Source organism: Exiguobacterium sp. RIT452 (assembly GCF_003598705.1).
In the GTDB taxonomy this organism is placed as follows: domain Bacteria; phylum Bacillota; class Bacilli; order Exiguobacteriales; family Exiguobacteriaceae; genus Exiguobacterium_A; species Exiguobacterium_A undae.
This window is the reverse complement of the sequence record NZ_QXJB01000001.1, coordinates 1-461,373: the sequence shown is the minus strand read 5'-3', so window position 1 is coordinate 461,373 and position 461,373 is coordinate 1. Positions and strand designations below refer to the sequence as shown.

At 48.0% G+C, this 461,373-nt stretch carries 449 protein-coding genes, 17 tRNA genes, 1 riboswitch and 3 other annotated features (1 of these 470 only partly in view); of the genes, 114 read left to right on the top strand and 352 right to left on the bottom strand.

The genetic code is table 11. From position 1 onward, the window contains the following. A protein-coding gene (locus D3D03_RS02325; RefSeq protein ID WP_119922596.1) for a LysR family transcriptional regulator crosses the window boundary here: on the bottom strand, window positions 1-544 show its 5' portion. Its footprint begins 269 nt before the window's first position; the window shows 544 of its 813 coding nt (coding positions 1-544); its start codon is at window positions 542-544; its stop codon lies off the left edge, out of view. Between the two features lie 106 nt (window positions 545-650). Between D3D03_RS02325 and D3D03_RS02320 the strand changes: the two genes are divergently transcribed. Then, window positions 651-1,889, top strand: coding sequence for a purine/pyrimidine permease (locus tag D3D03_RS02320; RefSeq protein ID WP_119922595.1), 1,239 nt, complete (start codon window positions 651-653; stop codon window positions 1,887-1,889). A gap of 266 nt (window positions 1,890-2,155) precedes the next feature. Here the strand turns inward: D3D03_RS02320 and D3D03_RS02315 are convergent, their stop codons facing one another. The 3 genes from D3D03_RS02315 to D3D03_RS02305 all read right to left on the bottom strand — a co-directional run bounded on the left by D3D03_RS02315 (window position 2,156) and on the right by D3D03_RS02305 (window position 5,544). Beyond that, complete coding sequence (locus D3D03_RS02315; protein WP_119922594.1) at window positions 2,156-3,241, bottom strand: MBL fold metallo-hydrolase; 1,086 nt, start codon at window positions 3,239-3,241, stop codon at window positions 2,156-2,158. Window positions 3,242-3,361: 120 nt separating this feature from the next. Then, the gene (locus tag D3D03_RS02310; protein WP_233550616.1) at window positions 3,362-3,832 is read right to left on the bottom strand and encodes a general stress protein; all 471 of its coding nucleotides are present in this window, start codon (window positions 3,830-3,832) and stop codon (window positions 3,362-3,364) included. A 125-nt stretch (window positions 3,833-3,957) separates the two neighbouring features. Beyond that, window positions 3,958-5,544, bottom strand: a complete 1,587-nt coding sequence (locus tag D3D03_RS02305; protein ID WP_026833367.1) for a peptide chain release factor 3 — start codon at window positions 5,542-5,544, stop codon at window positions 3,958-3,960. Window positions 5,545-5,956: 412 nt separating this feature from the next. Here D3D03_RS02305 and D3D03_RS02300 point away from each other — a divergent pair, with 412 nt between their 5' ends. Then, window positions 5,957-7,204: an MDR family MFS transporter gene (locus D3D03_RS02300; RefSeq protein ID WP_026833368.1), complete on the top strand. Its 1,248-nt coding sequence runs from the start codon at window positions 5,957-5,959 to the stop codon at window positions 7,202-7,204. 88 nt (window positions 7,205-7,292) lie between these two features. Here D3D03_RS02300 and D3D03_RS02295 read toward each other — a convergent pair whose 3' ends face one another. After that, window positions 7,293-7,910 carry a histidine phosphatase family protein gene (locus tag D3D03_RS02295; protein ID WP_119922592.1) on the bottom strand — a complete coding sequence of 206 codons (618 nt, stop codon included), beginning with the start codon at window positions 7,908-7,910 and terminating at the stop codon, window positions 7,293-7,295. Window positions 7,911-8,025: 115 nt separating this feature from the next. Then, window positions 8,026-8,826 (bottom strand): globin family protein, encoded by an 801-nt coding sequence (locus D3D03_RS02290; protein ID WP_119922591.1) that lies wholly within the window; start codon window positions 8,824-8,826, stop codon window positions 8,026-8,028. A 140-nt stretch (window positions 8,827-8,966) separates the two neighbouring features. Here D3D03_RS02290 and D3D03_RS02285 point away from each other — a divergent pair, with 140 nt between their 5' ends. From D3D03_RS02285 to D3D03_RS02275, 3 genes are all read left to right on the top strand, one after another. Next, window positions 8,967-9,407 (top strand): RrF2 family transcriptional regulator, encoded by a 441-nt coding sequence (locus D3D03_RS02285; protein WP_026833371.1) that lies wholly within the window; start codon window positions 8,967-8,969, stop codon window positions 9,405-9,407. A gap of 91 nt (window positions 9,408-9,498) precedes the next feature. Further along, window positions 9,499-10,512, top strand: a complete 1,014-nt coding sequence (locus D3D03_RS02280; protein WP_026833372.1) for a hypothetical protein — start codon at window positions 9,499-9,501, stop codon at window positions 10,510-10,512. A gap of 21 nt (window positions 10,513-10,533) precedes the next feature. Further along, window positions 10,534-11,835, top strand: coding sequence for a VOC family protein (locus tag D3D03_RS02275; protein ID WP_119922590.1), 1,302 nt, complete (start codon window positions 10,534-10,536; stop codon window positions 11,833-11,835). A gap of 38 nt (window positions 11,836-11,873) precedes the next feature. Here the strand turns inward: D3D03_RS02275 and D3D03_RS02270 are convergent, their stop codons facing one another. After that, window positions 11,874-12,197, bottom strand: coding sequence for a hypothetical protein (locus tag D3D03_RS02270; protein WP_026833374.1), 324 nt, complete (start codon window positions 12,195-12,197; stop codon window positions 11,874-11,876). A gap of 92 nt (window positions 12,198-12,289) precedes the next feature. Between D3D03_RS02270 and D3D03_RS02265 the strand changes: the two genes are divergently transcribed. Then, window positions 12,290-12,715, top strand: coding sequence for a DUF2621 family protein (locus D3D03_RS02265; protein ID WP_026833375.1), 426 nt, complete (start codon window positions 12,290-12,292; stop codon window positions 12,713-12,715). 32 nt (window positions 12,716-12,747) lie between these two features. Here D3D03_RS02265 and D3D03_RS02260 read toward each other — a convergent pair whose 3' ends face one another. Both D3D03_RS02260 and D3D03_RS02255 read right to left on the bottom strand, forming a co-directional pair. Next, window positions 12,748-13,230 carry a CcdC family protein gene (locus D3D03_RS02260; RefSeq protein WP_026833376.1) on the bottom strand — a complete coding sequence of 161 codons (483 nt, stop codon included), beginning with the start codon at window positions 13,228-13,230 and terminating at the stop codon, window positions 12,748-12,750. 15 nt (window positions 13,231-13,245) lie between these two features. After that, window positions 13,246-13,944 carry a cytochrome c biogenesis CcdA family protein gene (locus D3D03_RS02255; RefSeq protein ID WP_026833377.1) on the bottom strand — a complete coding sequence of 233 codons (699 nt, stop codon included), beginning with the start codon at window positions 13,942-13,944 and terminating at the stop codon, window positions 13,246-13,248. A 105-nt stretch (window positions 13,945-14,049) separates the two neighbouring features. Between D3D03_RS02255 and D3D03_RS16990 the strand changes: the two genes are divergently transcribed. Both D3D03_RS16990 and D3D03_RS02245 read left to right on the top strand, forming a co-directional pair. Then, on the top strand, window positions 14,050-14,352 hold the full coding sequence (locus D3D03_RS16990) for a Spo0E family sporulation regulatory protein-aspartic acid phosphatase (RefSeq protein WP_369877368.1): 303 nt from the start codon (window positions 14,050-14,052) through the stop codon (window positions 14,350-14,352). Window positions 14,353-14,776: 424 nt separating this feature from the next. Beyond that, the gene (locus D3D03_RS02245) at window positions 14,777-15,667 is read left to right on the top strand and encodes an SH3 domain-containing protein (RefSeq protein ID WP_026833379.1); all 891 of its coding nucleotides are present in this window, start codon (window positions 14,777-14,779) and stop codon (window positions 15,665-15,667) included. Window positions 15,668-15,725: 58 nt separating this feature from the next. Here the strand turns inward: D3D03_RS02245 and D3D03_RS02240 are convergent, their stop codons facing one another. The 7 genes from D3D03_RS02240 to yneA form a co-directional block, all read right to left on the bottom strand. Next, a complete protein-coding gene (locus D3D03_RS02240) occupies window positions 15,726-17,492 on the bottom strand; it encodes an ABC transporter ATP-binding protein (protein ID WP_119922589.1) in 1,767 nt (588 codons plus the stop codon). Continuing rightward, window positions 17,482-19,239 (bottom strand): ABC transporter transmembrane domain-containing protein, encoded by a 1,758-nt coding sequence (locus D3D03_RS02235; RefSeq protein WP_119922588.1) that lies wholly within the window; start codon window positions 19,237-19,239, stop codon window positions 17,482-17,484. Before D3D03_RS02235 ends, D3D03_RS02240 begins: the two co-directional genes overlap by 11 nt. Before the next feature lie 119 nt (window positions 19,240-19,358). Then, on the bottom strand, window positions 19,359-19,589 hold the full coding sequence (locus D3D03_RS02230; RefSeq protein ID WP_012370001.1) for a YneF family protein: 231 nt from the start codon (window positions 19,587-19,589) through the stop codon (window positions 19,359-19,361). A gap of 108 nt (window positions 19,590-19,697) precedes the next feature. Continuing rightward, entirely contained in the window at window positions 19,698-21,686 is a 1,989-nt protein-coding gene (gene tkt, locus D3D03_RS02225) for a transketolase (RefSeq protein ID WP_119922587.1), read from the bottom strand. 194 nt (window positions 21,687-21,880) lie between these two features. Beyond that, window positions 21,881-22,117 carry a DUF896 domain-containing protein gene (locus D3D03_RS02220; protein WP_012369999.1) on the bottom strand — a complete coding sequence of 79 codons (237 nt, stop codon included), beginning with the start codon at window positions 22,115-22,117 and terminating at the stop codon, window positions 21,881-21,883. 109 nt (window positions 22,118-22,226) lie between these two features. Next, the gene (locus D3D03_RS02215; protein ID WP_026833383.1) at window positions 22,227-22,883 is read right to left on the bottom strand and encodes a YneB family resolvase-like protein; all 657 of its coding nucleotides are present in this window, start codon (window positions 22,881-22,883) and stop codon (window positions 22,227-22,229) included. A 45-nt stretch (window positions 22,884-22,928) separates the two neighbouring features. After that, window positions 22,929-23,216 carry a cell division suppressor protein YneA gene (gene yneA / locus D3D03_RS02210; RefSeq protein ID WP_026833384.1) on the bottom strand — a complete coding sequence of 96 codons (288 nt, stop codon included), beginning with the start codon at window positions 23,214-23,216 and terminating at the stop codon, window positions 22,929-22,931. A 210-nt stretch (window positions 23,217-23,426) separates the two neighbouring features. Between yneA and lexA the strand changes: the two genes are divergently transcribed. The 4 genes from lexA (at window position 23,427) to glpK (D3D03_RS02190) (ending at window position 26,987) form a co-directional block, all read left to right on the top strand. Next, window positions 23,427-24,041, top strand: coding sequence for a transcriptional repressor LexA (lexA, locus tag D3D03_RS02205; protein WP_026833385.1), 615 nt, complete (start codon window positions 23,427-23,429; stop codon window positions 24,039-24,041). A gap of 30 nt (window positions 24,042-24,071) precedes the next feature. Further along, complete coding sequence (locus D3D03_RS02200; RefSeq protein WP_119922586.1) at window positions 24,072-24,542, top strand: metal-binding protein; 471 nt, start codon at window positions 24,072-24,074, stop codon at window positions 24,540-24,542. Window positions 24,543-24,725: 183 nt separating this feature from the next. Next, a complete protein-coding gene (locus tag D3D03_RS02195) occupies window positions 24,726-25,430 on the top strand; it encodes an MIP/aquaporin family protein (RefSeq protein WP_026833387.1) in 705 nt (234 codons plus the stop codon). A 39-nt stretch (window positions 25,431-25,469) separates the two neighbouring features. After that, the gene (gene glpK / locus D3D03_RS02190; protein WP_119922585.1) at window positions 25,470-26,987 is read left to right on the top strand and encodes a glycerol kinase GlpK; all 1,518 of its coding nucleotides are present in this window, start codon (window positions 25,470-25,472) and stop codon (window positions 26,985-26,987) included. Window positions 26,988-27,097: 110 nt separating this feature from the next. Here the strand turns inward: glpK (D3D03_RS02190) and dhaM are convergent, their stop codons facing one another. From dhaM to dhaK, 3 genes are read right to left on the bottom strand one after another with little or no spacing between them, the layout of a single operon-like run. Beyond that, entirely contained in the window at window positions 27,098-27,463 is a 366-nt protein-coding gene (gene dhaM, locus D3D03_RS02185) for a dihydroxyacetone kinase phosphoryl donor subunit DhaM (protein WP_026833389.1), read from the bottom strand. Next, the gene (gene dhaL, locus D3D03_RS02180; RefSeq protein WP_119922584.1) at window positions 27,460-28,059 is read right to left on the bottom strand and encodes a dihydroxyacetone kinase subunit DhaL; all 600 of its coding nucleotides are present in this window, start codon (window positions 28,057-28,059) and stop codon (window positions 27,460-27,462) included. The genes dhaM and dhaL overlap by 4 nt, the downstream gene beginning before the upstream one ends. A 19-nt stretch (window positions 28,060-28,078) precedes the next feature. Next, window positions 28,079-29,047 carry a dihydroxyacetone kinase subunit DhaK gene (gene dhaK, locus D3D03_RS02175; protein ID WP_119922583.1) on the bottom strand — a complete coding sequence of 323 codons (969 nt, stop codon included), beginning with the start codon at window positions 29,045-29,047 and terminating at the stop codon, window positions 28,079-28,081. A gap of 167 nt (window positions 29,048-29,214) precedes the next feature. On the opposite strand from dhaK, the gene D3D03_RS02170 reads away from it, so the two are divergent. Next, the gene (locus D3D03_RS02170) at window positions 29,215-29,910 is read left to right on the top strand and encodes an AzlC family ABC transporter permease (protein WP_026833392.1); all 696 of its coding nucleotides are present in this window, start codon (window positions 29,215-29,217) and stop codon (window positions 29,908-29,910) included. After that, window positions 29,895-30,221 (top strand): AzlD domain-containing protein, encoded by a 327-nt coding sequence (locus D3D03_RS02165; RefSeq protein WP_119922582.1) that lies wholly within the window; start codon window positions 29,895-29,897, stop codon window positions 30,219-30,221. Before D3D03_RS02170 ends, D3D03_RS02165 begins: the two co-directional genes overlap by 16 nt. Window positions 30,222-30,321: 100 nt before the next feature. On the opposite strand, the gene D3D03_RS02160 is transcribed toward D3D03_RS02165, so the two are convergent. From D3D03_RS02160 to hflX, 6 genes are all read right to left on the bottom strand, one after another. Next, a complete protein-coding gene (locus tag D3D03_RS02160) occupies window positions 30,322-30,591 on the bottom strand; it encodes a GNAT family N-acetyltransferase (protein ID WP_119922581.1) in 270 nt (89 codons plus the stop codon). Continuing rightward, window positions 30,591-30,803 (bottom strand): (4Fe-4S)-binding protein, encoded by a 213-nt coding sequence (locus D3D03_RS02155; protein WP_026831153.1) that lies wholly within the window; start codon window positions 30,801-30,803, stop codon window positions 30,591-30,593. The genes D3D03_RS02160 and D3D03_RS02155 overlap by 1 nt, the downstream gene beginning before the upstream one ends. 91 nt (window positions 30,804-30,894) lie before the next feature. After that, window positions 30,895-32,241, bottom strand: coding sequence for a type I glutamate--ammonia ligase (gene glnA / locus D3D03_RS02150; protein ID WP_026833396.1), 1,347 nt, complete (start codon window positions 32,239-32,241; stop codon window positions 30,895-30,897). Window positions 32,242-32,286: 45 nt separating this feature from the next. Next, on the bottom strand, window positions 32,287-32,685 hold the full coding sequence (locus D3D03_RS02145) for a MerR family transcriptional regulator (RefSeq protein WP_026833397.1): 399 nt from the start codon (window positions 32,683-32,685) through the stop codon (window positions 32,287-32,289). A gap of 141 nt (window positions 32,686-32,826) precedes the next feature. Then, the gene (locus D3D03_RS02140; RefSeq protein WP_119922580.1) at window positions 32,827-34,104 is read right to left on the bottom strand and encodes a methionine gamma-lyase family protein; all 1,278 of its coding nucleotides are present in this window, start codon (window positions 34,102-34,104) and stop codon (window positions 32,827-32,829) included. Between the two features lie 2 nt (window positions 34,105-34,106). After that, entirely contained in the window at window positions 34,107-35,348 is a 1,242-nt protein-coding gene (gene hflX / locus D3D03_RS02135) for a GTPase HflX (RefSeq protein ID WP_026828750.1), read from the bottom strand. A 137-nt stretch (window positions 35,349-35,485) separates the two neighbouring features. On the opposite strand from hflX, the gene D3D03_RS02130 reads away from it, so the two are divergent. After that, the gene (locus D3D03_RS02130; protein ID WP_119922579.1) at window positions 35,486-36,460 is read left to right on the top strand and encodes a tyrosine-type recombinase/integrase; all 975 of its coding nucleotides are present in this window, start codon (window positions 35,486-35,488) and stop codon (window positions 36,458-36,460) included. 62 nt (window positions 36,461-36,522) lie between these two features. Here D3D03_RS02130 and hfq read toward each other — a convergent pair whose 3' ends face one another. The 4 genes from hfq to D3D03_RS02110 all read right to left on the bottom strand — a co-directional run bounded on the left by hfq (window position 36,523) and on the right by D3D03_RS02110 (window position 40,113). Then, a complete protein-coding gene (gene hfq / locus D3D03_RS02125; RefSeq protein WP_026833400.1) occupies window positions 36,523-36,774 on the bottom strand; it encodes an RNA chaperone Hfq in 252 nt (83 codons plus the stop codon). Between the two features lie 42 nt (window positions 36,775-36,816). Further along, entirely contained in the window at window positions 36,817-37,749 is a 933-nt protein-coding gene (miaA, locus tag D3D03_RS02120) for a tRNA (adenosine(37)-N6)-dimethylallyltransferase MiaA (RefSeq protein ID WP_026833401.1), read from the bottom strand. 452 nt (window positions 37,750-38,201) lie between these two features. Next, a complete protein-coding gene (locus tag D3D03_RS02115; RefSeq protein WP_026833402.1) occupies window positions 38,202-39,200 on the bottom strand; it encodes an ABC transporter permease in 999 nt (332 codons plus the stop codon). Further along, window positions 39,193-40,113, bottom strand: a complete 921-nt coding sequence (locus D3D03_RS02110) for an ABC transporter ATP-binding protein (protein ID WP_026828755.1) — start codon at window positions 40,111-40,113, stop codon at window positions 39,193-39,195. Before D3D03_RS02110 ends, D3D03_RS02115 begins: the two co-directional genes overlap by 8 nt. A 126-nt stretch (window positions 40,114-40,239) precedes the next feature. Between D3D03_RS02110 and D3D03_RS02105 the strand changes: the two genes are divergently transcribed. Next, window positions 40,240-41,004 (top strand): SGNH/GDSL hydrolase family protein, encoded by a 765-nt coding sequence (locus D3D03_RS02105; protein WP_026833403.1) that lies wholly within the window; start codon window positions 40,240-40,242, stop codon window positions 41,002-41,004. Between the two features lie 140 nt (window positions 41,005-41,144). Here D3D03_RS02105 and D3D03_RS02100 read toward each other — a convergent pair whose 3' ends face one another. Continuing rightward, window positions 41,145-41,528, bottom strand: coding sequence for a hypothetical protein (locus D3D03_RS02100; RefSeq protein WP_119922578.1), 384 nt, complete (start codon window positions 41,526-41,528; stop codon window positions 41,145-41,147). A 25-nt stretch (window positions 41,529-41,553) separates the two neighbouring features. Then, complete coding sequence (locus D3D03_RS02095; protein WP_119922577.1) at window positions 41,554-41,910, bottom strand: DoxX family protein; 357 nt, start codon at window positions 41,908-41,910, stop codon at window positions 41,554-41,556. Between the two features lie 209 nt (window positions 41,911-42,119). Between D3D03_RS02095 and D3D03_RS02090 the strand changes: the two genes are divergently transcribed. Next, complete coding sequence (locus D3D03_RS02090; RefSeq protein ID WP_119922576.1) at window positions 42,120-43,250, top strand: S1C family serine protease; 1,131 nt, start codon at window positions 42,120-42,122, stop codon at window positions 43,248-43,250. A 78-nt stretch (window positions 43,251-43,328) separates the two neighbouring features. Continuing rightward, complete coding sequence (locus D3D03_RS02085; protein ID WP_119922575.1) at window positions 43,329-44,576, top strand: lysine N(6)-hydroxylase/L-ornithine N(5)-oxygenase family protein; 1,248 nt, start codon at window positions 43,329-43,331, stop codon at window positions 44,574-44,576. Window positions 44,577-44,636: 60 nt separating this feature from the next. On the opposite strand, the gene D3D03_RS02080 is transcribed toward D3D03_RS02085, so the two are convergent. Beyond that, entirely contained in the window at window positions 44,637-45,497 is an 861-nt protein-coding gene (locus tag D3D03_RS02080) for a DUF4003 family protein (RefSeq protein WP_026833407.1), read from the bottom strand. A 138-nt stretch (window positions 45,498-45,635) separates the two neighbouring features. Beyond that, window positions 45,636-47,348: an ABC transporter ATP-binding protein gene (locus D3D03_RS02075; protein ID WP_119922574.1), complete on the bottom strand. Its 1,713-nt coding sequence runs from the start codon at window positions 47,346-47,348 to the stop codon at window positions 45,636-45,638. A gap of 216 nt (window positions 47,349-47,564) precedes the next feature. Here D3D03_RS02075 and D3D03_RS02070 point away from each other — a divergent pair, with 216 nt between their 5' ends. Continuing rightward, window positions 47,565-48,995, top strand: coding sequence for a C40 family peptidase (locus D3D03_RS02070; RefSeq protein WP_119922573.1), 1,431 nt, complete (start codon window positions 47,565-47,567; stop codon window positions 48,993-48,995). 43 nt (window positions 48,996-49,038) lie between these two features. On the opposite strand, the gene D3D03_RS02065 is transcribed toward D3D03_RS02070, so the two are convergent. Further along, window positions 49,039-50,226: a helix-turn-helix domain-containing protein gene (locus tag D3D03_RS02065; RefSeq protein WP_119922572.1), complete on the bottom strand. Its 1,188-nt coding sequence runs from the start codon at window positions 50,224-50,226 to the stop codon at window positions 49,039-49,041. 120 nt (window positions 50,227-50,346) lie between these two features. Between D3D03_RS02065 and D3D03_RS02060 the strand changes: the two genes are divergently transcribed. Continuing rightward, window positions 50,347-51,615, top strand: coding sequence for an MFS transporter (locus D3D03_RS02060; protein ID WP_119922571.1), 1,269 nt, complete (start codon window positions 50,347-50,349; stop codon window positions 51,613-51,615). Window positions 51,616-51,633: 18 nt separating this feature from the next. Here D3D03_RS02060 and D3D03_RS02055 read toward each other — a convergent pair whose 3' ends face one another. Beyond that, a complete protein-coding gene (locus tag D3D03_RS02055; protein ID WP_119922570.1) occupies window positions 51,634-52,647 on the bottom strand; it encodes an LLM class flavin-dependent oxidoreductase in 1,014 nt (337 codons plus the stop codon). A 162-nt stretch (window positions 52,648-52,809) separates the two neighbouring features. Here D3D03_RS02055 and D3D03_RS02050 point away from each other — a divergent pair, with 162 nt between their 5' ends. From D3D03_RS02050 to D3D03_RS02040, 3 genes are all read left to right on the top strand, one after another. Beyond that, window positions 52,810-53,298, top strand: coding sequence for a pyridoxamine 5'-phosphate oxidase family protein (locus D3D03_RS02050; RefSeq protein WP_028106649.1), 489 nt, complete (start codon window positions 52,810-52,812; stop codon window positions 53,296-53,298). A gap of 130 nt (window positions 53,299-53,428) precedes the next feature. Next, window positions 53,429-54,400 carry a cation diffusion facilitator family transporter gene (locus D3D03_RS02045; RefSeq protein ID WP_119922569.1) on the top strand — a complete coding sequence of 324 codons (972 nt, stop codon included), beginning with the start codon at window positions 53,429-53,431 and terminating at the stop codon, window positions 54,398-54,400. Beyond that, window positions 54,397-54,684: an MGMT family protein gene (locus D3D03_RS02040; protein ID WP_119922568.1), complete on the top strand. Its 288-nt coding sequence runs from the start codon at window positions 54,397-54,399 to the stop codon at window positions 54,682-54,684. The genes D3D03_RS02045 and D3D03_RS02040 overlap by 4 nt, the downstream gene beginning before the upstream one ends. Window positions 54,685-54,732: 48 nt before the next feature. On the opposite strand, the gene D3D03_RS02035 is transcribed toward D3D03_RS02040, so the two are convergent. The 9 genes from D3D03_RS02035 to D3D03_RS01995 form a co-directional block, all read right to left on the bottom strand. Beyond that, window positions 54,733-55,254, bottom strand: coding sequence for a pyrophosphohydrolase domain-containing protein (locus D3D03_RS02035; RefSeq protein WP_369877364.1), 522 nt, complete (start codon window positions 55,252-55,254; stop codon window positions 54,733-54,735). A gap of 74 nt (window positions 55,255-55,328) precedes the next feature. Next, on the bottom strand, window positions 55,329-56,975 hold the full coding sequence (locus D3D03_RS02030) for an aromatic amino acid hydroxylase (RefSeq protein ID WP_119922566.1): 1,647 nt from the start codon (window positions 56,973-56,975) through the stop codon (window positions 55,329-55,331). 60 nt (window positions 56,976-57,035) lie between these two features. Then, window positions 57,036-57,239: a binding site (T-box leader), on the bottom strand. A gap of 64 nt (window positions 57,240-57,303) precedes the next feature. Further along, the gene (locus D3D03_RS02025; protein ID WP_026833418.1) at window positions 57,304-58,449 is read right to left on the bottom strand and encodes an FUSC family protein; all 1,146 of its coding nucleotides are present in this window, start codon (window positions 58,447-58,449) and stop codon (window positions 57,304-57,306) included. Between the two features lie 117 nt (window positions 58,450-58,566). After that, entirely contained in the window at window positions 58,567-60,501 is a 1,935-nt protein-coding gene (locus D3D03_RS02020; protein WP_026833419.1) for a PTS fructose transporter subunit IIABC, read from the bottom strand. Window positions 60,502-60,518: 17 nt separating this feature from the next. Next, entirely contained in the window at window positions 60,519-61,439 is a 921-nt protein-coding gene (gene pfkB, locus D3D03_RS02015; RefSeq protein ID WP_119922565.1) for a 1-phosphofructokinase, read from the bottom strand. Next, on the bottom strand, window positions 61,436-62,182 hold the full coding sequence (locus tag D3D03_RS02010) for a DeoR/GlpR family DNA-binding transcription regulator (protein ID WP_014970033.1): 747 nt from the start codon (window positions 62,180-62,182) through the stop codon (window positions 61,436-61,438). The genes pfkB and D3D03_RS02010 overlap by 4 nt, the downstream gene beginning before the upstream one ends. A gap of 231 nt (window positions 62,183-62,413) precedes the next feature. Further along, window positions 62,414-63,241 carry a fumarylacetoacetate hydrolase family protein gene (locus D3D03_RS02005; RefSeq protein WP_119922564.1) on the bottom strand — a complete coding sequence of 276 codons (828 nt, stop codon included), beginning with the start codon at window positions 63,239-63,241 and terminating at the stop codon, window positions 62,414-62,416. Window positions 63,242-63,379: 138 nt separating this feature from the next. Beyond that, a complete protein-coding gene (locus D3D03_RS02000; protein ID WP_026833422.1) occupies window positions 63,380-64,825 on the bottom strand; it encodes a SulP family inorganic anion transporter in 1,446 nt (481 codons plus the stop codon). A gap of 71 nt (window positions 64,826-64,896) precedes the next feature. Then, complete coding sequence (locus D3D03_RS01995; protein ID WP_119922563.1) at window positions 64,897-65,805, bottom strand: TetR/AcrR family transcriptional regulator; 909 nt, start codon at window positions 65,803-65,805, stop codon at window positions 64,897-64,899. A 166-nt stretch (window positions 65,806-65,971) separates the two neighbouring features. Here D3D03_RS01995 and D3D03_RS01990 point away from each other — a divergent pair, with 166 nt between their 5' ends. Continuing rightward, window positions 65,972-67,447, top strand: a complete 1,476-nt coding sequence (locus D3D03_RS01990) for a DHA2 family efflux MFS transporter permease subunit (RefSeq protein ID WP_026833424.1) — start codon at window positions 65,972-65,974, stop codon at window positions 67,445-67,447. Between the two features lie 53 nt (window positions 67,448-67,500). Here D3D03_RS01990 and nrdG read toward each other — a convergent pair whose 3' ends face one another. From nrdG to D3D03_RS01920, 14 genes are all read right to left on the bottom strand, one after another. Further along, window positions 67,501-67,959, bottom strand: a complete 459-nt coding sequence (gene nrdG / locus D3D03_RS01985; RefSeq protein ID WP_119922562.1) for an anaerobic ribonucleoside-triphosphate reductase activating protein — start codon at window positions 67,957-67,959, stop codon at window positions 67,501-67,503. Then, window positions 67,934-69,775, bottom strand: coding sequence for an anaerobic ribonucleoside triphosphate reductase (locus D3D03_RS01980; protein WP_119922561.1), 1,842 nt, complete (start codon window positions 69,773-69,775; stop codon window positions 67,934-67,936). The genes nrdG and D3D03_RS01980 overlap by 26 nt, the downstream gene beginning before the upstream one ends. Before the next feature lie 275 nt (window positions 69,776-70,050). Next, window positions 70,051-72,090, bottom strand: coding sequence for an ATP-binding protein (locus D3D03_RS01975; protein ID WP_026833427.1), 2,040 nt, complete (start codon window positions 72,088-72,090; stop codon window positions 70,051-70,053). 118 nt (window positions 72,091-72,208) lie between these two features. Next, window positions 72,209-72,736 carry an AAA family ATPase gene (locus D3D03_RS01970; protein WP_026833428.1) on the bottom strand — a complete coding sequence of 176 codons (528 nt, stop codon included), beginning with the start codon at window positions 72,734-72,736 and terminating at the stop codon, window positions 72,209-72,211. Window positions 72,737-72,773: 37 nt separating this feature from the next. Beyond that, window positions 72,774-73,454, bottom strand: a complete 681-nt coding sequence (locus tag D3D03_RS01965; protein WP_026833429.1) for an LrgB family protein — start codon at window positions 73,452-73,454, stop codon at window positions 72,774-72,776. Beyond that, on the bottom strand, window positions 73,447-73,836 hold the full coding sequence (locus D3D03_RS01960) for a CidA/LrgA family protein (RefSeq protein ID WP_035387643.1): 390 nt from the start codon (window positions 73,834-73,836) through the stop codon (window positions 73,447-73,449). The genes D3D03_RS01965 and D3D03_RS01960 overlap by 8 nt, the downstream gene beginning before the upstream one ends. Window positions 73,837-74,010: 174 nt before the next feature. Beyond that, entirely contained in the window at window positions 74,011-75,834 is a 1,824-nt protein-coding gene (mutL, locus tag D3D03_RS01955) for a DNA mismatch repair endonuclease MutL (RefSeq protein WP_119922560.1), read from the bottom strand. 13 nt (window positions 75,835-75,847) lie between these two features. Further along, window positions 75,848-78,379 carry a DNA mismatch repair protein MutS gene (mutS, locus tag D3D03_RS01950; protein WP_119922559.1) on the bottom strand — a complete coding sequence of 844 codons (2,532 nt, stop codon included), beginning with the start codon at window positions 78,377-78,379 and terminating at the stop codon, window positions 75,848-75,850. A 66-nt stretch (window positions 78,380-78,445) separates the two neighbouring features. Then, complete coding sequence (locus D3D03_RS01945) at window positions 78,446-78,883, bottom strand: YlbF/YmcA family competence regulator (RefSeq protein ID WP_026828786.1); 438 nt, start codon at window positions 78,881-78,883, stop codon at window positions 78,446-78,448. 115 nt (window positions 78,884-78,998) lie between these two features. Then, window positions 78,999-79,820: a DNA-3-methyladenine glycosylase family protein gene (locus D3D03_RS01940; protein WP_119922558.1), complete on the bottom strand. Its 822-nt coding sequence runs from the start codon at window positions 79,818-79,820 to the stop codon at window positions 78,999-79,001. Window positions 79,821-79,831: 11 nt separating this feature from the next. Continuing rightward, the gene (locus tag D3D03_RS01935) at window positions 79,832-81,103 is read right to left on the bottom strand and encodes a DUF445 domain-containing protein (protein ID WP_119922557.1); all 1,272 of its coding nucleotides are present in this window, start codon (window positions 81,101-81,103) and stop codon (window positions 79,832-79,834) included. Between the two features lie 115 nt (window positions 81,104-81,218). Beyond that, window positions 81,219-81,506 (bottom strand): hypothetical protein, encoded by a 288-nt coding sequence (locus D3D03_RS01930; RefSeq protein ID WP_026833435.1) that lies wholly within the window; start codon window positions 81,504-81,506, stop codon window positions 81,219-81,221. A gap of 127 nt (window positions 81,507-81,633) precedes the next feature. After that, window positions 81,634-83,091, bottom strand: coding sequence for a phytoene desaturase family protein (locus D3D03_RS01925; protein ID WP_119922556.1), 1,458 nt, complete (start codon window positions 83,089-83,091; stop codon window positions 81,634-81,636). Then, window positions 83,088-84,725: a DUF3153 domain-containing protein gene (locus D3D03_RS01920; RefSeq protein WP_119922555.1), complete on the bottom strand. Its 1,638-nt coding sequence runs from the start codon at window positions 84,723-84,725 to the stop codon at window positions 83,088-83,090. The genes D3D03_RS01925 and D3D03_RS01920 overlap by 4 nt, the downstream gene beginning before the upstream one ends. 452 nt (window positions 84,726-85,177) lie before the next feature. On the opposite strand from D3D03_RS01920, the gene D3D03_RS01915 reads away from it, so the two are divergent. From D3D03_RS01915 to D3D03_RS01900, 4 genes are read left to right on the top strand one after another with little or no spacing between them, the layout of a single operon-like run. Continuing rightward, a complete protein-coding gene (locus tag D3D03_RS01915) occupies window positions 85,178-86,152 on the top strand; it encodes a siderophore ABC transporter substrate-binding protein (protein WP_119923082.1) in 975 nt (324 codons plus the stop codon). Beyond that, window positions 86,153-87,172, top strand: coding sequence for an ABC transporter permease (locus D3D03_RS01910; RefSeq protein ID WP_119922554.1), 1,020 nt, complete (start codon window positions 86,153-86,155; stop codon window positions 87,170-87,172). Between the two features lie 8 nt (window positions 87,173-87,180). Beyond that, window positions 87,181-88,236 carry an iron chelate uptake ABC transporter family permease subunit gene (locus tag D3D03_RS01905; protein ID WP_369877443.1) on the top strand — a complete coding sequence of 352 codons (1,056 nt, stop codon included), beginning with the start codon at window positions 87,181-87,183 and terminating at the stop codon, window positions 88,234-88,236. Then, the gene (locus D3D03_RS01900; protein ID WP_119922552.1) at window positions 88,233-88,985 is read left to right on the top strand and encodes an iron ABC transporter ATP-binding protein; all 753 of its coding nucleotides are present in this window, start codon (window positions 88,233-88,235) and stop codon (window positions 88,983-88,985) included. Before D3D03_RS01905 ends, D3D03_RS01900 begins: the two co-directional genes overlap by 4 nt. An 83-nt stretch (window positions 88,986-89,068) precedes the next feature. Here the strand turns inward: D3D03_RS01900 and D3D03_RS01895 are convergent, their stop codons facing one another. From D3D03_RS01895 to D3D03_RS01780, 24 genes are all read right to left on the bottom strand, one after another. Next, the gene (locus tag D3D03_RS01895; RefSeq protein WP_026833442.1) at window positions 89,069-90,241 is read right to left on the bottom strand and encodes a glycine C-acetyltransferase; all 1,173 of its coding nucleotides are present in this window, start codon (window positions 90,239-90,241) and stop codon (window positions 89,069-89,071) included. Next, window positions 90,241-91,329 carry an L-threonine 3-dehydrogenase gene (gene tdh, locus D3D03_RS01890; protein ID WP_119922551.1) on the bottom strand — a complete coding sequence of 363 codons (1,089 nt, stop codon included), beginning with the start codon at window positions 91,327-91,329 and terminating at the stop codon, window positions 90,241-90,243. Before tdh ends, D3D03_RS01895 begins: the two co-directional genes overlap by 1 nt. Window positions 91,330-91,427: 98 nt before the next feature. After that, the gene (locus tag D3D03_RS01885; protein ID WP_119922550.1) at window positions 91,428-92,294 is read right to left on the bottom strand and encodes a 2-oxoacid:ferredoxin oxidoreductase subunit beta; all 867 of its coding nucleotides are present in this window, start codon (window positions 92,292-92,294) and stop codon (window positions 91,428-91,430) included. Beyond that, complete coding sequence (locus D3D03_RS01880; protein ID WP_026833445.1) at window positions 92,281-94,032, bottom strand: 2-oxoacid:acceptor oxidoreductase subunit alpha; 1,752 nt, start codon at window positions 94,030-94,032, stop codon at window positions 92,281-92,283. Before D3D03_RS01880 ends, D3D03_RS01885 begins: the two co-directional genes overlap by 14 nt. A 181-nt stretch (window positions 94,033-94,213) precedes the next feature. Further along, window positions 94,214-94,474 carry a stage V sporulation protein S gene (locus D3D03_RS01875; RefSeq protein WP_026833446.1) on the bottom strand — a complete coding sequence of 87 codons (261 nt, stop codon included), beginning with the start codon at window positions 94,472-94,474 and terminating at the stop codon, window positions 94,214-94,216. 29 nt (window positions 94,475-94,503) lie between these two features. Then, window positions 94,504-95,298 (bottom strand): TIGR00282 family metallophosphoesterase, encoded by a 795-nt coding sequence (locus D3D03_RS01870; protein WP_012369931.1) that lies wholly within the window; start codon window positions 95,296-95,298, stop codon window positions 94,504-94,506. A 50-nt stretch (window positions 95,299-95,348) separates the two neighbouring features. Then, window positions 95,349-96,911 (bottom strand): ribonuclease Y, encoded by a 1,563-nt coding sequence (gene rny, locus D3D03_RS01865; protein ID WP_026833447.1) that lies wholly within the window; start codon window positions 96,909-96,911, stop codon window positions 95,349-95,351. Between the two features lie 194 nt (window positions 96,912-97,105). Next, window positions 97,106-98,149, bottom strand: coding sequence for a recombinase RecA (recA, locus tag D3D03_RS01860; protein ID WP_026833448.1), 1,044 nt, complete (start codon window positions 98,147-98,149; stop codon window positions 97,106-97,108). Window positions 98,150-98,250: 101 nt separating this feature from the next. After that, window positions 98,251-99,495 carry a competence/damage-inducible protein A gene (locus D3D03_RS01855; RefSeq protein WP_119922549.1) on the bottom strand — a complete coding sequence of 415 codons (1,245 nt, stop codon included), beginning with the start codon at window positions 99,493-99,495 and terminating at the stop codon, window positions 98,251-98,253. Between the two features lie 71 nt (window positions 99,496-99,566). Next, entirely contained in the window at window positions 99,567-100,145 is a 579-nt protein-coding gene (gene pgsA, locus D3D03_RS01850; RefSeq protein ID WP_026833450.1) for a CDP-diacylglycerol--glycerol-3-phosphate 3-phosphatidyltransferase, read from the bottom strand. A 61-nt stretch (window positions 100,146-100,206) separates the two neighbouring features. Then, entirely contained in the window at window positions 100,207-101,097 is an 891-nt protein-coding gene (locus D3D03_RS01845; RefSeq protein WP_026833451.1) for a helix-turn-helix domain-containing protein, read from the bottom strand. Between the two features lie 27 nt (window positions 101,098-101,124). Next, a complete protein-coding gene (locus tag D3D03_RS01840; protein WP_026833452.1) occupies window positions 101,125-101,907 on the bottom strand; it encodes a DUF3388 domain-containing protein in 783 nt (260 codons plus the stop codon). 92 nt (window positions 101,908-101,999) lie between these two features. Continuing rightward, entirely contained in the window at window positions 102,000-102,704 is a 705-nt protein-coding gene (gene ymfI / locus D3D03_RS01835; protein WP_119922548.1) for an elongation factor P 5-aminopentanone reductase, read from the bottom strand. Between the two features lie 3 nt (window positions 102,705-102,707). Further along, on the bottom strand, window positions 102,708-103,976 hold the full coding sequence (yfmH, locus tag D3D03_RS01830) for an EF-P 5-aminopentanol modification-associated protein YfmH (protein ID WP_026833454.1): 1,269 nt from the start codon (window positions 103,974-103,976) through the stop codon (window positions 102,708-102,710). Then, window positions 103,976-105,229: an EF-P 5-aminopentanol modification-associated protein YfmF gene (gene yfmF / locus D3D03_RS01825; protein ID WP_026833455.1), complete on the bottom strand. Its 1,254-nt coding sequence runs from the start codon at window positions 105,227-105,229 to the stop codon at window positions 103,976-103,978. The genes yfmH and yfmF overlap by 1 nt, the downstream gene beginning before the upstream one ends. Continuing rightward, window positions 105,226-105,777, bottom strand: a complete 552-nt coding sequence (locus tag D3D03_RS01820) for a cob(I)yrinic acid a,c-diamide adenosyltransferase (RefSeq protein WP_026833456.1) — start codon at window positions 105,775-105,777, stop codon at window positions 105,226-105,228. The genes yfmF and D3D03_RS01820 overlap by 4 nt, the downstream gene beginning before the upstream one ends. A gap of 36 nt (window positions 105,778-105,813) precedes the next feature. Then, the gene (locus D3D03_RS01815; RefSeq protein WP_119922547.1) at window positions 105,814-107,541 is read right to left on the bottom strand and encodes a sensor histidine kinase; all 1,728 of its coding nucleotides are present in this window, start codon (window positions 107,539-107,541) and stop codon (window positions 105,814-105,816) included. 2 nt (window positions 107,542-107,543) lie between these two features. After that, complete coding sequence (locus D3D03_RS01810; protein ID WP_012369919.1) at window positions 107,544-108,260, bottom strand: response regulator transcription factor; 717 nt, start codon at window positions 108,258-108,260, stop codon at window positions 107,544-107,546. A gap of 185 nt (window positions 108,261-108,445) precedes the next feature. Beyond that, window positions 108,446-109,612 carry a c-type cytochrome biogenesis protein CcsB gene (gene ccsB / locus D3D03_RS01805; RefSeq protein ID WP_026833458.1) on the bottom strand — a complete coding sequence of 389 codons (1,167 nt, stop codon included), beginning with the start codon at window positions 109,610-109,612 and terminating at the stop codon, window positions 108,446-108,448. Further along, a complete protein-coding gene (gene resB / locus D3D03_RS01800) occupies window positions 109,609-111,150 on the bottom strand; it encodes a cytochrome c biogenesis protein ResB (RefSeq protein WP_233550614.1) in 1,542 nt (513 codons plus the stop codon). The genes ccsB and resB overlap by 4 nt, the downstream gene beginning before the upstream one ends. Window positions 111,151-111,171: 21 nt before the next feature. Further along, window positions 111,172-111,762 carry a redoxin domain-containing protein gene (locus D3D03_RS01795; protein ID WP_035387646.1) on the bottom strand — a complete coding sequence of 197 codons (591 nt, stop codon included), beginning with the start codon at window positions 111,760-111,762 and terminating at the stop codon, window positions 111,172-111,174. Between the two features lie 126 nt (window positions 111,763-111,888). Then, window positions 111,889-112,650 (bottom strand): pseudouridine synthase, encoded by a 762-nt coding sequence (locus D3D03_RS01790; RefSeq protein ID WP_119922546.1) that lies wholly within the window; start codon window positions 112,648-112,650, stop codon window positions 111,889-111,891. Beyond that, window positions 112,650-113,222 (bottom strand): SMC-Scp complex subunit ScpB, encoded by a 573-nt coding sequence (gene scpB / locus D3D03_RS01785; protein WP_026833462.1) that lies wholly within the window; start codon window positions 113,220-113,222, stop codon window positions 112,650-112,652. The genes D3D03_RS01790 and scpB overlap by 1 nt, the downstream gene beginning before the upstream one ends. Further along, window positions 113,212-113,967 carry a segregation/condensation protein A gene (locus D3D03_RS01780; RefSeq protein ID WP_026833463.1) on the bottom strand — a complete coding sequence of 252 codons (756 nt, stop codon included), beginning with the start codon at window positions 113,965-113,967 and terminating at the stop codon, window positions 113,212-113,214. Before D3D03_RS01780 ends, scpB begins: the two co-directional genes overlap by 11 nt. Window positions 113,968-114,060: 93 nt before the next feature. On the opposite strand from D3D03_RS01780, the gene D3D03_RS01775 reads away from it, so the two are divergent. Continuing rightward, window positions 114,061-114,525: a DUF309 domain-containing protein gene (locus D3D03_RS01775; RefSeq protein ID WP_119922545.1), complete on the top strand. Its 465-nt coding sequence runs from the start codon at window positions 114,061-114,063 to the stop codon at window positions 114,523-114,525. Window positions 114,526-114,557: 32 nt separating this feature from the next. Here D3D03_RS01775 and D3D03_RS01770 read toward each other — a convergent pair whose 3' ends face one another. The 10 genes from D3D03_RS01770 to D3D03_RS01725 form a co-directional block, all read right to left on the bottom strand. Next, window positions 114,558-114,905: a GNAT family N-acetyltransferase gene (locus D3D03_RS01770; protein ID WP_026833465.1), complete on the bottom strand. Its 348-nt coding sequence runs from the start codon at window positions 114,903-114,905 to the stop codon at window positions 114,558-114,560. A gap of 200 nt (window positions 114,906-115,105) precedes the next feature. Next, window positions 115,106-115,633: a type 1 glutamine amidotransferase domain-containing protein gene (locus D3D03_RS01765; protein ID WP_026833466.1), complete on the bottom strand. Its 528-nt coding sequence runs from the start codon at window positions 115,631-115,633 to the stop codon at window positions 115,106-115,108. Window positions 115,634-115,732: 99 nt separating this feature from the next. Continuing rightward, complete coding sequence (locus D3D03_RS01760; protein ID WP_012369909.1) at window positions 115,733-116,170, bottom strand: peptidylprolyl isomerase; 438 nt, start codon at window positions 116,168-116,170, stop codon at window positions 115,733-115,735. A 103-nt stretch (window positions 116,171-116,273) separates the two neighbouring features. Further along, the gene (locus D3D03_RS01755) at window positions 116,274-117,278 is read right to left on the bottom strand and encodes a S66 family peptidase (protein WP_119922544.1); all 1,005 of its coding nucleotides are present in this window, start codon (window positions 117,276-117,278) and stop codon (window positions 116,274-116,276) included. Between the two features lie 86 nt (window positions 117,279-117,364). Next, window positions 117,365-118,666 (bottom strand): pyrimidine-nucleoside phosphorylase, encoded by a 1,302-nt coding sequence (locus D3D03_RS01750; RefSeq protein WP_026833468.1) that lies wholly within the window; start codon window positions 118,664-118,666, stop codon window positions 117,365-117,367. Between the two features lie 50 nt (window positions 118,667-118,716). Beyond that, window positions 118,717-119,529, bottom strand: a complete 813-nt coding sequence (locus D3D03_RS01745; protein WP_026833469.1) for a purine-nucleoside phosphorylase — start codon at window positions 119,527-119,529, stop codon at window positions 118,717-118,719. 18 nt (window positions 119,530-119,547) lie between these two features. Continuing rightward, a complete protein-coding gene (gene deoB, locus D3D03_RS01740) occupies window positions 119,548-120,720 on the bottom strand; it encodes a phosphopentomutase (protein WP_028106686.1) in 1,173 nt (390 codons plus the stop codon). Between the two features lie 122 nt (window positions 120,721-120,842). Further along, a complete protein-coding gene (gene xerD / locus D3D03_RS01735; RefSeq protein WP_028106687.1) occupies window positions 120,843-121,727 on the bottom strand; it encodes a site-specific tyrosine recombinase XerD in 885 nt (294 codons plus the stop codon). A gap of 125 nt (window positions 121,728-121,852) precedes the next feature. Further along, window positions 121,853-122,341 (bottom strand): ferric iron uptake transcriptional regulator, encoded by a 489-nt coding sequence (fur, locus tag D3D03_RS01730; RefSeq protein ID WP_026833472.1) that lies wholly within the window; start codon window positions 122,339-122,341, stop codon window positions 121,853-121,855. A gap of 96 nt (window positions 122,342-122,437) precedes the next feature. Further along, window positions 122,438-122,974, bottom strand: a complete 537-nt coding sequence (locus D3D03_RS01725) for an NUDIX domain-containing protein (protein WP_119922543.1) — start codon at window positions 122,972-122,974, stop codon at window positions 122,438-122,440. 185 nt (window positions 122,975-123,159) lie between these two features. On the opposite strand from D3D03_RS01725, the gene D3D03_RS01720 reads away from it, so the two are divergent. Further along, entirely contained in the window at window positions 123,160-124,014 is an 855-nt protein-coding gene (locus D3D03_RS01720; protein ID WP_051524023.1) for an aldo/keto reductase, read from the top strand. A 67-nt stretch (window positions 124,015-124,081) separates the two neighbouring features. After that, complete coding sequence (locus D3D03_RS01715; RefSeq protein WP_026833475.1) at window positions 124,082-124,738, top strand: type 1 glutamine amidotransferase domain-containing protein; 657 nt, start codon at window positions 124,082-124,084, stop codon at window positions 124,736-124,738. 271 nt (window positions 124,739-125,009) lie between these two features. Here the strand turns inward: D3D03_RS01715 and D3D03_RS01710 are convergent, their stop codons facing one another. From D3D03_RS01710 to D3D03_RS01660, 11 genes are all read right to left on the bottom strand, one after another. Beyond that, window positions 125,010-125,630, bottom strand: a complete 621-nt coding sequence (locus D3D03_RS01710) for a hypothetical protein (RefSeq protein WP_119922542.1) — start codon at window positions 125,628-125,630, stop codon at window positions 125,010-125,012. A gap of 144 nt (window positions 125,631-125,774) precedes the next feature. Then, a complete protein-coding gene (locus D3D03_RS01705) occupies window positions 125,775-126,311 on the bottom strand; it encodes a PadR family transcriptional regulator (protein ID WP_026833477.1) in 537 nt (178 codons plus the stop codon). 140 nt (window positions 126,312-126,451) lie between these two features. After that, window positions 126,452-127,039: an NUDIX hydrolase gene (locus D3D03_RS01700; RefSeq protein WP_119922541.1), complete on the bottom strand. Its 588-nt coding sequence runs from the start codon at window positions 127,037-127,039 to the stop codon at window positions 126,452-126,454. Next, window positions 127,036-127,617 carry a CDP-alcohol phosphatidyltransferase family protein gene (locus D3D03_RS01695; RefSeq protein WP_028106692.1) on the bottom strand — a complete coding sequence of 194 codons (582 nt, stop codon included), beginning with the start codon at window positions 127,615-127,617 and terminating at the stop codon, window positions 127,036-127,038. Before D3D03_RS01695 ends, D3D03_RS01700 begins: the two co-directional genes overlap by 4 nt. Window position 127,618: 1 nt before the next feature. Further along, complete coding sequence (locus tag D3D03_RS01690) at window positions 127,619-128,509, bottom strand: ABC transporter ATP-binding protein (RefSeq protein ID WP_119922540.1); 891 nt, start codon at window positions 128,507-128,509, stop codon at window positions 127,619-127,621. Beyond that, entirely contained in the window at window positions 128,445-129,227 is a 783-nt protein-coding gene (locus D3D03_RS01685; protein ID WP_119923081.1) for an ABC transporter permease subunit, read from the bottom strand. The genes D3D03_RS01690 and D3D03_RS01685 overlap by 65 nt, the downstream gene beginning before the upstream one ends. After that, window positions 129,224-129,988, bottom strand: coding sequence for an ABC transporter permease family protein (locus D3D03_RS01680; protein ID WP_119922539.1), 765 nt, complete (start codon window positions 129,986-129,988; stop codon window positions 129,224-129,226). Before D3D03_RS01680 ends, D3D03_RS01685 begins: the two co-directional genes overlap by 4 nt. Beyond that, complete coding sequence (locus tag D3D03_RS01675; protein ID WP_026833482.1) at window positions 129,975-131,171, bottom strand: ABC transporter substrate-binding protein; 1,197 nt, start codon at window positions 131,169-131,171, stop codon at window positions 129,975-129,977. The genes D3D03_RS01680 and D3D03_RS01675 overlap by 14 nt, the downstream gene beginning before the upstream one ends. 16 nt (window positions 131,172-131,187) lie before the next feature. Next, on the bottom strand, window positions 131,188-131,946 hold the full coding sequence (locus D3D03_RS01670; protein ID WP_119922538.1) for an SDR family NAD(P)-dependent oxidoreductase: 759 nt from the start codon (window positions 131,944-131,946) through the stop codon (window positions 131,188-131,190). Then, a complete protein-coding gene (locus tag D3D03_RS01665) occupies window positions 131,943-132,917 on the bottom strand; it encodes an MBL fold metallo-hydrolase (protein ID WP_026833484.1) in 975 nt (324 codons plus the stop codon). The genes D3D03_RS01670 and D3D03_RS01665 overlap by 4 nt, the downstream gene beginning before the upstream one ends. A gap of 171 nt (window positions 132,918-133,088) precedes the next feature. Continuing rightward, window positions 133,089-134,528, bottom strand: a complete 1,440-nt coding sequence (locus tag D3D03_RS01660; RefSeq protein WP_119922537.1) for an NADP-dependent glyceraldehyde-3-phosphate dehydrogenase — start codon at window positions 134,526-134,528, stop codon at window positions 133,089-133,091. Window positions 134,529-134,743: 215 nt separating this feature from the next. Here D3D03_RS01660 and D3D03_RS01655 point away from each other — a divergent pair, with 215 nt between their 5' ends. Next, window positions 134,744-135,622 (top strand): chemotaxis protein CheV, encoded by an 879-nt coding sequence (locus D3D03_RS01655; RefSeq protein ID WP_026833486.1) that lies wholly within the window; start codon window positions 134,744-134,746, stop codon window positions 135,620-135,622. A gap of 81 nt (window positions 135,623-135,703) precedes the next feature. Here the strand turns inward: D3D03_RS01655 and D3D03_RS01650 are convergent, their stop codons facing one another. After that, on the bottom strand, window positions 135,704-136,072 hold the full coding sequence (locus tag D3D03_RS01650) for an Hpt domain-containing protein (RefSeq protein WP_026833487.1): 369 nt from the start codon (window positions 136,070-136,072) through the stop codon (window positions 135,704-135,706). Between the two features lie 121 nt (window positions 136,073-136,193). Between D3D03_RS01650 and D3D03_RS01645 the strand changes: the two genes are divergently transcribed. Beyond that, on the top strand, window positions 136,194-137,129 hold the full coding sequence (locus D3D03_RS01645) for a magnesium transporter CorA family protein (protein ID WP_026828838.1): 936 nt from the start codon (window positions 136,194-136,196) through the stop codon (window positions 137,127-137,129). 121 nt (window positions 137,130-137,250) lie between these two features. On the opposite strand, the gene D3D03_RS01640 is transcribed toward D3D03_RS01645, so the two are convergent. Continuing rightward, the gene (locus D3D03_RS01640; RefSeq protein ID WP_026833488.1) at window positions 137,251-138,354 is read right to left on the bottom strand and encodes a PP2C family protein-serine/threonine phosphatase; all 1,104 of its coding nucleotides are present in this window, start codon (window positions 138,352-138,354) and stop codon (window positions 137,251-137,253) included. Between the two features lie 125 nt (window positions 138,355-138,479). Between D3D03_RS01640 and ytzI the strand changes: the two genes are divergently transcribed. Further along, window positions 138,480-138,650 (top strand): YtzI protein, encoded by a 171-nt coding sequence (gene ytzI / locus D3D03_RS01635; RefSeq protein ID WP_114596274.1) that lies wholly within the window; start codon window positions 138,480-138,482, stop codon window positions 138,648-138,650. Window positions 138,651-138,781: 131 nt separating this feature from the next. Further along, entirely contained in the window at window positions 138,782-139,324 is a 543-nt protein-coding gene (locus D3D03_RS01630; protein ID WP_119922536.1) for a hypothetical protein, read from the top strand. A gap of 40 nt (window positions 139,325-139,364) precedes the next feature. Here D3D03_RS01630 and D3D03_RS01625 read toward each other — a convergent pair whose 3' ends face one another. Together D3D03_RS01625 and D3D03_RS01620 are read right to left on the bottom strand one after the other, a co-directional pair. Then, on the bottom strand, window positions 139,365-139,940 hold the full coding sequence (locus D3D03_RS01625) for a YdcF family protein (protein ID WP_233550613.1): 576 nt from the start codon (window positions 139,938-139,940) through the stop codon (window positions 139,365-139,367). 197 nt (window positions 139,941-140,137) lie between these two features. After that, window positions 140,138-140,959, bottom strand: coding sequence for an endonuclease I family protein (locus D3D03_RS01620; protein ID WP_026833491.1), 822 nt, complete (start codon window positions 140,957-140,959; stop codon window positions 140,138-140,140). 332 nt (window positions 140,960-141,291) lie between these two features. On the opposite strand from D3D03_RS01620, the gene amyS reads away from it, so the two are divergent. Beyond that, on the top strand, window positions 141,292-142,833 hold the full coding sequence (amyS, locus tag D3D03_RS01615; protein WP_119922534.1) for an alpha-amylase: 1,542 nt from the start codon (window positions 141,292-141,294) through the stop codon (window positions 142,831-142,833). Between the two features lie 73 nt (window positions 142,834-142,906). On the opposite strand, the gene D3D03_RS01610 is transcribed toward amyS, so the two are convergent. Beyond that, the gene (locus tag D3D03_RS01610; RefSeq protein WP_026833493.1) at window positions 142,907-143,521 is read right to left on the bottom strand and encodes an NAD(P)-dependent oxidoreductase; all 615 of its coding nucleotides are present in this window, start codon (window positions 143,519-143,521) and stop codon (window positions 142,907-142,909) included. 252 nt (window positions 143,522-143,773) lie between these two features. Here D3D03_RS01610 and D3D03_RS01605 point away from each other — a divergent pair, with 252 nt between their 5' ends. The 9 genes from D3D03_RS01605 (at window position 143,774) to D3D03_RS01565 (ending at window position 152,890) form a co-directional block, all read left to right on the top strand. Next, window positions 143,774-144,697, top strand: a complete 924-nt coding sequence (locus D3D03_RS01605) for an AAA family ATPase (protein ID WP_026833494.1) — start codon at window positions 143,774-143,776, stop codon at window positions 144,695-144,697. A 4-nt stretch (window positions 144,698-144,701) separates the two neighbouring features. After that, entirely contained in the window at window positions 144,702-145,769 is a 1,068-nt protein-coding gene (locus D3D03_RS01600) for a DUF58 domain-containing protein (protein WP_026833495.1), read from the top strand. A gap of 25 nt (window positions 145,770-145,794) precedes the next feature. Next, window positions 145,795-146,661, top strand: coding sequence for an ABC transporter permease subunit (locus D3D03_RS01595; protein ID WP_026833496.1), 867 nt, complete (start codon window positions 145,795-145,797; stop codon window positions 146,659-146,661). Next, a complete protein-coding gene (locus D3D03_RS01590; protein WP_026833497.1) occupies window positions 146,658-147,680 on the top strand; it encodes an ABC transporter permease in 1,023 nt (340 codons plus the stop codon). The genes D3D03_RS01595 and D3D03_RS01590 overlap by 4 nt, the downstream gene beginning before the upstream one ends. Before the next feature lie 8 nt (window positions 147,681-147,688). Further along, window positions 147,689-149,116, top strand: a complete 1,428-nt coding sequence (locus D3D03_RS01585; RefSeq protein ID WP_119922533.1) for an FAD-binding oxidoreductase — start codon at window positions 147,689-147,691, stop codon at window positions 149,114-149,116. Window positions 149,117-149,126: 10 nt separating this feature from the next. Then, window positions 149,127-149,678 (top strand): MFS transporter, encoded by a 552-nt coding sequence (locus D3D03_RS01580; RefSeq protein WP_119923080.1) that lies wholly within the window; start codon window positions 149,127-149,129, stop codon window positions 149,676-149,678. A gap of 60 nt (window positions 149,679-149,738) precedes the next feature. After that, window positions 149,739-150,440, top strand: a complete 702-nt coding sequence (locus tag D3D03_RS01575; RefSeq protein ID WP_119922532.1) for an ABC transporter ATP-binding protein — start codon at window positions 149,739-149,741, stop codon at window positions 150,438-150,440. Then, window positions 150,440-151,570, top strand: coding sequence for an ABC transporter permease (locus D3D03_RS01570; protein WP_119922531.1), 1,131 nt, complete (start codon window positions 150,440-150,442; stop codon window positions 151,568-151,570). Before D3D03_RS01575 ends, D3D03_RS01570 begins: the two co-directional genes overlap by 1 nt. A gap of 141 nt (window positions 151,571-151,711) precedes the next feature. Further along, the gene (locus tag D3D03_RS01565; protein ID WP_119922530.1) at window positions 151,712-152,890 is read left to right on the top strand and encodes an MFS transporter; all 1,179 of its coding nucleotides are present in this window, start codon (window positions 151,712-151,714) and stop codon (window positions 152,888-152,890) included. 352 nt (window positions 152,891-153,242) lie between these two features. On the opposite strand, the gene D3D03_RS01560 is transcribed toward D3D03_RS01565, so the two are convergent. The 5 genes from D3D03_RS01560 to D3D03_RS01540 all read right to left on the bottom strand — a co-directional run bounded on the left by D3D03_RS01560 (window position 153,243) and on the right by D3D03_RS01540 (window position 160,520). Beyond that, the gene (locus D3D03_RS01560; protein ID WP_233550612.1) at window positions 153,243-154,379 is read right to left on the bottom strand and encodes an MFS transporter; all 1,137 of its coding nucleotides are present in this window, start codon (window positions 154,377-154,379) and stop codon (window positions 153,243-153,245) included. A gap of 175 nt (window positions 154,380-154,554) precedes the next feature. Further along, complete coding sequence (locus tag D3D03_RS01555; protein WP_119922529.1) at window positions 154,555-157,143, bottom strand: HAMP domain-containing sensor histidine kinase; 2,589 nt, start codon at window positions 157,141-157,143, stop codon at window positions 154,555-154,557. Window positions 157,144-157,376: 233 nt separating this feature from the next. Then, window positions 157,377-157,916 carry a hypothetical protein gene (locus tag D3D03_RS01550; protein ID WP_119922528.1) on the bottom strand — a complete coding sequence of 180 codons (540 nt, stop codon included), beginning with the start codon at window positions 157,914-157,916 and terminating at the stop codon, window positions 157,377-157,379. 70 nt (window positions 157,917-157,986) lie between these two features. Next, window positions 157,987-158,403, bottom strand: a complete 417-nt coding sequence (locus D3D03_RS01545; RefSeq protein ID WP_119922527.1) for a hypothetical protein — start codon at window positions 158,401-158,403, stop codon at window positions 157,987-157,989. Continuing rightward, window positions 158,403-160,520, bottom strand: a complete 2,118-nt coding sequence (locus tag D3D03_RS01540; protein ID WP_119922526.1) for a DNA topoisomerase III — start codon at window positions 160,518-160,520, stop codon at window positions 158,403-158,405. The genes D3D03_RS01545 and D3D03_RS01540 overlap by 1 nt, the downstream gene beginning before the upstream one ends. A 43-nt stretch (window positions 160,521-160,563) precedes the next feature. Here D3D03_RS01540 and D3D03_RS01535 point away from each other — a divergent pair, with 43 nt between their 5' ends. Continuing rightward, the gene (locus tag D3D03_RS01535) at window positions 160,564-161,466 is read left to right on the top strand and encodes a DMT family transporter (RefSeq protein WP_119922525.1); all 903 of its coding nucleotides are present in this window, start codon (window positions 160,564-160,566) and stop codon (window positions 161,464-161,466) included. Window positions 161,467-161,512: 46 nt separating this feature from the next. Here D3D03_RS01535 and D3D03_RS01530 read toward each other — a convergent pair whose 3' ends face one another. After that, window positions 161,513-162,973, bottom strand: a complete 1,461-nt coding sequence (locus D3D03_RS01530; RefSeq protein WP_119922524.1) for an MDR family MFS transporter — start codon at window positions 162,971-162,973, stop codon at window positions 161,513-161,515. A 157-nt stretch (window positions 162,974-163,130) separates the two neighbouring features. Here D3D03_RS01530 and D3D03_RS01525 point away from each other — a divergent pair, with 157 nt between their 5' ends. Beyond that, on the top strand, window positions 163,131-163,940 hold the full coding sequence (locus D3D03_RS01525) for an SDR family NAD(P)-dependent oxidoreductase (protein ID WP_035387651.1): 810 nt from the start codon (window positions 163,131-163,133) through the stop codon (window positions 163,938-163,940). 63 nt (window positions 163,941-164,003) lie between these two features. Here D3D03_RS01525 and D3D03_RS01520 read toward each other — a convergent pair whose 3' ends face one another. Genes D3D03_RS01520 through rnz form a run of 7 tightly spaced genes read right to left on the bottom strand, consistent with a single transcriptional unit; the run spans window position 164,004 to window position 168,786 of the window. Then, window positions 164,004-164,381 carry a hypothetical protein gene (locus tag D3D03_RS01520; protein ID WP_119922523.1) on the bottom strand — a complete coding sequence of 126 codons (378 nt, stop codon included), beginning with the start codon at window positions 164,379-164,381 and terminating at the stop codon, window positions 164,004-164,006. A 31-nt stretch (window positions 164,382-164,412) separates the two neighbouring features. Next, window positions 164,413-164,979, bottom strand: a complete 567-nt coding sequence (locus D3D03_RS01515) for an ECF transporter S component (RefSeq protein WP_119922522.1) — start codon at window positions 164,977-164,979, stop codon at window positions 164,413-164,415. Next, window positions 164,970-165,935 (bottom strand): ATP-binding cassette domain-containing protein, encoded by a 966-nt coding sequence (locus tag D3D03_RS01510; protein ID WP_119922521.1) that lies wholly within the window; start codon window positions 165,933-165,935, stop codon window positions 164,970-164,972. Before D3D03_RS01510 ends, D3D03_RS01515 begins: the two co-directional genes overlap by 10 nt. Continuing rightward, the gene (locus D3D03_RS01505; protein ID WP_119922520.1) at window positions 165,898-166,590 is read right to left on the bottom strand and encodes a hypothetical protein; all 693 of its coding nucleotides are present in this window, start codon (window positions 166,588-166,590) and stop codon (window positions 165,898-165,900) included. The genes D3D03_RS01510 and D3D03_RS01505 overlap by 38 nt, the downstream gene beginning before the upstream one ends. After that, window positions 166,568-166,981 (bottom strand): DUF4430 domain-containing protein, encoded by a 414-nt coding sequence (locus tag D3D03_RS01500; RefSeq protein WP_026833513.1) that lies wholly within the window; start codon window positions 166,979-166,981, stop codon window positions 166,568-166,570. Before D3D03_RS01500 ends, D3D03_RS01505 begins: the two co-directional genes overlap by 23 nt. After that, complete coding sequence (locus tag D3D03_RS01495) at window positions 166,978-167,874, bottom strand: hypothetical protein (RefSeq protein ID WP_119922519.1); 897 nt, start codon at window positions 167,872-167,874, stop codon at window positions 166,978-166,980. Before D3D03_RS01495 ends, D3D03_RS01500 begins: the two co-directional genes overlap by 4 nt. Window positions 167,875-167,880: 6 nt before the next feature. Continuing rightward, on the bottom strand, window positions 167,881-168,786 hold the full coding sequence (rnz, locus tag D3D03_RS01490) for a ribonuclease Z (protein WP_119922518.1): 906 nt from the start codon (window positions 168,784-168,786) through the stop codon (window positions 167,881-167,883). A 107-nt stretch (window positions 168,787-168,893) separates the two neighbouring features. Here rnz and D3D03_RS01485 point away from each other — a divergent pair, with 107 nt between their 5' ends. Beyond that, on the top strand, window positions 168,894-169,073 hold the full coding sequence (locus tag D3D03_RS01485; protein ID WP_026828866.1) for a hypothetical protein: 180 nt from the start codon (window positions 168,894-168,896) through the stop codon (window positions 169,071-169,073). 59 nt (window positions 169,074-169,132) lie between these two features. On the opposite strand, the gene D3D03_RS01480 is transcribed toward D3D03_RS01485, so the two are convergent. Further along, complete coding sequence (locus D3D03_RS01480) at window positions 169,133-170,257, bottom strand: M20/M25/M40 family metallo-hydrolase (RefSeq protein WP_026833516.1); 1,125 nt, start codon at window positions 170,255-170,257, stop codon at window positions 169,133-169,135. Window positions 170,258-170,486: 229 nt separating this feature from the next. Then, a complete protein-coding gene (locus D3D03_RS01475) occupies window positions 170,487-171,440 on the bottom strand; it encodes an aromatic acid exporter family protein (protein WP_026833517.1) in 954 nt (317 codons plus the stop codon). 78 nt (window positions 171,441-171,518) lie between these two features. On the opposite strand from D3D03_RS01475, the gene D3D03_RS01470 reads away from it, so the two are divergent. The 4 genes from D3D03_RS01470 to D3D03_RS01455 all read left to right on the top strand — a co-directional run bounded on the left by D3D03_RS01470 (window position 171,519) and on the right by D3D03_RS01455 (window position 175,308). After that, the gene (locus D3D03_RS01470; RefSeq protein WP_119922517.1) at window positions 171,519-172,604 is read left to right on the top strand and encodes an N-acetylglucosaminidase; all 1,086 of its coding nucleotides are present in this window, start codon (window positions 171,519-171,521) and stop codon (window positions 172,602-172,604) included. A gap of 56 nt (window positions 172,605-172,660) precedes the next feature. Beyond that, complete coding sequence (locus tag D3D03_RS01465) at window positions 172,661-173,596, top strand: manganese-dependent inorganic pyrophosphatase (protein WP_026833519.1); 936 nt, start codon at window positions 172,661-172,663, stop codon at window positions 173,594-173,596. Window positions 173,597-173,685: 89 nt separating this feature from the next. Continuing rightward, the gene (fadH, locus tag D3D03_RS01460) at window positions 173,686-174,450 is read left to right on the top strand and encodes a 2,4-dienoyl-CoA reductase (protein ID WP_028106729.1); all 765 of its coding nucleotides are present in this window, start codon (window positions 173,686-173,688) and stop codon (window positions 174,448-174,450) included. A gap of 144 nt (window positions 174,451-174,594) precedes the next feature. Beyond that, on the top strand, window positions 174,595-175,308 hold the full coding sequence (locus tag D3D03_RS01455; protein ID WP_026833521.1) for a ZIP family metal transporter: 714 nt from the start codon (window positions 174,595-174,597) through the stop codon (window positions 175,306-175,308). Window positions 175,309-175,396: 88 nt separating this feature from the next. Here D3D03_RS01455 and D3D03_RS01450 read toward each other — a convergent pair whose 3' ends face one another. From D3D03_RS01450 to D3D03_RS01425, 6 genes are all read right to left on the bottom strand, one after another. Beyond that, the gene (locus D3D03_RS01450) at window positions 175,397-176,011 is read right to left on the bottom strand and encodes an HD domain-containing protein (RefSeq protein ID WP_119922516.1); all 615 of its coding nucleotides are present in this window, start codon (window positions 176,009-176,011) and stop codon (window positions 175,397-175,399) included. 67 nt (window positions 176,012-176,078) lie between these two features. Further along, window positions 176,079-176,801 carry an amino acid ABC transporter ATP-binding protein gene (locus tag D3D03_RS01445; RefSeq protein WP_026833523.1) on the bottom strand — a complete coding sequence of 241 codons (723 nt, stop codon included), beginning with the start codon at window positions 176,799-176,801 and terminating at the stop codon, window positions 176,079-176,081. 13 nt (window positions 176,802-176,814) lie between these two features. Further along, the gene (locus D3D03_RS01440) at window positions 176,815-177,471 is read right to left on the bottom strand and encodes an amino acid ABC transporter permease (RefSeq protein ID WP_026833524.1); all 657 of its coding nucleotides are present in this window, start codon (window positions 177,469-177,471) and stop codon (window positions 176,815-176,817) included. Between the two features lie 60 nt (window positions 177,472-177,531). Next, window positions 177,532-178,305 (bottom strand): transporter substrate-binding domain-containing protein, encoded by a 774-nt coding sequence (locus D3D03_RS01435; protein ID WP_026833525.1) that lies wholly within the window; start codon window positions 178,303-178,305, stop codon window positions 177,532-177,534. 309 nt (window positions 178,306-178,614) lie between these two features. Then, on the bottom strand, window positions 178,615-179,040 hold the full coding sequence (locus tag D3D03_RS01430; protein ID WP_026833526.1) for a BrxA/BrxB family bacilliredoxin: 426 nt from the start codon (window positions 179,038-179,040) through the stop codon (window positions 178,615-178,617). Window positions 179,041-179,074: 34 nt separating this feature from the next. Then, complete coding sequence (locus D3D03_RS01425) at window positions 179,075-180,259, bottom strand: class I SAM-dependent methyltransferase (protein WP_028106733.1); 1,185 nt, start codon at window positions 180,257-180,259, stop codon at window positions 179,075-179,077. Window positions 180,260-180,378: 119 nt separating this feature from the next. On the opposite strand from D3D03_RS01425, the gene D3D03_RS01420 reads away from it, so the two are divergent. Then, a complete protein-coding gene (locus D3D03_RS01420; RefSeq protein ID WP_026833528.1) occupies window positions 180,379-181,152 on the top strand; it encodes a sporulation protein in 774 nt (257 codons plus the stop codon). 74 nt (window positions 181,153-181,226) lie between these two features. Here the strand turns inward: D3D03_RS01420 and tenA are convergent, their stop codons facing one another. Further along, window positions 181,227-181,922, bottom strand: a complete 696-nt coding sequence (gene tenA, locus D3D03_RS01415) for a thiaminase II (protein ID WP_119922515.1) — start codon at window positions 181,920-181,922, stop codon at window positions 181,227-181,229. Between the two features lie 74 nt (window positions 181,923-181,996). Next, window positions 181,997-182,102: riboswitch (TPP riboswitch) on the bottom strand. 189 nt (window positions 182,103-182,291) lie between these two features. Between tenA and D3D03_RS01410 the strand changes: the two genes are divergently transcribed. The 6 genes from D3D03_RS01410 (at window position 182,292) to D3D03_RS01385 (ending at window position 191,169) form a co-directional block, all read left to right on the top strand. Beyond that, window positions 182,292-183,173 (top strand): DUF1002 domain-containing protein, encoded by an 882-nt coding sequence (locus D3D03_RS01410; RefSeq protein ID WP_026833530.1) that lies wholly within the window; start codon window positions 182,292-182,294, stop codon window positions 183,171-183,173. A 278-nt stretch (window positions 183,174-183,451) separates the two neighbouring features. After that, window positions 183,452-185,311, top strand: a complete 1,860-nt coding sequence (gene abc-f, locus D3D03_RS01405; RefSeq protein ID WP_119922514.1) for a ribosomal protection-like ABC-F family protein — start codon at window positions 183,452-183,454, stop codon at window positions 185,309-185,311. Window positions 185,312-185,531: 220 nt separating this feature from the next. After that, complete coding sequence (locus D3D03_RS01400; protein WP_119922513.1) at window positions 185,532-187,007, top strand: alanine/glycine:cation symporter family protein; 1,476 nt, start codon at window positions 185,532-185,534, stop codon at window positions 187,005-187,007. A 120-nt stretch (window positions 187,008-187,127) separates the two neighbouring features. Beyond that, on the top strand, window positions 187,128-188,018 hold the full coding sequence (locus D3D03_RS01395; RefSeq protein WP_026833533.1) for a diacylglycerol/lipid kinase family protein: 891 nt from the start codon (window positions 187,128-187,130) through the stop codon (window positions 188,016-188,018). 321 nt (window positions 188,019-188,339) lie between these two features. Then, window positions 188,340-189,056: a peptidoglycan DD-metalloendopeptidase family protein gene (locus tag D3D03_RS01390; RefSeq protein WP_026833534.1), complete on the top strand. Its 717-nt coding sequence runs from the start codon at window positions 188,340-188,342 to the stop codon at window positions 189,054-189,056. A 124-nt stretch (window positions 189,057-189,180) separates the two neighbouring features. Further along, window positions 189,181-191,169, top strand: a complete 1,989-nt coding sequence (locus D3D03_RS01385; protein ID WP_119922512.1) for a penicillin-binding transpeptidase domain-containing protein — start codon at window positions 189,181-189,183, stop codon at window positions 191,167-191,169. Between the two features lie 92 nt (window positions 191,170-191,261). Here D3D03_RS01385 and trpA read toward each other — a convergent pair whose 3' ends face one another. The 15 genes from trpA to D3D03_RS01310 form a co-directional block, all read right to left on the bottom strand. Further along, complete coding sequence (gene trpA, locus D3D03_RS01380; RefSeq protein WP_119922511.1) at window positions 191,262-192,041, bottom strand: tryptophan synthase subunit alpha; 780 nt, start codon at window positions 192,039-192,041, stop codon at window positions 191,262-191,264. Further along, a complete protein-coding gene (gene trpB / locus D3D03_RS01375; RefSeq protein ID WP_026833537.1) occupies window positions 192,041-193,240 on the bottom strand; it encodes a tryptophan synthase subunit beta in 1,200 nt (399 codons plus the stop codon). Before trpB ends, trpA begins: the two co-directional genes overlap by 1 nt. Continuing rightward, entirely contained in the window at window positions 193,237-193,815 is a 579-nt protein-coding gene (locus tag D3D03_RS01370) for a phosphoribosylanthranilate isomerase (RefSeq protein ID WP_119922510.1), read from the bottom strand. The genes trpB and D3D03_RS01370 overlap by 4 nt, the downstream gene beginning before the upstream one ends. Further along, window positions 193,802-194,578, bottom strand: coding sequence for an indole-3-glycerol phosphate synthase TrpC (gene trpC, locus D3D03_RS01365; protein ID WP_119922509.1), 777 nt, complete (start codon window positions 194,576-194,578; stop codon window positions 193,802-193,804). Before trpC ends, D3D03_RS01370 begins: the two co-directional genes overlap by 14 nt. After that, a complete protein-coding gene (gene trpD, locus D3D03_RS01360) occupies window positions 194,575-195,594 on the bottom strand; it encodes an anthranilate phosphoribosyltransferase (RefSeq protein ID WP_119922508.1) in 1,020 nt (339 codons plus the stop codon). Before trpD ends, trpC begins: the two co-directional genes overlap by 4 nt. Before the next feature lie 5 nt (window positions 195,595-195,599). Next, window positions 195,600-196,166, bottom strand: a complete 567-nt coding sequence (locus tag D3D03_RS01355) for an anthranilate synthase component II (protein ID WP_119922507.1) — start codon at window positions 196,164-196,166, stop codon at window positions 195,600-195,602. Continuing rightward, window positions 196,163-197,557, bottom strand: a complete 1,395-nt coding sequence (trpE, locus tag D3D03_RS01350; protein ID WP_119922506.1) for an anthranilate synthase component I — start codon at window positions 197,555-197,557, stop codon at window positions 196,163-196,165. The genes D3D03_RS01355 and trpE overlap by 4 nt, the downstream gene beginning before the upstream one ends. Before the next feature lie 52 nt (window positions 197,558-197,609). Next, window positions 197,610-197,854: a binding site (T-box leader), on the bottom strand. 47 nt (window positions 197,855-197,901) lie between these two features. After that, window positions 197,902-198,134 (bottom strand) — a binding site (T-box leader). A gap of 62 nt (window positions 198,135-198,196) precedes the next feature. Beyond that, window positions 198,197-199,489, bottom strand: coding sequence for a dihydrolipoamide acetyltransferase family protein (locus D3D03_RS01345; protein ID WP_119922505.1), 1,293 nt, complete (start codon window positions 199,487-199,489; stop codon window positions 198,197-198,199). 13 nt (window positions 199,490-199,502) lie between these two features. Next, on the bottom strand, window positions 199,503-200,486 hold the full coding sequence (locus tag D3D03_RS01340) for an alpha-ketoacid dehydrogenase subunit beta (RefSeq protein WP_026833544.1): 984 nt from the start codon (window positions 200,484-200,486) through the stop codon (window positions 199,503-199,505). After that, the gene (locus tag D3D03_RS01335; protein ID WP_026833545.1) at window positions 200,483-201,496 is read right to left on the bottom strand and encodes a thiamine pyrophosphate-dependent dehydrogenase E1 component subunit alpha; all 1,014 of its coding nucleotides are present in this window, start codon (window positions 201,494-201,496) and stop codon (window positions 200,483-200,485) included. Before D3D03_RS01335 ends, D3D03_RS01340 begins: the two co-directional genes overlap by 4 nt. Window positions 201,497-201,509: 13 nt before the next feature. After that, window positions 201,510-202,931 (bottom strand): dihydrolipoyl dehydrogenase, encoded by a 1,422-nt coding sequence (gene lpdA / locus D3D03_RS01330; RefSeq protein ID WP_119922504.1) that lies wholly within the window; start codon window positions 202,929-202,931, stop codon window positions 201,510-201,512. Next, window positions 202,901-204,004, bottom strand: a complete 1,104-nt coding sequence (buk, locus tag D3D03_RS01325; protein WP_119923078.1) for a butyrate kinase — start codon at window positions 204,002-204,004, stop codon at window positions 202,901-202,903. The genes lpdA and buk overlap by 31 nt, the downstream gene beginning before the upstream one ends. A 13-nt stretch (window positions 204,005-204,017) precedes the next feature. Continuing rightward, entirely contained in the window at window positions 204,018-205,142 is a 1,125-nt protein-coding gene (locus tag D3D03_RS01320) for a Glu/Leu/Phe/Val family dehydrogenase (RefSeq protein WP_026833548.1), read from the bottom strand. A 13-nt stretch (window positions 205,143-205,155) separates the two neighbouring features. Next, window positions 205,156-206,076: a phosphate butyryltransferase gene (yqiS, locus tag D3D03_RS01315; RefSeq protein ID WP_255415497.1), complete on the bottom strand. Its 921-nt coding sequence runs from the start codon at window positions 206,074-206,076 to the stop codon at window positions 205,156-205,158. Window positions 206,077-206,219: 143 nt separating this feature from the next. After that, a complete protein-coding gene (locus D3D03_RS01310) occupies window positions 206,220-207,875 on the bottom strand; it encodes a sigma-54-dependent Fis family transcriptional regulator (RefSeq protein ID WP_026833550.1) in 1,656 nt (551 codons plus the stop codon). A gap of 121 nt (window positions 207,876-207,996) precedes the next feature. Between D3D03_RS01310 and D3D03_RS01305 the strand changes: the two genes are divergently transcribed. Then, on the top strand, window positions 207,997-208,257 hold the full coding sequence (locus D3D03_RS01305) for a DUF2627 family protein (RefSeq protein WP_081776042.1): 261 nt from the start codon (window positions 207,997-207,999) through the stop codon (window positions 208,255-208,257). Between the two features lie 737 nt (window positions 208,258-208,994). Here the strand turns inward: D3D03_RS01305 and spo0A are convergent. The 15 genes from spo0A to aroQ all read right to left on the bottom strand — a co-directional run bounded on the left by spo0A (window position 208,995) and on the right by aroQ (window position 222,803). Next, window positions 208,995-209,708 (bottom strand): sporulation transcription factor Spo0A, encoded by a 714-nt coding sequence (gene spo0A, locus D3D03_RS01300; RefSeq protein WP_081776043.1) that lies wholly within the window; start codon window positions 209,706-209,708, stop codon window positions 208,995-208,997. A 3-nt stretch (window positions 209,709-209,711) separates the two neighbouring features. Then, window positions 209,712-211,418, bottom strand: coding sequence for a DNA repair protein RecN (recN, locus tag D3D03_RS01295; RefSeq protein WP_028106751.1), 1,707 nt, complete (start codon window positions 211,416-211,418; stop codon window positions 209,712-209,714). Between the two features lie 12 nt (window positions 211,419-211,430). Beyond that, window positions 211,431-211,880: a transcriptional regulator AhrC/ArgR gene (ahrC, locus tag D3D03_RS01290; RefSeq protein ID WP_026833554.1), complete on the bottom strand. Its 450-nt coding sequence runs from the start codon at window positions 211,878-211,880 to the stop codon at window positions 211,431-211,433. Window positions 211,881-212,020: 140 nt separating this feature from the next. Next, window positions 212,021-212,827, bottom strand: coding sequence for a TlyA family RNA methyltransferase (locus tag D3D03_RS01285; RefSeq protein ID WP_026833555.1), 807 nt, complete (start codon window positions 212,825-212,827; stop codon window positions 212,021-212,023). Window positions 212,828-212,833: 6 nt separating this feature from the next. Continuing rightward, window positions 212,834-214,720, bottom strand: coding sequence for a 1-deoxy-D-xylulose-5-phosphate synthase (gene dxs, locus D3D03_RS01280; RefSeq protein ID WP_119922502.1), 1,887 nt, complete (start codon window positions 214,718-214,720; stop codon window positions 212,834-212,836). Between the two features lie 121 nt (window positions 214,721-214,841). Continuing rightward, the gene (locus D3D03_RS01275) at window positions 214,842-215,711 is read right to left on the bottom strand and encodes a polyprenyl synthetase family protein (RefSeq protein ID WP_026833557.1); all 870 of its coding nucleotides are present in this window, start codon (window positions 215,709-215,711) and stop codon (window positions 214,842-214,844) included. Continuing rightward, window positions 215,708-215,929: an exodeoxyribonuclease VII small subunit gene (gene xseB, locus D3D03_RS01270; protein ID WP_035387654.1), complete on the bottom strand. Its 222-nt coding sequence runs from the start codon at window positions 215,927-215,929 to the stop codon at window positions 215,708-215,710. The genes D3D03_RS01275 and xseB overlap by 4 nt, the downstream gene beginning before the upstream one ends. Continuing rightward, entirely contained in the window at window positions 215,907-217,253 is a 1,347-nt protein-coding gene (gene xseA, locus D3D03_RS01265) for an exodeoxyribonuclease VII large subunit (protein WP_119922501.1), read from the bottom strand. Before xseA ends, xseB begins: the two co-directional genes overlap by 23 nt. Continuing rightward, the gene (gene folD / locus D3D03_RS01260; protein ID WP_119922500.1) at window positions 217,250-218,083 is read right to left on the bottom strand and encodes a bifunctional methylenetetrahydrofolate dehydrogenase/methenyltetrahydrofolate cyclohydrolase FolD; all 834 of its coding nucleotides are present in this window, start codon (window positions 218,081-218,083) and stop codon (window positions 217,250-217,252) included. Before folD ends, xseA begins: the two co-directional genes overlap by 4 nt. Window positions 218,084-218,149: 66 nt before the next feature. Then, window positions 218,150-218,575 (bottom strand): transcription antitermination factor NusB, encoded by a 426-nt coding sequence (nusB, locus tag D3D03_RS01255; protein ID WP_081776045.1) that lies wholly within the window; start codon window positions 218,573-218,575, stop codon window positions 218,150-218,152. 119 nt (window positions 218,576-218,694) lie between these two features. After that, window positions 218,695-220,047 (bottom strand): acetyl-CoA carboxylase biotin carboxylase subunit, encoded by a 1,353-nt coding sequence (gene accC, locus D3D03_RS01250; RefSeq protein ID WP_233550611.1) that lies wholly within the window; start codon window positions 220,045-220,047, stop codon window positions 218,695-218,697. Between the two features lie 14 nt (window positions 220,048-220,061). Then, window positions 220,062-220,517, bottom strand: a complete 456-nt coding sequence (gene accB / locus D3D03_RS01245; protein ID WP_026833563.1) for an acetyl-CoA carboxylase biotin carboxyl carrier protein — start codon at window positions 220,515-220,517, stop codon at window positions 220,062-220,064. A 181-nt stretch (window positions 220,518-220,698) separates the two neighbouring features. Next, window positions 220,699-221,265, bottom strand: coding sequence for an elongation factor P (gene efp / locus D3D03_RS01240; protein WP_026833564.1), 567 nt, complete (start codon window positions 221,263-221,265; stop codon window positions 220,699-220,701). Window positions 221,266-221,298: 33 nt separating this feature from the next. Next, entirely contained in the window at window positions 221,299-222,363 is a 1,065-nt protein-coding gene (locus D3D03_RS01235; protein ID WP_026833565.1) for a M24 family metallopeptidase, read from the bottom strand. 17 nt (window positions 222,364-222,380) lie between these two features. Continuing rightward, the gene (aroQ, locus tag D3D03_RS01230; RefSeq protein ID WP_026833566.1) at window positions 222,381-222,803 is read right to left on the bottom strand and encodes a type II 3-dehydroquinate dehydratase; all 423 of its coding nucleotides are present in this window, start codon (window positions 222,801-222,803) and stop codon (window positions 222,381-222,383) included. 156 nt (window positions 222,804-222,959) lie between these two features. Between aroQ and D3D03_RS01225 the strand changes: the two genes are divergently transcribed. Next, on the top strand, window positions 222,960-223,892 hold the full coding sequence (locus D3D03_RS01225; RefSeq protein ID WP_026833567.1) for a DUF1385 domain-containing protein: 933 nt from the start codon (window positions 222,960-222,962) through the stop codon (window positions 223,890-223,892). A gap of 20 nt (window positions 223,893-223,912) precedes the next feature. After that, window positions 223,913-224,314 carry an SA1362 family protein gene (locus tag D3D03_RS01220; protein ID WP_026833568.1) on the top strand — a complete coding sequence of 134 codons (402 nt, stop codon included), beginning with the start codon at window positions 223,913-223,915 and terminating at the stop codon, window positions 224,312-224,314. 55 nt (window positions 224,315-224,369) lie between these two features. Here D3D03_RS01220 and hpt read toward each other — a convergent pair whose 3' ends face one another. The 3 genes from hpt to D3D03_RS01205 all read right to left on the bottom strand — a co-directional run bounded on the left by hpt (window position 224,370) and on the right by D3D03_RS01205 (window position 226,320). Continuing rightward, window positions 224,370-224,897 (bottom strand): hypoxanthine phosphoribosyltransferase, encoded by a 528-nt coding sequence (hpt, locus tag D3D03_RS01215; RefSeq protein ID WP_026833569.1) that lies wholly within the window; start codon window positions 224,895-224,897, stop codon window positions 224,370-224,372. Between the two features lie 145 nt (window positions 224,898-225,042). Next, complete coding sequence (gene mntR, locus D3D03_RS01210) at window positions 225,043-225,465, bottom strand: transcriptional regulator MntR (protein WP_028106757.1); 423 nt, start codon at window positions 225,463-225,465, stop codon at window positions 225,043-225,045. A gap of 24 nt (window positions 225,466-225,489) precedes the next feature. Continuing rightward, a complete protein-coding gene (locus D3D03_RS01205; protein ID WP_119922498.1) occupies window positions 225,490-226,320 on the bottom strand; it encodes a lipoate--protein ligase family protein in 831 nt (276 codons plus the stop codon). Window positions 226,321-226,460: 140 nt separating this feature from the next. Between D3D03_RS01205 and D3D03_RS01200 the strand changes: the two genes are divergently transcribed. Continuing rightward, a complete protein-coding gene (locus D3D03_RS01200; RefSeq protein ID WP_026833572.1) occupies window positions 226,461-226,841 on the top strand; it encodes a rhodanese-like domain-containing protein in 381 nt (126 codons plus the stop codon). 57 nt (window positions 226,842-226,898) lie between these two features. Here D3D03_RS01200 and gcvPB read toward each other — a convergent pair whose 3' ends face one another. From gcvPB to D3D03_RS01135, 13 genes are all read right to left on the bottom strand, one after another. Continuing rightward, window positions 226,899-228,377 (bottom strand): aminomethyl-transferring glycine dehydrogenase subunit GcvPB, encoded by a 1,479-nt coding sequence (gcvPB, locus tag D3D03_RS01195; protein ID WP_026833573.1) that lies wholly within the window; start codon window positions 228,375-228,377, stop codon window positions 226,899-226,901. Next, window positions 228,370-229,716 carry an aminomethyl-transferring glycine dehydrogenase subunit GcvPA gene (gene gcvPA / locus D3D03_RS01190; RefSeq protein WP_028106759.1) on the bottom strand — a complete coding sequence of 449 codons (1,347 nt, stop codon included), beginning with the start codon at window positions 229,714-229,716 and terminating at the stop codon, window positions 228,370-228,372. The genes gcvPB and gcvPA overlap by 8 nt, the downstream gene beginning before the upstream one ends. 14 nt (window positions 229,717-229,730) lie before the next feature. After that, the gene (gene gcvT, locus D3D03_RS01185) at window positions 229,731-230,813 is read right to left on the bottom strand and encodes a glycine cleavage system aminomethyltransferase GcvT (protein ID WP_119922497.1); all 1,083 of its coding nucleotides are present in this window, start codon (window positions 230,811-230,813) and stop codon (window positions 229,731-229,733) included. 182 nt (window positions 230,814-230,995) lie between these two features. After that, window positions 230,996-231,310 (bottom strand): hypothetical protein, encoded by a 315-nt coding sequence (locus tag D3D03_RS01180; RefSeq protein ID WP_119922496.1) that lies wholly within the window; start codon window positions 231,308-231,310, stop codon window positions 230,996-230,998. Continuing rightward, window positions 231,307-231,789 (bottom strand): shikimate kinase, encoded by a 483-nt coding sequence (locus D3D03_RS01175; RefSeq protein ID WP_119922495.1) that lies wholly within the window; start codon window positions 231,787-231,789, stop codon window positions 231,307-231,309. Before D3D03_RS01175 ends, D3D03_RS01180 begins: the two co-directional genes overlap by 4 nt. Next, window positions 231,782-232,075 (bottom strand): hypothetical protein, encoded by a 294-nt coding sequence (locus D3D03_RS01170; protein ID WP_026833578.1) that lies wholly within the window; start codon window positions 232,073-232,075, stop codon window positions 231,782-231,784. The genes D3D03_RS01175 and D3D03_RS01170 overlap by 8 nt, the downstream gene beginning before the upstream one ends. Next, on the bottom strand, window positions 232,051-232,407 hold the full coding sequence (locus D3D03_RS01165; RefSeq protein WP_233550610.1) for a hypothetical protein: 357 nt from the start codon (window positions 232,405-232,407) through the stop codon (window positions 232,051-232,053). The genes D3D03_RS01170 and D3D03_RS01165 overlap by 25 nt, the downstream gene beginning before the upstream one ends. Beyond that, on the bottom strand, window positions 232,394-232,714 hold the full coding sequence (locus D3D03_RS01160; protein ID WP_026833580.1) for a type II secretion system protein: 321 nt from the start codon (window positions 232,712-232,714) through the stop codon (window positions 232,394-232,396). The genes D3D03_RS01165 and D3D03_RS01160 overlap by 14 nt, the downstream gene beginning before the upstream one ends. Before the next feature lie 6 nt (window positions 232,715-232,720). Next, window positions 232,721-233,188: a type II secretion system protein gene (locus tag D3D03_RS01155; protein ID WP_119922494.1), complete on the bottom strand. Its 468-nt coding sequence runs from the start codon at window positions 233,186-233,188 to the stop codon at window positions 232,721-232,723. Further along, on the bottom strand, window positions 233,151-233,468 hold the full coding sequence (locus D3D03_RS01150) for a competence type IV pilus major pilin ComGC (RefSeq protein ID WP_026833582.1): 318 nt from the start codon (window positions 233,466-233,468) through the stop codon (window positions 233,151-233,153). The genes D3D03_RS01155 and D3D03_RS01150 overlap by 38 nt, the downstream gene beginning before the upstream one ends. Before the next feature lie 17 nt (window positions 233,469-233,485). Beyond that, window positions 233,486-234,445, bottom strand: coding sequence for a type II secretion system F family protein (locus D3D03_RS01145; RefSeq protein ID WP_119922493.1), 960 nt, complete (start codon window positions 234,443-234,445; stop codon window positions 233,486-233,488). Further along, window positions 234,442-235,284, bottom strand: a complete 843-nt coding sequence (locus tag D3D03_RS01140) for an ATPase, T2SS/T4P/T4SS family (protein ID WP_119922492.1) — start codon at window positions 235,282-235,284, stop codon at window positions 234,442-234,444. The genes D3D03_RS01145 and D3D03_RS01140 overlap by 4 nt, the downstream gene beginning before the upstream one ends. Before the next feature lie 59 nt (window positions 235,285-235,343). Further along, on the bottom strand, window positions 235,344-235,730 hold the full coding sequence (locus D3D03_RS01135; protein ID WP_026833585.1) for a Spx/MgsR family RNA polymerase-binding regulatory protein: 387 nt from the start codon (window positions 235,728-235,730) through the stop codon (window positions 235,344-235,346). Between the two features lie 225 nt (window positions 235,731-235,955). On the opposite strand from D3D03_RS01135, the gene D3D03_RS01130 reads away from it, so the two are divergent. Beyond that, window positions 235,956-236,219: a DUF2626 family protein gene (locus tag D3D03_RS01130; protein WP_012369782.1), complete on the top strand. Its 264-nt coding sequence runs from the start codon at window positions 235,956-235,958 to the stop codon at window positions 236,217-236,219. Window positions 236,220-236,268: 49 nt separating this feature from the next. On the opposite strand, the gene D3D03_RS01125 is transcribed toward D3D03_RS01130, so the two are convergent. After that, window positions 236,269-236,886, bottom strand: a complete 618-nt coding sequence (locus tag D3D03_RS01125) for an MBL fold metallo-hydrolase (protein WP_026833586.1) — start codon at window positions 236,884-236,886, stop codon at window positions 236,269-236,271. 169 nt (window positions 236,887-237,055) lie between these two features. On the opposite strand from D3D03_RS01125, the gene D3D03_RS01120 reads away from it, so the two are divergent. Then, the gene (locus tag D3D03_RS01120; protein ID WP_014969856.1) at window positions 237,056-237,235 is read left to right on the top strand and encodes a DUF2759 domain-containing protein; all 180 of its coding nucleotides are present in this window, start codon (window positions 237,056-237,058) and stop codon (window positions 237,233-237,235) included. Between the two features lie 164 nt (window positions 237,236-237,399). Here the strand turns inward: D3D03_RS01120 and D3D03_RS01115 are convergent, their stop codons facing one another. The 22 genes from D3D03_RS01115 to D3D03_RS01010 all read right to left on the bottom strand — a co-directional run bounded on the left by D3D03_RS01115 (window position 237,400) and on the right by D3D03_RS01010 (window position 259,598). Then, on the bottom strand, window positions 237,400-239,325 hold the full coding sequence (locus tag D3D03_RS01115) for an LTA synthase family protein (protein WP_035387656.1): 1,926 nt from the start codon (window positions 239,323-239,325) through the stop codon (window positions 237,400-237,402). A gap of 220 nt (window positions 239,326-239,545) precedes the next feature. Then, the gene (locus D3D03_RS01110) at window positions 239,546-240,496 is read right to left on the bottom strand and encodes an ROK family glucokinase (RefSeq protein ID WP_275934768.1); all 951 of its coding nucleotides are present in this window, start codon (window positions 240,494-240,496) and stop codon (window positions 239,546-239,548) included. 84 nt (window positions 240,497-240,580) lie between these two features. Beyond that, entirely contained in the window at window positions 240,581-240,778 is a 198-nt protein-coding gene (locus tag D3D03_RS01105) for a YqgQ family protein (protein ID WP_026833589.1), read from the bottom strand. Next, window positions 240,762-241,799, bottom strand: a complete 1,038-nt coding sequence (locus D3D03_RS01100) for a M42 family metallopeptidase (RefSeq protein WP_119922491.1) — start codon at window positions 241,797-241,799, stop codon at window positions 240,762-240,764. Before D3D03_RS01100 ends, D3D03_RS01105 begins: the two co-directional genes overlap by 17 nt. Window positions 241,800-241,990: 191 nt before the next feature. Further along, window positions 241,991-242,500 (bottom strand): GNAT family N-acetyltransferase, encoded by a 510-nt coding sequence (locus D3D03_RS01095; RefSeq protein WP_028106771.1) that lies wholly within the window; start codon window positions 242,498-242,500, stop codon window positions 241,991-241,993. 171 nt (window positions 242,501-242,671) lie between these two features. Further along, entirely contained in the window at window positions 242,672-243,625 is a 954-nt protein-coding gene (locus tag D3D03_RS01090; protein ID WP_026833592.1) for an L-lactate dehydrogenase, read from the bottom strand. A gap of 166 nt (window positions 243,626-243,791) precedes the next feature. Beyond that, window positions 243,792-244,562, bottom strand: a complete 771-nt coding sequence (locus tag D3D03_RS01085) for a DUF92 domain-containing protein (RefSeq protein WP_233550657.1) — start codon at window positions 244,560-244,562, stop codon at window positions 243,792-243,794. After that, complete coding sequence (locus D3D03_RS01080) at window positions 244,562-245,110, bottom strand: 5-formyltetrahydrofolate cyclo-ligase (protein ID WP_119922490.1); 549 nt, start codon at window positions 245,108-245,110, stop codon at window positions 244,562-244,564. The genes D3D03_RS01085 and D3D03_RS01080 overlap by 1 nt, the downstream gene beginning before the upstream one ends. A gap of 62 nt (window positions 245,111-245,172) precedes the next feature. Beyond that, window positions 245,173-245,322 carry a 50S ribosomal protein L33 gene (gene rpmG / locus D3D03_RS01075; protein ID WP_012369771.1) on the bottom strand — a complete coding sequence of 50 codons (150 nt, stop codon included), beginning with the start codon at window positions 245,320-245,322 and terminating at the stop codon, window positions 245,173-245,175. A gap of 104 nt (window positions 245,323-245,426) precedes the next feature. Beyond that, entirely contained in the window at window positions 245,427-247,610 is a 2,184-nt protein-coding gene (locus D3D03_RS01070) for a 1,4-alpha-glucan branching protein domain-containing protein (protein ID WP_119922489.1), read from the bottom strand. A 37-nt stretch (window positions 247,611-247,647) separates the two neighbouring features. Then, window positions 247,648-248,385, bottom strand: coding sequence for a DUF4912 domain-containing protein (locus tag D3D03_RS01065; protein WP_026833596.1), 738 nt, complete (start codon window positions 248,383-248,385; stop codon window positions 247,648-247,650). Between the two features lie 109 nt (window positions 248,386-248,494). After that, window positions 248,495-249,157, bottom strand: coding sequence for a phosphate signaling complex protein PhoU (gene phoU, locus D3D03_RS01060; RefSeq protein ID WP_026833597.1), 663 nt, complete (start codon window positions 249,155-249,157; stop codon window positions 248,495-248,497). Between the two features lie 16 nt (window positions 249,158-249,173). Then, a complete protein-coding gene (pstB, locus tag D3D03_RS01055; RefSeq protein ID WP_051524104.1) occupies window positions 249,174-249,950 on the bottom strand; it encodes a phosphate ABC transporter ATP-binding protein PstB in 777 nt (258 codons plus the stop codon). 105 nt (window positions 249,951-250,055) lie between these two features. Continuing rightward, entirely contained in the window at window positions 250,056-250,964 is a 909-nt protein-coding gene (pstA, locus tag D3D03_RS01050) for a phosphate ABC transporter permease PstA (RefSeq protein ID WP_026833599.1), read from the bottom strand. A gap of 1 nt (window position 250,965) precedes the next feature. Continuing rightward, window positions 250,966-251,907, bottom strand: coding sequence for a phosphate ABC transporter permease subunit PstC (pstC, locus tag D3D03_RS01045; protein ID WP_119922488.1), 942 nt, complete (start codon window positions 251,905-251,907; stop codon window positions 250,966-250,968). A 93-nt stretch (window positions 251,908-252,000) separates the two neighbouring features. Then, window positions 252,001-252,945: a PstS family phosphate ABC transporter substrate-binding protein gene (locus D3D03_RS01040; protein WP_119922487.1), complete on the bottom strand. Its 945-nt coding sequence runs from the start codon at window positions 252,943-252,945 to the stop codon at window positions 252,001-252,003. A 223-nt stretch (window positions 252,946-253,168) separates the two neighbouring features. Beyond that, window positions 253,169-255,241, bottom strand: a complete 2,073-nt coding sequence (locus tag D3D03_RS01035; RefSeq protein WP_119922486.1) for a peptidoglycan D,D-transpeptidase FtsI family protein — start codon at window positions 255,239-255,241, stop codon at window positions 253,169-253,171. Between the two features lie 140 nt (window positions 255,242-255,381). Further along, a complete protein-coding gene (locus tag D3D03_RS01030) occupies window positions 255,382-255,990 on the bottom strand; it encodes a superoxide dismutase (RefSeq protein ID WP_119922485.1) in 609 nt (202 codons plus the stop codon). Window positions 255,991-256,083: 93 nt separating this feature from the next. After that, the gene (locus tag D3D03_RS01025; RefSeq protein WP_026833604.1) at window positions 256,084-257,544 is read right to left on the bottom strand and encodes an alpha-amylase; all 1,461 of its coding nucleotides are present in this window, start codon (window positions 257,542-257,544) and stop codon (window positions 256,084-256,086) included. 129 nt (window positions 257,545-257,673) lie between these two features. Next, window positions 257,674-257,747, bottom strand: a tRNA-Ile gene (locus D3D03_RS01020). Between the two features lie 11 nt (window positions 257,748-257,758). Beyond that, a tRNA-Met gene (locus D3D03_RS01015) sits at window positions 257,759-257,832 on the bottom strand. 125 nt (window positions 257,833-257,957) lie between these two features. After that, window positions 257,958-259,598, bottom strand: a complete 1,641-nt coding sequence (locus tag D3D03_RS01010; protein ID WP_026833605.1) for a Na/Pi cotransporter family protein — start codon at window positions 259,596-259,598, stop codon at window positions 257,958-257,960. Between the two features lie 342 nt (window positions 259,599-259,940). Here D3D03_RS01010 and D3D03_RS01005 point away from each other — a divergent pair, with 342 nt between their 5' ends. From D3D03_RS01005 to D3D03_RS00990, 4 genes are all read left to right on the top strand, one after another. Continuing rightward, window positions 259,941-260,294, top strand: a complete 354-nt coding sequence (locus D3D03_RS01005; RefSeq protein ID WP_233550609.1) for a hypothetical protein — start codon at window positions 259,941-259,943, stop codon at window positions 260,292-260,294. 193 nt (window positions 260,295-260,487) lie between these two features. Beyond that, entirely contained in the window at window positions 260,488-261,597 is a 1,110-nt protein-coding gene (ispG, locus tag D3D03_RS01000; protein WP_026833607.1) for a flavodoxin-dependent (E)-4-hydroxy-3-methylbut-2-enyl-diphosphate synthase, read from the top strand. 99 nt (window positions 261,598-261,696) lie between these two features. Further along, window positions 261,697-262,266, top strand: a complete 570-nt coding sequence (locus D3D03_RS00995) for a 5' nucleotidase, NT5C type (protein ID WP_081776048.1) — start codon at window positions 261,697-261,699, stop codon at window positions 262,264-262,266. A 190-nt stretch (window positions 262,267-262,456) separates the two neighbouring features. Next, window positions 262,457-263,458, top strand: a complete 1,002-nt coding sequence (locus D3D03_RS00990; RefSeq protein ID WP_158583666.1) for a GGDEF domain-containing protein — start codon at window positions 262,457-262,459, stop codon at window positions 263,456-263,458. Window positions 263,459-263,471: 13 nt separating this feature from the next. Here the strand turns inward: D3D03_RS00990 and D3D03_RS00985 are convergent, their stop codons facing one another. From D3D03_RS00985 to D3D03_RS00965, 5 genes are all read right to left on the bottom strand, one after another. After that, window positions 263,472-265,316 (bottom strand): bifunctional diguanylate cyclase/phosphodiesterase, encoded by a 1,845-nt coding sequence (locus D3D03_RS00985; RefSeq protein ID WP_119922483.1) that lies wholly within the window; start codon window positions 265,314-265,316, stop codon window positions 263,472-263,474. 150 nt (window positions 265,317-265,466) lie between these two features. After that, complete coding sequence (locus D3D03_RS00980; RefSeq protein ID WP_119922482.1) at window positions 265,467-266,924, bottom strand: NAD(P)H-hydrate dehydratase; 1,458 nt, start codon at window positions 266,922-266,924, stop codon at window positions 265,467-265,469. An 88-nt stretch (window positions 266,925-267,012) separates the two neighbouring features. After that, complete coding sequence (locus D3D03_RS00975; RefSeq protein WP_026833612.1) at window positions 267,013-267,435, bottom strand: Fur family transcriptional regulator; 423 nt, start codon at window positions 267,433-267,435, stop codon at window positions 267,013-267,015. After that, the gene (locus tag D3D03_RS00970) at window positions 267,407-268,276 is read right to left on the bottom strand and encodes a metal ABC transporter permease (RefSeq protein ID WP_026833613.1); all 870 of its coding nucleotides are present in this window, start codon (window positions 268,274-268,276) and stop codon (window positions 267,407-267,409) included. The genes D3D03_RS00975 and D3D03_RS00970 overlap by 29 nt, the downstream gene beginning before the upstream one ends. After that, entirely contained in the window at window positions 268,273-269,040 is a 768-nt protein-coding gene (locus tag D3D03_RS00965) for a metal ABC transporter ATP-binding protein (protein ID WP_119922481.1), read from the bottom strand. Before D3D03_RS00965 ends, D3D03_RS00970 begins: the two co-directional genes overlap by 4 nt. Window positions 269,041-269,262: 222 nt before the next feature. On the opposite strand from D3D03_RS00965, the gene D3D03_RS00960 reads away from it, so the two are divergent. The 3 genes from D3D03_RS00960 to D3D03_RS00950 all read left to right on the top strand — a co-directional run bounded on the left by D3D03_RS00960 (window position 269,263) and on the right by D3D03_RS00950 (window position 273,211). Next, window positions 269,263-270,807 (top strand): Ppx/GppA family phosphatase, encoded by a 1,545-nt coding sequence (locus D3D03_RS00960; protein WP_119923076.1) that lies wholly within the window; start codon window positions 269,263-269,265, stop codon window positions 270,805-270,807. Next, on the top strand, window positions 270,804-272,963 hold the full coding sequence (locus tag D3D03_RS00955) for an RNA degradosome polyphosphate kinase (protein ID WP_119922480.1): 2,160 nt from the start codon (window positions 270,804-270,806) through the stop codon (window positions 272,961-272,963). The genes D3D03_RS00960 and D3D03_RS00955 overlap by 4 nt, the downstream gene beginning before the upstream one ends. 74 nt (window positions 272,964-273,037) lie before the next feature. After that, window positions 273,038-273,211: a XapX domain-containing protein gene (locus D3D03_RS00950; RefSeq protein ID WP_035387657.1), complete on the top strand. Its 174-nt coding sequence runs from the start codon at window positions 273,038-273,040 to the stop codon at window positions 273,209-273,211. A gap of 126 nt (window positions 273,212-273,337) precedes the next feature. Here D3D03_RS00950 and D3D03_RS00945 read toward each other — a convergent pair whose 3' ends face one another. The 5 genes from D3D03_RS00945 to D3D03_RS00925 form a co-directional block, all read right to left on the bottom strand. Further along, window positions 273,338-273,949, bottom strand: a complete 612-nt coding sequence (locus tag D3D03_RS00945) for a hypothetical protein (protein ID WP_119922479.1) — start codon at window positions 273,947-273,949, stop codon at window positions 273,338-273,340. A gap of 20 nt (window positions 273,950-273,969) precedes the next feature. After that, a complete protein-coding gene (locus D3D03_RS00940) occupies window positions 273,970-274,869 on the bottom strand; it encodes a deoxyribonuclease IV (RefSeq protein WP_026833618.1) in 900 nt (299 codons plus the stop codon). Window positions 274,870-275,012: 143 nt separating this feature from the next. Beyond that, window positions 275,013-276,365: a DEAD/DEAH box helicase gene (locus D3D03_RS00935; RefSeq protein WP_026833619.1), complete on the bottom strand. Its 1,353-nt coding sequence runs from the start codon at window positions 276,363-276,365 to the stop codon at window positions 275,013-275,015. A 68-nt stretch (window positions 276,366-276,433) separates the two neighbouring features. Further along, the gene (locus tag D3D03_RS00930) at window positions 276,434-277,387 is read right to left on the bottom strand and encodes a sugar ABC transporter substrate-binding protein (RefSeq protein ID WP_028106790.1); all 954 of its coding nucleotides are present in this window, start codon (window positions 277,385-277,387) and stop codon (window positions 276,434-276,436) included. Further along, complete coding sequence (locus D3D03_RS00925; RefSeq protein ID WP_028106791.1) at window positions 277,384-279,147, bottom strand: sensor histidine kinase; 1,764 nt, start codon at window positions 279,145-279,147, stop codon at window positions 277,384-277,386. The genes D3D03_RS00930 and D3D03_RS00925 overlap by 4 nt, the downstream gene beginning before the upstream one ends. A gap of 145 nt (window positions 279,148-279,292) precedes the next feature. Here D3D03_RS00925 and D3D03_RS00920 point away from each other — a divergent pair, with 145 nt between their 5' ends. Continuing rightward, the gene (locus D3D03_RS00920) at window positions 279,293-280,240 is read left to right on the top strand and encodes a 4-hydroxy-3-methylbut-2-enyl diphosphate reductase (protein WP_026833622.1); all 948 of its coding nucleotides are present in this window, start codon (window positions 279,293-279,295) and stop codon (window positions 280,238-280,240) included. A 50-nt stretch (window positions 280,241-280,290) separates the two neighbouring features. On the opposite strand, the gene D3D03_RS00915 is transcribed toward D3D03_RS00920, so the two are convergent. From D3D03_RS00915 to rpsU, 21 genes are all read right to left on the bottom strand, one after another. Next, the gene (locus D3D03_RS00915) at window positions 280,291-281,406 is read right to left on the bottom strand and encodes a Nif3-like dinuclear metal center hexameric protein (RefSeq protein WP_119922478.1); all 1,116 of its coding nucleotides are present in this window, start codon (window positions 281,404-281,406) and stop codon (window positions 280,291-280,293) included. After that, window positions 281,406-282,122 carry a tRNA (adenine(22)-N(1))-methyltransferase gene (locus tag D3D03_RS00910; protein ID WP_026833624.1) on the bottom strand — a complete coding sequence of 239 codons (717 nt, stop codon included), beginning with the start codon at window positions 282,120-282,122 and terminating at the stop codon, window positions 281,406-281,408. Before D3D03_RS00910 ends, D3D03_RS00915 begins: the two co-directional genes overlap by 1 nt. A 129-nt stretch (window positions 282,123-282,251) precedes the next feature. Continuing rightward, on the bottom strand, window positions 282,252-282,593 hold the full coding sequence (gene cccA, locus D3D03_RS00905; protein WP_026833625.1) for a cytochrome c550: 342 nt from the start codon (window positions 282,591-282,593) through the stop codon (window positions 282,252-282,254). 153 nt (window positions 282,594-282,746) lie between these two features. Next, window positions 282,747-283,832 carry an RNA polymerase sigma factor RpoD gene (gene rpoD / locus D3D03_RS00900; RefSeq protein WP_012369736.1) on the bottom strand — a complete coding sequence of 362 codons (1,086 nt, stop codon included), beginning with the start codon at window positions 283,830-283,832 and terminating at the stop codon, window positions 282,747-282,749. 34 nt (window positions 283,833-283,866) lie between these two features. Further along, entirely contained in the window at window positions 283,867-285,660 is a 1,794-nt protein-coding gene (gene dnaG / locus D3D03_RS00895; RefSeq protein ID WP_026833626.1) for a DNA primase, read from the bottom strand. A 137-nt stretch (window positions 285,661-285,797) separates the two neighbouring features. Beyond that, on the bottom strand, window positions 285,798-286,607 hold the full coding sequence (locus tag D3D03_RS00890; protein WP_026833627.1) for a pyruvate, water dikinase regulatory protein: 810 nt from the start codon (window positions 286,605-286,607) through the stop codon (window positions 285,798-285,800). Window positions 286,608-286,621: 14 nt separating this feature from the next. Further along, a complete protein-coding gene (gene ccpN, locus D3D03_RS00885; protein WP_026833628.1) occupies window positions 286,622-287,251 on the bottom strand; it encodes a transcriptional regulator CcpN in 630 nt (209 codons plus the stop codon). Window positions 287,252-287,270: 19 nt separating this feature from the next. After that, window positions 287,271-289,331 carry a glycine--tRNA ligase subunit beta gene (glyS, locus tag D3D03_RS00880; protein ID WP_119922477.1) on the bottom strand — a complete coding sequence of 687 codons (2,061 nt, stop codon included), beginning with the start codon at window positions 289,329-289,331 and terminating at the stop codon, window positions 287,271-287,273. Beyond that, complete coding sequence (glyQ, locus tag D3D03_RS00875; protein ID WP_026833630.1) at window positions 289,324-290,214, bottom strand: glycine--tRNA ligase subunit alpha; 891 nt, start codon at window positions 290,212-290,214, stop codon at window positions 289,324-289,326. The genes glyS and glyQ overlap by 8 nt, the downstream gene beginning before the upstream one ends. Window positions 290,215-290,500: 286 nt before the next feature. Continuing rightward, window positions 290,501-291,250, bottom strand: coding sequence for a DNA repair protein RecO (gene recO / locus D3D03_RS00870; RefSeq protein WP_026833631.1), 750 nt, complete (start codon window positions 291,248-291,250; stop codon window positions 290,501-290,503). 3 nt (window positions 291,251-291,253) lie between these two features. Continuing rightward, window positions 291,254-292,162: a GTPase Era gene (era, locus tag D3D03_RS00865; RefSeq protein WP_026833632.1), complete on the bottom strand. Its 909-nt coding sequence runs from the start codon at window positions 292,160-292,162 to the stop codon at window positions 291,254-291,256. After that, window positions 292,155-292,553: a cytidine deaminase gene (locus tag D3D03_RS00860; RefSeq protein ID WP_026833633.1), complete on the bottom strand. Its 399-nt coding sequence runs from the start codon at window positions 292,551-292,553 to the stop codon at window positions 292,155-292,157. The genes era and D3D03_RS00860 overlap by 8 nt, the downstream gene beginning before the upstream one ends. A 49-nt stretch (window positions 292,554-292,602) precedes the next feature. Continuing rightward, complete coding sequence (locus tag D3D03_RS00855; protein ID WP_119922476.1) at window positions 292,603-292,953, bottom strand: diacylglycerol kinase; 351 nt, start codon at window positions 292,951-292,953, stop codon at window positions 292,603-292,605. Next, entirely contained in the window at window positions 292,950-293,426 is a 477-nt protein-coding gene (gene ybeY, locus D3D03_RS00850; RefSeq protein WP_026833635.1) for an rRNA maturation RNase YbeY, read from the bottom strand. Before ybeY ends, D3D03_RS00855 begins: the two co-directional genes overlap by 4 nt. Next, window positions 293,423-295,480, bottom strand: a complete 2,058-nt coding sequence (locus tag D3D03_RS00845) for an HD family phosphohydrolase (protein WP_026833636.1) — start codon at window positions 295,478-295,480, stop codon at window positions 293,423-293,425. The genes ybeY and D3D03_RS00845 overlap by 4 nt, the downstream gene beginning before the upstream one ends. Before the next feature lie 41 nt (window positions 295,481-295,521). Next, window positions 295,522-296,484 (bottom strand): PhoH family protein, encoded by a 963-nt coding sequence (locus D3D03_RS00840; RefSeq protein WP_051524030.1) that lies wholly within the window; start codon window positions 296,482-296,484, stop codon window positions 295,522-295,524. A gap of 226 nt (window positions 296,485-296,710) precedes the next feature. Further along, window positions 296,711-297,178: a hypothetical protein gene (locus tag D3D03_RS00835; protein WP_026833638.1), complete on the bottom strand. Its 468-nt coding sequence runs from the start codon at window positions 297,176-297,178 to the stop codon at window positions 296,711-296,713. A gap of 13 nt (window positions 297,179-297,191) precedes the next feature. Continuing rightward, a complete protein-coding gene (gene floA, locus D3D03_RS00830; RefSeq protein WP_026833639.1) occupies window positions 297,192-298,175 on the bottom strand; it encodes a flotillin-like protein FloA in 984 nt (327 codons plus the stop codon). Continuing rightward, on the bottom strand, window positions 298,172-298,681 hold the full coding sequence (locus D3D03_RS00825) for an NfeD family protein (protein ID WP_035387659.1): 510 nt from the start codon (window positions 298,679-298,681) through the stop codon (window positions 298,172-298,174). The genes floA and D3D03_RS00825 overlap by 4 nt, the downstream gene beginning before the upstream one ends. Before the next feature lie 189 nt (window positions 298,682-298,870). After that, window positions 298,871-299,317 (bottom strand): GatB/YqeY domain-containing protein, encoded by a 447-nt coding sequence (locus D3D03_RS00820; protein ID WP_026833641.1) that lies wholly within the window; start codon window positions 299,315-299,317, stop codon window positions 298,871-298,873. Between the two features lie 21 nt (window positions 299,318-299,338). Continuing rightward, on the bottom strand, window positions 299,339-299,512 hold the full coding sequence (gene rpsU, locus D3D03_RS00815; RefSeq protein WP_012369719.1) for a 30S ribosomal protein S21: 174 nt from the start codon (window positions 299,510-299,512) through the stop codon (window positions 299,339-299,341). Window positions 299,513-299,822: 310 nt separating this feature from the next. Between rpsU and D3D03_RS00810 the strand changes: the two genes are divergently transcribed. Further along, window positions 299,823-301,076 (top strand): dicarboxylate/amino acid:cation symporter, encoded by a 1,254-nt coding sequence (locus D3D03_RS00810; RefSeq protein ID WP_026833642.1) that lies wholly within the window; start codon window positions 299,823-299,825, stop codon window positions 301,074-301,076. Between the two features lie 70 nt (window positions 301,077-301,146). Here the strand turns inward: D3D03_RS00810 and pulA are convergent, their stop codons facing one another. From pulA to D3D03_RS00740, 13 genes are all read right to left on the bottom strand, one after another. After that, window positions 301,147-304,059 carry a type I pullulanase gene (pulA, locus tag D3D03_RS00805; RefSeq protein WP_119922475.1) on the bottom strand — a complete coding sequence of 971 codons (2,913 nt, stop codon included), beginning with the start codon at window positions 304,057-304,059 and terminating at the stop codon, window positions 301,147-301,149. 180 nt (window positions 304,060-304,239) lie between these two features. Further along, the gene (locus D3D03_RS00800) at window positions 304,240-305,163 is read right to left on the bottom strand and encodes an LCP family protein (RefSeq protein ID WP_119922474.1); all 924 of its coding nucleotides are present in this window, start codon (window positions 305,161-305,163) and stop codon (window positions 304,240-304,242) included. Between the two features lie 12 nt (window positions 305,164-305,175). Further along, complete coding sequence (locus tag D3D03_RS00795) at window positions 305,176-306,366, bottom strand: DHHW family protein (RefSeq protein ID WP_119922473.1); 1,191 nt, start codon at window positions 306,364-306,366, stop codon at window positions 305,176-305,178. A gap of 15 nt (window positions 306,367-306,381) precedes the next feature. Next, window positions 306,382-307,770, bottom strand: a complete 1,389-nt coding sequence (locus tag D3D03_RS00790; RefSeq protein WP_026833646.1) for an MBOAT family O-acyltransferase — start codon at window positions 307,768-307,770, stop codon at window positions 306,382-306,384. After that, a complete protein-coding gene (locus D3D03_RS00785; protein WP_119922472.1) occupies window positions 307,760-308,254 on the bottom strand; it encodes a hypothetical protein in 495 nt (164 codons plus the stop codon). The genes D3D03_RS00790 and D3D03_RS00785 overlap by 11 nt, the downstream gene beginning before the upstream one ends. After that, the gene (gene wecB, locus D3D03_RS00780) at window positions 308,251-309,360 is read right to left on the bottom strand and encodes a non-hydrolyzing UDP-N-acetylglucosamine 2-epimerase (protein ID WP_369877337.1); all 1,110 of its coding nucleotides are present in this window, start codon (window positions 309,358-309,360) and stop codon (window positions 308,251-308,253) included. Before wecB ends, D3D03_RS00785 begins: the two co-directional genes overlap by 4 nt. Before the next feature lie 14 nt (window positions 309,361-309,374). After that, a complete protein-coding gene (gene tagH / locus D3D03_RS00775) occupies window positions 309,375-310,205 on the bottom strand; it encodes a teichoic acids export ABC transporter ATP-binding subunit TagH (RefSeq protein WP_012369712.1) in 831 nt (276 codons plus the stop codon). An 11-nt stretch (window positions 310,206-310,216) separates the two neighbouring features. Further along, window positions 310,217-311,017 (bottom strand): ABC transporter permease, encoded by an 801-nt coding sequence (locus D3D03_RS00770; protein WP_026833650.1) that lies wholly within the window; start codon window positions 311,015-311,017, stop codon window positions 310,217-310,219. Next, window positions 311,014-312,306, bottom strand: a complete 1,293-nt coding sequence (locus D3D03_RS00765) for a nucleotide sugar dehydrogenase (protein WP_026833651.1) — start codon at window positions 312,304-312,306, stop codon at window positions 311,014-311,016. The genes D3D03_RS00770 and D3D03_RS00765 overlap by 4 nt, the downstream gene beginning before the upstream one ends. Before the next feature lie 302 nt (window positions 312,307-312,608). Beyond that, window positions 312,609-313,847: a glycosyltransferase gene (locus D3D03_RS00755; RefSeq protein WP_119922470.1), complete on the bottom strand. Its 1,239-nt coding sequence runs from the start codon at window positions 313,845-313,847 to the stop codon at window positions 312,609-312,611. Then, a complete protein-coding gene (locus tag D3D03_RS00750) occupies window positions 313,844-315,166 on the bottom strand; it encodes a glycosyltransferase family 4 protein (RefSeq protein WP_233550608.1) in 1,323 nt (440 codons plus the stop codon). The genes D3D03_RS00755 and D3D03_RS00750 overlap by 4 nt, the downstream gene beginning before the upstream one ends. Continuing rightward, window positions 315,058-316,065, bottom strand: a complete 1,008-nt coding sequence (locus D3D03_RS00745; RefSeq protein WP_035414218.1) for a methyltransferase domain-containing protein — start codon at window positions 316,063-316,065, stop codon at window positions 315,058-315,060. Before D3D03_RS00745 ends, D3D03_RS00750 begins: the two co-directional genes overlap by 109 nt. Beyond that, window positions 316,062-318,704 (bottom strand): glycosyltransferase, encoded by a 2,643-nt coding sequence (locus D3D03_RS00740; RefSeq protein ID WP_119922468.1) that lies wholly within the window; start codon window positions 318,702-318,704, stop codon window positions 316,062-316,064. The genes D3D03_RS00745 and D3D03_RS00740 overlap by 4 nt, the downstream gene beginning before the upstream one ends. A 276-nt stretch (window positions 318,705-318,980) precedes the next feature. Between D3D03_RS00740 and D3D03_RS16750 the strand changes: the two genes are divergently transcribed. Beyond that, window positions 318,981-319,142 carry a hypothetical protein gene (locus D3D03_RS16750; protein WP_199699986.1) on the top strand — a complete coding sequence of 54 codons (162 nt, stop codon included), beginning with the start codon at window positions 318,981-318,983 and terminating at the stop codon, window positions 319,140-319,142. 61 nt (window positions 319,143-319,203) lie between these two features. On the opposite strand, the gene D3D03_RS00735 is transcribed toward D3D03_RS16750, so the two are convergent. Beyond that, window positions 319,204-320,196, bottom strand: coding sequence for an NADP-dependent oxidoreductase (locus D3D03_RS00735; RefSeq protein WP_028106809.1), 993 nt, complete (start codon window positions 320,194-320,196; stop codon window positions 319,204-319,206). Window positions 320,197-320,388: 192 nt separating this feature from the next. Here D3D03_RS00735 and D3D03_RS00730 point away from each other — a divergent pair, with 192 nt between their 5' ends. Then, window positions 320,389-321,450, top strand: coding sequence for a PTS sugar transporter subunit IIC (locus tag D3D03_RS00730; protein WP_119922467.1), 1,062 nt, complete (start codon window positions 320,389-320,391; stop codon window positions 321,448-321,450). 57 nt (window positions 321,451-321,507) lie between these two features. Here D3D03_RS00730 and D3D03_RS00725 read toward each other — a convergent pair whose 3' ends face one another. From D3D03_RS00725 to D3D03_RS00715, 3 genes are all read right to left on the bottom strand, one after another. Then, window positions 321,508-322,134, bottom strand: coding sequence for an HAD family hydrolase (locus D3D03_RS00725; protein ID WP_119922466.1), 627 nt, complete (start codon window positions 322,132-322,134; stop codon window positions 321,508-321,510). Between the two features lie 12 nt (window positions 322,135-322,146). After that, window positions 322,147-322,731, bottom strand: a complete 585-nt coding sequence (locus D3D03_RS00720) for a DedA family protein (protein ID WP_026833660.1) — start codon at window positions 322,729-322,731, stop codon at window positions 322,147-322,149. 226 nt (window positions 322,732-322,957) lie between these two features. After that, a complete protein-coding gene (locus D3D03_RS00715) occupies window positions 322,958-323,392 on the bottom strand; it encodes a YkvA family protein (RefSeq protein WP_026833661.1) in 435 nt (144 codons plus the stop codon). 175 nt (window positions 323,393-323,567) lie between these two features. Between D3D03_RS00715 and D3D03_RS00710 the strand changes: the two genes are divergently transcribed. Both D3D03_RS00710 and D3D03_RS00705 read left to right on the top strand, forming a co-directional pair. Further along, entirely contained in the window at window positions 323,568-324,317 is a 750-nt protein-coding gene (locus D3D03_RS00710; RefSeq protein WP_119922465.1) for an SDR family NAD(P)-dependent oxidoreductase, read from the top strand. 335 nt (window positions 324,318-324,652) lie between these two features. Then, entirely contained in the window at window positions 324,653-325,885 is a 1,233-nt protein-coding gene (locus D3D03_RS00705; RefSeq protein ID WP_026833663.1) for a murein hydrolase activator EnvC family protein, read from the top strand. A gap of 51 nt (window positions 325,886-325,936) precedes the next feature. Here D3D03_RS00705 and D3D03_RS00700 read toward each other — a convergent pair whose 3' ends face one another. From D3D03_RS00700 to lepA, 15 genes are all read right to left on the bottom strand, one after another. Further along, a complete protein-coding gene (locus D3D03_RS00700; RefSeq protein ID WP_026833664.1) occupies window positions 325,937-327,586 on the bottom strand; it encodes a methyl-accepting chemotaxis protein in 1,650 nt (549 codons plus the stop codon). Next, on the bottom strand, window positions 327,583-328,560 hold the full coding sequence (locus tag D3D03_RS00695; RefSeq protein WP_119922464.1) for a BMP family lipoprotein: 978 nt from the start codon (window positions 328,558-328,560) through the stop codon (window positions 327,583-327,585). The genes D3D03_RS00700 and D3D03_RS00695 overlap by 4 nt, the downstream gene beginning before the upstream one ends. A 159-nt stretch (window positions 328,561-328,719) precedes the next feature. Beyond that, window positions 328,720-329,385 carry a deoxyribose-phosphate aldolase gene (gene deoC / locus D3D03_RS00690; RefSeq protein ID WP_026833666.1) on the bottom strand — a complete coding sequence of 222 codons (666 nt, stop codon included), beginning with the start codon at window positions 329,383-329,385 and terminating at the stop codon, window positions 328,720-328,722. Window positions 329,386-329,460: 75 nt separating this feature from the next. Continuing rightward, complete coding sequence (rarD, locus tag D3D03_RS00685) at window positions 329,461-330,345, bottom strand: EamA family transporter RarD (RefSeq protein ID WP_026833667.1); 885 nt, start codon at window positions 330,343-330,345, stop codon at window positions 329,461-329,463. Between the two features lie 22 nt (window positions 330,346-330,367). Beyond that, the gene (rarD, locus tag D3D03_RS00680) at window positions 330,368-331,243 is read right to left on the bottom strand and encodes an EamA family transporter RarD (protein ID WP_026833668.1); all 876 of its coding nucleotides are present in this window, start codon (window positions 331,241-331,243) and stop codon (window positions 330,368-330,370) included. Between the two features lie 65 nt (window positions 331,244-331,308). Then, window positions 331,309-332,004, bottom strand: a complete 696-nt coding sequence (gene rluF / locus D3D03_RS00675) for a 23S rRNA pseudouridine(2604) synthase RluF (RefSeq protein WP_119922463.1) — start codon at window positions 332,002-332,004, stop codon at window positions 331,309-331,311. A 125-nt stretch (window positions 332,005-332,129) separates the two neighbouring features. Further along, window positions 332,130-333,464, bottom strand: coding sequence for a tRNA (N(6)-L-threonylcarbamoyladenosine(37)-C(2))-methylthiotransferase MtaB (mtaB, locus tag D3D03_RS00670; RefSeq protein WP_119922462.1), 1,335 nt, complete (start codon window positions 333,462-333,464; stop codon window positions 332,130-332,132). A gap of 5 nt (window positions 333,465-333,469) precedes the next feature. Further along, entirely contained in the window at window positions 333,470-334,216 is a 747-nt protein-coding gene (locus D3D03_RS00665) for a 16S rRNA (uracil(1498)-N(3))-methyltransferase (RefSeq protein WP_119922461.1), read from the bottom strand. A gap of 4 nt (window positions 334,217-334,220) precedes the next feature. Continuing rightward, the gene (gene prmA / locus D3D03_RS00660; protein WP_119922460.1) at window positions 334,221-335,168 is read right to left on the bottom strand and encodes a 50S ribosomal protein L11 methyltransferase; all 948 of its coding nucleotides are present in this window, start codon (window positions 335,166-335,168) and stop codon (window positions 334,221-334,223) included. A gap of 24 nt (window positions 335,169-335,192) precedes the next feature. Next, entirely contained in the window at window positions 335,193-336,299 is a 1,107-nt protein-coding gene (gene dnaJ / locus D3D03_RS00655; RefSeq protein ID WP_026833673.1) for a molecular chaperone DnaJ, read from the bottom strand. 133 nt (window positions 336,300-336,432) lie between these two features. Next, window positions 336,433-338,259, bottom strand: a complete 1,827-nt coding sequence (dnaK, locus tag D3D03_RS00650; protein WP_026833674.1) for a molecular chaperone DnaK — start codon at window positions 338,257-338,259, stop codon at window positions 336,433-336,435. 46 nt (window positions 338,260-338,305) lie between these two features. Continuing rightward, window positions 338,306-338,866: a nucleotide exchange factor GrpE gene (gene grpE, locus D3D03_RS00645; RefSeq protein WP_119922459.1), complete on the bottom strand. Its 561-nt coding sequence runs from the start codon at window positions 338,864-338,866 to the stop codon at window positions 338,306-338,308. 24 nt (window positions 338,867-338,890) lie between these two features. Continuing rightward, window positions 338,891-339,928: a heat-inducible transcriptional repressor HrcA gene (hrcA, locus tag D3D03_RS00640; RefSeq protein ID WP_026833676.1), complete on the bottom strand. Its 1,038-nt coding sequence runs from the start codon at window positions 339,926-339,928 to the stop codon at window positions 338,891-338,893. 297 nt (window positions 339,929-340,225) lie between these two features. After that, window positions 340,226-341,392 (bottom strand): radical SAM family heme chaperone HemW, encoded by a 1,167-nt coding sequence (gene hemW, locus D3D03_RS00635; RefSeq protein ID WP_119922458.1) that lies wholly within the window; start codon window positions 341,390-341,392, stop codon window positions 340,226-340,228. Window positions 341,393-341,459: 67 nt separating this feature from the next. Beyond that, window positions 341,460-343,283 (bottom strand): translation elongation factor 4, encoded by a 1,824-nt coding sequence (gene lepA / locus D3D03_RS00630; protein ID WP_026833678.1) that lies wholly within the window; start codon window positions 343,281-343,283, stop codon window positions 341,460-341,462. Window positions 343,284-343,516: 233 nt separating this feature from the next. On the opposite strand from lepA, the gene rpsT reads away from it, so the two are divergent. After that, window positions 343,517-343,777, top strand: coding sequence for a 30S ribosomal protein S20 (gene rpsT, locus D3D03_RS00625; protein ID WP_012369681.1), 261 nt, complete (start codon window positions 343,517-343,519; stop codon window positions 343,775-343,777). A 181-nt stretch (window positions 343,778-343,958) separates the two neighbouring features. Here rpsT and D3D03_RS00620 read toward each other — a convergent pair whose 3' ends face one another. Together D3D03_RS00620 and holA are read right to left on the bottom strand one after the other, a co-directional pair. Next, window positions 343,959-344,402 carry a GNAT family N-acetyltransferase gene (locus tag D3D03_RS00620; protein ID WP_119922457.1) on the bottom strand — a complete coding sequence of 148 codons (444 nt, stop codon included), beginning with the start codon at window positions 344,400-344,402 and terminating at the stop codon, window positions 343,959-343,961. A gap of 12 nt (window positions 344,403-344,414) precedes the next feature. Then, window positions 344,415-345,416, bottom strand: coding sequence for a DNA polymerase III subunit delta (gene holA / locus D3D03_RS00615; RefSeq protein WP_026833681.1), 1,002 nt, complete (start codon window positions 345,414-345,416; stop codon window positions 344,415-344,417). Window positions 345,417-345,518: 102 nt separating this feature from the next. On the opposite strand from holA, the gene D3D03_RS00610 reads away from it, so the two are divergent. Beyond that, on the top strand, window positions 345,519-345,680 hold the full coding sequence (locus D3D03_RS00610; RefSeq protein ID WP_012369678.1) for a YqzM family protein: 162 nt from the start codon (window positions 345,519-345,521) through the stop codon (window positions 345,678-345,680). 35 nt (window positions 345,681-345,715) lie between these two features. Here D3D03_RS00610 and D3D03_RS00605 read toward each other — a convergent pair whose 3' ends face one another. From D3D03_RS00605 to D3D03_RS00535, 15 genes are all read right to left on the bottom strand, one after another. After that, window positions 345,716-347,839, bottom strand: coding sequence for a DNA internalization-related competence protein ComEC/Rec2 (locus tag D3D03_RS00605; RefSeq protein WP_233550607.1), 2,124 nt, complete (start codon window positions 347,837-347,839; stop codon window positions 345,716-345,718). 35 nt (window positions 347,840-347,874) lie between these two features. After that, the gene (locus tag D3D03_RS00600) at window positions 347,875-348,489 is read right to left on the bottom strand and encodes a helix-hairpin-helix domain-containing protein (protein WP_119922455.1); all 615 of its coding nucleotides are present in this window, start codon (window positions 348,487-348,489) and stop codon (window positions 347,875-347,877) included. A gap of 193 nt (window positions 348,490-348,682) precedes the next feature. Beyond that, the gene (locus D3D03_RS00595) at window positions 348,683-349,411 is read right to left on the bottom strand and encodes a class I SAM-dependent DNA methyltransferase (RefSeq protein ID WP_026833684.1); all 729 of its coding nucleotides are present in this window, start codon (window positions 349,409-349,411) and stop codon (window positions 348,683-348,685) included. Continuing rightward, the gene (gene rsfS, locus D3D03_RS00590) at window positions 349,411-349,758 is read right to left on the bottom strand and encodes a ribosome silencing factor (protein ID WP_014969755.1); all 348 of its coding nucleotides are present in this window, start codon (window positions 349,756-349,758) and stop codon (window positions 349,411-349,413) included. The genes D3D03_RS00595 and rsfS overlap by 1 nt, the downstream gene beginning before the upstream one ends. Continuing rightward, complete coding sequence (gene yqeK, locus D3D03_RS00585; protein WP_119922454.1) at window positions 349,755-350,330, bottom strand: bis(5'-nucleosyl)-tetraphosphatase (symmetrical) YqeK; 576 nt, start codon at window positions 350,328-350,330, stop codon at window positions 349,755-349,757. Before yqeK ends, rsfS begins: the two co-directional genes overlap by 4 nt. Further along, window positions 350,320-350,889 (bottom strand): nicotinate-nucleotide adenylyltransferase, encoded by a 570-nt coding sequence (locus D3D03_RS00580; protein WP_026833686.1) that lies wholly within the window; start codon window positions 350,887-350,889, stop codon window positions 350,320-350,322. Before D3D03_RS00580 ends, yqeK begins: the two co-directional genes overlap by 11 nt. Then, window positions 350,886-351,179: a ribosome assembly RNA-binding protein YhbY gene (gene yhbY, locus D3D03_RS00575; RefSeq protein ID WP_012369671.1), complete on the bottom strand. Its 294-nt coding sequence runs from the start codon at window positions 351,177-351,179 to the stop codon at window positions 350,886-350,888. Before yhbY ends, D3D03_RS00580 begins: the two co-directional genes overlap by 4 nt. 1 nt (window position 351,180) lies before the next feature. After that, a complete protein-coding gene (aroE, locus tag D3D03_RS00570; protein ID WP_026833687.1) occupies window positions 351,181-351,966 on the bottom strand; it encodes a shikimate dehydrogenase in 786 nt (261 codons plus the stop codon). Further along, entirely contained in the window at window positions 351,966-353,072 is a 1,107-nt protein-coding gene (yqeH, locus tag D3D03_RS00565) for a ribosome biogenesis GTPase YqeH (protein ID WP_026829033.1), read from the bottom strand. Before yqeH ends, aroE begins: the two co-directional genes overlap by 1 nt. Before the next feature lie 141 nt (window positions 353,073-353,213). Continuing rightward, a complete protein-coding gene (locus D3D03_RS00560; protein ID WP_026833688.1) occupies window positions 353,214-353,798 on the bottom strand; it encodes a YqeG family HAD IIIA-type phosphatase in 585 nt (194 codons plus the stop codon). A gap of 151 nt (window positions 353,799-353,949) precedes the next feature. Further along, entirely contained in the window at window positions 353,950-355,299 is a 1,350-nt protein-coding gene (locus tag D3D03_RS00555; RefSeq protein ID WP_119922453.1) for an ArsB/NhaD family transporter, read from the bottom strand. A 59-nt stretch (window positions 355,300-355,358) separates the two neighbouring features. Then, window positions 355,359-356,138 carry a phosphatidylserine decarboxylase gene (locus D3D03_RS00550; protein WP_119922452.1) on the bottom strand — a complete coding sequence of 260 codons (780 nt, stop codon included), beginning with the start codon at window positions 356,136-356,138 and terminating at the stop codon, window positions 355,359-355,361. After that, window positions 356,131-356,601, bottom strand: coding sequence for a thioredoxin family protein (locus D3D03_RS00545; protein WP_233550606.1), 471 nt, complete (start codon window positions 356,599-356,601; stop codon window positions 356,131-356,133). The genes D3D03_RS00550 and D3D03_RS00545 overlap by 8 nt, the downstream gene beginning before the upstream one ends. Window positions 356,602-356,635: 34 nt before the next feature. After that, entirely contained in the window at window positions 356,636-357,769 is a 1,134-nt protein-coding gene (gene iadA / locus D3D03_RS00540; protein ID WP_119922451.1) for a beta-aspartyl-peptidase, read from the bottom strand. A gap of 64 nt (window positions 357,770-357,833) precedes the next feature. Then, window positions 357,834-358,028, bottom strand: a complete 195-nt coding sequence (locus tag D3D03_RS00535) for a YjzD family protein (protein ID WP_012369663.1) — start codon at window positions 358,026-358,028, stop codon at window positions 357,834-357,836. Window positions 358,029-358,222: 194 nt separating this feature from the next. On the opposite strand from D3D03_RS00535, the gene D3D03_RS00530 reads away from it, so the two are divergent. Next, complete coding sequence (locus D3D03_RS00530; protein ID WP_026833693.1) at window positions 358,223-359,032, top strand: Cof-type HAD-IIB family hydrolase; 810 nt, start codon at window positions 358,223-358,225, stop codon at window positions 359,030-359,032. A gap of 95 nt (window positions 359,033-359,127) precedes the next feature. On the opposite strand, the gene D3D03_RS00525 is transcribed toward D3D03_RS00530, so the two are convergent. The 7 genes from D3D03_RS00525 to D3D03_RS00495 all read right to left on the bottom strand — a co-directional run bounded on the left by D3D03_RS00525 (window position 359,128) and on the right by D3D03_RS00495 (window position 368,902). Further along, entirely contained in the window at window positions 359,128-359,979 is an 852-nt protein-coding gene (locus D3D03_RS00525; RefSeq protein WP_026833694.1) for a YitT family protein, read from the bottom strand. Window positions 359,980-360,182: 203 nt separating this feature from the next. Further along, window positions 360,183-362,483, bottom strand: a complete 2,301-nt coding sequence (locus D3D03_RS00520) for a glycoside hydrolase family 65 protein (RefSeq protein WP_119922449.1) — start codon at window positions 362,481-362,483, stop codon at window positions 360,183-360,185. Window positions 362,484-362,725: 242 nt separating this feature from the next. Further along, window positions 362,726-363,754 (bottom strand): LacI family DNA-binding transcriptional regulator, encoded by a 1,029-nt coding sequence (locus D3D03_RS00515; RefSeq protein WP_026833696.1) that lies wholly within the window; start codon window positions 363,752-363,754, stop codon window positions 362,726-362,728. A gap of 34 nt (window positions 363,755-363,788) precedes the next feature. Continuing rightward, a complete protein-coding gene (locus tag D3D03_RS00510) occupies window positions 363,789-365,318 on the bottom strand; it encodes an alpha-amylase family glycosyl hydrolase (protein WP_119922448.1) in 1,530 nt (509 codons plus the stop codon). A gap of 23 nt (window positions 365,319-365,341) precedes the next feature. Continuing rightward, window positions 365,342-366,175, bottom strand: a complete 834-nt coding sequence (locus tag D3D03_RS00505) for a sugar ABC transporter permease (protein ID WP_012369657.1) — start codon at window positions 366,173-366,175, stop codon at window positions 365,342-365,344. Next, entirely contained in the window at window positions 366,175-367,527 is a 1,353-nt protein-coding gene (locus D3D03_RS00500) for a carbohydrate ABC transporter permease (RefSeq protein ID WP_026833698.1), read from the bottom strand. Before D3D03_RS00500 ends, D3D03_RS00505 begins: the two co-directional genes overlap by 1 nt. A gap of 115 nt (window positions 367,528-367,642) precedes the next feature. Beyond that, the gene (locus D3D03_RS00495) at window positions 367,643-368,902 is read right to left on the bottom strand and encodes an extracellular solute-binding protein (protein WP_233550656.1); all 1,260 of its coding nucleotides are present in this window, start codon (window positions 368,900-368,902) and stop codon (window positions 367,643-367,645) included. A 457-nt stretch (window positions 368,903-369,359) separates the two neighbouring features. Between D3D03_RS00495 and D3D03_RS00490 the strand changes: the two genes are divergently transcribed. Together D3D03_RS00490 and D3D03_RS00485 are read left to right on the top strand one after the other, a co-directional pair. Beyond that, the gene (locus tag D3D03_RS00490; RefSeq protein ID WP_119922446.1) at window positions 369,360-371,147 is read left to right on the top strand and encodes a glycoside hydrolase family 13 protein; all 1,788 of its coding nucleotides are present in this window, start codon (window positions 369,360-369,362) and stop codon (window positions 371,145-371,147) included. Window positions 371,148-371,264: 117 nt separating this feature from the next. Then, window positions 371,265-372,416 carry a cation:proton antiporter gene (locus D3D03_RS00485; protein WP_026833701.1) on the top strand — a complete coding sequence of 384 codons (1,152 nt, stop codon included), beginning with the start codon at window positions 371,265-371,267 and terminating at the stop codon, window positions 372,414-372,416. A gap of 70 nt (window positions 372,417-372,486) precedes the next feature. Here D3D03_RS00485 and D3D03_RS00480 read toward each other — a convergent pair whose 3' ends face one another. Further along, entirely contained in the window at window positions 372,487-373,260 is a 774-nt protein-coding gene (locus tag D3D03_RS00480) for an enoyl-CoA hydratase/isomerase family protein (protein ID WP_119922445.1), read from the bottom strand. Window positions 373,261-373,457: 197 nt separating this feature from the next. On the opposite strand from D3D03_RS00480, the gene D3D03_RS00475 reads away from it, so the two are divergent. From D3D03_RS00475 to D3D03_RS00445, 7 genes are all read left to right on the top strand, one after another. After that, the gene (locus D3D03_RS00475; RefSeq protein ID WP_026833703.1) at window positions 373,458-374,840 is read left to right on the top strand and encodes an MATE family efflux transporter; all 1,383 of its coding nucleotides are present in this window, start codon (window positions 373,458-373,460) and stop codon (window positions 374,838-374,840) included. Further along, the gene (gene ybaK / locus D3D03_RS00470; protein WP_119922444.1) at window positions 374,800-375,267 is read left to right on the top strand and encodes a Cys-tRNA(Pro) deacylase; all 468 of its coding nucleotides are present in this window, start codon (window positions 374,800-374,802) and stop codon (window positions 375,265-375,267) included. The genes D3D03_RS00475 and ybaK overlap by 41 nt, the downstream gene beginning before the upstream one ends. Before the next feature lie 21 nt (window positions 375,268-375,288). Then, window positions 375,289-376,035, top strand: coding sequence for a CDP-diacylglycerol--serine O-phosphatidyltransferase (gene pssA / locus D3D03_RS00465; protein ID WP_174544503.1), 747 nt, complete (start codon window positions 375,289-375,291; stop codon window positions 376,033-376,035). 162 nt (window positions 376,036-376,197) lie between these two features. Further along, entirely contained in the window at window positions 376,198-376,956 is a 759-nt protein-coding gene (locus D3D03_RS00460; RefSeq protein WP_026833706.1) for a carotenoid biosynthesis protein, read from the top strand. After that, entirely contained in the window at window positions 376,925-377,623 is a 699-nt protein-coding gene (locus D3D03_RS00455) for a lysophospholipid acyltransferase family protein (RefSeq protein ID WP_026833707.1), read from the top strand. The genes D3D03_RS00460 and D3D03_RS00455 overlap by 32 nt, the downstream gene beginning before the upstream one ends. Then, window positions 377,620-378,696 (top strand): glycosyltransferase family 2 protein, encoded by a 1,077-nt coding sequence (locus tag D3D03_RS00450; protein WP_119922443.1) that lies wholly within the window; start codon window positions 377,620-377,622, stop codon window positions 378,694-378,696. Before D3D03_RS00455 ends, D3D03_RS00450 begins: the two co-directional genes overlap by 4 nt. A 15-nt stretch (window positions 378,697-378,711) precedes the next feature. Next, window positions 378,712-380,184 (top strand): phytoene desaturase family protein, encoded by a 1,473-nt coding sequence (locus D3D03_RS00445; protein WP_119922442.1) that lies wholly within the window; start codon window positions 378,712-378,714, stop codon window positions 380,182-380,184. A 463-nt stretch (window positions 380,185-380,647) separates the two neighbouring features. On the opposite strand, the gene D3D03_RS00440 is transcribed toward D3D03_RS00445, so the two are convergent. The 9 genes from D3D03_RS00440 to addB form a co-directional block, all read right to left on the bottom strand. Next, the gene (locus tag D3D03_RS00440) at window positions 380,648-381,475 is read right to left on the bottom strand and encodes a phytoene/squalene synthase family protein (protein WP_026833710.1); all 828 of its coding nucleotides are present in this window, start codon (window positions 381,473-381,475) and stop codon (window positions 380,648-380,650) included. Then, window positions 381,441-382,913 carry a phytoene desaturase family protein gene (locus tag D3D03_RS00435; protein WP_119922441.1) on the bottom strand — a complete coding sequence of 491 codons (1,473 nt, stop codon included), beginning with the start codon at window positions 382,911-382,913 and terminating at the stop codon, window positions 381,441-381,443. The genes D3D03_RS00440 and D3D03_RS00435 overlap by 35 nt, the downstream gene beginning before the upstream one ends. Next, window positions 382,910-384,400, bottom strand: a complete 1,491-nt coding sequence (locus tag D3D03_RS00430) for a phytoene desaturase family protein (RefSeq protein ID WP_119922440.1) — start codon at window positions 384,398-384,400, stop codon at window positions 382,910-382,912. The genes D3D03_RS00435 and D3D03_RS00430 overlap by 4 nt, the downstream gene beginning before the upstream one ends. Window positions 384,401-384,506: 106 nt before the next feature. Beyond that, entirely contained in the window at window positions 384,507-385,505 is a 999-nt protein-coding gene (locus D3D03_RS00425) for a class I SAM-dependent methyltransferase (protein WP_119922439.1), read from the bottom strand. 135 nt (window positions 385,506-385,640) lie between these two features. Continuing rightward, the gene (locus D3D03_RS00420; RefSeq protein WP_119922438.1) at window positions 385,641-386,021 is read right to left on the bottom strand and encodes a DUF1516 family protein; all 381 of its coding nucleotides are present in this window, start codon (window positions 386,019-386,021) and stop codon (window positions 385,641-385,643) included. 63 nt (window positions 386,022-386,084) lie between these two features. Then, window positions 386,085-388,652 carry an ATP-binding protein gene (locus tag D3D03_RS00415; RefSeq protein ID WP_119922437.1) on the bottom strand — a complete coding sequence of 856 codons (2,568 nt, stop codon included), beginning with the start codon at window positions 388,650-388,652 and terminating at the stop codon, window positions 386,085-386,087. Next, complete coding sequence (locus D3D03_RS00410) at window positions 388,633-389,010, bottom strand: response regulator (RefSeq protein ID WP_119922436.1); 378 nt, start codon at window positions 389,008-389,010, stop codon at window positions 388,633-388,635. Before D3D03_RS00410 ends, D3D03_RS00415 begins: the two co-directional genes overlap by 20 nt. 159 nt (window positions 389,011-389,169) lie before the next feature. Beyond that, window positions 389,170-392,721, bottom strand: a complete 3,552-nt coding sequence (addA, locus tag D3D03_RS00405; protein WP_119922435.1) for a helicase-exonuclease AddAB subunit AddA — start codon at window positions 392,719-392,721, stop codon at window positions 389,170-389,172. After that, a complete protein-coding gene (addB, locus tag D3D03_RS00400) occupies window positions 392,718-396,149 on the bottom strand; it encodes a helicase-exonuclease AddAB subunit AddB (RefSeq protein WP_026833718.1) in 3,432 nt (1,143 codons plus the stop codon). Before addB ends, addA begins: the two co-directional genes overlap by 4 nt. A 205-nt stretch (window positions 396,150-396,354) precedes the next feature. Here addB and D3D03_RS00395 point away from each other — a divergent pair, with 205 nt between their 5' ends. Next, complete coding sequence (locus D3D03_RS00395) at window positions 396,355-396,735, top strand: truncated hemoglobin (protein WP_026833719.1); 381 nt, start codon at window positions 396,355-396,357, stop codon at window positions 396,733-396,735. Between the two features lie 59 nt (window positions 396,736-396,794). Continuing rightward, on the top strand, window positions 396,795-397,136 hold the full coding sequence (locus D3D03_RS00390) for a hypothetical protein (protein ID WP_026833720.1): 342 nt from the start codon (window positions 396,795-396,797) through the stop codon (window positions 397,134-397,136). 88 nt (window positions 397,137-397,224) lie between these two features. Here D3D03_RS00390 and D3D03_RS00385 read toward each other — a convergent pair whose 3' ends face one another. The 14 genes from D3D03_RS00385 to D3D03_RS00325 form a co-directional block, all read right to left on the bottom strand. Further along, on the bottom strand, window positions 397,225-397,647 hold the full coding sequence (locus D3D03_RS00385; RefSeq protein WP_026833721.1) for a hypothetical protein: 423 nt from the start codon (window positions 397,645-397,647) through the stop codon (window positions 397,225-397,227). A gap of 106 nt (window positions 397,648-397,753) precedes the next feature. Then, window positions 397,754-398,239 carry a competence protein ComK gene (locus D3D03_RS00380; protein ID WP_026833722.1) on the bottom strand — a complete coding sequence of 162 codons (486 nt, stop codon included), beginning with the start codon at window positions 398,237-398,239 and terminating at the stop codon, window positions 397,754-397,756. Window positions 398,240-398,357: 118 nt separating this feature from the next. Continuing rightward, entirely contained in the window at window positions 398,358-399,731 is a 1,374-nt protein-coding gene (locus tag D3D03_RS00375; RefSeq protein ID WP_119922434.1) for a sensor histidine kinase, read from the bottom strand. Continuing rightward, window positions 399,728-400,393: a response regulator transcription factor gene (locus D3D03_RS00370; protein WP_026833724.1), complete on the bottom strand. Its 666-nt coding sequence runs from the start codon at window positions 400,391-400,393 to the stop codon at window positions 399,728-399,730. The genes D3D03_RS00375 and D3D03_RS00370 overlap by 4 nt, the downstream gene beginning before the upstream one ends. A gap of 127 nt (window positions 400,394-400,520) precedes the next feature. Continuing rightward, on the bottom strand, window positions 400,521-400,676 hold the full coding sequence (locus D3D03_RS16745; protein WP_199699985.1) for a hypothetical protein: 156 nt from the start codon (window positions 400,674-400,676) through the stop codon (window positions 400,521-400,523). Between the two features lie 97 nt (window positions 400,677-400,773). Further along, window positions 400,774-401,208, bottom strand: coding sequence for a methylglyoxal synthase (locus tag D3D03_RS00365; protein ID WP_119922433.1), 435 nt, complete (start codon window positions 401,206-401,208; stop codon window positions 400,774-400,776). A 76-nt stretch (window positions 401,209-401,284) separates the two neighbouring features. After that, the gene (locus tag D3D03_RS00360; protein ID WP_119923075.1) at window positions 401,285-402,829 is read right to left on the bottom strand and encodes a fatty acid--CoA ligase family protein; all 1,545 of its coding nucleotides are present in this window, start codon (window positions 402,827-402,829) and stop codon (window positions 401,285-401,287) included. 126 nt (window positions 402,830-402,955) lie between these two features. Beyond that, the gene (locus D3D03_RS00355; protein ID WP_026833727.1) at window positions 402,956-403,843 is read right to left on the bottom strand and encodes an SDR family oxidoreductase; all 888 of its coding nucleotides are present in this window, start codon (window positions 403,841-403,843) and stop codon (window positions 402,956-402,958) included. A gap of 51 nt (window positions 403,844-403,894) precedes the next feature. Beyond that, window positions 403,895-404,884: a lipoate--protein ligase gene (gene lplA / locus D3D03_RS00350; RefSeq protein ID WP_119922432.1), complete on the bottom strand. Its 990-nt coding sequence runs from the start codon at window positions 404,882-404,884 to the stop codon at window positions 403,895-403,897. A gap of 30 nt (window positions 404,885-404,914) precedes the next feature. Beyond that, complete coding sequence (locus tag D3D03_RS00345; RefSeq protein WP_026833729.1) at window positions 404,915-405,598, bottom strand: DsbA family oxidoreductase; 684 nt, start codon at window positions 405,596-405,598, stop codon at window positions 404,915-404,917. A gap of 139 nt (window positions 405,599-405,737) precedes the next feature. After that, a complete protein-coding gene (locus tag D3D03_RS00340; RefSeq protein WP_119922431.1) occupies window positions 405,738-407,393 on the bottom strand; it encodes a glycerol-3-phosphate dehydrogenase/oxidase in 1,656 nt (551 codons plus the stop codon). Window positions 407,394-407,526: 133 nt separating this feature from the next. Then, window positions 407,527-409,017, bottom strand: coding sequence for a glycerol kinase GlpK (glpK, locus tag D3D03_RS00335; protein WP_026833731.1), 1,491 nt, complete (start codon window positions 409,015-409,017; stop codon window positions 407,527-407,529). Window positions 409,018-409,051: 34 nt separating this feature from the next. Beyond that, window positions 409,052-409,876: an MIP/aquaporin family protein gene (locus D3D03_RS00330; RefSeq protein ID WP_119922430.1), complete on the bottom strand. Its 825-nt coding sequence runs from the start codon at window positions 409,874-409,876 to the stop codon at window positions 409,052-409,054. Between the two features lie 190 nt (window positions 409,877-410,066). Then, a complete protein-coding gene (locus tag D3D03_RS00325; protein WP_026833733.1) occupies window positions 410,067-410,630 on the bottom strand; it encodes a glycerol-3-phosphate responsive antiterminator in 564 nt (187 codons plus the stop codon). A 169-nt stretch (window positions 410,631-410,799) separates the two neighbouring features. On the opposite strand from D3D03_RS00325, the gene D3D03_RS00320 reads away from it, so the two are divergent. Further along, the gene (locus D3D03_RS00320; RefSeq protein WP_028106851.1) at window positions 410,800-411,426 is read left to right on the top strand and encodes a YczE/YyaS/YitT family protein; all 627 of its coding nucleotides are present in this window, start codon (window positions 410,800-410,802) and stop codon (window positions 411,424-411,426) included. A 51-nt stretch (window positions 411,427-411,477) separates the two neighbouring features. On the opposite strand, the gene D3D03_RS00315 is transcribed toward D3D03_RS00320, so the two are convergent. Both D3D03_RS00315 and D3D03_RS00310 read right to left on the bottom strand, forming a co-directional pair. Further along, the gene (locus D3D03_RS00315; RefSeq protein WP_119922429.1) at window positions 411,478-412,221 is read right to left on the bottom strand and encodes an ABC transporter permease; all 744 of its coding nucleotides are present in this window, start codon (window positions 412,219-412,221) and stop codon (window positions 411,478-411,480) included. Beyond that, on the bottom strand, window positions 412,199-413,116 hold the full coding sequence (locus D3D03_RS00310) for an ABC transporter ATP-binding protein (RefSeq protein ID WP_026833736.1): 918 nt from the start codon (window positions 413,114-413,116) through the stop codon (window positions 412,199-412,201). Before D3D03_RS00310 ends, D3D03_RS00315 begins: the two co-directional genes overlap by 23 nt. 198 nt (window positions 413,117-413,314) lie before the next feature. On the opposite strand from D3D03_RS00310, the gene D3D03_RS00305 reads away from it, so the two are divergent. Together D3D03_RS00305 and D3D03_RS00300 are read left to right on the top strand one after the other, a co-directional pair. Further along, entirely contained in the window at window positions 413,315-414,961 is a 1,647-nt protein-coding gene (locus tag D3D03_RS00305) for a sensor domain-containing diguanylate cyclase (RefSeq protein WP_119922428.1), read from the top strand. Window positions 414,962-415,001: 40 nt separating this feature from the next. After that, window positions 415,002-416,462 carry a glycoside hydrolase family 32 protein gene (locus tag D3D03_RS00300; protein WP_119922427.1) on the top strand — a complete coding sequence of 487 codons (1,461 nt, stop codon included), beginning with the start codon at window positions 415,002-415,004 and terminating at the stop codon, window positions 416,460-416,462. A gap of 77 nt (window positions 416,463-416,539) precedes the next feature. Here D3D03_RS00300 and D3D03_RS00295 read toward each other — a convergent pair whose 3' ends face one another. Next, window positions 416,540-417,034, bottom strand: a complete 495-nt coding sequence (locus D3D03_RS00295) for a GNAT family N-acetyltransferase (RefSeq protein WP_119923074.1) — start codon at window positions 417,032-417,034, stop codon at window positions 416,540-416,542. A gap of 224 nt (window positions 417,035-417,258) precedes the next feature. Between D3D03_RS00295 and D3D03_RS00290 the strand changes: the two genes are divergently transcribed. Further along, window positions 417,259-419,433, top strand: coding sequence for an ATP-dependent helicase (locus D3D03_RS00290; RefSeq protein ID WP_119922426.1), 2,175 nt, complete (start codon window positions 417,259-417,261; stop codon window positions 419,431-419,433). A 74-nt stretch (window positions 419,434-419,507) separates the two neighbouring features. On the opposite strand, the gene mscL is transcribed toward D3D03_RS00290, so the two are convergent. From mscL to D3D03_RS00255, 7 genes are all read right to left on the bottom strand, one after another. Beyond that, the gene (gene mscL, locus D3D03_RS00285; RefSeq protein WP_119922425.1) at window positions 419,508-419,897 is read right to left on the bottom strand and encodes a large-conductance mechanosensitive channel protein MscL; all 390 of its coding nucleotides are present in this window, start codon (window positions 419,895-419,897) and stop codon (window positions 419,508-419,510) included. Between the two features lie 20 nt (window positions 419,898-419,917). Next, a complete protein-coding gene (locus D3D03_RS00280) occupies window positions 419,918-420,811 on the bottom strand; it encodes a Cof-type HAD-IIB family hydrolase (protein WP_233550605.1) in 894 nt (297 codons plus the stop codon). Between the two features lie 91 nt (window positions 420,812-420,902). After that, window positions 420,903-422,363 carry a cardiolipin synthase gene (gene cls, locus D3D03_RS00275; protein ID WP_119922424.1) on the bottom strand — a complete coding sequence of 487 codons (1,461 nt, stop codon included), beginning with the start codon at window positions 422,361-422,363 and terminating at the stop codon, window positions 420,903-420,905. 139 nt (window positions 422,364-422,502) lie between these two features. After that, entirely contained in the window at window positions 422,503-423,921 is a 1,419-nt protein-coding gene (gene hemG, locus D3D03_RS00270; protein ID WP_119922423.1) for a protoporphyrinogen oxidase, read from the bottom strand. Then, window positions 423,911-424,843, bottom strand: coding sequence for a ferrochelatase (gene hemH, locus D3D03_RS00265; protein ID WP_119922422.1), 933 nt, complete (start codon window positions 424,841-424,843; stop codon window positions 423,911-423,913). Before hemH ends, hemG begins: the two co-directional genes overlap by 11 nt. Then, the gene (gene hemE / locus D3D03_RS00260; RefSeq protein WP_026833744.1) at window positions 424,840-425,886 is read right to left on the bottom strand and encodes a uroporphyrinogen decarboxylase; all 1,047 of its coding nucleotides are present in this window, start codon (window positions 425,884-425,886) and stop codon (window positions 424,840-424,842) included. Before hemE ends, hemH begins: the two co-directional genes overlap by 4 nt. A gap of 143 nt (window positions 425,887-426,029) precedes the next feature. Further along, window positions 426,030-426,332, bottom strand: coding sequence for a MerR family transcriptional regulator (locus D3D03_RS00255; protein ID WP_012369603.1), 303 nt, complete (start codon window positions 426,330-426,332; stop codon window positions 426,030-426,032). Between the two features lie 117 nt (window positions 426,333-426,449). On the opposite strand from D3D03_RS00255, the gene D3D03_RS00250 reads away from it, so the two are divergent. Continuing rightward, on the top strand, window positions 426,450-427,748 hold the full coding sequence (locus D3D03_RS00250) for an ammonium transporter (RefSeq protein WP_028106859.1): 1,299 nt from the start codon (window positions 426,450-426,452) through the stop codon (window positions 427,746-427,748). Window positions 427,749-427,815: 67 nt separating this feature from the next. Here D3D03_RS00250 and D3D03_RS00245 read toward each other — a convergent pair whose 3' ends face one another. Both D3D03_RS00245 and D3D03_RS00240 read right to left on the bottom strand, forming a co-directional pair. Next, window positions 427,816-428,955 (bottom strand): ABC transporter permease, encoded by a 1,140-nt coding sequence (locus D3D03_RS00245; RefSeq protein ID WP_119922421.1) that lies wholly within the window; start codon window positions 428,953-428,955, stop codon window positions 427,816-427,818. Beyond that, complete coding sequence (locus tag D3D03_RS00240; RefSeq protein WP_119922420.1) at window positions 428,952-429,692, bottom strand: ABC transporter ATP-binding protein; 741 nt, start codon at window positions 429,690-429,692, stop codon at window positions 428,952-428,954. The genes D3D03_RS00245 and D3D03_RS00240 overlap by 4 nt, the downstream gene beginning before the upstream one ends. Window positions 429,693-430,022: 330 nt before the next feature. Here D3D03_RS00240 and D3D03_RS00235 point away from each other — a divergent pair, with 330 nt between their 5' ends. From D3D03_RS00235 to D3D03_RS00225, 3 genes are read left to right on the top strand one after another with little or no spacing between them, the layout of a single operon-like run. Further along, entirely contained in the window at window positions 430,023-430,274 is a 252-nt protein-coding gene (locus tag D3D03_RS00235) for a GlsB/YeaQ/YmgE family stress response membrane protein (RefSeq protein ID WP_119922419.1), read from the top strand. Between the two features lie 51 nt (window positions 430,275-430,325). Further along, window positions 430,326-430,577 (top strand): GlsB/YeaQ/YmgE family stress response membrane protein, encoded by a 252-nt coding sequence (locus D3D03_RS00230; RefSeq protein ID WP_026833749.1) that lies wholly within the window; start codon window positions 430,326-430,328, stop codon window positions 430,575-430,577. A 31-nt stretch (window positions 430,578-430,608) separates the two neighbouring features. Further along, on the top strand, window positions 430,609-430,860 hold the full coding sequence (locus D3D03_RS00225; RefSeq protein WP_026833750.1) for a GlsB/YeaQ/YmgE family stress response membrane protein: 252 nt from the start codon (window positions 430,609-430,611) through the stop codon (window positions 430,858-430,860). Between the two features lie 75 nt (window positions 430,861-430,935). On the opposite strand, the gene D3D03_RS00220 is transcribed toward D3D03_RS00225, so the two are convergent. Next, window positions 430,936-432,000 (bottom strand): TcaA second domain-containing protein, encoded by a 1,065-nt coding sequence (locus D3D03_RS00220; protein ID WP_119922418.1) that lies wholly within the window; start codon window positions 431,998-432,000, stop codon window positions 430,936-430,938. A 131-nt stretch (window positions 432,001-432,131) separates the two neighbouring features. Between D3D03_RS00220 and D3D03_RS00215 the strand changes: the two genes are divergently transcribed. The 4 genes from D3D03_RS00215 to D3D03_RS00200 all read left to right on the top strand — a co-directional run bounded on the left by D3D03_RS00215 (window position 432,132) and on the right by D3D03_RS00200 (window position 434,864). Next, a complete protein-coding gene (locus tag D3D03_RS00215; RefSeq protein ID WP_119922417.1) occupies window positions 432,132-432,557 on the top strand; it encodes an HIT family protein in 426 nt (141 codons plus the stop codon). 122 nt (window positions 432,558-432,679) lie between these two features. Further along, on the top strand, window positions 432,680-433,021 hold the full coding sequence (locus D3D03_RS00210) for a hypothetical protein (RefSeq protein WP_026833753.1): 342 nt from the start codon (window positions 432,680-432,682) through the stop codon (window positions 433,019-433,021). Window positions 433,022-433,105: 84 nt separating this feature from the next. Further along, window positions 433,106-433,675 (top strand): HTH-type transcriptional regulator Hpr, encoded by a 570-nt coding sequence (locus D3D03_RS00205; RefSeq protein WP_012369593.1) that lies wholly within the window; start codon window positions 433,106-433,108, stop codon window positions 433,673-433,675. Between the two features lie 271 nt (window positions 433,676-433,946). After that, the gene (locus D3D03_RS00200; protein WP_119922416.1) at window positions 433,947-434,864 is read left to right on the top strand and encodes a peptidylprolyl isomerase; all 918 of its coding nucleotides are present in this window, start codon (window positions 433,947-433,949) and stop codon (window positions 434,862-434,864) included. A gap of 58 nt (window positions 434,865-434,922) precedes the next feature. On the opposite strand, the gene namA is transcribed toward D3D03_RS00200, so the two are convergent. Together namA and D3D03_RS00190 are read right to left on the bottom strand one after the other, a co-directional pair. Then, the gene (gene namA / locus D3D03_RS00195; protein ID WP_119922415.1) at window positions 434,923-435,945 is read right to left on the bottom strand and encodes an NADPH dehydrogenase NamA; all 1,023 of its coding nucleotides are present in this window, start codon (window positions 435,943-435,945) and stop codon (window positions 434,923-434,925) included. 78 nt (window positions 435,946-436,023) lie between these two features. After that, the gene (locus D3D03_RS00190; RefSeq protein WP_119922414.1) at window positions 436,024-436,944 is read right to left on the bottom strand and encodes an HD domain-containing protein; all 921 of its coding nucleotides are present in this window, start codon (window positions 436,942-436,944) and stop codon (window positions 436,024-436,026) included. Between the two features lie 105 nt (window positions 436,945-437,049). On the opposite strand from D3D03_RS00190, the gene D3D03_RS00185 reads away from it, so the two are divergent. From D3D03_RS00185 to D3D03_RS00175, 3 genes are all read left to right on the top strand, one after another. Continuing rightward, window positions 437,050-437,961 (top strand): magnesium transporter CorA family protein, encoded by a 912-nt coding sequence (locus D3D03_RS00185; protein ID WP_119922413.1) that lies wholly within the window; start codon window positions 437,050-437,052, stop codon window positions 437,959-437,961. A 69-nt stretch (window positions 437,962-438,030) separates the two neighbouring features. Next, entirely contained in the window at window positions 438,031-439,110 is a 1,080-nt protein-coding gene (gene dinB, locus D3D03_RS00180) for a DNA polymerase IV (protein ID WP_233550604.1), read from the top strand. Window positions 439,111-439,167: 57 nt separating this feature from the next. Then, window positions 439,168-439,386, top strand: a complete 219-nt coding sequence (locus D3D03_RS00175; protein ID WP_026833759.1) for a YhzD family protein — start codon at window positions 439,168-439,170, stop codon at window positions 439,384-439,386. A gap of 45 nt (window positions 439,387-439,431) precedes the next feature. Here the strand turns inward: D3D03_RS00175 and D3D03_RS00170 are convergent, their stop codons facing one another. Beyond that, the gene (locus tag D3D03_RS00170) at window positions 439,432-439,809 is read right to left on the bottom strand and encodes a YlbF/YmcA family competence regulator (RefSeq protein WP_012369586.1); all 378 of its coding nucleotides are present in this window, start codon (window positions 439,807-439,809) and stop codon (window positions 439,432-439,434) included. Window positions 439,810-439,829: 20 nt separating this feature from the next. Beyond that, window positions 439,830-440,966 (bottom strand): DUF445 domain-containing protein, encoded by a 1,137-nt coding sequence (locus D3D03_RS00165; protein WP_026833760.1) that lies wholly within the window; start codon window positions 440,964-440,966, stop codon window positions 439,830-439,832. 71 nt (window positions 440,967-441,037) lie between these two features. On the opposite strand from D3D03_RS00165, the gene D3D03_RS00160 reads away from it, so the two are divergent. The 5 genes from D3D03_RS00160 to D3D03_RS00140 all read left to right on the top strand — a co-directional run bounded on the left by D3D03_RS00160 (window position 441,038) and on the right by D3D03_RS00140 (window position 444,999). Then, window positions 441,038-441,871 (top strand): PucR family transcriptional regulator, encoded by an 834-nt coding sequence (locus tag D3D03_RS00160; RefSeq protein WP_026833761.1) that lies wholly within the window; start codon window positions 441,038-441,040, stop codon window positions 441,869-441,871. A 122-nt stretch (window positions 441,872-441,993) separates the two neighbouring features. Next, the gene (locus D3D03_RS00155) at window positions 441,994-443,100 is read left to right on the top strand and encodes an ABC transporter ATP-binding protein (protein WP_012369583.1); all 1,107 of its coding nucleotides are present in this window, start codon (window positions 441,994-441,996) and stop codon (window positions 443,098-443,100) included. Between the two features lie 160 nt (window positions 443,101-443,260). Continuing rightward, window positions 443,261-444,022, top strand: coding sequence for a transporter substrate-binding domain-containing protein (locus D3D03_RS00150; RefSeq protein ID WP_026833762.1), 762 nt, complete (start codon window positions 443,261-443,263; stop codon window positions 444,020-444,022). Beyond that, the gene (locus tag D3D03_RS00145) at window positions 444,019-444,669 is read left to right on the top strand and encodes an amino acid ABC transporter permease (RefSeq protein ID WP_014969670.1); all 651 of its coding nucleotides are present in this window, start codon (window positions 444,019-444,021) and stop codon (window positions 444,667-444,669) included. Before D3D03_RS00150 ends, D3D03_RS00145 begins: the two co-directional genes overlap by 4 nt. A gap of 141 nt (window positions 444,670-444,810) precedes the next feature. Further along, window positions 444,811-444,999 (top strand): hypothetical protein, encoded by a 189-nt coding sequence (locus D3D03_RS00140; protein WP_014969669.1) that lies wholly within the window; start codon window positions 444,811-444,813, stop codon window positions 444,997-444,999. 78 nt (window positions 445,000-445,077) lie between these two features. Here D3D03_RS00140 and D3D03_RS00135 read toward each other — a convergent pair whose 3' ends face one another. Both D3D03_RS00135 and D3D03_RS00130 read right to left on the bottom strand, forming a co-directional pair. Next, window positions 445,078-445,974 (bottom strand): aldo/keto reductase, encoded by an 897-nt coding sequence (locus D3D03_RS00135; RefSeq protein ID WP_026833763.1) that lies wholly within the window; start codon window positions 445,972-445,974, stop codon window positions 445,078-445,080. A gap of 157 nt (window positions 445,975-446,131) precedes the next feature. Continuing rightward, window positions 446,132-447,868, bottom strand: a complete 1,737-nt coding sequence (locus D3D03_RS00130) for a phospho-sugar mutase (RefSeq protein ID WP_119922411.1) — start codon at window positions 447,866-447,868, stop codon at window positions 446,132-446,134. A gap of 104 nt (window positions 447,869-447,972) precedes the next feature. On the opposite strand from D3D03_RS00130, the gene D3D03_RS00125 reads away from it, so the two are divergent. After that, window positions 447,973-448,788 carry a sulfurtransferase gene (locus tag D3D03_RS00125; protein ID WP_233550603.1) on the top strand — a complete coding sequence of 272 codons (816 nt, stop codon included), beginning with the start codon at window positions 447,973-447,975 and terminating at the stop codon, window positions 448,786-448,788. Window positions 448,789-448,822: 34 nt separating this feature from the next. Here the strand turns inward: D3D03_RS00125 and D3D03_RS00120 are convergent, their stop codons facing one another. The 4 genes from D3D03_RS00120 to D3D03_RS00105 are packed head-to-tail and all read right to left on the bottom strand — an operon-like array spanning window position 448,823 to window position 455,017. Continuing rightward, window positions 448,823-451,249, bottom strand: coding sequence for a glycogen/starch/alpha-glucan phosphorylase (locus D3D03_RS00120; protein WP_119922409.1), 2,427 nt, complete (start codon window positions 451,247-451,249; stop codon window positions 448,823-448,825). Between the two features lie 28 nt (window positions 451,250-451,277). Next, entirely contained in the window at window positions 451,278-452,729 is a 1,452-nt protein-coding gene (gene glgA / locus D3D03_RS00115) for a glycogen synthase GlgA (RefSeq protein ID WP_026833767.1), read from the bottom strand. Between the two features lie 13 nt (window positions 452,730-452,742). Further along, window positions 452,743-453,843, bottom strand: a complete 1,101-nt coding sequence (gene glgD, locus D3D03_RS00110) for a glucose-1-phosphate adenylyltransferase subunit GlgD (protein WP_026833768.1) — start codon at window positions 453,841-453,843, stop codon at window positions 452,743-452,745. A 13-nt stretch (window positions 453,844-453,856) separates the two neighbouring features. Further along, complete coding sequence (locus D3D03_RS00105; RefSeq protein ID WP_026833769.1) at window positions 453,857-455,017, bottom strand: glucose-1-phosphate adenylyltransferase; 1,161 nt, start codon at window positions 455,015-455,017, stop codon at window positions 453,857-453,859. A gap of 217 nt (window positions 455,018-455,234) precedes the next feature. On the opposite strand from D3D03_RS00105, the gene D3D03_RS00100 reads away from it, so the two are divergent. Continuing rightward, the gene (locus D3D03_RS00100; protein ID WP_119922408.1) at window positions 455,235-457,010 is read left to right on the top strand and encodes a transglycosylase domain-containing protein; all 1,776 of its coding nucleotides are present in this window, start codon (window positions 455,235-455,237) and stop codon (window positions 457,008-457,010) included. 1 nt (window position 457,011) lies between these two features. On the opposite strand, the gene D3D03_RS00095 is transcribed toward D3D03_RS00100, so the two are convergent. The 19 genes from D3D03_RS00095 to D3D03_RS00005 all read right to left on the bottom strand — a co-directional run bounded on the left by D3D03_RS00095 (window position 457,012) and on the right by D3D03_RS00005 (window position 461,370). Continuing rightward, on the bottom strand, window positions 457,012-457,578 hold the full coding sequence (locus D3D03_RS00095) for a DUF5366 family protein (protein ID WP_026833770.1): 567 nt from the start codon (window positions 457,576-457,578) through the stop codon (window positions 457,012-457,014). A gap of 245 nt (window positions 457,579-457,823) precedes the next feature. Beyond that, the gene (trmL, locus tag D3D03_RS00090; protein ID WP_026833771.1) at window positions 457,824-458,297 is read right to left on the bottom strand and encodes a tRNA (uridine(34)/cytosine(34)/5-carboxymethylaminomethyluridine(34)-2'-O)-methyltransferase TrmL; all 474 of its coding nucleotides are present in this window, start codon (window positions 458,295-458,297) and stop codon (window positions 457,824-457,826) included. Next, window positions 458,297-458,782 carry a methylated-DNA--[protein]-cysteine S-methyltransferase gene (locus D3D03_RS00085; protein WP_119922407.1) on the bottom strand — a complete coding sequence of 162 codons (486 nt, stop codon included), beginning with the start codon at window positions 458,780-458,782 and terminating at the stop codon, window positions 458,297-458,299. Before D3D03_RS00085 ends, trmL begins: the two co-directional genes overlap by 1 nt. Further along, window positions 458,772-459,917 carry a tRNA epoxyqueuosine(34) reductase QueG gene (gene queG, locus D3D03_RS00080; RefSeq protein WP_119922406.1) on the bottom strand — a complete coding sequence of 382 codons (1,146 nt, stop codon included), beginning with the start codon at window positions 459,915-459,917 and terminating at the stop codon, window positions 458,772-458,774. Before queG ends, D3D03_RS00085 begins: the two co-directional genes overlap by 11 nt. Window positions 459,918-460,012: 95 nt before the next feature. After that, window positions 460,013-460,083 (bottom strand) — tRNA-Gly (locus D3D03_RS00075). A 40-nt stretch (window positions 460,084-460,123) separates the two neighbouring features. Beyond that, window positions 460,124-460,194: transfer RNA gene (locus D3D03_RS00070), tRNA-Gly, on the bottom strand. A 4-nt stretch (window positions 460,195-460,198) separates the two neighbouring features. Next, window positions 460,199-460,279 (bottom strand) — tRNA-Leu (locus D3D03_RS00065). Window positions 460,280-460,314: 35 nt separating this feature from the next. Then, window positions 460,315-460,388 (bottom strand) — tRNA-Cys (locus D3D03_RS00060). Between the two features lie 6 nt (window positions 460,389-460,394). After that, window positions 460,395-460,469, bottom strand: a tRNA-Gly gene (locus D3D03_RS00055). 7 nt (window positions 460,470-460,476) lie between these two features. Beyond that, window positions 460,477-460,548: transfer RNA gene (locus D3D03_RS00050), tRNA-Gln, on the bottom strand. Between the two features lie 10 nt (window positions 460,549-460,558). Beyond that, window positions 460,559-460,631: transfer RNA gene (locus tag D3D03_RS00045), tRNA-His, on the bottom strand. A 13-nt stretch (window positions 460,632-460,644) separates the two neighbouring features. Beyond that, window positions 460,645-460,715, bottom strand: a tRNA-Trp gene (locus D3D03_RS00040). A 4-nt stretch (window positions 460,716-460,719) separates the two neighbouring features. Continuing rightward, window positions 460,720-460,803: transfer RNA gene (locus tag D3D03_RS00035), tRNA-Tyr, on the bottom strand. A gap of 28 nt (window positions 460,804-460,831) precedes the next feature. Further along, window positions 460,832-460,907, bottom strand: a tRNA-Phe gene (locus D3D03_RS00030). A 7-nt stretch (window positions 460,908-460,914) separates the two neighbouring features. Further along, a tRNA-Asp gene (locus tag D3D03_RS00025) sits at window positions 460,915-460,990 on the bottom strand. Window positions 460,991-460,998: 8 nt separating this feature from the next. Next, window positions 460,999-461,072: transfer RNA gene (locus D3D03_RS00020), tRNA-Met, on the bottom strand. Between the two features lie 10 nt (window positions 461,073-461,082). Beyond that, window positions 461,083-461,157, bottom strand: a tRNA-Glu gene (locus D3D03_RS00015). Between the two features lie 20 nt (window positions 461,158-461,177). After that, a tRNA-Ser gene (locus tag D3D03_RS00010) sits at window positions 461,178-461,268 on the bottom strand. Window positions 461,269-461,295: 27 nt separating this feature from the next. Then, window positions 461,296-461,370 (bottom strand) — tRNA-Asn (locus tag D3D03_RS00005). Window positions 461,371-461,373: the final 3 nt, after the last annotated feature.

The following is a 461,373-nucleotide window of genomic DNA, read 5'->3' as shown; positions in this document are numbered from 1 at the left end:
GACTCGGAATGATGACGTCGGCGTCCGGAAAATCGGGATGATGGACTCGGTAAAACGGTTCTTCTTCCATCCACTCGATCGTGACACCTTGTGCCTCAATCGGCAGCCGGACGAGTGCCACGTCGATCGCATGATCCTTCAAACGATCAATCAAGGCAGCAGACTCGCCCTGATGAATTTGCAACGTGATCCGGGGATGTCGTCGTTTCATCTCTTGCACCCATCCCGTCAATCGACCGGCGGATAACGTATTGACGCCGATCCGTAAGATGCCGGTCCGTCCTTCCTTGATGTCACTGACTTCAATCCGGGTTTCCGCTTCATACCGCAACAAGGAGACGGCGCGTTCATACAGCCGCTCGCCGCTCGCCGTGATCCGGATGCCGCGTCCCGCCCGTTCAATCAGCCGTACACCAAGCAACTCTTCCATCTTCCGAATTTGTTGGGTCAACGCAGGCTGTGCCATCCGCAGTCGTTCCGCCGCCCGTGTGACGGATTGTTCTTCGACGACCGCGCAAAAATACCGATATTGGCGTAAATCCATATTCATCATCTCTTTCATATGTTTTCAGTCATAAATATGTATGAATCATAACATCAATCATATGATACGATGCTGAAATCAGCGATTTTTAAAGGAGACGATTTTTGTGAAACGTACGACGTCCACGGTCCAGTGGATTATTTTCTTATTAGCCAATACGATTGCCTTGCCAATCGTCGTCGCGAGCCTGTTTGATCTCTCGAGTGTCGAGACGGCCGCACTTGTCCAACGCTCCTTCTTTGTCGGAGGAATTGCCTGTTTTCTCCATGGATTGTTCGGTCACCGTTTACCGATCGTGTCCGGTCCTGCCGGTTCATGGGTCAGCATCTTTGTCGTCATCGCCGCGTTGCCGGTCGATTCAAAGACGGCCTTCACGATTGCGATGGCCGCTGTCGTCATTGCCGGCGTTGTCTTGATTTTCCTCGGGTTGACGGGATGGACCCGTTTTTTATTACCGGTCTTTACGCCGCTCGTCAGCGGAACGTTTTTGCTTTTATTATGTATTCAACTGACCGGCGTCATGCTTGGTGCCGTTCTCGCCGTCGAAGCAACACGTCTTGCCGGCATTCTGACATTCCTGCTTGTCCTCGGACTCAGTCAATTTGGTCCGACCCGCCTCCGTCCGTTCGCCTTGATGATCGGAATAGTCGTCGGCTGGTTGGTCAGCCGTCCGTCGTTACCGGAAGCGTCCGGTGTCTTTGCCGTTCCGACCGCGTTACCGTTCGGGATGCCGCAATTTGATGGCAGTGCTTTTCTGGTCGCGATTCCGTTTGCGATTCTTTTAATCGTCAACTTGATTGCCGCGTTAAGCGCCGTCGAAGCGACGATTCAGAAAAAAGGGGCCTTGAATCAGGGGCTGACGGTTGAAGGGATCATTCACTTGATCGCGGCGACGTTCTCGACGCTCGTTCCGGTCCCGTTGCCAATCACAAGTGGTTTCATCGCCCAGACAGGAAGTAAGGAACGCCGGCCGTTTTTAATTGCCTCACTTGTCATCGCCTTGGTCGGGTTTTTCCCGAGCATCATCGGCATCATCGCGACATTGCCTCGCAGTGTCGCCAGTGCGGCTTTGCTCGCAACGTTACCGCACATGTTCCTGATTGCCTGGCAGTCCGCTGAAAGCAGCATGACGAACAGCCGTCGCAAACATGCCTTTGCGATTTGTGCCGTCATCGGAATCAGCATTCTGTTGCAATCGACGGTTTTGGCGGAAATCCTGCCGCTGACGTTACGTCCGTTCTTCAGTAACGGCTTATTGATCGGGACGATGCTTGTGCTTGGGTTTGAAGTCATCGAACGTTTCCGTTCACGACGTGATGCTCAATCAGAACGACTTGCCAGTTAATCTGTAGTCAACGTAAAATCCCCACTTTCTCGCAAAACGCGACAAAGTGGGGATTTTGTGTTTGAAATCATATGAAAGCAGTCCATTACACTCGGCTTCTTCCCGTGACTCCTACAGGAAAAAGCGCGTGCTTTTCGCGCTGTTAGAGACAAACGAGACCCGGCTCCTCGTCCGAAAGGAACAGGCGCCGCGGCTCGTGTCTCGCCTGAGGAAAGCACGGGAAAGGAAGACGAGTTTCACTTCAGTTCACTTCAGTTCACTTCATTTCACCGTACCTCACGCCACCATCTGCGTGTTTCACTGGCCGCGGTGACACTTTCACCGATCATCGGTGTCACGACCGACACCTCATATTTTACGGCTTCTTTCAGCAAACGTTCGACCGGTTCGTACCACGGATGAAACGCCAGCGTAAACGCCGACCAGTGGACCGGAATCAGCACGTCCCCTTTAACATCGAGATGCGCAGCGAGTGTCTGTTCCGGCAACATGTGTGAACTCGACCACCGGGTATCGTATTGGCCACATTCCATGATGGTGACATCAAACGGACCATACTGTTCCCCGATCGCCTTAAAGTGTGGACCGTAGCCACTGTCTCCGCTGAAGAAGACTTTCTTCGATCCCTCAATTACCCATGACGCCCAAAGCGTCGAAAATTGATCAAGACCATTTCGTCCCGAATAGTGCCGGGCGGGTGTTGCCGTCAATCGGAGACCATTCGTCTCGACCGATTCGTGCCAATCGAGTTCCGTAATCCGGTCCGGATCTACACCCCAGCCTTTTAGGCGGCTTGCGACACCAAGCGGGACGATGAATCGCCCGACCCGGTCTTTTAACGCCAAGATCGAATGATAATCCAAGTGATCGTAATGGTCATGCGAATAGATGACAAGATCAATCGGCGGCAACGCATCGAGATCGACCGGTGCCGTCGTTTGGAATCGTCCGCCTCCGAGTTTCGGGAACGGTGACGGGGCACGGCCGAGCATCGGATCAAAGAAAATCGTCTGTTGATCGAGTTCAAGCAGGAACGCCGAATGTCCGAACCAGGTCACCCGCGGCTCGGTTCCGTCCGTCCGTCGTTCAAACGGTACGACCGGTAACGGCTTGACCGGCTTTAACGACGGTAATTCCCGACCGTAATCTTTTAAAATACTTTTCATTGTCTCCCATTCCATCTTCAGTTGGAACGGTAATTCATTTTGAAACTTTCCGTTCGAAAACTGACGCGAACGCGTATACTGCTGTTGATCTGCTTTTGACGGCCGGCGACCGAATAACGGATAACGGGTCATGAAGACCGCTCCAAAGACGCCGAGTCCGGCTAATGCTGCTACTGTTTTTTTCATTTTCTTCACCTCTTTGATATCACCAGTATAGCATCGGCGATTTTTAAAGCGGTAATGAACAAACTTCACTTTTCACAAAAAAGACGTAAAACTGAGATACTCAGTTTTACGTCTACTGTTTTAGTCTAAATCGTCCGCTTTCCATTTTGAACGATCGCTTTTATCGTGATCGGATTCGTGTTCCGACTCATAATCGTTGACACCCGGATTTTCAACTTTTCCATCATGCCGGTGCCCTTCGTCATGCAGGTGGTCGCGTGAATGGTCATGATTATGTCCATGGTCATGGTCATGATCGTCATGTCGGTCTTTTGCGAACAGCGCGATTCCACCCCGCTCGACTTCTTGATAATGTTGTTCTGCCTCTTGATCGGAATGCCCCACCCGCTTTAATGTTTCACGCAGTGGCGGTTCGTGACTGAATTTTGATTTGATCTGGTCGATCCATGACGCACCGGACGCCTCATCCGCTGCTTCGTCCCGTCCAACCACTGAAAAATCGGAGTCCTTGTGACCTTGCTCTTTTAACGCTTGCATTTTCTGATGTAAGCTCGACTCATCATGAAAAATTCCGATAAATTTCTTTGCCATCGTCAACACCATTCCTCTCAAAGAGATATGAATTTACAGACTTCAATTTTTACCCTTGTTTCGTCATCTCAAAACGAAAAAAAGACGTGTCTTCCGCTGAATCGGAAAAACACGTCTCACTTCGATTAATCTTTGAGTAACTGTGGTGAATCAACAAGCGTGATGACACCGTCATTTTTCTGAACGAATCGTTCGTAAACGAAGTCGTTGGCAAACAACAGAACCGGATTTTCCCAACGGTCGTAGACAAGGACGGTCCGTGAATCCGTCAACTTCTTGACTTCACTGATTTCCGTCACCTTGACCCACTTCGCGACTTGGAAGTTCGCCGCATCTTTTAAGATGTCAACGCCGTACTCCCCTTTAAGGCGGTGTTCGAAGACTTCAAATTGAAGTTGTCCGATCGCGCCGAGGATGATCTCGTTGTATTCGGTCTTGTAGACCTGAATCGCTCCCTCTTGGGCGAGTTGTTCCACACCTTTTTGGAACTGTTTTGATTTCAGTGCGTTTTTCGTAAAGACTTTGAGGAACAATTCCGGTGCAAATGTCGGCAATGCTTCGTACTGAAGACTTGGATCACCGTTCGTGATCGTGTCGCCGATTTGATAGTTGCCGGAATCATACAGACCGATGACATCTCCCGCAAACGCTTCGTTGACCGTTTCCCGCTCGTCTGCCATGAACTGCGTCGATTGGGATAACTTCATTTTTTTGCCGGTCCGCGTCAGGACGACTTCCATCCCGCGGTCGAATTTTCCGGTACAGATCCGCACGAAGGCAATCCGGTCACGGTGATTCGGGTTCATGTTCGCTTGAATCTTGAAGACAAAGCCGCTGAAGAATTCTTGTGCCGGCTCGATTTGTCCTTTGTTCGACTCACGTGGTGTCGGCGACGGTGACAAGTTGAGGTAATGCTCAAGCAACGGTGTGATTCCGAAGTCAACCAGGGCAGAACCGAAGAAGACCGGTGTCAATTCACCTTTCGCAATCAACTCTTCGTCATACGCATTTCCCGCTCCGTCGAGCAGATCGACTTCATCCACCAATGTATCGTACATCTCGTTGTTGATCGTTGACGCCAACTGGTCGTTCGCGAGTCCTTCTTCACCAAGATCAATCGTCAGACGGTCGTTCTTGAAGCAATGGAACTTCTCGTTGACGCGGTCATAGACGCCTTCAAACTGTTGTCCTGATCCTGCAGGCCATGTAACAGCAACCGACGGAATCCCGAGAACTTCTTCGAGCTCTTCCATCAATTCGAGCGGGTCACGCGCTTGACGGTCCATCTTGTTGATGAACGTAAAGATCGGAATCCCGCGCATCCGACAGACTTGGAATAGTTTTTTCGTTTGCGACTCGATCCCTTTTGCGGCATCGATGACCATGATCGCTGAGTCAACGGCTGTCAGGATCCGGTACGTATCTTCCCCGAAATCGGAGTGACCCGGTGTATCCATGATCGAGACGATTTTTTTGTCATACTCAAACTGCATGACGGATGATGTAACGGAGATTCCCCGTTGTTTTTCGATCTCCATCCAGTCGGATTTCGCAAATTTCGAGTTTTTCCGCGCTTTGACCGATCCGGCTTCACGAATCGCGCCACCGTGGAGTAAGAATTTTTCAGTTAATGTCGTTTTCCCGGCATCCGGGTGGGAAATAATTCCGAAGATCCGGCGTTTCTCGACTTCGGTTTGGAGTAATTTTGTCATGTAGGGTAATTCCTTTCACCTATATATTAAAAATCTTCTTAAAAAGTGGTTACCTCGCTCATTTTCGCAACTAGTCTATCATACCGAATTTTCGCAGTCTCGTCCATTTCACTTTGTTGACTTAATTTTCAGATTTCAAGTTGACAACTCCACTCGATCTTCTATACGATGACGAGGAAGTTACTATGACAAGAAGGAGGAGACGTACAATGTCACAATCATTTAATCAGCAACCATCGATTTACGTATTGGCTACAACTGTACGTCACCCAATCGTTTAATTTTTAATTAAGCAGGGTGTACGTATGCGTATACGTACATGCTGCCCTCTTATATCAGGACGGGTATGCCCATATTTGTGCGTATCCGTCTTTTTTATGGTCTAAAAACGGAAGTATAAGGGGTTTTGTTTATGTTTACTGCATTAAAACAGCTTGACCGCAACATCTGGATCCGGTTCGTCGGGGAAACGATTACCGGAGTCATGATGTTCATGATTGCACCATTTCTTGTTCTGTATTATTCCGAACAACTCGATTCGTACTTTTTGGTTGGTCTCATCATGGCGACCGGACCGATCACTTCATTGTTCGGTTCCTTCCTCGGCGGGTATCTCGCCGACTTGTATGGTCGTAAACCGCTCATGGTCATCTCGATTGTCGGCGATGTCGTCGCCTTGATCGGTTTCTCGTTCGCCGATTCGTTTTGGCCGTTATTGTTAATGAATGCCTTACTCGGTCTGACGAATTCCTTGTTCCACCCGGCCGCCAGTGCGATGGTCGCCGATGTCACACCGCCGGAACGACTCAACGAATCGTTTGGGCTCCTGCGGATGGGGCATAATGTCGGGGCTGCGTTTGGTCCGCTGATCGGAAGTGCCGTTTTGTTCGTCGATCGAACGTTGATTTTCTACGCTGCGGCCGCCGTCTTTTTCGTGTATGCACTCGTCTTGTTGATCTTCATCCAAGAAACAAAACCGGATCAGATCGAACACACCGGTGACGAACCGAAGTTATCCGCCTTCACCGTCCTGCGCAAAGACAATGTCTTCTTAATTTTCATCGCAGCCGGTGTTTTCATCTCAATGGGCTTTGCACTCGTCGAAAGCATGTTACCGGTTTTCCTGAAAGAAGCCTTGCCGGGTCTGCCGAACGACAAAAATCCGTTCCCGTACTTGATGGGCTTAAACGGCATCATGGTTGTCTTGTTCCAGTTCCCGATCGCCGCCCGCTTGTCCGGCAAAGCATTCGGAAAGGTCATGCTGCTCGGAGCCTGTATTTTTGGAATCGGCATGATTTTACTCGCCTTCATTCCGTCGTATCTCTTTTCACTCGGAACGGAGTATCTGGTGCTCGTGACGGTGTTACTCGTCATCTACGCCCTCTATACCCTCGGTGAGATGATCATGTCCCCGGTTCAAATGACGTTCATCGCCTTGATTGCACCGGAACACTTGCGCGGAACCTATAACGGTGCTGCCAGCATCCAATGGTTGATCGGCGGTGTCACGGCACCGCTGCTCGGATCCCTGTTCCTTGATTCCGGAAACGGACAATATGCGCTCGCCGGGGTCGGGGTCGCCTGTTGCTTGTCCGGTCTCGTTTACCTGGCACTCGACCGATCAATCCGTCGGGCAAAACGGTTATCGCAATCCGCTTGATCGTGCAAGATTGACATCAAATAAACCCCCGGATCAGACACTTGTTGTAAGTGTCCGGTCCGGGGGTTTTGTATGTACAGAATGAAGATCACGCTTCCTGCTTTGCGTGTGTCATATCGCCTTCAAGCAGAACCACGTCTCCCTGATCCGTCGACTCGACAATCGTCAGACTGGTCCCGTGAATGAAGGAAGACGTCCACAAGTGCTCCATGGCAGTCCCTTTGAAATGAGATAACAGCACTTTAATCGCGATGCCGTGTGTGACAATTAAAACCGTTTCTTCTCGATGTTTCACTTGTATCGCTTTTAAAAATTCAAGGAGACGATTCTTTAATACATCAAAACTCTCCCCCGTCTTTGAAACGTACAGGTGAGGTGTCTCCCAAAACGAAGTATAGGCTTCCAGGTCATTCTGTTTTAAGAAATCATGTGTCTTACCTTCCCATTCGCCCATGTGAATTTCTTTTAAGCGGGCATCGGTCTGAATCGGTGTCGTCCGTCCGTCACAAATCAATTGCGCCGTCTGAAGTGCACGTTCACTCGGACTCGAGTAGACGGCTTGAAACGGGATGTCTTGCAAGTGTTCCCCTAATTTTTCAGCATACAGTTGTCCTTTGGCGGTCAACGGAGAGTTTTTCCACCCTTGCAATCTGTTTTCGATATTCCATTCCGTCTCACCGTGACGGGTCAAATAAATCATCGGCATCCATTGTCCCTCTTTCCCTCATGCGTGAATTATCCATTATTTTACCATTAAGGATGCTTTCACGACAAACAGGACTTCTGCGTTCTTCCGAAGTCATCTCACCATTTGAGTTCCGTCAAGAAGGCAAGACCCCGTCTGCGACGAACGGACTAAATATGACCGGTAACGGTTCCAACGTCCGTTGTACTTCGGTAATGAACCGGCTGGATCCACTCGCAAAGGTAATCGGGTCGCCGATCGAAATTAATCTCAGGAACTGTTCGAGTTGTTCGTCCCATTCTTCTGTCTGCATACTGTGGAAGATCAATCCTTGTTTCGTCAGGACATTCAGTGCTGTCGCCAGCTTCTTCGAAGATGGCTTTTTATTGCGAACATGGAGAATCGTTGTTTTCCGCCCACTCATCAGCGCATACCGTGCTTCATCGATGACAGCTCCGAGATGATGATTTTCTGCGACCAATAAGACGTCGAGTCGTGCCCAGTTCCCTTGCGTTTTGTATTTATAAAAATGACGGCATGTTTCGACGAGTTGATGATGGACGACTTCCCACGCTTCCATTACCGGATCCGTCGGTGCCAATTCCAATTCTGTTTGAATCGCCAAGAGAAGTTCTGTACTGACGATTTCCGGATACGTCATGATAAACGATTTTGTCTGATTGATTTCATTCAATAAAATCAATTTAAACAGTTCACTGGACTCCTCCTGATTCGTCACGTGCTTTAACAGCTGTCCGAGTCGCAGAATCCGTAACTCCAAACTCTGAGAAGCAGTCGTTTGACTTTCAAATTCCTGCAAGGTTGAGCTATGCTTGTCTTCCAATTGTTTATAGAAACGGCTGGCAATCCGCAATCCTTTTTGTTCCATCTCCGGTCCGACTGTTTGTAACAGGTGTAACGCTTGGTCGAAATGCATGACATGACCTACCTTTCATCGCTTATTATGGCAAAATCGCCTTCTAAATTCAATCTCTAAAATGCATCTTTGATTTAACACATTCAAACTTGTACTTCCAGAAATACTTCTCTAGGATGATGGTTAAGTAGGTGATAAAAATGCGCATGACACGTTATACGGATTATGCAATCAGATCCCTGTTATTTGCCGGGGCACACTCTGATCGACTTGTCCGAATTCAGGAAGTAGCGGATTGTTACGACATCTCAAAAAATCATCTGATGAAAGTCGTCTATCGTTTAGGACAAAGTGGTTTAATCCATTCTGTTCGTGGTCGCGGTGGTGGATTTCGTTTAGCGAGTCCGCCGGATGAAATTTATATCGGTGACGTTGTGCAGCTATTTGAACCAACGATTCATTTTTTAGATCCACTCGAAGGTGCAGCAGAGCTGCCCTCGCTAGATCCCGCACGTGAAGCTTTTGATGACGCGATTGCTGCGTTCCATCAAGTCCTGAATAGCTACACGATAAGCGATTTACTTCATCCAACAAACGCAACACACCGACAGATCCTTGAAATGATTCCGAGCCGCGATTAATCGTGGGCGGAATCATTTTTTTGTTCACCGACCTCATCGACGCCTTCTGATGATGTGCGTGGTATACTTATATAAGAAAGGAGGGGTACAGATGAACCCTCATGAAGAGTTAAACAGTTTATACCTTCGTCTTAAAGAAGCCGATCCGTCCCTTGAACGCGGCGAATCCCTGTGGACGATTTTCGAAGATACGACCGATGCAACACTCCGTCCCCTTGCCTTGTGGACCTTCTCTCAAAACCAATTCGACCTGGGTCACTTCCGCTCCTTTTTGGTTTCATTTTCTTTATTGATGGATTGGATCCGAAAAGATGAATTGACCTTGACCCCAAAGCAGGAACTTGACCTGTACTGGAATTATAAATCTTATTTAATCTACGCGGCAGAACAAGAAGATATGCCGGTTGCTTTACTTGAAGAAGATTTTGACCGTTTCGTTGATTTTTGTGACACCCATGGGTTTTCCCGGACACGTGACTACATCGGTTTCATGCTTTACAGCAAACTGGGTGATGAAGAGCAGGCGGATCATTACCTCGCCGAATGGGTCGACGCTCCACCGGACGAACTGAGCGACTGCCCGTCTTGTGAGGGCTTCAGCCGGATGACGTATGCCATCGAACGCGGATTCGAAGACCGGGCCCTCCTGCTCTATGCAGCCATCCGCCATGAACGGGGTTGTTCCCGGATGCCGGATCAAGCCCATCCTTACATCTTACCGTTATTCATCAGCCGGAAGAAAGACCGGTTTGATTGGACGGACCAGTTGACTCAGGAAGTCAAACGCGTCAAACCGCTCTTTACAGGCGGTGACGAACCGTACCATCTTTACGCGGAGATGTACTATGACCCGAACTATGTCTGGTCAATGGAAGAGAAAAAACAATTGATTCCGTTACTGACGGACCGCGGTTACCTTCAATTCCTGCTCGCACATTATGCCGCATCGTACCGCGCCGCCCGCCATGCGGAAGTCGCCTATCTCGGTGTATTGCGCTCGAATATCTATGAAGTCGCACAAGAACTGGACCGCCGGATCGACGGACATTTTTACTTGAATTTCGTCGAACGGGAACTCAAACGGGTCACTGAATTCATCGTTTAATTCTTGAGAGGATGTGTACCGATGTTAGATCATGTACAGCTTGCTGCCCCAACAGGTTCAGAATCACAAGCTCGGTCGTTTTATACCGGGCTTTTACATATGAAGGAAGTCGAAAAACCAAGCGGTGTCCAAGCGAGTGGCGGCGTCTGGTTCGAAGATCACGGCGCTGCTCTTCACCTCGGCATCGAAGAACCGTTCCAACCCGCTCAAAAAGCGCACCCGGGTCTGACATTCTCGCATCTGGACGACGTGGCAGCACGTTTAGGAGCAGCCGGTTATCCGGTTCAGTTTGATGATCGTCTCGCTCCCCGGCGCCGTTTTTTCACGGCGGATCCGTTTGGTAACCGGATCGAGTGTATTGAACAACAACTGACACCGATCGTTCCGAAACGGCTGTCGGACGGTTCACACGTCCGCCTGCTTGCTCCGGCATCAAGTCTAGCGACGGTTGACGTCAAGACGATTGATCGTGCGGTTACCGTGCTCGAATCATTGGGTCTTCGGGTCTCGATCAGCCAGCATGCCCGCGCCGTCAATCCGTTTGGGTCAAGTGATCCTGCTTGTCGGATTGATGACTTGCATACGGCATTCAGCGATCCTTCCATCGATGCGATCCTGTGTGTCCGTGGTGGGTTCAGCTCGAACGAGTTACTCGACGGACTGGATTACGCGTTGATTCGTCAAAATCCGAAAATCCTCTGCGGGTTTTCAGACATCACGGCACTCAGTCAAGCGATCTTTACGAAAAGTGGTCTTGTCACCTATTCCGGACCGATGTTGCGTGGACTGGCCGCGCGTGATGCCTACACGCTCCAAGCGTTCAAACAGATGCTGTTCACGGATGATCCGTTAACGATTCAGTCGAGCAGCAATTGGCATGATACGCAGGACGGCAAGTCCGTTACGCTTCCGAACCCCGGACAGGTTATCTTGTCAGCCGGTTCTGGACAAGGACGCCTGCTCGGCGGTAACCTGTGTACGCTCAATCTCCTGCAAGGAACTGCTTATTTCCCGGACTTGCGCGACAGCATCCTGTTTCTTGAAGATGATTACGAAGTCCATCCGGCGACGTTCGCCCGCGACTTTGCCTCCTTGATGGCACAGCCCGGTGCGGACTCCATCCGCGGGATCGTCTTCGGTCGTTTCCAACTCGCGACACAGATGACCGAGGAGCAGTTACGCTATTTGGTGCAGTTGTATCCTTCGCTAATGTCCATTCCGGTCATTGCCGGTGCCGACTTTGGTCATACGATGCCGCTGTTTACGTTTCCGATTGGCGGTCAGGCCAAAATCGAGGACGGTATCATCTCAATCAGTCATTAAAAAAAGAAGGAGTCGCGGCGATCCGCACCTCCTTCTTTTTAATAGTCGAGCAATCTCGAAGCATCAATTTGACGCTTCGATCCATCCGCAAACATTTCAAGGGTTGCGAAAATGGTGTGATCCGTCAAGTCGTACCGCAACAACGTAAAGTCTTCAAGCGTCGAGATCGTCTTAAACGTCTTCCCGACAGTGAACGCCCGCTTCCGGCTGGCATCTTGAGACGGAATCGTCACGAACACGACTGTGATGTCCGTTCCGCTCGTATCATAATAAAATTCGACGACACGACCGTCCGCCGTCTCCGGTAACAGACCTTTTTGCGGCCGCCCGGATTCATCCAATTGTACATAAGGTTGTAACATCGTTCCGCCTCGCTTTCTCCGTCATTTATCATAGCATGACCAAAAAAATTATGCTAATCTATAAGTGATGTTGAAAGGGGGATGAGTCACGGATGGCATGGTTCATGAACGGAATTTTGCTCTGGGGCTTTATCATGATCACACTGATGGCGATCGGCGGTTTCTTCATGTTCCGGAAGTTCCTAAAGAAGCTTCCGAAAGAAGACGGCAAATCGATGATGGACTGGGAAGATGAATACATCGACCAGACCCGCCATTTATGGACGGATGAAACACTTGATTTATTAAATGCACTGGTCATGCCTGTTCCGGCAGCTTTTCGGGATGTGGCACGTCGAAAAATCGCAGGACGGATCGGACAGTTTGCTCTGGAAGAACGGGCGTCGAAGATGACATCCGAGCTCGTCGTTAAAGGGTATATCTCCGCGACACCAAAACGCGATCATAAATTCTTGAAAAAAGCGCTCCGTGAACACGCCATCGACTGGCGCGATTACGAATTTTATTTCCAAAGCTAAACGGAAGGACTCTCAATTGAGAATCCTTCCGTTTAGTTTTGCGGTAAATGTTCAACATGAACGATCCCCGACTTGACTTGTTTATACTTCAGATACATCGCAATCCGCCACGGAACGATCATTCCGAACGCAACGAGATAGAAAATCCCGCCGGTCTCGAAAATATCGATCTGACCACCGATGATGAACTTTGCAACTGTCCGGACGATCAAAATTCCGAATAAGACGATAAAAAACGCTTTTGAACGTTGCAGATAAATCTGTCCTTGTGCTTCATAAAAGTTTGATGTCTTGATCAAAAAAATACTGAAAATCATCCCGATCAATAACGCTTCCGCCACTTCCGTCCAGGTCAAACGTGACGCCGGGTATAAAAACTGCAGCATCCCCGTCGACATCGCAAACGGCGGAATCAAAATCTTTTTAGCATTCGTCGGTTTTGCTGACGCTTTGACACGAATAAAGCTGATCAGCAATCCCATGACGAGTGCCACCCCTGTTGATACCCAAATCATCCCATCACTTCCTTGTTAAAATCCGGTGAATCCAACGATGTCACTCATCCATGCCGCAAACGTACTGATTCCATCAAAATAGAGGACGATTCCGAACAACATCATCAAGGCTCCACCGAATTTTGTCATTTTCAAGCTGTACCGTACGAAGAGTCTCGAACGACCGACGAAAAATGCCATCAATAAAAACGGAATCGAAAATCCTAAGACGTAAAACAGCATGTACAACATCCCTTGACTCGGATTTGTCGCTGCCAGTGCAATCACGCCTGCCAAAATCGGACCGGTACACGGCGTCCATCCGGCAGCAAAACCGATCCCGACGAGGACTGTACCGATGTAACCGCCCTTGCGTTCACCTAAGTTGAGCTTTTTTTCGCGCATCAAGAATGTCGGTTGCCATAAACCAAGTAAGACGACACCAAATACAAAGATGACAAGCGCACCGATCATCCGCAACGTATCGCGGTACGTGATGAAGACGTCTGCTAATAATGAAGTCGACAATCCTAGAACAGCGAACACCATCGCAAAACCAACCAAAAACGCTAATGTATGCAACAATGAACGTTTTTCTCTGACCCCTTTTTCCTTTAAGTCCGTTACAGAGACACCGGTAATGTACGACAAGAAGACCGGATATAACGGAAGCGTACAGGGAGAGACGAACGATAACAGCCCTGCACCAAACGCTAACCAAAGCGAGAGCTCCATTTCAGCAGCTCCTTTCTAATAAGAAGAAGTTCCTTCTCTATTTTGCCAAACTAATCAACATTTAGCACCTATTATCTTCCGAAAGATTAAAAAGTTTCGTGACGAATGAAATTACAAAAAAATTACATTTACTCAATTCGCCCGAAATGTCGTTGCGCTCGTCAAATGCACTTGCTAGAATATGGATATGACACCAATGTAAGGGAGGATACTATGACAAGCCAGCATCTATTGACTTTAGCGATTGAAGCAAAGCGAAGTGAACTTTATCATCAAGCCGATCGTTCTAGTTTCACCTCCCCGCATGTTTTAAAGCTCAGTCATGAACTTGATTTATTACTCCTTGAATACTCACGATTTGTCCAAAAGTACACCTATCCGTCTTCAAACGAATCTGTTTTAGGGTAACTCGGATGAAATCTGCAAATCATAGATACAACTGAAAAAAGCCGTTGACGAATCAATCCGTCGACGGCTTTTTCGTGTTTCTTCTATATAATGCGGTTATTTCATCTTTTTAAATCGAGCTTTACATGCGATTCATTAAAAAAATACTTTACTTTCCTTCAGCTACTCTCTTTTTGGTCTTTCCTTGAGCCTTAAGTTCGGGGAATAGTTAGAATATTTCCGCTATACTATGCCGAAAGTCCTATTTTACCATCGTTTTTCCAAGCATTATGACCTAGGCGTGACAAAACATGCATTTCTGAAATCTGTTTGTCATACTGGAGCGGTTTGTAACTTGAATGACTCTGACCTGTAAACGCACAACCCTGAATTGCCGTGTAAAGTAGGAACAGTAAACACAGCATATGTCAGGAGGACATCAATAATGAAAAAAGCAGTTTTCGCTGCAGGTCTTGCAGCAACGGCTCTATCAGTAGGATTCGCCCAAGAGACAGAGGCTGCCTCAGAGACGGTAACAGTAAATACGGAAGTATTAAATGTACGCACAGCACCTACGACGGCATCAGCGGATGTAGGTAACGTATATAAAGGTCAAAAATTAAATGTCGAAGGACGTTCTGGCGCATGGATTCAAACAAACATCAATGGCCAAAAACGTTATGTACACGGCGCTTACACATCAGCCGGTTCTTCGTTCGACTTTAAAAAAGCTACAGTCACTACGGCAGTATTAAACGTTCGTACGCAACCAACTACAAACTCTAAAGACGTTGGCAACTTGTATAAAGGCCAGTCCGTTAACGTAGAAAGCAAAGTCGGTGCTTGGATCAAAACAACAATCGACGGGAAAACACGTTACGTACACAGCGATTATACAACATTAGCAGGTTCAACAGCTAAAGCTCCAGCAGCTAAAGCGACAGCTCCTGTTGCAAAACCGGCTCCAAAACCAGCAGCTAAGCCTGCTACAGCAACAAAACAAACAACTGCAGCAAAATCAGGTACAAAAGTAACGATGAACGTTACAGCGTACACGAACGATCCATCAAACAACGGTAGCCGTCTTTACAACGGACGTGCATTAACTGCCAGCGGTTATGATGTAACGAATACGATCACGTACAATGGTATGCGTATCGTAGCAGCATCAGCACAATACCCAATTGGTACACGCATGCACATCTCAGGTATCGGTGAAGCAATCGTTCTTGACCGTGGCGGCGCAATCCAAGGTAACAAACTTGACCTTCTCGTTGGTTCACAACAAGAAGCACTCAACTGGGGACGTCAAAACGTCACTGTAACTGTCTACTAATTTAAAAAGCAAGTAGAAATAACCTGCCGGGCGAGATCGCCTGGCAGGCTTTTTTGTGTCACGAAACGGATGAGACATGTCCCGACTGTAATTCATACATCTTTTTGTACAGACCGTTCTTTTCAATCAACGTCTGATGGTTCCCTTGTTCGACGACTTCTCCTTGATGCAGAACTAAAATCAAATCGGCATCTTGGATGGTCGACAACCGGTGGGCAATCGCAATCGTCGTCCGTCCCTGCCGCATTCGTTTTAAGGCGACTTGAACTTTTTCTTCGGTTTCCGTATCAATCGAACTCGTTGCTTCGTCAAGAATCAAGACTTTCGGGTCACGGGCCATCGTTCGGGCGAATGAGACGAGCTGACGCTCTCCGGCAGAGAACGTCGCTCCCCGCTCGGCGACCGGACTGTCGTACCGATCATCCAACTGATTGATGAAGCCGTCCGCCTGAACGAATCGTGCTGCCTCTTCGACCTTTTGGAATGGAATCGACGGATCAAACAGTCGGATATTATCAGCAACACTCCCCGTAAAGAGGAACGAATCCTGTAACACCAGACCGACATGACGTCGCAATTCGTCTTCCGGCAACTGTTCCAGCGGTTGTCCGTCGATCAAGATCCGACCGGACTGATACGAATAAAACCGCATCAAGATGTTGATGATCGAACTTTTCCCGCTGCCGGTCTGACCGACTAATGCAACCGTCTGGCCTTTTTTCGCTTCGAACGAAATCCCTTTCAGGACTTCTTTTTCTCCGTCGTAACTAAAGCGGACATTGTCAAAGACGATATGGCCTTCGGATACAGATGCTTCCCCCGGCAATGTTTTTGAAGGTTCCGGCTCATCGGTATCAAGGACTTTAAAGACGCGGTCTGCGGAAACGACCGCCTGTTGGAACTCCGACAACCGTTGCATGATTTGTTGGACCGGCTGAAAAATCCGTTCCATATAACTGATGAACGCATAGACGACCCCGACTTGAACCGTTTGTGAGAACGACAAGATTCCAAAATAGGTGATCAAGGAAGCAATCGTCAAGGCGAGCATCAACTCAATGATCGGCCGCAGTAACCAACTGTCGAGTTTCAAGTTCTTATAACGACCGTTCTGGTGGGCGATATTCGTTTCCTCAAATTCCGCCATCAATCGTTTTTCTTGGCGGAACTGTTGAATGATCGCCATCCCGTTGATCGACTCATTCAATTGACCGTTAATCTTCGACAATAAATCCCGGACTTCGGCATAATACTTTGTCGAATAACGGCGGTAAATCCAGATAATGAAATAAAACAGCGGCAACAACACCAAGGCAATCGTCGCAAGACGCGGTTCCAGCAGGTAGAGGAATAGATACGTTCCGATCAACTGAACCCCGCTTTGAACAAAGGTCGACAAGACACCGATATACAGCTCTTTGATGGCTTCCGTATCATTTGTGATCCGCGAGACGAGTACGCCGGCCGGTGTCCGGTCGAAGTAGCCGAGTCTCAGATGCATGACGTGACGAAACACATCAATCCGAAGACGCTGAATGACCTTCAAGGCAATCTTTTGAAACTCAAAGGCTTGTAAATAATCGACGACGATGCCGGTCGTATGCAGGAGTAAGTAGACACCAAACAATAAGGCGACTTCCTGAACCGGATAGTTCCCGACCGCAACATAGTCATCGATGAAGATTTTGACGAGATACGGTCCGCCGAGCTTCGCTCCGGTCGTCACGAGTAACAGGAAAAAGGCGACCATCACTTGTTTTTTAAACGGTTTGACGAATCCGAGCAATCGTTTCAGGACCGCTTTTTCATTAATATCATGATTCAAACGCTCCACCTCCCTGTTCGACGAGTGACTCCAGCTGTTGCCGGTCATACGTCTCCTTGTACCAGCCGTCTCGACGGAGCAGTTCGTCGTGCGTTCCGCGTTCGATGATCCGTCCGGCGTCGAGGACGATGATTTCATCCGTATGCGACACGGCAGACAAGCGGTGCGCGACGATGATTTGTGACTGCTCGTTATCAGCCGTCCGGAAGTGTTCGATGATTGCTTCTTCCGTCTTGGCATCTACTGCGGACAAGGCATCATCGAGGACAAGAATCGGACAATCGGCCAACAACGCGCGAGCAATCGAAATCCGTTGTTTCTGACCACCGGACAACGTCACCCCCCGCTCCCCGACCATCGTCGCATATCCTTCCGTAAAGCCGAGAATGTCCTCATGAACCGCAGCGACCCGTGCGGCTTCCATGATCTGATCCATCGAAGCATCCGGTTTTGCGAAGGCAATATTGTCGGCAATCGAGGCGGAAAACAGGAAGTGGTCCTGCGGCACGATTGCGACTTGTTTTCGGACGGTCTCCCGCATCAATTGTTTGATGTCTTGACCGCCAATCGAAACCGAGCCGTATTTGACATCGTATTCCCGGGACAACAACCGGACGAACGTCGATTTCCCCGCCCCGGTCCGACCGACGATTCCGAGCGTCTGACCCGGTCGTAACGTCACATCGATATCTTGTAAGACCGGTTGCGTGTCATAGATGAAGCGGTCGATTGCGACATGCAGATCGGATGACGTGACCGTCGTCGCCGCTTCCTTCGCATCCTTGATTTCCGGTTCAACCGCCAGCATCCGTTCGATCCGATCGTAGGATGCCCGTCCCCGTTCGACGATGTTGAACAACCATCCGAACGCAAGCATCGGCCATGTCAGTAAACCTAAGTATGTAGTGAATGAAACGATATCCCCGATCCGGATTTCGCCCTGTTGCAGTAAATAGGCACCGTATCCGACCGCGATGATATATGACAATCCGACTAATCCAAAAATTGTCGGATCAAACAACGCATCGATCTTTGCGACCCGGCGGTTTTTTTGAACGACATCATCCGATAATGAGGTAAACGTCCCGACATCGGATTCGACTTCCCCCGTTGCTTTTAACACCCGGACTCCGCTGACACTTTCCGCAACCTTATCATTCAAATCGGAAAAGGCTTCTTGCGCATCATGGAACCGCGAATGTAACATCTTCCCGTAGCGTGAGGTCAAATAAACCATCAGCGGCATCGGCAACAACGAAACAAGTGTCAGTTTCCAGCTGATTGTCGTGACCATCGTAATGATGACGAAGCTCCCCATCGTCACCGAATCGACAAGCGTCAAAATACCCGCTCCTGCCGTCATCGAGACGGCTTGCACATCATTCGTCGCGTGTGCCATCAAGTCCCCGCTCCGATACTTTTTATAGAAGGACTGATCCAAATCGGAGAAGTGACCATACAATTGACTGCGTAACAATCGTCCGAGGCGAATCGATGCCCCGAAAATAAAGAAACGCCAAAAATAGCGAATCACATACGTGGAGACACCAATTAACACTAAGGTGCCGACGAGTCGCATCAAATCGTCCCTTGTCAAACTACCTTCACTCAAACCATTCACTGTTTCACCAATCACTTTTGGTGGAATCAGTTCCAGTCCGGCTACAAAAATCAACGCAATGATGCCTAAGCTGTATGCTTTCCATTCGAGTCGGAAAAACCAACTCAGTTTCCTGAAGACTCCCATACAAGTCCCCCCTTTTTTAAATCGATTGAGTATTTCTAATAGTCTCACATTTTAGATTAGCCATCTTCCTAAAAAATAGCAAACAAAAGGAGACCAAAATGGTCTCCTTTTACAAGTCATTATTTTTTCGGTGATTTCATTGAACCACTCATTGAACGCATCACTTGGTTGACTTTCTTTTGTGATGGCTTTTGACCCATTTGCATCATCAATGTCTTAATCATATCTTCGTTGATTGGTGGGTTTTGCTCCAAATAGTTCATCATGTATCGGCGAGCGATATAGAAACCAAGGGCGACACCAGCTACCAAGCAAAGAAGGGCAATTAAAATCCAAATCCATGTAGCCAAGTTGCTTCCTCCTCTAACTTCAAACGTCGCTTTTTACTATACTATAATTTAAAGCCTTTGCATAGATAATGCAAAAAAAAGGTGCGCGCGTTTGCGCACCTTTCTTCATTAACCGAGTTGCTTGACTGTGTTCAAGACATTTTCAACAGACATGCCGTACTCTTTTAAGAGAAGATCTCCAGGAGCAGAAGCACCAAAACGATCGATTCCGATGACTTGACCTTCTGTTCCTACATATTTGTACCATCCGAGTGAAGCACCGGCTTCAATCGCAAGACGCTTCGTGATGCGTTTTGGCAAGACCGATTCTTTGTACTCTGCTGATTGGGCTTCGAACAATTCCCATGATGGAAGTGAGACGACAGCTGCCGTTTCGCCGAGCTCTTTTTGTGCTTCGACGAGCAAGTGAACTTCAGAACCTGTTCCCATCAAAATCGTATCCGCTGTTTCGATGTTACCCGCGATGACGTATCCGCCTTTTTCAGCACCTTCGACTGTTGTGCCTTCGAGTTCAGGCAACCCTTGACGTGTCATGACGAGAAGTGTTGGTTTGTTTTTCGATTGAACCGCTGTTTTCCATGCTGCGATTGTCTCTTTTCCGTCTGCCGGACGATAGACCGTTAAGTTCGGCATCGCGCGGAAACTCATCAAGTGTTCAACCGGCTCGTGTGTCGGACCATCTTCACCGACTGCGATTGAGTCATGTGTCAAGACGAAGATCGACTGGATCCCCATCAATGCTGCTAAACGGACAGCTGGACGCAAGTAATCCGAGAAGACGAAGAATGTCGCACCGTAAGGAATGACACCACCGTGTAACGCCATACCGTTGACCGCTGCTGCCATCGCGAATTCACGGACACCAAACCAGATGTTACGACCGCTTGGATCGATGTCGAAGTCAGCTTCTCCTTTGAGCATCGTGTTGTTTGAACCTGCTAAGTCAGCCGATCCACCGAAGATCGTCGGGACGTTTTTCGCAAGTGCGTTCAAGACTTCCCCACTTGTTTGACGTGTTGCTTTTTTCGATGTCAAATCGTATGTCGGAAGGTCTGCTTCCCAGTTGCTTGGAAGTTCGTTTGCGATGGCGCGGACGAGTTCTTCATGCAATTCCGGATGTGCTGCTTTGTATTGCTCCATCTTGTCAGCCCATGCCGCTTCCGTGTCAGCGCCACGTTTGACGATCCGCTCTTCGAACAAGTCTTTGACTTCTTCCGGCACGTAGAATTCTTCGTGATCCCAGACGTAGCTTGCTTTCGTCAACTTGATTTCTGCATCTCCGAGTGGTGCACCGTGCGAAGCCGATTTTCCTGATTTGTTTGGTGAACCAAATCCGATGACCGTTTTGACTTCGATCAACGTCGGTTTTGTCGTTTCGGCTTTCGCTGCTTCGATCGCTTTTGAAATCGAATCAAGATCCGTTCCGTCTTCCACGCGAATGACTTGCCAGTTGTATGCTTCAAAACGTTGTTGGACGTTTTCAGAGAATGATTTATCGAGATCGCCGTCGAGTGAGATGTCATTTGAATCATACAGAACGACCAGTTTACCAAGACCTAAATGTCCTGCAAGTGATGCCGCTTCTGCTGAAACACCTTCCATTAAGTCGCCGTCTCCGCAAATGCCGTATGTGAAGTGATCAACGACGTTTAACTCGTCACGGTTGTATTTCGCTTCCAAGTGACGTTCTGCCATCGCCATCCCGACAGCCATCGCGATGCCTTGTCCGAGTGGACCAGTCGTCGCATCAACACCTGCCGTGTGACGGTATTCCGGATGACCCGGTGTTTTTGAATTCCATTGACGGAATGACTTCAAGTCATCCATCGCAAGATCATAGCCTGATAAATGGAGGAGTGAGTAGAGAAGCATTGAACCGTGTCCTGCTGAAAGTACAAAACGGTCACGGTTGAACCATTCTGGATTTTTAGGGTTGTGGTTCATATGATCCGCCCATAATGTAAATGCCATCGGTGCTGCACCCATCGGCATTCCCGGGTGACCCGAGTTCGCTTTTTGTACTGCATCAATTGATAATGTACGAATCGTATTTACTGCTAATAGTTCTACTGTTGTCATGTTCGTCAAAACAATCATCCTCTCTCTTTTTCACAAATTCTTTATCATTTTAGCACACCCGGAAATGTGATACAACTTTTCTAAATAGTATGTCACATTGAAATGAATGCGCTCTCTATTGCCGTTTTCTTAACACTTTTGTGATACACATTACGAACTTTTCATCAAAAAAAGCTACCCCACTCATCCATTGAGTGACATAGCTTTTCCGGTTATTGTTTGTTGCGTTCTTCTTCCTGCGCTTGCTTTAATTTTTCCGGTGTAACGTCCGTTCCTTCTTCATCGACGATTTTGATTCCCATCATCTGATTTTTGAATGAACCGCGGAAGGCTTCCAAATACGCTGTTCTTAATTCTTTTTGTTCCGCTGTTTCCGCATCCGTCAACGGCTCGACTTTTGATTTATTGGCTAATTCATTAATCCGGTCTAGTTGTTCTTGTGATAACATGATATCCCTCTTTCTGTTGACTCGACATCGAGCTTTCAATAGTAACCTTACTTTAAAAGACACGAACAGAAAAAGCAAGTGTGGCGCGCTTCTCGCACACCCACCTGCTTCATGTTTCATACGTATTGATGACTTCCTTATATTCGAGATAACGACGGTTGACGGTCGCCTTTGAAATATCGTGTCCCATCCCTCTTAAGGTAACGGCGATATCAGCAAATGTCAGACCCAAGTCACGTAATCGGACGATTTCTTCAATCGGGACTTCTTTTCGGCTCCGACCTGCATTCTCACCTTGCCGGTTAAGGTTCTGTTCGGGACGGAAACCATTTTCAACTGCACGTCGCATACCGCGGGCAATTTTTGCATTATGCAATTTCCGCTGGTACTCCTCGACGAGCGAGACGATTTCAAGGACCATCGCCTCGGCATCAGCCAATTTATATTCGCCGTCTGATTCCATCGTCATCAGTTGGACCTGATGTTTTTGAAACGTGTGTAAAATCGCGATTTTGGCATTTCCACGCCCGATACGGGTATCATCCGTCACAAGGACGGCATCCACTGCCTGACGTGTGACGTAATCGAGGACGGACAACATGCCCTCCCGATCGACATCATAACCACTTTCCTTTTCCGTGATGATATCCACGATTTCAAACCCTTTTGTTACAGCGAGTCCCGACAGTTCTGATCTTTGCCGCTCAAGCGAGCTATCCTGTGCTTCTTTTTCCGTCGAGACGCGACAGTAGATTACTACTTTCATCGTACTTCACACCCCTGTTCGTTCATTGACAACTTTTACAGTTTGTCATTGTTGCGCGATTGGTACAACGATTTTGTTTTTCGAAATGACATGAGTCGTCTTCAGTTCATTGTTCTCAATCAACCATTCGACGTATTCTTGATCGGTCATCGAACCGTCATTGTAGACTTCAGCGACTTGTTCGACTGTCGCATTTTGATCGACCGTAACAGAAGCCGTCAGGAGTTGTTCGACCTTTTCATCCGGTCGGGGCGTTAAGAGGAAAAGAATGAAAGCAAGGCTAAGCGTATAAAAGACAATGGAAAAGGCATGGGTACGGATCGTATGCATCATGATGAATCCCTCCAATTTGAAATGATTTAGAATAGATGTTCTCGGAACAATTGTTCGCATAACTCATCATAAACCAAGAACCAGTGTTCGGTCAACACAAAATGTCGAACAATTGTTTGTACGCTCATTTGTTCTATGTTATAGTGAATTTAGAAACATGTATTCCTATAACCTTCAAAAAAACCATTCCGAAAAGAGGTGGCAATTCATATGCGGAAAATGTCAAAACGACAACAAGAAATTCTTGACTATATCGTCGCTCAAGTGAAACTGAAAGGGTATCCACCTTCAGTTCGTGAAATCGGCGAAGCTGTTGGTCTTGCTTCAAGCTCAACGGTACACGGTCATTTGGATCGTCTAGAAAAACGCGGACTGATTCGCCGTGACCCGACAAAACCACGTGCGATTGAGATATTGCTTGATAAACCTGAAGATGATCACGAAGCAATCGTGCACATCCCTGTCATGGGGAAAGTAACGGCTGGTTTTCCAATCACGGCGATTGAAAACATCGAAGAACATTTCCCGCTTCCGGCTCATTACGTTGGAAACGAAAACGTCTTCATGTTGACGATCGATGGTGAATCGATGATCAATGCAGGAATTCTTGACGGTGATCGTGTCATCGTACGGCAACAAAACACAGCAGAAAACGGTGAAATCGTCGTTGCTATGACCGAAGATAGCGAAGCGACAGTAAAACGGTTCTTCTTAGAAGATCAACAAGTACGTCTTCAACCCGAAAACGATTCGATGGACCCGATGTATTTCGACAATGTCTCGATTCTCGGCAAGGTCATCGGCGTATATCGGACGATCCACTAAGCGAGGGACCAGCTCAGCTGGTCTTTTTTTATGCCTTCTGGAAATGTTCATGATACGGTTAATTCCGTTGCCTTGACGAGTTATGTTGCGTATTCGGTCGCAACACAGCAGACGGATTGGTTGCCGACCGCAATCGGACTCGCCGTCGGCACCCTTTGGCTCTCCCCCGACCTCGATTTGAAGTCGGAACCTTACTACCGGCTCGGACCATTCCGGGTACTCTGGATGCCTTACGTCAAAATCATGCCGCACCGATCCATCTGGTCCCACGGCTTGATCATTGGTGATATCATTCGCCTGCTGTACAGCGCAGCCTTTTTGATTCCCCTTTTGTTTCTGGCCCTTTACGTCGAGATCATCGATCCAAGTACGGTCGATCTCTGGTTTGAATCCATGCCTGCTTTTGTCATCGGGATTATGGTCGCCAGTACGATCCATATCGTTCTCGATCATTCGAGCAGTTTGTTTAGAACAAAAAAGAAACGAAAAAAACGCCGCTAACACCTTTTGTTCCTTACAAAATGAACAAAAGGTGTTTTTGTATCCACTTTTCAAATTTTTAAACATAAATTAAGGAAATTTCATTCGAGTATTTCAATTAATTGTATTGAAAACGTTCTCATTTCGGAGTAGTTTTAAATAGAAAGGCCAATATTTGCTTTAATCCAAAGGGAGGGTTTTTGCATGAGTAACTTTACTAGTGAGCTGATTGGAACCATGATTCTGATCTTGCTCGGGGATGGGGTCGTTGCAGGGGTTGTCTTGAAAAAGACGAAATCTGAGAACAGCGGCTGGATCGTCATCACATTTGCTTGGGGTCTCGCCGTCATGACTGCAGCCTATATTGCTGCCGCCAGTGGCGCACACCTGAATCCTGCGTTGACATTGGCGCTTGCCATGAATTCCGATTTGCCGTGGGCTGATGTACCTATCTACATCGCTGGTCAATTAATCGGAGCATTCATCGGTGCCGTACTTGTTTGGCTTCATTATATGAAACATTTTGAAGCGACTGATGATCAAGCAGCAAAATTAGGTGTGTTTGCAACCGGACCTGCGATTCGTCACACGCCTTCAAACTTGATTTCGGAAATCATCGGTACGTTCGTCTTGGTATTCGGAATTCTGTCATTTGGTCTGACGACGTTCGGTGACGGACTGAAACCACTTATCGTTGGTCTTCTTGTCGTCGTCATCGGTCTCTCGCTTGGTGGTACAACAGGGTATGCCATCAACCCGGCCCGTGACCTTGGTCCGCGGATTGCCCACGCCATCTTGCCGATTAAAGGAAAAGGTTCATCTGATTGGAGCTATTCGTGGATTCCAATCGTCGGTCCAATCGTCGGCGGTGGAATTGCCGTCCTGCTTTACCAATTGCTGCAAAACTGATTCTTGTGTTGACACCTATATCTCAAGGGGGATTTTACAATGGAAAACAAGTATATCTTAGCACTCGACCAAGGAACGACCAGCTCACGTGCCATCATCTTTGATCACGATGGTCAAATCGTCAACTCGGCACAACGGGAGTTCAAACAATACTTCCCGCAACCAGGCTGGGTAGAGCATGATGCCAATGAAATCTGGGGTTCGATTCTTGCAGTCATGGCAGATGCCCTCGGATCGGCTGATATTAAGCCTAGTCAAATCGCAAGTATCGGCATCACGAACCAACGTGAAACGACGGTCGTCTGGAACAAAGAAACAGGTAAACCGGTTTATCACGCGCTCGTTTGGCAATCCCGTCAAACATCCGGTATCTGTGACGAGTTGAATGCACAAGGTCTCAACCAGAAATTCCGCGATAAAACAGGTTTATTGATCGATGCGTACTTCTCGGGAACAAAAGTCAAATGGATTCTTGATAATGTCGAAGGCGCACGGGAACAAGCGGAAAACGGAGAACTGCTCTTCGGTACAATCGATACGTGGCTCGTCTGGAAATTGTCCGGCGGCAAAACGCATATCACGGACTACACGAATGCGTCACGAACATTGATGTATAACATTTACGAACAAAAATGGGATGACGAATTACTTGAAATCCTGACGGTTCCAAAATCGATGTTGCCGGAAGTGCGTCAATCGAGTGAAGTGTATGACAATACGGTTCCGTATCACTTCTTCGGTTTTGAAGTTCCGATCGCTGGTATTGCCGGTGACCAACAAGCTGCCCTCTTCGGTCAAACATGTTTCGAACCGGGTGAAGGAAAAAACACGTACGGCACAGGTTGCTTCATGCTGATGAACACCGGTGAAAAGGCTGTTTCTTCTGACCACGGTCTACTGACGACAATCGCTTGGGGTGTTGACGGTAAAGTCGAATATGCACTCGAAGGTTCAATCTTCGTTGCCGGATCAGCGATTCAGTGGCTGCGCGACGGCTTACGGATGTTGAAAAACGCGAAGGATTCAGAAGGCTATGCGTTAAAAGTTGATTCAACAGAAGGTGTTTATGTCGTCCCTGCCTTCGTCGGACTCGGTGCCCCTTACTGGGATAGCGACGTTCGCGGAGCCATCTTCGGCTTAACGCGCGGTACGGATAAAGAACATTTTGTCCGCGCGACACTGGAGTCACTTGCTTATCAGACACGTGATGTCTTGACAGCGATGGAAAAAGATTCAGGCATCGAACTGAAAACATTACGTGTTGATGGTGGTGCGGTTTCAAATGACTTCTTGATGCAGTTCCAGTCAGATATCCTGGGTGTACCGGTGGATCGTCCAGAAATCAACGAAACGACTGCCCTCGGTGCTGCTTACCTTGCCGGCTTAGCCGTTGGTTACTGGAAAGATAAAGCGGAAATCAAAAAGCAATGGAAACTCAACCGTCAGTTCAAACCAGAGATGGAAGAAAACGATCGTGAAAAGCGTTATGCCGGTTGGCAAAAAGCGGTTGAAGCGACGATGGCGTTTAAACCAAGCAAAACAGAAGTTAATGCGTAACTTGTTGTACCTGACGTTCCCCAGCGGAACGTCAGTTTTTTTATACTCCATGAAACAAGCGTGCTCCGTCGTTCTGGAGCACGCTTGTTTTGGTCTTCTCTAAGAGATGTTCATCCAAACTCAGACTTCACGCCGGTGACGATTTCATCTAGCGACTTGGATTGTCCGCTTAAGACTGCTGCTAAAAAAGCACCCTCGACAAGCGGAGCCTCGACGAACTGCACACTCCGGTCTCCACTGTATAACTCGAGCGCAAGTTCTGCGTTCATCGTCGCTGAACCGATATCCGTTAAAATCAATCCGTCATCGGTCAGTTCGTTCATCGTTTCTTCGATCCGTGATGCATCGGTTCCGATACTACCGTCTGCAAGTCCTGCTGCGAGTAACACTGGCGTATCCGGTGCCATCTCAGCCAATAATTCTTTCAGACCAGCAGCTAACTTCTCACTGTGGGAAACCAAAATCAAGTTAATCATCGAAGCACCTCCACAATCGCACGTAACAACAAGGCACTAGACAGCGAGCCGGGATCTTGAACGCCAACCGTCGCCTCGCCAAAGTAAGACGCCCGTCCTTTTGTTGCGACCCGTTCTTTCGTATCTGCCAACGCTTGATCCAGTGCTTGATTTAAATCGGTTTGTTGCTCAAGCGCTTCATAAAACGGCGTCCAGATATCGACCATCGTTTTTTGTCCGAACTCCGATTTTCCGCGCATCTTTATCCCGTCCGTCGCTTCCTTAAAAGCAGCTGCCAACTCATCGCCTTCCGCTTCGGTTTTTCCTTTGAAGGCGCCGGCAAACTTGACGAACGCCGTCCCATAGAGCGGTCCGGAAGCGCCTCCGACCGTCTTGATCAACGTCATCCCGACTTGTTTGGATAACGCGCCGAGGTCTTCATATTCTGTCTGCGCTTCGAGTTCCTTCTGAACCGCTTGGAAGCCGCGGGACATATTGATACCGTGGTCTCCGTCACCGATTTCCCGATCCAGATCCGTTAATTCGTCTTTATGCTGCTCCATTTGTTTTGCAGCTTCAAGCAATGCCTCCCGAAATGTTTCCGTTGATAACTTCATCTGTCTGCACCTCTTCTAGTTAGAATCCAATCGCGTTTGTTTTAGCGTCCAAGTAGCCGACCAGTTCGTCGTCCACCGGAAGCAAAGTGATCGAGAAACCATGCATTTCAAGCGATGTCATATAGTTGCCGACGAATGGTCGGACGATGTCATACCCTTTTGCCTGTAGTTGCTCGGCGACATACTTGTACGTGATATACAGTTCCGAAACCGGCGTTCCACCCATTCCGTTCACCATCACCGCGACTTTTTTATCCGATACTTCCGCTGTCAGTCGATCCAGTAATTCCGTCACAATCGCTTCGACGGAGGCAATCGGTTTACGTTCGAGTCCTTTTTCCCCGTGAATCCCGATTCCGATTTCCATCTCGTCTTCATGAAGATCAAAGCCTGGTTTTCCGCTCTCCGGCATATAACAAGGTGACAAAGCCATTCCGATTGAGCGAACGCCGGCAATGACTTTTTCCGCGACCGCTTTGACTTCCGCCAGTGACTTGCCTTCTGCCGCCGCTGCTCCGGCAATCTTATGAACAAAAATCGTCCCGGCGACACCTCGGCGGTCCTCTTCTTTTTTGATGGCGATATCATCGTTGACAATGACCGTCTCGACCTCGATGTCTTCGAGTTCTGCCAACTCTTTCGCCATATCAAAGTTCATCACATCACCAGAGTAGTTTTTGACGACGAGCAGAACCCCTTTTCCACCGTCTGCTGCCTTGATTCCTTCTAGGACCATATCTGGTGTCGGGGAAGTGAAGACTTCGCCGCAAACGGCTGCTGCCAGCATCCCGTCACCGATAAATCCGGCATGGGCCGGTTCATGACCACTTCCGCCACCGGATACAAGGGTCACTTTTCCGTTTAATTGTTCTTTCCGTTTGATGACATTGACTCCGTCGACTTTTGCATAAAGATCGGGATGTGCTAAAACGAGACCATCGACCATATCCGAGACAAACCGATTCGCATCTTGCATTAATTTATCCATCTTGAACGCTCCTTCGTCTAACGAATTTTTGCCGTACCACTTACTCTTTACCACCAATGGAGGCGACTTATGTCAAGGAAACATATGAAAATATTGACCACTTCATTTCCAATCAGTTTTCGGAATGCTATGCTGATAACACACTAGATCGAGAGGAGTCCTGCCATATGACCAGCTCGTTTCAAGCAGGTGTCAAAGCCTGTCTTCCGACCGTTCTCGGTTACCTTGGGATCGGTTTTTCCGCCGGTATCGTCGGACGCGCCGCCGGACTCAGTCCGCTTGAAATCGGATTGATGTCCATCCTGATTTATGCCGGCGCCGCTCAGTTCATCATTACGAGCCTACTGCTGTTAAACAGTCCTTTTTCCGCTATTATCTTAACCACCTTTATCGTCAATTCCCGGCATCTTCTGATGAGCATGACACTTGCTCCACGCGTCGCAAGCCGGAACCGGTTCGACCAGTTCGGAATCGGCGCCCTGCTGACCGATGAATCGTTTGCCGTCGCCATGAATACTTCTTTGAAACAACAGATTGATGCTAAATTCATGCATGGGTTGAATCTGACCGCCTACTTCAGTTGGATTGCCTCGACCGTCCTCGGTGCACTCGTCGGCAGTTGGTTTCCGGATCCGGAACGGTTCGGACTGGACTTTGCCTTGACGGCGATGTTCATCGGCTTGTTGTACCTGCAGCTTGAAAGTGAACGGTCACGTGTTGCCTTGAACGGAATTTTACTGGTACTCGTTTTCTTGTTGTTGTACATATCGATGCGCTACCTCTCACCGGAACTCGCTGTTTTGTTTGCGACGATGGTAGCCGCCAGCATAGGAGTAGTGATCTCACGATGGAAATCCGCTTAGAGCTTTTAATCCTGTTCGCTGCCTGTGGTCTTGTCACATTGATTCCACGGATTTTGCCGTTTCTGCTGATGCATGGATTGACGTTGCCCCGCCTGTTGACCGAGTGGTTGTCGTTCATCCCGATTTGCCTGCTCAGTGCTTTGTTTTTTCAGAACCTGCTGCTTGCTCAAAGCGATGATTATCCCACGCTGTCTTCTCTCCATCTCGCAGCATCTGTACCGACAGTCCTTGTCGCACTGACCAGCAAAAGTCTTTCCTTCACGGTCATCACCGGCGTCCTGTCGATGGCGCTGATCCGCTTTTTCCTGTAGGAGTAGAAGCGAACAATACTTTTTAAACAAGATGAGGGCAGTGGATGTAACCCCACTGCCCTCGTCTTGTTATAATTGAACACTCGTATTGATTTCCTTTTTAAGCCGATACATCCGCATAATCGGGTGTCTGCTCAAACTCCTTTTTTGCAAATGGACAAAGCGGCAACAGCTTGACGTTTTCTTCGCGCGCCCACTCGACAATCGCTTTGACCAGTTGTTCCCCGATCTGTTGGTTCCGGTGCTTCGGATCAACATACGTGTGGTCAATGATCCATTTACCGCCTTTCGTATCACTGTATGTGATCTCTCCGACAGCTTGATTGTCGAGATAGGCTTCAATCTTTTGGTCTCCTCGTTTTAATTCCATTAAGCTTCCCTCCGTTCGTAAGATAAGGCGCCACTCGGACATCCGTCGACGACCCGCATGACGTCTTCGACCGGCGCCCCGTCCGCTTCAATCCACGGACGTTTTTTGACATCAAAGACGGTCGGCAGATTCTTCACGCAGTGACCGGAATGGATACAGACTTCAGCATCAAAATAGACCGTGATTTCTTTTCCTTCATACGCCTTTTTCATTTAAAACGCCTCCTTGGTACAGAATTCGCTGTCCAGGACCAGATTTCCTCTACAAAAAAACGCCCGAACCGAGTTCGGACGTTTCAAGAGATTAGAACAAGACCATGTACTGATCGCGTTCCCATTCCGTGACTTGCGTCCGGAACATATCCCATTCGATTTCTTTTAATTCGACGAAGTGCTCTGCGATGTGATCGCCAAGTGCGTGCATGACGACGTCATCTGCTTTTAAGACTTCAAGCGCGTGGCTGAGCGTTGACGGAAGATCGTCAATGCCGTTTGCGACACGTTCCGGTTTGTCCATGACGTAGATGTTGCGGTCGATTGGTTCCGGTGCTTTTAGATTGTTTTTGATACCGTCAAGACCTGAAGCGAGCAATGTCGCAAGTGCCAAGTACGGGTTTGCTGCCGGGTCAACTGAACGGACTTCAATCCGCGTCGAGAGACCACGTGCTGCCGGTACACGGACGAGTGGTGAACGGTTACGGGCTGACCATGCGACGTAGCAAGGTGCTTCATAACCTGGAACAAGTCGTTTGTACGAGTTGACTGTCGGGTTACAGACTGCTGTGAAGGCACGTGCGTGCTTCAAGATACCGGCCGTGAACGCACGAGCATCGTCAGACAGTTGCATGTTGCTGTTCTCTTCATCGAAGAAGACGTTTTCGTTGCCTTTAAAGAGAGACATGTTGGCGTGCATCCCTGAACCGTTGACACCGTAAAGTGGTTTCGGCATGAATGTTGCGTGAAGATTATGTTTCGCCGCAATCGTTTTGACGACGAGTTTAAACGTTTGGATGTTATCCGCAGTCGTGATGGCATCTGCATATTTGAAGTCGATTTCATGTTGTCCTGGTGCGACTTCATGGTGAGATGCTTCGATTTCAAAGCCCATGTTCTCAAGCTCGATGACGATTTCTTTACGGCAGTTTTCGCCGAGGTCGACTGGTGCGAGGTCGAAGTAGCCACCTTGGTCATTTAACTCAAGTGTCGGACGACCGTTCGCATCCTTCTTGAACAAGAAGAATTCCGGCTCAGGACCAACGTTGAATGAAGAGAAACCAAGCTCTTCCATTTCTTTAAGTACCCGTTTGAGTTGACCACGTGGATCTCCAGCAAACGGTGTGCCATCTGGATTGTAAATGTCACAGATGAGACGTGCAACTTTACCCGTTCCGTCTTCTGTCCATGGGAATACGACCCATGTGTTGAGGTCTGGGAAGAGATACATATCTGATTCTTCAATGCGAACGAATCCTTCGATTGATGAACCATCGAACATCATTTTGTTATCAAGTGCTTTTTCCAATTGGCTGACTGGAATTTCAACGTTCTTGATCGTACCGAGGATATCTGTGAACTGTAAACGAATAAAACGTACATCCTCAGCTTTAGCGATTTTCATAATGTCTTCTCGTGTAATGTTGCGACGTGTCATGTGACAAATCCCCTCTCCGGCTCTTTTTTATATGGCAACAGGTGCTTACTTGAAAAACCGTCCGAGCTCACCTTGGATGAGTGACGTTTTTCCATGTCGTCCTGCTTCCTTCAATTCATTTTTCAGGAGTTTATATAGTTCGCCATCAGACAATTCCGGACGCGTCGTAACGACGGTTTCCGCAACTCGTTCCCGTTTGACGAGATCATTGTCAAAAATCATCTTGATCCCTGCGATATTTAGTCCCTGATCCAAATATTCCTTGATCGACAGCAAGCGATCCACATCGTTAAACGAATAGAGGCGACGTTTCGTCTCTGTCCGCTCCGGCTTGATCAATCCCTGTTCTTCATAGTATCGGATCTGTCGGGCAGATAACGCGGTCAACTCTTGAACGACTCCGATGGGAAATAGTGGCTTGGACTGTCGTGATAAGTCTGCCATTTCGTTCCTCCTTTTTCCTTACTTCATGAGAATAAACCTCTGTAAGGCAAGTTGTCAAGAGATGTAAGGAAAGTTAACACGACTTTCTTACAAGTCAGACGACTTGGGGTAACAGAGGTCTTTTCACATCAAGCAGTTATTTTAAACCTGTTGTGTTTGAATCAGTTGTTGTTCCATTAATTGATTGACGGCCGAGACGATGGCAATCTTGACGTGACTGTATGTCAGCCCGCCCTGAACATAAGCCGTATACGGCGCCCGGATCGGACCATCTGCCGATAATTCGATCGATGAGCCTTGAATGAACGTTCCTGCGGCCATGATGACATCATCGGCATACCCCGGCATATAGTCCGGAATCGGCAAGGCTTGCGCATTAACCGGTGAAGCGGCTTGAATGGCCTGACAAAAGGCAATCATCGGCTCCGGCGCGTGGAAGGAGACCGATTGAATCAAGTCTGTCCGTTCAGCTGCGTAATGCGGAGCCGTATCGAAACCGAACTGTTCCATCATGCTCGAGGTGAACATCGCCCCCATCAACGCCTGACTGACCGTATGCGGTGCCATGAAGAATCCTTGGTACATGTCTTGGAGCGAATAGAGCGAGGGACCTGCCTCTGCTCCGATTCCCGGTGTCGTCATCCGGAACGACGCCCGTTCGATCAAGTCACGGCGTCCGACGAGATAACCACCCGTCTTCGCAAGACCGCCGCCCGGATTTTTGATCAGCGAACCCGCCATCAGATCGGCACCGACATGAGTCGGTTCGATCGTCTCGACGAATTCTCCGTAACAATTGTCGACGAAGATGATGACGTGGGGATGTTTTGCTTTGATCGCTGCGATGGCTTCACCAATCTCGGCGACCGGTAAGCTGCGACGCGTCGCGTATCCTTTTGAGCGCTGGATCCCGACGACTTTTGTCTTGTCCGTGATTCGGGCAAGGACCGCCTCGAGATCAATCGTTTCCGCCTGCTTCATCTCGACGACGTCATAGGTGACGCCGAGCTCCTTTAAGGAGCCGCGTCCGTCACCGCTGATACCGACGATTTCTTCGAGTGTATCGTATGGTTTTCCGGTGATATACAGCAGCTCATCCCCCGGCAACAATAAACCGAACAAGGCGATGCCGATCGCATGCGTCCCGCTGATGATCTGTGCCCGGCACAGTCCGGCTTCCGCACCGAAGACCGACGCGTAAATCCGTTCGAGATTATCGCGCCCTTCGTCGTTGTAGCCGTAACCGGTCGACGGCATGAAGTGGAAATCACTCACTTTATGCTCCCGAAAGGCATTCAGGACACGGAACTGATTGTGTTCCGCGACTTGTTGCGCTTTGCGGATTCCCGGCGCGATTTTTTCTTCCGCCTGCTCGACGAACGGACGGATTGTTTCATAATGCGTTAACTCTGTAAACATGCTTACACCTCGTATTGTTTCAATGTCGAGTAGAGCCGCGTATCCTTACGTAAATAGCCTTTTAAGGTCACGGAGCCGTCCTCTTCATATTGTTCTGTTAAATTCATCATCACTTCTTTAGCCGGATTGTAATGTGCAAACGCATTAACCGGAATCCGGATCTCGAGATATTCGAGAATCTCACTGATCGCTTTTTCGATTTCGACGGTTAACCGTTCGATGTCCGCCGGATCAAGAGCGGAAATCAGCAGTTTTCCGCCTGTGAACAAGTCCGTCAACTGGTCTTTTTTATTAAAGACTTCGAGTTGCGGGATGTCACCGGCACCAAGTTCGTCGAGCACATCATTCGTCGTCTGCATCTGATTGAGATAATGCTCGCTTGATGCATCGATGACGTGAATGATCAAATCCGCTTCGAGCACTTCTTCGAGTGTCGAGCGGAACGCGGCAATCAATTTCGTCGGCAGGTCCTGAATGAATCCGACCGTGTCGGTCAACAGAATCTGTCCGCCTTCCGGTAGGTCAAACTGACGTGTCAACGGATCAAGTGTCGCGAATAATTCGTTTTTCTCGTAGGTATCGGCATTCGTCAACCGGTTGAAAATCGTTGATTTCCCGGCATTCGTGTATCCGACCAGTGCGATTTGGAACGTCTGGTTTTCTTTCCGGCGTTCCCGGTACCGGGCGCGGTGGGCGACGGATGTTTCGAGTTGCTTCTTGATTTCATCCACACGACGGCGGATGTGCCGACGGTCGGTCTCAAGTTTTGATTCCCCCGGACCACGTGTCCCGATTCCGCCGCCGAGCCGCGACAGCTGCGTGCCCTGACCGCTTAAACGCGGCAACAGGTAACTCATCTGAGCGAGTTCGACTTGCAACTTTCCTTCGCGTGACTGGGCACGTCCGGCGAAGATGTCGAGAATCAATTGTGTCCGGTCGATCAATTTAATCGATTCCGGATCTTCAAGAGCAATCCGGATATTTTTCATCTGACCGGGTGTGACTTCTGCATTAAAAATAATCAAATCCGGTTCGAGTTCCTGCGCTAACGCGACAAGTTCCTCGACCTTCCCTTTTCCGATAAACGTCCGGCGGTCGATCGATTGACGCTTTTGATCGAGTCGCCCTACCACGACGGCGTGCGCAGTCGTAACGAGTGCTTCAAGCTCCGCGACCGATTCTTCATAGATATGATCCGGTACACCGGGGAGCTGACAACCGACGACGATGACGCGTTCTGACATATAATCATTCCTTTCAAAATAACAAACCTTCTGCGTCCCTAATCATACCACATGCACCCTGTCCTCTGAACTATTTTGGACAGGAAACATCCGTTCGGTTTATCATAAAGAAAAGTACTAAAAATAGGAGGTCCGTTATGGCACGAGAACGACTCGATTATACTTTGCCGGAATTCATCGAACGGTATCTGTTTTTCCTGAGCGCGAGCGGCCGACAGGATTCGACGATCCGTCGGTACCGCTACGATTTGATTGAAATCCACCGCTACATGACCGAAGTCGACCAACCACTCGAGACGATCGACGACTTCAAGGCGATTCCGATTGAGACTTGGAAAACGTTCATCAACGAGTATTTAATCGAGGAGAAATTGTACCAACAGGCGACTGTCGCCCGAATCGTCAGTGTCCTCAACCAGGTCAACTATCAAATCCGTCAGACGAAATCGAAATTGATCGAATACGCCCAGCCGACGCATGAGCTGACGCCGCAGCATGTCGCGTCCCTTGCTGAATACGAACAATTGATCCGGACGAACCGGTCGGACCGCGGCCTGACGGATCACCAACTCGTCGCCCGTCCCTACTTGATCGACCGCAACGAATTGATTTTACGGCTCTTTTACCGCTACGGTCTTCGGGTTCACCACATCATCGGTCTGAAGATGCAGGATTTGAATTTCGCGCAACGCGAGATGACGGTCCACGACCGGCTCGGCAATGCGTACCTGCTCCACCTCGAACGTGACGATCAGGATCTGATGCTCGCGTATTTAAAGACGATACCGGAACCGGTTCGTCCGCGGTATCATTCGACGGATCCGTTTTTCGTCGCCTTTGATTTCTCACGGATGACATTTCGCTGGGTCTACAGCAAAAATGCCCCGAAACAATTGTCGATCGTCATGATCACGAAGATGATGCGCCAGCTGAATGAACGGTCGGACAATAAACGAATCATCACCCCGTCGATGTTACGCAACAGCTTCATCCTCGGAACGTATGTAGAAGAGTTGACGAAAGAAGAACGTTTGACGAAGACGTGTCTCTATAAAGACGTTTCACTGAGACGGTATGCCGACGCGTTTGATGAATTAAAAGATTTACTCTAACAAAAAAGGAGCAACGCCGCAGCGTTGCTCCATCAAGCAGACGGCCCCCCGGCCGTCTTTTTTTAACGAGTGACTTCTTCCGTCTCCGATTCTTGTTCATACAACGTCACATTCCGTGCCGGTGCGAACGTCGAGATCGCGTGTTTGTAGATCAATTGCTGTTTACCTTCCGATTCTAAAATGACCGTGAAGTTATCAAACGATTTAATCAATCCCCGTAACTGATACCCACTGATTAAAAACACTGTCGTCGGAACCGAATCTTTTCGTAACTGATTTAAAAAATAGTCTTGAATGTTGTACGTCGCTTTCATAAGCCCCCGTGCCCCCTCTTTTTATCTGTTTTTCTCTTCAGGCTACTCCGATTTAACCGCTTTCAGGAACCCTACTGTTCTATCATAGATAATTTTGAAGTTTTCTTCAAATGAAAGCCTTCCCATTTCAACCCAATTTCCGTCAAATTGATGACGGAACCACGTCAATTGCCGTTTCGCAAAGCGGCGGGTGTTCCGCTTTAATGCGTCGACAGCCGGCTCAAGCGGCGCGCCGTCCAGCACAGGCATGATTTCCTTATAGCCGATCGCCTGCATCGCTTTCGTCTCCTGATAACCGGCTGCGACCAGTTGCTCGACTTCCGTCAGCAGTCCTTGTTCGAGCATCAGGTCGACACGCTGGTCGATCCGGGCATACAATTGGTCCCGGTCCTCCATATGTAGGACAAACAATAGACTGTCGTACAAACTTGGTTCGCTGCCCGAGACTTGTGTTTGCCCGCTCATCGCGACTTCAATCGCCCGGACGACCCGTTGGACATTGTTCGGATGAATCGCATCCGCCCGGGTTGCATCCAGCTGCCGCAAGCGATTATGGAGGGCTTGCGCGCCCTCATCTTTGGCAAACTGTTCCAATTCCTGACGTAATGCCTTATCTTCCGCCTGGACGGTAAATTGATAATCATATAAAATCGCCCGGATATAAAGCCCTGTCCCGCCGACGATGATCGGCAACTTGCCTTTTGCCGCAATCTCATCGATCGCTGCTCGCGCCAACGTCTGAAAACGGGCGACACTCATCTCGTCGTCCGGATCAACCAGATCGAGCAAATGATGTGGAATCCCTTCCATCTCTTCCTGCGTCACCTTCGCTGATCCGATGTCCATCTGTTTGTAGACTTGAACGGAGTCACCCGAAATGATTTCGCCGTTTAATTTTTTTGCTAATTCAATCCCTGTCTTCGTTTTTCCGACGGCAGTCGGTCCAACGATGACGATGACGGGTTGTTTACTCATGACATCACCATTCCTAGCTTATACGTGTTTGTAGTCAGTGTATCATATCTGCCTCCGGCTCAGACACGACAAAAAAACCGCCTCCTTATGAAAGGAGACGGTTCAATGAGTTCTGTTACACACGGCGGATGAAATCGTCGTATACCGCACTAAATACACACCATCCACAAATGACTAAGCCTGTCAGCATAATTCCCCAATCAGCCATTTTTGGCACCTCCTCTGTCGTCTTTACATACCTTTTGACAAATCCGGACGTTCGTAAACCCTTTCAAGCAGGTTTGACACCAATTACTGGAATCGCTATGATAAAAGTACGATTGTTGCGTAGCGCAGAAGCCGACCTGCATCGGCTTCTTTTAAGAGGGATTCCCCTCTTGATTCCACGCAGATGCCCGACATCTGCAAAAAGCCCCTTTTCCATTATGGAGAAGGGGCTTTCTTGTCGTGTATCAGTACATATCTTTTTGTGTGAAGTTCCAGAACGCCACGATCAACGCACCAATTGTCCAACAGAGTAAGACAGCCAGCGAGAACGGTAACGTCATTCCTTCAATCGGTGGTGCTTGTCCATCAAGGTAGTTGATTAACCCAAAGTTCACGTTGACGAGATATTTCGAACTCGTCCAACTTGAACCAAGTGTCGTCAACAATGTTCCGGAAATCAAGACAGCCATCATGATTCCGATACCGGTCGCTGTGTTCTTGACCAGAACCGACACCATTAAGGCAATCGTCGCTACTACGGCTGTGACAATCCAGGCGAGACCAATTGCCATCAACAGATATTCCCACATCGGAATCGTATGCACGAATTCGGTCGAGAATGTTCCGCTCGGTGAGGCTTGGAATCCGGTCAGTATCGGCGCGGTCCACCCGTCATATCCAAGGACGATTCCGGAAATCCCATAACAGACGGCGGCGGTCAGGGCCATCAGCATCGATGTATACAACAACGTCGTCAGCCATTTCGCCATCAAGATCTTCCAGCGCCGGACGGGACGCGACAGTAAGGTTTTGATCGTTCCGTCATTTTGCTCCCCGCTGACGATATCCGCCATGATGACGATGATGAAAAGCGGGAGAATCAACGTCAATCCTTGGGAGAAGAAAATCCGGATGAAGGTCGGTGCCCCCGGATAGTTCGGATTGATGTCATTGTCGAGATAGTATTGATTTTGTTTTAAGTCAAACTCAAGAAACTGACGAAACTCGTCTTGAATGCTGCTTGAGGCCAAACGGTTTTGCGTATCGACGATATCTTGTTGCAATTCGACACGCCAGTCGAGTGTGCCTTGTTTCTTGATTTGCTCTTGAATGTCCCGGTACTGGGCATACGTAAACATCGAGACGAGGACAACTAAGATGATGGCGACGACGGCAAACCGTTTTTTCGAGGCAATCTTCATGACTTCGTTTCGGATCAGTCCGAGCATGTTCGGATTACGCAATGTGATCTCCTCCTGTCAATGTGATGAAGAGATCTTCGAGCGTCTGGACTTTCCGTTCGATCGTCCACACTTCGACGCCCGCTTCAAACAATTGTTTGTTGAGCGTTGGTGTCTTGCTGGCATCCATTAACGTATGGACGGTATTCGCGTCAACGATTTCCGAGACTTGGACGTCAGGAGACGCCGACAGGATCTCGTTTGCCTTAAAGGCATCATCGACACGCCAGTCAACACCCGGTGCAAGCGACTCAACCAGTTCCTTGACCGTTCCGACTTGAACGATCTTTCCGTAACTCATGATGGCGACACGATCCGCCAACATCTCAATCTCTGCCAGGATATGGCTCGAGACGAGGACCGATAAGCCGGTCTCATCCACTAACTTCCGGATGAACTGACGTAAATCACGGATTCCCATCGGATCGAGTCCGTTCGTCGGTTCGTCAAGAATCAAGACATCCGGACGGCCAAGCAAGGCTTGGGCAATCCCGAGACGCTGACGCATCCCAAGGGAATACGTCCGGACTTGATCGTCGACCCGCGCTGTCAAATCGACCAAGTCGATGACTTCTTGAATCCGGGCTTCATCGACGTTTGGTAACATCCGTGAAAAGACTTGCAGATTTTCGCGCCCCGTTAAATATTTATAGAGCTCCGGGTTTTCAACGATCGAACCGATTCGTTGCATCGCTTGAACAAATTGTTTGCGCACATCAAAGTCACACACGGTAATTTTTCCTGATGTCGGTTTAATCAGACCGACGAGCATCCGGATGGTCGTCGTCTTCCCGGCACCGTTTGGTCCGAGGAATCCAAAGACTTCACCTGGGAAGATTTCAAATGAAATATTGTCGATGATTGTCTTTTTTCCAATGACCTTTGTGACTGATTCTAATTTTACAGTTGGTTTCACGTCTCTCACCTCTTAGTATCTATTCTAGCGGAATAATGAATGATTTACCTTATTGGAACACTTCAAAACCGCACATTTCGAAAAGTTTTGCTACAATCATAGTAACAGCAAAAGGAGGAACGGTTCATGAAACGATATGTTTGGCCACTTTTTTTAGTAGTTTCTCTTATTCTAACGGCAGTCTTCGGGTACGGTTTCGCGAGTGCCTACAATGATGTCGTCAATCCACCAAAACGAGCCGTCTTGACTCCAACCAAGGAAGAACCGGTCAAAAAAGGCGGGACGTACGTCGCGCTGGGTGACTCCCTGACACGTGGTGTCGGTGCCTCAAACGGAAACAGTTATGCCGCTATCGTCGGTCGCGATCTTGTCAAAAACGATCGTGTCGAACGTTTCCAAAATCTAGCCGTCAGCGGAGCACGGACGGAGGATCTCTTAAAACAGCTCGAACAAAAAGAAGTCCGCCGTACGTTGTCGCAAGCAAAAGTCATCTCGGTGACAATCGGCGGGAATGATTTGTTTAACCGCGGTGAAGGTGTCGCAAACTTTGATGCCAAAAAAACAGCAGCCACGATTGAGACTGCTCAAAACAATCTGGCAAAAACCTTCAGCATCTTACGGGAAGAAAATCCGGATGCCGTCATCTTCTATGTCGGACTGTATAATCCGTTCCGCGCAAGCGAAAACGGAGAAGCATTTGACGCCATCGTTCAAGAGTGGAACGCTAAATCACGGACACTTGGTATCAAACATGATATCGAAATCATCGATACGTTTAACCTCGTACGTGATGTCAAACGTGATCTTTCAAGCGACCAATTCCATCCAAACGATGCCACATATGAAGACATCGCCAACGCAGCCATTCTTGCTGTCGAAAAACGTTTTTAAACAAAAAGGGTTACCTGGAGCACAAGTGCTGCTCCGGGTAACCCTTTTATTGCGTAAAGTATCCATCGGAAAACTTTTGACGCCTTTGGATTCGAAGATCCTTTGCCTTTCCAATCCCGCATCCCCTTTGAATAAATAGATTAAAATTCATCATAGGGGATGATCACGAAATCTTCTTTCGAAAGACCTGTTCCCTTATCCAATTTGTACTCTTCAATCAAATCTAAAAAATAAGCAGTCGTTTTTTGCAAGGATTCTTCAACGGTCAGACCATATCCGATCCCACCTTCATGGTTGCCGTCCGGATCTCTCAATCTTAAATTGGTGTATCCAGTAAATCCGATTTCTTCCGGAGCATCGTCGTTATTGTAATTCGTTTCATAAACTTTCACTTTGAAAGCCCCGTAATGAATCGTATCTCCTGCATAAATCGTTTCAAAAAATCTTAAAGCTGTGATCTCGAATTCCGCAACAAACTTTTCGATCATGTCGACACGGTTGATTCTGATGTCTTTAAAGTCCAAGAAATAACCTCCTGCAACAACTTACTTATTTCAAACGTTTAGCGAGTGCAATCAAGACCCATTGCAACGGCAGGCGTGTCCATAAAGCCCAAACCGGCAATTTTTTTCCGTTGATTGGTTTTGGATTGACGGCCATGTTGATATTAGCCGGCAAGACGGCATAGAGGAAGCCCGGTAACGTCTTGCGGACGATGTCGACACCGCGACCTGACAGTAACATCAGCCCGTACAATACTTCGATGACCCCGGACAGTTGTACGAAAAAGCGTTTGAACGGGATGAAAGCGGGCATAATCTTAACAAATCCCTTTTCATTTCGAAAATGACCGATCCCGGCAAACAGCAAGCCGCCACCATACAACACACGCAGTACATACTTCATCTGAAACATCTCCCTTTGTGACTAAGTTTGTTACTAAGTACGAAACACACTCAGTGTACCGAACTCCCCGCCTTCGCTCAACTGTTTGAGATTGTCGTCAAATTGTGGGGAATGATGAGTCATTTCGGAAAAACGACCGTAATTTCATTTCCCGCCGATGAATCTGATACATTAAGGACAGAACAACACACACGAAAGGATTGATTTTGATGGCAGGAAAAACGAGACAACTTTTACCGGGACTAACCGGAGGCATCATCGGTGCCGTACTTACCGCAACGGTCGCCTTTCCAATTTTGATGGATCAAGAACAGCAGGTCGCCGACACTCCTTTGTCGAACGGGATGCCGAAACAAGTGTCGACGACAACCAGTGATCCCGTCACGAATGCGGTTGCGACGGCGCAAAAATCCGTCGTCACGGTCACGAATTACCAATCCGGGAACGCTATGAACCAAGAGGAAGCTGCCAGTGGTTCCGGTTCTGGAGTCATCTATAAAAAATCGGACGATAAAGCGTATATCATCACCAATCATCACGTCGTCGACGGTGCTTCGAAACTCGATGTAACCTTAAACAACGGAGAAACAATCAGTGCCAAATTACTCGGCAGCGACGAGACGTATGACCTCGCAGTTCTTGAAGTCGAGGCGAAAGACGTTCCGTCCGTCATCACCCTTGGAAAATCAGCGGATTTAAAAGCTGGACAAACGGTCCTCGCGATCGGGAACCCGCTTGGTGAGTTCCAGAACTCCGTTACCCGCGGGATCGTCAGTTCCAACGACCGGACCGTTCCTGTTGATACAAACAAGGATGGACAGGACGACTTCAATACGACCGTCATCCAGACGGATGCCGCCATCAACCCGGGGAATTCCGGTGGCGCATTAATCAATGAACAGGGACAACTCGTCGGCATCAACTCGATGAAGATCGCCGAGACCGGTGTCGAAGGCGTCGGCTTCAGCATTCCGATTGACGATGCGTTACCGATCTTAAAACAACTTGAGACTAACGGCGAAGTGAAACATCCGACGCTCGGCGTCTCGCTCCAGGATGTGTCGGCGTTCCCGGCCGGTTATCTGCTTGATCAAGTCCAGTTGCCGGAATCTCAAAAAACAGGTGTCGTCGTCATGTCGGTTGAACCGAACAGTCCTGCCGCATCCGCGAAGCTGAAAACGGGTGACGTCATCACGAAGATCAATGATGAAGCAATCAAAAGTTTTGTTGACATTAAAACGGCTCTCATCAAATCTGACGGAAATGTCACGTTGACGATCATTCGTGACGGAAAACAACTGACGGTTTCGACGCAAACCACAACGACAGATCAACTGTAAACAATTGTCAAGGTACGTTTCAACCCCCTCCTATATCGGGTATTGTTTTATAACAATATCGATTGGGAGGCTTTTTTTATGTATGATTTAATTGGTGTCGGTATCGGACCGATGAATTTAGGCTTAAGCGCCCTGGCTCATCCAACCCCGTTACGGACGTTATTTTTTGATGAAAGTGAACAGTTTTCTTGGCATCCCGGCATGATGATCAAAGATTCGATGATGCAAACAAGCTTCATCTCTGATCTTGTCACCCTCGCCGATCCGACCAGCCCGTTTACGTATTTAAATTATTTGCGGTCAATCAACCGTCTGCATACCTTTTATTTTTACGAAAAACTACTTATTTCCCGTCAAGAGTACAATGCCTACCTGAAATGGGTATCGACTCAATTGGAAGACCTGCACTTTTCGACACGCGTCATCGACATCCAAGATACCGGTGACAGTTACGAAGTGCTTGTCGAAGAAGTCGCAACCGGCAAACGGACGACATACGAAACACGGAATATCGTGCTTGGTACAGGTTCAAAACCATCGATTCCCGCTAGTTTTGATGACGGAGTCATTCATAATACACAGTACGTCATGGAAAAAGAGTCCCTGCTCAAACAAGAGAAAGTCAGCATCGTCGGCTCCGGTCAAAGCGCAGCCGAAATTTTCCTCGACCTGCTCACGAGTGATCGTCCTGAGACGTTTGAACTCGAATGGATTTCCCGGTCCACGATCTTCGAAACACTCGAGACCGGTAAACTGGGAGAAGAAATCTTTTCGCCGAGCTACGTCCAGTACTTCAACAGCCTGCCGCTTGAAACGAGACAAGAAGCGGTGACGAAGTTCGCCCGGTCGCAAAACGGTATCAGTCCCGAGACACTTCAGGCCATTTATGAACATCTGTATGACCTGCCTCAGGACGATGCAAAACGGATCAATATTCGTGCCAATCTGGAAGTGAACCAGATTACCCGTGAACAGGACTTTACAATCTCCATGCGCCATACGGAACTGCATGATGAGCGGACATCCAAAACCGGTGCTGTCGTCGCTGCAACCGGCTTCGTTCCATCGTTGCCGCGTTTCGTCAACCGGCTCGACATCGAGTTTGAAGGAGAACAGGCATGGAAGGTCGATGCCAATTACCGGATTCATCGAACCGTCAAGGCGAACCACCATCTGTATGCGACGACGAACCTCGAATTGTCGCACGGTCCGGCGGCTGACAATCTCGGTATGTCGGTCTCGCGCAATCAATTGATTTTAAATGATGTCGCGGGAAAAGAATTGTATCCGGTCGAACAACACGCGACGTTTACAACGTTCAACTAACCGACTGCAATAAAAACGATCCTCAGCCTATCCGCCGAGGATCGTTTTTATTGTGTCGTTTCAAGGCTTTTTTGTCAGTTCCAGCGTCGCAAGAATCAATAACGCCGATTGGATCCGGCTTTTACCTGTTTTCGCGAGCAATAAATGAAACGCAATCAGCCAATTGACCTCGTCTGAAAATCGATTGCGCGAGCGCTCCCGATCGACGATCCGCGTCACATAAATCATATCGACCCGTTCTGTCGTCTCAAGTAACGCCAGCAACGGAAACAACCGGTCCCAGATTCGCACTTCCCGTTCCTCGAGCATTCCGCACCAGATTTGGATACGTTTTTTTCGGGCATCGAGGTCCGGTAACGCTCCCAAAATTTGGGCCGTCATCAACCGTTCGCTTGACGGGCTCATCCATTGCTCGAGCCATTGCTCGGACTGTTCGATTGTCCCGAGAAAGTTCTCCGGTAAGGGACCGGTCTCCATTAACGTCGAGGCAACGACATATTGTTTTGCCAGATTGAGGACAGGATGTGTTTTTTGCAGTTCCGTCATCAGCGGCAAGGCATCGATGCCTTGTTGCCGGTTCAACACTTCACCCAGTGCAAAAAACGGACGCACCGCTTTTTCTTTAATCAGACGTCGTTTAATGTGTTTTTCGGCTTCAATCACGCGCTCTAGCAGTCGTTCCGGTTCGTTGCTGTTGAGTTCGATGTGGGAGATCAACAGCGGCGTGTAACGGCTGCGTAATGCCGAAAACCGGGTCGTTTTTTGCTTGACGATTTGCATCATCCGGTCGTAAACCGCCTTCTCGAAGACGGTATTGTGAATCGTGTACGACAGCGCAAAAAAACGGTGGAAGTCATGTGAACTTTCCTCATGCAGGGTCGAATAGGTTTCGTTGTAGTTTTCACAAAATAATCCATACATGTTCCTGTCCTCCCTTCCCTTATATGTTCCCCCTTCCCTTGAAATCATTCCGTTTTCCTCAGACGATCAACGGGTTGCAGACAAAAAAAAGCCGGAAGCTCCTTTTCATGTGAATAAAAAAGAGTTTCCGACTTACGGTTAGACGCGTTGCCGATCCAGTAAACGGGAGAAATACCCGCCGTTTTCGACCAGTTCTTCGTGCGTCCCGTCTTCAACGATTCCGTCTTTCGTGACGACCAAAATACGGTCGGCTTGACGAATCGTGGCCAGACGGTGGGCGATGATCAGTGTGGTTCGGTCTTTTGACAGTTCGGCCAGTGACTCTTGAATGATCGCTTCCGTCTCTGTATCGAGCGCTGAAGTTGCTTCATCCAAGATGAGGATCGGCGGATTTTTCAAGAACATCCGGGCGATGGCCAACCGTTGTTTTTGTCCACCGGATAATTTTAAGCCGCGCTCCCCGATTTGTGTATCAAATCCGTCCGGTAAATCGGCAATCATCTGACTTAAGTGTGCGCGTTCCGCTGCTTCGATGATTTGTTCACGACTTGCCGTCAAATCCCCATAAGCAATATTTTCGGCAATTGTCCCGGAAAACAGGAACACATCCTGTTGGACGATGCCGATTTGTTGCCGGAGCGAGCTTTTTGTCATCTGACGGATATCGATTCCATCAATCGTAATCGCTCCGTCAAGCACATCATAAAATCGTGGGATCAACGAACAAATCGTCGTTTTCCCGGCACCGGATGTTCCGACGAAGGCAATCGTCTGACCCGGTTCGACCGACAGACTGATGTCTTTTAAAATCAAACGATCCGCTTCATAACCGAAGCTGACGTCATCAAACCGAATCGCGCCGCGTAACGTCGAGACGTGAATGGCGTCCGGAGCGTCCTTGAGTTCCTCATCGTGATCAATCATCTCGAGGAAACGTTTGAAACCTGCCATTCCTTTTGGATACAACTCAAGCAACGCCGTGATCTTGTCGATTGGTTTGAGCAAGATGTTCATGTACAGGATGAAACCGACGAGTTCTCCGTAAGTGAGTTTTCCGGTGTAGCTGAGATAGGCACCGACGACGAGGACGGCGAGGGTCATCAAACGTGTCGTCAAGTAAATGCCTGACAGACTCGTACTCATGACTTTATAGGCACTAATCTTTGATTTACGGAACGTCGTGTTGTCCTTCTCGAAGCGAGCCACTTCGTGTGCTTCGTTCGTAAACGATTGAACGACCCGGATGCCCGACACACTGTCCTCGACCCGGGAATTGACCTCGGCGATGTTTCCGTACATCCGGTCCCACGAACGGTTCATTCGAACGTTGGCGTAACTGATCAACCAAATCAAGAACGGGACGGCAATGATCGTGACGAGTGCAAGCGGCACATTGATCGTCAGCATGATGGAGAAAGCACCGATTAACGTCATGACAGCGATAAAGGCGTCTTCCGGACCGTGGTGGGCCAGTTCGCCGATGTCAAATAAATCGTTTGTGATCCGACTCATGATATGACCGGTCTTCGTGTTGTCAAAAAAGCGGAATGACTGTTTCTGGACGTGTCCAAACAATTGACGCCGCATGTCCGTCTCGATATTGATGCCGAGTTTGTGTCCGTAGTAGTTGACGACAAACTGCATCAATGTGCTGATGACGTACAATCCAAGCAATCCGATGCTGACGAGAATGATCCAGTTCAACTCGCTGTGCGGTAACAATGAATCGATGAACCATGCGACAGCAAGCGGAAAAGCGAGCTCCAGCAGTCCGACGAACAAGGCGGACGAAAAATCGAGCCAAAATAATCGTTTATGCGGTATGTAATAGTGATAAAACCGTTTTAACATGCAAGTCCTCCTCCCAAATTACCTTTAGTGTACAGGATAACTGAAAATAATTCTCGTTTACAAATCTTTCTTGTTTTATTGAAAATGAACCGAATTTCTTTCTTAAAAAATATATTTTAAAATCAGGGGAATTCCCTGCTTGTTATGACAAAATGGTAACAATGATTCGATTTCTGATCGAACTGGATTCGTTATTTTGGAAGGGAGCCACACTACGTGAAAAAGACATTTCTTACTTTGACGACCCTCGCGCTGATCGGTTCAGCAACCGGCGTCGAAGCCGCGTCAACGACACTCATCTTGACAGACAACGTCAATATCCGGACTGCTGCCACTACTTCCGCTCCTGTCATCACGACACTCAAAAAAGGAACGACTGTCACGGCAGTCAAGAAAACGGGATCTTGGTACGAAATTCGCCACCAGTCGAAAAAAGCATTCATCACCGCCGCTTATGTCAAAACGGTTCCAGCAAAAGCAGCCACAACTACGACCTACATAACGAACACTGCTTCCGTGAACGTCCGTGAGAAGGCAACGACATCATCCAAATCGCTTGGTAAACTCGCTAAAAATGTGAATCTGGCTGTTAAAAAGAAAACCGGTGACTGGTACGAAATTACGTATCAGAAAAAACCGGCTTTCGTGCACACGACGCTCGTCACGGCTAAAACATCAACGGTGACGACGGGCTCTAAACCGCCGGTCACGACTCCTGTCACACCACCGGCTTCAACGGCCGTCAAAGCAGTTGATTCATCGAAACAATATGAAGTCAATGCCAAGGAAGGTTTGAACGCCCGTCTGTCGGCTTCAACGACCGGCAAGATTTATAAGACGTTACCGCATAAAACGGTCTTGAAGGTCACGGGCGCAGTCGACTCGTGGTATCAAGTTCAACTCGACGGGAAAAATGTGTACGTCGCGTCGAATTATGTGCTGGCGTCAGCAAAAGAAACGCCGCCTGCGCCGGGTGTCTCCGTCACACCGGTCGATCAGTCGAAAGCGTATAAAGTCAATGCCCCAACCGGCTTAAACGTCCGGACAGCTCCAAGTACGACGTCGACGGTATTTACGCAACTGGCTCATGGATCGTCCGTTCAAGTATCCGGTGAAACAACCGGGACAAGCGCCGGCTGGTATCAGATCAAGATTGGAACGACGTATTATTACGTTGCCAAAAGCTACATCACGACCGGATCCGTCACATCTCCGGTGACACCACCCGTCACACCGCCTGCACCGACGATTCCGGCTTCCGGCGTCATGGAAAAAGCAATCTCGATTGGACAAAAGTATCTCGGCACACCGTACGTCTGGGGTTCAAGCAGTCCGGTCAACGGTGGATTCGATTGTTCCGGCTTCATCAACTACACGTTGAACACAGCGGGTTATAAAGTGGCTCGGACAAACGTCAACGGCTACTGGAACAACGACGGCTATCTCGGTCAAAAGTTGTCGAAATTACGTCAACCGGTCCGCGGCGACATCATTTTCTTCGAAAATACGTACGCAGCAGGTCCAACCCACATTGGCATCATGTTGAACAACGATCAGTTCATTCATGCCAATACACCATCACTCGGCATCAGCCGTCTGTCTGAACGCTATTGGACACAAAAATTACTTGGTTTTAAAGCGCTTTGATGTAAAAACCTCCACCCGGAACAGTTTCCGGGTAGAGGTTTTTTTAATGCAGTTCTGCCAACAGCTGCTCTATTTTCTGTTTGAAATGACCACGTGAAAGATGCGCCGTCATTTGTTCAACCTCGTCCCGGTATTCAAGACCGGCCCCTTTCGTCATCGCAAGCGCTAGCGTCTGCAACATTTCCGACAAATCATATTCGCTCGCAACCCGCCAAATATGTACATTGCCCCAGATTTTTGCCACGGCTCCCTGTAAATCAAACTCCAATTTTTCGCCAGGCTGTTGCCATAAACAAAGATAGACCTCTAACTGTCCGGTATAGTGGTAACTGGCTTCGATATCGACTTCTACCAAGCGTTCTCGGGCATAACGAATGCCGGCATAGTCTTTTTGGTGAATCGCGATGCTTCCTTTTGTCAATTCGACGAGAAGACGCTCATACACGTTCGCTTCGGTAAATAAAAAGAAATGATTTAATTTTTCGAGCTCAGTTTTTGCTGACGCATAGTCCCCGGTCAGACTCAAGAAAAGTGCCAGCAAACGGTGATAGGAAATGACCTCAATATAAACCCCTTTCTCTCGCATGTAGGCAATTCCTTCCCGCAATAAGACGATGGACTCGGTCCAGTTGTCCTCTTTCACACTGACCCGAAGTGCTTGTAACATCTGATAATCAAGAAACGTCTCGTGCGAAAGCGGAATATCCTGAATGACCATCATTGCATCAATCAATTGATAGGCCTCTTCATACCGACGCAGAAAAAACAGAAAATAGACTTTTGAAATTTGTACCTCGATTTGTTGATCCCGTAGGTCAAGATTTTTAAAAATATCAAATGCCAACTCAAAATAACGAAGACCTTCCTCCGGATTCAAAAAACGTAAAGCAAAACCGTATTTGTGATAGATTTGCCCTTGCCAATAAGAAGGAACGACCGGATCAAGATATGGACTTAACATCTCAATGACCTGTTGTTCACTATAATACTCACTTTTCGGCGACTCAATTTGTTCCAAGAGTTGTTTCATTTCCGTGACACGCGGATCGAGCAGGAGTTCGTCCACCGAGACATGCAACCGTTCAGCAATCCGTTGCAGCGCCGGCAAGGATGGTGTTGCTTTTCCATTCTCGATCATGCTGAGCATTGATTTGGTCATGATACCTTCAGCGACTTCCGACTGTGTCATTTTTTTCGTTTTTCGTAATGTTTTGATTCGTGTTCCCAGCATCTTGTCACCCTCACCCGAACATAAAGTTCAATTTAATTTAACTTTTATATTTACAATTCTTCCCTGTTCCTCTAGTATAAAGGAAAGTTCAATTTAATTGAACAAAAAGGAGGAGTTAGGATGTCGAAAAATTTACAACGACTGTTATTCGGTAAGTTTTGTTCGTTATTCGCCGCCAGTCTTTTTACGTTCGTCGCCGGTTTGACTGTTTTGCGTGAAACGTCATCTGGGCTTCAGTTTGCCTTAGTTCTCATAGCGGGAACTGTACCGCGGATTATACTGTCGCCGATTGCCGGTGTCCTCGCCGACCGCTGGGACCGTAAAAAAATCATTGTCTTGACGGAGACATTCAGTGCGTTGACGCTAACAGTATTTGCAGGTTACGCCTTCTTTTTCCCGATTCACACACTTCACTACATGATTGTCAGCGCAATCCTCACGTCCTTGTCGACCTTCCTGTCCGTGACGTTGATGAGTTCCTTAACCCGATTGCTTGAAGAAACAGAACTTCAACGCGGCAATTCCTTGATTTCAACCATCAGCTCCATCTCTTCGATCGGTGCACCGATGCTCGCCGGATTTTTATTATCGTTTGCTCCAATTGATCTCTTTTCCCTCCTGCCGTTAACGTTATTCGCCTTGGCGGCGATCTGGAATACACGTCTGACTTTCCGGGTACTTCCATCATCTGCCGAAACCACTGCTTCATTTTTGACGGATTTCCGCGACGGTTACCGTTATGTATTCAAACAACGTCTCTTGACGACATTAATCATGATGGCATTGGTCTTAAATTTCTTTTTTATTGCCTTTGAAGTCATGTATCCGATCGTACTACTGGATCGTCTGTCGTTCTCACCGTTTCAATTTGGAGTGATCGAAGCTGTGTTAGGGGTCGGACTGTTGTTTTCCTCCCTGTTGCTTGCCTTACCCCGTTTTACCATCAAACGTCCGTTGCTGACGGTCTTTCAATCACTTACTTTACTTGGTGTGTTTTTTATCATCCCAATTTTGCCGTTACTCGGTCTCATCCCGGTTAGCTGGTCGTTTGCTTACTTTTTCCTCTTTTCTTTTATTGAAGGCTTTCTTGTTTTACGGGCCAACATCCCGCTCCAATTGATCGTACAACGCCGGACGGATCCTGCTTACTTAGGGCGCGTCATCGGCGTCATGGAATCACTTGCGATGGGGATCATGCCGCTCGGTATGTTACTGTTCGGTTATTTGAGCGATTATGTCTCGCTCAGTCTGTTGTTTAGCATCAGCTCATTTGGTCTGTTGCTGACGGTCGGCAGCGGAATGTTCATCCTGCGGCGTGATCTCCAAGCAGAACGTTCAGAAGAATATCCGTCGCTTGAAACCGAAAAAACGTCCACCTCAGCGAGCTGAGATGAACGTCTCTGTTTTTTAAACCGTCGCTTTGACAGCGTCCATGATCAATTTCAGTGATTGTTGTTTGGCTTCCTTGTCAGCAATCATCGAAGCAATCATCACTTCATCGGTTCCATATGAATCGGCAAGCTCCTGCAATTGTTTCGCAACAGATTCTGGATTACCGACGATCATCCGTTTCCGGTTTTCCGCAATCCGGAACTGATCCTGGAACGAGTACTGGTAAGCCGCGGCTTCTTCCGGTGTCGGTGTACCTGTTGACGAGACACCTTTCTCAAGCAGGAGCAATGACAAATCAAGAATCGAAGCCAATCGTTCCGCTTCTTCCGTTGTCTCGGCACATGTCACGAAAATCGAGACGAGTGTTTGCGGCGTCTCATTAAACGACGTCGCCATGAAGTTATGACGGTAATAATCCATCACTTCTTGACCTCCCTGTCCGTTGATGAAGTGGGCAAAGGCGAAACCAAATCCGCGCTGCGCCGCATTCAAGGCACTGCCGCCGCTTGACCCGAGCAACCAGGCTTCCGGTGTCGTATCGATTTCAGGTGTCGCGACAAGTCCTGCGAAGCGGTGATCAGCCGGGGCACCGTCTTTTAAATAATCGACGAGATCATCGAGTTGTGCGCCGTAATCGGCTCCCCCGAATCGTGGGGACGATCCTTCCTGAAGGGCGCGGGTGGCGAGTGGCATACCGCCCGGTGCCCGACCGAGACCTAAATCGATCCGGTTTGGTGCGAGTCCTTCCAGGACACGGAAGTTCTCCGCAACCTTATACGGACTGTAATGCGGTAACATGACGCCTCCTGAACCGAGACGGATCTGTTTTGTGACGGCTGCCATGTAGGCGATCAGAACTTCCGGACTTGATCCGGCAAGTGTCTTCGCAAAGTGGTGTTCCGACACCCATAACCGTGTATATCCCAGTTCATCGGCAATTTTCGCAAGCTCAACCGTTTCGTGTAAGGCTTCTGACGGTGTTTGTCCTTTTGAGACCGGTGATTGATCTAAAATACTTAATTTCAATATAATCTCTCCTCTGGTGTTGACTTCATGTCTAAACTGTACGCCTGTCGGATAATTGAATGCAATAAAACTGCCTGTTTACCGGATGGCGACGTTTTCAATTTGAAAATCAGGGAACATTCCTAGAGTAGCCGCAACAAAAACTTAAAGGATGAGGTGTTTTTCATGTCAACGAATCATACATCAAACCAAGAAGCAGTCGAAACGGTCAAAAAATTAATCGATAAAATCGAAACGGCGATGCTGACGACCATCTCTGATGAAGGTCTTGTCTCACGTCCAATGCAAACTCAGGATATCGAGTTCGATGGCGATCTCTGGTTCCTTACATCAAAAGAAACAGGCAAATATAACGAAATTCTTAAAAATCCGAACGTCAACGTCGCGTATGTCGACAAATCATACGTCTCGATTCGCGGGAAAGCAGAATTCGTCGAAGACATCAACCGTAAAAAAGAACTTTGGAGCCCGCGTTACGAAGCGTATCTCGGTACGACATACGAAGATCCAAAAGTCGTCTTAATCAAGGTGAATACGGAAGGCGCCGAATACTGGGAAACCGGAAATACGACAAAATCCGTAAAACAACTCTTGAAAAAAGCGGTCGGTAACGATGACTCGAACGAAATCAATAAAAAAGTGGACCTTTCTTGATCCACTGCCTTCTAGACCATGTCGCCGTTTGGTGATATGGTCTTTTTTTGTTCAAATTGGTTTTAATCACGTCATCTGGTGTAACATACTACTATTAGTAATCAAGTTTGTTAGCTAAAGGAGACGCATCATGGGAGAATTCATTACATTATTAAAACGGGGCAATCGTTCTGCTCTGACGGCCGGCATCGTCAACTCGGTCATCGCCATCATCAAAGCCGTCGCTTATGTCTTAACCGGCAACGTCGCGATGTTTGCGGAAATGATGCACACGATTGGGGACGCCGCCAATCAATTTTTTGTTTTCATCGGCTCTGCCCTCAGTAAAAAGGCACCAACAAAACGATTCCCGAACGGGTTTGGCCGTCTCGTCAATCTCGTCTTGCTCGGCGCGATTTTATTCGTCGGCATCATGGCATATGAAACGATTCATGAAGGAATTGCCCACATCATCAAACCGACGGAATCGACCGGCTTCTGGATCACGCTGTCCGTTTTGTTTGTCGGTGTTGTGCTCGAAAGTGGCGTCTTTTATAAAGCGATGCAAGAAATCGCCCACGATGCCCGCTTGACGTCAAAAGGTCCAAAGCTGATTCTCGACAGTTTCCGGGCCTTGAAACAGGCAAAACCGGCAACACGGCTCGTCTTCCTCGAAGATTTGGTCGCAACGGCGGGTGGTCTCGTCGCGATGATCGCCGTCATCATTTCGCATCTGACACCGTTTCATCAAGCAGAAGGGATCGCTTCCATCATCATTGGTTTAATGATGTTTTACGTCGTTGGTAACGTCTTTTTACAAAATGCGGCCGGTGCACTTGGAGAAGCGGATGAGACGATGGCAGCACGTATCGGAGGCATCATCATGCGCGATCCGGATGTCCGGGATATCAGCAAACTTGAAGTCATCAAGGAAGGCGATCATTTTCATGTCGAAGTCGAAATCGAAGTCGATCCGACGTTGACCATTGCCCAGGCCGATGACATCAAAGACCGGCTTGAACTTCAAATCCGTCTGCAACAAGGCATCATCGATGTGACCATCGGATTTGATGAAGACGACAACATCCAACAGTACATCGTCTCGACAAACGAAACACGATGAATCCGTTTACGCTGAAAGTCGTTCAAATCATCCGTTCGATTCCACCAGGGCGGGTCATGACCTATGGACAAGTTGCCCGTCTCGCCGGTAATCCGCGGGCAGCACGACAAGTCGCCCGGATTCTCCACAGCCTGAGTCGGACGGAACAGTTACCATGGCACCGTGTCTTGAATGCTAAAGGCGCAATCTCCCTTGAGGGGGAGGAGCAACAATTAGCCCTCGAGGCAGAAGGTGTTGTCTTTGACCGGGCGGACAAACTTTCTTTATCCCGTTATCAGGTCTGAACAAAAAGGAAGCGAACCGCATCTCTCGATGCGATCCGCTTCCTTTTTTTATGCTTTTTGTTTCATTTGACGTAAGACTTCCGCCTCCAGTTGTGGTTCCGGCGGCAGCCAGCCTTCCGGTTTCATGACCTTTTGATCCGATTCCCGGAAGATCGGTTGACCGTCCGGACCGAGTTTTGCCATATTGGCTTGTTGGACGATCTCAAACAATGGTCCGGGTTCAAGTCCCGCTTCAACGAAACTGCCCATGATGAAGTACAGGGCGTCCGTCAACGCATCGCCTTGCCCGACAAGTTGTTCCACTTCAGTCGTCGGATACGTCTCGCGTAACGATTTTTCAACCGCCCGATCAAGCCCCGTCTTAAAGGTCTCGATTGCTGCTAAAAATTCGTTTTCATCACGTGAGGACTGGTGCAGAAACTCAACGACAGCTTCTTCTGCCGTCCAGGTCGCCCGTTTGACTCCGCGTGCCAGTGGAATCGGTGTCGGGTGGTCCGCACCCGGATGATGGAACGTCTGATGGAACTGTTTGACGTCTTGATAATAATTTGGTTGTTTCAAATCGATCACTCCCCTGTTCCGTTTCACTTTCGAACGGTTTTCATTCTAACAGATTTCGGGAGATTTCTCGATGCGTTCATCGGTTATCGGACGTGATCCACCAACCGGATTCCCCGGCTGATCAATTCCTCGCGTTCTTTTGACGTCTGTTTGAGACGGTCAAGATCGGCAATCAAGCGGGGTTGATCGACTTCATCCGCCAGTTCGAGTAACTCGAGACGCAGTAACCACGCGTCCGGCAGTTGACTGAGTGTCTGATCAATCAGTTGTGGCAACAATTGACGGTCCGCTCGTCCTTCGCGCATCTCGCGGACTGCTTCAAAGATCGGATCAGCCGCCGTCAGCGGTCGCTCGACACGCTCAAACTCAACCGTCTCCGGAATCGGTTTCAGTGCTTCGACTTCTGTTCCCGGGAAAGCTGACGTGATGTCACCGACAATCAACTCCATCCGGCTCATCGCAGTCGTTTCTCCGCCTTTTGTCACCTGCGCGTCTTCCAGGATGACGAGTGCACGGTGACCGTTGACGTTTTGGATCTCTGAAACCTGTCCTGTCACCTGAACCGAACCTTCTTTCCAGTCCAGCTGTTCGCCGACTTTCACTTGCAGAAGGATTTTGTTTAATTCAGATCCGTGTAACAGTGTAAAGCCTTCCGGGTGGTCCGCAAGTCCTTGACCCGTCATGACTTCCCCGTTCGCCGCAAGCGCCGTTGGACCGGTCAGCTTAACGAGATGCAGTGATTCATGAATCTCGTGCGTATCCGGTACACCGACGAGGGAGACGCCACTTTCAAAGACAAGCGTCGACAAGTTGCCCGATTCAACAGCTTTCGTCAGACCGTGGATACCGCCGCGGACGTATGACATCGTCTGCGCAAATTCTTCTAACGCATCCCGGAGTTGCTCAAATGATTCACAGACAAACAGTTCCTTTTGCATGCTTGTCACGTCATGTTTCGTCGCCAGTGCTTTTGCGAGTGAAAATGGATGTTTGACGACAGCATCCGTCAAGCAGTGACGGCTTTCACCGACTGATGACAGAAGACCGGCACCGTAGATTTGCGGATTGTTGATGTCGCCGATGAGACCAAACTCGACGGTCCACCAGAACAGACGCGAAATTTCGTTGGCTTCGGAAATCCCGGTCACGTGGGTCCGGGTTTCGGCGAGTGCGACTTCTGCCTGCTCGATGTCTGCCGGTGTAGAGAACGGACTTTCTTTGACAATCGTCAGTTTTTTCAGTGCTTTGAAGACATCATGCTCGGCTTTATGGTTAAAGGCATGCGCTCCGATTTCACCGAACCGGCGGACAAATTCCGCGTAGACGGGATTCATCAAGATTGGCGCGTGACCTGCTGCCTCATGCAAGATGTCAGGAGCCGGTGTGTAGAGGATGTTATCGACTTTACGGATATCGGTTGCGATCGGCAACAAACCGTGACCTTGGAAGTCAAAAAACGCGACACCGGGAATCAAGCCGTCAACAGCAACCGTACCCCAACCGCCCCGACTTAAGTTCGCCGTCATCTCACGGACATCCGGAATCCGTTCCGGACTGATGCCGGATGCAGCCAACCCTTCAAGGTATGCCGGATGTGCCGTATCTTGTAATGTATTTAAATTCAGTCGCATGACGTAACGCCAAACCGCATGATCCGTTGGCGTGTAATCTTCGTAGTGCTGCGGTGCGACGTGTGGTTGTAAGTGACTTGGAATGATTGGTGTAGACATATGAATTTCCCCCTTGAAAGTAGATGAACAACAAAAAATCCCTGCCGAACAAAGATGTTCGACAGGGACGACGAAAGGCCGCGGTACCACCCTGGTAATCTACGTAGACATAGATCGCTTCATTACGGGATAACGGTTTTCTCCGCTTGCGTGGCAAGAGACTCGGAAACTGTAATTCGATCCAATCTGTGTACACGTTCGCAGCGCCACGTGCTCTCTGAAACAGGGAGATTGTTTCTACTTCGGTTTCGTCTTCGTCTAACTTCTTTCATTCTGTTATGCTGTTACGCTGTTAGCAACTAAAGTGTTGTTAAGGAGGACTATACGCTTACTTTTTACTTTCGTCAATCGCTTTTTTTCGTTTAAAACGATTAAATGTTTTATCGCGGACGGATTTCTGTTCGATCGACAGCGATGTCACATGGCGTCGAAGCGCACCGTTAAGCCGTTTTTCGAACAGTTCCAGTTCCTGGATCCATTCATTCATCGCGACGACAATTGGCAAAATTTCCATGATCAATTCTTCTTCGAGTTCATCCCGATCAAGGAAGGAATGTTTGACGAAAGCAATGTTTTCTTTGACGAGATCTTCCATCGCGAGCGGTTCTTCCGTCAGTAACAGATCATACGTCAACAAGACCTTTTCCTGACGCTGGGCGATGTGCATGACGTGATAAAACAGTTCACTCCGCAAATCGTCTGCGATGTGCGAGAGTGCCTGCTCCCGCTCCCGGAACCGTTCTGCCGTCGCGACACCCCGTTCCAGGCACGCCTGCATGTGTTGCAGGATGATCAAGTTCCGTAGTAACGAGACATGCCGCTGCCGCGAGCCGCGAATCTCTTCCCGGTGCAGATTAAACAGTGTCTTCGTCTCGAGCATCGAGCGGCTCATTTTGTCGATTGCCGACCGGTATGGTGTGACTTTTCCTTCAAAGGCGATTGCCCGCGTGACGACAAGCAGCTTCTCAAACAGTTTTGAAGCCTTTTGATAGTAGACGTTCCCGTAACGCGGCGGGAAGATCAAGGCATTGACACCAAGCGCACAACCGATCCCGAGCATGACGAGTAAGTAACGGATCAAGACGATTTGCCATAACGGATCCGTCGCCCCTTCAACACTCTCCAGAATGACGATAATCATCAAGACGACGTGAGGAATCGTCCGGCCGAAGCCAAATGCAAGCAAAATCGAGATTGCTGCCATGATGACGATTCCGATCGCCAATGGATTGGCCGGATTGTCACCTAAAATCCAGAGTGAGACGAGCGTCAGGAAGGCGCCGATCAAGTTGGCCTCCGCTTCCTCGAGAAACTGCTTCCATGTTTGATAAACGGACGGCAACAAGGTTGTCGCCGCTGAAATCGCAGGTAGGATTGGGCTTAAATTAAACAGATCACTGATGATCAAGGCCAAGATGACCGCAAGTCCTGTTTTAATGGTACGTGGTCCGATTTGTAGAGATTGACCGCCCATATACGAACCTCCTTCATATTGTAGATACGTCCCCTATTCTTGCTCTAATACCCGAAAAACGCAATTAAAAAATCACTCCAAGTCGCCTTGGAGTGATTTTGAGTTCTAATCAATCGATTATGATGCTTTTGTACCGGCGCCTGAAGTCATTTCTTTTTTCGCGACTTCTTGATCGACGAGCGGTTTTTTCAAGATTGAAAGGATGGCTGCTCCGACGAGTGCTCCGATTAAGATCGCACCAGCGTAGCTGAGGACTGCCATCAATGTGCCCGATGGTCCGTCAAGTAATGGGAAGACGAACACACCGCCGTGTGGTGCCGGAAGCAACACACCGAAGACGATTGTCAAGGCACCAGCGATTGCTGAACCGATGACACTTGACGGGATGACACGAAGTGGATCTGCTGCCGCGAACGGGATTGCACCTTCCGTGACGAATGAAGCACCCATTGCGTAAGCTGCGATACCGGCTTCCCGTTCCTGTGGTGTAAATTTCTTACGTGCGAACAACGTAGACGAGAAGGCTACGAGAAGCGGTGGAACCATCCCACCCGCCATGACGGCTGCCATGACTTCCGTGTTTCCTGCTGTTAATGCGGCTGTTCCGAAAACGTAAGCTGTTTTGTTGATTGGACCACCCATATCGATCGCCATCATCGCTGCGACGAGCATACCGAGTAGGATAGCGTTTCCGCCGCTGAGACCGTTGAGTGAATCCGTCAACCATGTCATGAAGGCAGCGATTGGTTCGTTGATGACAAGAAGCATGATCATACCAGTGATGAATGAACCGAATAGCGGATAAAGCAAGACCGGCTTGATGCCTTCCAGTGCTTTCGGAAGACCTTGCAAGACTTTGATCAGTAAGAGGACGACGTAACCGGCAAGGAAACCGGCAATCAACCCACCGAGGAATCCAGCGTTCCCTTGGCTTGCAAGGAAACCGGCAATCAAACCTGGTGCGAGACCTGGTTTATCGGCAATCGACATCGCGATGAATCCGGCAAGAACAGGAATCAAGAGACCAAATGCTGCCTGACCAATCGACATCAATTGTGCGGCAAATTCATTGTACGATGCGTCATCCGGATTAGCGGAGTTGATCCCCCAGAAGAAGCTGATCGCGATCAACAGACCACCGGCGACGACGAGTGGCAACATCGCAGAAACCCCGCTCATCAGGTGTTTATAGAAACCACCACGTGCTGGTTTTGAGCTGTCGCTTGACCCGCTGCCTTTATAGACAGGCGCATCTTGTTTAACGGCACGGTCAATCAATTCTTTTGGTTTACGGATACCTTGGGCAACCGGTACTTCGACGACGTGTTTCCCGTTGAAGCGATCCATCTCGACGGCTTTGTCCGCTGCGACGATGATTGCTGTCGCATCTTGAATATCTTGACTCGTCAAACCGTTTTTGACACCGGTTGAACCGTTCGTTTCGACTTTGATCCGGACACCCATTTCTTCCGCTTTTTGACGGAGGGAATCAGCTGCCATATACGTGTGGGCAATGCCGGTTGGACATGCTGTAACGGCGAGAATGTATGGTGCGTCTTTTGCGACTTCCGGAGAAGAGACATCGACCGGACCTTCTTCTTCCCGTTCTTTTGCTTCAATCGCAGCAATCACTTCATCTTCCGAACGAGCCGAGAGAATCGTATCCCGGAACTTCATGTCCATCAGATAAACCGACAGTTTGGATAACGTTTCAAGGTGGGCGTTATCGGCATTTTCACCGGCTGCAATCATAAAGAACAAACGGCTTGGTTGTCCGTCGAGTGCTTCGTAATCGATGCCTGTCGAACGTCCAAAGGCGATAGCCGGTGATTTAACGGCTGCCGTCTTCGCGTGTGGAATGGCGATGCCTTCACCAAGTCCCGTCGTACTTTGGGCTTCCCGTGCCAAAATCGCTTCACGGTAAGCAGAACGGTCATTTAATTTCCCTGCACGATCGAGGACATCGACAAGCTCGTCAATGACGGTTGCTTTCGTAGACGAACGTAAATCTAATTTGATGGTGTCGCGTGTCAAAAGATCTGTGATTTTCATGAGTTAGTCACTCCTTTTTATGATTGAATGAGTTCAACGACTTTTACGTCGGTTAATAAACGATCGATATCTTCTTTCGTGCATAACCCGAAGGCATAAGCAGAAGCACTGCCTGTCGTGACGGCGTAACGGAAAGCTTCTTCCGGCGGTCGGCCGAGGGCGTGACTGGCAACGAATCCAGCGACAAGCGAATCACCGGCACCGACGGAATTGATCAGTTTACCGGCTGGCGTGTTTGCCGTGTAAGCTCCTTGTTTATTGACGAGTAACGCACCGTCCCCTGCAAAGGAGATGATGACATTCTCTGCGCCCCGCTCCACCAGTTGTTGGGCGTATGGGACGGCCATTTCTTTTGACGTTATCTCGACGTCAAAGATCTCGCCCAACTCGTGATGGTTCGGTTTGATCATGAATGGACCAAGCGGTAATACTTCGAGCATCGCTTCTTTTGTCGTATCGACGGCAAATTTGACACCACGCTTCGTTAATACTTGTGCAATCTTCCGGTACAAATCCTGCGGCAAGCTGCTTGGGATGCTGCCGGCAAAGACGACGATATCGCCTGCTTGCATCGTCTCGAATGCTGTCAGTAACGCGTTTAATTCATCTTCTTGAATTTTCGGTCCCGCTGCGTTGAGTTCTGATTCCTGATCGGCACGGATTTTAACGTTGATCCGTGTCTCATCGGCAATCGGCGTAAAGGCTGTCAAAACACCTTGCTTCTCCAGTTCATTGCGAATGAATTGTCCGGTGCTTCCTCCTAAAAATCCGAGTGCCTCTGTTTCGACCTCATAGTTCTTCAGGACGAGTGAGACGTTGATCCCTTTTCCACCCGCCACTTTTTCGGCTTGTTCAACACGGTTGACCTGACCGGCTTCAAATACCGGCAACGTGACATAATAATCAATCGATGGGTTCAGTGTCAGTGTATAAATCATTTCGCGTTCACCACCTCTGTATATTGACTGTATTTCGCTTCTTGTTCGCTCGATGTCGTCGTGATGATCGTCGCCGCTCGCAATGAAGCGACCCGACTAAAACTGATTTCATCCAACTTCGTCTCATCGACTAATACGTAAGACTTTTTTGCCAACTCAATCGCTGTCTTCTTTACGAGTGCCTCTTCCGGATCCGGCGTCGTGAATCCTTGGGTCGGATGAACACCGTTCATCCCAAGAAATGCGACATCAAAATGGTAAATCAACATTCCTTCACGTGCGTTGTAACCAACCAGTGCTTGCGTCGAATGCTTGAGTTGCCCTCCGACGACGAACGTCGGGATACGGTGATAGAGTAACGTATTCGCTAGAGGAAGACTGTTCGTCACGACTGTAATCGCCTTTTGTTCGAGGTAAGGAACGATGGCAAGTGTCGTCGTTCCCGCATCGAGATAAACGTACATTCCGTCTTCGATCAAGTCGGCTGCCGCTTGGGCAATCCGGTCTTTTTCTTCGACGAAACGATCACTTTTCTCGAAATAACTCGGTTCATCAATTTGCAAGTGATTGGCGGTCGCCCCGCCATGAACCCGTCGAAGATGTCCCGCTGCTTCTAACTGCGATAAATCTCGGCGAATCGTGGATTCACTGGCTCCCGTCTGATCGACGATGGTTTGCATTTTGACGACTTCTTCTCGAGCCAATAACTCAAGAATCAGTTGATGGCGTTTTTTCGTTAACATTGGTTTCCCTCCGCATCTTTAATATAAAGCGTTTACATTTAAAAATCAATCAAAATCGTTCAACTTTTTATGTTTTTCGTCAAAAAACCTTCAAAATGTGACTTTATTCGACAATAATGTCCTCTTATACGTCTATTATACACCAAAAACGGTCATATGATGACCGTTTACACAAAAAAACCGCTCATCCCCTGAGCGGTTTTAAAAAAGACGGTCATCGACTATTCAAATTCACGCTTTGACTTTATTTTGCAGATGACCGATCCCTTCAATCGATACATCGACGATATCTCCATCCTGAAGATACGTTGGAGGTGTCATTCCATGTCCGACGCCGGCCGGTGTTCCCGTCGCGATGACATCGCCTGCTTCAAGCGTCATTCCGCGCGACACTTCCGTCAGAATCGTCACGACATCACGGAGCATCAATTTCGTCGACCCCGACTGACGGAGCTGACCGTTCACCCGTGTCTCGACCAACACATCCGTCGGATCAAAGCTGTCTTCCGTCACGATGACCGGACCAAACGGACAAAATCCGTCGAGCGATTTACCGCGGAAAAACTGCACGTGTTCTTTTTGCAGATCCCGAGCCGTCACATCATTGACGATGCTGTAACCAAAAACATGATCCAAGGCGTTCTCCGGCGTCAAATCCCGACCGGTCGTTCCGATGATGATTGCGAGTTCCCCTTCATAATCCAACTGATTCGTTAATCCGGCATGACGTTCAATCGAATCAAACGGACCGACGACCGAGGTCGGTGCTTTCGTAAACAAGACGAACTTCCCTGCCCCCGCCGTATCCATCTCTTTGATATGATCCGCATAGTTTTTCCCGACACAAATGACATTCCGGGACGGTATGTAGGGTGCCAGCAATCGGACGGAATCCTGCAGACGAGGTGCCACGTCCAAATCCAAATCCATCTCAAATCCCCGGACGATGACTTCGAGTAATGAATCGGTATACACTTGTTCGGTCACATCATACCGTTCCTGCTCCACCTCGACACCGATTCGTGCACGACCTTCTTGCTCAAAACGAAACCATTTCATGTGTACTCCCCCTTTTTTCCCAGTATACCGAAAAAATCTTCGATACAGTTTGCTTTTCCAACAAAAAAAGGTTGCCGGATTTGATATCCGCCAACCTTATCTGTCCTAAGAGAAAGTGTTACGTCAGTCTGCTTATCGTCAAGCAATCCGACGTGCCAACCGGTCGACCAGCGCTTGCGATTCTTCATTTAAAGAAACGAGCTCTGTCTTGATCCCGGCCGCTTGATATTTCAAGACCACGGTTTCGATCGCTTCCGTCGCCGAATCATCAAACAGATGTGCCGCGGTGAAGTCGAGTGTGACCTGCTTAAACGAAGCATCTGCCGTCAAATCAAATCGTTCAACGAACGCTGTCGTCGAAGCAAAGAAGATTGGACCGTTGATTGCGTAGACGACGGTTGTCCCCTCTTCGCGCCGTTTGATATCGATTCGTGAAATCTTCGAGGCAAACAAAATCGCGGCCAGTAATATCCCGACGAGGACACCCATCGACAAGTCATCCGTCAACACGGTCACAAGCACCGTCGCCAACATGACAGCGGAGTCGCTTTTCGGTGAATCCTTCAGCATCTTAAATGATCCCCAATCGAACGTCGCATATGAAACGAAGAACATCACCCCGACGAGGGCCCCCATCGGAATCGTCATCAGCAGGTCGTTCATCGTCACCATTAACAGCATCAAGAAGGCACCGGCCGTAAACGTCGACAGACGTCCCCGTCCACCGGATGTCACGTTGATGACCGATTGACCGATCATCGCACACCCCGGCATTCCGCCGAAGAAGCCGGCGATGATATTGGCAATCCCTTGTCCGCGCGACTCGGTCGCTTTGTTCGACGTCGTATCCGTCATCTCGTCGACGATCCGTGCCGTCAACAACGATTCAATCAATCCGACAAACGCCAGTGATAAGGCATACGGGAAAATGATTTGCAGCGTCTCGAGAGAGAACGGAACGTTTGGTAAGAAGAAGCTCGGAAGAGAAGCCGAAATTTGTCCCATATCCCCGATGACCCGTGTATCGAGCGACAAGACGACCGTCAGGACCGTCATGATCGTAATCGCGACGAGTGGTGCCGGAATCACTTTCGTGAACCGTGGAAAAATCAAGATGATGGCAAGTGATGCTGCGACCATCGCGTACATGATCCAGTTCTGTCCTGCAAACTGCGGCAGCTGAGCGGAAAAAATCAGAATCGCCAAGGCATTGACGAACCCGACCATGACAGCCCGTGGAATGAAACGCAGTAATTTCGCAACGCCGAGCACCCCTAATAAAATTTGAAACACACCGGCGAGAATACCGGCTGCTAATAAATAATCGACGCCGTGATCTTTAACAAGCTGTACGACAACGAGCGCCATCGCCCCAGTCGCGGCTGAAATCATTCCCGGTCGTCCACCGGCAATCGAGATCACAATCGCGATGATGACCGAAGCATACAAACCGACCATCGGATTGACACCGGCAATCAACGAGAAGGCGATTGCTTCCGGGACAAGCGCTAACGCGACGACAATCCCGGACAGGATATCGGCTTTAGGTTGCAACACCCATTCTTTCCTCCATTGTGAAAACATACCATTCCTCATTTCATTTTGTTCTGACACATTTTGTTATCTTATTCCCTTTTTCCGGTTTCGACAAGTTGTTATTGAACACGTGTCCGAATATGAGCAATTTCGTCGACCATGCCTTGGTACCGTGTCATGATTTCCTGCCCTGTGAAGATCGGATCTTCCGCCAGTGTCTCGAGTGCACGACGCAACAAATGAATTTTCGGTTTCTTTCGTTCGAGCAACTCTTCATAGATGAAATCGAGCACTTCATCGTGGGCTTCCTTCGACTCTTCTGAAATCGGCGACAGTGTAATCAGCCGTTTCATGTGAGCGTTGGTTTTTTCGAACAGTTCTTTGCGGATGACGACTTCGTCTTGCGGGCGATCGAGCCAGACCGACAGAAAGCGTGGTGGAATCAGCTGTTCTTCCGTCCGGCTGACATCTTCGACGAGATGGGTCAGACGGTTAAAGACGTAACGGACAACGCGCTCCGGTTGTGTATTCGGTTCCGACTGCCGGAAGAAGTACATCGCGTACTGCAACATCCCGGTATAGATGACGGCAAGATCAAGCAAATAGGGTGTTTTCGCTTCCCCGAACAGATCACGCAGACGGTGATACGTCCATTCGATTTCAAGCAGACGGTTATTTTCCATGAAGGCTTTTAACTCTTTTTCATTGGAAGCAATCGCTTCTTCGAACAAGGTGTACAGTTTGTATTTTTGCATCAGTTCCAGATAACAATTCCCTTGTTGGATGAAGGTTTCGTAATCCGAGACATCCCGCCCGACAAGAATTTCCTTCCGCGCATTGCGCATTTTTTCAAAAACCGTGTTGAAGACATCGATGAACAATTCATTTTTCGAGGAGAAATAGTTATAGAAGGTCCCTTTTGAGACGACACTTTGATCCAAGATATCCTGGATCGAGGTCGACTGGTAGCCTTTTTCGACAAACAGTTGGTAGGCAGCATCAAGGAGCTGTTTCTTTTTTGGGTTCATAATCGTATCCTTTTCTTTAAATGTGGTCTATTTTTCAAAAATCAACCGTATACTTTAGTGTATAAAGCAAATAATTTGTAATCTGTTGCTTCAAACGGTAAGATAGCTAAGTTGCAGAATCAGTGTATAACAAATTAGACTTACTGTACAAAAGGAGCATAACGAAATGCAAGCAACCAAGCAATCATCTCGACTTTATTTAATCTTAGCGGTCTTAATGGCCGGTGCATTCGTCGCCGTCCTTAACTCGACGCTGTTAAATATCGCCCTACCTTCTATCATGACATCGTTTAACATTGAAGCCAATACAGCCCAGTGGCTGACGACCGGTTACATGCTGGTCAACGGAATCATGATTCCGACATCGGCGTTCCTTGTCCAAAAGTTCTCGACCCGTCAATTGTTCTTAACAGCCATGGGGCTGTTCTCCATCGGAACGATCGTCGCCGGTCAAGCGGAACTGTTTCCAATTCTGCTCGGCTCCCGGATGCTGCAGGCGTCCGGCTCTGCCATCATGATGCCACTCTTGATGAACGTGCTGCTGAACGGCTTCCCGATTGAAAAACGGGGACAAGCCATGGGAATCTTCGGTCTCGTCATCACGTTCGCTCCGGCCATCGGTCCGACCTTATCCGGGTGGGTTTTAGAACATTACGAATGGCGGATGTTGTTCCATATCGTCACACCGATTTCACTGCTCGTTCTCGTCATCGGTTTCTTCTTATTAAAGAAAGAAACGGTCACGAGTTCTCTGCGACTCGACCAACTGTCACTCGTCTTATCGAGCTTCGGTTTCGGCGGACTGTTATACGGTTTCAGTTCCGCCGGTTCCGCCGGTTGGGGATCGCTGACGGTCATCGGTGCTCTCGCCATTGGTGTCATCAGTCTCACTTCGTTCATTATACGTCAATTCCGGCTGGATGAGCCGATGCTTGAATTCCGGATTTTCAAATATCCAATGTTCGCTTTATCTCAAGGAATCTCGATGGTGCTGAACATGTCGATGTTCTCGGCGATGATTCTCATGCCAATCTATGTCCAGACGATCCGCGGCATTTCACCATTCCATTCCGGTCTGTTGATGTTGCCGGGAGCGCTCGTCATGGCCTTCATGTCTCCGATCACCGGTCGTTTGTTTGACCGGTTTGGTGCCCGCATCCTGGCGATGATCGGATTATCGTTGACCGTCCTGACGACATTCTTCTTCAGTCGTTTGACGGCAGACACCGCCTATTCGTTCCTCGTCATCATGTACACGTTACGATTCCTCGGCATTTCGATGGTCATGATGCCGGTCATGACTAACGGACTGAACCATATTCCGCAACATTTGACGCCACACGGAACAGCACTCAACAACACGCTGTCCCAAGTCTCCGGTGCCATCGGTTCAGGGTTACTCGTCACCGTCATGACATCACGGACGGCCGATTATGCGAAAGAATTAACAGCAAACGCAACACCCGGTACGAATCCGCAAACGATCATCACCCAGTCGATGGTTGAAGGGATCAATGACACCTTCTTCATTGCGACATTACTCGCCCTGCTCGCGTTGGGATTATCCTTCTTCATCAAAAAACGCGATGTCACGCAAGAGATCGTCCAGGTCGAACCAGCCCGTGAAAAAAAATACGCGTAACGCCGCATAGACCGTTTCCTTCTGTTGTTTGACAGAGGAAACGGTCTATTTTTTTACGACAGATAGTTTTTCAACGCATCGGCTTTCAAGATGCGTTGATTCGTGCTTCCCCGGATCCGTAAGGAATGATCCGGAAGCGTCTGAACGTACCGCCCGTCAATCAGACAATCGATGCGGGCTAACACCCATCTCGCCTGCTCGTCCCGCATCAACTGTTCCAACGTATACCCCGTAAAGAGATAGATGTCGTAACCCGCCAAGGCGGCGACCAATTCCACCAAGGCAGCCGGTTGGAAAAACGGCTCTCCGCCGGAAATCGTAATCCGGCGTGAACCGATCTGCTCAATCTGTTGAATCACTTGATCAACGGTGTAGTAATGTCCGCCGTCACTCGCCCATGACTCCGGATTGTGACAACCGGCACACTGGTGGGGACAACCGGCAAAAAAGATTACAGTCCGCAAGCCCGGACCATCAACGACCGAGTCAGCGAGAATCTGGAGCAGTCGCATGTCGCACCCGATCCTGTTCTTCCGCCCGCTTCGCATCGTTCCACCGGTCCATCGTTCCGACCAGGTAGCCGGTAATCCGGCGAATCCGTTCGATGTCCTGTCCCCCACAGACCGGACAAGCCTGCTCCATCGTTTGTTCCGTCCGACACGATAAACACCGGTCGATCGGATGATTGATGGATCCATATCCGATTCCGGCCTCCGCCATCAAACGGACGATGTCTTCAATCGCTTCAGGATTTTCAGCGAGTGCTCCGTCCGTCTCGACATATGTGATGTGACCGCCGTTGCATAAAGCATGAAACGGTGCTTCCAACCGGATTTTTTCACGGATCGTGACCGGTGCCTCGACCGGGAGATGGAACGAGTTTGTATAATATCCTTTGTCGGTCACGCGATGGATGCGTCCAAATTGTTGGACGTCCGCAGCCGTAAACTTGCCCGATAAACCTTCCGCCGGTGTCGCGAGCAAGGAAAAATTCAACCCCGTCTTCTCACCGTATTGATCGACGACCGTCCGCATGGTCTGAATCAAGGCCTGACCGATTCGATGGGCCAGTTCCGACTCGCCGTGGTGTTGACCGGTCAGCACAATCAACGCTTCCGCCAACCCAATGAAACCGACCGACAACGTTCCCTGCCTTAAGACCGGTTCGACACGGTCTGACGCGGCGAGTGTCTGCCCTTCCCGCCATATGTGTTTATACAAAAAGGCGAATTCCTCCGCCGTCCGGTCCGCCTGATACTGATACCGTTCCAGTAATTGCTCACAGATCCGTCCGGTATAGGTCGCGACCGCTTCGAACATCCGGTCGAGACTTTGTGTCGTCAACGCCAAACGAACAAGATTCAGACTCGTAAAGGACAGGTTGCCGCGGCCGATGACCGTATCCGGACCCTGCCGGTTTTCAAGGACACGTGTCCGGCACCCCATATAAGCAACTTCTGCTTCCGGTCCATCCTGCAACGAACGGTTAAACGGCGCATCGAGGAATGCAAAATTCGGAAACAACCGTTTTCCGGTTACTTCTGCTGCCAGTTGAAACAAATCATAGTTCGGGTCAGCCGGATGCAGCGTGACACCTGCTTTGATCTTAAAAATCTGAATCGGGAAAATCGGCGTTTCGCCTTTCCCGAGTCCGGCTTTGGTGGCGTTCAGCAAGGCCCGGATCAACAGCCGTCCAAACTCGGATGTATCGGTTCCGTAATTGATTGAGATGAACGGGACTTGTCCCCCGCCCCGCGAGTGCATCGAGTTCGTGTTATGAATAAATGCTTCACACGCTTGATAGGTCATTTCATACGTTTCCGACAGCGCATACGCCCGTTTTTGCCGATTCGACCATTTCGGAATCAACGCACGGATTTTCTTAAGTTGCCGTTGGTAGGTTTTCTCGACGAACGGTGCGAGATCGTAATCGAACATCGGATAGGACTGTCCTCCGTGCTGCATGTTTTGATTCGCCTGCATGATGATTGCAGCAAGTGCCAGCGCTGATCGGATGTCTTGCGCCGGACGGATCGTTCCGTGTGCCATGTCGAATCCCTCTGTCAACAGGCGACCAAGCGGCAATTGGACACAGGTCGTCGTCCCCGTCACGTAGTAATCCGCATCATGGATATAGATGAGGTTGGCGGCAACGGCTTGTTTGGTCTCATTAGACAGCAACAGCTCCTGCATCATTCGTTTTGCTGCCACACCGGCAATCCGGTTCAGCTTGGCAAGCGGAGATTTTCCGTCTACATTCGCATTTTCCTGGACTTCATCCGCGGACGGATTGCGGACGACCTCCTCGTATAAGGTGCTCAGTTCCATGTTCATCTCTCCCTCGATTTCGTGATGATGGTCTCTTCGCCTACTATAGCGAGCACAACATCTGACCGGCAATCCCTGCATACCTGAAACGATTTGCAAGCAAAACCGTCACTTCGTCACGAAATGTTTCGAGAAATTCGTCCCTATCCCGTCGAGCCGGCTTTTATCCGATTCAAATCCGCTATGAGAAAACTCACTTTCTATCAGACAAGCCAAAAAAGCAGGATCTGACAGACGGTTCTTACTTCCGCCTGTCAGGTCCTGCCTGTTAGTATTCAGTCCATTTCAATCAACGTATCCGACACGCTCGGCAGGAGAACTGTAAAGATTGTCCCTTCGCCTAAAATCGATTCGACGTCAATATTTCCGTCATGTGCCCGAACGATTTCTTTACAAATCGAGAGACCGAGACCGGTTCCGCCGATTTTCCGGCTGTCCGAATTGTCGACCCGGTAAAACTTGCTGAACAAGTGTGGCATCGCACTGCTTGGAATCCCCAAACCGAAGTCCCGGACGCTCAACTCAATCTGATTGTGGTGATGCGTCAAGGAGACAACGACATCGCCGCCATCCGGTGAATATTTGATTGCATTATTTAATAAGTTTCCAATCAGTTGTTTCATGCTGTTTTTATCCGCATTAATCAAGAATTCATGGTTTTCATCCACATCAAGTTGTAAGCGATGTTGCTCCGTCGCTGCCTGATAAAAACGTGTTTGTTCCCTCAAGACATCAATCAGATCAAACACTTCTTTATCATACGACTGTTTGCCGGACTCCATTCGTTGGACATTCAAAAAGTCACTGACCAGATCCGTCAGGCGTTTTGATTCGTCATGAATCGTCTGGAGATACCGTTTATTCCGTTCCGGATCCAGCTCTCGTTTGAGCATCAGTTCGGTGAATCCGTAAATCGACGAGAGTGGTGTCCGCAGTTCATGGGAGACGGTCGACACGAGTTCCGACTTCATCCGGTCGATTTCAGTCTCCGCCGTGACATCACGGAAAACAAGAATCGTTCCTTTCGCCTGTTCACCCTGAGTGATTTCTTCCGCATAAACCTGAATGAAGTATTCTCCCTGGTCAATCGATAACGAGAACATCCCCTCCGGAATCTGGCCGGATAAGACTTCTTCAAAATACGCTTCGAATGCTTCTTTTTGATCCACCTGTTCAAACATCGTCTCGGGTCGCACTTCAAGGAAGGTCATCGAATCATTGTCTTCTTCAATTTGCAAGGATTCGAAGATATCAAATAAGGCTTTGTTTCCGAGAATCGTTTTTTCATCATGTTTGATGTATAAAATCGCTTCCCGGACAGAATTGAGGAGTTGGGCCGTTTCTTTGCGTTCATACTCCATCTGCTCGTACAACGACATCCGCATTAAAGAAATTGCAATCTGTTTCGAGAACGATTCCAGTTCGTTCAATTCTTTTTTATTAAAGGCTTGATCGAATCGTGCCAAGTAGAGACAGGCAATCAACTCTTCTTTCGCCGGATCCATGATGGGAATGACCCCTTCATAGATGTAGTACGGAAAGCCGATCAACGTATCGTTGGCCACTTTTTTTGATGAATTCGCCATCTCTTTTGAAATCATCACCCGTTTGAGCAGCAACGATTCTGTTTTCAGACTTTCCTGTTGTTCCTCCGTCATCTCTTTTGGCACGACTGAAGAAATTTCATTGTTTTTAATGAGCAACAAGGCGCCAAATTCTGTTTTCGTCAAACGTACGATTGTACTGATGACCGAGGAGTAGTCAAACAAACTTTCCTTCGAAGCCAACGTCTCAATCAATTCGTTTCGGTCTTGCAGATGCAGTTCGTTCGAACGTGTCACTTCCAGTGCCCGTTCCAGTTCGTTTTGTTTTTCTTTCAACGTTTCTTGATTTTGTTCCATCAGTTGGTTTTTACTGGACAGTTCCGTATGTTGGGAAGAAATGGACTGTGCCATCTGATAGAAGGATCGTGTTAACTGACCCACTTCGTTTTCGATTAGAATGTCGTGTTCCAGCGAAATCGATTTCCCTTCCGCCAAACGCTGACTTTTGATATTCAATTCGTGTAACTGCATCGTCAACCGGTGGACAAGCGGTCGGACGATAAACAATAAGCATAAAAGAAAAATCAATAAGTTCAAAAACCAAAACCATTGTGTTTGCTGAAGCTGGTCGAGAACCTGTTCTTTTGTCTGACCCGCTGCATTGTCGACATACAGATAACTGACAACAGACGTCACCACACTGAGTGCAAAGACGCTGTAAAAAATCGCCATTAACTGTCTCCCTAATTTTTCTGTCATCCATTGTTTCATATTCATAAAAGCCTCCTACTAAAACTAAAAAAAATAAAGATCTGATACGAGACTTGCCTGCCGCATCACACCTTTATTTCCCTCAATCGTTTGGTTTCAATCCTTCTATTCCCAGTACTTAGACAGGAGGGGACAGCGGAATGTCACACAATAGACCAATTACATCGACGATTTGCTGTTTTGACAAATCATCCGTATCGACATGATGGGAGAAGACAGGATGTGCCAAGGCGCGCAACCGTTCAGCCGCCTGTCGCCCTCCCCACGATTGTGCACGTTCAAAACGGCTTCTCAAACGACGCCGGATGGTTGTTGGACTGGCCATCAACGTCACGTGTTTTACCTGATGCCCCTTGTTTTGTAAGGCACTGATGATTTCGTCAAAATAATCCGGATTGGTCAGCGTCATCGGTACGATGATGACGGCTGAAGGCTGGTCCACTTGTTCCAGTAACATCAGATTCAACTGACGCCAAAGCGGTTCATCTTGAAAATCATCTGTCTGCGTCTCGCGCGGGAGTTGCTGTCGCAACAGCTGACCTGTTAATTCAGGATCAAAGAGATGTGATCCTTTGATGCGTTGTTGCAACCCACGGGCTGCGGTTGTCTTTCCGACACCAAACGTTCCATTAATCCAAATAATCATTGTCCGGATGTACCACCTTTTTTGGAAGTATCTTCCTTCAATATACCATTTGAATAATCCACGGTGCAAGGACACTGGCTAGGATAGCCGTCAACACCATCGTCAGCAGACCAACCGCCCCTTCACGCTGATCGAGACTCATCGATTTCGTCGCCCCCATGACATGGGCAATCGAGGCTAAACCGACGCCGCGGCTGACGAAATGCCGAATCTTCAGACCGGTCATCAGTCGTGGACCGACAATCGAACCAACAAGCCCTGTCACGAGAACAAATGTCGCCGTCAAGGCGAGTGTTCCGCCGGACCGTTCCGAAATCGCCAAGGCGACAGGTAACGTGACCGACTTCGGCAACAAGGCCAGATTCGTCGTCCGTTCAAGATGCAACAGCAGTCCGAGCATTAAATCCGACGTCAACGCAATCAGCGTTCCGATGCCGACACCAAGCAAGATCTCCGGAATGAAACGACGGACGTGATGACGGACATGGTAAAGCGGAATCGCGAATGCCGTAATCGCCGGACCCAACATCTTCGATAAATACTGTCCACCTGACATGTAAACAGCATGTGATGTCCCACTCAGCGCTAAGATGACAATGACGGCAGCCGTCACCGTCAAAATCGGCAACATCCAGATAAACGGATATTTCTGATACAACCAGAAGGCTCCGGCAAACAGCAGAATCGTCAACATGAACCAAAGCAGTGCTTCACTCATGAACGGTCGCCTCCTCTTTCCGGCGTGCCAGACGGTCGACGATGTACGCCGATCCGGTCAAGGTCAGCAAACTGCTGATGACCAGAATCACAAGCACCTGCAGCCCCGATTGACGCATGAAGTCCGTATAGTCCATGATGCCGGATAACGCCGGGACAAAAAACAGCGGCATGACCAGCAATAAGAGTTTTCCCCCACGCTCCACATGTTCGATTTGCAACAGACGGCTCTTTAATGCCAGATACAATAAAATCAATCCGATGATGTTTCCCGGTAACGGCAACTGGAAGGTCAGACTGATCCAGTCGCCGATCATGGCAAAACATGAAATCAGGACGATTTGTAAGATCACGGTCACACCAAGTAAAGTTTTTGAACGCATAATGATTTCCCCTTGTTTAACGTATTCGGGATTCATTATCCGCCTCACTTTGTGAACAATCAATGAAATGAGCTAGATTTGTTGAAGTAACCGTTCTCACAGGTGGAGAACCGTTTTTCTGTCACAATACAGAGAAAAACAAACCCATCTGTTCAAAAACAGATGGGTCCTTCTTTACATGACACGCTTAAACAGTTTTTCCAGCTCATAATTCGTCCATTCGATGATGACCGGTCGACCGTGTGGGCAGGTGAACGGCATCTCGGTTTTCGCAAGATCGGCAATCAGTTGGCGCATCATCTCGTGATTAAGAGGATGATTCGCTTTGATCGATTTTTTACATGCCATCATGATGGCGGCGTCCTCGCGGTAACTTTCGAGATCCACCTTCCGTTTCATCAAGGCTTCATCCATCAATTCCTGAATCGTCTCCTCTTGACGGTGGGACGGAAACCATGTCGGAACTTCACGGACGATGAAACTTTGTGGACCAAACGGCTCCAGTTCGATCCCGACGTCACGCAACAACGGCAGGACTTCATCCATCCGTCGCATGTCATCGCTTGCGATTTCAAACGTGTACGGCAACAACAGCTGCTGCCGTTGTTCGAGCGGGCGGCCGAACATGACTTTATACGTCTCATATTTAATCCGTTCCTGAGCGGCGTGTTGATCAATCAAATACATACCATCCGCTCCGGCACAAACGATATACGAAGAATGAAGCTGCCCGATGACATCGAGATGCGGAAACTTCGGACCGGTCGCGACCGGCTCGTCAACTTGTTCCGGTTGTGGCTGTGCTTGCGGCTCGATGGATGGCTCCAACGCCTCCATTCGGCTAGGTGCCACCGTCCGGTCATCCCCCGCCTCCGTTCGTTTCGGAATTGGATAGTTCCAGACTGACCGTGATGACAACTCTTCAACCGGTTCCGCCACGTAAGAAAACTCTAACTTTTCCTGCGCACTCGGATCTTTTTTCGGTTTCGGCGGTGTGACTTTCGGAATCAACGTCTGGCGGCTGAGCGTCAACCGAATCGTTTCCTGAATCAGTTGACCCAGTTCCACCTCTTTTGACAGGCGGACTTCCCGTTTCGCCGGATGGACGTTGACATCTATCAACAAGGGATCCATCGTCACTTCAATTACAGCAATCGGAAAACGACCGATCGGCAACAGTGTATGATATCCATTTAAGACCGCTTGCGTCAGCGCGAAGTTTTTGACCGAACGTCCATTTAGAATCAGCGTGATATAATTTTTCGAAGCGCGTGTCACTTCCGGTTTGACGAGATGACACGTCAGCTGATAGTCGGCTGTCGAGCCGGTCGCGACGAGTGTGCCTTGAATCGTCTGATGTCCGTAGACGCTGGCCAGTGCCTGCCGGACGTCTCCGGATCCGTTCGTCTGAATCAAGACTTTCCCTTCATGGACGGCGTATAGTTTGACGTCCGGATGGGCAAAGGCGACCCGATTCAGAATATCCGTGATGGCTGCCAGTTCCGTATGCGTCGTCTTGAGGTACTTCAGTCGGGCCGGTGTATTAAAGAACAATTGCTCGACCGTCAGTTCCGTTCCGCGGTTCATCGCAATCGCCGAACGCTCCGTTAATGTCCCGTAATCAAGTGTCAGCTGGACCCCTTCCTGGTCTTCCCGCTTCGTCTTCAGCGTCACTTTACTGACGGACGCAATCGACGCCAAGGCTTCTCCCCGGAATCCAAGTGTCTTGATCCGGAACAAATCGTGCTCATCCTTGATTTTGCTCGTCGCATGGCGGACGAAGGCAAGTTCTGCATCTTCCGGATAAAAGCCGTGACCGTTGTCGCGGATTGTCATTCGTTTCATGCCCGCTTCTTCCAGTTCAACATCGATTTGTGTCGCACCCGCATCGAGTGCATTTTCGACCAGTTCCTTGACGACCGAGGCGGGGCGTTCAACGACCTCACCTGCTGCAATCCGGTTCGCTAATGAATCTGATAGTTCCCGAATGATTCCCATGTGTTACGCCTCCTTACTTTCTTGCTTCTGCCTGCAGACGATACAACGTATTTAATGCTTCAAGCGGTGTCATATTAATCAGATCAAGTGTCTGAATCGTTTCCCGCATCGGATCGGGCTCGGCAAAGAGACTCAGTTGATCGACGGGTTCCGTCTGAACAACCGGTTGTTTTGGTGACTCAGGCGTTTGTTTTTCCGTCTGTTCAAATTCAGATAAAAGCACTTCCGCCCGGTCAATCAGGGAATCCGGCAGATCCGCTAACCGCGCGACATGAATCCCGTAAGATTGATCGGCTTTTCCGTCGCGGACTTCATGCAGGAAGACGACTCGTCCATCCTGCTCGACCGCCCGGACATGGACGTTCGCGAGCCGCGGCATCGATTCCTCAAGAACGGTCAGCTCATGATAGTGCGTCGAGAACAATGTTTTCGCTCCGACGTGGTCGGCGATATGTTCGACGATGGCTTGTGCGAGCGCCATTCCGTCATATGTCGATGTTCCGCGACCAATCTCATCGAGCAGAATCAACGATTGGTTCGTTGCCCGGGTCAAGGCTTCTTGTGTCTCGACCATCTCGACCATGAACGTCGATTGTCCGCTGACCAAGTCGTCAGCTGCTCCGATCCGCGTAAAGATTTGATCAAAGACCGGCAATTCGGCCCGGCTTGCCGGTACAAACGATCCAATCTGATGCAGCAAGGCAATCAAGGCGAATTGACGCATGTACGTCGATTTACCGGACATATTCGGTCCCGTGATCAACAGCATTTCCCGTTCCTCATGCAAGGCGATGCCGTTTGCGACATATTCTCCGCGCGGCAGGACCGTCTCGATGACCGGGTGACGTCCGTTCTCGATGGTCACGTTTCGTCCTGTAATCGTTAACGGTCGGACATAGTCATGACGTTCCGCGATTTCCGCCAAGGCGACGAGGACATCCAGTTCCGCAATCCGTCGACTGACCCGTTGCAGACTTTCAATCTGTGTTTTGACTTGATCCCGGACTTGGCAGAACAATTCGTATTCGAGAGTAATACTTTTTTCTTCCGCCCCGAGGATCAACGCTTCCTTCTCTTTCAGTTCCGGCGTGACATACCGCTCGGCGTTCGCAAGCGTTTGTTTACGTTCATACCGTCCTTCCGGCAACAGTTTGGCGTTGGCCCGCGAGACTTCGATATAGTACCCGAATACCCGGTTATAACCGATCTTCAGCGTCTTGATGCCGGTCGCCTGCCGTTCACTTGCTTCAAGTGTCGCCAGCCATGTCTTTCCGTCTTTCGACGCCATGAGCAGTTCATCCAGTGCCGGGTCGAAGCCCGGTTGGATCATCCCGCCTTCTTTCGTCGAGATCGGCGGGGCTTCGACAAAAGCACGTTCCAGCAAGTCGGTCAGTTCCTCATGGGGATCGAGCCCGAGTGCCAGTTGTCCCAAGCGGTCACTCAACAGTTCTTCAAGCGCGGCTTGAATACGCGGAATCAAGCGGAGCGTCGATTTCAATTGGACGAGATCACGGGCAGAAGCTGTACCGTATCCGACTTTCGCGACCAATCGTTCCAAATCGTATACTTCCCGCAACGTATCCTTGAGCTGTTGCCGCTCAAAATAATGCGCCAACAATTCTTCGACAGCGTCGAGCCGTTCTGTAATCGTCCGTTCCGACAGCAATGGTTTTTCGAGCCAGCGTTTCAGCATCCGTCCGCCCATCGCCGTTCCGGTCACATCCAACAGACCGAGCAATGATCCTTTTTTATCGCCGGTCCGAGCAGAACGGACCAGTTCCAGATTCTTGACGGTATTCGGCTCCAGTTGCATGAAATCGGCTGCTTCATAGACCAGTGCCGGCTGCAAATGCGCCAGCGACCGTTTTTGCGTATCATGCATATATGCGTACAACACAGCAAAAGCGTCTGCTTGTGCCGCATCGATCGCCCGGTCACCGTGCGGATGATTTTCCCGGCGTGTACTTTCCGTCAGCGGAATCTGCAGATGGCTGAGTGCCGCTTCGTGTTCACGCGTCGTGATAATGATTTCGCGCGGTAAGATGATACTCAATTCCTTGGCGACGGCCTCGATTGTCGCAACACTCGTCAAGGCACTTTCTCCGGTCGAAACATCGCCGCGGGCAATACCGAATCGTCCATCCTGTTCGACGACTGCAACGAGATACCGGTTTTCTTTTTCCGTCAACGACGACATCAAGGTCCCCGGCGTGATGACTTGGACGACTTCACGTTTGACGAGTCCTTTCGTCAACTTCGGATCTTCGACCTGATCGCACAAAGCAACTTTATAACCACGTTCGATCAATTGTTCAATGTAGCCGTTTGCCGCATGGTGCGGCACACCGCACATCGGAATCGGGTGTTCGGCATTCTTGCCGTTTTTTGCCGTCAGTGTCAATTCCAGTTCATGTGCCACTTGTTTGGCATCTTCAAAAAATAACTCATAAAAATCACCCAGACGATAAAACAAAAAGGCATCGGGATAATCCGCCTTAATGGAAAAATATTGTTTCATCATCGGTGTGTTGTGCACTGCTTCCATGATTTTCACCTCATTCGCGTAAAAAGCCGACGGGAATCCGTCGGCTTTTCCAATTCAGTTCATTGATTAATAGCCGCAACCGCCGCTTTTATTTTCTGCTTCCATGCCACTGCCTGTTTTCCCCGCCAGCACATCACCGTCTGTTGCTTCGATGATTTGATCCGTGATCCCGTTTGAGATCGTCACGGTGACATATTGCAAGAGACCGTTCACTTCTTCCTGTGACTCTTGGAATTGTTGAACGACCGGCATCTCATCGAGTTCTGCAAATAATTTATCCAGTTTTGCTTCGACACGTGCTAATGCTTCCGTCTTGCCGTAATGTTGGCAGTTAACTGCTTCTTTTTGCAGGAACTTGATTTGTTTCATCATCTTTTGGACTTTTTCGTTTCCATTGATGTTGGCTTCAGCGGCTTTAAACCGTTCCACCTCTGACGTCTCAGAAATCATTTTCGCGATTTCATTTGCCTTTTCGATGATTTGTTCATCTGTATACATAAACATTCGTCCCCTCTATCGGAAGCGGTGATCCCGCTACGCTTATCATGTCTACGAACGATGACTCGTTCTTATCGCATTCATTATACCGTTCTCTTCAAGGGGTGACAAGAATAGTTCCTTATTCAATCGATCGCCATAATAAATAAGCGGCGTGACTGCGGTACGGTGCAAATTCCTCCGCCAACAGGACGGCTTCGTCGACGGTCGGACGACTGCCAAGCAGCCGTTCAAACGCCCGTAAAATGCCGATGTCGGACGCCGGAAACAAATCTTCCCGTCCATAGCCGAACATCAAAACGTTTTGCACTGTCCATGGACCGACCCCTTTTAAGGCGATCAACGTTTCGGCAATCGTCGCATCCGGCGCTGTCATCAACTGTTCAAAATCAATTGAGGCCCGGGCGGCACCGAGCAGATAATCGACCTTTCTTCCGGACAGTTGAAGTGTTCGGAGTTGCTCCGGTTCGAGGTCTCGTAATGCTTCAGCCGTCGGTGGAAAAATGATTCCGTCCTGCTCCGTTCCGAACGTCCGGCAAACTCGTTCCATCAAGACTTGTGCAAAGGACAGATTGATTTGTTGGTGAATGATGGACCGAATCAAGGCAGTGAAGGGATTAATATCGAGCACAAGCCGTTCGGCCCCAAACGTTGTTACAATTCCGTCAAGTGATGTCCCGGCTAAACCACGACTCGGGTTCGGTGTATCCAGACGAAATCGATGGCGCAACTGGTGCACCATCGGCTGTTGTGGTCCTTCACCGGACAAGAGGATCACGCGACGCTCGGGCGCCTCAATCCGACCGACGAACTTTCCTTCCGGCAACAGAATCGGTACGAGCAGCTGATCGTTCCGTTCGACTTGGAGCCGATCGCCCTGCAGTCGTCTCCGGATACCGTCAAAGTCATAGTCGTCCTTTAGAAGCAATTCCTCTTGCCACATGTTATCTCTCCTCATCCTACGAATAATTTGATTCCACCGAGAATCAGCCCGATGAAGAAGCCGCAAATCGCGCCATTGACCCGGATCCATTGCAAGTCGTTCCCGACTTTATCTTCAATCATATGAATCAATGTTTCGGTATCAAACCGATTCAAGTTTTCGCGGACCAGTCCACCAATCTTTTGGTGATTTTGATCGACAAACCGGACGAGTTGATCTTTCATCCACCGGTCGCTTTCTTCTTTGAACGTCGGATGCTGATCCCATTCGTCGAGTGCTTGGTTCATCAGCGGCAAAGCTCGGTTCTCCCAGAACGAATCAGATGCCAGATACGTCTTCAATTCCTCGACGCCCGCGGTGTACGCGCGGTCCAAGACCGGTTGGAGATCAAAGCGGTCCACTTCCGTTGCTTTCCAGTGGTCGATTTTCGCGAGACGTTCCTCATCCTGAGTCAACTGGGCCAGGTTGCGGCGCAGATGGTCAAGAATCGCCAGACGGTTCGGGTGATGGACCTGTTTCATATCTTGAATCACACTGAGCAGGACCGATTGAATGACGAGACTTAACCGTTCTTCCGAATAGACTTTTTGAACGGTTTTCGCCGTGACCCGTAAAAAGGTATTTTTCTCCTGATCAATCATCGCGTGATAAGCGAGACGACCAATCTGATCGCGAATGACGGGGTCTTCCAGCAAGCGTTGACCATATCCGAGCAACTGGTCAATCGCCAACTCATCGAGACGCCGTTCGTCATTCAACTCCATCAATCGTTCAGCCAAGCGTTTGGACGGATAGGCTTTGACGGTATCGGAAATCCGCTCATCAACGACCTTTAAAATCGCCTCCCGCGGAAGTTTATGCAAAATACCGGTCAACAACTCCGTGACCGTCGAACGAAACGCCGGCAACAGGACGATTGAACGAAGCAATTTGATGAAGCGATCGGCAAGTGTCATATGCCGCAACTTTTCGACGATACTTTCTTTATTCAGCAAATCTTTCTCAAGCATCTGAACGATCGACTCGATGACCCGTTCCCGGTTTTTCGGCAACAGATTTGTATGCGGAATCTTTAATCCGAGCGGATGACGGAACAACGCCGTGATGGCGAACCAATCGGCGATTCCGCCGACCAGACCGGCTTCAAATCCGCTTTGCAACCAAAAGACCCAATCGTTTTCTTTAAACGGCAACGAGGCAATGAAGCCGACGGCCATAAAAATCAGCGACACCGTCGCCAGGCGGCGTGTCGATGACTTCGGTGTTTGTGCGTGTTCTTGCAAGATGGTTCCTCCTTCTCGCTGCATTTTTCCTCATACATGGTATACGTTCAAAGACCGGTACAAGTTTCGACATGAAAGAGTCCCAGCCTCTTCCGGACTGGGACTCATTATGTAGTTAAAACGTAAATTCCCCAAAATTTTCGCCGTCCCATGTCGCGGTGGCTGTCGAAACGAAATAGACGAGTCCGTTTCCGAATGTGTTCTCCATCAAGGAGACGATTTGATGTCCTGCCGTTTGTTCCACAAACGCCAACCGGACTTCTTCTTTCCCTTGGTAAATCCGTTCATAAACGCTTAATCCGCGGGCATTGATAAATGTGCGAGCGTTCGTGAAAACCAACGGACCGACTTCCGGTCGCCGTTCTTGAATAAAATGTTGGCACTTGTCCTCAAACTGATTCAATCTCGTTCACTCCTTCTCTCTTTTTCTGCTCATGATTATCTACTTCCCGTCTCGCATCAATCATAATCCTGTTCTTAAAAAAAAGCGACCATCCGGCCGCTTCTTTCATCATTTCCCAAACTCTCTGTCAGATGCTGACTCCGAACTGACGCGCGACATGAATTGCTGATGTCGTCGCACCGATCGTTCCGGCTCCCGGAAAGACTGTATCCCCGATAATGTAAAGACCGGGGACACCGGTCCGAAACGAAGCCGCCCGGAACAGACTGGTCGACGGCAGCTGGGGATAACCTCCGACACCGCCGTCCGGACGCGATGTATAGCGGACCCAGGCACCCGGTCCTCCCGGATGCCGCTCGATCGCATGCTCCCGAAATCCGGGAAACTCGCGCTCAAGAATCGTCTCGAACTTGTCCTGCATCGAGGCAATTTGTTGAGCATAACGCTCTTTGTCCTTGCGTTCGAACTGACCAAGCGGAATGTGACAGGACATCGTCAACGTCCGGCATCCTGCCGGCGCCCGGTTCAGATCGCCTGCTTGCGACAAGGAAATGAAGGCATGACCGGATGGAAGGATCGGATCGTGAATTTGGCGAAAAGCCAAATCGTCTTGGATGATCGTCTCGGGTAAAGCCGCATAATACGTAAACGTCGCCCACTGGGACAAGGCTGCCTGTCGTTTATACGTCCGACGCAACGTCGGTTGCAAGGAAGGTCCGACCAGCTCTTGCATCGCTTCGATCGGTAAGGCGCCGATGACTTCGTCCGCAAGAAGCAGGCGTCCGCGGCGGTCTTCGAGTAAAAACCCATCCGCCGTTTGACGGACGGAGATGATTTTCCGGCCAAGCAGGATGGTCGCGCCGTCCTGTTCAGCAGAAGTCTTCAGTCGTTCAGCGACTTGATACAATCCGCCCGGTACATAATAAGCGCCATCATGATAAATCGACAGCGCAACGGCACCAAGCAACGCCGAAGCTTCCGTCCCGGTTTGCATGCTGTCGAGTAAAATTCCGTCAATCAGTTGGGCGAACGTTGTCCCGTCAAGCTGATGGTGTCGCAAGAGGTCACCGATCGTCCGCGTCAAGTATCGCATCAGCGGAAGGCTCGACGGTGCTTCTTTCATAATCATCCGGGCGTCGGACAACGTCTTGACCGGCAATGCCGGCAATGCCTCCATCAATGGTCTTACATGGTGCTGAATCTTATCGATTTCGTTAAAAAATGATTGGATCGCATCGGCTTTTGGTTTGAACTGCTCTTTCAAATGCGCGATGAAACGGGTCCGATCACGGTAATACAGAATCGTCCGTCCTTCGAGTTTGATCGCCATGACGGTATCGAGTAACTCGACAGGTTGTTCCAGCTGCAGATGACGCAGCACCCGGTCGTGGATGCCACCGGGCTCAAATCCCATGCCAAGTGTCGCTCCGACCGGATAGGTGAAATCCTTCCGGGTGAACTTGCCGGCGGAGCCGCCCCATTCACGGCTCCCTTCGCACAGCGTCACATCATGCCCTTCCCGTGCCAACAAAGCTGCCGCTGTCACGCCGGCAATCCCACCACCAATGATCACAATCCGCTTCATGAAGACTCCTCCTCCGTGTCCAGATTTTCTTTTTCCGGGATTAAGTTTTCTTTAAACAAAAAATTACGGACTTCACGGAAGACCTTCTCCCGACGGTGAATCGTAAAGTGATCGTATTTGTAAGATTTCGTCTCGATGTTATCCGTATAGGCCTCAAGCGCAAACGAACTTTTCAGCGGAATCAGGTTGAAATCGCCGCCTTTTGCCCCGAATGAATATACAAGGACGTCACGCGGCCAGGTCTCGAGCCGGTCCTTCAAATTTTTCATTGCCGCCGAATTTTCCGCCAAATCCTGAATTGCCGGACTGTTCGTATTCGTTCCGAATGGCGCGAGAGTCAAGCCGAGTGTCGCATAATCCGATCCGCTGATCGGTGCATCAAGCGTCACAAGTTTTCGAACGTTGTACGGAATATCTTCTTTTAACGTGTAGGCGACGACGTCGACTCCCCCCATGCTGTGCCCGACCAGCTGAATGTCGGTAAACGTCGCCTGTTGTTGCCGGTCATATTGTTCGACAGCGGCATTGAGCCATTTCTGCTGATTGACGAGACTCGCTTCATCGTCTTCAAACACAATTCGTACAAGTGGATACCCGGTCGTCGAAGGGTTGACGCTGCATGCGACTTTTCCGTTTCGTGAGACATCACACCGTCCCCCGTCATCTGCCAATTTCTTGTCGGTGAAATTTTTGATCATCGGCAAAAACGTCCGTTCCGTCCCGAACAGCCCGTGTACCATGAAGGTCGGTGTAATTTCTCCAACCTGTTTCGTCACAATCTGTTTGGTCGGTGGTGGCGCACTGGACGTCTCATCCGCAAAAATCAACCACGCTGCACCGCCGACGATGAGACAAATGACCAGTGAAAGACCAATCGTCTTAAACTGTTTCCGTCGTAATTTCCGAACATGATGCACAATCCAGAAAATTAACAACCCGAGACCAATCAACAAAACAACACCGGTAATGATCCAACCGGTCGGATTCGGAACATAGGCGATCAGTTGCAGTTGATTGGCTTTTGTCCCGTACAATTTCCATGAGACATTATTATGATTGGCCCAGTCAATTTTCTCGCCATTTTGCAGACCAATCACTTCTGGACCATGTAAATTGATTTCGATATCTGCCTGACGAATATACCGGTCGGCTAACTTCTTCACTTGACCGGTCGGTTGATACCCTTTGATATTCAGCCGGTCGATACTCAAATCAATGTTTGTATCCAAACGATACGTATTAAACCAAAATCCTTTTTCCGTCTTGACCTCATATGTCGTATCCGGTGGAATCAAAATTCCGCCGATCCCGGTTTTCCATTCGTCTTTGATGGTCGCTAAATCCTCGAACTTGGCAAATTTCTTTTCCATCTTGATGCCTTCGTAATCATCGTCCGTCTGGAACGTCTCGGCGGCGTAACCATTCTGTTCTGCCTGCTTGACGTACGTCTTCCAATCCGGATTTAAGTTAAGTAACCGCGCCACGGGATGTTCTTTTGCCGCATACGTCGTTTTTAAGGTCACGCTTTGATCCGTATGGACGGTCGCATCGTATTGGATTCGGATACATCCCCCAAGCACCATTGCCATTAAGACGAACGACAGTACAATTAGTTTTTTTCTCATCCTGATCAAACCGTCACACGTCCTTTCTCTCTGTCTTGTTCTTGTCATCTTTTCCCTATCTTACAATTGATTACGCCGGCTAATCAAATTGTCTAAGAAAATGTAACAGTTTGCTCATTCCCCTAAAAATGATTTTTTAATAAATCAAATCATTTTTAATTTGAAAGCAATTTTCCTTTATTAACGCCCTTATCAAGTCACTACAACTAATCACTAATCAGTCTTTTTTTATTTTTATATAGTTTATAGAAATAAAAAAAGTGGATCTTCGTAAAAATAAAATTGTCGTTGCATATTCGAATGGTGTTTGCTATTATTTCCCTTGAAGATGACAATGATAATCATTATCATTAATACCTGCACTCGGATTCAGACTACATACAGAAACAGATGAATTGAGATGAGGGATTGTCAACAAAAAAAGGAGATGAAGGATAGTGGGAACATTAAAGACATCCGTTATGATGAGTTCGCTTGCCGTTTTACTCGCGGCATGTGGAACTGCAAACGAAGCCAACACGACAGCAGACGGAGAAACAAAAACATCTAAAATGGTAGAAATCACGGATGCGCACGGTACGATCAAAGTACCTGTCAATCCGGAGAAAGTGGTCGCCCTCGATAACCGAACGTTTGAGACGCTTGCCGCATGGGATGTCGAGCTCGCGGCTGCTCCTGTCGGCTTGTTACCGGCTGAATCCCCGTATGCAAAAGACAAAGACATCGTCGACGTCGGGATGCATTTCGAACCTAACTTGGAAGCCATCGCTGGTGTTGATCCGGATGTCGTCATTGTCGGTCAACGTTTTGCCGATTACTATGACGACATCAAGAAGCTAGTGCCGCAAGCAGCTGTCGTCGATCTGGATGTCGAGCTGCCTGAGGATTCCGGTACTCCAGGTGAACTGTTAGTCAAGGGACTTGAAGATACGACACAAACGCTTGGTCAAATCTTTGCCAAAGAACAAGAAGCACAACAACTCGTCACGACATTCGAACAGTCAATTGCAGACGTCAAAAAATCATATAACGGAAACGACAGCATCATGTCGGTCATCGTCTCAGGAGGAGATATCGGCTTCTCAGCCCCGATGAGCGGCCGCGTCTTCGGACCGATGTATGACATATTCGGGTGGAAACCGGCTCTCGAGGTCAACAAGAAGTCAGGAAACGATCAAGGAGATGAAGTTTCCGTTGAAGCCATTGCGCAAAGTAATCCGGACTGGTTGTTCGTGTTAGACCGGGATGCGCCGCTTGGTGACGCGGAAGGTGCGGTTCCGGCGGAAGACGTCATTGATCAAGCACCCGCTCTTCAAAAAACGACGGCAGTCAAACAAGATCATATCGTCTATACGCCAAAAGACATGTATTTAAATGAATCGATTCAGACCTATTCGGAGTTTTTCCAAAGTATGTCGGAAGCGCTTGTGAAGTAAATGGAACAGAGGCAGCCGCAACAAGTAAATGGAAGAGTTGAGCCGAACGCTCGACCTTCCTTTTCTGCCGTTTGGACCCCGTCGTTTATCATAGCGTTGCTGATCATTTTCCTCCTTGCTGTCACCTCTTTATTTACCGGCGTGTACGAACTAGGCAAACAGGCAAATGATTTTGATATGTTTTGGATTACACGGGTCCCGAGAACCTTAGCGCTCATGCTGACAGGCGCAGCCATGGCGATGGCCGGGCTCGTCATGCAACTCATTACACAAAACCGTCTCGTGGAACCGACGACAACAGGCACCATCGAATGGGCAGGACTTGGTCTTTTGACCGTTTATCTGCTGGTACCCGCTCCCACGCTCATGATGCGCATGACGGGTGCCATCATCTTTGCGTTCATCGGAACGATGGTGTTCTTCTGGTTTTTGCGATCGGTTAAATTACGCTCTTCACTGATTGTTCCGATCATCGGTCTTATGCTCGGTGCTGTCATTTCTGCCATCTCGACATTTCTTGGATTGTTTTTCCGGGCAAGTCAAGCACTTGAAGGATGGTTTGTGGGCTCATTTGCGTCGATTCAAATCGGTCGTTACGAATACTTATGGATTATCATCGGTGTCACCATTTGCATCTTCTTTCTGGCCAACCGGTTGACTGTAGTCGGTCTCGGAGAAGATATCGCCACGAGCCTCGGTATCAATTACAACCGTCTCATGATGATTGCTACCGGATTAATTGCCTTGTCAGTCGGAATCGTCGCAACGGTGATCGGAAATTTACCGTTTCTTGGTCTGATTGTGCCTAATCTCGTCTCCATGATTCGCGGCGACGATCTTCGAAGTAACTTGCCGTGGGTATGTGTCATCGGGATGGGAAAGATCCTCGTCAGTGATTTGATATCGCGGACGATCATTCAACCGTTCGAATTACCCGTTTCACTTATTCTCGGCACGGTTGGTGCGGCTGTCTTCATCATCATTTTATTACGACAACGAACAAGAGGAGGCGTGCGATGAGTTCCCTCATGGATCCAACATCTAAAACCTATACACATGAACTGACGACGTCTCATACACGTGATCGGGACACTTCGGCCTTCCAATCCAAACAACTCGAACGGCGTTACTGGATCTTGCTTTGTCTTTTTCTCCTGGGTGGACTATTCTGTTCATTTGGTCTCCTCGTCTACAACAATCCGGTTCCGGTTCAGTCCCCTTCCTTCTGGCCGGTCGTCGAACGCCGGATCACAGCGATTGTGACGATGGCCATTGCGGCGCTTTGTCAAAGTCTCGCTACCGTCGCTTTTCACTCGGTGACGAATAACCGAATCATCACCCCGTCACTCCTTGGATTCGACGCACTGTATGCAACGATCCAAACGTCGATGATCTTCTTCTTCGGTGCCGGTGCATTGATTGGTTTCACAGGGACAGGAGCCTTCTTCACACAAGTCATTATCATGTTAGGCATGAGTTTACTGTTGTACGGCTGGCTGTTATCCGGAAAATACGCGAATTTGCAGCTCATGCTCTTAATCGGCATCATCATGGGCACCGGACTCAATTCGCTTTCGACGTTCATGCGACGGATGCTTGCGCCATCTGAGTTCGACATCCTGCAAGCCCGGCTGTTTGGTTCTGTGACGAATGCGGATGCGGCTTATTTTCCGATCGTGATTCCCATCATCATCGTCGTCAGCATCTTGTTATTCTTGTCGGCTAATCGCCTCAATGTCATCGCACTCGGAAAGGATGTCGCTACATCGTTCGGCGTGAATCACCGCCGCAGCGTCATCTATATCCTCATTCTCATTTCTCTGCTCATGTCCATGTCGACGGCATTGATCGGACCGTTGACGTTTTTCGGATTTTTAGTCGCAACACTGAGTTATCAGGTCGCTTCAACGTACGATCATAAGTATGTCCTGCCGATGGCGTTTTCCATTGGTTTTCTCGTTCTGACAAGCGCCTATTTCTTCATGTATCATATTTTCAATGCACCGAGCGTGGTCTCCGTCATCATCGAACTGTTTGGTGGTGTGATTTTCCTCGCGGTGTTATTAAGAAAGAGGTCCCTATGATTAAATTAGATCAAGTCAAGAAATCATATAGCGATCATGTTCAAATCGGTCCTATCCAGCTCGAGCTGCCAAAGGCCGGTCTCACTGCCCTCATCGGACCAAACGGCGCGGGTAAATCAACGACACTGATGATGATTGGTCGTCTGTTGCATCTCGACGAAGGGCACATCGAGGTCGCAGGTCTGGACGTATCGAGCACGAAATCCAAGGATTTGGCAAAAATCATTACGATTCTGCGTCAAGAAAATCATTTTGTAACCCGGTTGACCGTCCGTCAATTGGTCGGATTCGGCCGCTTCCCTTACTCCAAAGGGCGACTGACACCGGAAGACGAAGCCATCACTTCAAAGTACATCGATTTTCTCGATTTGACACCGCTCGAGCATCGTTATCTCGACGAGCTTTCCGGCGGTCAGCGGCAACGTGCCTACGTTGCGATGGTGCTTTGTCAGGAAACGGAATATGTCTTACTTGATGAACCGCTCAATAACCTCGACATCGCCCGATCCGTCCAAATGATGGGCTACCTTCGTCATGTCGCGGATGTATTCGGACGGACAATCGTCACAGTTTTACATGATATCAATTTTGCAGCTAAATACTCGGACCACATCTGTGCCATGAAAGACGGACAAGTCGCTGCCTTTGGTACGGTCAAAGAAATCATGGTCGCCGAAACGCTTTCGGATATCTTCGAGACCCCGCTGGAAATCATCGACGGACCCTATGGACCGATTGCTGTTTATTAATCGAACGCCATGAGTGAAGAACATTAAAAAAGGGACGGCGCATCGGAAGATGTGCCGTCCCTTTTATCGTTTTGTCCCTTTTGTTAAATCAATTTCAATTCTTGACCCACTTGTTTAAACGCTTCGAGCGCTTGCTCCAAGTCTTCTCGTGTATGTTCCGCTGTGACGATTGTCCGGACACGTGCTTTGCCTTTGGCAACAGTCGGGAAGGCAATGCCTTGTGCAAAGACACCGTGTTGACGCAGACGGTCTGACAGCTGATGGCATAACGCTTCGTCGCCGACGATGACCGGAGTAATCGGTGTCGTTGACGTGCCGATATCAAACCCGAGTTCCCGTAATCCGTGTTTGAAGAACTCCGTGTTTTCCCACAGGCGGTCAAACAGTTCCCCTTCTTCTTCCATGACGCGGAGTGCTTCCCGGTTCGCTTCGACGACTGCCGGCGGATGCGACGTCGAGAACAAGAATGGACGACCTTTATGGATCAAATAGTCTTTAACGTGTTGTTCACACGCGACATATCCGCCGAGGACACCAATCGCTTTTGATAACGTCCCGACTTGCAACGCAACCCGTCCATCGAGTCCAAAATGATTGACGGTTCCGCGGCCGCTTTTTCCGAGTACACCTGACGCATGTGCATCATCGACCATGACGAGGGCATCGTATTTTTCAGCCAATTCAACGATTTCCGGAAGTGGTGCAATGTTTCCGTCCATCGAGAAGACGCCGTCCGTTACGACGAGACGTGTCCGCGCGTCCTGTGTTTCTTGCAAGGCCGCTTCCAAGTCCGCGAGATCCACGTGGTTGTAAATACGACGTTTGGCTTTCGTCAGACGAATCCCGTCGATGATCGAGGCATGATTCAGCGCATCGGAAATGACGACGTCTTCCGGTCCAAGTAACGCGGATAATACGCCGAGGTTCGTTGCGAAGCCCGACTGGAAGACAAGTGCGGCTTCCGTATGTTTAAACGTCGCCAGTTCCCGCTCGAAGGCTTGGTGCATCTCGAGTGTTCCGGCAATCGTCCGGACCGAACCGGTTCCCGCACCAAATTCGAGTGCCGCGTCGGCTGCCCGTTTTGCGAGACGCGGATGCGCCGCGAGTCCGAGATAGTTGTTCGACGACAATTGAATCAATTCTTTTCCGTCAACCGTCACCCGGTTGTGCTGGGCACTTTCAAGCGCCACGAGTTCGCGGAACGTTCCCGCCTGTTTCATCTCTTCTAATTCTGTCCGTAAATGCTCAAAACCCATCAATTCGTCCCCCTTGGTTGTAGTACGACCTTTCCACACTTCCCTTGTCGCATCAATTCGAATCCTTCTTCAAACCGTTCGAGTGGTAACGCGTGCGTGATCAACGGCTTTACATCGACTTTTCCGCTCGATAAGAAAGCGGACACTTGACTCCATGTCTCATACATCTTCCGTCCGGTAATCCCTTGAACTCGGACTCCTTTAAAGACGACATGGTTCGTCAAATCAATTTCAACCGGTTTGACCGGCAGACTCAAGATATTGACATCCCCGCCTGCCGTCACCATCTCGAATGCTTGACCGATCGCAACCGGGTGACCGCTCATTTCGCAGACGACATCAATGCCGTCACCGTCAGTCATCATCCGGACGCGTTCAAGAACATCTTCATGACGGGAGTCGATGACGACATCCGCGCCCATCGTCTTCGCGAGTTCGAGCCGGTATGGATTGACATCAATCGCCACGACTTCTGCCGCCCCCGCCGCTTTCGCGACGGATACGGCCATCAACCCGATTGGACCGCAACCGACGATGGCCACCGTCTTGGCACTGACGTCACTGGCGAGAACCGTATGGACGGCATTGCCCATCGGCTCTTGAATCGACGCGATGCCGGCCGGCATATCTTCCGGATTGACCCAGAGGTTTTCTTCCGGCATGACGACATACTCGGCGAAACAGCCTTGCGTATCGACGCCGATGATTTTTGTGTTTTTACAGATATGGTATTGTCCCCGCAGACATTGTTTACATTGGTGACAAACGATATGTGTTTCCGCCGAGACCCGGTCGCCGAGTTTCAAGCGTTTTGTCCCTTCACCCAGTTCAACGACTTCACCTGAAAACTCATGACCAAAAACATACGGCGGATTGACGCGTGACGCCGCCCAGGCATCCCATTCATAAATATGGACGTCTGTCCCGCAAATCGATGTCGCCTCGACACGAATCAACACTTCGCCCCGATTCGGTGTTGGAACGGCTACTTCTTTTAAGACCGCACCAAATCCACGTTCTTCCTTGACGAGCGCCCGCATCGTCTTTACTTTTGTCGTATTCTCTACAGCTGTCACTAATTTTGTCATGTCTCCCCGACTCCTTCATGGGTCTTACCTGTTTCTCTAATCGGTAATGACCAAGTGTTGAGCATCCCCAAATCATCAAACAATCATTCTACTCTAGTTTACATGAATTCAGCAGCAAGTTTACCAAATGTTTCTTCATTCATGTCGAGATCTGCAAAAGTCAGTCCGCGATCGGCATAGCCGTCAATTTGTGACTGATAATCCGGACGCGAATCGTCTTGGTAAATCAAGCCCATGACGAGCCCGTTATGTTCATGGACCACTCGTTTGGCGATGTCCAAATCAGTCGCATCATAGTTTTCCAGATCGTCCAGTTTCGTCAAGTTCTGCTTGAACCAGTCGTACGTATTGACCTTGTTAAACGTGACACAAGGACTGAAGACATTGATGAAGGCAAATCCTTTATGCTTCGTCGCCTGTTCGATCAGACTCGTCAATCCTTTTAAATCATTCGAAAAACTCTGGGCGACAAACGTCGCGCCTGCCGTCAGCGCCAGTTCGACCGGTGAGACACTCTTTTCGATCGATCCTTTTGGTGTTGACTTCGTCTTGAAGCCAAGTGCCGACGTCGGTGACGTCTGCCCTTTCGTCAAACCATAGATTTGATTGTCCATGACGATGTACGTCATGTCGACATTTCGTTTGAAGGCGTGTATCGTATGCCCCATCCCGATCGCAAACCCGTCACCGTCTCCTCCGGAAGCGATGACCGTCAATTCACGGTTCGCCATTTTGACGCCTTGGGCAATCGGTAACGAGCGACCATGGACGCCGTGGAAGCCATAAGTGTTGATGTAACCGGAAATCCGGCCCGAACAGCCGATGCCGGAAATCAAAGCAAGTTCTTCCGGCTCCAGTCCGACGTTTGCGACCGCCCGTTGAATGGCCGCCTGAATCGAAAAGTCACCGCAGCCCGGACACCAGTTGGGTTTCACATCGTTTCTGAAATCTTTAAATGTTGCCATGGAAAACCCCTCCTGCGACGACTTGTTCCACCACTTCCGCCGGATAGAACGGGTCGCCGTTGAATTTTAGAATGTGTTCAATTTTTTCCGCAAAACCACAGTTCATCTGAATCAGTTTTGCCAGTTGTCCCGTCGCATTGTATTCGACGACGACAACTTGTTTGGCCCGTTCGAGATGCGGACGGACCAGTTCGCTCGGGAACGGGTGCATCTGGCGGATATGGAGATGATCGACATGAATCCCCTGCTCCTCAAGACGCGGCATCACTTCTTCAATCGTACCGCGCGTCGAGTTGAAGCCGACAAACAGAATATCCGGTGTCGCATGCTGTTCTGTCACAAGGACCGCATCCTTCATCCGGAACTGGTTCAGCTTTCTTAGTCGTTTCGTCATTTGATCGACCCGGTTCTTCGTCGCTTCCGACGGACGGCCTTCTTCGTTATGTTCGACCCCGGTCACGTGGTGAATTCCGTGTTTCGTTCCCGGAACGACACGTGGACTGACACCGTCTTCCGTGACTTCATAACGTTTAAAGTACGCTTTGCCCTCGAGTTCCGGCAAATCACCTGAGATCAGTTTCCCGCGACGGATTTCAACCCGATTGACATCAAGCGGTTCGACGGACTGTTTTCCAAGCGACAGCATCAAGTCTGTCAAGAGAATGACCGGACACTGATACTCTTCCGCAATGTTAAAAGCTTCCGCCGCATCGTAAAAGGCTTCTTCGACGGTCGACGGCGCCAGGACGACTTTTGGAATCTCGCCATGGGTGCTGTAAATCATCGCCATCAAGTCCGACTGTTCCTGTTTCGTCGGTAATCCGGTTGACGGTCCTCCGCGCTGGGTATCAATGATGACGAGTGGTGTTTCCGTCATGCCGGACAGACCAATCGCTTCTGCCATCAAAGACAGACCCGGTCCGGCTGATGCCGTCAAGGCACGGACACCGGCGTAGTTGGCACCAATTGCCATCGTTACAGCCGCGAGCTCATCTTCCGTCTGGACGACCGTTCCGCCGAATTGTGGTAATTTTTTGATTAAGTACTCCATGATTTCCGATGACGGCGTGATCGGATATGCCGCCATCAGACGGGCGCCTCCTGCAACCGCACCAAGCGCAATCGCATCGTTCCCGATCATGAACATCCGTTGCTGACCGTCGGCAGGATCCAGAATAAACCGTTCCGCCGTTCCGGCCATCGCTTCAAAGGCAGCCGCCCCTTCACGAATCGCCGATAAGTTTTTCTCGACCATCTCCGGTCCTTTCCGTCCAAAAATCTGTTCGACGACGGCTTGGAACCGTTCCGGATGAATGCCAAGAATGGCGCTCGACGCACCGATTGCGACCATATTCTTCATCAAGGATGTGCCGAGTCCTGCCGCAATTTCCGTAAAAGGAATCGGATAGAGGACGGCCCGTGTCTGATCCGGGTTCGTCGGATTAAACTTCGCATCGGCAATGATGATCGCCCCTTGACGTAACTCATGGAAGTTGACGTCGATCGTTTCCTGATCAAACGCGACCAAGATATCTAAATCATCGGCAACCGTCCGGACTTCATGTGTCGCGACCCGGATTTTATTGTTTGTATGTCCACCCTTGATCCGCGATGAAAAATGACGGTATCCATATAAGTAATAACCTAGACGGTTCAAGGCAATGGCGAAGATTTCACCAGTCGATTCAATCCCCTCACCCTGCTGACCGCCTACTTTCCATGACAATTGATTGTACATCGACGTTCGCTCCTTCTGATCCCCTGAAATGATTGAAGCTGTCTGCTTCACTATCCTCCCCCATGATACCGATTTCCGGATAGTTGCACAATCCTCCTTCAGGGAATCGAGCGAAAAAAAAGACCATCTACTCCAACGAGTAAATGGTCTACATACAGTAGGACCTATGTCCAATGATGCATCATCGTGGTTCAATGATGAGTTTGATTGCCGTCCGTTCTTCCCCATCAATCATGATGTCGGTAAATGCCGGGATACAGATCAGGTCCATCCCTGCCGGTGCGACAAATCCTCGGGCGATTGCAACCGCTTTGATGGATTGATTGAGTGCACCTGCACCGATTGCCTGAATCTCGACAGAACCCTTCTCTCGAAGTACACCCGCAAGCGCCCCTGCGACCGCATTCGGATTCGATTTAGCTGATACTTTCAGGACGTCCATGCACGTACCTCCCAATCAAAAATCAACACTCAATCAAAGAAAATCGATTGATCCGTTAGATGAATGCGTTCAATTTTCGTAGCTTTTTTCGATACATCATCAATATGAATCAAGACTCCATTTAACTGTTCCCGTCCTTCTGCAACTTCAAACCGGGTTGGGAGTTGTGTTTTGAATTTACGCAAGACATCTTCCTTGCGCATACCGAGGACACCGTCCAGCGGTCCTGTCATCCCGACATCCGTGATATAGGCGGTTCCACCTTCGAGAATCCGTTCGTCTGCCGTCTGGACGTGTGTATGTGTTCCGACGACGGCCTGGACACGACCTGCCAGGTGATAGCCCATGGCAATCTTTTCACTTGTCGCTTCCGCATGAACATCGACGAAGATTGCATCGACCTCACCCTCGACTTCCGCAATCAATTCATCGACTGTCCGGAATGGATCGCCGAGTGGTGGTAAGAAAACAGTGCCTTGCACATTGATGACGGCGATTTTTTTGTTGCCGACTTTTAAGACCATCATTCCGCGACCGGGTGTCCCTTCCGGATAATTGGCAGGACGAACAATCCGGTCTGCATCATCAATCCAATCAAAGATGTCGCGGTTATCAAACGTATGGTTCCCCATCGTGACGCCGTGGAACCCAAGCTCAAGCAACTGATGGTAAATCGATTTCGTGATCCCCCGCCCGTGTGCGGCATTTTCTCCATTCACCAGCATAACCGTCGGATTGTACTTCGATTTGATTCGTGCTGTGAACTGTTGCAGGATATGACGGCCCGGTGCCCCGACGACGTCACCAATAAATAAGATTTTCAAAAAAATTTCCTCCAATCATTAAAAAAAGTGGCGGTCGCCCGCCACTCTGCTTATTTTGCGTATTCGACTGCCCGTGTTTCCCGAATGACCGTGACTTTGATGTGACCCGGATAATCGAGTTCTTCTTCGATTTTTTTCCGGATATCGCTTGCCATTTTATGCGCAAGGACATCGTCGACGACATCAGGACGAACGATGATCCGAACTTCACGACCGGCTTGGATCGCAAAGGACTTCTCAACACCGTCAAATGATTCTGAGATTTCTTCCAGACGTTCAAGACGTCGGATGTAGCTTTCAAGCGTTTCTTGACGTGCACCTGGGCGTGCGGCAGATAAAGCATCCGCTGCTGCGACCAAAACAGAAATGACAGATGTCGCTTCTGTATCCCCGTGGTGGGAAGCAATCGCATTGATGACGGTTGGGTGCTCTTTGTACTTCGTACCGAGCTCAACCCCGATCTCAACGTGACTTCCTTCGACCTCATGGTCAATCGCTTTCCCGATATCGTGCAGAAGACCGGCCCGCTTCGCAAGCGTTACATCTTCTCCAAGTTCCGCTGCCATCATGCCGGCAAGATGCGCGACTTCAAGCGAGTGGAACAGAACGTTTTGACCGTAACTCGTCCGGTATTTCAAGCGACCGAGAATTTTGACAAGATCCGGGTGAATTCCGTGAATCCCGACGTCATACGTCGCTTCTTCACCGATCTCACGAATCCGTTCATCCATTTCTCGGCGGGACTTGTCGACCATCTCTTCAATCCGAGCCGGGTGAATCCGACCGTCTTGGACCAATTTCTCAAGCGCCATCTTCGCCACTTCACGGCGAATTGGATCAAATCCGGACAAGATAACCGCTTCCGGTGTATCATCGATGATTAAATCGATCCCCGTCAATGTTTCAAGTGTCCGAATGTTTCGTCCTTCACGACCGATGATCCGACCCTTCATCTCGTCATTCGGCAAGTTGACGACAGAAACCGTCGTCTCCGCGATGTGTTCTGCGGCGAACCGTTGAATCGCGAGTGAAAGAATGTTTCGTGCTTTTTTGTCCGCTTCTTCTTTTGCTTTTTGTTCGATTTCTTTTTGAAGAATTGCCGCGTCATGCATTGCAGCTTGTTTCGTCTCATCCATGATGATAGCTCTTGCTTCGTCTTGCGAAAGATTCGCAACACGTACGAGCTCTTGGCGTCCCTGTTCATACAGGTCCTCTACTTTTCGTTCTAACTCTTCAGCTTGATGCTTCCGTTTCGCGATCTCTGCATCCCGCGTATTGATTTGTTCTTCCTTACGGTCGATGGAATCAACACGGCGATCGAGCGTCTCTTCTTTTTGGAGCAATCGTCCTTCTTGTTTCGTTAGCTCTTGACGACGTTCACGAAGTTCTTTTTCCACTTCTGTCCGAAGTTTAAAGGCTTCATCTTTCGCTTCGAGTAATGCTTCTTTTTTCGTTGCTTCCGCTGCCACCTGTGCACGTTCCACGATTTTCGTCGCTTCTGTTTCCGCGCCTTGAATTTTCGCTTCTGCAATCGATTTCCGCAAGAAGTAGCCTACGATGAATGCGATCAGTAATGTGAGGAGAAGTATGACAATCCAAGTTGTTGTACCCATGGGTTCACCTCCCCTTTGCAAGGTGTTTCTTAGTTCATTTCGGTTATTCATCGAAGCTGTCTAAAAAACGTACATCTATATTGTAAGGATAGCACTCGTTCATTGTCAACGAACGGGCGGGAAAGAATTCCTATGTTTTCCTCTTTTCAACAAAAAAAGAGCGGAATCTGAATCGATTCCACTCCTTTTCCCGCTTATTCCGCAAACATATCTTCTGCTTGACCTTCTTCGAAATCAACAGGATCCTTGCGATCCACAAGACCATGATGCTCACGAATTAAGCGTTCGACTTCGTTCGCTACTTCCGGATGCTCAATCATATATTGTTTTGCATTCTCACGTCCTTGACCAAGACGCTCTGAATTGTATGAATACCATGCTCCGCTTTTTTGAACGATATCGAGATCTGTCCCGATGTCGATCAATTCACCGAATTTCGAGATACCTTGACCGTACATGATATCGACTTCCGCTTGTTTGAACGGCGGCGCAATTTTGTTTTTAACAACTTTCAGTTTCGTCCGGTTACCGACGATATCGGTTCCGTTTTTCAATGCTTCCGCACGACGAACTTCAAGACGGACAGACGAGTAGAATTTCAACGCACGTCCACCTGGAGTCGTTTCCGGGTTACCAAACATGACACCAATCTTCTCACGAATCTGGTTGATGAAGATAACGATGGTTTTTGATTTATTTGTAGCACCAGACAATTTACGTAGTGCCTGACTCATTAAACGTGCTTGCAGACCCATGTGTGAGTCACCCATTTCGCCTTCGATCTCGGCTTTAGGAACGAGCGCGGCAACGGAGTCGACGACTAGAATATCGACAGCACCTGAACGGACAAGAGCTTCTGCGATTTCAAGCGCCTGCTCTCCTGTATCCGGTTGTGACAAAAGAAGCTCGTCGATGTTAACGCCTAGTTTGTTGGCATAAGCAGGATCAAGTGCGTGCTCTGCATCGATGAAAGCTGCTTGTCCGCCTTGTTTCTGAACTTCAGCAATCGCGTGAAGCGCGACTGTCGTCTTACCCGAAGATTCCGGACCATAGACTTCGATTACCCGTCCACGTGGATATCCACCTGCACCGAGAGCTATATCTAATGTGATAGATCCAGATGAGATCACCGATACTCTCTGATCTGCACTTTCACCTAGTTTCATGATTGAACCTTTACCAAATTGTTTCTCAATCTGGCGTAACGCCATCTCAAGTGCTGCTTTACGATCACTCACGTAGCAGGCCTCCTTTTATTTATCTTACTGAGATTATTGTACTTCTTTTGAGACCAAATAACAAGCTTTTTACGAACATTTATTCGTATAGTTGAAAGAAATTAACTTTCCTCCATTTCGTCGGAATGACCGATGTTTTTCAACAACATGAAGTAGGCATCCTTGACGGAACGTAATCTAATCATACCACGGTCGAAGGCAGGATACGTCAATTCAAGCACTTGTGTACCGCTCGCTTGTGCCAATGCACAGAAGACTGTTCCGACAGCTTGACCGCTGTTGCTCGTTGGTCCCGCCTCTCCCGTCAAGGCGATGGCAAGGTCCGTCTCGTAAAGTGCACGCGCCCCTTCCGCCATGGCAATCGCCACGTCCCGGCTGACCGCCGTCTGTTCATCGAGCAACGTCTGTTCGACACCTAAGACATTAACTTTCGCTGTGTCCGCATAGACGACAGCACCACCCCGAAAGACATCGCTTGCACCGGCAATGTCCGTTAGACCACTCGCGAAGGCACCACCCGTCAACGACTCGGCTGCTGCTAACGTCAATCCGGCTTTGCGGCACCGGTCCAAGACGACGGCAGGTAAACTGGCATCCCCGTATCCGTAAAAATGTGTCCCGACTTCATCGAGCACCTGTCGTTCGAGTGTATCAAGCATCTCCAGCGCCTCGCGTTCATCAAACGCCTTCGCTGTCAGACGAAGACGGACTTCTGCCAATTCCGCGTACGGAGCGATCGACGGATTGCGTGCCGTCCGAATCAGATCAGCCAACCGGTCATTTAATGCCGACTCGCCAATTCCGAAAAAGCGCAATGTTCTGGATTTGATTGTTTCTTTTCCAAGCAGGTGTTCGAAATGATCGGCGATGATTCGTTTCATCTCGCGCGGAACACCAGGCAACAAAATGTATTGGTGATTGTCCGCATGGAGCGACATGCCTGGAGCGAGACCTGCCTCGTTCGTCAAGACGTCCGCTCCTTCGATGACGAGCGCCTGTTTTCTCTCGTTGTCCGTCATCACACGTTCTCGTGTCTTCAAGAACGCTTCAATTCGGTCATATGCCGGCTGATCCACATGCAATCCACGCCCGAGAAGATCTGCCACGACTTCTTTCGTCAAATCGTCTTCCGTCGGACCAAGTCCTCCGGTGATGACAATCAATTCCGCCCGTTCCTGAGCACGTGTAACAACCTCCACCATCCGCTCCCGGTTATCTCCGACGACCGTATGGTAATGGACATCGATTCCGCACGTCGCGAGCCACTCCGATAAATACTGGGCGTTCGTGTTGGCGATTTCCCCTAACAATAACTCACTTCCGACAGCAATGATTTCTGCTTTCATCTTTGCATCCCCACTTTCTTAACTATAAGAAAAGACTGTTCGGTTTGGCGAACAGCCTTGTTTGATGTAACTTACATCGATTTCGTAATCAATTTGATATTTTTCGAGAAATACTCGACACCCGAGTAAATCGTCAACACTAAAGCAAGCCACATCGTGATTTCAGCAAATGGAATGTTCAGTAGGGCAAATCCGATGTCGTGTAATAAAAAGGCGATGATCGACGTCAACTGAACCCATGTTTTCGCTTTGCCTGAATTACCGGCAGCGAGCACGATTCCTTCGTCTGAAGCGACGAGACGCAGACCCGTCACGGCAAATTCACGACATAAGATGATGACGACGACCCAGGCAGCGACGAATTCAAGTTCTACCAGATAGACAAGTGCTGCAGCGACAAGCATCTTGTCAGCAAGTGGATCCATGAATTTACCGAAGTTCGTGACCAATTTGTTTTTACGTGCGAGATAACCATCGAGCCAATCGGTGATGGCAGCGACGGAAAAAATCATCGCGGCGACGAAGTGGGAAACCGGTAATTCTGCTCCTAAGACATCCCACTGTCCCCAGTCTGGATTGATGGCTAAGACGGCAACGAACACGGGAATTAATAACACGCGTAAGACCGTCAATTGATTGGGCAAGTTCATTCTCGTATCCCTCCTTTTCGGGTTATGTATGCCGGCAGAGCCGACATGAAGAAGACACGCCTTATGGCGTGGCTACTTTCTTCAGATAAATATTTTGAACGAGGAGGGAGCGGTTAAGCTTAAGCTCCTGATCATTGACGATAATACTGTCGATTCCCTTGATCGACCCGACACGAATCCGGATGACATCTGTTTTCGCATCTTTGACGACGATCGGGTTCGGATCCGACGCATTGATATGGTCCGGCGCAAGTGCTTCGCCTTCAAGAGACGTATCCCGAACACCAACAAATGGCGATGGCGAGGCATCTTTTTTGATCCGAATCGATACACTCATCGTCCCGTCTGTCGGCACTTCATATGTGATGTCCTGACCAGCCGTCGTTTTCGCAGCTAACGGTTTTTTCTCTTCTTCTTTTACAGGTTCTTCTTCTTTAGCCGGTTCTTCTTCCTTCGGCTCCTCAGCAGGGGCATTGGTTTCCTTGCTTGGTGCATCCCCTTCATCAATCGTGACCTCATTTTGTTGAGGTGTCGCTGTTCGGGTGTTGTCACCGTCCTGGAACGCTTGGAAACCGTAATACAGGGCGACCCCAATCGCAAAGATCAGCGCGATGATGATGATGTTTGGAATCCACCGTTTGGCGACGCTTTTCTTCGGAGCGGTCGACTTCGAATAGGTCGCGCGGCGCGACAATTCGACGACCGGTTGGGTCTCCGGCTCCGGTAAATCACGTTTGTACGTCTCGAAGACCTCATCGACATCAAGTCCAAGAGCTTCGGCGTAAGTTTTGATGAATGCCCGGGCATAAAAGGCACCCGGCAGTTGCTTGTAGTCCCCTTCTTCAATGGCGACGATGTAACGTTTTTGAATTTTAGTTGTACTTTGGATTTGCTCAAGGGATACACCTAGGGTCTCCCGTTGCTCCTTTAAGTAGGTTCCGAGCTCAGTCATCGGTAACACACCTTCCATTTTCAATACTTATTCGAAATTGAACCATTCGTTTCCGCCATGGGCACGCGGTGGTTCGGTGACAATGATTTCTTCTGTCGTGTTGCGGAGTTCAATGATGTAATCAAAATCATCCCACGTATATTCGCTTGATTTAACAAAAGCGTCCGGATGTTCGACGATTTTCGTCGCCGGCAAACGCATGACTTCTCGTAAGATTTGCCAGTGCCGCTCATCAAAATGGCGTTGGGAGACGAGTGCGTCAATGATATAGACATAATCTCCGGTCCGTTCATCATCAAACAAGGATGTGCGAACCGTTTGTTTGATCAACGTTGATGACAGGAACAGCCATTTCTTGTTCGCACTGACACTTGCGGCGACAATTGATTCTGTTTTACCGACTCGGGGCATGCCGCGGACACCAATCAAAAGATGTCCCTCCTGCTTGCACAACTCTGCCATGAAATCGACGAGAATTCCTAAATCTTCGCGGACGAATCGGAACGTCTTGATTTCACCACTGCTGTGATCGATGTAACGGCCGTGGCGAATCGCGATCCGGTCACGCAGTTTCGGTTTCCGCAATTTAATGACTTCAATCGCCGGCATCGTCTTCAGGATGGCTGCGAGTCGCGGAATTTGATCCGGCTGCTTCGTCTGCAGCAACATGCCGCGACGTTGATGGTCAACACCATTAATCGTGACAATCGAAATATGTAGCATCCCCATGAGTGACGCGATGTCCCCCAAAATTCCGGGACGGTTGACGTTCAATTCATACTCCAGATACCACTGTTCGAATTCACTCACGCGCAAAGCCTCCCTTAGAATCGGTTATCCATCCCTCATGTTAAATGATTTTTTGAAAAATGAAAAGCATTCCCCTAAGCAAATTTAACGGATTACATCCAAGCACCGTCAATCTTCAGGACGGCACCATTCATATATTCCGACTCCCGGCTCATCAAGTAGACGATCGCGGAAGCGACTTCTTCGACCCGGCCAAAGCGACCTGCCGGAATTTCTGCAAGCGCAAGCTCACGGTCTTCCTCAGAAAAAACGGCATTCATCGGTGTATCGATCCATCCCGGCGTCACGGCGTTCACCCGGCCGTGCATGGCGCCGAGTTCTTTACTGTATGACTTGACGAAACCGAGTTGTGCCGCCTTACAGGTCGAGTAGACGACCTCTCCGGCAACACCGGTTTCTCCAAGCACACTGCTGACGACGACAATCGAAAGCGGAGCGGAGAATGCTTTTTTTCGTGTCAAGACCTGTGCAATCTGAATCAATGACTCGACATGTAAGGTCAACATCGCTTCTGCCGAACGGACCGTTTGATCAACCAGCAGTCCGCTGAAGCTCGTACCGGCAATGTGGATGAACCCTTCGACGGAAGGGAGCGTCTCACAAAAGGCCGCCAAAGCGTTCCGGTCAGACAGATCGCCTGTGACGATTTCTGTCGTCACAGGCAACTGCTTCACGAGTTGTTCCAGTTCTGTCTTTCGTTGATGTGTATGCAAGACGAGCTCATGCCCGTCTTCCGCCAAGCGTTTGACGGTCGCCCATCCGATGGCGCCACTCGCTCCGGTAATTAAAATCCGCATCGGTTACGCGTACGGTTTGACGATTGAAATCGCACGGTTGTCGAGTGCAAACAATTCATCAAAACGGGCTTCGATTTCTTCTTTTGTGATCGAAGCAATCAAGGTCGGTAACGTGAACAAGTTCGTTCCCGCCAAGGCATGGCGTGAAAACTGGTTGGCGATGAATTCCGGTGAGTTGAGCGAACGCAAGAATTTACCTTGCATCATGTTTCGTTTGCGGACAACTTCCGTCTCCTCGAACTCCGGACGGACAGCGAGTAAGTTCTCGTACGCCGCAATGAAGCGTTCCGGATCTTCCGTTTCCATTCCGAACGTCGCAAAGGCGAACTCTTCCTCACTCGAATAATCAAAGCTGAACGTATCATCGATCAACCCGTCTTCATACAGTTCAAGATACGTCGAAGATGTTTGATCAAATAACAGGTGCAACAACAGTTCACTCGTCAATTCCCGGCGCAACTGTTCCTCGCCGCCGAGTGACGTGTCTTTATAACCGATCAAGACTTTTGGTGTCTTGACGTCGAGTTCAAGTTCAAATCGTTTCTTAGCGACGGCGTTCGGCTCCACTCCGTAATCGCGTTCGATCGCCGGTCGGTCGGAATAGTTCTTTTTCGCCTGATTCGCTTTGATTAAAGCAAGCGTCTCCGCTGGATCAATGTTTCCGACGACGAACAAGACCATGTTCGACGGATGATAAAACGTCCGGTAACACGTATACAAATCGTCAGCCGTGATTTGATCAATCGATTCCGGTGTTCCGGCGATATCAATCCGGACCGGATGCTTCGCATACATCGATTCGATCAGACCAAAGAACAGACGCCAGCCGGGGTTATCTTGATACATCTGAATTTCCTGTGTGATGATGCCTTTTTCCTTCTCGACACTTTCCGGTGTGAAGTACGGATCCTGGACGAAGTCGATCAGCGTCTCCAGATTTTGTTCAATCAATGATGTCGCCGAGAAGAGATACGCGGTCCGCGAAAACGACGTGAACGCGTTGGCGGACGCACCGAGTCGGCCAAACTCTTGGAAAACATCTCCTTTTTCCGACTCGAACATTTTGTGCTCGAGGAAATGAGCGATCCCGTCCGGTACCTGGACCCAGTCATCCCCTGTTTTAAAACGGTTGTCAATCGAGCCGTAGCGTGTCGTGAATGTTGCATACGTTTTTTCGTAGCCTTTCTTCTGCAGAAGATAAACGGCTAGTCCGTTGTCAAGCTGCTCAAAAAAGACGGTTTCGTCGGTATCATGATACGTGAACTGTTCCATTATTCTTCACCTCGCAATAAGTAAACTGCTTCTAGTTCGATTGCCGCCGCCAAACGGACGACATCGTCGCGTGTTGCCGTCTCGATGATATGAATCTCATCTTCCAGCGTCAGTCCGCGCATCTTCGAGCCGTTCAACCAACCAATCAGTTGTCCCGGCTGATCGAGAATCTGGCGACGTGCATTGATCAGCATCGCTTTCGTCTGTGTCAATTCTTCATCTGTAAACAGTCCAGCCTTCAAATCTACCAACTGTTCGCCGATGATGGTCTCCGCCCGCTCTGCCTGCTTCGTCTCGACACCGGCATAGACATACAACGCACCGTTTAACGCGGCGTACCGTGAGGCGGCGTAATAGGCCAAACTCTCTTTTTCACGGACGTTCATGAATAATTTCGAATGCGGGAAGCCGCCGAACAAGCCATTGACGATTTGCATCCGGATGGAATCAACCGACGTCGGATCAACGCCCACCCGGTATCCTAAATGCAGTTTCCCTTGTTTGATCGGTTGTGTCTCGGATGACCGTTTGACACCCATGACTTGTTTTTGGGCCGGGATGTAATGACTGGCTTTTTCACCGTGCGACGGCAGGAAGGACAAGGCATCTTCCATCTCGTCTTGTGTGACATGACCAACGACGAAAACATCGATCCGGTCCTCTTCCACCATCGACCGGTATGTATCACGCAAAGAAGATGGTGTAATCTGTTCAAGGGCCTCGAGTGTACCGAGTGACGACAGGGAAACCGCTTCTCCCGGCGCCATTAATTCAAGCAGGCGTTGCTGGGCAAAACGCATCTTGTCGTCATACAACGAACTGATCCGCAAAGCGTGCAGACGCTTCTCCTGTTTGACGAACTGTTCCCGGAATCCGCCTTCTGTCAAATCCGGATAAAAAATCATCTGTTCGAGTAGATCCAGTGCTTCCTCGAGCAGGGTCTCATGACGAACGAGATCACCGCGGACGATATCGAGTTGGAACGAGATGACATGTTCCTCCCCGAATTTCGAGGCATCCGCATACAGACCGGCGTCGTATAACGTTTCGAGCGGCTCGCGTAAAGCCTTCATCGACGGATAAGCCGCTGTCGATTTTTCCATGATATACGGTAACAATGCCCGGCTCGTCAGTGTCGTTTCCTCAAGTGGTGCTGAAAACGTCACGAGGACGGTAGTCGTCTTGAATTTTTCGGTCGGAACGAGATGAAAGGTCGTTCCTTGTTTTTTCCACGTCTGAAATGACTGACTCATGCTTCTCCACCCTTTCGTTTAAATACGTGCGCACTCCGCACATATTCGATATCCGCTTTTTGATTAACTGCATTTTCGTACCGTGCTGCCGTAAAGAAGAAGTCACTTAAGCGATTGATGAACGGCAACAAGTGATGGGCCTGTTCGACATCAATCATCGTCCGTTCGACGCGACGGCAGACCGTCCGTGCGACATGCAGACAAGCCGCTGCTTCCGTTCCGCCCGGTAAGATGAATTTATCAAGCGGCGGCGATAATTCCGTCAAGCTGTCAATCCAACTTTCGAGATCTTCTGTCGCCGTCGGACTCAAGCGTGATGCTTTTTGTTCGACGTACATCAAATCACTGCCGCAATCAAACAGAACGTGCTGGATGACCGTCAACTGCTCCTTGACCTCAATCGACGTCGCTTTCGTTCGGGCAAGCCCGACAAAACTGTTCAGTTCGTCGAGTTCCCCCATTAAGGTGATTCGGACGTCATTTTTTTTGACGCGTCCGCCGACGAGGGATGTATCTCCCTCATCCCCTGATTTTGTATAGATTTTCAAACCACTCACTCCTGTCTTATAGCGAAAGGAAGCGAATCATAAAGTTCGCTTCCTTTGTTTTTTTGGTAATTGAATTCGGAAAACAGATCCTTTCCCCAGTTCACTTTCGACTTCGACTTCCCCGTCATGTGAACGAACGACATTGGCAACAATCGCGAGACCGATGCCGGTTCCGGTTTTGCCGCGTGTCCGTGCTTTATCCGCTTTATAAAAACGGTCGAATACAAACGGCACATCTTCTTCCGGAATTCCGTCTCCCGAGTCAATTACAGATAAAGATATTGTTTCCCTATCTTCAGCAATTTCAATCTTGATTTGCCCATCTTCCGTGTAGCGTAAGGCATTTCCGAGCAGATTCGTCATCACTTGATCCATCTGGTCCGGATCGGCTTCGAACTGGGCGTTCGGACCGACCACCTCAAAGGAAACGCGTTTTTCAAGACCCATCTGCTTGAATTTCTTAATCATTCGTTTGGCAAACGGAACCGCATCGATCGTCTCAATCCGTTGTTCCTGATAACCGGCTTCCATCCGGGCAAGATCAAGCAGATCATTGACGAGACGCGAGAGTCGCTGCGACTCATCATAAATGATCGAGGCAAACTCTTTCGTCGCTTCGTCACTTTCCGTCATCCCGTCGACGATCGCTTCGGAATACCCCTGTAACATCACGAGAGGTGTCCGTAGTTCATGACTGACGTTTGCGACAAAGTCCGCCCGCATCTTTTCGAGCTGTTGAGCTTCCGTCATATCACGCAAGACGGCAACGGCGCCGATCTGCTCTTCTTGTTCGAGCAACGGACTGACGATGATGATGTAGAAGCGTCCTTCCCGCTCGAAGGAAACCGTCATCTCTTTTTCCTTGCGCATGACCGTCTGGAACAGTTCAATCAGTTCGTCCGGTACAGGTGCACCGGCTAAGAAGGCTTCCGCCGGCGGATTGGTCGCGAGCAACTCACCCGAATCCGAAAACGTCAAGACACCATCCGCCATACATTTTAAGATTGAAGACAAGAGATGCCGTTCTTTATCGAGATCGGTGACGTATTGGTTCAGCTGGCTGCTCATCTCGTTAAACGCAAGCGCCAGATCCCCGATTTCATCCCGTGAACGTTGGGTCAGACTCTGATCGAACTTCCCTTCTCCCGCCTCAACGACGGCTTGGCGAATCGTCCGGAGCGGTGCCGTAATCCGTGTTGAAAGGAAAAAGGCGAAGACGGTCGTGCCGATGATGGCAAGCAGGACACAAAGCTGAATGATTTGACGCGCCCCTTCGTTGGCCTGTTCGATGTTCGTCAATTGCTCAATCAAATACATCGTCCCGCTTCCACTTTCCGTGATGAACGGAGCCCGGTACGCCAGGGCTGCTTTCCCGTCAAACGTTTCGTAATTCCCGATTGCGGTTTCCCCTTCTTCGCCGTCGACGGCTTTCCAGTTCTGACGTTCCAGTTCTTTGATGATCCGGCTCGCCTTTTCTTCCGAGATGTTCGTTTCGATTGTCTCGTCGGTCGTCGTCGCGATCAGCGTCGCACCGTATATATCGGTAATCTCAATCGCAGTGGCTGATCCTTCTTCGAGACCGCTATGGGCTTGAAACACCGTTTCGACCTGCTGGCCGAGCTTTGCCAAGTGTCCCCGTTCCTGCTCGATATGGAACGAATTGAAAAATTCGAGCAGCAAAATCGTCAAAGCAATCAAGACGACCGAGACAAGTAATAAAATCGTTCCCCACAGTTTGATGACGACACTCTGTAACCACTTCATCGTCAGGCAGGGTTATTCTCGAACTTGTATCCGACACCCCAAACCGTCGTAATCATCTGCGCCGCATTGGGTGACAAGCGGTTCAACTTTTCACGCAACCGTTTGACGTGGGTATCGACCGTTCGTAAGTCGCCGAAAAACTCATAGTTCCAGACTTCTTTTAACAGTTGTTCGCGCGAGAACACTTTATCCGTCTGTTTCGCCAGGAAATACAGCAATTCGTATTCTTTTGGCGTCAAGTTGACTTCCTGTGATTCGACCGTGACGCGGTGCGCATCATTATCAATCGTCAGATGCGGGAACACGATGACGTCTTTTGTCTTCGCATCGGTATGCAGGAACTTGGTCGCACTTGCCCGGCGCAGGATCGCTTTGACACGTAAGACGACTTCGCGCGGACTGAACGGTTTGACGATGTAATCATCTGCCCCCATCTCAAAGCCGTGAACCCGGTTCGTCTCTTCGCCTTTCGCCGTCAGCATGACGATTGGCGTCGCTTTCGTTTTCCGCAGTTCTTCGCAGACCTGCATGCCGTCGAGTTTTGGCATCATCAAATCCAGTAGAATCACATCATATTCCGTTTCCAGTGCCATCTCGAGAGCCGTTTCTCCGTTATCCGCTTCTTCAATCGTAAAGTTCTCACGTTCGAGGTACATTTTCAATAAACGCCGAATCCGTTCTTCATCATCGACGACCAAAATACGCGCTTCTTCTGACATCAGTTGATTCCTCCCATGAACTAATCTGTCTAACTCTATCCTACTACTCTTTTAGTATACTATGAAACTAAAAGAATAGCGTCTCCGACCGCGGAATTGCCGCTTCACGCAAAAAAAAGGATGGACAGCGGAAGTTTTTCCGTCGTCCATCCTTGATTAATGATCCGGTCAATCGATTTCACCGATCAGGCGTACGAGTGAAGACCCGCAACAACCAGATTGACGAAGACGAGGTTAAACATGATGACGGCAAATCCGCCGACACATAACCACGCTGATTTTTTTCCGATCCAACCGCGCTGGATGCGCATATGGAGATAAAATACATAAAAGAGCATCGTGATCAGTGCCCATACTTCTTTTGGATCCCAGCCCCAGTAACGGCTCCATGCCATCTGTGCCCAAATCATCGCAAAGATCAGTCCGCCGAGAATGAAGATCGGTAAGCCGATCGCAACCGAGCGGTAGCTGATTTCATCCGCTGTTTCGAGATCGATTTTCCGAGCGATCGGTTTCAGACTTTCCGCCAACCGCTTCCGGAGAATGACGAATCGGAGCAGAATGTACAAGACGATTCCGCCGATTAACGACCAGAGTACCGTGTTGACTTTATTGGCATTGAGGAAGTTCGGCAATTCTGCCACCGCTCCTGAGCCGGAGATGACTTTCCCGTTTTCAGGACCTGTCAAGACAGGCATCGTGTAGTCATGTTGCATCGTGGCACCGTTTTTCGCGACATACTCGATGGTCGAGTTTGTCCCGATTGCATTAAACAAAAGACCAACGACGATGTAACCGACGACACAGGCGAGTGAAAACATGACGACTTCAAGCCACGTCCGTGTTTTCGACTCCTTGCTGAAGTCCGTCGCATGGATCAGGTACAACAAGCCGGTCGCAAAACTGACCGCCAGAATCCCTTCGCCGAGTGCAGCTGTCGTCACGTGGATTTTCAGCCAAACACTTTGTAAGGCTGGAATCAACGGTTGGACTTCGTCCGGGAACATTGATGCATAAGCGATGACGAGCAAGGCGACAGGCATCGCGACAAGTCCGAGGACATTGTTCCGGTAAATCCCGTAGACGATCAAGAAACCAAGCACCATCATCATACCGAAGAAGGTCGTGTATTCATATAAGTTCGAGACCGGTACGTGACCGGCTCCCGCCCAGCGTGTGAAGAAGTAACCGAGTTGAGCGATAAATCCAACGATTGCGAGCGAAAAAGCAATCTTCCCTGAGCGGGTTGGTCCTTTTTTGCCACTTGTCGCAACCGCAAAGAAGCCGGTACTGATCAAATACAAAACAAAGGATGCGAGCAGTAGATTACTACTCAAACTAAGCAGATTCATTTCGATTCCCCCTCTTCCCGCAACTTCTGCCGGTCTTCCAGTTGCGGAAGTCCCACTTCGGTCAATGCGAGATTGGCTTCTTTCTGAAGCCCAAGTGCGTTTTTGTTCGTGAAGCCGGCAATTTTAATCTGCCCGTCCGCTTCTTTTAACCATAGTCTGCGGTGCGGCCAATACATGCCGATCAACAGACCCGTCATGAAGATGATTCCACCTGCGAACAGGAACGGTAACGTCAGATCTTTTTTGATTCGAACGCCAGAGATGTTCGAGAGTTCCGTGCCTGCGAAGCCCATCTTGTATTGGTTCTCATCGCCGCCGACATTCAGTTTAATCCCGATCAGACTCCGTTCCCCTTCCGGATGTTCCGGAGATTTGATCGTAAAGACGAACGCCGGATTGACTGGACGTGATGAGTTCGTCGTCGGTTTTCCGTCTTTGACGACGAAGTCCGGTAAGAAGTCCTTCAGTTCAACTTCGTACCCGTCTTTTAAGGCATAGGTTTCTTTCGGATTACGTAAGTCGACCTTGATCGTATCGACGACTTTTCCCGTTTTTTGATTCTCGATGTTAAATGACATCGTCTTGAATTCAGGATCCGCCGCATACTGTTCCTGGAAGACTTGATAATTTCCGAACTCAAACGGCTGGTTGACCGCGGTTTCACCCGACTTGATTTTTTCAAGTTTCGGTTTGAAATCGTCCGTCATGCCGACCTTCTCATACAGCGTCATCTGCGTATCGTAGTTTTTCGGAACACTTCCACCCGCTCGTTTTAATGCTTCACTGAACTTCTCATCCTCTTTTGCCGGATCATAAAATTCGATGTTGAAAGCATTGTTCTCGAGATAGTATTGATTGTCCGTCGCTTCGACCGGCAACGTTTCCCCTTCACGAATCCAAAGCAACTCGTCTTCGTGCATCCCAGGAACGATTCGTAACATGGCACCACCAAAGAACAGCACCAATCCAATATGGTTGATGTATGGACCCCAGCGACCAAACCGTTGTTTTTCGGCTAACAAGGCGCCGTCTTTCCGGCGAATCTTATACCCTTTTTTCTTGAGCAAAGGCTCGATTGCATCAATCTGTTGGACCGTACCAGTCGCCTCAGCGCCAAATCGCTGACCGCCCATAAAACGGTCGGACTGGATGACCGGTTGTTTCTTCAAAGCGCGGTAAAGCGGGAAGAAACGGTCAATTGACACGATGATGATTGAAAGAAGCAATAATGTAATCAATCCAATATACCACCAGGATTCAAACAAGTTATGGAATCCTAACGCATAATACATATCGCCGGCCGTCCCGTATTCTTTGCCGTAAAACTCTTCCGGCGGGATGGCTTGCGGAATGTACATTTCTTGTGGAAAGATCGTCCCGACCCCGCTTGCGATGATGATCAAGCCGATCAACCACAGTCCTACTTTGACGGATGAGAAGAATGTCCATGTCCGGTCAATCCACGACTGGTTTTTTCGTTTTGAACGAAGCTCGGCCTCCTCATAACGCATATCCAGTTGCTTATATTCCTGCTGCATCATAAATTCCCCCTCGATGCGTTACTCGTTTGCTTTTTTAATCATTTCTTCAAGTTTCGCTTGATCGATTTCACCCTCATACTTCTCGACGACTTTACCTTCTTTGTTAATGATGAACGTCACAGGTAAGTTGTAGATACCGTACGCTTTTTCGACCGAACTGTTCGTATCCATCAGAATCGGATAATCGGTTCCACCGATTTCCTTGATGAAACTTGACACGCGGACCGGTGTTTCGCCGACGTTGACCGCCACGAAGTTAACACCTTCTTTTTCCAACATATCGACGTTGTCATTGATCAACGGCATTTCTTTTTTACAAGGTTCACAGAATGTGCCCCAGAAATTGAGTAAAAGTCCTTTTCCTTTGTACTCATCCATCGTATGTTGTTTTTCCCCATACAGATCGACAAGCGCAAAGCCTGGCGCATCGTCTCCGGCAAGGACTCGTCCGTCCTTGTCGCGTGTCGCCTGGTCCACAAACTGCATGATGACGACCGCACCGGCGAATAACACCATCGTCATGATCATCAACCGCCAAAATGAACGTTTTTTCTTCTTTTGCTTTGCGGCTGCTAGCCGCTCATCCGGGTTTTGATTCGTTTTTTTCATGTCGCACCGCCTCCACCCATATTGTACTTGAAATCGCTTAAATGTTGACAGAATGTGAAATACGTTAATCGTTTTGTCACAAACAAAGAAAACTCAACCCGCAGGCTGAGCTTCTCGCTTTACAAATTAACGTTTTTTTGTGTTCTTACGTCTTTTCGTAGGGGGAGCAACCGGATCCGCCAGCTCACGCAATTGATTGACTTCTTTTTTTGAAAGTTCGCGCCAGTCGCCTGATGTCAATCCGGCGAGTGTCAGGAAGCCAAACTGTTCACGTTTCAACTTGATGACTTCCGCTCCAAGTGTTTCGACCATTTGTCGGACTTGGCGGTTGTGGCCTTCGTAGATGACCATTTCTAAAATTGCCGTATTCTTTTTCTTGTCGATGTCACGCATCTCGACACGTGCTTTGCCTGTTTTGAATCCGTCCGGCAAGACGACGCCTTTTTCAAGACCTTTGACGTGATAATTTTCCGGTACACCTTTGATCTTGACGATGTAACGTTTCGGGACTTTATATTTCGGGTGCAGCAACAGGTTCGAGAACTCCCCGTCGTTTGTCAGGAGTAACAAGCCGCTCGTATTGTAGTCGAGACGACCGACCGGGAACACACGGTGACCGGGTGGGACCAAATCAACAACGGTTTTACGGCCTTTGTCATCCTCAACGGTTGAGACGACGCCTGTTGGTTTGTACAACATGTAGTAGACGTGTTCTTCGCGTTCGAGTTTGACGCCGTCCACTTCCACTTCCGCGCGTCCGCCGACTTTCGTGCCAAGTTCCGTGATGACTTTCCCGTTGACTTTGACACGACCTTCTGTGATCAATTCTTCTGCTTTGCGTCGCGATGCGACACCAGCTTGGGCGATAATTTTTTGTAGACGTTCCATTAATTTATTCTCTCCTCTAGTGACGACTCATTCCGGAAAAATAGATCCCCGTCCGCTTCTAACGTTTCTTCAAACTCAAGCGGCGGCAACTCTTCGATACTGTTCAGTCCGAAGTGATCCAAGAAATGATCGGTCGTCTTATACAATTTTGCACGCCCGACGCCTTTTGCGCGTCCGGCTTCATCAATTAATCCTTTTGCACTCAACGTATGAATGACACGTTCCGTCTTTACGCCGCGAATGACTTCGATGTCCGCCCGGGTGACCGGTTGTTTGTAGGCAATGATGACCAGTGTCTCCATCGCAGCCCGGGACAAGCTGTCTTCTGCCAGGGAACCGGCATAGGCTTGCACATACGGAGACATCTCTTTCCGGGTGACCATCTTGAAGACACCGCCCGACTCAACGATCTGCAAGACACGTTGCTCGGACTCAAACGTTATCTGAAGAGCATGCAACTGTTCTCGTGCCGCCGCCTCACTGATTTCAAGGACTTGACTCAAACCACGTGGATCGATGCCATCATCTCCAACCACAAACAATAAACTTTCAATGATTCGATCATACGCCAATCTGATTCTCCTCCTTCACTAAGGCACGCAACAAGATATCGTCATTCATCTGTTCACACGCAACAATCCGTTGTTTGACAAGTTCAAGCACTGCCAAGAAACTGACCACCAATTCCTCAACGGTCGGCTGTTCCGTAAAGAATCCAAAAAATGTCGTCCCGTCGTTGCCTAGGACATATTCGGAAACATGGACCATCTGTTGTTCAAGCGTCCGTTCTTCCCGTTTGACCGTTTTCGATCGGCGCACTTTCCAGGCGACACGTTGGCGCATTTTTTCATACGCCCGCAACAAGTCACTAAAGGACAGATTCCCGCTGTAATCCTGTGTCTCGGCATCGAGATACGCCATCAAGTCTTCCGGCTGCTTTGAGAAAAGTTCAAGGCGCGCCTCTTCCTTTTCCTTTAAGACCAGTGCCGCTTCCTTATATGCTTTATATTCAATCAGTTGCTGAATCAACCCTTCGCGTGTCGGCTCCTCCTCGAAATCAGGAACATCTTCGAACTCCGTCTGTTCGACAGGTAACAGTTGTTTACTTTTTAATTGCAGGAGCGTCGCTGCCATGACAAGATATTCACTCGCCACATCCAGTTCCAGATGTTGCATCGCACGAATATAGGACACATACTGATCCGTCACGACCGATACGGAAATATCGTACAGGTCAATCTCCAATTTCCCAATCAAATGTAACAACAAATCCAACGGGCCTTCAAACGCATCCATCTTTACACTGTATGATTCCATGATTCTCCCTGCCCATCAACGTTTTTTGCGCCTTAGTATACCATACATCACGCCGCTTCGACTATGTTATATTAAAGGAAAGGAGGTGCCTCCATGCATCCAATCGAACAGTTTGCTTTCGAATTCAACGTGCAACAGGATTATTTTGAATGCCACGAAGTGCTCGAAGAATTGTGGCAGACGGGACAGCGTCAAGATGAGTCGCTCGTCGCATTGATCCAGCTTGCCGTCGCCCGCTATCATCATCGCCGCGGCAACTTGGCTGGTGCGATGCGAACCTATCCGAAAGCCTTCCAAAAAATCGAACGTCATGCCGGCTCCTTGGCGGGGCACGGAATCGACGTCGTGCAGTTACTGGGCTTACGTCCCGCGTTCACGCAACCCGACTATCAACACATCCCGTTGCCGCTCGCAAAAGACATGCAACGACGGATCCAACAAGTGCCGGTCGATGTCCAACACGATCCGTCCTTCTTGCGGCATAAACACGTTTTACGTGACCGCCAGGACGTCATCTCGGCCCGACAGCTGGCACTTGCGGCGCGAAATAGAAAATGAAAAACCGGTCCGAAACTACATGGACCGGTTTTTTATTGACTTTTCCATTTCTCAACAAGTCGCGTCGTTTCTTCTGTTGCACCCGTAATCTCCATCCGCATCATCTTTTCCGCTGCATCGAGCAGCATGTAAGACATCCGTTCACCACGGAAGGACGGCGATAAGGCGATATGCTTCAATTCAGCGTGGCCATCCACCAATTGAAACCCGATGATTCCGATAAAGTCTTCATCCTGTTTATAGAGATACAACTGTTGATTCTCATCTTGTTCATAGGTTTGAACCGTTTCAAGCAAATACTTCGGATCCTTCACTTCGCACGAAAAAGCGATTAACCCCATCGCGGTCCGTTCATTCAACTTTTTATATTTTACTAGCATCTGATTCTACACCTTCCTAGTTTCAACAACTCTCAGGAATATGATCGACTGAGACTTGTTTATTCTACACCTTCTCGGCTCGAAATGCTTCATTTTTCGTCAAATCGACTAAAAAGACGGACAGAGTCGGTGCCCTACCCGAAACGAGACCTCCCTGTCCGGTGACAGGGAGGTAAGCTCGTACAGTAAGGTTGTGACGATTATTTGGATCCTTCGAGGACCTTGATGAATTCGCGCATGTAATCCGGTAAATCGGGTGGACGTCGGCTCGAAATGATATGACCGTCAACGACGACCGCTTCATCGTGCCACGTTGCTCCGGCGTTTGTCATATCATCTTTGATTCCCGGTGTACTCGTGACATTGACACCATTCAAGACACCTGCAGAAATCAAGACCCATCCTGCGTGGCAGATCTGACCGATCGGTTGCTTCGTTTCATCAAAATGGCGGACCATGGCGAGAACGGAATCAAACCGCCGCAATAGATCGGGTGACCAGCCGCCCGGTACAAGAATCGCATCATACTCAGACGGTGTGATGTCGTCAAACGCTTTATCCGAGACGATCGGCACACCGTACTTTCCGATGTATTTTTCGTCGGCCTTTTCACCGACGATGTCGACAATCGCCCCTTCTTCCCGCAAGCGGTGGACCGGGTACCACAGTTCCAGATCTTCAAAATCATTGCTGACAAGTTGGATAATCTTTTTCCCTGCTAAACGCATCATATATCGCTCCTTCGTTTTTTCGATTCTTTTTCTCACTTCCCTGAATCAGGCGAAAAAAAACTCCCCTTCTTTCAGCAAAAGAAGGAGAGGAATGCATTACGCTTCGACACGAATTTCTTTAATGCCAGCGCCTTGCTTCATTTTTGTAGCGTGTTCAAGACCTGATGTCACTTGTCCGAAGACTGTGTGCACGCCGTCGAGGTGTGGTTGTGGCTCATGAACGACGAAGAATTGGCTTGATCCCGTGTTGCGGCCAGCATGCGCCATTGAAAGTGAACCGGCTTTATGCTTGTGCGGGTATGATGTTGACGTTTCACACGGAATCGTCTTACCTGATCCGCCTGTACCGTTTCCGATCGGGCAACCGCCTTGTGAGACGAAACCAGGGATGACACGGTGGAAGTTCAATCCATCGTAGAAGTTCGAGTTCGCAAGGTTCTCGAAGTTTTCTGTTGTGATCGGTGCATCATCGTTAAACAATTCAAACTCAATTTTATTTCCGTCTTCTAATAAGATATATCCAGTTTTTTGCATCGTATACCAACCTTTCGCGCTTTTCAGCTATGGTGTTCGCCACGACATTCGCGGCTCCGTTACCTAGTGTATCAAATCTTTACGCAAAACGCAGGTTTTTTACTCATTCGACAGCGGATTCGAGAATTTCAATCACAACCGTTTCACCCGCGGTCACCGATGTCTGAATGCCGTTTGGTAACGGGAAAACCGGATCGGTATGTCCGAAGTCTGCGTCGAGTACAATCGGGAAGTCATATCCACGGGTCGCCCGTAGGAGAATGTCCTTCAGCGGGAAGTCAGGATCAAACTCGACTTTTCCGTGAAAACGTCCGATGACAATCGCCGAAATCTTTTCATATGCCCCGAGGTGACGGAGTTGTGTAAAGTACCGGTCGATCGTCTCCGGCGTTTCGCTTTCGTCATCTTCAAGCATTAAAACAGCACCGTCGAACGACGGCATATACGGTGTCCCGGCAAGCAACAGCAGTGTCCCGAGATTGCCGGCGATGATCGGTCCTGTCCCTTCTCCTGCGCGGGCGACGACGTACCCCTCATTGACGACGTGTATCCGTCTCCGGTCATCATTGACATCCCAGCGCAAACCTTCATCCGTCCATTCATCCGATGCTTCAATTTGACCGATCGGCTCCGTCTGCATGAGCGTTTTTTCGAACCATTTTTTTGTATACGCATCAAGACCATGCAGTTGACCAAATTGCGGTAAAACAGCAGGTCCGACGAACGTCGTCAAACCGGTTTTCGTATGAATGCCGGACAGAAGAGCCGTAATGTCGCTGTAGCCCATGAAGATTTTTGGATTGTTGCGGATTACATCGTAATCGAGTTCATCGAGCAACTGATGTGAATTAAACCCGCCGATTGTCGTAATGATTGCTTTGACGTCAGGATTTTGAAATGCCATATGTAAATCTTGAAGGCGTTCCCCGATTGTGCCTGCCGTATGACTGTGAATCGCTGTCGTGTTCGGCATCACAAGGACCTGAAAACCCATCCGCTCCAGTGTCTCAATCCCCCGTTGCAGACGACGCGGTACATACGCTGCGACCGCTGATGCCGGCGAGAGAATCGCAATCGTATCGCCGACAGTTAGTTTTTTTGGTTTCATCTGTATTTCCCCTCCCATTGTTCCTTTTACTATAACAAAAAAACAACTGTCTGGGAAAGAAACCCAGACAGTTGTCAGAAAACACCTTATTGAATGACAGCATGAACGAGCGGGCGTGCTTCCGGCTTCGTCTCACTGATATGGTACGCGTGGTCCATTTTTTCGATTGCTTGGTCGAGTGTTTCTTTGTTCGAACGGAGTGTCGCGATGACATCACCGACTTCGACTTTGTCGCCGACCTTTTTGAATAATGTAACGCTTGCTGCGTGATCGATGACATCTGCCTTCGTCGCACGGCCTGCACCGAGAATCATCGCTGCGACACCGACTTCATCCGCGATGATTTCTGAGACGTATCCTGCTTTAGACGCCACGAAATCTTTTTCGAACTTCGTTTCGAGTGCTTTCGACATATCGTCAACGAGTGACGCGTCGCCGCCTTGCGCTGCGATGAACTTCTTGAAGACGTCGAGTGCTGCTCCGTTTGCGAGACGTGTCTCGAGATCGGCATACGCTTCGTCAAACGTCGGGTAGAACTCACCAAGGACTGCCATGTGCGAAGCAATCGTCAACGCGATGACTTTCAGATCGCGAACGTCTTTGCCTTGGAGTACTTCGATCGCTTCCTTGACTTCGTTTGCATTCCCGATTTCGTTTCCGAGCGGCTGATCCATGTCCGTGATGACGGCGATCGTCTTCCGGTTAACACTTTTCCCGATCGATACCATTTCCGTCGCAAGCGCTTTTGCGTCTTCAAATGACTTCATGAAAGCACCTGAACCCGTTTTAACGTCAAGGACGATGCTGTCTGCACCGGCTGCAATTTTTTTCGACATGATTGAGCTTGCGATCAACGGAATCGAGTTGACCGTCGCCGTCACGTCACGTAACGCATACAATTTTTTATCGGCTGGTGTCAGGTTACCCGTTTGACCGATGATTGCCATCTTGATGTCGTTGACTTGAGAAACAAATGCTTCTTCCGTCAATTCCACGTCGAATCCTGGGAATGCTTCGAGCTTATCGATCGTTCCGCCTGTGTGGCCAAGACCACGTCCGCTCATCTTCGCGACAGGAATTCCGATTGATGCGACCAGTGGTGCGACGATCAGACTGATCTTATCGCCGACTCCGCCTGTTGAGTGTTTGTCGACTTTTTTACCGTGGATGCGTGATAAATCAATCACGTCACCTGATTCGACCATCGCCATCGTTAAATCCGCGATTTCGCGGTCCGACATGCCTTGATAGAAAATTGCCATCGACATGGCTGACATTTGGTAATCCGGAATGTCACCGTTCGTGAATCCTTCGACCATCGCTTTAATATCGGCTGTTGGTAACTCGCCACCGTCTCGTTTTGTTGCAATCAAATCTACCATACGCATAATAAGTTCCTCCTCAAGGGGTCGTTCGTATTTTTATCGGTCTACAATTCTTACATTTTTTTGATCGAACCGCGGACAAGTGACAGGAAGTGCGCACGGACACGTTCCGTCGTTTCCATGACTTCGTCGTGGTGAAGCGGCTGATCGAGAATTCCGGCTGCCATGTTCGAGACACACGAAATACCAAGTACGCGCATATCCGAGTGGCGGGCGACGATGACTTCCGGAACCGTCGACATACCGACGACATCTCCACCGAGCAACCGGGCGAGTTTAACTTCCGCCGGTGTTTCGTACGTCGGACCTGTATTGCCGAAGTAAACGCCTTGACGCACTTGAATGCCAAGTTCGTCTGCTGTTTCTTGGGCAAGACGCAACAATTCAGCGTCATACGGCTTCGACATATCCGGGAAACGTGGTCCCATCTCATCAACGTTTTTTCCGATCAACGGGTTTGTGCCGAAGAAGTTGATGTGATCCGTGATCAACATCAAATCTCCCGGTTCAAACGCTTCGTTGCAAGCACCGGCTGCGTTCGTGACAATCAGTGTTTCAACACCAATCGCTTTCATGACACGGACAGGGAATGTGACCATCTCCATCGAGTATCCTTCATAGAAATGGAAACGTCCTTGCATCGCAACGACTTGTTTCCCTTCGAGCGTTCCGAATACGAGTTGCCCGGCATGACCTTCCACCGTCGAGACGGGGAAGTTCGGGATATCGCTGTAAGGAATCGCAATCGGATTTTCAATGTCATCCGCCAGGACACCGAGTCCTGAACCGAGAATCAAACCGATTTCCGGTTTCGCCTGCATCTTGCTTTCTAAATACGACCGTGTTTCATTCCAATTGACTGTCATCTGAATCGCTCCCTTAAATTAAAGTTCTGACAAGAAACTCTTACCGTGCGCCGGCAGCTTCACATTGAAGTTATCGGCAACCGTCGCCCCAAGATCGGCAAACGTCGAACGGATTCCCAAATCATTTGCGACACCGTTTTTGTGGTAAGCAAGTAATGGCACATACTCGCGTGTGTGATCCGTTCCTGGATGAACGGGATCATTTCCGTGGTCCGCTGTAATGATCAGCAAATCATCTTCCTGAAGACGTTCAAAAACTTCCGGCAGACGGGCATCAAATTCTTCAAGCGCCTGACCGTACCCTTGCGGATCACGACGGTGGCCAAACAATGCGTCGAAGTCGACGAGGTTTAAGAAGCAAAGTCCTGTAAAATCACGGTCGAGTTGGTTGACGAGTTGGTCCATACCATCCATGTTCGATTTCGTACGGATGGCGTCCGTCACACCTTCGCCGTCGAAGATATCAGCAATTTTCCCAAGGGAAATGACATCGAGTCCGGCTGTCTCGAGTTCGTTCATGACAGTCCGGTCAAACGGTTTCAACGCATAGTCGTGACGGTTCGACGTCCGGACCCAGGCACCTTGTTCTCCGAGGAATGGACGGGCGATGATCCGGCCGAGCATGTACGGGTCATCACGCGTGATGTCACGGGCGTATTCACAAATCCGGTACAATTCTTCGAGCGGAACAACTTCTTCGTGCGCTGCGATCTGAAGGACCGAGTCAGCCGACGTATAAACAATCAACGCACCTGTCTCGACGTGTTCTTGTCCGAGCTCATCCAAGATTTCCGTTCCTGACGCCGGCTTGTTACCAATGATTTTCCGACCCGAAAACGTTTCGAGACGTCCAATCAAATCTTCCGGGAATTTCTCAAACACACGGAACGGCGTATCGATGCGAAGACCCATGATTTCCCAGTGCCCCGTCATCGTATCTTTGCCGGCCGATACTTCTTCCATCTTCCCGTACGCTGCGAGCGGCGCTGCTTCTGCTGAAACGCCTTGAATCGGTGCGATGTGCGAAAGACCAAGTTTTGCCATGTGCGGCATGTTCAGACCATTACGCTGCTCCGCGATATGACCGAGCGTGTGCGCTCCAAGATCGCCGAACTGTTCGGCATCCGGTGCTTCTCCGATTCCCACTGAATCCATGACGACTAAAAATACACGTTTGAATGGTTGAGCCATGTTAAAATTCCTCCTAATACTTATTGCTTACTGTTAAAACAAATCCCGTTAGAATTTTCCCGCAAACAGCCTAGACAAAACACCCTATTTGTCTGAAGTCAGACCTTTAAGAGGTAAAACCATCACGCACGTGGATGATGGTTTTTATAGACGTCGTGCAGACGGGCTTTATTGACGTGCGTATACATTTGCGTCGTCGATAAATCGGCGTGACCGAGCATTTCCTGGACAACCCGCAGATCAGCTCCATTTTCGAGGAGATGGGTGGCAAAGGAATGACGCAAAACGTGTGGCGTAATCTCTTTTTCAATCCCGGCTTCTTTCGCCCTACGCTTAATCATCTTCCAAAAACCCTGCCGCGACAAACGATCGCCCCGGCTGTTGAGGAATACATAATCGGTTTGTTGACCGCCGAGACTGTTGCGGGCGAGATCCAGATAAACCGTCACACTGTCGATCGCTGTCTGACTGATTGGGATGATGCGGGTTTTGTTCCCTTTCCCGAGACACGACAAGTAACCGAGTTCCAGTTGCAGATCATTCAATGTTAATTGTAACAACTCACTGACCCGCATGCCGGTGCCGTACAGCAGTTCGAGCATCGCCGCGTCACGCCGGACGAGCGGATCGTTGCCGACGACCGAATCAAGCAAACGAACGATATCCGTTTGACTCCAGACGACCGGTAACTTTTTGTCGGGTTTCGGTAAATCAAGATGTCGCGACGGATCGTGCCGGACGATCTGCCGTTCCACTAAAAATTGATGGAACGAACGAATCGAACTCGTGGACCGCCGGACTGTCGCACGCGACTTTTGTGCCTGAAGCAGAGATTCGATGTGAAGGACGATGTGGTGGCGCGTGACTTCTTCCGGTGAAGAAATCCCTTCCCGCTCAAGCGTCGTCAGATACTGGTTTAAATCATTTCGATAGGCAGCGGCCGTATTCGCGGACATCTGCCGTTCAATCACTAAATAGTTGATAAATGCTTCCAGTTGTTGCCTCACTGAACTCATCCTCTATCGTTAAGAAATCGCTTACTTTCCCATCATATCAAAGGTGTAAACCGTTGTGAAGAGGTCTGACCTATATTTTTAAAAAAGAAAAACCGTCCTCTTTTTGATGAGGACAGTCAGACGGTTTGGGTTTGTGATTGCGATTGTTCCAGCGCTTCCCGTGCATGCCGTTCTTGGCAGACGCGGCAAACACCGTGAAACGTCAACCGGTGATCCTTAATCTTAAACTGAAAACGCGAGACGATTTCTTTTTCGACTTCTTCTAACATATCATCTAAGATTTCTTCGACGGATCCACATTCGATACAAACAAGATGGTGATGCGAGTGACTCGCCCCTTCTTGTCGTAAATCAAATCGAGATACGCCATCTCCGAAATTGACTTTATCAACGACTTCTAACTCCGTCAACAGCTCAAGCGTCCGGTAAACCGTCGCCAGTCCAATGTCTGAGTTTTTTTCTTTGACCAATAAAAAGACATTCTCCGCACTGAGGTGATCCGACTCATGTTCAAGCAGGATTCGTACGGTCGCTTCACGTTGGGGAGTCAGCTTATATCCTTTACCGCTCAGCTGTTTTTTAATGCGTTCAACACGACTTTCCATCATAGCGCCCCCTTTGGTCGAAACTGATGGTTTTATCATAGCTGATAATCACTCCTTTTTCAAATTAAAATGATTATCAACTGAAAATCATTTACTTTAGAATGATTTTAAAGTACGGATGTGCCAATGTTGGATCGCCATGATCGTTTTCGCATCGACGATTGTCCCATTTCCCACTAATTCCAGCGCCCGTTCAAGCGTCAGCGTCTGGTTTTCGAGGAATTCATCGGCATCGAGCTGCCGCTCCCCTGCCGTCAATCCGGTTGCTTCATAAATATGTACCCGTTCACTGCAAAAACCGGGTGCCCCGTAAAAATCAAACACATGGGTTAATTCGCCCGCTGCATAACCGGTCTCTTCCTTTAGTTCTCTTCCGGCGCAATCTACCGGATCCTCGTCCTTTTCCAGTTTCCCGGCTGGAATTTCAATGGATAATTGTTCAAACGCTTTGCGGTATTGCTCAACGACCAACAAATCTCCTTTTTCATCAAAGGCGATGATGGCGACCGCTCCGTTGTGGTAAACCAGCTCGCGGACGGACGTGTTGCCGTTTGGTAAACTGACGACGTGCTTTTCGACGTTAAAGACTTTTCCTTCATAGATGACTTCCCGCTCAATTGTTTTTTCTTCCATCATGTACACCTCTTCTGTTCGGATTCGAATCACTGCTTTCTTCTCTTCCTCAGTATGCCTGTTTTCCGATTCCGGACGCAAGTCTGTTTCATTCTTTTGGGCAAGAGCACCCGGAACGAAAATCAACCGCTAAATATGCTAAACTGAGTAGCAGTAGCACTAGTTGAAAGAAAAGAGGGATCGATATGGCATTAGGATTAGGCACGATGACGATTTTGAAGCGTGGTCAGGAAGAAGCAACAGAAATTCTGCGGACGGCGCTTGATGAAGGAATCGTTCATTTTGACACGGCGGACGTCTACGCAAACGGAGCGGTCGAGTCACTGATCGGACAAACGTTTTCACCTGAAGATCGGAGCCGATTGTTTCTTGCTTCCAAGGGCGGCAACCGGATGAATGCGACCGGAACGGGCTGGACGTGGGACCCAAGCTATGACTATTTGAAACAGGCGTGTTTCGAGAGTCTGAATCGACTCGAAACATCGTACCTCGATTTGTATTATGTTCACGGCGGAACGATGGAAGACGATCTTGATGCGTCGATCCGTGCGATGAAAGATCTCCAGCAGGAGGGCCGGATCAAGGAATACGGTTTGTCTTCCTTGCGTCCGAACGTCATCAACTACTGGCTGGAGAACAGTGATTTCAGTTATTTGATGACGCCGTATTCGTTGCTTGACCGTCGAATCGAAGAATTGTTGCCGCGGCTTCAAGAACGAAACATCAAACTCGTGGCCCGCGGTCCGCTGGCAAAAGGTCTGTTGACGACGGAGAGTACATCCCGTCTTCAATCCGTCGACCGGTTTGAACAATACGACAAGGAACAGCTGGAGCAGGTGTTGACGACACTCCAAGCCTATCCGCTTCCGGCGATGGCTCTTCAAGCCATCGATCAACAGGCGGATATCGTCTTACCCGGCGCATCCAGCGTGTCACAACTCCAAGCGAATCTGAAAGCGATGCGGGAAACGTTGTCGGCAGAAGAAATCGCACACGTCCTGTCATTGCTTCCTGTTCACACGTATACAGAACATCGATAAGGTTTGAGTTTTTTCAGACGAGGGAATCTCCTTCTTTGTAACGTTATTACAGAGGAGGAGTTTTATTATGTCAAAAATTTTAATCGTTTCAACCAGTGCTGATGATATGAACGGTCACAAAACAGGATTATGGTTCGAAGAGTTCGCAGCTCCATTCAACCTGTTCCACGAAGCCGGCCATGACGTCACGGTCGTTTCTGTCAAAGGCGGCGATGTCCCGATCGATAAAGCTTCAATGGTCAAGGAGATTCTACCGAAATTCCAAGATGCACGCCGTGCTCTTCATGATACGACGCCACTCGCGGATGTCGATCCCGCATCATTTGATGCTGTCTATTTCCCAGGTGGTCACGGAGCGGTCGTCGATTTCCCGAACAATCCGCTTGTCGCCGGCGCCATCGAAGCAATGGTCAGAAAAGACGGTATCGTCGCTTCTGTCTGCCACGGTCCAGCGGCGTTCGCGCATGTTACGATCGACGGTAAACCGTTTGTCTCAGGTCGTCAAATCAACGGCTTCACAGACGAAGAAGAAAAATCAACAGGTCTTGAAGATAAAGTACCGTTCTTGCTTGAAACAACGTTACGCAGCGAAGGCGCAACGTTCCTGACGTCAGATGCCGGCAAAGAATTTGCTGTCATCGACGGCAACGTCGTCACAGGTCAAAACCCGGCTTCAAGTGAAGCGGTCGCGAAACTTGTCTTGGCGAAACTGGCAACGGTCTAAGAACATCTAGTTGAACTCAAAGGGACTGATTCAGCAGTCATTTTCTATGCAGACGAGGGTGGCGGATTTTACATCCGTTATCCTCATTTTGATTCAAACGGAATGACTTCTTTCGCGCTACGCTTATACAGGAAACAGCAAAGAAATCCGTACTGTCAGAGACAAACAAGACCCGCATCCCTGCCTCAATCAGGCAAGGATGCGGGTCTTGTTGTTTCAACTGAAAAACAATGTGCAATAGAGCGATCCCTTTTGCCATTGTTTTACTTTATCACCGTAACAGCCGTTCACAATTCGTGCGTTCACGCTGTAATTCTTCCAGTCGTCGTTGGTCTTTTTGATACTCGGGTTCGAGCTCTTGACGCTGTTGTTCAAGACGGGCTTGTTCATCCGGCGTAAACGAACGGTGAATGATCCGTTCACGACGGTACCACCGCTTAGCAATGATTTCCGGGGCCGGTCCTGCCTTCAATGTCTGGACGACTTGTTCATAGGCAAGCCGCGAGACTTCAGCTTGTGACGCAACATCACGCTGCTCCTCGCAGAGCTGCTCGAGACGGTTCGCAACGAAAGGACGTGTTTTGATCGTCAACTGCTGTTTGATGTCGTGATGGAGTGTTTGTTCGACTTGGGCGCGTTGCATCGCTTCTTCTGTTTCCACCGAAATGACATCAAAGTCCACCGCCGATTCGTCTAAAATCTGTTCCATCTCTTCGAACGACAACCACATCATTTGTTGCGCAACAAACCGGTCAATCAGTCCGGATTCGACATAATAATCGCTGATTTCGCCTCCCCATTTCAGTTCTTTGACGGCATAACCGGCATATTGTTCAATCATCTCATCCGTTTCTTCATCGATCCAGTCTTCATAATCCGTAAATACACTCACGCTTTTTGTTACCTCCTCTAATGCTCTTACAATTCATCTACTCTATCACAGTCTGCATCAAAAAGAATCCACAAAAAATCAACTCACTCTGCCCTGAACAGAAGTGAGTTGATATTAGATCACAGACCGTGAAATCCCCGCAGGTCAGACATTGGCCTGATTTTTTTTGATCTCTTCAATCGCCCAGTCACACCAGTCGAGGTAGTTGAGCATCATCCGTAACCCATATTCACTGGTCAGCGTTTCCCCAAGCGTGGCCCCGTTCTCGAGATGATCTTTTCGCCACACCCGCATCAAGTCGACCGCAAACTGGTGATGCCGTTTGGACTCTTCCAGATACAGGACCGCTTCATCCGGAGGCAACAGATGCAACAAAGACACCCGCATCAGATTCTCGTCCTTCATCTTCGGTTTGAATTCACTCGGCGCCCGCAGCCAGGCAACGAGTGCCGTTTGTCCTTGTTCCGTGATCGAATAGACTTTTTTATCGGGCAGGTCTTCTTGAACGATATAGACACTTGTCACCAGTTGATCGTCTTCCATCTTTAATAATTCACGGTAAATTTGTGTATGATGCGCCGTCCAAAAATGCGTCATCTGTTTTTTGAACGTCGTACTTAAATCGTATCCGGTCGCTTCTCCCTGAGTTAGCAGTCCGAGCAATGCAAATCGTAACGCCACTGGCTGCACCTTCTTTCATCAAATGTATATATTGTTAATTATCTCAGAGAAATGTTTATTATGCTACTTTCTGCCTAGCTTTCGGTCAAAAAGAAAAAGAACTGCCGCGTTTTCTACGCTAGTCAGTCCTTTTGTTGCGTTCACCGTTCAGAAAAAGCTAGAATTCCCGTATAAACCGTCTTCCAGTACTCGGTCGGATGCGGCACGAATTGATTGCGTTGAATGGTTTCACCTTCGACCGTTGTTAAGACCGTCGTTTCTTCTTCCGCCAACCGGGCGAACTCAGCGAACGAAAAAGCGAGGAGCCGGCGGACTTCCGTCTTCTGCAACGAATAGCCGGTCAGTGGTTTTGCCGAGTCCGTCAAGAAAAGATGAATCCGTTCCCGGTCAATGAAGCCCGGTAAGCATAATTCTTCTTGATACACACCGAGTCCGTACAGTTCTTCAAAAGACTTGACGAGTCCGATTTCTTCTTCAAGTTCCCGAACTCCGTCAGCAACTGACTCACCGGCCAACAGATGACCGGCCGCCGTGATATCCAGCATCCCGGGAAAGTCTTTTTTCTGATCCGCCCGTTGCTGTAACACGACCTGCTGTTTCTTGCTGTCGATGACAAAACAATGAAACGTCTCATGCCACAGACCTTGCGTATGCACGTCTTGCCGCGTTGCCGTATACAAAGGATGTCCGGCTTCATCCACCACCATCAGCTGTTCCGATTCACTCATCGTAACACCTTCGAGGCTTGATAAAACCGTTCCCCGACTGTATACAATTCAGCAATTAAAAAGACGAGCGCAATCCAAATGATTGCACTTGGGAACAGTAACATCGCGGTCAAAAAGAGGAATCCTTCCGTCCGTTCAACCAATCCCGGTTGATACTGGAACGACTTGAACCCATAATTCTCGCTGACTGCTCCAATCGCCAGAAACATCGTCATCCCGATCACAAAGGAAGCGATTAAAAATAAGATGACGACTTGTGTCTCCGGAAAGCGGAGCGCAAGTCCAAGCAAGACGGACAGTTCGACGATTCGATCGAGCACCAAATCAAGAATCGTTCCGATCGGCGTCGTTTTCTCACGCCGCGCCATCGTGCCGTCCACGACGTCTAACATACCAGAGATCCATAATAGTAAAATGGCAATACCCATCATATCATTGTATACAAAAAAACCTGTTGCACCCCCGATGATTCCGGAAATGATAGTCACTTGGTTCGCTGAAAGTCCCATTTTCTTTAATAAGGTCGCTACCTGTTCAAAAAGGGGCTGGACAACTTTTCTGGCCCGTGTATCTAACATATTACCCCTCCTTCCTGACGATATAAGCTGTCATTGCTTCAGAAAACGTCTCACTCGTCTGCACGATCAGACGCTCTCCTGCTTCGCGTTCGACTTCATAAAATCGGACGCCGTACTGGATCAGCTCTTTCGTAATCGTAACACGTTCAAAACTTTCCTTCGTCGGTCTTAAGACCAACTTCACATCGGACAAGGAATACCATTCACCGTTCAGATGAACTCCATCCCCGAAAAACGGACTCGTCTCCGCCAGCCGGACCGGATTGCCTTGATCAATAATCCGTCCCTGTTCCATGACGTAGACATAATCCGCCATCGCCATCGCTTCTTCCCGGTCATGCGTCACAAGTAATGTCGTGACGCCTTCTGCTTCCGTCAGCCGTCGAATCAGCGTCCGCAGTTCCCGACGCCGTGGCAAATCAAGACTTGAGAACGGTTCGTCCAGTAACAGGAAGTTTGGTTCGCTGGCCAGCGCCCGGGCGAGACTTGCCCGTTGCTGCTCTCCACCGGACAGTTCATGGACAAATGACTCCGCCCGCCCGGTCAAACCGACACGCTCCAGCCATTCGTTCACATCCTGCCGGCTCCCTTTTTTCATTGCCAACCGGACATTTTGTCCGACGGTCAGATGCGGGAACAGTAACGGACGCTGAAACAACATCGTGACGCCCCGTTCGTTCGGCGCGACACGTGTCATCTCCGTTGATCCGAAGTGAATCGTTCCGCTCGAGACACGCTCCAGTCCGGCGATCAAACGGAGTAACGTGGTTTTTCCGCTGCCGCTTGGTCCGACGAGGGCAACACACTTACCTGAGGAAATTGTCAAATCAATGTCTTGTAACACCTTTTTCTTTCCAAATGTCTTCGTTACGTGCTGGATCATTACGTCCATCTAACAGCCTCCGAACAAGTCGAACCCACGATGAGAACACCATGAGTTGAACAAAATAAATCAAAAATGGTAAAGCAATCAACCAAATCGTCGCTTCTTTCGCTGCAACCAACGAATTTCCCGTATAGAGTGGAAAGGCTTCGAGGGCGATCATCCGGACGACACCGCCACCGATCAGTGCGACAAGTGCGTACTGACTTAACGCAATCACCGTCACGAGTAAGGTGACGGACTGTAACGACGACCGCATCATCGGACCGGTCAGGAAAAAGAACCGTTTGAAGCGGTTCGGTTGGATGAGAATCATCTGTTCCATCATCTGTTCACCGAGTGCTTGAAATCCGTTCGTATAGATACGGATCGTGTACGGCAATGTCGGTAACAGCAACACCAACAAGACGCCTAAAAATTGATCGGCGAGCCCCAGTCGAATCCAGGTCAGGTACAAGCCGAACGATAACAACAAGACGGGCAGGAACAGCGGCAAGCTGATCAACAGTTCCATCAACCGAATCAGCCTGCCGGTGCGAAACGCAATCGCTTTTCCGGCTGCATAGCCAATCAGGTGATTCAGCAGCGTCACTGCCATAATCATCAGGACAGTCGTTGTCAGCGTGTCCAGTAAACGCGGGTTCCACGTCCAGGTCGTCGGGATGACACCGATCAAGGGCAGGACGATCAGACCAATCAACAGACTTTTCACAAGGGTGGGTCTCATTCCGCTCGCCCCTTACTGATCCGTTCCGTCAACGGTCTGACGAAACGCGTGAATGTCAATAACACAACCAACAAACTGACGGTCAGGACGACACTGATGGCGAAAGCTGCCGGTTGGCTCGATAAATCGCCTTGTGTGTATAAATCAAAGGCGTAAACCCCAATCATCTTCGGATAGGTGACGCCGAGTAACGCCGGCACCTCATAAGCGAACAACGTAAAGGCAAAGACGATGAAGGCCGCTTCCAGCACCGGGAATAACAGAAACACACCTTTTCCGTGCCAAAACCGCCGCATCCGTGACAGACCCAACATCAAGCCCAATTCTTCATAACGGTGATCGAGACGTCGATATACCGGCAGAAGATAAAAGAAGACGAACGGCACTTCCTTATAAAGATAAGTCAAGATGATACTGAGATGATTTGCTTCATGCGGTCCGATGACGGGCAGGTCACTTAAATACAGAATCGACAGATATGCTGCACCGAGGTGCGGGATAAACAACGGCAATGCCAACAGTTGTTCCGTAAAACCCGTCCGTTTCGCAAAATAATCCGCAAGCATCGCCCCGAGCAACACGGACAGGAGTGTACTGCTCAATGCGACATAAAGGCTGATGCCGATACTTTCCAAAAAAACGGCATCAGACGCAAGACGGCTGTAGTCGTTCCAGGTCGTCATCGACAGACTGACGACCAGACCATACACCACCATACCGGCAATCAGAAGTGCCGCCGGCCAGGCATTACCTCGCCACACGTTCCGGCCAGTCCTTCCGGATCAGATCAAACAGTTCCGGATCGAGCTCCGCCCGGACTTTTCCGTTAAAGTCCGCCGGCTTCGGTGTCGAGGCTGCCGCCGGGACATCGGCGAACGCCGCTTGTTCCTGCTGATTGAGCTTCGAAAGATCAAGGCTCGTTCCGTCACCCCAATAGGTCGCATCAAACTTCTTCAGTTGCGCTTCTGCCGACAACAGTTGATTGATTGTCACAAGAGCACCGTTTGGATTAGGGGCATTAAATGGAATCGTCAAGAAGTGTGTCGAGGCAATCGACCCCTCTTCTAAAATCAAAGGGCGTGTCTGCTTCGGAAACGTGCCTGATTTCACTTCTTGCTCCGCCCGTCGTTCGTTGAAGCCCATCGTAAACGAGACATCGCCTTTCGCATACAATTGGTCCAGTTGCGCCAATGTCTTCGGATACGTTTTTCCTTCTTTCCACAAATACGGTTTGAGTTCGTTCAGATAAGCCCATGTTTTCTTGAAATCGGCTTTCGGATCTTGTAACGTCTCTTTTGATTCAACACCGTACATGACGTGACGGACAAACGCATTTCCCGTAAAGTCCGTTACTTCCGGATAAGTGAATTTGCCCGGATTCTGTTTGACCCAACTCTTCAGCGTCTTGAGATCTTTTGGCGGATTCGCGACACTCGCCTGATCGTAGTGGAACGTATACTGGACTTTGCCCCATGCGGCTTCCAGCTCGTCGGTCGGCGTCCCGCTGTCTGAACCTTGTGCTTGTGGATCCACGTACTTCATATTCGGCAGCACCTTCGTGATTTCACCGTACAATAAACCGTCTTTTTTCGCGTTTCGGAAGTTATCTCCGTTGATCCAGATGACATCGATGACGCCCGTCTCTTTGCCGGCTTTTTTCTCGGCCCGTAACTTTTGAATGATGTCTGCTGTCTCAATCGGCACACGCTCTAGTGTAATCTGATGCTCTTTTTTCAAGCGGGGTGTCAGGTACTCATCGATATAGGCATTGATCCCGTCATCGCCGCCCCACATATACATCCGGACCGTCGTGTCAGCCGCCGCTTTTTCAATCGTCGTATACGAAGAACCCAGTACTTTATCTTGTGTCGGCGCTGCCGGAGTATTGCCACAACCAGCCAGTACGAGACCCGCTGCCGCTATTCCGATTATTTGTTTTCTCATCCGTAAAAATCCCCTTTTATTTTTTATCAAAACCTGATTTCCCGAACCATTCGATCATCCTCGGAAACAGCGCATATGCTTTGGCGGAACCTTCCATCCAGAAAGGGGCGTTGACTTCCCGCTTTTTTTTGACCATCGCCCGGACGATTGTTTGCGCCAATTTCTCTTTTGATAAGAGAATGTTCGCCACGTTTTTTTCGTATTTCCGGCTGATATCCGCACGAACAAAAAATTCCGTTGCGATGGGTCCCGGATTGACGGTCATGACATGAATTCCTTTTGGCTTGAGTTCCAGACGCAAGGCGTTTGAGAACTGCAACAAGGCAGCCTTCGTCATACAGTAGATCGTCGACTTCGGTGTCGGCAACTTGCCTGCCTGACTGGCGACGTTGATGACCATCCCGTTTGGGCGGAACAGACGCAGGCACGCTTTTGTCAGTCGAATCGGACTGAGGACGTTAATCCGCGTCATTGATTCAATCGTCTCGATTGTCGTATCTTCCAAAAAACTAAACTCCCCGAATCCTGCATTGTTGATCAGTACATCAATCATGCCATACCGTTCTGCGATCTGTTCTGCAAGAAGCTCCGGTGAATGTTCCAAGTCATAGACAAAATACTCGGCATTCAAGTCTTTTGCCAGTCGACGTAACCGGTCTTCCCGTCTCGCCACTAAAATCAAGTTTGCCCCGTAGCGATTCAGTTCACGCGCAAGTGCCTCGCCGAGCCCACTTGAGGCACCGGTCAAGACGACGACTTTATTCAGTAGATTCATGAGCTTTCACCTTGTTTGGCGTAATACAAAATCCCGTCTCGTTTGACGACCGTAATCTGTCCACTGGCGACAAGGTAGTCGAGACGTGCCTTCATCTCACTCATGACAAGCGGAAATGATTTTTTTAACCGGTTGCCGTATGTCACACGGGCCAATTCGAACAGTGTCTGTTCTCCTTCTATGTGCTTCAGCAACTGTTCCCCTCTTGCCTTGCGTTGTAACAGCCGTTCTTCAATCAAGGACGGAACATCGCGAATCGGTTCACCGTGACCGGTGTAGGCCAGCTCGATCTGTTCTCCCTGTAATTTCCGAAGCGAACGCATATAGGCCAAGACAGGTCGTTTCGCGTCCGACGTATCGCCGCTCTGCGGCTGCTCAAGCAACGGGTTGGGTTCGACCCGGGCCAACAGATGATCGGCCGCAAACAAAACACCGGATTGACTCAAAATACCGATTTGATCACTTGCATGTCCCGGTAACTCGAGGACTCGGTATGTACCGGACTCACAAATCGAATCGCCCTCCTGCAAGACATGATCCAGCCGTCCTTTTCCGAGCCATTTCAAGGCTGACATGTAGCTTGGCAAAAGCGTCCGGATTTCTTCCGGTACACCAAACGAAATCGCCAGACGTTGTAAAAAATCGTCGCCTTGGCTCAAAAAAGTCTCGTCTTGTTCCAGATACGGACGTAATCGGGCATGTCCGTAAATCGGAATCCCTTGGTCCGAGAAACGGTACGCCATGCCCGCATGATCCGCATGATGGTGTGTCACGATCACTTTATCGAGCATGGAGACGGTTAAGCCGATGTGTGCCAGTCCTTTTTGCATCGCCTGCCAAGCTTGTTCCGTATCCGGACCACAATCAATCAAGATTGTTTCTGTTTTTGTCCGTAAGACGTAACAGTTCACATCACCGACTGGAAACGGTGTCGGTATAGGTAATACGAAGATTTCATCTTCTTGTGACATGGGCAAACCCCTCTTTTCTCTCCATCGTTTCCTTCATTATAGAGAGAAAGGAGTGACAGCGGCAAATTTTGTCTGCTGTCATCGAATATTCAGGTAAACAGCATACGTCCTTAAGCGTCATTTGGATGCAAAAAAACGACCTTTCCGCAGATTGAAAGGTCGTTTTACTGCTTATTTTAAGTTGAGGACGGTTAATTTATCGCGTGTCATCGAAGCTAAGCTTCGTCCGACGCCTTGTACGCCGAGACCTGAAGATTTCACACCGATGAACGGGAAGTGATCGGGACCACGTTCCGTCCGACCATTGATTTGAACCGAACCGGTTTCGAGCGCGTCAGCAACACTGAACGCTGCGTCGATGTTTTCCGTGAAGACACTTGCTTGAAGACCGTATTCCGATTCGTTCGCATAGGCGATCATCTCTTCGACCGAGTTGACACGAATGATTGGTAAGACCGGTCCGAACGGTTCTTCCCATGCAATCCGCATATCGCGTGTGACATGGTCAAACAACGTTGGTTCGATCAAGTTCGCTGTCCGGTTTCCACCTGTGACGAGCGTAGCGCCTTTTTCGTTCGCATCCGTAATCAGACCTTCGACGAAATCAGCTGACTTCGCATCGATCAATGGGACGACAACACTTTCGTCTTCCGGTGAACCGACTGTCAATTTCGCGATTCGTGCAGACAATTCTGCGACGAGCGCATCTGCCTGAGGTTCAAGAACGAATACACGTTTGATTGCTGTACAACGTTGTCCGGAATATGAAAACGCACCGCTGATGATGTGATCTGCCGCGAGCGAGAGATCCGCATCCTCCAGAACGAGGGCCGGGTCTTTCCCGCCAAGTTCGAGAACGAGTGGAATCATTGACGATTGACGCGAGAGATGTTGTCCCGTCGCCGTACCACCTGTGAACGTAATCATGTTGATGCCGGGATGAGCTGTCAAATAATCACCGATGACCGATCCACGACCGGTTACGAGATTGACGAGTCCTGCCGGCAGACCTGCTGCGACAAGAGCTTCTACCATCAAGATACCGCTGATTGATCCTTGTGTCGCCGGTTTGAAGACGACAGCATTTCCTGTCATCAAGGCTGGTGCAAGTTTCGCCGCTGCGAGGTTGACCGGATAGTTAAACGGTGAAATCGCCAGTACGACGCCGAGTGGTGCTTTTTTAATGACAGCGATTTTTTTGGCGCTTCCGCCCGGGAATGAATCCCCTTGCATCATCTGTCCATCAAAACGAAGACCTTCTTCCGCTGTATAACGAATGATTTCAGCTGTCCGTTTTACTTCCTTGATCCCGTCCGCAAGACCTTTACCGACTTCACGCATGATGACTTTCCCAATCTCATCCGCCCGCTTCTCAAGTTCAGTTGCCCAAGCATGGAGTAATTCCGCTCGTTTGTTGGCCGGTACTTTTGCCCATTCCGCTTGTGCCGTTTTGGCTGAAGCGATCGCTCGATCGACTTCCGGTTTTGTCATCGCTTGAACACGACCCACTATGTCTTCTTTATAAGGTGAAGAAATTTCAATCGTTTCATTGGATTCACTTTCATGCCATTGTCCATCTAATAAAAATGTATACGTTGTTGCTGTAGTCATTCCACTCGACCTCCATATCTTTTTTCTCTCTCACTTCAGTGTGTGGCTGCATAGCTTATTGTAATCAATTGGTCAGACAAATGCCAAACTTTTTGCTTAACATAAAATGAAAGCGATTACAACAATTTTTTTATTCTTTTTCGTATGTAATTTTTTCCGCTATCTGCCGATAACTAGTCAGAAGTGCAGTGCAGGATTGAAAGGAGCTCGATAACGTGTACAATCAACACGATATTTTATTAGAAGCCGGAACAAATGAATTGGAAATCGTCATTTTCCACTGTGGTCCGTATACGTTTGGTATCAATGTCATGAAGGTCCGGGAAATCATCGTCCCGCTACCAATGACTCCACTCCCGGGAACACCGGATGCTGTCAAAGGCTTAATTGAATTGCGCGGTGAAGTCATGACCGTGATCGATTTACCGACTGTCATCGGCGTTGCCCACGAAGAAACGACGGATGATCGCTTGATCATCTGTGAATTCAACGGAGAAAAAAGTGTTCTCCGGGTAGACGCCGTGACTGAAATCCGCCGTATCTCGTGGGAACAGATTGATACGCCGAATGAGCTGGCACGTGGAATTGAAGGATTGACGAACGGTGTCGTCAAGACCGGTGATAAAATGATCATCTTGCTCGATTATGAAAAAATCGCCCTCGAACTTTCACGTAAAGACATCTTCGCCCGCGAAGAAGGACGTCGTGTTTTGCCGCGTAACCGGTCGAACAAAACGATCTGGATTGCCGAGGACTCGGAGATGTTGCGGACCCTCATCATCGAAACGCTCGAAGAAGCGGGTTATCACGGTCTGAAATGGTTCATCAACGGAAAGGATGCGTTTGATGCCTTTGAGGCGGGAAGCGACTGCGATCTCTTGATCACGGATATCGAGATGCCGAAAATGGACGGATTACATTTGACGAAACGTCTTCGTGAAGATGACCGGTATACCGAGTTGCCGATCGTCGTGTTCTCGTCCCTGATTTCGGATGACCTCCGTCATAAAGGAGAATCGGTCGGAGTCAATGCGCAAATCACGAAACCGGAAATCGGTCGCTTGATCGAAACGGTTGATACATACGTCCTCTAATTCTTACATCACGAAAAAACCGTCTTCCTGAACACTAGGAGGACGGTTTTTCTCATTCGTCGAAAACGAATTTGCTTTATTTCATTGGACCGAATCAGGATTTTTGCCGAGAAAGACATCCAGCCATACTTTCCTGAAATCGACCATACATTGCTCGACCCGGTGCAAGATATCGGAGGCATTCGTTAACGAACCCGTCTCCGCCTCACGCTCTAGAAGTTCAAAATCATCTGCTAAGTCGTCCGCTGCAACGGAATAGGAGGCGCCTTTTAGTAAGTGAGCTAATTTTTCGGTCTGTACCGCATCATTTGCTGCGACTGCGTCTTTCAATTCCGGAAACTTACGATCGAATTGAGCGATGTACGTCTCACCGATTTTTTGTAGAAACACTTCATCGCCACCTGCAATCATACGCAGTTCTTCTAATTTTTTTGTATTGAAAAAAGGCATCGTATTCCCTCCCTTGTTTGTATTTTATCATTAATCGTTTCAAAAAAAAATCTGAGAATCATTTACACGCCCTCCATAGTGTTCCTATAATAAAAAAGTGAAGAGCAGGAGGGATAGACAAATGTTGACGATTTATCGAAGCGATGTGACGGGGGCAGTCAACGAAATCCAAGAGTTCACGAAAGGTTCTTGGATTCATCTTGTCAATCCGACAAAAGACGAAGCCGATCAAGTCATCGCTGCCACAAAAATTCCTGAGGATTTTATCTACGATCCACTGGACGTCGAGGAAAAACCTCGTTTTGAGAAAGATGATGAAGGGTTATTGATGATCGTCGATGTACCCTACATTGAAGAAGAATCATCTGGACGACGGTACAATACGATTCCACTTGGTATCATCGTAACGTCGAGACATTTCATCACTGTCTGTTCGCAACAGCTTGATGTGTTGACTTTGTTCTCGAGCGGAAAACTCCGCGCGTTCCGGACGAACTACCGCTCACGGTTCGTCTTTCAAATCTTATATAAAGTCAGTTCCTCCTATCTCCGGTTCCTCCGGCAAATCGATCGCCGGATGGATGAATTGGAGGAAGAATTACAACGATCGATGCGAAATCAGGAAATCTTCCAATTGATGAACCTGCAGAAGTCACTTGTCTATTTCATGACTTCCTTAAAATCCAATGACGGCGTCCTCGATCGCATCATCAAGACACCGAGTCTTGAAAAACACGAGGATGATGAAGACTTGCTAGAAGATGTGTTCGTCGAACACCGTCAAGCAATGGAAATGGCCCAGATCTACAAAGACATCATCAGTTCGACGATGGATACGTTTGGTTCCGTCATCTCGAACAACGTCAACTTCGTCATGAAGTTTTTAGCGTCGATCACGATCGTCATTTCGATTCCGACGATGATTTCCGGGATGTTCGGAATGAACGTCCATGTCCCTTGGGAAGGCGAAGTCATCGGATTTTGGATCGTCTTCGGCATGATGATTTTCTTCTCCGGTTTAGCTGCCTTTATTTTATGGCGCCGACGATTCTTCTAGCAAACAAACCAAAAAAAAAGCCACCCGCTTTTCAAGACGTTCGCAGAATTGGAGGAACGGACAGCTGTCCGCTCTGTCCCCAATCTAAACGACTCTCGAAGGTGAGTGGTTTTTTCATTTTTTAATTGATTTCAACCGTGACGAGACACAAATCGTCTGCATCATCACTCTGATCCGGTTGAATGAGCTGGTGAATGCCCGGTCCTTGTTGCTGGATCAATTCACGAATCGCGCTGATCCCCTCATCAATCCCCTTACTGTACAATTCCATGAAACCATCTGTATACAAGTAGACACATCCAGGCGAAACAAGGTCAATCGTATGGCTCGTATACTCGGAATCCTCGAACATCCCGACCGGAAGGCCTGTGTTCTCAAGCGGAATGATTTGATTGCCCATCCGTAATAAACCGGGTGGATGTCCCGCATTGGCGTAGCTGAGTTTCATCTCGTCGAGTTCAATATACAAATAGACGGCCGTAAAGTAGATTTCCGTCTCATCTCCCGGAAACAGCCGGCTCATCTGCTTGTTTAATTCTTCAAGCACTTTTGCCGGGTCACCGATCCGGTGCACCAGTTCAAACAAAATCGAACTCATGCCCATCGTGATCAAAGCGGATGAAACACCGTGCCCCATCACGTCAAATAAGATGATGCCATATTTCTGAGGCGAAATCCGATACCAGGCGTACATATCTCCTGCCAGTTTTTTTGACGGGATGTACGTTGCCATGATCCGGATATCCTCATCTTCGATGTTTGCGCTCAAGACACTTTGTTGCAGTTTTTGCGCCAAGTCGAAGTCTTCTTGTAACACCTTTTCGTACCGTTTCCGGGCGTCAATGGCTTGTTTGAGTGACATGGCATTGCGGACACGGGCCAACAATTCCGTTTTCCGGATCGGCTTCGTCGTGTAATCGGAGGCACCGGCATCAAGTCCATCGGCAATATCTTCTTCATTGGATCGACCCGATACGATGACAATCGGCAATTCATCCAAGCCAAACCGTTTACGAATCAAACGTGTGGCGTCAATTCCACTGATTCCGGGCATTTCCACGTCGAGTAATACGACGTCAAGTGTTTCGATGAACAGCGGGTCTTCCATCAGTTCCATCGCTTCTTCCCCACTCATTGCCTTGACCACATCGTATCCTTCGTTTTCAAGCAATCGTTCCAAAATCATCAAATTCGTAAACTCATCATCTACGACTAGTATACTCATGTCGTCTCACCTCGTTCCATTAACATATTCATTTGAAAATAGTTTAGCACACAATTTACATTTTCGTTTAGACGAACGGCGCTTTTTCCGTCATACTAAAGGAAGAATGAAAGGGGGAATGGATCATGTGGCTGTATGTCGTCTCCATTCTAATCATCGTTTTCGTCCTGGTCGCTTCAATCCTCGTGATTTCAAAAGGGTACGGCTATAAAGGCAATAAGGATGACATCGAAATTGATTACGATGAAATCAACCGTAAGCTGACTGAAAAACACGATGACGAGCATCGACCGTAAGATTACTGGATCGTCTCAGACCATCATATCATTGGATGGTCTTTTTGTTGTATTACAAATGCATGTTTTCAGTTAGCAGATAAGGGTATATTCATATCATGGTCAAATAATATTTTAAGGGAGTGTCAATCATGCAACCAAACTTACCAAACGATCCACATGCTGTACATGCTGAAAACCCGAACCGTCAATTCGATCAGGAAGCGTCATCTGGTCGCCAAGTCAGTTTACTTACGGGAATGTTGTTAGGGGCAGTCGTCGGTGGTCTCTTGACATTACTCAGTTCATCTAGCCGTCAAAACACGAAGCAGAGCCTTCGTGGTGCCAAGGACTCCGTGTCGACACTGGCTTCTTCCATCAAAGAAGATCCGTCAGGTAAAGCGTCACAAGTCATCAACCAAGTGAAGAGCGCTTCAAGCATCATCCAAGAAGTCGCATCAGACGTTCAAAACGTCTACGACAAAGTCAACACGGAACTCGATACGGTGAAAACGGATGCTTCGTCTGTGAAAGACACAGTAAACGAAGCCAAAGGTGATCTCAATTCGATCAGCAATAAAGTGGTCGAAGCCAAAGACGTGGCGCTCGGGAAAGAAGAAGCCCCAGCTGAGCATCAACCTAAAAATACACAACAAAGCGGTTCACAGCAAAACGATTCACAGCAAAATAAATAAGTGACTGACACCTTCACAGTTCAACTGTGAAGGTGTTTTTTCATTGAAAATACTTCACGATGATCGCGACACGCTCGCGCATCCCGTAACGTAATACACCTGACAGCGGCGTCTCAGCCGGAATCGCATCGGTCGTCAAGTTCATCTGCTCGGCTTCCTTTCGTGCCCGATACAAATGAAAATCTGACGTGACGATTGAAACACGGGTTTCAGATTCCGGTAACAACCGTTTCGAAAACGTCAGGTTTTCCGTAGTTGACGTCGATTGATCTTCGAGTAACAAACGATTTTCGGAAATACCTGCTTCAATCATTCCCCGTCGCATCGCTTCGGCTTCGGAAATTGCCTCGCCCTTTCCTTGCCCGCCACTCAAAATGAAAGTCGTATCCGGAAACTGTTTGCCGTACCGGGCTGCCGCCTCAATCCGGTTGCTTAAAATTAATGACGGAGTCTCTCCTTTGACACCGGCTCCCAGCACGATGACATACGGATGTTTTCCATTTGCCAACGGTCGCTCTCCCTTAGCGACGAACAGACCCATGCTGAACCAAAACACGACCAGCATCGAGATGATGCCGAAACCAACTTTATACATACGCCTTACACGAAATTTCATACGATTCATCTTCTGCAACGTTCCCCTCAGTGCCGATTACTTTTTTGATCTTTCATCATTTTTTACACTTCTGTATATACGCCCGTTAACGAAAAAGGTTTCATCACTGATTTCTTTAAAGGAATCTTCATTTGGATGATCGACAAAAAAGATACATCCCGTGAGTATGGGATGTATCTTTTATTCATATCGTTGGTTCAATTTCCCCAAATTGACGTCACGTATTCCGGATGATCGATGAAGGGATTCCGGTTTTTTTGCCATTTCTCGAAGATGATATCGTTTCGTCTTTTTTCAATCGCATCGACTGGATCCAGCTTGTTCCATGCTTTTAACGTCGACAGTTTTCCATGAAGTGGATTTGTACCGTTGCTGACATTTTCTGATGCTTCCAAATCGATTTCGCCGCCGCCTTCATAACGGACCGCCATGTAGAAGATCATCCGCGCAATGTCGCCTTTGACACGTGTCGGAGGCTCCCATGAATCACCATCGCGGTAACAGTCACAACCGGCATACTTCGTTCCGCCGTTGTCAAAATCAAGATTTCCCCGTGCACTGTTGACGACAACATCTTCCGGACGAAGGTGGTGTAAGTCGGTTCCCGGTCCGTTACTTGTTCCAAAGTCCCCGTGCGATTTTGCCCAGACATGCTCCCGGTTCCATTGACCAACGTTCCCACCGTTATTACTTTTCGCAATCGATTTACCGGTATAGAGTTCAATGACGTTATTCGCATTGTTTGGATCCTGGTCTGTTTCCTTGAGGGCTGTCCAGACGGTATCATACGACACTTGTGTATGGTTATCGATGATGTCGTGCAACGATGCCTTTAATGCTGCTCCGGTTTTTCCTGACGCCGGTAAATAATAAGCATCGATCGTTGATTGTGACGTGACCATCTGTGGTCCGGCAACGATTTTGGTTGGTTCTGTTTTAGCAATGACTGGTGTAAACGAAATTGACCCAAGTGCCAGTGCCGCGACAAGCGCACCGCTGATTTTCGACTTCCAATTCATACTGTTTCCCCCTTGATCGCATATGTACGTGCTGGCGTTACATCCTCATTTTCACACCTCATTTCGGATCTGAGAAGCTGGACAAAAGACCTTTAAATTCACGGCCTTAAACTGAATCAAAATTCACTCTGATGTTCAAGAGTCAGAAGGTCCTGTTTTTTTCTCAATATCAGATCAATTTCGCAATCATTCTTCATCTAAAAAAATATTCTAGGGTCAAAAGTCACGAAAACAAGATGTTTGCAAATAAGCGCAGCGGTTGATACACCGGCGCCGTCTGGTTGATATACTAGAGATGCAAACGCTTTCATAAACTCATAGGAGGTTCTTTCATGAAACAAAAACGCTTGATTGTCGCAACACTTGCGACAGCTACTTTTTTAGCGCCACTTGTGCAACCGATTGCAGTCGGCGCGACGGCGGACAATGGAACGATGATGCAGTATTTTGAATGGTACTTGCCAAACGACGGCAACCATTGGAACCGCTTGAGCAGTGATACGACGAAACTGGATCAGCTCGGGATCACCTCGGTCTGGATTCCGCCCGCTTACAAAGGAACGAGTCAAAATGATGTCGGGTACGGTGCGTATGATTTGTACGATCTCGGGGAATTTAATCAAAAAGGAACTGTCCGGACGAAATACGGAACGAAAGCACAGCTGAAATCGGCCATCAATCAACTGCATACAGCCGGGATTGATGTCTACGGTGATGTCGTCATGAACCATAAAGGCGGCGCTGATTTCACGGAATCGGTAACTGCTGTTGAAGTCAACGGCGGCAACCGCAATCAGGAAATTTCGGGAGATTATCAGATTCAAGCTTGGACCGGCTTTAATTTCGCCACACGTAACAATGCATATTCGAACTTCAAGTGGAAATGGTATCACTTTGACGGGACAGACTGGGATCAGTCACGTTCCAAAAGCGCCATCTATAAGTTCCGGGGTACAGGAAAAGCCTGGGATACTGATGTATCCACGGAAAACGGGAATTATGATTACTTAATGTATGCTGATGTCGATTTTGATCATCCGGAAGTTCAGCAGGAAATGAAGAACTGGGGTAAATGGTACGTCAATGAGCTTGGTCTCGACGGATTCCGACTCGACGCCGTCAAACATATCAAACACGGTTATCTCGCGGACTGGCTTGCCAACGTCCGGCAAACAACCGGCAAACCGTTATTTACGGTAGCCGAATACTGGCAAAATGACCTCGGCACGCTGAAAAACTATCTCAGCCGGACGAACTATCAGCAGTCGGTCTTCGATGCCCCACTGCATTACAAGTTCGAACAGGCGAGTAAAGGTGGCGGGTATTATGACATGCGGACAATCTTTAATGGAACCGTCGTCCAAGACAATCCGACGCTTGCTGTCACACTTGTCGAAAACCATGATTCACAACCCGGCCAATCGCTCGAATCAACGGTCCAGGCTTGGTTCAAACCGCTCGCTTACGCAATGATCTTAACGCGTGAACAAGGGTATCCGTCGGTCTTTTACGGGGATTACTACGGGACAAAAGGTACTTCAACTCGGGAAATTCCAGCACTGGGCTCTAAAATCGATCCACTCTTAAAAGCCCGGAAAGACTTTGCCTATGGAAAACAAAACGATTATCTCGACAATGCCGATATCATCGGTTGGACACGCGAAGGGGTAACGGATCGCGCAAAATCAGGTCTCGCGACCATCCTTTCCGATGGACCGGGCGGCAGCAAGTGGATGTACGTCGGAACACAAAACAAAGGTGAGGTTTGGACAGATATCACCGGCAACAACTCCGCATCTGTCACGATCAACCAAGACGGTTACGGTCAGTTCTTCGTCAATGGCGGATCCGTCTCCGTTTACCGGCAACAGTAATGACCTAATTATAACAGCATGATAAAAGCCGATTTTCAGGGACCATAATGAGGTCCATGAAAATCGGCTTTTCTTATTCCGCGAGTCCAATGCTCCCCCGGACATGTTCGTCCTGCTCGATTGCTTCGAGTAAAAAGTGAGCGACATCGGCACGATTGATTTGTTTCGCTTGTTCCGGTACACCGGTATCGGCTTGCCGGTACAGTCCGGTCAACGGACCGTTCATGAGCCGCAGCGGCCGTGCCACCGTATAGGCGACATCCGCCTGTTTCAACAGTTCGATGGCCTGACGATGATCCTTTAACGGGTTCTTCAGGATTTGCTGGGCCAGTAAGCCTTGGGCACCCGGAAGTTCCTGATCAACTCCCGCCGAAGCGACATACCCGATTCGTTCGACACCATTGATCTTCATCGCATTGATGATCCGCAGAAGACTGCGTTCTAAAAATCCGCTGTACGCCAGACTTTCGGTTCCGAGGGCCGTCACTACTGCGTCTTGTCCCTGCATGGCTTGATTCACCGCTTCTTGGTTAAGTACGTCCCCTTCTATAATCTGCAGTTTCTCGTCCGTCAACTCGAGTTTATCTGGATTGCGGACAAAAGCCGTCACGGTATGTCCATGGGCGATTGCCTGTTTGACTAATTCTTGTCCCGTTTGACCGGTTGCTCCGAAAATAATCAGCTTCATCAAAAATTCCTCCTCTGGCGTATTCTCTAATTCATGTACCCTTCCCTTTCTATCGTTAATCGTGTTAGCTTTTTCATATTTTCAGAAAATGGTTCCTTCTCAATTTCAATTTGTGCTAAAATTCAGTTAATAACAATGGATATTTTTTCCTTATCCTGTTCTTTTTATGGAGATTCTTCACCATAATGCGCTTCAAATCTCCCAAAAATGACTGTGATTCGAGTTCAAATTAACTGATACGGAGGGAATTTTATGAAACTGCAACAACTGAAGGATCAATTAAATACGATTTATCTTGGAAAAGCTGATGTCATCGATTTGTGTCTGACAGCGTTAATCGCAGAAGGCCATATCTTGCTCGAAGATGTACCCGGAACAGGGAAAACAATGCTCGCTAAAGCACTCGCCAACAGTTTTGACAGTGCCTTCTCCCGGATTCAGTTCACGGCCGATCTCCTGCCGTCAGACGTCATCGGTTCTGACTTCTTTAACCTGAAGACACAAGAGTTTGAGAACAAACGGGGGCCCCTCTTTGCCAACGTCGTCTTGATTGATGAAATCAATCGGGCTGTTCCCCGGACGCAGTCCGCGTTACTCGAAGCGATGGAAGAGCGTCAAGTTTCGATCGGCGGCACGACGTATCAGATGCCGGCCCCGTTTTTTGTCATCGCGACACAAAATCCGATTGAATCCGCCGGCACGTTCCCGCTGCCAGACGCCCAGCTCGACCGGTTCATGGTAGCGATTGAAGTCGGCTATCCGGATCTTGAGCATGAACGCCAATTATTGATTGAAGTGTTGGCGAACGTCCGGAAACAAGCCGTCGGAATCGCGACGGGCGGTGACTTGATTACTTGGCAGGAAGCAGCACGACGGGTCCACGCTTCACAGGACGTCCTCGATTATCTGCTTGCAATCGTTCAGGCGACCCGTCATCATGCTTTGGTCGAAGTCGGCGTCAGTCCCCGTGGTGCGATTGCGTTACTGCGGGCTTCTCAAAGTTACGCCTTCCTCAACGGACGTGACTTCATCATTCCGGAAGACATCAAATACCTGGCTAAACATGTCTTGTCCCACCGCTTGACGCTTACACTCGAAGGCGGTATCAAAACGACGAAAGCCGATCTTTTGGTGCATTTGCTCGACGACATACCTGTTCCGGTCGAAATGGGGTGACACGATGCAGATTGAACGTTCTGTCCCATTTTGGCTCGAATCACGGTTGTTCTCCGTTTATATCATTCTGACATTCGTCTTCTTGTTCATACCCGGATTATCGTTACTCGGTTTCGGCTTCGCATCGCTTGCGACGGTTCATTACGTCGTCGGTCGGACGGAAAAACAATTGATGACGACCATTGCCTTGGAATGGAAACATTATGAGCCGCTCATGTTCAATCATGAGTCGACGACGTTACGGTTACAGTTGTTTGGTCTTGAGGCTCTCCAAAAACTGGGTCTCAAGACGACGCTTCGTCTGCATACCGACGAGGGGCTGGTCTTTCCGGAAATGGATCCGCTTCATCCCCATACGTATCATGCCGTCATCGGGACGCATGAGCAACTGGATATTCCGATCCGGACGACACGCCGGGGACCGTCCGCATTTGACGAAATCACCTTGACGATCAAACTGCCCTGGCGGATGGGTGTCTACTTGTTTACCTTTGATGCCTTTCCCCGATTCACGGTTCTTCCCTCTTTGACGGCACAAGCGACACCGCTCTTGTTGCACCGTCTTCGGATCGGGGACCGTACCGATCGGTATTCCCCGCTGAAAAATAAACTGGTGCAACTCGGGGCAAAACCTTATACAGCCGAACCGTCGAAAGAAATTGATTGGTATGCGACAGCGAAAACCGGACGACTGCAGGCAAAGGTTTTTGAAACGAGCAACCAAGATACGTTCACACTTGCTTTGAATCTTTCCGGACCAAGCGGTTACGGACTGCATATGAACTTCGAGACTTTCATCGATCAGACGGCGTTTCTTGTCAGTGAACTGATCAAAGAAGGCTGCAAGATCGAACTGTTCTTAAATCGTCTGGATGCGAATAATCAGATGACCCATCTGAAACTAAAGGAAGGACAACCCCAACTTAAACAAATCCTGCTGACGCTGTCGACACTGTCGACGCGGGACGACTATATCGCGACCGGTCAATTCGAACGGTATGTCATGCGTCGGAAAAACCGCAACAGCCAGTTGATTCAAATTGGTAATGACAACATTCAAGCCATCGGGTAAACCGGTGGCGTACAGGAGGGAAAACATGCAGTCATTTGTCATCCGCAAGACCATCCAACTCATTATGGCCCTACTCGTCTTGCTCGGCGTCAGTGCCTTACCCAGTCTGATCGTCCAGATGCGACCGGACTTTTCCAACTACTTCAAGACGGTCGAACAGCAACTCAACCTGCTGACGACGTGGGACACCATCACTTATTATAATGCGACGGCCGCGGAAAACAGATTGTTGTTTCCGGATCTCGAACCATTTATACAGGAAACGCTTCTAATCTTCAGCAGTGCCTTGATCTGCTCGGCAGTCGCGGCTTTACTGTATGCCTTTTTGTTTTATCAAGCCGGCCCTAAGATTCGTTCGCTCTTGACGCAAGTGACACGGACGCTGGAAATGGTTCCAGATCTGTTTTGGGTCATCTTTTCACAGTGTATCGTCATCATTTTATTTAAGACGACCGGATTCAACCGAATTGAAATCGCCGGTGGTGCTGACGATCACGTCCGTTTTTTACCCATTTTGACGTTATCGTTGACGACGGTCTTTTTCTTCATCAAGTGGTTGACCGGACGAATTCAGGAAGAACAGGGAGCAAGTTACCTCGAACTCGCCCGTGCCAAGGGTATCCAATCGACCCGTCAGTTTTGGCAACATCTGCTGCCGAACCTGTTTTACCGGTTTTATCTGTTTTTCCGGACGAATATCATTACGATTCTATCAAGCCTTGTCGTCATCGAATATACCTTTAACGTTCAGGGGATGTTCCGGTTCATTTTGATCAATCAAGATTTTTCGATTCTGCTTGTTTTACTGCTCTTGATTTATGTTCCCTTTTTCATTTTTGATACTGTTGTGGAACTTTGTATTCCCCGCTCGTGGAAAGGAGGAATTTCATGAGACGTGTCTTGATACGAGATCCACTCTTCTGGATTGGTTTGCTCCTGTTCGCTGCGTTGATGACGCTCAGTGTCGGCAATACACTTTTTCGGGATGGTCAAGTCGATCAAATCACGAATCTTTATTCGGCCGATGGAACGCTGCTTGCGACCTCTCCACTCGAACCGTCGAGTGAGCACTGGCTTGGAACGGATCGTGCCGGGAATGATTTGTTGCAATTGCTGATTGAGGGTGCCAAGTGGACGATCGGCGTTTGTTTCACGGTCGCCTTTGTCCGGATTGCTCTCGCTTTGTTGATTGGTGTTCCGCTTGCTTTTCGCGGAAAACGCCTCTACACCGGTCTGCGACTCCTGTTGGACGGTTTTTTGATCATCCCGATCTCATTGCTTGCGTTGTTTATTTTATTGCCTGCTTTATTGTTGACCGATCCGGCCTTGATTCCGTCCATGTCGTCCCGGGCCTTGCTCGAAGTAAGCGTCCTGACGTTACTCGGTTTACCCGCCCTGTTGCTTTACTTAATCAGTGAAACCCGACAGTTGCTCGCGCAAGAGTTCATGCTCGTTGCCCGGACGCTAGGCGGAAGTCCATTTTACCAATTCCGGACACACATCTGGCCGCATTTGTTGCCGACGTTGACGATCGTCTTCATGCAACAATTCGTCCAGACTTTGATGGTTTTGATTCACATTTCCTTGTTTGGTGTCTTCTTTGGTGGATCCCTTCTTTTATTTGGTGACGGGGTCGCGCCGACCATTTTCGAATGGGCGTCCCAGTTCGGTTATTATTTCCTGCAATTCACAGCGCTCTCCTGGATCAATCACATGTTCCTGGTCCCAGCCATCGCGTTAGCCTTGCTTGTGTTCTTCGCCAACCTATTGACGAGTCGGCTGGAACGCGCGTACCGCTTGCGCCGGCAACAATTGGTCCATGCTCCCATGCAGGAACTTGCCGAGGCCGAAGCAGCAGCGACGCAACTGTCTGATCCATTTGAACCTGTCCGCATCTCGACGAAACCTTAGGAGGCTGTATGAAACGAATCATCATTTTTCCCGTCATAGTTCTATATATGGCGGCTTTTTCTTGGTCGGTCTGGCAGTATCAACATCCAAAACTGATCAGCTCGGACCAGTCCAAACTCTTACCGACCCGAATCAAACAAGTCCGTTCCGCTCAATCGCCGGATGAACTGACGGACTGGATACGGCAGGCAAAACGGAATCACGAAACGATTTCAATTGCCGGACTTCAACACAGCCAAGGCGGACATACTTACTTGGCCGACGCGACGGTCCTTGATATGACGAACTATGACATGATTTTGGACTATGCTCCAAAACAGCGGCGAATCACCGCACAAAGCGGTGTCACCTGGGCCGAGATTCAACAACGGATTCAGCCGGACGGACTTGCAATCCAAGTCATGCAGTCGCAAAACATCTTCACAGTCGGAGGAGCGCTCAGCGTTAATGTCCACGGACGGGATATCCGATACGGTTCGTTGCTCGACACGGTCGAATCGTTTCGTCTGCTGAACGCCGACGGTCATATCGTCAACGTCAGCCGGACGGAGCATCCGGATTTATTCCGGTTGGTCCCAGGCGGATATGGTCTGTTTGGTGTCATATTGGATGTCACCTTCAAACTGACCGAAGACGAATGGTATACGGAGCAGACCATCGCGTTGGATTACCGTGAGTATCCAACCTATTTTCAACAACACGTGCTTGATGATGCAGATGTCAGGATGCACATCGGACGGATTTCTGTTGCACCGGACGGCTTTTTCAAAGAAATGTATGTAACGAATTACCGCAAAACTGACCGGACGATCCCGATTGAAGGCGAACCGCTCAAGCAGGAAACCATCATCGCTTTACCGAAGGCCTTGCTTGGTCTCTCCCGTTACAGCGACTTCGGGAAAAATCAATTATGGTCGTTCCAGAAATCCTATTTCCTGAAACAAAGCGGTACGTTCCAATCCCGAAACAACGTCATGCGCTCCGATAGTGCCTTTATGGACTATACGAGTCCCAGTCGAACCGAACTGTTGCAGGAATACTTTGTTCCGGTCGAATCTTTTGTTCCGTACATCGATCAGCTCCGGTCGATTTTGACGACGGAGGAACTGAATGTTTTAAACATCACGATCCGCTACGTTGAACGGGATGAATCGGCTGTGCTGTCCTATGCGAAACAAGACATGTTCGCCCTGGTCTGGCTGATCAACACGGAGACCGATGCCGCTTCCATCCGGCAGACGAAACGGATCGTCCAAAAATTGATTGATGTGACACTCGATCATCGCGGCAGTTATTACCTGCCGTATTATCCGTTTGCGACACGTGCCCAGTTTCAACAGGCGTATCCGAAAGCTGCTTCCTTCCAAGCAGCGAAACAGCAGTATGATCCGGAATCGATTTTCATGAACCAGTTTTATATTGATTATTTCAAGTGAGGCGACGATGATGCACTATCCTCTTTTTATCCGTATCCAAAGTATGATTTTAATGAGCAGCAGCGTCATTTTTCCTTTTTATCTGCTGCTGGTCCGTCAAATTGGCGACTCCTATGCCCAGTTCGGTCTTGCTTACGGACTCTTCACCTTGACTTCCGCCTTCGCCTATCTCGGAATCGGTCGACTCAGTGACCGGTTTGGCGACCGCCTTCTGCTGATGATCCATACGTTTGGTATGGCATTGATTTTGTTATACGTTCCGATCGTGACGGAAATCAGTCACGTCTACCTGATTCAAATCATCATGGGGGTGCTGGGTGCTCTTCAAAAAAACACTGAAAAAACCGTTCTTGCCCGGCAAGACATGGCTCCGACGACCATCGGACGTACCGTTGGTCACTATCATTTTAAGACGTCGCTTTGGTCTGCTTTGGGTATCATCGCGGCAGGTTACCTGATTGATTTCCTGACAATCGGAAGTCTGTTTTACCTCATTTCCGCCTGTTATTTTTATGTCACCTTGCGTTTATGGTTCAGCCGGCCAAGGCCTTTAAAAAAATGACGTGATGGTTCACCGACCGGTCTTGAATCGGGTATAGGAAAGGAGAAGGGATGTGACGATATGATTGATGTAATGGATTATTCCCAACAGTTCGGAAAAATCAAGGTCCTGACAGATGTACAGTTTACGATCGGGCGCGGGGAAATCGTCGGCTTGATCGGACCAAGCGGGTCGGGAAAAACGACCTTGATCAAGTCCTTGATCGGCCTTCAGCAACCGACGAAAGGGACAGTGACCGTCCTCGGAGCAAAACAACCTTCATTGAAACAGGCGGAACAGATCGGCTATATGGCTCAAGCCGATGCTTTGTATGAAGACTTGACGGCGCGCGGCAACCTCCGTTACTTCGGAAAGCTGTATGGTCTGAAAAAAGCCCGGCTTCGAGCACGAATCGAGACGGTGCTCCAGTTCGTTGATTTAAAGAACGATGCCGACCGACCGATCCATCAATTCTCAGGCGGCATGAAACGGCGGCTCAGCCTTGCCATCGCTTTGATTCATGAACCCAGTTTACTGTTGCTTGATGAACCGACGGTCGGAATTGACCCCGCCCTCAAAAAAACATTTTGGCACGAGTTCGAACAATTACGCCGGTCGGGTGTGACCATCCTTGTCACGACACACGTCATGGACGAAGCCGAACGGTGTGACCGGCTGTTGTTGATTCAGCATGGCCGTCTGATTGATGCAGGAACCCCCGCCGAACTGGTGCAACGCTTCGGCTCCATCGACGAAGCGTTTATTCAAAAGGAGCGAGTCTGATGCAAACACTTACGGTAGCTGAACGTGTCATCTCCCAAATTTTTCGGGACAAACGAACGATTGCGATGATGTTCCTTGCTCCGTTATTTGTCCTCTTTTTACTGTCGACGATTCTCGGTTCAAGTTCCGACGACGTGACAATCGGAACGGTTGATGTTCCGTCTGCCTTCGCAGACACGTTGACTTCCAAAACTGATACAGCGTCTTTTAAAACGGAAGCCGAAGGCATGGACGCACTCAATGATCAACGGATTGAAGCCTTGATTACCTATCAGAACGGTCAACCGGAGATTTTGATAGAAGGTGGCGATGTCTCGAAAAATGCCGCGGCACTTCAAGTCATTCAAGAGACGTTGATCACGATTCAGGGGCAACAGGCGACGGCGACGAACACCAAACTTTCGGAGACCGTCAAGCAGTTGCAACAGCGACTCACCGCGTTGACGAACCAGACGTTCGACGCTCCGTCCCCTGTCGTGCCTGCGACCGCCAAACCGGACATCCAGTTTTTGTACGGTAGTCCGGATGCCGAATTGTTTGATCAAATCGCGCCTGCCTTGATGGGGTTCTTCATCTTCTTGTTCGTGTTTATCATTGCCGGTGTCAGCTTTTTACGGGAACGGTCCAGCGGGACACTTGAACGAACGCTTGCGACTCCCCTTAAACGGTCGAGCATCGTCTTCGGTTATTTCGTCGGGTTTTTCCTGTTCGTGACGATTCAGACGATCCTCATTCAATTGTTTATCGTCAACGTTTTGGACGTAACCCAGGAAGGAAACTATTTCCTGCTCTTGTTCGTGAATCTCTTAACGGCCAGCGTTGCCTTATCACTCGGTTTACTGTTGTCGAGTTTTTCCCGGACAGAATTTCAACTGATTCAGTTCATCCCGCTCGCCATCGTTCCGCAGATTTTTTTCAGTGGACTTTTTGATTTGACCGATGCTCCGACCTGGGTGGAAGTCATCAATCGTTTGATGCCGTTGACCTACGCGGCAGACGCCTTGCAAAACATCATGATTCGAGGCGCCGGTTTCACGGACATTTGGATGGATTTAATCGTTTTGACCGGTTTCATGACTCTGTTCGTTTTGCTCAATATGCGGGCGTTGAAAAAACAACGACCGGTCTAAAACCCCGAGAGCATCAATGATAACGTTGACAATCCATTATTTTCCTTATACAATCAAAAAAAACGAAATGAGGGCGACCGATGTAAATCCATCTATTAATCCATCCACCAACTAAATACGAACGATGTGGAGGTTTTTTAGATGAACCGATTTACAACTTTACTGGTCAGCCAGTGGGTAGCGAATGCGGGAGATGCGCTCTACATCGTCGCGCTCATCGCTACCCTTTACCAACAAACGGGTCAAGCCAGTACAGCTGCCTTGTTTCCGATTGCCGTGACCGCAGGCATGACCATGAGCGGATTTTTCTTTGCTTCTCTTGCACGACGCTTTCGACATGCCTCCTTGCTGTTGTTCAGCCAACTGATTAAAACCATCACACTGGGACTGATCGTCTTTCTTGATCTTCCCCTTGCTTCTCTTCTCGTGTGCGTCGTTTGGATTGCGTTCCTCGATGGTTTTGCACGTCCCATCGAGAGCGCCTTCCTGCCCCGTATCACCGATGATTTACAAAAAGCCAACAGTTTGGTCCAAGGAACCAATCAAGTCGTCCAACTCGTGATGTGGCCGCTTGGAGCCATTTTCGTCAGTGTTGGTTCGCCGCATCTTGTTTTGATGATTTCCTTCGGCTTGTTTATCGGAGCGACCCTTTGGACAACGTTGTTTCATCATCAAGTGCGGCATCTGGCTGATCCGGTCGAAGATTCGGACGAATCGCCGACTTTCCAATCGAGTTTTCGGTATACCCGCACGCATCCGGCGGCCCGTCTCAATACGACGTTACTCGGCATCGATGCGTTTGCGAGCACTGCCTGGATTTCAGCGTTGTTTCTTGTTTATATCGATACGCACCTCGCACTGTCCGGCAGTTGGTGGGGCATTCTCAATGCCTTTTACCTGCTGAGCATGATCGGCGGCAGTTACTATATGCTCCGTCGCACGAAACGGACACCCTTGTTGATGAGCAGTGTCCTATTATCGATTGGCGCGACCGTTCTTTTCACCTCGGCGCCGCATGTCGTGTTTGCCATCGTTGCCTGTATCGTACAAGGGGCAGCCAGTCAATTACGGGCCATTGACATGAATACCCGGTTACAGGAAGCTACACCCATCGCCCGGTTACCTTACGTGTACAGCATGCAGCAAACCGTCTATACCCTCAGTTTTTGTCTTGGCAGTTTACTGTTTGGTCTGCTGGCGGACCGCTTGAATATCGAAATCGTGTACTGGATTGCCGCTGTCATCGCGCTGTTGATGCTTCCTTCGGCACGGCGGCTTCAACAATCCGTCCCCGCCTCCGCGGAACGCCACGTTTCGTAATTGATCCACGTTTTGAATACGATTCATGAACATGAGGCTGACTTAAACGTCAATCTCGACACAGATGAGGGTGGCAGATTATAAGTCTGCCACCCTCATCTCGTAAAAAAAGAATTACTCGCTACACGCAACTCCTACAGGAAAAAGCGCATTTTTGCGCTGTCAGAGACAAATAAGACCCGATTTCCTGCCTGAATGAGGCAGGAAAACTGGCTTGTGTCTCGCCTGAGGAAAGGGCGTGAAAAGACGAGTAATACTTTTTTGAATCAGCCCCATTTTGTTCAACCGGAACCACTCGCTTCACACGACTCTTATAGGAAAAATTAATTTTCCTATAAGTTGAATGGGATTATCAACCCCTTATCCGCAAGACAAACATCATTCCGAGTCCCAGCAACAGACCGGTCAGACCGAGGTAAAAGTACGCCCCGTTTAAGCCGATCGTCTGGCTGATATGCCCGAAACCGAGTCCTGCCGCCATCGTCGCGAGACTCTCGACGAACGAGACCACCGAACTGCCGGTCGCCCGACGTCCATCCGGCAAACAGTCTTGCAACAACGTCGTCAAAACAGGTTCCGACCATCCGTAGATCAAAAAAATACCGATTAGCAGCAATACCGACCAACGGCCTTCGATCACGGCGAGCAGAATGATTCCACTCATATACAACAGCAACAAATAACACAGAACCGTATACGGACGTGTTGGTTTCGGCAACAGATTACCCATTCCCTGAGCCGTCATCAAGCTGATCAGAATGATACCAAACCATGAAACGGCAATCCCCTGATCCCGGACATACAGTTGCCAAAACTCATCTAAAAAGGTGATCGTCGTACCAAACATGACGGTGAACAAGACAATCCGGACAAACGCCGGGATTTTCAAGAGACGATTCCATCCACTGTCATTCGTTCGTTCGGTCGCCGGCCGTGCACTGTGTGTGTCCGACAAAAGACAACTCGCCAGTACCGCACAGACCAAAAAACAGAAGGAAATATAATAATGGGTAATCAAATCAAACGATTGCGCGAGCCACGCCCCCAGCAGAGCGGCCACGCCTGCCGTCCCGAGACCAACTGCGTTCATTCGCCCGACCGTCTGCTCGAATCGATCACCTGCTCCGATCTGTTGCATCGACTCGTACAACAACGCGTCTTCCGTCCCGCTGATGGCAGCTGTTCCGATTCCCGCCAGCACCATCGCAAATAAAAAGGACGACAGACTAAAGGCATGAAGCAGAACAAGAAACGAAAGGCACTCAAACGACGTGCCGATGATCATCCCTATCTTACGACCAAACCGGTCGACCATCAGTCCAAACGGAATTTCCAACACGACCAGCGTCAACGCAAAGACGATTTCCGCATAGATGACATCTTGAATCGTCATTCCGCGTTGCTCCCAAAACAATCGTTCGATGACATAGGCCGGAATACAAGCTGTCGCAAAACGAATCAGATAAAGAATCCGGATATTTCGACGCAACCGGACTTAACAAGGAGGACGGACAGGGTTCATCTAAAACAGCTCCTTTTCTGAATAAAGTAAGTGAGTTCTTATGAATCATTTTCCCGTTTCAATCGTTTTACAATCCACTTTCATTGTCCAAAACAAAAGACAGTGCGTTCCGGGGAACCCACTGTCTTTGCTGTACGCATCATTATTTATGTTTTCGAAGATGGTCGTTTGATGATAAAGATGCCTCCACGATTTCTTCAAGCGATACATCTGCTTGAACGAACGGCAGTTCGACTGTAAAAATCGAACCCTTTCCTTCCGTCGATTCCACATGGATCAACCCTTCATGCGCCCGGACGATTTCTTGACAAATCGCCAAGCCAAGACCGGTCCCGCCGATTTTCCGGCTGTCGGAGTTGTCGACCCGATAAAACTTACCAAACAACTCCGGTAACGCTTGACGTGGAATACCGATCCCTTCGTCCGTAACCGTGACCCGTAACCGATCGTCTAATTCCTCAAGTCGTAACTCCACCTGTCCGCCGTCCGGTGAATACTTGATGGCGTTATTGATCAGGTTTCCAAACAGTTGCCGCATCTTCGCTTCGTCCGCTTCAACCCGTCGTACTGGTGCATCGCCCGTCTCGAGACTCAATTGGTGATGTGTCGCAGAACCGGCTTGGAATTCGGCCACTTCCTGAATCAAGTTCGCCAGGTCAAGCTCCTTGAAATGATACTGCTGTTGGCTCGATTCCATCCGCTGAACATCGAGGAAATCATTCACGAGACTCGTCAGACGTTGTGTCTCCGTATGAATCGTCGTCAAGTAGCGTTGTTGTCGAGCCGCCGGCAAATCTTTCGCCAGCATCAATTCCGTGTAGCCGAAGATCGAGGCGAGTGGTGTCCGCAATTCATGGGAGACCGTCGATACGAATTCCGACTTCATCCGATCGATTCCCGTCTCAATCGTCACATCACGTAAGACGAGCATCGTTCCGCGGAATCGTCCGCCGTAATCGATGCCTTCCGCATAGACATGGACGAACCGTTCTTCTTTATTCAGAGACAATGACAATCCTTCCGTCGGTATCTCATGACTGCATACGCGGTCCATATAATCCAAGAACGCTTCATGTTGGTCGACTTGAACGGCCAACTCTTCGATCTTGACATCCAGCGTCATCAAACCGTCATCGTTGAACTGATCATGTGCCGGGTGGTGGAACAACGCCAACAACGGTTTATTGGCAAAGATTTTTCCGCCTTCGATGTAGATGACGGCTTCCCGGATCGAGTGCAACAGTTTCGACGTTTTCTCGCGTTCCCGTTCGATTTCATCAAATACCCGCATCCGCAGGAGTGACAATGCCAATTGACGTGAGAACGACCAAATTTCTTCCGTCTGATCGTCGTTAAATTGATCACGGTAACGAACAAGATAAATGCTCGCAATCATCGTATTTGTCGCCGGATCCATGACCGGGACGACCGTTTCATACATGCTGTATGGATACGGAAGCGGATGATCACTCGTGACCTGTTTCGTCGACCGGACAGCCCGTTTGTGCATGCGCGCCCGCTCGAGCAAGGACATCGAGGACGTCAAGAGTTTACGTTCCTGATCCACAGTCATCCCGTAAGAGACGATATCCGTATAGCGGTCTTCCTCGAGAAAGACGATTGCCCCCAACTCAGCATCCGTGATTGTAATCAACTTCTCGATGATCGCCGGATAGGCCGTCAATGTCTCGCGTGAGGCAAGGGTTTCCGTCAATTCGTTCCGGTAACGCAAATGGGTTTCATTCCGTAACGTAATATCAAGGGCTTCTTCCAGCTCTTCTTGTTGTGTTTGCAACTCTTCTTGTTGCGCGACGAGTTCTTCTTGTTGACTTTGCAGTTCGTCGTTACTGGAGACGAGTTGCATTTTTTGTGTGGAAATCGCCGCCGCCATTTGATTAAACGTCGTCGTCAATTCCCCGATTTCATCTCGCTCGTTCACGACAGGGATTGGTGTAGCGTCTTCCCCTTTGGCCAAACGACTGCTCTCGCGGTTCAGTTGGCGTAACTGTCCGGTCAGCTTCGACACGAACGGACGAACGAGTAAGGCGATGATGAGTAACAGGACTGCTAGATTGATGAAGCCCAGCACCTGTGACGCATTCACTTGCTTCCCAAGTTTGTCTTGTGCTGCCAACTCTTGTTGATTTAATGAGTTCCGATAATCTGTAAAGACCGTTTCCATATCGACGATGCTCGAGCTCATATCAGCTGCACTTTTCGTCTTGATGTTGAACTTTCGATCCGGATCCAGTTTTGGTGCCTGTGTCACTTTTCCGAGCGTCGCCATCTGCAGGAACGGTTCGGTGACGTCACCGTCTTTTTTGGCGGCAACATAGTTCGTCAGGCTCGGCATGACGCGTTCCGTATAGGCACTGTAAAGCGCCCGGGCATCCGTTGCGTATTGTTCTTCTTCTTTAAAACGCGCATTTTTTTCGAACCACGTCGTCTGGCGATTGATGGCGTCTTTTTTCCGTTCGATTTCTTCAAGCATCGCCTCATCACCTAGCAGGACAAATCCACGCATCTCATATTGAAGACTCTGCCAGGATTCGTATAAGTTCGTCGCTCGTGTACGATGATCGTTTAACGTCAACAGTTCCTGACGCGAATCCTGCACTTGATTTTTCGTATAAAAGTAAACACCGGCTGAGGTCAGCACGAGTGTCAGAATAATCATATAGAAGGCGAACATAATTTGGCGTCCAATCGTACGATTAAGCCATGATTTCATCTATTGATCCCCCTCTATCGTGTAATTGATACACAATTTTTTCGTTTCTAAACTCTATTTTAAAGGTTTTTTATTGAATTCCACTAAATATGCTCAAAAAAGACCGCTTTTCATCTAACTTTAATCTAAACCGTTGTATGTTACAAACAGATGTCGGAAAAGCGGGGTTTTACTCTTCTAATGAACGGATTTCATACAAAAAGTCCACTCCGATGAACGGAATGGACAATAAGTTAAAGATTCGAATGATTGGAATTTTGATGATCTGCCTGATGCTGATCGATATGCATCTGATGATGATCGTGTGCGCTCGAATGACGGCGAACCGGCTGTTCGTCCGCTAATGGATCACCTTCAAGCAGACCCAACCGTGCATATTGCGCCAGAATGTCTTGTTTGGTTGTTCCTTCGATTAGATCCGTCTGTTGAATCAGCGCCAAAATTCCTTTTGCGAGGCGAACCGGTTCCAAATTCGTCTTTTCAACCGGGAATACCGACAAGGAACGGATGTATGTCAAATAGTCCTGTGCGCCTGACTCTGATGGTGTCACGAGTTGTGACGCATGATGCCGGAGTGATGTCGTGATTCCGTTCGTCGAAATTCCTTTTGAGGCCGATGAAATCAATGAAATCACGATAACTGAAAGTATCAGAACAAAAAAGATGACCATGAAAACCGGCATTCCGGTAAAAAAACCATCCCCGCCTTCTTCGAATGTCATGTCGTCGATTTCCGACAGCGATGCAAGGGTACGGATTCCAAATTCTCTCATTCAAGTTCCCTCCTGTTTGATTTGATTAACTTACTTACGCAAATCAAACAGCCCAGGTTCCGGTATCAAATCAATTTTTCAGTAACACTTCCGCATTAAACCAATCTTCCACAAATAACGAACCGTTCGGTGCGTCAATCTGATAGGAATACAGGACAGCAAAATCACCGTCTGTCATCATCGGCAACGTCAGTTCACGCAAAACCGCTTTGACTTCCTCGGTCATCTCGGCTTCGTATCGGACAAATCCATCCTCCCGGGTTTCCTGTTCCGTCAAATACGGCATCAATAAGGTTTTACCAAACGATTGTGGATCATCAATGACTTCTGCTGTCACACCAAATAACTCTTCCGCCTCCAAAATCAACTCGTCCGCCGGTCCGACCGTCACTTCGTTTGGAAACCAGACGGTCAAGCGTGTCCCTTCCTTCAAAAAACGTTCAAACATCGGGATAAACGTTTGGTTCTCCATTAAATCGTAATGCATCAGGCTTCTCCCTTCACGAATTCAAATTTCAACTGGTTTTGTTCGAGGTATAACATCGCCCGGAACGTCCGTCCGTTCTTTTTCATGTCCAGCGGTTTCGTTTTTTCATGTGCCAGCACTTTTTTCAGTTCCGCTTGCGTCAGGCGGGCACCGAGAATCGTTTTTGGTAACGTAAAACCACAGTTCTTTTTCTGATAGGCACTGCAGCCGTAGAATTTTCCGCGATCGAGTAATTCCGCCTGACAGACCGGACAGATCCCAACAGGACGGTTTGTCGCGCCCCGTGCCCGCTTAGCCGGCACTTGCGTCGGATCGACTTCGAGTTGCTCGACACGTGTTTTGGCATCTTCGACGAGATGTTGTGACAACTTTTTGGCCTGTTCGACGAATTGCGCTGCCGAGGCCTCACCCTTCCCGATTTGGTCGAGCCGGCTTTCCCATTTCGCGGTCATCTCCGGCGAGGCAAGGATACTTCCGCTGACGGCTTCAATCAAAATCCGTCCCTTTGCCGTCGGGTGAATTTCTTTTTTCTTGACCTGAATGTACTCACGTCGCTTCAGCCCATCAATGATGCCGGCTCGGGTCGCCTCCGTTCCCAGCCCCTCGATTTCCTTCATGATTGCTTGCAGTTCATTTTCGAGGACCTTCCCGGCCGTTTTCATGCCGAGAATCAACGTCCCTTCGGTATACCGTTTAGGTGGTTCCGTTTGTTTCTCAAGCAACTTCGCGCTTTTGATCGGCACCTGTTGTCCGATTTCGACCGCCGGTAAATCCAGTTCCTTCGCTTCGATCTGCAGCACACGTTTGAATCCAAGTTCCAGCGACCGACTGCCTTTTGTGATGAACCGGTCCTGCTCCCGCTGCGTAACGATCTCCGTTTTCTCGGAACGGGCATCCGGGGCAAAGGCAGCCAGAAAACGGCGAACAATCAAATCATAGACCTGCGCATCACGGCCCGACAATTTAGCGACTGCCCCGGCTTCTTCCGTCGGAATGATTGCATAGTGGTCACTGACTTTCGCCGAGTTGACGTACCGTTTATTCGTCGCCGGGTTTTTGGTCAGGACGTCGGTCAGTTCCGCATACTCCGGTTGTTTGAGTAGGCGTTTTAAGATCGACGGAAACTGGCTGGCTTCGTCTTTTGAGACAAACGATGAGTCCGTCCGGGGATAACTGATCCAGCCTCGGATATAGAGTTTTTGGGCAATATCCAGCGTTTCTTTTGCCCCTAAACCGAAGCGTCGGCTCGCTTCCGTCTGTAATAAAGACAGACTGAACCAAAACGGCGGCTTTTCGACCTGTTCCGTTTTCTCGACTGTGGCAATGATGCCTGTTCCCTTCGTCCGGGCTGCGATTGCTTCTGCCAGTTCACGTTCTGTAATCTTCGTCTGTTTTTTCGCATTGATGTACTTGCCTTTGTATCGCGTAAAATCCGCTTCGACTTCAAAAAATGTTTCCGGTCGGAAGTTTTCAATCTGTTTTTCACGTTCGACGATCAAGGATAACGTCGGGGTCTGGACCCGTCCTAACGAAAAGACATCGGCAATCCCTTTTTTCTTGAGCAAGGTCGTATAGGCACGCGAAGCGTTCATCCCGATCAACCAATCGGCACAGGCCCGGCTCATCGCTTCATGAAACAGATTTTCTGTTTCTTTTCCGTCGAGCAGATTGGCAAATCCATGGTCGACGGCTTGTGGGGTCAGACTCGAGATCCAGAGTCGTTGGAGTGGCTTGGCATTATTCGCGAGGCGAAGAATCAGCCGGACAATTGCCTCTCCCTCTCGCTCGGCATCCGATGCTATAATGATGGAAGTTGTCGTCCGCTCATTTAACAATTTCTTGATCACTTGGAATGCCTTGCTTTTCCCACGCGACAGACGGTAATCAAAGCGTTCGGGAATGATCGGAAGATGGTCATAGTTCCACCGTTTCCACTTGGCATCATAATGCGCCGGTTCCTGCAGTTCACATAAATGTCCGACCGCGTACGCCAGTTTGGCACCCGCCGGAAAACGATCGCACGGCTTAATTTCAATGTATCCGTCCCGCTTGACCGATGGATATGGCGCGGCGAGTTTTTCAGCTTGTTTTGGTTTTTCCGCAATGATTAATTGCATCGTTTCACCCTCATTTCCTTACTTCAGACACGCGGAGGTTCACATGCCCTATTTCACTTTATTCATGGCGCTCTTTTTTATCTCAACATCTGCAATTTTTGTTAAATGGGCCGAAACCCCGATTGAAGCCGTTGCTTTTTTCCGGATGCTGTTTTCAACGTTGCTGTTGCTTCCGTTGATCCACTTAAAAGAATTGCTCAGCCTCAGTTCGACAACGATTCGCCATATGATTTTGAGCGGCATTCTGTTAGCCGGTCACTTCTGGCTGTGGTTTCTGTCTCTTGATTATACGACAGTTGCCAGCTCGACGCTCTTCGTAACGGCAAGTCCGATTTTTGTCTTGATCGGAAACGCCGTCTTCTTTAAACAACATCCGTCCAAAAAGGCGCTCTTTTTTGTTGGTGTCGCCCTTCTTGGTGGCGGGCTCGTCGCTTACGGTGACATCGCGGTAGGTCCGCGTGCCTTAATCGGCGACGGACTGGCGTTGCTGGCAACGATTCTTGTCGCCGGTTACTGGTTGCTCGGTCAACATGTCCGGACGAGCGTTTCGACGAATACCTATTCATTTGGTGTGTACGCCGTTTCCTCCGTCGTCCTGTTGCTGTTTTCACTCATCCAATCGGTCGACCTCGTCGCTGCGTTTGAAGTCGACTGGCGTATCTATGTTCTACTCGCAGTGTTCCCGACACTGCTCGGTCATAACTTGTTCAACTGGGCCCTGTCCCGCGTCAGTGCCAGCATCGTCAGCATTACGATTCTCGGTGAAGCCGTCTGGGGAATGATTTTTGGTTACTTCTTGTTCCAGGAATCGTTGACGTGGATCCAGATTTCCGGAGCCACATTGTTATTGGTCGGGATCGGTCTGTTTCTCCGACGCAATGAACGTGACATACGGGAACAATTCGCTCAACAAAACGCCGCCACAACGTCCGAATCCGAACGTTAACGCCAACTGGATGCCCTTGATTCAAAGGACATCCAGCTGGTGTTTTTTAGTTGGTCGGATCTTCCGGACGCACTTTCGGCAGACGAAACGTCATCAAAAAGGCGAGCACGGCACAGACTAATCCTCCGATAAAGACGAGATGTAACCCGTTTGCCAGCGCCTGTTCGGCTGCCGACTGGACTTCCGTTCCGTAACGTCCTGCTGTATCCGACTGGAAAAACGGATCGATTGTATACGCGGACAGCAACGGCGAATCACTGAAGGCTTGAATGATCGAAACGTTAAACAACGTGCCGAAAATCGCAACACCAAGCGTCTGTCCTGTTGTGCTTAAAAAAGAATTGACGGCGGTTGCGGATCCCCGGAGTGACCAGTCGACGGATGTCTGAAGCACGACCATAAAAACAGGTTGAGCGAGACCAAAGCCGATTCCGATCAAGGAGACGGCCAGGTAGATGAAGACATCACTCGACGCCCGGTCAATGAAGGTCAAGATGATCATGCCGACAACGAGCAATCCCATTCCGGTCATCGTCCGGTAACGCGGCGAAGCAATCCCGATCGTCCGGCCGCCGATGATCGCAGTAATCGTCCAGAACAACGACAACGGCATCAGCATGAATCCGGCTTCGGTCGGACTTTTCCCGAGTACGCCCTGTGCAAAAATCGGAATGTAGGCGGACATCGAAACGAGGACCCAGGCGGAAAAGAAGACGGCCAGATTAATGACGAGAATGACCGGATGACGAATCACGGCCGGCGGAAGCAAGGGATCCGCCGCTTTCTTTTCAACCCGGTAAAACCAGAACAGCAACCCGGCGCTGACACCAAAACTGATCAAGATGACCGGACGCAAAAACGTCTCGGACTCACTGCCCGACAATAAGGCATACAGCAACGCACTCATTCCGACGGCAAATAAGACGGCTCCCCGGTAATCAATTTTTCGGGTCGTGGCTTTAACGGTTTCCTTGTAATACACGACGATCATGATAAACGAAATCAAGGCAAACGGAACATTGAGTAAAAAGATGTAGCGCCACGATAACGTTTCGACTAAAAATCCGCCGACGAGTGGTCCCGCCACACCGGAAATTCCCCAGACCGCACTGAGGACACCTTGGATTTTCCCGCGCTCTTCGTATGTATAAAGATCTCCGATGATGGTCATTGCAATCGGTAAAACCGCTCCGGCACCAATGCCTTGGACGGCACGGAAGATGATCAAGGATTCCATCGTCTGAGCAAGCCCGCAGGCCAACGAGGCGAGTGTAAATACGCCGATTCCGAACAACAAGACGCGCTTGCGTCCATACAGATCGGCCATCTTGCCGTAAATCGGGGTCGAAACCGCCATGAACAGCAGGAATCCTGCAAAAATCCAGCTGACGAGTTTGGCCCCATTCAATTCACTGGCCATGACCGGTGTTGCCGTCGCGACGATTGTTCCCTCAATCGCGGCTAAAAATGTGGCTAATAATAAGGCAATCGTGACGTTTTTTCTCACGCTGTTCAACTCGCTTTCTGTGGATGTTCCATCGTCTTAATCATACCGATGATCGCCCGACTTCCAAAAGGAGATGCTTACGGAGCAGGAATCAGGGGAACAATAGGGAATGATAAGCAATAAAGATTGATTTACCAACCGAATGGAGGATTTTATTATGTTACGAAAAACTGCTTTGATTACAGGTGCTTCCGGAGGAATCGGTCTTGATTTAGCCGTCCTCGCAGCACGCGATGGTTTTGATTGTGTCCTGATCGCCCGCAACGAGAAGAAACTCACTGAACTGAAACACGTTCTTGAAAAACGTTATCAAATTAAAGCATACACGTTTGCTGCTGACCTGTCGCAGGCGGACAGCGTCTCCCGTGTCATCGATTATCTCGACGAACATGAACTGACAGTCGATCTGCTGTTCAACAACGCGGGCTTTGCCACGTCGGGACGTTTTGCGGAAATCGATCCGTCGGAAGACATCAACTCGATTCACGTCAACGTCGTCGCTCTGACGGATCTGACGAAACGGTTGGTTCCGGGTATGATCGACCGTGGATTTGGTCGTATCCTCAACGTCGCTTCGGTCGCCGCCTTTATGCCGGGTCCGTACATGAGCGTCTATTATGCAACAAAGGCGTACGTCTTGTCGTTCTCGGAAGCGCTGGCGTCAGAACTCGACGGATCCGGTGTCACGGTCACGTGTCTCTGTCCGGGACCAACGGATACGAATTTCTTTGACCGGGCTAAAATCACGTTACCGTTCAAAAGTATGCCGTCACATCTCGTCGCATTCGCCGGCTACCGCGGCACATTAAAAGGAAAACGGGTCGTCGTGCCGGGTGCAAGTAACCGTGCCATGGTGACCGTCGCAAAATTCCTGCCACGCCGTCTCTTGACGGAAGTGACGGGCCGCATTCAAAATCCGGATCAGCAACAAGAGACGCCGGAAGAGGAATTCAGCTTCTCCAACTGATCAGTCAGACAAGAAAAGACGTTCGTCGCGTCCCTGCTGGGAATCGACGGACGTCTTTTTGGATTAGTGCGTCTGATTCGGACGGTGAATATGATCCGTCCACCATTTTTGAAGCGTTCGCGGCAATGCGGTATACCGATACACATACCGGAACGTGACCAGCGCCGTCACCATCGTCATATAGCCGGTCGAGAGAATCAATAACCAGGCAACGATCGATAAAAATAAATCGGTCTCAAAAAACAAATGTCCGATCAGTCCCCCTTCGACTGATGTGATCATCATCGCGGCTGGAAAAATGGCGGCTGCCAGTAAATAAAAGCCGGCATACCGCCCCCTGACCGTTTGCTTCAGCAATAAGATACTTCCAAATAACAGACCAAACGCTGCAATAAGTACTAACAACAACAGATACGTTATGGATAGCGCTGAACCAATCATGATACTTCACTCCAGTCTTATGGGATTACTTTTATTTACCCGTTTTCCCGTCAAACGAGTGCAAAATCCGTAAAAAAATCGGATGCAACATCCAGATGAACACCACGTTCGACACCCCGTGCAACAAATCAAACACACCGCCTGTCAGCAACAAAGTAACAAACGCCTCAGGCGAAAAACCGGTAAAAATCAAAAATCCTAAATTACTGATCCACCCATACAAAAAACCTGCCATTGCGCCATAGATCGATAACATGACCCGTGATTTCATCCCCGGCAATACACAAAAGAGACTGATTGCAGCATAGGCGATGATTTGGAACAGGACAAACGGTCCGCTTCCTAAAAACAGACTGGTCAGCACAACAACGAGCATCCCGGCAATGGCCCCGATGATCGGACTGACGCACGCAGCAAGCAACAAGACAAGCGCAGTGGCCGGTTGAACATTCGGGACACCGGCAAACAGAAGCCGCCCGACAATCGCCGCTGCCGTGACCAAAGCGATGAAACGCAACATTGGTTCCGAAACGGGACGGTATTCAAACCGGAGCACGACCAAACTGATCAGAACGGCGGCAACGAGAATCAATTCCATTCGTAGACCCTGCTTTGCTCGATAAAGGCGGCCGCCGGACCGTCATAGGCGACTTCTCCCTGGACGAGATAAATGACGCGTGTCGCATGCACGATTACGTCCGGATCATGTGTGGCGATGACGATTAATTTTTGCGGATGCGCAAGCAAAGCATCGATGAAGACCGTGCGGGATTGATTCGATAAACCGGCCGTCGGTTCATCAAAGTAGTACGCGTCTTTTGACCACGATATCCGGGCCAGCACCTGTTGTTTTTGTTCGGCAAAGGTCAAGTTTTCACCGGCAAGAGCCGGTGCGAGTGCCGGATGAGCCGGGATATACCGTTTGTCTCCTGTCCGTTTGACTTTGCCATACAGCGGCCGGTCGACGCCTAACAATAAACGTAGAAGAGTTGATTTCCCGCTTCCGTTCGCTCCAATCAAGGCGACCCGTTCTCCGGACCGAAATGAGATCTGACTGACTGCCAAAGCGTACTTCGCTTGTAACGGGTAACGGTGTTCGACGCGAATCATCTCATCGATGACCGGACCAATTGATGTCTCTTGAAACGCTGTTTGTTGCACACGATGCTGAGGTGTCACCGAGTACGTGACGTGACACGTAAAACGCTGTTCGATTTCAGCTAATAAGGATTGCAGACGCGACTTTCGCGTTTGATCCAAAAATAAAAACGGTTCTGCCAAAAAAATTGACTTTGGCAGTGACGCCAACGTATATCCGAGTGAGACAAGTTGTTGTTCACCGGACGATAATTCACTAGTTTCCCGGTCAAAAAAGGCTTCCAGTCCCAGCAAGGTCGCCAGTTCACCGGCAACAAATAAACTGGTCGTCGACAGTAAATCACGGACACGGCCATGCAACAACCGGTCGGGTCGGATGACGTCCGTCCCCTCGGTTCGTGCCAAACGTTCCAACATCTCAAGCGAGCCGGTTTCGTCGGTAATGATAGTAGGCATCACGCAACCCTCCTTTTGAGAAAATCAACAGTAACGGTAAAAGAAAAGCGGCTCCCAGTGCAAATGACGTCGTCAATCCATAAAAGGCACCACCAATCAACAAACCTTTGAGCACATCCCGACGCGTCATACGTTGCAGGCGACTGGGCACGGCATCGATCGGCAGCAGATGGTACAGCGCAATCCGTTCCAGCTTGACTTCAAGCGACTGTTTCGGGTGACTCATCTTCACTTCCGGCCAAGTGCGCAGCAGCGATGGCACAATGGCCAGAACCATCCCGGTCAAACGTGTCAGCCGGGGCAGGACCCGAAAGAGCGGACCCATCTGTTCCAGACGAACGAGCGTAAAGACGAGCTGACTGGACGTGACGAAGACAGCGACCGTCAGACCTGTCATCCAAATTCCGTAAGCATCGATCGAGGCTCCCACGAGCAACGGGGCATACATCAAACCGACATACAGAAGTGGGAGCAAGAGGTAACGAAAGACCGTCCATTCGCGGATCCCGATAAAGAACAACAGGTGAAAGATCAGAAGAACGGTCAAGTGCGTTGTCAGAAAGAACGGGACCGATAACATCGCCACTAAAAAAAGAGCGACATTCAGCGGATGAAGTCGCTCCCGTTCTGCCTTACTGAAAATAAGCCATTGCATCTTTTTCAAACCGCCACTCCAGGCGGTCGCCGTCTTTTAACTCATACGCGGCAGCCCCGACCTGTCCCGGTTTATCGTTGACACCAAATACCCAGCCGCTGCTTGCGCCGGCTGATTTTTCCCGGATGCCGTCTACGGCAGTGACATAACTCATGTCGCCTTTACCGGTCTTGACGACAGCCAAATCCGTCTCTTCCAACGCATCCAGTGCCGTGTCCGATTTCGTCAAACACATTTCGTCCTCGAACAAGGTTTTTTTGTCGGCATGATCGACAACGGATACTTCGACCGACCGGTCACAGGCTTTAGCACTTTCATTATCCGTTGTTGTCGTTTGTTCCGCGCAACCCGCCAATACTACGAGACTGCTGATCAGCATCCATTTTTTCATCGTACGACTCCTTTTCGTCTTGAAGTTTCAAAACTGTAATTGTATAAAAGAATTTTTTTATCTTGTAACGATTGACCGTCCGATCGGAGATACGTCAATCGAATCGCATTTGCGAGCACGTCTTCTCCCGTGTTGACATAGGGAATCAGATCGCCTTGATCATCCACCAGTAAAACGGTCGCATCTTGCAGACTGAATGTTTCATACAGACCGTCGAGATCCATTTCGACATACGGGGTTTTTGATTCATGCAAAATCTGTTTGATTGATAACGTCTTTAACATCGTAAAGGACGTCGAGGCATCAATCAGTTTTTGATAATACGACTCCAATGACCGCGTCAATACTTCTTCCCGCGGACGATAGGTTAACGTCCCCGTCACTTCCTGATACGAGACCTCATACCGAACGAACCGGGTCGGCGTTTTCGCAATCAGTTCAAATGTCGCATTTCGCAAATTACCGCCTTGGTCAAACAATAATTGGCTTTGCTCCAAGCGTAACGAATCATCGCCAATCCGCCGATCGATATGATCCATCAAGATTTCGAACGAATCATCCGTGATCGTGACCTGTCCCATCTGTTGGGTTTCTTCACGAAGGGTGATCGTATCAAACGGACCCAACACTAGCTGTAACAGGAAAAACAGAAATCCGAACAATGCCATGTACCGTTTGTATCTCGAGTTTTTCTTAGGGTGCAAGACAATCAAGAACAGTATGATGCCAAGCGGCAGTTGAATGTCATAAACGGGAAAGGACACCGCCCCCAAGCAGGCGTAAAAGACAAATTTTAAATATAGATACTGTTCTTTTTCGGTTCGCTTCTCTAAAAAGAAGCCAAGGATGATGGCAGCTAACAAAAAAAGTGACCATTGGATGAGAAAGTCCATATTGTTTTATCCCTTCATCACGACAGATTGATGATCCATCATGAGGTATGACTCTGGAAATACTTCTCGTGCCTCCATTTCCAAGCGTTGTTCCTGATCGACGTAGCGCGCTGAAATGTGCGTCAACAACAGTTTTTTTGCTTGCGCCTGGGCAGCGATCTCAGCCGCTTGCCTCGCCGTCGAATGTCCGAACCGTCCGGCATGATCCTGCTCGGAATCCGCAAATGTCGCCTCATGAATCAAAAGATCGACCTGATCGGCCAAGCGGATGCTGTTGTCACAAGGCACTGTATCGCCTAACACGGCAATCTTGATGCCCGGTTTGGGCGCACCCAGAAAATCGGCGGATTGATATTCGGTTCCTTTAAAAACAAATGTCGGTTCCTGCTTGATCCGTCGATACAATGGACCGGAAGGAATGTCTAACCGTTTTAATTCATCCACTAACAAGGCACCCTTCTCTTCTTCTCCCTCAATCCGGTAGCCGAAGGCAGGAAAGCGATGTTCCAACTCTTCGACGGTGATTCGGAATCCTTCATGTTCATAGGTCCGGCTTGCCTCAACTTCAATGATGTCGAGTGGGTACCGCAGATACGTCCCGGTGACGCGTAATGTCGCTTCGAGCCACTCCTTTAATCCTTTTGGTCCATAAATCGTCAACAACGTCGTCCCTTCCAGTGCAGCCCGGGTACTGATAAAACCTGGCAGTCCGAAGATATGGTCGCCGTGCAGGTGCGTGATGAAAATCGTACTGACCTTACGCGGTTTGATCGGACTGTGCAACATCTGGTGTTGCGTTGCTTCACCACAATCAAATAACCAGGTCATCTTCGGATGTAACAGTGCGATGGATGAGACATTCCGTTGTTTGGACGGCATTCCCGCACCTGTTCCTAAAAAATAAAATTCCATCTTTTTCCCCTTTTCGTAAAATTAGCAATTTTTATACACAAAATACACCTTTCTCAAGCGGAAGCATGATAAACTGTACCCATACTGATTCGAAAGGTGGTTTTTCCATGACCAAAATCGAACGGACTTATGCACGAATCGTACAAAGTGCCCGGATGTTAAACGAGAACTATCGGCAACAGTATGGGAAATCGATCCAAATTCAGGACATCGCGACAACCTTACTATGTACGGAAGAACTTGTTCTTGAGTCGATGGAATATTTCGAACGTCCACAATTAACTTAATCGTACAACGACAAAGAGTGTACCGCAACGTTGCGGTACACTCTTTTTTTAGCCTGTCATCACTTATTCGTGATGTAATCCACTAACGTCACACATAATTCTGCTGTCTTGACGAGCTCTTCAATCGGCATTTTTTCATTTGTCGTATGAATGTCTTCGTAACCAACAGCCAAGTTGACGGTCGGAATACCAAAACCGGCAATCACGTTGGCATCTGATCCCCCACCAGAATGCAACAAGCGTGGTGTCCGACCGAGTTGCGTGATCGCCGCTTTCGCGACTTCCACTACTTGATCTCCGGCTTCGAATTTAAAGCCTGGGTACATGACCTTAACTTCCACTTCCGCACGTCCACCGAGTTCTGCTGCGACGTCTTCGAAGGCTGCTTTCATCTTCGCCGTCTGCGCTTCCATTTTCGGAGCAACAAGCGACCGGGCTTCCGCAAAGATTTCAACATAATCACAAACGATGTTTGTTGACGGACCGCCGCCGCTGAAACGTCCGATGTTTGCCGTTGTTTCTTCGTCAATCCGGCCAAGCGGCATTTTAGCAATCGCTTTTGCGGCTATTGTAATCGCAGAGACGCCTTTTTCTGGAGCCACACCCGCATGGGCCGTTTTTCCATAGATTTTGGCATTAACTTTCGCTTGCGTTGGAGCTGCCGTGATGATATCACCGACTTTTCCGTCCGAATCGAGTGCAAAGCCATAATCGGCATCGATTTTAGAACGGTCCAAGACCATTGCCCCGACCAATCCTGATTCTTCACCGACCGTAATGACGAATTGAATTTTTCCGTGAGGTTGGTTCGTTTCATTCAAAACATGAACCAATTCAATCAAAGAAGCGAGTCCCGCTTTGTCGTCCGCCCCAAGAATCGTTGATCCGTCCGTTTTGACATACCCGTCCTCGATGATTGGTTTGATCCCTTGCCCCGGGAAAACGGTATCCATATGGGAAGTGAAATAAATCTTATCGACACCTTCTTGTGTTGCCGGGAGTGTCACGATTAAGTTATTTCCTTTATGTTCCGTTTTTGATGAAGCATCGTCCTCAAACACTTCACACCCGAGTGCCGTGAACGTCTCTTTCAGATGGGCACAAATCTGTGCCTCTTCTTTTGATTCCGAATCAATCTGGACCAATTCTAAAAATGTATCAAGCACACGTTGCTCATTGACCATGTCGCATTCCTCCTCGATTTTTTAATCCATCTAGCGCTTTGTTAGTATACCATTATCGGATGGATTTGCACTTCAGAAAGGTTGTTTGTACAATGGCTATAATCACGTATCGTTTGAAAGGAGTGAACGGCCTCATGGCAAAACCGTCTAAACAACAGCGGATCATCAAGTGGACGACCATCGCGATTTTAGCAATTTTCTTGATCGGAACCTTCGCCTCGACGATGTTTTATCTTTTTTGATGCACAAACCGCTGTTTGAGTTGTAAATACTGTTCCGTCTCTTGCAACATATGCAGCAAGGCAGACCGAACTTCAAATTCGTCCCGGGTCGTCGGTAAGGGGGAAACCCGGAATTCTTCGAGCAGACGTCTCAGTTCGTTTAAGAAAACAGTCGCATCGGCATCGGGTCGGACATTGTCACCAATCGTCCGAAACAGGTCGGCGACTTTTTTGCCTTCTGCGACGACCAGAACCAAATCGTCGACATTTCGGACGATGCCGCTCAAGAGTTCAAACTGTTGTTCCCGCATCCGGAAATACAGATAGTCCTCATCGTCATTGCGTCTTCCGATCGCATTGCCCATTCGTTTCAAGGAGGCGTCCTTCCCTTCTTTTAACAATCGTTCCGTCTCGTGTAACGTCAGTGAGTGATGGTTGATCCGACCCGTTTCGACGGCGGCCGCCACTTCAAAAAACAAGGCGGCAATCCGTTGATCGATTTGGCGGCGGCGTTCGGCAATCGTTTGATCGAGACTCGGCATGTACATGTTGACGAGCAATCCGACACCCACTCCGATCAACAACAGGTAAATCTCATTTAAAAAGATGTCGAGATTCAGTTTTTGCGCCGTATACAGATGGGTCAGAATGACGACACTCGTAATGAAACCGTCCTGCAGACGGAGGCGTTGTGTGACCGGAAGGAATATAATGAAATATAAAGCAATCGCAATCGGTCGGTAGCCGATGACTTCAAAGAGGATAAAGCCAACCCCGATGGCAAGCAACGAAGCCATGATTCGTTCATACGAGGCCCGGAACGATTTCTTGCGCGTCGCCTGAATGCTTAATATGGCGATGATGGCCGCAAAGACGTAATAATCGAGCTGCATCTCCTCTGCGATCCACATGGCGAGTGCGGCTGCGACAGCCGTCTTCAACGTACGATATCCAATCAACATGGACTTCCCTCCATTCTTTGTTAGCGTACCTATTCTTTACCCCGGTTGTCGATTGATATTTTCAAAGGACGTGATTTTTTGAGTAAACGCACCATCCGCCCCACCCGACCGGTTCGCAAATCAGGTTCCTGGAAAGGCATCCTGTTCTTCTTTTTGTTCGGCATACTGCTGTTCGTTTTGTTCCGAGACAAACCGAAGACGATTCTTCCCCCCGCCTCTCCTTACATCGCTGAACTCTACCGGGACGGGAAAGTGATCGAAGAAAAAGAGTTTGATTCGTTTGATCAGGCAAAAGCGTTTGTCGGTCAACAACGTGGTGCCGTGCAACGAACAACCGACGAACGTTATCTGTACTTGACCGGTTCGGGCATCGGCATCGCCGATGCACCGGAAACGCTCAACATCTATGCCGATCGGACTTTAAAGAAGCGACTGACGTATGTCGCCCCCGGCAGCCGGTTATCACTTTTGACCTACGGCGAACAAGCAAGCCGGATTGAAATCGCCGGTCTGACGGGATATGTCGATTCTGAGCGGTTGACACCGTATCCGCTCGAGCGATCGAGTAACCGCTCTTACTACGAGACACGAGGCGATCGCTTACTGCATTATATCGTTGCGGATGCTGGACTCGGTGGATTGATCACGGCGGGACAAGCACCGTCGTCGGCACCTGAACGGACGACGACCTATGTCGAGTCGAAGACGTTAACCAAAAATTTGCGTCAACCGACGGATTTGACGGCAAAGCAGCTCGATGCGTACATCAAAAAAAACGCACCGGACAGTCCGTTGATCGGTACCGGCAAGACGTTTAAACAGGTCGAACGCGACCACAAGGTCAATGCCGCTTATTTGCTCGCGCACGCCATCCACGAATCCAATTACGGTCGGTCGGAGATCGCCCGGGATAAGTTCAACCTGTTTGGGGTGAATGCGACCGATATCGCACCGGGTCAAAATGCGACGGCCTACACATCATTTGAAGATTCGATCCGGAAAACCGGCAAGTTCATCGCCCGGGATTATCTGGCGGAAGACGGCAAGTATTACCGGGGTGCGTTTCTCGGAAATAAGGCCCGGGGGATGAACGTGTTTTACGCCTCCGACCCGTACTGGAGCGAAAAAATCGCCGGTATCCTCTTGAAAATGAACGCCGTCTAATTCCGAGTTATGGTACACTAATGGGCGAGACATCAATCATTTAGGAGTGAATGCATATGGAAAAAGTTTTAGTATTTGGTCATAAAAATCCCGATACGGATACGATTGCCTCAGCGATCGCTTATGCGGAATTAAAAAAAGAACTCGGCGTCCACGCGGAAGCGATTCGTCTTGGTGAAATCAACGGCGAAACTCAATTCGCACTCGATTATTTCAAGGTGGCGGTTCCCCGTCTCGTCACACGCGTATCAAGTGAAGCACACCACGTCATTCTCGTCGACCACAATGAACGTCAGCAAAGTGCTGATGACATCGATGCGGTCACGGTGACGGAAGTCATCGACCATCACCGGATTGCCAATTTCGAGACATCTGATCCGTTGTATTACCGCGCTGAACCGGTCGGTTGTACGACAACGATTTTAAACAAGATGTACAAAGAACACGGTGTCGCGATCAAACCGGAAATCGCCGGCTTGATGTTATCGGCCATCGTCTCCGATTCGTTATTGTTTAAGTCACCGACGTGTACGGAACAAGATGTCATCGCAGCACGTGAGTTGGCGGAAATCGCTGGTGTCGACGTCAATGTTTATGGACTCGACATGCTGAAAGCCGGCGCTGACTTATCAAAGAAAACAATCGATGAATTGATTGCGCTTGATGCCAAGGAATTCACGATGGGATCGCTGAAGGTCGAAATCGCGCAAGCCAATACAGTCGATACGGCAGAAGTACTGCTTCGCCAAGCGGAACTTGAAGCCCGGATTGAATCATTGATTGCTGAAAAGGATCTTGATTTGTACATGTTACTCGTAACGGACATCCTGACGAATAACTCTGTCGCGCTGGTTCTCGGACCGGAAGCCTCACTTGTCGAACGTGCTTATGGTCTCGAAGCGACGAACCACCTCGTTTACCTCGAAGGTGTCGTCTCACGGAAAAAACAAGTTGTTCCTGTCTTGACGAACACAGCACTCGCTGCCGAATAATTTATTCAAAAAAGAAGGAGTCTGCTCCTTCTTTTTTGAATATGTATAATGAATGGTTGTTCATTCATTATACAAGGGGGACTTTACGGATGAAAAAGACAATACTCGTCACCGGTGGAACAAGCGGCATGGGGAAAGCGATGGCACTCGCCTTAAAAGAAGCCGGTTGGAATGTCGTCGTCACAGGGCGCGACGCCGAGCGTTTACAACAGACGGATCTCGATTTACAACAGATTGCTGGTGAACATGCCGTCATTCAGATGGATGTCCGTGATCCTGAAGCCTGTCTCGCAGCTGTCAATCAAACACGTGCGCGTTTTGGTCGACTCGAGGCCCTGATCAACAATGCGGCGGGTAATTTTATCTGTCCGACGGATGAGTTATCACCGAACGGGTGGAAAACGGTCGTCGATATCGTCTTGAACGGAACGTTCAACTGCTCCCATGCCCTCGTCAAAGGATGGCAGGAAGATCAGGTCGTCGGGGGTCAGATTCTCAATATCGTCGCCTCTTATGCGTGGCAGGCAGGTGCGGGTGTTGCACCAAGCGCTGCGGCAAAGGCCGGCGTCTTGAACCTGACACGGACCCTCGCCGTCGAATGGGGGTATAAGTATCAAGCCCGTGTCAATGCGATCAGTCCGGGACCAATCGAACGAACAGGCGGTGCTGATAAACTCGCCATGTCACCGGAGCATGCGGAACGGATTCGCCGGAACGTGCCGCTCGGTCGGTTCGGAACACCGGAAGAAATCGCCGGACTTGCCGTCTGGATGTTGTCCGATCAAGCCGGTTACTTGAACGGGGAATGTATCGCCCTTGATGGTGGGCATTGGCTGAATAAACAACCGTTTTAATGCTTGTCTTAATCCCCGTCTTGTCGACTGGGGATTTTTTTGTCGCCGTCTGTCGATCCAAGACACTGATTTCGGATTAGATATGTTTATTAATCATTTTTTTAGGAAAATAAGAGTACAGGTAAGTAGAAGGAGGTGGATCGTATGGGCATAGCTTTTATGTGGGGTGCCATTGCGGGAGGGGCTGTTGTCATCGGCGCCTTGATTGGTTTGTTTGTCCCGCTGAAGCAACGGTTGATCGGGTACGTGATGTCGTTCGGAACGGGTATTTTAATTGGCGCCGCGACGTTCGAGCTGCTCGATGAAGCGTTAAACAAATCGACGACGATGGTCGTCGGCATTTCCTTCATCGTCGGTTCGCTTGTCTTTACGGCATTTGATATGTTTGTCTCGTCACGTGGAGCGAGTAAACGAAAGCGGTCCTCGGGCGGCAATGAAGGAACCGGAACGGCGATTTTTTTCGGAACGATTCTTGACGCGATTCCGGAATCGATCATGATCGGAGCCAGTCTCCTGTCCGGTAACGTCAGTGCAGCCCTTGTCGCCGCGATTTTCGTCAGCAACATTCCGGAAGGACTCTCGAGTACGACCGGACTTCAAAAGGACGGGTTTTCAAAGAAAAAGATTCTGTTGATGTGGGGACTCGTCTGGTTGATTTCCGCACTCGCATCGCTGGCCGGATACTCAATCCTCGCCGAATTGCCCGACATGCAGTTTGCGATGATCGGTGCTTTTGCCAGTGGCGGTATCATCGCGATGCTTGCTTCGACGATGATGCCGGAAGCGCATGAAGAGGGCGGCGCGATCGTCGGTTTATTCGCATCCCTCGGTTTGATCACGGCAGTCATCTTAAGTTAACCCGCAAAAGCGGCTGATTTAAACATCTTTCTCTAACGACAAAGGTGGCAGATAACCTTCTGCCACCTTTGTTGCCGTTTAGGACGCACTATGCTTCTTCCTGACCTTCCCACTCCTGCTTGAACCGTTCGACGAATTCAAGCATGTAACGATGACGGTCTGCCGCGATGACTTTTGCCGTGTCCGTGTTCATCAAATCCTTCAGACGCAATAACTTTTCGTCAAAATGATGTAAGGCACTCGTTGGACTCGTCCGGTCGCCCGGCTCACGTGGAGTGAGCCCCGGTACATACATTGGTTCCTTAAATTGACCGGCGAACTGAAACGTCCGGGCAATCCCGATTGCTCCAATCGCATCCAACCGGTCCGCGTCCTGGACGATTTTCCCTTCGAGCGTCCGCATCGGTGGCCGGTCCCCCCCCTTAAAGGACAAGCTGTTGATGATTTCCAAGATATGTTGCCGCTCGCCGGTCGATACACGTGGTTGAAGATACGTGTCGACAAGGCTGCTCGTCCCTCCGAGTTTTGCATCCGCGACATCATGCAACAAGGCTGCCAGTTCAATGATCCGGGCGTCGCCCCCTTCTCGTCTCGCAATCTGTAACGCCATCCGCCGGACACGTTCGATATGCGCATAATCGTGTCCCGAAAAATCATCGGCATGAAAGGTTTTGACGAACTGTTCCGTTTCCTTGATCACAATCGTTCCCTCCTTCTAAAAAACTTGTTTAAAAAACGCTAACTCATTTTAAGGGAGTTAGCGTTTGATCTCATAATACTTTTTCGAGGAATTTTTTTGCCCGATCCGTTTTCGGATGATCAAACAATTCGACCGGACTGCCTTCTTCCATCAAAATCCCTTCATCGAGGAACAACACACGATCGGCAACTTCTTTGGCAAAGCCCATCTCGTGCGTGACGATGACCATCGTCATCCCACTCTCTGCCAGTTGCTTCATGACGTCCAGCACTTCATTGACCATTTCCGGATCAAGGGCCGACGTCGGTTCATCAAACAGCATGACGTTTGGTTCCATCGCGAGGGCACGGGCAATCGCAACCCGTTGTTTTTGACCACCGGACAGCTGATTCGGGAAGTTGTCCCGCTTCTCTGCCAATCCGACACGATCGAGTAACACTTCCGCCCGTTTGACAGCGTCTTCCTTCGATAACCCAAGCACGTTGATCGGCGCATAAATCAAGTTATCGAGGACTGATTTATGAGGGAAGAGATTAAATTGTTGGAAGACCATCCCGATATTTTGACGCGCTTTGGCGATATTCGCTTTCGGTTTCGTCAATTCAAAACCATCAACATTAATCGTCCCGCCGGTCGGTTGCTCCAATAGATTGATGCAACGCAAAAACGTTGATTTCCCGGATCCCGACGGTCCGATGACGGCCACGACTTCGCCCCGTCCGACAGTCGTCGTGATGCCTTTTAAGACTTCTAATTTTCCGAACTGCTTATACAGATCAGTCACTTGAATCATAGGTTCCATCTGATTACCCACTCTTTCTCATAGCTTTTTCGACTTGTTGACCAATCAAGGACAATCCCATCACAAGCACGAAGTAGACGAATCCGGCAAACAACAACGGTTCGAAGTATAATGCCTTTTCTCCCCCGACGACCTGCGCCCGGCGCATGACATCAAGCACACCGACCGTCGAAATCAGCGCCGACTCTTTCGTCAACGTGATCATTTCGTTCATGAGTGCCGGCAGGATGTTTTTAAAGGCTTGCGGCAAGATGATTGAACGCAGTTGTTTCATGTACGGAATTCCGAGTGCATCGGCCGCTTCCCATTGTCCGCGGTCGACGGCTTGAATTCCGGCCCGGATGATCTCCGAGATGTACGCACCCGAATTTAAGGAAAAGGCGATGATCGCCGATTGATAACCGGTTGTGACGTACCCCGTCAATTGCGGTAAACCAAAGTGAATGATCGCCAACTGTAAAATGAGCGGTGTTCCGCGGAACACGGCCGTATAGGCATGACCGATGAACCGAACGAATCCGTTTTTCGTGATTTTCAGGGCGGCGACCACGATTCCGATCAGCATCCCGGCAATTGCCGCGACGACCACAACTTGGAACAGGACCGGAATCCCTTGCAGGATGTATGGGATTGAATCTTGAATCTTTGTAAAGTCTATCATAACCAATCTCCTAACGTCGCACAAAAGGGATGAGGTTACCCCCACCCCTATGCACTACTCTTATTTTGCTTCTTTTTGGAACCATTCTTCTGCGAGTTTGTCGATGTCACCATTGTCGATCATCTTTTTCAACTCAGCGTTGAACTCGTCACGCATCTTGTCTCCTTTTTTGAAGGCGACAGCAGAACCGGTTGGTCCATCTTCCTTGATTTCATATGTTTTCAACGACTCGTCTTGATCCATATATTTGACGGCGACGGCGTCTTCAATGATCAGCGCGTCGATCCGGCCTGTGTTCAATTCTTGAATGATTTCCGGAATCTTGTTTAACGAGACCGCTTCACTGTCTTTGTAACGGTCTTTTGCCAACGCTTCTTGAATCGATCCGAGCTGGACACCTACTTTTTTGCCCTTTAACTCATCATCCGCCGTGATTGCTTTATCTTTTGTCATGACGAGGTTTTTTGATTCAAAATAAATGTCCGTGAAATCAGCGTTCTTTTTCCGTTCGTCCGTCGGTGTCATCCCCGCCATGACGAAGTCGACACGTCCCGAGCTGAGCGCTCCGAGCAGACTGCCAAATTCCATGTCCTCGATTTTGAGATCGTAGCCGAGATTTTTCGTGACTTCTTTTGCGATCGCGACATCAAATCCAACGATTTCGTCACCTTTCGCCGTGTCGATGTATTCAAACGGGAAGTAATCCGCTGACGTTCCCATCGTCAATACTTTATCGCTTGTGTTCGTCTCGCCTGTCGATTCTTCCGATGCACCACATGCTGCCATCGTGACTGCGAGAATGCCTGCCATTGCCGTTGCTACTAATTTTTTCATGAATAAATTCCCCTTCCAACGCTCAATTGTCAGAACTTTAACAATAGTATGACTTATGTTTTTTTCTAATTCAATACTAAAAAGCCTGACCTGATTTATTGTTTTTAGAATATACGAATATTTATTCATTGTAAAGCATAAAAATCTTGAAATAATGCATAAAATTCTTTTTTATTCATCATTTATGATTAATCAAAACCATTGTTACCGCTTACATTTATTTGTAGACAGTCCTTTTTTCTCTATCTGATTTCAACCGAACGATAAAAAAGAGACCGACAGTGGAGTCGGTCTCTTCTTGATCACACATTAAGCGTAGATTTCAATCAGCGATTCTAATTTCTCGACGACTTCTTCCGCCGTAAAGGATTCGATGTCGAATCGTTCGACCATCGACAAGATGTTTCCGTCTTGCATCAATGCGAATGATGGTGATGACGGCGGATACCCTTCGAAGTATTCACGTGCCCGGTCTGTTGCTTCCCGGTCTTGTCCTGCGAACACTGTGACGAAATGATCCGGTTTGACGCCTTCCATCCGGTTGATGTAAGCGGCTGCCGGACGTGCGATGCCGCCGGCACATCCACACACCGAGTTGACGAGGACGAGTGTCAGTCCTTCGCGTTTCATCGCCTCATCGACACTCTCGACCGTCGTTAGTTCTTCAAAGCCGGCTGCTGCCGCTTCTTTACGTGCCGTCTGAACGACATCTTCAAAATACATTTGGAAATCCATTGTATTTGTTCCCCCTTTAAAATCGTTGTCTTCTTTATTGTACGAGTTTCGATGAAATCTGTCCAAGTCTGCCGCTCAATTCACGTTCCAAAAACGGTTTTGCCTGTAAGAGATCCCGGAATGCCACATAACGCTCGATTTTTTCGTCAGTCGGTTGTTTTTGACTTTTATACGCTCGGATCAACACGTTTTTTGGTGTATGTTCCAGATCGATGAACTCAAGCAACTGCGTATCGTAGCCGACGAGTGACAATAACTCGGCACGGATCGAATCCGTTGCGAGTGAGGCAAACTTTTCCTTGATCAAGCCGTGCTGGAGCATCACGTCGAGCGGTGAACAATCCAACTGGCGGTTCAGTTCCTTTTGGCAGCACGGAACACTAAGAATGACTGAGGCGTTCCAATCCACTGCGCGAGCGAGGGCGACATCGGTGGCGACGTCACAGGCATGCAGTGTCACCATCAAATCGACTTCTGTCTCCTGATCGTAATCGTGGACATCGCCGACTCGGAACGTCAAATCGTCATATCCAAGATCAGCGGCAATCGCCGTACACTCTTCGATGACTTCTTTTTTGAGATCAAGACCGGTGATGTTTAAATCAAATCCTTTGACGACTTTCAGATAATGATACAAGGCGAACGTCAGATACGACTTCCCGCATCCAAAATCTAAAATCCGTAGCGTCCGTCCTTTCGGTAAAACTGCGATACTGTCTTCGACAAATTCGAGGAATCGATTGATCTGTTTGAACTTGTCGTATTTTTGCCGTTTGACTTGTCCGTCTTCCGTCATGACACCGAGCCGAATCAGAAAAGGAACCGGAATGCCGTCTTCGAGCAGATGACTCTTTTTCCGGTTATGCGATAATTCCGCCTGCACCGGTTCTTTAACCGTCGTCTTCAGCGAGACTTTCATCTTCTTCGACAGTTGGAATTGAAGTTCTTCCGTCTCAAAACGGAATAAAAATTGACGAAATTCGTTAAAATAATCGTCCATTCGCAAAATAAATTCTTCTATACTTAAATTCTCATGCTTAATGATCCGTTCATGTTGAAACTCTAACTGGATTGCATACGTATCTCTAAGTAGAATCGGTTTTAACTTGATTCGACGCAGATCGTTTGATTTTTGGCGCGGACCGCTAATCGTCGCGTGTATGAGTGAAGTTGCCTGCAGCTTTTTGATAAGCAGGTCTTTTAATTGGTCTAGTTCCACGTATCGTCCCGTCCTTTTTTGTTTGGTCTTTCGAAACTGTAGCAAATTCACCCGCGTTCGACAAGCAAGCAAGCTTTATTGTTCAGTGCTCATACTTCATTTTTTAGGAGGAAAACAACATGTTCAAAAAAATTCTTTCACAAATCGGCATCGGTGCCGCAACGGTCGATACACGACTCGAACAAGATCACTGTGAACCCGGTGGAACGATCACGGGCGTCGTCCACATCAAAGGCGGCAGCGTCGATCAGGAAATCGCCCGGATTTATCTTGCCTTCAATACCCAATACAAACAAGAAGTCGGCGACAGTACGGCATTTACGACATTCACACTGGATCGGTTTGCGTTAAACGAAGCCCCGTTTACGATTGAAGCAGGTGTCGAACGCGAAATTCCGTTCACGCTCCAAGTACCGTTCAATACGCCGCTCTCCGTCAGCCAATCCAAGTCGTGGATTGAAACGGGTCTTGATATCGCGCAGGCGGTTGACCCTTCTGACCACGATGCTGTCGTCGTCAAAGCCAATGACTACCAATCGGTCATCCTTGAAGCGATGGAAGACCTCGGATTCCGTTTAAAGAAAGCCGATACAGAGAAATTACCGGGCCGCTTCCGGAAAGATCTGCCGATCGCGCAAGAACTCGAGTATTCAGCACGCGGCACCCATTATGCCCATAAACTGGACGAAATCGAAGTCATCCTGTTACAAGACCGGTCGGGCATCGATATCGTCGTCCAGATCGACCGCCGTGCGCACAGTCTTGGTTCACTGTTCAGTGAAATGGCCGGTACGGACGAGACGATGACAAAACTTTCGTTATCCAATCAGGATTTAACCAATCCGACTGCCGTCAAACAACGTCTGGCGGATTTGATTGAACGACACAGCTGAGTTATTTTTTTAGACAACAAACACCGGATCCGATTATCGTCGGATCCGGTGTTTGTTGATTTAAACGTTTTTCCTTACTTCGATGATGTGATTTCCATCGTCTGCATGTACTGTTTTTCAAACGTCTCTTCCGTCCACCCCATCTGCCAAAACATCAATTCATAATAACAACTTTTAACAAAATGTTGTTTCATCCGTTCCCGTTCTTCGGCACTTGCCCGCTCCGCCAAATCATTCAGACGATCAACTTGTTCAAAGACGACCCGTTCAAACCATTCGGAACTGTATGTCGCAATCCATTGCGCATAGATTGGAGAATCCGGCGTACAGCCTTGTAACTGCTGTCCGACTTCATAGTAAAGCCAATAACACGGTAAAATAGCGGCAATCGTCTCCCCCAGCGTCCCTTCACTCGCATGATGCATGTGCGACACATAAGCATAAGCCGTTGGTGCCGGTTCGAACTCAGCCAGCGTCTCGCTTGCAATCCCAAGCGGTTCAAAAAACGATTGGTGCAGACTGAGTTCTGCGGCATACGTCGATGTCGCATGCTCCGCCAGTTCAGCGATCGTCGCAAAATCTTGGGCTTTCGAAGCAGCGCGGGCCTGGATTTTCGCAAAATGTTTTAAGTAATAGGCGTCTTGCAGGACGTAATGGCGGAACTTCGCTAGCGGCAAAGTGCCGTCTCCGATCCCTGTGACGAACGGATGGCTAAAGCTGCTGTCCCAATACTGTTGTGCCGCTTGCCGGATTTCTTCACTGAATGTCATGTCGTTTCCCCCTTTGTTAATCAAAAAAACGCCACACCCGATGTCAGGCATGACGTGAAAAGACCATAAAAAGAGGATCGTCCACGCCACTTCCCTCCGTAAGTCCAAACTTAATCAGGTTCAAAGGGTCCGAACGTCTCCGTCGTCTCAGTCAGCCTACTGACTCCCCTAGTGGTCGCTATTTGATTTGTTTTGAGTTTATCATGATTTGATGTGGAATTGATCCTTTCTCGTCATTTCGCTCATTTTTTTTGTACAATGAACATGACGGAAGGTGGATGGCGGCTCGTCCTTGAGACCGATTCTCTTCTGTCGCCGGTCGATTAGACTAAATTTAGTACCTGATACTTAACTTATGGAGGAACTTTTATGAATAAAACAATCACATGGACGGCATCTGCTTTACTTGCTACCACCTTACTGCTACCGACGGCCGCATCTGCTGAGCAAGTGGTTGACAAAACAATCGTCACCCTTGGCGAATCCCTTGGGGCAAAGGATAAATCGTGGGTCTTGTCCCGCTTGAATGCACCGGAAGGCATCACTCCGATTATCGCAACATCTGCCGATGAAGAAAAATATCTCGGGAAAAATATTCCCCAATCACAACGGGGTGGCGGCATGTACTCTTCCGCTAAAATTGAGTTGGCGGAAAAAGGTGATGGATTATCTGTCGCGACCGAAAACATCACCTGGGTCACAAAAGACATGTACCTCAACGCCCTCGTCACGGCGGGTGTAACGGATGCGGACATTACGATCACGTCCCCGTACAAGGTAACCGGAACTTCGGCTTTGACCGGGATCATGAAAGCGTACGATCAAACCTCTGCCGAGACCGGCATCAAACTGACGGATGAACGAAAAGACCTTGCCCAGCAAGAACTCTCTGTGACATCCGATGTCGGGAAAACGGTCGGGACGGATAAAGTCGCCGACTTGATGAATGAAATCAAAGCGGAAATCGCGAAACAACAGCCGGAAACGAAGGTCGAAATTGAAAACGTCATCGTCCAAGTCATCCAAAACAATAACATCAATTTATCCGATGCTCAGATGGACCGGTTGACCGGACTGTTTAATCAAATGGAACAAGCGGACCTGAACTGGGGTCAAATCGAGAGTGGACTGAAAGATGCTGGACAAGATATCCAGGCCTTCGCGACCTCAGAAGAGACAAAAGGATTTTTTGCGAAGTTGTTTGATGGTCTCAGTGCATTCTTCAACTCGATTGCCGGCTTGTTTAAATAAAGATTAACGTTTTCTTTTCTGTCAGGCATGGTAAAATAGATGTATTGAATCGGAAAAGGTGGTGTGAAGACATGGGTTTTGCTGCGTGTAAGCATTGGTTGATGGAACAACTGTATCTGTTGCGCGCGATTTTTCATGGAATGGCGTTCTAAGGGACTAGTCTGCCCTTTTTTAACGAACCCAATACCTGAAAAATAAAGCAAAGCGCATCTTCCACGAGTCAAGGAGAGTGCTGTTTGCGCTCTCCTTTTTTTGATGCGCCAGAGAGGATATTTCATATGATGATCTGCGACATCCAACACCTGACAAAACAATTCGGAGGCGACGATATCTTAACGGACGTCTCCCTCTTTATCGAGCACCAAGACCGGATCGGCTTGATCGGCCGAAACGGAAGCGGTAAAACGACGCTCTTACGTTTGATTGCCCGGCTTGATTCCGAAGACAGCGGAACGATTTATCAAAAAAGCGGGCTCTCCATCGGTTATTTGGCACAACTTCCCGTGTTCGACAACGTAATGACGGGGCGTGATGTCCTGTGGACTGCCTTCGCCACGCTTGTCGGTTTACAACACTCCCTGCAACAAATCGAACGGGACATGGCGACAAACATCGATCAGATCGATCAGTTGCTCGAGCGCTACACGCAAGAGACGGAAGCATTTGAGCGCCAAGGCGGATATTTGCTGGATTCCAAAATCGACCGGATGATTAACGGCTTGCAGTTACATGCCCTTTTGGATCGTCCGTTTGAGCAGCTCAGCGGCGGCGAACAGACAAAAATCTGCCTCGGACGGATGTTGTTGACCGAGCCGGAGTTGTTGATCCTCGACGAACCGACAAACCATCTGGATTTAGACGCCGTCGAGTGGCTGGAATCCTTTTTAGCTGATTATGCCGGGGCTGTCCTGATCGTCTCCCACGATCGTGTGTTTCTTGATGCGGTCGTGACGCGCATCGCTGAACTGGAGGAGGGTCAGATTCAGCTGTACCAGGGAAATTACACGTTTTACGTGAAGGAAAAGGAACGCCTTCTACTTGAGCAATTCCATGCTTACCAGGAACAACAGAAGAAGATCAAGCAGATGAAGGAAGCGATCCGCCGTCTGCGGCAATGGGCAAACGAAGCGTCACCACCAAGCGAAAAACTGTTCCGAAAAGCAAAATCGATGGAACGGGCACTTGCACGGATTGAACGGATCAAACGCCCGAAGCTTGACGCCGAGACCCCCGATCTTACGTTTGCAGCACATGGAAAAACGAGCCGGATGGTTTACCGCGTCGAGGATGTCAGCATCGCCTTCTCTAAGCAACCGTTGCTTCATTCATTAACCTTTGAGATTTCAGCAAAAGATCGAATCGCCATCGTCGGCGCAAACGGAAGCGGAAAATCCACACTATTGCATCTCCTGTTAGGCCATCTCGAACCGACAAGCGGTCTGATTACGCGTGGACCGTCAGTGAAAATCGGCTATCTGTCGCAACGCATTGACTTCCCGCCCGGTGAACGTTTAATCGACGTTTTTCGCGCGACCGTTGATCTCGATGAAGGAACGGCGCGGCAGCGTCTCGCCCAGTTCTTGTTTTTTGGCCCCCGGGTCTTCTTACCGGTCGAGGCGTTAAGTGGTGGTGAACGGATGCGGCTGATGCTCGCGATTCTGGTCCACTCCGATTTGAACGTACTGATTTTGGATGAGCCGACCAATCATCTCGACATCGAATCACGTGATGCGCTCGAAGAAGCACTCGAATCATTTGACGGAACGTTGATCGCCGTTTCGCACGACCGCTATTTCTTGAACCGGCTGTTTACGAAGACCCTTTGGCTTGATCAGACGATGGAGCTGTTTCCCGGTTCGTATGCCTATGCGTCAACCAAACGGCAAACACAGCCGCCTGTCGCCAAAATACCGAAGAACGTCGTTTCTGCTAAAAAACGACCCTCTCCTTCTATTCCAGTACAGACAACACGTCAAGTAGAAGCGACGATCGAACGATTGGAACAGGAACTGACGATGCTTGATCGGCAACTTGCTGAAACGACGGATTATGAAGAGACGGTGAAACTTTTTTCTGTCCGTGAACTACTTGTCCAACAGCTCGATGCGCAATACGAACAATTTTTAGCTTCGGAATGAGTCATTCCTCCTAAATTATGTGATTTTAAGACCTGTCGATTTAGTCGACAGGTCTCTTTTATTTTTTAAAAACAGTTCAAATTCTCTACTTTCTAAATAGTTAACCGTGTTAATTTATGAAAAAAAGTTTTAAAATTTATCTTGCATATTATCTGAAAATTCGTATAATTCAACGTATAGCTATTTTTTCTACAAAAAAACTTTAGGAGGAATTTTTCAAATGGATGCCTTTCAACAAGCAATACAATCAGGAGTCGATTTTGCGAACAACATCTTATGGTCTTATATCTTAATCGCAGCACTGATCGGGGTCGGCATCTATTTCACGATTCGGACGAAGTTCATTCAGTTCCGGTACTTAAAAGAAATGTTCCGAGTGACGCTCGATAAAAATGAAAAAACGACGGATGACGGAGGAGAAAGCATTACATCGCTTCAATCGTTCTTCATCGGTGCCGCTACACGAATCGGAACCGGTAACCTGGCCGGTGTTACCATCGCCATCACGCTTGGTGGTCCGGGTGCCGTCTTCTGGATGTGGATGGTCGCTTTGCTCGGAGGCGCTACTGCCTTAATCGAAAGTACACTGGCTCAAGTCTACAAAGTCCGCGATACAAAAAACAATGCTTACCGCGGAGGTCCAGCCTACTACATTGAAAAAGGACTAAAAAACCGTGCCCTTGGAATCGTCTTCGCGATTTTAATCGCTGTCACATTCGGTTTGATCTTCAACTCGGTTCAATCGAACACGATCGCTGCAGCCTTTGATAATGCATTCGGTATCAACAAAGCTGTCATCGGTGGTATCTTGGTCGTCTTGACAGGACTCGTCATCTTCGGTGGTGTCCACCGCGTCGCAAAATTCTCAGCCATCGTCGTTCCTGTCATGGCAGGTCTTTATTTAATCGCTGCTCTCTTCGTCGTCGTCACGAATCTCACGGAACTTCCTGGTGTCTTCGCAATGATCTTCAAGAGCGCGTTCGGAATTGAACAAGCATTTGGCGGATCCGTCGGAGCTGCCATCTCGCTCGGAGTAAAACGTGGTCTGTTCTCAAACGAAGCCGGTATGGGGTCTGCACCAAATGCAGCAGCCGCTGCGGAAGTCTCTCACCCTGCAAAACAAGGTTTCTTACAGACACTCGGTGTTTTCCTTGATACGTTGATCGTCTGTACAGCAACTGCTGCCATCGTTCTTCTCAGCGACAGTTATGCAGCCGGTAACGGCGAAGGAATCGCGATGTTACAGAACGCATTAGGTGAACAATTGGGTGCCGTCGCTCCTGCCTTTATCGCAATCTGTGTCTTCTTATTCGCTTTCAGTTCAATCGTAGGCAGTTACTACTACGGTGAAACGAACATCGAATTCATCAAAAAGAGTCCAGCCGCTGTGTTCGGATTCCGAATCGCAACGATGGCTTTCGTCTTCATCGGTTCTGTCTTAAGCCTCGGTATGGTATGGAGTTTCGCCGACCTCTTCATGGCCGGTATGACGTTAATCAACTTGACAGCGATCTCGCTCTTAGGCGGCATCGCCCTCAAAGTCATCAACGATTACCAGGAACAACGGAAAAAAGGACTTGATCCGGTCTTCTCGGCAAAAGCACTCGGCATTGAAAACACAGAGTGTTGGGATGAAGAAGAAGCCGTCCGTCCTGCAGCTGGAGAAGCGTCACCGCCTCCGATCGCGCGCCGCTAATTGTATGCCTTGCCTTGGATGTTACGCCTTCCGTAATATCCAAGGTTTTTTTCTGTTCAGGATTACGTTTATGCAATCTTGGGAAAATAGGAACAGGTAGAATCAAAGGAGGAATCATTTGTGTCAAAAGTCATGCTCATCATCAATCCGTCATCCGGTAAAGAACTTGGCAAAAAACATGCCGAACTCGCAGAGGGAACGTTAGCGCAACGTTTTACGGAAGTCGATGTTCGCTTTACAGAAAAAGAACGCGACGCAACAGAATTCGCGAAAGAGGCCGCACTCGGACAATACGATGCCGTCGTCGCCATGGGAGGAGACGGGACGGTCAATGAAGTCATCACCGGAATTGCCGAACAAGATCATCGGCCGACGCTCGGAATCGTTCCACTCGGCACGGTAAACGATTTGGCCCGTGCTTTAAATATTCCGACAGATGCAGAAGAGGCGATCCGCGTTTTGGAAGACGCTCCTTCCCGTCCACTCGACATCGGCAAGTATGACGATCACTACTTCATGAATGTCATTGCTGTCGGCTTAATCGCCGAAGCAGTCGAGGAAGTGAGTGTCGAGCAAAAAACGTCCCTCGGTTCTGTCGCTTACTTCATTGAAGGATTAAAAGCGTTTAAAGACCACAGCCCCTACCCGATCCAATTAACAGCCGAAGAAAAATCGTTTGATGGTGAAACGCCGCTTCTGATTATCTCCTTGACCAATTCGGTTGGCGGTTTCGAATCGTTCGCCAAGGACGCCCGCGTTGATGACGGATTGTTACATGTGTTCATCGTCAAACAGCTTGGTTTCTTTGATGCGTTGCAAGCCTTGCCAAAACTCTTGACTGGAAACATCTCAGATGCCGATCAAGTCGACTACTTTACGACATCTCAAGTTCACGTCGATTCGAAAGAACGACTTCCGATCAACGCGGATGGAGATACAGCCGGCCATCTTCCGGTAACGGTCCAAGTGTTACCACAACATTTGACTGTTTTTTCACCCATCACGGAATAAACCTTTGCATCAAACATGCCGTTGAGATGAATCAACGGCTTTTTTCTGTTCTGTTTTTAAAAAATAGTGATTTTTAATTTATTTTAAAAGGATTAATCCTGAATTCAGATTGAAAAATTACCCATTACAATATATGTTATACAACTATAACCTTGCAATGAAACTGAAATATTTTTGTGTTATTCGCGATGCTATAATCATTCTATCAAGAAAATATTTATACATATTACTTACATACGCCTTACATCTTACAACTTTGAAAGGGTCTTGTTCCCTTACATAATCGTCCGTCGCCTTTCACACTTTAGGAGGAACTTCTACATGAAACGCATGATTACAACTATGACAATGACAGCACTGGTGGTTTCTGGTTTCGCTACAACAGGCACTGAAAAAGTTGAAGCGGCAACAACATACAAAGTAAAAGTAACAGCTGATGGTTTACGGGTTCGGACAGGTCCTTCGACTGCTTATAAAGTTGTCGGCAGCGTCAACAGCGGTCAGACATTCAACTATCTTGGTGTTTCCGGATCATGGACAAAAATTTCGTATGGTGGTACGGCACGTTACATCTCTTCTACATATGCAAAAAAATACAGCGTGACGACATCTTCAAAAGCGACAAGCGGGTTTTCACGTCCAGCCAGCGGTCGGATTGCTCAAGGGTACGGTGCAGCCAGCGGTGTTTATGGCTATACGTTCCATAACGGAATCGATATCGCCGCTCCAACGGGAACACCGGTTTACGCATCGGCTTCCGGAACGGTCATCACATCACGCTATTACGGCGCGTACGGCAACCACATCATGATGAAACACACAGTAAACGGTCTTTCGTATACGACAGTTTACGCTCACTTAAGCAGCCGTGCGGTGTCTGTCGGTCAAACAATCGCCAAAGGTTCACGCATCGGTAATATCGGCAACACTGGTAACTCATTCGGGTCACACCTGCATTTCGAAATGCACCGTGGAAACTACGTTTATAGTGCTTCATCTGCTGCGAACAGCGTCAACCCGCTGAACTACTTTAATTAAGAACGGAACTTTCCTCACGCGAAGCTTTGTCTTCGCGTGATTTTTTGTCGTTCGTTCGAGATGAAATCCTTCGTAAAGCATGATACGGTGGTAAGACATACTTATCGTAAAAGGAGGATTTCCCTTGAAGAAGACGCTCCCGCTTATCCTGTCGACCAGCTTCGCGCTGACGATCCTTGCTGGTTGCCAGGATCAACCGACCCCTGAAGAACGGTTAGATGCCTATATTAAATTATGGGAGAAACAAGATTATGACAAGATGTATGCCGATTACGCCAGTGAACAAACCAAACAAACATACGGTAAAAAAGAGTTCATTGAACGAACAAAAAAATTAACCGACTCGTTGGACATCAAAGAACTGTCCGTCAAACGCCTGAAGTCACCGGAAAGCGATGATCAAGACAAAGCCGCTCTCCCTGTCGAAATTTCCTTCGAGACGACGGCAGGACCGGTTTCTTATGAAAAACAAGTTCCGTTGACGTTTGAGAAACAAGGAGACACGGAAAACTGGTACATCAACTGGGATTCGTCGTTTGTCTTGAAGGATTTCAAGAAAGAGGACAAGGTCCAGTTAACGACGATCGAAGCAAAACGCGGTGACCTGCTCGACTCAAACGACCGCCCCTTGGCAACAACGGGTACCGGTTATCAAGTCGGTGCCACGGCAGGACAAGTTGACGATCTCTCGACACTTGCCACACTGCTTGACCGTCCCGTCTCTGCCATCGAAGATGCACTCGGCGCCAGTTGGGTCAAGGACGGACAATTTGTTCCCTTGAAGACGCTTGCGGCGGATGACAGATCACAACTGACGCGACTCAAACAAGTGGATGGTGTCACTGTCAAAGAAACGGAAGTCCGCACGTATCCGTTCGGTAAAGCGACTTCACACCTGATCGGCTACATCGGTTCAGCGACTGCTGATGACATCAAACAATCCAAGGAAACGATTCAACCCGGAGAACAAGTCGGAAAGCGTGGACTCGAGCAAGTGCTCGATGAGACGTTGCGTGGCAAGTCCGGTGCCCGAATCGAAATCATCAAACCGGATGATTCGACCGTTGCCGTAGCAGAAACCGAAGCAAAGGATGGACAGGACATCCAACTGACGATTGACGGAACGTTGCAACAGCAGACATATAACGCGATGAAAGAAGATCCGGGGACTGCTGCTGCAATCGATCCACGGACAGGCGAGACCCGGGTTCTTCTCAGTTCGCCCGGCTTCGACCCGTCCGAGTTTACGACCGGAATTTCACAGGCGCGACTCGATGCGCTGACAAATAATCCTGATCAACCACTCTTGAACCGCTTCACGAGTGCCTTCGCCCCCGGCTCGACCCAAAAGCCGTTGACGGCAGCAGTCGGCTTAAAGAGTGGAACGCTTGATCCGGAACAAGCGTATACGATTGACGGGTTAAAAACCAAGGTCGACGGCTTTAATGTCACCCGAATCCACGAGACACCCGATCCGGTTAATCTGCACAATGCGCTCGTTTACTCGGATAATGTCTATTTTGCGAAATCGACGCTCGAGCAGCTTGGAACAGAGACGTTTACGTCGGGTCTTCAAGCATTGGGCTATGGAGAAAAGATTCCCTTCACCTATCCGATGCGGGCATCGCAAATTTCAAATGACGGCTCGATTGCTTCCGACGGTCAGCTGATGGACACGTCTTACGGACAGGGACAGATGTTGACGAACATTCTGCATCTCGCTTCGATGTACGAAATCTTCCTGACAGACGGTATTATCTACCGACCGACATTATTGACAGACGAAAAAACCAAGCAGGTCTGGAAACAAGACCTGCTCGATGCAAAAGACGCCGCCATGATCCGGGACGACCTCTATGACGTCGTCCATGCCGGTTTCCCGCTCCCAGCGGACATTCCAGAAGTGAAGGTCGCTGGTAAGACCGGAACGGCAGAACTGAAAAAAGCAGGCGAAGAAAACGGACAAGAAAACGGCTTTTTCGTCGGCTACGATGATGACAAAAAAGATTTGCTCGTCGCCATCATGATCGAATCGGTCGAGCAAGAAGACCGGGGCAGCCCGTATGTATCGGGTCTCGTCGCCGATGTCTTGAAAAGTCACGCCAAAAAATAAGACTGACTGCAAAAAAGGGATGCCGGGATATATAATCCAGGCATCCCTTTTTATGTTCCGACGGCTGAAAGTCCGTCATTTTTTAGATCCACTTATACTGTCACATCCGGTAACCGGGCGGCCATCAACTGTTCGATTGCCGCTTCATCCCCCTGTTGCAGCAATTCGACGATTTTACTGCCGACGATGACACCGGCGACGCTTGCACCTAATTGCCGGACGTGCGCCGGTGTACTGATTCCGAAACCGGCCAAAACCGGAACCGGACTGAGTTGTGCCACGTTCGCCAAGTGTTGCTCGAGTGCATCATCGAAGTTGGTCTGTCCCCCTGTCGTTCCGTTGACCGTCACGGCGTAGAGGAATCCTTCACTGTGCGTCGCAATTTTTTCAATCCGTTCCATCGGACTCGTCAGCGACACGAGTTGAACCAGCGCAATGTCCTGTTTGTTGCGGCCAGCAAAAAATTGATCGCTTTGTTCGAGCGGTAAGTCTGGAATAATCAGCCCGTCAACACCAACTTCGCGGCAGGTTGCGAGAAACGAATCAATGCCGAACCGGAAAATCGGGTTCAAGTACGTCATGACGACGATTGGAACGCTTGTCGACTGACGCGCAATCCGGATCGCTTCCAGCACATCCTTCAAACTGATCTGTTGCGCCAACGCCCGGAGTCCCGCTTCTTGAATGACCGGACCATCGGCGACCGGATCAGAAAACGGTACACCAACTTCGATTGCTGTTGCACCGGAGCTTTCGAGGAACGCTAAGATGTCCGGTAAACGGTCGATGCCTCCGTCGCCTCCCATGACATACGGGATAAAGGCTTTTTCACCACGTTCGTTGACTGTACGGATTGCTTGTTCTAATCGCATCATGCTTCCCCCTTTAAGGCGTTTCTGACGGTCATGACATCTTTATCGCCGCGTCCGGAGAGACAGATGACAACGACTTCTTCCGGTTGCATCCCTCTTGCAAGTTCCGTCGCCTGCGCGACCGCATGGGCCGACTCCAGTGCCGGAATGATGCCTTCTTTTTGACAGAGCAGTTGCAGGGCATCAAGTGCCTGTTGGTCCGTCACGGCCTCATACTGAACACGACCGATATCTTTTAACAGACTGTGTTCCGGTCCGACTCCCGGGTAATCCAATCCGGCCGAAATCGAATGGGCTTCCGTGACTTGACCATGATCATCTTGCAACAGATACATCATCGATCCGTGCAGGACACCCACTTCACCTTTTGACATCGTGGCGGCGTGTTTTTCCGTGTCGAGTCCGCTTCCGGCTGCTTCGATGCCGTACAATGCCACTTCCTCATCATCGATGAACGGATGGAACATGCCGATTGCATTACTGCCGCCTCCGACACAGGCGACGATGGCTTCCGGTAACTTGCCCTCTTTTTCAAGGATTTGCGCTCGTGTCTCTTGACCGATGATGGCTTGGAAATCACGGACGATTTCCGGGAACGGGTGTGGTCCGAGGACCGATCCCATCAAGTAATGTGTATCGTCGACATGTTTGACCCAGTAACGCAACGCTTCGTTGACAGCGTCTTTTAACGTCCGGCTCCCTTGGGTTACAGAAATGACTTTGGCACCAAGTAACTCCATCCGGAAGACGTTGAGCTCTTGCCGGCGGATGTCTTCTTCACCCATGAAGATGACACATTCGAGATCAAGCAAGGCACAGACGGTCGCTGTCGCCACACCGTGTTGTCCGGCACCGGTCTCCGCGACGATTTTTCGTTTTCCCATCCGTTCAGCGAGCAAGGCTTGACCGATCGTATTGTTGATTTTATGGGCACCGGTATGGTTCAAATCTTCACGTTTCAAGTAGATTTTGGCACCGCCGATCGCCCGCGTCAAATGTTCGGCATAATAGAGCGGTGTTTTGCGACCGACATAGTTTTCGAGTAAATCATTCATCCGTTCGTGAAACGCCGGATCTTCTTTCACCTCGGCATAGGCTTGTTCCAGCTCAAGGACGGCTTGCATCAACGTTTCCGGGATATAACGGCCTCCGTAGATTCCGTATTGTCCCAGTGCATCCGGTTGTGAATAACGTGTCATTTAAAAGTCTCCTTTACGGCATCATGAAATGCCTGCATTTTTTTCGTATCTTTTTGACCATTCGTTTCAATACCACTTGAGACATCGACGGCAAACGGTTCATACCGTTCAATCACTTGTCCGACGTTAGCTGCCTGCAGACCACCTGCGACGAATATCGGTTGATCCGCTTGTAAGTCCGTCGTCCAATCAAACGGTTGCCCGCTGCCTGCTTCCGGTGCATCAAACAAAACAAAATCCGCTTTCGGGTGAATCGCATCAAGTGCATCCGCCGGGAGCGCCTGAATGATCGGAACCCGTTTCTTGCGGTACAGCTCGTCCGCGACCGGTCCATGGAGCTGGATCATGTCAAGCCCGACCTGCTCAATCGCTTCCTCGACCTCTTGGCGCGTCGGTGAGACGAACACACCTACGACTTGGACCGTTTCGGGAATCTCTGACCGGAGCGTCGCAGCTTCCGCCAGCGTGACTTGACGTTTGCTTGGGGCAAAGACAAATCCGATATAGTCGGCCCGGTCAACCGCGTAGTGCACATCTTCCATTCGTTTCAGCCCACAAAATTTAATGCGTGTCATGTTTGGCTCCACTGACAGCTTGAATGAAATCAGCCGGATCTTCCGCCCGCATCAAGGTTTCGCCGATTAAAATCCCATCCGCTCCCGCTGCGTGCAACATTTTCGCTTCCTCGACCGTCTTGATCCCACTTTCGCTGATATACCGGACATCCGGCGACTTCGTCTTCAGTAACGCAAGCGACGTGTCGAGACTCACTTCGAATTTCTTCAAGTTCCGGTTGTTGATGCCGATGATTTTTGCCTGTAACCGTTCTGCTCGCTCGAGCTCCGTCGCATCATGCACTTCGACCAGGACTTCAAGCCCGCTTGCATAAGCATAGTCATACAGATCGTGTAGCGTGTCATCATCGAGTGCCGCGACAATCAACAGAATCAAACTTGCCCCGTGTGCTTTCGCCAAATCAATTTGAATTCGGTCAACCATAAAATCTTTGCAGAGGACAGGCACATCGACGGCTGCGGTGACGGCTACCAGATCTTCCATACTCCCTTTAAAATACGTCTGGTCCGTCAATACCGAGATGACGGTCGCGCCGCTGGCGGCATACCGTTTCGCCTGCTCCACCGGATCGACGTTTAATGAGATGTCGCCTTTTGATGGTGAGGCCCGTTTGATTTCCGCGATGACGGATAAATCGGTCCCGCCAAGTGATTGATGAATCGATGGATTTAACGGGCGATGCTCCGCCGAAGGAACCCCGGTCATTTTCAATTGTGCGACTTCCAGTCGTTTCGTATCGATGATACGGTCTAAGATATTCATCCGATTGCCTCCTCTTGTTTCATCCGTTGCAAGTATTGTAATTTTTCAAGTGCCTGACCGGAGTCGATGCTCTCTGCCGACCGTTCGATTCCTTCACGAATCGTTTGAACGCGTCCTTCAGCGAACAAGGCGATTCCGGCATTGAGTAACACCGTATCGCGGTATGGACCGGCTTCTCCCTGCAAGACCCGTAAGAGAATGTCCGCGTTTTCCGCTGCTGTTCCGCCGCGGATGGCTTCGATTGGTGCGACCGATAAACCCACTTCCTCCGGATGGAGACTGAAGCGAATCAATTCGCCTTGGTCGAGCAGGACCAGTTGGTTCGTCCCGGCTAGTGACGCTTCATCCATTCCACAGGCTCCGTGAAGCACGATCGCACGTTTTCGTCCGAGCCGATGTAGCGTCAAGGCCATCGTTTCAAGTAAATCTTCGCGATAAATGCCGAGTAACTGTGTTTTTAGCGGCACTGGATTCGTCAGTGGTCCAATCAGATTAAAAATCGTTGGAATCCGTAAGTCGCGGCGTACTTTCATGATTTGTTTGACACGGGGATGCATCCGTTGGGCGAATAAGAAAGCGATCCCGTTTGTCTCAAGCAATGCCGCCAGTTCTTCCGGTGTCTCATCTAACTTCACACCGAGCGCTTCAAGCACATCGGCACTGCCGGTTTTACTGGAAACACTCCGGTTGCCGTGTTTCGCAACCTTCGCTCCGGCGCCGGCCAGTACAAATGCAGCCGTCGTGCTGATGTTAAACGACTGGGAGCCGTCGCCCCCCGTACCGCAGTTGTCGATGAAATCCGTTCCCGTCACCGGAATGTCGAGTGCGACTTCACGCATGATTGAGGCCAGACCTGCTAATTCTTCTGCGGTTTCCCCTTTCGCTTTTAAGGCGACGAGAAAGGCGGCGATTTCGCTGTCCGTGACATCCGTCGCAAACAATTGGCGCGCAGCCTGTTGCATTTCTTCATAACGGAGATGGTTGGCATTCGTTAATTTCGTCAATACATCCTTCATTCCTGTCACTCCTTCGTCAGTTCGATAAATCGTTGAATCATCTGTTGCCCGAGTGGTGTGCCGATCGATTCCGGGTGAAATTGAATCCCGTAAGTCGGATGGTCGCGGTGTTCCAGCGCCATGATCGTTCCGTCTTCTGTCGTAGCGGTGATCTCCAAGACGTCCGGTAAGGTGGTCCGCTCGACGATCAAGGAATGATACCGCATCACGTCCAGTTGTTCCGGCAACCCTTCAAACAACCGTCCGGTCTGTCGGATGTTCGATGTTTTACCATGGCGGATTTCTGCTGCTTCAACGACGTTTCCACCAAATGCTTGCCCGATGGCTTGATGCCCGAGACAGACACCGAGAATCGGAATTTTCCCGGAATACGTCCGGATGACGTCAAGACATATCCCGGCGTCGTTCGGGTTTCCCGGTCCCGGTGATAAGATGATGCCTGCCGGATGTAATGCGGCAATTGCACTCACTTCAATCGCATCATTGCGGATGACTTGTATTTCATCATACGCCGCAGCGTATTGATACAGGTTATAGGTAAAGGAATCATAATTATCGATCAGTACAATCATTTCCAAACCTCCAGTAAGGATTTCGCTTTATGCAAGGTCTCCTCGAATTCAAGGATCGGATCGGAATCATAGACTATACCCGCTCCAGCCTGAACGTACGCTTTTCCGTCTTGGATGACCATCGTCCGGATCGCCAGAGCAAAGTCTAAATTCCCGCTGACATCAAAATAGCCAACCGCTCCGGCATACACTTCCCGTTTTTTCGTTTCGTATTGATTGATCAACTGCATCGCACGAATCTTCGGAGCACCCGAGACCGTCCCGGCCGGTAAGCAGGCGACGAGCGCATCGGCTCCCGTTTTTCCTTCGGCGAGTGTCCCTTCGACGACAGAAACGAGATGCATGACATTTTTGAAGCGTTCAATCTCCATTTCCCGTGACACATGGATGCTTCCGACCTGACACACTTGACCTAGATCATTTCGTCCTAAGTCGACGAGCATCCGGTGCTCGGCTTGTTCTTTTTCATCGTGTAGCAATTCGTCGGCGAGTGCTTGATCCGCCTGTTTCGTTTTCCCACGCGGTCGTGTTCCGGCAATCGGATTTGTCGTCACGTGCCGTCCTTTGACTTGAATCAAACTTTCCGGTGACGCACCCAGCACGATCACTTCTCCTAAATCGATGTAAAAGAGGTACGGACTCGGGTTGTCCTGCCGGAGTTTCCGGTAAAAGTGGAACGGATCGCCGGCGAAAGTCGCATCGAGTCGTTGCGATAACACGAGTTGGAACACATCCCCTTGCCGTATATGTTGTTTCGCCTGTTCAACCAACGAAAGAAACGCCTCTTTTTCGATTTGCGGTTGGTAGACGATATTTTCAAGCGGTCGCTCCATCCGTGTCCGTTCCCCGGTCTGTTCCAGCTGTGCTTTACGTTCATGGAGTCGCCGGGACATCTCTTCCCGGTCAGTCAGTCCTCCGAGTGACGTCTGGATCAAGTGGACCCGGTGTTCCAAATGATCATACAAGATGATTTCGTCATACACGGCAAGCAAGGCATCCGGTAAATTCCGGTCGCTGTCCGGCACGGCACCGATGTTTTCATAGGCACGAATCGCATCATACCCGACATAGCCGATGGCGCCACTCAGGAACGGGAAATCCGTTTCGGTAGCCGGACGGGTGACTGCTTGTTGCAAGAGTTGAACGGGGTTCCCCGTCATCGCATGCGTCTCTCGTGTGTGAAGATTTTGCCGTGTCACCTGATTTCCTTCCGCCCGAAGCAATTCGACCGGGTTGACCCCGATGATCGAGTAACGGCCGTTACCCGCGCTTGCCGAGCTTTCAAGCAGACATTTCCGGTCCCCTTCGAGCTGTAAAAAAATCGAAATCGGTGTCAGTTCATCTCCGTTCATCTCCAGTTGTTCCATTATCAATTGTTCTGTCTCGATCATCTTGTTTCGCCTCCTGATATAAAAAAAGTCCTCCATACAGCAAATATGCCGTATGGAGGACGATAGACTCGCGGTGCCACCTCACAATTGGAACAACAAATGTTCCCTCTCATTTCCGATGCGTCTTGACGAGACATCGTAGCCTAAGATAACGGGGGCTTCCGTCATGACCTACTTACCGTTCAGCCATGCTCTCATGAGACCATTCATCAGACATCGTTGTACGGAAGTTCCACCTCTCTCCCGCTCTCTGGAACAACGATTTGTTTGACTACTTAACTCATTCATCGATTTTTTTATGCAGTTGAATACGAAAAGGGTCTTCTCGCCCATTCATGATAAACATGAAGGACGGGAAGACCCGCGGTACCACCTTCGTTGACTATTACTAGTCCCCTCGAACAAACCGGTTGCCCTGATTCGTCGTCCTCGATAACGGGAGGTAGCCGTCAGAGCCTACTGTAAGTTCGGTCTGATGCTCAGAAGTCCATTCACCTGTTTCCCGATACTGATTCGCACCACCCATCAGCTCTCTTGAATCGTTTCATAGGCTACTTCTCTTCGTCATTGCGTCTGTTGTTGTCTAATTGTTTTTTATGTTACGTCGGAAACCGTTTTCTGTCAATAGATTTGTCTGAATCAATATAAAGACAATTGATCCGGATCGATTGACTCGAGTGCTAGCTTGACCGTCTGGAGGAATTGACCGGCTACGAGTCCGTCGAGCACCCGGTGGTCGATCGACATACACAGGTTGACCATGTCGCGCGCTGCAAACATCCCATTGACCCAGACCGGACGTTTAACGATCGATTCAACGGATAAAATCGCCGCTTGCGGGAAATTCAGAATCGGTGCCGACTGAATCGAACCGAATGATCCGGTATTGTTGACCGTAAATGTTCCGCCCTGCATCTCGCTTGAAGACAACTGGCCGGCTTGCGCCCGTTTGCCGAAATCATCGATTGCCCGGGCCAGTCCTTTAATGCTGAGATCATCGGCATTCTTGACGACCGGTACAAACAAGGCTTCTTGCGTTGCGACAGCCAGTGACAAGTTGATCGCTTTTTTCTGGATGATCTTGTCGCCTGCCCAAGTTGAATTCATGATTGGATGTTTTTTTAGACCTTCAACCGTTGCTTTCATGAAGAACGGCAGGAACGTCAATTTCACGCCTTCTTGTTTGAAGAAGGCATCTTTATGGCGGTTCCGGGCTTCGACCAGATTTGTCACGTCGACTTCAATCATCAACCAGGCATGCGGTGCTTCCTGCTTCGAACGAACCATGTTCGTTGCGATGGCCTGACGGACACCTGCCGTCGGAATTTCAATGTCTCCGGCTTCTGTCGTGCTCGTCACCGGTTTAGCTGCTTGAGGCCGCGCGATTTGCGGCTGTTCTTGTCGTTCCGGTTGTGTTGTTGGTTTTGTTGCCGGGACTGATTGAATCGTCGGCGCTTCGACGGTATCCGGCTGACGCGTTTGTCCCGTCTCAATCACTTTTAAGATATCTTTTCGGGTAATCCGTCCACCGGCTCCCGTCCCCGTCACTCGTTCAAGATCAATCGCATGCTCCGACGATAACTTCAGAACAGCGGGTGAATAGCGTTTTTTCATCGACTGGTCACTGGAAACCGGTGTGTCTTCGACAGCTGGAACGGCTTCTTCCGTCGCCGCGACTTCCGTTGAACCGCCGCTGACCTGCAAGGTGACGATCGCTTCCCCGACTTGCAGTGTGTCACCTTCTTCCGCGAGAAGTTGATCGATGACACCATCAAACGACGACGGAACTTCTGCCGTGACTTTATCAGTGATGACTTCTGCAATCGGATCATATTTTTTGACCGTATCGCCTGGTTTGACGAGCCAGAGGGAAATCGTCCCTTCCGTTACACTCTCACCAAGTTGTGGCATCGTTAATGTTTCGGTTTTCATTGACGTTTCCCCCTTAGTACGCGTGTAGCGTCCGGATTTTGTCTTCGATTTTTTCACTGGAGACGTTGAAGAATTTTTCCATCGTCGGTGCGTATGGCATCGCCGGTACATCCGGACCACACAGACGCTCGATTGGCGCGTCGAGATCAAACAGTGCTTCTTCCGCAATGATCGCCGACACTTCACTCATGACGCTGCCTTCTTTATTGTCCTCTGTCACGAGTAAGACTTTCCCCGTTTTTCGGGCTGCTGCGACGACCGCTTCCCGGTCAATCGGATAAACCGTCCGTAAGTCCAGAATATGGACGTCAATGCCGTCTTTTTCAAGGCGTGTTGCCGCGTCAAGGGCGAACTGAACGCAAAGTCCATACGTGATGACCGTCAAATCTTCGCCTTCCCGCTTCACATCGGCTTTGCCGATTTCGACGATGTAATCCTCTTCCGGGACTTCGCCTTTCAAGAGACGGTATCCGCGTTTATGTTCAAAGAACAAGACCGGATCATTGGAACGGATGGCTGCTTTCAGCAATCCTTTTGCATCGTACGGATTAGACGGAATGACGATTTTTAAGCCCGGTGTTGAATTGAACATCGCTTCGACGGATTGTGAGTGGTAAAGTGCTCCGTGAATCCCGCCGCCGAATGGTGCCCGGATGACGATTGGACACGACCAGTCATTGTTTGAACGGTACCGGATTTTTGCCGCTTCACTGACGATTTGGTTGACGGCCGGCATGATGAAATCAGCAAACTGCATCTCAGCGATTGGTCGCATCCCGTACATCGCAGCGCCGATTCCGACACCGGCAATTGCGCTTTCAGCAAGCGGTGCATCGATGACACGTGCTTCCCCGAACTGTTCGAGTAGACCTTGTGTCGCCCGGAAAACGCCGCCGCGGACGCCGACGTCTTCTCCGAGGACGAACACCGATTCGTCGCGTTCCATTTCTTCCTTGATTGCACTGTTGATCGCTTCGATTAAACTTAACGTCGTCATTTCGTTTCCCCCTCATCGTACACGTAACGGAGTGTGTTTTCAGCTGTATCATAGGCCGCTGCTTCCGCATAAGCCGTCGCTTCATCGACTTCTTGTTCAAGTTTCGCTTCGATGTCTTGTGCCGTTTCTTCCGTCAAGACACCCATCTGAATCAATTTTTCACGGAACAGTTTGACCCCGTCACGTGTTTTCAGTTCAGCCAATTCTTCTGCTGAACGGTACGATTTATCATCATCATCCGATGAATGGGGCACAAGCCGTTCGACTTCAACCTCAATCAATGTCGGACCTTCACCACGAAGACCACGTTCACGGGCTTCTTTGACGGCTTTATAGACGGCAAGCGGATCAATACCGTCAATCGTCACACCCGGCATGCCGTAACCGATTGCCCGGTCGGCGACGTGTTTCGCCGACAATTGTTTCGAGAGCGGCGTCGAAATCGCATATTTGTTATTTTCACAGAACAGGATGACCGGCAGTTTATGGATGCCGGCAAAGTTTGCGCCTTCATGGAAGTCGCCTTGGTTCGACGAGCCTTCCCCAAATGAGACATAGGCTACAAGCGGCTCTTGACGCATCTTCGCAGCTAGGGCAATTCCAACGGCGTGAGGGACTTGCGTCGTCACCGGGCTAGATCCCGTGACGATGTTGAGGGCACGTGACCCGTAATGGCCCGGCATTTGACGTCCGCCGGAGTTCGGATCTTCCGCTTTGGCGAAAGCGGACAACATGATGTCACGCGACGTCTGACCGAAGTGCAGGACGACACCAAGATCGCGGTAATACGGCAAGATGTAGTCCGTTCCTTTTTCAAGAGCGTACGCCGCACCGACTTGTGCCGCTTCCTGTCCTTGACAGGAGACGAGGAATGGAATTTTCCCCGCCCGGTTCAACTTCCACATCCGTTCGTCAATCTTCCGTGCCCGGACCATCGTCTCAAACATTTGAATGGCATCTTGCTCCGTCAAACCCAGTTCGACGAGTTCTTTGAATTCTATTTTTTCCATCTGTTTTTCCTCCTTAGGCATGAACCGCTAATCCATCGACTGCTAACGCTGCTTCACCAAATGCTTCTGAAAGCGCCGGATGCGGGTGAACAAGCTGACCGACCTCCCAGGCTGTTGCATTTAGGACGAGCGCCAGTCCTCCTTCACTGATCAACTCGGTCGCTTTTGGTCCTACGATATGCACCCCGACCAAATCATCCGTTTTCGCATCGGAGACGAGTTTAATGAATCCTGCCGCTTCGCCTTCAATCCGCGCTTTTCCGAGACCGTTAAACGAGAACATTCCCGTTTTGACATCGAGCCCGGCCGCCTGTGCTTCCGCTTCTGTCAAACCGACGGAAGCCGCTTCCGGTACACTGTAGATACAACGGGGCACAAACGCATAGTTGAGCGGTGTCGTCGAACCGTTGACAATCGTCTCGACCGCTTTTGTACCTTCTGCCGACGCCACGTGCGCCAGTTGCAGGCGTCCGATGACATCGCCGATGGCAAAGATGTGATTGTCCTTCGTCCGGAATTCATCGTCAACTTGAATAAATCCGTTCTCAACGACAATGTTCGTATTTTCAAGTCCGATCCCTTCGACATTCGCCATCCGACCGATCGCGACCAATAATTTATCTGCCGCAAGCGTCGTCTTGTCGCCGTTACGGTCGACAGCAATCGTCACGCCGGACTCTGTCAATTGGAAGCTGTCGCTTTGTGCAGCTGCGCTCGTCATGATCTTGACGCCGCGCTTTTTGAGCTGACGGGCAACTTCCCGGCTGACGGCTTGATCTTCCGTCGGTAAAATCCGATCACTGAACTCGACGACGGTGACAGCGACGTCAAAGTCCGTCAGCATCGAAGCCCACTCAATCCCGATGACACCGCCGCCAATGATGACGATTGATTTGGGTAAGGCATTCATATCGAGGGCCTCATCTGAACTGAGGACGTACTCCGAGTCAAACGCCAGACCGTTCAACGGACGTGGGCGTGAACCCGTCGCAACAATCAGCTGGCGCGGTAAAATCAACTCGCCGTCGCCTTCTTCCGGCTCCACGCTGATTGTTCCCGGCATCGGTGAAAAGATACTTGGTCCAAGAATCGAACCGCGACCGTGAAAGACTTCAATTTTTCCTTTTTTCATCAAATGCTGTATTCCGGATTCGAGACCATCGATGATGTCTTGTTTCCGTTGTTTGACCTGTTCGAACCGTAAAAACGATTCCGGTACGTCGACGCCATATGTAGCGGCGTGTTTGACTGTCTGATAAACCGCTGCCGACTTCAAAAATGCTTTGGAAGGAATACATCCACGATGAAGACAGGTTCCCCCGAGTTTCCCTTGTTCTACGATTGCTACCGTCTTCCCGGCTTGGGCAGCTCGAATCGCTGCGACATATCCACCGGGTCCACCACCTAGGACAACGACGTCGAATTCTCTAGCCATTTTGGTTCGCCTCCATATTCCTTAACTTGTTCCTCATTGCGCAGGACACGTAATACACCTTCCGCAAGAGCCCGTAATTCATCTTCTCCCGGGATCCGAACGACAGACCCGAGATGCGCAATCCGTTCTTCGATTGCACTGGTCAACCGGTCACTGTAGGCAAGTCCACCCGTTAAGAGGATTGCATCGACCTGACCATATAAAACAGCACTTTGGGCTGCGATTTCTTTTGCAACTCGATACGCCATCGCGTCATATAATAAAGCAGCTTTTTCGTCGCCATCGTCAATCCGGCGTTCGACTTCAACCGCGTCGTAAGTGCCTAAGTGCGCGACAAGTCCGCCTGACCCAACGACCAGACGCTTCATTTCTTCGAGTTTATACTTGGTACTATAACATAGTTCTACTAGTTGACCAACAGGCAAGGACCCGCTCCGTTCCGGCGAAAAAGCGCCTTCTCCATCCAGTCCATTGTTGACATCAATCACACGTCCGTTGAGGTGAGCCCCAACTGTAATTCCACCACCCATATGGGCAACGATCAGCCGCAATTGTTCATACGGTGTTTCGATATCCTTGGCATAGCGTTTCGCGACAGCCTTTTGGTTCAAAGCATGAAAAATACTTTTCCGTTCAAGTTCAGGCAAGCCTGTAATCCGGGCAATCGGTTCCAGTTCGTCTACGACGACCGGATCGACGATAAATGCCGGAATCGAGAGTGATTGACCGATCTCATCGGCGAGCAGACCACCGAGATTTGAAGCATGGACGCCAAACGTCCCGTTTAACAGATCGTCCCGCATCTCTTGATTGACTTGATAGGTTCCGCTGACGAGCGGACGAAGCAGACCGCCACGCCCGACGATTGCCGTAAGCGCTTTCAATTCAATCCGTTCTTGTGCCAACACATCGAGGACGACTTGGCGTCTGATGTTCAGCTGATCTGAAAGCGGTCCTCCGACCGCTTCAGCTGAATGGCGCAACGTTTTTGTAAACACTTGCTCTGTTCCATCAAAAATTCCGATTTTCGTTGAGGTTGAACCCGGATTGATGGTTAAAATACGTTCGCTCATGAAACTCCTCCTCTTATCCGCGTGATCCCAGGATGTTTTTATCACGACGTAAAAACTGGCTCCGCGCACTGCCCATCGTCGCAATCCGTTCTTCCGCCATTTTTTCTGCTGCCCGGTATGTCGGCAGATGATCACGTTTGGCGATCTCGATGACTTTGGAGACGGCATCATAGACAAGTTCCACTTTTTTCATTGCCCGCTCACGGTTGTACCCGTCGAGTTCATCGGCGACGTTAATGACACCACCCGCGTTGATGACAAAGTCAGGTGCGTAAAGAATACCGCGTTCTTGTAACATGTCACCGTGACGGTCTTCTTTGAGCTGGTTGTTTGCTGCCCCGGCGATGATTTTAACTTTCAGTTGCGGAATCGTCTCATCGTTGAGTGTCGCGCCTAAGGCACATGGAGCGAAAATATCCGCATCGACGCTGTAGATTTCGTCCGGCCCGACGACGAGTGCACCAAATGCTTCTTCCGCACGGCGTAGAGCATCTTGGTTGATGTCCGTGACAATCAGTTTTGCCCCTTCTTCATGCAGGTGGCGGCATAAGTTAAAGGCGACGTTGCCGACACCTTGAATCGCAATCGTTTTACCACCCAACGAATCTGTACCATACACTTCTTTCGCTGCTGCCTTCATCCCGCGGTAAACGCCGTACGCCGTGACCGGTGACGGATTGCCGCTCGAACCGAACGCCGGGCTGACTCCTGTTACGAAATCTGTCTCCATATGGATGTAATCCATGTCGGCGACCGTCGTGTTGACGTCTTCCGCTGTAATGTATCGACCGTTTAACGATTGGACGTAACGACCAAATGCGCGGAATAACGCTTCTGATTTTTGTGTTTTCGCATCACCGATGATGACGGCTTTTCCACCGCCGAGGTTGAGTCCGGCTGCCGCGTTTTTATACGTCATTCCTTTTGCCAAACGAAGGGCGTCAATCAACGCCTCCTCATCAGAGGCATAGTTCCACATACGGAGTCCGCCGAGAGCCGGTCCGAGTGTCGTATCGTGAATGGCAATGATCGCTTTCAGACCTGAGACTTTATCATGGCAAAAGACGACCTGTTCATAATCTTCCATCGTCATTGTTTCAAAGATACTGAATCGTGCTTCTACATTTGTTTCCACCATTGTGAGTTCCCCCTTAGATTGTCTGCTTGATCTTTTTAGTTGGTTGCGCATTGAGTAAGGCAAAGGCCAAGGAATATAATTTTGCTTCTGCTGTATCGGCTCGACTCGTCAAGACAACGGGAGCCTTCGCCCCTACCAAGATGGCAGCGACCGATGCATGTGCAAAATACATCAATGATTTATAAATCACGTTTCCGACTTCAATCTGAGGGACGACAAGAAGATCCGCTGCCCCCGCAACGTCTCCTGTCAGTCCCTTTTGCTTCGCCGCTTCTAAATTGACGGCATTGTCTAATGCAAGTGGACCGTCAATAAGGCAATCCTTAATCTGTCCGCGTCGATTCATCTGCGTCAGCAAAGCGGCATCAATGGTCGCCTGCATGGTCGGATTGACGACTTCGACAGCCGCCAACACCGCCACTTTCGGTAATGTATACCCAATCGCCCGCAGTGCCGTTACACCGTTTTCGATGATATGGACTTTATCTTCCAGTGTCGGAGCAATGTGAATGGCTGCATCCGTCAGCCCAATTGCTGTGTCACGCCCTGGTACTTCAAACAAGGCGACATGGGACAAAACATTGCCTGACCGTAAACCGGTTTCTTTGTTCAGAACGGCTTTCATGAACGTTGCCGTCGGAACAAGCCCTTTCATCAAGACATCCGCATCCCCTTTACGCACAGCATAAGCTGCCCGTTCTGCGGCTTCTTGTGCTGTTGCTGTATGTGTGATGACGAACTGGGATTCATCCAATCGCCGGTCGTGAATCATCTTTTGAATCCGTGTCGCATCCCCGAACAAATGAAAACGAGCCAACTCATTTTCGATTGCAAGCGACACTGCATCCATGACTTCCTCATCGTCCGCTGAGGCGATGGCTACAACGGAATCCTGCAGACGTGCTGCTTGCTGGACCATTACATCAAATCTCAACTTATTCCCCCCTCACCTGTCGTTCTTTTATTTAATAGCAATTTTCGTGCCAAACCATAATCCTTGTCGTGTCTGTCTTCTTCTTCTTTAATTTTGCATGGTTTTGCACTTTTTGCAATATCTTGCACGCAAAAATATGCAATTCAGCATTGAATGTTAAACCGTTCGACTTTGTAATACAATGCCCGCAAGGAGATGCCAAGTTGTTTGGCGGCTTCGGTTTTATTTCCGTTGACGGCTTCGAGCGCCTCCCGGATCAACTGTTCCTCTACATAAGACATCTCGTCAGACAAGTGTTTGATTTCTTTTTTTGGACGTTCCGACCGTTTCGGTGTCGTCGGAACAACAAGTTGTAAATGTCCTTTGCGCAAGACCCGTTCTGCTTTATCCGTAAAGATCAAGGCGCGCCCAATGACGTTTTCCAATTCGCGCACGTTGCCTTTCCACGTCTGTTTTCGAATCGCTTCAAACGCATCTTCTGAAATCCGCTCGACCGTCCGACCATAACTTTGATTGAGTTTTCGCAGTAAATGCGTCGAAAGTGGAGATAAATCATCTGGACGTTCCCGTAAAGCCGGTATGTGAATCGGCAAGCGGTTGATCCGGTAATACAAATCTTCCCGAAATTCACCGGTGATGATTTTTTGTTCTAAATTGGCATTGGTGGCAGCAATGATGCGGACGTCGACCGGAATCGCTTTTGTTCCTCCGACCCGGACGACCTCATTTTCTTGCAGGACACGCAACAATTTGGCCTGGACATCGAGCGGCAATTCTCCAATCTCGTCTAAGAACAAAGACCCGCCGTGGGCTTCTTCAAAGTATCCGCGTTTCCCTCCGCGGCGTGCACCGGAAAAAGCTCCCTCTTCATAACCAAACAATTCGCTTTCAAGCAGACTCGGCGCAATCGCTGCACAATTGACCCGAACAAACTGTTCATACTTCCGGTCACTGGCTGCATGAATCGCATGGGCAAACAATTCTTTGCCCGTTCCGGATTCACCACGAATCAAGACATTGACCGGCATCGTCGCTGCTAATTTGGCTTGATCCACGACAAAACGCATCGGTTCGCTTTCAGCGATGATGTCGTCAAACGTATATTTCGCTTCGAGTGTCCGGATTTTTTGACGAGCAGCTTTCAGTTCTTTTGCCAATGCTTTCATCTCGGATATATCCCGGATGACGCCGACTGATCCCCTGACCTGTCCGTCGACGACGACCGGCGCCGCATTGACGATGATGTCGCGCCGGTCCTGGCCAATCTTCATCCGTGCATCGCGGACGTTCTCCCCCGTTTCGAGTACACGCAAATGGACTGATTCTTGCATCCCGATATCGGCACTGGCGGGTTTTCCGATGACATCCTGCTCCGTGTAGCCTGTCATGCGGGTATAGGCCGGATTGATCAACATCGTTTCACCGGCTTGGTCGGCAACTGAGATCGCCTCACTTGTACAATAAATGATCGCTTCTAACATCCGCTCTTTTTCTGCAAGACGCTCGAGCAGGACACGAACGAATTCTCCCGGCAAAACAGCAGCCTGCGGGAAAAACTGGATCAATTGCTCCAGGACACCTTGTTCTCCTGTCGCATCAATAATAAAGTCAATATCCGTTCCTTGAAAAGCAGTCCATGTCGTTTCGACACGAATCTGTCCTCGTTTCGCAAGTTTTATTCCTGCGGCTTGTTCATTCGAGTCGACGACCCCGATGACCGTCAACAAAGGGGAACGCTGAAATGCATGAAGCACTTCGGTTCCTCCCTGCCCCGCACCAACAATCAATAGATGATGCATTTTGATTCCCCCTTTGAAACTGCTTACATCTTTATCCTACCTGTATTAAAACAGGAGGGCAAATCCAATTCGCAGTCCTGTTGATTTTCTGATACAATACGCTTGGAAAGGGGTCACAATCATGCGAATCATCGGTTTATTATCTTTATTCATTCCGGGCATCATCGGTGCAATCGGCATCAAGCTGATGCGGGACAGTGTATTCTTAAAAGCTCAGTTCCCCTTCCGGTATCTCGGGGATTCTGCCTATGTATATGTGTTACAAGGTTTCACCGGATTAGTCTTGGCCATTGGCGGGATTGGTTTTGTGGCCGGTTACGTTTTTTATCGCGACCGTAAGCGAGGAAAAGTATCGGAGCGTTATCAAAATCCTAAAAAATAAGCACACAAAAAGGTCCCCATCTCTTGAACTCATTTCAAGCGCGGGACCTTTTATTCATATAAAGTTGGTTTCACTTACGGATGAACTCCTCTCATAGTAGAACTATTCGTGTACTTCAAAACCATAGGTGGTCCTCTTAATGAAGAGGTTGAAAGAAATCAGATCTGGCTATCGAGCGATCGATAGAAAGATGAAGCTACTCCATCATCTGACTTTACTTGGACCTAGGTGAAGCATAATGTCATCCGCTTAACGCAGTCGATCATTCGGTTGCTAACATTCACTGCTAGACAACACTCCTTTTCACGAACTGTACTTGTTGCTGGTCGTGCTTGGTGTTCGTATTGCTGTGGACGTTTAATTTACGTTACCTTCCACTTTTCCCTTGCTTCGAAATCGTGGAGTCTCACATCGATTCGAGATGTCTCATCTGGAAAAGACATGAAGTGCCTTGGTATGACGTACTACCAAGAGAATGTCGTCCTTCATTCTTGAGCCGTTTACAGGTGGCGTCCTGAGATGATAAGTGTTGAACGGTTTTCCGGGAACCAGTTCGACTCGACGTTCATCTGACGTCTTTCCAAATCATTTGGTACCTTTATTATAACAAACATTTTAGTTTATGCAACATATATTTAATGAATATTCAGTCTTTTTTTACAAATGAAAAACAAGCGGTTGCCTCGAACCTGTTTTGTCCGAAGCAACCGCTTATTTAAATACGTCCTTCATCGTGTTCACGATCCATTCATATGGTTCGAGACATACGAGATGAACTCTGAGTTTTTGGGACTTTTTTGTTGTTCGATCCGCCCGGCGAATAAACTGTTTTCACTCATGCCTTCTTTCCACGCGGACTTGATGGCATGGCGCATCGCCCGTTCGACACGCGACGATGTCGTCTGATGTTTTTTAGCGATTGTCGGATACAGTTCTTTTGTGATCAATCCAAGTAAGTCTTCCCGCTCGAGGACCATCAAGACCGCATCCTTCAGGTACGTGAACCCTTTAATGTGCGGTGCAATCCCGATTTCCCGTAAAGTCGTCCCGACTTTTGATTCGACGGGTTCCGGCTGCGTCGACTGCACACCGTTGATGACCAGACGGATTTTATTGACCAACTGGTCCAGACTGAACGGCTTCAATAAAAAGTACGCGGCCCCCAGGGAAACAGCTTGTTGCGACACTTCGTCCTTGCCAAATGCACTCAACATGATGACAGCAGGACTGCTTTTATGCTTCATCAAAGCTTCGAGAACTCCGAGCCCGTCCAGATGCGGCATGATGATGTCTAGTAACAGCACATCGGTTTCCACCTGTTCTAATTTTTCAAGGCAGCTTTCGCCGTTATATGCGACGCATACAACTTCCATGTCTTCTTGCGCAGAGAGATGCTGGCGAATCAATTCGACCATTTCTCGGTTGTCGTCCGCTATGCCGACTCTAATCAATCGTTACACCCCATTTTTAAGCGATTCCTTCATGTTCATTGCCTGTTCCATCAATTCCTCGGCATGCCGCAACGTCAAATCCGTCATATGTGTCCCGGAAATCATGCGTCCAAGCTCATTGCCGCGTTCCGAATCTGTCAGGACGTTCACTTGTGTCGTCGTCCGGTCTGTCTCTTCGATTTTACGGATATACAGATGTTGGTCCGCAATCGAAGCCACTTGTGGCAAGTGGGTGATACACAGTACCTGACTGTCGATCGACAGACGGTAGATTTTTTCGGCCATCGCTTGTGCGACCCGTCCGGATACCCCTGTGTCGACTTCATCAAAGATGATGGACGCCACACCGACCGAACGCGAGAAAATTGATTTCAAACCAAGCATGATCCGTGATAATTCTCCGCCGGATGCAACTTTCCCAAGTGACTTAAACGGCTCTCCCGCATTGGTCATGATATAGAACTCAACGAAATCAATTCCGTTTCTCCGTAAGACCGGTGTTTTTCCGTCTTGCAGGAATCGAATCTCAAATCGTGCCTTCTCCATGTACAATTGACGTAATTCGAGATGGATCGCCTCTCCCAAAAGGAGCGCTGCCTGGCGACGGGCTTGCGACAGTTCGCCGCCGATCTCAAACAGCTCAGACTCCAATTGTTCGACTTCCGTCTTCAGTTTCTCAATCCGTTCGTCCCGGTTCGTCATCGTGTCCAGTTCGACACTGATTTTTTTCCCATAGGCGATGACTTCTTCAATCGTCGCCCCGTATTTTCGTTTCAACTGCTGGAAAACGGATAACCGCAGTTCAATCTCGTCCAGCCGGTTCGAATCGAACTCCAGTGTCTCGAGTTGGTCACGAATCGCATAGCCGACTTCCTCCAACGCGTAAAAGGCATTGGCCAGCGTATCACTTTGTCCGGAGAACTCTTCATCGATGCTTGATGCTTGCTGGAGCTCACGCATCGCATCCCCGACTGAGTCAATCCCCCGCCGTTCGTCATGCAACGCGTCATAGGCAGCACTCAAGGACGCATGCAGCTTCTCGAAGTTCGCCAACCGATTCCGTTCGCTCAACAGATCTTCTTCTTCCCCTTTTCGAAGTTTCGCACTGTCGATTTCTTCCGTCTGAAAGGATAAGAGATCAATCCGTTGAGCGAGTTCCTGCTCACTTTGCGCCAATGCCTGCAACGCGTCCCGCTTTTCTTCGTACTGTTCAAACCGTGCTTGATAACGCTCGAGAATCGGTGTGATTGTCTCTTGACCAAAATCATCAAGAATCGTCTGATGGTACGTACTCTCCATCAAATGCTGATGCTCATGCTGACCGTGTAAATCGACCAGGACCCGCCCGAATTCACGTAAGATCGTTAATGTCACGAGTTTATGATTCACCCGGCAGACGCTTTTACCGGAAGCAAACAAGTCACGCCGTAAGATGATCATGCCGTCTTCCATGTCAATGCCGTATTCCTCTGCCAACGTATACGCCATATGACCGTCTTCAATCATGAACAGACCTTCGAGTTCCGCTTTGTCTTCACCATACCGGACGAACTCGGCAGAACCACGTCCACCAATCAATAACCCGATTGCGTCAAGGACAATCGATTTCCCGGCTCCGGTTTCTCCGGTCAAGACCGTCATCCCTTTTTTAAAGTCGATTTGCAGTTGGTCAATGATTGCAAATTGTTTAATCGATAATTCAGCTAACATCGTGTCAACTCCTTAAAGCATCCCTAAGATACGTTCCGTCACTTCTTCTGCCGCTTCTTCACTCCGTGCAATCATCAGGATCGTGTCATCTCCGCACACTGTCCCGAGGAGCTCTGTCCAATTCAGATGATCAAGCAGCACACCCAGTGCATTTGCATTGCCTGGCAATACATGCATGACGATCAAATTTTGAGCAGAGTCAATCGAGATAAAGCTGTCCCCGAGCAAGCGACGTAACTTTCCTAATGGATTAAAACGCTGATCAGCCGGCAGACTGTATTTATAACGACCGTCGTTGAGCGGTACTTTGACAAGGTGTAATTCCTTGATGTCCCGTGAAACAGTCGCCTGCGTTACTTTATATCCTGCATTTCGAAGCTCTTCCACCAATTCATCCTGTGTCTCGATTTCCGACTGCGTAATGATTTCCCGAATCTTGATTAACCGTTGCCCCTTTGTCATCCTTGCACCTCACAGTTTTTCTTCACTGATACTATTGTAATCCAATAATTCGACAAAAGTCCATGCTTGCCCTTTTATTGAACTGAAATCAAAAGCAGACTTCATCATCATGACGAAGTCTGCTTTCGATTAATTCAATCTTACAAGGCAGCGTGCGCCAGACGAACGGTTTCAAGCGGATCCACTTCAGGATCCATTCCCGCTGTCTTGAGCTGTGCATGTAAGAGAAATTCGATGTTGCCTTCTCCACCGGTAATCGGTGAAAAATCAAGTTGTTTGACGTAAAAGCCTTCTCGGACAAAAAAGTCGACCATCTCTTTCAGCACCCGCTCGTGGATACGTTCATCACGAACGATTCCCTTTTTCCCGACATCGTCTCGTCCCGCCTCAAACTGCGGTTTGACGAGAGCAATGACATCACCGCCGTCTGCTAAAATCGTTTTTAACGGAGGTAAAATCAGACGCAAGGAAATGAAGGAGACATCGATCGTTGCGAAGCTCGGTTTGACCGGGAACATGTCAGGTGTCGCATGACGGAAATTCGTTTTTTCCATTGCCGTCACACGATCGTCTGAGCGCAGCTTCCAATCCAATTGGTTCGAACCGACATCCAAAGCGTACATGTGGGCAGCTCCGTTTTGGAGCGCACAGTCGGTGAATCCACCGGTCGAAGAGCCGATGTCAAGACCCGTCCGGGCAGTGACGTCGATCTCAAAGACGTTGAGCGCCTTTTCCATCTTGAAGCCACCACGTCCGACGTATGGCATGACTTGACCTTTGACCATCAAATCGATATCGGATTTCACTTTTTCACCGGCCTTTTCCAACCGTTCTGTGCCACTAAATACCAGTCCTGCCATGATGGTTCGTTTTGCCTTTTCACGTGTTTCACATAAACCGCGCTCGACGAGCAAGACGTCGAGGCGGATTTTTTTTACAGTTTCCATCAATCGTTACACACTCTGTTTCTTTCCTTGATTGACAAACGAACGGACTTCTTCCGCGATTTGTCCAGGTAATAAGCCGATCTCTTCTAGCAATTCGTTGACGCCGCCATGCTCGATATACCAGTCTGGAATACCAAAGCGTTTAACACGCGGGAAAGCTTCCTGTTCGTTCGCATGCTCAAGAACTGCGGAACCAAATCCGCCTTTCAGGACAGCCTCTTCAAGTGTCACGAGCGGAATCCCTTCTGCGTATAACGAATCCAACATTTTTTCATCCAGCGGTTTGATCGTCCGGGCGTTAATGACACGGACTGATAGGTCGCCTTCAAGAAGTTCTGCGATTTTCAGCGCATCTTGCACTTGAGGACCAAATGCCATGATGGCGACATCGGTTCCCTCGCGTTCCACTTCCCATGTATCAAGCGAAATCTCATGGAGTGTTTCGTCCATCGTGACACCGATTCCTTCACCACGCGGGAAACGGACGGCAATCGGACCTTCGTATTTAACAGCGGAATACAGTAAATGCTGTAACTCATTTTCATCCTTCGCCATGACGATGCGGATGTTTGGCACATGACGCATAAAGGCGATGTCAAAGACCCCTTGGTGTGTCTCGCCGTCAGCACCGACAAGTCCTGAACGGTCGATCGTGAAGGTCACATCAAGATTTTGACGGGCCACATCGTGGACCAATTGATCATAGGCGCGTTGGAAGAACGTCGAATAAATCGAAACGACCGGCTTCATTCCTTGCGTCGCTTGCCCGGCGGCAAACGTGACCGCATGTTGTTCGGCAATCCCGACATCAAACATCCGGTTCGGGAATTCTTTTTCAAAACAATCGAGCTTTGATCCGACGCTCATCGCCGGTGTAATCAATGTCAGCTTGTCTTCGTCACGTGCCATTTTCGTCAGCGTGTCGGCAACAGTAAACGAGTAGCTCGGTGCTTTTGACTTCCCTTTGATGACTTCTCCGGACTCGATTTTATAAGGTCCGAGACCATGCCACGTGCCGACTCCGTCGTACTCGGCAGGACGGTATCCTTTTCCTTTTTTCGTGATGACGTGAAGCAGGACAGGTCCTTCTTCTTTTTTGACGTAGTTCAGCTGTTCAATCAAATCATCTAAATCATGACCGTCGACCGGTCCATAATAGTTGAAACCAAGCTCTTCAAAGAACATCCCCGGAACAAGTGCCCCTTTGACGGCTTCTTTGATTTTTTCTCCGCCCTTTTCAAGTTTCCCGCCAATCAACGGAATTTTTTTGATCAAGGTTTCCAGCTCATCCTGCGCGTAACGTACTTTACGCGACGACCGGATCCGACCTAACATCTGATGCATCGCGCCAACGTTCGGAGCGATCGACATTTCGTTGTCGTTTAAGATGACGATGACATTTTGTTGTTCCGCCCCGATATGGTTGAGTGCTTCAAGCGCCATACCGCCTGTCAATGCACCATCACCGATGATCGCAATCGCCCGATCATCGTTCCCTTTTAATTCATTGGATACGGCGATCCCCATCGCAGCTGAGAGCGATGTCGAACTGTGACCTGTTTCCCAGACATCATGGATGCTTTCGTTACGTTTCGGGAAACCGCATAGTCCTTTATGTTGACGCAACGTATCAAACTGTCCTGCACGTCCGGTCAAGATTTTATGCACATACGCTTGATGCCCGACATCCCAAACGAATTTATCGTTCGGACTGTCAAATTCCCGATGCAGGGCTAACGTCAGTTCAACGACACCCAGGTTAGGTGCCAAATGTCCACCCGTCGTTGCTAACTCTTCAATCAAAAAGCGTCGAATATCGCCCGCAAATACTTCTAATTCCGAGACTGACATGCGCTTTAAAAATGACGGATCCTGTATTTCTGTCAACTTCATACCTTACCGCCTCTTTCCCTTACATTCTTATATGGTTTGTACCCTACATTGTACTAGAACAATCTTTCGAACGCCACATTACGGGCACATAAAAAAAAGACGGCGCATGGCGCCGTCCATCTTAATGGTCGCGCTTGACGACAAAGTCGAGTAGTTCCTTGAGGGGTGTTGCTTCAACGGAAAGAGCTTCAATCGCTTCGTTCGCCGCCGTCACTTGTGCTGCAAGCGCCCGCTTCGCGCCATCGAGACCAAGTAACTTCGGATAAGTCGCTTTATCGTTTCCTTCATCGCTTCCGACAGGCTTCCCGATTTTTTCTGCATCTCCGGTCACATCGAGGATGTCGTCTTGAATTTGGAACGCAATCCCGAGATGACGTCCGTATCGTTTCAAATGGGTAATATCCGCGTCTGTGACTTGAGCCAAAATCCCGCCCGCCTCGACTGCGAAGATCAACAATGCGCCTGTTTTCCGGCGGTGGATCGACTCTAATTCCTGTGCGTCGTTAATGCCACCGCGTTCGCCGAGCATATCGTCCAGTTGTCCGCCCACCATTCCAGCAGCACCCGCTGCTGTTGCCAGGCGTTCAACAAGCTTCACTTTGACTTCTGCCGATGCCTGCGTTTCCAGCAAACATGTAAAAGCGTTCGTCAGCAAGGCATCGCCTGCAAGAATCGCCGTTGCTTCGTCATACTGGATATGATTGGTCGGTCGTCCACGACGCATATCATCATCATCCATCGCCGGTAGATCGTCGTGAATCAGCGAATATGTATGGATCATTTCAAGTGCTGCCGCCGTTGCATCACCTGTCTTCCGGTCGACACCGTATGCATCAAGAACAGCATAAATCAATGCCGGACGCACACGTTTCCCTCCCGCATCAAGCGAATAACGCATCGCTGACCGCAGACGGTCCGGTGCATCCAACCGGTTCATGAACGTTTCGAGTGCCTGTTCGACTTGCGTTTTCCACTCTGTCAAAACAATCATTGTGATCCCCCTTTTTCTCGTAACGTGCCATCTTGCTCCAAGATTTGATCAAGTCGTTTTTCAGCTGTCGACAGTTTCCCTTGGCAAAGGGCAGTCAGTTTGACCCCTTCTTCATACAAGACCATCGCTTGCTCGAGCGGTGCATCGCCTTCTTCCAGCAATTCAACGATTTCTTCCAAACGCTCTAACGCCGCTTCAAAGGTTTGTTCCGTTTCCATCTTCATCTTCATCCTCTCGTTTCGCTAGGATACTTCCGTCATGAAACTGAACCCGGAAGGTCTGATCTGACAATTGGTGGACTGAACGGACGAGTTGTCCTTCCTGTTCGACATACGTATACCCGCGCAGGAGCACTTGGGTCGGACTGACCGAATCGAGACGGGCAATCATTTGGTGCAGTCGTTCCTGTTTCGACCGCATGACATGATGAATCCGCTCCAATTGTTTCCGGGTCCGGATCAGTTCACGCCCTTGATCCGACAAACGTTCCCGAAGCGGAATTCGTTGCAACCGTTTCGATACATCACCTAACGCCTGCTGCTTTACCTGCATCATCTGTTTGCTGATTCGACTAAGTCCCATCTCCGCCCGGTCCAAGCGTTCTTGTTTTAATCCTAACAGGACACGCGGAGATTTCAAACCGTAGCTTCCGGCAAGGCGGGTGACGCGGTCTTTCCGTTCTTTGATGTATTGATCATAATTACGGGTCAGACGACGCTTCAGGTCAGCGACACGCTTCTCGAGCTCCGCAGCTTCCGGTGTGACAAGCTCTGCCGCTGCAGTCGGTGTCGCAGCCCGCACGTCCGCCACGAAATCCGCAATTGTAAAGTCCGTTTCATGACCAACGGCCGAGACAATCGGGATGTTCGATTCATGAATCGCCGTCACGACATCGATTTCATTGAATGCCCAGAGTTCTTCAATCGAGCCGCCGCCTCGACCGATAATCATGACATCACATGCTTGATGTTCATTCATCAGCTGAATCGCACGCGCGATTTGCGGGACGGCTTCCTTGCCTTGAACGAGGACGGGAGCAAAGATGATTGCCGCTTGCGGATAACGCCGGCGTAATGTCGTCGCAATATCGTGCAAAGCAGCACCTTTAGGCGATGTGATGATGCCGATTCTACCCGGCAATGTCGGCAACGGTTGCTTCAGTGATTCTTCAAACCAACCACGTGTCTCAAGATCATCTTTTAGACGGACATAGGCTTCATACAGCGCCCCAACACCATCTTCCATCATCCGCTCGACGTATAACTGCATCTCGCCTGACGCCAGGTAAACGGACAGGCGTGCCGTCAGGACGACACGCGCCCCGTCACGCACGTCGGTTTTGACGCGACTGGCATCACGGGCAAACATGACCGCCTTCATTTTTGACTGTTCATCCTTCAACGTAAAATAAAGGTGACCGGAAGAGTGTCGTTTAAAGTTCGACACTTCTCCCACCACCTGGACTTGTTGCAGCAACGAATCGCTTTCTAATTCTCGTTTCACGTAATTCACGAGTTCCGAAACCTGAAGCGGATCCGTCATTTTGCCGCCTCAATCGTATTGTGGAGCAACATCGTAATCGTCATCGGTCCAACACCACCCGGCACAGGTGTAATCATCGATGCGACCTCTTGGACCGTTTCAAATTCGACGTCACCGACTAACTTGCCGTCCACCCGGTTGACACCGACATCGATGACGACCGCGTCCGGCTTGACCATGTCGGCCGTAATCAATTTTGGAACACCGACAGCGACAATCAGAATGTCCGCCTGACGAGTCATGGCAGTAAGATCCGCCGTTTTCGAATGGCAATAGGTCACCGTGGCTGACTCATTTAAAAACAGCATCCCGACCGGTTTGCCGACGATTTGACTTCGACCGACCACAACGACATGACGTCCGGCAATCGGCACATTCATTTCTTTGACGAGGTGAAGAATCCCGTTTGGTGTACACGGCAGGAATGTCGGCTCACCAATCATCATCTTGCCGACTGATACCGGGTGAAAACCGTCGACATCTTTTTCCGGAGCAATCGCAAAGATGACCTTACTCTCATCAATGTGTTGCGGCAATGGCAGTTGAACAAGGATTCCGTGAACGCTGGCATCCACGTTTAATCGTTCAATCAAGTGAAGTAGTTCCGACTCGGTCGTCTCTGCCGGTAAACGGATCAAGTCGGAATCCATACCGATTTCCTGTGCGGCTTTTTCTTTCCCCCGGACGTAGGATTGACTTGCCGGATCTTCGCCGATCAAGATGACGGTTAGCTTCGGTTGAATACGTTGTTCTTTTAGACGTGCGACCTCTTCTTTCAGTTTCAAACGATACGATTGTGCCACTTGTTTCCCATCGATTACGACTGCCATGATTTTGTCCACTCCCCCAAAAATATTCACTTCACTCTTTGCCTGATCCAATTTCTCTGTTTACGTTCAGTTGCTTTGCGGATTTTCTTTCAAACCGTTTTGTTCAACCTCTTGTGCCACTTTTCCTAATACTCCGTTGACGATTTTTGTTGCTTCTTCGTCGGCAAAAGCTTTCGTCAATTCAATCGCTTCATTGATCGTTACCCGGACTGGAATTTTAGTTTCAAATAACAGTTCATAGACAGCCAGACGAAGAATCGTCCGTTCGATGTTCCCGAGACGTTCAAATGACCAGTTAACGAGCGCAGCACGCAACTTTTGATCGATTTCCGGTTTGTTTGCTTCGACACCTTCCACTAATCGTGTTACAAATGCATCATATTCTTTACCTTCTACTGCGAATTCAATGGCTTCTTGTGCAGACAGATCCGAGAGTTCCATTTGGAACAAAGACTGTACTGCGAGTTCGCGTGCCATATGTCTTTTCATCATGATTTTACGTGCTCCTTTTTTTATCGTTCTCAATCAATTAGTTTAGCACATTCTTTTTTCAAAAAATATAGAGAACGCCAAAAAGACGGGAGCAAAATCAAACCTCTCCCGTCATTCCATTACTTCACGATTTCAGCCTTCAGTTCACGTTCCGTGAACTTCGTCGTAAACGTACCCCGACGGAATACCGGATGCGCCAGTACCTTTTGATGGAATGGAATCGTCGTCTTGACACCTTCAATCCAAAATTCAGATAAAGCCCGTTCCATTTTCGCACATGCTTCTTCCCGTGTTTCGGCATGCACAATCAGTTTCGCGATCATCGAATCGTAATAAGGTGGAATCATATAGCCCGGATAAACAGCGCTGTCGATCCGAACACCCATGCCGCCCGGAGCAACGTACTGTGTGACGCGACCGGCATGCGGACGGAAGTCATGTTCCGGATCTTCCGCATTGATTCGACACTCAATCGAATGACCACGGAATTCGATGTCTTGTTGTTGAACAGCCAACGGGTGATCAAGTGCCACCTGCAGTTGTGCTTGAACGAGATCAAATCCTGTAATCATCTCCGTTACCGGATGTTCGACCTGAATCCGGGTATTCATTTCCATGAAGAAAAATTCGTTCGTTTCTTCCACGAAGATGAATTCAATCGTTCCGGCTCCTGTGTAGTCGATTGCTTTCGCCGCCTTGACGGCCGCTTCGCCCATCTTCAGACGTGTTTCAGCGCTGACGGCAGGAGACGGTGCTTCCTCGATTAATTTCTGCATCCGCCGCTGGACGGTACAATCCCGTTCCCCAAGGTGAATGACATTCCCATGACGGTCCGCGAGCACTTGCACCTCAACATGACGGAACTCTTCGATGAAGCGTTCGAGGTAGACGTCACTGTTGCCAAAAGCTTGTTTTGCCTCACGGCGTGTTTCATCCAGTCCGACGATGAGTTCTTCTTTCGAACGCGCGACACGAATACCGCGTCCTCCACCACCTGCTGTTGCCTTGATGATGACCGGATAGCCGATCTCGTCGGCTAATTGCATCGCTTCGTCATCCGTGACCGTTCCGTCCGAACCCGGTACGACCGGTACGCCGCAGGCAATCATCGTTTGTTTCGCGACATCCTTGATCCCCATCTGGCGAATCGCATCAGACGTCGGTCCGACGAACTTGATTCCGCAAGCTTCACACATTTCAGCAAAGTCAACGTTCTCCGCCAAGAATCCGTATCCCGGGTGAATCATCGTCACATTCCGGTTCGTCGCAACGGCTAAGATGTTCGTGACGTTTAAGTATGAGGCCGTCGAACTCACATCTCCGATGCAGTACGCTTCATCCGCCAGACGGACATGCAGTGCTTCACGATCCGCTGTCGAGTAAACGGCAACTGTCTGAATTCCAAGTTCTTTGGCTGCCCGAATGATCCGGACCGCAATTTCGCCTCGGTTCGCTATTAAAAGTTTCTCCATTGCCATCACCCCGCTTACGGACGAATCCGGAAGAGTGGTTGTCCGAATTCAACAAGATCTCCGTCTGCGACGAGAATCTCGACGACCGTTCCGGCTACTTCCGAGTTTAGATTGTTAAATAATTTCATTGCTTCAAGAACACATATGACTTGACCGACTTCGATTTGATCGCCGACTTTGACGAAAGACGGTTTGTCCGGATTCGGACGGGAATAAAACGTTCCGACCATCAACGCATTGATCGTCACTGTATCAGCTTCCGACACTGCATTTTCTTCAGGTGTTGCTTCTGCGACCGGTGCAGCAGGTTGAGCCGGAGCCGCGACTGGTGCTGGCGCTTGATGTGAAACGACGACGCTATCATTTTGTTTTTTTAATTTTAACTTATACGTATCGGTTTCAAGAGAAAGTTCATTGACGCTCGACTGATCTAACATTTCGAGTACTTGCTTTAACTGATCAATTTTCATTTATCATTCATCCCCTATCTCAACATTCACCTGTAACATTATACTTTAATATTATACCAGGTGCTAATGCCTACTCAAATACTAATATTAACTGGTCATACCAAAGGACGCAAGTCGAGGCAAAATGAAAAAAACGCCCGTTGATTCAATCCGAAGATGAACGGGCGTTGTTTGAGCTGAATTATCCGTTGTAACGCCCTGTAAAATCACCAGTACGTGTATCAACTGTTACTTTTTCTCCTGCTTCGATGAAGAGTGGTACATGAATGATATGTCCCGTCTCAACCGTTGCATTTTTCTTAACGTTTGAAGCCGTGTCGCCTTTGACGCCCGGTTCTGCTTCGACAATCGTCATGACGATCGTGTTCGGCAATTCGATTCCGAGGATTTCACCATTGTAGACAGCGATTTGAACTTCCATGTTTTCAAGAAGGAACGGGAGCGCCGCTTCGACTTGTGCAGTCGTCAATTCCAACTGCTCATATGATTCTGTATCCATGAAGACATATGTTTCACCCATCGGATAGAGGTATTGCATCTTGTTTCGCTCGATGTGGGCACGCTCGACACGTTCACCGCCGCGGAATGTCATCTCTTGGATGTTTCCGTTACGGATGTTACGCATTTTTGTCCGGACGAATGCTGCCCCTTTACCTGGTTTAACGTGTTGGAATTCAAGCACCTGCCAAATCATTCCGTCTGACGTCTTAATTGTAAGTCCTGTTTTTAAATCGTTTACTGATACCATAAAAAGTTCCTCCTAAATGTTGATCTTGCCGTTTTAAAGTGTGATGAGTTCTTTTGGAGAAGAAGACAAAATTTCGCGCCCTGACTCGGTGATCAAGACGTCGTCTTCAATCCGACATCCGCCGACTTGCGGCACATAAATGCCCGGTTCGACCGTAACGATCATTCCCGGCTCCAACTTTGTTTCCGAACGGAATGAAAGTCCCGGTCCTTCATGCACTTCCAGACCGATCCCGTGTCCCGTCGAATGACCAAAGTATTCTCCGTATCCGGCATCCTTGATGATGTCGCGTGTCAAAGCATCCGCCTCGATTCCGGTAATTCCCGGACGTAATCCGTCAACACCCGCCAGCTGTGCTTGTAGAACCGTATCATAAATCTTTTGTAACTCCGGACTGATTGATCCGATGGCGACGGTACGTGTGATATCGGATACGTATCCATTAAGAAGCGCCCCAAAATCAAGTGTCACGAGTTCTCCCGTCTGAATGACCTTCGAACTCGCCACGCCATGCGGTAATGCCGAACGGTAACCCGATGCGACGATCGTATCGAATGACGAAGAGGTCGCCCCTTGTTTACGCATGAAGAATTCCAATTCATTTGATACTTCCAGTTCTGTTCTTCCCGGCTGAATGTACGTCAAGATGTGATGGAACGTTGCATCCGCTAACTCCACCGCTTCCTTAACCATCTTAATCTCTGAAGAATCCTTAATCAAGCGTAGGTTTTCGACGATTCCCGTCGTCGGCACGAGCTCGATTGCCGACGCCTGATCAAACGCTTCGAATGAACCGAGGGTCATCGCATCTTTTTCGACACCGACGGCCCGCACGCGTGCACCCGCCATCAACTCACCCATCGTCTCAGGAATTGAACGTTCGATTTGAACGATTTCCATCCCTTTTACTTGATCAGCAGCTTGTTCCGTATAACGGAAATCCGTTACGAAATAGGCTTGTTCTCCTGTTACGAGACAGGCACCGCTTGAACCCGTAAACCCGGAGATATAACGGATGTTTTCCGCTTTCGTCACGAGCAGACCTGGTAAATCACGTTCTTTTAGAGCTGCTTGGAGTGCTTCAATACGATGTTTCATGTCTTTTCCCCCTTATGTTAGATGGACGGATGAATCAGTGCCTCAACAGCCAACAAGTACCCTGTCATCCCTAATCCGCTGATTACACCTCGGCAAACCGGCGCCAGCATCGAATGATGCCGAAATGCTTCACGTGCATGAACATTCGACAAATGAACTTCAATTGTCGGTACATCAATCGCAGCAATCGCGTCACGCAGGGCGATGCTCGTATGCGTGTAGGCAGCGGCATTCAAGACGACGCCGTCGTATCCGCGTGCTTCATGCAAAAGATCAACCAGTTCCCCTTCATGATTTGATTGGGCAAACCGAAAGTTCACCTGTTGAAAACGTTCCCGCATCCGATCTTCCAAATCCGATAACGTCTGTCTGCCATATGTATCCGGTTCCCGTGTTCCAAGTAAATTCAAGTTCGGTCCATTCAAGACGAAGATCCGCATCTCATCACCTCCAGATTGTCCTTGTTATTGTATCATAAGTCGTTTTCCGACTCCTAAATTTTCAATCTACTTTGACAGCTCGCCGTAGTCTTTTTTCGACAAATCAAGTAAACTGACGATACACGATACTTTACTTCAGATAGGATGCGTTTCTCTATGAAAACTGCTAAAGCCCCTGTCGGTGGACAGGCCATCGTCGAAGGGGTCATGTTTCAGAATGCGACCCATGCCGTGTCGGCGATCCGGCGAAACGATGATACGATTGAAACGTTTGAACAACAGAAACCGCTTCGCCCCCGGATTGCAGCCGGTAAAAAAATTCCGTTGCTGCGCGGCTTGTTTGCTCTCGTTGAATCCTCTGCGAATGGTGCAAGTCACATGAATTTCGCCAGTGACCGCTATGGCGTCAACCCCGGTGAAGAGGAACCTGAAGAACAGCACCAAGGTCAATTGACAAAATGGCTGGGCGTCGCTTTTATCGGAGTCTTGTCCTTTTTCTTCGGAAAGTTGCTCTTTACGTTATTACCTGCTTTCCTGGCTTCCTTGTTCAGCTATTTTCCGGAACTGTCTGGTCACTTCATTCAAAACGTTCTGGAAGCATTGATCAAGTTGACGCTGTTGTTCAGTTACCTGTATCTGATTTCCTTGACCCCGCTCGTTAAGCGATTGTTTCAGTACCATGGTGCTGAACATAAAGTCATCAACTGTGTTGAAGCCGGACAACCGTTGACGGTCGAAAACGTCCGTAAAAGCAGCCGTCTTCATTACCGGTGTGGTTCAAGCTTCTTGATTTTTACTGTCATCGTCGGCTTTTTCGTTTATTTAATCGTCCCGACCGATCCACTTTGGTTGCGTCTTGTTTGTCGAATCGCCCTTTTACCTGTCGTCATCGGTCTCTCTTTTGAAGTTTTACAGTTGACGAATAAGGCACAGAACATTAAAGGATTACGCGTCATCGCCTTGCCTGGCCTTTGGTTACAATACTTGACGACAAAAGAACCGGACGATTCTCAGATCGAGGTTGCGATTTATGCGTTTGAAGCACTCGAAAAACAGGAACATAACCTACATGAGAATGCACTTGGTTAATTGATAACAGGGGTGATAATATGATTAGACAACGGATTGGCTCTACATTTGCACTTGTCGTGTTGCTGTTCGCTTTTGTCGGCTTTGGATATAAGCTTGCGAATGATCCTGGTGGTCTGTTTTCACAATTACTGTTTTTTGCAATCACAGCCGGAATTATCTTCTTGCTGTTTAAATTCCTGACACGCAATAGTGTCAGCAGCGGCGCGAACTCCCAGTACCGGAAATCTGTCGCGCAGTCAAAAAAACTGCACGGGAAACGTGATCAGGCGCCGCGTCGGACCGATTTCAAGAAAAAACCGGTCAAATCAGCAAAACCTGCACCGTCGAACAAAGTCCGGCCACTTCGTGATCGCTCAAAAGGACCTCATTTGACGGTCATAGAAGGCAAAAAAGGCAAAAAGAAAAAACGTGCTTTTTAATATTAATAATAAACAGTAGCCGCTCTTCCACAACGGGAGAGCGGCTACTGTTGTCTTAATCGGTTTCAACCCATCCAATGTACGGAAGATTACGGTATTCTTCCGCACAATCAATTCCATACCCGACTACAAAATAATCTGGAATCTCAAACCCAACGTAATCCGCTTCTAGCGGTACTTCACGCCGGGCCGGCTTATCGAGCAACGTACAGATTTTTAAGACGCCCGGTTGATGGAGTTTCATGTGTTCACACAAAAAACTCAACGTATGACCGGTATCGATGATGTCTTCAACCACGACCACATATTTTCCTTCGACATCCAGATCAAGGTCTTTTTTCAATTGAACCCGTCCAGACGAAACCGTTTTGGCACCATACGAGGAACACGCGACTGTATCGATTTGGACACTGCCTTTGATTTCCCGCATCAGGTCCGCCGCAAAGACCATCGAACCTTTTAGGACAACGACCAACACAATCTGACGCCCCGCCGCATCGTGTTCAATTGCAGCCGCCAATTCTTTTACTTTAACAGCAAGTTCTGATTCCGTTACCAACTTCTCTTTAATGACGATTTCCATATCCGGGTGAAACTCCACCCGTCACCCCCTCTGATGAATTTCACCGTCAGTATAGCATATCCTCATCTAAATAAGCGTACTATATCATTATTTATTCGTTTAATGTTCGCCTTTTTCGAACTATAAAGTCAAAAAACAAGCACACTCAGTCTTCTGGGTGCACTTGTTGGTGTTTTTTTAATTCTTCTTGCAACGCCGGTCGCTCGGCAAAAAATTGAATCATCCCATTGATTTTATCCAACGCTTCGATGCTGATATGGTGTTCGATTCCTTCAACATCTTTGTAGATCAATGATTCCTCTACCCCGACAAGCCGTAAAAAATCTTCCAATAAGGCATGACGCTCCACGAGACGTTTTCCGATTTTACGTCCCTTAGCCGTCAACATCAGTCCCCGGTACTTCTCATAGACAAGGTATTCTTCACGGTCTAACTTCTGCACCATCTTCGTGACAGAAGACGGGTGGACACCCAGTAGTTCCGCGATATCAGAAACTCGGGCATATCCTTTTTCCTCAATTAAAATATAGATTTGTTCCAAATAATCTTCCATGCTCGGAGTCGGCACGACATCACCTTCCAATCCTTCTCTTTAGCGCTTCCAGTTCCATTCTTCACTACGGTATTTCGCGGCCAACCGTTCAATCTCCTGCCACTGGTGTTCTGTGAACTCAAGCGGTGTGAACGTCAACTGAAGAGCGTCTTCGAACCCTTTTAAAAAGGCGCCGCGGACTTCTTCAAACGAAACAGTCCGTCCCGCCAATTCATTTAAGGCAACCGCCTTCCCGGCAAAACGTGCTTTCATGCGTTCACGGATTGACTCATCTTCATAGATGAAGCAGTCAAACAATTCCCCTTCATCGACTGAAAGCGGAACGGAACCGTGTTGTAAGACGACACCTTGGTGGCGGACCTGCGCACTTCCTGCAACTTTACGTTTTCCGACTGCCAGTTCATAATACGACGCCGCATCAAAACAGACAGCAGATTTTGGTTTTCGTAACTCCTCTTTTTCTTGCTCTGTCATCGGAACCGAAAACTCGACCGGAATCCCCAAATGATGATACCCTTTCCGGACCCCTTCTGTCAGCATCCGATAACTTTCAATGACCGTTTTCGGCAATCCCTCCAGTGTTTCCGGAATCACGATGCTATACGTCAATTCGTCAGCATGGAGAACCGCTCGACCACCCGTCATCCGACGGACGATCGGAATGCCGAGTTCTTCGATTCGTTGCCGGTCGATGTCTTTGGTCGCCCGCTGAAAATGACCGACACTCAAGCCTCTTGGTGCCCACGAATAAAAACGAAGCGTCGGCGCCACTTCGCCGCGACCTACAAAACCGATTAACGCCTCGTCAATTGCCATGTTCAATGCCGGTTCCATTCCTTCAGTCGTCAATACTTGCCACTCTTTTATCAAGCGAACACCCCCAAAAAACGTTTCCGTATTAGTGTATCAGACCCTTTCTGTCCTGCGCAACGACGAGTCGATTGCCGAAATCGATTTCGTTTACTATAATGATAAGGATGTTATATGAACGAAGGGGTTGGAAGTTAGATATGGAAATCAGTACAATCATCACGATCGTCTTATGGGTAGCCTTAATCGCTTACATCGCATGGCGTTTCATGCCGGTCAAAGGAATCACAAAGCTTTCGCAAGAAGAATTCCGGGCAAACTATCGGAAAGCACAAATCGTCGACGTCCGCGAGACACAAGAATTCAAAGGCGGTCACATCATCGGAGCCCGTAACATACCGGTCAGCCAGATGAAGATGCGTGCTAAAGAGTTGCGTAAGGACATGCCGATTTATTTGTATTGCCAAGGCAACATGCGTTCGTCGCAAGCTGCCAAAGTATTGAAAAAAGCCGGTTACACGAACTTGTACCAATTAAAAGGTGGATTTAAGCAGTGGACAGGAAAAGTCAAACGCAGCTGATCCCTTTCTTCACAAAAAAAACCATCCCCGTCAACTGAGACGCGGGATGGTTTTTGATTAGACACGCACTTCTTGTTTTGGCTGATACCGTAAAACCGGTTTACGTGCAGCTAATGTTTCATCCATCCGTTTGACGACCGTCGTATGCGGTGCGTTCAGGACGATGTCCGGGTTCTCTTCGACTTCTTTTGCGATTTGAAGCATGGCATCACAAAATGCATCCAAGGTTTCCTTCGATTCCGTTTCCGTCGGTTCAATCATGATACATTCCTCGACATTTAACGGGAAGTAAATCGTAGGCGGATGATAGCCGAAATCAAGCAGACGTTTGGCAATATCGAGTGTCCGGACGCCCAGTGCTTTTTGACGGCGACCGGATAAGACAAATTCATGTTTGCAATACACATCGTACGGTGCGTCATATGCCCCTTTTAGACGCGCCAGCATGTAGTTCGCGTTTAAGACAGCTTCCTTCGAGACACGCGCGAGTCCCGCTCCGCCCATCGTCCGAATGTAACTGTACGCCCGGACATTGATGCCAAAGTTTCCGTAAAACGGTTTAACGCGTCCGATGGATTCCGGACGATCATAATCGAGGACAAAGCCGTTTTCCGTCTTCGCAACAATCGGTTTCGGCAGATACGGAATCAAATCTTTCTTGACACCGACCGGACCAGAACCCGGACCACCCCCGCCGTGGGGACCGGTAAACGTCTTATGAAGATTCAAGTGGACGACATCAAAGCCCATGTCCCCCGGACGTGCGATCCCCATGATGGCATTCGAGTTCGCACCGTCATAATACAATTTACCGCCCGCTTCGTGAACGGCTTTGGCGATTTCGACGATATCTGATTCAAACAAACCAAGTGTGTTTGGATTCGTCAGCATCAATGCTGCCGTATCGTCACCGACTTTACTCTTCAAATCTTCTAAATCAACAAGTCCACGCTCGTCGGATAAAACCGTCACCGTATCAAATCCCGCGACTGATGCCGATGCCGGGTTCGTCCCGTGTGCCGAATCCGGTACAAGGACTTTTGTTCGTTTAAAATCACCGCGTGCATGATGATACGCTTTGATCAACATCAAGCCCGTCCATTCACCATGGGCCCCTGCCGCCGGTTGTAACGTCACTTCGTCCATTCCCGTAATCACAGCGAGTTTTTCTTGTAAATCGTACATCAGCCCAAGCGCACCTTGTACACTTTCAACAGGCTGCAACGGGTGGATATGGGCAAAGCCCGGAAGACGTGCCATATCTTCATTGATTTTCGGATTGTACTTCATCGTACATGAACCAAGCGGATAGAAACCTGAGTCGACCCCATGGTTTCGATTCGACAGCGCTGTATAATGACGGACAAGATCGAGCTCGGATACTTCCGGCAATTCCACTTCTTCTTGACGGAGCAGGTGCGCCGGCAACAACTCTTCCGGCGCTGTTTCTTCGACTGTCGCGAGCGGCAAGCTGTACGCGATACGACCAGCTTTTGAGATTTCAAAAATCAACGTCTGTTCACTAGTTTTATGCATGAGTCAGTCCCCCTAACGCTGTCACGAAGTGATCCAGTTCTTCTTTTGTCCGTAATTCCGTCGCACATACGAGCATTTGATTGGTCCGGCTTTCATCGAACGTACCGAGTGGTAATCCCCCGATGATTCCTTCTTTCAGCAACTGTTTGCTTGCTTCGTTTGCATCAATCGGCAACTCGACAACAAACTCATTGAAACTTGGACCGTCATCGATGATGCGGAATCCCGCCTCGCTTAATGATTTTTTCAAGGCATAAGCCGTCTGCAGGTTACGGGTCGCAAGTTCGCGGATTCCCCGTTTACCGAGTGCACTCATGGCGATCGAAGCCGCTAACGCATTCAGTGCCTGGTTCGAACAGATATTTGAGGTCGCTTTGTCGCGGCGAATATGTTGTTCACGTGCCTGTAATGTCAAGACGAATCCACGTTTGCCCTCTTCATCTACTGTCTGACCGACAAGACGCCCCGGGATTTTTCGCATTAACGCTTTTGTCGTCGTGAAGTATCCGCACGTTGGTCCACCAAAGCTTTGCGGAATACCAAACGGTTGACAGTCTCCAATCGTAATGTCGGCGCCAAGCTTGCCTGGTGCTTCCAACAAACCGAGCGCAAGCGGATTCGCCGAGACGATGAACAGACCGCCTTTCGCATGTGTGGCGTCCGCTAATGCCTGCAGGTCTTCGACCCGACCGTAGAAGTTCGGATATTGTACGATGACACAGGCGACGTCATCGAGCGTTTCCAGCTGTTCGATTGCCGTTTCGCCATGCGTGAGCGGCAACGTCGCCACTTCGAGACCCGGACCGTTCGCATACGTCCGCACGACATCATGTGCCTCCGGATGAACTCCGTCTGATAAGACGATCGTTTTTTTCTTTTTATGCGCACATGCCAGCATCGCCGCTTCGGCGAGAGCCGTAATCCCGTCATACATCGAAGAGTTGGCGACATCCATTCCTGTCAGTTCGCAAATCATCGTCTGATATTCAAAGATTGCCTGTAATTCCCCCTGTGAAATTTCAGGCTGGTACGGCGTGTAGGCCGTATAAAACTCAGACCGGAGTAACATATGGTTGACGACAGCAGGTGCATAATGATCGTAAATACCAGCTCCAAGGAAAGACGGGTATTGTTTCGTATTCATGTTTTGATCCGCGAGTTTCGAGAGCGTCCGGATTAAATCGGTTTCCGGCAATGGAATGCCCACTTCTTCTAGCGTTCCCTGATCGCGAACGCTTGCTGGAATGTCAGCTAACAAGTCTTCAATCGAATCGGCACCAATCGTCTGCAACATCTGTTGTTCATCTTCTTGCGTCATCGGTAAATAACGAAAATCCATCTTATATGTCCCCCTTATTTGTTCCGGCGATAGAATGGTGTATCAATCCGTCTGGCTGCTAATTTTTTCCCGCGCACTTCGATTTCAAACGACTCTTTCGTCGCATGTTCCGCCGGTACGAGTGCCAAAGCGATCGCTTTGCCGATCGTTGGTGGCAACGTGCCTGTCGTGACGAATCCGACCGGCGTCCCGTCCACGAGGACAGGTGCATCTTGACGGGCAATTCCTTTGTCCAAGAGTTCAAGACCAATCAACTGCCGTTGTGGTCCGTCTTCTTTTTGTTTCGATAAGACCGCTGACCCGACAAATGATTTCGCCTCCGGTTTGACGGCAAATTTCATACCGGCCTCGATTGGTGAAATCGTTGAGGACAGCTCGTGCCCATATAAAGGTAAACATGCTTCGAATCGTAACGTATCGCGGGCACCAAGCCCACACGGTACGACTCCTGCTTCGAGCAGTGTGTTCCATACGGCGACAGCATCTGATGCCGCCATGTATAATTCAAAACCGTCTTCCCCCGTATAACCACTTCGTGATACCAGCATCTCGACTCCAGCAAGTTCACCTTGCGCGAATCGGAAAAACTTGATTGCATCCAACTCAAGCGTCGTCAGTTCTTGCAACAGTCTGACGGCTTCCGGACCTTGGACGGCGATCTGTCCATACGCATCCGATTGGTTCTCAAGCGTCACATCTCCTGTCAGGTAACTGCGTAGATGCGCTTCATCTTTTTCGATGTTCGATGCATTGACGACAAGCAGGTATTCCTGTTCCGCTAAACGGTAAACGAGTAAATCGTCGACAGTCCCCCCGTCTTCTTGGCAAAGAACGTTGTACTGCGCTTGTCCGATCACAATTTTCGAGATATCGTTCGATAAGGTGTGTTGTAAAAACGGTAACGCATCCGGACCGGAAACGAACAACTCTCCCATATGAGACACATCAAACATTCCGACCCGCTCCCGGACGGCTACATGTTCTTCCTTGATTGATGAAAACAGAACCGGCATTTCAAACCCTGCAAAATCGACCATTTTCCCCATTGGTGCAATCGCGTCGAACAATGGTGTTCTCTTCAATGTCGTCTGACTCATACTTCTCCCCCTAATTACGAACATTTTTACTTCCTTTTCTCTTTATTGTTCAACTTTCAATTACATTCTACCAATTCAAAATCTTTTTTTCTAGGTTTATTCGGAAATTGAACAAAACGAAAGAGAGAAAGGACAAAGTCCCTTCTCTCCTATTGTTTCATATTCAGCCGATGAAAGCCATTTCAAAATGGTTTAAGTCCGGCAGTATGTTCAACTTCTTTTTTCAAGCGTTGTCCTTCGACCAGAAGTTGACGTCCCCCTTGCTCGACACGCTTTCCTTCCGCAATCAAATGATCGACATTCCCTCTGATTTGATCAATCCGGTTTGTCGTATGATCAATTCCTGTCTGCAACGTCTGTTGACGGATCGAAAAACGTTCCAATAATTGCTTCACCAGTGCGACATCTTTCGAAATCTTCTTTTTGTACAAGCTGAAGCCGTAAATCCCCAATCCGATGATTGCTAAGATAATAATTCCTACATTGATCCAGATCATCTGTTTTCCTCCAGTATCGTTTCGATTTCTTTCACTAACTCCCGTACGGATTTGGTCCCGTCCAGCCGGACATCCGATAGTTTCGCATAGACCGGACGGCGACGGCGGAACAACTTTTCAACCGTTGAGCGTGACTTCACCAAGGGACGGGATGGATCTGTTTTAATCCGATTCCAAACGATATGAAACGGTGTGTCAATCCAAACGACCGTTCCCGTCTCTTTCATAAAGGTATGGTTTTCATCACGTTCGATGACTCCGCCGCCTGTCACGATGACCTGTCCCTCACTGTTTCGAACCAATTCGACTTCTTGGTCCCGAAACCCTTTTTCACCGTACCGTTCAAAAAAATCCGTAATCGGACCGTGTTCGTGTACAAACCGTTCATCCAGTTCATCGACACGATAACGTCTCTGCAAACTGCGACCAATCGCTGTTTTACCAGTTCCCATAAAACCAATCAAATAAACCTTACCCATTCGAAACGACCGCCTCGATTCTCTGTCCGTTGTCTAGTATCGCTTCCATTTTAAAGCCTTTATCCGTCTGTGTACAGATAACGTGACCAATTGGATAACGAACCGTTTCTCCTGGGCGACAATCCGTCGTACCGGCCCGGACCAATGATTCCAGTTGTAAAGCCTCTTGCTCGAGCAGAAGTTGTTTGACCTCTTCATCGAGTTGGTGGCAACTCAGGACAATCGCGACACCGATTCCGATCAACAGCAATAGTGTTTGAATCAGGATGAACCCTCCTTCTTGCACTGGACGGTTCTCTGGCGTTGATTGAGTTCGAAGACCAGCGTCTGACCGTTCTGTTTGACTTGGTAATGTTCTACATCGTGGGCATATGTCAGTTCGCCTCCAAATTCTTTTTTTAGTCGGATTTGATTCTGGACACGAACGAGACGCCATTTGACGGGTTCTTCCTCCGGATCGACATCGACACCATGGACTTCTTCGCCGACTTTCCCACAAGAAATACTGCGCCACATCAATCGTTCGATCGTATGAAAAAATAACTCTTCCTCCATCAGTTGTTCCTGTTGCGGTTGACTGACGATGTGCGTCATCGTGATCAAACTAATCAATAACAACGGGCTCAGCCAAAGGACCAATGAGATTTCGAGGAGGGTTGTCCCGGATTGTGCTTGCCAAACAGAGCCCTTCAATACACCACGTCCCTTCACCGATTTGATACCCGTCTCTTTTTTCCGCCGCTTGATCGGATGCCATCTGATCCAATAAACGTGTTTCAATCATGACTTGATTTTTTTGTTGATGAAAAGTCAACAGCGGATCGATCGCAAGGATCAGAAAACCTGCAATCGCCACCATCGAGAAAACAACCTCCAGCAGTGTGAATCCTTTTTCCCGATGCTTTCTGAAATGCTGTTCCGCCAAGAACCGTCACCTCACTTTTTGGACAATCATCTGATAGTTACCGAGCAAAAATTTGACTTCATACGCCTGATTCTTCGATTGGCAATACCAGGTTGAGGAGTAGGTCGAATGATAACTTTTAAAATAAATAATCCGTCCCGTCGTCGGTACGAGACAGGAATATCCCGTTTGAAAATTACGTTGCCATAACAACCGTTCATTTGCCATGACAAGATACCCTTTCCCGTCGTTTCTCCACCGCAGTTGAATCAGCGTTTGCTCATTCGTTTTTGAGTACTGCAATAAACGCAGCGTCTGAAAATCCTGTGTCAAAATGTTCATCTCCCGGTCCAGTGTATACAAAGCAGGTTGCCGGCTGATTACTGTCGGTAAAAGAAATAAAATCAAGCATCCCATCATGACAAGGACTACGGTCATTTCCATCAATGTAAATCCGTTACTTGGCTTTCGTGAGTTCACCCGTTTTGGAATCATACGTATACGTCTCCTGATCACAAGCAAGTTCATTTGGTTTTTCCGCCGTCCCGCGATCAATCGTCTGCAGTGACTCCGGATACTTTTTTTCTTTTGCATAATACAAATTGACTTCCGAACGGATGACACGGATATTCGCTTCACAGCTGACCCCTTTCGCCTGATCCTTGCCGCTCGTCATCGTCGGAATCAGGACAAGCAACAGCAACGAGATGATCAGCAGGACCGCAGCCATCTCAAGTAACGTGAACCCTCGTTGATCGTGAATAAATCGTTTCATCTCATCGACTCCTTCATTCAAAATGGAAGTTGCTGAATCGCCAGTTGAATCGGGTAATACAAAATCAAAAATAACGTACCGGTCATCACCGTTAATCCACCGTATAAGACCGGCTCAATCAACAACAGTTTCTTTTCAATCTCGTCTTCAATCGACTCATGCAACAAGGTCGCCTGCTCGAGCAGTAACGGACCTAAGTCTCCGCTTTCACGTGCAATATGGACTAATCCGACCGTCTCCACATCAATGATATTTTCTTCCTGCATCGCTTCCGATAACGGTTGGCCATTTTTTTGACGGTCGTGCAACAAGCCGTACATCCGTTTCTTTTTACTATCTTGGCCTCGTTCAAGCGAGCGAAAGGCCTCCTCCAGTGAAAAACCGGCATCGATAAAGGAACCGACCTCGATTGTGAACAAATAACTGTAGTACAACCGGACAATCTTTTGAATCATCTTCATTTGCATCAACCGGTTAAGCGGAAGGTGTCGGAAGGTCAACAGGGAAACGATGAACAACAGCAAGGGCGAGAACGCTAAGAGGTATTTGGCAGAGGGATGGAGGAGAGGCAAAATAAACGGCGGCAGTGTCTCTGGATTCGACATGTCCAGCAGAGAGGGAAACACATATAAAGCATAAAACATGAACAGTAACAACAGACTGACGGCCAGAACAATCGGGTAGCGGGCCATTTTCCAAAATTTCTTTTTCATCTGGCTTTCCAGCTCCAGTAAACGAATCACTTGCTTCAAAATCATCAGCGGGCGTTCCGTTTGATCGCCTACATGCAGTAACTGTTGTAATGTTGCCGGCAGGGCCAATGGCTCGAGTGCCACCGACAACCGATTGCCCTGCTCGAGCCGGACTTTTATATCCTCAATGACCGGAAGAAGCAACGGTTCCTCGAATCGCGTTAAAATATCGAGTGCCTCTTTTGTTGATATTCCTTTTGATAACAGTCGGTGAAATCGATTCAAGAACCGACCCTTACTTCCGACTGTAAGTGTTCGACGGTACAGCGAACGACTCCCTCCTCCCGGTACAGATGGATAATTTTCTTACAGACGGATAACTCTTCCGTCGTAATGCCGAGCGTCTTTAATCGAAGCCACGCTTCTTCAATTGAACCGGCATGCAAGGTAAATAAGACGACATGTCCACTTAAGGCAGCATTGATCGTCAATCGGGCAGCTTCCGCCGTCCGGACTTCGCCAAACGCAATCCAGTCCGGGTCCGCCCGGAGTATTTCTTCGAAGCAACGTGTCGCATCAAACCCCGCTTTCTCATTTAACTCGAGTTGCAATACACCGGGAACGGTGCATTCGACAGGATCCTCTACCGAGATGATTCGTTTTCCTGCCATCGATGCCATCAAAGAATAGAGCATCGTTGTTTTTCCGGCTCCCGTCGTTCCGGAAATGATGATACATCCATGCGTCTGTTGTTCCATCCACTCCAGGTCACGAATGGGATGGAGCAGCTCCGCCGCCACTTCACTTGAGACAACAGCCCGGTAAAACCGCCAAGACATCGCATCGCCGTATCGACTCGGTAACAGCGACACCCGCATTCCGCTGTCCTGAAGAGGATAGAGACCGCTTTGAGGAATTCGTTCATTTTGTTCCTTTAAATTGGCCTCATACCGGATATGGCTGACAATCGACTGGTAGTGCGTCAATGACATCGGGGATTGTTCTTTTAAGCCTTCCGTCGTTCGGCACACAATCCGTGTTGCCTGGTTATCCGGAATAAAGTGAACATCTGTTGCCCCGACATCTTCAAATTGATGAATCAATTGACTGATCTGTCCTCTCAATCCAGCACCTCCTTGGACAAAAAGTACACAAAAAAAGAAGCCGGAACAAATCGGCTTCTTTAAGATACTTGGGCAACAATTCGGTTTTTACGCTTTGCAAGTGTTTCAAGTCCTGGTTTATCGTATCCGATTACAAGTTGTTTGCCGTCAGTAATGATTGGGCGTCGTAAAAGTTTTGGATTGTCACTCATCAGTCGAAGCAATTCACTCAGTTTCATGTCATCGACATCGATTCCTAAATCTTTAAATGCTTGGCTGCGTGTTGCCAGTAAACTTTCGATTCCATCCGTCGACAGTTTAAGCAATTCCATTAATTCATCTACTGTTGGAGCATTTCTGAACAGATGACGTTCCTCTACATCAACATGTTCCTCTTTTAACCATGATTTCGTTTTACGACAAGATGTACAGCTTGGATATGTGAAAAATATCAACTCATTCGCCATTATTGCTCCTCCTCTCAAAATCTGTGCTTCTCATTACAGAAACTATAGCATGCTTTTTTGCCTTTGTACACCTTTTGTACAACTATTGTATAAGTTTTTTTCAAACTTCATCTTTTGTTCACAGTTATTCCTTAACAAACACTAGAACATGATGGACGGATGATTGTTTGCTTGGTAAAATAAGTACGTATATTGACTATCTGTCGGATTTAGGGGGTTATATGAATGGGGAGAATGTACCGCGTACTCGGATTTTGGACTGGCATCATTGCAGTCATGGCATTTATCGGCGCTCTAGGTGGAGACGCTAGCTCAAGTGAGCATACGGATTCATTTTTAGTTATGGGCTTTGTCTTCTTGGCACAAACAGTATTCTTTGCAGCATTAGGCTATCTTCGCCTGACTGAAAAAACGTATGTCTATATCTTTGCAGCGTACTTAACAGTATTCTTCATCGTCTTCACATATTGGTCCAACTTCCAAATGTGAATGAAAAATCCCTCGCCTTCGAATGAAGACGAGGGATTTTTATGTTTCTTTAAAAAAATGGATTCTGTTTGATTTCCTGACGCAAGGTCGTCTCTGGTCCGTGACCCGGATAAAACGTTGTATCATGTGGAATTTCTGCGATGACACGGTCAATGGAGTGCATCAGGACGTCTTGATCCCCGCCCTCTAAATCTGTCCGTCCGACACTTCGTTTAAAGATCAGATCGCCGGCAAACGCCATTCGTTCTTGTTTAAAGTAAAACGTCACACTGCCCGGCGAATGACCCGGTGTTTCAAGGACATGCAGGTGAAACGGTCCAATCGTCAGTGGACCGGGTTTTAACGTCTGTTCCGCCGGTTTCACTTTCAAAGGTGGCATATTGAATTTAACCGACCCGTTCAAGTTCGGGTTCGAGAGCCATTTCATTTCATTGGCATGAACATAAGCCGGGGCCGAAGTAAAACGTCTCAGCATATCGACGCCGCCGATATGGTCGAAATGCGCATGAGTCAGGAGAATTGCTTCGACTTTTGCGTTGCGTCGCTCGATTTCATCAAAAAAACGCATATCTTCCGTTCCCGGATCAATCACTAAACATTTCCCTTCTTTAAAAAGAAGATAGCCGTTCTCTGAAGCCATTCCTGAAGTGATACTTACAATTTCCATCTCATCAAACTCCTTTTTCAGTTCCTTCTTCCTTACTATACACGAAATTGTCGAAAGTTCCCCTTCCCCCCTCTCGACTTTATCCGCTCAGTCAGCTAAACTAAAAAGTGAGATTTAAGTGAAATCTTCGTGAACTTCATAACGTGATTTTTTTAAGGGGGAGTACGTCATGCATTTGGATCAACCAATCGGTTGGCTTTTCTTTATCGTTGCACTCGTCGGTGTTTGGGCCGTCTTGCGTTCACTTAAGAAACGCCAAATGTTTCCACTCGTATTTGCTGCGCTGACTGTAATCTTATTTGGTTGGTTTGGTATTGCGACATTGATTTTCGGTGGAATTCCGGCATAATCATTTTTTTACAAAGAAAAAGGTCAGTCTTTCCGTATCGGAGAGCTGACCTTTTTTTGTTTAAACGTATATGAAAGTACTCACAAAAAGTACAAATCAAAAGGCGGAACGATTTAAAATCGTCTCCGCCTTTCATTTTCCGCCTGACGTGACCGTCATTTGGATTATTTAGATGTCTGAAGGAAACGTAACAGGTCACCGTAGATGACTTTATCTGATAGTCCCAACTCTTTTTCCGATTGTTTCGTGGACTCTTTACAAATCGCACCAACCTGTTCATCGGTCACTTCTTCTCCGGTTTTACGGTCATAACACGTTTCTTGTGTGTAGACTGTTTTGTCGGTAATGACTGAACCATCACGGAACAGCGCATAATCCTTGTGTTCTTTCGAGAACAAGTCGGTACCAAACAAGACTTCATCCTCGAAGTTATGACCAAGCAGGTTCAACAGCGTTGGTTTGATGTCAATCTGGCTTGCCACGTTTTCATGCATGACACCTTTGTCTTGTCCAGGTAAATGGATGACGAAAGGTACACGTTGAAGTTGCGCGACGTCGTATGGTGTCAACTCATCTTTTTCCATTAATTCAGCCATCGCTGCATTATGGTTTGTTGAGATACCATAGTGGTCGCCGTAAAGCATGAAGATCGTATCATCCCACGTGCCGTCCTTCTTTAGTCCTTCAATGAATTTTCCGAGTGCCATATCTTGATACGCCAGTGCTTGGACATAATGGTTTAATGTCGTTGAGCTGGTTTCAAGCGGCGGAACGAGTTCATGTTCCGGTTTCGGCATTTCAAACGGATAATGGTTCGTTAACGTGATGAACTTCGAATAGAAAGGTCGCGGAAGATCTTTCAGCATCGGTAACGACTGTTCAAAGAACTTGTCGTCCAGTAATCCCCATTCCGTCAAATCTTCCGGATTACCAAGATCATAATCCGTTTCAGAGAAGAAACGATCGACGCCGAAGCTGTTGTAGACGATGTCCCGGTTCCAGAACGATTTGTTGTTTGCATGGAAGACTGCTGAATAATAGCCGTCTTCTTTTAACATCTCAGGTGTTGCACGGAATTCATTTTCTCCATTCGTAAAGAATGCCGCACCCCGACCTAACGGGTAAATCGAGTTTTCAAGAATAAATTCTGCATCGGCGGTTTTCCCCTGCCCGGTATTGTGGTAGAAGTTATCCCAGTAATGCGACTCTTTAATCAGTTTGTTGAGGTTTGGTGTGATTTCTTGACCGTTTGGTGCTTTTAAGCCCACCGCAAATGATTGAGCAGATTCAAACGATACTACGATGACGTTTTTCCCTTCGTACTTGCCGAACATCGCCGGATTCGGTTTAGCATACTTCGAATCCACAAAACCTTGGACTTCGGACAGTTCTGAACTGTCTGCCATCGCTTTTTGTGCCGATGTTTTTGATTGAATCAAGGCATCGTACATATGGAAGTTAAATGTCCCGATGTTTTTGACGAGCAACTCGCGGTCAAACGCACGTGTCAACAATTCCGGGCGTTCTGTTTCTGCAAGCGCCAAGTTGCCTAAGAAGACAGCCGTCGCCGCTACAAACGCTAAAATCGCCCGTCCGCGTGACGCAATGTTTTTTGACATGTCCATTTTTCGTAAGAAGAACGGAAGGATCAACAGATCACCGACGATCAGAAGGTCTGCCCACGTCAACAACGAACCGAGCGAGGCCGAAACCGTCTCTGCATTGGATGTTTGGAACAGAACTGGTAACGTCAGATAATCATTGAAGAAGCGGAAGAAAATAATATCCGCGTACAGCACAAGTGTCGCAACGACAAGCGTACCGTAGATGAACCATTTTTGGACGTTTCCACGGAAGAAGAAACTAAATCCGAACATAAACAATGCCGAACTGATTGGATTAATCAGTAAGATAAACGCTTGTGCCGAATTCGTAACCGGCACGTTGAAAAAGAGCGTATACGCGAGATACGTCTTTAACCAAATCAATAGTGTCGCAATCCAAAAGACTTTGTGCTCTTTATAGGTGCTGCGAACACTTTGTCCCATCTTGAGTCGCATGCGCGACCAGATGCCAGAGTCTTGCTGCATAAAAACCTGCCTCCTAATATACGTGTGTCCTTTACATCGAACTTTTACACGGCTTGCATATCATAGTCTATTTATACCCGTATCACGTGAAAATTTTACGCTTACTTTTACAAAAATGCAACCGGAATCCGGTCGATACTTAACAATCACATACTTTTATTACGTTTGTAAATAAAAAAAAGATTCGAACTTTCGAATCTTTTCTTAAAACTTCGTGTAATTATTTTTTGAGAAACATTTGTTTCGCGAGCCATGCACAACCGATGACCCCTGCATCGTTACCGAGTTCCGCGATTTTAAACGTCGTTGATTGGAAGACACGTGGTAAGGCAAAACGCTCAAACGTCTCTTTCAACGGAGTCATTAACGCATCTCCCGCTTTTGAGACCCCGCCACCGATGACGATGATTTCCGGATTAAAACTGTTTGCCAAGTTTGAAATGGCGAGCCCGAGATGGAACGTCACTTCATTCACTACTTCCGTCGCCACGGCATCTCCTTTTGAATAAGCATCAAAAACGTCCTTTGCCGTCACGGCCTTCACATCATTCAATAGCGTAGTCTGCCCTTTTCTTTTCTCAAGACCTAACCGGGCGACACCTGTTGCCGAAGCAATCGTCTCAAGACATCCTTTACGGCCGCATCCACACATGACGCCGCCTTCCGGCAACATCGTGATATGTCCGATTTCTCCGGCCATCCCGACTGTCCCGTGAACGATTTGACCGTTGGTGATCAATCCGCCGCCAACACCCGTCCCGAGTGTCACAGCCAGCAGTTCCGTCGCTCCGCTTCCGGCACCTTTCCACATTTCACCGATTGCTGCCGCATTCGCATCATTTTCAATGACGGCCGGTAATCCGGTCAACCGTTCAAACTCTCCGACCAATTCAAAGTTGTTCCAACCGATGTTCACCGCCTTTTCGACGACTCCCGTATTGAAATCAATGAATCCCGGAGCTCCGATTCCGGCTCCGACAAAGTCTTCGACCCGTTTATTACTTTTTTGACACTGTTCAAAAAATGAGCGTGCGATGTCTCCCGGAATTTGTTTGCCGTCATTTAAGATGACAGTTTCAATTTCCCACTTCTCAACGATGATGCCTTGTAAATCCAAAATTGCCATCTTGACTGTCGTACCGCCGATATCCACACCAAGTAACCATTTCATCCCCATTACTCCCTTATGATCCAAAATTGTACTCCCCTTATTTTAGCCGACTCGATTCATCATGCAAAGGGTTGCACAACCTTTTTACGATTTTCTTGATTGTTGCAGTTCATGCGCTAAAATAATTTTAGCCGAGTCATATTGTTTTTTCTCTAACACACCCGCTTGTTCCAATTCATCCAGTTCTAACATCATCATCGCGATGTCTGACTCGCGATCGCCCAAATAGACGATTGTTCCGTACAGCTTAAGCAACTGTTGGACATCATAAAGTGTTTTCATCGTTCATGGTCTCCTTTACGAATGCATCTAAAAGATCATACGTGGCTTGCAGGGACGTTTCATGCGTCCGTTCATAGGAATGACTGGACTCAATACCCGGTCCAAGCAAACCGTGTCTTACATCATGCCCTGCATGGACAGCAGCAGACGCATCCGAGCTGTAATAGGGATAAATATCGACCTTATACGGAATCGCATGTTGCTGGGCAAGCCGCGTGAACTGATGGCGCAGTGCCAAATCATACGGACCTGAACCGTCTTTCGCACAAATCGAAACCGTATACTCATCCGAGTGTTGTCCTTCACCTAGCGCTCCCATGTCAACCGCGATGTATTCTGCGACATCCGCTGAAAAACCGGCATTCCCTCCAAAACCAACTTCTTCATAGTTCGAAATTAAAATGTGAACAGGATGCGGTAACGATATCGCTTTCCATTTCTTGATCAGTTCCAGTAACAGCGCGACCGACGCTTTATCATCAAGGTGACGTGATTTTACGAATCCTGTCTCTGTATGGACAAATCGCGGATCAAACGTCACGACGTCCCCGACTTCGATTCCGGCTACACGTGTTTCTTCTGCCGTCGTCGACCGGATATCGAGACGAACTTCAATGTTCGTGGCACTCCGTTCTTCGGTGTTCGTGACTCGTGACGTATGAACGCTGGAATGATGGAACACGATTGTCCCGGAAATCGTCTGTCCGTCCATCTTATGTACAAGACAATTTTCGCCTTCAATTGCCGTCCACGCGTACCCTCCGAGTTGAGAGAGGCTGAGACGTCCGGATGGCAGGATTTCCTTCACCATCGCTCCCAGCGTATCGACATGTGCGGTCAGCAGACGGATTCTTGGTGACTGACCCGGTAACATGGCGAGTAATGCACCCTTTTCCAGCTTTTTATAAGAAATTCCCTCTTCTTTGAATCGATTTTCTACATATGTAAGTGCTTGAACCGTAAATCCAGTCGGACTTGGAATCTCGACTAAATCACGAATCGTCTGAACTACTCCCTGCATACCATTCACTCCTCTTGATTTCGAATGTTTTCCCTTATATATGATAACAAAAGATGGGAACATGCGGGTACACATTCATCCGTGCAACGGAACGACACACGGCTGTCCCATAATAAAAAGTCGTAGATTCAATTCACATTGACCCTACGACTTTTCACGCGTCTAACGACCGTATCTTGATTCAGTTTGGATTAGACGTATTTTTTCATCCAAATGTCGTCCCGGTACGTCCCGTCTTCTAACTTGACCGAATCCGGATCCTCTGCATACACTTCAAACCCTAACGATTCGTACAGACTTTGTGCCGCCTCGTTACCGGACAACACTGCCAAGATGACCTGTTCGACATCCGGAATTTGTTTCGCTTCTTCAATCAAAGCTTCCATTAATGCCCGACCTGTTCCACCGCGGTAATCCGGTGAGACATAAACGGCAGAAATCATCGCCTTATGCGATTCGCGCGATAACTCATACGGTTTGACTTGACCAAAACCAAACAATTTTTCGCCGTCGAACATTCCGAGCCAGACTTCGTCCGAGTCCGGATCACCTTCAAGTCCTTCTTGTACGTCCTTGATCGGTGTTTGTTGTTCATCATCAAACGAATGACCAAACGCATCCGGATGATTTTTTAAACCTTCCAGTCGAAGACTCCAATACTGTTCTGCATCTTCTTTCGTTAACTTCCGAAATGTATACATGACTGTCTTTCTCCCCTTTATGCGTTTTTACTACTGGATCTGATGACGTGAAAACTCCTCTATCCTTTACATAACCTTTTTCTAGTAAAATAAAACCTAGTTTAATCGAGAATCTTTCAGACAAAAAACCGTACCCTTTTGATAAATCAAAAGGGTACGGTTTTAAAAAAATCAGTGAAGCACCGGTTCCATCGTTTGACGCAACACTTCTGCTGAATGATGGAATTTTTTCAATTCTTCTTCCGTCAATGAAAATTCAATGATTTCCCGGACACCTTGTCGATTGATGATAGCCGGAACACCAATATGGATTCCTGAAATTCCGTATTGTCCATCGACATGTGCACCAACGGTCAATATACAGTTTTCGTTACCGAGGATGGCCCGTACAATCCGCACGAGACCAAGACCAATCGCATAATAGGTCGCCCCTTTACGTTCGATAATATGATAGGCAGCGTCGCGGACATTGATATAAATCTGGTCAAGGTCTTTTTGGGAGTAGAGATCATCTTCTGCCAATAATTCATCAATCGTCTTTCCGTAAATGCGGGAGTTGCTCCAGGCCGCAAATTCTGTATCACCATGTTCCCCTAAGATATAGGCATGGGCGTTTCGAGAATCGATATGGAAATACTCACCTAACATTTGACGTAACCGCGCCGTGTCAAGGACTGTCCCGGAACCGAACACACGTGATTTCGGCAGGCCGGAATACTTCCAGGCCAAATGAGCCATGATATCGACCGGATTGGAAGCAACGACGATGATGCCGTCAAAACCGGACTCCATGATTTGGCGCATCATCTCTTTCATGATCAAGGCATTTTTTGCTACCAAGTCAAGTCGTGTTTCGCCCGGTTTTTGTGGCGCACCGGCCGTGATGACAATCACTTCCGAATCTTTACAATCGGAATAATCTCCGGCCCAAATGCGAATTGGCGAAGAACTGAACGGTGTTCCGTGGTTTAAATCCATCGCTTCCCCTTCGGCTTTTGCTTTATTGACATCGATGATCACTAATTCTTCACATAAACCGGCTGTCGTCATCTGATACGCAAAACTTGATCCGACGGCTCCAGCGCCAACCAACGCAACGCGTGTTACTTTCGCATGTAATTCCATCCTCTATGTCCACCCTTCCAAACTAATTTAAAAGTTTGTTAACTATCTCACAAATAGATTGTAACATCTTTCACAAAGTCATGAATGCTGTGAAAACGTTCACATCTTGTCTAAATTGTGTCAATGATATCCTAACATAAGGTAAAATTACATCTACAGTTTCCACTTACCACATTCGATACACAATAAAACCAATCAGACCTGCCAGTGCACTCGATAAAAAGTTGACTCCGTCATTCCCGAGCCATTTCCAGCCTTTGACGTAAACTGTCGGTGTATCATGATGCATCCGTTTTTCTGTTTCTTTCGAGCAGACCGTACAACGAAACTTCCGTTGAATCGTTCCGCCAAATAATGTATCAAACAAACTTCCGGCCACTCCCAAGGCGGTCACGAGTACCCATGTATCGGCAGGTAATGTAAACAACAGATCACCGGCAGTTGCGATAAACAAGGCTCCGACCACTGTCGCTGACGTCCCGAGGACAGAAACCGCTCCGCTCGTTCCGGCCGGAACACGCCGCCCTGTAAAAAGAAACGGATTTTTTTGCGAAAGCGGACCGATTTCAGAAGCCCACGTATCCGCATTCGAAGCAGCGAGCACAATCAAAAACAATACAAGAAACGCGGTGTGTTCCGTCCATGCATAGCCGACCGAAGCAAGAGTTGCGACACCGCCGTTTGCAAGGACTTGCCAGCCGTCACGCGCTCCGTCTTTTTCAACGATTTGATTCACCGTCTGTTTTCTCCGTTTGCCGAGTTTTGATAATAGACTCGAACTGCCAAAAAAGAGCATCAATAAGATCAGTCCGCTGTATCCAAACCCATAAATGACGACCGTTCCGACGACAATCGTCCAGACAGCACCGCTGATCGTCAACAGCTGCAATCGATAACCGATGTATCCGAGTAAAAAACAAAATAGGATTCCGTACATCACCGACATAAAATGACCTCGGACTCTGTCACGATTTGGTCGACCGGTCGATCAAACGATTCGACGGCAAATGTCGGGACGAGTTGGCACTCGAACGCAACCGCTAACGTATTTCCCTGATAATCGACTAATGCGCGGTCGTAAAAGCCGCCTCCCCATCCAACACGAAATCCGTTTCGCATGAAGGCACGACCGGGAACCAAACAAAGATCGATCGTATTCAACGACCGTTCCACCGCTGTATCGTCGGGTTCCCGGATCCCCATCGTTGTCTCCACCAACCGGCTGTTCGGCAGATACTCAAAAAACTTCATCTCGCGGTGTACCACTTTCGGAATCACTACTTGTTTACCGAGCTCCCATGCTTTTTCGATGATCGGATCGGTCGAACACTCATTTCGAAACGATAAGGTGACAGCAATCGAACGGGCATTTTCCCATGCTGAAACGGTGAAGAGCCGATCATAAATCTGTTGCTCACGTTGTTGCCGATGACCCAATGTATTTAATTGGTGCGTAATGAACTGTCGGATTTCCTGCTTTTCCATCCTGTAAAGTCCCCCTTATTCAACAAAAAAGCCATCACACAAGGTGACGGCTTCCATCTCAATTATTTTACTTCACGGTGAAGTGTGTGCTTACGGAGACGTGGGTTGTATTTCTTCAACTCAAGACGCTCTGGGTTGTTACGCTTGTTCTTCTTAGTGATATAAGTACGGTCACCAGTTTCAGTGCAAGCCAAAGTAATTTTAACGCGCATGGGATTCCCTCCTATCTAGCTCTCGATGTATCAAGTGTTTTTGCTTTACATAAGGTTAAGCATACTCAAGTATCGTACCAAGAAAGGAAGTGAATTGCAACTGTTCATCCGTTCTTTTTCGGAATCGTTACATGCTGGTACGGATTTTCAAGGTTCACTTGGAAGGAACGCAGTTCTTTTTCGACATGATAGTCATGTTCAATCCCGTTTCGCGCTTCTTCCCGCTCAAGATAAATCACATTTGAATGGCGAAGTGCTTCTCCTTCAAGTCGTTTAATCGCAACGACCAATCCGCCTGTTCCGCCTTGTGAACGTTCACTTTCCAAATCGTAGACGTTACTGACAAGAGGCAGACCGTTCATTTCAGCAAACGATTGTGCAGCGGATGCCGTCTCCATATTAAAGTTATGGACAAGACGGAACTCGACGATCTTATTGAGTGCTTGTGCTTGTCGTAAAACAGCCAGGTTTAACCCCGCGAGCTGGTTATACGTCTGAACGAGCGGTAAACCGTTCACTTCGACATGGTAGACATGTACTCCGTCCTGATGTTGATAATCGGTCGCTCCTGCTGTAATGACATAGACATTCTCACCTGAAGCCGCCAGACGTTTCGCAAACTCGGCAACCGGACGATTCGTATCATCATACTGCGTCGTCACAATCAAGATGGCCTCATCATTCCAAGACGATTCACGTTGAACGGCTACATAATAATCGTGCGGTGTCAAGAAGACGTCCGGCTCGATGTCCGTATCGGCTAAAAACGGATATTCCGCATAACGGGCATCCAGCCACTCCAATGTCAGTTCATTGGCATCAAGTCGGCGTTCCGTTTCTTCAAATCGTTTAATGTGTTCACGGAACCGATTTGCCGCATACTGTGCTGTCGTTTGTCCATCGAGAATAAACGGCCAGTCACTCGAGACGGCAAGCAGATACTCCCGAATCAGTTGACGCTTGGCTTTGACGGTCAGTTCATCTTGATGTCGATTACGGGCAACGACTCCTGCCAATCGTTTTTCAAGCTGATGCAGGTGACGAATCATCCAGTCATTCCGTTCGTTGATCCAAACGTCGGCATAACCTTTTCGTCCCCATGTTCCCATCGCGACGTGTACCGTCTCAATGTCCTGGAAATGACGCTCAAGGAAAGTCGTCGGAGAAATCGATTCAATTCCGAACTCTTCAAAACGTTCCATTGTTTTTCCGAGGAAATCAGGACCTTCAAACCACCAATGTCCAAACAGTTCAGCATCGAACGGTGCCGTCACGAGAAACGGCGGGAAGTCTTGACCGCTTTGTTCGTCCAAATGATTGGCAAGTGCTTCTGCAAAATCCGTCGCGTGAACATCTGTCCGTTTCCAAGCCCAATCACGCACATAATAGTCTTTTTGATCCGATTCACCCGTCACGCGGTGTAACTTCAGTCCGGTATCGTATCGTAATCCCTCAGGATGCATGAATTCTGCAATCTGGTCCCATTCGCGGTCGTAGGCAAGATCGCGGTAAAATTCGCGGTAGTCCGGATGACCCGGGTAACCGATGACGGAACTCCAGATCCGACCCGAAATGATTTGATCGCGCGGGAATAACGCAACACCGTGTGGTGAATAGACCGGCGCGCCGATGCCGTGTTTCGGTGACGGATCCGCATTGACGATCGAATGTTCATCAACAAATGTATAGCGGATTCCTTCTTCATACATGATTTTATCAAGTCCCGGCGTATAGGCACACTCCGGCATCCATAGACCGGTCGGACGATAACCGTAATGGCGTTCAAAGCAGTTTAATCCGGTTTGGATTTCAGACCGCGCTGCCTGTTCGGACAACATGTGCGGACTGAATCCGTGCGTCGCCGTACACGTCATCAACTCGAGATACCCTTGTTCTTTGTAATGACGGAAGGCGCCGTTGAGATCACGGTTCCAGTAGTCAAACGTCACTTTTAAATCATGGTACCGCTCTTGATAGAATAATAAGGCATCTCGTTCTTCCTTCATCAAGTCACGTTTTAATTCCTGATCAATCAACCGTAACGTATCATCCAAATGTTCCACGTAACGGGTTTGGATCAAAGAATCGGCCAACATCTCGATGACGGGCGGTGAAATACTGATCGTCCACCCGAGCGGACGTTCCAAACGGTCAATTTCCCACAGTAATGGAATATAGGTTTCTGAAATCGCCTCGTACATCCAACGCTCTTCCAAACGATGAGCTTCTTGATGGCGGATATACGGTAAATGGGCGTGTAAGACTAATGAAAAATATCCTTTGCGCATGTTTTTCTTCCTCTCCTTGTGCTTTCTTTCTATTGTCTTAACGAACTCGGTCGAAGTAGGAATACGGGCGTAAGACTTCTACCCATTCCGGCTGTTCCAACTCACCATACTGCCAACGTGCGACGACTTCCGCAAAACGTCCGTCCATCACCGGTTCATCCCGTGGTGTTTCGACTGGTTTTGAACGCAGGACAGGTAAAAAGTCACCGTCAATCGTCTGGATGCCCCATTCGATGATGTATGTAGTATTTGGCATCAACGGACGGACGAACCATGTATTGGTCATTTCCGGCAATTCAAACTGATACGTTCGATTCGCTTCGCCTTTTTCATAGTCACGGAGTGTGACATCGATGATCCGAAGTTCTTTTCGGAATGAATCAAACGAGGCATGATAATGTGTCTCGAGCATCTTCCGTGATAACTCGGACAATTCCCAGTAGACGTAGACCGATGTCGGAGACTGAACGATGGCATGCATGATATCGTCTTCGTAATGCGTCGCCATTCCAAAGGCATCTCGTTCTAATGAAGGAATTGCCGTCAATGCAGGCACAATCTCGTTTTCTTTTGAAGCGCTCACGGTTACCCCTGCCTTCTTCTTTTTCGGTTTAGGCGTCGTAGCCGTTTCGGTTGGTGCTGTGTTCGATTCCGTTAATGATTTTCGGTACTTGCTCCAGGCGTATTTGACTTTCCCTTCAGTCGATTCTACTTTTTCTGCGATCTGTTTGATCGTCAGTCCTTGTTCTTTTAATTTTATGATTTTTTCAAGCATTACCTATCACCTCTTTCTCTTTATTCACTTCTTTCTTATTCTACAAACTTGTTTCAAAATCCTTTTCAAAAAAAAAGTAGGCAGAGGATCTCCCTCTAGCCTACTGCAATCAGTTGTTTAAATCATAGTGTTTTCCTTTTTCCAGATAAATCAGATGCTCCCCGACATTCGTCAAATGGTCGCCCATCCGTTCGATGTATCGGCAAATATTCGTGAATTGCATGATTTCGTCAACAACGACCGGCTGCAATGACATATGGCGCATGTATTGACGTAATGCTTTATACGTCGTCTCATCGATGATGTTATCGAGATCCGACAACGCTTTTGCTTTCTCAATGTCTCCGTCACGATAGGCGACAATCGCTGTCTCCGTCATGTCGAGCAACGTTTCGAACGCTTGTTTTAATAATGAGATGTCAATTACGTACGGGAACGTTTCGACACGTAACACCGCTTTCGAGATATTTCCGGCGTAATCAGCAATCCGTTCGAGGTCGGTTGCAATCTTGATGGCTGTGATCAAACGACGTAAGTCCGTCGCGACCGGCTGTTGTTTCGCAATCAGTAAGATCGCATCATCATTAATTTCAAGTTCAAGTGCATCGAGTTCGCTGTCGTTTTCGATGACTTTGAGCGCAATCTCGCGGTCGTATTTTTCTAAAGCTTCCGCCGTTGTCGCAATCTGTTGCATCGTCTTACGGGCTAACAAAAATACTTTTTGATCAAGTACTGCTAGGTTTTCTCCAAAAATCGTCCGGTTCGCTGCCATTGAAAGTTCCTCCTCGTTATCCGAATCGTCCTGAGATATAGTCTTCGGTCCGTTTGTCACTCGGATTCGAGAAGATTCGGTCCGTTTGATCGAATTCAACGACTTCACCGTTCAAGAAAAAGGCTGTTTTATCCGAGACACGTGCCGCTTGTTGCATGTTGTGCGTGACGATGATGATCGAGTAGTCTTTTTTCAATTCTTGAACAAGTTCTTCGACTTTCAACGTCGAGATCGGGTCAAGTGCCGAGGTCGGTTCATCCATCAAGATGACATCCGGCTCAATCGCGAGGCAACGGGCGATGCAGAGACGTTGCTGCTGTCCACCGGATAAACCGTACGCATTCTCGTTTAACCGATCCTTTACCTCGTCCCAAATCGCTGCACCACGTAAACTCCGTTCGACGATTTCATCTAAGATTTTCTTGTTTTTGACACCGTGAACACGTGGTCCGTAAGCGATGTTGTCGTAAATCGATTTCGGGAACGGGTTCGGTTGCTGGAAGACCATCCCGACGGATGTCCGTAATTCTTCGACTTCGTAATCCTTATCAAAGATATTGCGGCCGTGGTACTCGATGACACCGTTCGTACGAACGATCGGGACAAGTTCAACCATCCGGTTCAAAGTCTTGATAAACGTTGATTTCCCGCATCCTGACGGTCCGATGATTGCCGTGACTTCATTTTGTTTGATGTCGAGATTAACATCTTTTAAGGCGTGATCATCGCCGTACCATAAGTTCAAATCATTTACACGGTATACGCTTTGTCGTGCAGCTACTGGTTGATTCATCGTTTTTGCCCCTTCTTTGGCTGGTTTCGTCGTCAGCTTCGTATCCATCATCTGTGTTCCTCCTTCGTGGTTCAGAACGTGATTCATTTCATTATAAGTCTTTGATTAGTATCGTTTTGAGAAACGGTTCCGGATCCAAATCGCAAGTGAGTTCATCGTCAAGAGGATGACCATCAAGACAATGATTCCTGCTGCCGCAAGTCCTTGGAAATCGGCTTGTGGACGGCTTGTCCAGTTGTAGATTTGAATCGGTAACGCTGTAAATTCTGAGAAAATACCTTCCGGTGCCCGGGCGATGAAGATGGCTGCACCGACCATGATCAGTGGTGCCGTCTCCCCGATGGCACGGGATACCGCCAGGATGATTCCTGTGATGACACCCGGCAAGGAAGCCGGTAAGACGACTTTAAACGTCGTCTGCCATTTTGAGGCACCAAGCGCGAGTGACGCGTGACGCATTGCTTGCGGGACTGCTCGAATCGCTTCTTGGGACGAGACGATGACGACCGGCAAACTCATCAGTGCAAGCGTGAGTGCTCCGGCAATCAAGGTCGAACCGAAGCCCATGTTCCGAACGAAGAACGTCAGTCCGAGTAATCCGAAGACGATTGACGGGACACCGGCTAAGTTTGAGATGTTGACTTCGATGAATGACGTCATCCGTCCTTTTTTCGCATACTCTTCCAAATAGATCGCAGCTCCGACACCGAGGATGAAGATCATTGGAATGATCAGCAACATCAGGAAGATTGAGCCCATGAGCGCAGGATAGATTCCGGCACGATCCGGTCGGCGTGAAGGAGCGTTTTGAAGGAAGTCGAGTGACAACCAGGCTGCTCCGTCACGAACGACACCAGACAGAAGAATACCAAGTACGACTAAACCAAATAACAGTCCAATCAAGAAAATGATTTTAGTGATATTGTTGACGACCAAGCGTTGACTGATCGATTTTTTAACAGCAACAGGATCGATAAACTTTTTTTGTACGGGTTGTTTTTCTGGTAAGGCCATCTTAGTACTCCTCTCTGAAACGACGCGTGATCCAGTTCGCGAGTAAGTTCATCAAAAGAGTAAAGACGAACAACAACGTACCGACAGCGTAGATACTATAGTATTCAATCGTACCGAATCCAGCATCGCCAAGTGCGACCTGAACGATATAAGCAGTCATCGTTTGAACCGGTTCTAACGGGTTGACGAGAGCTGTTGGATTCGATCCACCAGCAATCGTTACGATCATCGTCTCACCGATCGCACGCGACATTCCGAGAACGATCGACGCGATGATCCCTGAAAGGGCTGCCGGAACAACAACTTTTAAAGCGACTTCAAGACGTGTTGAACCAAGCGCGAGCGCACCGTCTCGGATTTTTTTCGGAACCGAACTCATCGCATCTTCCGAAATCGAGGCGATCATCGGGATGATCATGATTCCGACGACGATCCCCGGGCTTAAGGCATTGTAGATGGCAAGACCCGGAATGAGTTTTACGAGTAATGGTGTAACGAACGTCAAGGCGAAAAATCCGAAGACGATTGTCGGAACACCGGCTAATACTTCAAGAATGGGTTTGAGAACACGACGTGCGCGTTCTGATGCATACTCACTCAAATAAATCGCAGAAGTGAGTCCAATCGGCACGGCAACTAGCATCGCAATCACGGTAATTTCAAGTGTTCCCACGACGAGTGGCCAAATCCCGTACTCCGGTTGAGAGTTCAACGGGTACCAGTTCGTGCTGCCGAAAAATTCTTTGATCGATACGACTTCAAAGAAGTGGCGTGTCTCAAGAACTAACGTGAGAATGATGCCGATGGTCGTAACAACTGAAACGAACGCACAAAGGAAAAGTACGATCGGCATGATCCGTTCCATAACGTTTTTCATACTGAATTTTTGTTGTCGGTTCTGTTGAATCAGCTCGCGAACCGATTTGTTTGATGATGGATTCATCCTTCTTCGCTCCCTACTTCATCATGCCTACATAAGAACGGGACCCGAAAAAGGGGAATTTCCCCTTTTTGGGCCGTCCTCGTTTGGTGATGTTTATTTCATTGCGTCTTCGATAGCTTTTGCGTTTTCATCATAACGGTCTTGTTTCATCTTGATGTAACCTACTTCTTCAGCTAAGTCACCAGCGTTCTCATTCGTGAATTGAACGAAGTCAGCTACTTGTTTTTTATCTTTTAATGACTTGTTGTTGACGTACGTGTAGATTTCACGTGACAGCGGATAAGACAGGTCGTTGATTGTTTCTGGTGTTGGATCAACCGCATCTTTTCCTTCAGCTGAAAGTGGAACTTCTTTTAACTTATCTTTGTTTTCCGCGTAGTAGGCATAACCGAAGTAGCCGATTGCACCTTTTGTTCCTTCAACACCTTTGACGAGAACGTTATCGTCTTCCGAGAGTTGAACGTCTTTACGCATATCTTTTTCGTCAAGGACTTCTTCGTCGAAGTAATCAAATGTTCCTGAGTCTTTACCAGGGCTGAAGAATTTGATTGGCTCAGCCGGGTAAGATGGATCAACATCTTTCCATGTCTTGACGTTTGGATCGAGCCACATTTTGTTGAGTTGATCGAGTGTCAATTCTTTAACCCATGTATTTTGTTTGCTGACGGCGACTGTCAATCCGTCGAGTGCCAGCGAGAGACGTGTAAATTCAATATTATTTTTTTCAGCTTCTGCTGCTTCTTCATCTTTAATTTCACGTGATGCGTTCGAGAGGTCTGTTTCACCAACGACGAAACGTTTGAAACCGCCGCCTGTTCCGGATACTCCGACTGTTACATCGACGTCTGGTTGTTCGATTGAATACTCTTCACCGACTGCTTCCATGATTGGGAAGACTGTTGAAGATCCGTCTACAGCGATCTTTCCTGAAAGATCAGAAGAACTTGAAGAGCCATCTGTTTCATTTCCGCATGCCGCACCGACTACTGCGATTGACGCTACCGTTGTAATAAGAGCTGTTTTTTTCATCCAAGACATGATTAATTTTCCTCCTCGAAGTATGTCGCTGGTAACGCTACGACTTTATATCCGTTTTCCTTACAAGACTTATACTACGGATGAACTATTAAACCAAAATGAATCCAACGTAAAAGAATTGTAAAGGCGTGTATTTCCGCGTTTACAATTTGAAGTTCATTAGAAAAACAGGTCAATCCAAACAAAAAAACGAAGATGAGTTTCCTCACCTTCGCTGAACTAGTTAATTAGGCTTAGTTTGCCATGGGACGTCCTTGACATTAAAGTAGGCTTTGACTAAATCATGACCAATCTTCGAGTTGACCGTTTCTTGTTCCATATATGGAAGGAACACGGCCCATGCCATTTCCGGATTGTCGTACGGGGCCCAACCGACGAGGTTCGAGTTTAACGAACGAACCGGCTGTCCGCTTCCGTCACGAAGTGCAATCCCGTCTTCACCGTAAACACTGACCTGTGCCGTTCCGGTTTTGGCAGCCGCATCGATTCCGGTCTGGGCGATGACTTTAGAAGTCCCCCGCTCGCCTTTAACGACACGGTGTAACCCCTCGCGGACATGATCAATGTTCGCTTGACTGATTTCAATCCGGTTCAAATAGTTGGTCTTGAAGCTGTAATCGACTTGTTTTGTTCCTTCTTCAATCGAGTTCGACGCCAAGACTTCTTTTAAGAAGTGAGGTTGTACCCGATATCCGCCGTTGGCCAGTGTCGAAATATACTGCGCCACCTGTAACGGTGTAAAGGCATCATACTGACCAATTACCCGGTCCATCAAGAGTGTGACGCGGTCCGGTGTACCTTGTACCCCTTTTGCTTCATACGGAAGATCGATTCCCGTTGTCACACCGAGACCAAACTGACTGTAATAGTTTTGCATGATCGCCGCTGCCGCGTCGACACTTGCACCCGCTACACCATTACTTGGGTACTTCGCCATCCGCATCGCAATGTTAAACATGTACACGTTCGACGAACGTTCGAGTGCCGTCAGATCCGTGATCGGTCCCATATTGACGTAGGATCCTTTTTTGGTCCCGCCAATTGTAATCGGTGCATCGTTGATGACTTCATTTTGACGGATGACACCTTCCTCAAGTCCCATCGCGACTGTTGCACCTTTGATCGTAGATCCGATTTGCAAGGAAGTTAAGACGTTATTGATCGCGACATCACTGAATTCGTTCGTTGCCGTATCGAGTTTTTGTCCCGACATCGCCAAAATTTCGCCGGTTTGTGGATTCATGACGACGGCATAACCTTCTTTCAGGTAGCCACTGCCCATACCGCGCCCCATCTTAATTGCTTGTTGGAGAATTTGGTCGACTTGTTTGTTATATTCCGCATCAACCGTCAGGACAAGGTCTTTTCCTGATTCGCCTTCTTCGCGATTTGGTTCGCCGACAGGCTCGCCGTTAAACGTTTCATAGACATCATATGCCGGTTTCCCGCGCAACAGATCTTCATATTGTTGCTCAAGGAAAGAGGTTCCGACACGGTCATTTAAGCTGTATCCTTTTGCCTTGAATTCCGCTTGTTGTTCCGCCGGGATTTTCGAGTACTTCCCGAAGATATTGCGGAGCGTCCCTTCGTACGGATAAGAGCGTTCATAAAACGGCTCGACCGATACCCCTTTTAAATCTTCGAGGTTTTCATCGATGATGGCCATTTCTTTTGCATCCGCCCCCAATTTGACGAGCTGGGGATCAAGCGCATAGCCGACTTCCATGTTGTGTTTGATGGCGACGACTTCCATCGTCTTGTCATCAAAATCAATGTCTTTTTCCGTGATTGTATCAAGACGAATCTGATCTTGCTGTGAAATCGACAACTTACTTTGCGCTTCTGAACTTGGATATTTTTCTTTGACGGCCTGTTTATACCGGCGGTCGGATTCCTTCTCGTTGACAGCAATCCAGTAATCCTTCAGATCGCGCTCCGTCACTTTCCAATCCTTTTTAGGCAGGTTGATGATCGCCGCAAGACGTGAGGCGATTTCAATCCGTTCATCAACTTTCGTATTTTGAGACCGGCGGTACACAATCGAGTACTTGGAAATCGTATCGACCAACAGTCGTCCGTCCCGATCATAAATCTTTCCGCGCGGTACTTCGTATTTCGAAGCAATCATCTCCGTTTTTTGAACTTCCCGTGAAATCTTTTCACCGTTTACAATCTGGACGACACCTAATCTAAAAATTAAAATCGCAAACAATAAAAACACTACAAAAAACATTAAATTCAAGCGCAGCGGCAGATGGTTACGCCGTCTGCCCCTTACTGTGATTCGTTTCGCCATGGCGTACTCCCCTATCGTTCAAAAGTCATCTTGTTTCATTATATAGAAGGAAACTTTCCATAACAACCTATCCCATCATTTTCCGCATTAAAAAAGAGCACCGGTTTCCCTTTCGGAAAATCGGCGCTCCTATCTATCTATTATTTTGCGTCAGCGTAAAGTTTTGCCACGTGATCCCAGTCAATGACGTTAAAGAACGCATTGATGTAATCCGGACGACGGTTTTGATAGTTCAAGTAATAAGCATGCTCCCAAACATCAAGTCCAAGAATCGGCGTTTTGCCTTCCATGACTGGTGTATCTTGGTTTGGTGTTGAAACGACAGCTAATTTGCCACCGTCCACGATGAGCCACGCCCAACCTGAACCAAAACGAGTTGTTGCCGCTTTTGCGAACGCATCTTTGAATGCTTCGAATGAACCAAATGATTCGTCGATTGCTGAAGCAAGCTCACCCGTTGGCACTGCTCCGTCGTTCTTTTTCAAGAGTTTCCAGAAGAACGAGTGGTTCCAATGACCGCCACCGTTGTTACGGACAGCTGTTTGAATGTTAGCAGGAAGTGAATCGAGGTTTTGAAGTAACTCTTCAAGTGATTTCCCTTCATGCTCTGACCCTTCAAGTGCCGCGTTTACGTTCGTGACATACGTGTTGTGGTGTTTTGAGTGGTGAATCTCCATCGTACGAGCGTCGATATGTGGCTCCAGCGCATCATAAGCGTAGCCGAGTTCTGGTAATTCAAATTTTGACATTTTCATGTCCCCCTTTATCCTATTTTCGGAATTTCAATACTCTTTAAGACTAGCAAAAATAGTTGGTCAGGTGCAAGCAATGACCCTTAGAGATTACTGTTCGTCGCGTGGAGCGAATACAGATACGCCGCCGCCCGGAACCGGGAAAACGCCGAATCCTTCTTCATCGATGACGACAGGTTCTTCTTGGTGATTCGTATAATCGAACCATTGTTCTCCGGCACGTGATTCACCGACGAACATCCGTTTCTCACACATATCCGCGTTCGAGAGCAAGACAGCGCAACCCGAGTTCGGGAATTCTTCGACCCCACGACGGACCCAACCGACACAATGCGGATCGTCCAGGTAGTCTTCTTGCTCGCCGTAGGCTTTATGGTAACGGGCGTACAACAAGGCATCAATCATTTCCTTTTTGCCTTCGACCGGATGCGGTCCTTGTACTCCGTAGTAATCACCATAGAAGACACACGGGTAACCGTCTTTACGAAGGAGTACCGAAGCATAGGCATGTTGTTTAAACCAGTCATCAATCCATGACTCAAGCGACTCGCCTGGTTGGGAATCATGGTTGTCGACGAATGTCACGGCATTCGTCGGATGAGATTCCACCAACGTATCCGCAAACAGTGTCGTTAAATCAAAGTCCTGTCCTTGTTGCGATGCTTCATGGAATTTATAGTGCAACGGGACATCAAACAAATCGATCGTATAGTCGACACTGTCTAAAAACTGACGGCAATCGTCTAGATCCGACTTCCAGAACTCACCGACCATATAAAATCCTTCCGGGTTATCCCCGATCATTGATTTGGCAAATTCATTGACGAATTCATAGTTGATGTGTTTGATCGCATCAAGCCGGAAACCTTGGCAGTTGATCGTCTCTTTAAACCAGTTTCCCCAGTTGATCATCTCTTCGCGGACTTCCGGATGATTGTAATCGATGTTTGCGAACATCAGATAATCATAGTTGCCGAATTCGTCATCAACTTGATCGTTCCAATCTTTATTTTTACCGGAGATTTTGAAGACACCTGTTTTTTCTTCGCGTGCATCAAAATCGGTTCCATTGAAAAATTCGTGTGTCCAGATGAAATCAGAATATTTTCCGTTTCGACCCGGGAACGTGAATTTTGTCCACGCATCGATTTCAAATTCTTCTGAAATTTCTTGCGAACGGTCTTCCGGGTGGACTTCCACAACTTTAATCGTCTCGAGTTCATCGGCAGCCGCTTTATGATTCATGACGACATCGGCATAAACCGCGATGTCATTTTCATGCGCGACCTGAATCGCTTCGACCAATTCATCTTTTGTCCCGTATTTCGTCCGGACCGTTCCTTTTTGATCAAATTCCCCTAGATCATAGACATCGTAAATGCCATACCCTGTATCTTCATCTGATTGTCCCTTTGATGCCGGCGGAATCCAAACAGATGTGATGCCTGCAGCACGCAGTTCCGGCGCTCTCTCTTTTAAGCGTTGCCAATGCTTTCCATCATTTTCTACATGCCACTCAAAAAACTGCATCATCGTATGGTTACGTTCCATCTCTCTTCGCTCTCCCTTAAATTGCCATAGTATGAATATTATTGTATGAACATTATTACAATATCTTTAATATTCCCCGTGCAACCAAAAATAAACGCACACTCAAAAAAAGAGTGTGCGCTTATGAAATGGACCCTGCAGGACTCGAACCTGCGACCGGACGGTTATGAGCCGTCAGCTCTAACCAGCTGAGCTAAGGGTCCTTAAGTAATAGTAGCGGCGGAGGGAGTCGAACCCACGACCTCACGGGTATGAACCGTACGCTCTAGCCAGCTGAGCTACACCGCCATGATGAATTAAAACAACTAATATCAGATTACTGGAATGAAACTTAAATGTCAATAAATTATCTCACAAAAACAAAGAGGAATTTCTTTTCAGAAATTCCTCTTGTTTCATGATGAATATTCGCTTCATGCTGTTCCTGACCGTTGCTCCAGTACCAAATCCGTAATGTTGACGGCGTGGTCACCGATCCGTTCCAAGTTCGACAACAGATCAACGAAGATCATTCCGGCCTGACCGGTACAGTCTCCTGCATTAACGCGCAAGACATGGTGTTTGCGGAATGAACGTTCGAGCGAATCCAGTTTCCCTTCGAGCTCAAGTACTTGGCGCGCCAAGGAAACATCATCAAGTTCAACTGCCTTGATGGCCGTTTCGACGATTTTTTGCGTCAAGACATACATCTCATCCAGCTCTTTTTTCGCTTGTGCCGTAAATTCGATACGATTCACGATTTGGAAGTCAACGAGTTCGATGACGTTTTCGACATGATCGCCGATTCGTTCAAAGTCATTGACGGCATGCATCAAGAGTGAATGGTCATTTGATTCCCGTTCCGATAAGTCATGTGCTGCGACTTTAACGAGATAACTTGTCACTTCTGTATTCAGATGATTGATGGCATATTCGATCTGACCTGCATCTGATACATCCTTTTTATCGTGCGATTGCGTATAACGGTGCGCTTTTCCAAGCGCTTCCTTCGAGAACTCACCCATCCGTAATACTTCGAGCTTCGCTTGATTTAAGGCGAGTGACGAAGATTGGTTCAAGATGTTTTGATCCAAGTGGCGTGGTTTCGAGTCGACGGTCGTATCCGTTCCCGGCACGACCTTTTGGACGAGCCATGCAATTTGCGCGATGAACCAACATTGAATCAAGGTGTTGACGACGTTAAACGTTCCGTGTGCAAAAGCAATCTGCATTTTTGGTTCCAAATCGAGTGCACCGGTAATCCACGTAATGAACGCCGAAAACAGTGGTAAGGCAATCAAGAAGAGGATTGTCCCGACGATATTGAAGATGACGTGTGCTGCTGCCGTCCGTTTTGCTGCGATCGACGCACCAAGTGCTGCGAGAACCGCAGTGATCGTCGTCCCGATGTTATCACCAAACAAGACGGGTAAGGCTGCTTTGATATCAATCATTCCGCCGTCATACAATTCTTGCAAAATTCCGATTGTCGCAGAAGACGATTGAACGAGAATCGTAAAGATCGTTCCGACGAATACACCGAGTAACGGGTTATCCGACATGGAAACCGTTAAGTCACGGAACCATTCGCTTGATTCAAGCGGTGCCATTCCGTCTCCCATGAGCGTCAACCCATAGAAAAGTGCTCCGAAACCAAAGAAGATTTGTCCGATGTATTGAATCCGTTCTTTATTGAAGAAGAAAATCAGGAACGCTCCAAGCGCGATCGCCGGGAGTGCTGCTTCCTTGACGTTAAATCCGATGATGAAAGCCGTAATCGTCGTTCCGATGTTCGCCCCCATGACGACACCGATCGCTTGACGTAAATTCATCAAACCGGCGCTGACTAAACCAACGACGATGACGGTCGTACCGGATGACGACTGGATCAAGACCGTAACGACAATCCCCGCCAAAATCCCAAGAAACGGGTTTGATGTGTATTTATCTAAAATATAACGCAGGCGGTCTCCCGCTGTTTTTTGAAGTCCATCTCCCATATACTTAATACCGAATAGGAAAATACCAAGTCCACCAATAAAAGTGAAAATCATTTCCTGTAAATCATAGTTCATCCTGTCATCTCCTCGTATAAAAAGTGGAATTGATTTTTTGTGAAGAATCTATTGTTTCAACCTCTCCTATTATGTAAAGGTCTATTGAACTTGTAAACAGTTTTTCAGGTATTTGATTGTTAAGGTTTTATTAAACTGTACTAAAACAACATTTGTGTTGATACAAAGCCCTTTTAAATCATAAAATACCATTGTTATAAAACAGAAGAAAGAGTGATTATTATGCATTTTTTAAGTCAACTACTTAATTACTTACAAACCACCCTAATTCCAAATCGTCCTTTTTTGAAGACTCGCCTGGCAGATGTTCCCCTTTATTTTTGTGGATTGGCTTGGATTTCCTTGTGGACGACGGTAATCGACAGTCTGTTTCTCGAACAATCGATCCCGTTTATCATCTGGTTCATTCTCCATTTCATCTTTATTGCAATTGCCGTTTTATTGTATCTGTTGTTCGTGTCTTACTTAAATCGGTGGTTCATTCAGTGGATCTTGCCAAAACCTTGGGCGTTTCGACAAGTGTTTCCTTATACCGTCGCAGCAAACATCTGGACGTTCCCGATCGGCGTCTTTGTTTATCAACTCGGATACTCTTCGGTCGGCATCGCGATTCTATTAGCCGGACACCTGTTGTATTCACTGCTGCCACTTTTCCTGGCCCGCCGGAAAAAGAAGCCCGCTCGACGTTTCTCCTAAGAACCTTCGCATTCGAACACTTTTTGAGCTTCAATGCCCGTCCAGCGACGGATTGACTTTCATCTTTTCGTGTTAAACAATTGTAAATGTTCAATTTTCGTTCTTGTTTCTCGATTTTTAGGGAATAGTTCGATATGATAGAACAAGTAGTCATAAACAATCTGGCGTTATGCCACAAAAGGAGATTTTCGATATGCCGAAAATGGTCCATCGCTCTAAGACTCGTCCCGTTCGTGTTGGGGACCTTGTCATTGGTGGAAGTAATGAAGTCATCATTCAAAGTATGACGACAACAAAAACACACGACGTCGAAGCGACTGTCGCTGAAATTTTACGTCTAGAAGAAGCAGGATGCCAAATCGTCCGGGTTGCTTGTCCGGAAGAGCGTGATGCGCTTGCACTTGCTGAAATCAAAAGCCGGATCAACATTCCGCTTGTCGTTGATATTCACTTCAACTACAAACTTGCTCTGATGGCTATCGAAGCTGGTGTCGATAAAATCCGGATCAACCCGGGTAACATCGGACGCCGCGAAAAAGTCGAAGCGGTCGTAACGGCAGCCAAAGCAAAAAACATCCCAATCCGAATTGGTGTCAACGCCGGTTCGCTTGAGAAACACATCCTTGAAAAATACGGTTATCCGACAGCTCGCGGTATGGTCGAGAGTGCCCTTCACCATATCAAGATTCTTGAGGATCTCGATTTCCACGATATCATCGTTTCCTTAAAAGCCTCTGACGTTCAATTGGCGCTCGAAGCATATCAGTTAGCCTCTGAGTCATTCGACTATCCGCTTCACGTCGGAATCACGGAGTCTGGTCCTTTACGTACCGGTTCATTGAAGTCAGCCGCCGGTCTTGGAGCCATTCTTTCGCGTGGTATCGGAAACACGGTCCGTGTCTCCCTTTCTGCCGATCCGGTCGAAGAAGTCAAAGTCGCAAAAGAAGTCTTGAAATCATTTGGTCTCGCAGCAAATGCCGCGACATTGATTTCTTGCCCGACATGCGGACGTATTGAAATCGACTTAATGGCGATTGCCGCGGAAATCGAAGATTATATCGATAAAATTCAAGTTAACATCAAAGTTGCCGTTCTCGGTTGTGCCGTCAACGGTCCTGGTGAAGCGCGCGAAGCAGATATCGGAATTGCCGGCGCACGTAACGAAGGATTGTTGTTCCGTCACGGAGAAATCATCCGAAAAGTTCCAGAAGCAACGATGGTCGAAGAATTGAAAAAAGAAATCGATGCGATCGTTCTCGAAAAAGAAGCAGAAAAAGAAGCCGCAAAAGCCAGTCAAGCCTAATAAAAAAGAGTCCTCCTCAGGAGCGACTCTTTTTTTCGTTTCCGCTTTTCGACTATGTTATACTAGTGGCAGAAAATTTATAGAATGTTGGTGATGTAAGTGAAAATCGGAATTGATATTGATGGAACAATCACTCATCCTTCTTCGTGCTTTAATTATATGAACAAATATCTCGGGACATCGATTGATTTTGAGATGGCCTCTGAATACGAGCTTCATACCTATACGGACATGGAGCAAATCGAGTTTTGGGAATTCATGGTCAAGTCAGGTCATGAACTCGGTATCTATCGTGAATCAATCCCACAAGAACTCGTCAAACAGCATCTGTGGGCGTTACGTAAACAGTATGACCTTCACTATGTGACGGCGCGATCGGAAATCGTCCGCCCCGTGACGGAAGAATGGATCAAACAACATGAGTTGCCACTTGATTCGTTAATCATGACAGGCTCTCACGATAAAGTACAAGTCGTTCGTGATTTGTCGCTCGACCTCTTCATGGAAGACCGGCTTGAAAATGCGATTCAAATTGCGGAAGACACGTCGATTCCGGTCATCTTGTTTGATGCACCGTACAACCGGCGTCCGCTCCCTGAAAACATCGTTCGCGTCTCGTCCTGGGATGAAGCCGTTCAGACCATTCATAAGTTTGCACCAATCCGCTAAAACAGCCTCTATTGGCTGTTTTTTCTGTATGTTGTAGTTCGAGTATCGTACAATGGTGACAAGATTCCATATTATCTCATTTTCTACATAGTGTTAAACGTGAAAGGATTTTTTTATGCTATCGACCCTTAATATCTTTTTTCTGAATATCTGTATCATTTTTTTAGTGCTGTCCGTAACATTTTACCTGATGCGGAACCGGCTCCCCATCCAACGTGATTCCAAATTCTCGACCCGTTTTTACTTTGGTTTAGCCAACGGCATGACAGGCATCTTACTGATTCATAACTCGATTTCCCTCAATGGCGCTTTTATTGACTTACGGTTATTGCCACTCGCCCTATCCGCTTTATACGGCGGACCAATCAGTATCGTCACGACGGGTCTTCTACTGGTCTTCTACCGGATCATCCTCGACACAGGCGACTCGATGATTGCTTTGCAAAATTCCATCATCACGTTAGTCAGTTTCGTCGTCCTTGTTTTGCTCTGTACACGGTTCATTAAACAAAAGGCGGCTTTATTTACGGTCATCGTCACGATTGGCTCTCTGCTCGTTTTAGTCCGGATGTTGTCAAGTGAAGCAGAAAACAATGCGTGGCAATCGATTTATGTCCCGTACTTTTTGATCACGATTTTTGCTTCCCTTCTGTTTTATCGGTTGTCTGGTATGTTGCAGGAGCATTTTGTCCTGTACTCGTATCAATCCTACTTGGCTTCAACCGATCAATTGACACGACTTGCCAATCGTCATGTCATCATGGATAAAGTAGCGGTTCTTGAGCAGGAACAAGCGCCTTGGGGCGTCATCCTGTTTGATTTAGACTACTTCAAAGCCGTCAACGATCAATACGGGCATGCCGTCGGCGACGCCGTTTTACGCCACTTTTCTGTGTTGTTGACCCAAGAATGTCCGGACGACGTGACAGTCGGTCGATATGGCGGCGAGGAGTTCATCGCCATTCTTCCGAATACATTTAAAGTTTCTCCTGCTCAATTGGCTCAACAGATTGTTTCGACTGTGACGAAGACTCCTTTCGTTATGCAGGATCATGCCCTGTCCATCACTGTCTCAGCCGGTGTTGCTTTTGCTCGACGCCAGTCTGCAAGTACCGTTTTTAAACAGGCCGATGCTGCCTTATATGAAGCGAAGAAGAATGGACGAAATCAATCCCATCTGTATTCAAACTAAAGCGGAAGTGACGTCAATCCGTCACTTCCGCTTGTTTCATTTGCAGCAAGCAAATAATTTCTTCGAGAACAACAGGTTTTGCAAAAAAATAACCTTGGAATAAATGAATGCCGATATTTTTGGCAATCCGAACTTCTTCGTCCGTCTCGACACCTTCGACGATACATTCAACATGCATCGATTGACTGAGTTGGAAAATCGATTCTAAGATCGATTGCCGTTTTTCCGATTCTTCGACTTGTTCGATAAATTGTTTCGGGACTTTTAATTGACGAAGCGGCAAGAGCCGTTCGAGGACGTGATACGAAGCATGTCCTGTCCCGAAATCATCCAGCGAGACCGGGAAATCGAGGGTCTTGATGCGGCGTAATGCCCGTAGAATCGACTGGCTCTCAAAATCGAGCGCCTGACTTTCCGTGATCTCAATCTTAATTTGTTTTGGTTGCAAGGAATACTTCAGTAACATTCGTTCGATGAACGGCATGAATGAATCATGTGTCAGTTGGCGTGGCGAAACATTCACCGACAAACTGAAGTCATCCGGAACAAGGCCAATCAGCTGTTTCCTCGTTTTACAGCCCTCTTCAAAAATCCATTCCCCGAGACGAATGATCAAATCGCTTTTTTCGGCAATCGGAATGAAAACAGTCGGACGTCCCGCACCCGGGATCGGGCTGTTCCAACGTACAAGTGCTTCAAGGCCAATAAATCGGTCCTGATCGGAATCATACTGCAATTGATAAACGAGATAAAAATCGTGATTGATGTCCGCTTGCGATAACGCTTGAGCCGCTTCCACCCGAAGTGCCTGTTCGTCTCTCCACTGTTCATTCAGGCACATGACTTTTTCTGAATTCCGGACACTTTCCGGAAGGGCCGATGTAATCTGTTGAATCCGTTTCGTCATGCTGGACGGATGGGCTGCTCCGTCATCGATGACGATATATAAATTGACATAAATCTGATGCCGGTCGACTTGATAAGGAGCCGACATCTGTTGGCTGAGTCGCTCCATCTCTTCCTGACAAGACACGCCGGGAGGTTTTTCCATCACAACTACAAGCGTCCCACCCTCGACACGAACCATTCCTAAATGCGGCGGCAACAAGGATTTCAGACGTTCGATACAATCAAATAACACCCGTTCTTGAATCTCATCGCCGAAATAACGCGCCAACTCATAATAATTTTCAAGATGAACGCCAACTAACAACAGATGTTGGTGATGCGGCTCGGCAAAACGTTCTTCCAGTCCACGCATATTCAGCAGTTGTGTTTGCAGATCATGGCGGGCTGCGTCATGTAATTGATTGGCCAGCGCTTGAAGACGATAGAGATGGCGAAGGTGAAGATGATTAATGATAAAGGCAATACAAATCGCAATCCCAATCATTCCAAGTCGGGCATAGTGATCGGTTGGATCAATTTCGACCGAAACCGTTTCCGATCGGAGCATGACATATCCATTGGTCGCAACGATGATGACGACGGCATACCACATCATGATCCGGTCATACGCAATCAAGGCAATCATTAAAAATAAAAAGCAACTGGCCCATACCGTAACCGCCGCGTACGGCAACAAACTAATGGACGTAACCGGAATGATCAGAAACATGACGGATAACAAATGCGATTGGTAACGGTTCGATAATCGACTGCGGCTGATTAAAAAGGTCATCAGACCAATAAGCACCAGTACGCTGACAATCGTCGATCGATTTAAGTACGCATTTTGAATCGTTTCATCCGTCGTGATCCAAAAAATAAGTGCTCCTGCACTCATCAAAAAAAAGGCAAAGTTGCCAATCCACCGTTGCTGATTCCGAACGATTTTATCCACTGTCTTGATGGGCATCGGTCTCCTCCTTTCTGAATTGGATAATTGTCTTAACTTTTCGACATCACTTCATGATACTCCTGCCCTCCCATTCCTAGCAATTATTTCCTAAAAAAAAGACATGACCCTTCATTTGTTCAAAGGAGACATGTCTGTTCATTTTTTACACTAGTTAATAAGATCATCATTTTCGACTTGACCCAGTTGTTCAATGACGTCCGTCGCGGTGATACTGCTCGGATGAATCCGTTGTTCCACGTGTTTGGACGCTTGCGCATACCAAGATACCCCCATGGCAATCAATCGTTCAAGCGATACCTGTTTGTAATGTTTGCGTTGCCCGAGCAAACTCGTAATCAGACCGAACAACGTATCGCCACTGCCGCCTTTTGCCAATCCGCTTGATGCCCCGGCAACCACATAACCGCCGCCGTCTGGTTTGGCGATTAGGATCACATGCGCTTTTAAAACGACCGTCACTTGATGCAGCATCGCATAATCACTTGCCTGTTCAAATAAATCGTCTTGGACGCTCTGAACGGATTGATTCGTCATCCGTGCAAATTCACCGATGTGCGGCGTCACGACAATTGCCGCTTTCCGTTCCGGATAATGATCCCGGATCAAAGCGCCCGCATCCAGAACGACGGGGATGTCTTGGTCAAACAAAAGATCCAGCCAGTCCGAGACGGAGTCCGAAGCTAAACCTGGTCCGATCCCAGCGACATCCACTTCTGTGATCATCTCTTGAATTGCTTCTGTCGTCTGATCGAGGACCATCGCTTCCGGAGCATTGATAATCAATCCGACTTGCGCCGTCGGAACCGTTGCGACCTGAAGTTTCCCGACGCCGGTTCGAAGAGCAGCACGTGCCGCCAGTTGAATCGAACCTGGCATGTTTTCGCTACCACCAATCAGCAACGCCGTACCGTATGTCCCTTTATGACCATACGCGTCACGGGTCAGCAACGGGGCAATCGATTCAGAAAATAACCGCCATCCGCCAAAGGCCGGTAAGCCTAAATCAATCTTCTCCAATCGCCCAAAAAACGGAGCGGTCTTCAACAAGAAAGCAGACCGTTTAAAGGCATGAAGCGAAAACGTCACATCTGCTTTTATTCCCTGACCGGAAAATCCGGTGGAATGATCGGTCGGAATGCCACTCGGAATGTCAACGGCATACAGTATTGCCCGTTGTTGTTGCTCACGCACCCAATCAAACAAATCGGTCAGCGGTTTCGTCAGACGGGATTGATCAAACCCCATCCCAAACAAAGCATCGACCATCACATCGTATTGGCCGCACACTGCCTCTGTCACCAGACCAAATTTTTCGGCATACCGTTGATGCAGCAAGGCAACCGGTGTTTTCGCCGCTCCGAACGGCGCATGAATCGTGACATCATAACCGTCGCGTATCAGTTCACGGCCAATCACATAGCCGTCTCCCCCATTATTACCCGTCCCACAGAGGATTACGATCCGTTCTTTCCTGTCGTGGTTGTTCATGACACGTTTAGCGATTTCACTCCCCGCCCGTTCCATCAACACTTCGAGCGGCAAGCCGGAAGTCTTTGCCCACTCATCGATCTGTCTTGCCTCCTGTGCCTCATAAATCATCTCCATCACCTCTGTTCGTCTTATTCCCCTTTTAACTGGTTTCAAGCAAAAAAAGCCCTTTGAACGACCAAAGGACTTTCCAACATCACCTTATTTATTTTTGACAGGCTGCACACCGACCGTAGATTTCAAATTTATGATCTTCGACTTCGAAGCCCGAATCTTTAATCGGAGCCACCCATTGCATCGGACAGGCGTCCAGTGTTTCTGTTTTTCCACATGTCCGGCAAATCAGATGGTGGTGATGATGTCCCGATTGACACGCTGCCCGGTACTTCATTTCTCCATCCAACTCCGTTGTCTCTAAAATCTCGATTTCCGCAAAATCGTTTAAGTTCCGGTAAATCGTATCGTAGCTGAGTGACGGGTGTGACAACCGCAATTCCTCGGCCACTTCCCGTGCACTGACATACCGGTTGGCTTCAAACAGATATGCTAACAAATCCAGACGTTTTGGCGTCATCTTAAATCCGGACGCCTTCATCCGGTCACGCGCTTGTTCGATGTTTTTTTTCATGCGTTTTTCCTCCCATCCAAAACCGCTCGATGATCATAACGACAATCAGTTCCATCACCGCCAACATGACAATCATGCCGCCTGGTGCCAAATCAAACTGATATGCAAGAATCAAACCGGCAATCGTCGCCACTTCTCCAAAAACGATCGCATAAAAAATCGTCGCTTTAAAACTTTTGGCGAACCGAAGAGCTGCCGCTACAGGCAACGTAATCAGACTTGAAACGAGTAAGATACCGACGACACGCATGCTGATCGCAATGACCAGAGCGACGACGATCATGAATAAAATATGGACCAGACGCAAACGAATCCCGGAAACTCGGGCTTGTTCCTCGTCAAACGATAAAAAGAGCAACTCTTTATAAAACGCGATGACAAATAAAATGACGACGCCTGTCACGATGAAGATCGTATAGACATCCGTCAGCGTCACCGCTGAGACTGTCCCAAACAAAAACGATACGAGATCCATCGAAAAACCGTTTGCCAGACTGATGAAAATCGCTCCGAGCCCCATTCCCGTCGCCATGATGATCGGAATCGCCAATTCTTGAAAGTGTTTATACTTTGCCCGAAGCCAGTCAATCGTCAATGCCGCGATGACCGACGTCACGATTCCGAGATACAGGGGATTCAAGTCCGCGAGACTCGCGACCATCCCTGAAATCAACAGGCTGAGTGCTATCCCAGCCAGCGTGACGTGTGACAAGGCATCCGCAATCAAACTCATTCGGCGGACGACGACAAATGAACCGATCAACGGCGCTGTAAATCCAATCAGTACTGCGGCCACAAGCGCATACTGTAAAAACTTCAATGTCATGAATGCTTCAATCACTGGACAACCTCCCCTTGGTGGACGAGGACACGTCCCGGGACAGGATATAACGAACGAATCGTCTGTTCATCGAGTTCCCAATATTCCTTGATGCCGCAGTTACAACCGAGTCGTCCGTCAACCAAATGAATCACATCCGTCACGAGCTTACTGACGAAGTGAATATCATGTGTCACAAGGACGAAGGTCCGTTTCTTGTCACGCCGTAATTCTTCGAGAATTTCATAAAATTCCTTCACATACCGCTGATCCACCCCGACCGTCGGCTCATCCAGAATCATCAAATCCGGATCATTGACGAGCGCACGTGCGATGAAGACACGTTGTTGCTGCCCACCGGATAAATCACCGACCTTTGAATCCCGGCGAACCCACATGCCGACGGTTTCAAGAGCGGTCTTGACCTTTTGCCGATCCTGCTTCGTCACACGGCGAAACAGTCCTTTTTTCGCATACAGTCCCATCTCGACGACTTCTGCGACCGTCACCGGAAATCCGGAGTTAAACGATGCTGCTTTTTGGGAAACATAGCTGATCCGCCACCAGTCACTGAATGCAGCTTGATCCTGCCCGAACAGTCGAATCGTCCCCTTCGGTTTGAGTAAACCAAGCATACATTTGATCAACGTCGATTTTCCGGATCCATTTTCTCCGACAATCGCCAGGAACTGACCTTGCTGGACCTCAAAGCTCACTTCATTTAAAACACGCCGATCCGGATAGTCATATGTCAGTTGTTTAATTTCGATAATTGGTTCAGTCATATCTAATCTCTCCTTCCGTCTCGTTTTAAAACGGAATAATTACGCCTTATCAACTGTCTTATTATAGCGCCCGCTCTATTCCGGTGCAACTGATGTAACTTTTTTGTGAAGGTACGGTTTTTGAAGGATGCACAAGGTACAATAAAAGGATACAAGCTGTCGTTTCCAGAACCGCCAATTCGGGAAAAGATGGACTGAGAAGTGAAAGGAGTCGGATTTCTTTTGAAAAACGAATTAGCAGTCATCGATATCGGATCCAACTCGATCCGGTACGTCATTTTCCATCCTATCGACTCCGGTCGCTATATTGAAAAAATTAATGTGAAAGTCGTCGCACGGCTGTCCGCTCATATCGACGGAAATGGAGCACTCGATACGGTCGGTATTCGGCTGTTATGTGAAACGTTACGGCGGTTTTATGAAATCGGCGTAACCCACCACGTCGAAGAAACGATTTGTGTCGCAACCGCTGCGATTCGGAATGCGAGTAACCGTCAGGAAATCATCCATGCCGTGGAACAAGAAACACCCTTTACGATGCGTGTCCTCTCTGATGAACAGGAAGCCTATTACGGCTATTTCGCCATCATCAATTCCACCTTCTTGACGGACGGGTATTCCGTCGATATCGGCGGTGGTTCGATGGAAGTGACCTTAATTGAAAACCGGGAAATGGTCGCTTACCACAGCTTTCCGTTTGGTGCCGTCACACTGACGCGACAATTCCAGTCCGGTGAAACGATGACTTCCGGCGAACAAAAAAAGCTGACCAAATTTTTGCGGGAGCAGTTCGACGAAATTTCATGGCTTAAAAATAAAAAGCTGCCGTTAATCGGTGTCGGCGGTTCGGCACGGAACTTCGTCCGGATTCATCAGTCGACGCTGGATTATCCGCTGCATGGGATTCATCAATATCAAGTCCGGTCAAAGGAATTAGGAAAATTGATTGATGAATTGGCTGATAAAGCGCCCAAACATCTGTTAAAAGTCGAAGGACTCTCAAAAGACCGGGTTGATATCTTTTTACCTGCTTTGATTGCGATTCATGAACTGGCAGTACATATTGAGGCGGATCAGTTCGTGATGAGTAATTACGGATTACGTGAAGGACTTGTCTATGAATACGATTTACATGATCAGAACCAACGCCGCATCGAAAATGTCCGGGAAGAAAGTCTGTATCAGCTCGAGAGTGACTATAAAGTCAATCGTGACCGGACGAATTACCTCGGTACAATCGCCAAATCGATTTACCGTCAGCTGATTACGCTCGATATCATTCCGGAACGGGCCGCAGACCTTCGTCTTCTTGATTCAGCCAGCCGCCTGCTCTACTGCGGTCAGTATATCAATCCGGATACACGGTCGAATCAGACATTTTATCTGTTGACGAATACAGACTTGAAAGGCATGACGCATAAAGACCGTCTGGCGTTGGCACTCGTCAGTTCCTACTCTTCTTCAAAACGGATGCAACAACTTTTGAAACCTTTCAAGGATTGGTTTACGGACAAATCAATCGAACGGTTTGATTTGCTCGGTTCCATTCTCAAACTGACTGATGCACTTGATGTGACGGAACGCCGTGCGGTGGACAGCGTTGAACTTGAACTGACAAAAGATCAAAAAGGCATTCGGATCATTCTCGACACCGGAGATCATGATTACGGATTTGAAGTCGAAAAAGCGGAAAAACAAAAAAAACATCTCGAACGTGTCATTGATTGTTCGATTCTTCTGGAAAATAAAGGAGGTACCCTCACATGAAGATTGATTCCCCTGAACATTTTAATAATCGAGAAATCAGTTGGTTACAATTCAACGAACGTGTACTGGGCGAAGTAATCGACACACGAAATCCGTTAATGGAACGGTTTAAGTTTTTAGGCATCTTCAGCTCGAACCTGGACGAGTTTTATATGGTCCGCGTCGGTGGACTCAAGGATGAGGTCTTAGCCGGATTCAACAAACCGGAAAATAAGCAAAACTTGACGCCGAAACAGCAGCTCCGTGCCATTGCCACCAAAACGAAAGAGCTGGTCGAACAACAGTACGAAGCTTTTAAAGAAGTGACGCAGGCTTTAAAGACGGAAGGGATTTCCTTTTTAAAGCATGAGGAATTAAATGAGATGCAGGCGGAATACGTCAAAGCATTTTTCAGGGATCAGGTTTTTCCGGTTTTGACACCGGTTGCTGTCGATGCGTACCGCCCCTTCCCGATGCTGTCGTCTAAGTCACTGAATATCGCCACTGCTCTTGAAGCGGATGATGGGTCTAAGCGAAATCTTGCACTTGTCCAAGTTCCGGCCGTACTTCCGCGCTTCGTGGATTTACCGGTCGAGGACGAGGAAACGACGGCTGTCATCTTACTCGAAGATGTGATCATTTCTTTTATTGATTCGTTGTTTAAAGGATACCGTGTCTTGTCTGCCATGCCGTTTCGGATTACAAGAAATGCAGACTTGCCGTTCCATGAGGAAGGGACACATGATTTATTGAAACTGATCGAAAAAGAATTAAAGAAACGCCGTTGGGGTGTCGGCATTCGTCTTGAAATTCAGAAAAATGCCATCAACACGAATCTTCTCAACATGCTGCGGGACGTCCTCGATTTACAGGACCGGGATATTTACGCCGTTGATGGTCCAATCGATTTGACGTTTGCCTTTGCGTTTTACAGTCAGATTGGTGTCGAATACGATCATTTGATTTATCAGACGATCATGCCGGTCGAACCGCCGGCACTGGAAAAATCGAAAAACCTGTTTGATCAGATTCTACAACAGGATTATTTGTTACATCATCCGTACCATACGTTTGATCCGGTCGTCCGGTTAATCGTTCAAGCCGCCAATGATCCAAATGTCCTCGCCATCAAACAGACACTGTACCGTGTCTCGGGTGATTCTCCGATCATCAAAGCGTTGAAAACGGCTGCTGAGAACGGAAAGCAGGTCACTGTCCTTGTCGAATTGAAGGCGCGTTTTGATGAAGCGAAAAATATCGAGTGGGCCAAACAATTAGAAAAAGTCGGCGCCCACGTCATTTACGGTTACAGTGATTTGAAAACACACTCGAAGATCACATTGATTGTCCGCCTACAGGAAGGTCGGATTCAACGGTTTGTCCATCTTGGGACCGGTAACTACAACGATTCCACCGCGAAACTGTATACGGATATCGGATTGTTGACGGCACGTGAACAGATTGCCGAAGACGCCACGAATTTCTTTAACTGGTTATCCGGCTACGGTGAACAACCGCAATGGAATGCGCTTCATACGTCCCCAAACTCGATGCTTGAGAAATTTTTGTCCTTGATTGACGATGAAATCAAGTACCATAAAAAACACGGCAATGGTCGAATCGTGGCGAAGATGAACAGCTTGACGGAAAAAGACATCATCTTAAAACTGTATCAGGCTTCACGTGCCGGTGTTCGGATTGAATTGATTGTGCGCGGCGTCTGTTGCCTTCGCCCACAAGTGAAAGGTGTTTCTGAAAATATCCGTGTCACCTCTGTCGTCGACCGTTACCTCGAGCATTCACGCATCTTCTATTTCCATCATAATGGGGATGAGCTGATTTACTGTTCGAGCGCGGACTGGATGACCCGTAATATGCGCAAACGAATCGAGATTCTCTTCCCGATCATCGATGAAGATCAGAAAAACTACATCAAGGATTGTTTGGCTTTGACCCTGGCCGACAACGTCAAAGCTCGGGAACAAGATGAAAACGGAGACTATCATTACGTCTCCAAAGGAAAACAATCTTGTGAATCACAAATATTAATCCAGCATTACACAAACGGAAAATTAAAGGCAAAACCTTCATTTGACCTTCCACTTGATCAAAAATGGATCCCGATGGAACGACCGGAAGAAAAGATTACATTTGATTCGACCGCTTCCAAAAAATAATCGTTGTTTAACGTCAGACATCTTCATATAATCAATGTGTAAGCGTTTTTTATATGAAGAAAGGACTGGGCCTCATGTTGCAACAAATCTTATTATCACTGTTAGCCGGTGTCATCTGTGGTGTCGTCTTTACTGCTCTTAAGTTACCGATTCCTGCCCCGCCTGTTTTTCCGGCCATCGTCGGGATTTTCGGTGTTTTCCTCGGGATGAAAGTATTTTTATTCGTCGCGGACCGTTGGCCGTTTTAATCATTAAACATCGACTTGTCCCACATAAAAAGCGTTTTTCTTCTCTCATCGGAGAAGAAAAACGCTTTTTAACTGTTCCTTTAATTTTTCAAAAAACTTGATCTTCCCTCTCATCTGATCCGTCTTTCAATCATCCGAGGCCGCCGCAATATCTTGGATTTCCTGATACGCTTGATGTGCCAGACGGTGACAGGTAGGACAAAGCGTCTTAAAATGTCCGTTATCCTCGTGCCATTCCAAGACAGATCGTTGTGTACTTCCGCATGCTTCGCATGACGCCATGAGTGGCGCCGAATGATTCCGTTCCCGAAACCGCTCAATCCGCCGTTTTTTAGCTTCCTCGACGGTCGACACGTCTGTTTCGAAATGACCTGCTTGCCAGGCTTCCAGCAACCATTGCCTTGTTTTCGGATCCGTCTGGCCCGGCTTGATGTTCAAAGCAGGAAATCCGGATCCGAGTAACGGATGACGTAAATCAACACTAATCAAATCCAAACAAGCATATGTGCGTTCTTGTTCGTCTGCCTCCACCAACCAATGTGGATCAGCAGGACGCGTCGTGTATTCACTAAACAACACTTCCGCATATGCAACGATACCGTCTGCAGTCGCTAAAAAAACATCCTCTCCCTCTGCCAACTCCGCCGGTAAATAAAAGGGTTCTTTTGTTTCGTAGTACGCAACGACTGCTTGACGCAAAGCAAACTCAGATTCCTCGACGATTAGTAGATGACACACGCGACAGACACCTCTTCCGTTTAGATGGATGTACCAATCAGTGGTAGACGCCACTCGGCATCAAATTTCCCCGAGCGCAGCATCATGATCTCTTCTTTATACGGTGCAACTTTCTTTTTTGGATCCAGACCAATATACGGCGTTTCAAGGATTTTAGGCAGGTGTGCCAAATCCCGGTGATGGACGATACGATGTAGTGGATCAAATCCAATCTCACCAAAACCAATGTTTTCGTGACGGTCTTTTTTCGCACCTCGCACGTTTTTGGAGTCATTGACATGAATGACACCTAACCGATCGATCCCGACGATTCGATCAAATCGTTCAAGAACACCATCTAGGTCATGAATCAAATCGTATCCGGCATCATGGACGTGACATGTATCCAGACAGACGGACAGACGATCATTATGCGTCACACCCGCAATGATTTCCGCAATCTCTTCAAATGTTTTTCCGATTTCCGATCCTTTACCGGCCATCGTCTCGAGAGCAATTTTCACCTGTTCGTCTCCAGTCAAGACTTCATTGAGACCCTCGATGATTCGCTTGATTCCGACCTCTTCGCCGGCACCAACGTGGGCTCCCGGGTGAAGAACGATATGTTTCGCTTTTTCAAGCGCCTCTGCCCGACGGATTTCTTCTGCCAAAAACGATACTGCCAGCTCAAACGTTTCCGGTTTTGTCGTATTCCCTAAATTGATGATGTAAGGGGCATGCACCACGATTTCTTCAATTCCGTTTGCTTCCATGTGTAACAAAGCTTCCGGAATCCGTAAATCAGAAATTGGTTTTCGTCTTGTATTTTGAGGAGCACCTGTGTAGACCATCATGGTCGTTGCTCCATAGGACGCTGCTTCTTCACTTGCACCAAGCAACATCTTTTTCCCTGAAAGTGACACATGTGAACCGATTTTCATTGTAAATTCCACCCTTCTTCTGTTCTTAGTGTACCAAATGCCGAAAAAAACAAGAACCTTTAGCCATCTAAAAAAAACAAAGCCCACGATATTCTCGTGAACTTTGCTGAAACGAATCATCCTCAATACAAGTTGCGGATGAATTATTTTGATTTACTTGCGTTGGCTTTACGTTCGGCGCGACCGATTCCGCGTTGTTCTTTAATGCGTTCACGTTTCGCCGTTTCTTTTAATTTGTATTGGTGTTTCTTTTTATAACCTGGTTTAACACGTTTTTTGGCTTTTGCTGCTTCTCCAGATAAACGGCTGTGTGCTGTTTTTGAAACAGCGGTCTTCATGTGTGGTTTCGCACGGCGACGTTCTTTCACTTCGCTGACTTGACCACTCTTGACATCAACGTTCGTAAATTCGATACCACGGTCTTCAAGACGGTTGATCGAACCATTCTCATGATCTTCGAACAATGTGTACGCCAAGCCATCTTGGTCAACACGACCGGTCCGACCGACACGGTGGACATAGAAGTCAAGATCTTTTGGAATACCGTGGTTGATGACGTGTGAGACGCCTGAGATATCAATTCCGCGTGCCGCAAGATCCGTTACGATGACATACTGGTATTTCGCTTCGTTGATTTCTTTAATGGCTTGTTTCCGACGACGGGCCGGCAGGTCACCGTGAAGTGAACCGACGTTGAGTCCCGCTTCCAAGAAGAGAGCTTCAAGTTCGATTGCTTCTGTTTTCGTGTTCGTGAAGACGAGACAGATATACGGGTTAAGAGCTTTCGCCAGTTTTAACGCCAAATCCGAACGATCCCGGTGTTTGACAGGAACTGTGTGATGGACGATTTTCTTAGCGGTCTGCTGTTTCGGATCCACATGGGCATAACGTGGATTGTTCATATACTTTTTCAAGAACGGTTGCAGTTTTTCTGGAATCGTCGCAGAGAAGACCATCATCTGTAACTTCTCAGGTAATGCTTGGGCAATCCGGTCGACTTCCGGTAAGAATCCCATATCGAGCATCTGATCCGCTTCATCGATGACGTAATGTTTGACGAAGTGTGGTTTCAACGCTTGTTCTTTAAACAGATCTAAAATTCGTCCCGGTGTCCCGATGACGATCTGTGGCGAGACTTTGACACGCCCGATTTGACGCTCGCGGTCCATACCACCTGTGATCAGACTCGTTTTGATATAGTCCGGTTGTTTGACGAGGATTGACTTTAACTCCTCGTGAATTTGCCAAGCCAGTTCACGTGTCGGAGCAACGATGATTGCTTGCATCTCTTGTGATTCCGGGTTGATGTTTTGAACGATCGGCAAAAGGAACGATAACGTTTTTCCTGTTCCGGTTTGTGATTGTCCGATGATATCCCGCCCTTTGAGCGCTGCCGGAATGATCCGGGATTGAATATCGGTTGGTTTTTTAATACGTGCGTCTTCGAGTGCTTCGACGACGAACGGGTGCAAATCGAAATGGGTAAATCCATTCATATTTGTCACCATCCTTTCTCTTTCTTTAACAATTAAAGGCGAATCGTCCGCCTTCACCATCTATTTCTTCAGTTCAACATGGGTATTGGTCTACTACCGTCATACAAATATGAATACGTATAGAAACGATCGGGAATTTTTTTGTTTTTCGTATGAAGCTTCAACGCGCTGAAGGCAACTTTCATCATCTCTTCAGCGGACTGGACGACTGTCGCGTCCATCGATTTCATGTCAACAGCTTCTAATATAGCACGATTCCCGTCAATGCCAACAACTATTTTTCCGGAAATCCCTGCTTTTTTCAATGCTTCGAGTACACCCATCGCAATATCGTCATTGTGACAGTAGACCGCATCAAACTCGATTCCGGATTCAATCAATTGACGCATGACACGCTCGGATGTGACCGGATCGTAGTTTCCACTGGCTGAATTCACGATGGACAACCCCGGTTCACTTTTGATTCCTTCCAAGAACCCGCGGTGGCGTTCATTGGTCGTATAGACATTCGCCGTCCCTGTGATTTCAATGATTTTCCCTGTAGATTGACCGGTTCGCTTAATGAATTCATTTTTCATATAAGACGCCAATTGTTCGCCGATCATTTGATTGTTGGATGTAATCGAACTGACGACGGCATCCGACCGAATCATCCGGTCAATGGCAAACACCGGGATGCCTGCTCTTTTGGCTTCTTCGATTGCACTGCCGATATAGACATCGTCTAACGTCGTAACGAAAATTGCATCCACCTGCAGTTCGATGAACTCGAGGATTTGTTCCCGTTCACTGATCCGTGAATTTTGTGACGTCGCTACGACCGCCTCATATTTATTCGCTTTTGCTTCCGCTTTGAAAGCGTTGATGAGACGTTGCGCAAACTCATGTTTATCGTTGACGATTGTAAAACCAACGACATCTCGTTTGGGACTCGCTTCTTTTTGGACGAACATGTTCGAGATCAGCAAGACGGATGAGATCCAAATGATTAACACGAGCAACCAGGATTTATTGAATCTCATTCCTGTGCCTCCCGTCTCGGGAAGAACAGTTGAACGGTCGTCCCGACGCCGACTTTACTGTCGACCTCGAGTCTTCCATTATGTTGCCAGACGATTTGACTCGACATGAACAGACCAAGACCGTTTCCGTTGATTTTTGAGGTCTTGAACGCTTGACCGATTTGACTGATTTGCTCGGCATCCATCCCTACTCCGTTATCTTGGATGATGAAGACGAATTGATCCGGGTACACGTGGAGATGAACATGACAAATTCCGTCCGGTCCTTTGGATTCAACGGCTTCGAGTGCATTTCCGATACAGTTCGACAGGACTTGCAACAATCCGTTTTCAGAAGCATACAGCGTCGGCATGTGAGCCGGTGTATAGATTTTACAATCCGCTTCATACGGATGTGATTTCGACTCAAGAATGAACGTCAGTTTCTCCATCATTTTTTTGACATCGACTTGCCCCATCACTAGTGACGCATTGTCGTTTTTCGACAAATCAAGCATCGTCTGAATTAATTGATTGGCCCGGTCTAATTCTGATAACGCGATGTGCATCATGTCCGGATTATTTTGTTTGTCCTCTGATAAAAGCTGCAACGCCATCTTGACCGGTGTCAACGGATTTCGAATTTCGTGGGCAATGCCGGCTGCCAGTTGTCCGAGCGATGCCAACTTCTCTTGGTGTAAAATGACTTGCTGCTGGCTCAACTGTTCGACCCGGGCGTTCTCCATCCGCTGTGCGTACTCATTATAGGCGGAGACAAGTGTCTTGACTTCGTTCGAACCGGAACGTTCCAGCGTAATCGGTTGTGGTGTCGTACTTTTCTCAATCTTTTGTACTAACTCAAGTAACGGTGCCGTCAGTTGACGTGACATCAAATAGCCGACAATCAGGCTCAAGACGAGGGTCAACGCGGCGATGACCAGATATTGCTGACGCGTCGTATAGACGGGTTCATAAAATACGCTTCGCGGCGTCCGGACCAACACTTTCCAGTCGGTTACCTTTAAATCCTGTGCAAAGTAGTACATGTCTTTATTTGTACTAAAAATTTCGTTTGGCTTTGTACTTCGGAAGGCACGATCGACGACACTTTGGCTCAACAGCCGTTCTTGATCGGTCACAAGATTTCTTGAAGTGGCAAGCGGCTCGCCTTGGCTGTTAAAGAGATAGGCCATCGTATCATCATCAAACGATTCCAGAGAATTACGGAAGACCACCGAATTCATCAAACTCAGTCCGCCACCAAACACGCCGACACGTTCATTGCCGTTTCGAACGGATACGAACATATACGTCAGGTAATCACTTTCCAACGGATAACGTTTACTCATATGAAAATCCGTACTCGTCAATGCTTGAAGGAACGAATCGTCTTCCCGGATTGCACCATCCTTTATTCGTCGGTCTTCACTCGAGAACCAGGTGATTTTGTCGGTTTTACGATCATAGTAAAAGAAACTTTTAAATCCGGTATCGATATCCAGTAAGTTGCTGTCCCGGATCGCCTGTTCAAGATTGTTCATGTTGGTGACATTTAATTGAAGACCCATGATTTTCTCATGCAGGTTTCCCACACTGTCACGCAGGGCATTGCTCGAGACCTCAACACTTTTTTCACTCTGCTTTTCTGTCTGTTGTTCTACCCGTGAAATCGTTACCCGATCCGCCGTGAAGGCCAGTGCTGAGATGACAAGACAAATAAGAATGAATAATACAGCCGTGATTTGGAAAAAATAGGACCGCATCATCTTTTTCGTCTCCATCTTTCCGCCCCCTTCCCCGTTCATTTTCAACCCAATTAGTATATCATGTTCTTACGTGCGAACAGACTCCTCTGTTTTCATTCACCTTCAATCAATGGTACACTCTAAATAATCATTCTTTCTATACTAAAGGAGAATCTAGACTATGCTTGTAAAAAAAATCAGTCCTCGCGGATATTGTTACGGTGTCGTGGATGCCATGAAACTCGCTCAACAAGCGGCAATGAATGACAGTTTACCGCGACCTATTCATATTTTGGGTATGATCGTCCACAATGCTCACGTCACACGTGAATTCGAACGGATGGGCGTATTGACCGTTGACGGTCCGGACCGTCTTGAAGCATTGGAAACGATTAAAGAAGGTACAGTCATCTTCACCGCTCACGGTATCTCTCCTGCAGTTTATGCACGAGCTGCCGAAAAAAACTTGACGGTCGTCGATGCGACTTGTCCTGATGTTACACGGACACACGACTTGATTCGGACTGTTGTCGCTGACGATTACGAAGTCATCTATGTCGGCAAACATGGCCACCCTGAACCCGAGGGAGCCGTTGGGGTTGCGCCTGAACACGTCCACCTCATCGAAAAAGTCGAAGATATCGATGCGTTGCCTGATCATCTGGCAACTAAAAAAATTATCGTCACCAATCAGACGACGATGAGTCAATGGGATGTCCAAGCATTGATGGGACACGTTCGTGAAAAATATCCGCACGTCGAAGTGCATAATGAAATTTGTAATGCGACACAAGTCCGCCAGGAAGCCGTCGCTGAACAGGCCGGTGATTGTGATTTGGTCATCGTCGTCGGTGATCCGCGCTCGAATAACTCAAACCGTTTGGCCCAAGTGTCGTTCGATATCGCCGAGACGCCGGCTCACCGGATCGGTGACTTGACTGAACTTGATTTATCTTGGCTCGAAGGGGTTCAGCATGTGGGTGTAACGTCTGGTGCTTCAACACCGACGCCAATCACTAAAAAAGTCATCGATTTCTTGCAGCAGTACGATCCAGCTGATATCAGCACACATGATAAGACACCATTCCTTGAATTGCGTCGGATTTTACCGAAAGTAAAAATTCTCTAAATCAGAATGAAACGATTCCCAACCGTCCAGTCCGGTGGGAATCGTTTTTTTTATAAGAATTGAAACGGATTCGTGTTGGTCGTCGACACGATCAGTTCTACGTCGCGGATGTTCTGTTTCGTAAACCGTTCTGTCAGGAGATTCACGACCCCTTGCTTCATGACCGATTCGACGTGATGCCCCGGATCAATCACAGCAAGCCCCAGTGCCATGGCATCGTGGGCGACATGGAAATATAAATCTCCCGTTACCAAGACATCGGCCCCCGCAAATGCAGCCGTTGATACATATTTATTCCCATCCCCGCCTAATACGGCAATCTTACGGACCAGTCGGTTTTCATCCCCAACAAAACGTAAGTTCTCAACAGCGAAGGCTGTCCGGACGTGTTCGGCAAATGCTTTCAACGGCATCGCTTCTTCGAGAGATCCGATTCGTCCCAGACCGAGTGGTGGTGCCGTAATTTCTTGACGAATCAAATCATACGCCACCTCTTCATACGGATGCACCTTTTTCATTGCCCGAATGACTTGCTTATGATTGAGTTCCGTGACGACGGTTTCAATCCGGACTTCATTGACCCGCTCGATTTGACCCGTTTGTCCGACGTATGGCTTGGCTCCTGTCGTTGCTTTGAACTGTCCTGTCCCCGTACTGTGGAACTGACAGTCGCTGTATGCGCCGATATGCCCTGCTCCTGCTCGTCCAAGCGCATCAGACACCCGTTCAACGGCTTCTTCCGGAACGAAGACAGCGAGTTTGTAAACCGTATTCTCGAAAGAAGGAACCAATACACGGGTATTGGTCAGACCGAGGGCGTCCGCCATCAAATCGTTTACGCCCCCCTCTGCCACGTCGAGATTCGTATGGGCCGCGTAAACGGCAATCTCATGTTTGATACATTTCATGACGATCCGTCCTGCCGCGGATTGATCATTGACTTGGGCTAACTTACTAAAAATCGGCGGATGATGCGCAATAATCAAATCAATCTTTTTTTCGATTGCTTCGTCGACGACGGATTCCAAAACGTCCAGTGTGACCAGAACCCGTTTGACGTCCTTGTTGAGTGTCCCAATCTGTAAACCAATCGGATCCCCCTCAAAGGCAAATTTTTTAGGGGCAAACGACTCGAACTGTTCGATGATTTGCTGTCCGTTTGCCATCAGTGTGTCACCTCTTCCATTTTCTGAATCAACTGCTCGATTTTCACGATTTTTTCCTGTAGTTGATCCGATTCCGTCCCTTGACGCATCTGTTCTAAAATATACTTGCGCTTTTGTTGTTCCGTTTGCCACTTTTCAACAAAGGCAGGCGCTTTTTCACGCATTAATTGTGGACCAAAGTACAGTTCCCATTCCCGCTGCTCTGAATCATCCGCATATACGGATTCCTCGCCTTTTTGGGCGACCAGGATTTCATAAATTTTTTCGTTTTCTTTGACGATGGCTTCCGACAAGAGGGCGTATCCATTTGCGAGCAACCATTTCCGGACATCCACTGCATCGACGTTTGGTTGGAGAATCAATCGTTCTTCTCCCGATAAATTGGCTTTTCCTTCTTCAAGAATCGTCGCGATCAATGTGCCGCCCATTCCGGCAATCGTAATCGCCGTTGCTTCCCCCGGTGTCAAGACGGTCAGACCACTTCCGAGACGGACATCAATCTTGTCCTCAAGCTGAACTAACGCGACCTGTGCTTGGGCTGCTTCCATCGGTCCGACGTTCACTTCACCGGCAATCGCCTTCTCGACGAGGTTTTGTTGCAGACAATAACACGGGACAAATGCGTGATCGGATCCAATATCCGCCAGCACCGCTCCTTGTGGAATATAAGACACGACTTTTTTTAAGCGTTGATCCAGTATGACATTCGTTTGCATCTGATTCATCCTTCCTCTGTTCACTCTCTTTTTAAAATAGCGGACTTGACGAAAAAAAGAAACCGTCGTCTCCATTAAAACCGTCACAAAAAAACACCCATCTCGGAGAAGAGACGGATGTTGATTGACTTATTTCTTTTCAGCAAGCCATTTCGCTAACACAGTGGCTTCTTCGTCATTCGCAAGACCGCCAGGCATTTGCCCTTTACCGTTGATTGCGATTTCTTTAATTTCTTCTTCTTTCAGCTTCGCGCCGACTTTTGTTAAGTTCGGACCTGCTCCACCTTCAAGATTTCCACCGTGACATCCTGTACATCCTTTTGATGCAAATAGATCTTCCGGCTTCATTTCAGCTGTTGATGGACCTTTTTCAGCTTCTTTTACCTGATCGACCCCAAAGTATGACAATGAAATCATGGCGATGATGGCGATGATCGCAATCGCTGCGAACGGTACTAACGGATTACGCATTTGGATTCCCCCCCATATTCTATACCCAACCAAGTTGGTGACTGAATGGTATTCCCCGTTACTATTCTACTGTAAAAAAAACAGAGAAGGAAGAAAAAAACAAAACTTTTTCTCCCTTCTCACTAAAATTTCATATTTTCTTCACACTTTGAATTAATCGAGGAAATCTTTCAGACGTTTCGAACGACTCGGGTGACGCAATTTCCGCAATGCTTTCGCTTCAATCTGACGAATCCGCTCACGGGTGACACCAAATACTTTCCCGACTTCTTCAAGCGTCCGCGTCCGACCGTCATCCAAGCCGAAACGGAGACGTAAGACGTTTTCTTCCCGATCGGTCAACGTATCGAGTACGTCTTCCAACTGTTCTTTCAATAATTCATAGGCTGCGGCATCTTGAGGAGCTGTCGCATCCTGGTCTTCAATGAAGTCACCGAGGTGTGAATCATCTTCTTCTCCGATCGGTGTTTCAAGCGAGACCGGTTCTTGCGCAATCTTAAGGATTTCACGCACTTTTTCCGGCGTGATTTCCATCTCTTTTGAAATCTCTTCCGGTGTCGGTTCACGTCCTAAATCCTGCAACAATTGACGCTGGACCCGAATCAATTTATTGATTGTTTCAACCATATGAACCGGAATCCGGATCGTCCGCGCTTGGTCGGCAATGGCACGTGTAATGGCCTGACGAATCCACCACGTGGCGTAGGTCGAGAATTTGTATCCTTTTGTATAATCAAACTTTTCAACTGCTTTGATCAGTCCCATGTTTCCTTCTTGAATCAAATCAAGGAATAACATACCGCGACCGACATACCGTTTAGCAATCGAAACGACAAGACGCAAGTTCGCCTCAGCCAGACGTTTTTTGGCTTCTTCATCGTTTTGTTCGATCCGTTTTGCGAGTTCGACCTCATCTTCTGCATTCAACAAGTCGACGCGACCAATCTCTTTCAAGTACATCCGGACCGGATCGTTGATTTTGACACCCGGTGGTACGGATAAATCATTGAGATCGGCTTCTTCTTTGTCGTCACCGGTCCCATCGTTATTGACCTTGATGCCTTCTGTTTCAAGCAACTGAAGAAATTCTTCGAACTGTTGCGCATCCATCGATTCGAACGAACTGAGTTTGTCCTCGATTTTTTGATGCGATAGTTCACCATTCTTGTGTCCGAGCGCGATTAGTTCATCCTTCGCGAGACGGAGTATTTCAGCTTCTGATCTTGCTTTTTCTGCCATCGAACCATACACTCCTTCCACATCATGCAGCAGGTCACCGATCTTTCAAACGCCGTTTCCGTTCGATGATCGCCTGCATTAGTTCCGCTTGAGCGCGGATATCTGTTTGTTGACTCAACTGCGACTTTTCTTCGTCCAGCGTCCGTCGTTGCCGTTCGTTTTGAACAGAACGAATATAGTGACTCAATAAATCCGGATCATATTCCGGCATTAGCATGAACTCTAGATCCGCTACGATTCGCTGAAGTGAAGCATCCTGAAGCATCGTTAGAAATCGGTCCGGATCCGCTGGGGTATCTGTTCCGTAAAATTCATATAGTTTACCTGCAATCAATTGATGCGCCGGATCATTGAACTCAACACCCAATTGATCCCGTACTTCAAGTCCCACTTCCTCCGACCGAATCATGTAGGCCAGTAAAAAACGTTCTGCTTTTTTCCAGTTCGAAAATGTTCGATCTTGTGCAGAAGAAGTGATTGTTTGTGTTTCTTGCCGTCGTTCTGGTTTCGGTTGAGCATGTTGCGTCGGCAACGGTTTAACTTGTGACAATAACGATTCTTTCGACAAATGAAACTCTTCCGCCAGTTTCCCTAAATAGATATCACGTAACAACGGATTGGTCGTACGACCAATCTCCTCAAGCATAGTTTCAATATAACGAACCCGTTCTCCTTCTAATCGGAGATTTTTTCCTTGCCGAAAATAAAAAGATTTAAATTCAAGGCCTGAAATTCGTTCTTGTTCCACCAGACGAAGAAATGTTTCTTCTGACTGGGTCCCGATGAAAGAATCGGGATCTTCGCCATCCGGCAATCGAATTACGGAACAATCGACCGCAACGTCTTCTAATAAGCGTAGTGCTTTTAATGTCGCTGCGCGTCCCGCTTTGTCTCCGTCATAACATACAATGACTTCATCGACGATCCGTGCCAGATTTTGCGCATGAACAGGAGTTAAGGCCGTTCCTAAAGAAGCTACCGTATAGGGTATACCCGCTTGAGCGACACGTACAACATCTAAATTTCCTTCCACCAACACAACCTGTTTACTTTTACGCATGGCACCTCGTGCCTGCGCAAAACCAAACAACAGCTCACTTTTATTAAAAAGCGGTGTTTCAGCCGTGTTGACGTACTTTGGGTCTCTCCCGTCAATGGAACGTCCACTGAATCCAATAATCGTGCCATCACGATCTGAAATCGGAAAAACCACTCTGCCGTTAAATCGATCGCGATAATCGCCATCTCGCCCGACAGAAATCAGCCCAGCTTCCACCATCTCGTCAAGATCAAAATTTCTTCGTGCTAAAGAATCCACCGTAAACCGTTCTTGATCAGGTGCATATCCCAACTTGAATTCTCGCATTGCCGACTCTTGAATCCCCCGCTGTTCGAGGTATTCCCGTCCGCTATCACCTGCTGCTGTCTGTAACATGACTTCATGATACAAATCTGCCACGATCCGGTGTGCTTCACGCATCCGATATTTTTTTTCTTGATCCGGCGTGGACTCGGTTTGATCCGACCGTTCAAACTCCGGCAGCTTGATATCCGTCCGATCCGCCAGTTTGACGACCGCTTCCGGAAAACTCATCCCTTCCGTTTCCATAACGAAGGTAATGGCGTTCCCCCCCGCTCCACAACCAAAACAATAATACATGCCTTTGTCCGGAGAAACAGAAAAAGAAGGGGATTTTTCAGAATGGAAAGGACATAACCCTGAATAACGATTCCCTTGTTTTTTTAATTCTACACGTTCTGATATCAATTCAACGATATCCGTTGCTTGTCGAACTTGATCCACCAATTCGTCAGGAAGCCGTTTCAATCGGTCACCTCTCCTTTCGAACGTTTATATACATATACCCGCAATGAAACGGAACGAATACTCGTTCCGTTTCATTAGAAAAGTTGCATCATCTCATTAATCAGCTAGATTAGTATACTACGCGAAACAGGACTTTACTAGTCATGTGATTTGCCGGAAATTCCGGTCAAGATCAAATTGGCTGTTTCCTCAACGGCTTTGTTCGTCACATCGATGATTTGACACCCAATCCGTTCGTACAGTTTTTTCGCATAATCAAGTTCACGATTGATGCGATCGATTTGCGCATATGCGGCTTCCGGCTTCAGCCCCAGCGAACGGAGACGCTCCATCCGGATATCGATCAACTTTTCCGGGGAAATCAATAAACCAAAACACTTTTCTTTTGGGATATCAAACAGTTCTTCCGGCGGAACCGACTCAGGAACAAGCGGGACGTTGGCTACTTTGTAACGCTTTAACGCCAAGTATTGGGAAAGAGGTGTTTTCGACGTCCGTGAGACACCGATCAATACGATGTCAGCCCGCTTGATGCCGCGTGGATCACGCCCGTCATCGTATTTCACGGCAAATTCGACGGCCTCGATTTTCCGGAAGTATTCTTCATCCAATCGATAGATCAAACCGGGTTCTTCTTTTGGTTGCAGGCCAAGACGCCCTTCCATCGTGTCCAACAGCGGACCTAACAGATCAATCGCCTTGACATCATGAGCCTGTGCCGTCTCAGCGAGAAGGCGGCGATGCGTGGCATGAACGATCGTATAGACGATCGTCGCCTGCTCTTCCTTTGCATGCAATACCAGATCATAGATGACTTGATCGTCATCGACAAACGGAATCCGGACGGTTTCGATTGCCTGCTCCGGAAACTGAATCGCCGCTGCCCGAACGACTAATTCACAGGTCTCCCCGACCGAGTCACTGACTACATAAATACGTTGTCTCATCTGCGAACCCCCTCTTAAAGTTCTTCATCACGTGCTAATGCGACCAATACTTTTGTCATGTTCGTCTTCGTCATCCGACCGACGACCTTCAAGACACCATCCACTTGTTCGACGACCGGCATCGAATCAATCTGCTTCTCGATCAATTTCATCCCGGCCCCGATCAACGTTTCCGTCTTCTCACAGACCGTCAGATTCGGCATCCGGGTCATGATGATATTGACCGGCAACGAATCGAGTTCTTGGTTGCCGATTGCGGCGCGCAAAAAGTCCTTTCGTGACAGGACACCTACGAGCGCATGATCTTTTCCGACAACAAACAATGAACCGACATCTTCCAGGAACAGATGGACGATTGCATCATACACCGTCATGCCTTCGTGAATGACTTTCGCGGAAGACATGAACTCGCCGACGGTCAACGTATCCAGTTTTTCATGCAGCATCGAGGCATTTTTTTTACCTACGTACATATAACCGACACGTGGACGTGCCTCAAGCATTCCTGTCATCGTCAAAATCGATAAGTCCGGACGTAATGTCGCCCGCGTCAAGGAGAGTTCAGATGCAATCTGCTCTCCTGTGATCGGACCATTTTCTTTAACGATTTGGAGTATTTTTTTCTGCCGTTCATTTAACTTCATCGGCTCATCCGTCCTTTATTCACATTAAAGTGAGGGCATTGAATCGTGCGACTTTTTCGATCGCCGTCGCAAACCGTTTCATCTCGCTGAGACGATTCGTCCGAACTGCTTCCTCTTCCGCCATGATCATCGTTCCATCGAAATAAGCAGTGATTGCAGGAACGCTTGCTTCAAGTACTTGAATCGCCTGCTCATAATCTGCTTTTTCGACAGCCGCTTCGACTTGTGGAATCAACTGTTCGATTTGCTCGTGCAAGGCACGTTCCGCTTCATTTTCAAAGAGCGCTGGATTCACGACGACCACAGACTCGGCTTTCTTCGAGATGTTGAGCACACGACTGAGCTGTTCGACCGTCTTTTTAAACGTCGGACGTTGCGTTGCCTGTTCAAGCATCGCCGCTCGTTTTTCGTTTGCTCCCACCGTCAACTTCGGTTCAAGTGCCGCTTCGATGACGTCATGACGATATCCTTTTTCTGATAACCGGAATTTCAGACGCTGATTAAAGAACTCTTCCATCGCTGTCTTTACTTGTTCTGCATCCGCTTGGTAAAGCCCTGCTTTTAGTTGTGCTGCGACAACGAATTCGATCAGTTCTGACAGGGTCATGTCAATCTGACGGTCTGAAAGAATCTGAACGATCCCTTGCGCTTGACGCCGTAAAGCATATGGGTCAGCCGAACCGCTAGGAATCATCCCGACACCGAAGAATCCAGCGACACTGTCGAGCTTGTCCAACACGGCTAGCACGGTACCTGTTGGCGTGCTAGGACTCTCATCCCCGGCAAAGCGCGGTAGATAATGTTCACGGATCGATGCTGCGACTTCTGCATCTTCCCCCTTCATGTTGGCGTACCGCTCTCCCATCATCCCTTGCAATTCCGTAAACTCGTAAACCATCTGACTGACAAGGTCAAATTTATAGATTGTTCCGGCACGTTCCACTTTCGCCGGTTCTGCTCCAAAACGGTCGGCGAGTTGCAACGCCATCTCACGTACACGACGCACTTTTTCACCTGTCGTGCCAAGCTTTTCGTGGAAGACGATTTTATCCAAACGTGCTGCTTGTGCATCGATATCGGCTTTCTTATCTTCTTCGTAGAAGAACTGGGCATCCGCCAGACGGGCCCGGATGACTTTTTCGTTTCCGCGGGCTACGTTCTCGATATGATGTGCGTTTCCGTTGCGGACCGTTACGAAATAGTGCAACAACGTGCCATCTTTTTTGACCGGGAAATACCGTTGATGTTCCTTCATCGTCGTGATCAGGACTTCTTCCGGAAGTTCCAGATAGGACTCGTCAAAGGCACCAAACAAAGCAGTCGGATATTCGACGAGATTCGTGACTTCTTCGAGCAGTGATGCATCGATCGGTACTTCGAATCCTTCTTGTTCACTCAACGCGTGGATTTGTTCTTCAATCAACGTCCGGCGTTTGTCATAACTGACGATGACATGTTCTGCCGCGAGTGCCTCGACATAGGCATTCGGGCGAAGAATCGTAATGTCTTGTCCGAGGAAACGGTGTCCGCGTGATGTTCGTCCGGTTGCGACATCTGCCACCTCAAACGGAATGACTTGATCATCCAGTAAAGCAATCATCCAGCGAATCGGACGCATGTACCGTAACGATTGTGTACTCCACCGCATGTTTTTCGGGAACGACATCGCTTCAACGATTTGTTTCAGCCCCGGCATGAGTGCCGCCGTTTCTTGTCCCGACTCTTTACGTACCGCAAAGATATACTCCTCGCCTTTTTCTTCTTGTAGGAATAAATCGTCTGTCGTCAACCCTTTTCCGCGGGCAAATCCTTGGGCTGCTTTCGTCCAGTTTCCGTCTGCATCCTGAGCAATCCGTTTAGCCGGTCCCTTCAGGGTTTCTTCTAAATCCGTTTGACGTTCAGAGATGCCCGTCACGAGAACCGCCAGACGGCGTGGTGTTGAAAACGATTCAATGTTCTCGAATGTAATCCGCGCCTCCGTCAAAAACGTCGTGACGCGTTCTTTTAACTGCGTTTCCGATTGCAGAACGAAACGAGCTGGCAGTTCTTCCAGACCGATTTCAAGTAATAGTTCATGCATGCGATTCACCTGCTTTCGATTTAATCAATGGGAAGCCTAACCGTTCCCGTTCTTCAATGAAACTTTGTGCGCAACGGCGAGACATATTCCGAACACGGTGGATGAATCCAGTCCGTTCCGTCACCGAGATCGCCCCTTTTGCGTCCAGCAGGTTAAAGGTATGCGAACATTTTAAGATATAATCATACGCCGGGAACACCAGATTCTCATCGAGTGCCCGGTTCGCTTCTTTTTCATACTGGTCAAACAATGTGAATAACAGGTCGACATCTGATGTTTCAAACGTGTATTTCGAATGTTCGAATTCCGGTTGATAGAAGATATCACCGTACTTGAATCCATCCGTCCAGACTAAATCGAAGACACTCTCGACATCTTGAATGTAGGAAGCAAGACGTTCGATGCCGTATGTGATTTCTACGGCAATCGGGCTGCACTCGATCCCGCCGACTTGTTGGAAATACGTGAACTGTGTGATTTCCATTCCGTTTAACCAGACTTCCCAACCGAGACCTGCCGCACCGAACGTCGGATTCTCCCAGTTATCCTCAACAAAACGAATGTCGTGTTCCAGCGGATTAATTCCGAGCAATTCAAGACTTTGTAAATAAAGCTCCTGAATGTTATCCGGTGACGGTTTCATGATGACTTGAAACTGATGGTGTTGATACAAACGGTTTGGGTTTTCTCCGTAACGACCGTCAGCCGGACGACGGGATGGCTCTGTGTAACAGACGTTCCATGGTTCTGGTCCTAAACTCCGTAAAAACGTCATCGGGTTCATCGTCCCGGCACCTTTTTCGACATCATATGCCTGCATCGTCAAGCAGCCTTGTTCAGCCCAAAACTTTTGCAGTGTTAAAATCATTTCCTGTACTGTCATCTTCAAGACTTCCACCTCCAAATTTATGAGGGAACGCAAAAACGTCCCTATGTACAACAAGGTTGTACATAGGGACGAGACAAGCCCGCGGTTCCACCCTACTTGCATGACTCTGCATGCCACTCTTTAATCGGGAACACTCAAAAATGCCGTTCACACCTGCTTCATTTCCGGCTCGCACTGTCCCGAAATCGCTTGACTGAACATCAGGTGTTACTCCTTTTTCTCATCGTGTTCGTTTAGTTAGTTCTTCCGCACTTATTCTACCGAACGTTCGACTAGTCTGTCAATCGTCTCCAAGATTGAGTAATTGATCAAGAACCCGTTTCGAACGAAGGCGGAGTCCGCTGTACCGCTCCATATAAGCATCCATGATTTGCCGCAACAATCGTTTTGTCTCCGGCTTCACTTCCACCTTGCCGATTCGGGAAAAATCATAAACAGAAAAGACGTATAACATCTTAGCCACCGCTTCTGTTACATACACCGCATGCTCATCTTCGTGCCGGTGACGTTTACACAACAATCCGCCGTGGCTCAATGAGAAAGCAAACGGTGCCTCGGCACTGCCGCAAATCGTACAGCCGTTTAAGTGCGGGGCGATCCCCAGATGCCGTAATAACCGTAACTCGATGATGAAAGAAACGACGTCCGGATCAAGTCCTTCATCCATCGCCTCGAGACCATCAACGAACAAGTCATACAGTGCCGGTTGCGGCACCCGCTCATCAAGCGCCTTATCGGCAAGTTCCAACACATACATGGCGTACGCCATCAGGAAAACATCTTGGCGAATGTTCGAATAACCGGTGATGACGTCTGCTGATTTCAGTTGACCGAGACCACGTGAGCGCGGATAGACGTAGACCGCTCGAATAAACGGCTGACTCGCTGCATTAAACCGGCTTCCTGGTTTTTTCGCACCACGGGCCATGACGGCGAGCTTGCCATATTCACGTGTCAACAGCGTAATGATCTTATTTGATTCACCATACACGACCGTTCGTAGTACAAGCCCTTCCGCCTTATCAATCATCGTTTAATACTCGTCGTCGCGGAACCCGAGTTCGCGCAATTGACCGGCTTTGTTGCGCCAGTCTTTCTGCACCTTCACCCAAAGGTTCAAGTAGACTTTTGTACCAAGCAACATCTCGATGTCCGTCCGGGCTTCTGAACCGATTTCTTTCAGCAACGCCCCGCGTTTTCCGATGATGATCCCTTTTTGTGAATCGCGCTCAATCATGATCGTCGCATGGATATCGACCATGTTGCCGTCTTCGCGTGTCTTGATTTGATCAATCGCCACAGCAATCGAGTGCGGGACTTCGTCACGCGTCTTTTGCAGGACTTTTTCCCGAATCATTTCCGAGATGATGAACCGTTCCGGGTGATCGGTAATTTGATCGGCCGGATAGTACATCGGTCCTTCCGGAAGAATCTTGGCGATTTCTTGCAGAAGAGGTTCCACGTTATTTCCTTGCAATGCCGAAATTGGAACGACCGCAGCAAAGTTCAGTTCATTCTGATACGATTCGATGATGGGCGGAATGTCATTCGGGTGAATCAAATCCACCTTGTTCATGACGAGGATGATCGGTGTATCGAGTTCTTTCAGCTTCTCGATGATGAACTCGTCACCTTTTCCTTTTGGTTCCGTCACATTGATCATAAAGAGGATCGCATCAACTTCCCGTAAGGCATTGGTTGCGACCTTCATCATGAAATCGCCCAGTTTATGTTTTGGTTTGTGAATCCCCGGCGTATCAATGAAAATCGTTTGCAGGTCTTCCGTCGTATAAACCCCTTGAATCTTATTCCGCGTCGTTTGCGGCTTATCCGACATGATGGCAATTTTCTGCCCGATGACGCGGTTGAGGAATGTCGATTTCCCGACGTTCGGACGACCGATGATCGAGACGAATCCCGATTTAAATCCTTCTTTAAACATGAAGATCTCCCTTCGTGAATGCACCTGGTAAGAGGGCACCAACCGTTGTTTCCGTGACGTCTCCCGTAAGGTTCGTCAAGTAAACCGGCATGTCGGCTTCACACATTTCAAATAAAACTTGGCGGCACTGGCCACATGGTGCGACCGGACCTTCCGTATCGGCTACGACCGCAATCGCTGCGTACTCACGTGCATCTTGCGCCCACGCAGAGAAGATTGCTGTCCGCTCGGCACAGTTACAAAGACCATATGCTGCATTTTCGATGTTACATCCGTGGAAGACTTGTCCGTCTTTCGTCAGTAAGGCAGCTCCGACTTGGAACTTGGAATAAGGTACATACGCTTTTTCGCGTGCAAGTTTAGCTTGTTCGAGTAATTGTTCTGTTTTCATGTCATTTTTCCCCTTTTAGCAACTTTGTTGGCCAAAAAAGGCCGGATTCTTATTGTACCAAATATGGGACGAAGATGCATAGTGCAATCGCAATTGATGTAAGCGCCAACACCAGAACTGCTCCGCTGGCAATGTCTTTTGCCGCTTTTGCGAGCGGATGCCACTCTTCTGTCACAAGATCCACCGTCCGCTCAAAAGCCGTATTAAACATCTCCGCACTCAGCACGACACCGATCGTCAAACATAGGATCGCCCGCTCGACTGCCGTCAGCGGCATATAAAAAGCCACCAGTAACACGACCATTCCAACGACAACATGCACCTTCATATGCCGTTCTTCTCTTAAGGCTTGACGGATCCCGTTCATCGCATGGACAAACGGTAACCACCACGTCTTCACAACTTTCCTCGATACAGCTCGAAGTGGTGTAAGATTTCCTCCTGCCGCTTCGTCATGATCTCTTCGTCCGCTTTTTCGATATGGTCATACCCGAGAAGGTGGAGAAAACCATGCACCGCTAAAAATCCAAGTTCCCGTTCAAAATGGTTGCCGTATTCAGCCGCTTGTTCCCGGCACCGTTCGACCGAAATGATTAAATCACCGAGGACGACGGGCTCATCTTCGAGCAACTGAAAGTCGATTTCATCTTCTCCCAGTTCATCCATCGCAAACGAGATCACGTCCGTCGCCTGGTCTTTCCCGCGCCATTCCCGGTTGATCTGCTGGATTTCATCATTGGTCACGAAAGTAACGGACAGTTCACTGTTACTTTCAATATCCTCTTCCTTCGCCGTATACACTAAAATCGATTCGACCAATTTTAATTGGTCCTCGTTTAACAACGTACCTTCATCTGTCATATAGATATTCATGTCGATTCCTCTTTCTTTAATTCAGGATATTCAATGCGTTCGTGGAATAACCCCGATAACGTATGGCAAGCACTGTCACCAACACGGTAAATGTCACGTGTCGTCATGTCACATTCGGAAAATTGATCATCGAGCAGTTTTTCTCGAATGATTTTTTTTACTAATTCCCGAATGCCTTCCTCCGTCGGTGATTTCATCGAACGGACTGCCGCTTCAATCGAATCGACGATCATGATGACGGCCGCCTCGCGTGATTGTGGTTTTGGACCACTGTAACGGAAATCCGCTTCGTTTACTTCGCCTTGTTCAGTTGCCTTGACATAAAAGTACCGCAATAACGATGTCCCGTGGTGTTCCCGGCAAATATCGACGATCACACCCGGTATTTTGGCTTCTTCCAACAAGTCGACCCCATCATCTGTATGGGCCAGAATGACACGTGCCGACTCTTCCGGTTTGAGACGATCATGCGGATTCAGCCCATGTTGATTTTCAATGAAATAGAGTGGGCGCCGGGTTTTGCCCAAATCATGATAATACGCACCGACACGGGCCAACAATCCATCCGCACCGATGGCTTCACATGCCGTCTCGGCAAGGTTTGCGACCATCATACTGTGGTGATAGGTGCCAGGTGCCTCGACCAACAATTTTTTTAGAAGCGGATGCGTCGGATTCAATAATTCCAGTAAACGCGTCGGCGCCAAGATGCCGAATGTCATTTCGAGGAACGGCAACAGCCCAATCGCAAAAATTGCACTCAAGACGCCGCTCGCAATCGCAAATCCAATTAGGTACGAGGTTTCCTTCAGTTCAAGTTGTCCGGTCCGCATCAAAACAAATGCCAGAAATACAGCGATATTAGCCGCTGCAATTGTCAGACTGCTGATGAAGATACGGCGTCGGGATAAGCTCGACCGTAAAAAGTACGTCGCGACGAGTCCCCCCACCAACAAGTAAATCGCGATATTAAAGCTGAAATTCTGATTCGTGCTGTAGAAAAAGGTCCCCGCTAAGGCCATGAACAGCGTGCTCGATAACGCAATCCGCTCATTCAGCAAGTTGCGTAACACGAGTGCCGAGAAGGCCGTCGGGGTGAGTAAGTACAAGGCAGGATTGATATCCTCCGCTAAGAACGCCATCCCGTACGTAACAATAAGTTGAAGTATGACGACGAGGTAGACGAGGCTAAATAACTTCACCTTCCCCATTTTTGCGTATCGGAGATTTGAACGATCGATGAAGCCGTACAACAATAACGTCATCAAACCGCTTAAGATCAATGTCCCGAGCAACGGTTTAAAAGACTGCCGGTCTGAGATCAGCCCGACAAGTTGCAGTTGCCGGTAGGCATCCTGAGAAATGACTTCCCCCCGTTTGACGATGACCTCCCCTTCCGAAATCAAGACCGGTTCGACTTTATCATTTGTCTGCTTACGGAGCTGTTCCGTTTTCTCCGGATCATACACATAGTTCGTCACGATCAATTGATCCGTCAATGTTTTTCCGACGGCTTTCAACGAAAAGGACAATGGTGACCGCTCAATGTCGAGCCGTGCATTTTCACGCGCTTCCGCCACTTCACCGCCGTCGGAAGAAATACGTTGCCGCATCGCTTCTTCAATCGCCGTGATGACGACGTCACGTGCTGTATTCCTTACTGATGTCGACGAGGTCGCAAGAAGACGCAGTTCATCATCTTTCAGCAAATCAGCGGCTTCGGTCCCCCGGAGACGCTGTTTGATTTTACCGACGTCTTCGGCTTCCGTGATCCCTTTCAGGCTCGCAAAAAGCTGTTCGACTTTATCGATTTGTTGTGTTGCGTATTCCTGCTTGATCGTATATTGGCTGTCGATGGCTGCCACTGTATTTTCCTTCAGCAACCTTGTCGCTTCGCGATCTTCGATAGTCAACGGAGATCGTATGTCTTCTTCCGCAATGGAAAAAGGTTCCGCCGACAATGCTTCCGGTCGGACACTTACGTACATCATCGCCGAGATGATGACGTAAAAGCCGAGCGTCAGCAGACTGATCCATATGCCTGCTTTACGCATCCGTCCGTCTCCTTTCCACTCTGTGATTCATCTGTCACGGTTCAGTCGAGTTCTTGACTGTACGCATCAATGATTTTTCGGACAAGTGGATGTCGGACGACATCAGCCGAGCTGAAGTGTTCAAAATGAATTCCCCGGACGTTCCCGAGCAGATTCAAGGCTTCCTGCAACCCGGATGCTTTCCCCCGCGGTAAATCGACCTGGGTCAGGTCACCGGTGACAATCATTTTGGAATGGAATCCAAGACGCGTCAAAAACATTTTCATTTGTTCCCGTGTCGTATTTTGCGCTTCGTCCAAAATGACGAAAGCGTGCTCGAGTGTCCGACCCCGCATGTAAGCAAGCGGTGCGATTTCAATCACACCACGTTCCAACAAACGCGCAGTATGTTCCACGCCCAGTACATCGTGCAACGCATCGTAAAGAGGACGCAGGTATGGATCTACCTTCTCTTTTAAGTCTCCCGGCAAGAATCCGAGATTTTCCCCGGCTTCGACAGCAGGTCGCGTGAGGACCAGTCGTTTGACATGCCCTTCTTTTAAGGCACGTGCTGCCATGACGACCGCAAGATACGTTTTCCCTGTTCCGGCCGGTCCGATTCCAAACGTCAAATCACATTTTTCAATTCCCCGGACATAACGTGCTTGTCCCAACGTTTTCGCCCGGAGCGGTTTCCCTTTATGATTCGTGTGAATGACCGTGTCATACAACTCCAGCAATTCATCAACACGATCTTGTCGCGCCAACTGAATCGCACTGGTCGCGTCCCGTTCCGTCAAGACTGCACCACGATCCACAAGCTGTTTTAAGACGCCGACCACTTGTTTTGCCAAAACAACAGCACGTTCTTCTTCTGCCTGTGCCAGCAACTCATCTCCCCGATGCGTCAGTTGCACGTCCAGTTCCGCTTCCATCGTTTTTAGTACGGCATCGTTCGGTCCTACGAATGCTTGAATCTGTTCTGAATTCGAAAATGCAAATGGGATTCTTTCATTAAATATCACGTTATGATTGGCCTCCTAATGATGGATAACAGTACGTCATCTCTACAAATCTGTTCTAGTCCACTTTAGCATTTCCGAATAATACTTGGAAGGAAAAACCCATCCTCAAGGCTCGGTTTCCTTGTTTTAACTCTTTTCATTTTCGACCCTTGCTAAGCCTGTGATTTTTCCATCGTGCCTTCACAAAAAAGATCAGCTCTCTACTTACACGAGAGCTGACCTGTTTTTAACGATGCGGGGACTTAGATGTCCGTTTTGAGACAGGTGGTCCAAGGACTTCGCTCCAGATGATTGCCTGGCGGATTTCCTCTTGCGTTGTCTGCATCCCTTTTTTCTCGTCCCGTCTTTTTCCAATCTCATCACTTGAAATACTTCCCGTGATCTTACCCAGATTCGACCGTGCTTGTTTCTGAGCTTTCACACGATCGCGTTCATCCAAGCGTTGTTGTAATTCGGTCCGTTGGTGCTTGACCGGTTGTGTCTGTTTTTGTTGTTTCCGCTTGATCGGAGGTGGAACCTCTCGATTTTCCGGAAGCTTCGTTTCCACTTGATCGACCATTTTCTTGACATAGTCGCCAAATTCTTTAGAGGGAACACGTGTTGAAGTACTGGTCTTCTTTTGATCGGCTGCTTTTGAGATAACCGAGATGACACCAAAGGCAATCATCAAACCGACCCAAATTAAGCTTTCCATCCTAGATCACCCTTTATTGTGAGTCGTTCGGCGAAGACTGCCCACCAATGGCTTGACGCATTTTTGTATCCGCCGTCACGTTCAAGTAGTTGGCATAATCCATTACGCTGAAGTTTCCGTCACGCAATGCTTCTGCAATTGCCAGTGGAACTTCGGCTTCTGCCGCAACAACTTTGGCACGCATTTCTTCGACACGTGATTTCATTTCTTGTTCGCTCGCAATCGCCATTGCCCGACGTTCTTCGGCTTTGGCTTGGGCGATGTTTTTGTCGGCTTCCGCTTGGTCCGTTTGAAGAACTGCACCAATGTTTTTACCGATATCGATATCCGCGATATCAATCGAGAGAATTTCAAAGGCTGTTCCTGAATCGAGACCTTTCGCAAGGACTGTCCGCGAAATCATTTCCGGGTTTTCAAGCACTTCTTTTTGATCTTGACATGAACCGATTGTCGAGATGACACCTTCACCGACACGCGCGATGACGGTTTCTTCACCGGCACCACCGACGAGACGATCGATGTTGGCACGTACTGTAATCCGCGCTTTTGCTTTTACTTCAATCCCGTTCATCGCGACACCTGCGATGAATGGTGTTTCGATGACTTTCGGGTTAACAGACATCTGAACGGCTTCAAGCACGTTTCGACCTGCCAAATCAATGGCTGCCGCCCGTTCGAAACTGAGCTCGATGTTGGCACGATGCGCAGCAATCAATGCGTTGACGACACGGTCAACGTTACCACCGGCAAGAAAATGACTTTCCAGTTGGTTCGTATTGAGGTTGATCCCGGCTTTGACGGCCTTGATCAATGGATTAACGATTTTTGATGGTGTGACGCGACGGAGTCGCATCCCGACGAGCGTGAAGATCGAGACCCGGACGCCGGCTGCGAGCGAGCTGATCCAGAGTGGAATTGGAACAAGTGTAAAGAAGATCGCGAGGAAAATAAGTATTCCTCCTGATATGAGTAGAACGGTCAATAATTCAGGTGTCATGTGAGTGACTCCTCCTTCGTTTTTTGGACTCGGACGATGACTCGTCCGTGTGTGACGTCTTGAACGACGACTTGTTCTCCAGAACTGATGAAGCTACCTTCCGTGACCGCATCGACTCGATTCCCGTCGATTTCAATCGTTCCTGCAGGACGAAGTGGTGTCAAACTGAGCCCCACTTTCCCACGTAGTTGTTCTTTGTCTTGATGAGACAAGTATCCTTTTTCAGACGATGTGGAGTCTGTTAAGATCAACCCTCTCCACAGTAATGACTGATTCGATTTGATCCGACGATACGCCCAGAACCCGGCAGCAAGCGACAAAAAGACTGCCAATCCTACTGCAAGACCCACTTGACCAACCGTTGCTCCTGCCATGATTAAGCTGGCAAGGACAGCACCGATTCCAAGCACGCCGAATATACCGAATCCAGTCACGAATATCTCGACCAGTAACATGATGACACCGATCATGAAGACCGCTAAAATCATCCCTAAGCTAAAAGACATTACTCCGTTCACCCCTTTTTCATCAGAATCAGACGACAAACAAATTTCCTCTTTCTGAACATGGCTCATTGTTACTATTATTATATACGCTTTCATCTCAGAAAAGGTTTCATAACTTTTTCCAAGTTCCGAATTTTCCGAATTTATTGAACAAAAAAAGGCATCCCGAAGGACACCTTTCAAAACGGGTTAATTCAGTTGTTGTTTCACAAGCCGATTAATCAAGGCACCGTCCGCCTTACCCTTGAGTTGCGGCATGACGATCCCCATTACTTTCCCCATATCAGAAGGAGCCGAGGCACCCGTCTTCGCAATTGCTGCATCAACGATTTCCTGGACTTCTTCTTCCGAAAGTTGTTTTGGCATATAAGCTTCGAGCACGATTATCTCTGCTTGAATCTTCTCGACGAGGTCGTGACGATCAGCGCGTTCGAATTCTCGGAGGGAGTCGTTGCGCTGTTTCATCTCACGTGAGAGTATAGTTAGCTCTTCCTCATCAGTTAATTCTTGCTTACCGAGTTTAATCGCTTCATTTTGCAGGGACGACTTCACCATCCGAATCGTCGTAAGACGATCTTTCTCACGCGAACGCATGGCTTCCTTCATATCCGCTGTCAAACGCTCTTGAAGACTCATGAGGATACACCCTCTCTTACGTTAGAACTTCTTACGCTTACGCGCAGCCTCCGATTTAAGCTTACGTTTTACACTTGGCTTTTCGTAGTGTTTACGTTTACGAACTTCAGCAAGCGTACCATCTTTTGAAACACCACGTTTGAAGCGGCGAAGTGCGTCTTCAAGTGATTCATTTTTACGTACACGAGTTTCCACTAGTTTTCCCTCCCTCCGATATTACCGACTAAAGGAAACGTGTCAGACACGTCATACAACATTATAGTAGGAATATACAATTTGGTCAATAGTTGATTGACCGGTTTTGGATCATTCCCGAGATGTTCCTTTTTGTTCTTTTCTATCCTCTCATGTCACCTCATTATTTACAACAGATTCATGGTTTTTCGATGAAAAAAATCGAAATAATTTGTAAGCGTTTTCTTAAAATTTTTAAAATGTTTTGTCAAAACGGTGAATGATGTGTCAAAATAGACACAGTTATCTGAAAAAGGAGTTGTTCTCATTTATGAAAGAAGCCAAACGAATTATTTGGGGATTGATCCTCGGGGTCATTCTCGGAATCATTCTCGCAACGTTACCAGACAAATCAATCTACGAAGGATTGAATAAGTATGCACTTCAACCGATCGGTACGATTTTCTTGAACTTGATTAAGATGCTCGTCGTCCCGATCGTCTTCTTCTCGATTACGCTTGGTGTCATGGGACTCGGGAATCCAAAGGAACTCGGCCGGGTCGGCGGAAAAGCCATCGGTTACTTCATGACGACGACGGCTGTTGCCATCGTCATCGCACTTGGTTTGTCGTTACTGATCAAACCCGGTACATTCGGCAACTTTGCAACCGACAACTTGGAATATGACCAAGGAAACTTACCGGATACCAGCTTGATCAATACGATTGTCGGAATGTTCCCGACGAATCCGATCACGTCGATGGCCGAAGGCAACATGTTGCAAATCATCGTCTTTAGCGTCTTTATCGGTTTCGGAATCACATTCCTCGGCAGTAAAGTATCGACTTTACGGTCATTCGTCGAACAAGGAAATGACTTGATGACGTATTTGATTGGTCTCGTCATGAAGATGGCACCACTCGGCGCATTCGCTTTGATTGCCTCTGCCGTCGGTTCACAAGGATTTGATTCCTTAAAAGCAATGGCTCTCTACATGGGTGTCGTCATCCTGGCATTGATTGTCCATTCCCTGTTGACGTACGGTTCGACCGTCTCATTGCTCGGAAAGATGAATCCGTTTTTCTTCTTCAAGAAGTTTGCTCCCGTCATGTTGTTTGCCTTCTCGACTTCGTCGTCGAACGCGACGTTACCGGTCGCTATGCAAACCGCACAACGTGAGTTAAAAGTTCCACGCTCCGTGTCAAGTTTCGTCCAACCGCTTGGTGCGACGATCAATATGGATGGGACAGCGATCATGCAAGGGGTCGCGACCGTCTTTATCGCTCAGGTATATGGAATTGATTTATCGCCTGCTCAACTCGCAACCGTTGTCTTGACTGCCGTTCTCGCATCTGTCGGAACAGCCGGCGTACCGGGTGTCGGTCTCGTCATGCTGACGATGGTTCTTCAGTCAGTCAACCTGCCTGTTGAAGGGATCGCCTTGATCATCGGTGTCGACCGTCTGCTCGATATGATGCGGACAGCCGTCAACATCACGGGTGACGCTGCTTGTGCCGTCATCGTCGCGAAATCGGAAGAAGGTAATCTGAACGAAGAAGAGGAAGAAGACGAGCGTTACGCTTAATTTTTCCTTGGCCATAAAAAACGTATCGCCTCTGTGAATCATTCACAGAGGCGATACGTTTTTTACTTGTTTATTTTTTTAACACGTAAGAACTGAGTGGGTCGACCGTAAGGCTGCCCGACACTTTTTTAAGTGTTTTCGTTCCCGCTGTTTTACCGTCGACGATCACGTTCCACGTCCCTTTTGGCAACGTCATCTTGACGGCTTGACGTTTCGCATTATGGACGACATACAGATCGGTTTTTTGTTGTGGAGCTTCATCTGCCAATTGATAAGCAACGACTTGTTCCGGTGCATCCTTAAACGTCAGGTAGCGGCGGATGTCTTTTGCTGAACCGAGATGCAGAGCCGGATTCGCTTTTCGGACTTGAATCAGTCCTTTCATGTAATCCACATCGGCTTGACGGTCCATTTTTAATTTCCAATCCAGTTGATTGACGGAATCCGGTGACTTGTACGAATTGTGGTCGCCACCTTTTGTCCGCATGAAATCTTGACCGGCATGGATGAAGGTTGTTCCTTGTGACGTCAGCAGAATGCTTGACGCCAAGCGGTGCATCTTTGTTTTTGTTGCATCGGTATCTTGCGGATTCGTTAAGTTTAACTTGTCCCATAATGTGTGGTTATCATGGGCTTCGACATACGTGATGGCTTGATCGGGTTCTGCTGTGAAACCGGTGATTTCTTTGTTATAGGCAATCTCACCGACAACCCCACGCTTGATGCGTGTTTCAAGACCTGCCTTACCGTTGACGAAACCGGCTTCCGTATCTTCAAAAACACTTCCTTTGAGCGCATCCCGCAAGTTGTCGTTAAAGTGTGCGATGCCCGGCATCTGCTTGGCATTCGTCTGATTGGCTTTTTCGGCTTCCGGAAGTGGTGTTCCAAGACTCCACCCTTCTCCGAAGACGAGGATCGACGGATCGATTTTAGTTGTCGTCCGTTTGACGGCATTCATCGTCTTGACGTCATGAATCCCCATTAAATCAAAACGGAATCCGTCCCAACGGTATTCTTTTGCCCAGTAGTCAACCGAATCGACGATCAGTTTATGCATCATCTTGCGTTCGGAAGCCGTATCGTTTCCGACACCTGTGCCGTTCGCCAGATCGCCGCCTTCTGTGTAGCGGTAGTAATAGCCTGGGACGATTTTATCCAAGTTCGAAGCTTTCGCATCAAACATATGGTTGTAGACGACGTCCATGACGGCACGTAATCCGTTGTCATGTAATCCTTGAATCATTTGTTTCATCTCTTTGATCCGGACTTTTGGATCATAGGCATTGGTTGCGTAAGAACCTTCAGGCGCATTGTAGTTTTTCGGATCATAGCCCCAGTTGTATGTTTTAAGGGGATTCGTCTCATCGACGGACGCCGTATTGAAGTCATACACCGGAATGAATTGGACGTGAGTAATTCCCAATTCTTTTAAGTGATCGAGTCCGGTTTTCGTTTTAGTTTTTTTGCCGTCCTTCAACAGACGTGTTCCCGGCTCGATGACACCGAGATACTTTCCTTTTTGCTTGATGCCTGAATCGTATGTCGTACCTGTCACATCAAACATCGACAAGTCACGGACATGCGTTTCGTAGATGATGGCATCCGTTGCCTCTTTTAACGGCATTTTTGTTTTGGTCCAACGTTTTGGATCCGTTTCATTTAAATCGACGACGACGCCTTGATCCCCGTTGACGGCAACTGCCGTCGCATATGGGTCAACCGCTCGTGTCGTTTCTTTGGCATGCTTGACTTCATACGTGTAGCCTGTTCCGTCAAGGTCTCCCTTGACCGTGACGCTAAAGACACCACGGTCGCCGCGGACCATTTTCACTTCACGCACGATATCTTTAGTTGTTGCTGCTTGTTTTTTCGGTAACTTGTACAGTTCGAGTTCCACTGCTTGAGCTGTCGGTGCCCAGACCCGGAACGTCGTTTTGCCTTTTTGATAGACTGTACCGAGTTTGCCATCGTACGCATACTTTTGATCAAAGGCATCGGAACGAAGGACTTTCCCCGCTTCTAAAATCCCTTCGCCAAAGACCGGATGTGACACGGTGACGACATTTGCCAGATCGATGTCAGAGGTGACCGTGACTTCAAGCGTCTTCGCATCAACTTGTTTTACGACCGGCTTGACCAGTCCTTTAAACGTTAACGCTTTTACATCTTCCGCCGTAATCGGCGAGTTGGTTTTCAGCGTCATGGTTTTAAAATCATCGGCCAGGAAACTTGTGAATTTGGGTGTCCGGTCGATGTCCGGTTTACCGTAGTAAATGGTTTGATCGCCTTCAATCAACCAAATATCCTTTGCTCCGGCGTAATAAAAACGATCCGCTCCGTCTTTTTCAGACCATCCTTCGATGTGCGGAATGATTCCGACAAGACGCTCCTTTGTTATGTTCGTCAACGTGACGTTGGCAACAGCACCAAACTCATCTTGACCATTAAATTCAAATCGTTTTCCATCCTGGGCGTTTGGCCATGCCCATACCCCGTACTTGTCGTAGTCATTATCGTAACGGTAGTAATGAATGTTCGTATTGACATCCTCGACGTCGCTGCCACCTGTTGGATTGACAGGTGATACTTCTTTACTGCCTGATTCGATCCAGACTTCTGCGACCCCGTCCTTGATCATATCTTTTGTGATGAAACGGTCGTTTTCCGAACCGGGATCTTTGTTCCATGAATCATCGCGGACGATGAAACCGATTTTTTCCGGTTGATCCACTGGAAATTCATAAGCTGCGATTTTCCCGTAAGCATCTTCGCCGTTAAAGGCGTGTGCCTTGTTCGGGAAATAATCCGGTCCGTTCGCCCATAACCAGAGATTCCAATCTTTTTCTGACGTTTTATCTTCTTTGTAGTGAATGATGACGAGTGTCGATTTGCCTTTTTCCAGTGCCAAGCTGTTTACTGGAAACAAACTAAACATCAGTGCAAACGTTAGCACAACTGCACAGACTGATTTCAATCGATTCATGCCGTATCCTCCTTGGATTTATGTAATCGTTTTCATTTCCATTCTCCATTCGTTCTGCTTGTCTGTCAAAGCTTATTTTAGTCTGCTAAAGAAAATAAGACTTTTGGACCAACAAGCGAATCGAAAAAAAGGACTGTGAAAAAGGAACCCCCTTTTACACAGTCCTTGCTCACGATTGGATTAACTTTTCGTCAGTTTGTCGATTGCCTGTTTGGCTTCTTGCATCGATTGATCCGAGGCGAAAAAGTACCAGATGCCGTCACTCGCAATGTATCCCTCACCGTCCAGTTTGAGCGGTTTCAGACGTTCAAACCCGGTTTGATTTTCTTGCGCCAGTTGTGCCGCTTCTGAAAACGTGATATTCGTGCTGAAGTTGTTTTTCAGAACCCGGCTGATTTCTTCCAAGTTCGTTAAAATATCAGGACCGGCTAGTTTCATCCCGACCGCTTCCAAGACCTGCCGTTGACGGATTTGTCGTCCCATGTCACCGAGCGGGTCTTGTTTCCGCATGCGGGCATATCCGCTCGCTTCGAGCCCGTCAAGTTTGATTTTCCCTTCCGCATAGTCTTTTTGCAGACGACGGTCGTTCCAACTGAAAGCAGATGGATTATCAACCGTCACCCCACCGACCGCGTCAACGAGTTCAATCAATCCATCCATATTGATTTTGGCATAGTACGGGACTTTGGTCTCAAACGTCCGCTCGACCGTCTCAATCGTCTCTTCAACCCCACCGTAAGCATACGTATGATTGATTTTTGTTTTCTCACCATTTGCAATTGTCACCTGCATATCACGCGGAATCGAAAGAGAGGTCGCTTGTTTCGTTTTCGGATTAAACGACAACAACATGATCGCATCCGCTCGCCCCGGATCATTTTTTCGTTCGTCGACTCCAATCAATAAGACGTTGACCGGTTGCATCACCTCAAGCGGGAGCTTTTTTGCTCCTTTTAATGGTGTGATGAATGAATCTGCTGTTTGTTGGAACTTCAAGAATGCAAATCCGGTTGTGGCACTGACGGTTAAGACAAACAACAACAAAACGGCACTGGCAATCCGCCAACCGATGCGCGGTTGTTTTTTCCGTAAACGTGATCTCATGCGGCACCTCCTTTACAATTTCTGCTGATACGTCTTCATCAACCCGTTGATGTTCGCATTGTGTAAGAAGACGACAGCATCCACGTTTTTTTGCTTCGCAAATTCAGATGCGTCAAAATCTTTGTTGACGTATCGCACATCGACGACCTCAAGATTGGCACTCTTAGCAAGAAACGGCAGGACCGGATTGGCAAACGAGTCTTTGAGGACAAGCAGCTTCGGTCCTTTCGTCTGCGACGTCATTGATAAGATACCGTGATTGCCGCGCATGAACACTTCGTAGCGATCGGCATAGTCGCCCTCTTCCTTGATGAATTGCTCATCAATCAGCGGCTGACCACATTTCTTGTCGTAGCAGACGTCGATGCCCTTAAATTGGTCGGCATCGTAGTATTCAATTTTGTCTCCTGTGCTCGCATACGCAAGCGTCGTCTTGCGGGCGAGTGAACCAAAGTAAGGATGTTCCGATGCCCGCTTTGATTCCGGATCGACTTCCACTTTTTTTAACGTCGGTTCTGTTTTCGCGACTGTACGGATAATCTCACCATAGGCTTGATAGGCGCCGTCTACATTCCAGTGATGATCCGTCTTAAAGTAATCGGACAACTGTAAGGCATCGAGAGGAATCGAGGTAATGCCCGCTTGCTTGAAGCCGGCTTGCATCGTCTGATACCGTTGTTCCGCGTTCGAAGCCACGTAATCCGGAATGATTCCATCCCGTTCCGCGACGACGGTTTTCGACGGTGCGAGGGCAAAGTAGACCGGACGGTTGACCTCTTGCGTGAACTGTCGGAAAGCGTCCGGGACGATTGGTTGCGCCGCTTGACTCGGCTCAATCAAGTAACCGTCTTCTGCCGTATAAATGCCGTTACGGAACGGTTGCCGCAGGACATTTTTTGATAATCGGGCCTGCATTTCAACAAAGGTTCCACGCAACACTAATTGATCGGTGAAATAACTTTCCATTTTCACCATATCGTCACCCGAAATCACGCCTTGGACGGTCGGTTTGACAGACTGTGCAAGGGTTCGATTTTCCAGTTGGGAACTGACGCGGTCTTCCCGAAGGACCGTCCCCGCGCCAATCGCCATCAAGATGACGAAAAAACTGATCGTCGTCAGCCACATCATCTTCCGTTCAAAGGATGAGGACGGTTGACCGTCCGCTTTCGGCTTTAATTTGCGTTCGATTGGTTGTGCCATGTCGTCTTCTCCTTTCTAGAAACGGAAATAAATAAAGGGATTAAATGTACTTGCGACGAGTGCCGATGTTGCGAGGAACAACAAGACCATCGCGTATCCATATTGCATCGTCTGTCCGACTTTGCCCGATGATTCGACAAATCGTTCGCCGATCCGTTTTGGAATCGGGGTCGCAGCAAGACACGCCAGCGCTAAAATCACACCATTTTGGACGAGTTGGTAGCTCGCGCGGTCATCCCACAGCACATCCGGGACGAACATCGCTTGAATGTACGTGATCGCTTCCGGGAACGTTTCTGCCCGGAAAAAGACCCATCCGACCAAAACGAGCACGAGCGTCCACACCGTCGCGAATACGGGAACCCGCGCCAGCAGTTTTCCAAGGAAGGCTTTTTCGACCATGATCCAGATTCCGTAGTAGACTCCCCAGGCAACAAACGTCCAGCTTGCGCCGTGCCAAAGTCCGGTCAACATCCAGACAATTCCGAGATTTCGGTACTGTTTCCACGGCGACACCCGGTTTCCTCCAAGAGGAATGTAGACATAATCCCGGAACCAGGAGCCTAATGAAATATGCCACCGGCGCCAAAATTCAGAGACGGATTTTGAGATGTACGGATAGTTGAAGTTTTCAAGAAAATGAAAGCCAAACATCAACCCCAGTCCAATCGCCATGTCACTGTAACCGGAAAAATCAAAATAAATTTGTAAGGCATAGGCGATGATTCCAATCCAAGCGAGACCCATCGATAAATCCTTCATGTTAAAAATCGTATCCGCGACTTGCCCGCATCCGTTCGCTAAAATCAATTTTTTGGATAAGCCGATGATAAAGCGGCGGACGCCTTGCGCAAATTCAGGCAAGGTTTCCCGCCGGTGATTGATTTCGTCCGCAACCGTCTCATAGCGGACAATCGGACCGGCAATCAATTGCGGAAACAACGCGATGTACAAAGCGAGATCGAGCGGGTTTTTTTGAACCTGTCCCGCTTGACGATACACATCGATGACGTAACTCATCGCCTGAAAAGTAAAGAACGAAATCCCAATCGGTAAAACGACTTCCGGGACAAACAACGTTGTTTGAAAGGTCTCGTTGATTGACGTCACAAAAAATCCGCTGTATTTAAACCAACCGAGCAGTCCCAGGTTGACGGCGATCATACTGAACATGATCCATTTGACACCGATCCGTGTCCGGTACGCGTGTACAGCCAATGCAAACAGATAGTTGATCAAAATGCTGGTCAACATCAATAGGACGAATCTCGGTTCACCCCAGGCATAAAAGAAAAGGCTCGCTACAAGGAGCCAGCCGTTCCGAAACGTGCGTGGCAACAAGTGGTAGACAAGCAACACGATCGGTAAGAATAGAAATAAAAAAATCGTCGAACTAAATAACATGATAGGATTCCTCCTGCTTGATCGGAACAAGCCGGTTGACGTGTAACGCCGTCAACCGAACCCGCATGTCCCCTTCGAGTAAAAACTTGAATGCAATTTTAAAATAGTCGGCGCCTTTAAATCGTTTCAATTGTAAGGAACACGTTGTTTTTCCGTTTACTGTCAGCCATTCCGTCTCTGAATGCATCCGTTTTTTTTGCCCGTATTGCATCTTGAATACCTGAATGTCGCATGACGATTCCGCTTCCAGTTCGCACGTCAATGTGACGGACTCGGCCTGTCCAAAAGAGGCGTCGGCACGATACAACTTCGAGGGAGGGTATTGAAATCCCTGATCAAACAATTGGATGTACAGCTTATCGGTCGGATCCGCCTGTTGAAAATCGAACCAAACACCGTCCGCATCTTCTTCGAGCAGAATTTTATCGCGGTCCCCTTGCGGAAAAAACTGATAACTCGCCAGTTCCAATGGACGTGAACTCATACCGGTACCTCGCTTAAAATCGCGTCCACGATGCGTTCTGCCGCATGACCGTCTCCGTATGGATTCGCCGCTTGTGCCATCGCGTCATAAGCCCCTTGATCCGTCAGTAACAGATGACCCGTTTCATAAATGCGTTCCGGATCCGTCCCAACAAGCTTCAACGTACCGGCTGCGACACCTTCCGGACGTTCGGTCGTATCACGCAAGACGAGGACCGGCACGCCAAGCGAAGGTGCTTCTTCTTGAATGCCGCCGGAATCCGTCAAAATCAGTGTCGCCCGGGCTGCCAAGTTATGAAAATCAAAGACATCGAGCGGTTCAATCAATCGGATGCGCGGATGATGGTTCAATTGTTCCGCTGCCTCGAGGACAATCGGATTCGGATGGACCGGATAGACGATTTCGATATCCGGATGACTGTCCGCCAATCGTTCAACTGCATCAAAAATTTGCGATAATTGCAGGTGATTTTCGCGTCGGTGAACAGTCAGCAAAACCAGCTTCCGTCCACTTGCTGTAAGATCCGTCAATACCGGATGCGTGTAGTCTTTCGAAACCGTTGTTTTTAACGCGTCGATGACTGTATTTCCCGTCACGATAACCGGACTTTGTTTGTTCTCAAGCCGCAGATTTTCCGCTGCCTGATCGGTCGGCGCGAAATGGTAATCAGCGAGTACACCCGTCAATTGACGATTCATCTCTTCCGGGAATGGGGCATACTTCTGATACGTCCGTAAGCCGGCTTCGACATGACCAACCGGAATCTGTTGGTAAAAAGCCGCAAGCGAAGCCGCGAATGTCGTTGTCGTATCCCCATGGACCAACACCAAATCCGGTTGCTCTTTTTCCAAGACACGACGCATCGCATTTAAAATCCGTGCCGTCATCTCTTCGAGTGTCTGACGTGGACGCATCAAGTCTAAATCATGGTCGGGAACGATCTGGAACAGTTCAAGGACTTGATCGAGCATTTCCCGGTGTTGTGCCGTCACGACGACAATCGGTTCGACCCCTTCTCGTTTTTCCAATGCTTTGACGACAGGCGCCATCTTGATTGCTTCCGGTCTCGTTCCGAACACTAGCATGACTCGTTTCATTCGTTCCATCCCCTATCCGTTATTCATGACGACAATTCAATCGTTTCACCGCGTGCCGAACGCTCGATTTCATCACTTCGTCCTGTTCTTTTTTTCATGACATAATGTGCAGCTTGTTTTTTCGTCAGCTGCTTGTACCAATATAAATATTTGTTATACTCCGCCATCGTTTCCGCTGTCGGTCCAAACATCCGAACTTCTCCATACTCGAGCCAAAGGATTTTTGTACAAAAACTTTTGACTTGATTCAAGGAATGGCTGACAAAAAAGATCGTTTTTCCCTGGTCGCGAAACTCCCGCATCTTATCGAGGCATTTTTCCGTAAAGGTCTGGTCGCCGACCGACAGCGCCTCATCGATGATCAGGATATCCGGATTGATATTAATCGAGATGGCAAAACCAAGCCGCGCCCGCATCCCGCTTGAATATGTTTTGACGGGTTGATCGATGAAATCTCCGATGTCCGCAAACTCCAGAATTTCCGGTGTAATCGCCTGGATCTGTTTTTTGGTCAGCCCCATCATCAATCCTTTTAATTCGATGTTGTCCCGTCCGGTCAGCTGATTATTGAGACCACTGGAAATCGCGATTAATGCCGATTTACCGCCAAGCGTCACACGACCGTATGTCGGCGGCGTGACGTTGGCGAGCAGATGCGACAAGGTCGACTTCCCACTCCCGTTGATTCCGACCACACCGACGATTTCGCCTTGTTCGACGGAGAACGAGATATTTTTTAAAGCATAAAACGGTTTACCGCTGACTTTACCGAACAACACTTCTTTTAATTTATCAATTGGTCGGGCATACAAGACGTAGCGTTTTGAAACATTCTCGAATACGACGTGACTCATGTTTTTTCCTCCTAGACATAATCAATGAAGTACCGCCGGAACCGCAGATGAACTGCTGCTCCTACCACTAACAAAACGGACGTCACAGTCCAGAAGTAGATTCCATACCAGACGTGATCGAGCAGATAACCGGTCCCGATCAATGCCGAGCGGTATCCTTCAATCAAATAGACGAGAGGATTGATCATCAACAATGTCTTAAACAGACTGTGATCCGGCGGAATCCACATGATGGGCGTCAAATACATCAACATCCGAATTGCCGAAGTCACCATGTTTTGGACATCCCGAATCATCGTTGCCAGAGCAGACAACAAAAGTGAGACAGCATACAGAAAAATCACACCAGCCGGGACGATATACAACAATTCAAACGTATGCCAGCCCGGAAAATAACCGAATGCCATTCCGAGAACAATCGTCAAAGCAATCATTGCGACATGGCGGTAAAATTGCGCCAAGATGACATAGGCCGGAATCGTACTGAGTGGAAAGTGCATTTTCGAAACAAGGGCGACCCGACCGTAAATCGATCGTGAGCCGCTTGGTATCGTACTGCCGATGAAAAACCAGGCAATTAATCCACTGACCAACCAAAAAACGAATGGAATCCCGTCGACCGGATTACCGCCACGGATTCCGAAACCAAACACGACCCAGTAAACGCCAATCTGCAGGAGCGGCGTCATGATTTCCCAGAACCATCCGAGATATTGCATGCTGTATTGACTTTTTGTTTCATAAAGCGAAAGGCGAAAGATCAGATAAAAATGATCTTTCAGCTCTTTCCCGATTGTACCGACCCCGTTCATATCGCCTTCGCATCCACTTCCGTCGTTTGATACGTATGCAGGTTACCAAAGTTCAGGACCGTGATGTCCTCAAGCGGTTGAACGATTCCTTTTGTATCAAACAAGACCGGTGTTCGCATCTGATTCGCAAGACGCCGTGAATCAAACTGTTTAAACTCGTCATGGTCGACGAGCACCAGTGCCAGGTCCGCACCTTGGATCGCATCAATCTCATCGACAAGCTCAAAGCGTGACGAAATCGAACGTTCGACGTGTGGATCACAGACTGCTACATCCATGCCGCGGTCAATCAGTTGCTCGATGACATCGACAGCCGGACTTTCGCGCATGTCGTCGACGTTCCCTTTGTATGTGACACCGAACACTGCGATTTTTGGTCGGACGTGAGACGCAACAAGGCGCTCTGCCTGTTCAGCGACGAAGTGCGGCATGTTGACGTTCGTTTCCCGTGCCGTATGAATGATCCGTGCAAGGGACGGTGCTTTTGCAACGATGAAATACGGATCCACCGCAAGACAATGCCCGCCGACACCCGGTCCCGGATGATGTAGATTGACACGTGGATGCATGTTCGCCATCTCGATTACGTCGAGCACGTTGATCTCGAGTTTGTGACACACTTGCGTCAGTTCATTGGCTAGAGCGATGTTGACATCGCGGAACGTGTTTTCCATCAATTTCGACATCTCTGCCGTCTTCGCATCCGTCTTGACGATTTCGCCTTGAACGAATGTTTCATATACTGCTGCACCTGCATCCGCGCAAGCCGGTGTCAATCCGCCGACAATCCGGTTATTGTGAATGAGTTCATGTAAGATCTGTCCCGGAAGCACCCGCTCCGGACAATGAACGACGAAGACGTCTTGACCGATGACGAACCCGGCTGCTTCAATCAATGGTCGGACATGATCATCCATCGTCCGCGGAGCGATTGTTGATTCGACGATGATGACGTTGCCTTTTTGAACGTGCGGCAACATATTCTGAACGGCTGACAGGACATACTTCAAGTCACACGATTTATACGTGTCATTTAAATTCGGTGTCGGAACAGCAATTAAAAAGACATCTGCCGGTTCCGGTGTCAATGTTGCCCGAAACTTTCCGTTTGCGACGACACGCTTGATGACATCTTCAAGTCCCGGTTCTTCAATATGAATGTCTCCCGCATTCAACATCTTAACGATGCGCGGGTCGATGTCGACCCCGACGACGTCCGTTCCGTGATCTGCAAACATGGCTGAAGAAGGTAATCCAATATATCCGAGTCCGATTGTACAAAGTTTCATTTTGTCATTCCTCCATCTAGTTACGAGTTAGTCCTTCACGTCAGCAAATTACCGACTGTGTCGTGGCTGTAACTAGACCATAACGACAATTGCTTGTGTTTCCAATGGTTCTAACCATCTCTTAAACCATTCTTCACAGACCTTACATTCAAGGTGTTTCCTGTACTTTTTGTAAAGCTTGTAAATAATCAGCGAACATTCATCGCATTCAGCAAACAAACAACCGAATCCGGTCACTTCCGTTGTTTCCTGTCGTGGATTTGCCTGCATCTGTCTTGTTTCCATCTTCATTCAGTGTTTAGTTACTTCGTTATTTCACGGTAAACGTCCAATAAATGGTGTTTTTCTTTATCCCAGTTGTATTTCCGGCGCGCCTGCTTTGTCCGTTCTTTCATCGCCTGACGCAAGCCGTCTTCCTCGACGATTTGGTTCACGGCGACAGCAATCGCTTCCGGGGATTCAACGTCAACGAGTAATCCGACGCCTTCCGTTTCGACGACACGCCGAATTTCCGGTAAATCCGCCGCAACGACCGGCACGAGTGCCGCCATGTATTCAAACAGCTTATTCGAAGAAGCCGAATAGTGATTAAAGCAGATATTTTGCAGAACTTGAAAACCGACCGTCGCAGCCGCCGTATAACTCGGCAGTTGATCAAGCGGTACTTTATCAATAAAATGGATCCGCTCCCGTTCCGGGGACTGTGCCGCCAACTCCTGGAGCCGCGGTTTGATTTTTCCGTCTCCAACAAACAGCAAAGTCCCACGCCGGACAAACGGCATCGCTTCAATCAGTCGCTCAAGTCCCCGCCCTTCCTGGATACCGCCTTGGTACAGCAAAATGGGTTCGTCTTCCTTGATGCCGATTTCTTGATGTACGAATCGCGGTTGTGGGACTTCTTCGTGATAAAACGGATAATTGTGCAGGACAGCCGGCCGTTCACCATAAAGTGATGCGTGGTAGTCGGCCCGCGTGTCATTTTCAACCATCGTTCGATCAACAAACCGTAACAAGTAACGCTCAAACAACCCTTGTCCTTTTCCATAACCTGTCCGGTCGGTCTGCACTTCATGCGAATCGTAAACGATCTTCGCCCCTCTTGCGGAAAAAATCGCTTGAGGCAACGTGTTTAAATCGTTCGCATGCATGATATCGTACGTGTGTTTGCGAGCCGCCCGCGTCATGCGGATGATTCCGAAGCTGTTGTACAGTGCATAGCGGACAAACCGGCTTTTCTGTAAGAGATACAGCAGCACCAAGACCGGAATCAGCCATGGAAACAGCAATAACACGCCTGCGCCGGCCATCAGCGTAAGAGGATTACGCTTCCGGATCCGGCGCAGCACGGATTCAAGTGGAGGTGTCCGATCGATTCGAAGAATCTGAAAACCTGCCGAATGTCGTTCGAGTTTCGGCAAGCTCCCATCATTCAGGCAATACAGATCAACGTGATACCCGGCTTCCGAAAGCGCCGTACATTCCCGTAAAACACGCGCATCGTTCGTAAACGTATTCCAAACAAACATTCCGACCCGCTTCATTTACTCACCCCTAATACTCGAAGATCGGTTTGACGAATCGCCTCAAACAACCGCTCCTGATTTTGTTCCCAGTCAAAGTGCGCCTGGACATACTTCACACCGGACTGTCCCATGGCGCTGCGTTCTTCGGGATGTTCAGCCAAGTATCGGATGTGCTCGACGATCTTTTCACGACTCCGCTCGCGGGAGACAAAGCCCGCTCCCGCATCTTCAATGACTTTGGCGGCGTGCCCCGAGACGGCTCCGACAATCGCACACCCCATCGCCATGTAGTCGATGATTTTTCCGGGTGTCACCGTGTCGAACGCTGTACTCTCAACCAACGTTGCAAAGGCGATGTCACTCTTCGCCAGTTGTTTCAACGCATCCCATCGTGGCATCGCGTTCATGAAGTGAATGTTCGTCAGACCCCGCTCGAGAACATGGGCTTCAAATTTTTCCTTGTGGTATCCGTATCCGACGACATGGAATTCAATGTGTTTATCCTCTTTTAGTTGTTCCGCGACATCAAGTAGTAAAAAAACATCCTGCGCCAGACCGATGTTGCCGGTGTAGACGACACGGACCTGCTCCGATACTTTCCGCCGTTTAATCAACCATTCATTTTCCTCAATCGAATTCGGGATGTAGTGAATCTTCTCTGGTGCAATCCCTTTCTTTTCGATATACGACCGAAACCCTTCACTGTTGATGACGATTTGATCGGCTTGGCGGTACATCCATTTTTCCAGCCAATAGAGTGGCGCAAGCAACAACCGTGATTTCGTAATCCCGACTCCGACCAGTGATTCCGGCCATAAGTCGCGAACGTCCAGAATCAGCGGTGCTTTTTTCAGGTGTTTGGCAACGACTCCGACAAGACCCATGAAGATCGACGGCGTCGTCGCATAGATGTAAGCGTATTGTTTAGTATCGTGCCGTACTTCCTGGACTGCCAGGACAAATTGTTCAATGAACAAACGGAGTCTGCGCCATAAATTCGTCGTCGCCCGAAGATCACGCGGTTGAATTCGGGTGATCTTCGCAGCATCCAGACTCGGCTCGTCCCAAAACATGGCATCCGTGTAAAGTTCAGCTGTCGGATAGAGGGGTTCCGACGTCAAGACGTGGACCTCACTCCCCTGTTGCTCCATCCGTTTGAAGATATTTTTCATCCGGTTCGCAGCACTCCCGATCTCGGGATAAAAATTTTGACAAATCATCAGAACGTTCATCGTCTCCGGGCCCGTCGTTTCTTTACGTTTCGTCTGAACTTCCAGTAACGGATGACGATTTTTCCGAGCTTTGAATTTGCGAGTGACCGGTACTTTGATTTCCATTCTGCATTCGCCTCCAAGACATCCAGATTCGACACAAGCGCCCCTTCGTATCGCGCGAGCACCATTTGATACTGTTGCGTCAGCAACTCAATTTCGTCTTCCTTCTCTGCGAGTTGTCGCGTGAGCTGATCCCGCTCTGACACCAACTCCGCTTGTTCCTGTTCGATGTCCTGCTGTTTTTGCTGCTTCAATTCCCACTTTTTATTCAGTTGCTTCAAACGGACGATTTCAGTGAGATGCAACCGTTCAACCGCTTCAAAAGCTGTTTCGAGCCAACTGACTTCTTGTTCCGTTACCGGGCGTGACGGCTGTTTCTCCGGATGAAGCGTCAACGTCACACCGAGCCATTTATCGATGCGTTCCAACTGCTCAATCGTCCCGTATGGTGTCAATTGTTCCAGCAGATGCTGTAAATAATACGTCCGTTTATGATCGGCATAATCGTTCACACCGAATGGAACGGTCACGACGAGCCGACCACCGGGTTTTAAGAACGAACAGGCTTTTTCGACAAACCGCTCCGGTTCCCCGATATGTTCCAAGACTTCCGTCATCAATACCGTATCGAATCGTTGGGACGTTTGGAAGGTCATCAGATTGGCTTCTTCCAAATGAATCAATTCTTGAACGGAATGTGCTTCTTCTCCTAATGCCGCCGTTGCTTCCTCGATTGCTTCCGGCGAGACATCGATACCGACCACCTGCTTGCCTTCGCGCCCGAGCAAAATCGGAACCAGTCCACCGGAACAGCCGATATCGAGAATTTGACTGCCTTTTGTTTCCCGGATGATCCAGTGGACCCGAGACCGGACCTTTTTCCCGAATGCGACTCCGAGTTGATCATAATAAGCGGCCCGAATTTCATCTTTCGGTCGCATCATCTGTTTTGTCTGCATCATCTGACCTCCTCCAGTAACAATGTTTGAATCGCATCCGTCCGTTTCATGTCCGCCAACTCCACGAATTGACGGATCAGCGGATTCGTCAAGTTCATTGGTTCATAAAAAGCAACAATCATACGCAGTAATGCGACACTCGGGGCAAAATCCTTGTCGCTGCAATACCGAAGCTTCACTAAATACCAGTGTTCAAAGAAATGCTCAAAACGTGTTGTCTTATACGCATCGAGCACGCCGTAACGGGCAAATTTCTCTGCCCGCGCCTTTTCCCGGACGACACTTCGTTCGAAGAAACGAACCGTCAAGGAGTTGACGGTCGAACCGGCAACCGCGGCATAGTAATAATGGATGACACGATTGACGAGCAAGACACGATTTGCGTGCAACATCATCTCTTGGAAAAACAGGGAATCTTGTCCGACCGCACCTACCACCTGCTCCAACTGATGTTCCTGCAGAAAACGGCGGTTGACGACCAACGCCTGAATACTTTGAACGGAAAAGCGATTTTCCAATAAGTAGGCTTTCGGTTGATCACACACCGTCCGCCCTTGTTTACGGATCTTCGGCAACGCGATGATGCTTGTTTTTTCTGCCAACTTCTTCATATGGCCGACAGCAAAGTCGAGTGTCGGATCTTGATCCAACTCAGCCAACAATTCAGCATACCGGTCACTCAAGACTTCATTATCAGGATCAAGGAAAGCGATCCGTTCCGAGCGCGCCAGTTCCACCCCTTTGTTGCGCGGACGTGACGCACTGCCGCTGCCGCCCGTCGGAAACAGATGGGTCACGACATTCCCGTGACGTCGTGCCAGGCGGTCAATCGCTTGGCGGGTGAATCGATCCGTCGATCCATCGTCGACCAAGATGATTTCCGACTCGTCAAACCGATCCATCCGTTTGAGGCTGGCAAAACATTTATACGTCAAATGCCTGCCATTGTTGAAGATTGGGACGACGACAGATAGCACAGGTGCTTCGATCATGGCGGTTCCGCCACCTTCGTTCCACTCCAGCGCGTCCAGGAACAAGGTCTCTCCCTCAATCTTTCCTTCGGAGAACTGCTCATACGGGAACGCTTCACGCCAAATCATGGCGTTCACTGTCGACCCTTCTGCTTCCCGGATTACGAAATGAGCTTCGTCAGTCCGCGTTTTGCGGGTGATTGACACATCACTGTATTTGAACCCGTTCATCAAATCTTCCAAATAGTATTCTCCGTATGATTCAGCTCCGTCGAGTACAGTGACGAGATCGGCTGAGGCATAAAGCGCTCCGGTCAACTCTGATTCGTGACAGATTACATCAGCGGTGATCGATTGACGTGCGAGCATCTGCTCAAGTTCCGGCGTCGCATTGCGCAAGACGACGAGAAGCGTCCGTTTGACCGGCGGCATGTCCAGTTGCAGAAGCCGCGTCAATTGATCAATCCGGTCATAGACCGTATGCGACGACATGACAGAACGAATGCCTTCCGCCCGGAGTCGATCAATCTCCTCTTGTGTCGTCCGCTCGAGAATCGCCTGTACTTCTTGGTGGTCATGGATGGTAAAGACGTTCGGGAAATCGTTATTGACGGCGATACTGTAGTTCGACAAAATCAGATTGCCGAGCGCTTGTGATTCATAGACCCGACGCGCACACATCGTCTTGCTGTACTTGATACTGTTTAGATTCAACACCCAGTCATAACATTTACTGACCTGTTGCAATGCGTCATAGGGAATCGCAGGAGCAACACGCGGGACGTAACGTTCCGGAAAATGATAGTCCGGCAGGTTTAACTGATAGTTGCGGTCAACGATATCGAGTGTATGATCTGAGCGTAAGACACCATCAAATAACATCTCCGTATCTTTGACACGCTCCGGATATTTCGCCATCCAGCTGCCGGCAAACAGAACGTGTTTTTTGCGGCTTCTCGTCGCTCCGACCGGATTGTGGATGATTGGATTAACACCAAACGACGTCGCTTCAATCCGGTCATGTCCACAGAGTACTTGGTATTCCGGAATCATTGCTTCGTCTGATGTCAAAATATAATCGGCAACTTTCGCCAGATCACTGAACCGGTCAAAGTTGCTCGGGTCTTCCGTCGACTGGAAGACGACCGGGATTCCTTTTGCTTTCACCTGTTCCATCATGTCGAGCAAACGCTGCCGTTTCTTAGAAGTCGGCGTCGCGACCCCTTTCCAATCATCACCGTGCAGACCTTTCCAGGACGTGACGACAAGAAAGAGATCAATCGGCTTTTCAAAGACGTCCGTAAAGGTTGCCGGATTAACATAATGTAAATGTAACGCGTCCTGATAGTAGGCATGCATGAACTCTGAGCACACGATCGCCACCTCAAGCGGACGGCGTTCATAATAACGTGAACCGCCCGTCACAGGGATGTCTTCGTACGCAATCTCTTTCAGCAACTCTCTGTTGCTGTCCTGATGGTAACGCTTCGTTTTGGCTTCGAGTGGGGAGGACTTGGGGCGAACCGTCGTTTTCATCCGCAAGACCTCGAGTTGTTTTAGACCCTCGATGGACGCACGGTTTGCTGCCGGTGCGGATTGGATCCGTTTCTGTTCAGTCCGCACCCAGTTTAATTGTTCAATGATGCTTTTTTTCCACTTTTGTTCACTCACACGTATACACCCTTCCTTCATTCATCTCTGTTTCAGTCTACGAGACCAGTTCAAAGAGGACTTAAAGGTCATGCAAGGTTTTTGTAAAGAGTTGATGAAGCAATTGGTCTTTTTCCTTACATTCACCATCAAATGAAGAGGAGTTTGCGTGGAGTCGAGTTTGTTCGTATCTTGTTTTGCTACAAAACATCAATCTCACCAAAGTGTCCGTTTCGTTTTTAGAATTGATAATTCGGGTACATATAAAAATATCGAAGACAAGGGGGAGGAACACTCATGACGGATAAAAAACAAGATGCACCAAATGAAACAGCGGATGTCGGTTTACATCCGGATCCAGAACCAGCCAAAACATCTGACCCGGGAATCAAACCGGCCGAAACACAGCATCCGGATCCTGATGTCGAAGAATTAAAAAAAGATCCTGCTGATCAATAAATTCAAGCACAAAAAAGGTGTTGCTCTCCGCTCAGGAAAGCAACACCTTTTTGACGTACTCTTATAGTTTGACCAACAGTTTTCCCGTGTTCGACCCGTCAAACAGACCAAGAAATGCGTCCGGGACTTGTTCAAACCCTTCAAAAATCGTTTCTTCGTACTTCAACTCACCGTTGCTGACCCATTGACCAAGTTGTTCCGCTGCTTCTTTAAACCGTTTGCCATAGTCTCCGACCAAGAAACCTTGCATCCGTGCGCGCGCAATGATCAATTTCGATTGAACCCGCGGACCTAAATCCGCCTGTTCATTATAGCCGGAAATCGCTCCGCAGACTGGAACACGGGCAAAAGGATTCAATCGATCAAGAACGGCATCCCCGATTGCACCGCCTACATTTTCAAAGTAGACATCGATCCCGTCCGGACAAGTCCGGTCTAAGGCTTCGCCGATCTGCTCCGTTTTGTAATTGATGACTTCATCAAATCCAAGTTCCTCTTTCAGATACTGAATCTTTTCAGCACTTCCGGCAATCCCGACGACTCGTGCGCCTTTAATTTTAGCGATTTGACCAACAATTGATCCAACGGCTCCTGCTGCTGCCGAGACGACGACCGTTTCGCCAGGTTGCGGGTTCCCGATGTCGAGCAGACCGAAGTAAGCGGTCATACCTGTCATTCCGAGCACACCCAGTGCCGTTGAGACAGGCGCCAATGTTGCATCGATTTTACGGACTTGTTTTGCATCGACCACGGATTTCGTAGCCCAGTCGAGCATTCCGACGACGGTGTCACCCACTGTTAACAGATCACTTGTTGATTCAACGACCCGCGCGACGACACCACCTTGGATGGGTGCATCCAGTTCGAATGGTTGCGAGTAAGAACGTGCATCATTCATTCGCCCGCGCATGTATGGATCGACTGAGATATAGAGCGTCTCTACTAACACTTGATCCGCTTTCAAGGCGTCCAATTCGATCGTCTCATAACGGAACGTGTCGCGTGTCGGACGTCCCTCTGGTCTGCTGGCTAATACGATTTGTTGTTCTGACATAACTGTTCCCTCCCCGGTTTTTTACCTCTCCACTCTAGCAGTCCTTTTCTTTCAGTGCGAATAGTTTGCTTTTGTTTTTTCAGAAAATTCCATTTTCCGCTTGACGTTTTGAACGCTCTTTCGTATGATTAAACACAATTCATCACTTTTATACTGTTATGCATAAAAGCGATACATAAGGAGTGAATTTAGTTGAATACGACCTTAAAACGTTTTGACCGCCAATTCGGTGTCCATGTCTTAAACGGACTCAGTATCGGCATCTTAGTTGCTCTCATCCCGGGAGCATTGCTTGGTGAACTTGCCAAAGCCTTGCTTCCCTATTTTTCTCCTGCACAACATATCATTGACTCGACTGCTCTTGCGATGCGGCTTTTGCCGATGGTCATCGGTGTCGCCGTTGCCATGCAATTCAAGGCAACCCCGATTGAAGCGACCTCGATTGGTCTTGCGACTGTCGTCGGATCCGGTGTCGCAAGCCGAACCGAGACCGCCGGTTACTTATTCGTCGGGACAGGCGATGTCATCAATGCCGGATTGACAGCCGCAGTCGCAACTGCCCTTGTCATCTGGCTCGGAAATCGTTTTAAGACGTATACGGTTCTCGTCATCCCGACCTTAATCATCGTCGGAGCCGGCGGAATCGGTGTCCTGACCTATCCGTTTGTCACGAAGATCACAGCCACGATCGGTCAGGTGATTACACACTTTACTGTTCTTCAACCGGTATTGATGGGCATTGCCTTAGCCGTTACTTTTTCGGTTCTGATCGTATCGCCGCTCTCGACGGTCGGGATTGCAACAGCCATCAGTTTATCCGGTGTTGCGGCAGGAGCCGCCAACCTTGGTGTTTGTGCGGCTGGCTTCGGACTCGCGATTGCCGGGTGGCAGGCCAATTCCCGCGGCACGTCCATCGCTCATTTTTTAGGCTCTCCTAAAATTCAAATGGCGAATTTCATTCGCAATCCGATCATGATTCTGCCCGTTATGTGCAGCGCTGCCGTACTTGGCGGACTCGCAGGTGTACTCGGTATTCAAGGGACTCCTTTCAGTGCCGGATTCGGTATGTCCGGTCTGATTGGTCCAATCAATGCGCTCCACTTGATGGCAGGCGGCTGGACGTGGATCAACATTTCGCTTGTCTTCGGACTGTTTATTGTTTTGCCGGTGATCCTGTGTCTTCTGTTCCATCAACTCTTCCGCCGTTTTCGTCCCTGGACGAATCACGAGCAGTACCGACTTGATTTTGATTGACTAAAAAAACAAGCAGACGCTGACTCATCAGCGCTGCTTGTTTTTTTGCTCATTCCGTTATACAAACTTCAACAAATCAAGCGGTGTCTCCAGCTGATGGTCAGCCGTCTTCCATTCTTGTTCTGTTCCAAAACCGAAGCAACAAATCGCTACCGGCATATTTTGTAGTCTGGCCGCCTCAACGTCCGATGAACGGTCGCCGACCATCAGATAGTCGACCTCGCCAAACTCTTCACGATGTGCAGCTAAAATGTCTGCTTTTTGTTTCCCGTTCACCGACTCCAAACATTTCGGACTTGTAAAATAAGACCGAATGTTCTGGCTGTCGAGGACAAGGTTTAAATAATGTACCCCGCAATTGCTTGCTGTTGATACGATATGTCCCTGATTCGTCAATTGTTCCAATAATTCTCGAATGCCATCAAACAGAACATCTTGATTCTGCATCGTTTGCTCCAAGTGATGATGACGTTTTCTGCGAATCTCTTTAATGTCGTTTTCAGAAGCATCCGGGATTGCTTTTCTCCAAAAAGCATTACCCGCCAAACCATAACTCGACTGGACACTTGCTTTGGATGGTTTGACCAGATGCGGCATATCTTCCATCGCAAGATGAATTGCCTCTGTCATCTGATCGGTCGAGTCGATCAATGTACCGTCAATATCAAATAAAATCACTGCCATGTGAACACTCCTCTATTTTTTAGATACAGCTTGTTTTTTCATGAGCGTTTTTTTTCGGAAATACAAATAACCTGCACCAAAAACGATGAGCCCGACTATCCAGGGAAGGTAATGGTGGAATTCAGGATGCCGCCCCATCATGCCATGTCCAAGTTTCTTTCCGCCCCAGATAAAAAAAGCGGACCACACAAAAAAAGAAATCGTCGTCGCAATCGTAAAGGTGAGACGCGAGACCCCGGTCAACCCTGCACCAATCGCAAATCCCATCCGCCACATCGGTGACAACAATAAGATGAAACGGCCGCGCGTATCCATTTGACGTTGGAATCGCACCATCTTCGTTTCAGAAATACGAAACCATCTAAAAATTCGTTTCAGTAAACGGTCACTTCCGAGGCGCCCGATTGTAAAGAAAATATTTTGACTGATCACAAAACTCATGACGGCCACGATCAACATGACAATCAGGTTAAACTCGGTTGTGTGAACCAGATAGCCTGCATATGCAAGCGGCACTTCACTCGGTAAAAAGGGGAACATCAAACTCAACATGATTCCAAAATAACCGTATGATTCAATCCATGAATGCCAAGCCATTCCATACCTCCTTCCCCAAAAAGTTTCTTTGTTTCTAGTGTAACGAACTTTCAAGGACGCGTACAGAAATGACGTTTTTGTTTCCTGTAAAACAAGAGCGGGTTTTCGATTGACCGCAAGTGTACGAAACGAGGACTTTCATCCAAACGAAAACAGAAGGCGGATTCAAAATCCACCTTCTGTTTTATATACGGACCAACTGTCTCAGTCCGGTTGTCTCATGAAATTAGTAAGCATCCTCACTTTGGAGCGGCTGCGTACTTGCTTTTTGTTGCTCATCCTGCCAATCACTGAATCGTGTCAACTCTTCGAAAATCGTTTTCGTCACGAACAGGATGATGGCGATATCATCCGCAAATCCGAAACCTAATACAAAGTCCGGCACTAAATCGATTGGTGACACGAGATAAATCAAGGCCCCGATTACTTTCAAAATCGTCGTCCGGCGAATATTTCGGTATTCACCGGATTGATAGGCACGAACCATATCGATGAATAAACGGACGGGAGAAAAAACGACCGACAGTGTAGAATTTTTATTTATTTTTTCGCTTGCGCGCCGTAACATCGAATTCGTTTTTTTAGGTTGATTGATATAAGACTTGGCTTTTTCTGCGTACTTTTCTTCTTCTGTCTCGAGCTTTTGATTTGATAAATCCATCAAAAATCCCCCATTCAGCATAGTAGTGGTATTACCTAATCACTATATTCCCCAAACAGTATCCCGGTAATCATTTCTTAACTCAGCCTGTCAGGTTTTAATTGATTCCTTTTCGGCTATTCCATTAAAGCAGATAACACAATACACGATACTCACCGATTAGGAGTGATTTACAATGAACCATGTTAACCAGACAGTCATCATCACCGGTGCCGCCAACGGAATCGGCGCAACGCTTGCGAAGACGTATGCCCAAAAAGGAGCAACTGTCATTTTAGCAGATGTCGATCAAATGACGGGTGACGAAGTCGCAGCCGACATTGAATCAGATGGCGGAACGGCCTATTTCTATCACCTGGATGTCCAAGACGAACACGACGTTAAACTGTTGATCGACAAAGCACTTGAACACACCGGCAGAATCGACATCGTCATTAATAACGCCGGAATCATCGTTCGAAAGCCGATCCTCGAGTTGTCTCTCGAAGAGTGGGACCGTGTCCAGCACACGAATTTACGCAGTATTTTTCTGACGACCAAAGCCGCAGCACCACATTTGAAAAAAAATCCGACCGGAGGACGGATTGTCAATCTTGCTTCGACACGCGCCTATATGTCTGAACCGGATACGGAATCTTACGCCGCCACGAAAGGCGGAATTGTTGCTTTGACACATGCACTCGCTGTTTCATTAGGACCGGATCGGATCTTGGTCAACGCGATTGCTCCGGGTTGGATCGAGACGGGAAACTATCACGAACTGTCACCGGAAGATCACAGCCAACATCCGGCCGGCCGTGTCGGAAAACCGGAAGATGTGGCTCGGGCAGCCTTGTTTTTGACTGATCCGGAAAATGACTTCTTGACGGGTGAAACGTTGATCCTTGACGGAGGTATGACAAAAAAAATGATCTACGAAGAGTGAAATCTTTTAAAATATCCTTTTTCTTAATCAGTTAAACCTTTTTCAGTACAGCATCTTTTTAATATTACAAACTCATATCAGTGACTTTTAAAAGTGAATGAAGCCATTCACTTTTTTTATTTCACCTTCTTTTTCCGCTCTGTTACCGGCTTTTCACCGTTCACTGAAAATGACTCCCGCCTTGTCTTCCATAAAAAAAGTGGTACTCCCTGATAATTTCCACATAATATTTTAATGAAATTGTAAAGGTGATACTGCTCTTTTCTTGTTAGAGTGGAACAGGTATCGCTTCCAAAGCATGAATCTGTATCAAGGAAGGAAGGAACGTTCTAATTATGAAGCCATCTTTACGACAATCGATTGGTCTGACGCTGATGACCATGACGTTACTCATTCATCCACTTGCGAATCCTGTTGGTGCCGCAGGTTCTTATAAAGAAAAACAACAGCAAAATCAACAGCAACAGTCAAAACAAAAACAAGCACTTTCCAATAAGAAAACACAACTGTCGAAAGCACAGCAAAAAGTGTACGCCATCGATCAGCAAATCAACGGCTTAACGTTACAAGTCGTTGAGAATCAACAAAAAATTGATCAGAATACTCGACAAATCAAGCGACTTGAACAAAAAATCCGTCTGCTGAAAGAAAAAATCACGAAACAAGAAAAAATGTTGGGTGACCGCCTGGCTGTCCGTCAAGCCAAAGCAGATCAAGATCCTTTACTTGAAGCGGTATTCGGGGCCAAAGATGTCGGCGATATGATCAGCCGCTTCAATGCGTTTAATACGATTGCGGAAAGTGATGCGTCGTTATTAAAAGACTATGAACAAAACAAACAACAGTTGGCGACCGCTCAGAAAAAATTGCGTCAGACACGACTTGATTTGATTGATGACCGGACCAACCTTAAGAACAAACAACGCGAGCTGAAAGCAGAGAAAACGAAACGCACTTCTTTGCTCAACCGTCTTAAATCAGAAAAACGTTCAATAGAGACAACCATCTTGAGCTTGAAAGATGCTTCAGCACAATTAAAAGCGCAGGAAGCTGCTGCCAAAGCTGCTGCCAAAGCCGCTAAACAACAAGCAGCCGCGCAATCGGCGCAACCTGCTTCCAGCATCAAAGCAAGTACAAAAGTCATCTCGAAAGCAACCGGGAAATTCATCAAGCCTGCTGCCGGTTCGGTTTCCCAAGGAATGGGAGCAGCGAGCGGTAGTAATGGATATGCCTATCATAATGGAATCGACTTGGCGGGACCCGTTAATTCACCAATCGTCGCTTCCGCCAGCGGAGTCGTCATTCAGGCAAGTTCTGGTGGCCCTTACGGCAATCACGTTTATCTTTCGCATAATATCGGCGGCAAGACCTATACAACCGTCTATGCCCATATGAACTCGCTGACCGTCAAAGCAGGTCAAAACGTCAAACAAGGTCAGCAGATCGGAAACCTCGGCAGTACAGGAAATTCGACTGGACCACACCTTCACTTTGAAATTCATGACGGTGGCTATCAGTACAATGCCAACGGTCGGACAAACGAACTGAATCCAAGTGATTTCTTCTAAAACGTGACAAACTCACCGTAATTTTTTACGGTGAGTTTTTGTCCTGCATCATTATAATTTAAATTGACTCGTTTGATGATCAAGTGAGGTCGTCGTCTGCTCAAGCTCTTGCATCAGTTGATGAATCTGTTCAAACGATGCTTGTTGATCGCGCATCGAAGCAGCGACTTCTTCATTTCCGGCTGCCAACTCCTCCATCACACCACTGACCGAACTGACTTGATTCACGACTTGATTGGCTTGATCTTTCGACTGAAGCAACTGCGTCGTCATGAAGTGGACAGCTTCCGTGACATCGGCGACGTGCGTCCGTGTTTTTTCAAATGCCAATTTGACTTCCGCAAAGTTCTGAACTTGATGTTCCTGTTCTTTTTCTGAGCGAAGCAAGGCTTCTTGTAAAATCGCTCCATCCGCACGAATCGAGCGGACGAGTGAAAAGATCGAGCGGGTCGCTTGATGGGTTTCGTCCGCCAACTTCTTCACTTCACTTGCAACCACTGCAAACCCACGTCCCGCTTCTCCGGCTCGTGCCGCTTCGATTGCCGCGTTTAACGACAGCAGATTGGTTTGGGCGGAGACGCTTGAGACAAGTTGTGCCATCTGTTCAATCTGTTGGGTCTGCTGCAGGAATCCGGCCAGTTTGCGACCAAGTTCCTGATTTTGAAGGGAGGCCGTTTCAAGCGATTCTGCCTGTTCCTGCATAATTGTCGCACTTTTCCCCATCGTCGTATCTGCCAGTTGTCCCTGGCTTAATGCCTGTTGCGCCCGTTGTTCACTCTGCTCGAACAACGTACTCATGTCTGTAATCGTACTGACCGTCATCTGCAGATCGTCCGAGACGGTTTGGGTGCCGCTTGCCATTTCGTTGATCGCATGTGTCATGTTTCCGGACACTTCGACGATATTTGCATTTTCAGCTGTCGCCTGTTCGCTCATCTGATTGATGGTCGTCGATGTTTGACTGATTGTACCGATCACTCCGTGAAGTGTACCTTGCATCTGGGCAATCGCCGACTCGAGTCGTCCGATTTCATCCGTCCGTCCGGAAACTTGCAGTTGTTGCGACACATCGCCTTGTGAAATCTGTTCCGCCGTTTTGACGACACGGCTGATCGGGCGTGTGATGCTGCGGGCAAAATACCAGTTATAAAGTGCCAAGGCAATGAGCAGAACAAACGTCGCAATCAGGACAGAACGTGTCAGGTTCAACGTCTTGTCTTTTGCCTCTTGTTGCAAGACATCATAAAACTCACCGTTTTTCGTATGTAACGTATACAGATCACTCAATACACCCTCAATTCGTGCTGCGTACGACCGGATCGTAATCGGATTGAGTTCGTTCAGCAACGTTTCCCGTTCGGAAGATAAGGCTGTATACTTCATTTTCGCCCGGTCCAAGTCCTGTTGAAAACGGTCAATCAAGTATGCTTTTTGGAGCGCATTTAATGCCGCCTCATTTTTCTGACTGAGGGCGAGTGCCTGTTCCTTTTGGTTTTCTGAAGGTTGGCTCGCCAGACGGTTCCATGCCGCCTGCTCATACAATAGTTTCGTCTCCAGTTCAGAAATCTCAACGAGCTGTTTTCCGTAATCTTCGTTGTACGATTGAATTTGCCGTAACTCAAATAACGTCCAACCCATCAAGGCGACGACACTGACGATTGTCACGAGCGTCGAAACTAAAAATCGTTTTCGTAACGTCATTGTACATCCACCTTTCCTTCCAATACATCTTGTTTCAATTGTTCGAGCTGTTGCAGTTCTTTTGGTGTGAAGTTGGCATTGCGAATCGGTGCCAATTGAATCGCTCCGTCCTTCACCCCTAACACGATTTGACCGGATTGCAGACCGGATGCTTTGACCGTGTCCCCGATTTTCGTAATCGCGAGATCGACCTGTTTCAGCATGGATGTCATGACGGCGTCCGGTGCAATCGTTGTCTGGTCACTGTCGACACCAATTGCTTTTTTGCCGTTCGCTTCCGCCGCTTCAAGGACACCGCTGCCGGTTAATCCCGCCGCTGCGTATAACACATCCGCCTTCTTTTTCATTTGGGCGTCCGCCAGTTGTCTCCCTTTGTCCGGTGCGGCAAAATCTTCCGCATAATCCACGAGGACACGGATATCCGGATTGACGGCTGTCGCCCCTGCTTTGTATCCTTTTTCAAACTTTTCGATGAGTGGCGACTTCATGCCGCCGATGAAACCAATCGTTTCACTTTCTGATTGGATGGCCGCTGCTGCCCCTGCCAGGTAACTGCCCTCATCTTCTTTGAACGTGACGGATAATACATTCGGCAACTCCGACACTGCATCAATCAGTGCGAACTGTTGTTTCGGATACTGCTTGGCGACCTTCTCCAAATCCGCTTGCCCCATGAAACCAAGACCGACGACAACGGTTGGTTTTTGTTTGGCTAATGTAGCAAACGCCACCTCGTATGACTTCGTTTCATTCAGTTCTCTATAATCAATGAACCAATCTTCCTTTTCACGAAGTAAGGACATGCCACTCATTGCAGCATCGCTGAATGACTGATCCCCTAATCCGACATCCGATAATACGACCGCCATCTCCCGGCGCTCCTTTACTGCTTGTTGTGGGTCATCGATGACGCTACCGCACCCCGCCAGACCAACTGTCAGCGCAAGTAAGGATAATCCGATTCGTTTTGACATTTTTCCACTTCCCCTCCCTGTTCTACACTGGATTATCGGAAGGGTTGTCTGACTTCTTAACCTAAAAATCAAATTCAGAATTGTTTTAAAACAAAAAAACGTGTCCTTCTCGCAACAGAAGTTGCAAAAAGGACACGCTGATGGGTGAATCCGATTAAATTAGTAATCGCTGTCCGAAGAACCGCCTGTGACGATCGCGATTCCGGCAGAAGCACCGATGCGTGTTGCGCCGGCATCGATCATTGCTTTTGCTCCTTCGAAGTCACGGACACCACCTGATGCTTTCACACCGATGTCAGGTCCGACTGTCTCACGCATGAGACGAATGTCTTCTACTGTTGCGCCGCCTGTTGAGAAACCAGTTGACGTCTTAACGAAATCTGCGCCTGCTTTGACTGATAATTCAGCAGCTGTTTTGATTTCTTCTTTTGTTAAGAGGCAGTTCTCAAAGATGACTTTGACAAGTGTGCCGTTTGCCGCTTCGACAACCGCACGGATGTCGCGTTCAACGAGTGAAAGATCGCCGTCTTTTAACGCACCGATGTTTAAGACCATATCGATTTCTGTTGCACCGTTTTTGATGGCATCTTGTGTTTCAAATGCTTTCACTTCTGGCGTGTTCGCACCGAGTGGGAAGCCGATCACCGTACAGACTTTGACGGCATCGTCTGATTTTAAGAGTTCTGCTGCGAGTGCAACGTTTGTCGGGTTGACACAAACGCTTGCAAATTTGTATTCGAGTGCTTCTTTACAAAGTGTTTCGATTTGGGCACGTGACGTTTCTGCTTTTAAAGCCGTGTGGTCGATCATTGCTGCTAAATTCATGATTAGTTCCTCCTTAAGGGTATCCCTTATACTCTGTTTCCATTCTATCACGCAAGAGGTCAGACTTCTATCTTTTTACGCTACTTTCCTCAGCTGTTTTTTTCGAATCAACAAACCGTTTAGTGTAAAGACGAATGCAGCCGACCAAATAAATGTAAACGCAATCAAGTGAGTTCCCGTAAAGGGTTCGCCGTACAGGAGGACACCGATGGCAAGCGACAACGTCGGGGCGACGAACTGTAGAAAACCGACGACCGTAAACGGAATCCGTTGAGCGCCAAATCCGAACAATAACAACGGAACGGCCGTGATCACACCGGTCAATACAAGTCCGGTCGTCACGAAACCGGACGACGTAAACGTTTCTTGTCCGCTGACACCCATGTAGCCTAAGAACAGGATTGCGATTGGTAATGGCGCGAGTGTCTCAATCGTCAGACTGACCGTTGATTCTAAAGGACGTTGTTTTTTGACGACGCCATAAAAGCCGAAACTGAAGGCTAGTGCCAAGGAAATCCAAGGAAATTTCCCATAGCCGATCGTGAGGATCAAGACACCGATCGTTGCAAGCAGAATCGCAAGCCATTCGATCCGCGACAGTTTTTCCCGGAAAAAGAACACCCCGAAAATGATGCTGACGATCGGATTAATGTAATAGCCGAGCGAGGCCTCGACGATGAAGTTATGATTGACCGCCCAGATGTAGATGAACCAGTTCATGCTAATGATCAGCCCGTTCAGGAAAAAAAGTCGTCGGGTGAACGGATTTTTCAAGGCTCCGGTAAACTTTGGCAACGCCTTTTGAACATATAATAACAGCAGTAAAAAAATGAACGACCAGACAATCCGGTGCGCTAAAATTTCTTCGCTCGAGACACTGGCGAGCAACTTCCAGTAAATCGGCAACAAGCCCCAAATGACGTAAGCGGCTAATGTCGCAAACAAACCCGATTTATTCATTGTTAGTTTCCTCTTTTCTGAATCACGATACTTTTTTCATCTTCATCCGACCGCTCGATATCCCGCTGATGGTAAAGACAGCAACAGCCAACCAAATGAACAAGAACGCGATGAAGTGAATCGGTGTAAAGATGTCATTGAATAAAAAGACACCGAGAATCAAGGTCAGGGTCGGAGCGATATATTGTAAAATCCCGACATAGACAAACGGAATTTTCGGCATTCCGTATCCGAACAACATCAATTGCACCGCAGTCGCTACGCCAAGCATGACGATGGCAAACAAGGCTTCTGTCGGAAGAGCAATCGGGTTCGCTCCTGTAATCCCAAGTGTCAACACGGCAAACGGCAACGTGACAAGCGTCTCAAGAAACAGACCGGATAACGGCTCGGCCGCCGCCTTTTTTTTGAGGACACCATAAAAAGCAAACGAGATGGCAAGTGAAAACGCGATAAGCGGAAACTTTCCATAGCCAAACGTTAAAATTAGGACACCAGTGATGGCGCTCGCCATCGCAAGAAGCTGTGCCCGGTTCAGACGTTCACCAAAAAACAACAAGCCGAATAAGACACTGACGAGTGGATTGATGTAATAGCCGAGCGAGGATTCGACGATGTATCCTTCGCCAATCGCGTACAGGTACAAGGTCCAGTTTCCCCCAAGGACAAGTCCTGCCCCTAAAACGGTATTGCGTTGACGTTTACTTCGCCAGAGTTGCTTGACGTGCTTGAACTTCCCTGTCAGTCGCAGTAACAACGTGACAAAGATAAAGGCACTGATGATTCGGATTGAGACGACTGTCCACGCTGGTACCTCATCCGCAAACAGTTTATAGATCGGCAGCAATCCGCCGATCACATAGGCGACGAACGTCGCACTCATTCCCCGTTTATCCACGATGAACCCCCTTTTCCTTATATGTATACAAGTAAAGCCGCCATCATCATGGCGACTTTTTGAGCTTATTGTTGATCGAGAATCTGGAACAACGTTTTCATTTCCGTCTCCGTCAAGTCGCGCCATTCCCCAATCGGTAAATCACCGAGTTCGACGTTCATAATCCGGACACGTTGCAGGCGTTTGACCCGGTAACCAAACTCTTTGCACATCCGGCGAATTTGCCGGTTCAACCCTTGTGTCAAAACGATTCGGAACGTCCGCGACTCGAGCTGTTCAACGACACATTCCTTCGTCGTCGTTCCAAGAATGTCGACGCCGCTCGCCATCCCTTCGATAAACGTTTCCGTGATCGGTGCGTCAACCGTTACGATGTACTCTTTATCGTGGTTGTTTTCCGCACGTAAAATCCGGTTGACGATATCCCCGTCGTTCGTCAGGATGATCAGTCCGTCCGAATCTTTATCAAGTCGTCCAATCGGGAAAATCCGTTTCGGATGATTGACGAAATCAATGATGTTCCCTTCGATGTCACGCTCTGTCGTACACGTGATTCCGACCGGTTTGTTTAAGATCAAATACTCAAGTTCCGGCTTCGCTTGTAACGGTTGTCCATCGATCTCGACGGCATCTGTTTTTTCTACCTGCGAGCCGAGTTCGGCTACATTTCCGTTAATCGTCACACGTCCGGCATCGATTAATTTATCGGCTGCCCGCCGGGAACAATATCCTGTTTCACTGATGAATTTATTAATTCGCATAAGTTTGTGTCCTCTTTCTCTTGTGTAATCTTTACTCAGTGTAGCGTATCCGTTACCTGAAAACAAAATAATTTATCACACCAAAAATAAAGTTCGTCTTCCGGTTACCGGAAGACGAACTCATTTCAGATCGCTTGTTCTTTTAATGTCTCCATGACACGGACAAATTGTCCGTCGTTCATTGGATAACCGGCTTTGGTAATTTTGACACGAACGAGTTGACCAATCAATGATTCGTCCCCTTCGATCGCGACACGTAAGTAATTATCGGTATAACCGACAAGACGACCGCCTGCTTCTTCCGAAAATTCTTCCGGAATGATTTCAAGCAGTTCTCCCTCGTATTTCGATGCATATTCTTTCGCCAGTTGATCCGACAAAGCAATCAACCGGGCGACACGTTGTTCTTTGATGTTCTCATCGACTTGATCATCCATCATCGCAGCCGGTGTACCGGTCCGTTTCGAATACGGGAAGACATGCAGTTCACTGAACTTATGATCGTTGATGAAGTTAAACGTCTCCATAAACTCTTCTTCCGTCTCCCCCGGGAAACCGACGATGACGTCAGACGTGATCGCACAATCCGGTAAGACTTCTTTTAAGCGCGTGATCCGTTCACCGAACTCCGCCATCGTATACTTCCGGCGCATCCGGCGCAAGACCGTATCCGATGCCGATTGAATCGGAACATGAAGATGTCGGACGACGATCGGCGAATCTTTTAAGACGTCCAGTACTTCATCTGTGATTTGGCTTGCTTCAATCGAAGAAATCCGAAGCCGTTCGAGACCTGTCACGGACTCGAGCGCTTTTAACAATTTCGCTAAGTTGTAGTCTTTGAGGTCTTCCCCGTAACCGCCCGTGTGAATACCGGTCAGAACGATTTCCTTATAACCTGCATCCACTAATTGTTGTGCTTGCTTCAAGACATCTTCCGGTTGACGGGAACGCATCAGACCACGTGCCCACGGAATGATACAAAACGTACAGAAGTTGTTGCAGCCTTCTTGAATCTTCAGGGAAGCCCGCGTCCGGTCCGTAAAGGCCGGGACGTCGAGTTCTTCATACACTTTTGCCTTCATGATGTTCCCGACGGCGTTGATCGGCATCCGTTCTTCGCGGAACTGTTCGATGTAACCGATCATCTTGTGGCGGTCCTGTGTCCCGACGACGACATCGACTCCCGGAATCGCCATGATTTCAGCAGGAGATGTCTGGGCATAACAACCGGTGACACAGATGACACTGTCTGGATTTTGACGGATTGCCCGTCGGATGACTTGGCGGCTCTTTTTGTCGCCCGTATTTGTTACTGTACATGTATTGACGACATAAACGTCGGCATGATCTGCAAAGTCAACACGTCCATATCCCGCATCCTTGAACAGTTGCCAGACGGCTTCTGTCTCGTAATGATTGACTTTACAACCAAGCGTTTGAAAGGCAACAGTTGCCATTTCACTCACCCTTTCAATTCAAAATGATACGATACGGCGGACAGGACATAAAGTGGTGCCGTTTCCGTCCGTAAAATCCGTCGTCCGAGTGATGCCGGCACGAAGCCCACATCGGTTAAACGCGATACTTCCGTTTCCGTGAGTCCACCTTCCGGACCGATTACGACCAATAAGGAATCACCGGCTTGCAACCGTGACAGCGTAGAAGCGAAAGCTGCCGCTTCCCCGTCTTTCGCCGCTTCTTCATAGGCGATCAGACATGCCGTATAGTTGACCGCGTCTTGTAGGACTTCATCATACGTCACATAGTCAACCGTCGGCAAGTGCGCCCGGTACGATTGTTCGGCTGCTTCTTTGATGATTTTCTGGAGCCGTTCAAGCTTTTTCGGGATTTTTTTGGCATCCCATTTCGAGACCGAGCGGGCCGATTCAAAAACAAGCAGCTGACTGACGCCAAGCTCCGTCGCTTTTTGAGCAACCAGTTCGACCTTATCCCCTTTCGGTAACGCGTACGCAATCGTCACCTGGATCGGGAGTTCCGTTTCGATCGGTAATTCTTCAATCATTTCCGCGACGGCCGTTTGCTTTTCGAGTTGGTCGATTCGGCAACGGAACAGTCCCGTTCCGTCTAACACCAAAATCTCATCGCCGACATCCATCCGCATGACGTTTTTCATATGATGGGCGTCGTCTTTTGAGAGCGTGAAGGTATTTCCTACACGTGCGGTCGGATCTATGAAATATCGTTGCATCGGCTTAAGCCTCGCGTTTCGCGATAATCGCGACCCAGTCCTCGAGCTTCGTCGTCTCAACGATTGTGAACCCGGCATCGATCATTGCGTCACGCACCATGTCTTTTTTCTGACCAATGATGCCCGATGCAATGAAGTGTCCGCCCGGAAGCGTCAACTTATACGCATCGTTCACGAACAGTAAGATGACTTCCGCCAGGATATTGGCGACAATCAACTCGACCGGTTCTTTCAATTCCTTCATCAAATCGCCTTGACGGACCGTCACTTGCTGACTGACTTGATTTAGTGCCACGTTATCCGTTGCCGAACGAACCGCCACTTCATCCAAATCAAGTGCAAAGACATCCTTTGCCCCGAGTTTGGCTGCTGCAATCGCCAGAACACCTGAACCCGTTCCGACATCGACGACACGGTCGTTGTCTTTCAGGTAATTTTCAATCGCCTGAATACAAAGGACTGTCGTCGGATGTGTTCCTGTTCCAAATGCCATCCCGGGATCGAGTTCGATGATCTTTTCATCCGGTTGCGGTGTGTAGTCTTCCCACATTGGAACGACCGTCAGATGACGGCTGATTTTAACGGGTTTATAAAACTGTTTCCACGAATGGGCCCAGTCTTCTTCGTCCACTTGTGTCAGCGTGACAGTTCCTGCACCAATCGTCAGACCGAATTTCGTCAGCATCTGAATATCGCGCTCGATTCCTTTGATCGTATCCGTCAAATCACTGCTTTCCGCAAGATACGCTTTGACGAGAACACCGCTGTCCGGATATTCATCGCGCTTCTTCTCATCCCAAATTTCACCGAAGTTGTCTTCACGATGCGACATCATCTCGAAATCCTCTACGTCCTCGATGACGACACCACTCGCTCCCGCCTCATGTAAGATGTTCGAGACTGCTTCGATTGCTTCTTGTGTCGTATGGACACAGACTTCTGACCATTTCATTTCCTGTCACGCTCCTTTAGTGAATCACCCTGTAAAGAATGTTTTGATCCGGCTGAATACGCCTTCGTGTTGTTCCTCGACACCTTTTTCGTCACTGATTTCGTTAAACTCACGGAGTAATTCCTTTTGGCGGTCCGTCAGGTTTTTTGGTGTGATGATGACGACGTTGACGTATTGATCCCCGTGATGACCTGAACGGACGTTTGGCATCCCTTTGCCGCGCAGACGGAAACGTGAACCTGTTTGTGTGCCGGCTGGAATTTTCAAACTGACCTTTCCGTGAACAGTCGGTACTTCGATTTCGTCTCCAAGCGTCGCTTGTGTGAATGTCAACGGCATGTCCATGACGATATGATCGTCGACCCGTTCAAACAATTCATGTTCCCGTACACGAACGACGACATACAGATCTCCGAACGGTCCACCATTGACACCCGCTTCCCCTTTACCGGCCAAGCGGATCTGTTGCCCGTTGTCGATCCCGGCTGGAATCTTGACACGGACATCTTTGTTTTTACGGACACGTCCGGCACCACGACATGTTTCACATGGTTCTTTGACGATTTGCCCGCGTCCATGACACGTTGAACATGTCGTTTGATTGACGACACGACCAAACATCGTGTTTTGCTCGACGTTGATGTGTCCTGATCCACCACAACGTTTACATGTTTCCGGATGTGTTCCCGGTTTGGCACCTGAACCGTGACATGTTCCGCAGTCTTCTTCGACCGGAATCGTGATGACTTTCTCGACACCCGCGAACGCTTCCATGAAGTCGATTTCTTCGACATATTGCAAATCCTGTCCTTTGCGTGGAGCATTCGGATCTTGACGGCGTCCGCCGCCGAAGAACATGTCAAAGATGTCGCCGAACCCTTCCGCTCCGCCGAAGCCGCCGCCACCTTGTGATGGATCTTGGTGACCGAACTGGTCGTAGCGGGCCCGTTGATTGTCGTCTGACAATACTTCATACGCTTCAGACAGCTCTTTGAATTTTTGGTCGGCATCAGCTTCCTTGTTAACGTCCGGATGGTATGTCCGGGCAAGTTTTCGGTAAGCTCGTTTGATTTCTGCTGCTGAGGCATCGCGCGCGACGCCCAACACTTCATAATAATCGCGTTTTTCCACGTGCATTCTCCCTCTCTTTGGTTCCGATTCAATTCATACTGTTTGATTTTACCGAACTTCATGCGACATGGAAAGAGCCAAAGCGCGGATTACGCTTTGGCTCTCTCTAGCGCCCGAAAAATCGGTCGGTTACTTATTTGTTGTCTTTGTCGTCGACTTCTTCGAATTCAGCGTCCATGACGTTGTCGTCTTGTCCGCCTGCTTGTGCGCCTTCAGCGCCAGCTTGTTGTTGAGCCATGTTTTCGTAGACTTTTTGTGTCAACTCTTGAACGACTGTCGATAATTCGTCTTTCGCAGCACGAATCGCTTCGATGTCTGTTCCTGCAAGTGCAGTCGTGACTTTTTCTTTCGCTGCTTCTGCTTTTTCTTTATCTGCTGCGTCAATTTGCTCACCGAGGTCTTTGACCGCTTTATCTGTTGCGAAGACGAGTTGATCCGCTTCGTTGCGAAGTTCCACTTCTTCTTTGCGTTTGTTGTCTGCATCTGCGTTTGCTTCAGCATCTTTGACCATTTGGTCGATGTCTGCTTCAGTCAAGCCGCTTGATGATTGGATTGTGATCGATTGTTCTTTGTTCGTACCAAGATCTTTCGCTGATACGTTAACGATTCCGTTTGCATCGATGTCGAATTTAACTTCGATTTGCGGCACACCACGTTGTGCTGGCGGAATGTCTGTCAATTGGAAACGACCAAGCGTTTTGTTGTCTGACGCCATCGGACGTTCTCCTTGAAGAACATGGATGTCTACTGCCGGCTGATTGTCAGCTGCTGTTGAGAAGACTTGTGATTTCGAAGTCGGGATCGTCGTGTTACGGTCGATCAGTTTCGTCATCACGCTACCCATTGTTTCGATTCCGAGTGAGAGTGGTGTGACGTCGAGAAGGACAACATCTTTAACGTCCCCTGTTAATACGCCACCTTGAACAGCTGCTCCGAGGGCAACCACTTCATCCGGGTTAACCCCTTTGAATGATTCTTTGCCTGTGAAGTCTTGAACTGCTTTTTGAACAGCAGGAATACGAGTTGATCCACCGACGAGGATGATTTTGTCGATTTTGTCCGGTGTCATGCCAGCATCGCTGAGGGCACGACGTGTTGGAGCCATCGTCCGTTCTACGAGATCAGCTGTCAGATCGTCGAACTTCGCACGTGACAATGTCATTTCAAGGTGAAGCGGACCTGCTGCGCCGGCCGTGATGAACGGAAGGCTGATTTGTGTCGAAGAGACACCAGAAAGATCTTTCTTCGCTTTTTCAGCAGCATCTTTTAGACGTTGAAGCGCCATTTTATCTTGTGCAAGATCAATGCCGTTGTCTTTTTTGAATTCTGCGACTAGATGATCGATGATTTTTTGGTCAAAGTCATCGCCACCAAGACGGCTGTCACCGGCAGTTGACACAACTTCGAAGACACCGTCTCCAAGTTCAAGGATCGAAACGTCGAATGTACCGCCACCTAGGTCATAGATGAGAATCGTGTGGTCTTCACCTTTTTCAAGACCGTATGCAAGTGCTGCTGCTGTCGGCTCGTTGATGATCCGTTTGACGTCAAGACCAGCGATTGTTCCTGCGTCTTTTGTCGCTTGGCGCTCAGCATCGTTGAAGTAAGCAGGAACCGTGATGACCGCTTCCGTTACTTTTTCACCGAGGTAATCTTCTGCTTGTGCTTTGAGTTTTTGAAGAATGATGGCAGATACTTCTTGTGGTGTGTAGTCTTTGCCTTCGACTTCAACTTTATAGTCTGTACCCATGTGACGTTTGATCGACATGATTGTGTTCGGGTTTGTGATGGCTTGACGTTTTGCGACTTCCCCGACTTGACGCTCGCCGTTTTTGAAAGCAACGACAGATGGTGTCGTCCGGTTTCCTTCTGCGTTTGCGATAACGACCGGCTCTCCGCCTTCCATTACTGCGACACATGAGTTTGTAGTTCCTAAGTCAATACCAATGATTTTTGCCATGATAAATTCCTCACCTTCGAATAGTTATTGTAGTTTCAAGGACATCTTATTCTGCGACTTTGACCATACTCGGGCGGATGACACGATCGTGTAATTTGTACCCTTTTTGGAATTCAGCTGTCACAACGCCTGATTCGTGCTTTTCACTCGGCTCCTGAACGACTGCCTGATGCAGGTTCGGATCAAAGGCTTCTCCAACAGCTGGAATCTCAACGACACCTTCATTTTGGAGTGTTTCCACCAATTGACGTTTTACCATCTCGACACCCGCTAAAACAGACTTCGTTTCTTCGTTGTCCGATTCGATCTGCAACGCACGATCGAGGTTATCCACTAACGGGAGTAACTTTTCGACGATGGTCTGAGACGAGTACTTCGCACGGCTTTCGGCTTCAATCCGGTTCCGACGTTTGAAGTTGTCGAAATCCGCACGGAGGCGTAATTCTGATGCTTTTGCTTCCGCCAGTTGCGCTTCGAAATCCGGTGTCGGTGCTTCTTCGACGAGATCCGCCTGTACGACTTCTTCTTCCGTCACTTCAACTGCTTCTGTTTGTTGCTCGGTAGTTTCTTCATTATTGAGGTTTTGATTCTGCTTTTTTTCTTCCACTCTGAATCGAGCCCCTTTCTATATTCAATCTAAGTTGTTTTTACGCAACTCAGTTTGGAATGCTTGTAAAAGATGAATGATCGAGTTGATGCCTCGATTGTAATCCATCCGTTTTGGACCAATCAGCGCCAATGTCCCGAGTGAGATTCCATCTACGGAATAATGCGCCCGGATCACGCTACAGTCCTTCAGGGCATCGACATTGTTCTCGCTACCAATCGTAATCAAGATTTGATTATCGAGATTCGGACTTAAAAAATCAAACAAGGCTTCCTGCTGTTCAATCAATTCAAGAACCGGACGCAATTTCGCGACATCCTGAAATTCCGGCTGATCAAACATGTTGGCTTTCCCCCCGAGATAAATCAAGGGACGTCCTTCATCCTGATCCGTCAAGACGATATCAAGTGCTTTTGACAGCAAGGTCGTCTGTTCCGAATGCTCGGAACGGAACCGTCTGATTTCTTCGAGCAGACGTCCACGCAACATGCTCAGCGGCGTTCCGCGTAACGTCTGGTTCAATCGTTCCATCAAGCGACTTGCCGCCTCACGTGAGAGGGCTTCCGCGAGCTGAAGTGTCTTATGTTCGACATGCCCTGTCTCCGTCACCAAAACGATGACGACACGGCCTTCCGCTAAGGGAATCAGTTCTAAATGATGGAGGCGTTGCCCTTCTTCTTTTGGACCTAATACAAGCGTCGTATAATGTGTCAATTCGCTCAACAAGTCCGCTGTATGTCGGATCAACCGATCATTTTCATTCACGGAATGGGCAAATAACGATTTTAACGCCTTTGCCTCTTGCGGTGAGATGCTTTCCGGACGAATCAGATGATCGACATAAAATCGATATCCAAGCTCGGATGGAATTCGGCCGGCAGATGTATGCGGCTTTTCAATCAATCCCATTTCTTCGAGGTCCGCCATCTCATTTCGAATGGTCGCGGAACTGAACGTCACGTCACTCCGTTTTGAGAGCGTCCGTGAGCCGACGGGTTGAGCGGTTTTGATATAATCATCGACGATTGCACGTAAAATCAACAATTGGCGATCCGTCAGCACCTTCTTCACCACCTTATTTTGTTAGCACTCACTTTTAACGAGTGCTAATTACATCTTTACTATAAGGAATCATGGAAATGATGTCAACCAATTTGCTGAACCCTTTGAAGACTTTCCCATTCTGCGATACAGTGAAACAAACAAGAAAAGGATGAGGTCCATGCTGGAACTGTTTGCAATGGCCGGTGTGTTCGTCTGGGTATTCATCGCCATCATCGGAACAACCGCCTACTTTTTACGAAAACCCAAAAAATAAAACGGCGTCCGCATACTTTTGTATGGACGCCGTTTTATTTTTTAAACTTGATCTGTTTTCTGCTCTTCAATCTCTGCTTCACCGATAAACTCGGCAAACACTTCATTGGCGAGTGGTACACCGGCATCTGTCAGACGGATATGCGTCGCTGTCCGCTCGACCAGTCCGCGCGGCAACAATTTCGCAATCGTCTGTCCAAAGACTTGGTCAAGCGAGTACCCGTATTTCGCTTCGAAGTGCTGTTCAGACACCCCTTCTTTCATCCGTAATCCGAGAAACATCTCTTCTTCCATCCGTTCCACTTCCGTCAATAACGTCTCATTGCGGACCGGTAACCCCTCCGCTTTGATGTAGTGCGGAATCGGTGCGATGTTCGCCCGACGCGTCTTGTTGATATAACTGTGTGACCCGGCACCAAATCCGTAATATTCGTCATTTTCCCAGTAGACCCGGTTATGCCGGCTTTCCCGACCCGGTAAAGAAAAGTTCGAAATTTCATATTGATGCAATCCACCGGCTTCAATCGTTTCAATCATTAAACGGTACATATCCGCCTCTAGATCCTGCGTCGGCAACGGCAACTTCCCTTTTCGTTCTTGAATCGCAAAAACCGTATGCGGCTCAAGAATCAAAGAGTATGACGAAATATGCGTAATCGGTAAACGCAAGGCCCGTTCGACATCATACCGGACTTGTTCGAGCGTTTGATTCGGTAATCCGAACATCAGATCCACCGAGATGTTATCAAATCGTTTCGCAGCATGCTCCAATGTCTCGGCCACTTTAGCTTCCCGATGCGTCCGACCGATCCGTTCGAGTAATCCGTCGTCAAACGATTGAACACCAAAACTGACCCGGTTGACGCCGCCCGCTTTCATGATATCGAGTTTTTCCGGCGAGACGCCGTCCGGATTGGATTCGACCGTATATTCCAAGGTGTCATCCGTCAGCGGTAAAAGATGTTTTTTAATGATGTCCATCAAGCGTTGCATTTGATCTTCGTTTAAGGCGGTCGGTGTACCTCCCCCGATAAAAATCGTTTCGAGTCGATCCGTCTGATACTGTTGTAACGTCAGTTCGATTTCTCGTTCTAACGCATCCAGATATTCAGCGACCGGCTGATTTTTTAAAAAGACTTTATTAAAGTCGCAATAGTAACAAATATGTTCACAAAACGGAATGTGGACATACGCGGCGCGTGGAGTCATTTCGCCTCATCCTTTCTTTACTTAAACAGAAAAAGGGTGCGCCAAAACGCCCCCTTTGTTTCTTCTCTCAATCTTCATCCATCGACAGAACCGACATGAAGGCTTCTTGCGGTACCTCTACCGAGCCTACCATCTTCATCCGTTTCTTACCTTCTTTTTGCTTTTCGAGCAATTTACGCTTACGCGAGATATCTCCCCCGTAACACTTGGCGAGAACGTTTTTCCGCAACGCCTTGATTGTCGAGCGGGCAACGATTTTTGTTCCGACGGCGGCTTGAATCGGTACTTCAAACTGCATCCGCGGAATCAGTTCTTTCAATTTATCAACGATGACTTTCCCGCGTTCATACGCAAAATCACGGTGAACGATAAAGCTCAGTGCATCGACGTTTTCGTTATTCAAGAGAATATCCATCTTGACGAGACGTGACTGCTGATAACCAATCAACTCGTAATCAAGCGATGCATATCCCTTTGTACTAGACTTCAGCTGATCGAAGAAATCATAGACGATTTCCGACAATGGAAGTTCATACGTGATTTTGACACGTGTCGTATCGATGTACTCCATATCGACGAATGTCCCACGTTTCTTTTGACAGAGTTCCATGATGGCACCGACGTAATCATTCGGTGTCATGACCGCCGCTTTGACGTAAGGCTCTTCAATGAACTCGACTTTTTGCTGTTCCGGCATCTTCGACGGGTTGTCGACGTGGAGCACTTCTCCGGCCGTCGTCGTCACATGATAGATAACCGATGGAGCTGTCGTAATCATATCAATGTTGAACTCACGTTCGATTCGTTCCTGAATGATTTCCATGTGAAGCATGCCAAGGAAACCACAACGGAAACCGAATCCGAGTGCTTGTGACGTTTCCGGCTCGAATTCGAGTGCCGCGTCACTTAACTGCAGACGTTCAAGTGCTTCACGTAAATCGTTGTAACGTGCGGCATCAATCGGATAGAGACCACAGTACACCATCGGATTCATCTTCCGGTATCCCGGTAGAGCTTCTTGAGCCGGTTGTTTCGCCAAGGTAATCGTATCCCCGACGCGGACATCGCCGACGGTTTTAATGGAAGCAGACAACGTTCCAACATCGCCGACTGTCAATTCTTTCTGACGGAGTGGTTTCGGTGTCGACACGGCGAGTTCCAAGACTTCAAAGTCTTTCCCGGTCGACATCATCCGAATCTTGTCGCCGACTTTAACCGTTCCGTTAACGACACGGATCGAAGCGACGACACCACGGTAGGCATCGTAATACGAATCAAAAATCAATGCTTCGAGTGGTGCTTCCGGATCCCCGGTCGGTGCCGGAACTTTTGCGACGATTTGTTCCAGAATTTCCTCAATCCCGATACCTGCTTTCGCAGACGTCGGAACGGCTTCTGAAGCATCGAGTCCGATTACATCTTCGATTTCTTGACGAACACGTTCCACGTCCGCCGACGGCAAATCAATTTTATTGATGATCGGTAAGATTTCTAAATCGTTATCGAGCGCCAAATACACGTTGGCAAGTGTCTGGGCTTCGATTCCCTGTGCGGCATCCACGACGAGTACAGCGCCCTCACATGCTGCGAGTGAACGTGATACTTCATATGTGAAGTCGACGTGTCCCGGTGTATCAATCAGATGGAGGATATATTCCTCACCATCTTTTGCCGTGTATTTCAACTGAACGGCATTTAATTTAATGGTAATCCCACGTTCGCGCTCTAAATCCATCGCATCCAGCGTCTGATCTTTCATCTCACGCGATGTCAACGCACCTGTTTTTTCTAAAATGCGGTCTGCAAGTGTCGATTTCCCATGGTCGATATGCGCGATGATGGAGAAATTACGAATACTTTTTTGCCGCTTTAAACGATCTGCATTATTCATGTTTATAGTCACCTTACCTTATAGTCAAACGTACATACGCTTCATTATACCAAAAATTACACGAGGTGCACCATCTCGTTTTGTTTTCCTGAAAAACAAAAATCGAAAGAAACCCTAGAGCTGTTATTGCTTTTAAGAAAAACGTTTGCTACAATTGTGTTTGTTCTGTTGAACGATAAATGCAGATATGCGAATATAAATCTCGAATGAGTTTTCTTGGAGGTGAATCATCCATGGCTAACATTAAATCAGCAATCAAGCGTGTTAAAACAGCTGAAAAACGCCGCGTCGCTAACGTACAACGTAAATCGTCTATGCGTTCAGCAATCAAAGCAGTCGAAACTTTCGCTACTGAAGGCAACAAAGAGCAAGCGCTCGTAGCTTTCAACACAGCATCTAAGAAAATCGACAAAGCTGCTGCTAAAGGTCTTATCCACAGCAACAAAGCTGGTCGTGACAAATCACGTCTCGCTCGACTCGTAAACGCACTTTAATTCTTCTTTGAAGGATACAGTGATCGATCGCCACTTGGAGCTTGCTCCAGTGGTGATTTTTTTATTCCTAAACAGAAACCGACTCAAAAAATAGACTTAACACAATAATAGAGAGGTGGACTGTTACGTCCGCCTCTCTATTGTTGTGCTGTTTTTTTAGAAGATGAATGAATTCCATCCATTATTCTTTCCTTGCGAAGCGGTCGACCATCACATGATGCGGACCAATCCCCTCAATCTCAAACGATTCACTGGCAATCGTCAGTCCGGACCGTTCGTAAAAAGGCACCGCCACGAGGCGGGCATTACACCACCAGCCACCAGCTTGTCTCGCCGCCAACACTTTACGTGCTTCTTCAAGCAGTGCCTTGCCGTATCCTTCACCCCGGACGTCAGGGCTCGTCGCCATCCCACGCAGTTGATACGTCAATTCAGGATCGGTTTCATGCGATCGGTTTGAAAATGTACCGACCGCAACAATCCGCCCGTTTTTGATGCCACCCAGGTGGAACGTTTTTTCCGCATGATCATCCGGATACGTACAGGTTTCAATCGGTTGATGCGGCCGTAACACTTCATGCCGCAGTGGAATCACTTCTGATGCTTGAATGAGTTGAATCTCCATGTTACAACCTCCTCACAAAGTGGCCAATCGTACGACAAGCGAATCAAATAAAATCCGTTTATCGCCGCGTCCGGTTTTCATCCCTTCGTCCGTTGTCGTAATGGCGATCAAGGCTTGTTCGAGCTGTGCGAACGTAAAACGTTTTCCCGCTTGCAACGCCAGTTTGATCGCATACGGATGGGCACCGACTTTCGAAGCGATTTGCCGCTCCCCATACCCTTGTTCGGCGAGGCGTTTCGATAACAGCATCATCCGATACTGGCGTGCCATCAGACCGAGCAGTGCCAAAACTTCTTGACCTTGTTTTTCCAAATCACGAATCAGACGAATCGCCGGTTCAAGTTGACGTTTCATCAGGTAATCGGTCAGCTGGAACACGTTATCTTCCAGCGTCCGCGGGACAAGTAAATCCACATCCTCCAGCTCAATTGCCGGTCGATCCCCTGCATAGAGCATCAATTTATCCAGTTCATGTGTCAGCGTCGCCCACATTTCCCCGGTCAAAAAGATCAATCGCTCAATGGCTGGACGATCCATCCGGTAACCCTTGTCGTTCACCGCATCCATTACAAAACGAAACAGCTCTTCTGTTGTCGGTTTCTTGGCTTCGAGAATCACAGCACGATCCTTTAGACGTTTGACGATGGTTTTTCGTTCATCCAGTTTTTCCGCCTCCACAATCAAGACAACAATCGCATAATCCGCCGGTTGGACGATGTACTCTGCCAGACGATCGACATTATGGGTTTTTTTATCTTTTGCTCCGGTTAAAAACGTCGCAGGTTTTGCTATGACGACACGATAGTCACTTAAAAAAGGAACGGTCTCCGCCTCATCGAGTACCGCATCAAGCGGTTGATCGTTTAAGTCAATTTTCATATAGTCGAACCGCTCACCGTCCGGTAAGGCAGCTTTGACGATTTCACGTTCCCATTCTTCCAAAAGGTGACGTTCTGTTCCATATAATAAATAAAGGTTCGCCAGTTTTCCGTTGACAAGCCAAGGTGTTTTCATCTTCCCCACCACATTTCACAGTTTGTTCTTAACTTCATCATAGATAATCCTCTTTTATTCCGCTATACTAGAAGCGGAATCTATTTTTAGGGGGAATGCAGCATGGCACATTCAGTACGCCCACCAAGTGAAAATGCGTTTGAAAACGATATTCAATCCAAACGTAATGACGCGCTTGACTCTGCCGTCGGTTTTGGCGCATCGTTCGGTTTTTTCGCAGTCTTGTTCATCATTGGCGTCGTAATCAAATTCTTAAGTCTTTAATCACTAAAACAGCAACCTTGGGGGGTTGCTGTTTTTTATTTTAGCATAGGTTCACAACCCATTGCAGAACAAGTTATCATTCCCGCCTGATCCGTCCGGATGACGGTCCGTCCCCTCGTCCGCTCCAAAACTTCCGCATGCGGATGACCATACCGGTTGTTTCGCCCGGCTGATATGATGACGGTCTCCGGATCTGCTTGTTTCAGCATTTTTTCTCCTGTCGAGGTCTTGGAACCATGATGTCCGGCTTTTAGAATATCCACCTTCCCGACGTGCCACTTCTCCTCCTGCTGGATGCTTGCGTCCCCCGTCAATAAAATACGGTGTTCAGCGACTTCAGCCAGCAGGACGATGGAACGGTCATTTTCTTCTTCCTCCGTTCCTGAAGGAGCAATTACATTCAACCACGGGCGAATGCGTTGTCCGGTTCGGACGAATTGAATCCGTGTCCCCGTCCTTTCAATCTGCTTGATCAGTTCCTGGCGTTTTTCGTCTTGATTATCATATTGCCCAAGATAAATCGTATCGACTTTTACTTTACGCAACAATCCGGCAAGCCCTCCAATATGATCGTGATCGGCATGCGTCAGAATCAGCCCGTCAATTCGTGTTTCAGCCCGTGTGGACAGAAATGGTGCAACAATCTGGCTTCCGGGATCAAACGGACGCAACGGCGGTCGTTTCGAGAGCGAGAACACCCCTCCTGTATCGATGACAAATGTTTCTCCATCCTTTTCAATAACGGTACTGTCTCCCTGACCGACGTCCACAAAAGTGATCCGCTCTTCCGTCCGATGATCCAGGACAGTACTGGCTGTCAGCAGACAAACAAGCGGAATCAGGTGCCCGAACCATTTTCGTTCAGCCACCCACCACCCGGCTATCACCCCTGCCGCCACTGCCAGCCAGACAGGAAATGAAAACACATGCAGGGCTGAGGAAGGCAACGGTAAACGTTCAGCAAGCGCCAAGGAGTGGTCCAGTAAGGCAACCGCTTGACCGTGGAACTGAAGAATTGTCGGTGCCGTCGGAATCAGTACCGTCATACTCGCAAGGAAAGACAACGGCAGGATGACCCATTCGATCCAACCGCCTAAAAGGATGTTCAAGACCGGTGACCAGATTGAAAGTTCGGTTTGTTCCGTTAGTTGTAGCACAAGACTTGTCATGATTTGAGCCCACACACTAATCAGCAACCAGTTCCACGGACGTTTGATCCCGTCCCACATTCTGCGGGACAATAATAAAAAGACCGTCAATCCGACCGTCAGCTGAAACCCGACATCATACAAACTTGTATAGGAGAACGCCAATTGGAAAGCTCCTACCGTCGCTACGACCGCCACAGGGTCCGGTCGGCGATTAAATCGATGGCAACATAATAAAATCATTGCCACACCAACAGCCCGCATCACCGGTGCGCTCCATTCGGTCAACCACCCGTACAGCGGTAACAGGAATAAGACCAACTCGAATCTTCGTTCTCGGGTCAACCGGATTTTTTTAAGCACCCATAACATCGTCCAGATTAAAAATGCGATGTGAGAGCCCGAAATCACAATCGCATGAAGTAATCCAAACCGTTTAAAACGTTCCATCGTCGTTTGATCCATCAGACGGTCTTCACCCAAGACCAGTGCTTCGATATAGAGAGCTTGCTTAACCGGCAACTGTTCGATACGTGCCATCCATTCCTGGCGCACCCGGCGTCCATTTCCATCGAACCCCGGTGTGTCTGAACATTTCCCGAAACGCTCTACTTCGTACTTTCCGCTTAATCGTTCCGTCCGCATCCACCGTGCCTCATCAAAACCGCCGTCGTTCAATTGCGGTAAGACCGGCAACTCGTGTAAGGTCACCTCACACCGTTGTCCGATTCGTTCATAATCAAGCGTTGTGTCTTCATCCAACGTCGTCGCCACGATGATTTGCTGCTCTTGTACTTCAGCCAGATAACGAATACGATCCCCATTCTGCTTCGCATCGATGATATCGATGACATGGATATCCGTTACTGGCGGCGGAGCAATCAGGCGGACCGCAAAAATCATACTTAATCCACTGATTAACAGCAACGATTGGATCGACTTCGACCACGACTTCAGGACAAACATCATGCACACTGCAGCAACAAACCAAAGTGATTCTTTTAATGCCACCAACAGGATCATAAAAAACAAGGGAAATAAGGGCATCAGTAGACGATTAAGTATGCTTTTAGATTTTCAAGCGTCTTTGGTCCAAACCCTTTGACGTCTCCTAAATGATCGTACGTCGCAAATCCACCTTTTTCTTCCCGGTACTGGATGATCGCACTCGCTTTGGCGGGACCAATGCCCGGCACTTCCAACAATTGTTCTTCCGTTGCGGCATTCAAATCGAGCAGTCCTTTTGGAATCTCCGCCTGATCGACCGGACCCGCGGATTTCTTTTTAACACGGTCCTGTTTTTTTGTCGGAACGACCACTTCTTGCCCATCAATTAAACGTGCTGCGAGATTGAGTTGGTTTACATCCGCTGCCGGAGTCACTTGCGCCCGCTTGACGGCATCCTGGACGCGGTCTCCCAACCGAAAACTGTAGGGACCCGGACGTTTGACCGCTCCTTTGATGTCGACCATGATTTTTTTTGCACGGAGTAGGTTGCTGGTGGACGGATCTTCCGCCTGTGCTTCCTGCTCTTGTTTGACGATGGCTGGTTTTTCAACTAGTGCCTCATTCGAACAGGAAGGCAACGGAACAAACAGTACAACCAGGAGCAAGAGTACAACGGCCAAAGTGGCGAATTGCTGTAAGCGTGGAATCGTCATCAATATTCCTCCCGTCCACCCGACTGTATCAAGTTCTCCACTTCTGTCACCTCTGCCCAAACTTCTCGTTTCCTGCTTCGGTTCTCGGCTGTCCCGCTGTTCCTTTTCCGTTTATCAGACGTTTCGCGACAGTACTCTCGTTTAAGACAAAAAAAACCATCGACCGGAGAGCGGTCGATGGTTTCCAAACGGCTTATAATTTTTCGGCGACAAAAAAGATCCGTTCCGCTGTTTCCGTCGGAGCATCTGTCGTAAAGTCACCTGTCACCGAGCGCACCCGGAAACCGGCTTCACGTAACCACGTGATGTATTGTTCCGGTGGATACGTCCGTTGATAGTGAGTCTCGTCGACCCGATCGTACCGTCCGTCCTCATCTTCGATAAAGAAGGTTAATTCGTGAACGACCGATAACGGTGCTTCACCAGGATCCGCGAACCAAATATACGAACTCTGTTCCGCATGAGTGGCGTACGTCTTGCCGTTAAACAACGTTTCCATCTTGTACGGCGAATGTACGTCGAACAACAACTTCCCGCCGTCTGTCAGAAGACGGGCCGCACTGTCAAACGTCTGCTTGACGTCGGCTTCGGTTTGCAAGTAATTTAATGAATCACACAAAATCGTGATTGCATCAACAGGTTCCGGTAATTCGAGTTCCCGCATGTCCTGTACCCAAAACGAAACGTGACGGTCTGTTTCCATCGCCTTTTCTTGGGCGATTTCAAGCATTTCTTCCGACAAATCGACGCCGGTGACATTGTAGTGGTCGGCAAGCAACAAGGTTGCTGTTCCTGTGCCGCAACCGATATCCGCAATCTTTTTACCGGGCTCCACCTGTTCGAGCACCCAAGCGACCCACTCGGGGTAAGGGACATCCTGCATCAGTTCGTCATAGACATACGCAAACTGTTCGTACGCCATTAGTCGATCTCGACTTCTACTTTAGGTGCGTCTGCCCATAATTTCTCAAGGTTGTAGTAGTCACGGTCATCGCGGTGGAAGACGTGGACGACGACATTCTCAAGGTCAGCGAGGACCCAACGTGCCGCATCCATTCCTTCTAATCGTTTGATCGGCAATTCGTTTTTATGGGCGACTTCTTTCACTTCACGCGCGATGGCCTGAACTTGTTTCTCCGAGTTTCCTTCGCAAATGACGAAGTAATCTGCGATTGGTGAAATCTTCGACATGTCGAGTACGACAATGTCCTCGGCACGTTTATCATCAATTGCATTTACGATTAATTTTAATTCTTGTTCGACTGTCATAGGACGGTCCCCTTTCGTTTTTCCGTGATGAACGCATTGTATGTCTCGATCGTCAGCGGAAAAATCACTGTTTGTTTTTTACATAAAAATGTGATCGTCTGTCCAAGTGTCGCGATGACGGCTTGTGTGAGATCTTCTTGCGCAATCTGTCGAAGCTGATCCACACCGGGATACTGGCGATTCGGTTCAATCGCATCCGCCACAAAAATGATTTGATCGAGCAGAGGCATGCCGGGTGCACCGGTCGTATGGTTCGCGATCGCTTGGTAAATCTCGACGTCCTCGACGCCAAGCTCCCGCTTGACGAGTTCAGCCCCAACAGGCGCGTGCAACAATTCGTCCTCATACTCAAGCAAATGATTCAAACCAAGTTCCACTGCAATCGTCTGCATCTCGGATACATTCCGATATTTGGCATAGTCATGCAGCATCGCTGCCAAGGCAACCTTGTCTTCTTGTACCCCGTATCGCCGGGCCAATTGAACAGCTGTCTCGACGACTCCGAGCGTATGGATGTAACGTTTCGTAGGTAATGTTTCCTCAATGATTCGTTTCGCTTCTTCAAGTCGCATAGAGTTTCCACTCCTCGATTAAATGTCGGACCGGTTCCGGTACGAGATAACGGATACTGCGGCCTCTCGCCACGCGTTGACGGATATCCGTCGAAGAGACTTCAAGCAACGGCATATCGACTGCCGTGACTTGCGCTCCCTCCGGAATCAGATAGCGGCTCCCCGGTCGTGCGACGGCACCGAACCGGACTTCTTGATACAAGTCGTCCGCCCGATACCACGTCCCTAGACTCACGAGCGAATCCGCACCAATCAGAAAAAAGAAGTCATGTTCGGGATACCGGCCTTTCAGTTCACGAATCGTATCATACGTGTACGATTTCGTTTCCCGTTCAAACTCGATATCCGAGACGGAGAAGGCTTCATTACACTGGATCGCCGCTTCAACAAGCTGAAGCCGCTTGTCGGCGCTTGTTCCCGTCGATTGTTTATGGGGTGGAAGCTTAGCCGGTAAAAACCAGACCGCATCCAACTGGAGTTGTTCTTTCGCTTGTTCGGCAATCAACAGATGACCGATATGCGGCGGATCAAACGTTCCACCCATCAACCCAATCTTCATCGTGGTAATTGAAGTGTCTTATTCTCTTTCGATTCCTTGTAGAGAACGATGACTTTCCCGATGACTTGAACCAGTTCTGCGTTCGTTCCGTCAACGAGTTCAGCCGCGACATCTTTTGGTGCATCGGCACAGTTTTGTAACACTTGAACTTTCAAGAGTTCACGTTTTTCGAGCGCGTCCATCAAGTCCGCACACATCGCTTCCCCTACACCATTTTTTCCGACTTGGAAAATCGGGCTTAAATCGTGAGCCGTCGCGCGTAAATAACGTTTTTGTTTACCTGTTAACATATTATAATTCCTCCAATTGCTTTCTAATCACCTGTTCGCCGAGAGCGATGTCAGGTTTATGACCGGTGAAACGTTCAAACGCTTCAGCCGCTTGTAATACAAACATCAAGACACCATCTAATGTATCAAGTCCGCTTGCGGTAGCTTCACGCAACAGACGGGTCGGAGTCGGTCGATAAATAATATCACAAATCAAGGCCGTCGTCGCTGTCAGATCAATGGGTGTTTCGTCGATCTTCGGAGCCATCCCGACCGAAGTCGTATTGATGATGACGTCATACGGCGTCAAATCGATTGTCCGTGACCACGCAACGGCATGTTGTCCGAATTCGTCTGCGACACGCTCAGCCGTTTGATTCGTTCGATTCATAATTGTGACGTGACCTGGCAGCATCGGAATGATGCCCCGTGCTGCGCCGCCGGCACCAATCACCAGAGTGCGTTCCGCACTGATCCGTGATGCGAGCGCGCGGGCAAATCCGGTTCCATCCGTATTCGCCCCGACAAGATCATCCCCGTCCCAATAGACGGTATTGACGGCTCCTGCACGGGCGGCTGCCGGCTCGAGACGATCGAGAAACGGAATGATGGCTGATTTATACGGAATCGTCACGTTAATCCCGTCCAATTGACGGGTTCGTAATTGCAGGACGAGCGACTCTAACTCTTCTGTTTCAACATCTACCATGGTATAACAGCCGAAAAGCCCAGCCGCTTTCAGCCATGTTTCGTGCAACATGGGTGAAAGTGAATGGGCAATCGGATGACCGATGACAGCAAAATGCATCAGACGAGCGCCTCACGTAACGAGACGGCCACACCTTTTGGTGCGTAGGCAGCAACTCGTCCGCCTTTTCCGTGAACAGCGACCCAGCCCAGTCCGCTGAAGACGATATCTGTCTTCATGTTATCGCGCAGACTGAACTCGTGTCGAACGAGTGGCGGAAGCATCTCAAGCGTTTTCTCATTCGGAGGCGACAACAGCTCTCCGTTATGGTTCGCGTACAGATCATCTGCCTTATCAAGCTTCGTCCGGTGTACTTTCAAATCATTCGACATGTAGATGACGAACGATCGTTTGTTGCCTTCCATGTAGTCAAGACGTGCCAGACCACCGAAGAACAACGTTTGTTGCGGATGGATTTGGAAAACTTGCGGCTTGATTTCTTTTTTCGGTGTAATCAGCTTCAAATCCCGTGCATCCACGTAGTGTGCCATTTGATGATGATTGATGATTCCCGGTGTGTCGTACAGGTTACAGTTGTCGTCAAGCGGGATATCGATCAAATCAAGCGTTGTTCCCGGGAAGTGACTGACTGTGATGACAGCTTCCTCTTCTTCTCCGAAACGCTTGATGACCTGATTGATCAATGTCGATTTCCCGACATTCGTACAGCCGACGACATACACGTCGCGTCCTTTACGGTAGTAATCAATCTTTTCTGCAAGTTCATCGACTCCGTGCCCTTTTTTCGCACTGATCAGATGCACATCGACCGGGCGTAACCCCAACTCTTTTGATGTTTGACGCATCCAGTTCATCAGACGGTTCGGATTGAGTGATTTCGGTAATAAATCTGCTTTATTTCCGACAAGCAAAACATCATTTTTCCCGACAAAACGGTGTAATCCCGGTAACCAACTTCCGTTAAAATCAAAGATATCAACGATTTTGACGACAAGTGCATCTTTTTGACCGATTCCATCTAAGATTTTGACAAAATCATCGTCCGTTAATGCGACGTCTTGAATTTGGTTGTAATGCTTGAGTTTAAAACAACGTTGGCAGATGACCATTTCACGATCAAGTGCGGATTTAGGCGCATAACCGGGTGCTTTCGGATCCTCTGTTTGGATCGCGACACCACAGCCTGCGCAATTGATTTCTTCCATGTGTGTGTTGAGCCGCATCGGGAACTTTCCCTTCTCTATTCAACGTAGCGCCCTGCTCGCTACTCCAAGAGCGTAACTTCCGACCTTTTGCCGTACATGTTGCGACTGCTGCCTATCCTTTCATCTACCGGTATGACAGGGTCATTGTTGCTTATCTTGACGAAGCGTCTCGATGGGATGTTTCAACGCTGCCGGATCCTCTTTGACGCGTTGCGTCAATTTGTAGATCCCTTTACGTTTCATCCGCCGGAAAATCACGCGTTCCATCAAGCGATTAAATTTTGTGACGACACCGTCTGTCTTGACGACGGGTTGAACGTGAATCACTTCGATACCTACTGAATTTGCCCCGAGTACATCGGTAAACAACTGGTCTCCGAGGAACACGACTTCCTTCGCATGGTACCCGAATTCTGTCAGTGCCCGTTTAAAACCAATCGGTAACGGTTTACGTGCCGGTGCAATGTAATGCAGGCCAAGCGGATCCGCAAATTTCTTGACTCGATCGCCGTTATTATTCGAGACGATGATGACGTCAAATCCATATTGATTATTGACCATATCGAGCCATGACACCAATTCGTCTGGAGCATCGGCAATATTCCAAGCGACAAGTGTATTATCAAGATCCGTCAAAATTGCTTTGACACCGTTTCGTTTTAACATCTCTAAGTCGATATCATAAATCGAAGCCACAAAATGTTTTGGATAAAGTCGTTTAAACAAGAATAAAACCTCCAGATAATGGTCTAGCTCTATAGTTAAGTTTAAGAAACAGTTATGTTCTTATCGTTCGATTATAGCACAATCAATTTGATTGAGCGATGACCAAACGAAAACGGAAGATTGGATACATCTTCCGTCCGTTCATCCGCCTTCAATAATAGCGGATCCATAAATACAGTTGCGACAAAATGAGTGTCACGATCGTAATCGGGGCCCCGTATAACAAGAAACGCCCGTACGTGAACTTCTCCCCTTGCCGGGTTGCAAGGCCTGCCACAATCACATTGGCGGATGCGCCGATCAACGTCCCGTTTCCGCCAAGACAGGCTCCGAGTGAAAGCGACCACCATAAGACGTCGACTTGCGGGCTGTCCGGTGATAGACCGATACCTGTCGCGACATCGTTGATGAGTGGAATCATCGTCGCGACGAACGGGATGTTGTCAATCGTCGCACTTGCGATACCGGATAACCAAAGAACCGCCGTCGCCGTCGTTTCGATATCTCCCCCGGTCAACGTGATTGTCTGCTCTGCCAGATAACGAATGATGCCGACTTCTTGAATTCCACCGACCAAGATGAACAGTCCCGCAAAGAAAAAGATCGTTGTCCATTCGATTCGGGCAAACACTTCCTCTAGCTGGTGATTGTTTTCAATCGTCAATAACATCAAAACCGTGGCACCGAGCATCGCGATGGCCGGTGCCTCGAGTTGAATCCCGATCTGGCTCAGTAGCGGATGTAAAATGAATAAGGCAATGGTACTGATCAGCACGATACTGCTCCGAAGAACAAGTTTACGGCTGATGATATAACTGTTTTCGTCAATTTCCATCAATTTCTGTTGATTTTCCGGTTCGACATGCAACTGTTTCCGGAACAAAAAGTACAAAATCCCAATCGTCACGACTGTGATCAAGACGATGATGGGAGCGAGATTCCACAAGAACGCGTTAAACGTCAAATGCGGATTCGCAGCTCCAATCATGATGTTCGGCGGATCTCCGATTAAGGTTGCCGTCCCGCCGATGTTGGCAAACAGAACTTCCGCCAAGAGAAACGGAAACGGTTTGATTTTTAAGACTTTCGTAATCGAAAACGTAATCGGGACAATCAGCAACACTGTCGTGACGTTGTCCAAGAAAGCCGACCCGAAAGCCGTCAAACAAGAGAGTAAAATCAAAATTTTGATGGGATCGCCCTTTGTCCGTTTCGCCGCACGAATTGCGATATATTCAAATAAGCCCGATTGGTTCGCGATTGTCACGAGGATCATCATCCCGATTAACAGCACGATGGTTCCCCACTCCACATATTCAAATAACGCAGATTCGAGTTCCACGATCCCTAACATGATCATCGCCAGTGCTCCTAATAAAGCGACGATGGCACGACTGATTTTCTCGCTGATGATGAACGCATACGTTACTAAGAAAATGAATAACGCACCATACACTTGAAGCGATGAGTTCGCCATTTCTGTAAACATCAAAATCTGCATGACAGATTCCTCCTAAGCATGACGGGACGCTCCCTTGATACTTAGAGAGCGTCCCGCATTCATGAATTCCAAGTACCGATTCGTTGTCCCATCAAGACCGGACCTTTAATGTCGTCCATTAATGTGACAGCGTCTTTCGGACAAATCAAGACGACGGTCGAACCGAATGAGAAATACCCAAACTCATCACCACGTTTGACTTCCCGTTGTTGATTCGTTTGGACAATCGTGTTGACGTTTAATGCGCCGACCATGACATGCTCCAGTGCATGGTCTCCTTGCGTGATCCGTGTGACGCGTCGGTAGTTGCGTGTCAACGGACGTTTTCCATATTCGAGACCAAGTTCGTTGACGGGAGCCGAATCGCGCCCGAGCGTATAACTTGTCCGAACGGTTCCGTCAATCGGAACATGGACCCGATGATAGTTTTGCGGGCTCAAATAAAAGATTAGGACACGCCCACCGATATAATTTTGTGCTTCATGGTGAGAACCAAGCAGTTCTGCGACCGAATAGGCTTGTCCCTTGACGGTAAACTGGCTGTCTTCCGTCAAGTCCTCGACGACGGACAACACACCGTCACACGGACTGACGACAGCCTGTGCAGACGGATCGACCGGGCGCACTTCTTCTTTTAAATGCCGGACGAACAAATCATGTAACGTCTTGTACGAAGCAAGCGGCTGTTCCGCCTCTTGCATCTGGATGTCGTACATATTGACGAACGGTTGGATCAACGGACGACTCGCCGGACTCATCGCAAACCGTCGCAGTTGTTTCGCGACTGCCGGATGCCCGTTTAATTCGAACAATTGGGTGAAAAACCATTTTTTAATCATTTAAATCACCAGACGACTCTTCTTCTGAATTTTTAACGTCTTTCCCCGCAAAAAATTCCTTATAGGCTTCCTCGGTCTGTTCTCCTGAAACACGGCTGACTTCTTTTCCGTCCTTAAAGTGAACGACGGTCGGAGTTCCTTCGATTGCGAATGTATCCCATGCCGACTGCTCGACCGCAAGATCAATCTGTTCGAATGGAATGTCTTGTTTCTCTCCGAGCGGCACTAAGTAAGGTTTTACTTTCTCACAGTGCACGCATCCGGTTTGGTAGAAATACGTATAAAATTCATCGCCCGATTTCAACTTATCGGATACTTGGCTTGCACTTAAATTTCCGTTCTTGGATGCTGAATCTTCTCGATCCGCGAACAGTAACATCGTTGCTCCCACCAAGACGATCAGCGCAATCACACCTGCTGTGATCCAGTTGGCTTTTGATTGCGGTTTTTTTGTCGGTTTCACACGATTAGACTTCTTTGACACATTGATCCCTCCGTCATTCTGGCGACAGCCATTTTTTCTGAATCATTATAGCACGCCCATTCGCAAGAATCGTATCGATTTGCAAAGCGTCATCAATCAGTAACAGATCCGCCCGCTCCCCAAGAAGAATACGTCCTGCGGAGAAGCCATAAGCATCTGCGACATTACAAGTGACCGTCTGCATCGCCTGCTCGAATGAAACACCGTATTGAACAGCGTCCCGAACCGCTTCGAGCATCGACTCGGGTCGTCCGGTCTCTAATCGAAGCAGTTTGCCGGCGTCATCGAATGCCGGTAAACTGGCTCCCGCATCACTCGACATCGTAATCTGCTCTAACGGGATACCTGCCTCAAGCGCACGTTTTAGGGCGAGTCCCGCCGGCACTTCGCCTTCTTCGATGAAAGCATCGGTCGTGCAGGTCGTAAAATCGATTCGCCCGCCCTGTCTGGCCCACTTTAAACCGGCTTCAAAAATCCGTTCGCTGCGATTGATGTGGGTCGGCAAAAATTGGGTGATCGGAATATCGGTCGTCTCCACCACTTCTTCAAGCAAGCGGAGAGCCTGTTTGCCGTCCCCGATATGGACATTCATCGTTCCCGTGACCCCCTTTAACAAACCGGCCATCCGGGCTTCTGACGCGAGACGGGCCAATTCCTGAACGGTCGGTTGTGTCGAACGATGGTCGTTGATTGCGATTTCACCGATGCCGATGACTTCATTGATCAGCAAGATGTCCCGGGCAATCGAGTCGGTGATCGAAACCGGCGGGACGGCATAACTGCCGGACAATAAAAAAGACTGGATTCCGGAACTCGTGTATCCCCGGAGATGTGCCAACAAATCAATTCCTGTCCGGGTCCAGCCGTCCGTCCCAAGCAGACCCACGACGGTCGTCACGCCTCCCGTTAAGAAGTCCGTTGCCAAAAGAGGAGCCGTCCGCGTCAAAAATCCGCCTTCGCCCCCGCCGCCAATCGGATGCACATGTCCGTCCACTAATCCCGGAACCAACTGCTTTCCTGCGCCGTCAATCGTTTGTGTAATCAACCGGTCATCGACGGAATACGAACCAATCGCCAGAATCTTTCCTCCACCAACCAGTACATCCGTCGATTCCCCTGCCAGCCGTACCTCTTTCAGTAAAATCATGGAATACCTCCCAAATGATAAAAAAGCGAGTCTATCGTCCGAATGACGATATCTCGCTTTTAACTTATTCTGCCTTTGTCCCTTGACCAAGACCAAGATCTTCATTGACTGCATCAAGTGCGAAGACGACAAGTGAAGTCACGACTGACATAGCTGTCGCGAATCCGAAGTTATACGTGACTGCATCGACCGCTGATACGATGAACACGGCTGTGTTCACGAGTAAAAACGACCAGAAGAATGTAACGAGAAAACGCATTCTTCCCCCTCCATTTCTTAGCTTACTTTTTTATGTCCTACGTTTCGTAGTATATCATTTTTTGAAGCAACAGACAGCTTTTCTCCAATTTTTTTAAACGCTTTCTCGATTCTAAAACACAGGCAATTCTAGATATTTTTTCCGTCGGATATGCTACAGTAAGCGTAATGAATCAAGAGTGGAGTGGGTTATTCATGCAACGTCATTTGATCGCCGTCGACTTGGACGGCACTTTACTTCGTGACGACAAGACAATCAGTCAAGCAAACGTAGCAGCGTTACGGAAGGCACGAGAAAACGGACACGAGGTCGTCATCGCAACCGGGCGTCCGTTCCGACATGCAAAACGGTATTACGATGAACTCGGACTAACGACACCGATCGTCAACTTTAACGGTGGACTCGTTCATCATCCGCACGATCCACATTTCGAAGTCAGCCATCATCCGATTCCGTTAAAGACCGTGCAGCACATATTGGAATCAATCTCTGATACTAAAACACAAAACATCGTCTGCGAAGTGACGGATCATGTTTACTTCCAACGGGATCCGGTCGGAATTTATGAATTTTACACGGATCATGCTTTATCGGTGACGACAGGCGATTTACGGAAAGTATTACAACACGAGCCGACGTCGTTACTGATTCATGCGAAAGGCGAACATGTCCAGGACATTCGCTCGGAGCTGTCGAGCATCCATGCTGAGACCGTGTTGAACCGGCAGTGGATCAAACCGGAATACATGGTGGAAGTCATGCGGAAAGGAACGAGCAAAGCTGTTGGTCTGCAACAGATTTCGCGCCATCTCAATATCCATCAAAAACAGATTGTCGCTTTTGGTGATGAAGAAAACGATTTGGAAATGCTTGATTATGTCGGTCATGGTGTTGCAATGGGCAACGCGATTGGTCCCCTTAAACTGGTTGCCAATGGCACGACCAAGACGAATCAAGAAGACGGAATTGCTTACTACCTGAAACATGTCCTCGGACTGATTTAATGCCCCATATAAAAAGAAGCCGCTTTCCCGTCGTATGGACGAGAGAGCGGCTTCTTTTTATATGTAACCAGCATGAGCATTTCTTCAGAAACCGTTTATCCTTTTCGGAAATATCCGACGACCGAGTCTGTCGCAACGACATTGATGAAGACCGTTTCGTCGGCGTCCCGGCAAATCCGTTCGACGTCCCGCAACTCATGTCGTTCGATGACCATCATCAACGTCGATTTCTCGGCCCGTGAGTAGGTTCCGATCGCCGGCATCTGCGTAATACCGCGAATGATATGTTGATGCAATGCCGTCGTGATATCATCGGCATGATTCGTGATGATGAAAATCGTCAGGCGTTGATTGCTCGTGTGGATTTCATCGACGACTTTTGAGGTGACATAGATGAAGACAATCGTATACAGTGCAGTTGACCAACCAAACAAGGCACCGGCCAAGATGGCGATCAAGAAGTTCAAGACAAACAAGTACAATCCGACACTTCGATCGGAGAAACGTGCAAAAATCAAGGCAACGATATCAAAACCACCCGTCGACGCCCCGAATTTAATCGTGATGCCGGTACCGATCGCAAGCAACACACCACCAAACACGGCGTTGAGTGTCTGATCACCCGGGATGACAGCATATTGTGGAATCAGTCCAATAAAAATCGTTGTCGCCAAAACGGAAATCAATGTAATGATGGTAAAACTGCGTCCTAACATAATCCATGCCAGAACGATCAATGGCAGGTTCAGCACTAAGAACCAGACGTTTTCACCAAAGGCAAACGCCGTTCCTTGTAACACCTGCGTCAAAATCTGGGCTAGTCCTGTAAATCCTGTTGAATACACACCACTTGGAATCAGGAACCAGTTCATCGCCAATGCGATGACGAACCCGCCAATCGAGGCGACAATTACTTTTAAGATACTTTCCTTTACAACCGCTGTCACACCTTGTTCTCCTCTCATTTGTAAACTATCTTGGAACACTTTAGCACATAACAAATGAGTCCGGATAGTCAAGATGACGAAAGAATTTCATTTCTTTTTTTGGTAACGCTCTCATTTTCAGAAGTTGAACACAACTCGACATTCGCGGGAATTTCCAAAAAAAATACCGGCCGGGACTGTGAGGTCTCCTGCCGGTATATGAATCAGACTGTCATCGAAGCTGGAATCGTCACTGCACCTTCTGCCGGCACTTCAACGGTTTCCCCATGGAGTTGCAACGTAAACGCTCCCCCTGTGTTCTGCTCGATGCAGACTTCATTTTGTTTGACGTGGACAAGGATATGATGCCCCCGCCATTGCATGCGGAATGAATAGCTTGTCCATCCTTTCGGTAACATCGGCTTGAAGGATAACGTCCCCTCCTCGACACGAAGTCCTGCGAAACCATGAACGATGGACATCCAAGATCCGACCATCGATGTAATGTGTAGACCATCTTCCGTATCGTTGTTGTAGTTATCAAGATCAAGACGTGCCGAGCGCTGATACAACTCCATCGCCTTCTCTTCATACCCGACTTCCGCCGCGATGATGGAATAGATACATGGTGAGAGCGATGATTCGTGGACCGTCCGCGGCTCATAGAAGTCAAAGTTATTTTTCTTCTGTTCGACCGAGAAGCGATCCGTCAAGAAGTACAGTCCTTGCAAGACATCGGCCTGTTTGATGAAGACAGAACGCAGGACGCGGTCCCACGACCAATTTTGATTTAACGGAAGGTGCTTCGGATCAAGATCTGCAACCATAATCTGTTCTTTGTCCATGAAGCCGTCTTGTTGCATGAAGACATCCGGAACCGTCTCGTCTTTTGGATAGTACATTTTTTGATCGATTTCTGCCCACTGTGCCAACTCTTCGTCCGATAAGGCCAGTTGATGCATCAATTCTTCCAGACGCGCCGGTTCTGCTTGTTCGAGATGACGGTAGACCGTCTGGGCATACTCAAGACACCAGGCTGCCATCAAGTTGGTGTACCAGTTGTTGTTAACGTTGTTTTCGTATTCGTTTGGTCCCGTCACACCGAGGATCATGTAAACATCCTTCTGTGGAACATAGTTGACACGACTTGCCCAGTAACGTGCGATTTCAACAAGCACTTCAAATCCGTACTGTCCAAGGTAAGATGTATCCCCTGTATAGTTCGTATAGTTATAAATCGCATGGGCAATCGCACCGTTCCGGTGAATTTCTTCATGGGTGATTTCCCACTCGTTATGACACTCTTCCCCGTTCATCGTCACCATCGGATACAGGGCACCCTTCATGCCGACATTCTTATCCGCATTTTCTTTTGCTTGCGGCAGTTGATTGTGACGGTATTTCAAAAGGTTCCACGCGACATCCGGCTTCGAAGTCGCCAGATAGAAGTTCAGGCAGTAGGCTTCTGTGTCCCAATAAGTCGCCCCGCCATATTTTTCTCCTGTGAATCCTTTTGGTCCGATGTTCAAGCGGGAGTCTTCCCCTGTGTACGTTTGGAACATGTGGAAAATATTGAAGCGAATGCCTTGTTGGGCTTCGATGTCGCCTTCAATCTTAACGTCAGCTTCTTCCCAATGCTTTAACCAGGCAGCTTGGTGTGCTGCAAGCGCTTCGTCAAATCCAATATCAAAGGCATCATTAACACGTTTCATCGATTGTGCCAACAAGTCTTCGATTTCATAATCACGATTCGTGACGAGCGCGACCAACTTTTCAGCTGTAACCGCCTCTCCCGCCGGCACCTGTTTCGTGAAACGGTTTGCTACGTACTGTAACGTACTTTCCAGCACTTCACATTTGGCCCCTTCGACATCTGTGATCATCGCTGCCGTAACGTGCCAATCCAGTTTTTTCGTTTTAGACGTGACATACGCAAATCGTTCCTCTACGCCGTGTTCGACCGGAAGCCAGAATTTTTCATCGTAGTTTGAGTCTTCGTTCTCGACATCCGCATCCAGATAGGATTCGATGATGATTTCGGCGTCAAAGTTAACAGGTGTAACGGTGTAACGGAGTCCAGCCAGTTCTTTATCGACGATTGAGAAAAAACGTGTCGCTTCAATCTTCGTTTCTTCGACACCATTTCTGATCAACATCGTCCGGGTGAGGACACCATGTTGCATATCAAGTTCACGTTTAAAATCTACGACTTCCCACTCGTTCAAATCAACGTTTTTTCCATTGATGGAAACACGAAGTCCCATGATGTTGACAGCGTTCAAGACTTTTGCGAAGTATTCCGGATAGCCGTTTTTCCACCAACCGACACGCGTCTTATCCGGATAGTAGACACCTGCGACATACATCCCCTGATGCGTATCACCCGAGTAATCCTCTTCAAAGTTTCCGCGCATTCCCATATGACCGTTTCCGATCGACGTCATCGATTCTGCCAGACGGTTATCTTCCGGGTGGAATCCTTGTTCCGTAATCTTCCATTCATTAATATCAAACAATCGTTTCATTTTAAGTCGCTCCTTTATTCTTAATCACCGGACGCACAAGCATCGTTTGTAAGCGTTTTATTATTCTCTACATTCTTTATTTTACACATAAAAACTACTAATGCAATCGTTTGCACGAAAATAAAATTCTTTTTCTGAATCCGCCTTCGTTTTGACTGCATCCATCTGCTGACTGTAATTTTCCGATAAAAAAAACACCACTCTCCGAACGGAAGGAGTGGTGTAACATCAATCGTCTCTGTTTATTTGGCGGGACCGCCGCATGACTGACGAACCACCAGATAATGAGGCACGATCACACGTTTTCCATATGGTGTCGCCTCTTCATTAATCTGTTCAATCAGACAGTTCGTCGCTTCAAAACCTAAGCCAAAGATATTGATTTCCACTGAAGTCAACGGTGGACTTGAAAATTCGGCAATGAATAAGTTGTTGAAACTGACGACGGCCATCTGGTCCGGCACACTGATTTCCATCTCATTTAATGTGCTCATGACACCAAGCGCCATCATGTCATCACTGACGACGACAGCGGTTGGCGGATGCTCAAGCGACATCAGCCGTTTGACCGCATCTGCTCCACCCGTCGTCATAAAGGGAGCACTGACGATATACGGTTCATGAATCGGGATACCTTCTTCCATCAACGCCGTCTTATAACCGCCGACACGTTCCTGCGTCACCGCAAGATCTTGCGCGCCTCCGACGAAAGCGATACATTCATGCCCGAGTTGATGTAAATATTTCGTGACTTCGCGTCCCGCGAGGTAATTGTCTGTGTCGACATACGTGACGTGTGACGAATCACTGAACGGTTTCCCGACCACAACGAACGGAAATTTAGAATCCTGCAAAAACTGAACGACTTTATCATCGGTCCGTGAATACAAGACGACGACACCATCGACGCGACGACCCTGAACCATCGAGACGACTCCTTCGTAGACCTCTTCTTCCGACACTCCTGTCGTCATATACAAGGAATAGCCGTTTTGATGCGCTTTCGTGCTGATTCCCCGGATCACTTCCGAAAAAAATGGATTCTGAAGCGTTTTCGTCGCCGCGCTTGGCATGACGAGTCCAATCGCCTGTGTTGTCCGATTCGCCAGACTCCGTGCGTGTACATTCGGATAGTACCCGAGTTCTTCCATCGCTTGACGGACACGTTCTTTCGTTTTTTGACTGATGCGTGGACTGTTGGCGATTACACGCGATACAGTCGATGGCGCAACATTTGCTTCCCTTGCGACATCCTTAATGGTTACTTGCATGCCTTTCACCTCATCATTTCCCTACAAATGTATTTTAGTGTGTTTCCTTCGACCGGTTGAGCCGTCTTCGATGCATAAATAAAATGATTAAGGCAAGAATCGGAGCAATTGATCCAATCGCAACGAGTGACATCCAATTCACTTGCGAGCGTTCAATCACATATCCGTTGGCACTATTTGCATCTAGCGTCACTTCATACGCGTCCCCGTCTTGTCGAACGACATCAGAAAAAAGTAATCCCCGCAACCGCTGATCGTCACCGATTTCTGATGCTTTGACCCGTAATGTCGTTTTCTTTTCCCCTAAGTTGATGGCATAGAGAACGGTTTGGTCTTTGACTTTCCGTTCGTAGACAGCCATATGATCCGTCTTGGCAACCATTCGCTGTTTCCCTGTCTCAAAAGCCGGATAGTCACTCCGCATCTTATTTAAGGTCTGGACATACTCCTGCATCTTGTCATTTTTCTCAAACTCCATCATCATCCGGTTTCCGGGATCATCGCCGCCCGGCATCGCCACTTCCGTCCCCTGATAGACGATCGGCATGCCTGGTGCTGCATAGAGTGCAAACAAGGCTAAACGCAATTGACGTTCTTCATCCTCGGTTCCGCCGATTTTGGCTTCCGTGATAAAACGCTTTAAATCATGATTGTCGACGAAGTTTGCTAAAGACATCGCTTTCGGGTTAAACGTAGTATCTCGATTATAAACTGAATCCAGTTCTTCCGCTGAACCATTTTTTCGAGTGAACTGATCTTTTATCCCATAATAAAATGGAAAGTTCGTGACCGAATCAAATCCTAATTTGGAATACGTCGCAATTTTCCGCGGATCTCCGTCAAAAACCTCTCCGAGTAAAAACAGATCCGGATGGTCTTGTTTGACGGCTGGAATGAACTTTTCCCAAAAAGCGGGTGGGACATGACGGACGGTATCGAGACGGTAACCGTCAATCCCCGTTTCATCGACCCAATATTTCGCGACATCAATTAAGTACTTGACGACTTCTTCGTTTTCCGTGTTGAAGTCCGGTAAATCAAACAGCCAGTTGTTCTCTACTTCCGCTTGGTTGTTCCAGTTCATGATGGTTTGTTCTTTATGGAACCAATCCGGTTTTTCCTCCACGAGCGGATGATTTGGACCGAGGTGATTGACGACCAGATCCAATACCACTTTGAGGTCGCGCTCATGCGCTTCCTTGACCAGCGTCTTGAATTCTTCTTTCGTGCCGAAATGTGGATCAATCTTGTAGTAATCCTCTGTCCAGTACCCATGGTAGCCGTTCGGTCGATTCTTAAAGACCGGTGTCAGCCAAATCGATGTGAATCCTTGATCTTTAATGTAGTCAAGCCGTTTGGTGACGCCCGCCAAATCCCCGCCTTGAAAGGCTTTTGGATCCTCTGGATTGGCTTCTAAATCGTTACTTGGGTCACCGTTTTCAAACCGGTCGACCATGATGAAGTACATCCGTTCTTTTTCCCACTCTGCTGCTTCACTTGTCTGCGGAAAAGTCCCGATAGACAAGAGAAGCGGCAAGAGGAGAAGCATCACGCCTCGTCTCATGCCGCTGATTCCCCCTTGATTGATTAACCTTTCGTTCCGCCTGCCGTCAATCCAGACACGAAGAAGCGCTGGAAAGCGAAGAACAGAAGAACGATTGGTACTGCTGATAATACGGCACCTGCCGCAAACAATGTGAAGTTATTATCGAATTGCTCTGAGACCATGTTGTAGAGTCCAACGGCTAACGTCTGTTTCTCCGGTGAACGGAGAACAAGTGAGGCCAAGATGAAATCGTTGAATGGTGCCATGAAGTTAAACAAGGCGATAACCGCGACCATTGGTTTAGCGAGTGGAAGAATGATCTGCCAGAAGATCCGAAGATGTCCTGCCCCATCCATCCGTGCCGCTTCATCTAGTTCCTTTGGTATTGTATCAAAATATCCTTTTGCAAGATACGTATTCATCGGAATCGCGCCACCTGCATACAGGAGAATCAACGCCAAATGCGTATCAAACAATTGCAACATGTTCAACAAGACGTAGATTGCGATGATGGCAACGAATTGTGGCACCATTTGCAATACGAGGAACAAGATCAGTGAATTTTTCCGGCCGACGAACCGGTACCGTGAAAAAATGTAACCCGTCAATGTAATCAATGCCACTGAGACAACCATCGTGATCACAGCGATTTTGATGGTGTTCAAGTACCACATGCCATAATCCGTTTGTGTCGCATCAAATAAGTCAAAGTAATGGATCAATGTCGGATTGCTTGGGAAGATATCAGACGTGATGCTTTTCCCCGGGTTTAGTGATGTCCCGACAACCCATAGCAGCGGATACACGATAATTATCGAGGCGATCGTCAAAATGAGGTATGACAACGCCATATTGATTCGGTTTTGTTTTCTCATTAGATCATATCCTCATCTTTGAATGATTTTGAACGTTTAAACTGAATGACGGCAATCGTCATGATAAAGAACGACAACACGAGCGTAATCGCGGCGGCAAAACCATATTGCGGATTCGAACCGAGCGACAGTTTGTAAATCCAGGAAATCAGGATATCCGTTCCGCCAGCCGATTGACCCGGAACAGCCGGTCCCCCGTTGTTAAAGAGATAGATGATGTTGAAGTTATTGAAGTTAAACGTATATTGCGTGATTAAGATCGGTGCTGTTGCAAACAAGATCATCGGTAACGTGATCAAGCGGAACTTCTCGCCCGACGTCGCACCGTCAATTGTTGCTGCTTCATATAGATCTTCCGGAATCGACTGCAAGATCCCTGTCGTCAATGTCATGATGTACGGGAATCCGAGCCACCACTGTATGCCGATCAAGGCGAGCTTCGTATACGTCGGATCCGTCATCCATTCGGCACCGCCGTCGATTCCGATTGCCGGTAGCAATGTCGTATTGAAAACACCAAACGTCTCATTAAACATCGAACGGAAAATCAAGATCGTGATGAATGCCGGTACTGCCCATGATAGGATCAAAATCGAACGGAAGAAACGTTTTCCTTTTAATCCTTTTTGATTCAACAGGACAGCAAGACCAATTCCAATCGCGATGACACCTGTTGTCGAAGCGACCGTCCAGACAAGTGTCCAACCTAAAACACTGACGAACGTGTCACGGAAGATGTCGACGGTAAAGATGTTCAAGAAGTTTTGAATCCCAATCCAGTCGACGAGTTTTGCCGGTGGTGAGTTATTGAACTTGTAGTTCGTAAACGCAATTAAAAATGTGAAAATCAACGGTAAAACAACTGTGAAGACGAGCAATACCAACGATGGAATCAACATCGCGTACGGGAATCCGTTGTCACGGAAGTTACGCAACTGCATTTTCAAAGATGGTACTTCTAATGCCATATCCCGCAGTTTACCGATTCGATACGCATCGATAAAGTTCCAGACGTAAATGGCGATACCAAACACAAGCAGAATCAACGCAATGATTCCCTCGACCATCAAGAAGATCGAGTGATCCCCCCTTACGCCTGCTACCTCACCGAGTGTAATCAATCCCCAGATCGCCCCGCGATCTCCCGGACCATTCCCAGCGCCTTTAAAAAACAGTTCAAAGTTGACTAAAAAATATGACAGGACGACGATGAAAAATGTCGCACCTTTTAAAAATTGTTTGTTATACAGTTGCCCCAATCCAGGAACGATCGACATCACCGCCGCAATCGTTCGGTGATTCGTTGTAGGCTCTGGTGACTTTGTCGGTTTAGGTGTAGCAATGGCAGCCATCGTCTGTTCTCCTTTCCAAAGGTCATGTCTGACCTCAGGCTTCTCTTCCAACCATAAAGATAAGGGGGAATCCAAGATCCCCCTTTCTTTAATTCTGTGTCATGCATTCAGTTGCTTACTGATTGTTTGCTTCGATTTGTTGCTTGATTTGTTTGACTGCATCGTCAGCTGATTTTTGTGCATCTTGTTTGTCTGTTGCAACGAGCTGAAGTGCTGCTGCCATTGGCTCCCAAACTTGACCCATCTCAGCGATGTTCGGCATTGGAACACCATCTTTAGATTGTGCGAAGACAGCTGCTGCGACTTCGTTGTCTTTGATTGTTGCATCTTCTTGAAGTGCTGTTACTGGTGGAATCTCGTTGTATTTTTCAAACATTGCTTTCGCATTCTCTTCGCCAGTCAGTGACGCGAGGAATTTCTCTGCCCACTCTGCGTTTTCCGAGTATGCTGAAACGGCATATGTCTTAACACCTACGAATGTTTTGATCGCTTCGCCGTTAGGAAGCTTTGGAAGAGCTGCTGCTCCTAAGTTGATGCCTTTTTCTTTGTAGCTTGCGACTGCCCATGGTCCGTTCATGACTGCGACTGCTTTCTTGTCGCCGAACAATTGGTCCATTGCTTGACCACCGCCACCGCCGATCAAACCTTTCGGGAAGAGACCCTCTTTGTACCATTTACCGATGTAATCCATTCCTTCGACAGCACCCTCGTTGTTGAGACCGATGTCTGCAGGATCAAGTTTTCCACCGTTATCTTTAAAGACATATCCACCGTATCCACCGATCGGACCGTGTGCGAAGTAGAAGTTATCCCAAAGTGCGAGGAAACCATATTTACCGTCTTTTTTCTGTTCTGTTGATACTTTATACAAATCATCCATTGAAGCCGGTGCTTCTTTTAACTCATCTTTGTTGAAAAGAAGAATTGGTGTTTCAACAGCTTTTGGATATCCGTAAACTTTTCCGTCAAATGTAACTGCTGATTTCGCTGTATCGATGAAAGGCTCAAGTGCTTTTTCGCCGTCTTTGAGTTCAGCAATCAACCCTTGGTCAACAACTGTTCCAATTTGGTCATGCGGAAGAAGGATGATATCCGGACCTTTACCAGCCGGGCCATCAAGAGCGACTTTCTTTTGTTGATCTGTCATTTTAACTTCTTTGACTTCAACTTTGACGCCTTCTTTTTCTTCGAACGCTTTAGCAGCGGCTTTTGTCGTCTCTGCTTTTTCTGTATCTTCCCAAATTACGATTTTATCCGGTTTGTTTCCGCCCTCTGAACTTGTGTCTGAAGAACCTGAATCCGTGCCGCCACCACATGCTGCAAGCGCACCGACTGCCATGACAGATACTGAAAGACCTGCTACTAATTTTTTGATTTCCATGATTGAAAATTCCTCCCCAAGTTAACTTACGAATGATAAGTTCTGATGCACAACGTTTGCATAAAGGCACAACCATTTTCCCGTGATAACAACCGAGCGGTTGTAAGCGTTTTATGAAAACGTTTGCATCACCTTTACATTTTTATTATACAATCTAAAATCCTTTTGACAAGTCCTTTTCTTCAAATATTTTCTTACATTTCAAAAAGATTTTAAAAAACTATTTTTAAAAATGGATTCGACCTCTTAATAAAATCATTTTAAAAAGAAAACGTTTACATTTAACTCTTTTGCACAAATAGGTGCAATCGATTGCACTGAAATAGATGCTAATGTTTGATTGTCTGGATTTTCTCGAATTCTCAATTGACTTTAAGAAAGCGCTTCACTATTCTTAGGTCGAGGACTATTACATTAGGATGCAAGCGATTGCACTAAGGGAGTGACCAAAATGCTGAAAGAAGCTGTTTTCCACCGCGCCATGTCTCCATTCGTCTACAAATACGACGAGAAAACCATCCATATCCGTCTCCAAACGAAAAAAAATGATGTTGATCACGTTGAACTCATCTGGGGAGACCCATATGACTGGCACACTGAAAATCCAGACGATGCTGACTGGAACTTTGATCCGTCCAAGGCCAACTACTGGAATACGTTTGAAACACCGATGAAACGAAGTGGTTCGGATGAACTGTATGACTATTGGTTCATCGATGTTGTCCCTCCTTTCCGTCGACTGCGCTACGGATTCCGTCTTCATGACGGGAGTTCGAGTCTCGTCTTTACCGAGCGTGGCTGGTTTGATGAAAAACCTTTGGATGATACAGGTTATTATTTCTGTGTACCTTACTTAAACAAAATTGATGTGTTCCATGCACCGAACTGGGTCCAAGATACAGTCTGGTATCAAATTTTCCCGGATCGTTTTGCCAACGGGGATTCTTCTAACGATCCTGCCGGAACACTACCTTGGAATAGTGCTGCACCTACGACAACCAATCTTTTCGGCGGTGATTTCCAAGGGGTGATCGATCAGATTGATTACCTGGTGGATCTAGGCATCACCGGTATCTACTTCTGTCCGATCTTTGAAGCCAAATCAAATCATAAATACGACACGATTGATTATCTTGAAATCGATCCCCAATTCGGGACCAAAGAAAAGTTCAAGGAAATGGTGGATCTGCTTCATGAAAAAGGTATCCGGATTATGCTTGATGCGGTCTTCAACCATGCCGGTTTCCACCACAAGGCGTTTGCTGACATTCGGGAACACGGAAGCAATTCTTCCTATAAAGATTGGTTCCACTTACGCAACTTCCCGCTCGTGACGGAACCGATGCCAAACTACGACACGTTCGCCTTTGTGCCGGAGATGCCGAAGTTCAACACGGAAAATCCGGAAGTAAAAGCCTACTTGTTGCATGTCGCCCGTTACTGGGTCGAGGAATTCGGTATTGACGGTTGGCGTCTCGATGTTGCGAACGAAGTGGATCATGCTTTTTGGCGTGATTTCCGGAACGTCGTCAAAGAAGTTAACCCGGATACGTACATTCTCGGGGAGATTTGGCACGATTCACAAGAATGGTTGCTCGGCGATCAGTTCGATGCAGTCATGAACTATCCGTTCACGAATGCAGCGTTGAACTTCTTTGCACTCGACAAAACATCAGCCTCTGCCTACGCAAACGAGATGTCACACGTCTTGTTCTCCAATACGATGAACGTCAACGAAGTGACGTTTAATCTGATTGGTTCACACGATACGCCACGGGCATTGACACGCGCCGGTCATGATAAAAATAAGATGCGGTTGCTATTGTTATCGATGTTGACGTTCTCGGGCAGTCCCGTCATTTACTACGGTGACGAGATTGGACTCGACGGCGATCAAGATCCAGGTTGCCGTAAATGTATGCCGTGGGATCCTGCTGAGCAGGACTTGAATCTGTTGATGTATACAAAACATTTGCTTCATTTGCGCAGCCGCCATAAAACGCTTGCCAATCAAGGACATATCTCATTTGTACATGCTGACGATGAAACCAACACCATCGTCATGCGACGCATCAGTCAAGATGGAACCTACTACGTCTACTTCAACAATTCGAATCGCCAAGTGACGATTGCCGCTCCACAAGCCGGGCAGGGAATGGATCTGTTCTCAAACACCCCTCTCCTTTCGTTGGATGTGACACTTGCACCATTTACAGGGACCATTGTTCAAGTCATTTAATTAATAACGGTATCTTTCGTGAGTCTGCGAAAGATACCGTTTTTATTATTTTGATGACATTCCCCTAATTCACTGATTTTTAGGGTAAAGAGGATAGAAAGGAGGGACAACTCTCTCATGGAACTATTTTTTTATGCTGGACTCGTTCTAATTGGTCTATTTGCTGTCAGTTACCTCAGCGAACGATTCCATCTTCCGAGTATTTTGGCCTTCATCTTGATCGGGATTGGACTCGGTTTTTCCTACGATCTTCCCGAAGAACTCAAACTCGGTGGAGAAGCCGGCATCATTGTCCTGTTTTTCTTGTTGGGCTTGAAGTTTTCCGTTGCCGATTTAATGATCCAGTTCCGCAATGTATGGAAAGCCGGTTTGATTGACTTGGTATTATCGTTTGGCGGCACCTTCCTGTTGACGTTGGCGTTCGGTTTTTCTGTCCCGGAAGCTTTCTTAATCGGTTGTGTCCTGTATGCTACGAGTTCTTCGATCTCAGCGCGCCTGCTCGATCGTGAACCGGACAAACATAAGGATGTAAATAAGTTCGTCTTGTCCTTGCTGATTTTTGAGGATTTGGCGGCACCGCTCTTGTTGACGACTGCTCCATTCGTTCTCGGCACACAAGAGTTCACTTTGATGAAAGTTGGGACAATTTTCATCGGATTTTTGTTCTTGTTTAGTGCATTGATTTTTCTGACGGTATTCATTCGTAAACAAAACAAGATTGTCGATTCCCTGTATCGGCATCCCGACGCCGGAATCGGGATCATCGGGTTGATTTTGACGTTTTCCGGGATTGGAATCATGTTTGGTTTATCAGAGGTACTGGGTGCTTTCATTGTCGGAATTTTGTTAACTGAAATAAAAGAGACCAGATACTTGAAACGTTTGGTAACACCGTTTCAAGATCTACTGTTGCCCTTATTCTTCATTTCGTTCGGGATGTCATTTGAACTGACGGAAGGATTACCACTCGATTGGTTTTTCTTTGCCCTTGTCGTTTGGGGATTACTTTCTAAATTCTTGGTTGGCTTTTTCGGTGGACGATCGTTTGGTCTTTCCAACTATCATGCGATTGAGTCAGGATTCTGTTTAGGACCCCGTGGAGAATTCTCGATTTTATTCATTACATTAGCGAGTGGCGCGTTCGCCACTTTAACAGGGCTGTATATCTTCGTATCAGCCTTCCTCGGGATCCTGTTATTCCGGATTTCCACTACACTAACCGACCGGACGCACGCAACCGCTCAAAAAATCAAACAAAAAATGCACTAACCTGCAACAGAAGGGACCTTTCGAATCGAAAGGTCCCTTCTGTCTGTACATATGCCTCTAAAACGTTACATTATCTCCCGACGAAAACGGGGGCTTTTTTCTCGATAAAGGCTTGAACGGCTTGCTGGTGATCCTCGGTTTTCCCGGCACGTGATTGATAGATGATTTCCTGTGCCAGCATATCGTCCAATGTCGACTCGGAACTCGCAGCCTGTAATTGTTTAATGTATCCGATGACTTTGGTTGGACGTTGTGACAGGAGTTCTGCAAATGCAGATACTTCCTGCTCAAATGATTCAGTTTCAACGACTTTTGTCACTAAATGATAGTCATGCGCTTGCTCTGCCGTAATCGTGTCCCCTAGTAACGCCAGTTCCAGTGCTTTGGCAGAACCAATCAATCTCGGCAGAAAATATGGTGCTCCTGCATCAGGTACTAAACCGATGTTGATGAACCCCAACGATAGTTTGGCATCTTTCCGGACAATCCGAAAATCACACGCCAGCGTCAAAGACAATCCCGCCCCCGCGGCGACACCGTTGATTGCGGCAACAGTCGGTTTGTTCGTTGTCGCAATTGCTCGGATAACCGGATGATAGTATTGCTTTAAATACTCCCCATGATCCATACCGGGTTGAACGGTTTTTAAATCTTGACCCGCACAAAAACCACGTCCTTCTCCGGTCAACACAATGACCCGAACCGCCTCATCTTGATTTGCTTCTTCCACTGCTTCCACTAATTCGGTTAACAGTGTAGATGTGAGTGCATTTAATCGTTCTGGGCGTGACAAAGTAATCGTTGCAACCTGCTCTTTTACCCGATAATCGACTTCGCGTTTCATCCTATTCCCCTCCCTTTCAAAAATGAACATTCATTCATTATGATGTATTCGTGATGTTTTATGAAAATCCTTTTAAATGACCTTTTTTTTCATGAAAGCGTACCTTTTGCTCTTTCATTATGAAAATTGAAGGCGTATAGTTTCCAAAAGATACAGAAAGACAAAACGTTTTAAGGACTTAAAGGGGAATTTAATTTATGAAAACTGTTAAACAACAATCATTATTCCAAATTACTTGGCCACTATTTATTGAAATCGCACTCCACATGAGTCTAGGGATTATCGCTACGTTGATCCTCAGTTACTACTCGGACAGCGCAGCCGCTGCCGTTGGTGTGTCGAATCAGGTGCTCAACATTTTCATTATTCTATTTAACATTACTTCTGTTGGTGCAACGATCATCATTGGTCAGTACCTCGGAGCAAAACGCGTTCAGGATGCACGACAAACCGCACGCTCTGCTTTTTCAATTAACTTATACATCGGGTTAATCATTTCTGTTCTTGTCGCTTTGTTCGGCACACAATTACTTGGCTTTTTCTCATTAGAAGGAAAAACACTCATGTATGGCGAAACCTTCTTAAAGATTGTTGGTCTCTTCTTATTTTTAGAAGCGATCTCGCTTACGCTTGGAGCTATCTTAAGAAGCCATGGTTTTACGAAGAATGCTATGTACGTCACACTTTTAATGAACTTCGTCAGCGCATTTGGTAATGTGATCGCCGTTCTCGGATTATTTGGGATCCCGGTCCTCGGTGTCGCTGGTGTCGCCTGGTCCATCGTCGTCGCCCGGACCGTCGCCGTTGTTCTCCTGTTTTTCGTTGTCTACCGGAAACTGTCTTTACGGTTTAAACTAAAAGATTTGATTCAGATTAATCGTCGTGATATCAAAAGTATCATGAACATCGGTATCCCATCCGCTGGTGAAGGCGTATCGTATCAATTTTCCCAACTGATCATCACGGGATTCATTGCGACTATCGGAGAAGCCGCTTTATCGGCACGTGTCTATGTCTCGAACATCACGATGCTTTGTTTCTTATTTACTTTGGCCATTGCCCAAGGAACTCAATTGCTTGTCGCCCGTCAAGTAGGGGCGCAACAATTCGAAGCTGCTCACAAACGTGCGTTAAAAACATTAAAAATCGCTGTTTTTGCAAGTTTTGTCTCGGCCGTCGCTCTCGCTTCATTCGGAACGTCGATTATGTCACTCTTCACATCAAGCCCTGAAATCATCGCTATCGGTGTTCCATTGCTTTGGGCAAGCGTCATTCTTGAACCGGGTCGTGCGATGAATATCGTGCTCATGGGTACGTTAAAATCAGCTGGTGATGTCCGCTTCCCAGTAGCGATCGGCATTCTCTCCATGTGGGGAATTGCAGTCGTCCTCAGTTATACACTCGGACTTCAGTTCGGACTGGGCTTACTCGGAATCTGGATTGCCTTCTCTGCTGACGAATGGTTCCGTGGACTCTTTGCCTTAAAACGCTGGAACAGCCGCAAATGGGCACAATACGCTGTCGTTAAAGGAGAACAACATGAGCCAAACGAACGTCGCAAGACTTCTGAAGCAGTCTGATATTGCATTCGATCTGCTTTCGTATCCTGTGGATGAACAGGATTTATCCGCTCAAAATGTGGCTAGAAAGATTAATTACCCCCTTTCCAGCATTTTTAAAACCCTTGTTTTAGAAACTGATCAAAAACAGCACGTATTTGCTGTCATATCCGGAGAAGAAGAATTAAATTTGAAGGCGGCCGCACTGGCGCTTTCCACTAAGAAAGTCCAGCTGGTGCCAATGAACGATTTAAAAAAGCTAACGGGGTACATCCGAGGAGGTGTCGCCCCGATTGGTGCGAAAAAAAATTTTCCTGTTCTCCTATCGGATCAAGTGACCGGTCAACCATTCATGATCATTTCTGCAGGTAAACGCGGCTTTCAAATCAAACTGGCTCCTGATGATTTTTTAACATTCACGAACGGGATTCTCTTTACGAACCGCTGATACGTACTGGAAATTTATGATATGATGGTTAGTATCGAAGATGTGGCAGGAGGAATCATTTTGTGGAAAGAACGTGTACGTAACTCGATTCCGAACCTCTTTACGTTCGGAAATTTATACTGTGGTTTTCTTGCCATTGTCATGGCTGCTCGAGGCGATTTTCAAAATGCGACATTATTGATTGTCATCGCGATGATGCTCGATAGTCTGGACGGTCGTATCGCCCGTATGCTCGGCGTCGCAGGTGATTTCGGAAAAGAACTGGACTCGCTTGCCGATGTCGTGACGTTTGGTGTCGCCCCCGCTATGATGGCTTATTACACTTATTTTTATGATTTTGGAGAGATTGGTTTATTGATTGCCGCGTTATTTCCTTTGTTTGGAGCATTTCGTTTAGCACGCTTTAACCTCTCAGCAACGAACGTGGCCTCTGCTTATTTTTCCGGTGTCCCGATCACGGCAGCGGGAGGCATTTTAGCCGTCGTGACGCTGTTCAGTGGACGGATGAATGACTTGATGGTGCCGCTTGTGTTTACCGCCCTCGCATTCCTGATGGTCAGTCGTGTGAAGATTCCCAGTTTCAAAGACATTCCGGTTCCACGACATACGTTTGTCATTACCTTTACGTTGCTGTATGTTACTTATGTCATGATTGCGCGAAGCAATGAGTGGTCGACGTTTTGGTTCGTCGCCGTTCCTCTCTACGTCGCATTCCTGCTGTTTTCTTTCATCAAGAAGAAAAAACAAAAAAATCATCAAACCAGTTAAAAACAGACGATTTCCTGAACTGCCCCATAGAGATTGGACATAAAAATCCAATTTCTAAGGGGTATTTTTTTGCCGTCTGTTGGAATCACACCTCATTTCTGGCTCGTTTCCCTTTTGTACAGGTATACTTGTATCAGAATATATGGACATGGAGGTACACACATGATGAATGTCTTTCAAAAGCGTCTCTGGTTATTTTTTACGATTTGGTTTGTCATCGGTTTGATTCTAGTCGGCTTTTCGATCCTTCCACCTTGGCTCGAGTGGGCCAATGCGGTCTTTTTATTTGCCTCCGGTCTATACGCCGCGCTTTATTTTTGGGATGTCGTTCCAAAAGGCCGTTTCATCATTCCCGTCATCTTTTTTGGCTCCATCGCAATCGAATCGATCGGGGTGCATACCGGTTGGCCATTCGGTACATATGCGTATGAAGCGGACTTCGGTGTTCAATTACTTGGTGTACCCATCACGATCGGTGCCGCCTGGTTATCCGTCATGGGTGCCAGTCTTGCCTTCTCACGCCGGTTTCCGTTTCGCTACAATACGGTGATCTTGGTTCCGCTGTTTGCCGTTTGGTTGGATTTAGCAATCGATCCTGTTGCCGCAAACGTTAAATCGTATTGGATTTGGCAAGATGGCGGGTTGTATTATGACATTCCGACCCAAAACTTTTTCGGTTGGTACGGAACGGCACTTTTCTTCTCCCTCTTGATTGCTCGGTTCGAACAGCAGGTCACGATTACAGCACTTGAACGAAACAATCAGTACCTATTTTTGATGCTCCATGCGTTGTTCGGTCTGACGGCAGGTGTCGCAGGACTTTATGGCGTCACGCTGATCAGTCTTCTGGCAGGTGTCACGTATTGGCTCACACAAGGAGGTGTTCCGCTTGCAAAAGGCAAACAAAAACAAATTAGCTGAACAAGCCTTTCACCTTTACGTCAAAGAGCGGTTGATCCGAAAACAATTTCATCGTATTTTGTATCGGGCGGATGATTTACCGACCCCGGGTTTGATGCTCGCAACGCATGGTTCTTGGTGGGACGGCATGATTTTATTCCATCTCGACCAAACGATGCTGCGTCATGATCCTTACGTCATGATTGATCAGCAAGGATTGGCCCGTTTCCCGTTTTTCACCCGGCTCGGTGGATTTTCGATCGATCGCAGCTCATATAAGGAAATCAAGCAGAGTCTGCAATATGCGAAAGATCAACTGGCAAACGGCAGCAGCGTCTGGATGTTTCCGCAAGGCGAAGAACGGCATCAAGAAGAACGGCCGCTCCAGCTAAGCAGTGGCGCCACCCATTTAGCAAAAACGGCTCCGTCGATTTCGTTGTTTTCGTTTTATTATTCGTTTGGTCACGAGCAACAACCGGACGTCTACATCCGCACGCGAAAGATTCAATTGCCCGACGACCGGTCCTCAGTGCAGATGCAATACTTAACGGAGGCGATGACTGCACTCTATGACGATGTCCGCTCCGATGCCATTCAGGAACGGACGTCAGCGTATCAACTGTTGACTGAACGAAAGGAACCGTTGCCGGTCAAGACCGAACAGTGGTTACAGGCGATCCGAAAATGATTATCGTGATGTTCATCTTTTCTGCTTTCGTCTGTCTTTACACGTTCCTCAATCTGGCTTTTTTACCAAAACTGTCGAAGCCCGTTGCACCGCAGAGTCTTGCGGTGTGCATTCCGCTTCGAAACGAAGAGCGGAACGTCGTCAAATTAATGACGTCCCTTAAACAAGCACTTCACCCCAACGTCCAGGTTTACTTATATGAAGATCGTTCAACAGATAAGACACGCGATTTACTGATCGAACAGATTGGAGACGATGATCGATTTACGATGATTGACGGAATCGATCTGCCGACCGGTTGGGCTGGAAAAGTCCACGCCTGCCATCAGCTTGCTTTAGCATCAAAAGAGGAGTACTTGTTATTTTTAGACGCTGACATCACCTTGACAGCAGATACGATTCCCCGTCTGTATGCGACGATGCTACAGGAACGGGCTGTCTTTTTATCAGGCTTCCCGTCGTTTCCCGTCCCGACGTTTTTAGGCAAATGCCTGATTCCGATGCAACATGTTTTAATTGCTCAGCATCTACCGATTGCCTTTCGGAAAGTCAAACATCCTGCGTTTGCCGCGGCGAACGGGATGGTTGTTCTTGTTGAGCGTCAGGCATACGAACAAGTCGGTGGTCACCAGGCGATTCAAATGGCGCTCGTCGATGATTTGGAACTCTGTCGGGCCTTTAAGCAACATGAATTCACGACGACCCTCGTCCATGTGGCGCCTTATGTCAGCTGTGACATGTATGCGACCAATCGTGATGTCTGGCAAGGTTTCTTGAAAAATGTCTTTCGTGGCATGAATGATTCCTACTTGATCGGCAGTTACTTTCTTCTCTTTTATTTGGTGCAAGCTTGTATCCTGCCGCTGATGTTACTCTTCCCATCGGTGTGGACAATCGGGGCATTTGCCCTGCTCATGTTGGCCCGGTACCGGATTGATCGGAATGCTAGGATTTCTCATGCTTGGTTTTGGCATCCGGTCGCGACGGTCCTCTATGTCGCACTTCTCGCAACGGCGATGGTTCGAAGACTCAAGAAGAGGGAAATCAGTTGGAAAGGTCGGACATATTCTTAAGGAGGCGTTTTTGGTATGAAACATATTGCAGTCATCGGTGCCGGGCTAGGTGGATTAAGTGCTGCCATCTCCCTCGCTTCAAAAGGTTTTAAAGTTACTGTTATTGAACGGAATGAACACATCGGTGGGAAGATGATGCCGATCGTTGCAGACGGACACCGCTTTGATTTTGGTCCAAACACCATCACGATGCCTGAAATCTTTCAGTCCGTCATCTTAGAATCTGGTGCAAATCCAGATGATTACTTTACTTTTGAAAAATTAGCACGTCACACCGTCAACCATTTTCCGGATGGCCGTTCGCTGACATTTGCCAGCGGTCGCGAGGCGATGCGCACGGAAGTCGACCGCTTTACCGGTGGACAACTTTCAAAAAACGATATTACAGGTTATCAAGAAGAAGTCGCTCACTTGTTCCAAATTGCTAAACAGCAATTTTTTATCAACATTGACTCCTACTTCAACTTCTCGTTGTTGCGTGACATGGCAAAAGTCCACCCGTTGACGTCATTACACGCACTGCACAAAAAATACTTCAAGGATCCGCAGTTGATCCAAGCATTGGATCGTTACGCCACGTACATCGGCAGCAGTCCTTTTCAGGCACCTGCCACATTTGGTCTCATCGCCCATCTCGAGTTGAATGACGGTGTCTATTTTACGCGTGGAGGAAATACGGCGATTGCCGAAGGATTTGCCCGTCGTGCTCAAGAACTGGGAGTCGTTTTCCGTTTGGGTGAAGAAGTGACACAAATCGAAGTCACGAATCATCTGGCAACGGAAATCGAATTGAATCATGTCGATTACCTGTCCGTCGATTTCATCGTTCTAAACGGCGATTTATTAACTCAATATCCACGGCTGATCTCTGAGACGATTCGACCTGACTTTAAAAATCCGACACCGTCCCAGATGGAGCCTTCCATTTCAGCTTACGTCCGTTGCATCGGACTTTCCCGTCGGATTGAAGGACTCGCTCATCACAACGTGTTCTTCTCATCCGACTATAAAGCAGAGTTCGAGGCATTGTTTACCCAACACCGTTATGCGGAGGAACCGACCATTTATATTTCCAATTCTTCTGTCACAGCACCGGACATGGGGCTCGCTGGAGACAACTTGTTTGTTTTGGTGAATGCTCCGGCGACTCACGAAGGATCTGTCATTGATTTTGATACGTATGACGAGATCATCAACCGGCGTCTGCAAGCGTTCGGCATTGATGTGACGGAGGATGTTGTCTTCGAACAACGCATCACACCACAAGATATCGAACAAAAATTTTCGGCGTATCACGGTTCGTTATACGGTCTTTCTTCAAACGGTACCCGCGGAGCATTCATGCGTCCTAGTAACCGTTCAAAGAATGTTCACAATTTGTTTTTTGCCGGCGGATCAACGCATCCCGGTGGTGGCAGTCCAATGGTGACGCTTTCAGGAAAACTGGCAAGTGAACGAATCGTATCGGCGGTTGCTTCCACCCTGTGAACGTTATGTGAATTGCATATCAATTACTTGTACGGACAACTTAGATTTGATACGATTACTTCGAGTTCAAGAGGTAGTGATTGACCCCACATCCTCAATCAAGCGCATGGTGACTTCCCCGAGTCAAACGCGTTTAGGAACTTAACCAATCTGTTGTGGTGTGATTGTTCGTGCAAGACCCACTTGTTCGAGGTACTGCCAACGTAACCCTTTCGGCATGAATTACGACGTTCCCCCTTAGATCGTCTCATCCCGATTGGCTTACAGACGGCTCAATTACGAATCGATCCATCCCCGTGGATCAAGACCCGTCTTGTTTGGAATACGGTATCCGATCACATACACAGATCAAGTTTAGACTCCCCGGTCTAAACTCCATAAAAAAAAGACCTTGGTCCCCGCCAAGGTCTTTTTTTTATGGAGTTTCAACATCACGATCCGATGATTTTAATCAATCAGTCGATCAGATTGTAGCCAGTAACTTCATCTTTTGCCACCGGCTGACGTAAGCACGCTTCGTAAAGACATCATACTGGTTATCGCGTGCCGCATCCAGGATACCACGGTACAGTAAGGCCGCTACTTTTAATGCCCGACGACTCTCTTTCGGGTATCGGTCGAATGATGGCGTTGCCGCATCGTACAGGTGCTCGGCTCTTAAAGCCAATGCTTCCCACAATCCGGCAAAATCACCAGACGGTGTGCCGGCTAATAACGATTCGGTCGTTACGCCATATTCATCCATCCAGTTCTTCGGCAAGTAGACGCGTCCTCGTTTTGCATCTTCCCCGACATCACGCAGAATGTTCGTCAGTTGCATTGCAATGCCGAGTTGAATCGCGGATTCACGTAGATCGGGTTGGTTTGGAGCAAGGATTGGCAGTAACATCAAACCGACCGTACTCGCGACATAATAGCTGTACTTTTCCGTTTCCTCTAAAGACTGGTAACGATTTTTCTCAATGTCCCAACGCATGCCCTCTGCCAACTCTAAAAAAGGTGTCTCATCCATTTCATATCGAGAAAAAACATCTGAAAGAGCAATCCATAACGGTTTTTCAATTGACTGACCGGATCGGAACAAACGAAATTCTTCTAAAAATTCTGCTAAACTTTCTTTTGGTGTGGCGGATTCATCTACCGTATCGTCAAGGAACCGACAAAATGTGTAAATGGCATACACTGCCATCCGGTCTTGCTTCGGTAATAAGGAAAAGGCCTTATAAAATGTTTTAGATCCGCTTTGAATCGTTTGTTCACATACTACGTACGCGTTCGTCACTGTATCCACTTTTCCACCTCATCTCTTGTTCCATTCGATTGACAAGTAATGTCGCTCCCATCATGACGATCGGAACGCCTCCACATGGATGGACAGATGCGCCGACTGCATATAACCGTTCAATATCAGCGTATGGTTTTGCTTGTGTCTTTAAGGCAGCAGATTGGCGAATCGTTGGTGCGATTCCAAAACTTCCGCCCTCATATAATCCAAATTCTTGTGCATCTTGAGGTGTTCGAATCTGCATTTCCATGACCTGCTGTTCGAACCCGGGCACATGTTGCTCGATTTTGGCCAAAATCCGGTCGATGAATCCATGCGCCTCGTACCGGTCCCGGTCAAAACCGCGTGGTGATGGAACCAGGGCGTAAACGACACTGTCATCCGCTTCCGTTAATGTATCATCCACCTTGCTCGGATTAAACAGATACACCGCCGGATGCTCCGGTAACTCATCTTTTTTAAAGATCGATGTCATCAAAGGTTGAAGATCACTTGGCATCAGGAAACGATGCACCGGTAGATCCACTTTTCCCTTTATCTTAAAGTACAATAACAGGGTACCGCCGGATGGGACATATTTTTTAGGCTGCTTACCTTCCACCAAGTATTCCATGAGCGGAAACTCACCATTTAACACAACGCTGTCATACAGATGTTCCTGTCCGTTGACAAGCACTCCTTTAGCTTGGCCTTCACTAATCATTACACGTTCAACCGGTTGGTTAAACGCGAACCGCACACCCCGTCGAACCAACTCCTCGTACATCCGCTCCGCCAAGGAGAAGTAACCGCCTTTGACATACCAGACACCTTCTTGCTGTTCCCGGTAAGGAATCAATCCATAAATCGAAGGGGTCGTATACGGATTTCCGCCGATGTAAAACGTCGGAAAACTGTAAGCCATCCGTAAATACTTACTTTTAAAATAACGCTTCAAATGATCGTGCGCCGTCTCAAGTGCATGCATTTTCACAAGTGGTGCCAACATACTCGGTTGCAACAATTCCGTTTTGCGGAAATAACTCCGCTCTAAAAATTTCGATACACTGACATCATAATCCTTTGCTTTTTGATTCATAAATTCTTGAAAACCGCGACCTTCACCAAACTGGCGCTCAATCGCTACTGCTTGAGCGACGACATCGGCTTGTTTCGTGACGACTGTCCCGTCGTCGAAATGAAGATCATACAACGGATCAATCCGTTCCAGTTCAACACCTTCAAGACCCGCTTCTTTTAATTGTTCCTGTAGCTTCCCAGGCATCAGCACAATCGTCGGACCTTGATCAATCCGGCCGCCGGACTGAAAATCAACGGATGTCAGTCTGCCGCCAGCTCGTGCTTCCTTTTCAAAAATCGTGATTTCAACTTCCGGATAACGTTTTGTTAATAATAATGCTGCATGTAACGTACCGACGCCTGCTCCAACGAATCCGATCTTCATTTCAAAGCACCTACTTCACTTGTCAATAAGTCGGCTGTAATCCGGGCCGATTCAAAAATCGTCGGCAGCCCGCTTCCAGGATGCGTTCCTCCGCCTACTAAATAAACATGATCCAATTCTTCAAAACGGTTATGTGGTCTGAAATACATCATCTGTGTCAATTGATGGCCCAGGTTAAAGGTTGCACCCTGGTGTACGCCCATTGCTTCCCAGTCATCCGGTGTGAACATTTCTTCAACTTCGATTGCAGCTTCGACACCTTTGTATGGAGAACGGTCTTCAAGCGCATCGAGAACACGGCGACGTAACTTGGGTCCTTCAATGGCCCAGTCGAGTTCGGAATAATTATTCGGAACCGGTACCAAGACGTACAAGGCTGATTTGCCTTCCGGTGCAAGTGTCGTATCGATCACCGACGGATTTTGAACGTAAAACGAAAAATCTTCCGATAACTCGAGCGTCTGCGTCATCTCGCGCACGTTTTTCTCGTAATCGTCGGCAAAATAAATCGTATGATGCGGTGCATCAAAGGTTTTATTGACGCCTAAGTACAGCATGAACGTTGAACAAGAGAATTTTTTACGGTCAATCTTCGGACGTGACCATTTTTTCAGGACACCTTCCGGAACAAGATGATTCATCGCATGGGCAAAATCGGCACCGACCACAACATCATCATATAGGACGTGTTCTCCGGACTCTAAAATGACTCCGGTCGCTGCTTTTCCATCCAGGATCAATTCGCTGATTCCCGTCTCCAGATGAACGGTCCCGCCGAGTTCTTCGATGGCCTGTTTCATCGCTTCTGGAATGCGGTTCATTCCGCCGATCGGGTGATGGACCCCGTAAGCATGTTCCATGTAAGACAAAATCGAAAATCCACCCGGGCATTCCCATGCTGACATTCCTAAATATTTCGCCTGAAACGTAAAGGCATATTTGAGTTCTTCGCTTGTGAAATAGTCTGACAAGACATCGTACAACGATCGTCCCAGAGATAGTCGTGGAAGCGCGGTAATGACACGTGGTGACAGATAATCTGTCAACTTATCATGTTTCGTTTGCAAAATCGGCATCAATTTTCCGAGCTTTAACGCCTGTTCTGCCATGAAACGATCGTACCCTTCACCGTTCCCCGGAAAATGCTGTTCAATCGTCTGTTTCATCCGATCACGATCCGTCGTCATCGTAAAGTGTTCTTTCCCACCGTTGAAATATAACGTATACATCGGATCAAGCGCCTTTAAGTCCAAATAATCACTCATCTTCAATCCGATACTCGTAAATAGATTCTCTAAAATATGCGGCATATTTAAAAAAGTAGGTCCACGGTCAAATTGATACTCGCCTACTTGTACACGAGAGGTTCGCCCACCCACAATCGGTTGTTTTTCGTATACGGTTACGTCTACTCCTCTGCCCGCAAGCAACATCGCACAAGCGAGCCCTCCAGGTCCTGCTCCAATAACGGCTACACGCTGCTTCACACGAATCTCTCCTTTTTATCTCTATTCGTTTTAACTATTATACTAATCACATACTCATCCCCACAAATTTGAACTGCGTTAAAACTGTAAAAACGCCAATCTTCCATCAGGAAGTGGCGTTTGCAGTCACAATATACCAAGCTCCTTCTTTCAAAAACGGTGAAATCGAGACATTTTCGAAACCGGCGGCATGTAGTTGTTCCGTTAATTCCTCTTTCCCTGGTAACGGATAAAGATTTTCATGTAAGGTCATGAACGCATTAAAGGCAGCCGAGAACGGTGCACCGTATTCACTGTCACGTAGTGGTGTGACCAAGATGACGGTTCCGGCATCCTTGACGAAACGACGGACCCCTTCCAGAAGGCGGAGGCGTTCTTCTTTCGGGAAGTAGTACAGAATATTATTCATCATGACACCGTCATAAGTTTCCTTGACTTCAAATGTCTTGATATCTCCGACTACAAAATCGATTTCCCCGGTCGTATCACGTCGTTTTGCTTCTTCAATGACAGACTCCTCGATGTCGATTCCGGCCAGTCGGAGTTCCGGCAAGGCTTCATGGATTTTGCGTAAGTAACCGCCGTACGCACAACCGATATCCAGTAAAGAAGTCACATTTTGATTCCGAATGATATGTCGGACGGCGGGAAAAGCGACAGTTTCCACCAAGGCAGACGTCTCAGCGACGATATCCCCGTGTTCTTCGCCGTCAAATGTTTTTTGTTGACCATCTTCCAAGAACTTTGGATACGAAAATAGGGCCGGAAGATGCAATTCCATCAGTTCTGATAACATGAAGCCAATACTCCGGTCATCCGATTTCGATAACTCAGGTAAAACATGGCGTGTTGCGGTGTAGCGCAGGTCTTTCTTTTTCAAGTGTCCGACGGCCAACCCTACTTCAAACCAGCGTGATAAGGCTTCTGCCGTCAGTGGTTGTTTTAAACGAATTTGTGCTTCCGCTTGTGTTGCCCCCGAACCCAACACGTCAAACAACCCATACTTGTATCCAATGTACCCATGCCATAAAGGTAAGACAGGTTCTGCTCGTTTCATCCATTTTCTTGCCCGGAAAACTTTTGTCCATTCTTTCAACTGTGCCACAAGCGTTCCCCTCTCAACTGCGTAATATATCCCTTTTCCCAAATAACAACAGATTGTAACCACAAAAAAACACGCTTCGTCATAATTGGACGAAACGTGTGTCGGAGTCAGCTCCACGCTGACAATTTGTTCAGTTTAGAAGAACTGCATTCCGTACGGTAAAGAATACCCGAGGAAGATCGTCACGAGGACCAGTGCAGCAAATCCAAGCAGGAAGCCGGAATAGGATTTCCCTTTTTTCAGACGGACAAGCGTCAACTCACCCAGTACCAGTACTAAAATTCCGGCAGTGATCTTCGCATGATACAAACCATCCGGATTAGCAGAAGCCCCCATAATTTGAATGTAAAGATAAAGACCGGTTGCGAACGTCAATAACAGCAATAAACGGAACGCCATGTGAATCCCCTTTGCAGCACTTTTTCCGTTCTTGTACATGGAAAAGGCGACAAAAAATGTGACGAGCAGTAAGACCCATAATAAGACGTGTGTGTGCACAAATGCAGTAATCGGCATTGTAGTTCCCCCTTTTTTAATTTCTTACTATATCGTAGCTGATTTTTCACAGTAGATATAGCATTATTTTCCTGAGATATCGATCATGTCAGAAACTGTTTCATATGTCGTGACGATGTGCGGCAGTTTTACGGTAAACGTGCTTCCCCGTTTTTCAACCGACGCGACGGAAATATTTCCGCCGTGTCCTTCCACGATCTCTTTACAGATTGCCAACCCAAGACCGGTTCCACCAATTTTTCGGCTGTCCGAATTATCGACTCGATAAAACTTCTCGAACAGTTTCGCGAGAGCGTTGCTCGGAATCCCGATTCCTTCATCGCGAACGTCAATTTGAACATATTGATGCTCTACAGTAAGCGCGACCTCGATATTTCCGCCGAGTGGAGAATATTTCACCGCATTATTCAGCAGATTGTTCATCAATTGTTTCATCTTTTCTTCGTCCGCTTCAATCAGAGGATACGAGGCATCGTCGTGCGCACAAAATGTAATGGTATGTTGCGCTGTCGACGCGGCATAAAATTGCGTCGTCTCTTCCAACAACGGGCGTAAATCAATCAATCCCTTTTGATAGGACTGGGTTCCGGATTCCATTCGTTGGACATCCAAGAAGTCATTCACCAAATTCGCCAAGCGCTCGGTTTCAGAATGAATCGTCTTTAAATAACGGTCTTGTCGGGATACATCGATGTCCCGGTTCAACATCAACTCAGTGAATCCGTAAATCGATGATAACGGTGTCCGTAATTCATGCGAAACCGTCGAGACCAACTCCGATTTCAAACGATCCATCTCGGTTTCTTTCGTGACATCCCGCAAGACAAGCATCGTCCCTTTTCGTACCCCTTCTATTTCAATCGACTCCACATAAAATTGAATGAAAACGACTTGTTCACGAATCGAGAACTGGAGGCTGTCTTTTGGAACTTCGCCCTGCAGTACAGCTTCTACATAACGGGAGAAGGCTTCCGGTTCATCAACGACCGCATGGATCGTATTCAGACAGCCTTGAAGGGTTTCCGTTTTCGCCGTCCCGAATTGGAGTTCCGGGAACAGATCATACAGCGGACGATTCACGAACACATCCTCTTTCCCCGGTTCGATGTAAATGACCGCTTCCCGAATCGAATCTAAAATCCGTTCCGTCTTTGTTTTTTCCCGGTTCATCTCGTCAAATAACCGCATGCGGAGAAGCGATAACGACAGTTGCCGTGAGAAGGACATGACATCCCGCATCTGTTCGTTCGTAAACTGATCCCGGTAACGAACCAGGTAGATAAACGCGATCACTTCCTCCGACGCCGGATCAAGAATCGGTACTGCCGTCTCGTACATATAGTACGGATACGGCAGTGGATGGTTACTGGCCACTTGTTTCGATGAATGGACAGCTTTCTTCAGCGAGTCAGCTCGTTTCAACAACGAAAAATCACTGCCTAATAATTGTTCGGACAGTTCTTCCGTCATTCCGTGTGTCACGATCGAATACGCAGATCCCTCATCCACGAACACAAGGGCACCGATTTCTGAATCGGTGATCGTGATCAGCTTCTCAATGATCTCCGGATATGCCGTCAACGCTTCCCGCGCCGCCAGTGTTTCCGTCAAATCATTGCGATATTGGAGGTGTTGTTCATTTCGCATCGTCAGTTCAAGTGCTTCTTCGAGTTCCTGCTGTTGTGCCTGCAGTTCCTCTTGTTGCGCTTGTAACTCTTCTTGCTGGGCTTGAAGTTCTTCATTTTTCGCCAGCATATGCTGTTTGTTTTCTGAAATCGAACCCGCCATCTGATTAAAGGATAACGCTAAAATACCGATTTCATCTTTTCGGTCAGGCACTTCGACACGCGAAATGTCTTCCCCTCCCGCAAGACGCTGGCTGTTTTTGACGAGCGAGAGCAACTCGGCGGTAATTTTTCGAATGAACGGGTACACAAAGAAAATCAATACTCCGACCAACACGATGATATTTGAAAGCCAAATCAGTTGAGTCGTCTGGATTTCTTGTTCAAGCTGTTGACTTGTCTTTCCCGACCACTCCTCAAGGAAGTCCCGGTAGCCGCCAAGCGCCAACTCACTTTTATTGATTTCAGACAAGACGTCGATGTTTCCGGACGCATCGAGCTTGATTCGTCCGTTCGCGAGCAATTCTTTCCCCAGCGGTAAGGACGTCAATGTCGTTCCCTCTAAAAACGATTCATTGACCTCACCGGATGCTTTGGCTTCGACATAGGATTGAATCAACGGCAAAATTGCCTCAAAATAATAGGCATACAGTTCACGCGAAGAACGGGCATAATCTTTCCCTTGCTCATAAATCGCATTTTCCTCAAACCAACGTGTCTGCTCGTCAATCGTCGCCTGTTGATCCACCATCTTTTGATAGATCTCCTGATCACCAATCAGAGCATACCCCCGCATATTGAACTGCAAGTCTTGCCATTCTTCCCAAAGTGCACCGGCACGGGCACTGCGATCTCTAATATCTTCAAGCTTGAGTCGTGTCTCCTGTAGTTTCGTGTCAGTATAATTATAGACAATCAATGAAGAAATCATCAGCGTCGTTAAAACGATATAAAAGGAAGCCATCAGCTGGCGTCCGATTTTTCGATTAATCCACCGGATGATCACTCAATATTCCTCCTACGACATCAATCAATTCAAGTGGACTGAACGGTTTTGAGAAGAAATAATTCGCACCGATTTCTTCCGCTCGTTCCCGGTCGGATTGTTGACTTTTGGCTGTTAACATCATGATTTTCAGTTGTTGTTTATCCGGATGTTGCCGTACTTTTTCAATGACTTCGATTCCAGTCATACCAGGCATCATATAGTCGAGTAACACAAGATCGTAATGCTCGCTCATGATTTTTTGATAGGCCTCATCTCCGTCTGTTGCTTCATCAATCGTATATCCTTCGTCTTCTAATGTATCGAGCACCAACATTCGTAAGACATCTTCATCTTCTGCTAATAAAATACGTGCCATCTATAAAACCTCCTGTAATGAACCATTAGTTTACGTACATACCTTTTCATTTTACACAGTTCTTTCATATTTAGAAACGAAAATCGTCTAACCAATTTGTTCTCATCACAAGACGCGTGACAAAACAGGTTGGTTAGACGTTTGTTAGACAAAACTTTCTTAATCGATTTCAATCAGTTCATGAAGTGAAAAAGCATAAATCAGTTTTTTGGAAATCGTGATTTTCAAAATCGCTTCCAGTGCTTCTTGATATAAATTCAGCTGGGTCGCATAGCGTTCCCGTAACATCTCGTGTGGGTCTTGGCTGTCAGCCGTTTCAAAGACTTGATCGGATTTATAATCTAAAAGAATATACTCCTCTCCGTCACGTATCAGACAATCGACAATCCCCTGCATGACGGCTTGATCACTCGGACCATACCAATCCGGACGGAATCGGACGGAATCGATTTTATAGGTGAACGGCAATTCCCGGTAGACGTCTCCTGTCGCAAGGCGCCGCTCAAAAAGCTGTCCGATTTCGGAATCAAGAAACGCCTTGAGCTCCGGCACTGCTTCACGCATCGTACCGGCTTCTAAAGCAGAAATCCGTTCCCCTTGCTCCCACTCGGTAATTTGCTCTTCGAGAGGACGATCCGCTTCATACAATTGCATCGCCAAATGAAGAACCGTTCCCCGCTCGGCCCCTGTCAAAGTTGGTCCCAAAAATTGTGGTGTCCGGTAATAGGTCGCTTGCCGATACGTCGCTTCGAAAGCCGCCCGTTCGAGCTGTTCGGTCCGTTTCAATTCTGTCACGGTTTGTTTGGCTGCCGTGTCGGTTGCGGCTTGATACGGATATTGATACGTTAAGGCTTCTTCAATCCGCTGTTTTAATGCTTCATTTCCAGCATGATCGATTTTTTCCAAAACCCGGACATGTTCCAGTTGATCAATCATTTTCGTCAGTTCTTGATACGGGGCAATCTCTTCCGGTGCCATGATGCGTAACGCCCACTGCTGTTCGCCTTCACTCAACATGAAATGGCGTAAAACGGCGGGGGCAACCCAATCAGCATACGTTTTTGCATTACGCCGGTTGATTTCCGGTAACAGCAACTCATCAAGCGGCTGATCTTGCCATTTAGCAAGTTGTTCTTCCAACCCTTTAATGGCACCAACCAGGATTAATTTTTCTTTTGCCCGTGTCATCGCGACATACAGCACACGCATCTCTTCCGCCTTCATCTCACGGTCCATCTCCCGGCGGATGACTTCTTTTAAAAGCGTTCCCGAGCGGAGTCGTTTTACCGGATCAATGGCGTCTAATGCGATGCCATATGTTTTATGCAATTGGATGGCTTGGATTTGATCCTGCTTATTAAACTGCTTCCCGAGCTGACTGACAATCGTCACCGGAAATTCCAATCCTTTTGATTGATGAATCGTCATGATCCGAACGACATCCTCATCCTCTCCTAAAGAACGGGCTTCTGAAAAGTCTTCACCGCGCTCCACCAGACGATGAATCAATCGGAGGAATCGATACAACCCCCGGTATCCGGAAGCTTCATATTGTGTGGCTCGTTCATAGAGGGCATTCAGGTTGGCTTGTCGACTCCGACCGCCGTTTAAACACCCGACATATTCGTAATAACCGGTCTGATCAAACAACGAACGGATCAAGGCTGCCAGTGATTTCCCTCTGGCTTCCGTCCGCCATGCTTGAAGTTGTCGAAGCGCTTCATCCACCCGTATTCCGAGTGGTGTCTGCTCTTGTGCGACCGTGACCGCCGCTTCGTAAAAACTCGCCTCTTTTGATTTTGCCCGAATTCTGCCTAAATCCCGGTCCGTCAATCCAAAAATCGGCGACCGTAAGACACTTGCTAACGGAATGTCCTGCAACGGATTATCAATCGTCTTCAGTAATGCCATCATGATTTGAATTTCAGTTGCTTGAAAATAGCCGCCCGTCGTGTCGGCATAGACAGGCAACTCGTATTGTTCGAATACATCCACGAGCGCCTGAACACGTTTACCGCGCGACCGGACCAAAACGACGATATCACGGTACTCGCACTTTCGGAATCGTTTTTGTTTGGCATCAAACACAAGATACGGATGATCATCGTTTACCATCTCGATGATGCGTGTCGCAATCACTTGTGCTTCGAGTTCTTCCTTATTCGCCTCCACTTGATCAATCAACAACAATTCCGGAGCAACCTGATCGGACTCCACGTACCCCAGATTTCCTAATCTTAAATAAGCGGCCTCATCATAATCAATTTCTCCGACTGCTTCATCCATCACCTGTCGGAAGATATGATTTGTCCCGTCCAATACTTCCAAACGGCTCCGGAAGTTTTTGGTTAAATCAATTCGTGTCCCGACATCCGTTTGCCGGAACCGTTTAAACTTGTTGAGGAACAAACCCGGTTCCGCATGACGAAATTTGTAGATGGATTGTTTGACGTCACCGACCATAAACAGGTTTCCCGTCTGTTCGTCCGATTGAGAAACGAGTTTTAAGATTCGCTCCTGAACTTCATTCGTGTCTTGGTATTCATCGACCAGCACTTCAACAAAACGCTCCTGCAACAATCGGGCGACATCCGTCGTTTCTCCGTCCTGTTCCAAGATTGCTAACGCAAAATGTTCAAGGTCCGAAAAGTCAACGATTCCCCGTTGTTGTTTTTCTTCTAAATACGCTTCTGAGAAACGACGCACTAATGTCACAATCATCTGTACATGTCCGAGTTGGGAACGCAAGTCCTCCAAATAATCGACTCCGTCTTTTTGTACGAACAAGTCCCGCATCTTTTTAAGATCGCTGACGAGACGCGTCCGTTCGGCTTGAAACACTTTCATGTCATCATCCCCGCGGACACTTTTCCAACGTCCGAATTCGACAGCTTGAAAAGCGAGGGCGACGGTCGTCCAACGATCGCGTCGGGGGTCGACTTGCCGAATCGGCGCAACGTCTTGAATCAGCAGATCCGCCATTTCGCCGTACCCGGCGGCCCGCAACCGATGAGACAATTCCAGGTAGCGGTTGACGACCGGTGCGACCCGCTCCCATTCGAGCTCAAGCAGTCGGGTCAACAAGTGAGATTCATCCGGATCCACCGGTTGATCGTACTGGGCAATCAAATGTTCATAAAAGGCTTCCGGGTCAGGAAGCGAACGGGAAAAACGATACAGATTCGAAATCAGGTTCAGCATTGCCTGGTCGTCCCGGTCTGATGTATAGCTGTCAATCAGCTCGTAAAAGGCAGGATCCGCATCCGCATAAAACTGTTCGAATACTTCTTCCAGGACGTCGTCCTGCAACAATAACAATTCTGCTTCTTCCGCAATCCGAAACGCGGGATCAAGACCGATCCGGTAATAATTTTCCCGCAGAATCGATAAACAGAACGAGTGAATCGTCGTAATTTGAGCCCGGTTCATCATCTGTCGTTGTTTTTTGAGGTACACATCTTCCGGTGACCGTTCAATCTGTTCTTCAATCGCCTCGATGACACGTGTCTTCATTTCTTTGGCCGCCGCATTCGTAAATGTCGCAACGAGAATCCGGTCGGCTGTCAATGGATCCTCTTGATTGATGAGCCGTTGTGTCAGCCGCTCGACTAAAACGGCCGTTTTTCCCGAACCGGCTGCTGCCGAGACCAGAATATGTCCGCCTCTGGCATCGATGGCCTGTTGTTGTTCGTCTGTCCATTGCACACTCATTCTGTATCCTCCTTCAACCGTTCCAAGACTTCTTTTTCTGACATGGCGTCCAGTCGCCGGTAATCATTTCCGAGGGATTCATCAAATTGACAGACCGAACGATATTCACAAAACGTACAAGGGGTTCGTTCTTGATAATCAAACGGATCAATCGCAATATCTCCTTCATACATCGACTGACTGCTCGTTTTCAGTTCATCCCACGCATGATCCATCAAGGCGTTTAATTCGTCTTCCTTCACGACCCCTTTGGTATGCGATTTGTGCAGACCTGTTTTCGTGAACGTCACCTTGACGAGTGGCGATTTTTTCCGCTCATCGTAAGCTATCTGATCCATCGCCCGAAGCACTTCATCATTTTCGACGATGACGCCCTGCATTTGATATGATTCCAGCAACAAGCGGCTGCGTTCGATTTCGTCAGCTGATAAATCGCCGCGTAACATCGGATTCTTAACGTGGAAATACAAGGCTCCCGCCGGCTTTGCTTGCTGGTTGAAAAGTACTTCCGACTGCTCCACGACGGTCTTGAGATACAGCAGCATCTGAATCGCTAAACCGTAATAAATTTCAGCAAAATCCAGTTCTTTGGCACTCGATTTATAATCGACGATCCGGACATACAATTGATCACCAATCGTCGCTTGATCGACCCGGTCGATCCGCCCTGTGAATTCGATTTCCGTTCCGTCCGGTAAAGCAAACCGAAGCGGCGGGAACATCGCATTCCCAAAGCTGATTTCGAATAAATCCGGTTCAAAGTCCGATCGTTCTGCTTGTTTGACTAACATTTTGGCAGTCTGCTCGACGACATCCGTCAGCTTTTTCTTAATATATCCAAAACGGTTCGAACTCATCAAAATCGCATTTTGAATTTCCGGCGTCACCTTTTCGACGGCTTCCTTTGCCAGACGGCTGCACGACTGATCATCCAAATCCCGCCAGTGCTGACCGGACGACTTGATGTTAACGGAGAGATCATTGAGCGCACCGTGGAACAGATTGCCGATATCCGGCGCTTCGAATTTATATAATTTCCGTTCTTTCAGCCGTAATCCGTAACGCGCAAAATGTTTATACGAGCAGGCATTGTACGTCTCGAACCGTGAGACACTCGCTTTGATGTTGTCCCCATACAACGTACGGGCCAAGTCATCCGGTAAGGACTCCGCTTGATTTTGATAAAACAGCGCACTTGAGAACAAAGCCATTCGTTCCCGCCCCTGACCGTTTTCGAGCAACGTATTGTAGACATCAAACCATGATTGTTGGATTGGATACCGGCGTTGCAATCGCCGTAACTCGATTGCGGTCGCAGCAGCGGCACGATCCGGACTCGTCACGAACTGAAGTTGATCGTCCGGTGCATGATCGCCGGCCTCTGCAAAGGACGTTTTGACAGGACGATCCTGCAGCAATTGACGTTTGATTTGTTTGACGATTGAGGCGGGTTGCAAGGCCTTCCCGTCCTCGTCGACGAGCGCGTAGCTGATGTGGAGCGCTTCACTCGGTGCCGTCACTCCTTGATACAGGTAAAACAATTCGTCATCAAATACATCAAGTGATGCTTTGCCGACCGGAACACCATGATCATGTAAAAAGTCATGATCACTCTCTGATAACAGCTTCGACTGATCCTCGACAAACGGAATCAACCCATCGTTCGCTCCAAGCAGAAAGACGACTTTTATTTTCTGCAAGCGTCCCCGGACATAGTCGGTTGCAATCACCTGATCGAGGGACGGCGGAACAAGCGCAAAGCGGAGACTTTCAAGACCCGTTTCGACCATTTGGATAAACAGTTCCGTCGAAAGGGTTGTTTCCGGAGCTGCCGCTTCCAATTGTTCAAAGAGATGGAGGACTGCTTCATACACTTGATCATGTTCACGGGCATGACCCAACTGATTCGCATCGAGCGCTTCCTGTTTCCAAATCATCAACTGGTCCGTCAACTGATGTTCTTCTAAAAAACGGTACAAGGCACGTGTATATTCACTCATCGTCCGCGAGGCCTTAAACCGTTTTTCGAGCGGTTCAATCGCATCGACGAGAAACTGACGCCATTCGTTCAACGCATTCTCTTCTTTTAATTCCTCATCAGTCAGACTGACTTCGTCTGCCAGACGACGTTTCAGTTGCCATGGCTTTTTCCACATGGAACCTTTGATCCCCCGCTCCAAGACAAACGTCTCCAAACGATCAAGCGCCAAGCGCGAATCATCTGCCGGCAATGGAATCAATTCTGTTTTCAGTAATCGGAAAACCGATTCTTCCCGGTAACCCGTCAGAATGATTTCGAGGACGGCATGCAACAACTCCACGATTGGATGATGGACCATCGGTTCCCGTTGATCCAAAAAATAAGGAATATCATACAGCTGGAAAGCACGTTCCAAATGATCGGCATACGGCTCGAGGTGACGGACAAGAAACGCAACTTCATTGAAACGGTATCCTTCGTTCCGGACAAGCTGAATGACTTTTCTGACGGCCGCTTCCGTTTCGACTTGCCGATTGACCGCTGCCGTAACCGTCACCCCGTCCACTTCATGATCGACGGCCGGATAACCCGGTGCCAGTAACGCTTGCTCAAGTATCTGTAATCCGCTGCTTTTAAATTTTACGGGTTGCTGGTAATGAATGGATTCATGGTCGATTTGACGCTCTTTCATCTGTTCCAGTAATTGCATGTAACACCGTTGCGATACACCAAATTCCGATTGTTTGGCATGAGGATCCTCAGTGTCTAACGTAAAACTGATATGCATGTCTTGCGTCAATTCCATCAAACGAAGCAACACTTGTTGTTCCTGCAAAGAAAATTCATAAAATCCATCAACATAAACACATGCCTGTCCCAGATTGGCTTGCGGCAACAACTCAATAAGGGTTGTAAAGTAGTCATCCGCATGCAGGGCTTTGTCTTCAATCCGCTCTGTAAACCGTTCATAAATCAACGCCAAGTCATTCAGCTTCGGTGAACGTTCAGGCGATACTTCACTGATTTGACGTAACATATCCGGATCCACCAACGACCGTTTGAACGAGGCAATCAATTCATCCAATCCCTTATAAAAACCGGGCATATTTTTCGTCCGTTTAAAGATTTTCAAATTTTCTTCCGTTTCCTCCACTACTTGCCGCAACAACAGTTGCGTACCGGTTTCATCCAAAAAGGGAATCGCTTGATTGCCGTGGTCACGGATGATGTGGAACGCAAATCGCCGCAAACTCATGACTTCCATTCGCACAAGACCGGATAAGCGCGGATCAATCGCAATCCGTCGTTCCATTTCAAATGACATTTGATCCGGAACGATGAAAAAGATGGGCGGGCCTAACGGTTGTTCCGTCAATTGATCGACAACACGCTCAATCAGCTTTGTGGTTTTACCTGTACCGGCACGACCTAGATGCATATAATTCATATTCAACCTCCTCTAGTTGTTTTCATATGTACATTATCGCATAAATGCGAACAAACGTCCGGTGATGTCGTAAGTTTTTTCCATTCAATTTTGGGACAAGATATGAATCGGGTACCGGATCCGTAGTTGCAAAAAAGGGGTAAAGACTGGCATAATGATATGTCGCAAGATGATTCAAACCGTATGTACAGAAAGAGGGACATCGATGCTCTACGAAGAACTCGGAAAACGTCAAGCAATTGAACAACTGGTTAAACGATTTTATGAACAGGTTTACGCGGATGAACTTCTTCTCCCTTTATTCCCGACTGACCGTCAGCGGGTTGAACAAGCACAAATCGTTTTTTTAATCCAGCTGACAGGTGGACCCAAACAATATGAGCAGTATGATGAGCGCATGAACCTTGCGATGATCCATCGTCTTTTGCCGATCGAGCAAGCGCATGCTGAACGTTGGATTGAACTGATGACACTCGCGGTTGCTGAGACCATTTCGAATCCGGAGGCTGCTGCCCGCTTAATCGAACGATTACGAATCGGTGCGCTGAATGTTCTCCGGATTTGCGACGCGCACCGAGGCGGCTAAGGGATTTTTCTTTCTCATCCGTACATTTCAATGTAAAATAAAAAGTGGAGGCGATAACTATGACTGAAGAACAAGATCAAAAGAGTGAATTGGTAAAGAATGCACTCGAACAAGCTGAAGCTGCAAAAACGACAGATGAAACCGTCGAAGAAGAAAAGTCGGATGAACAAAAACGACTGGAACACATACGAGCCCTTGTCACACTAGAGCGTGGTTCTGATTATTATCGCGTCGTATTCTACGATGATCATAAGCATTTGATTTTCAAGGAACTGGATTATGACCGCGTAGAATTTGTTGGTCGATTCTATAATGACAGCTTCGATCCGACGAATCAAAAAGAGTTAGAAGAGATTTCTGAAAAAGCACTTTCAACGTCGATTCGTAAACGATTCCTGTAAAAAATTGCGTCTCGAAACGTTTTCTCATTGAAAAAGCCGTTCTCCCACAATCAGTTGATGGGGAGCACGGCTTTTTTTATCGGTTCGATTACGATTGCTGTTCGGGACGTTCAGCTGCATGTCGTTTTTTCCGACGAAGTACATATGCTAATACCCCGCCTGCGACAGCAAGTCCAGTCGCTGCCAAGACCGGCAGGAACACTTTTTTCGAAGTCAATTTTTGTTTGACCTGTTCAAGGCGTGATTCTGTCACTTCTTTTTGCGCAACAGAAGTCCGGCGGTTGATTGTCATATGTTTTGCTGCATCTGTTACGACGATTCGTTTCGTCACCCAACGGCGATTTCCCGCTTCGTCCACAATCAGTTGACGTGCCCGTTTGACACCTTTGACCCGCTTACCTGGCGTATTTTCCGGACGGACGATACGCGAACTGATAAAACGACGTCCTCCGTTTACACCAAATCCCGGTTGTAGTTTTCTTCGGTTTAACCATTCATATGATTCATTCATTGTGTAGCGATCGTTTGATCGCTTCACCTCCCCTTCGATTCTCTCTCTTATGCACTCATGGATTAATTCGCTTTATTTGCTAAAGATTCCTGTTAAGATGTTCCACTTATCGTGGTTTATTAAACGTCATCGGTCGTTCTTCTTGAAATCTCCGTTGCATTTCATATGCAAGTTCTAGCGTTTTGATTCGTTGCCGTTCAATGCTGTACGCCGAAACCTCCGTGTCAATTCGTTGTCCGGTCTGAAACTCGACTTGAACCGTTTTCCCTTTTTTCTGGACGGCCTTCATCTGCTTGAAATTAATCCAGATACACTCTGCCTTTTCCTTGGCTGTTGTCGGAAAGAAAATCGTCTGTGCCTTCCAGTCAATCAAGACCGGTGTTTTCCGATTCGGTCCCAGTACGTGGCGGGCCGCCTCAATTCGTCCGCGCATCGATGAACCAAAATACAGACAAGATTCTTCGATGAACTTGATTGGGTGTCCATCTAATACCACTTCAGATTGTTCTTGAATAAGTAAGGTTTGCGGTTCCCCGTACGGACCATATCGGGGAATAAGTGCTAACGTTTTTTCCGTAATTTTATGTGGCATTTTGATTTCTCCCTTCTTGTATTAATTTGGTTATATCAGATTACGAAGAATCCGGCTGAGCATCGCCATTATTTCCCGAAATAAAAAACGAGATATGACTATCTCGTTTTTTAAGATCTTATTTTTTTGGTGGTGCTTGATCTCGGAAGTGACGTGGGAAATTAAATTTCACACAGACTTTATCCTTTTCATTTCCCGCCGTCTGGTTTTCGATCGTCACCGTTCCTTCATGACGTTCTACAATCCGCTTGACGATATATAATCCAAGACCAAACTTCCCTTCCTTACCACGCGAAAATTGGTGGAACAGGGGGGATGAAGCATCAAGCGGCGGACCATCATTCTCAATCTCGATTGTTGCTGCCTCCGCTGTTCCGGACAGGCGGATCGCAATCGTCGTTTCGGCGTAACGGATTGCATTGTCCAGCACGTTTTCCAGAGCTACACGTAATTGTTCGCCTTCACCTAACACGATTCCAGCCTCACCGGAAATTTTCCAGGTCAATGCTTTTGTTCCGACAAACCGTTTTTGCAACAAATGCACCATCCGGTCCAGATCCACATGATCCCATTTCGAACGATCAAGCTCAAAATAGTCCAGTTTCGTCACATACAACAATGCAGCTACCTTTTTCTCCAACCGTTCGGCTTCCTCTTCAATGACGGAAACCGATCCCGTCAAGTCACCGTCGGGATAAATACCGTCTGAAATCGACTGGGCATAACTTCGAATGACCATGATCGGTGTTTTTAGATCGTGAGAAATATTTTGCAGCAGGGATTTTTGGGCTTTATCCTGCTTTTCCAAATCCATTCGCATCGCATTGACGGAACGAGCCAAACGGCCAATTTCGTCCCCACGATCAAGAGGAAGCGGTGTATCCCACTGCTGAGCAGCGATTTTTCCGACAGCCCCTTCAATTTCAATCAACGGTTGTGTCAATCGACGTGCCAACCAAAATGCGATGAACAATGTCAAGATACTGACGATCGCCACAACCCAGCCAATTTTTGAGAATAATTGCGAAATCAATTCTTGACGATAGGCATCCCAGACGTATGAGACACGGTAGTACGTTTCACCTTTAATCTCCATCTTCAAGATGCTGTAGTAAACATCTTCCTTGTCGAGACGTGTCGTATATTTTTCCATCTCATCTTCTTGCGCAATGGCATCCCGATACATTTGATTGACCAACTGTTGGGGCGCACCGCCATAATACAGCTTACCGTTTTTTGATAATAACAAGACGTTAACCGATCGTGACTCTTGTTTTCGTCGATCGAATTCAATCGGATTTTCTTGGAGCATCTCAATGACGGATGCATCTTCCGAGAAAAACACTTCACTGTTTTCGAGTGTCGCATACACCTGTTCGTCGATGAAGTTACCGATCGACGAGCGCATGACGACCAAGATCACAATCGAGAGCGTGGCAATGACTAATAAAAACATCGCCCAGATTTGAAAACCTAGACTCCGGTTTTTCATGCAGCCACCAGACGATATCCGATACCATATATCGTCTCGAGTTCAAGTTTTGAGAGCTTTTTTCGGACACGGCGTACAAGATCGTCGACGACGCGATCAGATCCAAAGTAATCGTCTCCCCAGACACTGACCAGAATTTGTTCACGCGACATCGGTGTCCCGATTTGTGTCGCGAATAAAATCAATAAGTCGTATTCTTTTGAGGTCAAATCAATCTCTTGACCATTCTCTTCAATCACACGTTTTTCCGGATAGATCATATAATCCCCATAACGAATGACACCGGTTTTCGGTGCGGCGTAGGCGCGTGCCAAAATCTTCTTCACACGAATGACCAGTTCGCGCGGCAGAAACGGCTTGGCGATGTAATCGTCCGATCCCATCTCCAGCCCAATGATCTTGTCGATGTCTTCATCACGGGCCGAGATGAAGATGACCGGTGTCGTCTCATCATGTGCTTTAATCCGTTTGATCAATTGAAAACCGTCCAAATCCGGCAACATGATGTCGAGTATCCATAAATCAGGTTTTTCAATGATGGCAGATGCCGCAGCTTCTCCTGATGTAAACGATTTAACTTGCCAACCTTCCTGTTCCAAATACTTGACTAAGACACGGTTCAAGTTCACTTCATCATCGACTAAATAAATCGTATGCATCATCATCACTCCTGCTTAAGTTCTTTTTTTTAGTGTAACAAAGGATTTCCGCAGAATTATGGGAGAATTAAAAAAATGTACAAAAAAACGCTCTCTTTCATAGAAAAGAGAGGCGCACGGAACAAAACAATTATTTTACAAGGCGCAACGATGGATACGTCGCACGTTCTACATGTGTTTTCACATTCCCCGATACATGACGACGTTCCGTTTTCACTACGTGTGTTAGGAACGTTACACCGCCACCAAGTAAGACTGTTACGCCTGTCATTAAAATAATCTCCATTGTTTTCGCCACCCTTTTCCATCGCAATTGATAATCAGTATCATCCTCAATACGACTATAGCATGGTTGATAGAAAATGAGAAGCGTTCTCAGAGATTTAATCATTCAAAAATTTCTGTTGTTCCACTTCATGCCGTTTTCGAATGATGTCACGCCATTTGAATTCACCCTGTTCCAATCCGTTGATTAAAATTTCAGCGGTCCCGACATTCGTCGCAAGCGGCAGATCATAGACGTCACACAACCGAATCAAAGCAGACACATCCGGTTCATGCGGTTGAGCGGTCAACGGGTCGCGTAAAAAAATCACGATGTCGATTTCACCCCGAGCAACCATCGCGCCAATTTCTTGATCGCCGCCGAGTGGACCTGATTTACAGCGATGAACAGTTAACGCCGTCGCCTCCATGATGCGTTGTCCCGTCGTCCCGGTGGCATACAACGTGTTTTTCGAAAAATACGTTTCATATGCCCGGGTGAACATCATCATCTCATCCTTTTTTTCGTCATGTGCAATCAAAGCAATATTCATTTGAATCCTCCCCCTCTCTCTTTAATATGCACACAAAAAGAACTTCAGAAACATGAAGTTCTTTTTGTGTAGGGCATCAGGAATTTGTCGGTTGCTTTTTCAATACGGTCCGTAAAATCTTCCCCGTCGTATTTCGCGGCAGCTGATCAATGAATTCAATCCGTGTCGGACATTTGTATTTTGCGAGCGATACCGCGCAAAAATCAAGGATTTCCTTGTCTGTCAACGGCTCACGCACGACGACGAACGCTTTGACCGCCTCCCCCATCTCTTCGTCCGGTACGCCGATTACGGCTGCTTCGACGACAGCAGGATGTTGGTACAGCACCTCTTCGACTTCACGCGGGTAAACATTGTATCCGCCGACGATGATCATGTCTTTTTTCCGGTCGACGATATAGAAATATCCGTCTTCATCACGTCGCGCTAAATCCCCTGTATACAACCAGCCTTCTTTTAACGTCGCTTGTGTTTCTTCCGGCATCTTATAATACCCTGTCATGACGTTTGGTCCACGCACGATCAATTCGCCGACCTGACCAACCGGTACGTCCTGACCCAATTCATCGACGACCTTATTTTCGACATCGATGATTGACGGACCAATCGATCCCGGTTTTTGGATCCCGTTCAATGGATTAAAACACGTCACCGGCGACGCTTCCGATAGTCCATATCCTTCGAGAATATGACAATTAAACGTTTGATCAAACGCTTGCAGTAACGGAACCGGTAAACTTGCGCCACCGGAAACAAACAACCGTGTCGTCGCAAAATGATCGGCGTATGCCGGATGTGCTTTCACCGTTTGTAACAAGAAGTTGTACATCGTCGGTACACCGGCAAAAATCGTGACCCGTTCTTTTTTCGCCAGTTCAAAGGTCTCCTGTGGTGAAAAACGGGAGGCGATGACGATTGTTGCGCCATGTGCAAGCGATGCATTGACGACGACTGTCAAACAAAAGACATGGAACATCGGCAAGACAGCTAATGTCCGGTCCTCTTCCGAGACATTTAAGTATTCCCCGATGGAACGTGCATTTGATGTCAGATTACGATGTGACAACATCGCACCTTTTGGTTTCCCGGTCGTTCCACTCGTGTACAAAATAACTGCGGTTTCATCCAGTTCATAGGTCACGTCTTGAATCGGGTGATCGATCTCAAGCCAGTTTTCAAGTGTCGTGAAACGAACGTTTCCGAGCTGTTCGTCCGGACCGATTTGACCGTTAAACGGCACAGAGACGACAACAGCAAGATGCGGTAAGTGCACTAAACGCTCTTTGGCCGCCTCGACAAGTGGTGCAATCCCCAAAATCCCTTTGACATCCCCGTTCATCAAGATATAACCGAGTTCATCCGGCGTATAGGTCGGATTGATCGGGATAGCGATTGCCCCTTGCTTCATGACGGCATAGTAACCGATTAAAAAAGCTGGACTGTTCCCGAGAATAAGAGCCACGTGATCCCCTTTACGAATGCCGTGTGCCTCAAGTGCTCCGGCTGCCCGGTGAAACTTTTCAACAAATTCGCGATAACTGACTGCGGTCTCTTCGAATACATACGCAATGCTATCCGGACGTTGCCGTGCTGTTTCTTCCACCGAATGAATCAATCCCATCATAACTAGTTTCCCCTTTCGAATGAATAACCATTCATTTTTAGCACAAAAAAAATCCATACATGACGTGTCCGCCTGTATGGATAGTGTAGCATTTTATGGAAACGTTTTCACGTTCTTTCTTTTTTAGCCGTTGACGATGACGCCACCGTTTAGATGGAGAACTTGTCCCGTCATATAGCTGGAATCGTTACACGCCAAGAACACATAAGCAGAAGCCATTTCGGCCGGCTGTCCCGGGCGGTCCATTGGCGTGTTCTTACCAAACGTCTTCACAGACTCATCCGGGAACGTATCCGTGATCAACGGTGTCCAAATCGGACCCGGTGCGACAGCATTGACACGAATCCCTTGTTTGGCGAGATTCATCGAGAGACTGCGTGTAAAGCTGACGATTGCCCCTTTTGTCGACGAATAATCAATCAGCAAAGCGTTTCCTTCGTATGCCGTCGAAGACGTCGTGTTGATGATGGCTGATCCGAGTGTCAGATGCGGCAGAGCTGCCCGTGCCAAACGCATCATCCCGAAGATGTTCGTCTTGAACGTTTTTTCCATCGATTCGTCCGTGATGTCGAGCAACGATTCTTCCGGTTTTTGCATGCTCGCATTGTTGACGACGATGTCGAGACGTCCGAACCGGTCGATCGTTTTCTTGACAAGCTCTTCACAGTAAGCACCGTCACCGATATCTCCTTGTGACAGTAATACTTCTCCGCCCAACTCTTCAAGACGGGCTTTTGTTTCTTCTGCGCCTTCTTGATCGCCGTAAAACGCGATGACGATTTTAGCACCTTCTAATGTATAAGCAATCGAGATGGCTCGTCCGATTCCTGAATTCCCGCCTGTCACGATCGCGACTTTTCCTTTTAATTTTCCGGCAGCACGATAATCGTCCCGCTCATAATACGGTAACGGCTGTTGGTCTTCCGTTTTCGGTAAGCCTTCGGAAACTTTTTCAAAATTGATGAAGTCGTTTAATGTACCCTCTAAAAAGTTATCTTTATTGTAGCCCATGAAAAAAGCTCCCCCTATGCAAGTTGATAGAAAGAGTTTTCCCAAAAAAGCTTATGCTAAAACGTCGAGTACTTCATCGAGTTCAACGGCACCAAAATATTTCTTTAATTCGTACTGACTCAACACGTCCCGTAAAGAGGTCCGGTCATACCGTTTTCCTTCCAGCGCACGAGCGATCTCCGATGCATCCTCGACACCGAAGAAATCACCGTAAATCTTCGCTTCTTCAATGATTCCTTTTTTGACGTTCAGACGGAAATCAATCGTTCCGATCGGGAAACGTTTTTTGTGAATGACATCAAACTTCGGTGATTTCCCGAAATTCCAATCCCAGTTCCCGTAACGTTCTGCTGAAATCGCATGCACTTTCGCCCAATCTTCCTCCGTCAAAACATAACGTTCCATTTCTTTTCCTTCATAAATCGAAGCCAACAGATGTTCAACAAACTCATCCATTGTCAACGGTTCTGTCAAAAATTCCGAGATGTTTGCGACGCGGCTGCGGACGGATTTGATTCCTTTTGAACGCATTTTTTCTTCACTGACGACAAGAGCATTGACGACTTCTTCAATGTTTGAATCGAGCATCAATGTGCCGTGGCTGAACATTCGACCCTTCGTCGTAAACTGGGCATTACCGCTGATTTTTCGTGTCCCGACATGAATGTCATTGCGACCTGATAATTCTGCTTCGACTCCGAGTTTATGCAGTGCTTGAACAACCGGTTCCGTGAATTTTTTGTAATTGTTGAAGGAGTCCCCGTCATCTTTCGTCAAGAAACTGAAATTCAAGTTCCCCAGATCATGATAGACGGCCCCACCGCCCGACAGACGGCGGACGACATGAATCCCGTTTTCCTCGACATACTTTAAGTTAACTTCTTCACTCGTGTTTTGATTCTTCCCGACAATGATCGATGGACCATTAATGTAAAACAGGAAGTAATCCTCTTCGCTGACGTTCAGGTTGTTTAAAATGAAATCCTCTACGGCAAGATTAATCCGTGCATCGTGAATTTCTGGATGGAAAATGAATTTCATAAGTTTCATGTTCTCCTTTTACAATCGAATTTAGTTGCAGCCGTCTACACCACAGGCATCGCCTTCGGCAACGATTTCTACTTTTTGTTCCTGTTGGACTCGTTCCAACACTTGACTGAATGCCTCTACCGGTTGCGCACCGGAAATCGCATACTTCCGGTCAAATACAAAGAATGGTACACCGGTGACACCTAGTTCACGAGCCATGTCTTCTTCTTGGCGAACTTCATCAGAAGACTCGTCAGATGCTAGAAATGCCTCGACGGTTGCTGTCTCCAGTCCAGCTTCGGTCGCAATCCGCGTCAAAATCGAATCATCATTTAAATTTTCACCGTTCATGAAATAGGCTTGGAACAATCCTTCTGATACCTCATCCATTTTATCATGTTTTTTAGCGAGTTGAGTCAGGCGGTGAGCTTTAAATGTGTTTGCCGGAATGACACGATCCATTTCGTATGCCAGACCATCAGTCTTCGCGGAATCGACGACTCCTTGTGACATTGATCGTGCTTGTTCAACGGATGTTCCGTACTTCGCCGCTAAAATTTCATAAAGCCCCATCGTCGGTGTTTCAGGTGCTGCCGGATCAAGCTCAAAACTTTTGAATTCTACTTCGACGTTCGTTGCACCATTTGCCTCGATTGCCTTTTCCAAACGTTTTTTACCGATATAACAAAACGGACATGCGTAATCTGACCAAACTTCTACTTTCATCCTGTTCCATCTCCTTTTAAGTGAGTTTCATGTACATTTAGCATAATCGCCCGAGCAGCCGCTTGCAATGAATCTGATTTCCGGCAACAACAAAAACTCCTTCACCCGAAAGCGAAGGAGTTTTTGACTAAATATGATTTTATTCTGTGACGAGTGCGTGTGCCGCATCCTCAATTTCAATGTCGAGTTCTTTTGTATATTCTGCCGTTTGAGCTGACGTCCAGTTCAAATGACGTGCCATCTCTTTAATGGCTGCTTCTTTATGCTGACGTGCCCAAGCAATATCAAAGAAGACTGCGCCGGTCCGACGGATGAAGAAGTCGATTGGATGTGCGACCATCTCGTGATCGATTCCGTAATGAAGCTGCGCGTAGACATCACGCGGCAGTTCCGTTTCTGCTGCATCATATTCCGCTGCATAGGCAAGAACATCCGGTAAGTTCGAACCGTAGCGTTTAGCGAGGAACAAGACTTCCTCCGAAGTTAGACCGTTAGCCGGCGCTTGTGCTTTGAGGAATTTCGCGAATCCGGTCGCTCCTCCGACATGTCCACCTGAAATCGGCATGTTTTTTGTCGAACAACGGGCATACGCCACATTGTCTTCTTGTTTCAAGAGTTTTGCGACGAGATCAACGACGTGCTCGCCCATTTTGCGGTAACCTGTCAGTTTCCCGCCGGCAATCGTAATCAAGCCTGATTCAGACTGCCATACTTCATCTTTTCGTGAGATTTCCGATGGGTCTTTCCCTTGTTCATAAATCAACGGACGAACACCGGCCCAACTCGATTCAACATCTTCAGCTGTCACTTTGACGTCCGGGAACATGTAGTGAATCGCGTCCAGAACGTAGTCTTGATCTTCTACCGTAAATTTCGGATGTGACGTATCTTTGTCGAAGAATGTATCTGTTGTCCCGACATAGGCTTTTCCGTCACGCGGGATCGCAAAAATCATCCGACCGTCCGGTGTATCGAAGTAGACGGCTTGTTTTAACGGGAATTTCGATTGATCGATGACGACGTGTACCCCTTTTGTCAGACGAAGCTGTTTTCCGACTTTCGAACCGTCTTTTTCACGCAACTCATCGACCCATGGACCTGTTGCATTGACGACTTTTTTCGCACGAATTTCGTGGACATCACCCGTCTCAAGATCCGTCACGCGCATCCCGACGACTTTACCCGCTTCATAAAGAATTTCTTCGGCTTTTGTATAGTTGATGACGCGGGCACCGTGTGCGACCGCTTCTTTCATGACTTCAATCGTCAGACGGGCATCATCTGTCCGGTATTCGACGTAGTAACCGCCGCCTTTAAGACCGTCTTGTTTTACGAGTGGTTCTTTTGCAAGCGTCTCTTTTGACGATAACATAGAACGCCACTCGGAGCGTTTGACTCCGGCTAAGAAATCGTAGACACGTAAACCGATTGATGTACTGAACGGTCCGAATGTACCACCTTTGTGCATCGGTAACAACATCCATTCCGGTGTCGTGACGTGGGGTCCGTTTTCATAAACGATGGCACGTTCTTTCCCGACCTCGGCGACCATTTGGATTTCAAATTGTTTCAAGTAACGCAAACCACCATGCACCAATTTCGTTGAACGACTTGACGTTCCGGCTGCGAAGTCCTGCATTTCAACGAGTCCAATTTTCATGCCACGTGACGCGGCATCAAGTGCGATTCCAGCTCCTGTGATCCCTCCACCTACGACAAGTAGATCCAGTTCTTCACGCGTTAATCGATTGTAGACCTCTGCACGGTTTTTGCTTGAAAATGATTGGTTTGCCATGAATAGTTCCTCCTGTTTGGGTTCGAAAAAAAAGAGACCACAACAAACAGGCTGACGGTGTCAACTGTTGCTGTGGTCTCTCCATATTCTCCGACCGGTTTATTAACTTGTCCTTACTATAACATATCTCACATTACTTGAACAACATTGCGGCCTGTACCGCTTTTTTCCATCCGCCGTAGAGTGCTTCACTCTCTTGTTCGGCCATGTCCATCTCAAAACGGCGATCCATCTGCCACTGCGCCGCAATCTGTTCTTGATTTTCAAAGAAGCCGACAGCAAGACCTGCAAGGTAAGCCGCTCCGAGCGCTGTCGTCTCATTGATTTCCGGACGTTCGACCGGCGCTTGAATGATATCACTTTGGAATTGCATGAGGAAATCATTTTTGACCGCACCACCGTCGACACGTAAAGCAGACATCTCGATTCCAGAATCCTGTTCCATCGCTGTCAAGACATCACGTGTCTGATAAGCGAGAGATTCAAGTGTCGCTCGAATGAAGTGCTCTTTTTCGGTTCCGCGCGTCAGACCAAAGACCGCTCCACGGACATCCGAATCCCAGTACGGTGTACCGAGACCAACGAATGCCGGTACGACATACACACCATCCGAAGATGTCACACGCTTCGCGTAGGCTTCTGTTTCTTTCGCATCGTTGATGAGACGAAGACCGTCGCGTAACCATTGAATCGCTGAACCGGCAACAAAGATACTGCCTTCGAGGGCGTATTGGACTTTCCCGTCGATTCCCCAAGCGATGGTCGTCAATAATCCGTGTTCAGACGTCACGGCTTTGTCGCCCGTATTGAGCAACATGAAACAACCTGTTCCATACGTGTTTTTGGCCATACCTTGCTCGAAACACGCTTGTCCGAATAAAGCCGCCTGCTGATCGCCTGCTGCGCCTGCGATTGGCACAGATTCACCGAAGAAATGATACCCGGCTGTGTGCGCATACACTTCAGACGATGGACGGACTTCCGGAAGCATCGCTTTCGGGACGTCGAGGATGTCCAACAATTCGTCGTCCCATTTTAGTTCATGAATGTTATACATTAACGTCCGGCTGGCATTGGAGTAGTCTGTGACGTGGGCTTTCCCACCTGACAGCTTCCAGATCAACCACGTGTCAATCGTTCCAAAAAGAAGTTCCCCGCGTTCAGCTCGCTCACGTGAACCTTCGACGTGATCAAGGATCCATTTAACTTTCGTACCGGAGAAATACGCATCGATCAACAATCCCGTTTTCGAACGGAACAGCTCTGCATGCCCGGCTTGTCGCAACTCTTCACAAATTTCAGCGGTTTGTCTCGATTGCCAGACAACTGCATTATGAATCGGTTTTCCTGTCTCTTTCTCCCAGACGACAGCCGTTTCACGTTGGTTTGTGATTCCGATCCCAGCGATTTGTGTCGCCTTGACGTTTGCTTCCGTTAAACACGTCGCAACTACAGCAAGGACACTGCCCCAAATCTCATTGGCGTTGTGTTCGACCCAACCCGGTTTTGGAAAATACTGCGTAAACTCACGTTGTGCCGAATGAACGATTTCCCCGGAGCGATTGAATAAAATCGCCCGTGTACTGGTTGTTCCTTGATCTAGTGACAAAATGTAGTTCTCCATCTCTTCCCCATCCTTTGTATCTAGTAAGTTAAGCTTAAGCTGACTTCGACTTCACTGACGTTGATTTGTTCGGACGAACACCGAACTTATAGCATAAACCTAATATGACAATCGTCACAAGTCCGACGACCACAAATGCCGGTGTATCTTTTCCGGAGAAGACCGAACGGTAAAACAATCCGCCAAGACTTCCGCCAAGGACCGGACCAAGAACCGGAATCCAAGCGTAACGCCAATTAGATGATCCTTTTCCAGCAATCGGTAAGAGGAAATGGGCAATCCGTGGACCAAGGTCACGCGCCGGATTCATCGCATATCCTGTCGTACCGCCAAATGACATCCCAAGACTGACAATCAAGAAACCGACGATCAATGGATTTAAACCGTCCGAAAACGTATTGGCACCAATCGATAAAATCCCGACAACAAGTAAAAATGTCGCAATCAATTCACTCATCACGTTCGCAAACGTATGCGGAATCGCTGGTGAAGTCGCAAAGACGCCCAGTTTCGCCGCTGGATCTTTTGTTTCCGCCCAGTGCGGTAAGTAATGTACAAAGACAATGCTCGCTCCTACAATACCGCCTAGCACTTGCGCGATCACATATCCTGGTACATCTCCCCAGGCAAATGATCCGTCAAAGGCAAGTCCAAGCGTAACGGCCGGGTTAAGATGCGCCCCACTGAACTGTCCGACTGCATACACGGATAAAGCGACCGCAAATCCCCAAGCAAAGGTAATGACGATCCATCCTGCATCTTTCGCATAGGATTTAGATAACGTCACACCTGCTCCAACGCCGTTACCGAGTGCAACAAGCAGTGCTGTTCCTAAAAATTCTGCTAGTACTGGTGACATATGTTCTTCCCCCTTTGTATGTGAAAAAAGCAACAAAAAAAGAGATTCGCGCCTCGGCTTTTTGAATGATCTCAAAAAGCATGAAAGCGTGAATCTCCGATTTCTCCGTCACTTCGTATCAACTTGTTTTCACTATAACAATCGATGAAAACGCTGTCAAACGATTTATGTGATTTTTATCATAGCGTTTTCATTTGTTTGGTTCAAAGTATTTCCATAACTCTTTATTGGACGTCGTGATACTTGAGGCGCCTGCTGCGATTGCTTGCTCCACTTCCTCGACCGTATCAATCAAACCACCGGCAAACACCAATTTCCCGGTTTTTCGTTTGACCTCTTCGATATACTTCGGCATCAGTCCGGGTAAGACTTCGATGTAGTCGGGTTGGGTTCGCTCCATCAAATGGTAACTTTTTTCTAACGAACTCGAATCGAGCAAGAACATCCGTTGCATCGTCTTGACTTTTTTTTGACGCGCCTTCAGGATGACGCTCGCTTTCGTCGAAATGACACCGTACGGCTTCAGTTCTTGACAGACGTATTCCGTCGCGAATTCATCATTTTTTAACCCTTGAACTAAATCCATGTGCAAAAACATTTTTTTATCATAACGGTGAGCCAATTCATACACCGCCTTGAGCCGGGACACATGCATTTCTAGTAATACCCCGTACTCATACGGACTTTTCAGCATTTTCTCAAAGTCTTCTAACTTTCTGACAGACGGCAAAATCTTTTGACCAAAGTACGTCATCTTTTGTCCCCATTTCTTTGATTTGTTCTTAGTATGTCGTTTTTCCACCCGGTTTCGCAATTGTTCTTTTCATGAAAACAAATGAAAGGAACAACTAAAATAGGGTATAGCTTAACGATACAGCTTTGAAATGGAGGTGAGACGTACAGGTCCAGGACCTGTGCCTCGTATGACTCAACAAAAACGCATCATCATTTATTTATTTTCGATTTTGATCAACGCCCTCGGAAACAGCTTTATGGTCACCGCTGCAATCGGCAGTGCGCCATGGACATCCGCCAGTGAGGCGTTGGCCCGCATCTCCCCTTTAACCGTCGGACTCGCCATCGTCGCCTTACATGTCTTGGCACTCGGGAGTGCACTACTCCTTGGCAGTCGGTTTAGCTGGTGGACGATTCTCCTGAGTTTTTCACTCGTCGTTCTGTTTGGTACGGCGATTGATTTCTTTTTATCGATCCACCAACTGCTCTATATCCCGGAAACACTTTGGACACGGCTTCTCTATATGGCAATCGGCATGCCGTTGATTTCACTCGGCTTGGCACTCTACTTACAGATCGGGTTCGTATTGATGCCGCCCGATTACTTGATGAAGTCCCTGATCAGCCGGTTTAAAAGCACATCCATCGGAGCGACCGTCAGCCTGGCGATTCCCTTTCTGATTGCGAGTATTTTGTCGCTCGTTGAACGGGAACTGATCGGAATCGGTGTCGGAACGTTCGTGTTCTTATTGCTGAACGGTCCGCTGATTGAATTTTTCCAAAAAACATTTCCGATTTCCCGTCGTGTCAGATGACGGAAAAAAATCCTGTCTCCGCCGTGGGTTCACGATGGAGACAGGATTTTTTTAAAGATACGATTTTTTTTGGAAGATCAGAATTGAGCCGCCGAATAAAACTAAGATGTGCGCCAGGACGAAGATGACGGAAAACGTCAATGTCGTCCCCATTGTTTCTGCCACACCAAATTCTGCAGCATTCTGGAAATACATCGACCAGTCCAAATGCATGAAGACAATCCATTTTGCGATTTCCGGCTTGAACGCCAGCAACAGGCTCCCGACAATCGAAGTAAAGAACTGGGCAAGAACGGTAAACCCGATGATCATTCCGACTGAGCGGAAGACAAGCGAGAAGAACAACGTCATGAAAATCGTGAAGATCGGATTGACGAGTGCCAAGACCGTGTCGCGCAACTGGAGGGATTCACCCGCTTCAGAAAATGCGAACGAGGCAGCATACGTAATCAAGGCGATAAAGATAAATTGACCGAGCATGATCAAAATCGAAAACAGTAATTTCGAGAAGTAAATCGTCATCCGCGAATACGGACTCATCAGCAGATGTTTCATCGTATCATAGCGGACCTCATTCCCGACCGTCTCCGCCGTGAAGACGATCGTGATGATACCGAGCAACCCAAACAGAACTGCTGAAACCATTGTGTAATATGAACTTTGAGTCAAATCAAAATCATTTGTTTTCGCGATAATCACGATTCCAATGGCGATGACGGCGTATAATGCCAATACGATTTTCGATTTTTTCATCGTCCACCATTTCATCCATTCATTTTGTATGAGCGAAAGCATGTGAATCCCCCTCTTTTTTCGTCACTTGTAAGAATTGTTCTTCGAGTGTCAGACGCTTGACTGTCAGTTCATGCAAATCAGCAATCGGCACGACTAACCGGGCAATCGCCGGTGTGTCACTTTCAGGTGCCGTAATGACGATACTGTCATTCCAGCGTTCTGCCGGGTAATTCGCGACCCGCAACGCCTCGATGACGTCCAGGATATTCGTTTCCGGAACACGGATCAAGATTTTGGCCCCTGTTTCGTTTCGGACGGATTCGACCGATTTGATGACACCTTGATCGATGATGGCGTAACGGTCGCTGATCTGTTCCATCTCACCTAACATGTGGCTGGAGATCAAAATGGCGATATCCTGTTCCCGCGCCATTTTCCGGAGGTATTCACGCAGTTCCGCGATGCCTGCCGGATCAAGACCATTCGTCGGCTCATCCAGAATCAGAACACGCGGGTTATGTAACAAAGCCCGTGCAATCCCGAGTCGTTGTTTCATTCCTAGTGAGTATTCACCGACTTTTTTAGACAACTTTCCTTCCAGTCCAACGAGTTGCGCCAGTGCCTCGTAATCGACCTGAGCCAAACCCGGTATCAGGTTTTTTGCCTGGACGAGGTTTTGTTTTCCTGTCATGTACGGATAAAATGCTGGATTTTCGACGATTGCCCCAATCTGTGTCAAGGCTTTGGACCGCTCTTGCACGACGTCAAACCCGTTAACTGTGACCGTTCCTGCGTCCTGTTCCAGCAGTCCGGTGATGATCCGGATCGTCGTCGTCTTCCCGGCCCCGTTCGGTCCTAGAAATCCAAAAACTTCTCCCGGTGACACTTCAAAACTGACATCCTTTAAGATTTGTTCTTTGCCCAGACGTTTTGAGATATTTTCAATTTTCAGCATCCTGTTTCCTCCTCTTGCTGTTCTTCTTGTTCTAGTGTACGTGATTCAAACTAAAAAAGTTCCGATTCTTACAATTATGTAATCCGTTTCCAATTCAAGCTTTTTATGTTTTGATTAAACTCAAAACCAACAGCAGGTCATATGGTAAAATAATGAGGAAGATCCTACCTACCTCATTTTTGAATTGGAGTTTACTACATGCAGAAGTTGTCTATTCGTTTTGATGTTTTACTGGCTTTACTGATTGCGGTTCTCTTTTTTATCATGACACTCTGTTTAACCTTTCTTATCAGCCATCTGGCGACGGATCGTTTAAAGAAGGAAGTCGGGATGACTTTATCCGCCACGGCTTATCAATTGTCCGATAAACTGGATCATTACATGTGGTCGCGCACAGCTGAAGTCAACGTCTTGCGGACGCTGCCGACGATTCAAGAACAGCGTGATCTCAATGCGACACGTGATACCCTCGAACAACTGCAAAAACAAATTCCCGACTTTTCTTGGATTGGTGTGATCGGTCCCGACGGTCAGGTACTTGCTTCAACCGGGAAAATCTTAGAAGGGCAATCGATCAAAGAACGACCTGTTTTTCAAGAAGCCCAAGACAAACCGTTCATCGGTGACGTCCATGATGCCGTTTTACTCGCAAAACTGCTTCCGAATCCGAGTGGTGAACCGTTACAATTCGTTGATATCAGTACTCCCTTGGTTTCAAACGGCAAGAAAAGTGGTGTCCTTGCGACTCACCTCAGCTTTGAATGGGCCAAGGAAATCGAACAAAGTTTCCAGAGTTCAACGGCTCAAATCAAAGATGTTGAGTTTTTTATCGTCAGCCAACAAAGCCGGACCGTCTTGCTAGGCCCAGCACAGTGGCGCGGTAAAACCTTACCTGCCGCCTGGTTATCCGGGAAACAGACGGGATATCGCGTCTCGACATGGGGGGACGGAGAAGAATACCTCACCGGTTCGACACAAAGTAAAGGCTATAAAAATTATGATGGACTTGGCTGGACCATCCTCGTCCGCCAACCGAGTCACGTCGCTTTTTCAGATGCCAGTGCCTTGAGAGACTACATTTTAATTGCGGGTTTGATCGCTTCTCTTGTCACCGCAGTCATCGGCTGGTTTGTCGCAAAGTTATTGACGCGTCCTTTAAAACAAATTACTCAAGCTGCGAAAGAAATGCAACGGGATCCGTCCAAATCGATTCCGTCCCACACAGGTATTCGGGAAATTGAAGTCTTGTCTGTCGCCCTGCGTCAGTTGACGGCAAAACTTACTCATACCGAACAGGAGAAAACGACATACGAGTCACTCGCCTTGCATGATGCTTTGACCGGATTGCCGAATCGAAACGGTTTATCCGACTATCTAGAGGAATTGACCGTTAGAAATCATACCCAAACGTACTTGTATCTGGATCTCGACGGATTTAAAGCCGTCAATGACCAGTACGGTCATGCGATGGGTGATCTTTTATTAATTGAAGTCGCTGATCGTCTTCGAAGTTCCTTACACCACAAAGGCATCACAGCACGGCTCGGGGGCGATGAATTTTTGATCGTCCTTAATGACCCTCTCTCCATCGAAGACGTGGAACAGTATGCGACAGGCATCATTCATTCACTCTCCACGCCTTATCTCTTACATCAACAAGTCCTGTACATCGGGGCAAGTATCGGGATTTCCGTCCGTTCGCCTGAAGAATCGATGGAACAAGCCATGCACCATGCGGATATCGCCTTATATGACTCAAAAAAACAGGGCAAAGGACGCTTGACCTTTTACCGTTCCGAATTGCCATTGACAAGACAGAACGTTCTCCGTAATGTGAACGAATAGAAGAACAACACCCAACTACTTACAACGAGGAGCTGACAGCATGAATCAGTGGACACGCGAAGCACGTTACCGCCCGCTTTCCGATCTCGCACCGGAAGTGTATCAACTCATGAAGGAAGAAGTCCGGACATCGCCTTGGCGTTTTTCTTTCCACATCCAACCACCGACCGGTTTGTTAAATGATCCAAACGGTTTTGTTTATCATAACGGCACGTATCATCTCTTTTATCAATGGTTCCCTCTTGGACCCGTTCACGGGTTAAAGTATTGGTACCATATGACATCAAAAGATTTAGTGCATTGGTTTGATGAAGGAGCCGCATTGATTCCGAACGATGATCCGGATTCACACGGTGCCTACTCCGGAAGTGGTTTCATCAAAAATGACCAAGTTCATATCATGTACACCGGGAATAAACGGGATGCGGATTGGAATCGGCATACGAGTCAAATCGTCGGACACCTTCGTTCGGATGGTCGGATTGAAAAACATCTGCCACCGGCGATTCCGACTGTTCCAGACGGCTATACGGAACATTTCCGGGATCCAAAAGTATTTCAACATCAGGATGTGTGGTACTGCATCATCGGTGCTCAGCGTACTGATTTGACAGGTTGTACGGTCGTGTACCGATCGGAAGACGCCGAACACTGGACATGGATCGGCGAGCTGGATACGCGTTATGACCAGTTTGGTTACATGTGGGAGTGTCCCGACTACTTTGAACTGGACGGAAAAGGCGTATTGTTGTTCAGTCCGCAAGGGATTGAACAACAGGGAGACCGTTATCAAAACATCTTCCAGTCCGGTTACTTGATTGGTGATCCTCTTAATCTTCCGGATGTCACGTTCCATCACGAGGATTTCGTCGAACTGGACTTTGGGTTTGACTTTTATGCGCCGCAGACGACACTTGCCGCAGACGGTCGCCGGATCCTCGTTGGCTGGATGGGGTTACCGGACATTGCTTATCCGAGTGACCGGTTCAACTGGGCACATGGCTTAACGTTGCCGCGCGAACTGACACTCGAAAATCAGCAATTGCGTCAAAAACCGGTACAGGAATTGACCGCGTTACGAAAAGAAACGCTGTACGCGCAAGAGCTGACACTCGAACAGCACATCATGCCGGCACAGGCTGAGACGTTCGAACTGGAACTGTCGCACTTACAGCTGTCATCCGATCAATTGGAATTAAAGGTTCGCGCCAGTGACCAAGAAGAAACGATTCTCCGCTACGAAGCAGAGACGAAGCGGTTTACAATTGATCGGTCAAAGTCCGGAGCAGAAGTTCCGGCGGTCGAATTTGGTACGGACCGTTCCATCATGTTGGCTGAACCGTTGCACACGTTACGTCTGTTCGTCGATCGATCCTCCATCGAAGTGTTCCTAAACGACGGGGAAGCGGTTGCCTCATCCCGTATCTTCCCGAAATCGACCAGTCAGGGCATCGTTTTGACAGGTGATGCGACGGCACTCCTCGCCATCTATACGCTTTGAGCTAAAGTACGATGCGTGGTCTGCTCATAAAAAAAGCACAATTCCTCACAGTTGCTGAACTGAGGAATGTGCTTTTTTTACTGTGGTGTCGTTTCTTTTTGTAAATCAAATGCTAAAATGTGTTGTTCTCCGATGGGTCCCATGACAGATTGTAACGTGTCCACATAACCGGTTTTGAAGTATAAAGATTTCGCTGCGATATTTTTTTTATTAACGGCCAGTGTAATCGCCGTCACTTCCGGAAAGTGTGCCTGCACAAAAGCCGGTAACTGCATCATCGCTTCTTTCGCATATCCTTGTTTTTGGTGCCGGGCGTCAATCGAAAAGGCACGCAACAGCACACTGCGTTCATCTGTCCGGTGTGTCTTCGGAGGGTTGAGATGGAGGATAAAAAATCCAACGACCTCCAAACCTTTTTTGATGACGACAGGAAACTTATCCGGATTTTCCAACGCTTCTGACACGACCTCTGTCGGGAATGTCGTGAACTGGATCTGCTCCTCTGGAAGAATAAAAGCATCACACTGTTCATAATGTTCGTTGGTGTACATAAATAAATTCACTTGTGACATATCTTTTCCGCCTTCCATTCAGTGAAGAGACCACGCCTCTCTCCTTACATCTATTTCCATTTTACACGTTTACGATGTGTTAGCCAACTCTCGTTGATCTTCAGTCAGTGGTTTTATCTTTACTTATATTCCACTTCTTTTGTAGACTTAATCAATTGTCGGACTGAAAATGCTAAACTAAGAAAAGAAAATTGAGTTTATAGAGGTAAGAGGTGAACGGAACAATGTCCCCAGACTTTTTTGAACGAATGGAGATCGAAACTGGGACCAAATTAAATGCTGTACAACGTCAAGCGATCGAGCATGATCAAGGTCCCCTTTTATTACTTGCTTCCCCCGGTTCCGGGAAAACGACAACATTAAACTTTAAAATTGCCTATTTGATTCTTGAAAAAAAAGTGAATCCGCGGGCAATTCTTGGACTGACGTTCAGTAAAGCCGCTGCGCATGAGATGGCAGAACGTTTTCACGATTGGTTCCATCATCTGATTGGAACAACGGCTTCCTTTTCGACGATTCATAGTTTTGCGTTCCAAGTCGTTCGTGACTATGCGGCAGTGAACCGGCTCCACTATACAATCATCGAAGGAACCATCGAAAAGTCGGCTTCTCACCGTCCTGAACAACCATTGCACAAACGAATGGTGTTGCGCCGGATTTTCCAAGAAATCAATCGAAGTGTCATTACGGAAGACCAGATGGATGAACTCCTTCGGATGATTTCTTTTGTCAAAAACCGGTTGCTGCTGCCAAAGGATATCGAAACTTTAAAAACGACGATCAAACATTTCCCTGAGATTTATTCGGCGTATGAACAATTTAAATTAAGGGATCCCCTCCACCCTTTGATGGACTTTGATGATATGTTGACGTATGCCAATACGATCCTTGCAGAAAATCCCGAGTTACTCGCTTCTTATCAACGTCGCTTCGAGTATATTTTGACGGACGAAAGTCAGGATACGTCCCTTGTCCAACATCAACTCGTGGAAAAGCTGGCATTGCCCCATAATAATCTCTGTGTCGTCGCCGATGATGATCAGACGCTCTACAGTTGGCGTGGTGCAGATGTCTCGAAGATCATTCATTTTAAAGATACGTATCCGGACGCGACGGTGTTGTACATGGAACAGAACTACCGGTCTTCCCGAGAAATCGTCGAGACGGCCAACCGGTTCATTCAACGGAACAAAGTCCGTCATCCGAAAAAAATGTTTACGGAAAATCCATCTTCTCGTCCGATCGTCGTCGAGACATTACCGGCTTACGAGGACCAGACACGGTACGTCATTCGTCAGCTGCAGGACGAGACGAATTTTCAAGAAGTCGCTGTTTTATATCGCAACAACTCGTCTTCCATCAATATCATGAATGCACTCGACTTAGCCGGAATCCCGTTTTACATCAAGGATGTGGACCATAAATTCTTTAGCCATTGGGTCTTAAAGGATGTCTTACACTTCATCGAGCTCGCCAATGATCCTTCGGATGTCGATATTTTGGCACAGATTCATACGAAGTTTGCCGGCTACATCTCGAAAGTCCAGTTACAACGTCTGTATGAATTGCGTAACGGGGACAATGTATTTGATTTATTGATTCAGCATGTCGACATGAAGTTTTATCAAAAAAAGCAGTTAAAAACGATTAAATCGGTTTTTGCTGCCATGCAGACAGCCCGTCCTTCCGCTGCTTTGGCACTGATTCGAAATGAGCTCGGGTATGAAAAAAATCTTAAAAAAATGAGTGACAGCCTTGGGTTTAGTATTGATTTTTTACTGGAGATGCTCAATACGATTGAAAATGTCGCCAGTGACCTTCCAACTTCCCTTGCTTTTAAAGAACGGATTTTGCATCTTGAACAGTTGATGCGTCAAGCGAAGTCCAATAAACATCAAAATGCCGTGACGCTGTCGACCTTTCACAGCGCCAAAGGTCTTGAATTCAACCGTGTCTTCATGATCGATTTAATCAATGGCGTGTTGCCGTCTTCTGACAACATCAAGTCTTATAAGGACGGACAATTGGAAGAGATGGAGGAAGCGGTTCGTCTGTTTTATGTCGGAATGACGCGGGCACGGTATGAACTTCACCTGCTTTCTTACCGATACAAGTCAAAGCCGGTTGAAGAATCTCTTTTCCTCGGAAATATCCGGCATATTCTCAATCCGAGTCAGACGGTCAAAAAGGAAATCCGTTATGCGCAACGTTCAACGGAACAAGCATCTGTTCCACTTCTGCCAGTCGAAAAAAACATGCGGATCCGCCATAAATCCTTTGGCGACGGAACGATTATTCATTTGATGGACGATGTCCTCGAGATTCAGTTTGACAAAGGCATCGACAAACAACTCTCACTACAAGTCTGTTCGGAAAATCATCTGCTGACCATTCTTTAAAAAAAGGCTCACCCTTTCCCGGTAAATGTACTTCCGGGAAAGGGTGAGCCTTTTGTGTTGTGTCTTGTATCCGATTACTCGACCCGTCCATCGTTTTGACGAACGAGGGCATCACGGATTTCCGTGAGTAATTTTTCTTCCGTTGTCGGAACCACCACTTCCTCCGGTGTCTCCTCTTTTCGTCGAAACGCATTGATGCCTTTGACAAACAGGAACAATGCAAAGGCAATCAGGATGAATTCGATGCTTGCCTGCAAGAACTGACCGTACAATAAGTTAGCGTTACCGACCGTGACGGATAACTCCTTGACGTTAATCCCGCCGATGATGATGCCGATCAACGGCATGAAGATACTGTCGACCAAGGATTTAATGATCCCGCTGAAGGCTGCCCCTAAGATGACACCGACCGCCAAATCAATTACATTCCCGCGAAACGCAAACTCCTTAAACGCTTTGAACAATGAAACTTACCCCTCTCTTGTTACGTCCATGCCCGATCGGCCAATTGACGAATCGCATATCCGACCCCATGTTCGTCGTTGGTTTTCGTCACTTGATGCGCAATCGCTTTTGCATCTTCATGTCCATTTCCCATCGCTATCGCCATTCCGGCGACTTTGAACATCGGAACATCGTTTAAGTTGTCTCCGATGACAGCGACCTCTTCGATTGACACGCCCAGGTGCTTCGCCAGTGTTTTGACGGCTGTTCCCTTGTCTGCTCCAAGTGCCATGACTTCGATGTTGTCATGACCGGATGATGTCACATAAATCCCGTCCACTTTTTGTTCGATTTCTTCCCAAATCTTCTTCATCAAGTCCTGATCAAACGAGAAGGAGATGAACTTAAAGACTTGTCCGGCTTGGTTACGAATGAATGAGCGGAATCCATCAATCATCTTGACGTCTTCATTGACGTAATAACGATTGTGGAAAAAGTCGAGTACATCCTTCGCCCGGTCGCTTTCCTGACTCATTTCCTTGAGCGAATCATAGGCGGCGTCAATCGTTGATCCTTGTGCCGTGACGAGACCTTGGTCACAAAACATCTCAAAAAATACTTCGTATTGGCTGATGATGCCATAAATCTGCTGGGCTTGCTCCGATGTCAACGTCGTCGCACTTAACTCTTCCCCGTCGACGGTCAAAACGCGTGCACCGTTCGATGCAATAATCGGACACGTGATGCCTGCCTGATCCGTCAATTCTTTTGCATTTAAGTAATTTCGTCCTGTTGCAATCGCAAAATCAATGCCCTGTTCTTTTGCCGCTTCAATCGCCGCAATCGTTTCCGGTTCTATTTTCTGTTTGCTGGATAATACGGTACCATCCATGTCTGAGATCAATAATTTGATTGCTTTTGCCAAAACGTTCACTCTCCTTTGTCTTTTTCAGTTCCACTATACCATTTCTCTTCTCAGTTTCCTGTTATCATCCTTGTTCCTTTACCAAATCCTCCTTCTTCCTTTACAAAATCGGGGACAAGAGTCTTGAAATGCTCTCTTTGAATTTAATCATCCGGGAGCGCTCTGCATATTTTTCCGCCGTCAACCGCTCACAGACCAGACAATCTTCTTCAAACAGCTGTGCTAATTCAGAGGCGACATGCGGATCGTAAACAACCGAATTCATCTCAAAATTTAATCTGAAACTGCGGGCATCGATGTTAGTCGTTCCGACCGAGGCGATTGCTTGATCGACGACAATCGTTTTTGCGTGTAAAAATCCGGGTTCATACGTGTAGATCTTTGCCCCGTAATCAATCAGTTCTCCAACTGCCGCTGTCGTCGCCCAGTAGACAAACGGATGATCCGGTTTATTCGGGATCATGATTCTCAGTTCTACCCCTGATAATAATGCCATCTTGCAGGCATCCATGTAGCTCGCGTCCGGGATGAAATAAGGCGATTGGATATAAACGGATTGTCTGGCTGACGAAATCATCTTGATCAACATATTTTTTAAATGCTCTGTTTTCGAGTTCGGTCCGGATGTTACGATTTGCATCGGCAAGGTCTGTTCGACCGAATGTGTGCCGTAATGGAAAAATTCTTTGGCCGTGTAACTGTCACTCGCCTGATTCCAGTCGAGAATGAAACGATCCAGCTGGTCGTGCACGACTTCTCCCTCTAACCGGAAATGCGTATCCCGCCAGTACCCAAACTTATCATCAATCCCGAGGTATTCAGTCCCGACATTAAATCCTCCGATGTAGCCGATTCTTCCGTCGATGATACACGACTTCCGGTGATTCCGATTGTTGAGCCGAAAGTTGATCAAACCAATCGTCGGTGGAAAAAAGGCAAACACTTCCCCGTCATGAAGCAACAGCTCTTTGAAATCTTTTCGTCCTAAATCCCGTGAACCGACGGCATCATAAAGTAACCGGACTTTTATCCCTTCTTGCGCCTTTTTTGTCAGTGCTGCGATCAACGCCTGTCCCAACGAATCTTTTTGAATGATGTAGTACTGGGTGTTGATTTCGTATTTCGCGTTTAAGATATCGGTCAGCATTCGATTAAATTTTTGTTCCCCATCCGATAAAATCACGACCTCATTTTTAAAACTGAGTAACGCGTCGTTTGACATCAAATTCATTCGGATCAACTGGTCATACCGTACGACAGCAGGATGACGCATCTGTGTCTGCGGATGATTCAGCTCTTCAAGTTGTAATGCCACACGCCGTGCCTGTTCTTGTTTTTCCTTCTCTTCGACATGGTAGAAGTCCGTTTTTTTCAAGAGACGTCCGAAAAATAAGTAGATGAGAAATCCAATGAGCGGCACAAAATACAGAATCAAGACCCAGGCCCACGTTGCACCGATATCGCGCCGTTCTAAAAAGATGACGGTGACGACGGCCAACAGATTCATGATAATCAAGCCATACGCCAAAATGACGAGAAACGTGCTTAAAATCTCAAGCAAAGCAATCCCCTCCTTCGTGTCTGTCAGGACTTTTCCCCAATGTATAAGCTATTCCTTATTTTTGTAGAGATTGAAACAAAAAAGTGTACGAAACATCAGAACAATCCTGATGTTCGTACACTTTATGAAAACATGAAAGTCAGTTGATCGACTCGCCCGCATGGGATTCTTCCAATTCAATCGACTCAATCATCGTTTTTGCACTTGCCACACAGTCCGGCAATCCTACTCCATCGTAGGCAAGGCCTGCGAGGTAGATTCCCGGATACTGTGCCAAAACTTCATCCCGGACACGTTGGATGCGCTCGGCATGTCCCACGGTATAAGCAGGAAGACCATCGACCAACCGGCTGATGATGACCTGTTTCGGTTCTAATGTCCGACCACAGATTTTTTCTAAATCCTGCAGCACGGCTTGACGCAATACATCGTCCGACTCATGAACAAGATGGTCATTACCCGGTCGACCGACAAACGCACGGAGGACCGTATGATCCGGTGCCGAATGATTCCACTTTTGGTCAATCGCCGTACAGGCCGTGATTGAGTACGGTGCCCGGCGATTGACGACAAACCCCGTTCCTTCAATCGGTAAAGATTCTTGTTGATCAAAAATCATCGTCACCGTCGCTGTTGAATGCGTCGTCAACTGCTCGAGTTCCGGTAGATGTGCATCCGGCAGTAAGCGAACGACTTGAGGATGCGGAATCGTCAAGAGAACGTAATCGGCATATTCCGGACCATGGTCCGTTTTCAACCGATACCGACCTGCTTCGCGTGAAATTTCAAGCAACGGCGTTTCGAGACGGACTTCCGAGCGTTCCAACATTTCCTCCAACCGTTCGATCAACGATTCAAGTCCTGTCGTTAACGACAGGAATTGTCCCGTTGCCTTGATCGTTGTTTGCGGACCTTGCGGCGATTGATCGAGCGGACGCATCAAGCGCATCCCTTCAAACAACGAACCCGCTTTCTGTTCGTTGGCAACGAATTGTGGATAGGTTGCAAATGTACTCATTTGATCAATGTTTCCAGCGTAAATCCCTGACAACAATGGTTCAATCAGTTTTTCGACCAACGCATCACCGAGTCTTGGACGTAAATACTCACCGAGTGGAATATCATGTTCCGGAATCTTTAACTGATCGGACGGATGCAACAACAAGTCCGCAACTTCTTGTTTTTCCTGCTCCGTCAGCAACGTTGTTTCTCGAAAGACATCCAAATCCGTCGGAATCCCCATCACTGCTCCTTTCGGAATCGGATGGAGCCCCCCTTGGTCAAGAATGAAGGCTTGGGACGTATTGTTTCGGACCAGCTGTTCGCCGAGCCCGATTGCTTCAATCAAATCCGTCAAGATATGCTTTCGCGCGACGTAAGAATCCGGTCCACGTTCAATCGTAAAACCATCTTCTCGATAGGTGGCGACTTTACCGCCAAGACGCTCTCCAGCTTCAAGCACTGTGATATTTAAATCGGGAAAGGCACGTTCTGCGTAATAGGCAGCGGCAAGACCAGTGATACCACCGCCGACGATGACGAGACGTTTACTTGACATAACTACCGACCTGTTTTGAAACAGCCTCTGTCACAGCTTTCATGAAGGCCGGATCTGCATTCGGCATGATTGGACGCGCGTAATGAATTCCGAGCTCGTCACAGACGACTTTACATTCGTAGTCATTGTCAAACAAAACTTCCAGATGATCGGCGACGAATCCGACCGGTACATAGACAAACGCTTCATAGCCTTTTTCTTCATAGACGTCACGCGTCAAATCTTGAACGTCCGGTCCAAGCCACGGCTCTGGTGTTTGTCCGGCTGATTGCCAACCCGTGATCATGTGTTTGACACCGGCACGAGCTGCGATCAAGTCTGCTGTTTCTTTTAATTGTTCCGGGTACGGATCACCGTTTGCAATGATTTTTTCCGGCAGGCTGTGTGCGGAGACGACCAAAACAGCCTTCTCTTCAGGAACCGGCAACGCATCAAATGTTTTACGGATTTCGGTTCCCCACCAGTCGATGAACGCTTCTTCTTTGTACCATGACTCAACAGAAGCCAAATGAATTCCGTGTTTGTCTGCCACTTCTTTTGCACGTCCATTATATGAACGGATACTGAACGTTGAATAGTGCGGTGCCAGTACGACTGTGACGGCTTCCGTAATCCCGTCTTTCGCCATCTGTTCGACAGCATCCTCGACGAATGGTTCGATGTGCTTCAATCCTAAATACAATTTGAATTCGATTTCGCCAGCATATTTTTCTGTCAGTTGGCGGTGTAGTTCTTCCGCTTGATCAATCGTGACTTGCGCAAGTGGTGAAACTCCGCCGATGGCTTCATACCGTTCTGTCAGTTCAGCCAATGCTTCTGGAGACGGTTTGCGTCCGCGGCGAATGTGTGTATAATATCGCTCAATGTCTTCCGGTTTGTAGGGCGTACCATACGCCATGACAAGTAATCCTAGTGTTTTCATTTCGCTACCTCCATTTTTTCTTTCGAGTAATCATGGATATATGCAGTGAGACGTTTTAAGACTTCCGGATCCACTTCCGGGAAAATCCCATGTCCTAAGTTAAAGATGAAGCCTGGACGTTTCATTCCCATATCAAGAATCTCTTTCGTTTTCGCTTCGAGAATCTCCCATGGTGCAAGCAAATAAGATGGATCGAGATTGCCTTGTAACGTTTTGGTCAGTCCACGCTTACGGGCTTCGTCAACCGACAGGCGCCAATCGAGTCCGACGACGTCCAACGGCAGGTCGTGCCACTCTTCTGCCAAATGACTTGCTCCAACACCGAACATGATCATCGGGACACCTGTCTCTTTCAACTCTTTAAAGATTCGTTCCATCGTCGGTTTGATGTAGAGGACATAATCGTTCCGGCTTGTTGTTCCGACCCACGAGTCAAAGATTTGGAAGGCTTGAATGCCTGCATCGACTTGTGCCTTGATATAATCGATGACCATATCTCCGAGTTTCTCCATTAAAGCATGCCATACGTCAGGATGACCATACATCAATGCTTTTGTTTTGTGGTACCCTTTTGACGGTCCACCTTCGATCATATAACTGGCCAGCGTAAACGGTGCACCCGAGAAGCCGATTAATGGCACATCGAGTCGTTCCCGTAACAGTCCGATCGTTTCAAAAATGTACGGGATATCCTCTTTCTTGAACGGTTGAAGGGCTTGTACGTCGTCCATTGTCCGAATCGGATTCGCAATGACGGGACCAATGCCACTTTTGATTTCCACGTCAACTCCCATTGAAGGTAACGGCGTCATGATGTCCTTGTACAGAATCGCTGCGTCGACCCCTAGTTGTTTGACCGGTAGCTCCGTGACATAGGCGCATAATTCTGGATCGTGTGTAATCTCGAATAACGTCCGTGTCTTCTTGATTTCACGATACTCCGCTTGATACCGACCTGCTTGTCGCATATACCAGACCGGTACATGGCTTACCTCTTCGCCACGAATGGCGCGCAAAAATGTATCATTAAACTTCTTCATCATAACTACCCCTTTATACTCGTTCTAACGCCCCAAAATAACGCACGATAAGTTTGTGAACACAGAAACATTATATCTGAAATTCAGAACCGTGTGCCAATAAATCGTTTACAAAATTACAGTTCTGTTACCCGTTCATCAAATGTTCACCGTTTCTTATATAGACCAAACGCAGCATTCAGCTGTCCACGAATCAAATCAGAACGTTGTTGTTCGGTTACTTTACGTTCTTTTTCACGAATCTCATGCGTCCGCCAGCCGTCTTCGATCTTTTCCGCGACTTCGACTAACCGTTCGATGTCTGTAAACGAGTATTTTCTGGTCTTCCCGTTCGTCCGTTCCGGAAAAATCAACTTCCGTTCTTCATAGTAACGAATCTGCCGTTCCGATAAACCGGTCAATTCACAGACAATACCAATCGTCATCACCTTTTTCTCCCGGTAATTCATCTTCGTCACTCCTTTCCTTCAAAATACCATGTCAGATTTTCTGACACAAGACGTTTCTTGGAAAGGATTTCCGTCTAAAGTAAACACATACTTTAAATTGATAAAGGAGGAACGATGATGAATTTAGAAGAGATGTTAATTTCGGTCGATACGTTTTATGTCTTATTCGCTACTTTATTGGTCTTTACGATGCAAATCGGGTTCTTATTACTCGAGACGGGGATGTTACGCGCTAAGAACGCAGGCCATGTCGCCGTCAAACAATTGATCAGTTTCTCCGTCGCCGCGCTCGCTTTTTGGGCAATCGGTTTCGGATTGACGTTCGGAGACGGACCCGGCTTGATTGGAACAGAAGGATTTTTCCTCCAAGGTGGTTTTTCGAGCCTCGACTGGTCCAACGTGACAATTGATGTCAAGTTCCTGTTCCAATTGTCCTTTGTTGCCGTATCCCTTGCCATCGCCTGGGGTGGTTTTGCGGAACGTGCCAAATTGTCTGTCTACCTGTTGTTCGGAACATTTTTCGTCGCCATCATCTATCCGATCATTGCCCGTTCTGTTTGGGCAGGCGGTTTCCTCGGTTCGCTCGGTATGCAGGATTTCGCCGGATCGACCGTTGTCCACTTACAAGGCGGAATCGCCGCTCTCGTCGCTGCTTTAATCTTGAAAAAACGGATCGGAGCAGAAAAAACTCCTTTACTTGGTCATAACGTCATCTACTCTGTTGTTGGCGCCTTCATCCTTTGGTTATGTTGGTTCGGATTCAATGCCGGATCGACGCTGACGATCGCTGACGGATTCTTCAGCTATGTTGCTTTAACGACATTGCTTGCGACGGCTGCCGGAGCACTCGGTGCGCTTGCCATTTCCTTCTGGCATCGCCGGGTCGCGGACATTCCGTCGATCATCAACGGGGTCTTGGCTGCGCTTGTCGCCATCACTGCTGCCTGTGCCTTCGTTGAACCATGGGGAGCCGTCGTGATTGGTTTCCTGGCCGGTATCATCACATACGGCACAAGCATCCTGCTCGCCCGCCGTGTCGACGATCCGTTGTGCGCCTTTTCCGTCCATGGTGTTGCCGGGATTTGGGGAACACTCGCCACTGGATTCTTCGCTTCACCCCGCCTTGTTGAAATCACAGGAATCGGTCAAGCGGGATTATTTTATGGCGGTGGATTCACACAACTTGGTGTTCAAACACTGGGTGTCGTCTTTGCAGTCGTCGTCGTCAGCGTATTGAGTTACGTCTTCCTCAAGTTACTTGATGTGACGATTGGTCTCCGGATCACACGCGAAGATGAGTTGCGTGGACTTGATGTCGCGGAACACGGTCAAGCTTCTTATGATCTCCCAGCCCCTGTCAGCAAAGAGTTGCGGACCTCTTATGAAGACGAAGAAACAACTGAAAAAGTAAATTAATCTTGTCAAATACCCCCCGTTCACCTTTTCGTGAACGGGGGGTATTTTTGTTCAATAAGAACGCATTTTATTTTTTTCGTGCATAGTATTCGCCGATGACAAGTGCTGCGATTGCTCCGACAAACACCGTCGCAAAACCACTGAGGATAAACCCTGCCAGTGATAAGATTACCAATTGGAGGAACGATGCCAACCGGAGGACTTTTCGCTTCGATGCGGTCGCGTCTCCGAACGGCAACAGTCGTGTTAAGAGATGCGAGTCAATCGCCCGCGTGAAAGGAGCGAGTTGAAAACTGGTCAGCCCGCCAAATGCCGGGACGGCCAGCGTGACAAGCCATGCATTGTCCTTACCAAGCCACATGAAGAGGACTCCGATTAACGTCAGACGGACGATCAATCCAATGCCATCCGTGCTTCTGATGAATTGTTTCAGATAGAGGTAATCAAAGGTGCGTTTGTGGTCGAATCCAATTTTTTCAACCAGATGGCTCAACAGACGCCGGCGTTTGTAGGTCGTCGACAGCCGGGGCACATCAACAAACCAATTGGCGATGCGATAAAAACGGTCCCGTGATTCTTGTTCAAGTGAAATCCAGTCCATCAGCGGCAACTGATCCTGTTTTTTTAAGTAAATCGTCAGCAGTAATAAACTCGTCACAACGATGCTGAACAGACCCATTCCAAGCATGACAAGAACACCGGCTCCTGTTGCGTACAAGAGCACAATCCGATGACCGACTCCTTCAAGCTTCGATAAATTTGCTGCCGCTCCAACCATGCTTAATGCAGCAAACAGCACAAACAATTCGACCGGTGTCGTATCTTCCGTTCGCACATATAAAACAGACACTGCCAAAAAAGGAATGATTGCCCGAATCAATCCATAAAAGGCATTGTAGACCCGAACACGTTTCATATAATTCGCAAGATCCGGCAAGACTGGAAGCAAAAATACTTGATCCGCTTCGACTAAAAATGTCCGGGTTGATCGATAAAAAGCCAGCAATATAAACAAACTGCCCATCACAAGATTTCCAGGGAAGTCGGGATTCAGTTGATCCAGAAATCGACCGTACACGACAAGTCCGTATAAAACGACGAAATAAACCGTAAACAATAATCCGCCGTTCGCCATGTAACGGGTATACTTCGTCATTTCTGCCATGGCAGTCTGGTAACGGGTTCTCCATAAAACAGAACTCGTCATCTTTCCGCCTCCTCAATCGCCGCTACGTAGATGTCATCGAGTGAACCGTCCGACAATTCGTACCGTTGACGGAGTTCTTGCGTCGTTCCTTCCGCGGCAATCTGCCCCTCATGCAACAAGATGAATCGATTACAATGCCGTTCCGCCGTCTCGAGGATATGCGTCGACATCAAGATTCCTTTTCCGTCCGCTTTCAGTTCACTAAAAATCGTCAACAGCTCACGGATGGCGAGCGGATCGAGTCCGACAAACGGCTCGTCGACGATTAACAGTTCACTGCCTGTAATCAACGCACAGAGAATCATCGCTTTTTGTTTCATCCCTTTTGAGAACACGCTTGGAAACCATTCCAGTTGTTTCGTCATTCGAAGTCGGGCTGCATAGTGCTCGATTCGTTCTTGTGCCTGTTTTTCCTCAACCGCATAGCCTTGCGCCATTAAACGCAAGTGTTCACGCAAGGTCAATTGTTCATATAACATCGGCTGTTCCGGAATGTAGGCTACTTGTTTACGATACATTTGTTCATCCTGCTCTAAACTGACTCCGTTAATCAAAATCTCACCTGATTTGACGGGCAACAGACCCAAGATGTGTTTAATCGTCGTCGACTTTCCGGCACCATTTAAACCGATTAGCCCCACCAATTCCCCTTGGTTTACCGATATATTAATATGATGGAGGACTTTTTTGGAACCATACCCGCCTGATAAACCATTTATTTTTAATAACACGCTGATGCACTCCCTTCATTAACTATCCTAGACAATTCATTCTGACTTTTCTAGTTTGAGTCATTTTTTTATTAAGAAAAGGTTTGAATACATCTTTTTACGGTAATTACTCTAAGTGTAATCGTTACATCAATATATGAAAACGGCTTACAGAATTTGAAAGTAGCATTTTAAATACGAGTTTCTTCAGGAGGTAACTGGTATAATCATCTAGCCATTTTACGTTCGATAATTTATCTCGCTGATTGGAACGACTATTTAAGGGCTTTAATCTTTCAATGTGTTTACAACTACCTGAAAACAGGTAAATCTAAAGTAAGAAAAGGAGTGTTCCAAATGGGATTCTTATGGGCTTTAATCGTCGGTGGATTAATCGGTTGGGTAGCTAGTCTCATCATCGGGAAAGACGTACCAGGCGGCATCATCGGTAACATCATCGCAGGTTTCGTCGGAGCAATGATCGGTCAAGCAATCTTCGGTACAATGGGACCTGTTGTTGGTGGATTCGCAATTATTCCAGCTATCTTAGGTGCAATCATCTTAATCTTCATCGTGTCGTTGATTCTTCGTTCAGTACGTCGTAAATAATTTACTGGAATAGTAATTTGTACGTAAAACTTTTAAAAGGAGTGTTTTTAAATGGGATTCTTATGGGCTTTAATCGTCGGTGGATTAATTGGATGGGTAGCTAGTCTCATCATCGGAAAAGACGTACCAGGCGGTATCATCGGTAACATCGTTGCAGGTTTCGTCGGAGCAATGATCGGTCAAGCAATCTTCGGTACAATGGGACCTGTTGTTGGTGGATTCGCAATCATTCCAGCTATCCTAGGTGCAATCATCTTAATCTTCATCGTTTCGTTGATTCTTCGTTCAGTACGCCGTAAATAATAGAACTATTAAATTTAAAGGAGTGTTTTAAATGGGATTCTTATGGGCTTTAATCGTTGGTGGTATTATTGGTTGGTTAGCAAGTCTTATTCTCGGTAAAGATGTACCAGGCGGTATCATCGGTAACATCATCGCAGGTTTCGTCGGTTCAATGATCGGTCAAGCATTGTTTGGAAGCTGGGGACCATCAGTAGCCGGTTTTGCAATCGTACCAGCTATCCTTGGTGCAATCATCTTAATCTTAATCGTTTCGTTTATCCTTCGTGCGGTCAACAAACGATAATTCTATCTATTACAAAAACCACTAAAGACATCACGTCTTTAGTGGTTTTTTTATGTGACACGTAATTCTTCTTCCTCACCGTATTTCAAGCCACATCTTCCCTGATCGTTCGATGACCCGTTTCTCTGATTTAATGTTCAGCCATCCGAGCAACTCGTCAAAAAAGCTTGCCGGGTACTTCCAGACGATGCCGATCGTTTCTGTTGATTTAGATTCCGGTTTTCCGGCTACGGCTTCCAGTTCGGATGCTGTTTTGTTCAAATCGATTAAGAGACTTTCGACTTCCTGATTCTCGTATGCCACTTCAAATCCGTCATATACTGCTCTATTGGCGATCCGGTTGGTTGGAGGACCAAATGTTTTTTCGAATTCAGATTGACTTTGACCAATATAATCCGTCATCTGCCCCACACTTTTCCCTGTTCTCGCCTTTACTTCCGCCTCCAGTAATTTTTCGATATCGACACCGTACTGTTCCTTTTGATCCGGTGCCACTTGCTCCGCCAGTTCAAACGATACTGTGCTCTTTTTTTGATCACCTAGCTGAACGGTTTCACTTGCTCGTCCGGTCTTTCCATTGGCTTCAACACGTGCAGACACGTCATACTCACCCGGAAAACGTTCAACCTTGAATGAAGCGTCCGGATCGGCTTGACCGACCGGCGCATCGTCCACTTGAATCATCGTTGCTTCCGTATCTGTCTTTACTTCTAATGTCTGTTTATTTAAATGAAGGACATAGGTGTCAAACCAGAATCGGCCATCTTGTTTTTTCAGTTCGAATATATCTTGTCGTGCCGCTTCCGTTTTTTTCGGATAATTGCGTTGATCCGACTCGATTTCAGAGATTGTACGTTCAAGTCGCTCCGAATCCGCTTTAAACCAGCTCATCAGACGGTTCGTCTCCGCAAGTTTTAACGGTTGATTGTTCAAATAAACCAATTTACGGAACGTTTCTCGATCCTGCTCCTGCAGCGCTTTGCGGAAAACTTGTCCCGTGTCTTGTCGTTCCGCAGCAGGCTTAATTTGACTCCAGGCAACCCAGCCGATGATTAGAACAAGTCCTAAGATACCGATAATAAGTCCAATTCGCTGATTCCGCTTTTTCTTTTTTTCATAGTTCGTGATGCGAGAAGGCATCTTCGTTTCCCCTACTTTCTTTTTTTACAGGTTTCTTTTAGTTTAGAAACCCTTCATATCCTTGTCAATCGCCCGCAAGACTGATTCAGTCTAGTATACTGAAGGAACATCCAATTAAAGGAGTGATTCGCTTGCAAAAAGAAAACTGTATTTTCTGTAAGATTGCCAAACATGAGGTACCGAGCCATGTAGTATTTGAAAATGAACAGGTCTTGGCTTTTCTCGACTTGTCGCAAGTAACAAAGGGGCATACGCTCGTCATCCCGAAACAACACGCAGATAATGTCTACGATTTATCGGTTGAAGATGCTCAAGCTGTGTTTGCGACCATTCCGGAGATCAGCCGTGCCTTACAGCAGGAAACCGGCGCAGCCGGGATGAATATTCTGTCGAATACAGGCAAAGTGGCCGGACAATCCGTCTCCCACTTCCACCTTCATCTCATCCCACGCCACGATAAACATGACGGATTTGGCGCGAAATGGGAAGTGCACAATGAAGACTACACGGCTGATGAACTGGCCGCTGTCGCCGAAGCCGTCAAAAACCGTCTTTAACGGCTCCTAAATACACGAATTACTGACTCATTTTAGAAATATTGCCGAAATAGGTTTCTAATATCGGATTTTCGGTAAAATAATATGAAACAAATATTTTAATATCAAAAGGAGGTAAAACTATGTCGAAGCGTCCCCAGCGTAACTGGGTCGCTTTTGGTGCTACGCTGTCGCTTGTGACTTTTTACGGTTTGAAGGCGCTTCGCCAAGGTACTAAAAGTGACTCTTCGAATGGTAAACAACGTCGAAATTCTTATTCTACAATCGTAACGAACGTGCAGGATTTAACGCAGGAGGGAAAGAATCTAATAGAGACAGCCAAACTTTCTGGCACGACCTTTAAAGAAGAAGTAACAAAAGATGTCTCTCAGTACCAGTCAGAGGTGCAAGAATCGCTGACACGTCTTCAAAAATTTGCTGATGAGGCAAAACAGGACGTCGATCATCTCACTCCCCAACAGTAACGATCCGCTGCTTCGATTTGTTTTTGTATAGTTTGCATTTTGCGCGTTTGAGCCATTGTCACCTTTCGAAAGGATGAGTCAGATATGGAACACGAAAAATTATATCCTGGACAAGAAGCGCTGTTATACAGTCATAAAATTGTCCAATTAAGCAAAGCACTATGGAAAACGGTAGAAAAAGATTGGCAAAATTGGATTAAGCCGTTTGATTTAAACATCAACGAACACCATATTTTATGGATTTCGCACGCTTTAGGCGGTGCCTCGATTTCCGAAATTGCAAAATACGGTGTCATGCACGTTTCAACAGCCTTTAATTTTTCGAAAAAATTAGAAGACCGTGGTCTTTTGACGTTCTCAAAAAAAGAGACGGATAAGCGGAATACGTATGTCCAGTTGACACCGGAAGGCGAAAGTTTGTTGTTGGAAACGATTCAAGCCTTCCGTCCTGAAGAAAATGGTGTTTTCCGTGCTTCTTTACCGCTCCAAGAGCTTTACGGAAAATTCCCGGAACTGACTGACATATCCGCCATTGTCCGTCGTCTCTACGGCGACAGTTTTATGGACATCTTTGCAGAGACGTCAAAAATGATTACGGAAGAAGCAGATCGGCGTCCACAAGACCCGGTCATCGATTCGATCAAAAAGGCATGACTTTTGCATGACCTTTGATAGTCGGCGTTCTAAGCCTTGAGGCCTAGGACGTTTTTTTGTGATTCTTGAACCGTGACGTTCCGTTTACCGTTCTGTCTCAAAACGTTGCAGGACCTCACAATTTCCCACAAAAATAGTCCTCTCCTCCGGCATCTGATGTGATAGCATGGTGTAAGAGCAACTCACTTTCAATGTTGTGGAAAGCTGTCAAGATAACGAAGATATGATATGATAGAACGGTTGAAATAAATGGTAAATTAGGGGTGTATGTATGAAAAAGAAACTTTTAAGCGTAGCAGCAGTAGCAAGTGTTTTCACATTAGCAGCATGTGGTTCGAATGACGAAGCTGTCATCAACTACAAAGGTGGAGAAGTCAATAAAGCCGACGTTCAAGAAGAAGCGTACGAGAAAGCCGGCGCACAAATTGCTTTCCAACAGACAATGAATGAGTTGCTTGAAAAAGAATACGGCAAAAAAGTAACGGATAAAGAAGTGGATGCAGAAGTCAAGAAAACAAAAGATCAGTTCCCAGATAAGGAACAGTTCAATACGACACTGCAAACTGCTGGAATCAAAAGTGAAAAAGAGTTCGAAAAAGTACTCCGCACACAAATGCTCTTAACAGAAGCAAAATCAGCAAAATCAAAAGTAACGGATAAAGAAATCGAAGATCGTTTCAACCAAGAAAAAGTGGAAGTAAAAGCGAGCCACATTCTTGTTGAAAAAGAAGCAGATGCAAAAGCCATCAAAAAGCAATTGGATGAAGGCGGCGATTTCGCGAAGATTGCCAAATCAAAATCAACAGATACAGGTAGTGCCACAAAAGGTGGAGATCTCGGATACTTCACAAAAGGTAAAATGGTCGAGGAGTTCGAAACTTATGCGTTCAAGGATGGCGTTGAAGGTAAAGTATCAGACCCGATCAAAACACAATTCGGATACCACATCATTAAAGTAACGGATCGTAAAGAGAAAAAAGACTTTACGCTCGAAAAAGAATCGGACCGGATCAAAAAAGCATTGGCTGAAGAAAAAGCCGCTCAAGTCAATCCAAACGATATCTACCGTTCATTGATGAAAAAATACGATGTTGAAATCGAAAACAAAGACTTCAAGGATGCGTTTGACCTTGATAAGCAAGAACAACAACAAATGCAACAACAAATGCAGCAGCAACCACAGCAATAAGCAAAAAATCCCTGCTTCCCAAAACGGAAGCAGGGATTTTTTTATCTGCCGACAGCTGTTAACGAACCGGTGCCCGTTCGTATTGTTTCGGTAAGCTGACCTCGTCCTTCAGTTCCGCTGCCGCATGGTAGACCCAGTACGGTTGGCGTAACAGTTCACGGGCAAGCAAGATGACGTCCGCCCGCTCACTGCGAATGATCTCTTCGGCAAGCGTCGCTGTCGTAATCAGACCGACCGCACCGGTCTTCATACCGGTTGCCTGTTTGATTTCCGCTGCATACGGGACTTGATAACCGGGATAAACGTCCGGTACCGCATTCGCGACGACCGCGCCTGAACTGCAATCGAGCAGATCAATCTGACGTTTCTGTAACTCTTCCGCTAACGGAATGTAGTCCGTTGCCGTCATTCCGCCTTTTGCATGATCTGCCGCTGAAATCCGGACCCACAAGGAAAGAGTCGTCCGCTCCTGAATCGCATCAATGATTTCAAGCAAAAAACGCATCCGGTTTTCCATTGATCCGCCGTATTGGTCTTGGCGTTCATTCGATAATGGAGATAAAAACGTATTGATCAAATAACCGTGCGCACCATGGATTTCAATAAAATCATAGCCCGCTTGTTCGACTCGAAGAGCTGCATCGACGAACTTCTGTTTAATGACATTGATTTCTTCCGTCGTCAGTTCGCGTGGAGACGCATAGGAATCATCAAACTCAATCGCTGATGGTGCGACCGGAGGCGTCGCCGTCGTACTCTTTCGACCGGCATGTGCCAATTGAACGCCCGCTTTCGCTCCTGCTGCCTTGACTTGATCGGCAATCCGTTTTAATCCTTCGATGTGTGCATCCGACCAGACGCCGAGATCGCCGTCTGAAATCCGTCCGTCCGGTGTGACGGCCGTTGCCTCCAAGATGACACCGCCTACGCCGCCGACAGCACGTGACGCGTAATGGGTGACGTGCCAATCTGTCACCATTCCATCTTCTTTTGCACTGTACATACACATCGGTGCCATGATGACACGGTTTCGGAACAACAGGTCTCCGATTTGGACTGCTTCAAATAGCTTGGTTTTCATCTTGCACTCTCCTTACATCGATTTTAGATACTGTCCGTTAGTTTCGTTAACTGATCTCTGTTTTCGTTCATACCTGAATTAAAGTTTCGGGCGATAAAAAGAGCGGTTATCCAAAGCAAAGGAACGTTCCGAGAATTGCCCCGGTTCCACATATTCCAGCAACCGGTCCATCATCGTCATCCGGGCATCCAGATTATCGATCAGGAACAGCACTTCCGCCTCCCGCATTTGTGGTGCGACGGCAGATCCCCATTCTGGACGACCGTGGTGACTTAACACCAGGTGTTGTAAGACCGTCAATACTTCTGCGTCGATATGCAGCTCTGCTCCGACCTTTTCCAATTCTGCAACCATTAATGAAATATGTCCCACTAGTTTTCCCGGTAACGTATATTCCGGCGTAACGGGATCCGACAATTCCTTGATTTTCGCGTAGTCATGCAAGACGACACCGGCAATCAACAGATCTCGGTTCAATGTCGGATAAAGACGCGCGATTTGATCCGCAAGCTTCAACATTGACAGGACATGATACGACAATCCTGAGTAAAACGCATGATGATTTTTGACGGCTGCCGGATGGGTGAAGTAAGCATCAAAATCCTTGATCACAAGATGTTTGACGAGTTTTTTCATATCGGCATGATGAATCGACTCAATGAACCCCAATACTTCTGTTTCAATCTGTTCCCGCGGGATCGGCGCAGATTGAATGTATTCTTCGACATTCGTATCCTCAAGCACGGTAATCTGTTTTAATTTCAATTGTGTCCGTCCACGATAATCCATCACTTCCCCGGCTGCATGGACAATGAACTTCGGCGCATATTTAGTGAGATCACTCGTATCCCACATTTTTGTCTCAATTTCGCCTGTCTTATCTGCTAAAATCAATGTCAGATACGGTTTTCCGTTGGCGGCGATTCCTTTTAATGCTTGTTTGATCATGACTCGTTGATCGAGCATCTCTCCCACTGCTAATTGACCGATACCTTTCATTTCACAACACGTCCTTTATAAAAATTCATTTTTCACCGGATAGATCCGCGGATAAATCTGACTACAGTACATACTTTATCATTCTACTATACGGGAGCTCAAAACATGGAATTCAACTCACAATTTACCTGGCATCGATATCCGTCGATTTCTGCTTATGAACAATACGTCAGTCATCTGGCGGAGATGCCGTCCTTTCAACTGGATTGGCTGAACGAACTTCGGACAAAAGATATGAACTTTACGCGAACTGAACTGGATGTCCTGTACGGTTCAATCGTCACCTGGCAAAATCCGGTCGACCGAAGCGACCGCCGATCCATTTGTTATTACGTTTCAGAGAACGAGTTGATTACGATCGGATTGTCTGAACATATAGTTTCCTTAATCGAACCGTTTAAAACGTCAACCCCGTTCGAAGCCTTTTATGCCATTTTAGCCTTACAGATGAACACCTATTTTACCGGCATTGATAATTTTGAAACCGAACTGTTTTCAAGACAAGACGAACTCCGCGGAAGCATCAATGAAAATTCGCTCGACAGTATTTTCGGTTTACGGGATACGATTGAAAATTGGTCGGACTTGATCGTTCCGTTTCAGGAACTGATTTTGGCAGGTCCGGAAGCCTTTATCCGGCAAACGGATTATGAAGAGGTCCTGCCCTTTCGTCTGGCTGAAAAACGGGTTGCCCGTCTGTTGATGTTGATTGAGCATTATCAAAAAGATATCGAGGTCCTGCTCGATTTATCAACGACCGTTTCAAACTTCAGAGGAAATGAAATCATGAAGGCGCTAACGATTTTCACGGCTGTCGCCACGCCGATGATGGCCCTTGGCGCCATTTGGGGAATGAACTTCAAGGATATGCCGGAACTGGATTGGAAGTACGGGTACGCCGCCTCGCTTTCTTTAATCTTCCTGACTACAGGCGGTATTTTCTACTGGATGAAACGTCGTGGTTGGTTGGGGGCACTCGTCCGGATGCCGGAAAAAAAACAAAAGCGAAAAAAATAGATATCAGAACATAAGTTCGATATACTTATTTTACTTGAACTGGATTCTAAAATGAAGGAGGAAACCTTGATGGGACGGAAAATCATTCATGTGGATATGGACGCCTTCTACGCTTCAGTGGAACAACGCGACCGTCCACACTTAAAAGGAGTGCCTGTCATCGTTGGAGGACCTCCTCATGCCCGTGGTGTCGTCGCTACATGTTCCTATGAGGCGCGGAAGTACGGGATTCATAGTGCGATGCCTTCACGTCGTGCGTTTCAGCTGTGTCCACGTGCTGTTTTCCTGCGTCCCCGTTTTGAAGTGTACCGTGCTGTCAGTGCTCAGATCATGGAATTGTTTCTTGAAGTCACACCGCTCGTCGAACCGCTGTCGTTGGATGAAGCGTATCTCGATGTGACAGAAAATCACCTGAATCTCACCAGTGCAACGCATATCGCGCAATACATCCTGTCTGAAATCACACGGCGAACCGGTTTGACCGCTTCCGCCGGTGTCTCGAACTCAAAACTTGTCGCCAAAATTGCATCCGGTCATCAAAAACCAAGCGGCCTGACCGTCCTTCCGCCAGACGCTGTTCTGCCGTTTTTATCCGGATTAAAGATCGGTGATTTACACGGAGTTGGCAAGGTGACGGAACAAACACTTCGAAAACACGGATTTGAAACGATCTCGGATATCCAACAAGCGCCGCTTACAGAGTTGCGCGGGTTGCTCGGTCGGGATCGGGGAACGGAGTTATATGCGATGGCGCACGGAGAGGACGAGCGCTTGGTTCGCCCACACCGTGAACGAAAATCAATCGGGTCTGAGAGCACCTTCGAAGAAGATACGGAAGACATCGACACCATTTTCGAAACACTAAAACGGGAAGCTCTTTCCGTCGTCAAGACGCTTAATCAAAAGGAATTGGTCTGTCGAACCGTCACACTCAAATGGAAAACAGAAGATTTTCAATCCCGCTCGAAACGTTACACATTTTTGGAAGAAACGGCTGACGAAGAAACATTGCTCCGGATCACGACCAAGCTGTTTAATGAAATTGAATTTTCAGGCCCGATTCGGTTAATCGGCATGAGCGTCAGCCATCTTGAATCCCCCTCCCCCTCCAAACAATTGACATGGCAGGATATTGATTCTTACTTGTAAAATGAACGACTATTCATTACACTTGTATTAGTGAAATACGACAAGGGGGAACCAGCCATGCTTTATACGATTACCGCATTTTCGGATCGGGGAGAAACCTTATTAGATGATACGTTTGACGCTCCGTCGGATTCCGAGGCGCGTCAAGAAGGCATCCGTCGCTTGAAAGAAGCAGACTTGGAGCACCGTGGGGCACGGGTGACACGCGCCGGACAGTTGATTCATTTTGAGCGGGCCTATCTCCCCCGTCTTGTTCCGTCAAAAAATACACCGTAAGAAAAAGCCTCGGTCAGGTAGACCGAGGCTTTTGAATCGATTCGTTTATTGAACGTCGTCTTGATTTTGCTCCATCATCGGTGCATAGAGTTCTTCAAGCGGCTTCATGATGATTTGTGTCACTTCCGTCAACATCGTGTGCATACGTTGTTCTTCCTGCATCAGTTGACCAATCAATGGATTGTTTTGGACTTCTAACATTTTTGCTTGCGCAGATGCCATATCTTCAGGTGTGATTTCTTCACCTTGCATTTGTTTTTGTTGTAACTCCAGTTGAACATTTCGGAATGAAGCAAATAGTTCATTTGACATCGGATCCGCGTTGACTTGAGCATAGAGATCTTTTAATGTCGTGTACTCCGATGTTTCGCGGAGTGCACGCTCGAGTGTGTACGCGTGGTCGTATAAGTTTGTTTCAGACATGTTTGAACCCTCCAATTTTGTTAAACGATAAGAAGTATCGCTTGTATCATCCCAATTAAACCACCTAACAGCCCTCCAAGCCAAGTGATAGCCCGGAATTCTCTTCTGGAAATCGACAAGACGATTTCTTCAAGATACGCGGTATCCAGCAGTCCGACTTCTTCCCGGACAATCGTCTCGAGATCGAGTGTCGCCATGATCCGTTCCACCTGTTCCACCATTCGATCGACTAATCGTTTGGCGAGCAGCGGGACCATTTCTTGTGTGATGCGCACCTCAAGCGGCTTCAATATTTCGTGTAGTGGCGTATCGAACATGTTCGTCAGCGGAATACGAGCCAAGATTTCTGCCTTCACCCGCGTGACGAGTTGTTGTTCAGTCTCTGTATCGAGAAGCGAGTCGACCGGGCGCGACAGGAGCAGATTGATCTCTTGTTCAACCATATCGCTGATGAATCGGCGTGTAGACTCTCCTTGTAATACCCGTTTGAGTTCGGGTTGAATCATCTCGACGATATTAATATTGGCGAGCAGCATTCCGAACATCCCGCCGCCTAACTTCCCTTGAATAAAACCGGCGACTGTTTCTTCAAGCTTCATCTTCCCGTCAGGACTCTCAAAATACCGTTCGGTCTGTTGGAGTAACGCATCGACGACTTTAGGGATGGACTCATTGATTTTTGTTGTTCCTGTCTCTCCAATGACTTCAGACAAGCTCGTTGTTTTGATGTTCGTTACCAGTGCCGACAGTTCTTGATCGATCCGTTCTTCGATCTTTTGATGCAACTGTTCTTCCGGATGTTTGACGAATCGTTCCGCCACTTCACGAATCGTCCGGGTGGACCGTGTCCATTTTTGTACTTCCTGTTGCAGCATCTGAATGATGGCATCGTACACGACAGGTTGCTGGAGACGTTTGCTGATGCCTTCTGGTGTCAGTAAATGTTTGACGACTGTCCGCCCAAGGTTCGCGGCCAACTCGTCCCGGCGCTTTGGAATCAATCCCGGTGTGAATGGAATCCGGTACTTTCCGATGTATTTCGCTTCAAGCGGTCGAAACAGCATCCGAATCGCAAGATGATTGGTAACTGCCCCAATCATTGCTCCAATGATGATCATTCCAATTGCTTTGATGACTAAATCGACTTCGACTGGCATAGATCTCGTTCCTTCCGATTTTAGTATTGTGGTAAAGTCTTAATAGGACTTTTTTTAAGGAGGCGCCTCGTATGTTACAACAATTAACCGTCTTGTTTAAAGATCATCTCTCGACTGACCCTGCTGTTTACTCTACCGATAAGTATACCGTATATCAGTTGACCGATGGACTTCGTTTCGGGATCGAAAATACGATTCTTACTGCCCGTGAAGTGGACTTGCTCGACTTGCTGGCCGAACGGGTCGTCACATCCACTTCCGATGATACTGTTTCATGGCGGCGTCGACTGGAACAGACGCACAGTGAAGAAGCCGAACCGTTTCGAATGGTTCACTTCTTATTTGAACAGCTCGATGCCCGGACAGGAGAAGATTTACAACAACTGCTCCGTTCCTTTTTCCACGCACCGAGTGCCGTCATCCCGCTGACGGCCAATCGCTTCGTCGTCATCGAACGGGAAGAATTCGTCTCGGAGAACGATTTACATGACTTCTTCACCGCTTTGCAATCTGATTTTTTAACAGATGGAAAAGTCTTGATTGGTCAACAACGGAAATCAGGTGATCTTGCCGTTCAGTTTCGATTGGAACAAGCCGCCTTACGGGAAACCCCTTTGTTGCACATCGAGCGGTTTCTTCCCGCATTAACGCGGTTGACGTTATTATCGACGGACATACGCCAGGAACTGATTGAACGGTTTATCACTCCTCTTGAATATGAGTCGCGTGAAACGATTGATGCCTTTTGCCGCGCCAACTTAAATGTCTCATTGACGGCAAAACATCTCTTTTTACATCGAAACAGTCTTCAGTACCGACTGGACCGGCTGACAGAACAAACCGAAATCGACATCCGGTCGTTTGAAGGGGCAAGTTTTTTGTACACCCTTTTACGCGTAGCATAGTGAACAAATGATAACGGTTACATTCAGTCATGTTGTCCATATGTTTTTTGCTTCGTTTCTCCTATACTAATTCTTGTAAGCGTTATTTTAATCGACTACTTAATTTACAGGGGGATGTACACATGGCAGATATTCGTCTTGAGCATATTGATAAAGTTTATTCTGGAACAGCAAAAGCGGTTGATGACTTCAACCTTCATATTAAAGATAAAGAATTCATCGTCTTCGTTGGACCATCAGGTTGCGGTAAATCAACGACGCTTCGAATGATTGCCGGTCTCGAAGAAATCTCAGGCGGAGATTTCGTCATCGACGGCAAACGAATGAATGATGTGGCACCAAAAGACCGTGATATCGCCATGGTTTTCCAAAACTATGCCCTTTATCCACATATGAACGTCTTCGACAACATGGCTTTCGGATTAAAGCTTCGTAAATTCCCGAAAGACGAAATCAAGCAACGTGTAGACAATGCTGCCCGTATTCTTGGTCTTGAAGAATACTTGGAGCGTAAACCAAAAGCCCTCTCTGGTGGACAACGCCAACGTGTTGCCATCGGTCGTGCCATCGTCCGTGATGCAAAAGTCTTCTTGATGGATGAGCCGCTCTCGAACTTGGATGCTAAACTCCGTGTTCAAATGCGTAAGGAAATCATCCAGTTGCACAAACGTCTCGAAACGACGACGATTTACGTAACGCACGATCAGACGGAAGCGATGACTCTCGCGACTCGAATCGTCATCATGAAAGCTGGTCTGATCCAACAAGTCGGTACACCAAAAGAAGTCTATGACCACCCGGACAACATGTTCGTTGCTGGTTTCATCGGTTCTCCATCGATGAACTTCCTGACAGGAAAACTCGCGGAAGACGGTCTCTTCCATGTCACAGGCACAGAAGAGAAATTTGAAGTGCCTGAAGGCAAAATGAAAGTACTCCGCGAACGTGGATACACAAGCAAGGATCTTGTCCTCGGTATTCGTCCGGAAGATATTCACGCCGAGTTGATCTACCAAGACACGAAAACAGCCCACCGCTTCCCGGCGCATATCGAAGTTTCTGAGCTTATGGGAGCCGAGTCTTACCTCTACTCGAAAGTCGGCAACCAAGCCTTCACGGCACGTGTTGATTCACGTTCACACGTCGAGATGGGTTCAGATTTGGATCTGTTCTTCGATATGACAAAAGCACATTTCTTTGATGCGGCAACAGAAGCAACAATTCGTTAATTTTCAGGATTCAGTGAGCGTAGTCAGGCTGTCCATTCATGGGCAGTCTTTTTTATTGACAGACGTTCCTGTAACTTTGTATGATACTGCTTGTAGTCTTAAATTAATCCTATTCGAAAACTAGGAATTGAAATCATTTATTATTAAAGGAGAGAGCGCTATGAAACACGGACTAAAGCTAGCAGTAGCAGCACTATCAACAGCGGGGGTGTTAGCGGCGTGCGGCGCTTCTAACGAAGAAGCAAGCAAAGATGAAAAAATCGTGACAGTTGGGACGGAAGCAACGTACCCACCATTTACGTATAAAGAAAAAGGAAAACTTACTGGTTATGACATCGAAGTCATGGACGAAGTTGCAAAACGTGCCGGCTACAAAGTCGAGTACAAAGCGATGGACTTCAAAGGACTGATCCCGGCACTCGATTCAAAACGAATCGATGTCATCGCGAACCAAATGGGCATCACAGATGAGCGGAAAGAAAAATACGCGTTCTCTGATGCATACACGGTTTCCGGTTCAACAATCATCGTCAATAACAAAACAGACGATATCAAAACACTTGAGGACTTGAAAGGCAAAACGGTTGGTTCGACACAAGGATCACTTTATGCCAAAACAGCTGAAGAAGCAGGCGCAAAAGTGAAGTACTACAAAGGCGCAAACCAAGTCTTAAAAGATCTTGAAGCAGGTCGTGTCGACGCTGCGATGAACGACCGTCTGTTTGTTTTGACAGAACTCAAAAAAGCCGGTTATAAAGTGAAAGCTGTCGGTGAGACGTTTGATAAAAACGAATCAGGTCTGATGATGGCGAAGAACAGCAAATATACTGAAGACTTCAACAAGGCACTCGCAGAGATGCAAGAAGACGGCACGCTCGCAGATCTCGGTAAAAAATACTTTAACGAGGACATCAGTAAATGATGGAATTGTTTACAATCGTCCGTGATAATGCGGACGTTTACGGAAAGGCGATTGGCACTACACTTCTTGCAAGTGGATTTGCCATCGTCTTTGCGCTTTTTCTCGGTTTGATTCTTGCGGTCATGCGGGATAGCCGTTTCGCCGTCTTAAGCGGCTTCGCACGATTGTACGTCTCCTTTTTCCGAGGAACACCATTGTTGCTGCAAATCTTGATTTTGTATAACGGTCTGGTCGTTCTCCAACTGACCGGTTTCCAAGCGTTGGCCTTTGGTCTGTCGCTTCACTTTTCGGCCTATATCTCGGAATCATTCCGGGCCGCCATTTCCTCTGTCGATCGTGGACAATGGGAAGCAGCGGATTCACTAGGTATTCCACGCCGGAAGACATTTAAGGATGTCATTCTTCCGCAGGCTTTGTCGCGGGCGATTCCGCCTCTTTCGAACTCGGTCATCGATATCATCAAATCGACGTCCCTCGGAACGATTGTAGCCGTCGAAGAACTGACCTATGTATCCGATCAAATCTCGGCGACGACCTACCTGGTCATGCCGTTGCTGCTGTTCTCAGCTGCGATTTATTGGATCATGTCGACCTTGATCCAGGGGGTTCAGCACCGCCTCGAAGCTCGATTCAGTATTCCAGAATAAAAGTAAGGCACTTGGAAGCGCGACACATTCCAAGTGTTTTTTTTAATCTTTTTAAGGTTTAATACTAGTCATCCCGGGAATAATCAAGTATACTAATAAAAATCAGAATTATCTGATAACTTTAAAAGGAGCGTGGCCGAGATGAAACAAGTAATTGAAGCTTTCCGTAGACAAGATGCAGAGCAGCGGATTCCAGTGCTACGCCTCGAAATCGATTATGAGCTCAGTACGCTCTTCGATGCTATCCAAGTCAGTGATCAAGCAGCTGTTGTCGCCAGTAAAGAACGTTTAGATAAATATCGTCAGGAAATGCTTCGTCTCGAAGCATAACCCTATAGATACTCCCATCTCAACTCCCCCTTGAGATGGGACTTTTTTTGCACAAAAAAATAGCCCGAAGGCTATTTTTTAATCAACGTCCCGTCCGCGGGAAGCTTTTAAGATTTCAAACCATTGTTCACGCGACAGTTCAAGACGTGTCGCCCGGACAGCAGATTCAATCCGTTCAATTTTTCCTGAACCGACGATTGGCATGATGCGCGCCGGATGTTTGAGCAACCAGGCATAGGCGACTTCGTCGATCTCCTCTGCGCCGATGTCACGGCCGATCTCCTCGAGTTTTTCACGAAGCGGCGCAAATTGTTCTTCTTTGAACAATCGTCCTCCGGCAAGCGGACTCCATGCCATGAGCGGCATTTCATTTTCGTGGCACAAATCAACCGAACCGTCTTCAAAATGCTTCAGTTCCGCGACAGACAGCTCAAGCTGGTTCGTGACGAGCATAAACGGGAGTCGTGATTGAATCAAACTTTGTTGAGCCGGTGTATGGTTCGACAATCCAAACGTCCGTACTTTTCCCGATTCTTTTAATTCGACGAATGCTTCGGCGATTTCGTTTGGATCCATCAATGGATCGGGACGGTGAATCAGTAACGTATCGATGTAATCGACACCGAGTTCTTTTAATGAACGGGTCGCCTGTTCAATGATATGTTGTTTTGTCGTGTCATAAAATGAAAGTTTTTGATCCGAGAAATGGTTTCCTTTCATTTTGATCCCGGTTTTTGTGACGATTTCCATCCGTTCGCGTAATTCAGGTTTCAGTGCCAACGCTTCACCAAACAGTCCTTCATTCGTATAATCACCATAAATATCGGCATGGTCAAACGTCGTAATTCCTAATGCTAAACATTGTTCAATTAATTCGAGTCGCTCTTGTGCCGTCATGTTCCATTCATTCAGACGCCATAGCCCATGAATGACTCTCGAAAATGAAAGTTCTTCCGTTAATTGTATCCGTTCCATGTATACTCATCTCCCTATCTTTCAATCATACTTCACCGTTCACTTTACATGAATTTGATAACGGTTGCACGAGTTACGCCCTTCTCAGTCAAATAGACAAAAAAAACTGGCAGAGACGGATTGTCTCTTTACCAGTTTCGTCTTGCGGTGTATCTGATTATTGAATTTGCTCGACTTCCTGCATCACTTCATCTTCAATCAACTGACGTTTACGTGTTGTCTCCGCAGCATCCGGTGATGTCACACTGAAATAGAATTTGATTTTTGGTTCTGTTCCAGATGGACGAAGGCAGAACCACGAACCGTCTTCCAACGTAAATTTCAAGACGTTTGATTTCGGCAGATTGATGGGTGATGGTTGATGTTGGATCAAATCGTGCGAGATACTGGCATCGTAATCTTCAAATAAGACGACTTTTTCACCTGCCACTTGTTTAGGCGGATGCTCCCGGAACGTATCCATGATGCGTCCGATTTGTGCGACACCGTCTTTACCTTTCAGCGTCAACGAGCGAAGTGACTCTTCGAAGTAACCGAACTCCTCGTAGATGGCTTGTAACGCCTCATACAGCGTCCGTCCTTCCTTCTTGTGATACGCTGTCATCTCAGCAGCCAGCAAGCATGCTTGGACGGCATCCTTGTCACGGCAGAAGTCGCCGATCAAGTAACCGTAACTTTCTTCATAGCCAAACAGATATTCATATTCTCCGGATTCATTGTATTGTTTGATTTTTTCACCGATGAATTTAAAGCCGGTTAACGTGTTTTCAACGTGTAAGTCGTAATGTCTTGCAATCAATGCACCCAGTTCCGATGTGACAATCGTTTTTGCTACAAAACCATTTTTCGGCAATGTCCCTTGAGCCGATTTTTGTGACAAGATGTAATCAAGCAGTAACGCACCTGTCTGGTTTCCTGTGAGGACGACCCACTCTCCGTCCGCATCACGTGTCGCAACACCAACACGGTCGGCATCCGGATCCGTCGCAAGTAACACATCCGCGTCGACACGGTCTCCATACTCGATCGCCAACTTAAAGGCCGCATGCTCTTCCGGGTTTGGAGAAGAAACTGTCGGGAATGCACCATCCGGCTTCGCTTGTTCTTCGACGACCGTCACATGCTCAAAACCATAATTCTTTAATCCTACCGTTACTGGTACAAGACCTGTCCCGTGAAGCGGAGTAAAGACGATTTTTAAAGGATCCGCCAACTCATCTTGAATCGTCGGTAAAACACGAATCGTTTTAAGTTGTTCTTGGTATGCGTCATCGAGTTGTTCTCCGACGCGAACGATTAAGCCGTTCGCCCGCAAGACTTCTTCCGCTTCAAGTTCGATTGAAAGTTCATCTTCAACTTGATCGACGTACGACACGAGATCATCCGCTTCTTTCGGTGGCAACTGTCCACCATCATTCCCGTAGACTTTATAGCCGTTATATTCCGGTGGATTGTGGCTCGCTGTAATGACAATACCGCCTGCTGCACGGAGTTCACGCACGGCAAATGACAGTTCCGGTGTCGGACGGAGTCCGTCGAACAAGTACGCTTTAATTCCGTTACTTGCAAGTGTCTTGGCTGCTTCCAAAGCAAACTCAGGCGAGTAGTGCCGTGAGTCGTGGGCGATGACGATGCCTTGAGCGACTGCTTCTTGCCCTTCGGCTTTGATGAAATCGGCAAACCCTTGTGAGGCTTTACGAACGGTATAAACGTTCATCCGGTTTGTTCCGACGCCGATTTCTCCCCGCATTCCGCCTGTTCCGAATTCTAATTCTTTGTAGAAGGCTTCTTCCGCTGCTTTTTCATCTTCTGCGAGTGCGACCAATTCTTCTTTGAGTTCTGTTTCCAGACCCGAGAATTGATTCCATTTTTGATACGTTTCTTTCCATGACATATGCTGTCCACTCCTTCAAATTTGTTTAAACGAGATTTTCTTGCGACTTGCGGGAACGTCTCACCTTTCATATGATTACTTTAGAAAGGGTCAAGGTGATGTTTATGTTTCCAACCATTCAAATGACAGACTTACAGCAACTTGTTCATACGGATCAGATCCGCTGGTTTGATTGCCGTTATGATCTGCAAGATCCGGATTACGGTCGTGACGCTTTTAAAACGAGTCATGTGCAACGGGCACAATATTTAGACTTAGCGCGGGATTTATCGGGACCACGGTCTGAAACAGGAGGACGTCATCCGTTGCCGTCTAAAAAGCAATGGATTCAGACACTCGAATCACTTGGCGTCCATCGCGACGATTTCATCGTCTTGTACGATGACGGTTTCCCGTATGCCGCTCGCGCCTGGTGGTTATTCAAGTGGGCTGGTCATGAACGTGTCGTCGTCCTTGAAGGCGGACTATCGTCTTATCTTGCCTTTGATTACCCGATGAGCACGGAGACGACGACGTTTGACCAATCGACGTATCAAGCTGATTTTCAGGATGAGATGCTTGTTCAGTTCGAAGAGGTGAAAAACCGCCCGCCGGAAACCCGGCTCGTCGACTCACGGTCCCCGGATCGATTCCGTGGTCAGAATGAAACGATCGATGCGATTGCCGGACACATTCCAGGTGCCGTGAACTGCTTCTTTGGAGAAGCGATTTCCCCGGACCGACGATTAAAAGACGCGGAAGACCTCAAAGAGCTGTATGCTGATCTGCTCGATGCCGATTCTCCGATCTTGTATTGCGGTAGCGGCGTCACGGCGTGTGTCAATGTGTTAGCCCTGCATGCCCTCGGAAAAACCGATGTTCGGTTATACGCCGGGTCATACAGCGACTGGATCAGTCAAACGGATGAAGTGACACAATAAGCCAGACGAAAGTCCGATCTTGATCGGACTTTTTTTAGATTTGAACCGGTTTGATGTTCCAGATGGCATTGGCATATTCCTTGATTGTCCGGTCACTGGAGAAGACACCGGATTTCCCGATGTTCATGATGACCATCTTGTACCATTTTTCCGAATCTTGATAAGCCCGGCCAATTCGTTCTTGTGCTTGTTGGTAAGACAAAAAGTCTTTGAGGATTAAATATTCATCATTGTATGTCAACAATGAATCATAGATTGCCTGGAATTCACCTGTCGGGAAGATTGATCCGTCTACAAGCCCATCAATCACACGACGGAGTTCAGGTTGCGCGCTGTATTGATCGTAAGCACTGTATCCCCCGTACTTCTTATAGTTCATGACTTCTTGCGGAGTCAGCCCGAAGATGAAGATGTTGGCATCTTCGACCTCATCCCGAATCTCGATGTTGGCACCGTCGAGCGTCCCGACGGTCAAGGCACCGTTCATCATGAATTTCATGTTTCCGGTTCCGGAAGCTTCGTAACTTGCCGTTGAAATCTGCTCACTGACATCACTTGCCGGGAAGATTTTTTCAGCGAGTGAGACACGGTAGTTCTCAAGGAACACGACTTTCATGTACGGACTGACCTCCGGATCTGAATTAATCAGTTTGGCAAGGGCATTGATATAGCGAATGACTTCCTTGGCATAGTGATAACCCGGAGCGGCCTTCGCCCCGAAAATGAACGTCCGTGGCGTCATCTGGAATGATTTATCCTCTTTCAGACGGTAGTAAAGAGAATGAATGTGAAGCGCGTTAAGTAACTGTCGTTTGTACGCATGCAGCCGTTTGACTTGGACATCAAAAATCGAATGTGGATCAACGACGATTCCCGTCTCGGTTTCAATCAATTCAGCCAATTCCTTTTTACTCGCTAATTTGATCGACCGGATGTCTTGCTGAAGCGTGACATCATCCGCAAACTTCGTCAGCTTTTGTAAATCGGACGGATGATTGATCCAACTGTCCCCGATGGCTTCTGTCACGCGATCCGCAAGCTGTGGATTCGATAACAGGAACCAACGGCGGTGCGTGATTCCGTTCGTTTTATTATTAAAACGTAACGGGAACATCTCATAAAACAGCCGCATCTCGCGCTGCTTCAGGATTTCCGTATGAATTTGGGCAACTCCGTTCGTCGAATGGGTCCCGACGACCGCCAAGTTTGCCATATTGATCATGCCGTCAGCAATGATTGCGATGTCCCGCATATTCGGTTCCAGATGCGGATAATTATCGAGCACATCCTTGCAGAACCGGCGATTGATTTCTTCAATAATGAGATAAATCCGCGGCAACAAATCGCGGAACAAATCGACCGGCCAGCGTTCTAACGCTTCCGACAACAACGTATGGTTCGTAAACGACATGACGCTTTTCGTAATCCGCCACGATTCTTCCCACGAATATTCCTCTTCATCAATCAAAATTCGCATTAATTCAGGAATTGCCACGACAGGATGCGTATCGTTGATATGAATCGCAATTTGATTCCCCAAATGTTTTAACGACGTATTACGTTTTTTATGTGATAACAAAATACTCCGTAATCCGGCTGAGACGAAGAAATATTGCTGTTTCAGACGCAAGACCTTACCTTCGTATGTCGTATCGTCCGGATACAAGAATTCAGAAATCGTCTGAATCGCTTGTTTATGGATCAGCAAGTCTTTGTAGTTGCCCCGGTGTTGGTTTAACAATTCATCGTCGTCGTACGGCGATTCAGCACTCCAGAGACGCAGGTTATTCACGATCCCGTTCTGATACCCGACGATCGGCATATCATAAGGGACCGCACGAACGATTTCTGCCGGTTCATGATGGACGCGATACTTGCCGCCTTCGACTTCTTCCAACCAGACATGTCCACCGAATGGGATGTCGACCGCTTTGTCGGAACGTCGAATTTCCCACATGTTTCCGTTCTTCAACCAGTTATCCGGCAGCTCGACTTGATATCCATCGATGATTTTTTGTTTGAATAATCCGTACTGATAACGAATGCCGTTACCATGTCCCGGTAATCCAAGTGCTGCAAGGGAATCAAGGAAACAAGCGGCCAGTCGACCGAGTCCGCCGTTTCCAAGACCCGGTTCCGGTTCTTCTTCGGTCAAATCCGCCAAGTCATAGCCAAGCTCCGCAAGCCCGCTTCGAACATCCTCCAGGACATTCAGGCTTAACAAGTTGTTGTACAGAAAACGACCGAGTAAAAATTCCAGTGAGAAGTAATAGACTTGCTTACTTTTCTTATGGATGTAGGTTTCCTTTGTCCGCATCCAGTCCGTTGTGACATATTCCCGCACCATGTAAGCGAGTGTCTGATAGACATCATTTTCAGTCGCATCTTCCAATGCCTTACCATGCATCGAAATAAACCGTTCATTAAACCTCTTCTTGAACTTCTCTTTGTCTTTGAACATTCCAAAACCCCATTTCCCGTAATCCCAATCAGTCAGCAGACGGTGCGATTAAACGATAGAGCGCCAAATATTCATCAGCGGATCGAATCCAGCTAAAGTCTTCTTGCATTGCTGTTTCAACCAGATGCTTAAATACCGGTTTATCATGATACGTCTCAATCGTACGTTGGATCGCATCAAGAAACTCTTGCGCATTATAATTCGAGAACGAGAAGCCATTTCCCTCTAATGTGAACTGATTAAATGGTTGGACTGTATCACGCAGACCACCGGTTTCACGAACCACAGGCAACGAACCGTATTTCATCGAAATCAATTGACTGAGACCACATGGTTCAAAGCGGGACGGCATGAGGAACGCGTCACTGCCGGCATAAATCCGTTGCGCCAGACCAACATCAAAACCGATATACGATGCTACCTTATCCGGTCGGATCGTCGATGCGTGTTGGAATAATCCTTCATACTCAGCTTCTCCTGAGCCAAGAATGATGAACTGTGCATCCAGTTCAAACAGATCCGGCAGGATGTGGGCGAGTAAATCGATTCCCTTTTGATCGACTAGACGTGAAACGAATCCGAATAACGGAACGTCCGGATTAACCGGTAACCCAAGTTCTTTTTGCAACGCTTCTTTGTTCGTTGCTTTTCCTGCTTCAACCGTCTTCACATCGTAGTTTTCCACTAAATGTTCATCCGTATCCGGACTAAACTGACGGTAGTCGATTCCGTTCAATATTCCGCGAACGTCGACTGCCCGGTGCTGTAAGACCGGCTCTAATGTTTCACCGTAATATGGATCCATGATTTCATCACGGTATGACGGACTGACCGTCGTGATTTGATTGGCGTGGACGAGACCCGCCTTCATGTAATTGACAAGGCCGTTATGTGCGAGACCTTCTGCCGTAAAGTGTTCGTGGCTGAGACCTAGAAGATCGCCGAGGACCTCTTCCGGGAACACTCCTTGGTATTGCAGGTTATGAATCGTAAAGACCGTCTTGATTTCTTGATAACGGTTGAGATGTTGGTAATGAATCCGTAAGAACGCCGGTAAGACACCTGTCTGCCAATCGTGACAATGAATGACGTCAGGTACTTCTTCCGCATCCACACGTTGGATCATCTCAAGCACTGCCCGTGAGAAGTAGGCAAACCGTTCAGCATCATCGTAATGACCATAAATCACACCATCACGTTTAAAATAATATTCGTTATCGATAAAATAGAACGTTACACCGTCCTGCTTTAATCGTAAAACGGCTCCAAACTGTTGCCGCCAACCGACCGGGACGATGAAATCAAATAAAAATTCCATTTCCGACTTGTACTGTTCTTTAATTTGACCGTAATTCGGTAAAATGACCGAAACTTCCGCACCCTCTTCAGCAAGCGCTAAAGGGAGCGAGCCGACGACGTCAGCTAGCCCCCCTGTCTTGATGAATGGTGTCGCTTCTGTGGCAGCAAACCATACCTTCATGATGACATCCCCTTTAAACGATTGTTTGTTTTTTGATGACAATCGGCTCTTCGGCTGTTCCACGGATGACTTGTCCGCGTTTAACCGTTACCTCTTTGTCAAGGATCGCGTATTCAACGACAGCGCCTTCTTCGATCACTGATTTTTGCATGATGATCGAGTTTTTGACACGAGCATGTTTTCCGACTTTGACACCACGGAAGAGGATACTGTCCGTCGCTGTTCCTTCAAGTTTACAACCGTTCGCAACAAGTGAGTTCTTGATCGTTGATCCCGGCAAGTAACGTGTCGGCGGTTCGTGCTTGATTTTCGTATAGACGTGTTGGAAATCATTGATTGCGCCCCACTGTTCCAGCAACAGCATGCTTTCGCGGTAATACGAGCGTAAGGAATGGATGACCTGTGACGTCCCCGTATATTCATAACCGTGAACGTGCAGACGGTTCAGCTGCGAGCGGATGATGCTTTGCAACAAGTCATACTCGCCGCGCCCGATTGCTTCGTCGACGAGACGGACAAACAGGTTTTTCGAAAGGACGACCGTTTCCATGTAGAACGTTTCATCAGACGGTTCATAACCACGTGAACCGATTGCCGTCACACGGTTTTGTTCGCTGAAGCGAATCGGACGGCAGTAGTTGCATGGTAGCTCACGTTTTGTATAAACGACTGTGATGTCCGCATTCGATGCCTTATGTTCACGCAACACGTCACGATAGTCCACTGCAGATAAAATGTTTGAGCCCGAAATCACGACATAGTTTTCTTTACTCCGTAAGAAGAAATCACGGTGCAAATGGAAATTCGATAAGTCGCCGCGGAACTCATGTGCATCTTGAGACAACGCCGGGGGGAAGATATAGAGTCCGCCGTTCGAACGGTCTAAATCCCACTCCTTACCAGATCCAAGGTGATCCATCATCGCACGGTATTTTTCGAGCGTAAAGACGCCGATATTCGCAATCTCGTTCTGAACCATGTTCGTCAACGTGAAATCGATTAATCGATATCGTCCTGCAAACGGTACGGCAGCCAAGTTACGGTGTTCTGTCAATTCCTTAAAGAACCCTTCTTCGCCGCTGAGATTGATAACCCCTAGTAAATCTGCTTTCATCGGTACTTCCCCCTTATTGAATCGCTTCTTTGACGACTTCATTTTTCTGGATGATACTGTTTGCCTCAATGACGAACACTTCGCCGTTTGGTGTTCCGATTGTCGCACCATCTTCTACGACCACACCATCCGCGAGAATCGCGCGATGAATCGTGACGTCTTTTCCGATTTTCACGTTCGGGAAAATGACGGAATCTTTTACGAGTGAGCCTTCTGCGACATCAACGCCATAAAATAAGACCGAGTGGTTGATTTCCCCTTCGATGTGGCAGCCTTCGTTGATGATCGATGTCTCGATTGCCGCATTATTGCCGATGTATTGTGGTTGTTGATTTGGGTTTACTGAGTGAACTTTCCATGACGGTTCATACAAGTCAAACTCCGGATCGGCTGCGAGTAAGTCCATGTTTGCTTCCCAAAGTGACTGGATTGTTCCGACGTCTTTCCAGTATCCCTTGAATTTATAAGCGCGAATGTTCAGATTCTCAAACAGCATGTTCGGAATGATGTTTTTACCAAAGTCAAAGCTCGACTCGGCATCGCCTGCATCTTGAATCAAGTGGCGTTTCAAAACATCCCAGTTAAAGACATAGATCCCCATCGAAGCTAAATTTGATTTCGGATTTTCCGGTTTTTCTTCAAACTCGTTGATTCGAAGATCGTCATCTGTATTCAGGATTCCGAAGCGCGGTGCTTCTTCCCAAGGGACTTCACGAACGGAAATCGTCACATCCGCTCCTCCTTGACGATGTTCTTCGATCATTTTTTCGTAGTCCATTTTATAAATGTGATCCCCTGATAACACGAGCACATAGTCTGGATCGTATTGGTTGATGTAACTCATATTGCGGTAAATGGCATTTGCTGTCCCCTCGTACCAGTTCTTGCCGTTTTGTGCTTGATACGGTGGTAAGATTGTCAATCCACCATTGCGTCGGTCGAGGTCCCATGCACTTCCGATTCCGAGGTAACGGTTAAGCTCCAGTGGTTCGTACTGTGTCAAAACCCCTACTGTATCGATTCCTGAGTTCGTACAGTTTGATAACGGGAAATCAATGATCCGGTATTTCCCTCCAAACGCGACCGCCGGTTTTGCAGTGTGTTTCGTAAGTGCTCCTAGACGTTTTCCTTCTCCGCCAGCAAGCAACATCGCGACGACATTCTTTTTAGCCATTTCGTCCCCTCCAGTTTATGCTCTTTTTTTCAATAATCATTTGTTCCAACTTTTATACAGGTATTTATACAGATACTCTTATATACCCACCTTTTCTCTTTTTAATATAACATTCCTGCAAAATAGATTTATTAAAATACAAATTTCTAAAAAATTATACTGTTTTCGTCAAAAAAGACCGATAATAAGGATGAAATGCCCTTTGAAAGGAGTTTACATGAGAATTACGACAGGATATTTTTTATTATTTGCGTTGGCTTTTGGTTTAGTGCTAACACTTTTTTCAGTTCGTGACCAATTGGATGTCGCAAAAGAATTATTCACATGGGCCGATCAACAGACGACTGAACGTCCGCTTGCCTCTTACCAACCGATTACTGTCGCCTATCAGGATGAACGTGTGGAGTTATACGACGGGTTACGTCGAAATGATTTAACGTCGAACGCGCTTCCGGCTAAGGTCGAAAAGACCTTCGTCGCAATCGAGGACCGCCGATTTTATCAGCATGACGGCTATGACATCACGGGAATTTTACGTGCCTTCACAGAAAATCAATCTGGAGACAGCAAAGGTCAGGGCGGCAGTACGATCACGCAACAATTAGCCCGGATGACATATCTCTCAACCGAAAAAACCTATACTAGAAAAATAAAAGAGATTTTAATTTCGATTTCTTTGGAACAAAAATACTCAAAAAAAGAACTCTTGACCGCTTATGTCAATCAAGCCTATTTTGCCAACAACATTTATGGCATCGAACTGGCTGCGACGTCTTATCTCGGGAAACCGGCCAAGGATTTGAACTGGGCGGAAGTCAGTTATTTAGCAGCGATTCCAAACAATCCCTCACTCTATGATCCGTTACGTTTTCCGAAAAATACGGCTAAACGACAACAACGAATCTTGAAAGAGTTACGAAATATTCGGGAAATTCCGAAAAAAACATCTGTTAAACCGGTGCAAGTTGCTTTTAAAAAGCCGGTCATCCGTTATCCGGATTATATCGACGCAAGTGTCGCTGAAGCCATTCGCCAAACGGCTGCTTTAAAAAACGTGAGCCCGATCGAGGCTAAACAATACTTACACCAACATGGCGCTGTCATTCAGACGTACTTGGATCCCGTTGAACAGGCACGGGCCAAACAGTCGATTCAAAGTCTACCGACACCAATCGAAGGGGCTTACGTCGGAATTGACGGAAAATCACGAGGTGTCACGGCACTCGTCGGCAACAAATCGACGTTACCCGGTCAACTCAATCGGGCCGTCCAGTCCTACCGGCAACCCGGTTCGACGCTAAAACCTCTCCTTGTATACGGACCGTATCTCGAAAAAACAAAAAAGACGTTAACGAGCCGTCTTGACGGAAGTCCGGTTTGTTTCGACGGATATTGTCCACAAAACAGCAGTAACCGGATACTCGGGGAAGTCACGATTGCCGATGCCATCGCCTATTCTTACAATACGCCGGCTTTGCGTGCTTTTGCCGTTTCCTTCAACGAAGGGCTCAAAGCAATCCGACCATTTCGCTTCAGCCAGTGGACGGATGAGGACAACTCGTACAACAGCGCACTCGGTGGCTTGAAATATGGCGTCAGCCCTCTCGAATTGACGAATGCCTATACGACGTTCGTCAACGACGGGTTATACAGCCCTTCTTCCATGATTCGCACGATCACGACAGATGAAGGAACACTGTACCGGCATACACTTGAAGCAGACCGCATCTGGTCCAAACGGACAAACCAGCTGCTGCGTAAAGGACTGACAAACGTCATGACCTATGGAACCGGCCGTCAGGGATATGATACACGCCCGGCTTACATCGGTGGAAAGACCGGTACGACTAACGACAACAAAGATATGTGGTTCGTCGGTATTAAAGATCAACACGTCGGCGGTATTTGGCTCGGTGCGGACATTCCGCGTGCTTTCCCGACTGAAGCCAACACAACGTTGCAAGTGAAAACATGGGCTGCGATCCTTCCCTGATTCACTTGGGGAACAGAACAGCTTCCCCAAGTGAATTGAATAAACTTAAACCAACCCAGGAAAGACCGGCTAACAACAAGCCCCAAGCTAAAAAGAGAAACACTATTAAGCCGATTGCACCGGCTGAGGTCGTCATCTTACTGATTTGAAAAACGTAAAAGAAGAAATAGATGACAAATGAGCCGGTCAAGACGAGACAGACGAGTGGAAATGACGTCATGAAGGCAAAACTGATACATCCTCCGATCAATAACAAAATGCTGCCGGGGCGTAACATGCTTAACGTCGTCCCTACCTGCTCTTTGATGAAAAAAGCAAAACCAAGCTGATTGATCGTATCAGAAATCAACTTGAGTGAACTGAAAATCATGAAATAAACAATTAAAAAGCCGAGCCAGACAAGCAGTTTCGTATTTCGGGCACTGAGTATCTGTAACAGCTCATCGTACACTCCGACATCATTTAACCACGCCAGGGCAAGCTCTGACGTCGCGATTGCAAGTGAAGTGCTGAATAACAGGATGCTGATGAGCGGGGCATAACTTAATAAGTAAACGTTCGTGCGCATTTCAGGTCTCCATTCATAGAAATTTCATATGTAGCACACAATTACAGTAGCAAGTATACTATAATAGATTATATCGGTTATTGAGACTAAAGGGGGAAGCAAAAATGGCATTTATTTTAATGGTAGGCGTTAGTCTCGCTTTCTTGACAGCGATTTTCACAGCAGGCTACAACAAAAAACCTGAAGGTAACGAATAACAAAAAGCCTTGTCCCTACAACTTCTTGGGACAAGGCTTTTTTATTTATTAAAGCAAGTTGGCGTACCCTTGCTGACGCAACGCTTCATAAACGATGATGGCTGCTGTATTGGAGACGTTCAGTGAACGAACAAGGTTCGACTGAGGAAGACGGATACAACGCTCCAGATTCTCATCGATGACGTTTAAAGGTAATCCTTTCGTTTCTCGTCCGAACACAAAAAAGTAATCTTCTTCAACATTCGACAGATCAATTTGACTCGGATACTTTTCGCCGTACTTCGTAATGTAATAAAACGTCCCGTCCGGATGTTTACTCCATAACTCTTCTAACGAATCATGATACCGCACATCGACGAACTCCCAATAGTCCAGTCCCGCCCGTTTTAATTGTTTATCGTCCGTCGAAAATCCCAGTGGACGAATCAAATGAAGAACGGAGTGTGTCGCTGCACACGTTCTCGAAATATTTCCTGTGTTTTGTGGAATTTCTGGTTGGTACATCACTACATGAATAGCCATTAACTGTTCTCTCCTAACTCATGCGCAAGTAGCGCTTCTTTATGGGCGATGCCGCTAGCAAAACCTGTCATCTTGCCTGTTGCCCCGATGATCCGGTGGCATGGATAAATCAACGCGATCGGATTACGATTTAAGGCTCCGCCGACCGCACGGGCTGCCTTCTCCGAGCCGATCATCCGTGCGAGTTGCCCGTAACTTGCCGTCTGTCCAAACGGAATCGTTCGTAAAGCGGTCAGGACACGCCGTTGAAAATCGGTCACCTGTAGCCGGCAAGGAATACCGTCCAATGCTTCGGGGTGCCCTTTTTCATATGATGCCAGTGCAACGGCAAGGAATTCCGGTACAGCTGCTTCGAAATAAGCGTCTTGCTGCAGATATTGTCTAAGACGTGTCATATCGTGTCCGAAGTCGAGATAAACGACCGTCTCGTCTTCCCAGGCGACAACGAGTTCGCCAAAGGTACAGCTGACTTTTTTATACGGCACGTTCCGTCCCCCATTCACTCAATAGTCGTTCGCCCTCGATCTGGACGTCGGTTGCAGAATCAACGAGCAAACGTGCTTCGATGTAGTCTTTTTCCTCTTGTCCTGCAATCCGTCCGATTGCCCAAATCGCCAGCGCACGCATGTCTTCCCGTTGATCTGTTTCCGCCATCACACGTAATGCCTCCAGCGCCGTCCGGTCCTGATAATGAACGAGTGCACAGACCGCGTTACGCTGAATTGGTTTTTTCCCGCGCCATGCTCCGGACAACGAACCGAATCGTGTCTTGAATTCACGGTTACTGAGCGAAAGCAGTGGAATCAACAAGGGTTTGACCTGTTCCGGATCCGGTTGCAGCTCACTGTGTTGTGTGGCATGTTTTTTTCGATTGTACGGACAAACCTGCTGACAGGTGTCACAGCCATATAATCGATTTCCGAGGGCATAGCGGAAGTCTTCCGGAATCAGTGTCTTCGTCTGTGTAATGAACGAGATGCATCGTTTCGCATCGATGACGCCCGGTTCGACAAGAGCATCTGTCGGACAGGCATCGAGACATTTGTTACATGAACCGCACAACTCTTCGACCGGTTCATCCGGAGGCAGGTATTGATCTGTAATCAATTCTCCTAGATAAAGATAAGAACCATGCTCCTCGCTGATGATGGAACAGTTTTTCCCGCTGAATCCGATTCCGGCCCGTTCTGCGACAGCGCGATCGACCAATTCTCCCGTATCGACCATCGAACGTGTTTGGGCACCCGGACACAACACTTGAATTTTTTCCTCCAGTAATGTCAGTCGCTGCTTCAACGCTTGATGATAATCCAGTCCCCAAGAAGAGCGTCCAAAAATCCCGCGGCGTTCCCCTTCTCTGCCACGCGGAGCATCCTTGAGCTTACTTGGATAAGCGACGGCGATTGCGATGATTGAGACGGCATCATCCAGTAACAGCGTAGGTGTCGTCCGCCGTTCAAGATCAGGCTCTTCGAATCCGGAAGCATAACCTTTTTCTTGCTGCTGAACGAGACGCTGTTTCATCACCAAAAAGGGATCAGCCGTCGTGATGCGGCATTCATCGATTCCAATCTCTTTGGCATACATCTGCAATTCTTTTTTCAACAATTCGCCCTGCATCGTATCTCTCCTTTCGCTAGTTCGCTCGTTTATCTCCATGCTAAACAAAAAGAGCAATGTGTCAATTAAAAACGACACGTTGCTCTTTTCAGGTAAGCGGGTGAAGGGAATCGAACCCTCATCATCAGCTTGGAAGGCTGAGGTTTTACCACTAAACTACACCCGCATAATCAGGTGAATCTTGATTGAGATCGTACAAAGGTAAAAGCGGGTGAAGGGAATCGAACCCTCATCATCAGCTTGGAAGGCTGAGGTTTTACCACTAAACTACACCCGCAAGATACCGGTGGTCGGAATCGAACCGACACTCCAAAGGAACACGATTTTGAGTCGTGCGCGTCTACCAGTTCCGCCACACCGGCACAATCTCTTGCAAAACTATTCAATTAAGAATTATTGGAGGCGCCAGTCAGAATCGAACTGACGATAGAGGAGTTGCAGTCCTCTGCCTTACCACTTGGCTATGGCGCCACTCATTGGAGCGGAAGACGGGATTCGAACCCGCGACCCCGACCTTGGCAAGGTCGTATTCTACCACTGAACTACTTCCGCACAAAAGCTGGGCTGGAAGGGATCGAACCTTCGCATGCTGGAATCAAAATCCAGTGCCTTACCACTTGGCCACAGCCCAATAATAAAAGGGCGACTGATGGGAATTGAACCCACGAATGCCGGAATCACAATCCGGTGCGTTAACCACTTCGCCACAATCGCCATAATAATAAAACAGGGGCAGCAGGAATCGAACCCGCGCTGACGGTTTTGGAGACCGTAGTTCTACCGCTAAACTATGCCCCTAAAGTGGTGGGGGGGGGCGGATTCGAACCGCCGAACCCGAGGGAGCGGATTTACAGTCCGCCGCGTTTAGCCACTTCGCTACCCCCCCACAATGGGAAAATCAGTTAAAAATCATATGGTGGCTTTGGACGGAATCGAACCGCCGACACGAGGATTTTCAGTCCTCTGCTCTACCGACTGAGCTACAAAGCCTTAACAATGGCGGTCCTGACGGGATTCGAACCCGCGATCTCCTGCGTGACAGGCAGGCATGTTAACCGCTACACCACAGGACCGTATGTAATTGCGGGGGCCGGATTTGAACCGACGACCTTTGGGTTATGAGCCCAACGAGCTACCAGACTGCTCCACCCCGCGCTAATAAAAATGGTGACCCGTACGGGAATCGAACCCGTGATACCGCCGTGAAAGGGCGGTGTCTTAACCGCTTGACCAACGGGCCATTATAAAGTGAAAATGTTATGGCGGAGAGCAAGGGATTCGAACCCTTGAGACGCTTATGACGCCTACACGATTTCCAATCGTGCTCCTTCGGCCACTCGGACAGCTCTCCATTGCATGTGGTGAAGAAGTAATATAATGGCTCCGCAAGTAGGATTTGAACCTACGACCTACCGGTTAACAGCCGGTTGCTCTACCACTGAGCTATTGCGGAACG

Coding starts and splice junctions, on each gene's coding strand:
- D3D03_RS02315 (WP_119922594.1), bottom strand. CDS start 3,241: ATGAAAAAAACAGTAGCAGCATTAGCCGGACTCGGCGTCTTTGGAGCG.
- D3D03_RS02310 (WP_233550616.1), bottom strand. CDS start 3,832: ATGGCAAAGAAATTTATCGGAATTTTTCATGATGAGTCGAGCTTACAT.
- D3D03_RS02305 (WP_026833367.1), bottom strand. CDS start 5,544: ATGACAAAATTACTCCAAACCGAAGTCGAGAAACGCCGGATCTTCGGA.
- D3D03_RS02300 (WP_026833368.1), top strand. CDS start 5,957: ATGTTTACTGCATTAAAACAGCTTGACCGCAACATCTGGATCCGGTTC.
- D3D03_RS02295 (WP_119922592.1), bottom strand. CDS start 7,910: ATGCCGATGATTTATTTGACCCGTCACGGTGAGACGGAATGGAATATC.
- D3D03_RS02290 (WP_119922591.1), bottom strand. CDS start 8,826: ATGCATTTCGACCAAGCGTTACACCTGTTACAAACAGTCGGACCGGAG.
- D3D03_RS02285 (WP_026833371.1), top strand. CDS start 8,967: ATGCGCATGACACGTTATACGGATTATGCAATCAGATCCCTGTTATTT.
- D3D03_RS02280 (WP_026833372.1), top strand. CDS start 9,499: ATGAACCCTCATGAAGAGTTAAACAGTTTATACCTTCGTCTTAAAGAA.
- D3D03_RS02275 (WP_119922590.1), top strand. CDS start 10,534: ATGTTAGATCATGTACAGCTTGCTGCCCCAACAGGTTCAGAATCACAA.
- D3D03_RS02270 (WP_026833374.1), bottom strand. CDS start 12,197: ATGTTACAACCTTATGTACAATTGGATGAATCCGGGCGGCCGCAAAAA.
- D3D03_RS02265 (WP_026833375.1), top strand. CDS start 12,290: ATGGCATGGTTCATGAACGGAATTTTGCTCTGGGGCTTTATCATGATC.
- D3D03_RS02260 (WP_026833376.1), bottom strand. CDS start 13,230: ATGATTTGGGTATCAACAGGGGTGGCACTCGTCATGGGATTGCTGATC.
- D3D03_RS02255 (WP_026833377.1), bottom strand. CDS start 13,944: ATGGAGCTCTCGCTTTGGTTAGCGTTTGGTGCAGGGCTGTTATCGTTC.
- D3D03_RS16990 (WP_369877368.1), top strand. CDS start 14,050: ATGAAATTACAAAAAAATTACATTTACTCAATTCGCCCGAAATGTCGT.
- D3D03_RS02245 (WP_026833379.1), top strand. CDS start 14,777: ATGAAAAAAGCAGTTTTCGCTGCAGGTCTTGCAGCAACGGCTCTATCA.
- D3D03_RS02235 (WP_119922588.1), bottom strand. CDS start 19,239: ATGGGAGTCTTCAGGAAACTGAGTTGGTTTTTCCGACTCGAATGGAAA.
- tkt (WP_119922587.1), bottom strand. CDS start 21,686: ATGATTGTTTTGACGAACATGACAACAGTAGAACTATTAGCAGTAAAT.
- D3D03_RS02220 (WP_012369999.1), bottom strand. CDS start 22,117: ATGTTATCACAAGAACAACTAGACCGGATTAATGAATTAGCCAATAAA.
- D3D03_RS02215 (WP_026833383.1), bottom strand. CDS start 22,883: ATGAAAGTAGTAATCTACTGTCGCGTCTCGACGGAAAAAGAAGCACAG.
- yneA (WP_026833384.1), bottom strand. CDS start 23,216: ATGATGCATACGATCCGTACCCATGCCTTTTCCATTGTCTTTTATACG.
- lexA (WP_026833385.1), top strand. CDS start 23,427: ATGCGGAAAATGTCAAAACGACAACAAGAAATTCTTGACTATATCGTC.
- D3D03_RS02200 (WP_119922586.1), top strand. CDS start 24,072: ATGCCTTCTGGAAATGTTCATGATACGGTTAATTCCGTTGCCTTGACG.
- D3D03_RS02195 (WP_026833387.1), top strand. CDS start 24,726: ATGAGTAACTTTACTAGTGAGCTGATTGGAACCATGATTCTGATCTTG.
- glpK (WP_119922585.1), top strand. CDS start 25,470: ATGGAAAACAAGTATATCTTAGCACTCGACCAAGGAACGACCAGCTCA.
- dhaM (WP_026833389.1), bottom strand. CDS start 27,463: ATGATTAACTTGATTTTGGTTTCCCACAGTGAGAAGTTAGCTGCTGGT.
- dhaL (WP_119922584.1), bottom strand. CDS start 28,059: ATGAAGTTATCAACGGAAACATTTCGGGAGGCATTGCTTGAAGCTGCA.
- dhaK (WP_119922583.1), bottom strand. CDS start 29,047: ATGGATAAATTAATGCAAGATGCGAATCGGTTTGTCTCGGATATGGTC.
- D3D03_RS02170 (WP_026833392.1), top strand. CDS start 29,215: ATGACCAGCTCGTTTCAAGCAGGTGTCAAAGCCTGTCTTCCGACCGTT.
- D3D03_RS02165 (WP_119922582.1), top strand. CDS start 29,895: ATGGAAATCCGCTTAGAGCTTTTAATCCTGTTCGCTGCCTGTGGTCTT.
- D3D03_RS02160 (WP_119922581.1), bottom strand. CDS start 30,591: ATGGAATTAAAACGAGGAGACCAAAAGATTGAAGCCTATCTCGACAAT.
- D3D03_RS02155 (WP_026831153.1), bottom strand. CDS start 30,803: ATGAAAAAGGCGTATGAAGGAAAAGAAATCACGGTCTATTTTGATGCT.
- glnA (WP_026833396.1), bottom strand. CDS start 32,241: ATGACACGTCGCAACATTACACGAGAAGACATTATGAAAATCGCTAAA.
- D3D03_RS02145 (WP_026833397.1), bottom strand. CDS start 32,685: ATGGCAGACTTATCACGACAGTCCAAGCCACTATTTCCCATCGGAGTC.
- D3D03_RS02140 (WP_119922580.1), bottom strand. CDS start 34,104: ATGTTTACAGAGTTAACGCATTATGAAACAATCCGTCCGTTCGTCGAG.
- hflX (WP_026828750.1), bottom strand. CDS start 35,348: ATGTCAGAACGCGTCATCGTCGTCGGTTGTCAGCTCCCCGGTGTACCG.
- D3D03_RS02130 (WP_119922579.1), top strand. CDS start 35,486: ATGGCACGAGAACGACTCGATTATACTTTGCCGGAATTCATCGAACGG.
- hfq (WP_026833400.1), bottom strand. CDS start 36,774: ATGAAAGCGACGTACAACATTCAAGACTATTTTTTAAATCAGTTACGA.
- miaA (WP_026833401.1), bottom strand. CDS start 37,749: ATGAGTAAACAACCCGTCATCGTCATCGTTGGACCGACTGCCGTCGGA.
- D3D03_RS02105 (WP_026833403.1), top strand. CDS start 40,240: ATGAAACGATATGTTTGGCCACTTTTTTTAGTAGTTTCTCTTATTCTA.
- D3D03_RS02095 (WP_119922577.1), bottom strand. CDS start 41,910: ATGAAGTATGTACTGCGTGTGTTGTATGGTGGCGGCTTGCTGTTTGCC.
- D3D03_RS02090 (WP_119922576.1), top strand. CDS start 42,120: ATGGCAGGAAAAACGAGACAACTTTTACCGGGACTAACCGGAGGCATC.
- D3D03_RS02085 (WP_119922575.1), top strand. CDS start 43,329: ATGTATGATTTAATTGGTGTCGGTATCGGACCGATGAATTTAGGCTTA.
- D3D03_RS02080 (WP_026833407.1), bottom strand. CDS start 45,497: ATGTATGGATTATTTTGTGAAAACTACAACGAAACCTATTCGACCCTG.
- D3D03_RS02075 (WP_119922574.1), bottom strand. CDS start 47,348: ATGTTAAAACGGTTTTATCACTATTACATACCGCATAAACGATTATTT.
- D3D03_RS02065 (WP_119922572.1), bottom strand. CDS start 50,226: ATGCTGGGAACACGAATCAAAACATTACGAAAAACGAAAAAAATGACA.
- D3D03_RS02060 (WP_119922571.1), top strand. CDS start 50,347: ATGTCGAAAAATTTACAACGACTGTTATTCGGTAAGTTTTGTTCGTTA.
- D3D03_RS02050 (WP_028106649.1), top strand. CDS start 52,810: ATGTCAACGAATCATACATCAAACCAAGAAGCAGTCGAAACGGTCAAA.
- D3D03_RS02045 (WP_119922569.1), top strand. CDS start 53,429: ATGGGAGAATTCATTACATTATTAAAACGGGGCAATCGTTCTGCTCTG.
- D3D03_RS02040 (WP_119922568.1), top strand. CDS start 54,397: ATGAATCCGTTTACGCTGAAAGTCGTTCAAATCATCCGTTCGATTCCA.
- D3D03_RS02030 (WP_119922566.1), bottom strand. CDS start 56,975: ATGTCTACACCAATCATTCCAAGTCACTTACAACCACACGTCGCACCG.
- D3D03_RS02025 (WP_026833418.1), bottom strand. CDS start 58,449: ATGGGCGGTCAATCTCTACAAATCGGACCACGTACCATTAAAACAGGA.
- D3D03_RS02020 (WP_026833419.1), bottom strand. CDS start 60,501: ATGAAAATCACAGATCTTTTGACACGCGACACCATCAAATTAGATTTA.
- pfkB (WP_119922565.1), bottom strand. CDS start 61,439: ATGATTTATACACTGACACTGAACCCATCGATTGATTATTATGTCACG.
- D3D03_RS02010 (WP_014970033.1), bottom strand. CDS start 62,182: ATGTTAACGAAAAAACGCCATCAACTGATTCTTGAGTTATTGGCTCGA.
- D3D03_RS02005 (WP_119922564.1), bottom strand. CDS start 63,241: ATGAAATGGTTTCGTTTTGAGCAAGAAGGTCGTGCACGAATCGGTGTC.
- D3D03_RS02000 (WP_026833422.1), bottom strand. CDS start 64,825: ATGTTTTCACAATGGAGGAAAGAATGGGTGTTGCAACCTAAAGCCGAT.
- D3D03_RS01995 (WP_119922563.1), bottom strand. CDS start 65,805: ATGAACCCAAAAAAGAAACAGCTCCTTGATGCTGCCTACCAACTGTTT.
- D3D03_RS01990 (WP_026833424.1), top strand. CDS start 65,972: ATGCAAGCAACCAAGCAATCATCTCGACTTTATTTAATCTTAGCGGTC.
- nrdG (WP_119922562.1), bottom strand. CDS start 67,959: ATGCGACTGCTCCAGATTCTCGCTGACTCGGTCGTTGATGGTCCGGGC.
- D3D03_RS01980 (WP_119922561.1), bottom strand. CDS start 69,775: ATGGAACTGAGCACCTTATACGAGGAGGTCGTCCGCAATCCGTCCGCG.
- D3D03_RS01975 (WP_026833427.1), bottom strand. CDS start 72,090: ATGAAACAATGGATGACAGAAAAATTAGGGAGACAGTTAATGGCGATT.
- D3D03_RS01970 (WP_026833428.1), bottom strand. CDS start 72,736: ATGATTATTTGGATTAATGGAACGTTTGGTGTCGGAAAGACAACCGCA.
- D3D03_RS01965 (WP_026833429.1), bottom strand. CDS start 73,454: ATGAGTGAAGCACTGCTTTGGTTCATGTTGACGATTCTGCTGTTTGCC.
- D3D03_RS01960 (WP_035387643.1), bottom strand. CDS start 73,836: ATGCGTTCAAAAACTTTACTTGGTGTGACCGTGATCTTACAAATCGTC.
- mutL (WP_119922560.1), bottom strand. CDS start 75,834: ATGGGAATCATTCGGGAACTATCAGATTCATTAGCGAACCGGATTGCA.
- mutS (WP_119922559.1), bottom strand. CDS start 78,379: ATGGAAGCAGTGCACAACACACCGATGATGAAACAATATTTTTCCATT.
- D3D03_RS01945 (WP_026828786.1), bottom strand. CDS start 78,883: ATGTTTATGTATACAGATGAACAAATCATCGAAAAGGCAAATGAAATC.
- D3D03_RS01940 (WP_119922558.1), bottom strand. CDS start 79,820: ATGTGGCAAGAGGAATTGCTTCTAAAGGACGACTATGACTTTGACGGT.
- D3D03_RS01925 (WP_119922556.1), bottom strand. CDS start 83,091: ATGAAGCGGATTGTGATCATTGGTGGTGGGATTGCCGGCGTGACAGCG.
- D3D03_RS01915 (WP_119923082.1), top strand. CDS start 85,178: ATGATGAGTTCGCTTGCCGTTTTACTCGCGGCATGTGGAACTGCAAAC.
- D3D03_RS01910 (WP_119922554.1), top strand. CDS start 86,153: ATGGAACAGAGGCAGCCGCAACAAGTAAATGGAAGAGTTGAGCCGAAC.
- D3D03_RS01905 (WP_369877443.1), top strand. CDS start 87,181: ATGGATCCAACATCTAAAACCTATACACATGAACTGACGACGTCTCAT.
- D3D03_RS01900 (WP_119922552.1), top strand. CDS start 88,233: ATGATTAAATTAGATCAAGTCAAGAAATCATATAGCGATCATGTTCAA.
- D3D03_RS01895 (WP_026833442.1), bottom strand. CDS start 90,241: ATGGGTTTTGAGCATTTACGGACAGAATTAGAAGAGATGAAACAGGCG.
- tdh (WP_119922551.1), bottom strand. CDS start 91,329: ATGACAAAATTAGTGACAGCTGTAGAGAATACGACAAAAGTAAAGACG.
- D3D03_RS01885 (WP_119922550.1), bottom strand. CDS start 92,294: ATGGCAACATTTAAAGATTTCAGAAACGATGTGAAACCCAACTGGTGT.
- D3D03_RS01880 (WP_026833445.1), bottom strand. CDS start 94,032: ATGTACAATCAATTGTCATGGAAAGTAGGCGGTCAGCAGGGTGAGGGG.
- D3D03_RS01875 (WP_026833446.1), bottom strand. CDS start 94,474: ATGGACGTCCTGAAAGTATCAGCTAAATCGAATCCGAATGCGGTCGCA.
- rny (WP_026833447.1), bottom strand. CDS start 96,911: ATGGGTACAACAACTTGGATTGTCATACTTCTCCTCACATTACTGATC.
- D3D03_RS01855 (WP_119922549.1), bottom strand. CDS start 99,495: ATGAAAGCAGAAATCATTGCTGTCGGAAGTGAGTTATTGTTAGGGGAA.
- pgsA (WP_026833450.1), bottom strand. CDS start 100,145: ATGAACTTGCCCAATCAATTGACGGTCTTACGCGTGTTATTAATTCCC.
- D3D03_RS01845 (WP_026833451.1), bottom strand. CDS start 101,097: ATGACTGAGCTCGGAACCTACTTAAAGGAGCAACGGGAGACCCTAGGT.
- ymfI (WP_119922548.1), bottom strand. CDS start 102,704: ATGCGGATTTTAATTACCGGAGCGAGTGGCGCCATCGGATGGGCGACC.
- yfmH (WP_026833454.1), bottom strand. CDS start 103,976: ATGGAACAGTTCACGTATCATGATACCGACGAAACCGTCTTTTTTGAG.
- yfmF (WP_026833455.1), bottom strand. CDS start 105,229: ATGAGTCAGTCATTTCAGACGTGGAAAAAACAAGGAACGACCTTTCAT.
- D3D03_RS01815 (WP_119922547.1), bottom strand. CDS start 107,541: ATGAAGTGGTTACAGAGTGTCGTCATCAAACTGTGGGGAACGATTTTA.
- D3D03_RS01810 (WP_012369919.1), bottom strand. CDS start 108,260: ATGTCAGAAGAAGCGCGTATTTTGGTCGTCGATGATGAAGAACGGATT.
- ccsB (WP_026833458.1), bottom strand. CDS start 109,612: ATGAATCTGCTTAGTTTGAGTAGTAATCTACTGCTCGCATCCTTTGTT.
- resB (WP_233550614.1), bottom strand. CDS start 111,150: ATGCAGCAGGAATATAAGCAACTGGATATGCGTTATGAGGAGGCCGAG.
- D3D03_RS01795 (WP_035387646.1), bottom strand. CDS start 111,762: ATGAAAAAAACGAATCAAAACCCGGATGAGCGGCTAGCAGCCGCAAAG.
- D3D03_RS01790 (WP_119922546.1), bottom strand. CDS start 112,650: ATGGAACGTCTACAAAAAATTATCGCCCAAGCTGGTGTCGCATCGCGA.
- D3D03_RS01780 (WP_026833463.1), bottom strand. CDS start 113,967: ATGGAATCATACAGTGTAAAGATGGATGCGTTTGAAGGCCCGTTGGAT.
- D3D03_RS01775 (WP_119922545.1), top strand. CDS start 114,061: ATGCATCCAATCGAACAGTTTGCTTTCGAATTCAACGTGCAACAGGAT.
- D3D03_RS01770 (WP_026833465.1), bottom strand. CDS start 114,905: ATGCTAGTAAAATATAAAAAGTTGAATGAACGGACCGCGATGGGGTTA.
- D3D03_RS01765 (WP_026833466.1), bottom strand. CDS start 115,633: ATGCGTTTAGCAGGGAAAAAGATTATCCAACTTGTCAGCAATGATTTT.
- D3D03_RS01760 (WP_012369909.1), bottom strand. CDS start 116,170: ATGCAAAAAACTGGATATATCTTATTAGAAGACGGAAATAAAATTGAG.
- D3D03_RS01755 (WP_119922544.1), bottom strand. CDS start 117,278: ATGAAACCAAAAAAACTAACTGTCGGCGATACGATTGCGATTCTCTCG.
- D3D03_RS01750 (WP_026833468.1), bottom strand. CDS start 118,666: ATGCGTATGGTAGATTTGATTGCAACAAAACGAGACGGTGGCGAGTTA.
- D3D03_RS01745 (WP_026833469.1), bottom strand. CDS start 119,529: ATGACAGTCAATTGGAATGAAACACGGTCGTATTTAGAAAGCAAGATG.
- deoB (WP_028106686.1), bottom strand. CDS start 120,720: ATGGCTCAACCATTCAAACGTGTATTTTTAGTCGTCATGGATTCAGTG.
- fur (WP_026833472.1), bottom strand. CDS start 122,341: ATGGAAAGTCGTGTTGAACGCATTAAAAAACAGCTGAGCGGTAAAGGA.
- D3D03_RS01725 (WP_119922543.1), bottom strand. CDS start 122,974: ATGGAAGAAAAAACAATTGAGCGGGAAGTCATCTATGAAGGAAAAGTC.
- D3D03_RS01720 (WP_051524023.1), top strand. CDS start 123,160: ATGGCATTAGGATTAGGCACGATGACGATTTTGAAGCGTGGTCAGGAA.
- D3D03_RS01715 (WP_026833475.1), top strand. CDS start 124,082: ATGTCAAAAATTTTAATCGTTTCAACCAGTGCTGATGATATGAACGGT.
- D3D03_RS01700 (WP_119922541.1), bottom strand. CDS start 127,039: ATGAGTGAATCGGAACAGCTGATGGTGGTGGATGAAGCCGGACATCCT.
- D3D03_RS01695 (WP_028106692.1), bottom strand. CDS start 127,617: ATGTTAGATACACGGGCCAGAAAAGTTGTCCAGCCCCTTTTTGAACAG.
- D3D03_RS01690 (WP_119922540.1), bottom strand. CDS start 128,509: ATGGACGTAATGATCCAGCACGTAACGAAGACATTTGGAAAGAAAAAG.
- D3D03_RS01685 (WP_119923081.1), bottom strand. CDS start 129,227: ATGAGACCCACCCTTGTGAAAAGTCTGTTGATTGGTCTGATCGTCCTG.
- D3D03_RS01675 (WP_026833482.1), bottom strand. CDS start 131,171: ATGAGAAAACAAATAATCGGAATAGCGGCAGCGGGTCTCGTACTGGCT.
- D3D03_RS01670 (WP_119922538.1), bottom strand. CDS start 131,946: ATGAATCTACTGAATAAAGTCGTCGTCTTGACCGGTGCCTCAAGTGGG.
- D3D03_RS01665 (WP_026833484.1), bottom strand. CDS start 132,917: ATGTCACAAGAAGATGAAATCTTCGTATTACCTATACCGACACCGTTT.
- D3D03_RS01660 (WP_119922537.1), bottom strand. CDS start 134,528: ATGACTACAGCAACAACGTATACATTTTTATTAGATGGACAATGGCAT.
- D3D03_RS01650 (WP_026833487.1), bottom strand. CDS start 136,072: ATGCCTTTTTTCAATACAAAAAAATTAGAAGAACTGCGTATGATTGCA.
- D3D03_RS01645 (WP_026828838.1), top strand. CDS start 136,194: ATGTTGACGATTTATCGAAGCGATGTGACGGGGGCAGTCAACGAAATC.
- D3D03_RS01640 (WP_026833488.1), bottom strand. CDS start 138,354: ATGAGTATACTAGTCGTAGATGATGAGTTTACGAATTTGATGATTTTG.
- ytzI (WP_114596274.1), top strand. CDS start 138,480: ATGTGGCTGTATGTCGTCTCCATTCTAATCATCGTTTTCGTCCTGGTC.
- D3D03_RS01630 (WP_119922536.1), top strand. CDS start 138,782: ATGCAACCAAACTTACCAAACGATCCACATGCTGTACATGCTGAAAAC.
- D3D03_RS01625 (WP_233550613.1), bottom strand. CDS start 139,940: ATGAAATTTCGTGTAAGGCGTATGTATAAAGTTGGTTTCGGCATCATC.
- D3D03_RS01620 (WP_026833491.1), bottom strand. CDS start 140,959: ATGAATTGGAAGTCGAAAATCAGCGGTGCGCTTGTCGCGGCACTGGCA.
- amyS (WP_119922534.1), top strand. CDS start 141,292: ATGAAACAAAAACGCTTGATTGTCGCAACACTTGCGACAGCTACTTTT.
- D3D03_RS01610 (WP_026833493.1), bottom strand. CDS start 143,521: ATGAAGCTGATTATTTTCGGAGCAACCGGTCAAACGGGACAAGAATTA.
- D3D03_RS01605 (WP_026833494.1), top strand. CDS start 143,774: ATGAAACTGCAACAACTGAAGGATCAATTAAATACGATTTATCTTGGA.
- D3D03_RS01600 (WP_026833495.1), top strand. CDS start 144,702: ATGCAGATTGAACGTTCTGTCCCATTTTGGCTCGAATCACGGTTGTTC.
- D3D03_RS01595 (WP_026833496.1), top strand. CDS start 145,795: ATGCAGTCATTTGTCATCCGCAAGACCATCCAACTCATTATGGCCCTA.
- D3D03_RS01590 (WP_026833497.1), top strand. CDS start 146,658: ATGAGACGTGTCTTGATACGAGATCCACTCTTCTGGATTGGTTTGCTC.
- D3D03_RS01585 (WP_119922533.1), top strand. CDS start 147,689: ATGAAACGAATCATCATTTTTCCCGTCATAGTTCTATATATGGCGGCT.
- D3D03_RS01580 (WP_119923080.1), top strand. CDS start 149,127: ATGCACTATCCTCTTTTTATCCGTATCCAAAGTATGATTTTAATGAGC.
- D3D03_RS01575 (WP_119922532.1), top strand. CDS start 149,739: ATGATTGATGTAATGGATTATTCCCAACAGTTCGGAAAAATCAAGGTC.
- D3D03_RS01570 (WP_119922531.1), top strand. CDS start 150,440: ATGCAAACACTTACGGTAGCTGAACGTGTCATCTCCCAAATTTTTCGG.
- D3D03_RS01565 (WP_119922530.1), top strand. CDS start 151,712: ATGAACCGATTTACAACTTTACTGGTCAGCCAGTGGGTAGCGAATGCG.
- D3D03_RS01555 (WP_119922529.1), bottom strand. CDS start 157,143: ATGAAATCATGGCTTAATCGTACGATTGGACGCCAAATTATGTTCGCC.
- D3D03_RS01550 (WP_119922528.1), bottom strand. CDS start 157,916: ATGAGAGAATTTGGAATCCGTACCCTTGCATCGCTGTCGGAAATCGAC.
- D3D03_RS01545 (WP_119922527.1), bottom strand. CDS start 158,403: ATGCATTACGATTTAATGGAGAACCAAACGTTTATCCCGATGTTTGAA.
- D3D03_RS01540 (WP_119922526.1), bottom strand. CDS start 160,520: ATGCAATTAATCATTGCGGAAAAACCAAAACAAGCTGAAAAACTCGCC.
- D3D03_RS01535 (WP_119922525.1), top strand. CDS start 160,564: ATGCCCTATTTCACTTTATTCATGGCGCTCTTTTTTATCTCAACATCT.
- D3D03_RS01525 (WP_035387651.1), top strand. CDS start 163,131: ATGTTACGAAAAACTGCTTTGATTACAGGTGCTTCCGGAGGAATCGGT.
- D3D03_RS01520 (WP_119922523.1), bottom strand. CDS start 164,381: ATGATTGGTTCAGCGCTATCCATAACGTATCTGTTGTTGTTAGTACTT.
- D3D03_RS01515 (WP_119922522.1), bottom strand. CDS start 164,979: ATGGAATTGATTCTCGTTGCCGCCGTTCTGATCAGTTTGGTCGTGCTC.
- D3D03_RS01510 (WP_119922521.1), bottom strand. CDS start 165,935: ATGCCTACTATCATTACCGACGAAACCGGCTCGCTTGAGATGTTGGAA.
- D3D03_RS01505 (WP_119922520.1), bottom strand. CDS start 166,590: ATGCAATGGCTTATTTTCAGTAAGGCAGAACGGGAGCGACTTCATCCG.
- D3D03_RS01500 (WP_026833513.1), bottom strand. CDS start 166,981: ATGAAAAAATGGATGCTGATCAGCAGTCTCGTAGTATTGGCGGGTTGC.
- D3D03_RS01495 (WP_119922519.1), bottom strand. CDS start 167,874: ATGGACTTTCTCATCCAATGGTCACTTTTTTTGTTAGCTGCCATCATC.
- rnz (WP_119922518.1), bottom strand. CDS start 168,786: ATGGAATTTTATTTTTTAGGAACAGGTGCGGGAATGCCGTCCAAACAA.
- D3D03_RS01485 (WP_026828866.1), top strand. CDS start 168,894: ATGACCAAAATCGAACGGACTTATGCACGAATCGTACAAAGTGCCCGG.
- D3D03_RS01480 (WP_026833516.1), bottom strand. CDS start 170,257: ATGGTCAATGAGCAACGTGTGCTTGATACATTTTTAGAATTGGTCCAG.
- D3D03_RS01475 (WP_026833517.1), bottom strand. CDS start 171,440: ATGTTGATTGGATATCGTACGTTGAAGACGGCTGTCGCAGCCGCACTC.
- D3D03_RS01465 (WP_026833519.1), top strand. CDS start 172,661: ATGGAAAAAGTTTTAGTATTTGGTCATAAAAATCCCGATACGGATACG.
- fadH (WP_028106729.1), top strand. CDS start 173,686: ATGAAAAAGACAATACTCGTCACCGGTGGAACAAGCGGCATGGGGAAA.
- D3D03_RS01455 (WP_026833521.1), top strand. CDS start 174,595: ATGGGCATAGCTTTTATGTGGGGTGCCATTGCGGGAGGGGCTGTTGTC.
- D3D03_RS01445 (WP_026833523.1), bottom strand. CDS start 176,801: ATGATTCAAGTGACTGATCTGTATAAGCAGTTCGGAAAATTAGAAGTC.
- D3D03_RS01440 (WP_026833524.1), bottom strand. CDS start 177,471: ATGATAGACTTTACAAAGATTCAAGATTCAATCCCATACATCCTGCAA.
- D3D03_RS01435 (WP_026833525.1), bottom strand. CDS start 178,305: ATGAAAAAATTAGTAGCAACGGCAATGGCAGGCATTCTCGCAGTCACG.
- D3D03_RS01430 (WP_026833526.1), bottom strand. CDS start 179,040: ATGGATTTCCAAATGTATTTTGAAGATGTCGTTCAGACGGCACGTAAA.
- D3D03_RS01420 (WP_026833528.1), top strand. CDS start 180,379: ATGTTCAAAAAAATTCTTTCACAAATCGGCATCGGTGCCGCAACGGTC.
- tenA (WP_119922515.1), bottom strand. CDS start 181,922: ATGACATTCAGTGAAGAAATCCGGCAAGCGGCACAACAGTATTGGGAC.
- D3D03_RS01410 (WP_026833530.1), top strand. CDS start 182,292: ATGAATAAAACAATCACATGGACGGCATCTGCTTTACTTGCTACCACC.
- abc-f (WP_119922514.1), top strand. CDS start 183,452: ATGATGATCTGCGACATCCAACACCTGACAAAACAATTCGGAGGCGAC.
- D3D03_RS01400 (WP_119922513.1), top strand. CDS start 185,532: ATGGATGCCTTTCAACAAGCAATACAATCAGGAGTCGATTTTGCGAAC.
- D3D03_RS01390 (WP_026833534.1), top strand. CDS start 188,340: ATGAAACGCATGATTACAACTATGACAATGACAGCACTGGTGGTTTCT.
- trpA (WP_119922511.1), bottom strand. CDS start 192,041: ATGCGATTAGAACAAGCAATCCGTACAGTCAACGAACGTGGTGAAAAA.
- trpB (WP_026833537.1), bottom strand. CDS start 193,240: ATGACACGTTATTCACAACCGGATGCACTGGGACAATACGGAATCTAC.
- D3D03_RS01370 (WP_119922510.1), bottom strand. CDS start 193,815: ATGACACGCATTAAATTTTGTGGGCTGAAACGAATGGAAGATGTGCAC.
- trpC (WP_119922509.1), bottom strand. CDS start 194,578: ATGAATATCTTAGACCGTATCATCGATACGAAACGACTGGAAGTCGCA.
- trpD (WP_119922508.1), bottom strand. CDS start 195,594: ATGAAGGATGTATTGACGAAATTAACGAATGCCAACCATCTCCGTTAT.
- D3D03_RS01355 (WP_119922507.1), bottom strand. CDS start 196,166: ATGATTGTACTGATCGATAATTATGATTCCTTTACCTATAACCTGTAT.
- trpE (WP_119922506.1), bottom strand. CDS start 197,557: ATGATCGAGACAGAACAATTGATAATGGAACAACTGGAGATGAACGGA.
- D3D03_RS01345 (WP_119922505.1), bottom strand. CDS start 199,489: ATGAAAACCGAAACATTAACGATGCCACAACTTGGTGAGAGTGTAACG.
- D3D03_RS01340 (WP_026833544.1), bottom strand. CDS start 200,486: ATGACGACGTTAAGTTTAATCGAAGCGATCAACAGTGCAATCAAGGAA.
- D3D03_RS01335 (WP_026833545.1), bottom strand. CDS start 201,496: ATGGAAAAAATAGAATTCAAAGAACTCGTCGAACTGGGTTTGACGGAG.
- lpdA (WP_119922504.1), bottom strand. CDS start 202,931: ATGGCTAGAGAATTCGACGTCGTTGTCCTAGGTGGTGGACCCGGTGGA.
- buk (WP_119923078.1), bottom strand. CDS start 204,004: ATGAGCGAACGTATTTTAACCATCAATCCGGGTTCAACCTCAACGAAA.
- D3D03_RS01320 (WP_026833548.1), bottom strand. CDS start 205,142: ATGGTGGAAACAAATGTAGAAGCACGATTCAGTATCTTTGAAACAATG.
- D3D03_RS01310 (WP_026833550.1), bottom strand. CDS start 207,875: ATGCATCATCTATTGATTGTTGGTGCGGGGCAGGGAGGAACCGAAGTG.
- D3D03_RS01305 (WP_081776042.1), top strand. CDS start 207,997: ATGCGAATCATCGGTTTATTATCTTTATTCATTCCGGGCATCATCGGT.
- recN (WP_028106751.1), bottom strand. CDS start 211,418: ATGTTAGCTGAATTATCGATTAAACAATTTGCAATCATTGACCAACTG.
- ahrC (WP_026833554.1), bottom strand. CDS start 211,880: ATGACAAAGGGGCAACGGTTAATCAAGATTCGGGAAATCATTACGCAG.
- D3D03_RS01285 (WP_026833555.1), bottom strand. CDS start 212,827: ATGGAAACTGTAAAAAAAATCCGCCTCGACGTCTTGCTCGTCGAGCGC.
- dxs (WP_119922502.1), bottom strand. CDS start 214,720: ATGAAGTTGACAGAAATACAGGATCCGTCATTTTTAAAGCGCATGTCA.
- D3D03_RS01275 (WP_026833557.1), bottom strand. CDS start 215,711: ATGATTGTTTTGACAGAGTGGAAAACGCAAGTCGAACAGGCACTCGAA.
- xseB (WP_035387654.1), bottom strand. CDS start 215,929: ATGGAAACGGAACAAACCTTTGAAGCGGCGTTAGAGCGTTTGGAAGAA.
- xseA (WP_119922501.1), bottom strand. CDS start 217,253: ATGACGGATCCGCTTCAGGTTTCGGAACTCGTGAATTACGTGAAACGA.
- folD (WP_119922500.1), bottom strand. CDS start 218,083: ATGGCAGTCGTAATCGATGGGAAACAAGTGGCACAATCGTATCGTTTG.
- nusB (WP_081776045.1), bottom strand. CDS start 218,575: ATGATGAAAAGACATATGGCACGCGAACTCGCAGTACAGTCTTTGTTC.
- accC (WP_233550611.1), bottom strand. CDS start 220,047: ATGGAGAAACTTTTAATAGCGAACCGAGGCGAAATTGCGGTCCGGATC.
- accB (WP_026833563.1), bottom strand. CDS start 220,517: ATGAAAATTGATCAGTTAAAGCAAGTACTCGAAATGTTAGATCAGTCG.
- efp (WP_026833564.1), bottom strand. CDS start 221,265: ATGGTATCAGTAAACGATTTAAAAACAGGACTTACAATTAAGACGTCA.
- D3D03_RS01235 (WP_026833565.1), bottom strand. CDS start 222,363: ATGAAACATCGTATTGAAGCACTCCAAGCAGCTCTAAAAGAACGTGAT.
- aroQ (WP_026833566.1), bottom strand. CDS start 222,803: ATGCGGATCTTCGTCTTGAATGGACCGAACTTGAATTTACTTGGAACA.
- D3D03_RS01225 (WP_026833567.1), top strand. CDS start 222,960: ATGAAAACTGCTAAAGCCCCTGTCGGTGGACAGGCCATCGTCGAAGGG.
- D3D03_RS01220 (WP_026833568.1), top strand. CDS start 223,913: ATGATTAGACAACGGATTGGCTCTACATTTGCACTTGTCGTGTTGCTG.
- hpt (WP_026833569.1), bottom strand. CDS start 224,897: ATGGAAATCGTCATTAAAGAGAAGTTGGTAACGGAATCAGAACTTGCT.
- D3D03_RS01200 (WP_026833572.1), top strand. CDS start 226,461: ATGGAAATCAGTACAATCATCACGATCGTCTTATGGGTAGCCTTAATC.
- gcvPB (WP_026833573.1), bottom strand. CDS start 228,377: ATGCATAAAACTAGTGAACAGACGTTGATTTTTGAAATCTCAAAAGCT.
- gcvPA (WP_028106759.1), bottom strand. CDS start 229,716: ATGGATTTTCGTTATTTACCGATGACGCAAGAAGATGAACAACAGATG.
- gcvT (WP_119922497.1), bottom strand. CDS start 230,813: ATGAGTCAGACGACATTGAAGAGAACACCATTGTTCGACGCGATTGCA.
- D3D03_RS01180 (WP_119922496.1), bottom strand. CDS start 231,310: ATGATCTGGATCAATGTAGGAATTATTATCTTAGCAATCATCGGATTG.
- D3D03_RS01175 (WP_119922495.1), bottom strand. CDS start 231,789: ATGGGTAAGGTTTATTTGATTGGTTTTATGGGAACTGGTAAAACAGCG.
- D3D03_RS01155 (WP_119922494.1), bottom strand. CDS start 233,188: ATGATTCCAAAACGGGTGAACTCACGAAAGCCAAGTAACGGATTTACA.
- D3D03_RS01150 (WP_026833582.1), bottom strand. CDS start 233,468: ATGAAACGATTTATTCACGATCAACGAGGGTTCACGTTACTTGAGATG.
- D3D03_RS01135 (WP_026833585.1), bottom strand. CDS start 235,730: ATGGCGAATGAGTTGATATTTTTCACATATCCAAGCTGTACATCTTGT.
- D3D03_RS01130 (WP_012369782.1), top strand. CDS start 235,956: ATGGGGAGAATGTACCGCGTACTCGGATTTTGGACTGGCATCATTGCA.
- D3D03_RS01125 (WP_026833586.1), bottom strand. CDS start 236,886: ATGGAAATTGTAAGTATCACTTCAGGAATGGCTTCAGAGAACGGCTAT.
- D3D03_RS01120 (WP_014969856.1), top strand. CDS start 237,056: ATGCATTTGGATCAACCAATCGGTTGGCTTTTCTTTATCGTTGCACTC.
- D3D03_RS01115 (WP_035387656.1), bottom strand. CDS start 239,325: ATGCAGCAAGACTCTGGCATCTGGTCGCGCATGCGACTCAAGATGGGA.
- D3D03_RS01110 (WP_275934768.1), bottom strand. CDS start 240,496: ATGAAATGGTTACTTGGTGTGGATATCGGCGGTACGACAGTCAAGATG.
- D3D03_RS01105 (WP_026833589.1), bottom strand. CDS start 240,778: ATGAAAACACTTTATGATGTCCAACAGTTGCTTAAGCTGTACGGAACA.
- D3D03_RS01100 (WP_119922491.1), bottom strand. CDS start 241,799: ATGCAGGGAGTAGTTCAGACGATTCGTGATTTAGTCGAGATTCCAAGT.
- D3D03_RS01095 (WP_028106771.1), bottom strand. CDS start 242,500: ATGTATACATTTCGGAAGTTAACGAAAGAAGATGCAGAACAGTATTGG.
- D3D03_RS01090 (WP_026833592.1), bottom strand. CDS start 243,625: ATGGAATTACATGCGAAAGTAACACGCGTTGCGTTGGTTGGCGCTGGA.
- D3D03_RS01085 (WP_233550657.1), bottom strand. CDS start 244,562: ATGTACGGAATCCTATTTTGTTTTTTACTCGGATACATCGGTTATCGA.
- D3D03_RS01080 (WP_119922490.1), bottom strand. CDS start 245,110: ATGGAAAAGCAGGAAATCCGACAGTTCATTACGCACCAATTAAATACA.
- rpmG (WP_012369771.1), bottom strand. CDS start 245,322: ATGCGCGTTAAAATTACTTTGGCTTGCACTGAAACTGGTGACCGTACT.
- D3D03_RS01070 (WP_119922489.1), bottom strand. CDS start 247,610: ATGCGCAAAGGATATTTTTCATTAGTCTTACACGCCCATTTACCGTAT.
- D3D03_RS01065 (WP_026833596.1), bottom strand. CDS start 248,385: ATGCTTGAAAAAATCATAAAATTAAAAGAACAAGGACTGACGATCAAA.
- phoU (WP_026833597.1), bottom strand. CDS start 249,157: ATGGCAGCGAACCGGACGATTTTTGGAGAAAACCTAGCAGTACTTGAT.
- pstB (WP_051524104.1), bottom strand. CDS start 249,950: ATGAATCAACCAGTAGCTGCACGACAAAGCGTATACCGTGTAAATGAT.
- pstA (WP_026833599.1), bottom strand. CDS start 250,964: ATGGCCTTACCAGAAAAACAACCCGTACAAAAAAAGTTTATCGATCCT.
- pstC (WP_119922488.1), bottom strand. CDS start 251,907: ATGAATCCATCATCAAACAAATCGGTTCGCGAGCTGATTCAACAGAAC.
- D3D03_RS01040 (WP_119922487.1), bottom strand. CDS start 252,945: ATGTCTTGGATGAAAAAAACAGCTCTTATTACAACGGTAGCGTCAATC.
- D3D03_RS01035 (WP_119922486.1), bottom strand. CDS start 255,241: ATGGCGAAACGAATCACAGTAAGGGGCAGACGGCGTAACCATCTGCCG.
- D3D03_RS01030 (WP_119922485.1), bottom strand. CDS start 255,990: ATGTCAAAATTTGAATTACCAGAACTCGGCTACGCTTATGATGCGCTG.
- D3D03_RS01025 (WP_026833604.1), bottom strand. CDS start 257,544: ATGGAACGTAACCATACGATGATGCAGTTTTTTGAGTGGCATGTAGAA.
- D3D03_RS01010 (WP_026833605.1), bottom strand. CDS start 259,598: ATGAACTATGATTTACAGGAAATGATTTTCACTTTTATTGGTGGACTT.
- ispG (WP_026833607.1), top strand. CDS start 260,488: ATGCCGAAAATGGTCCATCGCTCTAAGACTCGTCCCGTTCGTGTTGGG.
- D3D03_RS00990 (WP_158583666.1), top strand. CDS start 262,457: ATGCGGAACCGGCTCCCCATCCAACGTGATTCCAAATTCTCGACCCGT.
- D3D03_RS00985 (WP_119922483.1), bottom strand. CDS start 265,316: ATGCCCATCAAGACAGTGGATAAAATCGTTCGGAATCAGCAACGGTGG.
- D3D03_RS00980 (WP_119922482.1), bottom strand. CDS start 266,924: ATGGAGATGATTTATGAGGCACAGGAGGCAAGACAGATCGATGAGTGG.
- D3D03_RS00975 (WP_026833612.1), bottom strand. CDS start 267,435: ATGAAAAAAAACATCGAACAAGCGCGTGACCGGATGAAGGCGTCCGGA.
- D3D03_RS00965 (WP_119922481.1), bottom strand. CDS start 269,040: ATGACTGAACCAATTATCGAAATTAAACAACTGACATATGACTATCCG.
- D3D03_RS00955 (WP_119922480.1), top strand. CDS start 270,804: ATGAAGATTGATTCCCCTGAACATTTTAATAATCGAGAAATCAGTTGG.
- D3D03_RS00950 (WP_035387657.1), top strand. CDS start 273,038: ATGTTGCAACAAATCTTATTATCACTGTTAGCCGGTGTCATCTGTGGT.
- D3D03_RS00940 (WP_026833618.1), bottom strand. CDS start 274,869: ATGAAAATCGGTTCACATGTGTCACTTTCAGGGAAAAAGATGTTGCTT.
- D3D03_RS00935 (WP_026833619.1), bottom strand. CDS start 276,365: ATGAATGGATTTACCCATTTCGATTTGCACCCGTTCGTCGTCGAAGCA.
- D3D03_RS00930 (WP_028106790.1), bottom strand. CDS start 277,387: ATGAGATTCAATAAATCCTGGTTGCTCGTGTTAATCATTTGGATCTCA.
- D3D03_RS00925 (WP_028106791.1), bottom strand. CDS start 279,147: ATGGAGACGAAAAAGATGATGCGGTCCTATTTTTTCCAAATCACGGCT.
- D3D03_RS00920 (WP_026833622.1), top strand. CDS start 279,293: ATGCTTGTAAAAAAAATCAGTCCTCGCGGATATTGTTACGGTGTCGTG.
- D3D03_RS00915 (WP_119922478.1), bottom strand. CDS start 281,406: ATGGCAAACGGACAGCAAATCATCGAACAGTTCGAGTCGTTTGCCCCT.
- D3D03_RS00910 (WP_026833624.1), bottom strand. CDS start 282,122: ATGCAAACGAATGTCATACTGGATCAACGCTTAAAAAAAGTCGTGTCT.
- cccA (WP_026833625.1), bottom strand. CDS start 282,593: ATGCGTAATCCGTTAGTACCGTTCGCAGCGATTGCGATCATCGCCATC.
- rpoD (WP_012369736.1), bottom strand. CDS start 283,832: ATGGCAGAAAAAGCAAGATCAGAAGCTGAAATACTCCGTCTCGCGAAG.
- D3D03_RS00890 (WP_026833627.1), bottom strand. CDS start 286,607: ATGAGACAACGTATTTATGTAGTCAGTGACTCGGTCGGGGAGACCTGT.
- ccpN (WP_026833628.1), bottom strand. CDS start 287,251: ATGAAGTTAAATGAACGGCAGAAAAAAATACTCCAAATCGTTAAAGAA.
- glyS (WP_119922477.1), bottom strand. CDS start 289,331: ATGCATGAACTATTACTTGAAATCGGTCTGGAAGAACTGCCAGCTCGT.
- glyQ (WP_026833630.1), bottom strand. CDS start 290,214: ATGACAGTACAGGAAATGATTTTAACACTGCAAAAGTTTTGGGCTGAA.
- recO (WP_026833631.1), bottom strand. CDS start 291,250: ATGATTGATAAGGCGGAAGGGCTTGTACTACGAACGGTCGTGTATGGT.
- era (WP_026833632.1), bottom strand. CDS start 292,162: ATGTTTAAAGAAGGATTTAAATCGGGATTCGTCTCGATCATCGGTCGT.
- D3D03_RS00860 (WP_026833633.1), bottom strand. CDS start 292,553: ATGAAAACAGAACAATTACTCGAACAAGCTAAACTTGCACGCGAAAAA.
- ybeY (WP_026833635.1), bottom strand. CDS start 293,426: ATGAATATCTATATGACAGATGAAGGTACGTTGTTAAACGAGGACCAA.
- D3D03_RS00845 (WP_026833636.1), bottom strand. CDS start 295,480: ATGCGTAAAGCAGGCATATGGATCAGTCTGCTGACGCTCGGCTTTTAC.
- D3D03_RS00835 (WP_026833638.1), bottom strand. CDS start 297,178: ATGGAAAGCTTAATTTGGGTCGGTTTGATGATTGCCTTTGGTGTCATC.
- floA (WP_026833639.1), bottom strand. CDS start 298,175: ATGACACCTGAATTATTGACCGTTCTACTCATATCAGGAGGAATACTT.
- D3D03_RS00825 (WP_035387659.1), bottom strand. CDS start 298,681: ATGTCTTTTAGCTTAGGGATGATTTTAGCGGTCTTCATGATCGGTGTC.
- D3D03_RS00820 (WP_026833641.1), bottom strand. CDS start 299,317: ATGAGTCTTCAAGAGCGTTTGACAGCGGATATGAAGGAAGCCATGCGT.
- D3D03_RS00810 (WP_026833642.1), top strand. CDS start 299,823: ATGAAAGAAGCCAAACGAATTATTTGGGGATTGATCCTCGGGGTCATT.
- pulA (WP_119922475.1), bottom strand. CDS start 304,059: ATGAATCGATTGAAATCAGTCTGTGCAGTTGTGCTAACGTTTGCACTG.
- D3D03_RS00800 (WP_119922474.1), bottom strand. CDS start 305,163: ATGAGATCACGTTTACGGAAAAAACAACCGCGCATCGGTTGGCGGATT.
- D3D03_RS00795 (WP_119922473.1), bottom strand. CDS start 306,366: ATGGCACAACCAATCGAACGCAAATTAAAGCCGAAAGCGGACGGTCAA.
- D3D03_RS00790 (WP_026833646.1), bottom strand. CDS start 307,770: ATGTTATTTAGTTCGACGATTTTTTTATTTCTATTCTTACCGATCGTG.
- D3D03_RS00785 (WP_119922472.1), bottom strand. CDS start 308,254: ATGAGTTCACGTCCATTGGAACTGGCGAGTTATCAGTTTTTTCCGCAA.
- wecB (WP_369877337.1), bottom strand. CDS start 309,360: ATGGAACGAATGAAACGAGTCATGCTAGTGTTCGGAACGAGACCGGAA.
- tagH (WP_012369712.1), bottom strand. CDS start 310,205: ATGAGTCACGTCGTATTCGAGAATGTTTCAAAACGCTACGTCTTGTAT.
- D3D03_RS00770 (WP_026833650.1), bottom strand. CDS start 311,017: ATGAACGGGGTCGGTACAATCGGGAAAGAGCTGAAAGATCATTTTTAT.
- D3D03_RS00765 (WP_026833651.1), bottom strand. CDS start 312,306: ATGAAACTTTGTACAATCGGACTCGGATATATTGGATTACCTTCTTCA.
- D3D03_RS00755 (WP_119922470.1), bottom strand. CDS start 313,847: ATGAAGCGGGTCGGAATGTTTGTTTGGAATACGTTTACGAACGATGCG.
- D3D03_RS00750 (WP_233550608.1), bottom strand. CDS start 315,166: ATGGAAATCAAAGTACCGGTCACTCGCAAATTCAAAGCTCGGAAAAAT.
- D3D03_RS00745 (WP_035414218.1), bottom strand. CDS start 316,065: ATGATGCAGACAAAACAGATGATGCGACCGAAAGATGAAATTCGGGCC.
- D3D03_RS16750 (WP_199699986.1), top strand. CDS start 318,981: ATGACGGATAAAAAACAAGATGCACCAAATGAAACAGCGGATGTCGGT.
- D3D03_RS00735 (WP_028106809.1), bottom strand. CDS start 320,196: ATGTCAGAACAACAAATCGTATTAGCCAGCAGACCAGAGGGACGTCCG.
- D3D03_RS00725 (WP_119922466.1), bottom strand. CDS start 322,134: ATGGCAGTGATTTTATTTGATATTGACGGTACATTGATCGACTCGACC.
- D3D03_RS00720 (WP_026833660.1), bottom strand. CDS start 322,731: ATGGCTTGGCATTCATGGATTGAATCATACGGTTATTTTGGAATCATG.
- D3D03_RS00715 (WP_026833661.1), bottom strand. CDS start 323,392: ATGGATTTATCAAATCAAAAGCTCGAGACAGAAGAAGAAAAGTACGCA.
- D3D03_RS00710 (WP_119922465.1), top strand. CDS start 323,568: ATGAACCATGTTAACCAGACAGTCATCATCACCGGTGCCGCCAACGGA.
- D3D03_RS00705 (WP_026833663.1), top strand. CDS start 324,653: ATGAAGCCATCTTTACGACAATCGATTGGTCTGACGCTGATGACCATG.
- D3D03_RS00700 (WP_026833664.1), bottom strand. CDS start 327,586: ATGACGTTACGAAAACGATTTTTAGTTTCGACGCTCGTGACAATCGTC.
- D3D03_RS00695 (WP_119922464.1), bottom strand. CDS start 328,560: ATGTCAAAACGAATCGGATTATCCTTACTTGCGCTGACAGTTGGTCTG.
- deoC (WP_026833666.1), bottom strand. CDS start 329,385: ATGAATTTAGCAGCAATGATCGACCACACGGCTTTAAAAGCAGAAACG.
- rarD (WP_026833667.1), bottom strand. CDS start 330,345: ATGAATAAATCGGGTTTGTTTGCGACATTAGCCGCTTACGTCATTTGG.
- rluF (WP_119922463.1), bottom strand. CDS start 332,004: ATGCGAATTAATAAATTCATCAGTGAAACAGGATATTGTTCCCGGCGG.
- mtaB (WP_119922462.1), bottom strand. CDS start 333,464: ATGGCAACTGTTGCCTTTCAAACGCTTGGTTGTAAAGTCAATCATTAC.
- D3D03_RS00665 (WP_119922461.1), bottom strand. CDS start 334,216: ATGCAACGATATTTCATAGATCCGACCGCACGTGTAGGAAATACCTTC.
- prmA (WP_119922460.1), bottom strand. CDS start 335,168: ATGAAATGGTCAGAAGTCTGTGTCCATACGACACAAGAAGCAATCGAA.
- dnaK (WP_026833674.1), bottom strand. CDS start 338,259: ATGGCAAAAATCATTGGTATTGACTTAGGAACTACAAACTCATGTGTC.
- hemW (WP_119922458.1), bottom strand. CDS start 341,392: ATGACTCCACGCGCCGCGTATGTCCACATTCCGTTTTGTGAACATATT.
- lepA (WP_026833678.1), bottom strand. CDS start 343,283: ATGAATAATGCAGATCGTTTAAAGCGGCAAAAAAGTATTCGTAATTTC.
- rpsT (WP_012369681.1), top strand. CDS start 343,517: ATGGCTAACATTAAATCAGCAATCAAGCGTGTTAAAACAGCTGAAAAA.
- D3D03_RS00620 (WP_119922457.1), bottom strand. CDS start 344,402: ATGGAGATTCAACTCATTCAAGCATCAGAAGTGATTCCACTGCGGCAT.
- holA (WP_026833681.1), bottom strand. CDS start 345,416: ATGAAAACACCTTGGCTTGTCAACGGAAAACTGGCGAACCTTTATTTA.
- D3D03_RS00610 (WP_012369678.1), top strand. CDS start 345,519: ATGGCACATTCAGTACGCCCACCAAGTGAAAATGCGTTTGAAAACGAT.
- D3D03_RS00600 (WP_119922455.1), bottom strand. CDS start 348,489: ATGACGATTCCACGCTTACAGCAATTCGCCACTTTGGCCGTTGTACTC.
- D3D03_RS00595 (WP_026833684.1), bottom strand. CDS start 349,411: ATGGCGTACGAACAGTTTGCGTATGTCTATGACGAACTGATGCAGGAT.
- rsfS (WP_014969755.1), bottom strand. CDS start 349,758: ATGACAGTCGAACAAGAATTAAAATTAATCGTAAATGCAATTGATGAT.
- yqeK (WP_119922454.1), bottom strand. CDS start 350,330: ATGCGACTTGAAGAAGCGAAACGAATCATTGAGGAAACATTACCTACG.
- D3D03_RS00580 (WP_026833686.1), bottom strand. CDS start 350,889: ATGAAGATTGGGTTGATGGGTGGAACGTTTGATCCGCCGCATATCGGT.
- yhbY (WP_012369671.1), bottom strand. CDS start 351,179: ATGTTAACAGGTAAACAAAAACGTTATTTACGCGCGACGGCTCACGAT.
- aroE (WP_026833687.1), bottom strand. CDS start 351,966: ATGCATTTTGCTGTCATCGGTCATCCGATTGCCCATTCACTTTCACCC.
- yqeH (WP_026829033.1), bottom strand. CDS start 353,072: ATGGAAGAAATCAATTGCGCAGGCTGTGGTGTCGCGATCCAAACAGAG.
- D3D03_RS00555 (WP_119922453.1), bottom strand. CDS start 355,299: ATGCAGATTTTGATGTTTACAGAAATGGCGAACTCATCGCTTCAAGTG.
- D3D03_RS00550 (WP_119922452.1), bottom strand. CDS start 356,138: ATGATTAAAAAATGGTTTTTCACCCAATTGTTCGAATTAAACGGGCAT.
- iadA (WP_119922451.1), bottom strand. CDS start 357,769: ATGATTTTACTGAAAGAGGTACGGCTGGCAGGGGAATCGACGGATGTA.
- D3D03_RS00535 (WP_012369663.1), bottom strand. CDS start 358,028: ATGCGTTTTCTCGTTACATTCTTCTGGTCGTTTTTACTCGTGAACACA.
- D3D03_RS00530 (WP_026833693.1), top strand. CDS start 358,223: ATGCAACGTCATTTGATCGCCGTCGACTTGGACGGCACTTTACTTCGT.
- D3D03_RS00520 (WP_119922449.1), bottom strand. CDS start 362,483: ATGAAACGATTGTTTGATATTAATGAATGGAAGATTACGGAACAAGGA.
- D3D03_RS00515 (WP_026833696.1), bottom strand. CDS start 363,754: ATGCAAGTAACCATTAAGGATGTCGCAAGGGAAGCAAATGTTGCGCCA.
- D3D03_RS00510 (WP_119922448.1), bottom strand. CDS start 365,318: ATGAGACGAGGCGTGATGCTTCTCCTCTTGCCGCTTCTCTTGTCTATC.
- D3D03_RS00505 (WP_012369657.1), bottom strand. CDS start 366,175: ATGAGAAAACAAAACCGAATCAATATGGCGTTGTCATACCTCATTTTG.
- D3D03_RS00500 (WP_026833698.1), bottom strand. CDS start 367,527: ATGGCTGCCATTGCTACACCTAAACCGACAAAGTCACCAGAGCCTACA.
- D3D03_RS00490 (WP_119922446.1), top strand. CDS start 369,360: ATGCTGAAAGAAGCTGTTTTCCACCGCGCCATGTCTCCATTCGTCTAC.
- D3D03_RS00485 (WP_026833701.1), top strand. CDS start 371,265: ATGGAACTATTTTTTTATGCTGGACTCGTTCTAATTGGTCTATTTGCT.
- D3D03_RS00480 (WP_119922445.1), bottom strand. CDS start 373,260: ATGAAACGCGAAGTCGATTATCGGGTAAAAGAGCAGGTTGCAACGATT.
- D3D03_RS00475 (WP_026833703.1), top strand. CDS start 373,458: ATGAAAACTGTTAAACAACAATCATTATTCCAAATTACTTGGCCACTA.
- ybaK (WP_119922444.1), top strand. CDS start 374,800: ATGAGCCAAACGAACGTCGCAAGACTTCTGAAGCAGTCTGATATTGCA.
- pssA (WP_174544503.1), top strand. CDS start 375,289: ATGATGGTTAGTATCGAAGATGTGGCAGGAGGAATCATTTTGTGGAAA.
- D3D03_RS00460 (WP_026833706.1), top strand. CDS start 376,198: ATGATGAATGTCTTTCAAAAGCGTCTCTGGTTATTTTTTACGATTTGG.
- D3D03_RS00450 (WP_119922443.1), top strand. CDS start 377,620: ATGATTATCGTGATGTTCATCTTTTCTGCTTTCGTCTGTCTTTACACG.
- D3D03_RS00445 (WP_119922442.1), top strand. CDS start 378,712: ATGAAACATATTGCAGTCATCGGTGCCGGGCTAGGTGGATTAAGTGCT.
- D3D03_RS00435 (WP_119922441.1), bottom strand. CDS start 382,913: ATGAAGATCGGATTCGTTGGAGCAGGCGTCGGTACGTTACATGCAGCA.
- D3D03_RS00420 (WP_119922438.1), bottom strand. CDS start 386,021: ATGCCGATTACTGCATTTGTGCACACACACGTCTTATTATGGGTCTTA.
- D3D03_RS00410 (WP_119922436.1), bottom strand. CDS start 389,010: ATGGCACGTATTTTATTAGCAGAAGATGAAGATGTCTTACGAATGTTG.
- addA (WP_119922435.1), bottom strand. CDS start 392,721: ATGAGTGTGCAATGGACAGACGAACAACAACAGGCCATCGATGCCAGA.
- addB (WP_026833718.1), bottom strand. CDS start 396,149: ATGAATTATATGCATCTAGGTCGTGCCGGTACAGGTAAAACCACAAAG.
- D3D03_RS00395 (WP_026833719.1), top strand. CDS start 396,355: ATGCTCTACGAAGAACTCGGAAAACGTCAAGCAATTGAACAACTGGTT.
- D3D03_RS00390 (WP_026833720.1), top strand. CDS start 396,795: ATGACTGAAGAACAAGATCAAAAGAGTGAATTGGTAAAGAATGCACTC.
- D3D03_RS00385 (WP_026833721.1), bottom strand. CDS start 397,647: ATGAATGAATCATATGAATGGTTAAACCGAAGAAAACTACAACCGGGA.
- D3D03_RS00380 (WP_026833722.1), bottom strand. CDS start 398,239: ATGCCACATAAAATTACGGAAAAAACGTTAGCACTTATTCCCCGATAT.
- D3D03_RS00375 (WP_119922434.1), bottom strand. CDS start 399,731: ATGAAAAACCGGAGTCTAGGTTTTCAAATCTGGGCGATGTTTTTATTA.
- D3D03_RS00370 (WP_026833724.1), bottom strand. CDS start 400,393: ATGATGCATACGATTTATTTAGTCGATGATGAAGTGAACTTGAACCGT.
- D3D03_RS16745 (WP_199699985.1), bottom strand. CDS start 400,676: ATGGAGATTATTTTAATGACAGGCGTAACAGTCTTACTTGGTGGCGGT.
- D3D03_RS00365 (WP_119922433.1), bottom strand. CDS start 401,208: ATGAATATTGCTTTGATTGCACATGACGAAAAAAAGGATGAGATGATG.
- D3D03_RS00360 (WP_119923075.1), bottom strand. CDS start 402,829: ATGGGATTGATTCATTCGGTGGAAGAAACAGCACGGCAACGTCCGGAT.
- D3D03_RS00355 (WP_026833727.1), bottom strand. CDS start 403,843: ATGGGCTACAATAAAGATAACTTTTTAGAGGGTACATTAAACGACTTC.
- lplA (WP_119922432.1), bottom strand. CDS start 404,884: ATGAAATTCATTTTCCATCCAGAAATTCACGATGCACGGATTAATCTT.
- D3D03_RS00345 (WP_026833729.1), bottom strand. CDS start 405,598: ATGAAAGTAGAAGTTTGGTCAGATTACGCATGTCCGTTTTGTTATATC.
- D3D03_RS00340 (WP_119922431.1), bottom strand. CDS start 407,393: ATGGCAAACCAATCATTTTCAAGCAAAAACCGTGCAGAGGTCTACAAT.
- glpK (WP_026833731.1), bottom strand. CDS start 409,017: ATGGAGAACTACATTTTGTCACTAGATCAAGGAACAACCAGTACACGG.
- D3D03_RS00330 (WP_119922430.1), bottom strand. CDS start 409,876: ATGTCACCAGTACTAGCAGAATTTTTAGGAACAGCACTGCTTGTTGCA.
- D3D03_RS00325 (WP_026833733.1), bottom strand. CDS start 410,630: ATGACGTACTTTGGTCAAAAGATTTTGCCGTCTGTCAGAAAGTTAGAA.
- D3D03_RS00320 (WP_028106851.1), top strand. CDS start 410,800: ATGACTCAACAAAAACGCATCATCATTTATTTATTTTCGATTTTGATC.
- D3D03_RS00315 (WP_119922429.1), bottom strand. CDS start 412,221: ATGCTTTCGCTCATACAAAATGAATGGATGAAATGGTGGACGATGAAA.
- D3D03_RS00310 (WP_026833736.1), bottom strand. CDS start 413,116: ATGCTGAAAATTGAAAATATCTCAAAACGTCTGGGCAAAGAACAAATC.
- D3D03_RS00305 (WP_119922428.1), top strand. CDS start 413,315: ATGCAGAAGTTGTCTATTCGTTTTGATGTTTTACTGGCTTTACTGATT.
- D3D03_RS00300 (WP_119922427.1), top strand. CDS start 415,002: ATGAATCAGTGGACACGCGAAGCACGTTACCGCCCGCTTTCCGATCTC.
- D3D03_RS00295 (WP_119923074.1), bottom strand. CDS start 417,034: ATGTCACAAGTGAATTTATTTATGTACACCAACGAACATTATGAACAG.
- D3D03_RS00290 (WP_119922426.1), top strand. CDS start 417,259: ATGTCCCCAGACTTTTTTGAACGAATGGAGATCGAAACTGGGACCAAA.
- hemG (WP_119922423.1), bottom strand. CDS start 423,921: ATGTCAAGTAAACGTCTCGTCATCGTCGGCGGTGGTATCACTGGTCTT.
- hemH (WP_119922422.1), bottom strand. CDS start 424,843: ATGAAAACACTAGGATTACTTGTCATGGCGTATGGTACGCCCTACAAA.
- hemE (WP_026833744.1), bottom strand. CDS start 425,886: ATGATGAAGAAGTTTAATGATACATTTTTGCGCGCCATTCGTGGCGAA.
- D3D03_RS00255 (WP_012369603.1), bottom strand. CDS start 426,332: ATGAATTACCGGGAGAAAAAGGTGATGACGATTGGTATTGTCTGTGAA.
- D3D03_RS00250 (WP_028106859.1), top strand. CDS start 426,450: ATGAATTTAGAAGAGATGTTAATTTCGGTCGATACGTTTTATGTCTTA.
- D3D03_RS00245 (WP_119922421.1), bottom strand. CDS start 428,955: ATGACGAGTTCTGTTTTATGGAGAACCCGTTACCAGACTGCCATGGCA.
- D3D03_RS00235 (WP_119922419.1), top strand. CDS start 430,023: ATGGGATTCTTATGGGCTTTAATCGTCGGTGGATTAATCGGTTGGGTA.
- D3D03_RS00230 (WP_026833749.1), top strand. CDS start 430,326: ATGGGATTCTTATGGGCTTTAATCGTCGGTGGATTAATTGGATGGGTA.
- D3D03_RS00225 (WP_026833750.1), top strand. CDS start 430,609: ATGGGATTCTTATGGGCTTTAATCGTTGGTGGTATTATTGGTTGGTTA.
- D3D03_RS00220 (WP_119922418.1), bottom strand. CDS start 432,000: ATGCCTTCTCGCATCACGAACTATGAAAAAAAGAAAAAGCGGAATCAG.
- D3D03_RS00210 (WP_026833753.1), top strand. CDS start 432,680: ATGTCGAAGCGTCCCCAGCGTAACTGGGTCGCTTTTGGTGCTACGCTG.
- D3D03_RS00205 (WP_012369593.1), top strand. CDS start 433,106: ATGGAACACGAAAAATTATATCCTGGACAAGAAGCGCTGTTATACAGT.
- D3D03_RS00200 (WP_119922416.1), top strand. CDS start 433,947: ATGAAAAAGAAACTTTTAAGCGTAGCAGCAGTAGCAAGTGTTTTCACA.
- namA (WP_119922415.1), bottom strand. CDS start 435,945: ATGAAAACCAAGCTATTTGAAGCAGTCCAAATCGGAGACCTGTTGTTC.
- D3D03_RS00190 (WP_119922414.1), bottom strand. CDS start 436,944: ATGAAAGGTATCGGTCAATTAGCAGTGGGAGAGATGCTCGATCAACGA.
- D3D03_RS00185 (WP_119922413.1), top strand. CDS start 437,050: ATGGAATTCAACTCACAATTTACCTGGCATCGATATCCGTCGATTTCT.
- dinB (WP_233550604.1), top strand. CDS start 438,031: ATGGGACGGAAAATCATTCATGTGGATATGGACGCCTTCTACGCTTCA.
- D3D03_RS00175 (WP_026833759.1), top strand. CDS start 439,168: ATGCTTTATACGATTACCGCATTTTCGGATCGGGGAGAAACCTTATTA.
- D3D03_RS00170 (WP_012369586.1), bottom strand. CDS start 439,809: ATGTCTGAAACAAACTTATACGACCACGCGTACACACTCGAGCGTGCA.
- D3D03_RS00165 (WP_026833760.1), bottom strand. CDS start 440,966: ATGCCAGTCGAAGTCGATTTAGTCATCAAAGCAATTGGAATGATCATC.
- D3D03_RS00160 (WP_026833761.1), top strand. CDS start 441,038: ATGTTACAACAATTAACCGTCTTGTTTAAAGATCATCTCTCGACTGAC.
- D3D03_RS00155 (WP_012369583.1), top strand. CDS start 441,994: ATGGCAGATATTCGTCTTGAGCATATTGATAAAGTTTATTCTGGAACA.
- D3D03_RS00150 (WP_026833762.1), top strand. CDS start 443,261: ATGAAACACGGACTAAAGCTAGCAGTAGCAGCACTATCAACAGCGGGG.
- D3D03_RS00145 (WP_014969670.1), top strand. CDS start 444,019: ATGATGGAATTGTTTACAATCGTCCGTGATAATGCGGACGTTTACGGA.
- D3D03_RS00140 (WP_014969669.1), top strand. CDS start 444,811: ATGAAACAAGTAATTGAAGCTTTCCGTAGACAAGATGCAGAGCAGCGG.
- D3D03_RS00135 (WP_026833763.1), bottom strand. CDS start 445,974: ATGGAACGGATACAATTAACGGAAGAACTTTCATTTTCGAGAGTCATT.
- D3D03_RS00130 (WP_119922411.1), bottom strand. CDS start 447,868: ATGTCATGGAAAGAAACGTATCAAAAATGGAATCAATTCTCGGGTCTG.
- D3D03_RS00125 (WP_233550603.1), top strand. CDS start 447,973: ATGTTTCCAACCATTCAAATGACAGACTTACAGCAACTTGTTCATACG.
- D3D03_RS00120 (WP_119922409.1), bottom strand. CDS start 451,249: ATGTTCAAAGACAAAGAGAAGTTCAAGAAGAGGTTTAATGAACGGTTT.
- glgA (WP_026833767.1), bottom strand. CDS start 452,729: ATGAAGGTATGGTTTGCTGCCACAGAAGCGACACCATTCATCAAGACA.
- glgD (WP_026833768.1), bottom strand. CDS start 453,843: ATGAAAGCAGATTTACTAGGGGTTATCAATCTCAGCGGCGAAGAAGGG.
- D3D03_RS00105 (WP_026833769.1), bottom strand. CDS start 455,017: ATGGCTAAAAAGAATGTCGTCGCGATGTTGCTTGCTGGCGGAGAAGGA.
- D3D03_RS00100 (WP_119922408.1), top strand. CDS start 455,235: ATGAGAATTACGACAGGATATTTTTTATTATTTGCGTTGGCTTTTGGT.
- D3D03_RS00095 (WP_026833770.1), bottom strand. CDS start 457,578: ATGCGCACGAACGTTTACTTATTAAGTTATGCCCCGCTCATCAGCATC.
- trmL (WP_026833771.1), bottom strand. CDS start 458,297: ATGGCTATTCATGTAGTGATGTACCAACCAGAAATTCCACAAAACACA.
- queG (WP_119922406.1), bottom strand. CDS start 459,917: ATGCAGGGCGAATTGTTGAAAAAAGAATTGCAGATGTATGCCAAAGAG.